Source organism: Pseudomonas sp. MF4836 (genome assembly GCF_002018875.1).
GTDB lineage: Bacteria > Pseudomonadota > Gammaproteobacteria > Pseudomonadales > Pseudomonadaceae > Aquipseudomonas.
In genome coordinates this window covers 226,833-682,175 of record NZ_MVOL01000003.1, presented here as the reverse complement: position 1 = coordinate 682,175, position 455,343 = coordinate 226,833, and the positions used below count along the sequence as shown (strand labels likewise).

At 59.4% G+C, this 455,343-nt stretch carries 430 protein-coding genes, 2 tRNA genes and 3 pseudogenes (1 of these 435 cut by a window edge); 191 read left to right on the top strand and 244 right to left on the bottom strand.

What is annotated here, in order from left to right; genetic code table 11:
- The first annotated feature begins 67 nt into the window (after nt 1-67).
- Nucleotides 68-2,914, top strand: coding sequence for an RNA polymerase-associated protein RapA (gene rapA / locus MF4836_RS09885; protein WP_078470173.1), 2,847 nt, complete (start codon nt 68-70; stop codon nt 2,912-2,914).
- 309 nt (nt 2,915-3,223) lie between these two features.
- On the opposite strand, the gene MF4836_RS09880 is transcribed toward rapA, so the two are convergent.
- Both MF4836_RS09880 and MF4836_RS09875 read right to left on the bottom strand, forming a co-directional pair.
- Nucleotides 3,224-3,664 carry a hypothetical protein gene (locus tag MF4836_RS09880; RefSeq protein WP_078470172.1) on the bottom strand — a complete coding sequence of 147 codons (441 nt, stop codon included), beginning with the start codon at nt 3,662-3,664 and terminating at the stop codon, nt 3,224-3,226.
- A gap of 226 nt (nt 3,665-3,890) precedes the next feature.
- Nucleotides 3,891-5,240 (bottom strand): spinster family MFS transporter, encoded by a 1,350-nt coding sequence (locus tag MF4836_RS09875; protein ID WP_078470171.1) that lies wholly within the window; start codon nt 5,238-5,240, stop codon nt 3,891-3,893.
- Between the two features lie 292 nt (nt 5,241-5,532).
- On the opposite strand from MF4836_RS09875, the gene MF4836_RS09870 reads away from it, so the two are divergent.
- Together MF4836_RS09870 and MF4836_RS09865 are read left to right on the top strand one after the other, a co-directional pair.
- Nucleotides 5,533-5,901, top strand: coding sequence for a YkgJ family cysteine cluster protein (locus tag MF4836_RS09870; RefSeq protein WP_078470170.1), 369 nt, complete (start codon nt 5,533-5,535; stop codon nt 5,899-5,901).
- Between the two features lie 143 nt (nt 5,902-6,044).
- Entirely contained in the window at nt 6,045-8,330 is a 2,286-nt protein-coding gene (locus MF4836_RS09865) for a putative bifunctional diguanylate cyclase/phosphodiesterase (protein ID WP_078470169.1), read from the top strand.
- Here the strand turns inward: MF4836_RS09865 and MF4836_RS09860 are convergent.
- Nucleotides 8,218-9,117, bottom strand: a complete 900-nt coding sequence (locus tag MF4836_RS09860; protein ID WP_078470168.1) for an NAD(P)-dependent oxidoreductase — start codon at nt 9,115-9,117, stop codon at nt 8,218-8,220. The genes MF4836_RS09865 and MF4836_RS09860 overlap by 113 nt on opposite strands.
- A gap of 195 nt (nt 9,118-9,312) precedes the next feature.
- On the opposite strand from MF4836_RS09860, the gene MF4836_RS09855 reads away from it, so the two are divergent.
- Nucleotides 9,313-11,496, top strand: coding sequence for a hypothetical protein (locus MF4836_RS09855; RefSeq protein ID WP_078470167.1), 2,184 nt, complete (start codon nt 9,313-9,315; stop codon nt 11,494-11,496).
- A gap of 319 nt (nt 11,497-11,815) precedes the next feature.
- Here MF4836_RS09855 and MF4836_RS09850 read toward each other — a convergent pair whose 3' ends face one another.
- Nucleotides 11,816-12,121 (bottom strand): DUF2288 domain-containing protein, encoded by a 306-nt coding sequence (locus tag MF4836_RS09850; protein ID WP_043230208.1) that lies wholly within the window; start codon nt 12,119-12,121, stop codon nt 11,816-11,818.
- Nucleotides 12,122-12,470: 349 nt separating this feature from the next.
- Between MF4836_RS09850 and MF4836_RS09845 the strand changes: the two genes are divergently transcribed.
- The 5 genes from MF4836_RS09845 to MF4836_RS09825 all read left to right on the top strand — a co-directional run bounded on the left by MF4836_RS09845 (nt 12,471) and on the right by MF4836_RS09825 (nt 17,473).
- Entirely contained in the window at nt 12,471-13,598 is a 1,128-nt protein-coding gene (locus tag MF4836_RS09845; protein ID WP_020299083.1) for a branched-chain amino acid ABC transporter substrate-binding protein, read from the top strand.
- A gap of 232 nt (nt 13,599-13,830) precedes the next feature.
- Nucleotides 13,831-14,754, top strand: a complete 924-nt coding sequence (gene livH / locus MF4836_RS09840) for a high-affinity branched-chain amino acid ABC transporter permease LivH (RefSeq protein ID WP_078470166.1) — start codon at nt 13,831-13,833, stop codon at nt 14,752-14,754.
- Nucleotides 14,751-16,007 carry a high-affinity branched-chain amino acid ABC transporter permease LivM gene (locus MF4836_RS09835; protein WP_078470165.1) on the top strand — a complete coding sequence of 419 codons (1,257 nt, stop codon included), beginning with the start codon at nt 14,751-14,753 and terminating at the stop codon, nt 16,005-16,007. Before livH ends, MF4836_RS09835 begins: the two co-directional genes overlap by 4 nt.
- A complete protein-coding gene (livG, locus tag MF4836_RS09830) occupies nt 16,004-16,771 on the top strand; it encodes a high-affinity branched-chain amino acid ABC transporter ATP-binding protein LivG (protein ID WP_020299086.1) in 768 nt (255 codons plus the stop codon). Before MF4836_RS09835 ends, livG begins: the two co-directional genes overlap by 4 nt.
- A complete protein-coding gene (locus tag MF4836_RS09825) occupies nt 16,772-17,473 on the top strand; it encodes an ABC transporter ATP-binding protein (RefSeq protein WP_078470164.1) in 702 nt (233 codons plus the stop codon).
- 99 nt (nt 17,474-17,572) lie between these two features.
- Here the strand turns inward: MF4836_RS09825 and MF4836_RS09820 are convergent, their stop codons facing one another.
- Entirely contained in the window at nt 17,573-18,481 is a 909-nt protein-coding gene (locus MF4836_RS09820; RefSeq protein WP_078470163.1) for a LysR family transcriptional regulator, read from the bottom strand.
- 105 nt (nt 18,482-18,586) lie between these two features.
- Here MF4836_RS09820 and MF4836_RS09815 point away from each other — a divergent pair, with 105 nt between their 5' ends.
- The 3 genes from MF4836_RS09815 to MF4836_RS09805 all read left to right on the top strand — a co-directional run bounded on the left by MF4836_RS09815 (nt 18,587) and on the right by MF4836_RS09805 (nt 21,663).
- Nucleotides 18,587-19,186, top strand: a complete 600-nt coding sequence (locus MF4836_RS09815; protein ID WP_078470162.1) for a short chain dehydrogenase — start codon at nt 18,587-18,589, stop codon at nt 19,184-19,186.
- A gap of 72 nt (nt 19,187-19,258) precedes the next feature.
- Nucleotides 19,259-19,939, top strand: a complete 681-nt coding sequence (locus tag MF4836_RS09810) for a COG3650 family protein (RefSeq protein WP_078470161.1) — start codon at nt 19,259-19,261, stop codon at nt 19,937-19,939.
- A gap of 110 nt (nt 19,940-20,049) precedes the next feature.
- Nucleotides 20,050-21,663, top strand: coding sequence for an NAD(P)/FAD-dependent oxidoreductase (locus MF4836_RS09805; RefSeq protein WP_078470160.1), 1,614 nt, complete (start codon nt 20,050-20,052; stop codon nt 21,661-21,663).
- Between the two features lie 59 nt (nt 21,664-21,722).
- On the opposite strand, the gene MF4836_RS09800 is transcribed toward MF4836_RS09805, so the two are convergent.
- Nucleotides 21,723-22,817, bottom strand: coding sequence for a PLP-dependent cysteine synthase family protein (locus MF4836_RS09800; protein WP_078470159.1), 1,095 nt, complete (start codon nt 22,815-22,817; stop codon nt 21,723-21,725).
- A gap of 319 nt (nt 22,818-23,136) precedes the next feature.
- Between MF4836_RS09800 and nhaA the strand changes: the two genes are divergently transcribed.
- A complete protein-coding gene (gene nhaA, locus MF4836_RS09795; RefSeq protein ID WP_078470158.1) occupies nt 23,137-24,324 on the top strand; it encodes a Na+/H+ antiporter NhaA in 1,188 nt (395 codons plus the stop codon).
- Nucleotides 24,325-24,399: 75 nt separating this feature from the next.
- Here the strand turns inward: nhaA and MF4836_RS09790 are convergent, their stop codons facing one another.
- Nucleotides 24,400-24,864, bottom strand: a complete 465-nt coding sequence (locus MF4836_RS09790; protein WP_078470157.1) for a glycine zipper 2TM domain-containing protein — start codon at nt 24,862-24,864, stop codon at nt 24,400-24,402.
- Nucleotides 24,865-25,035: 171 nt separating this feature from the next.
- Between MF4836_RS09790 and MF4836_RS09785 the strand changes: the two genes are divergently transcribed.
- Nucleotides 25,036-25,272 carry a hypothetical protein gene (locus MF4836_RS09785; RefSeq protein ID WP_078470156.1) on the top strand — a complete coding sequence of 79 codons (237 nt, stop codon included), beginning with the start codon at nt 25,036-25,038 and terminating at the stop codon, nt 25,270-25,272.
- Between the two features lie 9 nt (nt 25,273-25,281).
- On the opposite strand, the gene pdxH is transcribed toward MF4836_RS09785, so the two are convergent.
- The 5 genes from pdxH to dinG all read right to left on the bottom strand — a co-directional run bounded on the left by pdxH (nt 25,282) and on the right by dinG (nt 33,342).
- A complete protein-coding gene (gene pdxH, locus MF4836_RS09780; RefSeq protein ID WP_078470155.1) occupies nt 25,282-25,929 on the bottom strand; it encodes a pyridoxamine 5'-phosphate oxidase in 648 nt (215 codons plus the stop codon).
- 23 nt (nt 25,930-25,952) lie between these two features.
- Nucleotides 25,953-27,212 (bottom strand): OmpA family protein, encoded by a 1,260-nt coding sequence (locus MF4836_RS09775; protein ID WP_078470154.1) that lies wholly within the window; start codon nt 27,210-27,212, stop codon nt 25,953-25,955.
- 139 nt (nt 27,213-27,351) lie between these two features.
- Nucleotides 27,352-28,497 carry a serine hydrolase domain-containing protein gene (locus MF4836_RS09770; protein WP_078470153.1) on the bottom strand — a complete coding sequence of 382 codons (1,146 nt, stop codon included), beginning with the start codon at nt 28,495-28,497 and terminating at the stop codon, nt 27,352-27,354.
- 177 nt (nt 28,498-28,674) lie between these two features.
- Nucleotides 28,675-31,104: a beta-agarase gene (locus MF4836_RS09765; RefSeq protein WP_078470152.1), complete on the bottom strand. Its 2,430-nt coding sequence runs from the start codon at nt 31,102-31,104 to the stop codon at nt 28,675-28,677.
- A 93-nt stretch (nt 31,105-31,197) separates the two neighbouring features.
- Entirely contained in the window at nt 31,198-33,342 is a 2,145-nt protein-coding gene (gene dinG / locus MF4836_RS09760) for an ATP-dependent DNA helicase DinG (protein WP_078470151.1), read from the bottom strand.
- A gap of 98 nt (nt 33,343-33,440) precedes the next feature.
- Between dinG and MF4836_RS09755 the strand changes: the two genes are divergently transcribed.
- Nucleotides 33,441-33,905, top strand: coding sequence for a CopD family protein (locus MF4836_RS09755; RefSeq protein WP_078470150.1), 465 nt, complete (start codon nt 33,441-33,443; stop codon nt 33,903-33,905).
- 78 nt (nt 33,906-33,983) lie between these two features.
- Here MF4836_RS09755 and MF4836_RS09750 read toward each other — a convergent pair whose 3' ends face one another.
- From MF4836_RS09750 to MF4836_RS09740, 3 genes are all read right to left on the bottom strand, one after another.
- Nucleotides 33,984-34,742 carry a collagen-like triple helix repeat-containing protein gene (locus MF4836_RS09750; protein WP_078470149.1) on the bottom strand — a complete coding sequence of 253 codons (759 nt, stop codon included), beginning with the start codon at nt 34,740-34,742 and terminating at the stop codon, nt 33,984-33,986.
- Nucleotides 34,735-35,013 carry a DUF1145 domain-containing protein gene (locus tag MF4836_RS09745; RefSeq protein WP_078470148.1) on the bottom strand — a complete coding sequence of 93 codons (279 nt, stop codon included), beginning with the start codon at nt 35,011-35,013 and terminating at the stop codon, nt 34,735-34,737. The genes MF4836_RS09750 and MF4836_RS09745 overlap by 8 nt, the downstream gene beginning before the upstream one ends.
- Nucleotides 35,014-35,210: 197 nt before the next feature.
- Complete coding sequence (locus MF4836_RS09740) at nt 35,211-35,903, bottom strand: OmpA family protein (protein ID WP_078470147.1); 693 nt, start codon at nt 35,901-35,903, stop codon at nt 35,211-35,213.
- Nucleotides 35,904-36,096: 193 nt separating this feature from the next.
- Here MF4836_RS09740 and MF4836_RS09735 point away from each other — a divergent pair, with 193 nt between their 5' ends.
- The 4 genes from MF4836_RS09735 (at nt 36,097) to MF4836_RS09720 (ending at nt 37,851) form a co-directional block, all read left to right on the top strand.
- Nucleotides 36,097-36,594, top strand: a complete 498-nt coding sequence (locus tag MF4836_RS09735) for a DUF6231 family protein (RefSeq protein ID WP_078470146.1) — start codon at nt 36,097-36,099, stop codon at nt 36,592-36,594.
- A gap of 4 nt (nt 36,595-36,598) precedes the next feature.
- Entirely contained in the window at nt 36,599-37,075 is a 477-nt protein-coding gene (locus tag MF4836_RS09730; protein WP_078470145.1) for a YchJ family protein, read from the top strand.
- A gap of 72 nt (nt 37,076-37,147) precedes the next feature.
- The gene (locus MF4836_RS09725) at nt 37,148-37,633 is read left to right on the top strand and encodes an LEA type 2 family protein (protein ID WP_043229400.1); all 486 of its coding nucleotides are present in this window, start codon (nt 37,148-37,150) and stop codon (nt 37,631-37,633) included.
- A 5-nt stretch (nt 37,634-37,638) separates the two neighbouring features.
- Nucleotides 37,639-37,851 carry an SEC-C metal-binding domain-containing protein gene (locus tag MF4836_RS09720; RefSeq protein ID WP_078470144.1) on the top strand — a complete coding sequence of 71 codons (213 nt, stop codon included), beginning with the start codon at nt 37,639-37,641 and terminating at the stop codon, nt 37,849-37,851.
- Nucleotides 37,852-37,922: 71 nt separating this feature from the next.
- On the opposite strand, the gene MF4836_RS09715 is transcribed toward MF4836_RS09720, so the two are convergent.
- The gene (locus MF4836_RS09715) at nt 37,923-38,471 is read right to left on the bottom strand and encodes a cysteine hydrolase family protein (RefSeq protein ID WP_078470143.1); all 549 of its coding nucleotides are present in this window, start codon (nt 38,469-38,471) and stop codon (nt 37,923-37,925) included.
- A 145-nt stretch (nt 38,472-38,616) separates the two neighbouring features.
- Between MF4836_RS09715 and MF4836_RS09710 the strand changes: the two genes are divergently transcribed.
- The 11 genes from MF4836_RS09710 (at nt 38,617) to pdeM (ending at nt 52,346) form a co-directional block, all read left to right on the top strand.
- Entirely contained in the window at nt 38,617-39,255 is a 639-nt protein-coding gene (locus tag MF4836_RS09710) for a glutathione binding-like protein (protein WP_078470142.1), read from the top strand.
- A gap of 177 nt (nt 39,256-39,432) precedes the next feature.
- Entirely contained in the window at nt 39,433-41,862 is a 2,430-nt protein-coding gene (locus MF4836_RS09705; RefSeq protein WP_078470141.1) for a penicillin acylase family protein, read from the top strand.
- A 133-nt stretch (nt 41,863-41,995) separates the two neighbouring features.
- Nucleotides 41,996-43,027: a ligase-associated DNA damage response exonuclease gene (locus tag MF4836_RS09700; protein WP_078470140.1), complete on the top strand. Its 1,032-nt coding sequence runs from the start codon at nt 41,996-41,998 to the stop codon at nt 43,025-43,027.
- Nucleotides 43,024-44,703 (top strand): ATP-dependent DNA ligase, encoded by a 1,680-nt coding sequence (locus MF4836_RS09695; protein WP_078470139.1) that lies wholly within the window; start codon nt 43,024-43,026, stop codon nt 44,701-44,703. Before MF4836_RS09700 ends, MF4836_RS09695 begins: the two co-directional genes overlap by 4 nt.
- Before the next feature lie 214 nt (nt 44,704-44,917).
- Nucleotides 44,918-45,700 (top strand): transporter substrate-binding domain-containing protein, encoded by a 783-nt coding sequence (locus tag MF4836_RS09690; protein WP_020297207.1) that lies wholly within the window; start codon nt 44,918-44,920, stop codon nt 45,698-45,700.
- 55 nt (nt 45,701-45,755) lie between these two features.
- Nucleotides 45,756-46,484: an ABC transporter permease gene (locus MF4836_RS09685; protein WP_078470138.1), complete on the top strand. Its 729-nt coding sequence runs from the start codon at nt 45,756-45,758 to the stop codon at nt 46,482-46,484.
- Nucleotides 46,481-47,191, top strand: coding sequence for an ABC transporter permease (locus tag MF4836_RS09680; RefSeq protein WP_020297209.1), 711 nt, complete (start codon nt 46,481-46,483; stop codon nt 47,189-47,191). The genes MF4836_RS09685 and MF4836_RS09680 overlap by 4 nt, the downstream gene beginning before the upstream one ends.
- 9 nt (nt 47,192-47,200) lie before the next feature.
- On the top strand, nt 47,201-48,319 hold the full coding sequence (locus MF4836_RS09675; protein ID WP_078470137.1) for a succinylglutamate desuccinylase/aspartoacylase family protein: 1,119 nt from the start codon (nt 47,201-47,203) through the stop codon (nt 48,317-48,319).
- A gap of 13 nt (nt 48,320-48,332) precedes the next feature.
- Complete coding sequence (locus tag MF4836_RS09670; RefSeq protein ID WP_078470136.1) at nt 48,333-49,097, top strand: ABC transporter ATP-binding protein; 765 nt, start codon at nt 48,333-48,335, stop codon at nt 49,095-49,097.
- A gap of 100 nt (nt 49,098-49,197) precedes the next feature.
- Nucleotides 49,198-51,693 carry a ligase-associated DNA damage response DEXH box helicase gene (locus MF4836_RS09665; protein WP_078470135.1) on the top strand — a complete coding sequence of 832 codons (2,496 nt, stop codon included), beginning with the start codon at nt 49,198-49,200 and terminating at the stop codon, nt 51,691-51,693.
- Nucleotides 51,690-52,346 carry a ligase-associated DNA damage response endonuclease PdeM gene (pdeM, locus tag MF4836_RS09660; RefSeq protein WP_078470134.1) on the top strand — a complete coding sequence of 219 codons (657 nt, stop codon included), beginning with the start codon at nt 51,690-51,692 and terminating at the stop codon, nt 52,344-52,346. The genes MF4836_RS09665 and pdeM overlap by 4 nt, the downstream gene beginning before the upstream one ends.
- A 37-nt stretch (nt 52,347-52,383) precedes the next feature.
- Here the strand turns inward: pdeM and MF4836_RS09655 are convergent, their stop codons facing one another.
- Nucleotides 52,384-52,593, bottom strand: coding sequence for a hypothetical protein (locus MF4836_RS09655; protein WP_078470133.1), 210 nt, complete (start codon nt 52,591-52,593; stop codon nt 52,384-52,386).
- A gap of 105 nt (nt 52,594-52,698) precedes the next feature.
- Complete coding sequence (dcd, locus tag MF4836_RS09650; protein WP_017129950.1) at nt 52,699-53,265, bottom strand: dCTP deaminase; 567 nt, start codon at nt 53,263-53,265, stop codon at nt 52,699-52,701.
- A gap of 352 nt (nt 53,266-53,617) precedes the next feature.
- On the opposite strand from dcd, the gene MF4836_RS09645 reads away from it, so the two are divergent.
- On the top strand, nt 53,618-53,827 hold the full coding sequence (locus MF4836_RS09645) for a cold-shock protein (protein ID WP_002554837.1): 210 nt from the start codon (nt 53,618-53,620) through the stop codon (nt 53,825-53,827).
- A 123-nt stretch (nt 53,828-53,950) separates the two neighbouring features.
- Here the strand turns inward: MF4836_RS09645 and MF4836_RS09640 are convergent, their stop codons facing one another.
- Entirely contained in the window at nt 53,951-54,958 is a 1,008-nt protein-coding gene (locus tag MF4836_RS09640) for a DUF481 domain-containing protein (RefSeq protein ID WP_078470132.1), read from the bottom strand.
- A gap of 161 nt (nt 54,959-55,119) precedes the next feature.
- Here MF4836_RS09640 and MF4836_RS09635 point away from each other — a divergent pair, with 161 nt between their 5' ends.
- From MF4836_RS09635 to MF4836_RS09620, 4 genes are all read left to right on the top strand, one after another.
- Entirely contained in the window at nt 55,120-55,473 is a 354-nt protein-coding gene (locus MF4836_RS09635) for an MGMT family protein (RefSeq protein ID WP_078470131.1), read from the top strand.
- 42 nt (nt 55,474-55,515) lie between these two features.
- On the top strand, nt 55,516-57,081 hold the full coding sequence (locus MF4836_RS09630; RefSeq protein WP_078470130.1) for an AmpG family muropeptide MFS transporter: 1,566 nt from the start codon (nt 55,516-55,518) through the stop codon (nt 57,079-57,081).
- Nucleotides 57,082-57,210: 129 nt separating this feature from the next.
- Nucleotides 57,211-58,926: a proline--tRNA ligase gene (locus tag MF4836_RS09625; protein WP_078470129.1), complete on the top strand. Its 1,716-nt coding sequence runs from the start codon at nt 57,211-57,213 to the stop codon at nt 58,924-58,926.
- A gap of 19 nt (nt 58,927-58,945) precedes the next feature.
- Nucleotides 58,946-59,899: a hypothetical protein gene (locus MF4836_RS09620; protein ID WP_078470128.1), complete on the top strand. Its 954-nt coding sequence runs from the start codon at nt 58,946-58,948 to the stop codon at nt 59,897-59,899.
- A 47-nt stretch (nt 59,900-59,946) separates the two neighbouring features.
- Here the strand turns inward: MF4836_RS09620 and dinB are convergent, their stop codons facing one another.
- Nucleotides 59,947-61,008 carry a DNA polymerase IV gene (gene dinB, locus MF4836_RS09615; protein ID WP_078470127.1) on the bottom strand — a complete coding sequence of 354 codons (1,062 nt, stop codon included), beginning with the start codon at nt 61,006-61,008 and terminating at the stop codon, nt 59,947-59,949.
- A gap of 295 nt (nt 61,009-61,303) precedes the next feature.
- On the opposite strand from dinB, the gene MF4836_RS09610 reads away from it, so the two are divergent.
- The 5 genes from MF4836_RS09610 to MF4836_RS09590 all read left to right on the top strand — a co-directional run bounded on the left by MF4836_RS09610 (nt 61,304) and on the right by MF4836_RS09590 (nt 66,627).
- Nucleotides 61,304-61,380 (top strand) — tRNA-Met (locus MF4836_RS09610).
- A 206-nt stretch (nt 61,381-61,586) separates the two neighbouring features.
- A tRNA-Met gene (locus MF4836_RS09605) sits at nt 61,587-61,663 on the top strand.
- A gap of 281 nt (nt 61,664-61,944) precedes the next feature.
- Nucleotides 61,945-64,593, top strand: coding sequence for a bifunctional lysylphosphatidylglycerol flippase/synthetase MprF (gene mprF, locus MF4836_RS09600; RefSeq protein WP_078470126.1), 2,649 nt, complete (start codon nt 61,945-61,947; stop codon nt 64,591-64,593).
- On the top strand, nt 64,593-65,876 hold the full coding sequence (locus MF4836_RS09595; protein WP_078470125.1) for a virulence factor family protein: 1,284 nt from the start codon (nt 64,593-64,595) through the stop codon (nt 65,874-65,876). The genes mprF and MF4836_RS09595 overlap by 1 nt, the downstream gene beginning before the upstream one ends.
- Before the next feature lie 460 nt (nt 65,877-66,336).
- Nucleotides 66,337-66,627 (top strand): DUF3077 domain-containing protein, encoded by a 291-nt coding sequence (locus MF4836_RS09590; protein ID WP_078470124.1) that lies wholly within the window; start codon nt 66,337-66,339, stop codon nt 66,625-66,627.
- Between the two features lie 61 nt (nt 66,628-66,688).
- Here the strand turns inward: MF4836_RS09590 and MF4836_RS09585 are convergent, their stop codons facing one another.
- Nucleotides 66,689-68,530 carry a potassium transporter Kup gene (locus MF4836_RS09585; RefSeq protein ID WP_421548324.1) on the bottom strand — a complete coding sequence of 614 codons (1,842 nt, stop codon included), beginning with the start codon at nt 68,528-68,530 and terminating at the stop codon, nt 66,689-66,691.
- Nucleotides 68,531-68,898: 368 nt separating this feature from the next.
- On the opposite strand from MF4836_RS09585, the gene rimO reads away from it, so the two are divergent.
- The 6 genes from rimO to tsaA all read left to right on the top strand — a co-directional run bounded on the left by rimO (nt 68,899) and on the right by tsaA (nt 73,837).
- On the top strand, nt 68,899-70,236 hold the full coding sequence (gene rimO, locus MF4836_RS09580) for a 30S ribosomal protein S12 methylthiotransferase RimO (RefSeq protein ID WP_078470122.1): 1,338 nt from the start codon (nt 68,899-68,901) through the stop codon (nt 70,234-70,236).
- A gap of 121 nt (nt 70,237-70,357) precedes the next feature.
- Nucleotides 70,358-70,831, top strand: coding sequence for a GNAT family N-acetyltransferase (locus tag MF4836_RS09575; RefSeq protein ID WP_078470121.1), 474 nt, complete (start codon nt 70,358-70,360; stop codon nt 70,829-70,831).
- An 82-nt stretch (nt 70,832-70,913) separates the two neighbouring features.
- Entirely contained in the window at nt 70,914-71,624 is a 711-nt protein-coding gene (locus tag MF4836_RS09570; protein WP_020296541.1) for an rRNA pseudouridine synthase, read from the top strand.
- A 75-nt stretch (nt 71,625-71,699) separates the two neighbouring features.
- Nucleotides 71,700-72,167, top strand: a complete 468-nt coding sequence (locus tag MF4836_RS09565; RefSeq protein ID WP_020296542.1) for a DUF1456 family protein — start codon at nt 71,700-71,702, stop codon at nt 72,165-72,167.
- Between the two features lie 130 nt (nt 72,168-72,297).
- Nucleotides 72,298-73,068, top strand: coding sequence for an SDR family oxidoreductase (locus tag MF4836_RS09560; RefSeq protein WP_078470120.1), 771 nt, complete (start codon nt 72,298-72,300; stop codon nt 73,066-73,068).
- Nucleotides 73,069-73,141: 73 nt separating this feature from the next.
- The gene (gene tsaA, locus MF4836_RS09555; protein ID WP_078470230.1) at nt 73,142-73,837 is read left to right on the top strand and encodes a tRNA (N6-threonylcarbamoyladenosine(37)-N6)-methyltransferase TrmO; all 696 of its coding nucleotides are present in this window, start codon (nt 73,142-73,144) and stop codon (nt 73,835-73,837) included.
- Nucleotides 73,838-73,904: 67 nt separating this feature from the next.
- Here the strand turns inward: tsaA and fpr are convergent, their stop codons facing one another.
- Entirely contained in the window at nt 73,905-74,684 is a 780-nt protein-coding gene (gene fpr / locus MF4836_RS09550) for a ferredoxin-NADP reductase (protein ID WP_003443014.1), read from the bottom strand.
- 135 nt (nt 74,685-74,819) lie between these two features.
- Here fpr and MF4836_RS09545 point away from each other — a divergent pair, with 135 nt between their 5' ends.
- Nucleotides 74,820-75,746, top strand: a complete 927-nt coding sequence (locus MF4836_RS09545; RefSeq protein WP_078470119.1) for a LysR family transcriptional regulator — start codon at nt 74,820-74,822, stop codon at nt 75,744-75,746.
- Here MF4836_RS09545 and MF4836_RS09540 read toward each other — a convergent pair.
- Together MF4836_RS09540 and erdR are read right to left on the bottom strand one after the other, a co-directional pair.
- Nucleotides 75,743-76,105 (bottom strand): diacylglycerol kinase, encoded by a 363-nt coding sequence (locus tag MF4836_RS09540; RefSeq protein WP_078470118.1) that lies wholly within the window; start codon nt 76,103-76,105, stop codon nt 75,743-75,745. The two genes, MF4836_RS09545 and MF4836_RS09540, sit on opposite strands and share 4 nt — an antisense overlap.
- Before the next feature lie 77 nt (nt 76,106-76,182).
- Complete coding sequence (gene erdR / locus MF4836_RS09535) at nt 76,183-76,833, bottom strand: response regulator transcription factor ErdR (RefSeq protein WP_020296547.1); 651 nt, start codon at nt 76,831-76,833, stop codon at nt 76,183-76,185.
- Nucleotides 76,834-77,072: 239 nt separating this feature from the next.
- Between erdR and MF4836_RS09530 the strand changes: the two genes are divergently transcribed.
- On the top strand, nt 77,073-77,984 hold the full coding sequence (locus tag MF4836_RS09530; RefSeq protein WP_078470117.1) for a DMT family transporter: 912 nt from the start codon (nt 77,073-77,075) through the stop codon (nt 77,982-77,984).
- Here MF4836_RS09530 and MF4836_RS09525 read toward each other — a convergent pair.
- Nucleotides 77,956-78,678 carry a tRNA-uridine aminocarboxypropyltransferase gene (locus MF4836_RS09525; RefSeq protein ID WP_078470116.1) on the bottom strand — a complete coding sequence of 241 codons (723 nt, stop codon included), beginning with the start codon at nt 78,676-78,678 and terminating at the stop codon, nt 77,956-77,958. The genes MF4836_RS09530 and MF4836_RS09525 overlap by 29 nt on opposite strands.
- Before the next feature lie 188 nt (nt 78,679-78,866).
- Between MF4836_RS09525 and MF4836_RS09520 the strand changes: the two genes are divergently transcribed.
- Together MF4836_RS09520 and MF4836_RS09515 are read left to right on the top strand one after the other, a co-directional pair.
- On the top strand, nt 78,867-79,292 hold the full coding sequence (locus MF4836_RS09520; RefSeq protein ID WP_020296550.1) for a PA3611 family quorum-sensing-regulated virulence factor: 426 nt from the start codon (nt 78,867-78,869) through the stop codon (nt 79,290-79,292).
- 578 nt (nt 79,293-79,870) lie between these two features.
- Nucleotides 79,871-80,989, top strand: coding sequence for an LOG family protein (locus tag MF4836_RS09515; RefSeq protein WP_078470115.1), 1,119 nt, complete (start codon nt 79,871-79,873; stop codon nt 80,987-80,989).
- A gap of 43 nt (nt 80,990-81,032) precedes the next feature.
- Here MF4836_RS09515 and recX read toward each other — a convergent pair whose 3' ends face one another.
- The 39 genes from recX to MF4836_RS09320 all read right to left on the bottom strand — a co-directional run bounded on the left by recX (nt 81,033) and on the right by MF4836_RS09320 (nt 114,234).
- On the bottom strand, nt 81,033-81,497 hold the full coding sequence (recX, locus tag MF4836_RS09510) for a recombination regulator RecX (protein ID WP_078470114.1): 465 nt from the start codon (nt 81,495-81,497) through the stop codon (nt 81,033-81,035).
- An 8-nt stretch (nt 81,498-81,505) separates the two neighbouring features.
- On the bottom strand, nt 81,506-82,558 hold the full coding sequence (recA, locus tag MF4836_RS09505) for a recombinase RecA (protein WP_020296553.1): 1,053 nt from the start codon (nt 82,556-82,558) through the stop codon (nt 81,506-81,508).
- A gap of 83 nt (nt 82,559-82,641) precedes the next feature.
- On the bottom strand, nt 82,642-83,142 hold the full coding sequence (locus MF4836_RS09500; RefSeq protein WP_078470113.1) for a CinA family protein: 501 nt from the start codon (nt 83,140-83,142) through the stop codon (nt 82,642-82,644).
- 83 nt (nt 83,143-83,225) lie between these two features.
- Nucleotides 83,226-83,762 carry a lysis system i-spanin subunit Rz gene (locus MF4836_RS09495; protein WP_078470112.1) on the bottom strand — a complete coding sequence of 179 codons (537 nt, stop codon included), beginning with the start codon at nt 83,760-83,762 and terminating at the stop codon, nt 83,226-83,228.
- A complete protein-coding gene (locus MF4836_RS09490) occupies nt 83,744-84,307 on the bottom strand; it encodes a glycoside hydrolase family 19 protein (protein ID WP_078470111.1) in 564 nt (187 codons plus the stop codon). Before MF4836_RS09490 ends, MF4836_RS09495 begins: the two co-directional genes overlap by 19 nt.
- Nucleotides 84,308-84,354: 47 nt before the next feature.
- Nucleotides 84,355-84,714, bottom strand: a complete 360-nt coding sequence (locus MF4836_RS09485) for a tail fiber assembly protein (RefSeq protein WP_078470110.1) — start codon at nt 84,712-84,714, stop codon at nt 84,355-84,357.
- The gene (locus MF4836_RS09480; RefSeq protein ID WP_078470109.1) at nt 84,711-86,492 is read right to left on the bottom strand and encodes a phage tail protein; all 1,782 of its coding nucleotides are present in this window, start codon (nt 86,490-86,492) and stop codon (nt 84,711-84,713) included. The genes MF4836_RS09485 and MF4836_RS09480 overlap by 4 nt, the downstream gene beginning before the upstream one ends.
- A 501-nt stretch (nt 86,493-86,993) precedes the next feature.
- Entirely contained in the window at nt 86,994-87,416 is a 423-nt protein-coding gene (locus MF4836_RS09475) for a phage tail assembly chaperone (protein ID WP_238596138.1), read from the bottom strand.
- 10 nt (nt 87,417-87,426) lie between these two features.
- Nucleotides 87,427-88,599 carry a tail fiber protein gene (locus tag MF4836_RS09470; RefSeq protein WP_443217307.1) on the bottom strand — a complete coding sequence of 391 codons (1,173 nt, stop codon included), beginning with the start codon at nt 88,597-88,599 and terminating at the stop codon, nt 87,427-87,429.
- A gap of 50 nt (nt 88,600-88,649) precedes the next feature.
- Entirely contained in the window at nt 88,650-89,249 is a 600-nt protein-coding gene (locus MF4836_RS09465) for a YmfQ family protein (protein WP_020296562.1), read from the bottom strand.
- Complete coding sequence (locus tag MF4836_RS09460) at nt 89,237-90,277, bottom strand: baseplate J/gp47 family protein (protein WP_078470108.1); 1,041 nt, start codon at nt 90,275-90,277, stop codon at nt 89,237-89,239. The genes MF4836_RS09465 and MF4836_RS09460 overlap by 13 nt, the downstream gene beginning before the upstream one ends.
- Complete coding sequence (locus MF4836_RS09455; protein WP_020296564.1) at nt 90,267-90,665, bottom strand: phage GP46 family protein; 399 nt, start codon at nt 90,663-90,665, stop codon at nt 90,267-90,269. The genes MF4836_RS09460 and MF4836_RS09455 overlap by 11 nt, the downstream gene beginning before the upstream one ends.
- Nucleotides 90,666-90,667: 2 nt before the next feature.
- Entirely contained in the window at nt 90,668-91,174 is a 507-nt protein-coding gene (locus MF4836_RS09450; RefSeq protein ID WP_078470107.1) for a phage baseplate assembly protein V, read from the bottom strand.
- A gap of 125 nt (nt 91,175-91,299) precedes the next feature.
- Complete coding sequence (locus MF4836_RS09445; protein ID WP_078470106.1) at nt 91,300-92,340, bottom strand: phage baseplate assembly protein; 1,041 nt, start codon at nt 92,338-92,340, stop codon at nt 91,300-91,302.
- 3 nt (nt 92,341-92,343) lie between these two features.
- Nucleotides 92,344-93,588 carry a DNA circularization protein gene (locus MF4836_RS09440; protein ID WP_078470105.1) on the bottom strand — a complete coding sequence of 415 codons (1,245 nt, stop codon included), beginning with the start codon at nt 93,586-93,588 and terminating at the stop codon, nt 92,344-92,346.
- A complete protein-coding gene (locus MF4836_RS09435) occupies nt 93,581-95,293 on the bottom strand; it encodes a phage tail protein (protein ID WP_078470104.1) in 1,713 nt (570 codons plus the stop codon). The genes MF4836_RS09440 and MF4836_RS09435 overlap by 8 nt, the downstream gene beginning before the upstream one ends.
- A 130-nt stretch (nt 95,294-95,423) precedes the next feature.
- Complete coding sequence (locus tag MF4836_RS09430) at nt 95,424-95,720, bottom strand: phage tail assembly protein (RefSeq protein WP_078470103.1); 297 nt, start codon at nt 95,718-95,720, stop codon at nt 95,424-95,426.
- Nucleotides 95,717-96,064 (bottom strand): phage tail tube protein, encoded by a 348-nt coding sequence (locus MF4836_RS09425; RefSeq protein ID WP_020296570.1) that lies wholly within the window; start codon nt 96,062-96,064, stop codon nt 95,717-95,719. The genes MF4836_RS09430 and MF4836_RS09425 overlap by 4 nt, the downstream gene beginning before the upstream one ends.
- A gap of 66 nt (nt 96,065-96,130) precedes the next feature.
- A complete protein-coding gene (locus MF4836_RS09420; RefSeq protein WP_078470102.1) occupies nt 96,131-97,627 on the bottom strand; it encodes a phage tail sheath subtilisin-like domain-containing protein in 1,497 nt (498 codons plus the stop codon).
- Nucleotides 97,627-97,809 carry a DUF2635 domain-containing protein gene (locus tag MF4836_RS09415; protein WP_078470101.1) on the bottom strand — a complete coding sequence of 61 codons (183 nt, stop codon included), beginning with the start codon at nt 97,807-97,809 and terminating at the stop codon, nt 97,627-97,629. Before MF4836_RS09415 ends, MF4836_RS09420 begins: the two co-directional genes overlap by 1 nt.
- Nucleotides 97,806-98,390, bottom strand: coding sequence for a phage tail terminator protein (locus MF4836_RS09410; protein ID WP_078470100.1), 585 nt, complete (start codon nt 98,388-98,390; stop codon nt 97,806-97,808). Before MF4836_RS09410 ends, MF4836_RS09415 begins: the two co-directional genes overlap by 4 nt.
- Before the next feature lie 187 nt (nt 98,391-98,577).
- Nucleotides 98,578-99,216: a hypothetical protein gene (locus MF4836_RS09405; RefSeq protein ID WP_078470099.1), complete on the bottom strand. Its 639-nt coding sequence runs from the start codon at nt 99,214-99,216 to the stop codon at nt 98,578-98,580.
- A gap of 208 nt (nt 99,217-99,424) precedes the next feature.
- Nucleotides 99,425-100,468, bottom strand: a complete 1,044-nt coding sequence (locus tag MF4836_RS09400; RefSeq protein ID WP_078470098.1) for a phage late control D family protein — start codon at nt 100,466-100,468, stop codon at nt 99,425-99,427.
- 61 nt (nt 100,469-100,529) lie between these two features.
- The gene (locus tag MF4836_RS09395; RefSeq protein WP_020296575.1) at nt 100,530-100,736 is read right to left on the bottom strand and encodes a tail protein X; all 207 of its coding nucleotides are present in this window, start codon (nt 100,734-100,736) and stop codon (nt 100,530-100,532) included.
- Nucleotides 100,711-101,556: a phage tail protein gene (locus MF4836_RS09390; RefSeq protein ID WP_078470097.1), complete on the bottom strand. Its 846-nt coding sequence runs from the start codon at nt 101,554-101,556 to the stop codon at nt 100,711-100,713. The genes MF4836_RS09395 and MF4836_RS09390 overlap by 26 nt, the downstream gene beginning before the upstream one ends.
- A 9-nt stretch (nt 101,557-101,565) precedes the next feature.
- A complete protein-coding gene (locus MF4836_RS09385) occupies nt 101,566-104,139 on the bottom strand; it encodes a phage tail tape measure protein (RefSeq protein WP_078470096.1) in 2,574 nt (857 codons plus the stop codon).
- Nucleotides 104,140-104,280: 141 nt separating this feature from the next.
- On the bottom strand, nt 104,281-104,586 hold the full coding sequence (locus MF4836_RS09380) for a phage tail assembly protein (RefSeq protein WP_078470095.1): 306 nt from the start codon (nt 104,584-104,586) through the stop codon (nt 104,281-104,283).
- A gap of 13 nt (nt 104,587-104,599) precedes the next feature.
- Nucleotides 104,600-105,109, bottom strand: a complete 510-nt coding sequence (locus MF4836_RS09375) for a phage major tail tube protein (protein WP_078470094.1) — start codon at nt 105,107-105,109, stop codon at nt 104,600-104,602.
- A gap of 12 nt (nt 105,110-105,121) precedes the next feature.
- Nucleotides 105,122-106,288, bottom strand: coding sequence for a phage tail sheath subtilisin-like domain-containing protein (locus MF4836_RS09370; RefSeq protein WP_078470093.1), 1,167 nt, complete (start codon nt 106,286-106,288; stop codon nt 105,122-105,124).
- A gap of 101 nt (nt 106,289-106,389) precedes the next feature.
- On the bottom strand, nt 106,390-106,815 hold the full coding sequence (locus MF4836_RS34965) for a phage tail assembly chaperone (protein ID WP_078470092.1): 426 nt from the start codon (nt 106,813-106,815) through the stop codon (nt 106,390-106,392).
- Nucleotides 106,816-106,830: 15 nt separating this feature from the next.
- Nucleotides 106,831-109,320 carry a phage tail-collar fiber domain-containing protein gene (locus MF4836_RS35785; RefSeq protein ID WP_238596137.1) on the bottom strand — a complete coding sequence of 830 codons (2,490 nt, stop codon included), beginning with the start codon at nt 109,318-109,320 and terminating at the stop codon, nt 106,831-106,833.
- On the bottom strand, nt 109,317-109,922 hold the full coding sequence (locus tag MF4836_RS09355; protein WP_078470091.1) for a phage tail protein I: 606 nt from the start codon (nt 109,920-109,922) through the stop codon (nt 109,317-109,319). Before MF4836_RS09355 ends, MF4836_RS35785 begins: the two co-directional genes overlap by 4 nt.
- Before the next feature lies 1 nt (nt 109,923).
- Entirely contained in the window at nt 109,924-110,805 is an 882-nt protein-coding gene (locus MF4836_RS09350) for a baseplate assembly protein (protein ID WP_078470090.1), read from the bottom strand.
- Nucleotides 110,802-111,128, bottom strand: coding sequence for a GPW/gp25 family protein (locus MF4836_RS09345; protein WP_020296586.1), 327 nt, complete (start codon nt 111,126-111,128; stop codon nt 110,802-110,804). Before MF4836_RS09345 ends, MF4836_RS09350 begins: the two co-directional genes overlap by 4 nt.
- Nucleotides 111,129-111,132: 4 nt before the next feature.
- On the bottom strand, nt 111,133-111,336 hold the full coding sequence (locus tag MF4836_RS09340; RefSeq protein WP_078470089.1) for a hypothetical protein: 204 nt from the start codon (nt 111,334-111,336) through the stop codon (nt 111,133-111,135).
- A 92-nt stretch (nt 111,337-111,428) separates the two neighbouring features.
- Nucleotides 111,429-112,019 carry a phage baseplate assembly protein V gene (locus MF4836_RS09335; protein ID WP_078470088.1) on the bottom strand — a complete coding sequence of 197 codons (591 nt, stop codon included), beginning with the start codon at nt 112,017-112,019 and terminating at the stop codon, nt 111,429-111,431.
- Nucleotides 112,016-112,570 (bottom strand): hypothetical protein, encoded by a 555-nt coding sequence (locus tag MF4836_RS09330; protein WP_238596136.1) that lies wholly within the window; start codon nt 112,568-112,570, stop codon nt 112,016-112,018. Before MF4836_RS09330 ends, MF4836_RS09335 begins: the two co-directional genes overlap by 4 nt.
- A 54-nt stretch (nt 112,571-112,624) precedes the next feature.
- Nucleotides 112,625-112,975, bottom strand: coding sequence for a phage holin family protein (locus MF4836_RS09325; protein ID WP_020296590.1), 351 nt, complete (start codon nt 112,973-112,975; stop codon nt 112,625-112,627).
- 515 nt (nt 112,976-113,490) lie between these two features.
- Entirely contained in the window at nt 113,491-114,234 is a 744-nt protein-coding gene (locus tag MF4836_RS09320; protein ID WP_078470086.1) for an XRE family transcriptional regulator, read from the bottom strand.
- A gap of 188 nt (nt 114,235-114,422) precedes the next feature.
- On the opposite strand from MF4836_RS09320, the gene mutS reads away from it, so the two are divergent.
- Together mutS and fdxA are read left to right on the top strand one after the other, a co-directional pair.
- Nucleotides 114,423-117,002 (top strand): DNA mismatch repair protein MutS, encoded by a 2,580-nt coding sequence (gene mutS / locus MF4836_RS09315; protein ID WP_078470085.1) that lies wholly within the window; start codon nt 114,423-114,425, stop codon nt 117,000-117,002.
- Between the two features lie 143 nt (nt 117,003-117,145).
- Complete coding sequence (gene fdxA, locus MF4836_RS09310; protein WP_020296593.1) at nt 117,146-117,469, top strand: ferredoxin FdxA; 324 nt, start codon at nt 117,146-117,148, stop codon at nt 117,467-117,469.
- A 521-nt stretch (nt 117,470-117,990) separates the two neighbouring features.
- Here the strand turns inward: fdxA and rpoS are convergent.
- The 8 genes from rpoS to MF4836_RS09270 form a co-directional block, all read right to left on the bottom strand.
- On the bottom strand, nt 117,991-118,998 hold the full coding sequence (gene rpoS / locus MF4836_RS09305; RefSeq protein WP_020296594.1) for an RNA polymerase sigma factor RpoS: 1,008 nt from the start codon (nt 118,996-118,998) through the stop codon (nt 117,991-117,993).
- A gap of 105 nt (nt 118,999-119,103) precedes the next feature.
- Complete coding sequence (locus tag MF4836_RS09300; RefSeq protein WP_020296595.1) at nt 119,104-119,937, bottom strand: peptidoglycan DD-metalloendopeptidase family protein; 834 nt, start codon at nt 119,935-119,937, stop codon at nt 119,104-119,106.
- A 211-nt stretch (nt 119,938-120,148) separates the two neighbouring features.
- Nucleotides 120,149-120,784 (bottom strand): protein-L-isoaspartate(D-aspartate) O-methyltransferase, encoded by a 636-nt coding sequence (locus MF4836_RS09295; protein WP_177326767.1) that lies wholly within the window; start codon nt 120,782-120,784, stop codon nt 120,149-120,151.
- A gap of 41 nt (nt 120,785-120,825) precedes the next feature.
- Nucleotides 120,826-121,575 carry a 5'/3'-nucleotidase SurE gene (gene surE, locus MF4836_RS09290; protein ID WP_078470084.1) on the bottom strand — a complete coding sequence of 250 codons (750 nt, stop codon included), beginning with the start codon at nt 121,573-121,575 and terminating at the stop codon, nt 120,826-120,828.
- Nucleotides 121,563-122,621 carry a tRNA pseudouridine(13) synthase TruD gene (gene truD, locus MF4836_RS09285; protein ID WP_078470083.1) on the bottom strand — a complete coding sequence of 353 codons (1,059 nt, stop codon included), beginning with the start codon at nt 122,619-122,621 and terminating at the stop codon, nt 121,563-121,565. The genes surE and truD overlap by 13 nt, the downstream gene beginning before the upstream one ends.
- Nucleotides 122,618-123,091 (bottom strand): 2-C-methyl-D-erythritol 2,4-cyclodiphosphate synthase, encoded by a 474-nt coding sequence (gene ispF / locus MF4836_RS09280; RefSeq protein WP_020296599.1) that lies wholly within the window; start codon nt 123,089-123,091, stop codon nt 122,618-122,620. The genes truD and ispF overlap by 4 nt, the downstream gene beginning before the upstream one ends.
- Nucleotides 123,092-123,143: 52 nt before the next feature.
- On the bottom strand, nt 123,144-123,989 hold the full coding sequence (gene fghA / locus MF4836_RS09275; RefSeq protein ID WP_078470082.1) for an S-formylglutathione hydrolase: 846 nt from the start codon (nt 123,987-123,989) through the stop codon (nt 123,144-123,146).
- Between the two features lie 93 nt (nt 123,990-124,082).
- Complete coding sequence (locus MF4836_RS09270) at nt 124,083-125,195, bottom strand: S-(hydroxymethyl)glutathione dehydrogenase/class III alcohol dehydrogenase (RefSeq protein ID WP_020296601.1); 1,113 nt, start codon at nt 125,193-125,195, stop codon at nt 124,083-124,085.
- 108 nt (nt 125,196-125,303) lie between these two features.
- Here MF4836_RS09270 and MF4836_RS09265 point away from each other — a divergent pair, with 108 nt between their 5' ends.
- Entirely contained in the window at nt 125,304-126,203 is a 900-nt protein-coding gene (locus MF4836_RS09265) for a LysR substrate-binding domain-containing protein (protein WP_078470081.1), read from the top strand.
- Between the two features lie 171 nt (nt 126,204-126,374).
- Here MF4836_RS09265 and ispD read toward each other — a convergent pair whose 3' ends face one another.
- The 23 genes from ispD to rpsB all read right to left on the bottom strand — a co-directional run bounded on the left by ispD (nt 126,375) and on the right by rpsB (nt 152,512).
- Nucleotides 126,375-127,082, bottom strand: coding sequence for a 2-C-methyl-D-erythritol 4-phosphate cytidylyltransferase (ispD, locus tag MF4836_RS09260; protein ID WP_078470080.1), 708 nt, complete (start codon nt 127,080-127,082; stop codon nt 126,375-126,377).
- A complete protein-coding gene (ftsB, locus tag MF4836_RS09255) occupies nt 127,079-127,357 on the bottom strand; it encodes a cell division protein FtsB (protein ID WP_011059544.1) in 279 nt (92 codons plus the stop codon). The genes ispD and ftsB overlap by 4 nt, the downstream gene beginning before the upstream one ends.
- Nucleotides 127,358-127,529: 172 nt before the next feature.
- Nucleotides 127,530-128,819 (bottom strand): phosphopyruvate hydratase, encoded by a 1,290-nt coding sequence (gene eno, locus MF4836_RS09250; RefSeq protein ID WP_078470079.1) that lies wholly within the window; start codon nt 128,817-128,819, stop codon nt 127,530-127,532.
- A 156-nt stretch (nt 128,820-128,975) separates the two neighbouring features.
- Complete coding sequence (gene kdsA / locus MF4836_RS09245) at nt 128,976-129,821, bottom strand: 3-deoxy-8-phosphooctulonate synthase (protein ID WP_020296605.1); 846 nt, start codon at nt 129,819-129,821, stop codon at nt 128,976-128,978.
- A gap of 6 nt (nt 129,822-129,827) precedes the next feature.
- Nucleotides 129,828-131,459, bottom strand: a complete 1,632-nt coding sequence (locus tag MF4836_RS09240; RefSeq protein WP_020296606.1) for a CTP synthase — start codon at nt 131,457-131,459, stop codon at nt 129,828-129,830.
- Nucleotides 131,460-131,733: 274 nt separating this feature from the next.
- Complete coding sequence (gene tilS / locus MF4836_RS09235; protein WP_078470078.1) at nt 131,734-133,050, bottom strand: tRNA lysidine(34) synthetase TilS; 1,317 nt, start codon at nt 133,048-133,050, stop codon at nt 131,734-131,736.
- Nucleotides 133,051-133,170: 120 nt separating this feature from the next.
- The gene (locus tag MF4836_RS09230; RefSeq protein WP_078470077.1) at nt 133,171-134,118 is read right to left on the bottom strand and encodes an acetyl-CoA carboxylase carboxyltransferase subunit alpha; all 948 of its coding nucleotides are present in this window, start codon (nt 134,116-134,118) and stop codon (nt 133,171-133,173) included.
- A gap of 152 nt (nt 134,119-134,270) precedes the next feature.
- Complete coding sequence (gene dnaE, locus MF4836_RS09225) at nt 134,271-137,792, bottom strand: DNA polymerase III subunit alpha (RefSeq protein WP_078470076.1); 3,522 nt, start codon at nt 137,790-137,792, stop codon at nt 134,271-134,273.
- Between the two features lie 70 nt (nt 137,793-137,862).
- Nucleotides 137,863-138,495, bottom strand: a complete 633-nt coding sequence (gene rnhB / locus MF4836_RS09220) for a ribonuclease HII (protein ID WP_153050226.1) — start codon at nt 138,493-138,495, stop codon at nt 137,863-137,865.
- 11 nt (nt 138,496-138,506) lie between these two features.
- Entirely contained in the window at nt 138,507-139,637 is a 1,131-nt protein-coding gene (gene lpxB, locus MF4836_RS09215; RefSeq protein WP_078470074.1) for a lipid-A-disaccharide synthase, read from the bottom strand.
- Nucleotides 139,638-139,639: 2 nt separating this feature from the next.
- Nucleotides 139,640-140,416 (bottom strand): acyl-ACP--UDP-N-acetylglucosamine O-acyltransferase, encoded by a 777-nt coding sequence (gene lpxA, locus MF4836_RS09210; RefSeq protein WP_078470073.1) that lies wholly within the window; start codon nt 140,414-140,416, stop codon nt 139,640-139,642.
- On the bottom strand, nt 140,413-140,853 hold the full coding sequence (gene fabZ, locus MF4836_RS09205; RefSeq protein ID WP_007907157.1) for a 3-hydroxyacyl-ACP dehydratase FabZ: 441 nt from the start codon (nt 140,851-140,853) through the stop codon (nt 140,413-140,415). The genes lpxA and fabZ overlap by 4 nt, the downstream gene beginning before the upstream one ends.
- Before the next feature lie 109 nt (nt 140,854-140,962).
- Nucleotides 140,963-142,018 carry a UDP-3-O-(3-hydroxymyristoyl)glucosamine N-acyltransferase gene (gene lpxD, locus MF4836_RS09200; RefSeq protein ID WP_078470072.1) on the bottom strand — a complete coding sequence of 352 codons (1,056 nt, stop codon included), beginning with the start codon at nt 142,016-142,018 and terminating at the stop codon, nt 140,963-140,965.
- Between the two features lie 3 nt (nt 142,019-142,021).
- The gene (locus MF4836_RS09195; protein WP_020296614.1) at nt 142,022-142,525 is read right to left on the bottom strand and encodes an OmpH family outer membrane protein; all 504 of its coding nucleotides are present in this window, start codon (nt 142,523-142,525) and stop codon (nt 142,022-142,024) included.
- Nucleotides 142,526-142,570: 45 nt separating this feature from the next.
- Nucleotides 142,571-144,961, bottom strand: a complete 2,391-nt coding sequence (bamA, locus tag MF4836_RS09190; protein ID WP_020296615.1) for an outer membrane protein assembly factor BamA — start codon at nt 144,959-144,961, stop codon at nt 142,571-142,573.
- A gap of 74 nt (nt 144,962-145,035) precedes the next feature.
- Complete coding sequence (gene rseP, locus MF4836_RS09185; RefSeq protein WP_078470071.1) at nt 145,036-146,388, bottom strand: sigma E protease regulator RseP; 1,353 nt, start codon at nt 146,386-146,388, stop codon at nt 145,036-145,038.
- Between the two features lie 52 nt (nt 146,389-146,440).
- A complete protein-coding gene (gene ispC / locus MF4836_RS09180; RefSeq protein ID WP_078470070.1) occupies nt 146,441-147,631 on the bottom strand; it encodes a 1-deoxy-D-xylulose-5-phosphate reductoisomerase in 1,191 nt (396 codons plus the stop codon).
- Nucleotides 147,628-148,434 carry a phosphatidate cytidylyltransferase gene (locus tag MF4836_RS09175; protein ID WP_078470069.1) on the bottom strand — a complete coding sequence of 269 codons (807 nt, stop codon included), beginning with the start codon at nt 148,432-148,434 and terminating at the stop codon, nt 147,628-147,630. The genes ispC and MF4836_RS09175 overlap by 4 nt, the downstream gene beginning before the upstream one ends.
- On the bottom strand, nt 148,434-149,189 hold the full coding sequence (gene uppS, locus MF4836_RS09170) for a polyprenyl diphosphate synthase (protein WP_078470068.1): 756 nt from the start codon (nt 149,187-149,189) through the stop codon (nt 148,434-148,436). Before uppS ends, MF4836_RS09175 begins: the two co-directional genes overlap by 1 nt.
- 15 nt (nt 149,190-149,204) lie before the next feature.
- On the bottom strand, nt 149,205-149,762 hold the full coding sequence (frr, locus tag MF4836_RS09165; RefSeq protein WP_020296620.1) for a ribosome recycling factor: 558 nt from the start codon (nt 149,760-149,762) through the stop codon (nt 149,205-149,207).
- On the bottom strand, nt 149,759-150,502 hold the full coding sequence (gene pyrH / locus MF4836_RS09160; protein WP_003189161.1) for a UMP kinase: 744 nt from the start codon (nt 150,500-150,502) through the stop codon (nt 149,759-149,761). Before pyrH ends, frr begins: the two co-directional genes overlap by 4 nt.
- 209 nt (nt 150,503-150,711) lie before the next feature.
- Nucleotides 150,712-151,575 (bottom strand): translation elongation factor Ts, encoded by an 864-nt coding sequence (tsf, locus tag MF4836_RS09155; RefSeq protein WP_020296621.1) that lies wholly within the window; start codon nt 151,573-151,575, stop codon nt 150,712-150,714.
- Nucleotides 151,576-151,774: 199 nt separating this feature from the next.
- Nucleotides 151,775-152,512 carry a 30S ribosomal protein S2 gene (rpsB, locus tag MF4836_RS09150; RefSeq protein ID WP_020296622.1) on the bottom strand — a complete coding sequence of 246 codons (738 nt, stop codon included), beginning with the start codon at nt 152,510-152,512 and terminating at the stop codon, nt 151,775-151,777.
- A gap of 406 nt (nt 152,513-152,918) precedes the next feature.
- Here rpsB and map point away from each other — a divergent pair, with 406 nt between their 5' ends.
- Genes map through dapC form a run of 3 tightly spaced genes read left to right on the top strand, consistent with a single transcriptional unit; the run spans nt 152,919 to nt 157,698 of the window.
- A complete protein-coding gene (map, locus tag MF4836_RS09145) occupies nt 152,919-153,701 on the top strand; it encodes a type I methionyl aminopeptidase (protein WP_078470067.1) in 783 nt (260 codons plus the stop codon).
- Between the two features lie 49 nt (nt 153,702-153,750).
- Nucleotides 153,751-156,453 (top strand): [protein-PII] uridylyltransferase, encoded by a 2,703-nt coding sequence (locus MF4836_RS09140; protein WP_020296624.1) that lies wholly within the window; start codon nt 153,751-153,753, stop codon nt 156,451-156,453.
- 42 nt (nt 156,454-156,495) lie between these two features.
- The gene (dapC, locus tag MF4836_RS09135) at nt 156,496-157,698 is read left to right on the top strand and encodes a succinyldiaminopimelate transaminase (RefSeq protein ID WP_078470066.1); all 1,203 of its coding nucleotides are present in this window, start codon (nt 156,496-156,498) and stop codon (nt 157,696-157,698) included.
- Between the two features lie 59 nt (nt 157,699-157,757).
- Here dapC and MF4836_RS09130 read toward each other — a convergent pair whose 3' ends face one another.
- On the bottom strand, nt 157,758-159,404 hold the full coding sequence (locus MF4836_RS09130) for a Na+/H+ antiporter (RefSeq protein WP_078470065.1): 1,647 nt from the start codon (nt 159,402-159,404) through the stop codon (nt 157,758-157,760).
- Nucleotides 159,405-159,639: 235 nt separating this feature from the next.
- On the opposite strand from MF4836_RS09130, the gene MF4836_RS09125 reads away from it, so the two are divergent.
- From MF4836_RS09125 to MF4836_RS09110, 4 genes are all read left to right on the top strand, one after another.
- Nucleotides 159,640-160,002, top strand: a complete 363-nt coding sequence (locus tag MF4836_RS09125) for an ArsC family reductase (RefSeq protein ID WP_043229113.1) — start codon at nt 159,640-159,642, stop codon at nt 160,000-160,002.
- A 33-nt stretch (nt 160,003-160,035) separates the two neighbouring features.
- Nucleotides 160,036-161,070: a 2,3,4,5-tetrahydropyridine-2,6-dicarboxylate N-succinyltransferase gene (gene dapD, locus MF4836_RS09120; RefSeq protein WP_078470064.1), complete on the top strand. Its 1,035-nt coding sequence runs from the start codon at nt 160,036-160,038 to the stop codon at nt 161,068-161,070.
- Between the two features lie 165 nt (nt 161,071-161,235).
- Entirely contained in the window at nt 161,236-162,441 is a 1,206-nt protein-coding gene (locus tag MF4836_RS09115; protein WP_078470063.1) for an aminotransferase class V-fold PLP-dependent enzyme, read from the top strand.
- Nucleotides 162,438-162,842: a SufE family protein gene (locus MF4836_RS09110; protein WP_078470062.1), complete on the top strand. Its 405-nt coding sequence runs from the start codon at nt 162,438-162,440 to the stop codon at nt 162,840-162,842. Before MF4836_RS09115 ends, MF4836_RS09110 begins: the two co-directional genes overlap by 4 nt.
- 112 nt (nt 162,843-162,954) lie before the next feature.
- On the opposite strand, the gene tcdA is transcribed toward MF4836_RS09110, so the two are convergent.
- Nucleotides 162,955-163,764 (bottom strand): tRNA cyclic N6-threonylcarbamoyladenosine(37) synthase TcdA, encoded by an 810-nt coding sequence (gene tcdA, locus MF4836_RS09105; RefSeq protein WP_443217297.1) that lies wholly within the window; start codon nt 163,762-163,764, stop codon nt 162,955-162,957.
- Between the two features lie 217 nt (nt 163,765-163,981).
- Here tcdA and MF4836_RS09100 point away from each other — a divergent pair, with 217 nt between their 5' ends.
- The 4 genes from MF4836_RS09100 (at nt 163,982) to MF4836_RS09085 (ending at nt 169,180) form a co-directional block, all read left to right on the top strand.
- Nucleotides 163,982-166,573, top strand: a complete 2,592-nt coding sequence (locus MF4836_RS09100) for a glycosyltransferase (protein WP_078470060.1) — start codon at nt 163,982-163,984, stop codon at nt 166,571-166,573.
- Between the two features lie 185 nt (nt 166,574-166,758).
- Nucleotides 166,759-167,910, top strand: a complete 1,152-nt coding sequence (gene dapE, locus MF4836_RS09095) for a succinyl-diaminopimelate desuccinylase (RefSeq protein WP_020296633.1) — start codon at nt 166,759-166,761, stop codon at nt 167,908-167,910.
- The gene (locus MF4836_RS09090) at nt 167,910-168,719 is read left to right on the top strand and encodes a putative RNA methyltransferase (RefSeq protein WP_078470059.1); all 810 of its coding nucleotides are present in this window, start codon (nt 167,910-167,912) and stop codon (nt 168,717-168,719) included. The genes dapE and MF4836_RS09090 overlap by 1 nt, the downstream gene beginning before the upstream one ends.
- An 83-nt stretch (nt 168,720-168,802) precedes the next feature.
- Nucleotides 168,803-169,180, top strand: coding sequence for a hypothetical protein (locus MF4836_RS09085; protein WP_020296635.1), 378 nt, complete (start codon nt 168,803-168,805; stop codon nt 169,178-169,180).
- Nucleotides 169,181-169,249: 69 nt separating this feature from the next.
- Here MF4836_RS09085 and MF4836_RS09080 read toward each other — a convergent pair whose 3' ends face one another.
- The gene (locus MF4836_RS09080; RefSeq protein WP_020296636.1) at nt 169,250-169,459 is read right to left on the bottom strand and encodes a cold-shock protein; all 210 of its coding nucleotides are present in this window, start codon (nt 169,457-169,459) and stop codon (nt 169,250-169,252) included.
- 260 nt (nt 169,460-169,719) lie between these two features.
- Between MF4836_RS09080 and plsB the strand changes: the two genes are divergently transcribed.
- From plsB to MF4836_RS09065, 3 genes are read left to right on the top strand one after another with little or no spacing between them, the layout of a single operon-like run.
- Complete coding sequence (plsB, locus tag MF4836_RS09075) at nt 169,720-172,236, top strand: glycerol-3-phosphate 1-O-acyltransferase PlsB (protein ID WP_078470058.1); 2,517 nt, start codon at nt 169,720-169,722, stop codon at nt 172,234-172,236.
- 49 nt (nt 172,237-172,285) lie between these two features.
- On the top strand, nt 172,286-172,684 hold the full coding sequence (locus MF4836_RS09070) for a YbaY family lipoprotein (RefSeq protein WP_078470057.1): 399 nt from the start codon (nt 172,286-172,288) through the stop codon (nt 172,682-172,684).
- Nucleotides 172,685-172,708: 24 nt separating this feature from the next.
- On the top strand, nt 172,709-173,398 hold the full coding sequence (locus MF4836_RS09065) for a DUF4197 domain-containing protein (protein WP_078470056.1): 690 nt from the start codon (nt 172,709-172,711) through the stop codon (nt 173,396-173,398).
- 48 nt (nt 173,399-173,446) lie between these two features.
- Here MF4836_RS09065 and MF4836_RS09060 read toward each other — a convergent pair whose 3' ends face one another.
- Nucleotides 173,447-176,512 (bottom strand): efflux RND transporter permease subunit, encoded by a 3,066-nt coding sequence (locus tag MF4836_RS09060; protein WP_078470055.1) that lies wholly within the window; start codon nt 176,510-176,512, stop codon nt 173,447-173,449.
- Between the two features lie 6 nt (nt 176,513-176,518).
- On the bottom strand, nt 176,519-177,619 hold the full coding sequence (locus tag MF4836_RS09055) for an efflux RND transporter periplasmic adaptor subunit (RefSeq protein WP_078470054.1): 1,101 nt from the start codon (nt 177,617-177,619) through the stop codon (nt 176,519-176,521).
- Nucleotides 177,620-177,713: 94 nt separating this feature from the next.
- On the opposite strand from MF4836_RS09055, the gene MF4836_RS09050 reads away from it, so the two are divergent.
- Nucleotides 177,714-178,358 carry a TetR/AcrR family transcriptional regulator gene (locus MF4836_RS09050; RefSeq protein WP_078470053.1) on the top strand — a complete coding sequence of 215 codons (645 nt, stop codon included), beginning with the start codon at nt 177,714-177,716 and terminating at the stop codon, nt 178,356-178,358.
- Between the two features lie 63 nt (nt 178,359-178,421).
- On the opposite strand, the gene MF4836_RS09045 is transcribed toward MF4836_RS09050, so the two are convergent.
- Nucleotides 178,422-179,204: a class I SAM-dependent methyltransferase gene (locus MF4836_RS09045; protein WP_078470052.1), complete on the bottom strand. Its 783-nt coding sequence runs from the start codon at nt 179,202-179,204 to the stop codon at nt 178,422-178,424.
- A 94-nt stretch (nt 179,205-179,298) separates the two neighbouring features.
- Here MF4836_RS09045 and MF4836_RS09040 point away from each other — a divergent pair, with 94 nt between their 5' ends.
- Entirely contained in the window at nt 179,299-179,919 is a 621-nt protein-coding gene (locus MF4836_RS09040; protein ID WP_078470051.1) for an energy transducer TonB, read from the top strand.
- Nucleotides 179,920-179,931: 12 nt separating this feature from the next.
- On the opposite strand, the gene MF4836_RS09035 is transcribed toward MF4836_RS09040, so the two are convergent.
- The 7 genes from MF4836_RS09035 to ppc form a co-directional block, all read right to left on the bottom strand.
- The gene (locus tag MF4836_RS09035) at nt 179,932-180,624 is read right to left on the bottom strand and encodes an extensin-like domain-containing protein (protein ID WP_078470050.1); all 693 of its coding nucleotides are present in this window, start codon (nt 180,622-180,624) and stop codon (nt 179,932-179,934) included.
- A gap of 16 nt (nt 180,625-180,640) precedes the next feature.
- Nucleotides 180,641-181,468: an isocitrate lyase/PEP mutase family protein gene (locus MF4836_RS09030; protein WP_078470049.1), complete on the bottom strand. Its 828-nt coding sequence runs from the start codon at nt 181,466-181,468 to the stop codon at nt 180,641-180,643.
- 33 nt (nt 181,469-181,501) lie between these two features.
- Nucleotides 181,502-182,362 carry a DUF72 domain-containing protein gene (locus MF4836_RS09025; protein WP_178102925.1) on the bottom strand — a complete coding sequence of 287 codons (861 nt, stop codon included), beginning with the start codon at nt 182,360-182,362 and terminating at the stop codon, nt 181,502-181,504.
- A complete protein-coding gene (locus MF4836_RS09020; RefSeq protein ID WP_078470047.1) occupies nt 182,359-182,664 on the bottom strand; it encodes a hypothetical protein in 306 nt (101 codons plus the stop codon). Before MF4836_RS09020 ends, MF4836_RS09025 begins: the two co-directional genes overlap by 4 nt.
- 206 nt (nt 182,665-182,870) lie before the next feature.
- Nucleotides 182,871-183,545 (bottom strand): tRNA (adenosine(37)-N6)-threonylcarbamoyltransferase complex dimerization subunit type 1 TsaB, encoded by a 675-nt coding sequence (gene tsaB / locus MF4836_RS09015; RefSeq protein ID WP_078470046.1) that lies wholly within the window; start codon nt 183,543-183,545, stop codon nt 182,871-182,873.
- A gap of 96 nt (nt 183,546-183,641) precedes the next feature.
- Nucleotides 183,642-184,289, bottom strand: coding sequence for an adenylate kinase (gene adk / locus MF4836_RS09010; RefSeq protein ID WP_020296650.1), 648 nt, complete (start codon nt 184,287-184,289; stop codon nt 183,642-183,644).
- 288 nt (nt 184,290-184,577) lie between these two features.
- Nucleotides 184,578-187,208, bottom strand: coding sequence for a phosphoenolpyruvate carboxylase (gene ppc / locus MF4836_RS09005; RefSeq protein ID WP_078470045.1), 2,631 nt, complete (start codon nt 187,206-187,208; stop codon nt 184,578-184,580).
- Nucleotides 187,209-187,412: 204 nt separating this feature from the next.
- On the opposite strand from ppc, the gene MF4836_RS09000 reads away from it, so the two are divergent.
- The 17 genes from MF4836_RS09000 (at nt 187,413) to MF4836_RS08945 (ending at nt 199,308) form a co-directional block, all read left to right on the top strand.
- Nucleotides 187,413-187,712, top strand: coding sequence for a hypothetical protein (locus tag MF4836_RS09000; protein WP_078470044.1), 300 nt, complete (start codon nt 187,413-187,415; stop codon nt 187,710-187,712).
- Between the two features lie 40 nt (nt 187,713-187,752).
- On the top strand, nt 187,753-188,079 hold the full coding sequence (locus MF4836_RS08995; RefSeq protein ID WP_078470043.1) for a hypothetical protein: 327 nt from the start codon (nt 187,753-187,755) through the stop codon (nt 188,077-188,079).
- A 110-nt stretch (nt 188,080-188,189) separates the two neighbouring features.
- Complete coding sequence (locus MF4836_RS08990; RefSeq protein ID WP_078470042.1) at nt 188,190-188,432, top strand: hypothetical protein; 243 nt, start codon at nt 188,190-188,192, stop codon at nt 188,430-188,432.
- Between the two features lie 25 nt (nt 188,433-188,457).
- Nucleotides 188,458-189,462, top strand: a complete 1,005-nt coding sequence (locus MF4836_RS08985) for a hypothetical protein (RefSeq protein ID WP_078470041.1) — start codon at nt 188,458-188,460, stop codon at nt 189,460-189,462.
- A complete protein-coding gene (locus tag MF4836_RS08980; protein WP_078470040.1) occupies nt 189,459-190,097 on the top strand; it encodes a hypothetical protein in 639 nt (212 codons plus the stop codon). The genes MF4836_RS08985 and MF4836_RS08980 overlap by 4 nt, the downstream gene beginning before the upstream one ends.
- A gap of 311 nt (nt 190,098-190,408) precedes the next feature.
- The gene (locus tag MF4836_RS08975; protein ID WP_153050224.1) at nt 190,409-191,251 is read left to right on the top strand and encodes a hypothetical protein; all 843 of its coding nucleotides are present in this window, start codon (nt 190,409-190,411) and stop codon (nt 191,249-191,251) included.
- A 106-nt stretch (nt 191,252-191,357) separates the two neighbouring features.
- Nucleotides 191,358-192,239 (top strand): hypothetical protein, encoded by an 882-nt coding sequence (locus MF4836_RS08970; RefSeq protein ID WP_078470038.1) that lies wholly within the window; start codon nt 191,358-191,360, stop codon nt 192,237-192,239.
- A 113-nt stretch (nt 192,240-192,352) separates the two neighbouring features.
- Nucleotides 192,353-192,529: a hypothetical protein gene (locus MF4836_RS35365; RefSeq protein ID WP_161955738.1), complete on the top strand. Its 177-nt coding sequence runs from the start codon at nt 192,353-192,355 to the stop codon at nt 192,527-192,529.
- A gap of 143 nt (nt 192,530-192,672) precedes the next feature.
- On the top strand, nt 192,673-193,821 hold the full coding sequence (locus tag MF4836_RS08965; RefSeq protein WP_153050223.1) for a hypothetical protein: 1,149 nt from the start codon (nt 192,673-192,675) through the stop codon (nt 193,819-193,821).
- An 80-nt stretch (nt 193,822-193,901) separates the two neighbouring features.
- Nucleotides 193,902-194,504, top strand: coding sequence for a hypothetical protein (locus MF4836_RS34960; protein WP_153050222.1), 603 nt, complete (start codon nt 193,902-193,904; stop codon nt 194,502-194,504).
- A gap of 96 nt (nt 194,505-194,600) precedes the next feature.
- Nucleotides 194,601-194,912, top strand: a complete 312-nt coding sequence (locus MF4836_RS34955) for a hypothetical protein (RefSeq protein WP_153050221.1) — start codon at nt 194,601-194,603, stop codon at nt 194,910-194,912.
- A 112-nt stretch (nt 194,913-195,024) separates the two neighbouring features.
- Nucleotides 195,025-195,900: a hypothetical protein gene (locus MF4836_RS34950; protein WP_153050220.1), complete on the top strand. Its 876-nt coding sequence runs from the start codon at nt 195,025-195,027 to the stop codon at nt 195,898-195,900.
- 134 nt (nt 195,901-196,034) lie between these two features.
- Nucleotides 196,035-196,463 (top strand): LexA family protein, encoded by a 429-nt coding sequence (locus MF4836_RS08960; RefSeq protein ID WP_078470036.1) that lies wholly within the window; start codon nt 196,035-196,037, stop codon nt 196,461-196,463.
- A complete protein-coding gene (umuC, locus tag MF4836_RS08955) occupies nt 196,456-197,736 on the top strand; it encodes a translesion error-prone DNA polymerase V subunit UmuC (RefSeq protein WP_078470035.1) in 1,281 nt (426 codons plus the stop codon). Before MF4836_RS08960 ends, umuC begins: the two co-directional genes overlap by 8 nt.
- Before the next feature lie 77 nt (nt 197,737-197,813).
- The gene (locus MF4836_RS08950; protein WP_078470034.1) at nt 197,814-198,221 is read left to right on the top strand and encodes a hypothetical protein; all 408 of its coding nucleotides are present in this window, start codon (nt 197,814-197,816) and stop codon (nt 198,219-198,221) included.
- An 88-nt stretch (nt 198,222-198,309) separates the two neighbouring features.
- The gene (locus tag MF4836_RS34945) at nt 198,310-198,828 is read left to right on the top strand and encodes a GcrA family cell cycle regulator (RefSeq protein WP_153050219.1); all 519 of its coding nucleotides are present in this window, start codon (nt 198,310-198,312) and stop codon (nt 198,826-198,828) included.
- A 90-nt stretch (nt 198,829-198,918) separates the two neighbouring features.
- The gene (locus MF4836_RS08945; protein ID WP_078470033.1) at nt 198,919-199,308 is read left to right on the top strand and encodes a hypothetical protein; all 390 of its coding nucleotides are present in this window, start codon (nt 198,919-198,921) and stop codon (nt 199,306-199,308) included.
- A gap of 16 nt (nt 199,309-199,324) precedes the next feature.
- Here MF4836_RS08945 and MF4836_RS08940 read toward each other — a convergent pair whose 3' ends face one another.
- A complete protein-coding gene (locus tag MF4836_RS08940; protein WP_078470032.1) occupies nt 199,325-199,624 on the bottom strand; it encodes a hypothetical protein in 300 nt (99 codons plus the stop codon).
- A gap of 74 nt (nt 199,625-199,698) precedes the next feature.
- On the bottom strand, nt 199,699-201,015 hold the full coding sequence (locus MF4836_RS08935) for a hypothetical protein (protein ID WP_078470031.1): 1,317 nt from the start codon (nt 201,013-201,015) through the stop codon (nt 199,699-199,701).
- 554 nt (nt 201,016-201,569) lie between these two features.
- Between MF4836_RS08935 and MF4836_RS34940 the strand changes: the two genes are divergently transcribed.
- The 3 genes from MF4836_RS34940 to MF4836_RS08925 all read left to right on the top strand — a co-directional run bounded on the left by MF4836_RS34940 (nt 201,570) and on the right by MF4836_RS08925 (nt 203,800).
- Nucleotides 201,570-201,995 carry a hypothetical protein gene (locus MF4836_RS34940; RefSeq protein ID WP_153050218.1) on the top strand — a complete coding sequence of 142 codons (426 nt, stop codon included), beginning with the start codon at nt 201,570-201,572 and terminating at the stop codon, nt 201,993-201,995.
- A gap of 474 nt (nt 201,996-202,469) precedes the next feature.
- Complete coding sequence (locus MF4836_RS34935) at nt 202,470-202,706, top strand: hypothetical protein (protein WP_153050217.1); 237 nt, start codon at nt 202,470-202,472, stop codon at nt 202,704-202,706.
- Between the two features lie 194 nt (nt 202,707-202,900).
- Nucleotides 202,901-203,800, top strand: coding sequence for a hypothetical protein (locus tag MF4836_RS08925; RefSeq protein WP_078470029.1), 900 nt, complete (start codon nt 202,901-202,903; stop codon nt 203,798-203,800).
- A 32-nt stretch (nt 203,801-203,832) separates the two neighbouring features.
- On the opposite strand, the gene MF4836_RS08920 is transcribed toward MF4836_RS08925, so the two are convergent.
- The 8 genes from MF4836_RS08920 to MF4836_RS34920 all read right to left on the bottom strand — a co-directional run bounded on the left by MF4836_RS08920 (nt 203,833) and on the right by MF4836_RS34920 (nt 211,802).
- A complete protein-coding gene (locus MF4836_RS08920) occupies nt 203,833-204,225 on the bottom strand; it encodes a hypothetical protein (protein WP_153050216.1) in 393 nt (130 codons plus the stop codon).
- Entirely contained in the window at nt 204,222-204,416 is a 195-nt protein-coding gene (locus tag MF4836_RS35360; protein ID WP_161955737.1) for a hypothetical protein, read from the bottom strand. Before MF4836_RS35360 ends, MF4836_RS08920 begins: the two co-directional genes overlap by 4 nt.
- A gap of 144 nt (nt 204,417-204,560) precedes the next feature.
- A complete protein-coding gene (locus tag MF4836_RS34930; RefSeq protein ID WP_153050215.1) occupies nt 204,561-204,809 on the bottom strand; it encodes a hypothetical protein in 249 nt (82 codons plus the stop codon).
- A gap of 68 nt (nt 204,810-204,877) precedes the next feature.
- Nucleotides 204,878-207,202, bottom strand: a complete 2,325-nt coding sequence (locus MF4836_RS08915) for a hypothetical protein (RefSeq protein ID WP_153050214.1) — start codon at nt 207,200-207,202, stop codon at nt 204,878-204,880.
- A 54-nt stretch (nt 207,203-207,256) separates the two neighbouring features.
- The gene (locus MF4836_RS34925) at nt 207,257-207,877 is read right to left on the bottom strand and encodes a hypothetical protein (protein ID WP_153050213.1); all 621 of its coding nucleotides are present in this window, start codon (nt 207,875-207,877) and stop codon (nt 207,257-207,259) included.
- Between the two features lie 109 nt (nt 207,878-207,986).
- Nucleotides 207,987-211,016 (bottom strand): hypothetical protein, encoded by a 3,030-nt coding sequence (locus MF4836_RS08910; protein ID WP_078470027.1) that lies wholly within the window; start codon nt 211,014-211,016, stop codon nt 207,987-207,989.
- A 247-nt stretch (nt 211,017-211,263) separates the two neighbouring features.
- Nucleotides 211,264-211,593 (bottom strand): hypothetical protein, encoded by a 330-nt coding sequence (locus MF4836_RS08900; RefSeq protein ID WP_078470025.1) that lies wholly within the window; start codon nt 211,591-211,593, stop codon nt 211,264-211,266.
- Nucleotides 211,590-211,802, bottom strand: a complete 213-nt coding sequence (locus MF4836_RS34920) for a hypothetical protein (RefSeq protein WP_153050212.1) — start codon at nt 211,800-211,802, stop codon at nt 211,590-211,592. Before MF4836_RS34920 ends, MF4836_RS08900 begins: the two co-directional genes overlap by 4 nt.
- 455 nt (nt 211,803-212,257) lie before the next feature.
- On the opposite strand from MF4836_RS34920, the gene MF4836_RS08895 reads away from it, so the two are divergent.
- Genes MF4836_RS08895 through MF4836_RS08885 form a run of 3 tightly spaced genes read left to right on the top strand, consistent with a single transcriptional unit; the run spans nt 212,258 to nt 215,915 of the window.
- Entirely contained in the window at nt 212,258-212,665 is a 408-nt protein-coding gene (locus MF4836_RS08895; RefSeq protein WP_078470024.1) for a hypothetical protein, read from the top strand.
- An 11-nt stretch (nt 212,666-212,676) separates the two neighbouring features.
- Nucleotides 212,677-213,492 (top strand): hypothetical protein, encoded by an 816-nt coding sequence (locus MF4836_RS08890; protein ID WP_078470023.1) that lies wholly within the window; start codon nt 212,677-212,679, stop codon nt 213,490-213,492.
- Nucleotides 213,489-215,915: a hypothetical protein gene (locus tag MF4836_RS08885; protein ID WP_078470022.1), complete on the top strand. Its 2,427-nt coding sequence runs from the start codon at nt 213,489-213,491 to the stop codon at nt 215,913-215,915. The genes MF4836_RS08890 and MF4836_RS08885 overlap by 4 nt, the downstream gene beginning before the upstream one ends.
- Before the next feature lie 42 nt (nt 215,916-215,957).
- On the opposite strand, the gene MF4836_RS08880 is transcribed toward MF4836_RS08885, so the two are convergent.
- Entirely contained in the window at nt 215,958-216,182 is a 225-nt protein-coding gene (locus MF4836_RS08880) for a hypothetical protein (RefSeq protein WP_042560839.1), read from the bottom strand.
- 126 nt (nt 216,183-216,308) lie between these two features.
- Between MF4836_RS08880 and MF4836_RS08875 the strand changes: the two genes are divergently transcribed.
- Genes MF4836_RS08875 through MF4836_RS08865 form a run of 4 tightly spaced genes read left to right on the top strand, consistent with a single transcriptional unit; the run spans nt 216,309 to nt 218,419 of the window.
- Nucleotides 216,309-216,773 (top strand): hypothetical protein, encoded by a 465-nt coding sequence (locus MF4836_RS08875; protein WP_078470021.1) that lies wholly within the window; start codon nt 216,309-216,311, stop codon nt 216,771-216,773.
- Nucleotides 216,774-216,785: 12 nt separating this feature from the next.
- Nucleotides 216,786-217,601, top strand: a complete 816-nt coding sequence (locus MF4836_RS08870; protein WP_078470020.1) for a hypothetical protein — start codon at nt 216,786-216,788, stop codon at nt 217,599-217,601.
- A complete protein-coding gene (locus MF4836_RS35355) occupies nt 217,594-217,761 on the top strand; it encodes a hypothetical protein (protein ID WP_161955736.1) in 168 nt (55 codons plus the stop codon). Before MF4836_RS08870 ends, MF4836_RS35355 begins: the two co-directional genes overlap by 8 nt.
- A complete protein-coding gene (locus MF4836_RS08865) occupies nt 217,748-218,419 on the top strand; it encodes a hypothetical protein (protein ID WP_078470019.1) in 672 nt (223 codons plus the stop codon). Before MF4836_RS35355 ends, MF4836_RS08865 begins: the two co-directional genes overlap by 14 nt.
- 24 nt (nt 218,420-218,443) lie before the next feature.
- On the opposite strand, the gene MF4836_RS08860 is transcribed toward MF4836_RS08865, so the two are convergent.
- The gene (locus tag MF4836_RS08860; protein WP_078470018.1) at nt 218,444-219,190 is read right to left on the bottom strand and encodes a hypothetical protein; all 747 of its coding nucleotides are present in this window, start codon (nt 219,188-219,190) and stop codon (nt 218,444-218,446) included.
- Nucleotides 219,187-221,430, bottom strand: coding sequence for a hypothetical protein (locus MF4836_RS08855; protein WP_078470017.1), 2,244 nt, complete (start codon nt 221,428-221,430; stop codon nt 219,187-219,189). Before MF4836_RS08855 ends, MF4836_RS08860 begins: the two co-directional genes overlap by 4 nt.
- A gap of 154 nt (nt 221,431-221,584) precedes the next feature.
- Between MF4836_RS08855 and MF4836_RS34915 the strand changes: the two genes are divergently transcribed.
- Together MF4836_RS34915 and MF4836_RS08845 are read left to right on the top strand one after the other, a co-directional pair.
- On the top strand, nt 221,585-222,004 hold the full coding sequence (locus tag MF4836_RS34915; protein ID WP_153050211.1) for a hypothetical protein: 420 nt from the start codon (nt 221,585-221,587) through the stop codon (nt 222,002-222,004).
- Between the two features lie 841 nt (nt 222,005-222,845).
- On the top strand, nt 222,846-223,619 hold the full coding sequence (locus MF4836_RS08845; protein ID WP_078470015.1) for a hypothetical protein: 774 nt from the start codon (nt 222,846-222,848) through the stop codon (nt 223,617-223,619).
- An 86-nt stretch (nt 223,620-223,705) separates the two neighbouring features.
- Here MF4836_RS08845 and MF4836_RS08840 read toward each other — a convergent pair whose 3' ends face one another.
- Nucleotides 223,706-224,131, bottom strand: coding sequence for a hypothetical protein (locus tag MF4836_RS08840; protein ID WP_078470014.1), 426 nt, complete (start codon nt 224,129-224,131; stop codon nt 223,706-223,708).
- Between the two features lie 110 nt (nt 224,132-224,241).
- Between MF4836_RS08840 and MF4836_RS08835 the strand changes: the two genes are divergently transcribed.
- Entirely contained in the window at nt 224,242-226,896 is a 2,655-nt protein-coding gene (locus tag MF4836_RS08835; protein WP_153050210.1) for a hypothetical protein, read from the top strand.
- Nucleotides 226,897-226,929: 33 nt separating this feature from the next.
- Here MF4836_RS08835 and MF4836_RS08830 read toward each other — a convergent pair whose 3' ends face one another.
- The 5 genes from MF4836_RS08830 to MF4836_RS08810 form a co-directional block, all read right to left on the bottom strand.
- Nucleotides 226,930-227,319 carry a hypothetical protein gene (locus MF4836_RS08830; RefSeq protein ID WP_078470012.1) on the bottom strand — a complete coding sequence of 130 codons (390 nt, stop codon included), beginning with the start codon at nt 227,317-227,319 and terminating at the stop codon, nt 226,930-226,932.
- 97 nt (nt 227,320-227,416) lie between these two features.
- Nucleotides 227,417-228,217, bottom strand: a complete 801-nt coding sequence (locus MF4836_RS34910; RefSeq protein WP_153050209.1) for an N-6 DNA methylase — start codon at nt 228,215-228,217, stop codon at nt 227,417-227,419.
- 59 nt (nt 228,218-228,276) lie between these two features.
- Nucleotides 228,277-229,098: a hypothetical protein gene (locus MF4836_RS08820; RefSeq protein ID WP_078470010.1), complete on the bottom strand. Its 822-nt coding sequence runs from the start codon at nt 229,096-229,098 to the stop codon at nt 228,277-228,279.
- Nucleotides 229,095-229,559: a hypothetical protein gene (locus MF4836_RS08815; protein WP_078470009.1), complete on the bottom strand. Its 465-nt coding sequence runs from the start codon at nt 229,557-229,559 to the stop codon at nt 229,095-229,097. The genes MF4836_RS08820 and MF4836_RS08815 overlap by 4 nt, the downstream gene beginning before the upstream one ends.
- A gap of 63 nt (nt 229,560-229,622) precedes the next feature.
- Nucleotides 229,623-230,270: a hypothetical protein gene (locus MF4836_RS08810; RefSeq protein ID WP_078470008.1), complete on the bottom strand. Its 648-nt coding sequence runs from the start codon at nt 230,268-230,270 to the stop codon at nt 229,623-229,625.
- 365 nt (nt 230,271-230,635) lie between these two features.
- Between MF4836_RS08810 and MF4836_RS08805 the strand changes: the two genes are divergently transcribed.
- The 9 genes from MF4836_RS08805 to MF4836_RS08775 all read left to right on the top strand — a co-directional run bounded on the left by MF4836_RS08805 (nt 230,636) and on the right by MF4836_RS08775 (nt 240,742).
- On the top strand, nt 230,636-233,215 hold the full coding sequence (locus MF4836_RS08805) for a hypothetical protein (RefSeq protein ID WP_078470007.1): 2,580 nt from the start codon (nt 230,636-230,638) through the stop codon (nt 233,213-233,215).
- 200 nt (nt 233,216-233,415) lie between these two features.
- Complete coding sequence (locus tag MF4836_RS08800) at nt 233,416-233,823, top strand: hypothetical protein (RefSeq protein ID WP_078470006.1); 408 nt, start codon at nt 233,416-233,418, stop codon at nt 233,821-233,823.
- A gap of 115 nt (nt 233,824-233,938) precedes the next feature.
- A complete protein-coding gene (locus MF4836_RS08795) occupies nt 233,939-235,129 on the top strand; it encodes a hypothetical protein (protein ID WP_078470005.1) in 1,191 nt (396 codons plus the stop codon).
- Between the two features lie 111 nt (nt 235,130-235,240).
- Complete coding sequence (locus MF4836_RS08790; protein WP_078470004.1) at nt 235,241-236,992, top strand: ArdC-like ssDNA-binding domain-containing protein; 1,752 nt, start codon at nt 235,241-235,243, stop codon at nt 236,990-236,992.
- Nucleotides 236,989-237,165 (top strand): hypothetical protein, encoded by a 177-nt coding sequence (locus tag MF4836_RS35350; protein ID WP_161955735.1) that lies wholly within the window; start codon nt 236,989-236,991, stop codon nt 237,163-237,165. Before MF4836_RS08790 ends, MF4836_RS35350 begins: the two co-directional genes overlap by 4 nt.
- Before the next feature lie 2 nt (nt 237,166-237,167).
- Complete coding sequence (locus MF4836_RS08785; RefSeq protein WP_078470003.1) at nt 237,168-238,472, top strand: hypothetical protein; 1,305 nt, start codon at nt 237,168-237,170, stop codon at nt 238,470-238,472.
- A gap of 155 nt (nt 238,473-238,627) precedes the next feature.
- Nucleotides 238,628-239,032, top strand: coding sequence for a hypothetical protein (locus MF4836_RS08780; protein WP_078470002.1), 405 nt, complete (start codon nt 238,628-238,630; stop codon nt 239,030-239,032).
- A 125-nt stretch (nt 239,033-239,157) separates the two neighbouring features.
- Nucleotides 239,158-239,805 carry a hypothetical protein gene (locus MF4836_RS34905; RefSeq protein ID WP_153050208.1) on the top strand — a complete coding sequence of 216 codons (648 nt, stop codon included), beginning with the start codon at nt 239,158-239,160 and terminating at the stop codon, nt 239,803-239,805.
- A gap of 115 nt (nt 239,806-239,920) precedes the next feature.
- Nucleotides 239,921-240,742 carry a hypothetical protein gene (locus tag MF4836_RS08775; protein ID WP_078470001.1) on the top strand — a complete coding sequence of 274 codons (822 nt, stop codon included), beginning with the start codon at nt 239,921-239,923 and terminating at the stop codon, nt 240,740-240,742.
- 438 nt (nt 240,743-241,180) lie between these two features.
- Here the strand turns inward: MF4836_RS08775 and MF4836_RS08770 are convergent, their stop codons facing one another.
- The 3 genes from MF4836_RS08770 to MF4836_RS08760 all read right to left on the bottom strand — a co-directional run bounded on the left by MF4836_RS08770 (nt 241,181) and on the right by MF4836_RS08760 (nt 244,687).
- Complete coding sequence (locus MF4836_RS08770; protein ID WP_153050207.1) at nt 241,181-241,576, bottom strand: hypothetical protein; 396 nt, start codon at nt 241,574-241,576, stop codon at nt 241,181-241,183.
- Nucleotides 241,577-241,591: 15 nt separating this feature from the next.
- Complete coding sequence (locus tag MF4836_RS08765; protein WP_078469999.1) at nt 241,592-242,428, bottom strand: ParA family protein; 837 nt, start codon at nt 242,426-242,428, stop codon at nt 241,592-241,594.
- Nucleotides 242,429-242,821: 393 nt separating this feature from the next.
- A complete protein-coding gene (locus tag MF4836_RS08760) occupies nt 242,822-244,687 on the bottom strand; it encodes a recombinase family protein (protein WP_078469998.1) in 1,866 nt (621 codons plus the stop codon).
- A 50-nt stretch (nt 244,688-244,737) separates the two neighbouring features.
- Here MF4836_RS08760 and MF4836_RS08755 point away from each other — a divergent pair.
- From MF4836_RS08755 to MF4836_RS08745, 3 genes and pseudogenes are all read left to right on the top strand, one after another.
- Nucleotides 244,738-244,827: pseudogene (locus MF4836_RS08755) on the top strand (pilin assembly protein); the annotation flags it as partial.
- A 286-nt stretch (nt 244,828-245,113) separates the two neighbouring features.
- Nucleotides 245,114-245,527: a DUF4398 domain-containing protein gene (locus tag MF4836_RS08750; protein ID WP_020296653.1), complete on the top strand. Its 414-nt coding sequence runs from the start codon at nt 245,114-245,116 to the stop codon at nt 245,525-245,527.
- A 66-nt stretch (nt 245,528-245,593) separates the two neighbouring features.
- Complete coding sequence (locus MF4836_RS08745; protein ID WP_078469997.1) at nt 245,594-246,379, top strand: OmpA family protein; 786 nt, start codon at nt 245,594-245,596, stop codon at nt 246,377-246,379.
- A gap of 95 nt (nt 246,380-246,474) precedes the next feature.
- On the opposite strand, the gene MF4836_RS08740 is transcribed toward MF4836_RS08745, so the two are convergent.
- The 7 genes from MF4836_RS08740 to prfB all read right to left on the bottom strand — a co-directional run bounded on the left by MF4836_RS08740 (nt 246,475) and on the right by prfB (nt 253,251).
- Entirely contained in the window at nt 246,475-246,801 is a 327-nt protein-coding gene (locus MF4836_RS08740) for a hypothetical protein (RefSeq protein ID WP_020296655.1), read from the bottom strand.
- The gene (locus tag MF4836_RS08735; RefSeq protein WP_078470228.1) at nt 246,798-247,712 is read right to left on the bottom strand and encodes an alpha/beta hydrolase; all 915 of its coding nucleotides are present in this window, start codon (nt 247,710-247,712) and stop codon (nt 246,798-246,800) included. Before MF4836_RS08735 ends, MF4836_RS08740 begins: the two co-directional genes overlap by 4 nt.
- A gap of 134 nt (nt 247,713-247,846) precedes the next feature.
- Complete coding sequence (locus tag MF4836_RS08730) at nt 247,847-249,124, bottom strand: flavohemoglobin expression-modulating QEGLA motif protein (protein ID WP_078469996.1); 1,278 nt, start codon at nt 249,122-249,124, stop codon at nt 247,847-247,849.
- A gap of 38 nt (nt 249,125-249,162) precedes the next feature.
- Nucleotides 249,163-249,708 (bottom strand): hypothetical protein, encoded by a 546-nt coding sequence (locus MF4836_RS08725; RefSeq protein WP_078469995.1) that lies wholly within the window; start codon nt 249,706-249,708, stop codon nt 249,163-249,165.
- Between the two features lie 52 nt (nt 249,709-249,760).
- Nucleotides 249,761-250,477, bottom strand: coding sequence for a TetR/AcrR family transcriptional regulator (locus tag MF4836_RS08720; protein ID WP_020296659.1), 717 nt, complete (start codon nt 250,475-250,477; stop codon nt 249,761-249,763).
- A 104-nt stretch (nt 250,478-250,581) separates the two neighbouring features.
- Complete coding sequence (lysS, locus tag MF4836_RS08715) at nt 250,582-252,084, bottom strand: lysine--tRNA ligase (protein ID WP_020296660.1); 1,503 nt, start codon at nt 252,082-252,084, stop codon at nt 250,582-250,584.
- Nucleotides 252,085-252,155: 71 nt separating this feature from the next.
- Nucleotides 252,156-253,251, bottom strand: a protein-coding gene (prfB, locus tag MF4836_RS08710; protein ID WP_102047897.1) for a peptide chain release factor 2 whose coding sequence is annotated in 2 segments (ribosomal slippage) — nt 252,156-253,178 and nt 253,180-253,251 — 1,095 coding nt in all. Because the reading frame shifts where the segments join, the coding sequence is not laid out codon by codon here.
- Between the two features lie 257 nt (nt 253,252-253,508).
- On the opposite strand from prfB, the gene MF4836_RS08705 reads away from it, so the two are divergent.
- Nucleotides 253,509-254,036, top strand: a complete 528-nt coding sequence (locus MF4836_RS08705) for a hypothetical protein (protein WP_078469994.1) — start codon at nt 253,509-253,511, stop codon at nt 254,034-254,036.
- Nucleotides 254,037-254,042: 6 nt separating this feature from the next.
- On the opposite strand, the gene MF4836_RS08700 is transcribed toward MF4836_RS08705, so the two are convergent.
- The 8 genes from MF4836_RS08700 to MF4836_RS08665 form a co-directional block, all read right to left on the bottom strand.
- Nucleotides 254,043-255,044 (bottom strand): response regulator, encoded by a 1,002-nt coding sequence (locus MF4836_RS08700; protein ID WP_020296663.1) that lies wholly within the window; start codon nt 255,042-255,044, stop codon nt 254,043-254,045.
- Between the two features lie 48 nt (nt 255,045-255,092).
- A complete protein-coding gene (locus MF4836_RS08695; RefSeq protein WP_078469993.1) occupies nt 255,093-256,103 on the bottom strand; it encodes a chemotaxis response regulator protein-glutamate methylesterase in 1,011 nt (336 codons plus the stop codon).
- Nucleotides 256,100-258,424, bottom strand: a complete 2,325-nt coding sequence (locus MF4836_RS08690) for a hybrid sensor histidine kinase/response regulator (protein ID WP_078469992.1) — start codon at nt 258,422-258,424, stop codon at nt 256,100-256,102. Before MF4836_RS08690 ends, MF4836_RS08695 begins: the two co-directional genes overlap by 4 nt.
- Complete coding sequence (locus MF4836_RS08685; RefSeq protein ID WP_078469991.1) at nt 258,421-259,107, bottom strand: chemotaxis protein CheW; 687 nt, start codon at nt 259,105-259,107, stop codon at nt 258,421-258,423. The genes MF4836_RS08690 and MF4836_RS08685 overlap by 4 nt, the downstream gene beginning before the upstream one ends.
- The gene (locus MF4836_RS08680; protein ID WP_078469990.1) at nt 259,104-260,390 is read right to left on the bottom strand and encodes a CheR family methyltransferase; all 1,287 of its coding nucleotides are present in this window, start codon (nt 260,388-260,390) and stop codon (nt 259,104-259,106) included. Before MF4836_RS08680 ends, MF4836_RS08685 begins: the two co-directional genes overlap by 4 nt.
- Nucleotides 260,387-260,923 carry a chemotaxis protein CheW gene (locus MF4836_RS08675; protein WP_078469989.1) on the bottom strand — a complete coding sequence of 179 codons (537 nt, stop codon included), beginning with the start codon at nt 260,921-260,923 and terminating at the stop codon, nt 260,387-260,389. Before MF4836_RS08675 ends, MF4836_RS08680 begins: the two co-directional genes overlap by 4 nt.
- Entirely contained in the window at nt 260,923-262,545 is a 1,623-nt protein-coding gene (locus tag MF4836_RS08670; RefSeq protein ID WP_078469988.1) for a methyl-accepting chemotaxis protein, read from the bottom strand. Before MF4836_RS08670 ends, MF4836_RS08675 begins: the two co-directional genes overlap by 1 nt.
- Before the next feature lie 235 nt (nt 262,546-262,780).
- Complete coding sequence (locus MF4836_RS08665; RefSeq protein WP_078469987.1) at nt 262,781-263,503, bottom strand: tellurite resistance TerB family protein; 723 nt, start codon at nt 263,501-263,503, stop codon at nt 262,781-262,783.
- Between the two features lie 175 nt (nt 263,504-263,678).
- Here MF4836_RS08665 and MF4836_RS08660 point away from each other — a divergent pair, with 175 nt between their 5' ends.
- Both MF4836_RS08660 and MF4836_RS08655 read left to right on the top strand, forming a co-directional pair.
- On the top strand, nt 263,679-264,593 hold the full coding sequence (locus MF4836_RS08660) for a LysR family transcriptional regulator (protein ID WP_078469986.1): 915 nt from the start codon (nt 263,679-263,681) through the stop codon (nt 264,591-264,593).
- A 108-nt stretch (nt 264,594-264,701) separates the two neighbouring features.
- On the top strand, nt 264,702-266,189 hold the full coding sequence (locus tag MF4836_RS08655) for a gamma-aminobutyraldehyde dehydrogenase (protein WP_078469985.1): 1,488 nt from the start codon (nt 264,702-264,704) through the stop codon (nt 266,187-266,189).
- 81 nt (nt 266,190-266,270) lie between these two features.
- Here the strand turns inward: MF4836_RS08655 and MF4836_RS08650 are convergent, their stop codons facing one another.
- Nucleotides 266,271-266,699, bottom strand: coding sequence for a hypothetical protein (locus MF4836_RS08650; RefSeq protein WP_078469984.1), 429 nt, complete (start codon nt 266,697-266,699; stop codon nt 266,271-266,273).
- Between the two features lie 227 nt (nt 266,700-266,926).
- Here MF4836_RS08650 and MF4836_RS08645 point away from each other — a divergent pair, with 227 nt between their 5' ends.
- From MF4836_RS08645 to MF4836_RS08625, 5 genes are all read left to right on the top strand, one after another.
- Nucleotides 266,927-267,331, top strand: a complete 405-nt coding sequence (locus MF4836_RS08645; RefSeq protein ID WP_078469983.1) for a hypothetical protein — start codon at nt 266,927-266,929, stop codon at nt 267,329-267,331.
- Entirely contained in the window at nt 267,328-267,720 is a 393-nt protein-coding gene (locus MF4836_RS08640) for a hypothetical protein (RefSeq protein WP_078469982.1), read from the top strand. Before MF4836_RS08645 ends, MF4836_RS08640 begins: the two co-directional genes overlap by 4 nt.
- Entirely contained in the window at nt 267,713-268,162 is a 450-nt protein-coding gene (locus MF4836_RS08635) for a hypothetical protein (protein ID WP_078469981.1), read from the top strand. The genes MF4836_RS08640 and MF4836_RS08635 overlap by 8 nt, the downstream gene beginning before the upstream one ends.
- A 32-nt stretch (nt 268,163-268,194) precedes the next feature.
- Nucleotides 268,195-269,220: a hypothetical protein gene (locus MF4836_RS08630; protein WP_078469980.1), complete on the top strand. Its 1,026-nt coding sequence runs from the start codon at nt 268,195-268,197 to the stop codon at nt 269,218-269,220.
- 259 nt (nt 269,221-269,479) lie between these two features.
- Complete coding sequence (locus MF4836_RS08625) at nt 269,480-271,099, top strand: glucan biosynthesis protein D (protein WP_078469979.1); 1,620 nt, start codon at nt 269,480-269,482, stop codon at nt 271,097-271,099.
- A gap of 370 nt (nt 271,100-271,469) precedes the next feature.
- On the opposite strand, the gene MF4836_RS08620 is transcribed toward MF4836_RS08625, so the two are convergent.
- The 3 genes from MF4836_RS08620 to MF4836_RS08610 all read right to left on the bottom strand — a co-directional run bounded on the left by MF4836_RS08620 (nt 271,470) and on the right by MF4836_RS08610 (nt 275,162).
- On the bottom strand, nt 271,470-272,576 hold the full coding sequence (locus MF4836_RS08620; protein ID WP_078469978.1) for an NADH:flavin oxidoreductase/NADH oxidase: 1,107 nt from the start codon (nt 272,574-272,576) through the stop codon (nt 271,470-271,472).
- Between the two features lie 268 nt (nt 272,577-272,844).
- Nucleotides 272,845-274,554 carry a single-stranded-DNA-specific exonuclease RecJ gene (recJ, locus tag MF4836_RS08615; protein ID WP_078469977.1) on the bottom strand — a complete coding sequence of 570 codons (1,710 nt, stop codon included), beginning with the start codon at nt 274,552-274,554 and terminating at the stop codon, nt 272,845-272,847.
- 65 nt (nt 274,555-274,619) lie between these two features.
- Nucleotides 274,620-275,162, bottom strand: a complete 543-nt coding sequence (locus tag MF4836_RS08610; RefSeq protein ID WP_020298997.1) for a YaeQ family protein — start codon at nt 275,160-275,162, stop codon at nt 274,620-274,622.
- A 271-nt stretch (nt 275,163-275,433) separates the two neighbouring features.
- On the opposite strand from MF4836_RS08610, the gene MF4836_RS08605 reads away from it, so the two are divergent.
- The 3 genes from MF4836_RS08605 (at nt 275,434) to MF4836_RS08595 (ending at nt 280,751) form a co-directional block, all read left to right on the top strand.
- Nucleotides 275,434-277,164 carry a hypothetical protein gene (locus tag MF4836_RS08605; RefSeq protein ID WP_078469976.1) on the top strand — a complete coding sequence of 577 codons (1,731 nt, stop codon included), beginning with the start codon at nt 275,434-275,436 and terminating at the stop codon, nt 277,162-277,164.
- Between the two features lie 72 nt (nt 277,165-277,236).
- Nucleotides 277,237-278,961 (top strand): hypothetical protein, encoded by a 1,725-nt coding sequence (locus MF4836_RS08600; protein ID WP_153050206.1) that lies wholly within the window; start codon nt 277,237-277,239, stop codon nt 278,959-278,961.
- Between the two features lie 65 nt (nt 278,962-279,026).
- Nucleotides 279,027-280,751, top strand: a complete 1,725-nt coding sequence (locus MF4836_RS08595) for a hypothetical protein (RefSeq protein ID WP_078469974.1) — start codon at nt 279,027-279,029, stop codon at nt 280,749-280,751.
- 29 nt (nt 280,752-280,780) lie between these two features.
- Here MF4836_RS08595 and MF4836_RS08590 read toward each other — a convergent pair whose 3' ends face one another.
- The 6 genes and pseudogenes from MF4836_RS08590 to MF4836_RS08565 all read right to left on the bottom strand — a co-directional run bounded on the left by MF4836_RS08590 (nt 280,781) and on the right by MF4836_RS08565 (nt 291,035).
- A complete protein-coding gene (locus tag MF4836_RS08590; protein ID WP_078469973.1) occupies nt 280,781-281,470 on the bottom strand; it encodes a phospholipase D-like domain-containing protein in 690 nt (229 codons plus the stop codon).
- Nucleotides 281,471-281,534: 64 nt separating this feature from the next.
- Nucleotides 281,535-286,787 (bottom strand): DNA repair ATPase, encoded by a 5,253-nt coding sequence (locus tag MF4836_RS08585; RefSeq protein ID WP_078469972.1) that lies wholly within the window; start codon nt 286,785-286,787, stop codon nt 281,535-281,537.
- Nucleotides 286,788-286,982: 195 nt separating this feature from the next.
- Nucleotides 286,983-289,058 (bottom strand): flotillin family protein, encoded by a 2,076-nt coding sequence (locus tag MF4836_RS08580; protein WP_078469971.1) that lies wholly within the window; start codon nt 289,056-289,058, stop codon nt 286,983-286,985.
- Between the two features lie 35 nt (nt 289,059-289,093).
- Nucleotides 289,094-289,735 (bottom strand): hypothetical protein, encoded by a 642-nt coding sequence (locus tag MF4836_RS08575; protein WP_078469970.1) that lies wholly within the window; start codon nt 289,733-289,735, stop codon nt 289,094-289,096.
- 63 nt (nt 289,736-289,798) lie between these two features.
- On the bottom strand, nt 289,799-290,494 hold the full coding sequence (locus tag MF4836_RS08570) for a PspA/IM30 family protein (RefSeq protein ID WP_078469969.1): 696 nt from the start codon (nt 290,492-290,494) through the stop codon (nt 289,799-289,801).
- A 14-nt stretch (nt 290,495-290,508) separates the two neighbouring features.
- Nucleotides 290,509-291,035 (bottom strand): annotated as a pseudogene (locus tag MF4836_RS08565) (YjfI family protein).
- A gap of 330 nt (nt 291,036-291,365) precedes the next feature.
- Here MF4836_RS08565 and MF4836_RS08560 point away from each other — a divergent pair.
- Together MF4836_RS08560 and MF4836_RS08555 are read left to right on the top strand one after the other, a co-directional pair.
- Nucleotides 291,366-292,565: a CaiB/BaiF CoA transferase family protein gene (locus MF4836_RS08560; protein ID WP_020298987.1), complete on the top strand. Its 1,200-nt coding sequence runs from the start codon at nt 291,366-291,368 to the stop codon at nt 292,563-292,565.
- 54 nt (nt 292,566-292,619) lie between these two features.
- Nucleotides 292,620-293,513 carry a TIGR02285 family protein gene (locus MF4836_RS08555; RefSeq protein WP_078469968.1) on the top strand — a complete coding sequence of 298 codons (894 nt, stop codon included), beginning with the start codon at nt 292,620-292,622 and terminating at the stop codon, nt 293,511-293,513.
- Between the two features lie 165 nt (nt 293,514-293,678).
- Here MF4836_RS08555 and MF4836_RS08550 read toward each other — a convergent pair whose 3' ends face one another.
- From MF4836_RS08550 to xerD, 5 genes are all read right to left on the bottom strand, one after another.
- Nucleotides 293,679-293,966 carry a DUF3509 domain-containing protein gene (locus MF4836_RS08550; RefSeq protein ID WP_020298985.1) on the bottom strand — a complete coding sequence of 96 codons (288 nt, stop codon included), beginning with the start codon at nt 293,964-293,966 and terminating at the stop codon, nt 293,679-293,681.
- A gap of 246 nt (nt 293,967-294,212) precedes the next feature.
- The gene (gene thrC / locus MF4836_RS08545) at nt 294,213-295,622 is read right to left on the bottom strand and encodes a threonine synthase (protein ID WP_020298984.1); all 1,410 of its coding nucleotides are present in this window, start codon (nt 295,620-295,622) and stop codon (nt 294,213-294,215) included.
- Between the two features lie 105 nt (nt 295,623-295,727).
- Complete coding sequence (locus tag MF4836_RS08540) at nt 295,728-297,032, bottom strand: homoserine dehydrogenase (RefSeq protein ID WP_020298983.1); 1,305 nt, start codon at nt 297,030-297,032, stop codon at nt 295,728-295,730.
- Between the two features lie 131 nt (nt 297,033-297,163).
- Nucleotides 297,164-297,895 (bottom strand): thioredoxin fold domain-containing protein, encoded by a 732-nt coding sequence (locus tag MF4836_RS08535; RefSeq protein ID WP_078469967.1) that lies wholly within the window; start codon nt 297,893-297,895, stop codon nt 297,164-297,166.
- 157 nt (nt 297,896-298,052) lie between these two features.
- A complete protein-coding gene (gene xerD / locus MF4836_RS08530; protein ID WP_078469966.1) occupies nt 298,053-298,949 on the bottom strand; it encodes a site-specific tyrosine recombinase XerD in 897 nt (298 codons plus the stop codon).
- A gap of 107 nt (nt 298,950-299,056) precedes the next feature.
- Here xerD and MF4836_RS08525 point away from each other — a divergent pair, with 107 nt between their 5' ends.
- Complete coding sequence (locus MF4836_RS08525; RefSeq protein ID WP_078469965.1) at nt 299,057-300,859, top strand: cation:proton antiporter; 1,803 nt, start codon at nt 299,057-299,059, stop codon at nt 300,857-300,859.
- An 8-nt stretch (nt 300,860-300,867) separates the two neighbouring features.
- Here the strand turns inward: MF4836_RS08525 and MF4836_RS08520 are convergent, their stop codons facing one another.
- Nucleotides 300,868-301,281, bottom strand: coding sequence for an acyl-CoA thioesterase (locus MF4836_RS08520; protein WP_020298979.1), 414 nt, complete (start codon nt 301,279-301,281; stop codon nt 300,868-300,870).
- 326 nt (nt 301,282-301,607) lie between these two features.
- Between MF4836_RS08520 and MF4836_RS08515 the strand changes: the two genes are divergently transcribed.
- Nucleotides 301,608-303,734: a DUF4132 domain-containing protein gene (locus MF4836_RS08515; protein ID WP_078469964.1), complete on the top strand. Its 2,127-nt coding sequence runs from the start codon at nt 301,608-301,610 to the stop codon at nt 303,732-303,734.
- Between the two features lie 57 nt (nt 303,735-303,791).
- Here MF4836_RS08515 and rplS read toward each other — a convergent pair whose 3' ends face one another.
- The 5 genes from rplS to ffh form a co-directional block, all read right to left on the bottom strand.
- A complete protein-coding gene (rplS, locus tag MF4836_RS08510; protein WP_003175895.1) occupies nt 303,792-304,142 on the bottom strand; it encodes a 50S ribosomal protein L19 in 351 nt (116 codons plus the stop codon).
- 45 nt (nt 304,143-304,187) lie between these two features.
- On the bottom strand, nt 304,188-304,961 hold the full coding sequence (gene trmD, locus MF4836_RS08505) for a tRNA (guanosine(37)-N1)-methyltransferase TrmD (protein ID WP_177326797.1): 774 nt from the start codon (nt 304,959-304,961) through the stop codon (nt 304,188-304,190).
- Nucleotides 304,943-305,479 carry a ribosome maturation factor RimM gene (rimM, locus tag MF4836_RS08500; RefSeq protein ID WP_078469963.1) on the bottom strand — a complete coding sequence of 179 codons (537 nt, stop codon included), beginning with the start codon at nt 305,477-305,479 and terminating at the stop codon, nt 304,943-304,945. Before rimM ends, trmD begins: the two co-directional genes overlap by 19 nt.
- A 5-nt stretch (nt 305,480-305,484) precedes the next feature.
- A complete protein-coding gene (gene rpsP, locus MF4836_RS08495; protein ID WP_003209587.1) occupies nt 305,485-305,736 on the bottom strand; it encodes a 30S ribosomal protein S16 in 252 nt (83 codons plus the stop codon).
- Between the two features lie 248 nt (nt 305,737-305,984).
- Nucleotides 305,985-307,361, bottom strand: coding sequence for a signal recognition particle protein (gene ffh / locus MF4836_RS08490; protein WP_003209589.1), 1,377 nt, complete (start codon nt 307,359-307,361; stop codon nt 305,985-305,987).
- Nucleotides 307,362-307,571: 210 nt separating this feature from the next.
- Between ffh and MF4836_RS08485 the strand changes: the two genes are divergently transcribed.
- From MF4836_RS08485 to MF4836_RS08475, 3 genes are all read left to right on the top strand, one after another.
- On the top strand, nt 307,572-308,384 hold the full coding sequence (locus MF4836_RS08485) for a cytochrome C assembly family protein (protein ID WP_020298975.1): 813 nt from the start codon (nt 307,572-307,574) through the stop codon (nt 308,382-308,384).
- Nucleotides 308,385-308,396: 12 nt separating this feature from the next.
- A complete protein-coding gene (locus MF4836_RS08480; protein WP_078469962.1) occupies nt 308,397-309,638 on the top strand; it encodes a transporter associated domain-containing protein in 1,242 nt (413 codons plus the stop codon).
- A 317-nt stretch (nt 309,639-309,955) separates the two neighbouring features.
- Nucleotides 309,956-311,266, top strand: a complete 1,311-nt coding sequence (locus tag MF4836_RS08475) for an MFS transporter (RefSeq protein ID WP_020298973.1) — start codon at nt 309,956-309,958, stop codon at nt 311,264-311,266.
- Between the two features lie 76 nt (nt 311,267-311,342).
- Here the strand turns inward: MF4836_RS08475 and purT are convergent, their stop codons facing one another.
- The 5 genes from purT to MF4836_RS08450 all read right to left on the bottom strand — a co-directional run bounded on the left by purT (nt 311,343) and on the right by MF4836_RS08450 (nt 314,682).
- Nucleotides 311,343-312,524: a formate-dependent phosphoribosylglycinamide formyltransferase gene (purT, locus tag MF4836_RS08470; RefSeq protein ID WP_078469961.1), complete on the bottom strand. Its 1,182-nt coding sequence runs from the start codon at nt 312,522-312,524 to the stop codon at nt 311,343-311,345.
- A gap of 101 nt (nt 312,525-312,625) precedes the next feature.
- Nucleotides 312,626-313,093, bottom strand: a complete 468-nt coding sequence (locus tag MF4836_RS08465) for a VUT family protein (protein WP_078469960.1) — start codon at nt 313,091-313,093, stop codon at nt 312,626-312,628.
- A gap of 203 nt (nt 313,094-313,296) precedes the next feature.
- On the bottom strand, nt 313,297-313,506 hold the full coding sequence (locus MF4836_RS08460) for a DUF1289 domain-containing protein (RefSeq protein ID WP_078469959.1): 210 nt from the start codon (nt 313,504-313,506) through the stop codon (nt 313,297-313,299).
- Nucleotides 313,503-314,027, bottom strand: coding sequence for a gamma carbonic anhydrase family protein (locus tag MF4836_RS08455; RefSeq protein ID WP_078469958.1), 525 nt, complete (start codon nt 314,025-314,027; stop codon nt 313,503-313,505). Before MF4836_RS08455 ends, MF4836_RS08460 begins: the two co-directional genes overlap by 4 nt.
- Nucleotides 314,028-314,082: 55 nt before the next feature.
- Nucleotides 314,083-314,682 (bottom strand): CoA pyrophosphatase, encoded by a 600-nt coding sequence (locus MF4836_RS08450; RefSeq protein WP_020298968.1) that lies wholly within the window; start codon nt 314,680-314,682, stop codon nt 314,083-314,085.
- Between the two features lie 146 nt (nt 314,683-314,828).
- Between MF4836_RS08450 and MF4836_RS08445 the strand changes: the two genes are divergently transcribed.
- Both MF4836_RS08445 and MF4836_RS08440 read left to right on the top strand, forming a co-directional pair.
- A complete protein-coding gene (locus tag MF4836_RS08445; protein ID WP_078469957.1) occupies nt 314,829-315,380 on the top strand; it encodes an NUDIX hydrolase in 552 nt (183 codons plus the stop codon).
- Between the two features lie 191 nt (nt 315,381-315,571).
- Nucleotides 315,572-316,075, top strand: a complete 504-nt coding sequence (locus MF4836_RS08440) for a L,D-transpeptidase family protein (protein ID WP_078469956.1) — start codon at nt 315,572-315,574, stop codon at nt 316,073-316,075.
- 71 nt (nt 316,076-316,146) lie between these two features.
- Here the strand turns inward: MF4836_RS08440 and MF4836_RS08435 are convergent, their stop codons facing one another.
- Together MF4836_RS08435 and purL are read right to left on the bottom strand one after the other, a co-directional pair.
- The gene (locus tag MF4836_RS08435; protein ID WP_078469955.1) at nt 316,147-316,458 is read right to left on the bottom strand and encodes a Nif3-like dinuclear metal center hexameric protein; all 312 of its coding nucleotides are present in this window, start codon (nt 316,456-316,458) and stop codon (nt 316,147-316,149) included.
- Between the two features lie 5 nt (nt 316,459-316,463).
- Entirely contained in the window at nt 316,464-320,360 is a 3,897-nt protein-coding gene (purL, locus tag MF4836_RS08430) for a phosphoribosylformylglycinamidine synthase (protein ID WP_078469954.1), read from the bottom strand.
- 286 nt (nt 320,361-320,646) lie between these two features.
- Here purL and mltF point away from each other — a divergent pair, with 286 nt between their 5' ends.
- Nucleotides 320,647-322,107: a membrane-bound lytic murein transglycosylase MltF gene (mltF, locus tag MF4836_RS08425; protein WP_078469953.1), complete on the top strand. Its 1,461-nt coding sequence runs from the start codon at nt 320,647-320,649 to the stop codon at nt 322,105-322,107.
- 154 nt (nt 322,108-322,261) lie between these two features.
- On the opposite strand, the gene pdxJ is transcribed toward mltF, so the two are convergent.
- The 8 genes from pdxJ to lptF form a co-directional block, all read right to left on the bottom strand.
- Nucleotides 322,262-323,005: a pyridoxine 5'-phosphate synthase gene (pdxJ, locus tag MF4836_RS08420; protein ID WP_020298962.1), complete on the bottom strand. Its 744-nt coding sequence runs from the start codon at nt 323,003-323,005 to the stop codon at nt 322,262-322,264.
- A gap of 49 nt (nt 323,006-323,054) precedes the next feature.
- Nucleotides 323,055-323,744, bottom strand: a complete 690-nt coding sequence (gene recO, locus MF4836_RS08415) for a DNA repair protein RecO (RefSeq protein WP_078469952.1) — start codon at nt 323,742-323,744, stop codon at nt 323,055-323,057.
- A 66-nt stretch (nt 323,745-323,810) separates the two neighbouring features.
- Nucleotides 323,811-324,713, bottom strand: a complete 903-nt coding sequence (era, locus tag MF4836_RS08410) for a GTPase Era (protein ID WP_020298960.1) — start codon at nt 324,711-324,713, stop codon at nt 323,811-323,813.
- Entirely contained in the window at nt 324,706-325,395 is a 690-nt protein-coding gene (rnc, locus tag MF4836_RS08405) for a ribonuclease III (RefSeq protein WP_020298959.1), read from the bottom strand. Before rnc ends, era begins: the two co-directional genes overlap by 8 nt.
- A 203-nt stretch (nt 325,396-325,598) precedes the next feature.
- Entirely contained in the window at nt 325,599-326,453 is an 855-nt protein-coding gene (lepB, locus tag MF4836_RS08400) for a signal peptidase I (protein ID WP_020298958.1), read from the bottom strand.
- 5 nt (nt 326,454-326,458) lie between these two features.
- Nucleotides 326,459-328,258, bottom strand: coding sequence for a translation elongation factor 4 (gene lepA / locus MF4836_RS08395; RefSeq protein ID WP_020298957.1), 1,800 nt, complete (start codon nt 328,256-328,258; stop codon nt 326,459-326,461).
- A gap of 171 nt (nt 328,259-328,429) precedes the next feature.
- Nucleotides 328,430-329,491, bottom strand: a complete 1,062-nt coding sequence (gene lptG / locus MF4836_RS08390; RefSeq protein ID WP_078469951.1) for an LPS export ABC transporter permease LptG — start codon at nt 329,489-329,491, stop codon at nt 328,430-328,432.
- The gene (lptF, locus tag MF4836_RS08385; RefSeq protein ID WP_078469950.1) at nt 329,484-330,602 is read right to left on the bottom strand and encodes an LPS export ABC transporter permease LptF; all 1,119 of its coding nucleotides are present in this window, start codon (nt 330,600-330,602) and stop codon (nt 329,484-329,486) included. Before lptF ends, lptG begins: the two co-directional genes overlap by 8 nt.
- Nucleotides 330,603-330,911: 309 nt before the next feature.
- On the opposite strand from lptF, the gene MF4836_RS08380 reads away from it, so the two are divergent.
- The 5 genes from MF4836_RS08380 to rlmF all read left to right on the top strand — a co-directional run bounded on the left by MF4836_RS08380 (nt 330,912) and on the right by rlmF (nt 337,571).
- The gene (locus MF4836_RS08380; RefSeq protein WP_078469949.1) at nt 330,912-332,402 is read left to right on the top strand and encodes a leucyl aminopeptidase; all 1,491 of its coding nucleotides are present in this window, start codon (nt 330,912-330,914) and stop codon (nt 332,400-332,402) included.
- A gap of 60 nt (nt 332,403-332,462) precedes the next feature.
- The gene (locus MF4836_RS08375) at nt 332,463-332,891 is read left to right on the top strand and encodes a DNA polymerase III subunit chi (RefSeq protein WP_078469948.1); all 429 of its coding nucleotides are present in this window, start codon (nt 332,463-332,465) and stop codon (nt 332,889-332,891) included.
- A gap of 7 nt (nt 332,892-332,898) precedes the next feature.
- On the top strand, nt 332,899-333,315 hold the full coding sequence (locus MF4836_RS08370; RefSeq protein ID WP_078469947.1) for a DNA polymerase III subunit chi: 417 nt from the start codon (nt 332,899-332,901) through the stop codon (nt 333,313-333,315).
- A 256-nt stretch (nt 333,316-333,571) separates the two neighbouring features.
- Nucleotides 333,572-336,418: a valine--tRNA ligase gene (locus tag MF4836_RS08365; RefSeq protein ID WP_078469946.1), complete on the top strand. Its 2,847-nt coding sequence runs from the start codon at nt 333,572-333,574 to the stop codon at nt 336,416-336,418.
- A gap of 130 nt (nt 336,419-336,548) precedes the next feature.
- Nucleotides 336,549-337,571, top strand: a complete 1,023-nt coding sequence (rlmF, locus tag MF4836_RS08360) for a 23S rRNA (adenine(1618)-N(6))-methyltransferase RlmF (RefSeq protein WP_078469945.1) — start codon at nt 336,549-336,551, stop codon at nt 337,569-337,571.
- A 63-nt stretch (nt 337,572-337,634) separates the two neighbouring features.
- Here rlmF and MF4836_RS08355 read toward each other — a convergent pair whose 3' ends face one another.
- Nucleotides 337,635-337,916, bottom strand: coding sequence for an HU family DNA-binding protein (locus tag MF4836_RS08355; protein WP_003440137.1), 282 nt, complete (start codon nt 337,914-337,916; stop codon nt 337,635-337,637).
- Between the two features lie 395 nt (nt 337,917-338,311).
- Between MF4836_RS08355 and yejK the strand changes: the two genes are divergently transcribed.
- Entirely contained in the window at nt 338,312-339,316 is a 1,005-nt protein-coding gene (yejK, locus tag MF4836_RS08350; RefSeq protein WP_078469944.1) for a nucleoid-associated protein YejK, read from the top strand.
- Nucleotides 339,316-339,666: a glutaredoxin family protein gene (locus MF4836_RS08345; RefSeq protein ID WP_078469943.1), complete on the top strand. Its 351-nt coding sequence runs from the start codon at nt 339,316-339,318 to the stop codon at nt 339,664-339,666. The genes yejK and MF4836_RS08345 overlap by 1 nt, the downstream gene beginning before the upstream one ends.
- A gap of 22 nt (nt 339,667-339,688) precedes the next feature.
- Here the strand turns inward: MF4836_RS08345 and MF4836_RS08340 are convergent, their stop codons facing one another.
- From MF4836_RS08340 to MF4836_RS08320, 5 genes are all read right to left on the bottom strand, one after another.
- A complete protein-coding gene (locus tag MF4836_RS08340) occupies nt 339,689-340,624 on the bottom strand; it encodes a glutathione S-transferase family protein (RefSeq protein ID WP_078469942.1) in 936 nt (311 codons plus the stop codon).
- Nucleotides 340,625-340,711: 87 nt separating this feature from the next.
- Complete coding sequence (locus MF4836_RS08335) at nt 340,712-341,032, bottom strand: GIY-YIG nuclease family protein (RefSeq protein ID WP_078469941.1); 321 nt, start codon at nt 341,030-341,032, stop codon at nt 340,712-340,714.
- A 53-nt stretch (nt 341,033-341,085) separates the two neighbouring features.
- Complete coding sequence (locus tag MF4836_RS08330; RefSeq protein ID WP_078469940.1) at nt 341,086-341,556, bottom strand: nuclear transport factor 2 family protein; 471 nt, start codon at nt 341,554-341,556, stop codon at nt 341,086-341,088.
- A 99-nt stretch (nt 341,557-341,655) separates the two neighbouring features.
- Nucleotides 341,656-342,972 (bottom strand): CynX/NimT family MFS transporter, encoded by a 1,317-nt coding sequence (locus MF4836_RS08325; protein ID WP_078469939.1) that lies wholly within the window; start codon nt 342,970-342,972, stop codon nt 341,656-341,658.
- Nucleotides 342,962-343,621 carry a FadR/GntR family transcriptional regulator gene (locus tag MF4836_RS08320; protein ID WP_078469938.1) on the bottom strand — a complete coding sequence of 220 codons (660 nt, stop codon included), beginning with the start codon at nt 343,619-343,621 and terminating at the stop codon, nt 342,962-342,964. The genes MF4836_RS08325 and MF4836_RS08320 overlap by 11 nt, the downstream gene beginning before the upstream one ends.
- A 166-nt stretch (nt 343,622-343,787) precedes the next feature.
- Here MF4836_RS08320 and MF4836_RS08315 point away from each other — a divergent pair, with 166 nt between their 5' ends.
- Both MF4836_RS08315 and MF4836_RS08310 read left to right on the top strand, forming a co-directional pair.
- The gene (locus MF4836_RS08315) at nt 343,788-344,099 is read left to right on the top strand and encodes a type II toxin-antitoxin system MqsR family toxin (RefSeq protein ID WP_078469937.1); all 312 of its coding nucleotides are present in this window, start codon (nt 343,788-343,790) and stop codon (nt 344,097-344,099) included.
- Nucleotides 344,096-344,578, top strand: coding sequence for a type II toxin-antitoxin system MqsA family antitoxin (locus MF4836_RS08310; protein ID WP_078469936.1), 483 nt, complete (start codon nt 344,096-344,098; stop codon nt 344,576-344,578). Before MF4836_RS08315 ends, MF4836_RS08310 begins: the two co-directional genes overlap by 4 nt.
- A gap of 59 nt (nt 344,579-344,637) precedes the next feature.
- Here MF4836_RS08310 and MF4836_RS08305 read toward each other — a convergent pair whose 3' ends face one another.
- The 4 genes from MF4836_RS08305 to MF4836_RS08290 all read right to left on the bottom strand — a co-directional run bounded on the left by MF4836_RS08305 (nt 344,638) and on the right by MF4836_RS08290 (nt 348,796).
- Nucleotides 344,638-345,402: an amino acid ABC transporter ATP-binding protein gene (locus MF4836_RS08305; protein WP_003171943.1), complete on the bottom strand. Its 765-nt coding sequence runs from the start codon at nt 345,400-345,402 to the stop codon at nt 344,638-344,640.
- Between the two features lie 10 nt (nt 345,403-345,412).
- Nucleotides 345,413-346,510, bottom strand: a complete 1,098-nt coding sequence (locus MF4836_RS08300) for an amino acid ABC transporter permease (protein WP_078469935.1) — start codon at nt 346,508-346,510, stop codon at nt 345,413-345,415.
- A 10-nt stretch (nt 346,511-346,520) separates the two neighbouring features.
- Nucleotides 346,521-347,702 (bottom strand): amino acid ABC transporter permease, encoded by a 1,182-nt coding sequence (locus tag MF4836_RS08295; protein ID WP_078469934.1) that lies wholly within the window; start codon nt 347,700-347,702, stop codon nt 346,521-346,523.
- 65 nt (nt 347,703-347,767) lie between these two features.
- Nucleotides 347,768-348,796: an amino acid ABC transporter substrate-binding protein gene (locus MF4836_RS08290; protein ID WP_020298417.1), complete on the bottom strand. Its 1,029-nt coding sequence runs from the start codon at nt 348,794-348,796 to the stop codon at nt 347,768-347,770.
- Between the two features lie 468 nt (nt 348,797-349,264).
- Here MF4836_RS08290 and MF4836_RS08285 point away from each other — a divergent pair, with 468 nt between their 5' ends.
- From MF4836_RS08285 to MF4836_RS08265, 5 genes are all read left to right on the top strand, one after another.
- On the top strand, nt 349,265-349,921 hold the full coding sequence (locus MF4836_RS08285) for an alpha/beta hydrolase (protein ID WP_078469933.1): 657 nt from the start codon (nt 349,265-349,267) through the stop codon (nt 349,919-349,921).
- 96 nt (nt 349,922-350,017) lie between these two features.
- The gene (rhlB, locus tag MF4836_RS08280; protein ID WP_078469932.1) at nt 350,018-351,511 is read left to right on the top strand and encodes an ATP-dependent RNA helicase RhlB; all 1,494 of its coding nucleotides are present in this window, start codon (nt 350,018-350,020) and stop codon (nt 351,509-351,511) included.
- Nucleotides 351,512-351,655: 144 nt separating this feature from the next.
- Nucleotides 351,656-352,633 (top strand): ornithine cyclodeaminase family protein, encoded by a 978-nt coding sequence (locus tag MF4836_RS08275; protein WP_078469931.1) that lies wholly within the window; start codon nt 351,656-351,658, stop codon nt 352,631-352,633.
- A 41-nt stretch (nt 352,634-352,674) separates the two neighbouring features.
- On the top strand, nt 352,675-353,802 hold the full coding sequence (locus MF4836_RS08270) for an NAD(P)/FAD-dependent oxidoreductase (RefSeq protein ID WP_078469930.1): 1,128 nt from the start codon (nt 352,675-352,677) through the stop codon (nt 353,800-353,802).
- An 89-nt stretch (nt 353,803-353,891) separates the two neighbouring features.
- Entirely contained in the window at nt 353,892-354,518 is a 627-nt protein-coding gene (locus MF4836_RS08265; RefSeq protein ID WP_078469929.1) for a helix-turn-helix transcriptional regulator, read from the top strand.
- A 48-nt stretch (nt 354,519-354,566) separates the two neighbouring features.
- On the opposite strand, the gene MF4836_RS08260 is transcribed toward MF4836_RS08265, so the two are convergent.
- From MF4836_RS08260 to moaC, 4 genes are all read right to left on the bottom strand, one after another.
- Entirely contained in the window at nt 354,567-355,343 is a 777-nt protein-coding gene (locus MF4836_RS08260; protein ID WP_020298410.1) for an ABC transporter substrate-binding protein, read from the bottom strand.
- Nucleotides 355,344-355,578: 235 nt separating this feature from the next.
- On the bottom strand, nt 355,579-356,031 hold the full coding sequence (moaE, locus tag MF4836_RS08255) for a molybdopterin synthase catalytic subunit MoaE (RefSeq protein WP_078469928.1): 453 nt from the start codon (nt 356,029-356,031) through the stop codon (nt 355,579-355,581).
- 1 nt (nt 356,032) lies between these two features.
- On the bottom strand, nt 356,033-356,275 hold the full coding sequence (moaD, locus tag MF4836_RS08250) for a molybdopterin converting factor subunit 1 (RefSeq protein ID WP_078469927.1): 243 nt from the start codon (nt 356,273-356,275) through the stop codon (nt 356,033-356,035).
- Complete coding sequence (gene moaC / locus MF4836_RS08245; protein WP_078469926.1) at nt 356,272-356,745, bottom strand: cyclic pyranopterin monophosphate synthase MoaC; 474 nt, start codon at nt 356,743-356,745, stop codon at nt 356,272-356,274. The genes moaD and moaC overlap by 4 nt, the downstream gene beginning before the upstream one ends.
- A gap of 194 nt (nt 356,746-356,939) precedes the next feature.
- On the opposite strand from moaC, the gene MF4836_RS08240 reads away from it, so the two are divergent.
- The gene (locus tag MF4836_RS08240; RefSeq protein WP_078469925.1) at nt 356,940-357,386 is read left to right on the top strand and encodes a DMT family transporter; all 447 of its coding nucleotides are present in this window, start codon (nt 356,940-356,942) and stop codon (nt 357,384-357,386) included.
- Here MF4836_RS08240 and MF4836_RS08235 read toward each other — a convergent pair.
- The 3 genes from MF4836_RS08235 to MF4836_RS08225 all read right to left on the bottom strand — a co-directional run bounded on the left by MF4836_RS08235 (nt 357,383) and on the right by MF4836_RS08225 (nt 361,314).
- Nucleotides 357,383-358,303: a LysR substrate-binding domain-containing protein gene (locus MF4836_RS08235; RefSeq protein ID WP_078469924.1), complete on the bottom strand. Its 921-nt coding sequence runs from the start codon at nt 358,301-358,303 to the stop codon at nt 357,383-357,385. The genes MF4836_RS08240 and MF4836_RS08235 overlap by 4 nt on opposite strands.
- Nucleotides 358,304-358,445: 142 nt before the next feature.
- Nucleotides 358,446-359,840, bottom strand: coding sequence for a PhoH family protein (locus tag MF4836_RS08230; RefSeq protein ID WP_078469923.1), 1,395 nt, complete (start codon nt 359,838-359,840; stop codon nt 358,446-358,448).
- A 349-nt stretch (nt 359,841-360,189) separates the two neighbouring features.
- Nucleotides 360,190-361,314, bottom strand: a complete 1,125-nt coding sequence (locus MF4836_RS08225; protein ID WP_078469922.1) for a polysaccharide deacetylase family protein — start codon at nt 361,312-361,314, stop codon at nt 360,190-360,192.
- 187 nt (nt 361,315-361,501) lie between these two features.
- On the opposite strand from MF4836_RS08225, the gene yaaA reads away from it, so the two are divergent.
- The 13 genes from yaaA to MF4836_RS08155 all read left to right on the top strand — a co-directional run bounded on the left by yaaA (nt 361,502) and on the right by MF4836_RS08155 (nt 379,499).
- Nucleotides 361,502-362,281, top strand: coding sequence for a peroxide stress protein YaaA (gene yaaA / locus MF4836_RS08220; protein ID WP_078469921.1), 780 nt, complete (start codon nt 361,502-361,504; stop codon nt 362,279-362,281).
- Between the two features lie 811 nt (nt 362,282-363,092).
- Nucleotides 363,093-364,337, top strand: a complete 1,245-nt coding sequence (locus tag MF4836_RS08215) for a nucleotide sugar dehydrogenase (RefSeq protein WP_078469920.1) — start codon at nt 363,093-363,095, stop codon at nt 364,335-364,337.
- A gap of 94 nt (nt 364,338-364,431) precedes the next feature.
- Nucleotides 364,432-365,913 (top strand): mannuronan synthase, encoded by a 1,482-nt coding sequence (gene alg8 / locus MF4836_RS08210; protein ID WP_102047900.1) that lies wholly within the window; start codon nt 364,432-364,434, stop codon nt 365,911-365,913.
- Nucleotides 365,914-365,948: 35 nt separating this feature from the next.
- Nucleotides 365,949-367,118 carry an alginate biosynthesis protein Alg44 gene (locus MF4836_RS08200; protein ID WP_078469918.1) on the top strand — a complete coding sequence of 390 codons (1,170 nt, stop codon included), beginning with the start codon at nt 365,949-365,951 and terminating at the stop codon, nt 367,116-367,118.
- A gap of 2 nt (nt 367,119-367,120) precedes the next feature.
- Complete coding sequence (algK, locus tag MF4836_RS08195; RefSeq protein ID WP_443217289.1) at nt 367,121-368,632, top strand: alginate biosynthesis TPR repeat lipoprotein AlgK; 1,512 nt, start codon at nt 367,121-367,123, stop codon at nt 368,630-368,632.
- A 35-nt stretch (nt 368,633-368,667) separates the two neighbouring features.
- Complete coding sequence (locus MF4836_RS08190) at nt 368,668-370,146, top strand: alginate export family protein (RefSeq protein WP_078470225.1); 1,479 nt, start codon at nt 368,668-368,670, stop codon at nt 370,144-370,146.
- Between the two features lie 41 nt (nt 370,147-370,187).
- Complete coding sequence (algG, locus tag MF4836_RS08185) at nt 370,188-371,762, top strand: mannuronan 5-epimerase AlgG (protein WP_421548327.1); 1,575 nt, start codon at nt 370,188-370,190, stop codon at nt 371,760-371,762.
- Between the two features lie 11 nt (nt 371,763-371,773).
- Nucleotides 371,774-373,234 (top strand): alginate O-acetyltransferase, encoded by a 1,461-nt coding sequence (locus tag MF4836_RS08180; RefSeq protein ID WP_078469916.1) that lies wholly within the window; start codon nt 371,774-371,776, stop codon nt 373,232-373,234.
- 7 nt (nt 373,235-373,241) lie between these two features.
- The gene (locus MF4836_RS08175; RefSeq protein WP_078469915.1) at nt 373,242-374,357 is read left to right on the top strand and encodes a mannuronate-specific alginate lyase; all 1,116 of its coding nucleotides are present in this window, start codon (nt 373,242-373,244) and stop codon (nt 374,355-374,357) included.
- Between the two features lie 153 nt (nt 374,358-374,510).
- The gene (locus tag MF4836_RS08170) at nt 374,511-376,076 is read left to right on the top strand and encodes an MBOAT family O-acyltransferase (protein WP_078469914.1); all 1,566 of its coding nucleotides are present in this window, start codon (nt 374,511-374,513) and stop codon (nt 376,074-376,076) included.
- An 11-nt stretch (nt 376,077-376,087) separates the two neighbouring features.
- A complete protein-coding gene (locus MF4836_RS08165) occupies nt 376,088-377,263 on the top strand; it encodes an alginate O-acetyltransferase (RefSeq protein ID WP_078469913.1) in 1,176 nt (391 codons plus the stop codon).
- A gap of 14 nt (nt 377,264-377,277) precedes the next feature.
- Complete coding sequence (locus MF4836_RS08160; protein WP_020298391.1) at nt 377,278-377,931, top strand: alginate O-acetyltransferase AlgF; 654 nt, start codon at nt 377,278-377,280, stop codon at nt 377,929-377,931.
- Nucleotides 377,932-378,047: 116 nt separating this feature from the next.
- Nucleotides 378,048-379,499 carry a mannose-1-phosphate guanylyltransferase/mannose-6-phosphate isomerase gene (locus tag MF4836_RS08155; protein ID WP_078469912.1) on the top strand — a complete coding sequence of 484 codons (1,452 nt, stop codon included), beginning with the start codon at nt 378,048-378,050 and terminating at the stop codon, nt 379,497-379,499.
- A gap of 227 nt (nt 379,500-379,726) precedes the next feature.
- Here MF4836_RS08155 and MF4836_RS08150 read toward each other — a convergent pair whose 3' ends face one another.
- The 3 genes from MF4836_RS08150 to MF4836_RS08140 form a co-directional block, all read right to left on the bottom strand.
- A complete protein-coding gene (locus MF4836_RS08150) occupies nt 379,727-379,999 on the bottom strand; it encodes a DUF3077 domain-containing protein (protein WP_078469911.1) in 273 nt (90 codons plus the stop codon).
- Between the two features lie 785 nt (nt 380,000-380,784).
- Nucleotides 380,785-382,050, bottom strand: coding sequence for a type II toxin-antitoxin system HipA family toxin (locus MF4836_RS08145; RefSeq protein WP_078469910.1), 1,266 nt, complete (start codon nt 382,048-382,050; stop codon nt 380,785-380,787).
- Nucleotides 382,047-382,343, bottom strand: a complete 297-nt coding sequence (locus MF4836_RS08140) for a helix-turn-helix domain-containing protein (protein ID WP_072451362.1) — start codon at nt 382,341-382,343, stop codon at nt 382,047-382,049. The genes MF4836_RS08145 and MF4836_RS08140 overlap by 4 nt, the downstream gene beginning before the upstream one ends.
- 852 nt (nt 382,344-383,195) lie before the next feature.
- Between MF4836_RS08140 and MF4836_RS08135 the strand changes: the two genes are divergently transcribed.
- Nucleotides 383,196-383,834: a hypothetical protein gene (locus MF4836_RS08135; protein ID WP_078469909.1), complete on the top strand. Its 639-nt coding sequence runs from the start codon at nt 383,196-383,198 to the stop codon at nt 383,832-383,834.
- A 30-nt stretch (nt 383,835-383,864) separates the two neighbouring features.
- On the opposite strand, the gene MF4836_RS35480 is transcribed toward MF4836_RS08135, so the two are convergent.
- Nucleotides 383,865-384,197, bottom strand: a complete 333-nt coding sequence (locus MF4836_RS35480; RefSeq protein ID WP_078469908.1) for an RES family NAD+ phosphorylase — start codon at nt 384,195-384,197, stop codon at nt 383,865-383,867.
- A gap of 858 nt (nt 384,198-385,055) precedes the next feature.
- Between MF4836_RS35480 and MF4836_RS08125 the strand changes: the two genes are divergently transcribed.
- The 3 genes from MF4836_RS08125 to MF4836_RS08115 all read left to right on the top strand — a co-directional run bounded on the left by MF4836_RS08125 (nt 385,056) and on the right by MF4836_RS08115 (nt 387,592).
- Nucleotides 385,056-385,520: a multidrug transporter gene (locus tag MF4836_RS08125; RefSeq protein WP_078469907.1), complete on the top strand. Its 465-nt coding sequence runs from the start codon at nt 385,056-385,058 to the stop codon at nt 385,518-385,520.
- A 36-nt stretch (nt 385,521-385,556) separates the two neighbouring features.
- A complete protein-coding gene (locus tag MF4836_RS08120) occupies nt 385,557-386,381 on the top strand; it encodes an SDR family oxidoreductase (protein WP_078469906.1) in 825 nt (274 codons plus the stop codon).
- 179 nt (nt 386,382-386,560) lie between these two features.
- Nucleotides 386,561-387,592: a sel1 repeat family protein gene (locus tag MF4836_RS08115; protein ID WP_078469905.1), complete on the top strand. Its 1,032-nt coding sequence runs from the start codon at nt 386,561-386,563 to the stop codon at nt 387,590-387,592.
- 23 nt (nt 387,593-387,615) lie between these two features.
- Here MF4836_RS08115 and MF4836_RS08110 read toward each other — a convergent pair whose 3' ends face one another.
- The 6 genes from MF4836_RS08110 to MF4836_RS08085 all read right to left on the bottom strand — a co-directional run bounded on the left by MF4836_RS08110 (nt 387,616) and on the right by MF4836_RS08085 (nt 393,396).
- On the bottom strand, nt 387,616-388,035 hold the full coding sequence (locus MF4836_RS08110) for a DUF3592 domain-containing protein (protein ID WP_153050203.1): 420 nt from the start codon (nt 388,033-388,035) through the stop codon (nt 387,616-387,618).
- Nucleotides 388,036-388,068: 33 nt separating this feature from the next.
- The gene (locus MF4836_RS08105) at nt 388,069-388,503 is read right to left on the bottom strand and encodes a DUF3592 domain-containing protein (protein ID WP_161955734.1); all 435 of its coding nucleotides are present in this window, start codon (nt 388,501-388,503) and stop codon (nt 388,069-388,071) included.
- Between the two features lie 91 nt (nt 388,504-388,594).
- A complete protein-coding gene (locus MF4836_RS08100; protein WP_078469902.1) occupies nt 388,595-389,458 on the bottom strand; it encodes an efflux RND transporter periplasmic adaptor subunit in 864 nt (287 codons plus the stop codon).
- A 10-nt stretch (nt 389,459-389,468) separates the two neighbouring features.
- Nucleotides 389,469-389,669 (bottom strand): DUF1656 domain-containing protein, encoded by a 201-nt coding sequence (locus tag MF4836_RS08095; RefSeq protein WP_078469901.1) that lies wholly within the window; start codon nt 389,667-389,669, stop codon nt 389,469-389,471.
- Nucleotides 389,659-391,860: an FUSC family protein gene (locus tag MF4836_RS08090; RefSeq protein ID WP_078469900.1), complete on the bottom strand. Its 2,202-nt coding sequence runs from the start codon at nt 391,858-391,860 to the stop codon at nt 389,659-389,661. The genes MF4836_RS08095 and MF4836_RS08090 overlap by 11 nt, the downstream gene beginning before the upstream one ends.
- A 24-nt stretch (nt 391,861-391,884) precedes the next feature.
- Nucleotides 391,885-393,396, bottom strand: a complete 1,512-nt coding sequence (locus MF4836_RS08085) for an efflux transporter outer membrane subunit (protein WP_078469899.1) — start codon at nt 393,394-393,396, stop codon at nt 391,885-391,887.
- Between the two features lie 263 nt (nt 393,397-393,659).
- Between MF4836_RS08085 and MF4836_RS08080 the strand changes: the two genes are divergently transcribed.
- Nucleotides 393,660-394,628 carry a LysR family transcriptional regulator gene (locus MF4836_RS08080; protein WP_020298381.1) on the top strand — a complete coding sequence of 323 codons (969 nt, stop codon included), beginning with the start codon at nt 393,660-393,662 and terminating at the stop codon, nt 394,626-394,628.
- Nucleotides 394,629-394,794: 166 nt separating this feature from the next.
- Nucleotides 394,795-395,769 (top strand): 2-hydroxyacid dehydrogenase, encoded by a 975-nt coding sequence (locus MF4836_RS08075; RefSeq protein WP_078470224.1) that lies wholly within the window; start codon nt 394,795-394,797, stop codon nt 395,767-395,769.
- A 105-nt stretch (nt 395,770-395,874) separates the two neighbouring features.
- Here MF4836_RS08075 and MF4836_RS08070 read toward each other — a convergent pair whose 3' ends face one another.
- Nucleotides 395,875-396,786 (bottom strand): DMT family transporter, encoded by a 912-nt coding sequence (locus MF4836_RS08070; protein ID WP_078469898.1) that lies wholly within the window; start codon nt 396,784-396,786, stop codon nt 395,875-395,877.
- A gap of 220 nt (nt 396,787-397,006) precedes the next feature.
- Here MF4836_RS08070 and MF4836_RS08065 point away from each other — a divergent pair, with 220 nt between their 5' ends.
- On the top strand, nt 397,007-397,882 hold the full coding sequence (locus MF4836_RS08065; RefSeq protein WP_078469897.1) for an AraC family transcriptional regulator: 876 nt from the start codon (nt 397,007-397,009) through the stop codon (nt 397,880-397,882).
- Nucleotides 397,883-397,909: 27 nt separating this feature from the next.
- On the opposite strand, the gene MF4836_RS08060 is transcribed toward MF4836_RS08065, so the two are convergent.
- The 7 genes from MF4836_RS08060 to MF4836_RS08030 all read right to left on the bottom strand — a co-directional run bounded on the left by MF4836_RS08060 (nt 397,910) and on the right by MF4836_RS08030 (nt 405,345).
- Nucleotides 397,910-398,962, bottom strand: a complete 1,053-nt coding sequence (locus tag MF4836_RS08060; RefSeq protein WP_078469896.1) for a YncE family protein — start codon at nt 398,960-398,962, stop codon at nt 397,910-397,912.
- The gene (locus tag MF4836_RS08055) at nt 398,962-401,397 is read right to left on the bottom strand and encodes a TonB-dependent siderophore receptor (RefSeq protein ID WP_078469895.1); all 2,436 of its coding nucleotides are present in this window, start codon (nt 401,395-401,397) and stop codon (nt 398,962-398,964) included. The genes MF4836_RS08060 and MF4836_RS08055 overlap by 1 nt, the downstream gene beginning before the upstream one ends.
- Nucleotides 401,398-401,564: 167 nt before the next feature.
- A complete protein-coding gene (locus tag MF4836_RS08050; protein ID WP_078469894.1) occupies nt 401,565-402,554 on the bottom strand; it encodes a FecR family protein in 990 nt (329 codons plus the stop codon).
- Nucleotides 402,551-403,129, bottom strand: a complete 579-nt coding sequence (locus MF4836_RS08045) for an RNA polymerase sigma factor (RefSeq protein WP_078469893.1) — start codon at nt 403,127-403,129, stop codon at nt 402,551-402,553. Before MF4836_RS08045 ends, MF4836_RS08050 begins: the two co-directional genes overlap by 4 nt.
- Nucleotides 403,130-403,141: 12 nt before the next feature.
- Nucleotides 403,142-403,468 (bottom strand): DUF3325 domain-containing protein, encoded by a 327-nt coding sequence (locus MF4836_RS08040; RefSeq protein ID WP_078469892.1) that lies wholly within the window; start codon nt 403,466-403,468, stop codon nt 403,142-403,144.
- A complete protein-coding gene (locus MF4836_RS08035) occupies nt 403,469-405,043 on the bottom strand; it encodes a PepSY-associated TM helix domain-containing protein (RefSeq protein WP_078469891.1) in 1,575 nt (524 codons plus the stop codon).
- Nucleotides 405,040-405,345, bottom strand: a complete 306-nt coding sequence (locus MF4836_RS08030; RefSeq protein WP_078469890.1) for a DUF3649 domain-containing protein — start codon at nt 405,343-405,345, stop codon at nt 405,040-405,042. The genes MF4836_RS08035 and MF4836_RS08030 overlap by 4 nt, the downstream gene beginning before the upstream one ends.
- A gap of 217 nt (nt 405,346-405,562) precedes the next feature.
- On the opposite strand from MF4836_RS08030, the gene MF4836_RS08025 reads away from it, so the two are divergent.
- The 3 genes from MF4836_RS08025 (at nt 405,563) to fecA (ending at nt 409,522) form a co-directional block, all read left to right on the top strand.
- Complete coding sequence (locus MF4836_RS08025) at nt 405,563-406,051, top strand: sigma-70 family RNA polymerase sigma factor (RefSeq protein ID WP_078469889.1); 489 nt, start codon at nt 405,563-405,565, stop codon at nt 406,049-406,051.
- A 22-nt stretch (nt 406,052-406,073) separates the two neighbouring features.
- Entirely contained in the window at nt 406,074-407,039 is a 966-nt protein-coding gene (locus MF4836_RS08020) for a FecR domain-containing protein (protein ID WP_078469888.1), read from the top strand.
- A gap of 125 nt (nt 407,040-407,164) precedes the next feature.
- Entirely contained in the window at nt 407,165-409,522 is a 2,358-nt protein-coding gene (fecA, locus tag MF4836_RS08015; protein WP_078469887.1) for a TonB-dependent Fe(3+) dicitrate receptor FecA, read from the top strand.
- 84 nt (nt 409,523-409,606) lie between these two features.
- Here fecA and MF4836_RS08010 read toward each other — a convergent pair whose 3' ends face one another.
- Nucleotides 409,607-410,014 carry an HPF/RaiA family ribosome-associated protein gene (locus tag MF4836_RS08010; protein WP_078469886.1) on the bottom strand — a complete coding sequence of 136 codons (408 nt, stop codon included), beginning with the start codon at nt 410,012-410,014 and terminating at the stop codon, nt 409,607-409,609.
- Between the two features lie 212 nt (nt 410,015-410,226).
- Nucleotides 410,227-411,174, bottom strand: a complete 948-nt coding sequence (locus MF4836_RS08005) for a LysR substrate-binding domain-containing protein (protein ID WP_078469885.1) — start codon at nt 411,172-411,174, stop codon at nt 410,227-410,229.
- A gap of 135 nt (nt 411,175-411,309) precedes the next feature.
- Here MF4836_RS08005 and MF4836_RS08000 point away from each other — a divergent pair, with 135 nt between their 5' ends.
- From MF4836_RS08000 to MF4836_RS07990, 3 genes are all read left to right on the top strand, one after another.
- Nucleotides 411,310-412,686: an L-serine ammonia-lyase gene (locus MF4836_RS08000; protein ID WP_078469884.1), complete on the top strand. Its 1,377-nt coding sequence runs from the start codon at nt 411,310-411,312 to the stop codon at nt 412,684-412,686.
- 63 nt (nt 412,687-412,749) lie between these two features.
- Entirely contained in the window at nt 412,750-414,063 is a 1,314-nt protein-coding gene (locus MF4836_RS07995; protein ID WP_078469883.1) for a serine/threonine transporter, read from the top strand.
- Between the two features lie 219 nt (nt 414,064-414,282).
- Complete coding sequence (locus MF4836_RS07990; RefSeq protein WP_020298360.1) at nt 414,283-414,600, top strand: DUF3509 domain-containing protein; 318 nt, start codon at nt 414,283-414,285, stop codon at nt 414,598-414,600.
- On the opposite strand, the gene MF4836_RS07985 is transcribed toward MF4836_RS07990, so the two are convergent.
- The gene (locus MF4836_RS07985; protein ID WP_020298359.1) at nt 414,597-415,097 is read right to left on the bottom strand and encodes a phosphate-starvation-inducible protein PsiE; all 501 of its coding nucleotides are present in this window, start codon (nt 415,095-415,097) and stop codon (nt 414,597-414,599) included. The genes MF4836_RS07990 and MF4836_RS07985 overlap by 4 nt on opposite strands.
- A 295-nt stretch (nt 415,098-415,392) precedes the next feature.
- Here MF4836_RS07985 and MF4836_RS07980 point away from each other — a divergent pair.
- A pseudogene (locus tag MF4836_RS07980) lies at nt 415,393-415,647 on the top strand (YebG family protein); the annotation flags it as partial.
- Nucleotides 415,648-415,823: 176 nt separating this feature from the next.
- Here the strand turns inward: MF4836_RS07980 and MF4836_RS07975 are convergent.
- The 3 genes from MF4836_RS07975 to MF4836_RS07965 form a co-directional block, all read right to left on the bottom strand.
- Nucleotides 415,824-416,249, bottom strand: a complete 426-nt coding sequence (locus MF4836_RS07975) for a hypothetical protein (protein WP_078469881.1) — start codon at nt 416,247-416,249, stop codon at nt 415,824-415,826.
- Nucleotides 416,246-416,500, bottom strand: a complete 255-nt coding sequence (locus tag MF4836_RS07970; protein ID WP_078470223.1) for a hypothetical protein — start codon at nt 416,498-416,500, stop codon at nt 416,246-416,248. Before MF4836_RS07970 ends, MF4836_RS07975 begins: the two co-directional genes overlap by 4 nt.
- Before the next feature lie 104 nt (nt 416,501-416,604).
- A complete protein-coding gene (locus tag MF4836_RS07965; RefSeq protein WP_078469880.1) occupies nt 416,605-417,630 on the bottom strand; it encodes a Leu/Phe/Val dehydrogenase in 1,026 nt (341 codons plus the stop codon).
- 184 nt (nt 417,631-417,814) lie between these two features.
- Here MF4836_RS07965 and MF4836_RS07960 point away from each other — a divergent pair, with 184 nt between their 5' ends.
- Nucleotides 417,815-418,618 (top strand): SirB1 family protein, encoded by an 804-nt coding sequence (locus MF4836_RS07960; protein WP_078469879.1) that lies wholly within the window; start codon nt 417,815-417,817, stop codon nt 418,616-418,618.
- A 101-nt stretch (nt 418,619-418,719) separates the two neighbouring features.
- On the top strand, nt 418,720-419,541 hold the full coding sequence (locus MF4836_RS07955; protein WP_078469878.1) for a class I SAM-dependent methyltransferase: 822 nt from the start codon (nt 418,720-418,722) through the stop codon (nt 419,539-419,541).
- A 12-nt stretch (nt 419,542-419,553) separates the two neighbouring features.
- On the opposite strand, the gene MF4836_RS07950 is transcribed toward MF4836_RS07955, so the two are convergent.
- The 4 genes from MF4836_RS07950 to hmgA form a co-directional block, all read right to left on the bottom strand.
- Entirely contained in the window at nt 419,554-420,912 is a 1,359-nt protein-coding gene (locus tag MF4836_RS07950; RefSeq protein WP_078469877.1) for an MFS transporter, read from the bottom strand.
- A gap of 142 nt (nt 420,913-421,054) precedes the next feature.
- Nucleotides 421,055-421,693, bottom strand: coding sequence for a maleylacetoacetate isomerase (gene maiA, locus MF4836_RS07945; protein WP_078469876.1), 639 nt, complete (start codon nt 421,691-421,693; stop codon nt 421,055-421,057).
- A 12-nt stretch (nt 421,694-421,705) separates the two neighbouring features.
- Nucleotides 421,706-423,010, bottom strand: coding sequence for a fumarylacetoacetase (gene fahA, locus MF4836_RS07940; protein WP_078469875.1), 1,305 nt, complete (start codon nt 423,008-423,010; stop codon nt 421,706-421,708).
- A 3-nt stretch (nt 423,011-423,013) separates the two neighbouring features.
- Complete coding sequence (hmgA, locus tag MF4836_RS07935; RefSeq protein WP_078469874.1) at nt 423,014-424,318, bottom strand: homogentisate 1,2-dioxygenase; 1,305 nt, start codon at nt 424,316-424,318, stop codon at nt 423,014-423,016.
- 165 nt (nt 424,319-424,483) lie between these two features.
- Here hmgA and MF4836_RS07930 point away from each other — a divergent pair, with 165 nt between their 5' ends.
- On the top strand, nt 424,484-425,275 hold the full coding sequence (locus MF4836_RS07930) for an IclR family transcriptional regulator (protein ID WP_078469873.1): 792 nt from the start codon (nt 424,484-424,486) through the stop codon (nt 425,273-425,275).
- 42 nt (nt 425,276-425,317) lie between these two features.
- Here the strand turns inward: MF4836_RS07930 and MF4836_RS07925 are convergent, their stop codons facing one another.
- The 9 genes from MF4836_RS07925 to MF4836_RS07885 all read right to left on the bottom strand — a co-directional run bounded on the left by MF4836_RS07925 (nt 425,318) and on the right by MF4836_RS07885 (nt 436,137).
- On the bottom strand, nt 425,318-427,867 hold the full coding sequence (locus MF4836_RS07925; RefSeq protein WP_078469872.1) for a LuxR C-terminal-related transcriptional regulator: 2,550 nt from the start codon (nt 427,865-427,867) through the stop codon (nt 425,318-425,320).
- A 150-nt stretch (nt 427,868-428,017) separates the two neighbouring features.
- Entirely contained in the window at nt 428,018-429,385 is a 1,368-nt protein-coding gene (locus tag MF4836_RS07920; RefSeq protein WP_078469871.1) for a DUF1329 domain-containing protein, read from the bottom strand.
- A 23-nt stretch (nt 429,386-429,408) separates the two neighbouring features.
- On the bottom strand, nt 429,409-431,208 hold the full coding sequence (locus MF4836_RS07915; protein ID WP_078469870.1) for a DUF1302 domain-containing protein: 1,800 nt from the start codon (nt 431,206-431,208) through the stop codon (nt 429,409-429,411).
- Nucleotides 431,209-431,705: 497 nt separating this feature from the next.
- Nucleotides 431,706-432,059, bottom strand: a complete 354-nt coding sequence (locus MF4836_RS07910; RefSeq protein WP_020297188.1) for a hypothetical protein — start codon at nt 432,057-432,059, stop codon at nt 431,706-431,708.
- A gap of 117 nt (nt 432,060-432,176) precedes the next feature.
- Nucleotides 432,177-433,088 (bottom strand): SDR family oxidoreductase, encoded by a 912-nt coding sequence (locus MF4836_RS07905; protein WP_020297187.1) that lies wholly within the window; start codon nt 433,086-433,088, stop codon nt 432,177-432,179.
- 153 nt (nt 433,089-433,241) lie between these two features.
- Nucleotides 433,242-434,144: an alpha/beta fold hydrolase gene (locus tag MF4836_RS07900; protein WP_078469869.1), complete on the bottom strand. Its 903-nt coding sequence runs from the start codon at nt 434,142-434,144 to the stop codon at nt 433,242-433,244.
- Nucleotides 434,144-434,926: a class II aldolase/adducin family protein gene (locus MF4836_RS07895; protein WP_078469868.1), complete on the bottom strand. Its 783-nt coding sequence runs from the start codon at nt 434,924-434,926 to the stop codon at nt 434,144-434,146. Before MF4836_RS07895 ends, MF4836_RS07900 begins: the two co-directional genes overlap by 1 nt.
- A 148-nt stretch (nt 434,927-435,074) precedes the next feature.
- Nucleotides 435,075-435,761: an LrgB family protein gene (locus MF4836_RS07890; RefSeq protein ID WP_078469867.1), complete on the bottom strand. Its 687-nt coding sequence runs from the start codon at nt 435,759-435,761 to the stop codon at nt 435,075-435,077.
- Nucleotides 435,751-436,137 carry a CidA/LrgA family protein gene (locus tag MF4836_RS07885; RefSeq protein WP_078469866.1) on the bottom strand — a complete coding sequence of 129 codons (387 nt, stop codon included), beginning with the start codon at nt 436,135-436,137 and terminating at the stop codon, nt 435,751-435,753. The genes MF4836_RS07890 and MF4836_RS07885 overlap by 11 nt, the downstream gene beginning before the upstream one ends.
- Before the next feature lie 97 nt (nt 436,138-436,234).
- Between MF4836_RS07885 and MF4836_RS07880 the strand changes: the two genes are divergently transcribed.
- Nucleotides 436,235-437,131, top strand: a complete 897-nt coding sequence (locus MF4836_RS07880; RefSeq protein ID WP_078469865.1) for a LysR family transcriptional regulator — start codon at nt 436,235-436,237, stop codon at nt 437,129-437,131.
- On the opposite strand, the gene MF4836_RS07875 is transcribed toward MF4836_RS07880, so the two are convergent.
- Nucleotides 437,112-437,567 (bottom strand): flavodoxin, encoded by a 456-nt coding sequence (locus tag MF4836_RS07875; protein WP_078469864.1) that lies wholly within the window; start codon nt 437,565-437,567, stop codon nt 437,112-437,114. The two genes, MF4836_RS07880 and MF4836_RS07875, sit on opposite strands and share 20 nt — an antisense overlap.
- A gap of 142 nt (nt 437,568-437,709) precedes the next feature.
- Here MF4836_RS07875 and MF4836_RS07870 point away from each other — a divergent pair, with 142 nt between their 5' ends.
- Together MF4836_RS07870 and MF4836_RS07865 are read left to right on the top strand one after the other, a co-directional pair.
- The gene (locus MF4836_RS07870) at nt 437,710-438,183 is read left to right on the top strand and encodes a PAS domain-containing protein (RefSeq protein ID WP_078469863.1); all 474 of its coding nucleotides are present in this window, start codon (nt 437,710-437,712) and stop codon (nt 438,181-438,183) included.
- Nucleotides 438,184-438,240: 57 nt separating this feature from the next.
- Nucleotides 438,241-438,846, top strand: a complete 606-nt coding sequence (locus tag MF4836_RS07865) for a hypothetical protein (protein WP_078469862.1) — start codon at nt 438,241-438,243, stop codon at nt 438,844-438,846.
- A gap of 16 nt (nt 438,847-438,862) precedes the next feature.
- Here the strand turns inward: MF4836_RS07865 and MF4836_RS07860 are convergent, their stop codons facing one another.
- Nucleotides 438,863-439,822 carry a MerR family transcriptional regulator gene (locus MF4836_RS07860; RefSeq protein ID WP_078470222.1) on the bottom strand — a complete coding sequence of 320 codons (960 nt, stop codon included), beginning with the start codon at nt 439,820-439,822 and terminating at the stop codon, nt 438,863-438,865.
- A gap of 218 nt (nt 439,823-440,040) precedes the next feature.
- Here MF4836_RS07860 and MF4836_RS07855 point away from each other — a divergent pair, with 218 nt between their 5' ends.
- The 6 genes from MF4836_RS07855 (at nt 440,041) to MF4836_RS07830 (ending at nt 443,077) form a co-directional block, all read left to right on the top strand.
- On the top strand, nt 440,041-440,610 hold the full coding sequence (locus MF4836_RS07855; protein ID WP_078469861.1) for an antibiotic biosynthesis monooxygenase: 570 nt from the start codon (nt 440,041-440,043) through the stop codon (nt 440,608-440,610).
- An 82-nt stretch (nt 440,611-440,692) separates the two neighbouring features.
- Nucleotides 440,693-441,403 (top strand): dihydromonapterin reductase, encoded by a 711-nt coding sequence (gene folM, locus MF4836_RS07850; RefSeq protein WP_078469860.1) that lies wholly within the window; start codon nt 440,693-440,695, stop codon nt 441,401-441,403.
- 21 nt (nt 441,404-441,424) lie between these two features.
- On the top strand, nt 441,425-441,985 hold the full coding sequence (gene folE, locus MF4836_RS07845; RefSeq protein ID WP_078469859.1) for a GTP cyclohydrolase I FolE: 561 nt from the start codon (nt 441,425-441,427) through the stop codon (nt 441,983-441,985).
- 2 nt (nt 441,986-441,987) lie between these two features.
- Nucleotides 441,988-442,359, top strand: a complete 372-nt coding sequence (gene folX / locus MF4836_RS07840; RefSeq protein WP_020297174.1) for a dihydroneopterin triphosphate 2'-epimerase — start codon at nt 441,988-441,990, stop codon at nt 442,357-442,359.
- Nucleotides 442,360-442,446: 87 nt separating this feature from the next.
- Nucleotides 442,447-442,743 (top strand): DUF1244 domain-containing protein, encoded by a 297-nt coding sequence (locus tag MF4836_RS07835; RefSeq protein WP_020297173.1) that lies wholly within the window; start codon nt 442,447-442,449, stop codon nt 442,741-442,743.
- Nucleotides 442,736-443,077 (top strand): HopJ type III effector protein, encoded by a 342-nt coding sequence (locus MF4836_RS07830; RefSeq protein ID WP_078469858.1) that lies wholly within the window; start codon nt 442,736-442,738, stop codon nt 443,075-443,077. The genes MF4836_RS07835 and MF4836_RS07830 overlap by 8 nt, the downstream gene beginning before the upstream one ends.
- A 69-nt stretch (nt 443,078-443,146) precedes the next feature.
- Here MF4836_RS07830 and trxB read toward each other — a convergent pair whose 3' ends face one another.
- Complete coding sequence (gene trxB / locus MF4836_RS07825) at nt 443,147-444,109, bottom strand: thioredoxin-disulfide reductase (protein ID WP_078469857.1); 963 nt, start codon at nt 444,107-444,109, stop codon at nt 443,147-443,149.
- A 312-nt stretch (nt 444,110-444,421) separates the two neighbouring features.
- Between trxB and cysZ the strand changes: the two genes are divergently transcribed.
- Both cysZ and MF4836_RS07810 read left to right on the top strand, forming a co-directional pair.
- A complete protein-coding gene (gene cysZ, locus MF4836_RS07815) occupies nt 444,422-445,177 on the top strand; it encodes a sulfate transporter CysZ (protein WP_078469856.1) in 756 nt (251 codons plus the stop codon).
- Nucleotides 445,178-445,217: 40 nt separating this feature from the next.
- Nucleotides 445,218-446,417 carry a glycosyltransferase family 4 protein gene (locus MF4836_RS07810; RefSeq protein WP_078469855.1) on the top strand — a complete coding sequence of 400 codons (1,200 nt, stop codon included), beginning with the start codon at nt 445,218-445,220 and terminating at the stop codon, nt 446,415-446,417.
- Nucleotides 446,418-446,462: 45 nt separating this feature from the next.
- Here the strand turns inward: MF4836_RS07810 and MF4836_RS07805 are convergent, their stop codons facing one another.
- From MF4836_RS07805 to MF4836_RS07795, 3 genes are all read right to left on the bottom strand, one after another.
- Nucleotides 446,463-447,566: an NADH:flavin oxidoreductase gene (locus MF4836_RS07805; protein ID WP_078469854.1), complete on the bottom strand. Its 1,104-nt coding sequence runs from the start codon at nt 447,564-447,566 to the stop codon at nt 446,463-446,465.
- 218 nt (nt 447,567-447,784) lie between these two features.
- On the bottom strand, nt 447,785-448,267 hold the full coding sequence (locus MF4836_RS07800; RefSeq protein WP_078469853.1) for a glutathione peroxidase: 483 nt from the start codon (nt 448,265-448,267) through the stop codon (nt 447,785-447,787).
- Nucleotides 448,268-448,402: 135 nt separating this feature from the next.
- Complete coding sequence (locus tag MF4836_RS07795) at nt 448,403-448,888, bottom strand: FKBP-type peptidyl-prolyl cis-trans isomerase (protein WP_020297166.1); 486 nt, start codon at nt 448,886-448,888, stop codon at nt 448,403-448,405.
- Between the two features lie 14 nt (nt 448,889-448,902).
- On the opposite strand from MF4836_RS07795, the gene MF4836_RS07790 reads away from it, so the two are divergent.
- The 3 genes from MF4836_RS07790 (at nt 448,903) to MF4836_RS07780 (ending at nt 452,263) form a co-directional block, all read left to right on the top strand.
- Entirely contained in the window at nt 448,903-449,196 is a 294-nt protein-coding gene (locus MF4836_RS07790) for a DUF3565 domain-containing protein (protein ID WP_238596135.1), read from the top strand.
- 61 nt (nt 449,197-449,257) lie between these two features.
- Nucleotides 449,258-451,357: a phosphate acetyltransferase gene (gene pta / locus MF4836_RS07785; protein WP_078469851.1), complete on the top strand. Its 2,100-nt coding sequence runs from the start codon at nt 449,258-449,260 to the stop codon at nt 451,355-451,357.
- The gene (locus tag MF4836_RS07780) at nt 451,358-452,263 is read left to right on the top strand and encodes an acyltransferase (RefSeq protein WP_078469850.1); all 906 of its coding nucleotides are present in this window, start codon (nt 451,358-451,360) and stop codon (nt 452,261-452,263) included.
- Between the two features lie 90 nt (nt 452,264-452,353).
- Here MF4836_RS07780 and cysN read toward each other — a convergent pair whose 3' ends face one another.
- From cysN to MF4836_RS07765, 3 genes are all read right to left on the bottom strand, one after another.
- Nucleotides 452,354-454,252 carry a sulfate adenylyltransferase subunit CysN gene (cysN, locus tag MF4836_RS07775; protein ID WP_020297162.1) on the bottom strand — a complete coding sequence of 633 codons (1,899 nt, stop codon included), beginning with the start codon at nt 454,250-454,252 and terminating at the stop codon, nt 452,354-452,356.
- A 9-nt stretch (nt 454,253-454,261) separates the two neighbouring features.
- Nucleotides 454,262-455,179 (bottom strand): sulfate adenylyltransferase subunit CysD, encoded by a 918-nt coding sequence (cysD, locus tag MF4836_RS07770; protein WP_020297160.1) that lies wholly within the window; start codon nt 455,177-455,179, stop codon nt 454,262-454,264.
- A 159-nt stretch (nt 455,180-455,338) separates the two neighbouring features.
- Nucleotides 455,339-455,343 carry the 3' end of a Nif3-like dinuclear metal center hexameric protein gene (locus tag MF4836_RS07765; protein ID WP_078469849.1) on the bottom strand. It continues 754 nt past the right edge of the window, so 5 of the gene's 759 nt are visible here — the last part of the coding sequence; its start codon lies beyond the right edge, outside the window; the stop codon is at nt 455,339-455,341.

Sequence of the window (455,343 nt, the reverse complement as noted above, 5' to 3'; positions counted from 1 at the left end):
AGTTCTTTGGTCTCGGGGCCTCGTTCCGTTAAGATAGTCGGCTTTTTCAAGGCGGGAGTCAGGCAGCATGGCGCAGCAGTATCAACCGGGGCAACGCTGGATTAGTGACAGCGAAGCTGAGCTAGGTTTAGGCACCGTTCTGGCACAGGACGGTCGCTTGCTCACCGTGCTCTATCCGGCCACTGGCGACACTCGCCAGTATGCGCTACGGAATGCGCCCCTCACTCGCGTGAGGTTTTCGCCGGGTGACAGCATCACCCACTTCGAAGGCTGGAAAATGACCGTGCAAGAGGTCGACGACGTCGACGGCCTGCTGGTCTACCACGGCCTCAATGGGCAGAACGAGCAGGTCACCCTGCCGGAAACCCAGCTCTCGAACTTCATTCAGTTCCGCTTGGCCAGCGACCGGTTGTTCGCCGGCCAGATCGACCCCCTGGCCTGGTTCTCCCTGCGTTATCACACCCTGGAGCACACCAGCCGCCAGTTGCAGTCTTCGCTGTGGGGCCTGGGCGGCGTACGCGCCCAGCCAATCGCCCACCAGTTGCACATTGCCCGTGAAGTCGCCGACCGCATCGCCCCGCGCGTATTGCTGGCCGACGAAGTGGGCCTGGGCAAAACCATCGAAGCCGGCCTGGTGATCCATCGCCAACTGCTGTCGGGCCGCGCCAACCGGGTGTTGATCCTGGTGCCGGAAAACCTGCAGCACCAATGGCTGGTGGAAATGCGCCGCCGCTTCAACCTGCAGGTCGCGCTGTTCGACGAAGAACGCTTTATCGAAAGCGATGCCAGCAACCCCTTCGAAGACACCCAGCTCGCACTGGTGGCCCTGGAATGGCTGGTGGACGACGAAAAGGCCCAGGACGCGCTGTTCGCCGCCGGCTGGGACCTGATGGTGGTCGACGAAGCCCACCACCTGGTGTGGCACGAAGACCAGGCCAGCCCTGAGTATTCGCTGGTCGAGCAACTGGCCGAAACCATTCCCGGCGTCCTGCTGTTGACCGCGACCCCGGAACAACTGGGCCAGGACAGCCACTTCGCCCGGCTGCGCCTGCTTGACCCCAACCGTTTCCACGACCTCAAGGCATTCCGCGCCGAGAGCGAGAACTATCGCCCGGTGGCCGAAGCCGTGCAGGAGCTGCTGGATCAGGGTCGCCTGTCGCCAAAAGCGCACAAGACCATCCAGGGTTTCCTGGGTAATGAAGGCGAAGCCCTGCTGACTGCGGTCAACGATGGCGACACCGAAGCCAGCGCGCGCCTGGTGCGTGAGCTGCTCGACCGCCACGGCACCGGTCGCGTGCTGTTCCGCAACACCCGCGCCGCCGTGCAAGGTTTCCCCGAGCGCAAACTGCACCCTTACCCGCTGCCGTGCCCGGACGAATACCTCGAACTGCCCCTGGGCGAGCACGCCGAGCTGTACCCGGAAGTCAGCTTCCAGGCCCAGCCGGACACCGACGAAGAACAACGCTGGTGGCGCTTCGACCCACGGGTCGAGTGGCTGATCGACCAGCTGAAGATGCTCAAGCGCACTAAGGTCCTGGTGATCTGTGCCCACGCCGAAACCGCCATGGACCTGGAAGACGCCCTGCGCGTGCGCTCCGGCACCCCGGCCACGGTATTCCACGAAGGCATGAACATCCTTGAGCGCGACCGCGCCGCCGCGTACTTCGCCGATGAAGAATTCGGTGCCCAGGTGCTGATCTGCTCGGAAATCGGCAGTGAAGGTCGCAACTTCCAGTTCGCCCACCACCTGGTGCTGTTCGACCTGCCTTCGCACCCGGACTTGCTGGAGCAACGCATCGGCCGTCTGGACCGGATCGGCCAGAAGCACGTCATCGAAGTCCACGTGCCGTACCTGGAAACCAGCCCGCAAGAGCGCCTGTTCCAGTGGTACCACGAAGCGCTGAACGCCTTCCTCAACACCTGCCCGACCGGCAACGCCTTGCAGCATCAGTTCGGCCCACGCCTGCTGCCGCTGCTGGAAAACGCCGATGACGGCGAGTGGCAAGCCCTGATCGACGAAGCCCGTGCCGAGCGCGAGCGTCTGGAACAGGAGCTGCACACCGGCCGCGACCGCCTGCTGGAGCTCAACTCCGGCGGTGCCGGCGAAGGTGATGCGCTGGTGGAGGCGATCCTCGAACAGGACGATCAATTCGCCCTGCCGATCTACATGGAGACGCTGTTCGACGCCTTTGGCATCGACAGCGAAGACCATTCGGAAAACGCCCTGATCCTCAAGCCTAGCGAGAAAATGCTCGACGCCAGCTTCCCCCTGGGCGACGACGAAGGCGTGACCATCACCTACGACCGCAACCAGGCGCTGTCTCGCGAAGACATGCAGTTCATCACCTGGGAACACCCAATGGTGCAGGGCGGCATGGACCTGGTGCTGTCCGGCTCCATGGGCAATACCGCAGTAGCGCTGATCAAGAACAAGGCGCTCAAACCTGGCACCGTGCTGCTTGAGCTGTTGTATGTCAGCGAAGTGGTCGCCCCGCGCTCCCTGCAACTGGGCCGCTACCTGCCACCGGCCGCCCTGCGCTGCCTGCTGGACGCCAATGGCAACGACCTGTCGGCACGCGTCGCCTTCGAGACCCTCAACGAGCAGCTGGAAAGCGTGCCGCGGGCCAGCGCCAACAAGTTCATCCAGGCCCAGCGCGATCAGCTGACGCCCCGGATCAACGCCGGCGAAGAGAAAATCGCCCCGCGCCATGCCGAGCGTGTGGCCGAAGCCCAGCGTCGCCTGGCAGCTGACACCGACGAAGAACTGGCGCGCCTGACCGCCCTGCAAGCGGTCAACCCGACCGTGCGCGACAGCGAACTGGTGGCCCTGCGCCAACAACGCGAGCAAGGCCTGGCCATGCTCGACAAGGCGGCGCTGCGACTGGAAGCGATTCGGGTGCTGGTAGCCGGTTGATCACCGCCCTGCCCTGCTGAAACAAAAGGCCCGCGCAATGCGGGCCTTTTTTTGCCTTTGCGGGCGGCGTCCAAGGATAAAAAAGCCCGCTGGGGAGGCGGGCTAACGGGGTTCATTAACGGTAGGGAGCTGAACCTGTGTCGCCAAGGACGCTGGCGGGCAAACCAGTTTCAGCCTAGGCGCAACAGCATTCAGCCCTGGAAACACCCCGCGAGGAGGATTATCTTCGCGGCACTGACAACAGCTCAAAACCAGGGCCACACGACCATCACCAGATAGAAGTCTTTGTGTGCGGCCTTGGTTGATCGCTTAACGAATGCTGCGGATGCTGCCTTTGTTACCTTTAACCGTCACCGAGACCTTCTTGAATACGAAGTAGTCTTCTTCAGTGACTTCATAACGAGGCGCAACAATCAGGTCGGCACCGGAAGCTTTGACTGCTTTGAAAGCCGCTGCCGATTTGACGGCTGCAACGGGATCAAGCCCCAGACCACCTAGACCACCCGAAGATTGGCCGCCGTAGGAAACACCATCGGCAAATTGGCTATCACCGCCGAACTTGAACACACCAAAAAGCACATTGACCGAAGACTGGCCGGATATCGCCTCCCCGACCGCAACATCGGCCTTGAGGTCGGCTTTGACTTGGCTGTCAATCGGCGCCGAAGGTTGACTCATGTTGTAGCTCACGCAACCAGTGGCGCTAGCGATGATAGTGGAGAGAGCAATGACCTTGAAAACCGTTTTCACGAAAACTTTCCTTATTGCCTAAGTCAGACGAACGCATCCGAAGCTGGACACCTTTCCCGATGAAGCCGGGGTCCAGACACTAGCAATACAAAAAAGCCACCAACATGAGAAATTTCCCAAATAACCGCCAGAAACAACTGACGCATAGTGCGGCCTGAGCGCCTCTACAGCCCTGCCCTTCCCGCGAAACGCCCACCGATGACTGGGCGATTCCGACCATTGAGACTCACGAGACCACGGCTGCCACGATCGGCCTTTCACTCGCCACCAACCCCTCCTTCATCTGCTTCGCATCCTTCACAAAACTGCGCGAGGCCTGGAACAGAAACAGCATGGTCAAAAACAGTGCAACCGGAATCAGGTACATGGCGTCATGCAAGCCGACGGCCTTGAAGGCCTCGGTCATTTGCTCGGCACCGGCGGCGTACATCGCCGAGTGGGCAAAATGGTCGGACAGCCCGCCCACCACCACCGGCCCCAGGCCACCACCCAGCAGGTACAGACCGGCAAAAAACAGGGCCATCGCCGTGGCCCGCAGCCGTGGCTCGACCACGTCCTGGATCGCGGTGTAGACGCAGGTGTAGAAGTTGTAGGCAAACAGCCAGCCGACACTGAACAGCGCGACAAACACGCCGATCTCGATCCGCCCGGCATGCAGCGCCCAGGCGGTGCACAAGGTGGAGATGATCAGACTGCAGGCGGCAAACAGCAGGCGCCCATTGGCTACGCGCTGGTGAATCTTGTCGGCGATCCAGCCGCCCAGGGTCAGGCCGATCAGGCCGGTCACCCCGACGATCACCCCGGTGGCCACGGCGGCCTCCTGCAGTGGCATCAGGAAATAACGCTGGAGCATCGGCACCAGGAACGAGTTGCAGGCATAGGTGGCGAAGTTGAAGCACAGCCCGGCCAGCACCAGCCAGAGAAAGGTCGGGATCGCCAGTACCCGACGGATCGGCCGGTCCACCGGCTCCTGGGAAATCTTTACCGTCTCGGCGGCGCCTCGTGCCGGCTCCTTGATGAAGAACATGAATACCGCCAGCAACAGGCCCGGCACGGCGGCGATAAAGAACGGCGCGCGCCAGCTGTCGAAGGCCTTGACCATCGCGCCGATGGTGAAGAACGCCAGCAGCAGCCCCAGGGGCAGGCCCAGCATGAAGATGCCCATGGCCCGGGCCCGACGGTGCGCGGGAAACAGGTCACCGATCAGCGAGTTGGCCGCAGGGGCATAACTGGCCTCGCCAATGCCCACCCCCATGCGCACGATCAGAAAGCTCCAGAAACTGCCCACCAGCCCGTTGACCGCCGTCAGCCCGCTCCACACCGCCAGGCCCCAGCCCATCAGCTTGCTGCGCGAGCCGGTATCGGCCAAGCGCCCCAGGGGCAGGCCGGCAATGGCGTAGACGATGGTAAAGGCGGTGCCGATGATCCCCAGCTGGAAGTCACTGAGGTGCCATTCCATGCGGATCGGCTCGATGATGATGGCCGGGATGGTGCGATCGAAAAAGTTGAACAGGTTCGCCAGAAACAACAGGAATAGAATGCGCCAGGCATTCGCCGCTTGGGTCGAGTTGTGCATGGTTCGGTCTCTTTATTGTTATTCGGCCAGACGCAAGCGAGCCTGGAAACTGCAATCTAGTCAGCCCTGCCGCACCTGTCTGTGATCATTCGCCATCCTGATATCAGGCCATGGCATCTTGCCCCGGGCTGAAGGCCGCGCCCCTTGGACCAAGCCCGAAAATCCGCAATCAAATTGCCACCTTTATAGGCAGAAAATATAGTCCTCGCCCCCCCTTCCCAAGGCCAATGCGAAGCCTAGAATGGCGGCCTTGCCTCCCCCCTCTCTTCCCCCTTTTCTATTGATGACGCCCATGTCCGAAGCCAGTCCGTGTCTGAGTTGCGGTGCCTGCTGTTCACACTTTCGCGTGTCTTTTTTCTGGGGAGAATGCGCCTCGGCCGGGGGCTCGGTGCCCGACGACCTGGTGGCGTCCATCAGCCCCAGCCGTGTGGCCATGCTCGGCACTGACTGCAAACCCACGCGCTGCGTGGGGTTGGTCGGTGAAGTGGGCAGCCAGGTCAGTTGCTCGATTTACCATGAGCGCTCCAGCACCTGCCGCGAGTTCGAGGCCTCCTGGACCGACGGCCTGGCCAACCCCGATTGCGATGCCGCGCGTGCCGCGTTCGGCCTGCCCCCCCTTGAGCCGCGTTTCGACGAGCTGTATTTCGAACAGAGCGCTTAGCGCCAAACGCTATCGGGCCCATAACCAAATCATTAGAACCAGTTTGCCATCACCGCTTGCAGGCTACGGGCGAGCTCTATACTCAAGGCATTCGTCGGCGCCGGGATCCGCCAGGGCGAGCAAATTCCGTGATGGGGCATGCTATGGGATGGCTTGGGGCGCATTTTTTTACCGAGCTTCCGGAAGGTGGGCAGGTATTGCTCGATTGCAGCCATAACCCCTTTCTGGTGCTGCTGGCTTATCTGGTCGCCTGTGCGGCCAGCTTCGCCACGCTGGACATGGCCGAGCGCGTGGGCCACGTGGATAACCCCGCAGCCCAGCGGCTGTGGCGCTGGATAGGTGCCGCCTGCCTGGCGGGGGGGATCTGGGCCATGCATTTTATCGGCATGCTGGCCTTCCAGCCGCCGATTGAGGTCAGCTACGACCTGCCGATTACCGTGCTCTCGCTGCTGACAGCCCTGGTCGCCTCCTGGCTGGCGATGAATACCCTGAGCCAACCCGAACTGCGGCTGGGGCGCTACATCAGTGCCTCGATCTGGATCGGCCTGGGCATCTGCGCCATGCATTACGTGGGCATGGCCGCCATGCGCTCCAGCGCCGTGGCCATCTATGACCCGATCCGCTTCGCCCTGGCGGTGATCGTCGCCATCACCTGCAGCTTCGCCGCCTTGCTGCTGTCCAGTTTGTTGCGCGAAGGCAGCGGCATGTTCCATCAATTGCTCAAGTACGCCAGCAGCCTGGTGCTCGGCGCCGGGATCGTCAGCATGCATTTTCTCGGCATGTGGTCCATGACCCTGGCCCTGCCCCTCGGCGCGCCGCAACTCGCCCCTCAGGACAACAACCATATGCAGCTGGGGCTGACCATTGCGGTGATCATCCTGCTGCTGATCGGCAGCTGCATCAGCGCTGCACTGGCCGACAAGAAACTGCAACACAAGGAGCGCGACCTGCGGCGGGTCAACGCCCTGCTCAGCCAGCTCGATCAGGCCCGTGTTTCCCTGCAGCAGGTGGCGCACTACGACGCCCTGACCAGCCTGATCAACCGTCGTGGCTTCAATCAGCTGTTCGCTGAAAAACTCATCGAAAAAACCGCATGCGGCGGCATGCTGGCGGTGATGTTTCTGGATATCGACCACTTCAAGCGCATCAACGACAGCCTCGGCCATGACGCCGGCGACGAGTTGCTCAAGGTGCTGGCCGGGCATATCAAGGGTTCCACCCGCAGCCACGAGGATGTGGTCGCACGTTTTGGTGGCGATGAATTCTGCATCCTGATCAGCCTGCATAACCGCGACGAAGCGCGGCATATGGCCCAGCGCATCATGCAAAAGATGAAGCTGCCCATCGAGCTCGCCGGCCGGCGCATGGTCATGACCACCAGCATCGGTATCAGCGTGTTCCCCGACGACGGCCGCACCTGCGAAGAGCTGCTGAAAAACGCCGACCTGGCGCTGTATCAGTCCAAGGGCGCGGGTCGCAACAGCCTGCATTTTTTCAGCTCCAACCTGAAGACCCGCGCCACCTTGGAGCTGCAACTGGAAGAAGAACTGCGCCACGCCCTGCGCAGCGAAGCCGGGCTGACCGTGTATTACCAGCCGATCTACGACCTGAAGAACGCCCGGGTCAGCAAACTCGAAGCGCTGATCCGCTGGCAGCACCCGGTACATGGGTTGCTGGCGCCGGACCGCTTTATCAGCATTGCCGAGGCCAACGGCCTGATCGCCGAACTCGACAATTGGGTGTTGCGCCGGGCCTGCGAGGACCTGGCCATGCTCAGGCGCCAGGGTTTCAACGAGCTCAAGGTGGCGGTCAATTGCTCGGCGCTGAACCTGATGCGCGACGAGCTGACCGACGAGATCAAGATGGCCCTGCACCACGCCGGCCTTCCGGCCCAGTGCCTGGAGCTGGAGGTCACGGAGAACGCCCTGATGGGCAACATTGCCAATACCCTGACGCTGCTCCAGCAGATCCGGGCCCTGGGCGTATCGCTGTCGATCGACGACTTCGGTACCGGCTATTCATCCCTGGCCTATCTCAAGCGCCTGCCCCTCAACACCTTGAAGATCGACCGCTCGTTCATCCAGGACATTCCCCATTCGACCCAGGACATGGAGATCGTCCAGGCCATTATCATCATGGCCCACACCCTGCATTTGCAGGTGGTCACCGAAGGCGTCGAAACCGTGCAGCAGTCCGCGTTCCTCAGCCATTACGGCTGCGACTTCATCCAGGGGTATCTGCTCAGCCGACCGGTGTCCCTGGAGCTGCTGCCGGCATTGCTCAGCGAACTCCAAGAGCACCAGCCGGCCTGGGCCGCTACGCGTCTTCACTCCCCGACTGGCGATAGAGATGGATCAGGGTCGCCGGGTCTTTTTCCAGATAGCCCTGGGCCCCATGCAGGCGCATCAACTGTGCTGCCAAGCCGCTGATGGGCGTGGCCGAGCCCTGCTCGCGGGAAAACTTCACCGCCCCGTCCAGGTCCTTGAGCAAGGTCCGCACATGCCACTTCACCGGTTCGAAACGGCTTTCCGCCATTTGCGGGGCGAGGATCTGCAGCGGCCGCGAGTCGGCAAAACCTCCGGCCAGGGCCTCGGCAATCAGGCTGGCATCGACCCCGGAACGCTCGGCCAGGGCCACCACTTCGGCAATCACCAGGGCATTGCAGGCAACGATCATCTGATTGCAGGCCTTGGTCACTTGGCCGGCGCCTACCGGCCCCATGTGGGTCACCCGCTGCCCGAGGTTAAGCAGCAGCGGGCGAATCCGCTCGATATCCGCCACCGCACCGCCTGCCATGATCGCCAGGCTGCCGCTTTCGGCACCCGCCGTGCCGCCGGAAACCGGCGCATCGACCCAGCCCATGCCGGTCGCCTCGGCCAACTGGGCGGCCATTTCACGGGTGGCAGTGGGCTCTAGGCTGGAGAAGTCCACCAGCAACTGTCCGGCCCGGGCACCCTGGGCGATGCCCTGGTCACCGAAGACCACCTCGCGCACCACCTCGGTATTGGCCAGGCATAACAGCACCAGGTCACTGGCCTCGCACAACTGGGCCGGTGTGGCGACTTGTCGCGCCCCGGCGGCTACCAGTGGCGCGCACTTCTGCGGATTGCGGTTCCACACGGTCAGCGGATACCCCGCAGCCAAGAGGCGCCGGCACATGGGCAGCCCCATCAGGCCGATACCGGCAAATCCGAGTGAGGGTAACGCTGCCATCATCTTGCCTCCTTTTGATTAAAGATCGCCGGATATTGGCCGATTTATCTGGACGAAGGAAAGGATTCCCCCCTGCGTCCATAGGCACGTCCCCTGACGCGGGGGCCAATATCGCACTGTAAAAGTCGCGAAACCCACTCCGTGATGGCTCGATGACATTTTGTCGACGAGCCGACCAGTTCAGGCACATGGCGCACAATGACTTCTAAAAACAACTCTGCCGACGCAGTATCCGAGCTGACGCTGGCCTCTCCGATTCCAAGCCCCTCGATTTCGAAGCCATTGTCCAGCTCCCGCCCGCTGGCCACCCAGCAGTACCTGTATTTCACGGAGACCAACACCGACCGCATCCTCGACAACCTCGACGGCCTGCGCGACAGCGTGTTCCCGCGCCCACCGCACCTGGAAGGCGACAACGAGATCCGCCGCGACCAGGAATTCCCGTCGGTGTGCCTGATCGGCCTCGGCCGCTGCGGCTCGAACATTGCCCTGGATGTCGCGGAACTGGTGTACAACGCGCGCAAGTTCTACCTCAACGAATTCAATAACGAAGACAAATCCTACGAAGCCAAGGGCTACAGCCCGGGCCAATGGATTCGCAACAACCTGCGCCTGGGCCAGAACAAGGCCAGCAAGCCGGTGTTCCTGGTGGAACCGCTGGTGATGCTCGGCGACCTGGACAAGGACATCGCCGGGCGCATCCGCTTCTCGCGCAAGGGCGAAAAAAGCGGCTTTATCCGCGACTACAGCAAGATGAAGATCATGGACCTCTCGGAAGTCCATGCCGGCGGTGCCGGTAACGCGCCGATCCTGGGTCAGTACCTGGCCAAGATCATCCTCAACAAGGACACCCAGCGCTTCTCCAGCCCCGACTGGAAAATGATCCACTCGTACCTGATCGATTCCTGCGGGATCAAGGCCAACCAGTCGCGCCTGTATTTCTCGATCTTCAGCGCCGGCGGCGGTACCGGTTCGGGCATGGCGTCGGAGTTCGGCCTGGCCCAGCAGTACTCGTACATGAACAAGACGTTCGACACCAAGCCGGTGGATGAGCACGACAGCAAAAGCGGCCATTCCTTCGTCTTCGAGCCGATCTTCACCAGCGGCATCTGCGTGCTGCCGAATATCTCCGACCACCGCAGCGAAATGTCCGAGGCGCTGCATATCAACGCCGGCCGCCTGCTGTGCAAATACCTGTCGGAAGAGTGGGACTTCTCCTACAACTTCGACAACGAAGACAGCAGCGAAGCCAGCGTCATGGGCCGGATCCGTCCCTGGAACGCGATGATGCTGATCTCCAACGACATCATGCGTTACGCCGAAGAAAGCGATGACGGCAACATCCAGAACATCGACGTCAACGCCATGGAGAAGCACGCCAACCAGTACATCTCCCAGCAGATCTTCAACATCCTCACGGCGCAGGCGGTGACCACCGACTACGACCAGAACTACTTCCGCCGCGCCGGCATCGACATTGGCGAAACCATCCGCCTGGATGCCAACGACCTGTTCATGAGCCTGGCCGGCCCGGTGGCGATTGCCTACGCCGAATCCGTGGTGCCCGAGCAGCCAGCGCCGTCGGGGGACAAGTTCAAGGTGTTCGAGAAAGAGCCGCAGCGCCTGAACATCGACGACCTGTTCTTCCGCTCGATCGATTTGCCGCACTTCAACAAGGTGACCCAGGCCATCGAGGGCATCAGCCTGCTGCCGATCGAGTCCAAGCGCTATCGCGCAGCCCTGGAGCAATACAAGGCTTCGGGCTACGACGCAGCGGCACTGCACGACCTGCACTTCTTCAAGAACTGCTCGTCGGTGGTCTCCATCGTCTCGCTGCCCAAAGACTACAAGCTGTCGTATATGGATCTGAATCGACTCAAGACCCATCTCAACAGCCTGTTCCCCAACACCACCCTCAAGCGCTATGCACTGGTGATCGGAGCTTCGGCCAACCTGTCGCTGACCACCCTGATTGCCAAGAGCCCGTGCCTGTCGGACGACTTCCTGACACTGATCGTGGCCTTTATCAAGCGTTGCTTCGCGCGTAACCCGTACCGTTTCGACGAGACCCTGGACAACTCGATCCTCGACTTCATCGTCAGCGAGCACTTCGATGAAAGCCTGATCGACGACCTGCTGAACGAGTTCGAGAACCCGGCGAAGATCCTCGATACCAACTGGTACGCGATCAAACCGATGTACGAGAAGAAATACCGCGAGCTGATCAACGACAAAGACAAGTTCGTCTCGATCAATGACATCCGCCTGTCCCGCGATTGCGTGAAAAAAGCCATCAAGTACCTGCGCGAGATCTACCGTCACCGCATCGGCAAGACCAAGGTCATCTCCCTCAACAACCACACCGGCAAGACCGACCACTGATAGCCGCCGTGGTACGCCGGCTCCCGCCATTGCCTGGGGGAGTCGGTGTCAGCGGCCATTGCGTCGCTCCCCCTCTCCACGCCAGACCAAGGCCTGGCGTTGATGGCACTTTTAGTGGCCGCACGCCCTGCCAACTCACAATCCGAAACAATTGAGCAGCCCGTCGGCTGGGCTTGAAACTGTTCCCCTTCCGTGAACGTCATCCGGGCTGAAAAAGCGGTGGGGCCTTTCTTCACGGCAAGATGCCATCACCCGGATCGCGGTTACTCCGCTACACACTTTCTGTCGGGAAAAATGCGCACCATGAAGGTGCGCAGCATCAGGCAGACGCCCTTTCCTGGACCATAATCCACGGCGATACCACCACCGCCCACAGCTGCGGATCTCGTTCCACCAGATCCAGCGCCCGCGTCGCAGACACTTTGGCAACCTTCTCTTCGGCCAGCCAGGCAGCCACTTTCTCGGCCTGGTTCTCGGCCATGGCCTGCGCCGCTTCGATCAGATCCAGCCCGGGGTCGACCCACAATAGGGCACCCTTGGCGAAGAACGGTTCCAGCTCCTTCCAGGTAATAGATGCGGTTTCACCAAGCAGCTTGGCATAGAGGGTGCTAGGTTCTTGAGTCATGGGACTGTCCAGAAAAGAAATCGGCGCAATCATAACGTCGGTGATCTGGCAGAAAAACCCAGATGCCAACGCGTCAACGATAGAGAACTCCAGAAACGCCAAGGATTGCCCTCGAACAAGGCCGCACTACAGCGAAAATCCCGCCGCAATTCTGTCTTTTTCTTTCAATAAAGCGACACCCTATGGTTTTGCCCCCAGCAGCCAGCTTTTCAAGCGAACAACCGGCGCTCTACACTGTACCGGTACAGTTGCCAGGGGCATTTCCGGGGATAACAAAGATCTATCTGACCCGGTTCTGCGTCTCTGGCCGCCAGAACTATAAAAATTACAACAGTAAGAGTGGAGCACTATGAATAAGGCTACTAAGCAGATTTCCAAACTGTTTGCCGCTATGGTCCTGGCCGGGGTTGCCAGCCATTCGTTCGCAGCTGACACCATCAAGATCGGCATTGCCGGCCCTAAAACCGGCCCTGTAGCCCAGTACGGCGACATGCAGTTCAGTGGCGCCAAAATGGCCATCGAGCAAATCAACGCCAAGGGCGGCGTCAACGGCAAGAAACTCGAAGCCGTTGAATACGACGATGCCTGCGATCCGAAACAAGCCGTGGCCGTGGCCAACAAAGTCGTCAACGACGGCGTCAAGTTCGTGGTCGGTCACCTCTGCTCCAGCTCCACTCAACCCGCTTCCGACATCTACGAAGACGAAGGCGTGATCATGATCACCCCGGCTGCCACCAGCCCGGACATCACCGCCCGTGGTTACAAAATGGTGTTCCGCACCATCGGCCTCGACAGCGCCCAGGGCCCTGCCGCCGGTAACTACATCGCCGACCACGTGAAGCCGAAAATCGTCGCCGTGCTGCACGACAAACAGCAATACGGTGAAGGCATCGCCACCGCCGTGAAGCAGACCCTGGAGAAAAAAGGCACCAAGGTTGCCGTGTTCGAAGGCATCAACGCCGGCGACAAAGACTTCTCCTCGATGATCGCCAAGCTCAAGCAAGCCAACGTCGACTTCGTCTACTACGGCGGCTACCACCCAGAGCTGGGCCTGATCCTGCGTCAAGCCCAGGAAAAAGGCCTGAAAGCCAAGTTCATGGGTCCGGAAGGCGTGGGTAACGACTCCATTTCCCAGATCGCCAAGGACGCTTCCGAAGGCCTGCTGGTGACCCTGCCGAAATCCTTCGACCAGGATCCGGCCAACGTCGCCCTGGCAGATGCCTTCAAGGCCAAGAAAGAAGACCCAAGCGGCCCGTTCGTGTTCCCTGCCTACTCCGCTGTTGAAGTCATCGCCGGTGGTATCACTGCCGCCAAGAGCGAAGATGCCGCCAAGGTGGCTGAAGCCATCCACGCCGGCACGTTCAAAACCCCAACTGGCGACCTGAGCTTCGACGCCAAGGGTGACTTGAAAGACTTCAAATTCGTGGTCTACGAGTGGCACTTCGGCAAACCTAAAACCGAAGTCTCGCCTCAATAAGGCCCTGTCCTACTGAGCGTCCAATAAAGCCCACGGCGTGCCGTGGGCTTTGTTTTACGAATGTAATGGGCCGTGCTTCCGTGATCCGGGGCCTCCCCACCTGAAAATCTCAAAACCGTCATCAGCGGTTCGCTGGCAAAACTTGCACCCGAAGTGGATGCAGATCTACGGGGTCCAAGCGGGAAAATGACTCCACCAGTGAAATGCGTATCAGGTTTTTAGGAGCGTTGTAATGCCTGACATCTATCACTTTTTCCAACAGCTGGTTAACGGTCTGACCGTTGGCAGCACGTATGCCCTGATCGCCATCGGCTATACGATGGTTTACGGCATCATTGGAATGATCAACTTCGCCCACGGCGAGGTATACATGATCGGCTCCTACGTGGCGTTCATCGCCATCGCCGGGCTGGCCATGATGGGACTCGACAGTGTCCCGTTGCTGATGACCGCAGCCTTTATCGCGAGCATCGTCGTCACCAGTGCCTACGGCTACAGTATCGAACGGATCGCCTACCGCCCCTTGCGTGGCAGTAACCGCCTGATCCCGCTGATCTCGGCCATCGGCATGTCGATCTTCCTGCAGAACACCGTTCTGCTGGCGCAGGACTCCAAGGACAAATCCATCCCCAACCTGATCCCGGGCAACATCTCCATCGGGCCAGGCGGCGCACATGAAGTGCTGATCTCCTACATGCAGATCGTGGTGTTCGTGGTGACCCTGGTGGCCATGCTCGGCCTCACGCTGTTCATCTCCCGTTCTCGCCTGGGCCGCGCCTGCCGTGCCTGTGCCGAAGACATCAAGATGGCCAACCTGCTGGGTATCAATACCAACAACATCATCGCCCTGACCTTTGTCATCGGTGCGGCACTGGCGGCTGTGGCTGCGGTGTTGCTGAGCATGCAATACGGCGTGATCAACCCGAACGCCGGCTTCCTGGTCGGTCTCAAGGCCTTCACCGCAGCGGTTCTGGGCGGTATCGGCAGCATCCCGGGAGCCATGCTCGGCGGGCTGGTGCTGGGGGTGGCTGAAGCCTTTGGCGCCGATATATTCGGTGACCAGTACAAGGACGTCGTGGCTTTCGGCTTGTTGGTTCTGGTGCTGTTGTTCCGGCCGACCGGCATTCTGGGCCGTCCGGAGGTTGAGAAAGTATGACTAGGAATCTTAAATCGGCGCTGTTCAGCGCCCTGTTGGTCTGGGCCGTTGCCTACCCGGTACTCGGCCTGAAACTGACCATCGTCGGCATCAACCTGGAGGTCCACAACACCAGCAACACCACCCTGGCAATCATTGCGATCTGCTCGGTGCTGATGTTCCTGCGGGTGCTGTTCAACCACCAGATCAGCGCGGCCTGGAAATCCTCGCCAAGCATGCCGTTGATCCCAGCCAAGGCCAGCAACTTCCTGACCCTGCCAACGACCCAGCGCTGGATCATTCTCGCGCTGATCGTCGGGGCCCTGGTGTGGCCGTTCTTCGGCTCGCGGGGCGCGGTGGATATCGCCACCCTGATCCTGATCTACGTGATGCTGGGCCTGGGCCTGAACATCGTGGTCGGGCTCGCCGGCCTGCTGGACCTGGGTTATGTCGGTTTCTACGCCGTGGGCGCCTACAGCTACGCGCTGCTGTCGCACTACTTCGGTCTGAGCTTCTGGATCTGCCTGCCCATCGCCGGGATGATGGCCGCCACCTTCGGCTTCCTGCTGGGTTTCCCGGTACTGAGGCTGCGTGGCGACTACCTGGCGATCGTGACCCTGGGCTTTGGTGAAATCATCCGTCTGTTGCTGCGCAACATGACCGACCTCACCGGCGGCCCGAATGGCATCAGTAACATCGAGAAACCCACCTTCTTCGGCCTGACGTTCGAACGTAAAGCTGCTGAAGGCATGCAGACCTTCCACGAGTATTTCGGCCTGCAATACAACTCGATCAACAAGGTGATCTTCCTCTACCTGGTTGCGCTGTTGCTGGCATTGGCGGCCTTGTTCGTCATCAACCGCCTGCTGCGCATGCCGATCGGGCGTGCCTGGGAAGCGCTGCGTGAAGATGAAATCGCCTGCCGTGCCCTGGGTCTGAACCCGACCGTGATCAAACTATCGGCCTTTACCCTGGGCGCCAGCTTCGCCGGTTTCGCCGGCAGCTTCTTTGCTGCGCGTCAGGGCCTGGTCACGCCCGAGTCCTTCACCTTCATCGAGTCGGCGATCATTCTCGCCATCGTGGTCCTGGGTGGCATGGGCTCGCAGCTGGGGGTGATCCTCGCTGCCGTGGTGATGATCCTGCTGCCGGAAATGATGCGCGAGTTCAGTGAATACCGCATGTTGATGTTCGGCGCCTTGATGGTGCTGATGATGATCTGGCGTCCACAAGGTCTGCTGCCGATGCAACGCCCACACATGGAGTTGCGAAAATGAGCCGCGAGATCCTTAAAGTCGAAAACTTGAGCATGCGCTTCGGCGGCCTGCTCGCGGTCAACGGCGTGGCCCTGACCGTCAAGGAAAAACAGGTCGTGGCCCTGATCGGCCCCAACGGCGCCGGCAAGACCACGGTCTTCAACTGCCTGACCGGTTTCTACAAGCCCAGCGGTGGCAGCATCCAGCTTGACGGCCAGGCCATCGAAGGCCTGCCCGGCCATGAGATCGCCCGTAAAGGCGTGGTGCGCACCTTTCAGAACGTGCGTCTGTTCAAGGACATGACCGCGGTCGAGAACCTGTTGATCGCCCAGCATCGGCACCTGAACACCAACTTCCTGGCGGGGTTGTTCAAGACCCCGGCGTTTCGCAAGAGCGAGCGCGATGCCATGGAGTTCGCCGAGTACTGGCTGGACAAGGTCAACCTCACGGAGTTTGCCAACCGTACCGCCGGGACCCTGGCCTACGGTCAGCAACGGCGCCTGGAAATCGCTCGCTGCATGATGACCCGGCCGCGGATCCTGATGCTCGACGAACCTGCCGCCGGCCTCAACCCCAAGGAAACCGAGGACCTCAAGGCGCTGATCAGCATGTTGCGTGAAGAGCACAACGTCACCGTGCTGCTGATCGAACACGACATGAAACTGGTCATGAGCATTTCCGACCACATCGTCGTTATCAACCAGGGCACTCCCCTGGCCGACGGCACGCCGGAGCAGATCCGCGACAATCCTGAAGTGATCAAAGCCTACCTGGGGGAAGCGTAAATGCTGCAATTCGAAAACGTTTCCACCTTTTACGGCAAGATCCAGGCCCTGCACAGCGTCAACGTGGAGATCCGCCAGGGCGAAATCGTGACCCTGATCGGGGCCAACGGCGCGGGTAAATCCACCCTGCTGATGACCCTCTGCGGTTCGCCCCAGGCCCACAGCGGCAGCATCCGTTACATGGGTGAAGAACTGGTGGGACAGACGTCGGCGCAGATCATGCGCAAGAGCATTGCCGTGGTGCCGGAAGGTCGTCGGGTGTTCGCGCGCCTGACCGTGGAAGAAAACCTCGCCATGGGTGGTTTCTTCACCGAAAAGGGCGACTACCAGGAGCAGATGGACAAGGTGCTGCACCTGTTCCCCCGGCTCAAGGAACGCTTCACCCAGCGCGGCGGCACCATGTCCGGCGGTGAACAGCAAATGCTCGCCATCGGCCGTGCGCTGATGAGCAAGCCCAAGCTGCTGCTGCTCGACGAGCCGTCGCTGGGCCTGGCACCGATCATCATCCAGCAGATTTTCGACATCATCGAACAGCTGCGACGTGATGGGGTGACGGTGTTCCTGGTGGAGCAAAACGCCAACCAGGCGCTGAAAATCGCCGACCGCGCCTACGTGCTGGAAAACGGCCGGGTGGTGATGCAAGGCTCCGGTGAAGACCTGCTGACCGACCCCAAAGTGCGCGAAGCGTACCTGGGCGGCTAGCCGCATGCGTCAACCAAAAACGGCCCTTCGGGGCCGTTTTTTTTATGGCTCCGCTGCCCACTCCCAGCGTCCGAACACGGCCCGGGCCTGCGGCAGCGGCTACAGGCGGTCGAGGGCTTCGCCGCTGCGCTTGAACCAGCCGATCAGGTAATCGGCCAGGACCTGGGTGCGCTTGGGCAGGCCGCCCTGGTAGGGGTGCACCAGGTACATCGGCATGCTCCGGGTCTGGTAATCGCGCAGCAGCAAGCGCAGGCGGCCGTCGGCCAGTTCGGCCTGCAACAGGTAGGACGGTAGTCGCGCAATGCCGGCGCCCGCCAGTGCGGCCTTCTTCAACAGGTTGTAGTGATTGCTGGCAAACGGCCCGGAAACACGCACCCGCAACAACTCGTGCTGTTGGTGATAAAGCCACTCCTCGCGGCCGCTGTAGTGGCTGTTGAGCAGGCAGCGATGCTCGGCCAGGTCCCGGGGCGCCAGGGGCTCGCCGTGCTCCTCGAGGTAGGCCGGGCTGGTGCAGGTCAGCTCACGCCAGGCCAGCAGCGGCCTGGCCACCAGGCGCTGGTCATTGGCCACCTCGGAGCGGATCGCCAGGTCGAAACCGTCCCGTGACAGGTCGCGGTAGAGGTTATTGAGCTCCAGCTCGATCTGCACCTGGGGGTAGCGCCGGGAAAACTCCAGCAGCAGGCCATCGAAAAACGTCTCCCCCAACGACACTGGCACCGTGATCCGCACCGGCCCGGCCATGTCGTCCTTGAGCCGCGCCAGGGCTTGGCGCGCGCGTTCCACCTGCACCACCAGCGCCTGGGCCTGAGGCAGCAAGGCAGCGCCGGCGGCGGTCAGGCTCAGCTTGCGGGTGGTGCGCTGCAACAGCACCACGGCGAATTTGGCCTCCAGCTGACTGATGCGCTTGGACAGTTGCCCCTTGCTGCAGCCCAACTGCTGGGCGGCCAGGGTAAAGCTGCCGGCTTCGATCAATACGGCAAACGCCGCCAAGTCATCCATCTCGCTCATGGATTGTTTCCATTTGAAAACCAAAGGTTGCCTATTAGCGCGTTAATCAACAGAAAAAACCACCTTAGACTGCAACTTCGTTCACCCACCCTCAGGAACCTCAACATGAAAATTCTCTTGATTGGCGCCCACGGCACCATTGGCTCGGCCGTTGACCATGAGCTCTCGCAACGTCATGAAGTGATCCGCATCGGTCGCACCCGTGGCGAGTTGCAGGTGGATATCAGCGACAGCGCCTCGATCCGCCGCCTGTTCGAACAAACCGGCAAATTCGACGCCCTGATCAGCGCCACCGGCAGAGTGACCTTCGCCCCCCTGGGGGACATGAGCGCCGACGACTTCTCCCTGGGCCTGGAGAACAAACTGATGGGCCAGGTCAACCTGCTGCTGATCGGCCGTGAGTTCGCCAATGACGGTGCATCCTTCACCCTGACCTCGGGCATCCTCAACCGCGACCCGATCCGTACCGGCGCCTCGGCGGCCCTGGTCAACGGCGCCATCGATGGTTTCGTACGCTCTGCCGCTCTCGAATTGCCCCGCGGCCTGCGAATCAACGCCATCAGCCCCACCGTGGTCCAGGAAGCGATGGGCAGCTATGCCCCGTACTTCCGAGGCTTCAAGCCAGTGAATGCCGCCGAAGTCGCCCTGGCTTACGCCAAGAGTGTCGAAGGTCTGCAAACCGGCCAGGTCTACCATGTCGGCTAGGCATTGCCGGAGCGGGGTTGTGATGCGCGGCCAGCCTGCGTAACGTGGCGGCACTTGTCTGGAGACCCGATAATGCGCGCCGCCCGTTCACTGCTTTGTATCGCCCTGCTCCCTCTGTTTGCCGGCTGCCAGATGCTGCCGATGCTCAATGGCCAACCCCAGGCCCCGTCCATGGCGGGCCTGACCCGGATGCAAGGCGAACTCACCGCCGCCGACGGGCAACTGCTGTTCAAACCGTGCAATGAACAGCGCCGCTATGTGGTCAAGGACAGCGGCGGCACCAGCGTGCTGCAGGAAGCCGCGACCCTGGCCGACCAACAGGGCAAGCTGTTCGCCGATCTGCGCGGCAGCTTCTCCTCGAACAAGGCCAGCGGCGATGGCCAGGTGGAGCTGCGCCAGCTATACCGCGTCGAACGCTCGGGCAACGCCTGCAACGACCCCAACTTCCAGCGCCTGATCCTGCGTGCCAGTGGCAAGACCCCGGCCTGGAACCTGGACGTCAGCGCCAAGGGCATGATGCTCGAACGCGCCGGCCAGCCGGCCCTGGCCCTGCCCTACCTGGAAGAGCAATTGGGTGACGGCCGCTTCAACCTCACCAGCGAAGCCAATAACCAGCACGTCGAGCTCTGGGTTGCGCCCCAGCGTTGCGTTGACAGCCAGACCGGCAGCGTCCAGCACCTGACGGCCGAGCTGCGGATCAACGGTGAAGTGCAGCGCGGTTGCGCCTATTTCGGCGGTTCGCGCAACGACTGATTCGACGGGCGACCGTTTTAACCTCACGGGATCCGGGCTTTGCGGCTTATAATCGCCGGTTTGTAAAACCGCCCTGACGCATTTGTGCGTCCCGCGAATCGGATCCCGTCATGTTACGAATCACTGAACTCAAGTTGCCGATCGACCATCCTGAAGAAGACCTGCGGCCTGCCATCGCGCAGCGCCTGGGCGTCGCCAGCGATGACCTGCTCGACTTCACCCTGTTCAAGCGCAGCTACGATGCGCGCAAGAAGTCCTCCGAACTCTGCTTCATCTACACCATCGACGCCCAGGTGCGCGACGAGGCCAAGGTGCTGGGCAAGTTCGCCGATGACCGTAACGTCAACCTGGCGCCGGATGTCAGCTACAAGGTGGTGGGCCAGGCCCCGGCCGATTTGAGCCAGCGCCCGATCGTGGTCGGGTTCGGCCCGTGCGGCATCTTCGCCGGCCTGCTGCTGGCGCAGATGGGTTTCAAGCCGATCATCCTCGAACGTGGCAAGGAAGTGCGCGAGCGCACCAAGGACACCTGGGGCCTGTGGCGCAAAAGCGTGCTCAACCCCGAGTCCAACGTGCAGTTCGGTGAAGGCGGCGCCGGGACCTTCTCCGACGGCAAGCTCTACAGCCAGATCAAGGATCCGAAACACCAGGGCCGCAAGGTGCTGCACGAGTTCGTCAAGGCCGGCGCGCCGGAAGAGATCCTCTACGTCAGCAAGCCGCACATCGGCACCTTCCGCCTGACCGGCGTGGTGGAGAACATTCGCCAGCAGATCATCGCCCTGGGTGGTGAAGTGCGCTTCGGGCAACGGGTGACCGACGTACTGATCGAAGACGGGCAATTGACCGGTGTCGAGCTCAACAGCGGCGAACAGCTGCACTCCGAGCACGTGATCCTAGCCCTGGGCCACAGTGCCCGCGACACCTTCCGCATGCTCCACGGCCGTGGCGTGTTCATGGAGGCCAAGCCGTTCTCGGTAGGCTTCCGGATCGAACACCCGCAGTCGCTGATCGACAGCGCACGCCTGGGCAAATACGCCGGGCACCCGAAACTCGGCGCCGCCGATTACAAGCTGGTGCACCACGCCAAGAACGGCCGCACGGTCTACAGCTTCTGCATGTGCCCCGGCGGCACCGTGGTTGCCGCAACCTCCGAGCCGAACCGGGTTGTGACCAACGGCATGAGCCAGTACTCGCGCAACGAGCGTAACGCCAACTCCGGGATCGTGGTCGGCATCACCCCGGAAGTGGACTACCCGGGTGGCCCGCTGGCCGGCATCGAATTGCAGGAGCGCCTGGAATCCCTGGCCTTCGAACTCGGCGGCAACAACTACGAAGCACCGGCGCAGCTGGTGGGCGACTTCATCGCCGGCAAACCTTCAACCGCCCTGGGCAGCGTCGAGCCGTCCTACAAGCCGGGTGTGGCCCTGGGCGACCTGGCCCTGGCCCTGCCGGACTTTGCCATCGAAGCCATTCGTGAAGCGCTGCCGGCCTTCGACCGCCAGATCAAGGGTTACTCGCTGCACGACGCGGTGTTGACCGGGATCGAGACCCGCACCTCATCGCCGCTGCGTATCACCCGCAACGAAGCCATGCAAAGCCTGAACGTCAAAGGCCTGTACCCGGCCGGGGAAGGCGCCGGTTACGCAGGCGGCATCCTCTCGGCGGGCGTCGACGGGATTCGCATCGCCGAAGCCGTAGCACGCAACATGCTTGGGCTCGAAGCTTAAGTCACAAGCCTGCATTGCCCTCGCCACGGTCCTGACCCAGGACCGTGGCGCCGGGTCGATCAGATGCCGGCGCGCAATACGCTGGCCGGTAGCGCAACGCCCTGCTCCACGCTGGCGGCTACCGCGTCGATCAAACCACTCAACTCATACCCCTGGGCGGCCAGCCACGGCTGATCGTAATAGGTGGTTGCATAGCGCTCGCCGCCGTCGCACAGAATCGCCACGATCGAACCCGACTCCCCCGCCTCCTTCATCTGCTGCGCGGCGATCAGGGCGCCAATCAGGTTGGTGCCGCTGGAGCCCCCTACCCGCCGCCCCAGGCGCTGGGCCAGGTAATGCATGGCCGCGAGCGACAGCGCATCCGGCACCTTGACCATCGCATCGATCACCTTGGGCAGGAACGAAGCCTCGACCCGTGGCCGACCGATGCCTTCGATCCGCGAACCGCACTCCAGGCGCAGGCTGGCATCGCCGCTCTGGTAGTAATCGAAAAACACCGAACGCTCGGCATCGGCGCACAGGACCCGGGTGCAATGCTGGCGATAACGCACATAACGCCCCAGGGTCGCGGTAGTGCCGCCGGTGCCGGGGCTGGAGATCAGCCAGCTTGGCTCCGGGTAACGTTCGCAGCGCAGTTGCTGGAAGATCGACTCGGCAATGTTGTTGTTGGCGCGCCAGTCGGTGGCCCGCTCGGCGTAGGTGAACTGGTCCATGAAGTGCCCGCCACTTTCCCGGGCCAGACGCTCGGACTCGGCGTAGATCTGCGTCGGGTCCTGCACCAGATGGCTCTTGCCGCCGTAAAAGGCGATCTGCGCGATCTTCTCCTGGGAGGTGCTGGCCGGCATCACCGCAATGAACGGCAAGCCCAGCAGGCGTGCGAAATAAGCTTCGGAAATCGCCGTCGAGCCGCTGGAGGCCTCGATCACCGGCGCGCCAGGCTTGAGCCAGCCATTACACAGCGCATAAAGGAACAGCGAGCGCGCCAGGCGATGCTTGAGGCTGCCGGTGGGGTGGCTGGACTCATCCTTGAAATACAGTTCGATCCCGGACAGGCCAGGCAACGGCAAGGGGATGAGGTGGGTATCGGCGCTGCGCTGGAAGTCGGCTTCGATAATGCGGATGGCCTCGCGGGCCCATTGTCGGTTGTCGCTCATGGTCGGTTCTCGCTGGATCGAACGCCACGGCGGCGCAAGAGGAGGATAGTGGCCCGGAGTGGGAGCCCGGCCCCCTTGAAACAGGCTGCACGACGGCGGCGATGGACTATGTTCAAGGGGCTATTGGGCGCCATGGTAGGAAAAATCCCGCGCGCCTCACAGGTACAGCTATGAAGCAATTGGATACACAACTGACAGGCCGTATTTTCAGCAGCGCGCTTTCCCTCTGCTTATAACAAAAAAGAATATAACTTTTGTTTTAACAACTAACGGTACGGGTTAGGGTGTGCCACCTTTAGCGTTTTTATGGAGAGCGACCTTGCCTCTGCGTAGTACTTTCACTCGTTTCTTTCAGTTGGAAGCTGCCAGCGGTCTGTTATTGATTGCCGCCGCAGTTCTGGCCCTGATCATCAATAATTCACCGCTGTCCTGGCTGTACAACGGCTTGCTGGACACCCCCGTGGTGGCCCAGATCGGCGCCCTGAAAATCGCCAAACCCCTGCTGCTGTGGATCAACGATGGCCTGATGGCGCTGTTTTTTCTGCTGATCGGGCTTGAGGTCAAGCGCGAAGTCCTCGAAGGCCATCTGTCCAAGCCGTCGCAGATCGTGCTCCCGGGCGCCGCGGCAATCGGCGGCATGCTGGTGCCGGCGCTGATCTACTGGTTCCTCAACAAGGACAACCCGCCGGCGCTGAACGGCTGGGCGATCCCGACTGCCACCGACATTGCCTTCGCCCTCGGCGTTCTGGCCCTGCTCGGCAAGCGGGTGCCGGTATCGCTGAAGCTGTTCCTGATGACCCTGGCGATCATCGACGACCTGGGCGCGATCATTATCATCGCGGTGTTCTACTCCGGGGCGCTGTCGACTCTGTCGCTGATGCTGGCGGCAGCCTGTGTGGCGGCGCTGGTGGCCATGAACCGGCTGGGGGTGGTCAAGCTCGGGCCCTATATGATCATTGGCTTGATCCTCTGGGTCTGCGTCCTCAAGAGCGGCGTGCATGCCACCCTGGCCGGCGTGACCCTGGCCCTGTGCATCCCACTGCGCACTCGCAATGCCGAACCGTCGCCGTTGCGCAACCTGGAACACGCCCTGCACCCTTGGGTGGCCTACGGCATCCTGCCGCTGTTCGCCTTCGCCAATGCCGGGCTGTCCCTGACCGGGGTCACCGCCGAGAGCTTCACCCACTTCGTGCCCATGGGCATCGCCGTCGGCCTGCTACTGGGCAAGACCGTCGGGGTATTCGGCCTGACCTGGCTGGCGGTCAAGAGCGGCCTGGCCGCGCTGCCCAGTGGCGCCAACTGGGGGCAAGTGTTTGGCGTGGCGATCCTGTGCGGGATCGGCTTCACCATGAGCCTGTTCGTCGGCTCCCTGGCCTTTGTTCCGGGCAGCAGTGAATACGCCGGCATGGACCGCATGGGCATCCTCACCGGCTCGCTCTTCGCCGCCCTGATCGGCTACGCGGTGACTGCCGCCGCCAGCCGCAAGAGCAACGCCCTGCCCTCCTGAGCCAGGGTTGGCCCAGGCTGAAAACAAAAAACCCCGGTCAGGCAACTGACCGGGGTTTTGTTTTACAGGATGCGATCAACGAGTAACGCGGCTGGTGCCATCGACCGTCATGATGCGCACGCGATCACCGACGCGGAACACTTCGTTTTCCTGCACCTGCTGCACATAGGCACGCATGCTGCCGTCGTCTTCACGTACGGTGATTTCCACGCCCTGGGTGCGGGTCAGGCCTTCCTCGGTGGCCGAACCCAGCAGGCCACCGGCGACTGCGCCGATCACCGCAGTGACGATGCTGCCGCGACCGCCACCGATGGCGCTGCCGCCGACACCACCGATCACGGCGCCAGCAGCGCCGCCGATTGGGGTCTTGGTGCCTTCGATTTTCACCGGACGCAGGGATTCAATGGTGCCCATGCGAACGGTCTGCACACGACGCGCTTCATCACGGGAGTAAGAGTCACCGGTCAGGTTCGAGGCACAGCCACCGAGCAACATCGCCATCGTGGTGAAGGAAGCAACTAGCAGAACAGACTTACGCATAGGATCAACTCCAAAGGACAGATCGTCATTAAACTCCGCAGCTTGATACCTGTCACGGCATCGCCCGGATAAAATTGCTTTCATTCAGTCTCAGTACAGACTACGCAGACTGCCAAAACGCTCAAAAAAGCTCAGGCAAAATTTACGCGCATCCCAGGTACAGGACTTCTCATGGATTACTTCATCATCATTGCCACCACCGCCGCCGGCTTGTACTTCCACTGGTGGTTGTATGTGCGGATCAAACGCTGGATGGACCGCGACCTGGCGCTTTCCCTGGCCGGTCCGGATGAGCAGAAAAAAGCCTTCATGCTGCAACAACTGGCTAATGCCCATCAGCAGAAAGTAAAACGCCGGGACCTGCCGCAGTGGCTGGCAGCCGCCGCGACCGGTTATCCCGGCGCCTGACCTGAAACCTTAAGGTGCCAGGCGTTCACGCACCCAGTCAGCGCCCTGTACACGATAGTTCAGGCGATCGTGCAGACGGCTTGGGCGACCTTGCCAGAACTCGATACGCTCGGGCAGCAGGCGGTAACCGCCCCAATGCTCCGGACAATCGGGCTGACTGTCACTGAAGCGCGCCTCGGTCGCCTTGAGCAATTGCTCCAGCTCCCCGCGCCCATCGATCACCCGACTCTGGGGCGATGCCCAGGCCCCCAGGCGGCTGCCCAGTGGACGTACCTGGTAATAATCGTCGGACTCCTGCGGGCTGACCTTGACCACCCGGCCCTCGATGCGCACCTGACGCTCGAGGGTCGGCCAGAAGAAGGTCATGGCCGCAAAGGGATGAGCCGCAAGCTGCTCACCCTTGGCGCTCTGGTAGTTGGTGAAAAAGGTAAAACCCTGCTCATCCAAACCCTTGAGCAACAGGATGCGGCAATGCGGGCGGCCATCGGAGTCGACGGTCGCCAGCGTCATGGCATTGGCCTCCACCGGTGGCTGTTCGGTTTTCACCGCGTCTGCGAACCACTGGTGAAACAAGGCGAAGGGCTCGGCCGGAGCCTGGGCTTCGGTCAGTCCATCACGCGTGTAGTCGCGGCGCATATCAGCCAGGGCCTGGGTCATGGCAGCTTCCTTTCGCTAAAGAATCAGTTCTGTGCGGTGGTCGCCGGCGCTTTTGCCGGAGCGGCTGCCTTGGTCGGGGCCACCTTCTTCGCTGGTTCTTTCTTGGTCGCTGGCTTCTTCGCAGGAGTGGCGGCCTTTTTCGCAGGAGCAGCTTTTTTGGCAGGTGCGGCTTTTTTCGAGGCAATGGCCGGCACAGCTGGCTTCACGTCCTGCACAGCTACCATTTCAGTTTCCGAAGGGGTTGGCTGGTTGTACTTGCTCAGCAGGCCGAGCATGGTGCTGCGCTGGGTCAGCATGATTTCCACGCGGCGGTTCAAGGCACGGCCCTGCGGGCTGTCATTGGCCGCACGTGGCATGACCGAACCCATGCCGCGCAGCATCAGACGGTCTTGTTTCAGGCCGCTGAGGCTGAAGATCGCTGCTACCGATTGCGCACGGTCACGGCTGATTTTCTGGTTCAGGGCAGTCGCACCAACAGTATCGGCGTGACCCAGCACCAGGACCGCAGTCTTGGAGTCGCCTTCAACCGCCTTGGCGACGCGGGTGAATGGACCCAGGGTCACCGGCAGCAGCATGGCTGGACGGTCCGGGTTGAACGAACCGTCGACCAGAGCGGTGACCACCAGTACGTTTTCGCGGCGTTCCAGTTGCAGCTTGCTGTCCTTGATCGCTTCACGCAGGCGAGGCTCGTAGTCATCCAGCCAGGCTTGGGTGATTTTCGGATCAGGCATCGGGATATCAGTGACATCGACCTTGCTCAGCGGCTTTGGCTCGCTCGGGCCAAATGGCCACCACCAGTTCTTGCCGGTGTCAGCCTTGGCAACGCTTGGAGCCGGTGCCGGTGCCGGTTCAGCTTTCTTGGCTTCGGCTACCGGCTTGTCGCCAGCGTCGTCCTTGGAGGAAAACGGCCACCACCAGTTGCCGCTTTCGCTCTTGGCTGCTGGAGCAGCTGCGGCGGCGGCCGGTGCGGGCTCGACAGCGACAATCGCGGCGGGCTTGGCAGCCGGGGCTGGCGCGGCGGCGGCTTTGACGGCCGGGGCTGCAGGCTTGGCGGCGGCGGTGGCCTTGCCGGCTGGGGCTGCTGCTGCAGGCTTTGCCGCCGGAGCTGGAGCCGGGGCTGCAGCCACGGGGGCTTTTTGTGCAGGCTCTGCGGCGCTGTTGTTGGTCGCCTTATCGGAACCGAACGACCACCAATGGCCACCTTCTGCGTCATTTTGCGGCGTTTGAGCACAACCGGTAACTGTGAGGCAAATGGCCAGGGCTAAAGACTTGTTCGACGACATGGGATATCCACAAAATGAGATAAATAATTACGGTCTGAGCGACCCGTAAACAGACGCTTGGAAATTATAAAAGCCACAAGGTTCCACCTTGCAGCTATTCCAGCATGTTTAAGCAAAAAAGTTCTTAACAGCAACCTTTTTACAGACAATCCGACAAAACCCTCGCCAGCTTCTGCGCCCGCGGATCCATCAATACGTAAGGCCCCAGGGTATTTGTCACAAAACCGAAGGCCACATCATGCTCCGGGTCAGCAAAACCGGTGGAACCGCCCGCCCCCGGATGACCAAAGGCCCGGGCACCCAGGCCAAAAGTCGCGTTCGGCACATCCGGTTGGTCCAGCATGCAGCCCAGGCCGAAACGGGTCTGGGTCAGCAGAGTCTTGTCCATGCCAATGCTGTGCTCACGGGTCAACTCGTCGAGCATGTCCGCTTCCAGCAGGCTGCCATCGAGCAGGCCACTGTAGAAACCGGCCAGGCTGCGGGCATTGCCATGCCCATTGGCCGCCGGCTGCTGCATGCGTCGCCACTCAGGTTTGTTGGTGCTGGTCATGATAGACGGCGGATTGGTAAACGCCCGGGTGGTCATGGCAGTGGGCTCGCGCATGGTCACTTGCAGCAGGCGCTGGGCGGCGGCATCACCGACATTGCCCTTGCCCCGGGCAATATGCGCCACCCGGTAGAACTCCGAATCCGCCAGGCCGACGTGAAAATCCAGGCCCAATGGCTTGGCCACGCGAGCCACGATCGACTCCCCCGGCCCCCGGCCATCGGCTCGACGCAGCAATTCGCCGACCAGCCAGCCGTAAGTGATAGCGGCATACCCATGGCCTTCACCCGGCGTCCACCAGGGTTGCTCCGCGGCCAGGGCATCGACCATGGTCTGCCATTCGTACAGCGCCTCTGGCGCGAGCATCTCGCGCAGCGCCGGCAGGCCGGCCTGATGGCACAGCAACTGTCGCAGGGTGATGGCTTGTTTGCCGGTGGCGGCGAATTCCGGCCAGTACTGCGCCACCGGCGCGTCCAGCTTGAGCTTGCCTTCGGCCACCAGTTGCAGCGCGGTCACTGCGGTAAAGGTCTTGGTGCAGGAGAACAGGTTGGCAATGGTGTCGCTGTGCCAGGCCTCGGCGCCGTCTTTGTCGGCAGTACCAGCCCAGAGGTCGATCACGGTTTCACCGCCGACCTGAATGCACAGCGCCGCGCCGCGCTCCTGGGAATCTTCAAAGAGGGCCGCGAAGGCTTCACGCACGGCCTCGAATTTAAGCTCGTAATGACCTTGAATCTGCACCCGTGACTCCCCCCGAACCCATGCTCTACAAAGTGGCACGCATTGTTTCAGCCCCAGGCGGTTTTGGGAACAGATGCCAGCCGGTGATGAAATTCGCGCGAACCTGAGACACCCGAGGGTTTTGCCCGATGCCCCAGCGGATACGAAAGGGGCAGCCTGCACGCTGCCCCCTCGTGATCAATGACCGTTGCCGGAATGCCCGCCTGCGCGGCCGGCGCCGCCGTCCTTGCTGTCATGAGCCTTTTTGCCACCGTCGCCACCATGGCTTTCGGCAGCCGCAGCCTTGTCGGCTTCAGCCTTGGCCTTTTCGACCTCGGCGCCCAGCTGATCGACGGTCAGCAGGTTGCTCTTGCGCACGCTGTCGACGAACCCCTGGAACGGCAGATCGGTGATGCCCACCAGGCCGAAGTGGCCATTCTCGCCATCCAGCAGGCGACCGGTCACCGGCTGGTCAAGGTACTGGAACCAGTGCACACCGACAATCGACGGCTCGCTGATCGCCTGCTTGAGGAAATTGGCATAGGCCGGCGCGCGATCTTCTTCACGGGCCAATTCGGTCACGCCACCCCAGAACGGGCCACGGTCACGGGAGCCGAAGTTGAATTCGGTGATCAGTACCGGCTTGTCCAGGCTGCGCAGTTGGGCGAAGTCATAACCGTCCTGGGGCTTGAGGGTATACATGTTGAAGCTCAATACGTCGCAGTACTGGGCACAGGAGGTCACGGCCTCCGGGGTGCTGATGGCGAAACGACCGCCCAGCAGCAAGTGGTTCGGCGCATGCCACTTCAGCGAATCGGAGATGGTCTTGAAGTAGGTATCGGCAAACACCTTCTGGAAGTATTTGAAGTCGGCTTCGATTTCCGGGTGCTCGGGGTTCGGCAGTGGCGGCTCGAAACCCGGGTCTTCCATCAGCTCCCAGGCAGGCAGATCAATGCCCCAGGCCTTCGACAGGCCGGCCTGGTTACGGTATTTGTCGCGCAACTGCTTGAGAAACGCCCGTTTGGCCGGCACGTCGGTGGTCATGCGCAAGGTGCCGTAGGCCAGGGCGTAGCGGGCTTTGGGGCCATCACCGGGACCGGCCCAGGCCAGTTCGTTGTCGGCAAAGTAGCCGATCAACCAAGGGTCATCCCGATGGTCGCGGGCAGCGATGGCCACCGCACGCTCGGTGGCCATGGCAAAACGCGGGTCGAACGGGTCGGGCATGCCGCCCCACCAGTCGCTGCCGGTGCTGATGCTGGCGTAGTCGCCGACGATCGACAGCGGCAAGGTGTAAGGCACCCGCGCTTTGTCTTCAAGCGCCGAGGCGCTCCAGTTGCCGACGGTGTTGAAGCCCCAGGCCTGCAAGCGGTCCTGGGTGTGACTGACCCAGCGCTTGGTGTCCAGGGCCTCAGGGGCGCACGGCGCGGTCGTCGCAGTGGCAGGCGCGGCTGTCTGTTGCGCCTGCCGGGCATCGGCCTTGGCCGCGTCGGCTATACCGGGCTGGGTTTCGCTGCCGGCTGCGCAAGGCACGCCGTAGGTGCGCTGCAAGTTGGCCGCGTAAAAGTCGTACCAGCGGCCACTGTTATAAGCACGGCCTTGGTCGGCGCCGTTGCCGCCACGGTTATCGCCCTCGCCGTAAAAACCGGCCAGAGGCTCACCGGGCTTGGGCAGGGCCGGGAACATCCATTCGCGGCCGGCTATATAGGTCTGGCTGTTCTCGGCAGTGACTGCATTGACCCCCAGGGAATAAAACGGATGGCCTTCGGGGGTGACCAGGTACCAGCGCCCGTCACGCTTCTCGGTGCGGAAAAACCCGCTGGCCTTGAACGGTGCGCCCTTGTCCCAGCCGCCGAACTTGTCCAGGGCACTGCGTTCGCGCTCGGCCAGCCAGGTCTTGAGCTGCTGCTGTTCCTTGCTCGCCGCGGTCTTCAACTGATCGTCGCTGCTGATTTTTTCCGGCCAGCGGGCGCGGATCGACTGGCCGTAGCCATCCACCAGCGAACCGTAGACCGCCTTGACCACGCCCTCGCCGTCCTGCACGCCGAAGCGCTCAAGCAGAATGCTCTGGGCGGCCTTGGGTTGTTCCATCGACAGGGTGACCGACACCACCTGACTGCGATCCAGCTCGCCTTGGCTGCTGGCCAGCAGAATGCGCTGCCCGTCCACGGTCGTCGGCATCGGCGGCCCGGCCTTCATGCCCTGGCTCAACGGCGAGCTGGCCACCAGCGGTACCAACAGGGTTTGCGCCGGCCCGGCCGGCAGATCGATGCGGCTGACCAGGGTCTTGCCGTCATTGCTCTGGATTTTCACGTAGAGGGTCAGGGCCCAGTTCATCGCGCTCTGGATGCGCAGGCTCATCATTCCCGATTGCGACCAGTCCCAGGCACCACTTTGCGGGCTCAAGCGCAGGCTCGGCTGCGCCGCCGGGTTGAAGGTGACCCGCCGCAGCACTTCACCTTCGGCCGTTTGCTCTGCATTGGATTGCGGCAGGCCGGCATCCTGTGTCGTCACCTGGACCACAGCCGCGGGCCGGACAAAGTTGAACAGCATCTGCTGTCCGGCAGGCGCGGCAAGCAGCGGCGCGGCGAACATCAGAGCCAATACGGCGGGCAACGAACGGCGAATCATATGAACCAGGTTCTCCCTAATGACCGATAAACGGCCTGTGTTGAATCGGTGACATGAAATAGACAGCGCGGGAAGCCAATCTGCAGACCGCGCTCAAGAAATTTCCCGCCGGAACGGCGGCAAGGCATTGAGGATAGCCTTGCCGTAGCGCTGGGTGACCAGGCGCCGGTCCAACAGGGTGATGGTGCCGCGGTCCTGCTCGGTACGCAGCAGGCGACCGCAGGCCTGGACCAGCTTGAGCGAGGCATCGGGCACGGAGATTTCCATGAACGGATTGCCGCCCCGGGCCTCGATCCACTCCGCCAGCGCAGCCTCGACCGGATCATCCGGCACCGAGAACGGGATCTTGGCGATCACCACGTGCTCGCAGTAGGCCCCGGGCAAGTCCACGCCTTCGGCGAAACTGGCCAGGCCGAACAGGACGCTGGAGTCACCACCATCGACCCGCGCCTTGTGCTTGTTCAGGGTTTCCTGCTTCGACAGGTTGCCCTGAATGAACACTTGCTTGCGCCAGTCGCGGTCCAGGCCGTCGAACACGTCCTGCATCTGCTTGCGCGAGGAGAACAGCACCAGGGTGCCGCGCGAGCCTTCCACCAGTTCCGGCAGGTCGCGGATGATGGCCGCGGTATGGGCCGGCGCGTCCCGCGGGTCGGCCTTGAGGTCCGGGACCCGCAGCACACCGGCATCGGCGTGATGGAAGGGGCTGGGGACCACGGCGGTCACAGCTTTTTTCGGCAGGCCGGCGCGCATGCGGAACCGATCGAACGTGCCGAGGGCCGTCAGGGTGGCCGAAGTCACCAAGGCGCCATAGGCCACGTTCCACAGGTTACGTCGGAGCATTTCCGCAGCCAGGATCGGGCTGGCGTTGACTTCGATATCGAACAACGAGCCACTTTCAGCCAGGGTCAGCCAACGGGCCATGGGCGGGTTGTCTTCCGGGTCTTCGGTGGTGAAGGCGGTCCACAGCTCCCAGTTGCCCTGGGCCCGGGACAGCAGGCTGCCGAACAGTGGGTACCATTCTTCGGCCTGGTTGCTGGCGATGCCGATATTGACCTCGCCATCCATGCCTTCCTTGAGCAGGTCGGTGAGGCGGGTGAACAGGTCGGTCAGGCGTGAAAAGCCCTTCTTCAGCTCAATGCCCATCTCGCGCATGTGCTCGGGAATGACCCCGCCGACAAACCGATGGCGCGGCCGCTCGCGGCCCTCCATGTCTTCACCGGTCTTGAAGTCCGCCAGTTGTTCACACGCGGTGAACATGAACTGCTGCTGGGTCTTGATCTCCCGCGCCAGCTCCGGCACCTGCTCGATCAGCTTGCCGAGGTCGCCCGGCAGCGGATGCTGGGCCAGCAGCTTGGTCAGGTTCTTGGCAGTCTGCTCCAGCCAATCGGCGGTGGAACGCAGGCGGGTGTAGTGGGCGAAGTGGCCGATGGCCTTGTCCGGCAGGTGGTGGCCTTCGTCGAACACATACAGCGTGTCACGCGGGTCAGGCAGCACGGCACCGCCGCCCAGGGCCAGGTCGGCCAGGACCATGTCGTGGTTGGTGACAATCACGTCGACCTTGCCCATGCCTTCGCGGGCCTTGTAGAAGGCGCACTGGCCGAAGTTCGGGCAATGGCGATTGGTGCACTGGCTGTGGTCGGTGGTCAGGCGTGCCCAGTCTGAATCTTCGAGGGCGGTGGGCCAGCTGTCGCGGTCGCCGTCCCATTTATTGCCGGCGAGTTTCTCGATCATGCTGGTGAACAGCTTCTGGCTGGCTTCATCGACTTCGATCTTGAAGCCTTCTTCCTCGAACAGCTGGGCAGTGGCGGTTTGCGCGTGGCCTTCCTGCAGCAGCATGTCGAGCTTGGACAGGCACATATAGCGCCCGCGGCCCTTGGCCAGGGAGAAGGTGAAATTCAGCCCGCTGTTGCGCATCAGGTCGGGCAGGTCTTTGTAGACGATCTGCTCCTGCAGGGCGACGGTCGCGGTGGCGATCACCAGGCGCTTGCCGGCGGCCTTGGCGGTGGGGATGGCGGCCAGGCTGTAGGCCACGGTTTTCCCGGTACCGGTGCCGGCTTCCACGGCCACTACGGCCGGGTCGCCACTGCGCCGACCTTCTTCATCGGTATCGATGTCGCCAAGGACCTTGGCCACTTCGGCGATCATCAGGCGCTGGCCGTAACGCGGCTTGAGGCTCTTGGCTTCGAGAAAACGCGAGTAAGCGCCCTGGATCGTGGTTTTGAGTTCGTTGCTGATCATGGTCTTTGGGCGCGAAAAACGCTGGATAAATTTTCAGTGGTTCGGATCGGCCGCTATCATAACCCGCTAATTCATCCCGCGCAGAACGGAGTACCCGAATGACAGCCTTTGCCCTTGCTTACACCCTGCATGTCCTGGCCGCCCTGGTCTGGGTCGGCGGCATGTTTTTCGCCTGGATGGTGTTGCGTCCGGCGGCTGGGGCGGCACTTGAAGGCCCGACGCGCCTGAAGCTCTGGGTAGAAGTGTTTCAGCGTTTTTTTGTCTGGGTCTGGGTCGCGGTGGCGGTTTTGCCGATCAGCGGCGTCGGCCTGATCCAACTGCGCTTCAACGGCTTCGAGACCGCACCGCGTTATGTGCAGGTGATGATCGGCCTGTACCTGGTGATGACCGCACTGTTTATCCGCATCCAGTCGTTGCAGTTGCCGGAGCTGCGTAACGCGGTGGTGGCCGAGGACTGGCCGGCAGGCGCTGCGGCCCTGGGCAAGATCCGCCGACTGGTAGGCTGCAACCTGATTATCGGCCTGGTGCTGGTGGCCTTGGCTGCGGCACGGCCGATGTTCTAGGGCCGGTACGAAAACGGGCCGGCACGTGTAAGGAAACGTACCGGCCCGCCTTAACGTCCTGGCAGGCGCCCGTCTGTCTTACAACCGCTGGAGCGTCACCGAACCTGCTGGCCCTGCGGGCCCCGGCTGGCCTTCAGCCCCCGGGCGGCCACTCTTGCCACCGTCGGCACGATAGACGTAGCAGCCCTTGGACTTGCCCCCTGCGCCCGGCTTGCCCGCAGGCCCCGCCAGACCGCCGGCGCCGCCATCGACCACGACCTTGATCTGCTCGGCCGGATAGTCACGCGGCAGTTCCATCCGAACCTGTGCCCCCGGCGCGCCCGGGCGGCCATCGCCGCCGTTGTCGCCATCGGCACCGCGCCCGGCCTGACCCCAGGTGCAGCCCGGTTCCTGGCCATTGGCCCCATCCAGGCCGACAAAACCCGGAGCCCCGGCACCGCCACGGGCATCCACCGACAACTCCGGGCCATTCAGCGATTCGATGCGCAAGGCAAGATTGCGTCCGGCCTTGGCCGGTTTTTGATAAGTGCCCGGGGCACCGCGCGAGGTGATCTGGCTGCCCGGTTCCAGTTCGGCACGCCGCACCGTCAGTTGCAGTGCCTGTTCGGCGGGGACAATGGCGATCCGAGCTTCACGGCCCAGGTGCAGTTCACCGACCTGAAGCTCGGTGACATTAGACGGGATCAACAAGGTGCCGTAGTCGGACACCTCCAGGCGCTCCAGTTGCAGGGTGCTGGTGGTGTTGGGCAAGCGCATCAGGGAGTTGGTTTCCACCGTCACCACTTGGGCCACGGCCAGGGGGCTGCACAGCAGCGCCAGCAGGCAGAATTTACGCATGATCAGCCTCTAGGTGGGGCGAATGGGGGATGCCTTGCAGGTGAAAAATCCCCACCAACAGGATCTGCAGGCGATCCCGCCAAGGGTTGCTGCGACCTTTGAGGCTGCCATTGAACAGCACCAGCTCCAGCAAATGGGTGAGCAACAGCAGGCTGCCCGCCAGATTGACCAATAAATGCAGCGGATTGATCAACGGCTTGGCCAGGTTGATCAGCACCACCAGCCAGAACACCAGGGTCAAGATTTTCCCCAGCCCCCAAAAGACCTTCATACGCTCCCCCTATGTGAATTTTTCTTTGCGCGCACAGTAACGACTAATCCCGGGAATTAGCCAGCGCCTGGGAAAAATTCTTCGACATAGAGGTTCAAGGACCAGCGGCAAAGCGCTGCGGGGGGCAACAAACAGGGGAAGCCCCTGGATAGCCGCAATCACGGCCACCCCGGGGCAAGGCTGCTTATATAGAAGGATCAGCGGTTGATCTTGATTTCCGTCCGCCGGTTCAGGGCGCGCCCCTCAGCGGTTTTGTTGTCGGCCACTGGCTGGCTTTCACCGGCACCGGACACCGAGACGAAGCTGCTGCGTGGCACGCCGGCGTTGATCAGGTAATCGGTCACCGAATGCGCACGTTTATCCGAAAGCCGCTGGTTATAGGCATCACTGCCGACACTGTCGGTGTGCCCGGTCACGCGCAGTTGCGCCGACGCGGCTTCCTGTTTCAAGCGTGTGGCGATGGTGTCGAGCTTGGTTTTATCGGCGCCGGTCAGCCTGGCCGAGTCGAACTCGAAGTGCACATCGCGGATGACGATGGTTTCTTCCTTGACCACTACGACCTCTTCGACCACCGCCACCGGAACCGGTGGGCAGCCATTGGCATCGACCGGCACGCCTTTAGGCGTGTGCGGGCACTTGTCGCGGCTGTCCGGCACACCGTCGCCGTCTTCGTCGCCATCGCCGTGGACCCAGCAATAGGCACCGGCCAGGCCGCCTACCACCAAGGCTCCACCGCCGGCCCAGGACGCGCTTTCGGTCGCACCGAGCGCCGCACCGGTGACGCCCCCGACGGCGGCACAGGTCGGCCAGTCGGTTTTCTGCAAACCTGCGCAACCAGTCAACACACTGGTTAGCAGAACCAAGGGTAGTGCTGTGCGAACTATGCTCATCAAGGTGTTCTCCGTAGGGGATCGGCCCGGAGCCGATTCAGGGAGTAAAGACCGCGCTTTTAATCTGCGCCAGCAATAGGCCATGGCGGTTTGGGTCCTGTATTTGTTGGGGGCTTCGGCTATTTCGAGACAAGCGCTCTAGGCCCGGGCGTTCGGGCGCGCTAGTCTCTGCAGTTCTGATTGAGGATCTTCGATGACTGCTGGTATTTCTTCGCGCACGCCCCAGCAAGCCCTGGCGGCGCTGCTGGACCGCTATGCCCCACAACACCTGCTGCTGATCGGCGCCAGCGACTTCCCGGCCCTCGCCGCCTTCAAGCTGGCGCACCCCGACTGCCAGGTTGCCCAATCCGCGCCCGGCCCCTTGCCGGCGGAACTGGCGGCACGCCGTTTCGACCTGGCGGTGGTGGTCGATTGCCTGGAACACCTGCCCAAGCGCGATGGGCTGAACCTGCTCGGCGGGATCCGCAACCTCAACGCCAGCCGCATCGCGGTGCTGGCCGACCTGGCGGCCTGCGGCTGGCAGGAGACGGATTTCTTCTCCCTGGCGTTGCAGGCCAGCGAACGCTTCCAGCGTGAAGAGCAGGTGCTGACCCTGTTTACCTACGATCTGCTTGAATACAAGCAAGTGCCGGACTGGCTCAACTCACGGTTCTGGGCCAACCCGGAAAACTTCGGAAAGTATTGGTGGTAACGCAATGAGTATGTCGATTTGTCCTTGTGGTAGCGGCACCCTGCTGGATGCCTGCTGCGGCCATTACCACGCCGGCCATCCGGCCCCCTGCGCCGAAGCGCTGATGCGTTCGCGCTACAGCGCCTATGTTCTGGGCCTGGTGGACTACATTGTGGCCACCACCCTGCCGGTGCAGCAGGCCGGCCTGGACCGCCAGGCCATCAGCGACTGGAGTGCTCAAAGCACCTGGCTCGGGCTGGAGGTGGAAAGCTCCGAAGTCTTCGGCGGCCAGCCCGAACACGCCTTCGTCACCTTCACCGCGCGCTGGCATGACAGCAACGGCGAGCACAGCCAGCGCGAGCGCTCTTCGTTCGTGCAGAACAACGGCCACTGGTACTTCATCGACCCGACAGTCGGGTTCAAGGCCGGCCGCAACGACGCCTGCCCCTGCGCCAGCGGGCAGAAATACAATAAATGCTGCGCCAGCTATCTCACCCCTTGAGCCCCTGGCCGTGACCCAACCCTTACCCCGCGCCCACGGTTGCTAGACTGGGAGTTCAAACGGAGTAATGGCATGGTTTCTGAGCTGCGCGTATTAAGGACAATCAGCCTGCTTTGGGTGCTAGGCCTCTCGGGGTGCGCGTCCTGGTTCGTCGATGACACCGTCGATCCCCAAGTGCACCTGGTCAAGGTCGAAGTGATTCGCGCCAATATGCTGGAGCAGCGCTTTCGCCTGCTGTTTCGCGTCGACAACCCCAACGACTCCGACCTCACGGTGCGCCACCTGTCGTACCGGATCCACCTCGACCGCCTGCTGCTGGCCGAAGGCGAGCACGAACACTGGTTTACCGTGGGCCCCAAAAGCAGCGGTTATTTCAAGGTGGCGGTGCGCACCAACCTCTGGCCCCAGGTGCGCGACGTGGTGAAATTGCTGCGCAACCCGCGGCAACCCATCCCCTATCGCCTGGAAGGCGAGTTGGAAACCGGATTATTCATCGGCTATGACGTGCACCTGAAGCGCAATGGCGAGATAATTCCCGGCGATTTTATTCCGGAGTGACACCGATGACCCAGCAACCCCATGTCCATGGCCCTGCCTGCAACCACGATCACGATCATGATCACCACGCCCATGATCACGACCATGGCCATGTACACGGTCCGCATTGCAACCATGCGCCCCAGGAACCTGTGCGCAATACCCTGAAAGATGTCGGTCGCAACGACCCATGCCCGTGCGGCAGCAGCAAGAAGTTCAAGAAGTGCCACGGCGCTTGATGCACTGATCCTCATGCACGGCCATGACAACCCGGTGCGACCTGCACCGTGTTGTCACGGCTATCCGGCTTTTATAGAAGCTCGGCGCTATTGATCACGGTGGCATATTCGCCGTGCAGGTTGCCCAGGGACATCCCGTGCACCTCATGCGCCGAACGCAGCCGACCAAAGAAGTCGACCTTGTCGAAGGTGTAGCAGGCGTCCTCGACCACCCAGGTCGCAAACCCCAGATTGCCCGCGGTACGCGCCGTCGCCTCCACCGAGTTGTGGGTGGCCACGCCGACGATGACCAATTGCCCGATCCCTGCCTTGCGCAATAGCCCTTCCAGTCCGGTGCCAGAGAATGCATCCGGCACCTGCTTCTGAATCAACTCCTCGCCGGCCCCCGGCACAAACTGCGGCTGGAACTCCACCCCCGATTGCTCGGGCCAGAACACCGAATCCGGCGAACGGGACAGATGCTGCACGTGGATCACCGGGCGCGCGGCCTGGCGCCACCTGGCCAGAAGCTCGGCCATGCGCTCCTCGGCCTCGGGATTGTTGCGCGGGCCGAGCCTGGGCTGAAGGATTCCCTGTTGCTGGTCGATCAGAATCAGCGCTGCGTTGGCATCGAGTTCCATGCTGATTTTCTCCGGGTTGGGCCATTGAATTCTGCGCACTTCAGCATCACCTCCCATGACAGGCAAGCCGACGCGCGCAAACAGGACGACCTAATGCCATTGTTTGCTGTCCCTATTTGAAGACCCGTCCCAGCTGGAGAGCTCCATGATCGACCTGTATTACTGGACCACCCCCAACGGCCACAAGATTTCACTGTTCCTCGAAGAAGCCGGCCTGCCCTATGAGGTTCACCCGGTGAATATCGGCCAGGGCGAACAGTTCAAGCCGGACTTTCTCAAGATCGCCCCCAACAACCGGATCCCGGCGATTGTCGATCACCAGCCCGAGGATGGCGGCGCGCCGCTGTCGCTGTTCGAGTCCGGGGCGATTCTTCTGTACCTCGCAGAAAAGACCGGACAGTTCCTGCCCAAGGACCTGCGCGGACGCCAGGAGGCCCTGCAGTGGCTGTTCTGGCAAATGGGCGGGCTGGGGCCGATGGCGGGCCAGAACCATCACTTCAGCCACGCTGCCCCGGAGAAAGTCCCCTACGCGATCAAGCGCTACATCGACGAAACCGCGCGCTTGTATGGGGTGCTGGACCGGCGCCTGGCCGACCGCGACTTCGTTGCCGGCAGCGAGTACAGCATTGCCGACATGGCGATCTATCCCTGGATCGTTTCCTACAAGAAGCAGAGCCAGCATCTGCAAGACTTCCCCCATGTGCAGCGCTGGTTCAACCGCATCCAGGCGCGACCTGCCACCGAACGCGCCTATGCCATCGTGCAGCGGGTCAACCCGAGCTGATACCCCGGCGCATTGACCCATCGCCGGCTGGCCGCGTCCCCCTGAACCCGGACGCGGCCTGCCTTCGATCGCTATTTGCCCGGCAAAGCACAAATACCCGCTGCCCCGGCTTGCGCGGCACTCGCCTGCTCACTAACGTAGCGCCTTTATTGACGCTACCCCCGCAGGAGCTTTGCCATGGCCTCGCCAGCCCTCACACATTTTCTTCCCCGGTTCGGCGTTGCCGCGGCAGTGGCCGGCGTTCTCAGCCTGGCCGGTTGCCAGTCATGGAACACCCAGGACACCGTGCCCCCCTCCTCCGGCGTGCAGCCGCTCAAGGGCCTGGCGCAGAACGTTTCGGTGCGGCGCAATGCCATGGGCATGCCGCTGATCGAGAGCAACAGCTTCCACGATGCGCTGTTCACCCTGGGGTACGTGCACGCCAGCGACCGCATCAATCAGATGGTGACCCTGCGCCTGCTGGCTCAGGGCCGCCTGGCAGAAATGTCCGGTGCCGAGGTGCTGGACGTCGACCGCCTGATGCGCAGCGTCAACCTGAAAAAGAGCGCCGACGAGCTGTACAAGGCCTCCTCGCCGCGCATCAAACGCTTCTTCGAGGTCTATGCCCGCGGCGTCAACGCCTACCTGTTCCGCTACCGCGACAAGCTGCCGCCGGACCTGGCGGCCACCGGCTACAAGCCTGAGTACTGGAAACCCGAAGACTCGGCGCTGATCTTTTGCCTGCTGAATTTCGGCCAGTCGGCCAACCTGCAGGAAGAAATCAACGCCCTGGTACTGGCGCAGAAAGTCGGCGCCGACAAGCTGGCCTGGCTGACCCCAAGCTACCCGGACGAGCCGCTGCCCTTTGCCGAGGCAGAAAAACTCAAGGGCATCGCCCTCAATGTGCCGGGCCTGGCGCAAGTCAGCGGGGCCGCCGAGCGCCTGAGTGCGCTCAACCCGCTGGGCATCACCAGCGCCAGCAACCTGGCCATCGCCCCGCAGCGCAGCCGCAGTGGCCGCAGCCTGCTGGCCGCCGACAGCCACATGCAGGCCTGGAACTACGTGCAGATCCGCGCGCCGAAGTACCAGGCTGCCGGCGCTTCGATTGCCGGCCTGCCGGCGATTATCCAGGGCTTCAACGGCAAGGTGGCCTGGAGCCTGAGCGCAGTCAACGGCGACAACCAGGACCTGTTCCTGGAAAAACTCAAGTTCCAGGGCAACGCCCTGTACTACCTGGCGGGCGGCAAATGGCAGCCGGCCGGCGTGCGTAACGAGACCTTTTTCGTCAAAGGCCAACGGCCGATTCGCGAAGCCGTGTACGAAACCCGCCACGGGCCTCTGCTCAACAGCGGCCAGGGCACAACCCTCGGCAGCGGCTACGGTTTGGCCCTGCAAATGCCGGACCTCAAGGACGACAAGAGCCTGGACGCGTTCTTCGACCTGTCCCGGGCGCAAAACGTCGAAAAGGCCTCGGATGCCAGCCGCGAGATCCGTGCCATCGCGCTGAACATGGTGTTCGCCGATGCCAGCAATATCGGCTGGCAAGTGACCGGGCGCTTCCCCAACCGCCGTGAAGGCCAGGGCCTGCTGCCTTCGCCAGGCTGGGACGGGCGCTACGACTGGGACGGTTACGCCGATCCAATGCTCCACCCCTACGACCAGGACCCGGCCCAGGGCTGGCTCGGCACCGCCAACCAGCGAATGATCACCCAGGGCTACGGCATGCAGCTGTCCAACTCCTGGCACGCCCCGGAGCGCGGTGAGCGCATGGCGCAACTGGCCTCGAGTGGCAAGCAGGACAGCCGCAGCCTGATCGCCCTGCAATACGACCAGGGCACCACCTTTGCCGCCAAGCTGAAGAAAATGTTCGAAGCGCCGGGTATGTCCCAGCCGCTTAAAAAAGCCATCGACGCCCTGCCTGAAGCCGACCGCAGCAAAGCGCGCGAGGCCTACAGCCGCTTGCTGGCGTTTGATGGCAAGCTCAGCGCCGGCTCGGCGGATGCAGCGATCTATGAGCTATTCCTCCAGGAAAGCGCCAAACAGATCTTCCTCGACAAACTCGGCCCATCCACCAGCGCCACCTGGAAAGCCTTTGTCGCCAACGGCACATTGTCCTACTCGGCCCAGGCCGCGCACCTGCTCGGCGAAGAAGACAGCCCGTTCTGGGATGACTCGCGCACTGCGCAAAAGGAAGACAAACCGGCGATCCTCGCCCGCAGCCTGGCCGCCGCCATCAGCGCCGGCGAAACCCAGCTCGGCGCCGACCGCAAGGCCTGGCAGTGGGGCAAGTTGCACAGCTACAGCTGGACCAACAGCAGTGGCCAAACCATTCGTGGCCCGCTGCAAATGGGCGGCGACCACAGCACCCTGAACGGCGGCGCCTACCGCTGGGGCCAGGACTTCGCGGTCACCGACACGCCCGCACTGCGCTTTATCGTCGACTTCGGCCAGAGCGAGCCGCTGATGGGCGTCAATAGCAGTGGCCAGTCCGGCAACCCGGCCAGTCCGAACTACGCCAACGCCATCGACCCATGGCTCAAGGGCCAGTACCTGAGCCTGCCGCTGCAACCGCAGAACTTCGAGCGCAGCTACGGCAAAACCCGCCTGACCCTGGTCCCCGGCAAATAAGCCCCCCGCCCGCCCGGCACTCAGCGCCGGGCGGGCGTCCGGCCTTGAGCCTCGCCTTCACCCCACACCCGATCGAACTTCTCCCGCGCCGCCCGCCTCCTACTTAGCAAGCCCACTGCTCCTGGCACTTTCCATGGACCTTGTGATTGCGCGCCCTGAAGGTTTGTACTGCACGGCCGGGGATTTCTATATCGACCCCTGGCGCCCGGTCGAGCGCGCCGTGATTACCCACGCCCATGGCGACCATGCCCGCGGCGGCAATCAGCATTACCTGGCGGCAACCCCGGGTGAAGGCATCCTGCGCTCGCGCCTGGGCCCGGCCATCAACCTGCAAACCCTCGAGTACGGCGAACGCCTGCTGCACCACGGCGTGACCTTGAGTTTTCACCCCGCCGGGCATGTGCTGGGCTCGGCCCAGGTACGCCTGGAATACCAAGGTGAAGTCTGGGTCGCCTCCGGTGACTACAAGGTCGAGCCCGATGGCACCTGCGCGCCGTTCGAGCCGGTGCGGTGCCATACCTTTATTACCGAGTCGACCTTTGGCCTGCCAATTTATCGCTGGCAGCCACAGGCCGAGATCTTTGCCGAGATCAATCAGTGGTGGCAGGGCAACATCGACGCGGGCAAAGCCAGCGTGTTGTTCTGTTATTCGTTCGGCAAAGCCCAGCGCATTCTCCACGGCATCGATGCCAGCCTCGGGCCGATCCTGGTCCACGGCGCGGTGGAACCACTGAACCAGGTGTATCGCGCAGGTGGCATCCACCTGCCACCGACCCTGTACGCCGGTGATGTCGACAAGAACGACCCGTTGATGCGCCAGGCACTGGTACTAGCGCCGCCCTCGGCCGGCGGCAGCAGCTGGATGCGCCGCTTTGGCGATTACAGCGATGCCTTTGCCAGCGGCTGGATGCGCTTGCGTGGCACCCGCCGGCGGCGCGGCGTCGATCGCGGTTTCGTGCTGTCTGACCATGCCGACTGGCCCGGGCTGCTCTGGGCCATCCAACAGACCGGCGCCCAACGGGTGCTGGTGACCCACGGCTCGGTCGCGGTGCTGGTGCGTTACCTGTGCGAACAGGGCCTGGACGCCCAGGGCTTCAGCACCGAATACGGCGATGACGAAGACGACAACGCCACCCCGGAACCCGCCACCGAGGGCGCGCCATGAAAGCCTTTGCCAGCCTCTATGCCGACCTGGACGCCACCACCTCGAGCAACGCCAAACTGGCCGCCATGCAGGCCTACTTCGCCCAGGCGGCGCCAGAAGATGCGGCCTGGGCGGTGTACTTTCTGTCCGGCGGCCGGCCCCGGCAACTGGTACCCACCCGCACCCTGCGCGAGCTGGCCGTGGCCCTGTCCGGGCTTGAGCCCTGGCTGTTCGAAGAGAGCTACCAGGCCGTCGGCGACCTCGCGGAAACCATCTCCCTGGTGCTGCCCGAATCTCCCCAGGGCTCGAACGAAGGCCTGGCCCTGTGGATCGAGGACAAACTCCTGCCCCTGCGTGGCGCACCGGCAGAGACCCTGGCCGCCCAACTGCCCCGACTCTGGGCGCAACTGGACCGGCAAAGCCTGATGCTGTGCATCAAGTTGATCACCGGCAGCTTCCGCGTCGGCGTCTCCAAACTGCTGGTGACCCGAGCCCTGGCGGCCATGGCCGGGCTCGACAGCAAACGGGTGGCGCAGCGCCTGGTGGGCTACACCGATTTGTCGCACCGCCCCGACGCCGCCAGCTACCTCAAGCTGATCGCCCCCGAGTCGGCCGATGAGCACGCACAACGCGGTGGCCAGCCTTACCCGTTTTTCCTGGCCCACGCCCTAGCCCAGCCGGTGGAAAACTTCGAAGCCCTGCTGGGCCCGGTCAGCAACTGGCAAGTGGAATGGAAGTGGGACGGCATCCGCGCGCAACTGGTCAAGCGCGAGGGCCGGCTGTGGATCTGGTCCCGGGGCGAAGAGCTGGTTACCGAACGTTTTCCCGAACTGCTGGTTCTGGGCCAGCACCTGCCGGATGGCACAGTCATCGACGGCGAGATCCTGGTCTGGAAAGCACCCGCGCCGGATGACGCCGCGCCCGGCGCGGTGCCGGCCCCGTCAGTGCAGCCCTTTGCCCTGCTGCAACAGCGCATTGGTCGACGCAATGTGAGCAAGAAGGTCCTCGCCGACGCTCCGGTGGTGCTGCTGGCCTACGACCTGCTGGAGTGGCAGGGCCAGGACTGGCGCAACCAGCCCCAGGCGCAGCGCCGCAGCCAACTCGAGCAGGTGATCAAGGAGTGCGCCAGCCCGCTGCTGTTGTCCTCCGAGGTTTTGCAGGGCCGGGACTGGTTCGACCTGGCGCGCCAGCGCGAAGCATCCCGCAGCCTGGGGGTCGAAGGCATGATGCTCAAGGCCCGCGACGCGCTCTATGGGGTGGGCCGGACCAAGGACATGGGCGTGTGGTGGAAGTGGAAGGTCGAGCCGTTCAGCGTCGATGCGGTGCTGATTTATGCCCAGCGCGGCCATGGCCGGCGCGCCAGTCTCTACAGTGATTACACCTTTGCCGTGTGGGATGGCCCGCCCGGCGCCAGCGAGCGCAACCTGGTGCCGTTCGCCAAGGCCTATTCGGGGCTGACCGATGAAGATATGCGCAAAGTCGACAGCATCGTGCGCAAGACCACAGTCGAGAAGTTCGGCCCGGTGAGCAGTGTTACCCCAAGCCTGGTGTTCGAGCTGGGATTCGAGGGCATCGCCCTGTCCAAGCGGCATAAAAGCGGAATTGCCGTGCGCTTCCCGCGCATGCTGCGCTGGCGCCAGGACAAGCGCGTCGAAGACGCCGACAGCCTCGCCACCCTCCAGGATCTATTGGGCTGAACCCCTGTCAGCCCGCCTTGCACCTTATTGATGCGGCGCCTGGCGCGCGCCCTGTTTCGGCGCATGGGTCGCACCGGCCAAACACTCGTGCCACCTTTTAAAACACTTGTTCGGGACTCTGGTTCGGAAATTGCTACTTTCATTGAGTCTGCTGCATTCCAGTAACAGTACCCATGCGCCACAAGCGCTCATATTGGTTTTTAGGGATTGAATAATGAAAAAAGCATTGCTGACCCTTTCTGCACTGGCTCTCTGCATGGCCGCCGGTTCCGCGCTGGCCAAGGAATACAAGGAACTGCGTTTTGGCGTCGACCCCTCCTATGCACCTTTTGAATCCAAAGCCGCCGACGGCAGCCTGGTGGGCTTCGATATCGATCTGGGGAATGCCATCTGCGCCGAGCTCAAGGTCAAGTGCAAATGGGTAGAAAGTGACTTCGACGGCATGATCCCTGGCCTCAAAGCCAACAAATTCGACGGTGTGATCTCTTCCATGACCGTCACTCCGGCCCGTGAAAAGGTCATCGATTTCTCCAATGAACTGTTCTCCGGCCCGACCTCCTTCGTGTTCAAAAAAGGCGCAGGCCTGAGCGAAGACCTCGCGTCCCTCAAGGGCAAGACCGTCGGCTACGAGCAGGGCACCATCCAGGAAGCCTACGCCAAGGCCGTGCTGGACAAGGCTGGGGTCAAGACCCAGGCCTACCAGAACCAGGACCAGGTCTACGCCGACCTGATCTCCGGGCGTCTCGATGCGTCGATCCAGGACATGCTGCAAGCCGAACTGGGCTTTCTCAAGTCGCCACAAGGTGCGGATTACGAAGTCAGCAAGCCGGTGGACAGCCCATTGCTGCCAGCCAAGACCGCCGTCGGCATCTCGAAAGGTAACAAAGACCTCAAGGCCCTCCTCGATAAAGGTATCAAAGCGTTACACGATGATGGCACCTACGCCACCATCCAGAAAAAGCACTTCGGCGACCTGAATCTCTACAGCGGTAAGTAATGCTCTGGCGCCCATCTTCGATGGGCGCTTTTTTATCGCCACAGGTCCCTGATTTATGTTCGAAGAACTCTTGCAAACCCTAGGGCTTTCCGCCTTCAGCCTGAAGGGTTTCGGCCCCCTGCTGCTGGAAGGCACCTGGATGACGATCAAGCTGTCCGTGTTGTCGCTGTTGGTCGCCGTACTGCTCGGCCTGATCGGCGCCAGCGCCAAACTTTCCAGCCTGGCCCTGCTGCGGGTCCCGGCCCAGCTCTACACCACGCTGATTCGCGGGGTGCCGGACCTGGTGCTGATGCTGCTGATTTTCTACAGCCTGCAAACCTGGCTGACCTCCTTCACCGACTTGATGGAATGGGAATACATCGAAATCAACCCATTCAGCGCCGGGGTCATCACCCTGGGCTTTATCTATGGCGCCTACTTCACCGAAACCTTTCGCGGCGCGATCCTCGCCGTGCCACGGGGCCAGGTCGAAGCCGCCACCGCCTATGGCCTCAAGCGCGGCCAGCGCTTTCGCTTCGTGGTGTTTCCGCAAATGATGCGTTTCGCCCTGCCGGGCATCGGCAATAACTGGATGGTGATGCTCAAGGCCACCGCCCTGGTCTCGATCATCGGCCTGGCCGACCTGGTCAAGGCTGCCCAGGATGCGGGCAAGAGCACCTACCAGCTGTTCTACTTCCTGGTCATCGCGGCGCTGATCTACCTGTTGATCACCAGCGCCTCGAACGTCGTCCTGCGCTGGCTCGAACGCCGCTACGCCGCCGGTTCCCGGGAGGCCGTACGATGATCGAGCTCCTGCAGGAATACTGGCGGCCGTTCCTCTACAGCGACGGCTACAACATCACCGGGCTGGCCATGACCATGTGGCTGCTCAGCGCCTCGATCTGCATCGGCTTTCTAGTGTCGATCCCGCTGTCCATCGCCCGGGTCTCGCCCAAGCGTTACATCCGCTGGCCGGTGCAGTTCTACACCTACCTGTTTCGCGGCACCCCGCTCTATATCCAGCTGCTGATCTGCTACACCGGGATCTACAGCATTGCCGCGATCCGCGCGCAGCCGGTGCTGGACGCGTTCTTTCGCGATGCCATGAACTGCACCATCCTCGCCTTCGCCCTCAACACCTGCGCCTACACCACGGAGATCTTCGCCGGGGCGATCCGCAGCATGGCCCATGGCGAAGTCGAGGCGGCCAAGGCCTATGGCCTCAGCGGCTGGAAGCTGTATGCCTACGTGATCATGCCCTCGGCCCTGCGCCGCTCGCTGCCCTACTACAGCAATGAAGTGATCCTGATGCTGCACTCCACCACCGTGGCCTTCACCGCGACCATCCCGGATGTGTTGAAAGTCGCGCGCGATGCCAACTCGGCCACCTTCCTGACCTTCCAGTCGTTCGGGATTGCCGCGGTGATCTACCTCTGCGTGACCTTCGCCCTGGTCGGCCTGTTCCGCCTGGCCGAACGTCGCTGGCTGGCCTTCCTCGGGCCGACCCACTAGGACTTGCACATGCGCCACCAGATCCACGACTTGCTCGCCCCGCTGCCCGGCACTGCGCGGCAGATCCACAGCTTCCACTTCGGGCCGCAGCACGCCGCCGGCAAAATCTATATCCAGGCGTCCCTGCACGCCGATGAAATGCCCGGCATGCTGGTGGCCTGGCACCTGAAACTGCGCCTGGCGGAGCTCGAAGCCGCCGGCCAACTGCTCAGTGAAATCGTCCTGGTGCCGGTGGCCAACCCGGTGGGCCTGGAGCAGGTGCTGATGGACGTGCCCCTGGGGCGCTATGAGCTGGAAAGCGGGCAGAACTTCAACCGCTGGTTCGTCGACCTTGGCGAACAGGTGGGCAACGCCCTCGAAGGCCAGTTGGGTGACGACCCGCAACTCAACCTGGAACTGATCCGCGCCAGCTTGCGCCAGGCCCTGGACCTGCACAGCGCGACCACCCAACTGCAATCCCAGCGCCTGACCCTGCAACGCCTGGCCTGCGACGCCGATATGGTGCTCGACCTGCACTGCGACTTCGAAGCCGTGGCCCACCTCTACACCACCCCCGAAGCCTGGGAGCAGGTCGAGCCCCTGGCGCGCTACATCGGCGCCGAGGCCAGCCTGCTGGCCACCGACTCTGGCGGACAGTCGTTCGACGAATGCTTCACCCTGCTCTGGTGGCAGTTGCAGCAGCGCTTCGGCGAACGTTTCGCGATCCCCCAGGGCAGCTTTTCCGTGACCCTGGAACTGCGCGGCCAGGGCGACGTCAACCACGGCCTGGCCAGCCTCGACTGCCAGGCCCTGCTGGATTACCTGATCCACCACGGCGCCATTGCCGGCGAGGCGCCGCCCTTGCCCGAGCTGCCCTACCCGGCCACGCCCCTGGCGGGCGTTGAGCCGGTGACGACCCCGGTCGGCGGCCTGCTGGTGTTCACCGCCTTGCCGGGGGAGTACCTGGAAGCCGGGCAACTGGTGGCGCAAGTCATCGACCCGATCCACGACCGGGTGACCCCGATTCATTGTCGCCACGCCGGGCTGCTGTATGCCCGTTCGCTGCGGCGCATGGCCACCGCCGGCATGGTCATCGCCCATGTCGCCGGCCGCGAAGCCTATCGCAGCGGCTACCTACTTTCGCCTTGAGGATGTTCGCTCCATGTACAAACTAACCATCGAAGGCCTGCACAAGTGCTACGGCGACAACGAAGTGCTCAAAGGCGTTTCGCTCAAGGCCAGGACCGGCGACGTGATCAGCCTGATCGGTGCCAGCGGCTCGGGCAAAAGTACCTTCCTGCGCTGCATCAACTTTCTGGAGACCCCCGACGACGGCGCCATGAGCCTGGACGGCCAGCCGATCCGCATGGTCAGCGACCGCCACGGCATGCGCGTGGCCGACGATGACGAGCTGCAACGGATCCGCACCCGACTGGCCATGGTGTTCCAGCACTTCAACCTGTGGAGCCACATGACCGTGCTGGAAAACATCACCATGGCCCCGCGCCGGGTGCTGGGGGTGAGTAAAAAGGACGCCGAAGACCGCGCCCGGCGCTACCTGGACAAGGTCGGGCTGCCGGCGCGGGTGGCCGATCAGTACCCGGCGTTTCTCTCGGGCGGCCAACAACAGCGGGTGGCCATCGCCCGCGCCCTGGCCATGGAACCGGAGGTGATGCTGTTCGACGAACCGACCTCGGCCCTGGACCCGGAGCTGGTGGGCGAAGTGCTGAAAGTGATCCAGGGCCTGGCCGAAGAAGGCCGGACCATGATCATGGTCACCCACGAAATGAGCTTTGCGCGCAAGGTTTCGAGCCAGGTGCTGTTTCTGCACAAGGGCCTGGTGGAAGAAGAAGGCACCCCGGAAGACGTGCTGGGCAATCCGAAAAGCGAGCGCTTGCAGCAGTTTCTCAGCGGCAACCTCAAGTAACCGGGGGCGCCGCCTTGAGCGGCGCCGCGGCCAACGCGATTAAACTAGTCGCCCGCTCCCGCGGTCTCTGAATCAGGAAGTTCAGAGCGCACGCCCCTGCATGGCCAAGACCTGCGACTACGCACACCAGTGGTTCAACACCCAAGGCTGGAAGCCCTTCACCTTTCAAAAGGCGGTGTGGGCGGCGGTCAAGCGTGGCCAGTCGGGGGTGCTGCACGCCAACACCGGCGCCGGTAAAACCTACGCCCTGTGGTTCGCCGCGCTCAATCGCTACGCCAGCTCGACCGCACCCGGTACCAGCGATGCTCCACGCCGGCGCAAGCCCGTGGCGCCCCCGCTGACCGTGCTCTGGATCACCCCGATGCGCGCCCTGGCCGCCGACAGCGCCCGTGCGCTGCAGGCGCCGCTGCCCTCTCTGGGCATTGCCTGGAGCGTCGGCCTGCGCACCGGAGATACCAGCGCTGGCGAACGCGCACGCCAGGGCCGGCGCCTTCCCACGGCGCTGATCACCACTCCGGAAAGCCTGACCCTGCTGCTGGCCCGCGCCGATGCCGAAACCGCGCTGGCGACCTTGCGCATGGTGGTGGTGGATGAATGGCACGAATTGCTTGGCAACAAGCGTGGCGTGCAGCTGCAACTGGCCCTGGCCCGCCTGCGCCAATGGCACCCGGAACTGATCGTCTGGGGCGTTTCCGCCACCCTGGGCAACCAGGCTTATGCCGAACAGGTACTGATCCCCCAGGGGCCGGCCCTCAGCGTGCAAGGCGACAACCGCAAGCCATTGCAGGTCGACACCCTATTGCCGGCGGTCATCGAGCGCTTCCCCTGGGCCGGACACATGGGCCTGCGCCTGCTGCCCCAAGTGGTGGCAGAAATTGACGGCAGCCCCAGTTGCCTGGTGTTCACCAACACCCGCGCCCAGGCCGAGGTCTGGTATCAGGCGCTGCTCGAAGCACGGCCGGATTGGGCCGGCCTGATCGCCCTGCACCACAGCTCCCTGGCCCGGGAAACTCGTGACTGGGTGGAGCGCGCGCTCAAGGATGGGCAACTCAAGGCGGTGGTCTGCACCTCGAGCCTGGACCTGGGGGTGGATTTCCTGCCGGTGGAGCGGGTGCTGCAGATCGGTTCGGCCAAAGGCGTGGCGCGCCTGATACAGCGCGCCGGCCGCTCGGGCCATGCGCCGGGGCGCGCCTCGCGGGTGACCCTGGTGCCGACCCACAGTCTGGAACTGATCGAAGCTGCCGCCGCACAGGACGCCGTGGCCCAGCGCCGCCTCGAACCGCGCACCTCGCCGCACAAGCCCCTGGACGTATTGGTGCAGCACTTGGTGAGCATGGCTTTGGGCGGCGGTTTCGAGCCGGCGCAACTGCTGCAGGAAGTACGCAGCACCTGGGCCTACCGCGACCTCAGCGACGCCGAATGGGCCTGGGCCCTGGCCTTTGTGCGCCACGGCGGGCTGTCCCTGACCGCCTATCCCGACTACCGCCGGGTGGAGCCGGACGAACAGGGCATCTGGCGCGTGCCGGATGCGCGCCTGGCCCGCCGCCATCGCATGAGCATCGGCACCATCGTCAGCGACGCCAGCCTGCAATTGAAGTTCTGGAGCAAGGGCGGTGGCGGCAAGACCCTGGGTAATGTCGAGGAAGGTTTTATCGCCCGCCTGCGTCCGGGAGATGGTTTTTTGTTCGCCGGCCGCCTGCTGGAACTGGTGCGGGTGGAAAACATGACTGCCTATGTACGTCGCAGCACCGCGAAAAAGGCCGCCGTACCGCGCTGGAACGGCGGACGCATGCCACTTTCCGGGGAGCTGGCAGCTGCGATGATCCGGCGTTTTGGCGAAGCTGCCCAAGGCCAGTATCGCGGCCCGGAAATGCAGCGGGTGCAGCCCCTGCTGGAGCTCCAGCAACGCTGGTCGAGCCTGCCGACGCCGCAGACACTGCTGGCGGAAACCCTGAAATCCCGCGAAGGCTGGCATCTGTTTCTTTACCCCTTCGCCGGCCGCCAAGTGCACCTGGGCCTGGCCAGCCTGCTGGCGTGGCGTATCAGCCAGCGCCAGGCCATCACCTTTTCCATTGCGGTCAACGACTACGGCCTGGAACTGCTCAGCGCCACGCCCATCGACTGGCACCACTCATTCAACGGCGAGCTGTTAAGCCGTGAGCAACTGCTGCCCGATGTCCTGGCCAGCCTCAATGCCGGGGAGCTCGCCCAACGGCGCTTTCGCGAAGTGGCGCGTATCGCCGGCCTGGTGTTCGCCGGTTACCCCGGCGCGCCGAAAAGCACGCGCCAGGTGCAGGCGTCCAGCAGCCTGTTCTTTGAAGTGTTCAAACAATACGACGCCGGCAACCTGCTGCTGGCCCAGGCTGCCGAGGAAGTGCTGCGCGAAGAACTGGATGTGCAGCGCCTGGAGCAGACCCTGGCCCATATCAGCCAGTTGCGGCTCGACCTGCATGCCATCAAACGCGCAACGCCCCTGGCATTTCCGTTGCTGGTGGAGCGTTTCAGGGAAAGCATGAGTTCGGAAAAACTCGCCGACCGTATCGCGCGGATGGTCAGCGACCTGGAAACCTCGGCTGACCGCGCAGGCCGATCATGAGCGCGCACTGCCCGGTCACCCTGGCGGGTGAAACCCTGTGGTTGCTGGCGGAAAAAGCCATCTACTGGCCCGCTCGGCGTTGCCTGCTGATTGCCGATGCGCATTTCGGCAAGGCCGCCGCCTATCGCAGCCTGGGCCAGCCGGTACCCCGGGGCACCACCGCGAGCAACCTGCTGGTGCTTGAAGGGTTACTGGCCAAACTGGACTGTGAGCGGCTGATCTTTCTCGGCGACTTCCTGCATGGCCCGGGCTCCCAGGTCGAGGCCACCCTGGCGCCCTTGCGTGCCTGGCGTCAGCGGCATCAGGCACTGCAAGTAACCTTGATCCGCGGCAACCACGACCAGCGGTCCGGCGATCCGCCGGCCGACCTGGATATCGAGGTGGTCGATGAACCGCTCAGCCTCGGGCCCTTCGCGCTGTGCCACGACCCCGTCCCACGCGCCGGCCAGCACGTACTGGCCGGCCACGTGCACCCGGTGTATCGCTTGCAGGGCAAGGGCCGGCAAAGCCTGCGCCTGCCGTGCTTTCAACTGGGACATGAAGTCAGCCTGCTGCCGGCGTTCGGCGCCTTTACCGGCGGCTATCGAATAGCGCCGATGCCGGACAGCCGGATCTATGTAGTGGGTGAGCAACGGGTCTGGCCAGTCAGTTGAGCGTCCAGCGCAGCGCCTGACTGGCCATCGACCGGCCTCAGGCCACGGGGACGGGAGGCGGTTCGTCCGGCAGGGTCGGTTCGCCGGGCTCGGTAGGCTGGTTGGGTTGCGGGGTATCGGGATCAGGCTGGCCAGGGATGCCGCCTGCCATGCTGGCCGGATGGGCCAGGAGGGACCAGGCCAGTACACCGACCTGATTGGGTTCAAGCCTCGCCAATTCGGCGCTTATTCGCGGATCGATCTTCATAGGACACTCCTGAGCTAAGCGCGGCCCGCCTTGCGCGAACCGGGGCAGTACACTCATAGAGTGCCTGCCGGCTCAGGAATTCCCACAGTTCGTCAGATCAATGACTCAGGTACGCGGCAGAGTCACGCCACGCTGGCCCTGGTACTTGCCGCCACGGTCCTTATAGGACACTTCGCATTCTTCATCTGATTCCAGGAACAACATCTGTGCCACGCCTTCATTGGCGTAAATCTTCGCCGGCAGCGTGGTGGTGTTGGAGAACTCCAGGGTCACGTGACCTTCCCACTCGGGCTCCAGCGGGGTCACGTTGACGATGATCCCGCAGCGCGCGTAGGTGCTCTTGCCGAGGCAGATGGTCAGCACATTGCGCGGAATACGGAAGTATTCGACGGTGCGCGCCAGGGCGAAGGAGTTCGGCGGGATGATGCAGACGTCGCTTTTGATATCGACGAAGCTCTTTTCGTCGAAGTTCTTCGGGTCCACGGTGGCCGAATTGATGTTGGTGAATACCTTGAATTCATCAGCGCAACGCACGTCGTAGCCGTAGCTCGAGACACCGAAGGAAATCACCCGGTCGGCGCCTTCGCCACGCATCTGGCGCTCGACGAAGGGTTCGATCATCCCGTGTTCTTGCGCCATGCGGCGAATCCACTTGTCCGATTTGATGCTCATGGCGGGTGTCCTGAAATAGCGAGGTGGAAAAATTCTGTCCGGCATCTTACCGGGGCAGGTCGCCGGGTTCAAAGACTGGGGCGTTTTTCTCGCTAATCCCCGCAATCCCTGGGGCTTCCCGGGGTTGCCAGACACCGTCAGTCACGAAAACAGAGAAACCTTCGCAAAGACCATTGGCACGTTCCGGAAAAAGGGTTAAGGTGGCGCCACTGTGCTGCTTGTGTCACTGAGAATCTCTACACGATGTTGAATTTCGATCCAACCATCTCCAAGAATTTTTCCTGCTCTTTGCACTCAGTCTCGGCCAGGGCTTTTCCTGAGTCGCAGTTAACTTTGTCCAAGGAGATACACCATGTCTAATCGCCAAACCGGTACCGTTAAGTGGTTCAACGATGAAAAAGGCTTCGGCTTCATCACTCCACAATCCGGTGACGACCTGTTCGTACACTTCAAAGCAATCCAATCCGACGGCTTCAAAAGCCTGAAAGAAGGCCAACAGGTTTCTTTCATCGCTACCCGCGGTCAGAAAGGCATGCAAGCTGAAGAAGTTCAAGTTATCTAACTTGTACTGATCCAGTAAAAAGCCCCGCCCTCAAAAGCGGGGCTTTTTTGTGCCCGTCTGTTTTGTTTGCAGCGCTGCATCTCAAGACGGACCGAGCCCTCAGGCCCGCCTTGAATCAGCCAACTACCAGGTGACGCCAAAACCTGCGGTGTAGCGAGTCTTGCTCAGGTCGCTGTCTTCGGTGCCACTGATCACGTCTTTCTCGGCCTTGAGATTGAGGGAAGCCCAGTCGGTAACCTTGTACCGCAAGCCCATCTCGGCATCCAACGCGTAATCCGCCACGCCCGACAACGGCCTGCCCACCTCGCCCGTGGTGAAGAATTCGACTCGCTTGCCGATCAGGAAGCGGTTGTAGTCCCACTTCATGGCCAGGGAATAGAAGTTGTCCTTGCCGCCATCGGAATATTCGTAATCGGTACGGTTGAGCAGCGAGCCCAGGGAGAACGCACCCAACTCGTCATCCCAGAACTGGTAGCCCGGACCGGTACCCACCACCCGCTGACGAGACAGGTCTTCAACCTTGTCGCGCTTGTAGGTCAGCCGCCCCTGCCAGAACCACTGATCAGTGATAAAGCGATCCAGCGCGTACTCGGCTCGCCAGTTGTCCGTGGTCACCACGTCATCCTGGAACTCGCGGTTGTACTCGCCTTCGGCGGTGTGCCGCCATTTGCCGTGACGGGCCGAGGTCTTGAAGTCGACGTCGTAGTCGTCGGTATCCTTCTCCGCGCGCTGATAATCCAGGGCCACGTCGACGTGCCCTTTCCAGATCAGATCCTCGACCACCGGCTTGGGCTTCATGATCTGCTGGATACTGGCCAGCTCGACCGTGCGCGGCGCCTCACCATTGGCCAAAACCACCTTGCCATCATCGGCAGGCTTCAGCGATTTGGCCTTCTCGCCGGTGTAGGCGTCTTGCTTGACCAGCAGCTCCTGATCGCTTTCCAGGGTCTTGACCTGTTTCCAGTCGATCGGGATCGCCCCGGCGTAGTCGGTCTGGATCAACAGCTTTCCGCCGTCGAACACCTTGATCTTGCCGCTTAACCGGTCACCGTTCTTTAACCAGACGGTGTCGGCCAGCAAGGGCGTGGAGGCGCTGAAGACAGCGAGGCACAGCAGGGTTCTTGGCAACATAAGCAAATACAGGGCTCGAGTTTGCGAAAAAAAGCGGCATTATCCCGTTGGATCAGGCCTTAGCTAGGACTGACCCAGGCATTTATAGTGAGTTCAATTCTCACTCCCTATTAAATGACTGTCCCGACCAACGACCGACAGGCAGATCAGGAACCACAAACGTGACCGAACTGAGCGACGCCGCTGAAAGCCCCGCGCAAATCCGACGCACGGCACTCTACCTGACCCTGGCCCAGGTGCCATCCGGCAAGGTTGTGAGCTACGGCCAATTGGCGGACATGGCCGGCTTGGGGCGAGCGGCGCGCTGGGTCGGACGCACCCTCAGCCAATTGCCGGCCGACACCCGCCTGCCCTGGCACCGGGTCCTGGCCGCCGGCGGACGTATCAGTTTGCCTGCGGGCAGCCCCTCGGGAGATGAACAGCGTGCGCGCCTGCGCGATGAAGGTGTCGTTATCCTGAACAATCGGGTGGATATTCGGTGCCATGGCTGGCGCCCGGTAGAGCACAGCGGTTAGAGTGCGCGCTTTGTTTCCGCAATCTGAGGCAGACTCCAGCCCATGCCCCGTAAAACCTGGCGCGCCGCGCTCGCCGCCTATGCCAGCCCCTCGACGCTCGTGCTGTTGCTGCTTGGTTTCGCCGCCGGCTTGCCATACATGCTGGTGTTTTCGACCCTTTCCGTCTGGCTGCGTGAGGCCGGTGTGGCCCGCGAGACCATCGGCTATGCCAGCCTGATTGGCCTGGCCTATGCCTTCAAGTGGGTGTGGTCACCCCTGCTCGACCAATGGCGCCTGCCACTGCTGGGCAAACTGGGCCGCCGCCGCTCCTGGCTGGTGCTGTCCCAGACCCTGGTGATTCTCGGCCTGATCGGCATGGGCTTCTGCGACCCGCAAAAACATTTGTCCTGGTTGATCGCCATTGCCGTGGTCGTGGCCTTCGCCTCGGCCACCCAGGACATCGCTGTCGACGCCTATCGCCTGGAAATCGCCGATGACAGCCGCCAGGCCGCCCTGGCTGCCAGCTATATGTCCGGCTATCGAATTGCCGCGCTGCTGGCGACCGCCGGCGCGCTGTTCTTCGCCGAAGGTTTCGGCTCCACCGGCTTCAACTACAAGCACTCGGCCTGGACCGGCACCTACGTCCTGTTTGGCTTGCTGATGGTGCCGGCCTTGCTGACCACCCTCTTCATGCGCGAGCCGCCGGTGCCGCTGCGCACTCAGTTGTCAGCCGGGCGCTACAGCTTTGTTCACCAACTGATGTCAGTCTTCGTGCTGATCGTGCTGCTGGTCTCGGTACCGGCCATGTTCACCCAGCTGTACAACACCGACTTCGCCAGCGTGCTCTTCGGCGGTGCCAGCCCGCTTGACCTGCTGCTGGACGACCGCGCCTTCCTGCGGGCGATTCTCTACATCACCCTGACCACCCTGTGCCTGTCCACCATGGGCCGCCGTGGCCTGGCGCCGGTACTGACACCGGTCAACGACTTTATCCTGCGCTACCGCTGGCAGGCCTTCCTGCTGCTGGGCCTGATCGCCACCTACCGCATGTCCGACACCGTGATGGGCGTAATGGCCAACGTGTTCTACATCGACCAGGGCTTCACCAAGGACCAGATCGCCAGCGTGAGCAAGATTTTCGGGCTGATCATGACCCTGGTCGGCGCCGGCATGGGCGGGCTGCTGATCGTGCGCTTCGGCATTTTGCCGATTCTGTTCATCGGCGGCGTCGCCTCGGCCGGCACCAACCTGCTGTTCCTGATGCTGGCCGACATGGGCGCCAACCTGCAGATGCTGGTGGTGACCATTTCCCTGGACAACTTCAGCTCAGGCATGGCCACCTCGGCGTTCGTCGCCTACCTGTCGAGCCTGACCAACCTCAAGTTCTCCGCCACCCAGTACGCCCTGCTCAGCTCGATTATGTTGCTGTTGCCGCGCCTGATCGGCGGCTACTCCGGGGTCATGGTGGAAAAGTTCGGTTACCACGACTTTTTCCTGATCACCGCCCTGCTCGGCGTGCCGACCTTGATCCTGATCGCCCTGCACTGGTTCCAGGAAAGTCGCCGCTCCGGGCCGACTGCCACGCCGGAACCCGTCACGACGCCTGCCGCCGCCAGCGAAAATTCATAGCAAACCCCGGGGGTTGCGGGCTTTGGCCAGCCTCCCCCGCCCGGCCCGGCCACACGCCTGTACGCCAGCGGATCTCGCCCGTACAATGCTCCGTCATTTCTCGTCATCAGCAACCGACAACGGCCAACCATGCGCACCAGTCAATTTTTGCTCGCCACACAGAAAGAAACGCCTTCCGACGCGGTCGTCATCAGCCACCAGCTGATGCTGCGCGCCGGCATGATCCGCAAACTCGCCTCGGGCCTGTACACCTGGCTGCCGATGGGCTTGCGAGTGATGCGCAAGGTCGAAGCCGTCGTTCGTGAAGAAATGAACGCCGCCGGCTCGCTTGAAGTGTTGATGCCGAGCACTCAGCCGGCTGAGCTGTGGCAGGAATCCGGGCGCTGGGAAGAGTACGGCCCCGAGTTGCTGCGCTTCAAGGATCGTCACGGCCGCGACTTCTGCGCCGGCCCGACCCACGAAGAAGTGATCACCGATCTGATGCGCAACGAGTTGAGCAGCTATAAGCAGCTGCCGATCAACCTGTACCAGATCCAGACCAAATTCCGCGATGAAATCCGCCCACGCTTCGGCTTGATGCGCGGCCGCGAATTCATCATGAAGGACGCGTACTCCTTCCACGCCGACCAGGCATCGCTGCAAGTCACCTATGACCGCATGCACCAGGCCTACTGCAACGTCTTCACCCGCCTGGGCCTGAAATTCCGCCCGGTTGAAGCCGACAACGGCTCCATCGGTGGCGCCGGCTCCCACGAGTTCCACGTATTGGCCGAATCCGGCGAAGACGACATCGTCTTCAGCAACGGTTCCGACTACGCGGCGAACATCGAGAAAGCCGAAGCCGTGCCACGGGAAACGTCCCGCCCTGCACCAAGCGAAGAGCTGCGCCTGGTAGACACCCCGGAGACCAAGACCATCGCGGCCCTGGTGGATAAATTCAATCTGCCGATTGAAAAGACCATCAAGACCCTGATCGTGCACGCCGAAGAAGAAGGCAAGCTGATCGCCCTGGTGATCCGTGGCGACCACGAACTCAACGAAATCAAAGCCGCCCAGCAGCCAGGCGTGGCCAGCCCGCTGGTCATGGCCTCGGACGCCGAACTGCGTGACGCCATCGGCGCCGGCGCCGGTTCCCTGGGCCCGCTGAACCTGCCACTGCCGATCATCATCGACCGTTCGGTCGAGCTGATGAGCGACTTCGGCATCGGCGCCAACATCGACGACAAACACTACTTCGGCGTCAACTGGGAACGCGACCTGCCGGTTCCGACCGTTGCCGACCTGCGCAACGTGGTGGCCGGCGATCCGAGCCCGGATGGCAAGGGCACCCTGGAAATCAAGCGCGGCATCGAAGTCGGGCACATCTTCCAGCTGGGCAACAAGTACAGCAAGGCGATGAAGTGCGAAGTGCTGGGCGATAACGGCAAGCCGGTGACCCTTGAAATGGGCTGCTACGGCATTGGCGTCTCCCGCGTGGTAGCCGCTGCCATCGAGCAGAACAACGACGCCAACGGCATCATCTGGAGCGACGGCCTGGCCCCGTTCCAGATCGCCCTGGTGCCACTGCGCTACGAAACCGAACAGGTGCGCGAAGCCACTGACAAGCTGTACGCGGAACTGACCGCTGCTGGCTTTGAAGTGCTGCTGGACGACCGCGACAAGAAAACCAGCCCGGGCATCAAGTTCGCGGACATGGAGCTGATCGGCATTCCTCAGCGGATCGTGGTCAGTGACCGCGGCCTCGCCGAAGGCAACCTGGAATACAAGAGCCGCACCGAAGCCGAGGCACAAGCGTTGCCGGTGGCTGACGTACTGTCCTTCCTCCAAGCCCGTATCCGTCGCTGAAACCAGATCAAGAGAAGTCATGTTCAAGCGAAACACCTTAAGCCTCGGTGGTGCCGCCCTGTGCGGCACCCTGTTGCTCAGCGGCTGTGCCAATCAGATGTCACAACGCAGCGAGCACGAGGAGCGGGTCGAGCGTAAATTGCTCGATCACAGCCTGCAGATCGATGTCGGTGAGCCTAAGGTGCTTGAGCTGCCGCAACGCCGGGTTCGTATCCACGAGCAAAAGACCTTCGAAGTCACCGAATTCGAGGTCACCCGCCGCTATGATCGCTACACGCCCTACCAGCCCTGGCGCGAACTCTACGAGATCCCGGCAGGCCTGGTGGCGGTCGTCGCCGGCGTCGGCGCCAATGTGGTCAACGTCTTCGCCCTGGGCAACCTGCCGGACAGCGTCACCAAGGACTGGATCAGCTACGGCGTAGCCGGGCTCAACCCGTTCATGAACGTGCAATCCCACGGTCGCGCGCAGCAGAACCTGGCGGGCATCGATGAAGTCCAGCGCGACAAGCGCGTGGAGTATTCGAGCCTGCCTTGGAGCGAGCGCCCGGTGCAGGTCACGGCCGGCAAGCTGACCCACGAGCTGAGCACTGACCGCAACGGCGTGTTGCGCCTGAACCTGCTGGACAGCCCGTTCTCCGAACAGGACCTGAACCACGTCGGCAAGCTGCTGATCCGTGTCGAAGATGCCCAGGATGACGTGCACACCGACTCCTCCCTGGCCATCAGCGGCAACCTGCGCAACAAATTGCTCGAAGCGCACACGCTGATCTACGACGACCTGGAAGACGACGAAGTGAGCCAGTGGGTACACCGGGTCAAGCGTCTGTCGGAACTGGGCCTGGAAGAAGAAGCCAGCGAGCTGGAACAGAGCCTGATCGAACTGACCCGCAACGACCCGGAACTGCAAAGCGAATTTCTCAAGTCGCTGACCAAGAACGCCGGCCGTCTGGTCGCCGACCCTGGCGCCAACTGACCCCCTGCGCAACCGATCGCCGGCTTACCGGTGATCGGCTTGCCACCTCAGCGATTGAACAACTCCAACTGTTCATGCCCGCCGCGCAAATCCTGCAATCGCACGCCAATCCCCAGCAAGCGTACCGGCTTGCCGCCGCGCTTGAACGCCTGGGTCAGCAACTGCTGATAACTTTCCAGATCCCTGCCGGCCCCCGCCTGCTCCAGCGTGGTTTGGGTGAAGTCGTGGAATTTCACTTTGACGAACGGCTTGCCCGGTCGATAGCTGCTGTCGATACGTTCGATGCGCCCGGCCAGGGTCGCCATCAGCTCGGGCAGCTTGTCCAGGCAGGCTTCCAGATCCGGTAGATCGACGTCGTAGGTATTTTCCACGCTGATCGATTGCCGGCGGCTGTCGTTCTGCACCGGGCGCTCATCGATGCCCCGCGCCAAGCCCCACAGCCGCTCGCCAAAACTGCCGAACTCGCGCACCAGCGCCAGCTTGGCCCAGTCGCGCAACTCCTCACAGTTGACGATACCGAGCCGGCCCAGCTTGTCGGCCGTGACCTTGCCCACGCCATGCAACTTGTTGACCGGCAGCGCCGAGACAAAATCCTCCACCAGGTCCGGGGTGATCACAAACAAGCCGTTGGGCTTCTTCCAGTCACTGGCGATCTTGGCCAGGAACTTGTTCGGCGCGACCCCGGCCGACACCGTGATATGCAACTGATTGGACACCCGGCGCCGAATATCCTGGGCGATGCGCGTGGCACTGCCGGCGAAGCTCTGGCTGTCGGATACATCGAGGTAGGCCTCATCCAGCGACAGCGGCTCGATCAGGTCGGTGTAGTCGCGAAAGATCGCCTGGATTTCCTTCGACGCCTCGCGGTAGGCGTCCATCCGCGGTTTGACGATGGTCAGGTCCGGGCACAGGGTCAGGGCGTGCCGCGAAGACATTGCCGAACGCACGCCATAGGCCCGCGCTTCGTAATTGCAGGTGGCAATCACCCCGCGCCGCTCCGCCGAACCGCCCACCGCCAGCGGCTTGCTGGCAAGCGTCGGATCATCGCGCATTTCGATGGCGGCGTAGAAGCAATCACAGTCGATATGGATGATTTTGCGCTGCGTCATATAAAGGCAGAGTTCACGGACAGAGGTAACAATAAACCGGGCCGGCAGTATCTCACTGACACCTGTATATAGCACCAGTGCTTTGATTCCTCTGATATGAATGTAGGAAAAATCCGCGATGAATTTATTTCTTCAATCGTTCGCCCCCCTTCAATAGAGCTGAAAGCCCCGTGCGACAGGCCTCGCAGCCGCTTCCAAGGCCCCACCAGAGGCGCTAAGCGATTGAAGGAGAAGAGGTTTTCTTGAATTAGCATTTGACAGCCCAGCATTCCTCTGTAGAATGCCGACACACAGACGCGGGATGGAGCAGTCTGGTAGCTCGTCGGGCTCATAACCCGAAGGTCGTCGGTTCAAATCCGGCTCCCGCAACCAAACATCAAAAAAGGCTACTCGAAAGAGTGGCCTTTTTTGTGTCCGCAGGTTTTACCCCTTCCCGGCTCAGCCAGTCCGAAGCAAAAGCAAAACCCCTTGCAGGACCATGACTTACCCGCACTGATAACCGTTCAACGCTTATTTGACCCGTTTCTGCATTAACGGTTGACACTCAAGCGTTCGTCTGTAGAATGCCGCCACACAGACGCGGGATGGAGCAGTCTGGTAGCTCGTCGGGCTCATAACCCGAAGGTCGTCGGTTCAAATCCGGCTCCCGCAACCAAACATCAAAAAAGGCTGCTCGAAAGAGTGGCCTTTTTTGTATCTGTCGAAAAAGTTCTTTCGCAACAATGATCTGGCAATGTATGGCGATGCGTCAGCCGGCGCCCCCGACTCTTCTTATGCAGACTATGCTCAGTCGCAAACGACACCCTTTTGACACGCAAGGGTGCACAGTCGTCGACCATGGCAAGACGCGTTAATATTTGAAATTATTTTTTCTACAGGGATTGGTAACTTGGCTGGATACCTCCATCCTGTCGCGCACAATCCAAGAGGTGATTGATGCGCGCCAACTCGTCTGATTCACAAGACACCGATACCGTTACAGCGACCCAACCGATCACAGTCACTCGTTTGCGCTGGCTGGACCTATTGAGCAAATACCGCCAGCCCATCGGCCTGGCCGTGACCCTGCTGCTGTTCGCCATCGCCCTGATCGCCTGTCGCCACCTGCTGAGCGAGCTCGACCTCTACGCCCTGCATGACTCGATTCTGGAAGTGCCGAAACCGGCGCTGCTGGGCGCCTTGGGCGCAACCATTGTCGGTTTCATCATCCTCCTGGGATATGAATGGTCCGCCAGCCGTTATGCCGGCGTCGACTTGCCGGCGCGGACCCTGGCCCTGGGCGGCTTCACCGCCTTTGCCATTGGCAATGCCATCGGGCTGTCACTGCTGTCCGGCGGTTCGGTGCGCTACCGACTCTATGCCCGGCATGGCGTGGGCGCCTCCGATGTGGCCCATATGACCCTGTTCGCCAGCCTGTCCCTGGGCTGCGCGCTGCCGCCGCTGGCTGCATTGGCCACCCTGAGCAACCTGCCGGCGGCCTCCGCGGCCCTGCGCCTGCCGGAAAGCCTGCTGGGCGGGATTGCGCTGGCGGTCCTGTTGCTGGCTGCCGTGCTGACCATCGGCATTTACCGTCGGCGCCTGCCGGAACAACCGCTGCGCGACAACCTGCTGGTCAAGGCCGGGCGTCGCACCCTGCGCCTGCCGGGCCGACGCCTGACCCTGCTGCAATTGCTGATCACCGCATTCGACGTCGCCGCTGCCGCCACCGTGCTGTATCTGCTGTTGCCCGAGGCACCGCCCTTCGGCGCGTTCCTGCTGGTGTACCTGCTGGCCCTGGCCGCCGGTGTGCTCAGCCATGTGCCCGGCGGTGTCGGGGTGTTCGAGGCGATTCTGCTGGCCGCCTTCGCCGATCAATTGGGTGCCGCGCCTCTGGCCGCCGCCCTGCTGCTGTACCGGCTGATCTATGTGGTGCTGCCGATGCTGGTGGCGTGCATTCTGCTGCTGATCAATGAGGCGCAACGGCTATTTCAGTCTCGCCAATCGCTACGGGTCGCCTCTGGCCTGGCCGCGCCGATCCTGGCGGTGCTGGTATTCCTGTCCGGGGTGGTGCTGCTGTTTTCCGGGGCCACGCCGGAGATCGACACCCGCCTGCAACACATCGGTTTTCTGATCCCCCATCGCCTGGTGGATGCCTCGCACTTTGGCGCCAGCCTGATCGGCGTGCTCTGCCTGCTATTGGCCCAGGGCCTGCGCCGGCGCCTGTCGGCGGCCTGGATGCTGACTACCATCTTGCTGCTGGTGGGCGCCCTGCTCTCGCTGCTCAAGGGCTTCGACTGGGAAGAAGCCTGCCTGATGACCCTGACCGCCAGCCTGCTGGCGGTGTTCCGGCGCTCGTTCTATCGCCCGAGCCGTCTCACCGAGCTGCCGTTCTCGCCGCTGTACCTGGTGGCCAGCGTCTGCGTCCTGGGGGCCTCGATCTGGCTGCTGCTGTTCGCCTATCAGGACGTGCCCTACAGCCATCAGCTGTGGTGGCAGTTCACCCTGGACGCCGATGCCCCACGTGGCCTGCGCTCCCTGCTGGGTGCCGCGGTGTTGCTGGTGGTGGTCTCGCTGACCTGGCTGCTGCGCACCGCGCGCCCGGTGATCCACCTGCCCACCCCCGAAGAGCTGGAAAAAGCCGCCAAGATCCTTATGGCCTCCTCCCAGCCCGATGGCGGCCTGGCCCTGACCGGTGACAAGGCGCTGCTGTTCCACCCCAACGACGACGCGTTCCTGATGTACGCCCGTCGCGGGCGCAGCCTGGTGGCACTGTACGACCCGATCGGGCCGACCCAGCAACGGGCCGAGATGATCTGGCAGTTCCGTGACCTGTGCGACATCCACCATGCGCGCCCGGTGTTCTACCAGGTGCGTGCGGAGAACCTGCCGTACTACATGGACATCGGCCTGACCGCGATCAAGCTCGGTGAAGAAGCCCGGGTCGATCTCAAGCGCTTTGATCTCGAAGCCAAGGGCAAAGAGATGAAGGACCTGCGCTACACCTGGAACCGAGGCACCCGCGACGGCCTGTCGCTGGAGATCCACGAACCCGGTCTTGCGCCGATGGACGAGCTGAAAGTCATCTCCGACGCCTGGCTGACCGGCAAGAACGTGCGCGAGAAAGGCTTCTCCCTCGGCCGTTTCAGCGATGAGTACCTCAAGCACTTTCGCATCGCCATCATCCGCTTCGAAGGGCGCCCGGTGGCCTTTGCCAACCTGCTCGAGACCTACGGCCATGACCTGGCCAGCCTCGACCTGATGCGCGCCCACCCCGACGCGCCCAAGCTGACCATGGAATTCATGATGGTCGGCTTGATCCAGCATTATAAAAACCATGGCTACGCCCGTTTCAGCCTGGGGATGGTGCCGTTGTCAGGCCTGCAACCGCGTCGCGGCGCACCGCTGACCCAACGCCTGGGTTCGATGGTGTTCCGCCGCGGCGAGCAACTGTATAACTTCCAGGGCTTGCGCCGCTTCAAAGACAAATTCCAGCCTGACTGGGAACCCCGTTACATGGCCGTGCCCGCCGGACTCGATCCGCTGGTTGCCCTGGCCGATACCGCCGCCCTGATCGCGGGCGGCTTGACTGGATTGGTGAAACGCTAATGATTCAACGCTCTTGGCGGTATGTACTGGCCACCCTGGTGGTGCTGGCCCTGATGGCGGGCGGTGGTTACTGGTTCTGGAATCGTCCAGCCCCCGAGCCGACCCTGGAACACCTGAGCCAGGCCGATGGCTCGACCATGACCCGCGTCATCCCCGGCACCACGCCCAAGGCCCAGGTGGCCGTGGCGGTCCTGGCCGACGCGACCCTCAGCGACAACCAGCTGCTGGCCCTGAGCCGGGGCGGTGCCGCGCAGATCGTGCAAGTGATCGTGCCCAAGGACGACTGCAAGGCCCAGGAACAAGCCCTGCAAAACGCCCTCGGCCAACTCAACGGCCCAGCGACCCTGGTCAGCGGCATCGGCCCGGGCGCAGCCCTGGCCTGGCGCTGGGTAGCGACCCAGAACAATGACAAGGCCCAGGCCGTGTCGGTGGGCTTCACCATCAACGAGCCAGGCTGCAGCGACCCACTGCCGAAAACCCTGGCCCACGGCCATTGGCTGGTGGCCTGGAACGACAACCCGGACGACGAAAGTGCCGGTTTCGTACGCGACACGCCGAACGCCACCACCAGCATCAGCGACTACGACATTCACCTGCCCCAGGTGCTGAACAACGAACTGCGCAAACTGCTGGTGGGCTCGGAAAACGGCGGCCTGAATATTCCGGTGGTGGAAGTCCCGGCCGGCCAGGCCAAGGACACCGTGACCCTGTTCCTCTCCGGTGACGGCGGCTGGCGCGATCTGGACCGCGATGTGGCCGGGGAAATGGCCAAGATCGGCTTCCCGGTCGTGGGCATCGACACCCTGCGCTACTACTGGCAGCACAAGACTCCGGAACAAAGCGCCACCGACCTCACCGAGCTGATGCAGCACTACCGGCAGAAATGGGGCACCAAGCGCTTTGTGCTGACCGGTTACTCGTTCGGTGCCGACGTCTTGCCGGCCATCTACAACCGCCTGCCGGAAGCCGAGCAGCAGCGAGTGGACGCCATTATCCTGCTGGCCTTCGCCCGCACCGGCAGCTTCGAGATCGAAGTCGACGGGTGGCTCGGCAATGCCGGCAAGGAAGCCGCCACCGGCCCGGAAATGGCCAAGCTGCCCGCCGCCAAAGTGGTGTGCATCTACGGTGCCGAAGAAGTCGACGAAAGCGGCTGCACCGACAAGACCGCGGTGGGCGAAGCGATGAAGCTGCCCGGCGGCCACCACTTCGACGAGAACTACCCGGCCCTGGCCAAGCGCCTGGTGGATGCCATCGAGAAGCGCCAGAGCAAAGCCGAGGAGTGATTCCGACGCTGCGCAAACAGCCTCCGCCGCCTTAGGGTTGCGGGGGCTTTTTTACGCGTGCTGCAGCCGGGAACCGAGGGTCGGCGGCAACATGCCGTACCGTTTGGCTGCGCAATACCGGATGACTCCCGATGACCTCGTAGGCAAACTCCGAGAATTGCGCAGGAGGTGCGTTTTGGGCACTTTGCTGCCTTGTTGGCCTGCGCTTCGACGGGCCAGGCTCCGGGTGTCGCTGACTATTCAGTGACCGGGCTTGGAAACCCGAAGAATCTGGGCAACTAGCACCCCCGTTGTGATTGCAGACGAATTAACGCCTGCAGTCCATCAGTTATGGCGGCTGTGCGCGGGAGACCTTCGAGGTCTGCCGGTTTCCTGGTTCCCGGTTTTCCAACCTGCGCACAGCTGCCACCCATTCGCTTGGAAACGAACGTGGTAGCTCCTCAAATTCAGGAGTTGGACCATGAACAAAGCAAACCCGCCTCAGCTATCAAACCTGAAAACTGTCGGCTTAACCCATTTCATCTACTGCTCAGACCATCCCCTATTCCAGGTCAGCCCCGGCGTCCCCATCGGCGAAGCCCTGGCCCAAGCCTCCGACCTGCTGTCCCTGGCCAAGGCCTTCGCCGAGGACGCCGTCTACAGCAGAGACAGCGACCGCCACGCCTGGGCCGCCCATTACCTGACCGCCTTGGGCAAGGCGGTGATTGACGATGTGCTGCAAGGGCTGAGCCTCGAAGTCGCCCGCCATTGATCCCCCAGAAACCAAAAAGCCCCCGCTGCCGGCAGGCAACGGGGGCTTTTTTGCGGGGCGCTTACATCTCGACCTGGGTCCCCAGCTCGATCACCCGGTTCACCGGCAGGTTGAAGAACCGCAGGTTGCCGTTGGCGTTTTTCAGCATGAAGGCGAACAGCGCCTCGCGCCAACGGGCCATGCCCACCAGCTTGGAGGCAATCACCGTCTCGCGGCTGAGGAAGTAGGTGGTACGCATCGGGCTGAAGTCCAGGTCGTCCAGATGGCACAGCTTCAGGGCTTCCGGCACATCCGGCTCGTCGGTAAAGCCAAAGTGCAGGATCACCCGGAAGAAGCCCTCGCCGTAGGAGTCGACCTCAAACCGCCGCTGCGCCGGCACCCGGGGAATATCCTCATACACCACCGTCAGCAGCACCACTTGCTCGTGCAGCACCTGGTTATGCAGCAGGTTGTGCAACAAGGCGTGGGGCACCGCGTCCGGACGCGCAGTGAGAAACACCGCCGTGCCCTGGACCCGGTGCGGCGGCTGCACGCGGATACTGCTGATAAAGATCGGCAGCGGCAGGCCACCTTCGTCGAGGCGATCCACCAGCAATTGCTTGCCGCGCTTCCAGGTGGTCATCAGCACGAACAGCACGATCCCGGCGATCACCGGGAAGGCACCGCCCTGGACGATTTTCGGCACGTTGGCGGCGAAATACAGGCCGTCCACCAGCAGGAAACCAATGGACACCGGCACCGCCAGGATCGGTGGCCATTTCCACAGCAGCAGCATCACCGCCGACACCAGCACCGTGGTCATGAGCATGGTCCCGGTCACCGCGACGCCGTAGGCCGAGGCCAGGGCTCCGGAGGACTCGAAGCCCAGCACCAGCAGGATCACGCCGACCATCAGCGACCAGTTCACCGCGCCAATGTAGATCTGACCTTGTTCGGCACTGGAAGTGTGTTGAATGTGCATGCGCGGGATGTAGCCGAGCTGGATCGCCTGGCGAGTCAGGGAGAAGGCGCCGGAAATCACCGCCTGCGAGGCAATCACCGTGGCCAGGGTCGACAGGCCGACCAGGGGAATCAGCGCCCAGCTCGGTGCCAGCAGGTAGAACGGGTTGCGCGCGGCTTCCGGATCGCCCAGCAGCAAGGCGCCCTGGCCGAAGTAGTTCAGCACCAGCGCCGGTAGCACCAGGATGAACCAGGCACGGGCAATCGGCTTGCGGCCGAAGTGGCCCATGTCGGCATACAGTGCTTCAGCACCGGTCAGGGCCAGGACCACCGCGCCGAGGATGGCGACGCCGATGCCCGGGTGCACGATAAAGAAGCGCACGCCCCACACCGGGTTCATCGCGTTCAGGACTTCCGGGTGCTGCAGGATGCCGTACACCCCCAGGGCGCCGAGCACCACAAACCAGGTGACCATGATCGGCCCGAACAGGATGCCGATGCGCGCAGTGCCATGGCTCTGAATCAAAAACAGCGCCACCAGCACCACCAGCGACAGCGGCACCACCCAGTGGTCGATGCCGTCGAACGCCAGCCCCAGGCCCTCGACCGCCGAGAGCACGGAGATAGCCGGGGTAATCATGCTGTCGCCGTAGAACAGCGCCGCACCGATCAGCCCGCACACCACCAACAGGCTGCGCAGCTTCGGGTGCCCCGCCGCCGCGCGCCGCGCCAGGGCGGTCAGGGCCATGATCCCGCCTTCACCCTGGTTGTCGGCCCGCAGCACGAACATCATGTATTTGAATGACACGACCCAGATCAGCGACCAGAAGATCAGCGCCAGGATCCCCAACACCCCATCATGGTTGACCTGGACCCCATAGCCGCCGGAAAACACCTCTTTAAGGGTATAGAGCGGGCTGGTACCGATATCGCCATACACCACCCCGACTGCGGCTACCAGCATCCCCAGAGGCTTGGCCGCAGAATGCTCGCCGCCCACCGCCTGACTACTTGCCTGACCCATCTACCACCACTCCTACTACCCAGACCGGGGCTTGATATGAAAAGCCTGGCAACAAGAACACGCCAAGCCTTAAAACCTGCGCAGCATGCGCTGTTTTACCTGTTGTTACAGACGAACGGTTGACTGCGTCATTTCACTAGCAAGCAACGGCGCGAAGCATAGCGCAGCACTCGTCGTATTTCCCTGCATAAAGCTGGTCAAGTGCTTTCAGCATCGCTAGAATTGCGCACTTTTTGATCAGAGGCGCAGCCAGCGCCCAACCGTCGCACTTGCCCCCCAAGTGATTCGACACCATACCGAGGTTAGACATGTCCACCCCCTCCACGCCGGCCAACCCGAAAGTCGGCTTCGTTTCCTTGGGCTGCCCGAAAGCCCTGGTCGACTCCGAGCGCATCCTTACCCAACTGCGCATGGAAGGCTATGACGTGGTGTCCACCTACCAGGACGCTGACGTCGTGGTCGTCAACACCTGCGGCTTTATCGACTCGGCCAAGGCTGAATCCCTGGAAGTGATCGGCGAAGCCATCAAGGAAAACGGCAAGGTCATCGTCACCGGCTGCATGGGTGTGGAAGAAGGCACTATCCGCAACGTGCACCCCAGCGTACTGGCCGTCACCGGCCCGCAACAGTACGAGCAGGTGGTCAACGCCGTGCACGACGTGGTGCCACCGCGCCAGGACCACAACCCGCTGATCGACCTGGTGCCGCCCCAAGGCATCAAGCTGACCCCGCGCCACTACGCGTACCTGAAGATTTCCGAAGGCTGCAACCATAGCTGCAGTTTCTGCATCATCCCGTCGATGCGCGGCAAGCTGGTCAGCCGCCCGGTGGGTGATGTGCTCGACGAGGCCCAGCGCCTGGTCAAGTCCGGCGTGAAAGAGCTGCTGGTGATCTCCCAGGACACCAGCGCCTATGGCGTCGACGTCAAATACCGCACCGGGTTCTGGAACGGCGCACCGGTGAAAACCCGCATGACCGAGCTCTGCGAAGCCCTGAGCAGCCTCGGCGTCTGGGTCCGCCTGCACTACGTGTACCCGTACCCGCATGTGGACGAGCTGATCCCGCTGATGGCTGCCGGCAAGATCCTGCCGTACCTGGACATCCCGTTCCAGCACGCCAGCCCGAAAGTCCTCAAGGCCATGAAACGCCCGGCCTTCGAAGACAAGACCCTGGCGCGGATCAAGAACTGGCGCCAGATCTGTCCCGAGCTGATCATCCGCTCGACCTTTATCGTCGGCTTCCCGGGTGAAACCGAAGAAGACTTCCAGTACCTGCTGAACTGGCTGACCGACGCCCAGCTCGATCGCGTCGGCTGCTTCCAGTACTCGCCGGTGGAAGGCGCGCCGGCCAATGACCTGGACCTGGACGTGGTGCCCGATGACGTCAAGCAGGACCGTTGGGAGCGCTTTATGGCGCACCAGCAGGAAATCAGTTCGGCGCGTCTGCAACAGCGCATCGGCAAGGAAATCGAAGTGCTGATCGATGAAGTCGACGAGAATGGCGCGGTCGGCCGCTGCTTCTTCGACGCTCCGGAAATCGACGGCAACGTGTTTATCGATGGCGCAGGCGATCTCAAGCCGGGCGACAAAGTCTGGTGCCGGGTTACCGATGCAGACGAATACGACCTGTGGGCCGAAACCCTGTAACGGGTAAAAAAAATCGAAAAGCCCTGCTCTCTTCCCGAGATGCGGGGCTTTTTTAGGTCTATCGTTTGCTCAACAGACGGCCTCCATCAAGGCGGCCAGGCACAACACAGGACCCGGCGGCATGCGCCAGCACGCGATCATCCACACCCCGAAAAACAGCGACTACGCGGAACTGACCCGGGTCTGGGAGGCGTCGGTACGCGCCACCCACGACTTCCTGCCGGACAGCTACATCGAACTGCTGAAAAATCTGGTGCTGACCCGCTACCTGGATGCGGTGATGTTGATCTGCACCCGTGACCATCGCCTGCAGATCACCGGGTTTGCCGGGGTGGCCGCGGGCAAGATCGAGATGCTGTTTATCGACCCGGCCCATCGCGGCCAAGGCCTGGGCCGGCAGTTGCTCAAGTACGCCGTCGAGCACCTGAATGCCTGCCAGCTGGACGTCAACGAACAGAATCCCCAGGCCCTGGGGTTCTATTTCAAGCAAGGCTTCGAAGTCATCGGCCGCACGGAACACGACGGCATGGGCCAGCCTTATCCGCTGCTGCACATGCGCTTGAAACAGCCGCACCTGCAAGCCGGACGCGGCTAAAAGCCACAACCGGCAAATGGACCCGGGATTAACCGGCGCCAGGCAGGTACAATGCCCACCCCCTTTTACTGCGGCCCCTGTCATGACTGACCCGATTCGTCTCTCCAAACGCCTCATCGAACTCGTCGGCTGTTCCCGCCGGGAGGCTGAGCTGTTCATCGAGGGCGGCTGGGTCACGGTGGATGGCGAGGTGATCGACGAGCCGCAGTTCAAGGTTGAGAACCAGAAGGTCGAGCTCGACCCGGAGGCCAAGGCCACCGCGCCGGAGCCGGTGACGATTCTGCTGAACGTGCCGGTGGGCATGGATGCAGACAGCGCCATGGCCAGCATCAGCGCCGACACCCTGAGCGAGGAGCATCGCTACGGCAAGCGCCCGCTCAAGGGGCACTTCCTGCGCCTGACCGCCAGCAGCGACTTGCAGGCCAACGCCAGCGGCCTGCTGGTGTTCACCCAGGACTGGAAGATTTTGCGCAAGCTCACCGCCGACGCCAGCAAGATCGAGCAGGAATACGTGGTCGAGGTTGAAGGCGACATGGTGGCTCATGGCTTGAACCGCCTGAATCACGGTCTGACCTACAAGGGCAAGGAGCTGCCGCCGGTCAAGGCCAGTTGGCAAAACGAAAACCGCCTGCGCTTTGCCATGAAAAACCCGCAACCGGGCGTGATCGCCCTGTTCTGCCAGGCCGTCGGCCTGAAGGTCGTCGCCATCCGTCGGATCCGCATCGGCGGCGTGTCCATCGGCAAAGTGCCCCTGGGGCAATGGCGCTACCTGTCCGGCAAAGAGAAGTTCTAAGACCTCTGCCGCCGCCTTACATTTCGGCGCCGCAGCTTATGCGGCGCCCACTGCTGAATATCAGGATTGCACACCATGATTCATAACGACGTACTGCGCAGCGTGCGCTACATGCTCGACATCAGCGACAAGAAAGTCATCGAGATCATCAAACTCGGCGGCATGGACGTGGCCCTGGCCGACCTGGTGACCTACCTCGACAAGAAAGAGGAAGACGAAGAAGGCTTCGTCCGTTGCCCGGATGAAGTCATGGCGCACTTCCTCGACGGCCTGGTGATTTTCAAGCGTGGCAAGGACGAAAGCCGTCCGCCGCAGCCGATCGAAGTCCCGGTGACCAACAACATCATCCTGAAAAAACTGCGGGTGGCCTTCGAACTCAAGGAAGACGACATGCACGCCATCCTCAAGGCCGCCGAGTTCCCGGTGTCCAAGCCTGAGTTGAGCGCGCTGTTCCGCAAGTTCGGCCACACCAACTACCGTCCGTGCGGCGACCAGTTGCTGCGCAATTTCCTCAAGGGCCTGACCCTGCGCGTCCGTCCCTGAGCACCTCGGAGGCGGCTGACTACGGTCACCGCCTCCGCGCATGACGCCGTATTCCCTGTAAAAATAGTGGCTCCGCTGCACCCGCCTGACGACTAGGGTAACCCCTTACTCCAAGCCCTCAGGACTCGCCATGCATCCCTACTTCTCCCTGCAAGGCCGCACCGCCCTGGTGACCGGCGGCACCCGTGGTATCGGCAAAATGATCGCCAAGGCCTTTGTCGAGGCCGGCGCCAGCGTTTACGTGTGCGCGCGCGATGCCGAGGCCTGCCGGCAGACCGCCGAAGAACTCGGCGCCCTGGGGCAATGCCGCGGGCTGGCTGCCAACCTGGCCACCGAAGAAAGCGTGCAGCACTTGGTCGCGCAGCTGGAACAGGAGGTCGCTCAACTGGACATCCTGGTGAACAACGCCGGCACCACCTGGGGCGCACCGCTGGAAAGCTACCCGGTCAAGGGCTGGGAGAAGGTCATGCAGCTCAACGTGACCTCGGTCTTCACCTGCATCCAGCAATGTCTGCCGCTGCTGCGCAAAGCCGGCTCGGCGCAGAACCCGGCGCGGATCATCAATATCGGCTCGGTGGCGGGCATTGCTTCCTTTGGCGAACAGGCGTACGCCTACGGCCCGAGCAAGGCTGCCCTGCACCAGTTGTCGCGGATTCTGGCCCGCGAGCTGGTCAGCCAGCACATCAACGTCAATGTGATCGCTCCGGGGCGCTTTCCGAGCAAGATGACCCAGCACATCGGCAACGATGAGCAGGCACTGGCGGAAGACACCGCGCTGATCCCCATGGGGCGCTGGGGACGCGAAGAGGAAATGGCCGCGCTGGCCATCAGCCTGGCGAGTACCGCCGGGGCCTATATGACCGGCAACATCATCCCGCTGGATGGCGGCTTCAGCCTCTGAAGGAGCGGCGTTCGCGGGCGCTGGCCGCCGGGTGCGCTATCATGCGCGCCTCACCCGGCCTCGACCCCTGACCATGACCTACAGCGTTTCCCCCATCGGCTTCGTGCGTTCCTGCTTCAAGGAAAAATTCGCCATCCCGCGCCAGCCACAACTGGCCCCGGCCGCGCGCGGCGTGCTGGAGTTGGTGGCGCCATTCGATCAAGGCGACGCGGTCCAGGGCCTGGAGCAGGTGAGCCACGTGTGGCTGCTGTTTGTGTTCCACCAGGCGCTGGAGGACAAGCCACGGCTCAAGGTGCGGCCGCCGCGCCTGGGCGGCAATAAATCCATGGGGGTGTTCGCCACCCGCGCCACCCACCGCCCCAACGGCATCGGCCAATCGGTGGTCAAGTTGGACAGAGTTGAAGCCGGCCGTCTGTGGATCTCCGGCATCGACCTGCTGGACGGCACGCCGATCCTCGACATCAAGCCCTACGTGCCGTACGCCGACATCATCGACAGCGCCCACAACAGCATCGCCAGCACCGCACCGCAACTGATCCCGGTGCACTGGGCCGACGAAGCGCTGCAACAGGCTCATACGCACGCTCAGCGCCTGCAAGAGCCCTTGGTCGAGCTGATCGAGCAGTGCCTGGCCCAGGATCCGCGTCCGGCTTATCAGGCACCCACGCCGGAACGCCAGTACGGCGCGCAATTCTGGGACCTGGACGTGCGCTGGCATTATCCGGAGCCGGGCCTGATTCGGGTGCTGGAAGTGGTCCCCGCCGCCTGAACCGCAGAAACAAAAAAGCCCGCGCTGCCTTCTCAGGCAACGCGGGCTTTTTAGTGGAACGAGGCGCTTACTTCTCGACGAAGGCGCGCTCGATCAGGTAATCCCCCGGCTCGCGCATACGCGGCGAAACCTTGAGGCCGAAGCTGTTGAGCACTTCGCTGGTCTCGTCGAGCATGCTCGGGCTGCCGCACAGCATGGCGCGGTCGTCCTGCGGGTTGATCGGCGGCAGGCCGATGTCGCTGAACAGTTTGCCGCTGCGCATCAGGTCGGTCAGGCGGCCTTCGTTTTCGAACGGCTCGCGGGTCACGGTTGGGTAGTAGATCAACTTGTCACGCAGCGCCTCGCCGAAGAACTCGTTCTGCGGCAGGTGCTCGGTGATGAATTCGCGGTAGGCGACTTCGTTGACGTAGCGCACGCCGTGGCACAGGATCACTTTTTCGAAACGCTCGTAGGTTTCCGGATCCTGGATCACGCTCATGAAGGGCGCCAGGCCAGTACCGGTGCTGAGCAGGTACAGGTGTTTACCAGGCTTCAAATCGTCCAGCACCAGGGTGCCGGTCGGTTTTTTGCTGATGATGATCTCGTCGCCTTCCTTCAAGTGCTGCAGTTGGGAAGTCAGCGGACCATCAGGAACCTTGATGCTGAAGAACTCGAGATGCTCTTCCCAGTTAGGGCTGGCAATCGAGTAAGCGCGCATAAGCGGGCGGCCGTTGGGTTGTTGCAGGCCGATCATCACGAACTGACCGTTCTCGAAGCGCAGGCCCGGATCGCGGGTGCACTTGAAGCTGAACAGCGTGTCGTTCCAGTGGTGAACACTGAGGACACGTTCGTGGTTCATGTTGCTCATGTACGGGGAACTCCTGGAAAGTTGTCTGCGCAAGCTCAGTGCACAATGAGCTGAGCACAATTGCATAGCATTCTAATGGCGGCGACAATATCTGTTAAATGGATTATTAAGATAAGGGTTATCGGTTATATCGATATGCGATTTACTCTCCGTCAACTTCAAGTATTCGTCGCCGTTGCCCAGCAAGAGAGCGTGTCTCGCGCTGCCGGGTTGCTGGCCCTTTCCCAATCCGCCGCGAGTACCTCGATCAGTGAGCTCGAACGGCAATCGAGTTGCCAATTGTTCGACCGCGCCGGCAAGCGCCTGAGCCTCAACGCCCTGGGCAAACAGCTGTTGCCGCAAGCGGTGGCGCTGCTGGACCAGGCCAAGGAAATCGAGGACCTGCTCAACGGCAAATCCGGCTTCGGCTCGCTGTCGGTGGGCGCCACCCTGACCATCGGCAACTACCTGGCCACCTTGCTGATCGGCAGCTTCATGCAGGTCCATCCGGAAAGCCAGGTGAAGCTGCATGTACAGAACACTGCGCATATCGTGCAACAGGTCGCCCACTACGAAATTGATCTGGGTCTAATTGAAGGTGACTGCAGTCATCCTGATATCGAAGTCCAGACCTGGGTCGAAGATGAGCTGGTGGTGTTCTGCGCCCCGCAGCACCCCCTGGCCAAACGCGGGCACGCCACCATGGAGGAGTTGACCCAAGAGGCCTGGATCCTGCGGGAACAGGGTTCAGGTACGCGCCTGACCTTCGACCAAGCAATGCGCCATCACCGTAGCGCACTGAATATCCGCCTGGAACTGGAGCACACCGAGGCCATCAAGCGCGCGGTGGAGTCTGGTTTGGGGATTGGCTGCATCTCTCGGCTAGCCCTGCGCGATGCCTTCCGCCGTGGCAGCCTGGTGCCGGTGGAAACCCCGGACCTGGACCTGGCCCGGCAGTTCTACTTCATCTGGCATAAGCAGAAGTACCAGACCTCGGCCATGCGCGAGTTCCTGGAGCTGTGCCGCGCATTCACAGCTGGCGTGCAACGCAGCGACGAGATCGTGCTGCCGAGCATTCCCTAGATCAGGATCACCGCCCATACGGCGGCAATCATGCTCAGTGCCACGAACTGCGCGGCGCTGCCCATGTCCTTGGCGTTTTTTGACAGGGGGTGGCGATCCAGGGAAATCCGGTCGATCGCCGCTTCCACCGCCGAATTGAGCAGTTCGACAATCAGCGCCAGCAGACAGACCGCAATCAGCAACGCGCGCTCGACCCGGCTGACGGACAGCAAGAAGCTCACCGGAATCAAAATGACGTTGAGCAGCACCAGTTGACGGAATGCGGCTTCGCCAGTGAAGGCGGCACGCAAACCATCGAAGGAGTAGCCGGAGGCGTTGAGGATGCGTTTAAGACCGGTTTGACCCTTGAAAGGCGACATAAGGTAGGCAACTGAGCAAAAAAAGAAGTGGGAAAACTAGTTCAACAAGAGTCAAAAAAGCGTGAACAAACCGACCATCAGTGGCTGGAAATTGACTCAAGTTGTTGCAGGAGCAAGGCGGCCTGGGTCCGGGTACGCACCCCGAGCTTACGGAAAATGGCCGTGACGTGGGCCTTGATCGTCGCCTCCGATACGCTCAGCTCGTAGGCAATCTGCTTGTTCAGCAACCCTTCGCAGACCATGGTCAACACCCGAAACTGCTGCGGCGTGAGACTGGCCAGGCCCTCGCTGGCGGCCTTGGCTTCGGCAGAAACGCTGACCTGTTCAAACGCCTGCGGCGGCCACCAGACGTCACCGTCGAGCACGCTGCGCACTGCTTTCTGGATGACTTCCAGTGGGCTGGATTTGGGAATGAAACCGCTGGCACCGAACTCACGGGAACGCACCATGACCGAGGCTTCTTCCTGGGCCGAAACCATCACCACCGGGATTTGCGGGTACTGACCGCGCAACAGCACCAGCCCGGAAAAACCGTAGGCACCGGGCATGTTCAGGTCCAGCAGCACCAGGTCCCAGTCGGCCTTCTCGCTCAAGCGCGATTCCAGCTCGGCGATACTCGCCACCTCCACCAGCCGCACATCAGGGCCAAGGCCCAGGGTCAGCGCCTGATGCAGTGCACCACGAAACAGTGGATGGTCATCAGCTATCAGGATTTCGTATGTGGCCATTTTTCAAATGATCCTGTTTTTTATGGCTGAACCGATGCATTCGGTCCTCACCAAAACAACACAGATGCGCGCCAGAATGCGCCATCTGAAAACAGCACGATCAACGCCAAGAGCCCGGGAAAGCGGCGTTTCAAACTTCGGTCGCGCCCTAATCGGCGCCAAGCATGCCCAGCGAAGCCGGGGTGGTCAAGTTCCAAGCTTTGCGGCATCGTAGCCGGCTAACTAATAAGAGAGCCATCATGCGAAGCCGAGCCTTGCGTGCCGATGTCCTGATGCTGGTCACCGCCATTATCTGGGGCTCGGCCTTTGTCGCCCAAACCACGGGCATGGACCACATCGGTCCTTTCCTTTATTCCGGCCTGCGTTTTGCCCTCGGCTCGCTGTGCCTGCTGCCCTTGGTGCTGCGCCGCCAGCGCGGTGAGCCCAAGGCTGAGCCACTGCTGACCCGAGGTCTTTTGCTCGGAGGCAGCCTGATGGGCCTGGCCCTGGCTCTGGGCATCAACCTGCAACAAGTCGGACTGATGTTCACCAGCGTCACCAATGCCGGCTTCATCACCGGGCTCTACGTCATTGTAGTGCCACTTCTGGGGCTGCTGATCGGGCAAAAGACCGGGTTGGGTACCTGGCTCGGCGCAGTGCTGGCGGTGGTGGGGATGTTTCTGCTGAGCGTCAACGAGGGCTTCACGGTGGCCTCCGGGGACTGGCTGCAGTTGATTGGCGCCTTTGTCTGGGGTGGGCACGTGGTGCTGGTCGGCATATTCGCCAGCCGTCACGACCCGATTCGCCTGGCCTTTCTGCAATTCACCACCTGTTCGGTGGTCAGCCTGATCCTAGCCCTGTGCCTTGAGCCCATTGAATGGACCGCGATCATCGCTGCCGGCCCGGCCATCGTGTATGGCGGGGTGATTGCCGTGGGGATCGGCTACACCCTGCAGGTGATCGCGCAAAAGGACGCGATCGCCTCCCATGCGGCGATTATTCTGTCGCTGGAAGCGGTGTTCGCCGCCATTGCCGGCGCCTGGCTGCTGGATGAGTCCCTGCAGATGCGCGGCTATATAGGCTGTGCGCTGATGCTCAGCGGCATGCTGGTGGCGCAACTCTGGCCCAGAAAGCCGCAACTGCTTAGGGCGCAGACGGCAGAAAGGGCTTGAGCCGGTTATGGACCTCATCATCGGGGTCGATGACCAATTGATACTTGGCCGCCAGATAATGAGTGCTGAACACGTCCAGATAGGCGTCTAGCACCTCACTGGCAAGCGGGTCCTGGGCCAGTTCCAGGCATAACGCGGCCACCTCCGCAGTGCAAAAGTGGTCGTCGCGCTTGGAGCGTCGCAGTTTATAGCGCGACAGTTGCTCGGGCTCCAGGCTGAGCACCGGCAAGTGTTCCAGGTACGGGCTCTTGCGAAACATCTTGCGCGCTTCGCTCCAGGTCGCGTCCAGCAGAATAAACAGTGGGCGCTTGCCTTCTTCCAGGCGAACTTCGCTCACCACCCGCTCCGGCGCCACGAACTCCCCCGGAAAAACGATGTACGGCTGCCATTGCGGATCGGCAATCAGCGCCAGCAACTCGGGATCGACTTCGGTCCGCGACCATGGGAACGCGCTGGTCTCATCGATCACGTCAGCGATCAGCCAGCCGGTATTGCTGGGTTTGAGCGGCTCCACATCATGCATCACCAGGCACATGGCCGATCTGGCCGAGACCTTGGGCCGCCAGGCACACATGCAATGGGAGGGAATAACCCGGCAGCCGGGGCAGCGTTCGGCCCGCGAACCTCGTGCAACGAAGGGTTTGACGGCACGGGCCAGGCGCTGGGCGCGCAAACGGGAAACAGCGTGGCTCATCGCAAGCAGCCCCGGCAAAGCAGAAGAATCGACACGAAAAGCACTCGGCAGGGTAAAAGTCGCGCAAGTTTATCAGAGCTATCTGCGCAAACCTGTACCGCCTTCCCAGCACTCCCCTATAATTCGCGCCACTGAACGCACAGCCCAGCGGCTGGTCGAAGCATCAGTCACTGCACCAGGAGAGTTTCATGTTGCGCTTTATCGTCCCCACCGTTGCCCTGCTGCTGGCCCTGCCCTTCAGTGCCCAGGCTGCGTCGTTGCAAGACTTCGAACTGAACAAAACGCTGCAGAAAGTGGCTGAAGAAAGCAATGTCGGTACCCCCCGGGAAGTTAACGAGAACATCCTGGACCAAGGCTACACGGTTGAAGGTAAAGAGCTGATCAACCACCTCAGCGTGCAAGCCGACCACGCGGCAAAAATGCGTGAGAACCCCAAAGCGGTGTATCTGCAATTGGGCGCCAGCGTTTGCCGTAACCCGAACTACCGCAAGTTGATGGCCAGGGGCGCGATCATGCGTTACGAATTCACCGAGAACCGCACCAATCGCCCAGTGGCCTCGGCGCGCTTCCAGGAATCCGACTGCCCCGCAGCCACCCCCGCCAAGAAAAAGTAATTACCCACTGACTGGCGCAGCTGCCGATCATCGATCCGCAGCTCGACCGGCAAGCCTGCAGCTGACGTACACGGCGCTTCCATCCAGCAAGCGCCGCCGATGCCCTTGATGCTCGATGGCATCGGCCCTCAAGCTGACGACGACCGAGTTCTCCTATCCCTCTCTGCCATACCCCTCTGACGCTGACACCTGCATGTCTTGTTTGCGCGATAGGGTGCTTATCTGCTCATAGCGGGTTGGCGGCTCACATTGATCTGTCGCTGCATCACCTGGCAAACGCCAATATCCTGTTGCCAGGCAAGACTTTGTGGGCACATGATCGAGTCATTCAGAGCGTACTGCCGTTAACTGTCCCGGGCAGTTGGAGGAGCCCGATCACGTCTTGCCGTGCAACTGTTGTCTCAAACAAGGAAAAGCAGAATCGGTATTCATGACTGCTCGTCAGGCCACTCAGTGACGGCCACGACCAGTCAGAAGGCTCAGGCAAAAATCTGGGCGAATAGCGACACATGCCGTGTCGTGGCGCTGGTGAATACCTCGCCCGTGCCGAAGGTTCTGTGCAGAAGGAGAAGTTTTTAATGCCTTATGAACCGAGTGACCTACTCAGCCGTCATTTTCAAAACAAGGGTATCGACCTCACTAGCAAGGTCGAAGAGCAACTCAACCTGATTGCCCCCAACAGCCCGAATATCCCTCTTTATCGCGACATGATCCTGACCGTGCTACGCATGGCCCAGGATGACCTGAACCGCTGGAACGCCAAAATCACCTTGCAGGCCCTGCGCGAACTCGAGCATGCATTCCGCGTGCTGGAACAGTTCAAGGGGCGACGCAAAGTCACGGTATTCGGATCGGCACGCACGCCGATCGAACACCCGCTCTATGGCATGGCCCGGGAACTGGGGGCCGCCCTCGCCCGCTCCGACCTGATGGTAATCACCGGCGCCGGCGGCGGCATCATGGCGGCAGCCCATGAAGGTGCGGGCCTTGATCACAGCCTGGGGTTCAATATCACCCTGCCCTTCGAGCAGCACGCCAACTCAACGGTCGGCGGCACCCACAACCTGTTGTCGTTCCACTTCTTCTTCACGCGCAAGTTGTTCTTCGTCAAGGAAGCCGATGCACTGGTGCTATGCCCTGGCGGTTTTGGCACCCTGGATGAAGCCCTGGAAGTCCTGACCTTGATCCAGACCGGCAAAAGCCCGCTGGTGCCAGTGGTACTGCTGGATGTTCCCGGAGGCAGTTTCTGGCAAGGCGCGCTGGACTTTCTCCAGCAGCAACTGGAAGCCAATCATTACATCCTGCCCACCGACATGAAGCTGATGCGCCTGGTGCACAGCACCGAGGAGGCAGTGGCAGAAATCAACCAGTTCTACGCCAACTTCCACTCCAGCCGCTGGCTGAAGCATCAGTTTGTAATCCGCATGAACCACAAACTCAGCGATGAGGCACTGGAGCAGATGCAGGCCACCTTTGCCGATTTGTGCCTGAGTGATCACTTTCATCAGCATGCCTACAGCGGCGAAGAGCACGACGAACCCCAGTTCAGCCACCTGGCGCGCTTGGCATTCACCTTCAATGCTCGCAACAACGGTCGCCTGCGAGAACTGATCGACTTTATCAACCTGCCGGAAAACTGGGCCAATACTCAGGCCAAGACGCAACATCGAGTCAGGGAGCCGATCAAGGTCACTTGATCAGCACGTGGTGGCCCGAACCTTTCAGGGCAGGGCCACACTGTCAGTCATCTGATCGACCGCTGAACAAGCGGTTGATCAACTCCATCGAATACCCCCGATAACTCAAAAAGCGCCCCTGCTTGGCGCGCTCACGGGCATCGATCGGTAAATGGCCGGAAAACTTGCGGCGCCAGACATCCTGCAACTGTTCTTGCCAGTCGATACCCGACTCACGCAAGGCCAGTTCGATATCGCCGCGCTGCAAGCCACGCTGACTCAGCTCTTCGCGGATACGCAAAGGGCCGTAACCAGAACGAGCACGGTAGGAGACAAAACTTTCGAGGTAACGAGCTTCGGAGAGCAGGCCATCCTCGGTCAGACGGTCAAGTGCTTCTTCGATCATTTCGGGAGAGGCGCCGCGCTGACGCAGTTTACGCGTCAGCTCGACTCGACCATGCTCGCGTCGCGCGAGCAGGTCCATTGCAGTTCGCCGCACCGCGACGAGGGTATCGAGTACGGCGGTCATTGGCTCAATCAGCTATCAGCATCAGCCAGGTCAGCAACGCTTTCTTTGGCTGGCGAAGCTTTGACATCTGGAGCCGGGGTCAGCAGCTTGTCGCGAATCTGCTTCTCGAGGGCTGCCGCGATATCCGGATTGTCCTGCAGGAACTTGGCCGAGTTGGCCTTGCCCTGGCCGATCTTGTTGCCGTTGTAGGCATACCAGGCGCCGGACTTCTCAACGAAGCCATGCAGCACGCCAAGATCGATCATCTCGCCGTTGAGGTAGATGCCCTTGCCGTAGAGAATCTGGAACTCGGCCTGACGGAACGGCGAAGCCACCTTGTTCTTCACGACTTTGACGCGGGTTTCGCTACCAACGACTTCATCACCCTCTTTAACCGCGCCGGTGCGACGGATATCCAGACGAACCGAGGCATAGAACTTCAGCGCGTTACCACCGGTGGTGGTTTCCGGGCTGCCGAACATCACGCCGATTTTCATACGGATCTGGTTGATGAAGATAACCAGGCAGTTGGCGTTCTTGATGTTACCGGTGATTTTACGCAGCGCCTGGGACATCAGACGGGCTTGCAGGCCCACGTGCATGTCACCCATTTCGCCTTCGATTTCAGCCTTTGGTACCAGAGCGGCTACGGAGTCGACGATGATCACGTCAACAGCGTTGGAGCGCACCAGCATGTCGGTGATTTCCAGAGCCTGCTCGCCGGTATCCGGCTGGGATACCAGCAGGTCGTCGACGTTGACACCCAGCTTGCCGGCGTACTCAGGGTCCAGGGCGTGCTCGGCGTCGACGAATGCGCAGGTGGCGCCGGCTTTTTGAGCCTGGGCGATCACCGACAGCGTCAGCGTAGTTTTACCGGAAGATTCCGGACCGTAGATTTCAACGATACGGCCTTTTGGCAGACCGCCAATGCCGAGCGCGATGTCCAGACCCAGAGAGCCAGTGGAAATAGCCGGGATCGCCTGACGGTCCTGATCGCCCATACGCATTACGGCACCCTTGCCGAATTGACGTTCGATCTGACCCAGGGCCGCAGCCAAGGCTTTCTTCTTGTTGTCGTCCATTAAAGTCCTCACGTAATCAATAAGGCCTGACGGCCAACACCTGTATAAGTAGCCAGTATTATTCCACAGCGCTTGAGGATCGCCTACCCCTGATTTGAGATTTCTACCGCGGCATGTTGCAGCAGCCCCTCTAGCGCGGCCTTCACCGTTTGTCGGCGGACCTCATCCCGGTTACCGGCGAAGTGCCGCAGCTCACTGACCAGCGTCTCTCCCGCGCCCCAGGCGAGCCAGACGGTGCCCACCGGCTTCTGTGGCGAGCCCCCGTCCGGCCCGGCCACCCCACTCACCGCCACGGCAAAATGGGCCAGGCTTTTATCCTGGGCGCCGCGCACCATGGCCTCGACCACCTCGCGACTGACCGCGCCCACCGAAGCGAAAAGCTCGGCAGGCACTTCCAACTGCTGGGTTTTCTGCCGATTGGAATAGGTGACATACCCGGCCTCGAACCAGGCCGAGCTGCCGGGAATGCGAGTGATGGCTTCGGCAATTCCGCCGCCGGTGCAGGACTCGGCCGTCGTGACATGGGCATTGAGCACCTGCAGACGCCTGCCAAGTTCAGCGGCGAGTTGGGTGATTTCTTTCACGGAGGCTTCTCCTGATGGGGCGGGCAAGTGAGTTACCGTACACCAGCAGGTTGCGCTTGCAAGACACAGTCTGGATCAAAATGTCAGTGGAGGATTGCCCTGACATACGCCTGGCATGCCTGCAGGGCAATCAGTCCGCGGTCTCCGGCGTCGGTGATGGCGATAATTCGTTGAGCATGCGCCGGGTCAAGTCGGGCTCGTGAGCCTGCATGAACCAGGCCGCCGCTGGTGGCGGAGGCAGGCACTGCGCAGCCGGCGCGTGGATCGTCGGCGTCGAGTAGGACTGACAAGCGCAAATCAGCAGTGGCAAGGCGATCGCGCAAGCGACCTTGATCACGTTGTGCATCGGTTAATGCTCGGTAATGAACTTGCTCGATGGCCTGCAGCTGTTGCTCCAGCACCAGGCGTTTATCCTGCTCGGCGCGCTGTTGCGTTCCAGCCGACAGGGCCAGTTGATCCAGGGTCTCACTGTGCAATCGAGCCTGTTCTGCCAATTGCCCGGCGTAACGCCAGCCCTGAATACGCCAGGCCAACGCCGCCGAGCCGCCGGCCACCACGGCCAACAGCACGACAACACTTAGCACCCGATAAGTCGCGAGGTTCAGACCGAGGGCTGGCATAACACCGCCCTCGCTCGAACCCAGAGCTGCAAGCGATCCTGCAGCCCATTCAAGCCGCCATTGATGCGGCGGGTAATGCTGTTGAACTCGTCGCGATCGGCCAGGGCATTGAGCCCGCCCTGTTCCCAGAACCAGGCCGCTGACTCGGCGGCCCATTGCGGCTGCTCCAGCAGTTGTGGCAACTCCAGCAGGCGCTCATCACCGAACAGCGCCAGGCTGCAACGACGATAGTTGCTGCGCCCGGTGACCTGGATCAGTCCGCGCCCACGAAAACGCTGGCCATCGCCATCGGCTTCGGGGGTATTACCCAGCCGCGCCGCGAGAGTACCGGTGTCGTATTTGCTCAGGTATTGATCGCTGCCCAGTTCACGCACGTATTGCAGTTGCCCGGATTCATGACCGATCTGCGCAAGAAAGGCCGCCTGGCGCTTCGGCGTATCGATCTGCCGACGGGCCATGGCAGTGTTAAGTGGAGAAACAAAAACGCCCGCTTGGCGGCGGGCGTTGGGGAGGATTTGTTGCAGTTGTTGTTCGGTGATTGGCATGAGTGAGGTTCGAGTCTCGTAAAAAACGCCCCGTCAGTACGGGTCGCTTAGAGGTTTGGAGTTTCGTCGGGTGGGACCGGCCAATCAATCACCTGGGGAAAGCCATCCTGTTTATCGATCCGGTTGAGGGCGATACGGTATTGTTTCCAGAGTTTTAGAAGAGCCACTTCATCCGGCACGTCCTCACCCTCTTCGACCGCATCCTGTAACGGCCCCATCTTATTTGCGGCAACGGCCAGTAGCCGGTCGCGAGCTTCCCTTGCTAGCCTATCAAGCTCGTCAGCGGAAAGAGGGAGTGCGACGGGGTCAGGTGGTGTCTGCGGTGTATACCACTCGTCAGCACTAATATCCTCGACACCAGAAACAGCGCGCCAACCTTGACCATCATTTCGTACTGCATAGCTCATAGACTTTCCTCCCAGCCATGCACCTTAACGACGCAATCTGCCGTGTTCGATATAAAGTAAATACTGGCGCTTTCAAGCAAAAATCTGCTAGGAATGAGCGCATTAAAATAGGTCTGAGCCGCTTGACTCATAAAAGCAAAGCAATTGTTTTGATCTAAAGCCGGAGAAGGCCCAACTCCAATTGCCAAGGATGGAACAGCTGAGCGAATCGACACACCAATGCTGAAAGCTGTGGGTGGCACAAAAGCGCCCACGGCAGCAGGAGTAGCAATAAACGACGTGCTACCTGACGCAATAACGGGATAAGTCAGTAGATTACTCGAAGCAGCAAGCTTGTACTGAACAGACTTTCCTGCTTGAACGAACGACAATGGAAACTTGTTAACCGTCGCATCGGTAAAGAAGGAGCCCACACGCATCACAACATAACCCGCCGGCAGAACAGGCTCATATACAAAACGCAGAACCGTGTTCGCAGCTGTAGCGTTCGCAATCGTACTGACAGTAATCTGGCTTGCAGAATCCACCGATTTTATAAACACACCTGGCGGAAAGCTTGCACCACCAAGGCGCATCCCTGCGCGCATGGAAGCAGTGCTGGCAATGCCCGTAACCACTGAAGAACCAGCAGTAGTAGTACCCTGAATAACCGGCATCAGCGCAGCAATACCTGCCACTTGAGCGCCATTGGTCACAACCCATGAGCTATACCAACTTGAAGCCGCCAGTGAGCCAACATCAAGACCATTCAACCCCTGTGTTTGAAGGTTGATGTTCACATCTACGCCATTCAAGGCCTGCGCGGTGGCGCCACTTCCGACAATAAGGCCTGTAGCCTTGACGGAGATAATCGCATTGGTGCCAGTAGCGGAAACTACCAATCCTTTATGGACGCCAAAACCGGACAATGCTCGAAGCTTCTGCATCTCCAACACTAGCGCCGCTACATCGACCTGGCCCTGATTGATAGGGGCGTTCCAGGCCTTGATGCACCACATGACCGCTAGGTTGCGTGGACGGGTTTCTGAAGCGGTTCGCGGCGAACCATCGACGCCGTTATTAATTGCTTCTCGTACTCCGTTTGTTGTTGGATTTCCCGTTCCAAAACGAGCGAGGTAGTCACCTGTGGTTCCGCCAGTCGAATATGGTCTAGCTGTATCGGCTGCGCTAGCGTGGTAGTGCCCCTGAAATGCATCCGCCTGCCAACTGCCAATAGCCCGGCCAAGATCTACTCCACGCCCATGATCCCAACCACGCAAAAACTCCCCGCGCGACTCCGGCAACCGGAAGTTGCCCGCCCCTTCGCCACCGGTATTGAACGTAGTCCCCAAATACGCCGCCAGATCCGGCAACGCCGCAATGCTCTGCACACTGCCATCCACCTCCAGGAACCCCGCCGGCACCGTCCCTTTGGGAAACGGCACCATGGCTCCCACCGGCAACGCCGACATGTTCTTCAGCAGTGCTTCGATCTCGGCTTTGGTGTAGGTCACCGACTTGGTGTAAGCATCGGTAATCCCGTACTCCGCCAATGTCGTCCTGATCTTTTCCGGTGGAATGGAGTCTTTGACGATCGCCTTGATCGCCGCCAATAGCTGGTCATGCTCGGCCTCGACCGGCTCATCGCCGCCGGCACGAATCACGTTCAGCAACTCATCGGTCACCGCGTTGCCCCACTCGGAGGAAATCAGTGATCCGACCTGGCCCGTGATCGGGTTCTCGTCGACAAACTTGCCATTCACCAGCCCAACGCTGGGTACACTTTTTGGGTAATCCACTCGTCTATCCCCTAGTCATAATTGATGTACACCTGCATAAGTGCGGATGTAATGCGATGAATCAGGCATTTCAGGGCGCTGCCTTGGTTAGTGCCAACGGGTTTTCCCAATAGCGAGCGCCAATACGTCGGCCCATTTACAGGCGGCCGCCGGTGTTGAGGGTCCACATGAAGTGCTCATGCCAGATTCCAAAGTGCGCGTTGCTGAAACATGAACGTCCAATGCGCGTAGGAATCAGTTCAGCAATGCTTGCCTTGAAATAGCTTTGGCTGCGGGCGTTTTCCACAAAGTTGAATACAGTTGAAGTCGTTACGATCAAACAGGGTGTTGAGTGAGCCTGGCTCCAAATCCCGACGACAGAAACGGCAGCCCATTGAGCCTATAAATACTCGTTACCGAAAAACGTTAGGCTGCAAGGATGCTGTGCCCGGCGATCTGGATCAGCCAACGGCCCGTGGCAGTGTTGAGCGGAGAAATAAAACGCCCCGTTATCCGAGGCGCTTACTCGTTCAAATCAGATAACCACAAAGGTGCAATCGGACGGTGCGAGCAATCTGGAAAGTTGAGAGATTGCGGCCAATCCCGTAGCGCCTGCATGTACAACAACAACTGTTTGAACTGTTCGGCCGAAAGCGTAGTAGCGACTTCGATTTCCAATTGATCCCGGTGCCGATCACGCAGCCACACCAAAGTCGACAACACTTGATCGCGCCATACGCGTTCATTTTCAGTCAACTGCTCGACAGTGGGGCCTGGTGCAGCAATTGCGACAGGGAAACCATCGGCATCTGGCGCCAAGACCTTGCCCATCGACTCCTGTGCAAGTAACGCGTTGCGCATGGCTTCAGTGATTGGATGCCCGTCGTTATCGGACAGCGAGAAACCAAAACGGCCTAAAGACTCAATCCATTTTGCATAAACCATAACTTACCCCTTAGTTTCCGATTACATGCCACTTGAGCACCGCGCCCAGCGAAGACGAAGCGGCTGCGAGCGAGAACCCTGCTACTGACGTCGCAGTTACGGTCTCGTAGTGCCCGGCATATGCAGCATTGCTATTAAAGTTATTCAACTGCACTGAGAGGTGGTGAATGTTTGTCGGAAACTGCATTGGAAATGTCACGCTAGCTGCCGTCGTTGTACCCCACTGAAGAACCCACCCTCCTAGCCAAGTGGGGAAGGCAACAAACCCCGTTGCTGCAAGGCTGATTGAGAAGCCCAATCGCAGTTTTTTTGGTGTCGCGATTGTGCTGTCGTCATTACCAGCGTTCATTTGGAGCTGAGTCGCAACCTTCGCTGTCCCCTGACTGACCTCTGTGGCTTGGGCCGCCAGTCGAGCAAGTACCGCGATATCAATATTTCCCTGATTGATCGGCGCGTTCCAAGCCTTGATGCACCACATCACTGCCACGTTGCGTGGACGGGTTTCAATGCCGCCAGCGACACCCGTCACCGTTACCTGGCCTTGATTGCCTGCTGACCATGCGTTACCGCCGGTACCGGGGGTCGAATTCAGCATAATTGCCGGCGAGTTCACATGTGTATGGTTCCTGAACTCGTCAGCCTGAGAACTGCCAATCGAGCGGCCGGCGTCAACACCGCGACCATGATCCCACCCCCGCAAAAACTCCCCACGCGACTCCGGCAAACGGAAATTACCCGCCCCTTCGCCCCCCGTATTGAACGTCGTGCCCAGATACGCCGCCAGATCCGGCAACGCCGCAGTGCTTTGCACACTGCCATCCACTTCAAGAAACCCCGGCGGCACGCTGCCCTTGGGGAACGGCACCATGGCGCCGACCGGCAATGCCGACATGTTCTTGAGCAAGGCCTCGATCTCGGCCTTGGTGTAGGTCACCGACTTGGTGTAGGCGTCGGTGATCCCGTATTGCGCCAGCGTGGTTCTGATTTTTTCTGGTGGGATGGAGTCTTTGACGATGGTTTTGATCGCGGCCAGCAGTTGGTCGTGATCCGCCTCGGAGGGTTGCTCACCCCCTGCGCGAATCACGTTCAGCAACTCGTCGGTCACGGCATTGCCCCACTCGGAGGAAATCAGCGAACCGACCTGGCCGGTGACCGGGTTTTCATCAACAAACTTGCCATTCACCAGCCCTACGCTGGGTACACTTTTTGGAAAATCCACTCGTTTTCTAATCTCTAGTCATAGTTGATGTACACCCGCGTATGCGCCGGTGCACTGCGATGAATCAGGCATTCCAGGGCGCTGCCCGGGTTGGTGCCAAAACGTTCTCCCCAGTAGCTGGCGCCGAAGCGCCGGCCCAGCAGCAGGCGGCCGCCGGTGTTGAGGGTCCACATGAAATGCGCCTGCCAGGTGCCGAAGTGCGCGTCGCCAAAACGCGAGCGACCCATGCGCGGGGTGCGCAGTTCAGTGACGCTGGCGTTGGGGTAGCCCTGGCTGCGGGCGATTTCGACGAAGTAGCTCGCGCGCTGGCTGCCGACGGCCAGCAAGCGGCGGCGCACCGCCAGGCGGCGGTCGTCGAACAGCGGGGTCAGGCCCAGGCAGGGGTCGGGCAGGTTCATGACCTTTTCCCAATCCGGCACCAGTTCGCTGACGCTCGCCGGGTCCATTTCGTTTTGCAGGTCGACGGCGCGGGCGTCGATGCGCGCCAGTTCCTGGGCCACGCCTTGCAGCACCTGCTGCAATTCCGGCAGGCGCTCCGGGTCCCAGGCCGGGCCGCTGGGCAGCAGGCTGCGCAGTTGGCCCTGGTATTGCGCGGCGCTTCTTATTCCAGCCATACACAACCTCCGAACACCAACAGTTGGTTGTTGGCCGCGGGCACATCCTGGGTGGGCGCCAGAAACCGGTGATCGCGCTCGCCGGTGGCACTGCTGATGGCCTCGCTGATGTGGGTCAGCAGCAGGCTTTCGCCAAGCCCGGCTTCGCGGCTGTGCAGGTCGCGCAATTCAGCCTCGACGGCGGCGCGCACGGCGCTGGTGTCGGGGGTCAGGCGTAGCCTGTAGGTCACGGGTTGCATCACCGGCGCCAGCACATAGAGCTCGGCGGTCACCGGGCGCAGCGGTTCGATGTAGGCCTGAACCTGCGCCAGTTGCTCGGCATTGGGGATGGGTTGCAGGTCGTCGTCGCGCATCACAAACAGGCCGACGGTGCCCGGGCCCAGGTAGTTGCGGCGGCACCAGGCACGGGTGATCCCGGCGCATTCCAGGGCCCAGGTCTCGTAGTCGTCAGCAGCGCCGCCATGGGGAATGATGCGGTACGACCGAATCACCCGAGCCCGCAGCGACTCAAGGCTTTCCTCGGCCACGCCGCCACTGACGCCCGGCGCCAGCACCGTGAAGCTGTTGCCGATGCCCTGGATCGGCTGCACCGGAATCAGGCTCAGGCCCTCTTCGGCATTACCAAGGGTGCCGGCGTCCACGGCCTGGATGCTGGTGCTGTTCAGGCCGGCGCTGGTGGTGCGCGCCGCGGTCACTTTGTAACTGCGGCCGTCACTGCTTTGCAGCAGGGTATCGACATCCAGCACGGCACCGGCCACCGCACTGAAGCTGACACTGCCACTGCCGGCCTGGGCCGCTTTGCGCGGCTGGTTCAGGCGCAGCGCGGCGATGCGTTCCAGGGTCGACTCATCGGCCTTGTCCGGCAGGATCTGCTCGGCGATCCAATCCAGGTAGCCATACAGGCCAAAGGCGGCGCCGCTGAGGGTGCGGGCCAGCACTTGCGCATCGGACTGGCGCAGCGCATCGCTGGCCAGGTCGCTTTGGGTGCGCTTGATCAGCACCGGCAGCGAAGGCGTTTCAAACGGCATAGGTCACCTGCCAACTGTGAGTGGGGTTGATGTCCAGGCGCTCGCCATCGGCCAGGGTCAGCACCGTGCGCAGGTTCAGGCGCTGGGCGTCGAGGCGTTCGCTGATGATGTCGATGGCGCTGCAATGGCCGTCGTCGATCAGCCATTGCAGGGCTTCGCGGGCATAGAATTCAGCGTCGAGCTGGGTCTGCCGGGTCAGCTTGACCCGCCGTAGCAACCACAGGCGCGAGCCGATACGGTCGTCGGCGACACTGGGAAAGCTGTCGCCCCACCAGCCGAAACGCTCGTCGTCATCGAGGGCGTCGTCATCGGCGGCGCGGCGCCAGGTAAACAGGCTGATCAGCACCGACCGGGTCAGCGCGGCTTTCAGGTTCAGAGAGGTCAACATACTCAGCCCCCCACCGGCATGCCGGTCTGCCCCGGGCCCGGCTGCACACCAGAATGCACGTGCTGGATCTGGCTGATGCCGCCTGCGATCTGGTCGCCCTGGGAGACGATCTGGCCGCTCTGGGTCAGGGTCGGCGTATCGATGTTCACCGCACTGCTGGCGCGGATGTTCAGGGTCGCGGTGTCGATGTCGATGATCCGCCCGCGCTTGAAGTGGATCTTGTCGCCCTCGTCGGTGTAGATCGCCACCTCGCCCTCGGCCAGGGCCTTGAGCCGGTAGCGACGATCGGCGACCACCAGCACCACGGCATGGGAACGGTCGCCGCCGAGAAAGGTGGCGATGCCTTCAGCCCCGGCCAGGGGGTTGCTGGTAAAGCCGTAGGGTTCGAAATGCTCCATGTCATCGCTCACCTCACCGGCGGTCAGGCGCATTTGCAGCGATTGCAGTTTATTGGCCGAGTTGGCGAGCACGACGGTGCCGCGCGCCAACAGGCGTGTCAGTAGGCTCATGGTGGAATCCTTTGCAGCAGGTCGCCGCGGGTGAGAAGCCGATGGGCTGGCCATGGATGCTGAGCAGAACCGATGGAGCACCAATGCCGGCAAGCGGCGTCTATAGCGCTCAATCGGGCCCGGGGTCAGCGTTTGGTCGGCACCGGGTTGGCGTCGAAGGTAGGGGGCGGCGCCACTTGCAGGGTGGTGATGGAGCCGCGCTCGGACAGCGAGTAAGTGACCTTGGAGATCAGCATCTCCTGATCGAAGCCCAGCACCTTGTCGATCACCCGTACCAGGCAGTTGTGACGCCAGAGGTCGCCATTGGCCTGACGCCAACCTTGCACGCTGTAGGTGGTGGTCAGCGCCTTGCCCTGGCGGGTGGCGCTTTCCCAGTCGGCCCGTTGCTGGGCCAGCTCCGGGGTCAGTTGCGCCGCCTCGCTGATCACCGTGACCCGCTTGCGGGTGGTCTGCGCATCGCTCGCCACACCGGACACTTCACTGACCGCGCTGCCGCTTTTCTGGTCGCTGCCCTTGTGCTGGCCGATCACCCTGTACTCGGAAAACACCGCGGAGAAATCCATCGCTGCATTCGCCGACAGGATGTTCTTGCCCAGCTCCAGCACATCACTCGCGCGCCCGCCGCTACCCGGTGCCGCCAACAGCAACGCGCCCTCGACATCGTCGGTGGAAAACACCCGGTACAGGGTCAGCAAGCGGTCGATGGAAGCGAACACCGTTTCCCCCGGGACGATGCTGTGGGTGTGCAACTTGCTGGTGGTGGGGATTTCGCTGCGCACGGTCACCCCATAAGGCTGGGCCAGGGCGCGAACGATGTTCAGCAGGTCCTGCTCGCGCCATTGGCTGGGGCGATTGATGGCGGCGCAATCCACCAGGTCCTGGGTCAGCGAACTGCCCTGGATACTCAGGCTGATTTGCTTGCCGTCGTAACTGATGGGCGCCTTGTACACGTGCCCGGTGAGCACCAGGTCGCAGCCGATACGCACCTGGCAGCGCGCTCCGGGCTTGATCCGCACCTGCTGGTCCTGCCCCGGCCACTGCCAGGTGATGTTCATGCTGAAGGTGCGAAACTGACGCTCCAGATCGGCAACGATTTCCACGTTTTTCCAGCCGCTGTAATCCAGGCCGTCAACGGTCAGGGTCACGGTATTCTGCAGTTCGGTCATGGCTTACTCCCGGGCGACTTTAAGGTCTTTGGCCGGCAGGAACCCGGGGTGCGCCGCGCCATTGCGCTGGATCACTTCGCCGACCCGCGTCGCATCGGCAAAACGCTGATAGGCCAGGACCAGAGCCGGTTGGCTCTGCGTGGGCGACAAGGTAATCAGGCGCACCCCGGACGACGCCACCGCGGTCAGGTGACCGAACAACTGCTGGCGCAGTGCGTTGAGCACTTCGTAGTGCCGGGCATCGGCCTTCAGCGCCGCGCCCCAGATCACCTCATTCAGGGCATCGCGCAGGGTCAGCACATCGTCGGCCACCGGCACCTCAAGACGCTGCACCGGTTGTACCGCCTGCTGCCCGACGGCCGGCGTGGAGTTGAGCTTGACCACCGGCGTCGCCACCGGCATCTGCGCCACCTTGTAGCCCAGCTTCACCAGCAGTGCGTCCTGCACCAGGTTGGCCATGGCCTGGGCTGCTGCCGTGGTGTCCTTGCCAGTGGTGAGTTTGGGCGTATCGATCTGCTTCGCCGCCTCGACCTGCTGCGACGCATTGGCCAGAATTCCGCGATAGCCTTCCCGGGCGAAATCCTTGAGCTCGCGAATATCTCCCAGCAGGCCTTCGAACTCGGCGCTGACTTCACGCGGCAGTTCCTTGATCGAACGTACCAGCAGGCTGAGGTCGCGGTAGGTGTCGAGCACTTGCTTGAACTCATGCTCGATCACCTGATAGACGTCCTTGAGGCTGTCGCGCAGCTCCTTGACCCCGATCCTCACCGCCTTGATCAGGCTGACCGCCTCTTCAAAACGGCTCACCGCCGAACCCAGCAGGCTGTCGGAGGCCACCAGCAACTGTTGCTGGGTGTTGACCGCTGCCGAGGGAAAGCGCAGCGGCTGATCCGGGTAAAACTTCAGGCTGAAGGTCACCAATCCGCCGTCCTGGCGGGTCTGGGTCATCTCGCACTCGCCGACCTTGACCTGCATCCTCCCCAGCCACGGGTGCACCAGCTCACCGGCGCCCTCCTCCAGGGCCTTGAGCAGTTTGTCGCGCTGCGCCAGGCAATCGGCGCCGACGATAAATGCCGTCAGGTCATGGATCTTCGCCTGCTGCCCCAAGCCCTCGAAAAACGGCTGGTCGCGTTGTGGGTATTCGTGCAGCTGGCCCTTTTGGCCGACCGGGGTTTTCGCCTGATCCACCCAAAACGCCACGCCACGAAACGACGCCGGCAATAAACGATCACGCCAGGAATCAGACATTGGAACCTCCCAGGGAAAGCGAGCGATAGCCGACGGTGGAGGCCACGGTCAGGCCTGGCTGGTTGGTTTGGGCTTGGTCGACGCGTAGGCCGGCAGGGGCGTTGGCGAAGCTCACCATCAAGCCGCCTTCGAGTTGAGTACGGTTATTGGCGGCGGTTTGCTGGATCAGCGCACTGGAGTTTTGCGTCAGCGCGCCGCCCTGCATTGAAGCCAGCCCGTTGCCCGCGGCATTGATGGTCCTTTGTGCCTCGGTGAGGCCTTCAACCTTGCCGGTGACATTGGCGATCACCCCGGCGAACCCGCCCTCAAACAGCTCTTTGATCGGTGCGATCACGTCCTGGAGTCGTTGCCACAACCCCACGAACCACTCGGTGATCGGCTCCCAGTTATTGATCACCATCCCCAGCGGCGACCAGTCGAACAGCGTGCCGAAGAACGCCTTGACGGCCTCGGCCGGCGGTTGCAACGCAGCCCAGATCGAACTGAAGTAATCGCCGATGGCGCCCCAGTTGTTGATGACCATCCCCAGAGGAGAAAAATCGAACAACAGGTCGAAGAAGTCCTTGATGACTTGAGCCGCCGATTGCAGGCCCGCCCAGATCGAACTGAAGAAACCGCCAATAGCCCCCCAGTTGTTGATGATCATCCCCAGCGGAGAAAAATCGAACAGCAGACCGAAGAAGGTCTTGATCACTTGGGCAGCCGGTTGCAACGCTGCCCAGATCGAGGCAAAGAACCCGGTGATCGCCCCCCAGTTGTTAATGATCATGCCCAACGGCGACCAATCGAACAGCCCCTTGAGAAACGCCATGACCGGCACTGTCAACGCCTTGAGCAGATCCCAGATCGCCGAAAACAAGCCGGTCAGCCCGCTCCAGTTATCCATGACCAACCCCAACGGCGACCAGGAAAACACCGCCTTCAGGAAATCGACAACCGAGCCCGCCAGCGCTTTGATCCCGTCCCACAGACTGGAAAAAAACGCCGTGATCGAGCCCCAGTTGTTAATCACCATGCCCAGCGGAGTCCAGCTGAACATTGTGCTCAGCACATCCATCGCCGTCGCCGCGGCGCTTTTGACGGCCTCCCAGAGGCTGACAAAAAAGCCTGAAATCGGAGTCCAGTTGGCCACGATCAGGCCGGCGGCCAAGGCGATGCCCATGGCGATCAACATCACCGGGGAGGCACTGAGCACTGTGCTCATCAGGCCAAACACCTGAGTCGCCCCGGTGACCGCCGTCTGCATCGCCGAGAAAGCAATGGCGCCAGCAGCCAACCCTTCAACCAGCGCCGGGTTGTCGTTGAGCAGGCTGCCCACGCTGTTAAGCATGGGCTCCAGGCCCACCACCAGTGCACCTACGGCCGGCAACAATGCCGCATCGATGGCGGCTGAAACCTTGCCCATCGACTGGCTGAACACATTCATGTTTTGCGCAGCGCCCGGCATATCGGTACCGCTGGCCGAATCGCCAACCTCGGCCAACTTGCCCTTGAATGCATCGCAGGCCTTGATCCCTTCCACGAACGGCGTCATCAGGCTGCCGCCCTTGAACAGACCGCTGATATCCAGCTTGCCCAGCCCCGTCTGCTCAAGGTTCTTCTTGAACGTGTCGACCTTGCCCTGAAGAGAAGCGAGTTTGGGGGACAGCTCATCGATGCCGCTGAGCAGCACCGATTTCTTTTCTACGGTTTGTGTGTCTGCCATCACTGCACCTGCTGCATCGCATTGATCCGTTGCGCGTGCTCCAGGGATTCCCGGAGCACATCCAGTGGCCTGGCCAGCATCTGTTCGGGGTCTACCTTCCAGAACCAGGCCAGGTCATAGGCGACAGCGATCAGGTCGGCGATGGCTGCGATGCCGCACTCATGAAAAAACTCGCCACCGCCCAGCTCAAGGCATTGAGGTCGGCCAGGTCCAGTTGGTTGACCGAGGACGGCGGAATGCCGGCGCAGACCGCGATGTATTTGGCCGCGACGTCCATGTCCAGGCTGACTTCCTCGCCCTTGTCGATCTTGTACGGCAGCGCCTTGATCGTGCGCACTTCCTGCACCGTCGGCCGGCGCAGGGTGAGTTCCAGCAACGGCTCGCCGTGAGCTTCGATCGGCACTTGCAGCTTCACCAGGCTGCTCATTGCCAGGTCCCCTTCTGCCCTTCAAAGCTCAGCTCGATGGTGGCGTCATCGCCCTTGGCCACCGGTTCGTCCACCAGGTAGGCACCGGCCAGCACGTAGACCTTGCCGTTGGCGAACTCGCAGGTGACGGTCATGTCGGAACCGGCAATCAGCTGCTTGAGCGGGAAGTCCGGGGTGTGCAGCGCGGTGACTTTGAACGACGGGGTGAGGTCGGTTTCCTTGTAGAAACCCGGGACCACGGTTTCCCGCTTGACGGCCATCAGCGGTGCTTCGCAGCCGCCGTTGATGGTCAGTTGCGCGCCGTCCACTTTGACGTAGCAGGTGCCTGCAATCAGTTGACCCATGATATTTCTCCGAAAAAATAAGCCCGCTCGAGGCGGGCTGAAAAAACGCTATGCAACAGGCCCGATTCAGGCCGCCGCGTCGTACTGCAGGCGGAACTGGTTGAGCAGCGCGAACACCCGCAGGCCATTGATGTAGTCCGGCGGGAACAGCACGTTGACCCGGCTCGGGTCCTGCACGTCGCGCTCGACGATCAGGTGCTCGGCGAACAGCTCGGCGTTCTCCACGTGGCCTTCCATTTCCAGCTTGGCGTACTGGGCAATCAATTCGCCGCGGATGGTGCTCGGGGTCACGATCGGTTGCCCGGCGCCAAAGCGGGTGCCATCGGAAGCCAGCTTGTGTCGCCCATATTTGCTGGTGATCACGCTTTGCAGGCGACGCACGATAAACGCCGACTGGTGCATGGTTTCGCTGTCCAGGTAGGAGTTGTCGGCCTGGCCGTAGGCGTTTTTCTGGTAGGTGGTGATCGAACGCTGGATCCGCACGTAACCGCCTTCGTAATAGGCGGTGGCGATGCCGTAGTTGAGCAGCGACTGACGCTCGGTCAGGGTGAAACGCTCGCTGGCCGGTGCCGGATCGACACCCGGCAGGCTGCCACTTTGAGTCGGACGGCTGGCGTCGGCAGAGATAAACACCGAGGTCCGCGCAGCCAGGGCGGCGGCTTGCACCCACACCGGTTGCGGCACACCGGCTTCCAGGGCCTGGATGGTCATGTGCTGGTCATTACGCGCCTGGCCCGCTGCTACCAGCGTGCCGACGGTGCCGCGCTTGGCGCTGTAGACATGGCCGAACAGTTGCTTGGCCCAGGACCAGCGACCGGTGCTGTCATCCATGACCGCTTGCCAGGCGTTGAGGGTCGAGGTGTCGGTCCAGGGCATGCAGATAAATTCGAAAGGCTCGTCGCCCAACGCCGCCAATGCCGCGACCTGATCCGGCACACCGGTGCCGCCGGCCATCTTGCCAAGGGTCAGCGACAGGCCGGCCGGGGTTTCCTCGCCATTGCTCTTGCCCAGGCGATTGAGTTGCAGGCTGATGTCATTGCCCGTGTCGCCGGTCCACTTCGCGCTCAGGGTGACGGTGCCATCAACGGCAGCCGCCGTGACCGGCAGATCGACCGCGGCGTTGATCTTCAGCGCCAGCGCCGCGGCGGCCTGAGTGGCCGTGGCGCCGGTGACGATCGAGGCCTGCACCCGCACACCGCCGACATACAGATTGAGCAAGCCGCTCTGGGTCGCCGCGCCGGTGAGCTTCAGCTCGGCCTTGGCCATGCTGCCCTCGGTGCTGTGCAGCGGCAGGCACCAGATCTCGCCGACCGGGTCGGTCTTGCGCCAGGTTTCGTACATGGCGGCGAGCATCGAACCAGTGCCGCCGATGCTTTTCGCCAGGGCCACACTGGATACCAGCACCAGGCTGCCGACTTCGGTGCTGGTGGCGTTGTCGTTGACCTGGGCCACGATCAGGCGGCGCATGGACGACGAAGCACTATTGGCTGCCGAATTGTCCATCTCGGCGTAGAACAGCGGTACACGAATGTCCGCAGGGATATTGCTGAAACCGATCGCCATTATTTGGCTCCTTGTGATTTCGCCGCTTTCACGGCTTTGCTGGTGATATCGCCATCGGCCAGACGTCGACGCCACCAGGCGTTGTCCGGTACTTCACGGCCGGTGACAGGCAACAGATCGCCCGCTTCCGGGTCCGGCACCGCGCGGCCAGCGGCCGGCAGCACAGTGATGCGTTTAGTCATGGGGTTACGTCTCCTGAAAAAGTCAGCTCCAGACGCCCGTCGGGCCCCGGACGTTGCAGATTGGGGTCGGCCGGATCGATGGCATCGACCCGCACCGTGACCCCGGTAAAAGACGGCAAGCCGTCGAGTTCACGTTCATGCCAGGTTTCCGCCGGCTGGCTGGGCAGGTTGCGACCCAGCTGGAACTCAGCGAAAAAGTGCAGGCGGTAGAGCAAGCGGGTGGCACTGAGCGACACCAGCTCGCCGCCGTCGTATTCGATGGGGTTGTAGTCGAGGCCGGGTTTGAAACCGACCAGGGCCCGCCAGACTTCGGCGCGCAGGTCGTGCATCAGATCCAGCGCTTTTGTAGCGTCGGTGGCGTCAAGCACCAGCAGCACTTCGAAGCGATCGCGGATGGTTTGACGGCTAGCGTTCTGCGCCGCACTGCGACTCGCCACATCGGCCAGGGGCGCGATATACGCCGCAGGGAGCTGCAGCGAGGGATCGGTCTCCAGGAAAGGCAGGTCGATGCCGACAGCGATGCGGTTGGTGAGGTTGGGGCAGTGAGTGCGGAGCTGGGTGGAGATGGGGGTGATTTTCATGGGGTCACCGGGCAATAAAAAGCCCGCTGGGGGGCGGGCTTAAAGAAGAGTCCGAATCATCGGAGGCCCGCATCCTTGCAGGCTGGGGTCGAGGTTATCGCCCCTTAGTTGCCACTCCGCTGGGCTTTATTTTGTTCTCACTCACTTGGTATGAACTGTATTCGGGTGAACCGAAACGTTGTGTCGATTAATTGGTGATCAACATATCGATAGTGCTGGTATCGCATGAAAAATTAGCGTTCTTATCAAGGACAAAATAGAGGGCGGACGATTTGGTGACGGGCACTTTAGTTGCCGAAAAGACAGTGCCTTTACCTCTGGCCAAACTGCCGGATTGAATAACGGTGCCATCCACATTCAGTGACCAGGCGACACCATCACCACAGGTGTCATGGACATGGTTGACACGCCCCAAAACATTAACTTCTCCAACGATTGGGCTGCTCCAGCGGATGATGGTCTGGCTATTCTCGCCAGGGTGAAAAGCAACGCTCCCCGGCGTGAGAGAAAAGGTGCCGTTTCCTGTAAACGTATAAGGCTTGAAATGGACTGACACATGAGCCCTTGAAGCCGGATCCTGCCAGCATGTAACAGGGTTTCCATTACAGTCATCCGCCTTGAAGAAAGGTAGCAACGTATAATTTTCAGGATTATTCGTCCCCGACGCGTTCTGCATAAATGCCCAGGGCGAGTTTGGCGCAGGATTACTCTTGATAAAGACAACATCCCGCGCCAAGTTCCAAGACATCGCATCCGCCCAGGTATTCAGGGATGTACCCATCAACGAAAACAGACTCAAGAGCAATACAGCTTTAATCTTTTTCATACTATCTCCGATAGTGTTTTTGCGAGCTTACGTGCTCATTTTCAAAGCGGCTTGCGCAGAAAAACTGCCGCAACTCCTTACAACGAGCGATCAATCAATCGCTCCTAACGCTTCATCACTGACTATTAGTGCTCATGGATCCCAATAGCGATCCAACCGCAGATAAAACTCAGTCCAGCCCAAGCACGCCAAAGTTGGGCGCAATGACTTAAAGCTGCACCACCTTAAGTGGCCGGGCTGCTGGCTTTTTCTTGCCCGCAGCCTTGGCCTTGCCTTGCTTGCCGCCATTGCACTCAACCGTGGTACTCCAGCCAGATTGGGTGAACAACTGCTCGACCGAATCCACCAGGTAGTTGCCATCGAGTCCGACCTTGAAGCCCTGGGCACTGATGATTCGCTCGGCAAACAGATCGGTACGCCCGGGCATATCCAGGCGCAAACTGGCAGTGCTGCGGTTGAAGGCCGCCAAACGCGCTTTGGCAGCCTGCTCGGCGGCCTGTTGGTTCGGATACAGATGTCGATCGGTATTCACCGTCGGCACGCCTGGCGCTGCATGCTCATTACCCAGGTCGATGACTTTGAGCGCTCCACTCTTTTTGTCCTGGTGCCGGGTCTGCACCGCCTTGTGGGTACTGCCATCACTCAGCCGGAACTGATAGCGGCTGACATCACCACGGGTAAGGGTGACAACGCCCAGAGCCTTGCCGCTGGCGCTTTGCCCGGCTTGCCGGGGCAGTACCAGGAGCTTGCCTTCGGCCACCTTGGCGGTGCAGTCGTATTGCCTGGCCAGGCGGGTGATGAAGTTGAAATCGGACTCACTGAGCTGATCGATGCGCGGCACCTTGATGGCGAGCGGGCAGATCGGTATCCATCCGTTGCGCGCCGCCAGGTCACGCACAATCAGTTGCAGCGAGACGTTCTCCCAACTGCCACTGCGGGTGGTTTTGCCGCTGCCGCGCATGTCACTGGCCTTGCCGCGAATCTCGAGGGTGTCGGGCGGTCCGTTCACCACCACCTCATCCACGGTGTAGCGCCCCAGGCGGGTCAGTTCCTGGCCGGCGTAACCGAGGAACACTTCAATGCTCGCCCCTCGCCGGGGCAGCGCCACGGCGCCGGCGCGGTCATCGATGCGCAGCTCGAATTCGTCCGACTCCATGCCGGGCTTGTCCGTGGTGCGCAGGCTCAGCAAGCGGTCGTTGATCTGCGCGGTGATGTCCCGGCCATCGGCAACAACGCGGAACCTTGGCGTCATGATCCGTGCTCCAGAAAGTGCAAACCCTGTACTCGACGGGGCTTGTTGAAGGGGTTGAGGATCAGTCCCATAGCTGGACCATGGCCTCGGCCCGAACCGGCAGTTGCGGCAGCCGGATCAAGACCCCGGCGCGAAACGGCTGGGGTTCGTCGGCCAGCCCCTGGTTGGCATCCAGCACGGCCTCGACACTGCCGTTGAGGTGGCCGTAGTACTGCTGACACAGGGTATCGAGCAGGTCCCCGTCAGACGTTCTGCAGGTCGTCGCCATAGCTTACGAACTCCAATGAAAAACCTTGTTTGCGGGGGATACCACCGGCCAGCAGGTGGCTCTGGTCTTCCTCGATGCTGGTCAGGCACCAGGTGCCCAGCACTTCGCCGTAGCCCGTGGTCAGGCTCAGCGGCTGCAAGCGTCGGCCGATACTGCGCAAGGTTTGCAACTGCCCCAGCCCCCCCTTGAACCCCGGAAAGATCGCGCCCTTGAGGGAAATGCGCTCTTCACCCTGGCCCACCGCCTGCTGGGCGACACTGCGGCTCAGGCGCTCCTGGCCGGCCCAGCGGAACCCGGTCTGTCGGCGCAGCTCCTCAAAGGCCGCGGTGTCGACATTGAAGTAGTAAGGCTGCCCACCGGCCCCCAGCGGTTGCAGGATCAACAGGTGGGGGAAGGGCTTCACCGCTTCGGCCGCCGGGGTGGCCTGTTCGGCAAACGCGGCCGTCGGGAAAATATTGCCCAGGGCGGGGCTGATCTGCCCGCCGATGCGGTTGATCGCCACGCCGGCCTTGGCCACCTGCTCCTGCAAGGCGCCAAGACGCTGCTGCACCTGCCCCGCCACCGTCACCGCCTGGCTGTACTTGGCCGCCACTTCACCGACGACCGACTGCGCGGCGCTGATACCACGCATCGTGCGCTGCAACTTGGCGCCCAGGGCCGGCCCGACAAAGGGCAGGTTCTCCAACTCCAGGGCGGCGCCGGTGATATCGCTGATGGCACCGTTCATGGGCCCCAGCATCTCATCTGCACTGCGCCGCCCCGCCTCCGCTGCCGCCACCAGGGAGCCAAGCCCCGACTGCAGCTGTTCCATGTAAGCCATGGGATCTCCTTAAACGTATGCCGCGTCGAACAGCTGGCGAGCGGCAGCCTGGCGGCTGAACTCGTCGAACTGCCAGCGCAGGTGCGGTTCCAGCTCCCGAGCCAGTTGCGCAGGGTCGCGCACATCACCCTGGACCGAGATCGACAGGTAGGGCGCGAAGCTGAACTGCTGCTCGATGACCGGGGGGACCTGGGGTTTGAATGAATCCGGCGCAGTGATCGTGGCCAGCGCCGCGCTAGACGACGATGGACTGGCCATCGAGTGCGCCGCCTGCCCCATCAGCGGGGGTGTCTGGCCTTTCTGGAAGGATTTGGCGATGTCGCCCATGACCGGCGGGATGTTCTGCCCGGCGTTGCGCATCATCAGCGGGCCGGCTGCGGGCATCTGCTTGAGCGACTCGTCGGAGCCGAACATCGCCTTGCCTGCATAGGAGCCCAGGGCGTCGCCGCCCCTGTAACCCAGAGCACCGCCAATGACGACACCTGCAGCGCCGCCAAAGGCGGTGCCTAGTCCTGGTATGACAGAGCCAATGGCAGCCCCGGCAGCAGCCCCCATTTTGGCCCCGACCAAAGCGCCTGCTAACCCACCCGCCGCGCCGCCATAACCTTCAGCCTTCTCGTCGCGGGTCTTGGCGTTCTGGTAGGTATCTGCCACCTGAATACCGGCATCTAGCACCGAAAAGAATGAGCCACCCAGCTTGGGTGGTTTTATCTTCCTGAACATTGACCCTACCCAGTTCAGCGCCGTGCGCCCCATGCCCAGCGCACCATTGGCGACGCTGCCTATACGAGCTGGACTGAATGCACTTTTCAGTGTCTGGAAAATCCTACTGAACCTGCCGGGCTTGGCCTTCGCGCCACCTGGGCGCTTTCGACCCTTGTTGCCCTTCTTGTCCCGGCCGCCGTCGAGGTCGTAATCGCCCGCCCCCATTCCCAGTGCGTTGGTAACAAATACCCGCTGTACAAACTTGGGATCAATCTTCAGCCCGCCTCGGAAAACATTCAGCAGGCCCTTGCCCATGCTGTAGACGGCCATCAGCTTTTTCACCGCGACATAGGCGGCGCCCAGGGCGGTCACTCCCAACACCAAGGATGGAGCCGTCTCCGCCAATTGAGTCAGCTTACCGACTACCAGGGTCAGGCCCTTGGCCGCCAGATCAGTGGCCGGGCGCAGGGCCTCTCCCACGGCACGCATGCCATCGTCGACCGCCTGCGCGGTTTCAGCCCAAAGCTGCTTGGAGGCTTGCCGACGCTCGGCCAGGTTCCTATCAAGAACGCCCGAAGCACTCAACGAATCCTTCTTCACTTGCTCGTACTGCTGCCGGCCCTGGGTCTGAGCCAGCAAAGCCGCCTTGATCTGCATATCGGTGAACAGGTCGCCGGTGCGCAGAGACTCTTCCAGTGCCTCGAGCATGGCCTTGGCCTTCGCCGGGTCCGTTTCCTTGCTGATCTGCGCCTGGGCCTCGGCCATCTTCGCCGCCTTGGCCGGGTCGATGGCCCTGACGTAGCGCATGGCCAAAGCAAAGCTCGCCTCCAGGCTCGACATGCCCTTCTGGATACCAGTGTTCAGCGAAGCCTGGTAATCAATACCGGCGTCTTCGTAGGCTTTGACCGCCTCACTGGAGCCGATTTTCCCTATCCAGTTCTGCAACTGGCCGGCGGCCTCATCGGGACTTGCGGCGGTGTTCATCTGCACCTGCAGCATCGAGCCCAGTTGACTCACCGCATCCATACCGGTGAGCCCCTCCCCCTTCGCGCTCTTGAGCAGGGTCGGCAACAAGCGCGCCATGTCGGCGGCTTCGAAATTGCCCGCCTGCCCCTGCTGGGCGATGGCCTCCAGGGCCTGCTCCATGACCTTGGGATCGCTGATCCCGGCTTGCAGCTCCAGAGCTCGCATCAGCTTCGCAGTATCTTCGACACCTGCGCCCTGGCCCACCGCAAACTTGGCCGCCAGCGCGGCATAGCCCTGGGCCTTGTCCAGCGACATGCCGCTGGCAGCCATCTGCCCCACCAGAGCGGCCACCTCGTTGCGGGCCATCCCCGTGTCCCGTGACGTCTGAATGACGGTGCGGCTCAGTTGCGCTTCCTGAGGCTGATTGGCCACACCGGCCTTGATCGCGATATCACGGATCAGCGCCTGATAATCGGCACTGACCTTGACCGGGATGGCCAGCTTGCCGATCCCGTCCTTGGCCAAGCCATAAGCCGCCTTGAAGTCGGCCTTGCCCTGGCCGATCTGCTGCAGCCCTCGGGCCTGCAAAGCCGAGCCCCGAGCCACATTACCCAGCGCCTGGTACTCCTGGCGCAGTTTGTGGACCTGAACACCCTGCTGGCGCAGGCCATCACGGCTCTCTTCCAACCGGCGCAACAGTCCGGCGGCGGAAGCGGCGCCGGTGTCATGGGCCTTTTTCCATTCATCCTGCAGACGCAGGGTCTGGCCGATGGCCTTTTCCAGCACCCCGGCCTTGTTGCCCTGTGCCTCCAGCTTCTTGATCCGGTCTTCCACCGTCTTGAAGGCGGCGTCCCACGTCGAACTGAGGGCCGTACCAATCACCACCAGCCCTGATTCCAGTTTGCTCGCCATCTGCCTCTCCTGCTCCTTGGGTGACGGGCTCAATCCGTGAGCCACCAGACCATGTCGGAAAACCTCATGGTCATGATTTCCTCGGCGGCGAAATGCAGCTCGCTGGCGAGCCGCTTCGCTGCCATTTTCATCACCTTCGGATCAAAGCTCGTCGTCTTGCACCAGGCGAAAATAGCCGGCCTGCAGGCGCTGGTAATCCTTGAGCGCCATGCCCTCCAGGTCCTTGGCGCTGATTTGCGCGAGGCTGGCAAACAGCATCAGCTCGCGCTGTTCATCATCGCCGGCAGCCCCGGCATTGGCCGCACGCACATCGCGCACGGTTGGAGCGCGCAAGGTGACCTTGTCGCAGACCACCCCGTTCATCTCCACCGGTTTGCTAAGGCTGATGACGACGTTTTCCGCGCTCAGGGTCATCCACACCGGGGTCTTGTTGCTTGCTTGAGACATGCTGGTGGTTTCCTTACAGGCCCAGGGCCGAACGTTGCGCGGCCAGTTGGTCGACGCCATTGATCACGCGCTTCATGCCCAAGGCATCGATTTCGTAGATCAGGCGACCGTCGACTTCGAGCTTGTAGTAGGTCAGCGCCACGTTGTGCTTGATCTCGGCCTTGTCGCCGGACTTCCAGTCGCCCATGTCGACCTCTTTGAGCAGGCCGCGCAGGGTCACGATCACCGGGGTGACCTTGCCCTTGAGGCCCTTGAAAGCTCCACGGAACACGCCATTGAACGAGGTGCCGTCAGCCAGGCCGAAGAACTTCAGCGACTCGCGGCGCACGCCGGTGGTGGTAAACCCGGCCTCTTGTTTTTCCATGCCCATGTCCAGCTCGACCGGCACGTCCATGCCGCCGGCGCGGTGCTCCTCGGTCTTGAGCGTGAGCTTGGGCAGGGTCAGGCTGGGCACGTCGCCTTGGAAGCTGACGCCATCGGCGAACAGGTTCATGTTCGCCAGGGTTTCGGGAATCATTGCCATTGCTGCGGCTCCTTAAGCGGCTTGGTCGAGGACTTCGGTCAACCACTGGTTGGTGACCTCGACCCGGAAATTGGGGTTTTCGGCCGGCGGCACATCGGTAAAACGGATGTTCCAGTACACCTTGCCCTGCTCCAGCTGGCTGGCGGTGTTGAGCTCGGTGTCGGCATACACCTCGAAATTGATGATCGCGCCCTGGTTCTTCAGGTCGCGCATGAACGCCTGTAGGCCTTCGGTGACGTCCTTGACATAGGTCGCCGTGATCGAGCGGTCGACCGCCCACTTGTGGCCGAAGAGGATGGCGTCCATGACGATGTCCATGGTTCGCACCCGGGTGACAAACGCCCACTTCGGATCGCTCGACAGCGTGCGGTTACCCCATAGACGGAAGCCGTCGTCGCGGATGACGGTGGTGATGTTGGCGTTGTTCAGCAGGTTGGCGCGGCAGGTTTCATCGCCGTCCAGGAACTCGATGGAGCGCGAGGTGCCGGTGATGCCAACAAACTCCTTGTTCGATGGCGAAGCCCAGAAGCCGTATTCGTTGTCGGTCCAGGCAAACAGGCCGGCGACCCAGGCCGAGGCCGGCGCGTCGACCGTGGCGCTGGCGCCGTTGTCCCAGTACTGAACACCCGGATCGACCATGTAGGCGCGCTTGGCGCCAAAATTCTTGGCGTACTCCATGGCCGCTTCGTCGGTGCTGTTCGGGCCGTCGATGATCGCCAGGCCACGCAGCTTGTCGGCCAGGGCGACCAGCGCGGTGCCGACCGCCAGGGTCGAACTGTGTTTGGGGGTCACCAGCAAACGCGGCTGGGCATTGAAACGGCTCTTGCCGTCCAGCAGCGCCTGCAAACCGGTGCGCTTACCGTCGGCCAGCACCCCACCGATGATCGCCGAGGTCTGCTCGGCCGCATCCGCCACCTTGGCCACGCCGCAGGCAACGATCACCGCCTTGGCGCGCTGATAGATGGCCTGGCAGGCCTTGGTGATGGCCGCATCCGGGCCCCAGGCCGCGATGGCCTCGCGCTCGTTGGTGATCAGCAGCAGGTCGTTAGCCTTGGCCGTGAAGGCCGGGGCTTCGGTGAAGGTGTCCACCAGGCCGATGATCGAGGACGTCGGCAGCGAAATAGTGCGCGCACCGGTGTCGACGTTGGTGACGGTAACGCCGTGGAAAAAACCACTCATGGATAAACTCCAGACATGAAAAAGCCCCGGGTAAAGGGGGCTGTAAGGGATGTTGGGTTAAGGGGAAGCGGGAAAGAAAACGCCCCGGCGGTGCGGGGCGTTTATTCGACTTGTTCGGCGATCCAGGACGGCGCTATAGGGCGCAACTCAATGTCCGGGAAGTCTGGCGACTGCGGCCAGTCGCGCAGGGCCTGCATGTACAGCAGTAGCTCTTTGAACTGCTCAGCCGGAAGCGTGGTTTCGACCTCGATCTCCAGTTGGTCGCGGTGGCGGTCGCGCATACCCGTTGCCGTAATCAGTTCGCTGTCGCGCCATTCGCGCTCCTGGGCTTGCAGATCCGGAAGCTGTACAGGCGCGTCGATCAGATACGGCAAACCCCTATCGTCGTGAGCACGGGCCTTTCCAGACGCTGGATTACCTATGACCGACAAGTACAGGTCTTCGGATATCTCAACTGCATCCGCCGGCATTGAGCCGTGCAGGCCAGCTATGTATGTAGAGCCAGTAGACTTGCTGTAATAGCGCATACCCAAAACCTCCCCTCAGTACCCAATCGAAAACCAATAAACATCAAAATTTGTTGGTGAGTTAGTAGAAGAGCCACCGCCACGCCTATTGAATGTTGACTGTGTTCTAGACGTATCCCCAACAGTTTGCGATGTATCCCAGCCAGTCGGAGAAGCTACGATCGGCACTGCGTGATCGAAAAATTTGGAAGTTGTGAATGCGATAGGGAACAACACAGTAACTGGGCCGGCTGTTGCGTTTGTACCCCTGCCCCACTGAACAATCAGACCACCCAGCCACGAAGGAAAGGCGATGTAGCCATTGCTCGCCAGACCGATGGAAAAACCCCAACGAAGTTTCTTCGGTGTGACGATCAACGCGTCATCTGTGCCCGCAAGCATCTGCGCCTGGGGCGCAATTTTCGCCGTTCCTTGATTGGCCTCGGTGGCCTGGGCGGCCAGCGGAACAAGGGCTGCAACATCAATGTTTCCCTGATTGACGGGTGCGTTCCAAGCCTTGATGCACCACATCACTGCCAAGTTGCGGCCCCGAGTCTCGTTCGAAGTACGAACAACAAGCGAGGCGTCAAACTTGAATTGCTCTATGCCAGGAGCCGTATTGTCCGCAGAGCCGCCAATAATTCCCGTACCGTCTTTGGCCGCAAACGCACCTGTGGGCTTCAAAGTTTCTGAATACCCTGCGGCCTTAGCTGTAAATCCCCCGACGATATTCTGTATTGCATCAAACTGGTTACTACCAACAACGCGACCACCATCAACCCCGCGTCCATGGTCCCATCCGCGAAAGAACTCACCCCGCGAATCAGGCAAACGGAAGTTCCCGGCACCTTCGCCACCCGTGTTGAACGTGGTGCCGAGGTACGCCGCCAGGTCGGGATAAGTTGCGGTGCTCTGTACGCTGCCGTCGAGTTCTAGATACCCCGGCGGCACATCCGCTTTGGGGATTGCAACGATGGCACCGACAGGCGTTGCTGACTTCAGGGCTGCTAGCTCTTTGACAAGCGCAGCAACATCGATATTTCCCTGATTAACCGGCGCGTTCCAGGCCTTGATACACCACATAACCGCCAAGTTGCGCGGGCGGGTTTCCGATCCAACACGAGGCACGCCGTTCACGCCGTCACTGACGAAAGCGCCCGTTAAGTTACGTGGTCTTGTGCCCGGAGCGACTGAGCCCAACGGCGGGCCGTACGCTGGATCACCAGCGCCGCCATCATCGTTACCCCAGGATGTGCCAGCCTTAGTTCGCAGCGTCTCCAGGCGGAAGCCTTGCAGACTATCGAGCTGCATAGAGCCAATTGCGCGCCCGGCATCCACCCCACGCCCATGGTCCCAGCCCCGAAAGAACTCACCCCGAGAGTCTGGCAGTCGGAAGCTGCCCGCGCCTTCATCGCCCTTGTTGAAGGTGGTCCCGAGGTACGCCGCCAGGTCAGGGAAGACAGCAACGCTCTTCACGCTGCCATCAACTTCAAGGAAGCCCGGCGGAATCGCGCCCTTGGGAAACGCCACCATCGAGCCCACCGGCAACGACGACGCCTGCGCCACGATGGATTCGATCTCAGCCTTGGTATAGGTGTCGGTGATGCCATGACCGGCAAGCGTGCCCGGGTTGGTACCCGCGATAACCCGGCCGTTCTTGTCGACAGTGACATTGGCATATGAACCCGCGCTGACGCCGGTCCGGCCAACGGCCATTTCAAAGTCCAGCGCCGTGTTGCCCAGAATGATCGGCCCATCCGTAACCAACTGCCAGACACTGTCACCATTGACCGTGCCCTTCTCGATGCTGACAAACAGACCTGGGGTCACTTCCAGGCTGCTGTCGGCATCCTGCGCCCGCTTCCAGACACCGGTCGCCGACACCACATACAAGCCATTGTCCTTGGCCTGGGTCTGGTTCTTCACCAGCACCCGGGCATCGGCCGGCAGCAGCACATCGTCGATGGTCAGGATCCCGCTCAACGCGATGTTGGCCGTAGTGGCCACCAACGCTGAGTGTTTGAAGTCCATCTTGGCCAGGGCTTCGATCACCGCGTTGTCGACGTACTCACGGGTCGCCAGGACCACGGCCGGATCGATCTTGAGCACGACTTGCGCGGTGTTGGCCACGATGAAGTTCATGCGGATGACCTGGGTCTTGCCAGTGCCCTGGGCCAGCAGAGGCTTGAAGCTTGGCGCGCAGTTGGCCACCGCCACCAGGTCGCCGTCGGCATCGAACAGGCCGATTTCACGGATCCAGCGTCCACCGACATCGGGCGGGATTACCTGCTCGGTGATAATGACATTGGGATTCGCCGGATCAGTACGTACCTGATTCACCGGTGCGCGGCGCCATTCGTTGATCAGCTTGGTCTGGGTCTTGCTGGGGATGGGGTCGCTGCCGTTGGCATCCCCTACTGCCATCTCCTTGAAGGTCCAGGGCGTGCCCAGGGCGGTGGCGTTGGCCTGTTTCGCCTCGCCCACTGCTGTGAGGATGGCGAAGAACTGACTGTTGGAATCGATCATGAGTACACATCCAGGGTGTCTGTTTCATCAATGCACATGACCTGGCCGTATCGACCGGTCACATCAATATCACGGGGTGCCGGGGGGTAAACGTCGAGCACTTCGCCCTGGTCCACATAGGCGCCGTAGCCGATCACCCCGGAGGTTTCCAGGCTGATGGCCAGCCCGGTCATGTGCCGGCTCACGGGCCTGGCGTCGTCGATCAGCCGGGTCAGCTCCTGGTACATCTCCTCGGTGATACCGGTATCCAGCACCCCGACTTTCAGGGCAAAGGTGGCGGGCTCACCCCGGGGGACCATCTGCCACCATTCGACCACTTCGATCAGGTAACCCAGGGGCTCCACGACCCGGCGCAGCGCACCGATGGTGCCCTTGCGGGCATGGATGAAGAGCGAAGCGCGAATGGCGTTGCGCTTGACCGTTTCGCTCCAGCGCGGGTCCCAGCGGTCCACCGACCAGGCCCAGGCCAGTTGGGGCAGCAGGTGCACCGGACAGGTCGAGGGGTTGTACAGGGTGCGCAACATGGTGGCGGTGTCGCCGGTGTTGGTCGCCTCGAGGGCGCGCTCCAAAAGGGTGCTATTGCTTGGCAGCAGGCTGGTCATATCAGCTCCCCAAGGTGACGCTGTAGCCAGTGCAATACGCAGCCTGGGCCTTGCTCGGAGCGATGTCCTGCCAACCGCGCAGGTCGACCCGGGCCACGCCGGCCACATGCAGCTGGGCATCGATGGCAGAACGCGCCACCTCGATACCCAGTCGCCGGCGTGGGTTGACCCAGGCGGCCAGCCTGCGCTCGGCCTCGGCCAGGGCCGCATCACTTTCAGGCCCGGGGCCTTTCATGTGCAGCACCGCGTCGATGCGATACGGCAGGACCTGGGCACTGTTCACCGTGACCCGATCTCCCAGGGGGCGCACGTCCTCATCATTGAGGGCCGCGGCAACCGTCGCCAGCAGCTCAGGCGCCGCGGCGCCGTCGCCCTCAAGGCCCAGCACCGTAACCGTGACACAGGCCGGTGACGGGCTTTCGGCCTCGGCATCGGCCACCAGGGCCGAGGCATTACGGGCATGCAGGATGTAGCTGTTACGCGGCCCAGCGGTGGTCAGCCCTTCGTAGGCCAGTTGGGCACGTTCGCGCAGTGCGTCATCGGCTTCCTTGATCTCCTCCACCGGCGGCACCGCTTGCGGGTCGCCGGCCTGGATCACCAGGCGTTGCAGATTGACGTTGGCAGCCAGCTGATCCAGATCCGTGCCCTTGGCATGGGCCAGCAGCAGCGCCTTGGCCGCATCGTTGACCCGGGCTCGCAACAGCATGTCGCCGTAAGCGGACAGCTCCAGATGTTTGGTGACGGGGTCGCTTTCCAGGTTGGCCGTCCAGTTGTCGCCCATGTAGCGGCGAAAGGTCGCCAGCTTGTCCTGATACAGCGCTTCAAAATCCAGGGCTTCCAGCACCTGGGGCGCCGGCAGCGCCGACAAATCCAGCATGCTCATGCCGTCACCTCCAAAACCGCGTTGTTGCCCAGGTACTGGCCCGTCAGTTGGAAACTGACCTGGCCCTCCACCACCGCTACCACTCGCACCCGCTCCAGCTTCAGCCGTGGCTCCCAACGCAACAGCGCCCGTGCCACCTCGGCCTGCACCGCGCTTTTCCAGCCGCCGGTTACCGGCAGGTCGACGTAACGGCGCAGGTTGCTGCCGTATTCAGGTCGCATCCGCCGGCTGCCCAAAGGGGTGGTCAGGATGTCCTCGATGGACTGCCGCAAATGCTCGATGCCGGACAGCGGCTGGCCAGTACGGCGATCCATTCCGATCATCGTGTTACTCCTGCGGCTGAAAGTCCGGATGCTGCTGCAGATAGTCCCTGGCAAGGCTGTCGCCCGCCGGCGCCGATACCGTTCCCTGGACCACCGCCAGCTCGCGGCCATCCGCCAGGATCAGAATGCGGGAGGTGTAGAGAGTGTCGCGAAATACCGCAGCGCCAGTACCGGCCGAGCGGTCGAGCTTTTTTTTCGGAATTGCCATGCTTTTCTCCGGGTACAAAAAATCCGCACTCGGCGGATTGATCAGGTTTATCTACGTCATGGGTAGGCTGGCCGAGGTTGATCGGCAAAGCGTCACTGAGGCGTTGCGGTTGATCCAGGGCCGGGCATCACGCCCAAGTGGACATGGGTCGAACCGACATTCACGCCGTTGTGCTTCAGGCTGACGCCGTTGATTTGCACATCGCCATTGAGGGTGATTGCCCCGGTCAATGTGATGCTGTCAGCCGTGCCCGTAATGGCGCTGTCCGTGACCAACGCCGAACTGGCGCCGACCTGGATTGCCACCGTGCCGCTGGGCAGGCTGATGCTGTAGCGCTTGGCCTGCCAGTCGTAGACCAGCGAGCCGCCATCATCGAAACGCCAGACTTCGACATGATCACGGTTGTCTGGTTGAGCGCCGGCATCACCGTACAGGCCCGGTACAAACGTGCCCTGCGCCGGCTCGCCGCTGGGGCTGATCAGGACGCCCTGCTCCCCCAGGCTCGGCGCCCGCCAGTGACGGGCCTTGCCGGCGGCCTGGCTATGCCAGCGCACCCAGGCACTGGTCCAGCCGGCCCCATCGCAAACCCGCACCAGGCCGGCAGCCAGGTCCACACCGACCACGCTGCACGGGAGAATCAAGCCGGCAATCATGCGGTCGTGGGTTGCAGATACGTAACTCACACCATTTGCTCCGGCGACTGGTAGCGACCCTCATCAAGGGCGCCTGTATCGGGACCAACACCCAGCACCAGCGTGCCCGGTGGCTGATTCGGCCATGGCCATTGCTCCTGGCCCAGGTAGATAAGCTGCTGCCAGCGCACGATCCACTCGGCTCTATAAGCCGGCTCCGAGACTATATCCGCAGGTTTTGCCGAGACCGCTGTTGCGCCTTCGACAAAATCCAGGTCCCACTGCTGGCAACGCAGAAGCTCGATCAACTGAGCCGCCAGAATGGCCGCCTGCAAAGGCGCCTGCACAAGATTGGCATCCACTCGCACCCGCGCCTCGAGAGTGGCCTGCATACAACTGCGGCCGTCGCCCGGGTCGGTGCCCTGGTCCAGGCCGGTAATTGCAAGGTAGAGCGCCGGCTCAGTGGCGTCCTCAAGCACCTTGGGCAAGGCCTCGACCGTATGCAGCTGCGGCATCGCCAACTTGATCGTGGCCATGATGGCGCCTTGTAGCTGGGTCAGTTCGTTCATTGTCGTGTTCCAGAAGAAGATCGACGCTGCCACGCCTGTGGGTCCATGGCCGGCAGACCTTGTTGAAGGCCAATGCTGATCAGGGAATCAAGGCTGATCAGAGTGAGAGTCCCGCGGTGGCACCTCGCACACCCCAATCCGCTTGGCCGCCCAACGTTCATAAAGGCCGATGGCCACATCGGCGCCGGCCATGGCGGTCAGGCAACCGAGTGCGCAGGCGGTCCAGATCGACACGCCGACGCCGTACAGCAGCATGATCGCCGAGACGCCGCAGACCACGCAGGCGCCGGAGCGCAAGGCCAGTCGTCGCACCAGCAGCCAGCCGCGGGCACCCTCCTTGTCAGCGCGCCACATCTCGCCGGACACGCCACCCACCAGGGCGAGGACGATGACCAGCCAGATCGGCATGTCCAGCAACGCTTGTTGCTCGTTTGTCATGTCTTGCCTCCAGTGCGGGAAAAGCCAATTCATTGGCCGGAAAAATAATGCGGGTGCTGCTGTGAGCCTGTATCGCCAAGGTGCATACAGTTAGGCAGGCATTCCAAAAAGCCCGGTTGCCCAGGCTTTTCAGTAATGCGGTCCTTCTGATCTTTCGGCGCTACTGGCGCGGTACGGATCCATTTAAATTGTTCCTCCGACCGCGACCCTGTCCGCCGGATAACTGCTTCTGGTGCTTTACGCTGCACACCCGGGTCAGTTGCCAACCCTCTGAACCGTTGAGGCCGGTTCATCGCTGCCTTTGCTTTGCCACTAAAGAGCGGTGTTGCTCGCCGTTGTTGAGCGGCTTGAGACAAAGAATATGCATGTATGCATATACAGTCAATGCATAAATGCATTTATTTATGCGCAAGAAATGCACGCATGCATGAAGCCCTTGCCGCACAAGGCTCACGGCTTTTCTGCAGGCGAAAAAAAACCCGCTCGGTGGCGGGTTTTATCTGACGGCGGTTCGGTTAGCGGGCGTACATGCCCCACCAGAAGACGTGGCCGAGGATGGTGATCTGCTCTTCCTGGATTTCCTGGAAGCTGTAGTCCTCATCCGGATGCTCGTCGCGATTGAAGCTGCGCAGGCGAATGCCGGTAGGCAGGCGATACAGCTGCTTCACCCGCAACTGGCCATTATGGTTAATGGCGTAGAGGTCGCCATCGACGATGTCGCCGATACCGCACTTGCCGGCATTGACGCCCACGGTGGCGCCGTCGCGCAGCACCGGCAGCATGCTGTTGCCGCGCACTGTGACGCACTTGGCCTGGTCAAACTGCACACCGTTATGGCGCAGGCTGCGCTTGCCAAAACGCAGGCTGGCGCGCTCGCTTTCCTCGATGACGAATCTTCCTGATCCTGCAGCCAATTCAACCTCTCGAAGAAAGGGGACCGAGACCTCGTCGTCATCGACAGGTGTATCGTCGTCCCACAGACTTATGTCCTTGAGTTCGGAATGTATCTCGTCGCCAATCGCCGCGCGGCCTGGGGCAATCTCAGCGCGCCCGCGCAGTTGATCGGTACTGACCTGAAAGTACTCGGCGATGCGCGAGATGTGCTTGTCCGACGGATCAACGATCTTGCCGCTGAGGATCCGCGAGAGTGTGGATTGAGGCACGCCGGTTCGACGGTGAAGCTCCGTAGGGGAGATTCCGTTGCGATCGAGCAGTTCTCTTAAGACGGTAGAAACATTGCGTTTTTGCATAACGCGCATATTGCTCGTTCCTTTCGCCGATGACAAATGCTGATTTGCATATTTTATGCATTCTTTTCAGAAACAACCTACGGCCTCACGCCTGCGAAGGGCCGACCGCCCATGGTAACCTTGTGCCCATCGCGGAAACGCCGGGCCGACGCCCCGCCCTTGCCCCACCACTTTCAACGAATTTGCCTACCTACCCGATGAATAAAGCACTCTCAGACTTGTCCTCTCACACACCGATGATGCAGCAGTACTGGCGCCTCAAGAACCAGCACCCTGATCAGTTGATGTTCTATCGCATGGGCGACTTCTACGAAATCTTCTACGAAGACGCCAAGAAGGCCGCCAAGCTGCTCGACATCACCCTGACAGCACGCGGGCAGTCGGCGGGCCAGGCGATTCCGATGTGTGGCATTCCTTACCATGCGGCGGAAGGTTACCTGGCGAAGCTGGTCAAGCTCGGCGAGTCGGTGGTGATCTGCGAACAAGTGGGCGACCCGGCCACCAGCAAAGGTCCAGTGGACCGCCAGGTGGTGCGCATCATCACCCCGGGCACGGTCAGTGACGAGGCGTTGCTCGATGAACGCCGCGACAACCTGATCGCCGCGGTGCTGGGTGACGAGCGTCTGTTTGGCCTGGCGGTCCTGGACATTACCAGCGGCAACTTCACCGTGCTGGAGATCAAAGGCTGGGAAAACCTGTTGGCGGAGCTGGAGCGGGTCAACCCGGTCGAGCTGATGATCCCGGATGACTGGCCACAGGGTTTGCCGGCAGAGAAGCGTCGTGGTGTGCGGCGTCGCGCGCCTTGGGACTTCGAGCGTGACTCGGCCCACAAGAGCCTGTGCCAGCAGTTTTCGACCCAGGACCTCAAGGGCTTTGGCTGCGAGAACCTGACCCTGGCCATCGGCGCCGCCGGTTGCCTGCTCAGTTACGCCAAGGAAACCCAGCGCACCGCCCTGCCCCATTTGCGCAGCCTGCGGCACGAACGCCTGGACGACACCGTGGTGCTGGACGGCGCAAGCCGGCGCAACCTGGAGCTGGACACCAACCTGGCCGGCGGCCGCGACAACACCCTGCAATCGGTGGTCGACCGTTGCCAGACCGCCATGGGCAGCCGCCTGCTGACTCGCTGGCTGAACCGTCCGCTGCGTGACCTCAAGGTCCTACAGGCGCGGCAGACCTCGATTACCTGCCTGCTGGATGGCTATCGCTTCGAGAAGCTGCAACCGCAGCTGAAAGAGATCGGCGATATCGAGCGGATCCTCGCCCGTATCGGCCTGCGCAATGCCCGTCCGCGCGACCTGGCACGCCTGCGTGACGCGTTGGCGGCGCTGCCCGAATTGCAAGTGGCAATGACCGAACTGGAAGGCCCGCACCTCACTCAACTGGCACAGACCACCAGCACCTACCCGGAGCTCGCGGCGCTGCTGGAAAAAGCCATCATCGACAATCCACCGGCGGTCATCCGCGACGGCGGCGTGCTGAAGACCGGCTACGACGTCGAGCTCGATGAACTGCAATCCTTGAGCGAGAACGCCGGGCAGTTCCTGATCGATCTTGAGGCCCGGGAAAAAGCCCGCACCGGCCTCGCCAACCTGAAGGTCGGCTACAACCGCATTCATGGCTACTTTATCGAGCTGCCAAGCAAACAGGCCGAACAGGCTCCGGCGGACTACATCCGACGCCAGACCCTCAAGGGCGCCGAGCGCTTTATCACCCCAGAGCTCAAGGAATTCGAAGACAAGGCCTTGTCCGCCAAGAGCCGGGCACTGGCCCGCGAGAAAATGCTCTACGAGGCCCTGCTGGAGACCATGATCAGCCACCTGCCGCCCTTGCAGGACACCGCCGCGGCCCTGGCCGAGCTGGACGTGCTGAGCAACCTGGCAGAGCGTGCGCTGAACCTTGACCTGAATTGCCCGCGTTTTGTCAGCGAGCCCTGCATGCGCATCAGCCAGGGGCGCCACCCGGTGGTCGAGCAGGTGCTGAGCACGCCGTTCGTGGCCAATGACCTGAGCCTGGATGACAACACCCGCATGCTGGTGATCACCGGTCCGAACATGGGCGGTAAATCCACTTACATGCGTCAGACCGCCTTGATTGTGCTGCTGGCCCATATCGGCAGCTTCGTACCCGCCGCCAGTTGCGAGCTGTCACTGGTGGACCGGATCTTCACCCGGATCGGTTCCAGCGACGATCTGGCGGGCGGCCGCTCGACCTTCATGGTGGAAATGAGCGAAACCGCGAACATCCTGCACAACGCCACCGAACGCAGCCTGGTGCTGATGGACGAAGTGGGCCGCGGCACCAGTACCTTTGACGGTCTTTCCCTGGCCTGGGCTGCGGCAGAACGTCTCGCCCACCTGCGCGCCTACACACTGTTCGCCACCCACTACTTCGAGCTGACGGTGCTGCCGGAAAACCAGCCGCTGGTAGCCAACGTGCACCTCAATGCCACTGAGCACAACGAACGTATCGTCTTCCTGCACCACGTGCTGCCAGGGCCGGCCAGCCAGAGCTACGGCCTGGCCGTGGCCCAGCTGGCTGGGGTGCCGAGCGAGGTGATCCTGCGTGCCCGCGAGCACCTGAGCCGTCTGGAAACCACCAGCCTGCCCCATGAAGTCGCACGCCCGGCTTCGGAAAAAACGTCGGTTCCACAGCAAAGCGACATGTTCGCCAGCCTGCCTCATCCGGTGCTTGAAGACCTGGCCAAGCTCGATCTGGACGACATGACGCCACGTAGGGCATTGGAAATGCTCTATACATTGAAGACACGCATCTAACGCAGACGCCTTCAAGCTGTTAGAATCTCGCGCGGTTTGGGATGCTGCGGACTTTTAAGCCTGGTCCGCAGACTATCGCTCCCAAACCTGGCGACCCCGTCATGAAGGGGCTCCGCTGCCGCCGCCTGAGGAGAGAATTAGAAATGACCTTCGTCGTCACCGACAACTGCATCAAGTGCAAGTACACCGACTGCGTAGAAGTCTGTCCGGTGGACTGCTTTTACGAAGGCCCGAACTTCCTGGTGATTCACCCGGATGAGTGCATTGATTGCGCGCTGTGCGAGCCTGAATGCCCAGCTGTAGCCATTTTCTCCGAAGACGAAGTCCCGGACGAGATGCAGGAATTCATTCAGCTGAACGTTGAACTGGCCGAGATCTGGCCCAACATCACTGAGAAGAAAGAATCGTTGCCGGATGCCGAAGAGTGGGATGGCGTCAAAGGCAAGATCAAAGACCTCGAACGCTGATTACCGCCGCGTTCCCGAAAAGGCCCCTTGCGGGCCTTTTTGCTTTTCAGGGAAAGAGCTTTTCTACTGTCACTTTTTTACAGGCGAAAAAAAGGGGCGGTATGACCCGCCCACATTTTTCCCTATTCCCTGTAGTCCTTTTCATCGTCCTGATGAATCGCTTCCTGCGATGTCCCTGACCATCGTCCTTGATGGCAGTGTCTATCCGTCGACACAGGGCTGATATTAAAGTCTTTCAGCCAGGTAGCAACTGCTGCCGACCCTGTAAGAAGTGCCTTTACTCAACCGCCACATAAAAATAAATACATATAAATCAATTACTTAGAAAAATACCCACACATAAAAGGGCAACTTCCAAGCCGTTAGAGCCCAAACACTTACGAAAGAGTAGGCTTTGGCTTACACGCGATTTCTAACTACTCCCATTTGGCAGTGCATCTCCTTTGCTAAAAACATTCCATAGCCCATAAAAAAGCCCCGAACAGGTCGGGGCTTTTTATCGACTACGGCGGCCAGCGCTATTATTGGAACAATGACTCGCTGGAAAGGCCGTTCTTCTCAAGGATTTCCCGCAGGCGTTTCAGACCTTCTACCTGAATCTGTCTGACTCGTTCCCGAGTAAGACCGATTTCGAGCCCTACGTCTTCAAGGGTGCTGCTTTCATGACCGCGCAAGCCGAAGCGCCGGATGACGACTTCACGCTGCTTGTCGGTCAACTCTGACAGCCATTGATCGATGCTCTGGGACAGGTCGTCATCCTGCAGCAGCTCGCAAGGGTCAGTTGGACGGTCGTCGGTGAGGGTGTCCAGCAAGGTTTTATCCGAATCCGGACCCAGCGAGACATCAACCGAAGAAACCCGCTCGTTCAAGCCCAGCATGCGCTTGACCTCTCCCACTGGTTTTTCCAGCAGGTTGGCGATCTCTTCGGGGGAAGGTTCATGGTCGAGCTTTTGAGTTAGCTCACGTGCGGCCCGCAGGTAGACGTTGAGTTCTTTGACCACATGAATCGGCAACCGAATGGTGCGGGTCTGATTCATGATCGCGCGTTCGATGGTCTGACGAATCCACCAGGTCGCGTAGGTCGAGAAGCGAAAACCACGCTCCGGATCGAATTTTTCCACCGCCCGGATCAGCCCCAGATTGCCCTCTTCGATCAGGTCCAGCAAGGAAAGACCGCGGTTGACATAACGTCGGGCGATTTTCACCACAAGTCGCAAGTTGCTTTCAATCATGCGCTTGCGGCCGGCCGGGTCACCGCTCTGCGACAGTCGCGCAAAGTGGACTTCTTCTTCCGGGGAGAGCAACGGGGAAAAGCCGATCTCATTGAGGTACAGCTGCGTCGCGTCGAGCGCTCGCGTGTAATCAATGTACTTGTGTTGCTTAAGCGTTGCGGAGTGTTTGGATTTGGCGCGAACGGAAGGCGGTGCAGCCCCTTCATTATTCGACATCGAATCCATAGCGATGCCGGTCTCCATAAGGAGCACCTCATCGTCGATGTCAAACTCCGGCACTTCTTTACTGAGAGCCATTGTTATAGTCCTTTGGTGAGTTCGACCTCAAGCTCAAGCGGCGCCTTTATCCTTGGCAACGCTGGAGCCTGTTCCCTCTACGTGACGGAACAGGCTGGTAACCGATCAACGACGTGGCAAGAATTGCAGCGGATCTACAGGTTTCCCTTGTCGGCGAATCTCAAAGTGCAGTTTCACCCGGTCTGTACCAGTTGACCCCATTTCGGCAATTGTCTGTCCGACTTTGACCTGCTGCCCCTCCCGAACCAACAACCTGCGGTTATGACCGTAGGCACTGACGTAGGTATCGCTGTGTTTGATGATGACTAATTCGCCGTAGCCCCTTAAGCCACTCCCGGCGTAAACCACCGTCCCATCAGACGCAGCTAAAACAGGCTGTCCCAAATCCCCGGCGATATCAATGCCTTTATTCAAACTACCGTTTGAAGAGAATTTACCAATCAAAATACCGTTCGAAGGCCAGCCCCAGCCAGTCGGGGCGGGGCCTGCAGGCGGTAATGGCGCCGGCGCCGGCTTGCTCGCAATCGTTGGCGAGGCGCCAACAGGGCGCCGTGTGACCGTAGTTTTACTCGAAGAAGAGGCGGTTGATTGTGAACTAGTGACAACTGTCGTTGGCGCCGAGCCTGTACGGCCGTCAAAACGGATCGTCTGCCCAGGGTGAATAGTGTAGGGCTCGGGAATGTTGTTGCGCGCCGCCAGTGCCTTGTAGTCCCAGCCGTAACGAAAGGCGATCGAGAACAAGGTATCGCCACGCCTGACGGCATATTGCCCAGTGGTCACGGTCGGGCGCTGTGGGGCCGCATTGTTGCGGTCAACCACGCCGACGCTGCTGGATTTGGTACTGGAACAGCCGACCAACAAGGAACTCAAGACAAAGCCGATCATCAGTCGCTGAAAGCTTGTGGTACCCATACGCTGCGCAATGACCGTGAGACTCACCCGCCGCTCCCTTTGTGGTGGTGGAATATGAAAGCTGCCCGATTCGGGCATCAAGTGTCGCCAGTATAACTGGCCGCTCGCGCTTTACCGTGGGCTTGACCAAATCATTGGACGCACCACCAGGCTTGCGGGGGCACATGGCGGGTTTCTTGATTCGTCCGGCTGTAAGACACAGCCGATCAAACAGAATTCACCCCGCGTAAACAAATGCTCAGGCCAGCGGGCCATTGAGCAACGGCACAAACCGCACGGCACCCAGCACATGCCGTGAAAAGCCCTGCTCTTCACGGACAATCAGCATCAGTTGCTGGACTTCGCCGGCGCCGACCGGGATCACCAGACGCCCGCCAGGAGCCAGTTGATCCAGTAACGCCTGGGGCACGTCGGTGGCGACAGCGGTCACGATGATGCCGTTGTAGGGCGCCAGCGCCGGCCAACCTTCCCAACCATCGCCCCAACGGAATACCACATTGCGCAGGTTCAACTCGACCAGGCGCTCCTTGGCCCGATCCTGCAGCACCTTGATGCGCTCGACGGAAAACACGCGCTCGACCAATTGCGAAAGTACTGCCGTCTGATACCCCGACCCCGTACCAATCTCCATCACCTTGTCCAGGGGCCCGGCAGCCAGCAGCAGCTCGCTCATGCGCGCCACCATGTAGGGCTGGGAAATGGTCTGGTTGTGGCCGATCGGCAGTGCGGTGTCTTCGTAGGCGCGGTGCGCCAATGCTTCATCGACGAACAGATGGCGTGGCGTACGCCGGATGACTTCCAGTACCTGGGCGTTGGACAGGCCTTCGTCGTACAGGCGCTGAATCAGCCGCTCGCGGGTGCGTTGGGAAGTCATTCCGATACCGCGACGCAGCAAATCGTCTTGCTCACGAGCCATCAGCGCAGCCCCTCCAGCCAGCCATCGAGGCTGTTGAATGCATCGCTGAAGGTGCGATCGAGCTGCAACGGAGTGATGGACACGTAACCCTGCATGACGGCATGGAAGTCCGTGCCCGGGCCGCCGTCTTCGGCGTCGCCGGCGGCGGCAATCCAGTAGCCGGCCTTGCCGCGCGGATCAACCACCTTCATCGGCGCCGCCGCACGTGCACGATGGCCCAGGCGAGTCAGCTGAATGCCGCGAATATGATCGAGTGGCAAGTTGGGAATATTCACGTTCAGCACTGTACGCGGCGGCAGATCCAGCGAGCCATGGGCCTCCACCAGCTTGCGCGCGAAATAGGCGGCAGTGGGCAGGTTCTCGACCTGGCGCGATGCCAGCGAAAAGGCAAAGGCCGGAAGCGCAAGGAAACGCCCCTCGAGTGCAGCCGCGACAGTGCCGGAATACAGCACGTCATCTCCCAGGTTCGCCCCCAGGTTGATCCCGGAAACCACCATGTCCGGCTCGCGCTCAAGCAGGCCATTGAGGCCGAGGTGCACGCAATCGGTCGGCGTACCGTTGATACCGATAAAGCCATTGCTCAAGGTATGCGGATGCAGCGGACGGTCGAGCGTCAGCGAGCTGCTGGCGCCGCTTTTGTCTTGATCCGGGGCGATAACCACGCATTCGGCATAATCCGCCAGCGCAGCATGAAGCGCGGCGAGACCGGGTGCTGTTACCCCATCGTCGTTAGAAATCAGAATACGCATGGGCTGTCCGTCTGCCCTACCGGCACCAGATCGACCAGTTCGCGCACCAATACGGTGGCGAAGCATCCAGCCGGCAGGACGAATTCCAATTGCAGAATGTCAGGCTCGGGATAATGCCACGTCAACCCGCCAATGGGCAGCCGCAGGATGCGACGTTCGTGGCTCATTCCGGCTTTTATCAACCAATCGCACAGGTCAGCCTCGCGTGTAGCGACTTGCTGCTCCAGGGCATGGGTCAGACCGGCGGCGGGCGATTCGCCCTCCCCCCACTGCGGCCCGGTCGGGTGCAGGTCAAGAATCGCCAGCCTTGGATCACTGCATTCCGCCTCACCGGCCGGGAAAAAACTGCGGCTGTCGGTGAACGCCAGCAAATCGCCGACCTGGGCACGCTGCCAGCTGCCATCAGCCACTCGCGCCGCCAGCACCTGGTTGAACACATAGCTGCGGGCCGTCGAAAGCAGACGCGAGCGCACATTACGTTGCTCCGGCAAGGCCTTGCGTGCCGCCCAACTGCGGGCGTCCACCAGGTTGCCGCCGTCATGGCCGAAGCGCTGGGCACCGAAGTAATTGGGAATGCCCTGTTGCGCGATCAGTTTCAGGCGCTCGTCGATAGCGGCCTGGTCGGCCTTGAGCTGGGTCAGACGCAGGGTAAAGCCATTGGCGGCATGGGCACCGCGTTGCAGCTTGCGTTTGTGGCGGGCGGCCTTGAGGATCTTCAGGGTGTCGTTTTCCGCCGCGGCAAGATCGGGGTCGGCCTTGCCGGGCAACTGCACGCTAAACCACTGCCGGGTCAGCGCCTGGCGATCCTTGAGGCCGGCATAGCTGACGGTGCGCAAAGGCACACCCGCCGCCTTGGCAATCCGCCGGGCCGCCTCTTCGGTGTTCAGGCCACGCTTTTCCACCCACAACCACAGATGCTCGCCTTCACCCGTCAGCGGAATATCCAGCACTTCGTCGACCTGGAAATCCTCGGCGCTGGCTTTCAGCACCGCGCTGCCCAACGCCTGGCCATAGGCCCGCGGGCCCAGCAATTCCTGTTCCGTCATGCGCGCAGCAACAAGGCGACGCTGTGCACCGCGATGCCTTCTTCGCGACCGACAAAGCCGAGTTTTTCGGTGGTGGTAGCTTTCACGTTCACTTGATCCAGTTCAACTTGCAGATCCGCGGCAATCAGCGCGCGCATCGCTTCGATATGGGGTGCCATCTTCGGCGCCTGGGCCACGATGGTGTTGTCGACATTGCCGACTTTCCAGCCTTTGCCGTGGATCAGTGCGACCACGTGACGCAGCAGCACACGGCTGTCGGCGCCCTTGAATTGCGGATCGGTGTCCGGAAAATGCTTGCCGATATCGCCCAGCGCCGCAGCACCGAGCAAGGCATCGCTCAAGGCGTGGAGTACCACGTCACCGTCGGAATGGGCGAGCAGCCCGAAGCTGTGTGCAATTCGCACGCCGCCCAGAGTAATGAAGTCGCCTTCAGCAAAACGGTGCACATCATAGCCGTGGCCAATACGCATAAAAAAACGCCCCGATTTAGTCAGGGCGTGATTCTACCTGCTTTGTCGGACATTAGGCGCTAAGAGCACGCGCGTGATGCTGCAGGTGGTCGTCGATGAAACTGGCGATGAAGAAATAGCTGTGGTCGTAGCCCGGTTGCAAACGCAGGGTCAGCGGATGACCCGCGGCCTTTGCCGCCTGCTGCAAGGCTTCCGGCTTGAGCTGGGTCGCCAGGAAATCATCCCGATCGCCTTGATCCACCAGCAGCGGCAGCTTCTCGCTAGCTTCGGCGATCAGCACGCTGGCATCCCACTCACGCCAGCGCGAACGCTCTTCGCCCAGGTAACGGGAGAAGGCCTTCTGGCCCCATGGGCAATCCATCGGGTTGCTGATCGGCGCAAGGGCCGACACCGACAGGTAGCGCCCGGGATTGCGCAAGGCGCAGACCAAGGCCCCGTGCCCGCCCATGGAGTGCCCACTGATACCGCGCTTGTCCGAGGCCGGAAAATGCGCCTCGACCAATGCCGGCAGCTCCTGCACCACGTAGTCGTGCATCCGGTAGTGCTGGGCCCAGGGCTCCTGGGTTGCATTGAGGTAGAACCCGGCACCCAGCCCAAAATCCCAGGCACCGTCGGGATCCGCCGGCACGCCGGGGCCCCGGGGGCTGGTGTCCGGGGCAACGATGATCAGCCCCAGTTCTGCAGCCATGCGCATCGCGCCGGCCTTGTGCATAAAGTTTTCATCCGTGCAGGTCAGCCCGGACAACCAGTACAGCACCGGCAGCTTGCTCCCCGCCTCCGCCTGCGGCGGCAGGTACACGGCAAACACCATGTCGCAGCCCAAGACCTGGGAGTGGTGCTTGTAGCGCTTATGCCAGCCGCCAAAGCTCTTTTGACACGAAATATTTTCCAAGCTCATAGGACCTCCAGAGGCAATTGCAGGCCATCAGCTTCAAGTGGCAAGACCGCTGGAACCACTTGCCGCTGACAGCTTGCAACTCCCCGCTGCTCCTCAGAAATGAATGACGGTACGAATGCTTTTACCTTCATGCATCAGGTCGAAAGCCTTGTTGATGTCTTCAAGGCCCATGGTGTGGGTGATGAAGGTGTCCAAGGGGATCTCGCCGCTCTGGGCCATTTCTACGTAGCTTGGCAGCTCGGAACGACCGCGCACGCCACCAAAGGCCGAACCGCGCCAGACGCGCCCGGTGACCAGCTGGAATGGACGGGTGGAAATTTCCTGGCCGGCACCGGCAACGCCGATGATCACCGACTCGCCCCACCCCTTGTGGCAGCATTCCAGCGCCGCACGCATCAACTGCACGTTGCCGATGCATTCGAAGGAGAAATCCACGCCGCCATCGGTCATGTCGACAATGACCTCCTGGATAGGACGATCGAAGTCTTTCGGGTTGACGCAGTCGGTAGCGCCCAGTTGCTTGGCGATTTCAAACTTGGCCGGGTTGATGTCAATGGCAATGATCCGCGCCGCCTTGGCCTTGACCGCACCGATCACGGCCGACAGGCCGATACCGCCCAGGCCGAAGATGGCCACGGTATCGCCGGGCTTTACCTTGGCGGTGTTGATCACCGCGCCGATACCGGTGGTGACACCGCAGCCCAGCAGGCAGACTTTTTCCAGTGGTGCTTCTTTCGGGATCTTGGCGACAGAGATTTCCGGCAGCACGGTGTATTCGGAGAAGGTCGAGGTGCCCATGTAATGGAAGATCGGCTGACCCTTGTAGGAAAAGCGCGTGGTGCCGTCCGGCATCAGGCCTTTGCCCTGGGTGGCGCGAATTGCCTGACAGAGGTTGGTCTTGCCCGACAGGCAGAATTTGCACTTGCCGCATTCCGGGGTGTACAGCGGGATGACGTGGTCGCCGACTGCAACCGAGGTCACGCCTTCACCGATGGCTTCAACCACGGCCCCGCCTTCGTGCCCCAGAATCGACGGGAAGATACCTTCCGGATCGGCGCCGGACAGGGTGTAGGCATCGGTATGGCACACACCGGAAGCGACCACCCGCAGCAAGACTTCACCGGCCTTGGGCATGGCCACATCGACTTCGACGATTTCGAGAGGCTTCTTGGCCTCGAAGGCAACGGCAGCGCGCGACTTGATCATCCTGGGGGTCTCCAATGAATAAAAACGAGACGCGCAGTGTAAAACACCGCTGAACGATTAATAATCCAAGCAAAAGCAAAACATTATTGCTGTACAGGGATAATCGACATGAGTGAAAACCGCTGGGAGGGCATCGACGAGTTTGTCGCAGTGGCCGAATACAGCCAGTTCACTGCAGCAGCCGAGCGCCTGGGGGTGTCCTCCTCCCATATCAGCCGGCAAATTGCCCGCCTCGAGGAGCGCCTGCAAACTCGCCTGCTCTACCGCAGTACCCGCCGCGTCACCTTGACCGAGGCGGGTCAGACGTTTCTTCAACATTGCCAGCGCCTGCAGGACGGCCGCGAGGAAGCGTTGCGCGCCGTGGGTGATTTGACCAGCGAGCCCAAAGGCATGCTGCGCATGACCTGCGCCGTGGCTTATGGCGAGCGCTTTATCGTGCCGCTGGTGACCCGCTACATGGGCCTATATCCGCAACTGCGGGTGGACATCGAGCTCAGCAATCGCCCACTTGACCTGGTGCATGAGGGGCTGGACCTGGCGATTCGCCTGGGGCGGCTCCAGGATTCACGCCTTGTGGCCACGCGCCTGGCGCCGCGGCGCATGTACCTGTGCGCCTCGCCATCGTATCTGGAGCGCTACGGGCGCCCCCATAGCCTGTCGGAGTTGAGCCGACACAATTGCCTGATCGGCAGCTCGGATATCTGGCAACTGGAACAGAACGGGCGGGAGTTTTCCCAGCGGGTGCAGGGTAATTGGCGCTGCAACAGTGGGCAGGCAGTACTGGACGCGGCGCTGCAAGGGGTTGGGTTGTGTCAGTTGCCGGACTACTACGTGCTCGAACACCTGCGCAGCGGTACGTTGATCTCCCTGCTGGAGGCCCACCAACCGCCAAATACCGCCGTCTGGGCGCTGTATCCGCAACAGCGGCATTTGTCGCCCAAGGTGCGCAAGCTGGTGGATTACCTCAAGCAAGGCCTGGTCCAACGCCCCGAGTACCAAGATTTGTAGCGGCTGACGCGGGGCCTCTTGGGCGTTGGGCTGAATCTGGGAGAGAGCCGGTGTTGATCAGGGCCAGCGCAGCCTCGCGGGCTCGGCAGCGGCTACGGGGGCGACGTATGTAGCCGCTGCCGCAGGCTGCGCTGGCCCTTACGTGTACCTAGGTGGTTCGCTGCTACGCAATCAGCGGCGGTTGGCCCAGCGCTGGCGCAGCCATTCGAGGTCTTCGGGGCGGGTGACTTTGATGTTGTCCGAACGCCCTTCGATCAGGCGTGGCGCCTGGCCCGACCATTCCACTGCCGAGGCTTCGTCGGTGATCAGCACATCCGCCACCAGGCTGTCAGCCAATGCCCGATGCAAAGCGCCCAGGCGAAACATCTGTGGCGTGTAGGCCTGCCAGATCAGGCTGCGATCGACGGTTTCCACCACACGGCCGTGCTTGTCGACGCGCTTCAAGGTGTCCCGAGCCGGCACGGCAAGCAAGCCGCCCACGGGGTCGTCCGCCAATTCACCGAGCAGCTTGTCCAGGTCATCGCGGGTCAGGTTGGGCCGAGCCGCGTCATGCACCAGCACCCAGTCCTCATCCGCCGCGCCCTGGGCATGCAGGTGCAACAAGGCATTGAGGACCGAACCGGAGCGCTCCTGCCCACCGTCCACGCGCTGAATCCGCGAGTCATGGGCACAGGCCAGGGTCGGCCAGAAGGGATCGTCGACAGCGAGACTGACCACCAGCCCCTTGAGGCAGGGATGGTCGAGGAAACAGCCGAGGCTGTGTTCAAGAATAGTGCGTCCGCCCAGCTGCAAATACTGCTTGGGGCGGTCCGCGGCCATACGGGCACCAACGCCCGCGGCAGGAATCACGGCCCAGAAGGCCGGCAAACGCTCGATCATTGGGCCAACTGGTAGAGGGTCTCGCCCTCCTTGACCATGCCCAACTCATGGCGAGCCCGTTCTTCAACGGTCTCCATGCCCTTTTTCAACTCCATGACTTCCGCATCGAGTACGCGATTACGCTCCAGCAAACGCTCGTTTTCGGCGTGCTGATCGGCAATCTGCTGAGTCAGGTCAGCTACCTGCGCCAAACTGCCATTCCCCACCCACAGGCGGTACTGCAGGCCAGCCAGCAGCAAGAGCAAGACGAGGAACAACCAATTGGGACTGCGCATCGAATATCGGGTATCCAGTGAAAAAAGACAGCCATGCCTACAACTTCGAACCTACTGATAGCACGAAGCCTGGAAGAACCAGGCTTGTGCTCATAAGGCATCAGATTAGAGGCAAAAAAGCCGCTATAGCGATTTTTCCGACACAATCCGGTGTCTTTTTACCATCTACCGCTTAGCCGCGAAACTCGCTGCGACCGTTGTACTTGGCTTTGCCATTCAATTGCTCTTCGATGCGCAGCAATTGGTTGTACTTGGAAACGCGATCGGAACGGCACAGCGAACCGGTCTTGATCTGGCCAGCCGCAGTGCCCACGGCCAGGTCGGCAATGGTCGAATCTTCGGTTTCACCGGAGCGGTGCGAGATGACGGCGGTGTAACCGGCGGCCTTGGCCATCTGGATGGCTTCCAGGGTTTCGGTCAGGGTGCCGATCTGGTTGAACTTGATCAGGATCGAGTTGGCGATCTTCTTGTCGATGCCTTCTTTCAAGATCTTGGTGTTGGTCACGAACAGGTCGTCGCCTACCAGTTGGATTTTCTCGCCGATCTTGTCGGTGAGGACTTTCCAGCCGGCCCAGTCGGACTCGTCCAGGCCGTCTTCGATGGAGATGATCGGGTAACGCTCGGTCAGACCTTTGAGGTAGTCGGCAAAACCTTCGGAAGTGAATACGTGGCCTTCACCGGACAGGTTGTACTTGCCGTCTTCATAGAATTCGCTGGCCGCGCAGTCCAGAGCCAGGGTCACGTCAGTGCCCAGGGTGTAACCGGCGTTGGCCACGGCTTCGGAGATCACTTTCAAAGCATCTTCGTTGGATGCCAGGTTCGGCGCGAAACCACCTTCGTCACCTACTGCAGTGCTCAGGCCACGGGCCTTCAGCACAGCCTTGAGGTGATGGAAAATCTCGGTGCCCATGCGCAGGCCTTCCGAGAAAGACTTGGCGCCAACCGGCTGCACCATGAATTCCTGGATATCGACGTTGTTATCGGCATGCTCGCCGCCGTTGATGATGTTCATCATTGGAACCGGCATCGAGTACACGCCTGGGGTGCCATTGAGGTTGGCGATGTGGGCGTACAGCGGCAGGTCCTGGTCCTGTGCAGCAGCCTTGGCCGCAGCCAGGGATACAGCGAGGATCGCGTTGGCGCCCAGGGTGGCTTTGTTTTCAGTGCCGTCGAGCTTGATCATCGCGTGATCCAGCGCTTTCTGGTCGCTTGGGTCTTTGCCCAGCAGCAGGTCGCGGATCGGACCGTTGATGTTGGCTACAGCCTTGAGCACGCCTTTGCCCAGGTAACGGCTCTTGTCGCCATCACGCAGCTCGAGCGCTTCACGCGAGCCGGTGGAAGCACCGGACGGCGCGCAGGCGCTACCGATGATGCCGTTATCGAGAAGCACGTCCGCTTCGACGGTGGGATTGCCACGGGAGTCGAGAACTTCACGACCTTTGATGTCGACGATTTTTGCCATTGTTGTAAACACTCCAAAGTTGACGAAAACGACGCAGCTGTAGGAAATCTCTTTACCGTCGGCAAGTGATGGGCAGCGGGCAGGCTTGCAGACGATAAGGCTCAGGCCCGAGGGCCTGAGAAATAATCGTGCGGTACTTTACCGGAGAAATCGGTTTTAGGCGGTTTCTACCGTCGGAAAACTCTTCACCAGTTCGTCCAGCGCCTTGAGCTGAGCCAGGAACGGCTCGAGCTTGTCCAGGCGCAGGGCGCAAGGACCGTCACACTTGGCGTTGTCCGGGTCCGGGTGGGCTTCCAGGAACAGGCCAGCCAGGGACTGGCTGATACCGGCCTTGGCCAGGTCGGTGACCTGGGCCCGACGACCACCCGCCGAATCGGCACGGCCGCCCGGCATCTGCAGGGCATGGGTCACGTCGAAGAACACCGGGTATTCGAACTGCTTCATGATGCCGAAGCCGAGCATGTCGACGACCAGGTTGTTGTAGCCGAAGCTGGAACCGCGCTCGCAGAGGATCAACTGATCGTTACCCGCTTCTTCGCACTTGCTCAGGATGTGTTTCATTTCCTGGGGCGCAAGGAACTGGGCTTTCTTGATGTTGATCACCGCACCGGTCTTGGCCATCGCGACCACCAGGTCGGTCTGGCGCGACAGGAAGGCCGGCAACTGGATGATGTCGCAGACTTCAGCGACGATCGCCGCCTGGTCAGGCTCGTGGACGTCGGTGATGATCGGCACGCCGAAGGCTTGCTTGATGTCCTGGAAGATCCGCATGCCCTCTTCCAGGCCGGGGCCACGGTAAGAGGTCACGGAGGAACGGTTGGCCTTGTCGAAGCTGGCCTTGAACACGTAAGGGATCCCAAGCTTCTGGGTCACCTTGACGTACTCTTCGCAGACCTGCATCGCCATGTCGCGGCTTTCCAGCACGTTCATGCCACCGAAAAGCACCATGGGCTTGTCGTTGGCAATCTCGATATCGCCTACACGGATGATCTTCTGGGCCATCAGGGTTTATGCCTTCTTCTGGTGTTGAGCCAAGGCCGCCTTGACGAAACCGCTGAACAACGGGTGACCGTCGCGCGGTGTCGAGGTGAACTCAGGGTGGAATTGGCAAGCGACGAACCATGGATGATCCGGTGCTTCAACCACTTCAACCAGCGCGCCATCACCGGAACGACCGGAGATTTTCAGGCCGGCTTCCATGATTTGCGGCAGCAGGTTGTTGTTCACTTCGTAGCGATGACGGTGACGCTCGACGATCACGTCCTTGGCGTAGCAATCGTGAACCAGGGAACCCGGCTCCAGCAGGCAATCCTGGGCACCCAGGCGCATGGTGCCGCCCAGATCGGAAGCCTCGGTGCGGGTTTCGACAGCGCCGGTGGCATCTTCCCACTCGGTGATCAGGCCCACGACCGGGTGACCGCTGGCGCGATCGAACTCGGTGGAGTTGGCGTCTTTCCAGCCCAGCACGTTACGTGCGAACTCGATAACGGCCACTTGCATGCCCAGGCAGATGCCGAGGTACGGCACCTTGTTTTCACGAGCGTATTGCACGGCGGTGATCTTGCCTTCCACGCCACGCAGACCGAAGCCGCCAGGTACGAGGATGGCATCGACACCTTCGAGCAGCGCGGTGCCCTGGTTTTCGATGTCTTCGGAATCGATGTAGCGCAGGTTGACCTTGGTCCGGTTGCTGATGCCGGCGTGACTCATGGCTTCGATCAGCGACTTGTAGGCGTCCAGCAGCTCCATGTACTTGCCGACCATGGCGATGGTGACTTCGTGCTCCGGATTCAGCTTGGCGTCAACCACGGCTTCCCACTCGGACAAGTCAGCGCTGCCGCATTGCAGGCCGAAACGCTCGACGACGAAATCATCCAGGCCCTGGGAGTGCAGGATGCCCGGAATCTTGTAGATGGTGTCCGCATCTTCCAGTGCAATCACCGCACGTTCTTCAACGTTGGTGAACTGGGCGATCTTGCGACGCGACGAGATGTCGATCGGGTGATCGGAGCGGCATACCAGCACGTCCGGCTGCAGGCCGATGGAACGCAGTTCCTTGACCGAATGCTGGGTCGGCTTGGTTTTGGTTTCGCCGGCGGTGGCGATGTATGGCACCAGGGTCAGGTGCATCAGCATCGCGCGCTTGGCGCCGACTTCGAAACGCAACTGGCGGATGGCTTCGAGGAACGGTTGGGACTCGATGTCACCCACGGTGCCACCGATTTCAACCATGGCCACGTCGGCATCGCCGGCGCCCTTGATGATCCGGCGCTTGATCTCGTCGGTGATGTGCGGAATCACCTGGATGGTCGCGCCCAGGTAATCACCACGGCGCTCTTTGCGCAGCACGTGCTCGTAGACACGGCCGGTGGTGAAGTTGTTGTTCTGGGTCATGGTCGTGCGGATGAACCGCTCGTAGTGGCCCAGGTCCAGGTCAGTCTCGGCGCCGTCGTGGGTGACGAACACTTCACCGTGCTGGAACGGGCTCATGGTGCCCGGGTCGACGTTGATGTACGGGTCCAGCTTCAGCATGGTGACCTTAAGTCCCCGCGCCTCCAGGATGGCCGCCAATGAAGCCGAGGCAATGCCTTTCCCCAATGAAGAAACAACACCGCCCGTGACGAATATGTAGCGCGTCATGAAAAACCCTAGAAGTCTGCGTTAAAGCGGTCCGAGCCGCCGGGGAAAGCGAAGGAAGGCCGAAGCCCCCGATCACCTGCATTAATCACAGTGCATCTTTCGAAAAAACCGCCGCGTTGTGACAGACCGGATGCAAAAACACCGGTACGTTGCTCGCTACACATTTTTTGGAATCGCCCAGCAAAGACTGCTTGGTAATCGGCAACTTCTGCAATTCAGGCGAATCCACAGAAGTTGTATCAAGAAGGGAGCGTAGTCTACCGGAAAGGGCCTTTCAGCTCAAACCTTGATCGCTCGTCGGCGGCTGCCAATGCAATTGCCAACAACCATGGGCGTTTGCGACAAGACCTGGCAGGTTTGCCACCGCCAACAACTGCTCGCCCTGATACAGCAGCGGCAATCTGCCACGGGCAAAGGCCGGCAGGCCACTTTCATTGAGCAAGCGCTTCAGGTCGCGATGGCCTCGACCCGGTAATTGCATGACTTCGCCACCTTGACGATAAGCCACCTGCAACGGTCCCCTGAGCCCCTGGCCGGTGATATGCAACTGCCCGTTATCCGGTAGCACCAGCGGTCGGGAAATGTCTGCCCAGGATGGCGCATCAGGCATCGGGCGCAACCAGGCGCCCGCCAACCACCACAACCGCCCGCAGGCTCGATGCAGTTCGCCGTCTGCCAGGCGCCAGATCGGACGCCCATCTTGCGCCGCATCGCGTAGCGTCTCCCAACCCACCCAGTGCTCGCTATCCGGCAAACGGCTGCGAAGGCTCAGCCAGTGGCTCAGGGCGTTGCGCTGGCGAGCGGGAGAAAGCGCTTGCAGGGGAGCCAACTCCAGTGACGGCAGGCGCAACCAACTGAAGTCGCTGGCAGTGTCGGCCGCAGCAAGATCCATCTGTGCCAGCTCATCGAGCAGCCCTTGAGCCTCACTCAAATGCGCCGCGCTGCGCGCCATGCTGGCCAGTGCCCGAGGCCAGCGAGCAGTGAGCTGGGGAAGCACCGCGTGGCGCAGGTAATTGCGTGAAAACTGCTGATCGAGATTGGAGGGATCCTCGATCCAGCTCAATCCACGCTCATCGGCATAACGCAGCAGTTCGGCCCGCGATACATCCAGCAACGGCCGCAGCAAATGCCCCAGGCCCAAAGGGCGGGATTCAGGCATCGCTGCCAGCCCTCTTGCCCCCGCGCCGCGCAACAGCCGAAACAACAAGGTTTCCGCCTGATCGTCACGATGCTGCCCAGTCAGCAGCAACTCGTTGCCAGCTGTTGCGCGCTCAAAGGCGCCGTAACGCGCATCACGGGCCGCACGCTCGAGGCTGGCGCCCTCTTGCACCTGCACGCGCATGACCTGCAAGGGCACCCCCAGCGCGTCGCACACCGACTGACAATGGGCCGGCCAGGCATCGGCCGCAGCCTGTAGACCGTGGTGGATATGCAGGGCAGTCAACGGTGGAAGTGGGTGTTGTTGCGCCAGATCGGCAAGCAGGTGCAGGAGGACGGTGGAGTCCAGACCGCCGGAATAGGCAATACGCCAGGCGCAGGCGTCACGCCAAGGAGCCAGGCGATGCAGCAATTGGGCAGATAGGTGATTCATCAACGGACAGGACCTGTGGGAGCCGGGCTTGCCTGCTGCAGACGCTGGAGCGGTGAAGGGATCCACCGCCGCGTCCGGACCGCAGGCAAGCTCGCTCCTACAAGAAGGAGCGACGGCGTATCAGAGACCGTAGCTCATCAGGCGGTCATAACGACGCTTGAGCAAGGTTTCGGTGTCCATGCCCTTGAGCATCGCCAACTGCGAAGTCAGCTCGGCACGGATCGAGGCAGCAGCGGCTGCTGGGTCACGGTGTGCGCCCCCCAGAGGCTCGCCGATCACCTTGTCCACAATGCCCAGGCCTTTGAGACGCTCGGCAGTGATACCCATGGCTTCGGCGGCATCCGGGGCTTTCTCGGCGGTTTTCCAGAGGATGGACGCGCAACCTTCTGGGGAAATAACCGCGTAAGTCGAGTACTGCAGCATGTTCAACTGGTCGCAAACGCCGATCGCCAATGCACCGCCAGAACCACCTTCGCCGATGACCGTGGCGATGATCGGGGTCTTCAGGCGGGCCATGACACGCAGGTTCCAGGCAATGGCTTCGCTCTGGTTGCGCTCTTCGGCGTCGATACCCGGGTAGGCGCCCGGCGTGTCGATAAAGGTCAGGATCGGCATCTTGAAGCGTTCGGCCATTTCCATCAGGCGGCAGGCCTTGCGGTAGCCTTCCGGACGCGGCATGCCGAAGTTGCGACGAACCTTTTCGCGGACTTCGCGGCCTTTCTGGTGACCAATGATCATCACTGGCTGGTCATCCAGACGGGCAACCCCGCCGACAATGGCAGCATCGTCCGAGAAGTGACGGTCGCCATGCAGCTCGTCGAACTCGGTGAAGATGTGGTCGATGTAGTCCAGGGTGTACGGACGACGCGGGTGACGCGCCAGACGAGCGATCTGCCAGCTGGTCAGCTTGCCGAAGATGTCCTCGGTGAGCGTGCTGCTTTTATCCTGCAGGCGGGAGATCTCATCGCCGATATTCAGCGAATTGTCATTACCGACCAAGCGCAACTCTTCGATCTTGGCTTGCAGGTCGGCGATCGGCTGTTCGAAATCTAGAAAATTCGGGTTCATAGGCGTCCGTCTTGGGTCGACATCCAAGAGAGCTTGGGTCGGCCGGTTGTCTATTCGCGCATTACCTTAAGGGACAGGCGCGTTCAGGTCGAGATTAAAATCCGGGTCGAGGTCAGGGCAAACCCGATAACGCAAGGAATGCCCGCTGACCGTCAACGGTATTGGAGGAAGACGTTGTCTCGCCCGAACTGGTCACGCAGGGCTTGAATCAATGCATCCGCCGGGTCGATTCGCCAGCCTTCGCCGAACTGCAGCAAGGCCTTGGAATCATCCCGGGCATATTCCATGGTCACCGGGCAGGCACCGCGATAACGCTTGAGCAACTCGCCCAACCAGCGTAGCTGATCACCCTTGAGGGCCTCGGTATGAACCTTGAGCCGCAGGCTTTCCGCCAGGTTGGTCCGCGCATCCTCCATGCTCATCACGCGCTTGACCCGCAGGCGCAGGCCGCCGGAGAAGTCATCGTTGCTGACCTCGCCCTCGACCACCACCATCGCGTCGGTCTGCAGCAGGGACTGCGCCGAATGGAAGGCCTCGGCAAACAGTGAAGCCTCAATCCGCCCCGAACGGTCGTCCAGGGTAATGAAGCCCATCTTGTCGCCCTTTTTGTTCTTCATGACCCGCAGGGCAATAATCATCCCCGCCACGGTCTGGGTATCCCGCGCAGGCTTCAGATCGATGATGCGCTGGCGGGCAAAACGTCGGATTTCACCTTCATACTCGTCGATCGGGTGACCGGTCAGGTACAGCCCCAGGGTATCTTTCTCGCCTTTGAGGCGCTCCTTGAGGGTCAGTTCCTTGGCCTTGCGGTGATTGGCGTAGACATCGGCGTCTTCTTCCACAAACAGGCCGCCAAACAGGTCGGCATGGCCGCTGTCGTGGGTCCGGGCCGTCTGTTCGGCCGCCTTGATCGCTTCTTCCATGGCGGTCAGCAACACCGCCCGGTTCTGGTCGATGTTGGCCTGATAGGCCTTGGGCTCATCGTGGAAATACGGGCCCAAGCGGTCCAGGGCGCCACTGCGGATCAAACCGTCAAGGGTGCGCTTGTTGATACGCTTGAGGTCCACCCGGGCGCAGAAATCAAACAGGTCCTTGAACGGCCCGGCCTGGCGCGCCTCGGTAATGGCCTCTACCGGCCCTTCGCCAACCCCCTTGATCGCCCCCAGGCCATAAATGATCCGACCTTCGTCGTTCACCGTGAACTTGAACTCCGAGGTGTTCACGTCTGGCGCATCGAGGCGCAGCTTCATGATCCGCACTTCCTCGATCAAGGTCACGACCTTGTCGGTGTTGTGCATATCCGCCGAGAGCACCGCAGCCATGAACGGCGCCGGGTAGTGAGCCTTGAGCCAGGCGGTCTGGTACGACACCAGGCCGTAAGCTGCGGAGTGGGATTTGTTGAAGCCGTAACCGGCGAATTTCTCCACCAGGTCGAAAATGTTACCCGCCAGGTCCGGGTCGATATTATTGGTGGCGCAACCCTCAATGAAACCGCCACGTTGCTTGGCCATTTCCTCGGGCTTTTTCTTACCCATCGCCCGGCGCAGCATGTCCGCACCACCGAGGGTGTAACCGGCCATGACCTGGGCGATCTGCATCACCTGTTCCTGATACAGGATGATGCCGTAAGTCGGTGCCAGTACCGGCTTGAGGCCTTCGTACTGGTAATCCGAGTGCGGGTAGGCCAGTTCGGCGCGACCGTGCTTACGGTTGATGAAGTCATCCACCATGCCCGATTGCAAAGGGCCCGGACGGAACAGGGCCACCAGTGCGATCAAGTCTTCCAGACAGTCGGGCTTGAGCTTTTTGATCAGCTCCTTCATGCCTCGCGACTCAAGCTGGAACACCGCCGTGGTTTCAGCCTTTTGCAGCAGGCTGTAGGTCGGCTTGTCGTCGAGCGGGATAAAGGCGATATCCAGCGGCTCTTCGTCGACCTTGGCCCGCTCGCGGTTGATGGTCTTGAGGGCCCAATCGATGATGGTCAGGGTCCGCAGACCGAGGAAGTCGAACTTCACCAGGCCCGCGGCCTCGACGTCATCCTTGTCGAACTGGGTAACCAGGCCATCGCCTTCTTCGTCGCAATAGATCGGCGAAAAGTCGGTCAGCTTGGTTGGCGCGATAACCACGCCACCGGCGTGCTTGCCGACGTTGCGCACCACGCCTTCAAGCTTGCGCGCCATCTCCCAGATTTCCGCCGCTTCCTCATCGACCTTGATGAAGTCGCGCAGGATCTCTTCCTGTTCGTAGGCTTTTTCCAGGGTCATGCCGACTTCGAACGGGATCATCTTCGACAGGCGATCCGCCAGGCCGTAGGACTTGCCCTGGACCCGCGCCACGTCCCGCACCACAGCCTTGGCGGCCATGGAACCGAAGGTGATGATCTGGCTGACCGCGTTGCGGCCGTACTTCTCAGCCACGTAGTCGATCACCCGGTCGCGACCGTCCATGCAGAAGTCGACGTCGAAGTCGGGCATGGAGACCCGTTCCGGGTTGAGGAAACGTTCGAACAGCAGGTCATATTCCAGCGGATCGAGGTCGGTGATCTTCTGCACGTAGGCCACCAGGGACCCGGCACCCGATCCACGGCCCGGACCTACCGGGACACCGTTGCTCTTGGCCCACTGGATAAAGTCCATAACGATCAGGAAGTAACCGGGGAAGCCCATCTGGATGATGATATCCAGCTCGAAATTCAAGCGATCGACGTACACCTGGCGCCGGGCTTCGTAGTCTTCGGTCGTGTCTTTGGGCAGCAGCACCGACAACCGCTCTTCCAGGCCGTCGAACGAGACCTTGCGGAAATACTCATCGATGGTCATGCCATCGGGAATCGGGAAGTTGGGCAGGAAGTGAGTGCCCAGCTTGACCTCGATATTGCAGCGCTTGGCAATTTCGACCGAGTTCTCCAGCGCCTCGGGCAAGTCACTGAACAGTTCGGCCATCTCATCGGCGCTTTTCAGGTACTGCTGGTCGCTGTAGTTCTTCGAACGCCGCGGATCGTCGAGGGCGCGGCCCTCACCGATGCAAACACGGGTTTCGTGAGCTTCGAAGTCTTCCTGCTTGATGAAACGCACATCGTTGGTCGCCACCAACGGTGCACCGAGCTTGTCGGCCAGGGCCACGGCTGCGTGCAACTGCTCTTCGTCATTCGGACGATTGGTGCGCTGGACTTCCAGATAGAAGCGATCCGGGAACACCGCCATCCAATCGCGAGCGAGGGTCTCGGCTTCCGCCAGGTCACCACTGATCAAGGCGATGCCGATCTCACCTTCCTTGGCGGCCGACAGCATGATCAAGCCGTCCGCGGCCTCGGCCACCCATTCCCGCTCGATAATCACCTGGCCATTACGCTGGCCATCGATAAAACCGCGGGAGATCAGCTCGGTCAGGTTGCGATAGCCGACGGCGTTCATTGCCAGCAGGCTGATCCGGCTCAGTGGGTTGTCCGGATCCTTGTTCGACAGCCACAGGTCGGCGCCGCAGATCGGCTTGATACCCGCGCCCATGGAGGCTTTGTAGAATTTGACCAGGGAACACATGTTGTTTTGGTCGGTGACCGCCACGGCGGGCATGCCCATGCCGGCCAGCGTCTTGACCAGCGGCTTGATCCGCACCAGACCGTCGACCAGTGAGTATTCAGTGTGCAGGCGCAGGTGAACGAATGAAGCCGGCATAGTGATCCTGTAAGTAAGCACAAAAACAACAAGGCCCGGATTGTACCGGGCCTCGGCTAAAACATCAGCCTCAGGACTGTGTCTCGCTCAAGCTCTCACGTGCTTCATAGGCTTGGCGGACCGGCGCGAACGAACGCCGGTGAATCGGCGTCGGCCCCAGGCGGGCCAGCGCTTCGAGGTGCACAGGCGTCGGATAACCCTTGTGGCCGCCGATGCCGTAACCCGGATAGATCAGCTCGAACGCCGCCATTTCACGGTCGCGACTGACCTTGGCCAGAATCGACGCTGCGGCGATTGCCGGCACCTTGCTATCACCCTTGACCACCGCCTCCGCGGGCATGGCCAACCTCGGGCAACGATTACCGTCGATCATCGCCAGCTTCGGAGTAATGCTCAGCCCTTCCACCGCGCGCTGCATGGCGAGCATGGTCGCGTGCAGGATATTCAGTTCGTCGATTTCCTCGACTTCAGCGCGGGCAATGCACCAGCTCAGGGCTTTCTCGCAGATCTCGTCGTAGAGTTTTTCTCGCCGGGCTTCGGTGAGTTTCTTCGAATCGTTGAGACCAAGGATCGGCCGGTTCGGATCCAGAATGACCGCCGCCGTGACCACCGCACCGCACAACGGACCGCGTCCGACTTCATCGACGCCGCACACCAGCTCTTCTGTGGCGGCTACCAGGGTAAAGTCCAGGCCCATCTGCATCTTCAGGTTACTCATTGCGCTTTGCCGATCAGGTTCAGGACTGCATCAGCCGCCTGGTTCGAGGCGTCCCGACGCAACGTCCGATGGATTTCGTCGAAGCCGCGAGTCTGCTCCTCGCCCCCCTCGATGAGCGGCGACAACGTCCGCGCCAGGGCTTCGGGCGTCGCCTCATCCTGCAGCAACTCGGGCACCAGCAAACGCTGGGCCAGCAAGTTGGGCAGGGAGATGTAGGGGCTTTTAACCATGCGCTTGAGAATCCAGAACGTCAGCGGCGCCAGGCGATAGGCGACCACCATCGGCCGCTTGTACAGCAGCGCTTCCAAGGTCGCGGTGCCGGAGGCAATCAGTACCGCATCGCAAGCCGCCAAGGCCCGGTGGGACTGGCCGTCAAGCAAGGTCAACGGCAAGTCACGACCGGCCAGCAGTTGCTCCAGCTGGCTACGGCGCTCGGGGCTGGCACAGGGCATGACAAAGCGCACGCCGGGGCGCATGGCTCGCAGACGTTGCGCAGTATCGAGAAACAGCGCACCCAGGCGCCCGACTTCACCGCCACGACTGCCTGGCATCAATGCCACCAGCGGGCCATCGGGCAAACCCAGTTCAGCACGAGCCGCAGCACGATCAGCTTCCAGCGGAATCGCATCGGCCAGGGAGTGACCGACAAACCGCACCGGGACACCCTTCTCTTCGTAGAATTTTGCCTCGAACGGGAACAGCGTCAGCATCAGATCGCAACCTTCGCGGATCTTCAGCACCCGCTTCTGCCGCCAGGCCCAGACGGACGGGCTGACATAGTGCACCGTCTTGATCCCCGCCTGTCGCAGCTTGAGTTCGATATTCAGGGTGAAATCAGGTGCGTCGATACCGATAAACACGTCAGGTTTTTCGGCGATGAGGGTCTGGATCAGCTTCTTGCGCCGTGCCAATAGCTCACGCAGCCGCCCCAGCACTTCCACCAACCCCATGACCGCCAGGCGCTCCATGGGGAAGTACGAAACTAGGCCCTCGGCCTGCATCAGCGGGCCGCCGACACCGATAAATTCAACCGCTGGATGCCGGGCCTTGAGTGCGCGCATCAAACCGGCGCCGAGAATATCGCCGGAGGCCTCGCCAGCCACCAGCGCAATACGCAGATTGCTCATGATTAACGAGTGATGCCACGGGTCGAAGACTGGATCGAGTCACGGAAGATCGCGACTTCGGGGAATTGCACAGAAGGCTCGGCCAACTCGGCCAGGGCCTGGTCAACGGTCAGCCCCTGGCGGTACACCACTTTATAGGCGCGGCGCAGGGCGTGGATCGCGTCTTCGCTGAAACCACGGCGGCGCATGCCTTCAAAGTTCATGCTGCGGGCTTCCGCGGGGTTGCCGAATACCGTGACGAACGCGGGTACATCCTTGCCGATGGCAGTGCCCATGCCGGAAAAGCTATGGGCGCCAATATGGCAATACTGGTGAACCAGGGTGAAACCGGAGAGGATTGCCCAGTCATCCACGTGCACATGCCCGGCCAACGCGGTGTTGTTGACCAGGATGCAGTGGTTGCCGATCACACTGTCATGGCCGATGTGGGCATAGGCCATGACCAGATTGTGGTCGCCCAAGGTGGTTTCGGAGCGATCCTGGACCGTACCGCGGTGAATGGTCACGCCTTCACGGATGACGTTGTGGTCTCCGATCACCAGGCGGGTTTCTTCACCCTTGTACTTGAGATCGGGCGTGTCCTCACCTATCGAGGAAAACTGGTAGATGCGGTTATGTTTGCCGATCCGGGTTGGCCCCTTGAGAATCACATGGGGGCCAATCACTGTACCCTCGCCGATTTCCACACCAGCGCCGACGATCGACCAGGGGCCGACCTCGACGTCGTCGGCCAGAACGGCCGTCGGATCGATGATTGCGCGAGGGTCAATCAAACTCATAGCTTGCGTTCCGCACAGATGATTTCAGCGGAGCAGACTGGCTTGCCATCGACCGAAGCCTGGCACTCGAACTTCCAGATCTGACGCTTGCAGCTGAGGAACTTGGCTTCAAGGATCAGTTGATCACCCGGCAGCACCGGCTGGCGGAAGCGCAGCTTGTCGGAACCAACGAAGTAGTAAAGGGTGCCATCGGCCGGCTTCACGTCCAGCATCTTGAAACCAAGGATGCCGGCAGCTTGAGCCATCGCCTCGATGATCAGCACGCCCGGCATGATTGGATGCGCGGGAAAGTGACCATTGAAGAAAGGCTCGTTGATGCTGACATTCTTGTAGGCACGAATGCGCTTGCCCTCAACATCCAAGTCCACCACCCGGTCCACCAGCAGGAACGGGTAACGGTGAGGCAGGTATTCGCGAATTTCGTTGATGTCCATCATTTCGTGGGGAAGCCTGTAGTAAAGATTGGGAGCGCGCGACTAATGCGTGCTCCTCTAGCAAATCAAGGAGGCAGTCTAGCGGCTGTGCACACTTGATATGGAAATGGTTTCAGCCATCTGATGAAGCATTACCGTCAGGGGTCACGTCCCCAACGCGCTTTTCCAGATGCCGCAGGCGTCGCGCGATGTCATCGAGCTGACGGATACGGGCCGCGCTTTTGCGCCACTCGGCAGCAGGTTGCATGGCAGTACCGGAGGAGTAGGAGCCAGCCTCGGTAATCGAGTGGGTCACCATGGTCATCCCGGTCAGGAAAACGTTGTCACAAATCTCGATATGGCCGACCAACCCGACACCACCTGCAAGCATGCAGTGCTTGCCAATCTTGGTGCTGCCGGAAATCCCCACACAGGCGGCCATGGCGGTGTGATCACCGACTTGCACGTTGTGGGCGATCTGAATCTGGTTGTCCAGTTTCACACCATTGCCAATGACGGTATCGGCCAGGGCGCCACGGTCGATGGCGGTATTGACGCCAATCTCCACATCGTCGCCAATGGTGACCCCGCCAATCTGGGCAATCTTCTGCCAGACGCCCTTCTCATTGGCGAATCCAAACCCTTCGCCACCCAGTACCGCACCGGACTGAATGACCACTCGCTTGCCGATCCGCACGTCGTGATACAGCGTGACCCTTGGCGCAAGCCAGCCGCCTTCGCCAACCACGCTGCGAGCCCCCACAAAGCAATGCGCACCAACCGTCACCCCGGCGCCAATCGACGCGCCGCTTTCGACCACCGCAAACGGCCCGATACTGGCCGACGGATCGACCACGGCGTCATCGGCAATCACCGCTGAGGGATGAACGCCAGCCACAGCCTTGGGCTTGGGGTCGAACAGATGGGAAATTCGCGCATAGGCCAGATAAGGATCAGGCACCACCAACGCATCACCGGCATAACTCTCGGCATCAGCCGCTTTAAGCAGCACAGCACCCGCCTGGCTATCAGCCAGGTACTTGCGGTACTGAGGATTTGCCAAAAAGCTCAACTGAGCTGGGCCAGCCTCCTGCAAGGTGGCTAGCCCAGTGATTTCTTTCTCCTGGTCGCCACGCAAGGTGGCGCCGAGGAACTCGGCCAATCGGCCGAGCTTAATAATCGCGGTCATGGGTTACTTCAGCTGATTCATGCGCTCGATAACCTGGCGAGTGATGTCGTACTGAGGTTTGACATCAATGACTGCGCCACGCTCGAAGACCAGGTCGAAACCACCCTTCTTGATCACTTCTTCCACTGCGCTGTCGAGCTTGGGCTTCAGTTGCTTGAGCATTTCGCGGTCGGCAACAGCCTTGGCTTCGTTCAGCTCCTTGGACTGGAACTGGAAGTCACGGGCCTTTTGCTTGAATTCAAGCTCCAGGCGCTCACGCTCGCCCTGCTGCATCTTGTCGCCACCGGCAACCAGACGATCCTGAATGCCCTTGGCACTGCTTTCCAGAGTCTTGAGCTTGGTCAACTGAGGACCGAACTTCTTCTCGGCATCCACTGCGTATTTCTTCGCAGCGTCCGACTCCAGCAGAGCCATCTGATAGTTCAGTACCGCGATCTTCATGTCTGCAAAGACCGGGGTCGCGACCAGAACGGTGGCCAGGAGAACCAATTGAGTCAACTTACGCACGATGCACTCCTACAAAATCCATTGTCATTATCTTGGATCAGACTCTTAGAAAGTCTGACCGAGGGAGAATTGGAACACCTGGGTTTCAGCGTCATCCGGTTTCTTGATCGGCATCGCCAGGGCGAAGCTCAATGGTCCCAGGGCGGTGACCCATGTCACACCGACACCCACCGAACTGGCCAGATTGCTGAGACTGATGTCGTTACATTCCGTTTTAACGTTCGAAGCGGCGATGGTGTTGGAAGTCGAATCGCACTTGGAACTGAACACGTTACCCACATCCCAGAATACCGAGGTACGCAGGGAGCGCTGATCTTTGACGAACGGCAGCGGGAACAGGATCTCGGCACCACCCTGGATCAGAACGTTACCGCCGAATGGCAGTGGATCCTGATCCGGGTCGGCCGCTGTACCGGCGTTACCTGTCACACCTACACCACGACTCGGCGTACTGCGTGGACCCAGGGTGCTGTCCTTGAAGCCGCGAACCGAGTTGAAGCCACCAGCATAGTAGTTCTCGTAGAACGGCAAGCCCTTGGTGTCGCCAAAACCATCGCCATAACCCAGTTCGGTGTGCAGGCGCATGGTGTAGTTTTCGCTCAGAGGCTGGAACAACTGGCCACGGTAGTCGAGTTTGAAGAACGACAGGTCACTGCCAGGCGTAGTGGTTTCCAGAACCAGGCTCTGAGAGTGGCCACGGGTTGCCAGAACACCTTTGTTCAAGGTCGACTCGGACCAGCCGGCCGAAGCCTTGAAGTTCAGGTAGCTGTCGCCCTGCTTGTTCACGAAGTCGAAGATTTCGTCGACGGTGTACAGGCCAGTCTTGATCTTGTCTTGTTGCGCGGTCAGGCCGAAGGTCAGACGCGAGGTCTCGCTGATCGGGTAACCCACGCTGACACCCGCCCCCAGGCTGTCAACGGCATAGCTGGCAACATCGACATCAAGGTCTTTGTAGTCAGTGGTGCGATAGAAAGCGTTGTAACCCAGGCTCACGCCGTCAGCGGTCCAGTAGGGGTCGACATAACCGAAGTTATAGCGGCTCTGGTATTCACTGCGGGTCAAACCGATGCTGACCTTGTTACCCGTACCCAGGAAGTTGTTCTGAGTGATGGAACCACCCAGGATCAGGCCCGCACTCTGGGCGAAACCGACGCTGGCGGTGATCGAACCGGACGCTTGCTCTTCAACTGCATAGTTGACGTCGACCTGGTCATCGACACCCGGAACTGCCGGGGTTTCGACGTTGACTTCCTTGAAGAAGCCCAGGCGCTCAAGACGGGTCTTGGATTGATCGATGAGGTAGGTCGAAGCCCAGCCACCTTCCATCTGACGCATTTCACGACGCAGCACTTCGTCTTCGGACTTGGTGTTGCCACGGAAGTTGATGCGGTTGACGTAGGCACGCTTGCCTGGATCCACGACAAAGGTGATGTCGACCGTGTGGTCTTCATCGTGCGGCTGAGGCACGCCGTTGACGTTGGCGAAGGTGTAGCCCTCGTTACCCAGACGGCGGGTGATCAGTTCGGAAGTAGTGGTCATCAGCTTGCGCGAGAACACCTGGCCTTTTTCCACCAGCAACAGGGACTTGACCTGGTCTTCAGGCACTTTCAAGTCGCCACTGAGCTTGACGTCGCGAACGCTGTACTTTTCGCCTTCGTTCACGTTGACCGTGATGTAGACGTGCTTTTTGTCCGGGGTGATGGACACCTGGGTCGAAGCGATATCCATATTGATATAGCCGCGATCCAGATAGTAGGAGCGCAGACGTTCCAGGTCACCGGAGAGTTTTTCACGGGCGTACTTGTCGTCGTTCTTGAAGAACGACAACCAGTTGGTGGTCTTGAGTTCGAACAGGCCGATCAGGTCTTCGTCAGGGAATACAGTGTTGCCCACGACGTTGATGTGCTGGATCGCAGCAACCGTGCCTTCGTTGATGTTGACCTTGAGGCCGACGCGGTTACGCGGCTGCGGCACCACTTCGGTGTCGACGGTGGCCGAGTAGCGACCCTGAGCGACGTACTGGCGCTGCAGCTCGTTACGCACGCCTTCGAGGGTCGCACGCTGAAAGATTTCACCTTCGGCCAGACCGGACTGCTTCAGGCCTTTCATCAGGTCTTCAGTCGAAATCGCCTTGTTGCCTTCGATCTCGATACTGGCAACAGACGGACGTTCGACTACCGTAATGACCAGGACGTTGCCATCGCGGCCCAGCTGGATGTCTTGAAAGAAACCGGTTTTGAACAGCGCACGAGTGGATTCCACCAGGCGACGATCATCCGCCTGCTCGCCGACGTTCAACGGCAAGGCACCAAAGACGCTACCCGCGGAGACCCGCTGGAGGCCGTTGACGCGGATATCGGAGATAGTGAAGGACTCGGCGTGAACTTCGGCGATCATCAATACGGTGAGAACCGCAGTTAGCAGCAGACGTTTCATGAAGTCCTTTCTTATTCCAACTGGCAATAAACAAACTGCCGCAAAATGCGGCAGATTCGCAATTCAGCGAAGCGTTACAGTCGACCCAAATCGTTGACCAGGGCAAGTAACATCACCCCGACCACCAAGCTGATACCGATCTGTATCCCCCAACCCTGCACCCGATCCGACAAGGGGCGACCACGCACCCACTCGATCAGATAGAACAACAAATGCCCCCCATCCAGTACAGGAATGGGCAGCAAATTCAGAACCCCCAGGCTAATACTCAGATAAGCAAGGAAATTCAGGAAATCAGCGACACCCGACTGGGCAGAAGCGCCCGCCACTTTAGCAATGGTTATCGGTCCACTCAAGTTTTTTACCGAGAGCTCGCCGAACAACATTTTCTTCAGTGAATCGAGGGTCAATACACTCATGGTCCAGGTGCGTCGGGCACCTTCGCCAATAGCCGCCAACGGACCGTAGCTGACCTCGCGAATCATCTCCGGCGGCCAATCGACCGCTTTCACTCCAGCGCCCAGATAACCGGTAGCCGCCTTGGCTTCGCCACGGCTTGCCAAAGTCACAGGGACGTCGATTTGAGCACCATCACGCTCGACTTGCAGCACAATTTTGGTATCAGGACGTACACGCACCCAATCGACGACCTGCTGCCAATCACCCAGCGCCTGACCATCCAGCGCCAGCAAGCGATCGCCGGTCTTCAACCCGGCCGCCAGGGCCGGCCCTTTCGGGTCGAGCTCAGCCAAAACCGGAGGCAACGCAGGTCGCCAAGGTCGAATCCCCAGGGAGTGGATCGGGTCCGGCTCATCTGCACCCTTGAGCCACTTGTCCAGCACCAGCTGGCGCGGCGAGTCGACCGTCGCACCCTGCTCTCGCACCGAGAACAGCAACGAGCCACTCTCGCCCAGACGTCGCACCAACTGCAGGTTGACCGCGGCCCAACCCGATGTCGGCTCGCCGTCGATGGCGACGATTTCCTCGCCGACATTCAAGCCGGCCTTGGCAGCAATACTGCCCGCCTCCACCGCGCCGATGACCGGTCGTACCTGCTGGCTGCCGAGCATCGCCAACACCCAGAAGAACACCAGGGCCAGCAGGAAGTTGGCAATCGGGCCCGCCGCAACAATGGTGATACGCTGGCGCACGGACTTGCGATTGAAAGACTGATCGAGCTGGTCGGCAGGCACCTCGCCTTCGCGCTCATCAAGCATCTTCACGTAGCCGCCCAGCGGGATCGCAGCGATGACAAACTCAGTGCCACGGCGGTCATGCCAGCGCAGCAGCGGCATACCAAAGCCCACGGAGAAACGCAGAACCTTGACGCCACAGCGGCGCGCCACCCAGAAGTGGCCGAATTCATGGAAGGTAACCAGCACGCCCAACGCAACCAGGGTGCCGACAATCATATAGAGCGCGCTCATCTACTTTCTCCGCAATCCTATCCGGTGCCGACCGCTTGGCCAGTCACAACGCCTATCGCCCGTTGCGACTCAACCATTGCTCAGCCAAGGCACGGGCTTTGGCGTCCGCCGCGAACACAGCGTCCAGTTCGTCGACCGCAACCACCGGCTCGAGGCTTAAAACTTCTGCGATGATACTCGCGATCTCAGGGTAACGGATGCGCCGTTCGAGAAACGCAGAAACTGCCACTTCATTGGCCGCATTCAGCATGGCCGGAGCGCTATTGCCTGCCTCCGCCGCCTGACGCGCCAAGCGCAAGCAGGGGAATCGCTGTTCATCCGGGGCCTGGAAATCCAGGCGCGCAATGGCAAACAGATCCAGGGGCGCAACACCGGAGTCGATGCGCTCAGGCCAGGCCAGGGCATTGGCGATAGGCGTGCGCATATCGGGATTGCCCAACTGCGCCAGCACCGAACCGTCCACATAGTCGACCAGGGAGTGAATCACGCTCTGAGGATGGATCACCACTTCGACCTGGGAAGGCTTGGCGTCGAACAGCCAGCACGCCTCGATCAGCTCCAGGCCTTTATTCATCATGCTCGCGGAGTCGACCGATATCTTGCGCCCCATCGACCAGTTGGGATGAGCGCAGGCCTGCTCCGGAGAAACATCCTGCAACTCATTCAACGGCGTCTGCCTGAATGGGCCACCGGACGCGGTCAGCAGGATCCGTCGTACACCGACATTGCTCAAGCCGCGGGAAAAGTCCGCTGGCATGCACTGAAAAATCGCATTGTGCTCACTGTCGATCGGCAGCAGTACCGAGCCACTTTTACGCACAGCCTGCATGAATAAGGCGCCGGACATCACCAGCGCCTCTTTATTGGCCAGGAGAATCTTCTTCCCTGCCTCGACCGCCGCCAGGGTCGGGCGCAAACCCGCCGCGCCAACAATGGCCGCCATGACCGCATCGACCTCGGGGTCGGCAGCCACCTGACACAAACCTTCTTCACCCACCAGGACCCGGGTCTGCAGCCCGGCAGCACGCAGGTCATCCTGCAGGCTGCCGGCTGCTGCGGCCTCAGGCACCACGGCAAAGCGCGGCGCATGACGCACGCACAGCGCCAACAACTCCGCCATGCGACTGAAGCCGCTCAAGGCAAACACCTGGTAACGCTGCGGATGCCGGGCAATCACATCCAGGGTACTGAGGCCGATAGAACCTGTGGCGCCGAGAACCGTAATCTGCTGAGGACGACTCACAATCCAGCCATCCACAACAGCACCGCAAACACCGGAATAGCAGCCGTCAGGCTGTCGATGCGATCCAACACACCGCCGTGACCGGGCAACAGGTTACTGCTGTCCTTGATCCCGGACTGGCGCTTGAACATGCTCTCGGTCAGGTCGCCGACCACCGAGATAAACACCACCAGCGCTGCACCCAGCAGGCCCAGCAGTATCTGAGCGACAGACCAATCGCGAACCAGGCCCACCACCGCGGTGATCACCAGGCTCAGTGCCAGGCCGCCATACACGCCTTCCCAGCTCTTGCCCGGACTGACCTGCGGCGCCAGCTTGCGCTTGCCGAACGCCTTGCCGGAAAAGTAGGCGCCGATATCAGCCCCCCAGACCAGAACCATCACCGCCATGATCAACCAGTTGCCCAACGGCAGCTGCTTGATGAACACCAGGCCTTGCCAGGCCGGCAACAGGATCAACAGGCCGATCACCAGCTTGGCGGCAGCGCCCGCCCAATGTTCGCTGGTGCGCGGATAGGTCAGCACCAGGAAGGTCGCTGCCGCCCACCAGAGCACCGCAGCACCCAGCACCCAGGGCGCGATGCCGGGCACCAGGTACATGAGAAACAGCAACACCGCGACCACCGCGGCATATACCACGCGTGCCGCCTGGCCATCGAACCCGGCCAGACGCGCCCATTCCCACGCCCCAAGCGTCACTACCAGCCCGATAAACAGGGCGAAACCGGCTCCCTGGAGCAGGAAGAACCCGCACAAGGCGATCGGCAGCAGGATCAGCGCAGTAATGATTCGTTGTTTAAGCATTAAACCGGGGCTCCAGCCTCGACCTGCTCGCTCGTTTTACCGAAGCGTCGCTGGCGAGAAGCGTAATCGGCCAGCGCAGTACGCATGGCATCGTGTTTGAAGTCCGGCCAGAACAGGTCGGAGAAGTACAGCTCGGCGTAAGCCAACTGCCACAGCAGGAAGTTACTGATGCGGTGTTCACCGCCGGTACGGATGCACAGGTCGGGCAACGGCAGGTCGCCGGTCGCCAGGCAGGTCTGCAACAACTCCGGAGTGATGTCCTCCGGCCGCAGATGACCGGCCTGCACTTCGCGCGCAAGGCGCTGGGCGGCCTGGGCAATGTCCCACTGACCGCCGTAATTGGCGGCGATCTGCAGGATGAAGCGATTGCTGCCCGCCGTGATGGCCTCAGCCTCGCGCATCGCCGCCTGCAGTTCCGGGTGGAAGCGCGAACGGTCACCGATGATCCGCAGGCTGATGTTGTTCTCATTGAGACGCTTGGCCTCGCGACGCAGCGCCTTGAAGAACAGATCCATCAAGGCACTGACCTCGTCCGCCGGACGCTGCCAGTTCTCGCTGGAAAAGGCGAACAGGGTGAGCACTTCGACCTTGGCCTCGGCGCACACCTCTATCACTGCACGAACAGCGTCGACACCCGCTTTATGCCCGGCGACACCGGGCATAAAGCGTTTTTTAGCCCAGCGATTATTACCGTCCATGATGATCGCGACATGTCGCGGCACCGAAAACGATACGGACTGCTTGGTCTTTTCCATGAAAACGTCTGACCCTTATACGGCCATCAAATCCGCTTCTTTCTGCTTGGTGGCGGTTTCGATATCAGCCACCGCCTTGTCGGTCAGCTTCTGCACGTCATCAGCGGCACGACGCTCTTCGTCTTCGCTGATTTCCTTTTCCTTGACCAGGTCTTTCAACTGGCTCAGCGCATCGCGACGGATATTGCGCACGGCAATCCGCGCGTCTTCCGCTGCGTCACGCGCCTGCTTGGCGAAAACCTTACGGGTTTCTTCGGTCAGGGCAGGCATGGAGATCAACAGCAATTCGCCCAGGTTGGTCGGATTGAGGTTCAGGCCGGCGCTCTGGATTGCCTTGTCGACAGCCGCCAGCATGTTGCGCTCGAACGCCACGACTTGCAGGGTGCGGGAGTCTTTTACAGTGACGTTGGCCACTTGGCTCAGCGGGGTGTCCGAACCGTAGTAAGGCACCATCACGCTGCCCAGGATGCTCGGGTGCGCCTTGCCGGTACGGATCTGACCAAATGCATGGGCCAGGGATTCCAGGGATTTTTTCATGCGCTCTTGAGCGTCTTTCTTGATCTCGTTGATCATTGTTGGCCTTCCTCGATCAGGGTTCCTTCGGCGCCACCATGCACAATATTGAGCAGGGCGCCGGGCTTGTTCATGTTAAATACACGCAACGGCATTTTGTGGTCGCGGCACAGGCAGATGGCTGTCAGGTCCATGACACCCAGCTTGCGATCCAGCACTTCATCGTAAGTCAGATGATCGAACTTCTCGGCATGCGGGTCTTTGAACGGATCTGCAGTGTAAACACCATCGACCTTGGTTGCCTTGAGCACTACGTCGGCATCGATCTCGATCGCGCGCAGGCACGCAGCGGAGTCGGTGGTAAAGAACGGGTTGCCGGTACCGGCAGCGAAAATCACCACTTCCTTGGAGTTCAGGTGGCGCATGGCTTTGCGGCGATCATAGTGATCGGTCACACCCACCATGGAAATAGCCGACATGACGATGGCCGAGATATTCGCACGTTCCAGCGCATCACGCATGGCCAGGGCGTTCATCACAGTGGCCAGCATGCCCATGTGGTCGCCCGTGACACGATCCATGCCCGCTGCACTCAGCGCTGCGCCACGGAACAGGTTGCCGCCGCCAATCACCAGACCGACCTGAACGCCGATGCCGACCAGCTGGCCAACCTCCAGCGCCATGCGATCCAGGACTTTGGGGTCGATCCCGAACTCTTCCGAGCCCATCAGGGCCTCGCCGCTAAGCTTGAGTAGAATGCGTTTATAGCGAGCTTGATAACCACTGCCCTGCTGAGCCATTGCGAATCTCTCCTGCGGCGTATTTTAAAAAATTCTCTGCAAGCTGTTTGCAGCCTGCGCTTACTCTAGCTTGACGCTGTCACAGCGCCATCAGAACACGGCTTTGTAAGCCAGTTCCGGAGGCAGCCAACTAAAATTGGCCTCCCCATTTGAAAAGAGGCTGCGCGCGTGAGCGGGCAGCCTCTTCAGGGCGACAGTTGAAAACTGTCTTATTGCTTGCTGGCAGCCAGCTGGGCAGCAACTTCTTCAGCGAAGTTGTCGACCGGCTTCTCGATGCCTTCGCCTACCTGGAAGCGAGTGAAGGAAACGATTTCAGCGCCGCCTTGCTTGGCCAGAGTGCCGATGGTCACTTCTGGATTCTTGACGAAAGGCTGCTCAACCAGGCTGGCTTCAGCCAGGAACTTGCTGATACGGCCAGCAATCATCTTCTCGACGATTTCAGCAGGCTTGCCCTTCATCTTGTCTTCGTTGAGGCTCAGGAACACGGCTTTTTCGCGTTCGATGGCTTCAGCGGAAACTTGCGAAGGCAGCAGGAACTCAGGGTTGCTGGCCGCTACGTGCATGGCGATGTCTTTAGCCAGTTCAACGTTGCCGCCTTTGAGGGCAACCACAACGCCGATCTTGTTGCCGTGCAGGTACGAACCCAGCACGTCAGCTTCAACGCGAGCCAGACGACGGATGTTGACGTTCTCGCCTACTTTGCCAACCAGCGCTTCACGAGCCGGCTCTTGAGCAGCGATCAACGGAGCAACGTCGGTCAGCTTGTCAGCGAACGCTTTTTCAACGCTGGCAGCAACGAAGTTTTTGAAGTCTTCTTGCAGAGCCAGGAAGTCGGTTTGCGAGTTGACTTCGATGATCACGGCAGCTTTGCCGTCTTCTTTGATGGCGATCGCGCCTTCAGCAGCTACGTTGCCTGCTTTTTTGGCTGCTTTGATCGCGCCCGAAGCACGCATGTCATCAATGGCTTTCTCGATGTCGCCGCCAGCCTTGGTCAAGGCCTTTTTGCAGTCCATCATGCCTTCGCCAGTACGCTCACGCAGTTCTTTAACCAACGCTGCAGTAATCTCTGCCATTTTCAAATTCCTCTTGGATAGGTTTTCAACCATTCCACCCGACCGAACGGGCGATCAAATCTTGAGCTCTGCCTCGAATACACTTGATAGCCGCATCGCGTTACAAAACAGCAAATACGCACACAACAAATGATTTCCGAGTTGGCAAAAAGGGGGCCAAGCCCCCTTTTTGCTTACTGAGTCAACGCCAAGGCGTCAATTACTCAGCTGCAGCTACCGGAGCTTCTTCGACGAACTGCTCGGTGCCGCCAGCAACGTGGTTGCGACCCTTGATAACAGCGTCAGCCATCGCACCCATGTACAGCTGGATAGCGCGGATTGCGTCATCGTTGCCTGGGATGATGTAGTCAACGCCTTCCGGGCTGCTGTTGGTATCGACTACGCCGATTACCGGGATACCCAGCTTGTTGGCTTCGGTGATCGCGATGCGCTCGTGATCAACGTCGATAACGAACAGTGCGTCTGGCAGACCGCCCATGTCCTTGATACCACCCAGGCTACGATCCAGCTTTTCCAGATCGCGAGTGCGCATCAGCGCCTCTTTCTTGGTCAGCTTGGCGAAGGTGCCGTCTTCGGCTTGCACTTCAAGGTCACGCAGACGCTTGATGGAAGCACGGATGGTTTTGAAGTTGGTCAGCATGCCGCCCAACCAGCGGTGATCGACGTACGGCGAACCGCAACGTGCTGCTTCTTCAGCAACGATCTTGCCAGCGGAACGCTTGGTGCCGACGAACAGAATCTTGTTTTTGCCCTGGGCCAGGCGCTCTACGAAAGTCAGAGCTTCGTTGAACATTGGCAGGGTTTTTTCAAGGTTGATGATGTGAATCTTGTTACGCGCGCCGAAAATGTACTTACCCATTTTCGGGTTCCAGTAACGGGTTTGGTGACCGAAGTGCACACCGGCCTTCAGCATATCGCGCATGTTGACTTGGGACATGATAGTTCCTTAATAAGTCGGGTTTGGCCTCCACGTATCCCAATGACCAACCAGCAGCATGAAAGCTTCCGGCACCCAGGTCATCGTGTCGACACGTGTGTGGATTTAAGCTTTTCAGGGTATCCCCGGAAAGCGGCGCATTTTATACCACAGGAAGGGTAAAAACGGAACCAGGATTGTGCATTGCGCTATGGGGCTTTTTTACCAGGCCCTTGGAATCGGGCCAGAATGCTCCATTCTATAGAGAGAAGCGGCGTCAGAGGGTCAGATTTGCCTTGGCCGTCTGTTAGAATCGCACCTTTGCGGCTTTTGAAAACGTCGCGAGCCCACCCAGGCTTTGCCTTCAATACCGCCGTTTTCAAGCCATTCCGTGTTTATAGCGCCACCGAGCGTCGAGAGAGCCTGTATGACCGTCACCCTCAAAACCCCCGAGGACATCGCCAAAATGCGTGTCGCTGGCAAACTGGCCGCCGACGTGCTGGAAATGATTGCCGAGCATGTCAAACCCGGTATCACCACCGAAGAGCTGGACCGCATCTGCCACGACTACATCGTCAACGTGCAGCAGGCAATTCCTGCGCCGCTGAACTACAAGGGTTTTCCCAAGTCGATCTGCACCTCGATCAATCACGTGGTCTGCCACGGCATCCCGAACGAGAAGCCGCTCAAAGACGGCGACACCCTGAACATCGACGTCACCGTGATCAAGGATGGCTACCACGGCGACACCAGTCGCATGTTCCACGTCGGCAAAGTGCCGGTCTGGGCCGAACGCCTGTCGCAGATCACCCAGGAATGCATGTACAAGGCCATCGAGCTGGTCAAGCCGGGCTGCCGCCTGGGCGATATCGGCGAAGTGATCCAGAAGCACGCAGAAAAGAACGGCTTCTCGGTGGTTCGCGAATTCTGCGGCCACGGCATTGGCAAGGTATTCCACGAAGAGCCGCAGATCCTGCACTACGGCCGCGCGGGCACCGGCATGGAACTCAAGGCCGGCATGACCTTCACCATCGAGCCGATGATCAACCAGGGCAAAGCCGACACCAAGGTCCTGGGCGACGGCTGGACCGCCATCACCAAGGACCGCAAGCTGTCCGCGCAGTGGGAACACACCCTGCTGGTGACCGAGACCGGCTACGAGATCTTCACCTTGCGCAGCGACGACACCATTCCCCGCGTTTCGGCCTGATTCCCTACGCCGGGTTGTTGCCCTTATAGAAAGAAAGGAAAGCCAATCGATGCCGCAGGTGGATCCCGAGTTGTTCGACCGCGGCCAGTTCCAGGCTGAACTGGCCCTGAAGGCAAGCCCCATCGCGGCCTTCAAGAAAGCCATCCGTCAGGCACGGGAAGTGCTCGACACACGCTTTCGCAACGGACGGGATATCCGCCGGCTCATCGAGGACCGCGCCTGGTTCGTCGATAACATCCTGCAAAAGGCCTGGGACCAGTTCAGTTGGAGCGAAGACGCCGACATCGCCCTGGTGGCGGTCGGCGGCTACGGCCGGGGCGAGTTGCACCCCTACTCCGACATCGACCTGCTGATTCTGCTCGACAGCGCCGATCATGAGATTTTCCGCGACTCCATCGAGCGTTTCCTGACCCTGCTCTGGGACATCGGCCTGGAAGTCGGGCAAAGCGTGCGCTCGGTGGACGAATGCGCCCAGGAGGCGCGGGCCGACCTCACGGTGATCACCAACCTGATGGAAAGCCGCACCATCGCCGGCCCCGAGCACCTGCGCCAGCGCATGCTGGAAGTCACCAGCACCGAACACATGTGGCCGAGCAAGGATTTCTTCCTGGCCAAGCGTGCCGAGCAAAAGGCCCGGCACCACAAGTACAACGACACCGAATACAACCTGGAGCCCAACGTCAAAGGCTCCCCCGGCGGCCTGCGCGATATCCAGACCATTCTCTGGGTCGCCCGCCGCCAGTACGGCACGCTGAACCTGCGGGCCCTGGCGGGTGAAGGGTTCCTGGTGGAGAGCGAAAACGCGCTGCTGGCGTCGTCCCAGGAATTCCTGTGGAAGGTGCGCTACGCCCTGCACATGCTGGCTGGACGCTCGGAAGACCGCTTGCTGTTCGATCACCAGCGCTCGATTGCCAAGCTGCTGGGGTTCGAAGGCGATGACGCCAAGCAAGCCATCGAAAGCTTCATGCAGCAGTACTACCGGGTGGTGATGAGCATCGCCCAGCTCAGCGACCTGATCATCCAGCACTTCGAGGAGGTGATCCTCGCCCCCGAAGACGAAGCACCGCCGCAGCCGATCAACTCGCGCTTCCAACTGCACGACGGGTACATCGAGGCGATCAACGACAACGTGTTCCGCCGCACGCCGTTCGCCATGCTGGAAATCTTCGTCCTGATGGCCCAGCACCCGGAAATCAAGGGCGTGCGGGCTGACACCATTCGCCTTCTGCGCGAACATCGGCACCTGATCGACGACGAGTTCCGCAACGACATCCGCAACACCAGCCTGTTTATCGAACTATTCAAATGCGAATTCGGCATCCATCGCAACCTGCGGCGGATGAACCGCTACGGCATTCTCGGGCGCTACCTGCCGGAGTTCGGCTTTATCGTCGGGCAGATGCAGCACGACCTGTTCCACATCTATACCGTCGATGCCCACACCCTGAATCTGATCAAGCACCTGCGCAAACTGCAGTACACCCAGGTCTCGGAAAAATTCCCGCTGGCCAGCAAGCTCATGGGCAAGCTGCCCAAGCCCGAGCTGATCTACCTCGCCGGCCTGTACCACGACATCGGCAAGGGCCGGCATGGCGATCACTCGGAAATCGGCGCAGTGGATGCCGAAGCCTTTTGCCAACGTCACCAGTTGCCGGTGTGGGACAGCCGCCTGATCGTGTGGCTGGTGCAGAACCACCTGGTGATGTCGACCACCGCCCAGCGCAAGGATTTGTCCGACCCGCAAGTGATCCACGACTTTGCCCAGACCGTGGTCGACCAGACGCACCTCGACTACCTGTACGTCTTGACCGTCGCCGACATCAACGCCACCAACCCGACCCTGTGGAACTCGTGGCGTGCCAGCCTGTTGCGCCAGCTGTACACCGAGACCAAGCGCGCCCTGCGCCGCGGCCTGGAAAATCCGGTGGATCGCGAAGAGCAGATCCGCCAGACCCAGAGCGCCGCCCTGGACATCCTGGTGCGCAGCGGCACCGATCCGGACGACGTCGAGCAACTGTGGTCGCAACTGGGGGATGACTACTTCCTGCGCCACACCGCTGGCGACGTGGCCTGGCACAGCGATGCCATCCTGCAGCAACCCGCCGACGGCGGCCCGCTGGTGCTGATCAAGGAAACCACCCAGCGCGAATTCGAGGGTGGCACCCAGATTTTCATCTACGCCCCCGACCAGCACGACTTCTTCGCCGTGACCGTGGCCGCGATGGATCAGCTCAACCTGAACATTCACGACGCCCGAATCATCACCTCCAGCAGCCAGTTCACCCTCGACACCTACATCGTGCTCGACAACGACGGCGGCTCTATCGGCGATAACCCGCAACGCATCAAACAGATCCGCGACGGCCTGACCGACGCCCTGCGCAACCCGGATGACTACCCGACCATCATCCAGCGCCGGGTTCCGCGCCAGCTCAAGCACTTTGCCTTTGCGCCCCAGGTCACCATTCACAACGACGCCCAGCGTCCGGTGACCGTGCTCGAACTGAGCGCCCCCGACCGCCCCGGCCTGCTGGCACGGATCGGCAAGATTTTCCTCGAGTTCGATCTGTCGCTGCAAAACGCCAAGATCGCCACCCTGGGCGAGCGCGTGGAAGACGTTTTCTTCATTACCGACGCGCACAACCAGCAATTGTCCGACCCGCAACTGTGCAGCCGCCTGCAGGACGCCATCGTCGAGCAGTTGAGTGTCAGCCAGGAACCGAATATTGAATTGTCGCGCCTGAGCATCTAACCGCGCGCCACGACCCGCCGCATTGAGTGAGATACCGCACCGATGAACAACGCTCTAAACCAGTTGCAGCCCTACCCGTTCGAGAAACTGCGCGCCCTGCTCGGCAGCGTGACACCCAATGCCGACAAGCGGCCGATCGCGCTGTCCATCGGCGAGCCGAAGCACCGCTCGCCAAGCTTTGTCGCCGAAGCCCTGGCCAACAACCTGGACCAGATGGCGGTCTACCCGACCACCCTCGGCATCCCCGCCCTGCGTGAAGCCATCGCCGGCTGGTGCGAGCGACGCTTTGGCGTGCCCGGCGGCTGGCTGGATCCAGCGCGCAACGTGCTGCCGGTCAACGGCACCCGCGAAGCGCTGTTCGCCTTCACCCAGACCGTGGTCAACCGTGGCGACGATGCGCTGGTGGTCAGCCCGAACCCGTTCTATCAGATCTATGAAGGCGCAGCCTTTCTCGCCGGCGCCAAGCCCCATTACCTGCCGTGCCTCGACGAAAATGGCTTCAACCCGGATTTCGACGCGGTTTCGGCCGACATCTGGCAGCGCTGCCAGATCCTGTTCCTGTGCTCGCCGGGCAACCCGACCGGAGCCCTGATCCCGCTGGACACCCTGAAGAAACTGATCGCCCTGGCCGATGAGCACGACTTCGTGATCGCCGCCGACGAGTGCTACAGCGAGCTCTACTTCGACGAACAGACCCCGCCGCCAGGCCTGCTAAGCGCCTGCGTCGAACTGGGTCGCAAGGACTTCAAGCGGTGTGTGGTGTTCCACAGCCTGTCCAAGCGCTCCAACCTGCCGGGCCTGCGCTCCGGTTTCGTCGCCGGCGATGCCGAGATCCTCAAGGGCTTTTTGCTGTATCGCACCTACCACGGTTGCGCCATGCCGGTTCAAACCCAGCTGGCCAGCGTCGCAGCCTGGAACGATGAGGTGCATGTGCGGGCCAACCGCGCGCTGTATCGCGAGAAGTTCGATGCCGTGCTGGAAATCCTCGCGCCGGTGCTCGACGTGCAGCGCCCCGACGGCAGCTTCTACCTGTGGCCGAGCGTGGGCGGTGACGACGCAGCCTTCTGCCGCGACCTGTTCGCCGAAGAACACGTGACCGTGGTTCCGGGTTCGTACCTGTCGCGGGAAGTGGACGGCACCAACCCGGGCGCCGGTCGCGTGCGCATGGCCCTGGTGGCACCATTGGCCGAATGCGTGGAAGCCGCCGAGCGGATTCGCGACTTCGTGCTGCGTCGCCGCGGCTGACACCTCGCCCGACTGGCACCTGCACTTATCCCCCGCAGGCGCCAGTTGGCATCAGCCGATCACTTGACTGGACCCAGATTCGCTTCGCTCAAATCCAGTTCGCCCAGCACTTCGCGCAATACATCGTCGCCAATCTGGTGATGCCGGCTGAGCCGGTACAGTTCCAGGCGTTGCGCGCGCAGGGCTTTCAGACGCAGGCGCCGCTCCAGTTGGTCCATCTGGAAGGCCAGTGCCTGAGCCTCGGCGGAATCGTTGAAGACCTCCAGTTGATGGCGGTATTCCGACATCAGGCGCGCCTTGAGTTCGGTGGCCAGGGCGGCCTGGGCCGCGTCCGGCTCATCACTGGTTTCCACCAACTCCTCGGCCTCCAGGGCATGAATCGCCGCCTCGGCCGTCTTGCGCCAGGCATCACGCACCTCGCCACGCCGCTTGTCATCCGGACTCTGCTGGATACCGCGCAACAGCAATGGCAGGGCGATGCAGGCCGCCACCAATGACAACAGGATCACGCCGGCGGCAATGAAGATCAGCAGATCGCGCTCGGGGAACGCCTCCCCGGCCCCCAGCATCAGGGGCACCGACATCACGCCCGCCAGGGTCACCGCACCGCGCACCCCACCCACCGTCAACAGCCAGCAGGAACGGGCGGTCGGCACCAGGGTCAATTCACCCTTGCCGCGCCAACGGCGCAGCCAGCCCGACAGGCGCCAGATGCTTTGCACCCAGACAAAACGCAGCACCAGCAACACCAGGAAGATCGCCAGCACGTCCAGGCAACGGTAGAACAAGGTCGGCCAGAGCGAGGTTTCGTGGCTGGCCACGGCCTTGATGATGTCCGGCAACTGCAAGCCCAGCAGCAGGAAGATCAAGCCGTTGAAGGCGAACTCGAGCAATGACCAGACGCTGCGGTTGAGCAGCCGGGTACTGGTCTGACGCGGCAGCAGGTCGAGCCAGCTCTGCATCATCCCCGCCGCCACCGCCGACAGGATCCCCGATGCGCCCAGGCGCTCGGCCAATACATAAGCGGCGAATGGCAGCAGCAACATGAACACCACGTGGGTGGCCGGATCATCCCAGCCCCGGGCGATCATCCACGCGCGCAGGCGCCCGACCAGCCAGCTCAGGGCCACACCTATGGCCAGGCCGCCGAGCGCCACCAGGACAAAGGTCAGGCTGGCATTGGTCAGGGAAAACACCCCGGTGACCGCCGCCGCCAAGGCGAACTTGAACGTCACCAGGCCCGAGGCATCGTTCATCAGCGCCTCGCCCTGCAGCATGTGCATCAAGGGCCGAGGCAAGCGGTTCTGGGCGATCGCCGAGACCGCCACGGCGTCGGTTGGCGAGAGCACCGCCGCCAGTGCGAAAGCGACCGGTAACGGAATGGTCGGCAGCAGCCAGTGAATAAAGTAGCCAGCGCCGACCACGGTAAACAGCACCAGGCCCACCGCCAGGGTCAGGATAGGCCCGCGCAACTGCCAGAACTCGCGCTTGGGCATGCGCCAGCCATCGGAGAACAGCAGCGGCGGCAGGAACAGAAAGAGGAACAGCTCCGGGTCCAGCGCCACATGCAGTCCAAGGGTCGGCCAGGCCAACAAGGCACCGGCGGCAATCTGTACCAGGGGCAGCGGCACCGGAATCATCCGCCCGACCAGTCGTGAAACACTCACCAACATCAGCAGAATGAGTACGGTGTAGGCGGTTTGCATAAAGCGAAAATTCTCCATCTAAACCAGGCAAAAGCGCATGCAGCTACGGCAACAGTCACCCGTAGAAGTGCCATATTAGCCGCTTAGACTGATCCCGACCGCTGCACAAAGGTCGCAATCACCCCATTCGCGCAATACATTGCGACAAACCCGGCGGCTGGGCGACGCCGAAGTCGCGCGGCCATGGCATAATCCGTGACCTTTAATTTTCGGCACCTGCAAAGGGGGCAATTCCTTGACCGTTTCAAGCAAAACGTTGCACCTTTTCGGCATCAAAGCCTGCGACACCATGAAAAAGGCGCGCACCTGGCTCGATGAACACGCTGTCAGCTATGACTTTCACGATTACAAAACCGCCGGCATCGACCGCGAACACTTGACCCAGTGGTGCAATGAGCACGGCTGGCAGGTGGTGTTGAACCGTGCAGGCACGACCTTTCGCAAACTCGAAGACGAACGCAAAGCCGATCTCGACCAGGCGAAAGCTATCGAACTGATGCTCGCACAACCCTCGATGATCAAGCGCCCGGTGCTCGATCTCGGTGACCGAACCCTGATTGGCTTCAAGCCAGATATTTATTCGGCGGCCCTCAAGTAGGCCTGCCCATTCATTTTTTGTAGAGGTAACAACATGTCCAATTCCCTGTTCAGCCTGGGCTTCGGCGTCGGCACTCAGAACCGCCAAGGTGCCTGGCTGGAAGTGTTCTACGCGCAGCCACTGCTCAACCCATCTGCCGAAATCATCGCGGCCATCGCCCCGGTACTGGGTTACACCGAAGGCAACCAGGCCATCACCTTCACCGTGGCCCAGGCCTCGCAACTGGCCGACGCACTGAAAAATGTCGATGCCGCCCAGGCTGCCCTGCTGACCCGCCTGGCCGAAAGCCACAAGCCGCTGGTCGCCACCCTGCTGGCCGAAGACGCCGCGCTGACCTCCACTCCCGAGGCCTACCTCAAGCTGCACCTGCTGTCCCATCGCCTGGTCAAGCCCCACGGCCTGAGCCTGGCGGGCGTGTTCCCGCAGCTGCCGAACGTGGCCTGGACCAGCCAGGGCGCGATCGATATCAGCGAGCTGGCCGAGCGTCAGCTGGAAGCCCGCCTGCGTGGCGACCTGCTGGAAGTGTTCTCGGTGGACAAGTTCCCGAAAATGACCGACTACGTGGTGCCGGCAGGCGTGCGTATCGCTGACAGCGCGCGTATCCGCCTGGGCGCCTACGTGGGCGAAGGCACCACCGTGATGCACGAAGGTTTCGTCAACTTCAACGCCGGCACCGAAGGCCCGGGCATGATCGAAGGCCGTGTTTCGGCTGGCGTATTCGTCGGCAAGGGCTCGGACCTGGGCGGCGGTTGCTCGACCATGGGCACCCTGTCGGGCGGCGGCAACATCGTGATCAAGGTCGGCGAAGGCTGCCTGATCGGCGCCAACGCCGGTATCGGTATCCCGTTGGGCGACCGCAATACCGTGGAATCGGGCCTGTACATCACCGCCGGGACCAAGGTTGCGCTGCTCGATGAAAACAACGCACTGGTCAAGGTGCTCAAGGCTCGCGAGCTGGCTGGCCAGCCGGACCTGTTGTTCCGTCGCAATTCGCAGACCGGCGCCGTGGAATGCAAAACCCACAAGTCGGCCATCGAACTGAACGAAGCGCTGCACGCTCACAACTAGGATCTGTACCAAAACTCGCCGAGCAAAGATCAGGCGCGCCTGTTTTTAACGCCGCATGATCGAAGCGCAGGCAGTTGTCGTACAGAGACTAAGCAGCAACTCGCACCAGCAGCGTCCGGGCGCGTATCATCAGCGCCCGGCCTGCTTATACGAGTCCCGACCACCATGCTTGTGCCCTCCCCCTGGCGCGCCGACTTTCCGGCCATCGCCGCCCTGCAACGGCAAGACCAGACCTACCTGGACAACGCCGCCACCACGCAAAAGCCCCAAGCCCTGATTGACGCCCTGATCCATTACTACGCCAATGGCGCAGCCAATGTGCATCGCGCGCAGCACCTGCCCGGCGCCCATGCGACGCAGGCGTTCGAGGACAGCCGCAGCAAAGTGGCGCAATGGCTCAATGCCGGTGACAGCGGGCAGATCGTCTTCACCCACGGCGCGACCTCTGCGTTGAACCTCCTGGCCTACGGCCTGGAACACCAATTCAACCCGGGCGACGAGCTGGTCATCAGCGCCCTGGAGCACCACGCGAACCTGCTGCCGTGGCAGCAACTGGCGCAACGCCGCGGCCTGGAGCTGGTGGTCTTGCCCCTGGACGCTGCCGGCCTGATCGATCTCGAAGCCGCCGCGCAGTTGATCGGCCCGCGCACCCGTTTGCTGGCCGTCAGCCAACTGTCGAACGTGCTCGGCGCCTGGCAGCCGCTGCCGCAATTGCTGGCCATGGCCAAGGCGCGGCAGGCGCTGACCGTGATCGATGGCGCCCAGGGCGTGGTCCATGGTCGGCATGACGTGCAGGCGCTGGGCTGCGACTTTTATGTCTTTTCCAGCCATAAGCTCTATGGGCCGGACGGCCTTGGGGTGCTGTACGGGCGCAACGAAGCGCTGCAAGGCCTGCGTCACTGGCAGTTCGGTGGCGAAATGGTGCAGGACGCCGAGTACCAGCACGCGACCTTCCGCCCTGCGCCCCTGGGTTATGAAGCCGGGACACCGCCCATCGCCAGCGTGATCGGCCTGGGCGCGACCCTGGACTACCTGGCCGGCCTCGACCAGGACGCGGTCGCCGCCCATGAAGCCGCGCTGCACGACTACCTGTTGCACGGCCTGCAGGCGCGCAAAGGCATACGCCTGCTGGGCGCACCGCAATTGGCGCTTGCCAGTTTTGTGGTCGACGGCGTGCATAACGCCGACCTGGCGCACTTGCTCACCGAACAGGGCATCGCCGTACGCGCCGGGCATCACTGCGCCATGCCCCTGCTCAAAAGCTTCGGCCTCGCGGGGGCGATCCGGGTGTCGCTGGCGCTGTATAACGATTCCGCCGATCTGGAGCGCTTCTTCGAAGCCCTGGACCAGGCGCTGGAGATGTTGCGATGAGCCTGCCGGCCGAGGCGCTGCTGGCGTTGCAGACCTTTCAGCAGGCCACCGGCTGGGAGCAGCGCGCGCGCCTGCTGATGCAATGGGGTGATCGCCTGCCGGCCCTGGACGACGTCGACAAGGTCGAGGCCAACCGGGTGCATGGCTGTGAAAGCCAGGTCTGGTTGCTGGGCGCGGTGCATGCAGGGCATTGGCAGTTTGCCGCCAGCAGCGACGCACGCCTGATTCGCGGGTTGGTCGCGTTGTTGCTGGCGCGGGTCAATGGCTTGTCGACCCAGGAGCTGCAAGAGGTGGACCTGCCCGACTGGTTTAACCAACTGGGCCTGTCGCGCCAGCTCTCCCCCTCCCGCAGCAACGGCCTCAACGCCGTGCTGCAACGCATGCGCGAACTGGCCCTGTAGCCGCTGCCGCAGGCTGCGCTGGCCGGTATGGCCTGTGGGCTGGGGCTGTGCCTGTGGGCGGTCAACTTGTTGCGGTATTGAAGGCCAGCGCAGCCTGGCGGCGGCTACGGGGTTACGCGGGTTTGACGCGCTCTGCGGGGCGGCGCACGCCGGCAACGAGCTTATCCACAGCCTTGGTGGCGGCGACCATGCCGAAAGTGGCGGTGACCATCATCACCGCACCGAAACCACCGGCGCAGTCGAGCTTGACCCCATCGCCGACAAAGCTCTTCTGCAGGCAGATGCTGCCATCGGGCTTCGGGTAGCGCAGCTGCTCGGTGGAGAACACGCAGGGCACGCTGTAGTGGCGGGTCACGGTGCGTGAAAAACCGTAGTCCCGACGCAAGGTGGAGCGCACTTTGGAGGCCAGCGGGTCATTGAAGGTGCGGTTCAAGTCGCAGACCTGGATCAGCGTCGGGTCGATCTGCCCGCCCGCGCCACCGGTGGTGATGATCTGGATCTTGCGGCGTTTGCACCAGGCAATCAGCGCCGCCTTGGCGTTCACGCTGTCGATGCAGTCGATCACGCAGTCAATGTTGGGGGTGATGTACTCGGCCATGGTCTCGCGGGTGACGAAATCCGCCACCGGGTGCACGTTGCAGTACGGGTTGATCCCGCGCAAACGCTCGGCCATGACCTCGACCTTGGGTTTGCCCACGGTGCTGTCCAGGGCATGCAACTGGCGGTTGCTGTTGCTGACGCAGACGTCGTCCAGGTCAAACAGCGAAATTTCGCCCACCCCGCAACGGGCAACGGCCTCGGCCGCCCAGGAGCCGACCCCGCCCACCCCGACGATCGCCACATGGGCCGCGCGCAAGCGTGCCAGGCCCTCGATGCCATATAAACGGGCGACGCCAGCAAACCGTGGATCTTCTGTGCTCATGACCATTACCTGAAAAACCGGCGCGCATTATAGGGCTTCGCAGCGACAAGTTTTAAGTTGCCAGCTACAAGTTAAGAACTTAAGAGCAAATACAGTGCCCAAGGTCTGGCTTTTCTTTGTGCGCTGTACGCTCAATTGAGGGCCGGTGTAGGATGCCCACCGTTTGGCGCCTGCCAACCCTTCCCTCGTTCCACACCTTTTGGAACCCGAAATAGCTATGTCATCGCGTAAATTTGGACTCAATCTGGTGGTGGTGCTGGCAATTGCTGCGCTCTTCACCGGTTTCTGGGCGCTGATCAATCGCCCGGTCACGGCCCCCAACTGGCCTGAACAGATCTCCGGTTTTTCCTACTCGCCTTTCCAGCAAGGCCAGTTCCCACAGAAAGACCAGTTCCCGTCCGACGACGAAATGCGTCGCGACCTGGAAATCATGAGCAAGCTGACCGACAACATCCGTACCTACTCGGTCGACGGCACCCTGCAGGACATCCCCAAGCTGGCTGAAGAGTTCGGCCTGCGCGTGACCCTCGGGATCTGGATCAGCCCGGACCAGGAGCGCAACGAACGGGAAATCACCCGCGCCATCGAACTGGCCAACAGCTCGCGCAGCGTAGTGCGGGTGGTGGTGGGTAACGAGGCGATCTTCCGCAAGGAAATCACCGCCGAAGAACTGAGCGTGATCCTGGATCGGGTCCGCGCGGCTGTGAAGGTCCCGGTGACCACCTCCGAGCAATGGCACGTCTGGGAAGAGAACCCGAGCCTGGCCAAGCACGTCGACCTGATTGCCGCTCACGTCCTGCCCTACTGGGAATTCGTGCCGGTGGATCAGGCCGGCCAGTTCGTGCTCGACCGTGCCCGCGACCTGAAAAAAATGTTCCCGAAAAAGCCGCTGCTGCTGTCCGAAGTCGGCTGGCCGAGCAACGGCCGCATGCGTGGCGGTGCTGATGCCAGCCCGGCGGATCAGGCGATCTACCTGCGCACCCTGGTCAACAAGCTCAACCGCCAGGGTTACAACTATTTCGTGATCGAAGCCTTCGACCAGCCGTGGAAGGCCAGCGACGAAGGTTCGGTGGGCGCCTACTGGGGCGTGTTCAACGCTGCGCGCCAGCAGAAATTCAACTTTGAAGGCCCGGTGGTGGCCATTCCGCAATGGCGCGTGCTTGCCATCGGCTCGGTGGTGCTGGCGCTGCTGTCGCTGACCCTGCTGATGATCGACGGCTCGGCACTGCGCCAGCGCGGTCGGACCTTCCTGACCTTTATCGCCTTCCTCTGCGGTTCGGTGCTGGTGTGGATCGGCTACGACTACAGCCAGCAGTACAGCACCTGGTTCAGCCTGACGGTGGGCTTCCTGCTCGCCCTCGGTGCCCTCGGGGTGTTTATCGTGCTGCTGACCGAGGCCCATGAACTGGCCGAAGCGGTCTGGACCCACAAGCGGCGACGTGAATTCCTGCCAGTGGTGGGCGATTCCGACTACCGGCCGAAGGTCTCGATCCACGTGCCCTGCTACAACGAGCCGCCGGAGATGGTCAAACAGACCCTCGACGCCCTGGCCGCCCTCGACTATCCGGACTACGAAGTCCTGATCATCGACAACAACACCAAAGACCCCGCGGTCTGGGAGCCGGTGCAAGCCTACTGCGAGACCCTGGGCCCGCGCTTCAAGTTCTTCCACGTCGCGCCCCTGGCCGGTTTCAAGGGCGGTGCGCTGAACTACCTGATCCCGCACACCGCCAAGGACGCCGAAGTGATTGCGGTGATCGACTCCGACTACTGCGTCGATCCGAACTGGCTCAAGCACATGGTGCCGCACTTCGCCGACCCGAAAATCGCCGTGGTGCAGTCGCCACAGGATTATCGCGACCAGAACGAAAGCACCTTCAAGAAGCTCTGCTACGCCGAGTACAAGGGCTTCTTCCATATCGGCATGGTCACCCGCAACGACCGTGACGCGATCATCCAGCACGGCACCATGACCATGACCCGGCGCTCGGTGCTCGAAGAGCTGGGCTGGGCCGACTGGTGCATCTGCGAAGACGCCGAACTGGGCCTGCGGGTGTTCGAAAAAGGCCTGTCGGCCGCGTATTACCACACCAGCTACGGCAAGGGCCTGATGCCCGATACCTTTATCGACTTCAAGAAACAGCGTTTCCGCTGGGCCTATGGGGCGATTCAGATCATCAAGCGGCACACCGCGAGCCTGTTGCGCGGCAAGGACACCGAGCTGACCCGTGGCCAGCGCTACCACTTCCTCGCGGGCTGGTTGCCGTGGGTGGCGGACGGCATGAACATCTTCTTCACCGTCGGCGCCCTGCTGTGGTCGGCGGCGATGATCATCGTGCCGCAACGGGTCGATCCGCCGCTGCTGATCTTCGCGATCCCGCCTTTGGCGTTGTTCGTGTTCAAGGTCGGCAAGATCATTTTCCTCTACCGTCGCGCGGTAGGGGTCAACCTCAAGGATGCGTTCTGCGCGGCCCTGGCGGGCCTGGCGTTGTCCCACACCATCGCCAAGGCGGTGCTGTACGGCTTCTTCACCAGCAGCATTCCGTTCTTCCGCACTCCGAAGAATGCCGATAACCACGGCTTCTGGGTGGCGATCTCGGAAGCTCGGGAAGAGGTGTTCATCATGCTCCTGCTGTGGGGCGCGGCGCTGGGGATCTTCCTGGTGCAGGGCCTGCCGAGCAACGACATGCGCTTCTGGGTGACCATGCTGCTGGTGCAGTCGCTGCCGTATCTGGCCTCGCTGATCATGGCGTTCCTGTCTTCGCTGCCTAAACCGGCAGTGGAAACAGAGGCGGCACCGGCGGTCTAAATCCGCAGCAACGACTAAACGGCGGCCTCTGGCCGCCGTTTTGCTTTAAGATATCCGCCATTTTGCGCGCCCCCCATTACCTGTAGGAGCTGGCTTGCCAGCGATCAAAACCACGCGGTGTCCCTGATAAACCGCCACCGCCGGCAAACCGGCCCCTACATAACGCCTTGCACCGGAGTTTTCCCATGACGGCCCCCGCCGAGCTTTCGCCGACCCTGCAACTCGCCTGTGACCTGATCCGTCGTCCGTCGGTGACCCCGATCGATGCCGACTGCCAGAAGCTGATGATGCAGCGCCTGGGTGATGCCGGTTTTGCGCTCGAGCCGATGCGCATCGAGGATGTGGATAACTTCTGGGCCACCCATGGCAAGCATCCCGGCCCGGTCCTGTGCTTTGCCGGTCACACCGACGTGGTGCCCACCGGCCCGGTCCAGGCCTGGCAGAACGACCCGTTCCAGGCGCTGATCGACGAACACGGCATGCTCTGCGGGCGTGGCGCGGCCGACATGAAAGGCAGCCTGGCGGCGATGCTGGTAGCCGCCGAGCGTTTCGTCGGCGACTACCCGGACCACAAGGGCTCTGTGGCGTTCTTGATCACCAGCGACGAAGAAGGCCCGGCCCATCACGGCACCAAGGCTGTGGTCGAACGCCTGGCCGCGCGCAAGGAGCGCCTGGACTGGTGCATCGTCGGCGAGCCGTCGAGCACCAGCCTGGTCGGTGATGTGGTCAAGAACGGCCGGCGCGGCTCCCTCGGCGCCACGCTCACCGTGCGCGGCGTGCAGGGCCACGTGGCCTACCCGCACCTGGCCAAGAACCCGATCCACCTTGCCGCCCCGGCCCTGGCCGAACTGGCCGCCGAGCACTGGGACAACGGCAACAGCTTCTTCCCGCCGACCAGCTTCCAGATCTCCAACCTCAATTCCGGCACCGGCGCGACCAACGTGATCCCCGGTGACCTGGTGGCGGTGTTCAACTTCCGTTTCTCCACCGAGTCGACGGTCGAAGCCCTGCAGCAACGGGTCGCCGCCATCCTCGACAAACATGGCCTGGACTGGCACGTCGAATGGGCGCTGTCGGGCCTACCGTTCCTCACCGAGCCGGGCGCCCTGCTCGACGCCGTATCGGCGAGCATCAAGCAGATCACCGGCCGCGAAACCAAGGCGTCCACCAGTGGCGGTACTTCCGACGGTCGCTTTATCGCGACCATGGGCACCCAAGTGGTCGAGTTGGGCCCGGTGAATGCCACCATCCACCAGGTCAACGAGCGGATCCTGGCCAGCGACCTCGACGTGCTGACCGAAATCTACTACCAGACCCTGATCAAGTTGCTCGCCTGATGCTCGCCTGTCCCATTTGCAGCGCACCGCTGGGCAGCGTCGAGAATGGCGTGGCATGCCCGGTCGGCCACCGTTTCGACCGCGCGCGCCAGGGTTACCTCAACCTGCTGCCGGTGCAGCACAAGAACAGCCGTGACCCGGGTGACAACCAGGCCATGGTCGAAGCGCGCCGCGATTTCCTCAACGCCGGACATTACGCCCCCGTGGCCCGGCGCCTGGCGGAACTGGCCGCCGAGCGCGCCCCCCAGCGCTGGGTCGATATCGGTTGTGGCGAGGGTTACTACACTGCGCAAATCGCCGAGGCCCTGCCCGAGGCCGATGGTTATGCCCTGGATATCTCCCGCGAGGCGGTCAAGCGCGCCTGTCGACGCAACCCGCACCTGACCTGGTTGATCGCCAGCATGGCGCGCATTCCCCTGGCTGACGCCAGCTGCCAGTTTCTGGCCAGCGTGTTCAGCCCCCTGGACTGGGAAGAAGCCAAGCGCCTGCTCAGCCCCGGTGGCGGCCTGATGAAAGTCGGCCCCACCAGCGGCCACCTGATGGAGCTGCGCGAACGCCTATACGACGAAGTGCGCGAGTACACCGATGACAAGCACCTGGCCCTGGTTCCCGAGGGCATGAGCCTGCAACACAGCGAAACCCTGGAGTTCACCTTGAACCTGGACCAGCCCCAGGACCGTGCCAACCTGCTGGCCATGACCCCTCATGGCTGGCGCGCCAGCGCCGAACGCCGGGCCCAGGTCATCGAGCAGGCCGAGCCGCTCAAGGTCAGCGTGTCGATGCGCTACGATTATTTCGTGCTGCAATAACCCTTTAACCCAAGGCCTTGAGCATCTGCCCGAGGCCGAATAAATCCGCGAATGGATTTTTCAGACCCGCAGTGAGGACATCCATGCGCCAACCCGATATCGAGATTTACCTGAAAGACGCCGACGTCGACTACAAGGCGATTGCCGCCTGGCTCGGCACCGCCCTGGGCCCTTGCACCGACTGGGTTCAGAAAGGCCAGACCTACAAGTGCAAGGCCGGCAATGTCCCGGTCACCTGGCTGCCCAAGGCCGTGGGCAAGTGGAACAGCCTGTACCTGGAGAGCGACCAGACGCCGTGGGAAGACGACATCGCCTGCGCCCGCGCCGCCTTTGCCGCGCTGAACGTCGAAGTGCGTTGCGCGCCCGGCAGTTGGGTCGAGGAAGAAGGTGAGGAGTCGGCTGATCGCTGGATGCGCATCAGCGCCGATGGCGAAGAAGAAATTACCTGGCGTACTGCCTGATTGCGAAGGCCCCATGCGCGGCATGGGGCCTTTCGAAGCGCTGGAGGATGAGCCTGGCCAGCGACCGGATTACAGGCCGACCACGTCTTCGGCCTGCAAGCCTTTCTGCCCTTCCACCACCGCGTATTCCACTTGCTGGCCTTCGAGCAGCGAGCGATGGCCTTCGCCACGGATCGCGCGGTAGTGCACAAACACGTCCGCACCGCCCTCACGCTGGATAAAGCCATAGCCCTTGGCGTCGTTGAACCACTTCACATTGCCGGTCTCGCGAGTAGACATGAATCGGTACTCCATCTTTTTATTATGGGATTGGCTCTGGAAAACAGAACCTTGAACGCGTGTCTTGAGAACTTTCGTCAGCATTGGGTAATCCATATGCCGGGTTGACGAGCCCGGCGGACAGCCGGCCGAGTATATGACAGGCAGAAAAACTCTCAACTCAATATTAACGGGTGGCTTTTTTGCCGAACTTCGGCGAATACGGCACACTGTCGAACCCGAGCAACTGCTCGGTTTTCACTCACTTACGCAGAAGCCGTATGACCCGCTCTCCGATCCGTCGTCTTGTGTTTGGCACCTTGCGCCGACTGTTGTACCTCTGGGTTCGCTCGGAGACGATCAACCAGTCGTCCTTCACCCTTAACCTCGACCGCAGCCGGCCGGTGTTCTACGTCCTGCAAAACCCATCGCTGACCGACCTGGCAGTGGTCGACGCCGAATGCACCAAGGCCGGCCTGCCGCGCCCGGTGCTGCCGGTCTCGGTGGGCAACCTGATGGAACCCGCGGCCTTTTTCTACCTGACCCCGGAGCCCGACTGGCTCGGCCGCCAGGACAAACGCGGCGCGCCACCGACCCTGACCCGACTGGTCAGCGCCCTGACCCAGAACGCCGCCGAAGACGCCCAGATCATTCCGGTCAGCGTGTTCTGGGGCCAGTCGCCAGACAGCGAATCCAGCCCCTGGAAGTTGCTGTTCGCCGACAGCTGGGCCGTCACCGGGCGCCTGCGCCGGCTGTTGAGCATCATGATCCTGGGGCGCAAGACCCGGGTGCAGTTCTCGGCACCGATCCACCTGCGCGAGCTGATCGAACACAACAAGGGCCACGAACGCACCGTGCGTATGGCCCAGCGCATCCTGCGGGTGCACTTTCGCAACCTCAAGGCCGCCGTTATCGGCCCGGACATCTCCCACCGGCGCAACCTGGTCAAGGGCCTGCTCAACCAGCCACTGGTCAAGCAGGCAATCCTCGACGAGGCCGAGCGCGAGAAGATCACCCCGGAAAAAGCCAAGGCCCAGGCCCTGCGCTATGGCAACGAGATCGCCTCGGACTACACCTACACCGCGATCCGTTTCCTGGAAGTGGTGCTGAGCTGGTTCTGGAACAAGATCTACGACGGGATCAAGGTCAACAACATCGAAGGCGTGCAAAAGGTCGCCCAGGGGCATGAGGTGATCTATGTGCCCTGCCACCGCAGCCATATCGACTACCTGCTGCTGTCCTACCTGCTGTTCCGCAACGGCCTGACCCCGCCGCACATCGCCGCCGGGATCAACCTCAACATGCCGGTGATCGGCAGCCTGCTGCGGCGCGGCGGCGCGTTTTTCATGCGTCGCACCTTCAAGGGCAACCCGCTGTACACCTCGGTGTTCAACGAATACCTGCACACCCTGTTCACCAAGGGCTTCCCGGTGGAGTACTTCGTCGAGGGCGGGCGCTCGCGCACCGGGCGCATGCTGCAACCCAAGACCGGGATGCTGGCGATCACCCTGCGCAGCTTCCTGCGCAACTCGCGCATGCCGATCGTCTTCGTACCGGTGTACATCGGCTACGAGCGCGTGCTGGAAGGCCGCACCTACCTGGGTGAGCTGCGCGGCGCGAGCAAGAAGAAAGAGTCGATCTTCGACATCTTCAAAGTCATCGGCGCACTCAAGCAGCGCTTCGGCCAGGTCGCGGTGAACTTCGGCGAGCCGATCAAGCTGGCCGAATTCCTCGATCAGGAGCAACCGGACTGGCGCGCCCAGGAGCTGGGCCCGCAGTTCCGCCCGGCCTGGCTCAATGACACCACCAACCGCCTGGGCGAGCGTGTGGCCCAGCACCTGAACGAAGCGGCGGCGATCAACCCAGTCAACCTGGTGGCCCTGGCCCTGCTTTCCACCAGTCGCCTGGCCCTGGACGATCGCGCCATGGCTCGGGTCCTCGACCTGTACCTGGCGCTGCTGCGACGCGTGCCCTACTCGGCCCACACCACCCTGCCCGAGGGCGATGGTCAGGCACTGATCAAGCACGTCAAAGACATGGACCTGCTGTCCGAGCAGAGCGATGCCCTGGGCAAGATCCTGTATCTGGATGAGCAGAACGCCGTCCTGATGACCTATTACCGCAACAACGTGCTGCATATCTTTGCCTTGCCGGCGCTGCTGGCGAGTTTCTTCCAGAGCTCGTCGCGCATGAGCCGCGAGCAGATCCTGCGTTACACCCGCGCGCTCTACCCCTACCTGCAGGCAGAGCTGTTCATTCGCTGGTCGCTGGAGGAGTTGGACGCGGTGGTCGATCAGTGGCTGGAAGCGTTCGTCGAACAAGGCCTGCTGCGCTTTGAAGGCGAGGTTTACCTGCGCCCGGCCCCCAGCTCACGGCATTTTGTGCTGCTGACCCTGCTCTCCAAAAGCATCGCCCAGACCCTGCAACGCTTCTACATGGCCATCTCGCTGCTGCTCAACAGCGGCCAGAACAGCATCAGCGCCGAGGAGCTGGAAGACCTGTGCACGGTCATGGCCCAGCGCCTGTCGATCCTGCATGGCTTGAATGCCCCGGAGTTCTTCGACAAGAGCCTGTTCCGCCACTTTATCCAGACCCTGCTCGACGTCGGCGTGCTGCGCCGCGACGAAGCCGGCAAGCTGAGTTATCACCCGGCCCTCGGCGAGTTGGCCGAAGGTGCGGCCAAGCGCGTATTGCCGGCGGACATCCGCCTGTCGATCCGCCAGGTCGCGTTGCACCGCAGTGAGGACGCCAGCGAAGACGCCGCCGAGCAGCTCGCAGCCCCCGTACAAACCGACTAGATTCTTACTGGCGCCAGGTTGTCGCTGGCGCCTTAGACGGAGATCCACCATGAAAAAAATCTGCCTGCTGGCCGTCAGCACTTTGCTTGGCGCCTGTCAGACCCTGCACCCCGCGGCCAAGGCCGACCTTTCAGGAGAAGTGTTCTACCTGCAACGCATCGCCCTGCCACCGGCGGCGACCCTGAGTGTCAGCCTGCAGGACGTGTCCCTGGCCGATGCGCCGGCGGTGGTCCTGGCCGAGCAGAAAGGCCCGGTCAAGGGCCAGGTTCCGCTACCCTTCCACCTCAGCTACGACCCGGCCCAGGTCAAGCCCGGCCACCGCTACTCGGTGAGTGCGCGGATCGAGGTCGATGGCCAGCTCATCTTTATCAGCACCGAACATCACGCAGTCAACCTCGACGGCCAGGATCCTCAGCCGTTGAAAATCCGCGTCGACGCCGTCCGTTAATCCCCCTTGAACAAGGAAGCCGCCATGCTCCGCTCCTCCCTTCGCTTCACCGGCCTGTGTGCAGGCCTGCTGCTGTCCGCCAGCGCCCTGGCCCTGTCGCTCAGCGACCTGTCCCAGAGTGACGCCAGCGGCGGCCTCAAGGACGCCCTGACCCAAGGCGCGCAAATCGCCGTCAAGCAACTGGGTACCCCGGGTGGTTTCAGCAACAACCCCGAGGTGCGCATCGAGCTGCCGGGCAACCTGGGCAAAGTCGCGAAAAAGATGAAGCAGTTCGGCATGGGCGATCAGGTCGACCAGTTGGAAACCAGCATGAACAAAGCCGCCGAGGCCGCTGTGCCGCAAGCCCAGGCGCTGCTAGTGGATGCCGTGAAGAAAATGACCGTGGCCGATGCCAAGGGCATCCTCAGCGGTGGCAATGATTCCGCGACCCAATACCTGAACAAGTCGAGCCGCGAGCAGATTCGCGCCAAGTTCCTGCCCATCGTCAAGCAAGCCACCGATCAGGTGGGTCTGGCCAAGCAGTACAACTCGTTCGCCGGCCAGGCCGCGACCCTTGGCGTGGTGGATGCCAAGAGCGCCAATATCGAAAGCTACGTCACCGAAAAAGCCCTCGACGGCCTGTTCGAAATGATTGGCAAGCAGGAAGAAACCATTCGCCAGAACCCGGCAGCCGCTGCCACCAGCCTGGCCAAGAAAGTCTTCGGCACCCTGTAAAACCCCGCACCCCACCAGCGCCCGGGAGCAACTCCCGGGCGCTGGCTGCTAAGTCTTCTTGATCCTGAACCACGCCGCATACAACGCCGGCAGGAACAGCAGGGTCAACGCCGTCGCCACAATCAAGCCCCCCATGATCGCCACCGCCATCGGTCCGAAGAACACGCTGCGTGACAGCGGGATCATCGCCAGCACCGCCGCCAGCGCGGTCAGCACGATTGGGCGGAAACGCCGTACCGTGGCTTCGATAATCGCATCCCAAGGTTTGAGGCCGGCGCTGATGTCCTGCTCGATCTGATCCACCAGGATCACCGAGTTGCGCATGATCATCCCGGACAGGGCGATGGTGCCGAGCATTGCCACAAAGCCGAAAGGCTGGCGGAACACAATCAGGAACAGGGTCACGCCGATCAGCCCCAGGGGCGCGGTGAGGAACACCATGACCGTGCGCGAGAAGCTGCGCAGTTGCAGCATCAGCAAGGTCAGCACCACCACGATAAACAGCGGCACGCCGGCCTTCACCGAGTTCTGGCCACGGGTCGAGTCTTCGACGGTGCCGCCCACGTCCAGCAGGTAGCCGTCAGGCAGCTCGGCACGGATCGGCTCCAGGGTCGGCAGAATCTGCTTCACCAGGGTCACCGGTTGTTCCTGGCCATAGATATCGGCACGGACCGTGACGTTCGGCAGGCGGTTGTAGCGCCAGATAATGCCCTCTTCGAAGCCATACTCCAGGGTAGCGATCTGCGACAACGACACGCTTTTGCCGTTGTCGGTGGGCACCGAGAGGCTCGGCAGCAACGACAGTTCGGTGCGCTCATGCACGGTGCCGCGCAGCAGGATCTCGATCAACTCGTTGTCCTCGCGGTACTGGCTGACGCTGGAGCCGGACAGCGAGCTTTGCAGGAACTTCGACAAGTTCGCGGTGCTCACCCCCAGGGCCCGCGCCCGGTCCTGGTCGACGTTGAGGTACACCACCTTGCTCGGTTCTTCCCAGTCCAGGTGCACGTTGACCACATGCGGGTTCTCGCGGACCTTGGCCGCCACCTTGCGCGCCAGGGCGCGCACCTCGGCGATGTTCTCCCCCGACAGCCGGAACTGCACCGGGTAACCCACGGGCGGGCCGTTTTCCAGGCGCGTGACCCGCGAGCGCAAGGCCGGGAACTGTTCATTGAGGGTTGCGATCAGCCAGCTGCGCAGGGCTTCACGTTCCTCGATGGTCTTGGCCAGCACCACGAACTGGGCAAAGCTTGCCGCCGGCAGTTGCTGATCCAGGGGCAGATAGAAACGCGGTGACCCGGTGCCGATATAGGCCACGTAGTTATCGATCCCCGCGTGGTCCTTGAGCATCGCTTCCAGGCGCTTGACCTGCTCGGCGGTGTTGCTCAGGGAGGCGCCTTCGGCCAGCTTCAGGTCGACCATCAATTCCAGGCGGCCCGAAGCCGGGAAGAACTGCTGCGGTACGAAGCGGAACAGCACCACCGAGGCCACGAACAGCACCACGGTCAGGGTGATCACGGTCTTGCGCCGCCGCACGCACCAGCCCACCAGACCCCGTACCCGCTGATAGAACGGCGTGCCGTACGGGTCCGGCTGACCGTCCCCGGTGCCGTGCTTGGCGGCATGAATCTTCGCCAAGTCCGGCAGCAGTTTTTCACCCAGGTACGGCACGAACACCACCGCGGCAATCCACGAGGCGATCAGGGCAATGGTCACCACCTGGAAAATCGAACGGGTGTACTCGCCGGTGCCGGACTGCGCGGTGGCAATCGGCAGGAAGCCGGCAGCGGTAATCAGGGTCCCGGTGAGCATCGGGAACGCGGTACTGGTCCAGGCGAAGCTGGCGGCCTTGATCCGGTCGTAGCCCTGCTCCATCTTGATCGCCATCATTTCCACGGCAATGATCGCGTCGTCCACCAACAGGCCCAGGGCCAGGACCAGCGCCCCCAGGGAAATCTTGTGCAGGCCGATGCCCAGGTAATACATGGTGGCAAACGTCATCGCCAACACCAGGGGAATCGCCAGTGCCACCACCATGCCGGTGCGCACGCCAAGGGAGAAGAAGCTCACCAGCAACACGATCGCCAGGGCCTCGACCAGCACCTGGACAAACTCGCCGACCCCGGTTTTCACCGCCGCCGGCTGGTCAGACACCTTGCGCAGCTCCATGCCGGCCGGCAGATGCTTCTGGATCCGCGCAAACTCGACCTCCAGTGCCTTGCCCAGGACCAGGATGTCGCCACCGTCCTTCATCGCCACGGCCAGGCCTATGGCGTCTTCGCCCATAAAGCGCATGCGGGGCGATGGCGGGTCGCTGAAACCACGGTGCACATCCGCCACATCGGCGATGCGGAAGGTGCGATTGTCGACGCGAATCGGGAAGTTCCGGATCTGCTCGACGCTCTGGAAATTACCGGAAACACGCAGTTGCAGGCGCTCGCTGGAGGTCTCGAAGAAGCCAGCGGTAGATACCGCGTTCTGCTCCTGCAACGCCTGCTGCACCGCAGCCAGGGGCAGGCCGAGGGTGGCCAGCTTGACGTTCGACAGCTCGATCCAGATTTTCTCGTCCTGCAAACCCAGCAGGTCGACCTTGCCCACGTCCTTGACCCGTTGCAGTTGGATCTGCACGCGGTCGGCGTAATCCTTGAGCACCGCGTAGTCAAAACCGTCGCCGGTCAGGGCATAGATGTTGCCGAAGGTGGTGCCGAACTCATCGTTGAAAAAAGGCCCCTGCACACCCGGTGGCAGGTTCTGGCGGATATCGCTGACCTTCTTGCGCACCTGATACCAGAGGTCGGGGATCTCTGCCGAGTGCATCGAGTCCCGGGCAACGAAACGCACCTGGGATTCGCCAGGGCGCGAGAAAGAGATGATCCGGTCGTACTCGCCGGTTTCCATCAGCTTCTTTTCAATACGTTCGGTGACCTGGCGCGAGACTTCCTCGGCGGTGGCCCCCGGCCAACTGGTCTGGATGACCATGGCCTTGAAGGTAAAGGGTGGGTCTTCGCTCTGCCCCAACTTGGTGTAGGACAAGGCGCCGACCGTGGCCAGCAACAGCATCAGGAACAGGACGATCTGGCGATTGCGCAACGCCCATGCAGAAAGGTTGAAACCCATCGGGAATTACTCCTTGGCCGCCAGATTGACCACGCGGTTGGAGCGATCCACCGGGCGAACTTGCTGGCCCTCATGGAGCACATGGACCCCGGCAGCCACCACCCAGTCGCTGGCATTCAGGCCTTCGAGCACCGGCACGCTGTTTTCACCGAACGCACCGACCCGGACCGGGGTCTTCTGCAAGGTGTTGTTGGCATCCACGCGCCAGACATAGGTTGCGCCGTTTTCCGCCGTCAGCGCCGACAGCGGTACGGACAGCGGCACTACATCGGCGCTCTGGATAAACACCCGGGCGCTCTGCCCCAGCTCGGCAGGAACCTTGCCGGTGCTGAAGGCGATACGCGCGGCGAAAGTCCGCGACTTGGGGTCGGCCGCCGGCGACAACTCACGGATCCGCCCGGCAAAACGCTGGCCCGGCTGGGTCCAGAGTTCGACCGAGACCGGCTGCTCGATCTTGAAACGCCCGAAGCTCTGCTCGGGAAAGCTGATCAGTACCTCACGCTCGCCATCGGTGGCCAGGGTGAACACGGTTTGCCCGGCCGCCACCACTTGCCCGACTTCCACCGCACGCTTGGCCACCACGCCATCCTGGGGCGCACGCAATACTGCGTAGCCAGCCTGGTTATTGGCGACGTCGAACTCGGCCTTGATCTGCTGGAGGCGTGCTTCGCCGGAACGGTAGAGGTTTTCGGCGTTGTCGTACTGCGAACGACTGACCATCTGCCGCTCGAGCAAGGTCTTGTAGCGATCACGCTCGGCCCGCACCAGGCTCAGGTTGGCCTGGGCCGCCGCGACCTGCGCGCGACTGGCCTCCAGTTGCAGGCGCACGTCCTGGGGATCGAGCTCCGCCAGGGGCTGGTTGGCCTTGACCCGCTCACCCTCGTCGACCAGTCGTCGGCTGACTTTACCCGGGATGCGGAACGCTAGATCCGGCTCGTAGCGTGCCCGCACCTCACCGGGATAGCTGTCCATGCCGCGCGCCGATGGCTCTGGCTGAACCACCATGGCCGGGCGTACGGTGGTCTGCACCGGTTCTTCATGCCCGCAGGCAGACAATAAAAAAGCCAGACTGACTGGCAGGGCGATGGGCAGGGCATAGCGGAACATGGTGGCGGACCTTTCGCTAATGGCGCTTGGAATAATTATACTGGCCGGTATGTTATTAATAGCAAACTCACCAGTCCAGTATTAAAAGCGAAGAATGTCAGACAATAATTCCGTATCCACCGGCCCCGGCCGCCCCAAGGACCTGGCAAAACGCCAGGCCATTCTCGAAGCAGCTAAAAAACTGTTTTTGAGCAACGGATATGCAAACACCAGCATGGATGCGGTAGCCGCCGAAGCCGGCGTGTCAAAACTCACGGTTTACAGCCACTTCACCGACAAGGAAACCCTGTTCTCGGCCGCCGTGGTGGCCAAGTGCGAGACCCAATTGCCGAACTTGATGTTCGAGCTGCCGGACGGCGTGCCGATCAAGCAGGTGCTGCTCAATATCGCGCGCGGTTTCAACGTGCTGATCAACAGTGAAGACTCGGTGAACCTGCATAGGCTGATCATGGCCCTGGGCAGCCAGGACCCGAAGCTGTCGCTGATCTTCTTCGAAGCCGGGCCCGAACGCGTGCTCAAAGGCATGGAACGCCTGCTGAGCAAGGTCCATCAGCTCGGCACCCTGCACATTGAAAAACCGCACAATGCCGCCGAACACTTCTTTTGCCTGGTCAAGGGCGGCGCCAACTTCCGTTTGTTGTTCGGCTGCGGCGACGTCCTGATCGGCGACGCAGCAGAAGCTCACCTGCTGGAAGTGGTGGAATTGTTTATGCGGGCTTATCGGCCTGAACCGGCCTGAGAAATAACGCCCTGGCAGGTCGGCCCCTGCAGGCATGACCTGCAAGGACCGACGCGGCGGCCATCAAGCCTTGAGCGCTTTTTTCGGATAGATGTCGTAGCGGCTGGACTTGCCGTCCAGCGCGTGGCTGGGCTTGGGCCCCTCGATGCAGGGCGCCTTGCGCGGCCGCTTGACCACCACCCGGTGGCTGGCCAAGGCCAGGGCCGCCTCAAGCAGCGCTGGGGCATCGGGGTCGTCGCCAACCAAGGGCCGGAACAGGCGCATTTCTTTTTTCACCAGCGCGGTTTTCTCGCGGTGGGGGAACATCGGGTCGAGGTAGATCACCTGGGGCGGCTCGCCCTGCCAATTGCGCATCAACTCGATGGAGTTGCCCTTGAGCAACTGCATGCGCGCGACGATCGGCGCCACTTCAAAATCCGCGGCAGCCCGCAACAGGCCATCTTCCAGCAGGGCACCGATCAGCGGCTGGCGCTCGATCAGGCTCATCTGGCAGCCCAGGCTGGCCAGCACGAATGCATCCTTGCCCAGCCCGGCGGTGGCATCCAGCACCCTGGGGCGCACGCCCTGGGCGACGCCGACCGCCTTGGCGATCATCTGCCCACTGCCGCCGCCATACAGCCTGCGATGGGCCGCACCACCCTCGACAAAGTCGACCCGCACCGGCCCCGGAGCGTCCGGCCCCAGTTGCTGCAACTGCAACCCCTGCTCGCCGAACTGCAGGGCAAACTCGGCATCTGCGTCCTGCAACGGCAAGCCCAGGCGCTCGGCCCACTGCCGTGCCGGGTCGGCGAACGCCTCGGCCAAGGCCTCGACTCTGATGCGGCAGGCCGCTGGTTGCTCACTCATCGTTAAAACACGCTCAAAAAATTAATGATCGGCAAAAACTGCCGATAAAAGAACTATCAGGCATTTTGCCAGAGCTGAGCGTCGACCGAGAGAAATGTCAGACATTCAATCCATCCCAGTAGGCTTTATCTCGCCCTATGGCGATTACGGCTTGCGCAATTCCCAGGCACTGAGCGGCGTCAGCCATCTGTGGCAGGATTTCTTTGCCCGGGCATTGGCCGAGCAACAGGGTGATGGAGCGAAGGCTGTTGGCGACCAGCCGCTGGCAGAACTTGACCCTGCAGTCGAACCCAGCGCCGGCAGTGACCTGTTGATGCAGATCGTCAGCCAGCGCCAGTGCGACGTGAAAGACACCGAAGTCCGTCCGCCAGAACCTTTGTTCCTGCCCATCGCCGAGTTCGAGACCGACCTGCTGGACAAACCGTTCCCGCCCTTCCCGCCGGAAGAAATCACCGCCCAGCAGCGCCAGCAGGATTTCGAGAGCGGTTGGGTCCGCCCGATCGTGCTCAACGCCGGCCAGCCACTGCCTGAGCCGGGCCCGGTGCCCGAGCCACGGCCGCTGCACCTGCCCATCGCCGAGTTTGAAATGGAGCTGCTGGACAAACCGGCCGAGCCGTTCCCGCCTCAGGAAATCATCGAGCAGAACCGCCAGTTCGATTTCGATATCGGCTGGGCGCGCCCGCTGGTCCTGCAGAACCTGCGCATCGCCGCCTGACCCCTACCCGCTTCAGCGACAGATCCACCACGGCCCCACATCCAGATGGAAGTGATTGCGATGGGCGGCGTTGTAGTCCGGGCCCAACACCACATTGAAACTGTCGCAGGCCCCATCCCGGGCCAGGCGTAGAAAACGCGCGTCCGCCCCTTGCTTGGGCCAGTCCTTGAGTACGCTGATGCTGCGCCCGTCGGCCAGGCGAAAGCCGGCGATGTCCAGGGCATTGGCACTGGCATGCTGGCTGCGGGCACCCTGCTCGCGCCCGTACATGTTGCGGCAGGCAAAGCTGCCCAGATGATCGACCCGCACCACCGCCTGCCCATACACCGCTTGAGCGGCCGGCTGCAGCCCGTGACGCTCGAACAGGGCAAAGGCCACGGCCAACGGGCAGCTGGCGAGAAAGCTGCTGCTCAACGCCACCTCACCGCCCTGCACCCGCAAGGTATTGCTCAGCGGGCACGTCACATCCGGGCGGCTGTCCTGCTGGCGGGTCACCCGCAGGCCGGACCGGCTCAGCACCTGATCGCACAATTGCGGGTTGTCCCGCAGGCGGCTCAGCTTGTAGCGGGTCAGCAGGTTCGGTTCGGCGCGCACATCCAGCGGCGCCCAGGGATTCCAGGCCGGCGGCAACCAGTCGCGCCAGGCACTGAGGACAAACAGGGCAATGATGAGCAGTAACGGCAAAAGCACTTTCAGGGACCGCACGACAACTCCTGGCTGATCAGTTCTTGAACAATTGATTGATCTGCCCGAACGGCATCGCCTGGTTGGCCAGGTCAAAGCACCCCTGGCCCTGAATCTCCTGCGCCGCCGCATAAAACGCCCCGTAGGCGGCGCGGGCCAGCGTCGAGCCGAGACTGATTCGCTTGACCCCCAGGGCCCCAAGCTCGGCCACGGTCAGGCTGAGGCCGCCGGACATCAGCACGTTCACCGGTTTTGGCGCCACCGCGCGCACCACCGCCAGGACCTCTTCAGGGGTCCGCAGCCCCGGGGCATACAGCACATCGGCGCCGGCTTCGGCGAATGCCTGCAGGCGGCGAATGGTGTCCGCCAAGTCATTGCGGCCATGCAGCAGGTTTTCGGCGCGCGCCGTCAGGGTGAAAGGCAGGCCGAGACTGCGCACTGCCGTGACCGAGGCCTGGATGCGCTCCACAGCCAGCTGGAAGTCATAGATAGGGTCCTCGGCGCGGCCCGTGGCGTCTTCAATCGAGGCGCCGACCGCGCCACTGGCGGCCGCTTGCAACAGCGCCTGGGCGCAACCGGCCGGGCTGTCGGCGAAGCCGTTCTCCAGGTCCACCGCCAACGGCAGGTCGCTGGCGCCGACAATCGCCCGCACATTGCCCAGGGTGTCCTCCAGGGACAACGCGCCTTCGGCATCCGGACGCCCCAGGGAAAAGGCAAAACCGGCGCTGGTAGTGGCCAATGCCTCAAAACCCAAGCTCGCCAGCATCCTGGCTGAACCGGCATCCCAGGGGTTGGGGATTACAAAAGCACCATCGCGCTGGTGCAGGGCTTTGAAGGCATGGGCACGGCGGGTTTGAGCATCCATGGGCTCACTCCTGAAGAAGGTCGGGAACCCGCGTCAGAGCAAGCCGAGCTGCTCCGCGGCGGGTTCTCTGTATAACTCAGGCAAGGCGGGCAAGCCAGGCAAACGTGCCATCAATTGCTGATGAAAACGCCGCGCCAGCTCGGCGGCCAGACGGTTGTCGGCGGTGTGCAGGAAGATATAGGGGGTGCGCCCTTCCTCGATCCAGCCGGCGATTTTCTCGACCCAGGGCACCAGGAACGGATCATTGGCCTCAAGCTCCGGATGGCCGATAAAGCGCACCTGGGGAAACTGAGTGAAGGCCGCGGGCCGTGGTGGCACCTTGGGCTTTTTCGACTGGGCGTGGAGCACCGATGGCGCGGTGGAAGTGCAGCTGAACAACGCTCGTGGATCCAGGCAGATCCGCTCCACGCCGCGCTCCAGCAGCAAGCGGTTGAGCATGCGCTCGGCATCGCCCTTGGCGAAGAACTCCGGGTGCCGGACCTCCACCGCCAACGGCCGCTCAAGGCCATCGATAAAGCCCGCGAGCTCCGCCAGGCGCTGCGGGGCGAAGCTTGCCGGCAGTTGCAACCACAAGGGCGAGACCCTCGCACCCATGGGGCTGAGCAACTGCACAAAGGTTTCGGCGGCGGTCAGTTGCTCGCGCAGGTCGCCGCCGTGGCTGATGTCGCCGGGGAACTTGGCGGTGAAGCGAAACGTCTCGGGCATGATCTGCGCCCAGCGCTCCACAGTACTGGCCGAGGGCCTGGCATAGAACGTGGTATTGCCTTCCACCGCGTTGAACACCTGGCTGTACAGCCCGAGGAAGTCCGTCGGGCGCGCGTTATCCGGGTACAGGTACTCACGCCAGGCGTTTTCGCTCCAGGAAGGGCAACCCAGGTAATACGGCAGCATCAGATATGCAGATCGAGCCCCAGCACTTCCATGTCCCAATCAACAAAACCGGCGGTGGTCAGGTAACTGGCCAGGGCATTGGCCACGCTTTTGCTCATGGCGCGCTGGAAAATCATGTCTTGCTGGCGGGCGGGGAGATTGCTGGTGCGTCCGGCGGATGCCTGGGAACGCGGTTGGGCGGGGCTGGCGTCGGCTTGAACGTCAACGGCATCGGCATCTTCCAGGGACTCGTCAACCAGCACATTACCTTTGCGAGGCTTGCGCTTGATGGGATACGAGTGAGAGGAAACGCCGTCGATGCGCATAAATACATGCCCGGTATCAATGATGGCAATTTAGCGGCACAACACCGACTTAGCAAATGCCCAAGTGATAACTAGAACACAGAAAACGTAAAAGGTTTAAAAACCGGGGAAATCTGGCATGAAAACCAGACGATTGACCAGATCCTGAAGAGAAAACCGCAGAAAATCCGGCGTGGGCGGCACGCCGGTCAACCTGGCAGCAAGCCTCAGCGGGCCTTGGGCGTGGCCACTTTATCGCGCAGATACACCGGTTGCGCGTCATCCGCGGCAATCGCCTCGCCCCGAGCCCAGGCAAACCGCGCCAGGCTCAGCAGGTCTTCGGCGTGGGGCAGCATGGCCGCATCCTGCCCCGCCGTTTTGACGCCAATGCGTTCGGCATAACCCCAGCCGGTGCCGGCACCGAACCAATCGCCGCTGGCATCGACAGGCAGCGCTGCCGCTTCGGGTGGCAACACCGCTTCAGCACCGACCAGACGCATCTCGCCGGCGGTTTCCTGATAGCAGCCCCAGTAGACTTCATCCATCCGCGCATCGATGGCCGCGGCCACTTGGGTGGCGCCGTGTTCACGCAGGGCGCGCTGGGCCAGCACCGCCAGGTTCGACACCGGCAATACGGGGCGTTCCAGGGCAAATGCCAGGCCCTGGACCACGCCGATCGCAATCCGCACCCCGGTGAAGGCCCCCGGGCCCCGGCCAAAGGCAATCGCGTCGACCGCCTGCAAGGTGGTGCCGGCATCGGCCAGCAGTTGCTGAATCATCGGCAACAGTTTTTGCGCATGCAGGCGCGGGATCACCTCGTAATGGCTCGTGACCTTGCCGTCATGCAGCAAGGCAACGGAGCAAGCTTCAGTCGCGGTGTCCAGGGCCAGCAAGGTGCTCATTGATGTTTCCGTTACAAAGTGGGAGTAAAAAAGTCACGCATTATAAACAGCAACGGCCCGCAAGCGGGCCGTTGAAGATGCAGCAAAACCGACTTATCAGCTCAGTGCTTCAAGCACCTTGCCGGTGATCGCTTCTACCGAGCCAACGCCAGCGATGTGGCTGTACTTTGGCTTGCCCTGGCTGGCGGCCAGGTTCTGGTAGAACTCGACCAGCGGTTTGGTCTGGGAGTGGTAGACCGACAGGCGATGACGCACGGTTTCTTCGGTGTCGTCTTTGCGCTGCACCAGCTCTTCACCGGTGATGTCGTCCTTGCCAGCGATTTTCGGCGGGTTGTAGACGGTGTGGTAAACCCGGCCAGAGGCCTCGTGTACACGGCGACCGGCGATACGCTGGACGATTTCTTCGTCATCGACGGCGATTTCGACCACGTTGTCCAGCTCGACGCCGGCCTTGACCAGTGCTTCAGCCTGGGGAATGGTGCGCGGGAAACCGTCGAACAGGAAACCGTTGGCGCAGTCAGCCTGGCTGATGCGTTCCTTGACCAGGTTGATGATCAGGTCGTCGGATACCAGGCCACCGCTGTCCATGACGCTCTTGGCGATCAGGCCCAGCTCGGTGCCGGCCTTGACCGCTGCACGCAGCATGTCGCCGGTGGAAATTTGCGGAATGCCGAATTTTTCGGTGATGAACTTAGCCTGAGTACCTTTACCGGCCCCGGGAGCTCCCAGCAGAATTACGCGCATCGATGTGCTCCTCAATTTTTTATTTAGAAACGCTCGGATTCGCCTCGTGGGGCCAATCTCGGAAATAGGATCGCGGCCGCCCAAACGGCCAAAGGCTGATCAAGATACACAGCCGACACAGAGCACACAAGCAGCCGAAAGTCGGAGGAACCCGCTCCCTTTGTGCCCTGGCGACGGGGTGCGACAAGTCGCAACCCCATAACAAACTGTCGCCTGGCGACGCTGACCAGGGCCCGACGCACGGTTACCGGCCGACGGCGCCAAGCCCCTGAAATACCGGCAAATACCTCAACCGGTATTGCGCAACCCGGCGGCGATCCCCGCTACAGACACCAGCAGCGCTTGTTCTACCGGGCTGCCCTGGACCACATCCGGTTGCCGCGAGCGTGCCAGCAGTTCGGCCTGCAATAGATGCAGCGGGTCCAGGTAGGTGTTGCGCAGGCGGATGAACTCCAGGGTATCCGGGCTATGTGCCAGCAACTGCGACTGGCCGGTCAGGCCCAGGACCACGGTGCACGCCTGCGACAATAGGTCGCGTAAATGGGCGCCCAAAGGCAGCAGATCCACCTCGACCAGGCGCTCGTCATACGAGCGGGCGATGTCGGCGTCGGCCTTGGCCAGGACCATTTCCAGCATATCGATACGGGTGCGGAAAAACGGCCACTGCTCACGCATCTGCCCCAGCAACTCACCCTCGCCGCGTTCCAATGCCTTGCTCAGGGCCGCTTCCCAGCCGAGCCAGGCCGGCAGCATGAGGCGGGTCTGGGTCCAGCCGAAAATCCACGGGATGGCGCGCAGGCTTTCAATGCCGCCGGCGCGACGCTTGGCCGGCCGGCTTCCCAGGGGCAAGCGGCCCAGCTCCTGCTCCGGTGTGGATTGGCGGAAGTACTCGACGAACTGCGGGTTCTCGCGCACCACCGCGCGGTAGGCCTTGACCCCATCGCTGGCCAGTTCGTCCATCAGGTGGCGCCAGGCCGGCTGCGGCGGCGGTGGCGGCAGCAACGTCGCCTCCAGCACGGCGGCCAGGTACAGGTTGAGGTTCTGCTCGGCGATGTCCGGCAGGCCGAATTTGAAACGAATCATTTCCCCTTGCTCGGTGGTGCGGAAACGCCCGGCCACCGACCCCGGCGGCTGGGACAGAATCGCCGCGTGTGCCGGGCCACCGCCCCGCCCGACGGTGCCACCACGGCCGTGGAACAACAGCAGCTCGACCTGCTGCTCGCGGCAGATTTCGACCAATTGTTCCTGAGCCCGGTACTGCGCCCAGGCGGCCGCGGTGGTGCCGGCATCCTTGGCCGAATCGGAGTAGCCGATCATCACTTCCTGCGGGCCGTGCAAGCGCGAACGATAGCCCGGCAACAGCAGCAGCTTCTCGATCACTGGACCGGCGTTATCGAGGTCGGCCAGGGTCTCGAACAGCGGTACTACGCGCATCGGCCGCAGCACGCCGGATTCCTTGAGCAGCAGTTGCACCGCAAGGACATCCGAGGCGGCGCCGGCCATGGAAATCACGTAGGAACCCAGGGACGCAGCCGGCGCAGCGGCCACTTCGCGACAGGTGGCCAGCACTTCAGCGGTGTCCGCCGAGGGTTTGAAATGGCCCGGCAGCAAGGGACGACGGTTGCTCAGTTCGCGCATCAGGAACTCGATGCGCTGCTCTTCGCTCCAGTCCTCGTAACGGCCCAACCCCAGGTAGTCGGTGATTTCGCTCATGGCGCCGCTGTGGCGGCTGGAGTCCTGGCGCACATCCAGGCGGACCAGGAACAGGCCAAAGGTCACCGCCCGGCGCAGGCAATCGAGCAACGGCCCATCGGCGATCACGCCCATGCCGCATTCGTGCAGCGAGTGGTAGCAAAGCAGCAACGGATCAAGCAGGTCGCGATTGTTCTGCAGCACATCCGGGGTGGCCGGCACCGGTCCCTTGAGCGCCGCCTGCGCCCAGTTGCGGGTTGCCCGCAGCCGCTCGCGCAATTGTTTGAGCACCGCGCGATAGGGTTCAGAGCTGTCCCCGGCCTTGGCCTGCAGGGCGGCACTGGCCTGTTGCATGGACAGTTCGGCCGCCAGGTGATCGATATCGCGCAAGTACAGGTCCGCCGCCATCCAGCGTGCCAGCAGCAGCACCTCGCGGGTCACTGCGGCCGTGACATTGGGGTTGCCGTCGCGATCGCCGCCCATCCACGAAGCGAAGCGGATCGGTGCCGACTCCAGCGGCAGGTGCAGGCCGGTCGCCGCATGCAGGGCTTTGTCGGCCTTGCGCAGATAGCTCGGGATGGCCTGCCACAGGGAATGCTCGATGACCGCAAAGCCCCACTTGGCCTCGTCCACCGGCGTCGGCCGGGTGCGGCGGATTTCTTCGGTGTGCCAGGCTTCGGCGATCAGCCGTTGCAGGCGTTCGTGGATCTGCGCGCGCTCGGCACTGGTCAGGTCGCGATGGTCCTGGGCTGCCAATTGCGCGGCAATCGCATCGTACTTTTGAATCAGGGTGCGACGGGCCACTTCGGTGGGGTGCGCGGTCAGCACCAGTTCGATTTCCAGGCGCCCCAACTGCTTGGCCAGGGACTCGGCACCGTGGCCCTCGGCACGCAGCCGCGCCAGCAGCTCGGGCAGAACTCGTGCCTCGAACGGCGCCGGTTGCGACTCATCGCGACGGTGAATCAATTGGTATTGCTCGGCGATGTTCGCCAGGTTGAGAAACTGGTTGAAGGCCCGGGCCACCGGCAGCAGCTCGTCTTCGCTCAACTGGTCCAGGCTGGCACTCAGTTCGGCGCTGGCCGAACCACGCCGGTCGGCCTTGGCACCCTTGCGAATCTGCTCGATCTTGTCGAGAAACTCCTCCCCGTACTGCTCGCGGATGGTGTTGCCCAACAGCTCACCCAAGAGGTGAACATCTTCGCGCAGGCGCGCATCAATATCGCTCATGTACCTGTTCTCCGGCTGATTCGGGGCGGCTCGCAAGCCTCAAGAGTGCCGTCAGCACAAGGTGCTTAGCAAGCGCGCGACCAACTGACTTTAAACCTTGCGCGTTGCGGCTAGTCTCAAGAGTACGCCGCACAACGGCGCAGCGCCGGCCCGGGCCGGTCATTCACCCACCCCTGCCACGAGCAGGTGTCGATTGAGGTCGCCATGAAAATCCGTGAGCTCGCGCAACACTGGGAAGAAAACGCCAAGGGTCGCCTGACCAAGACCGGCTATGTGATCCATCTGGATGTCGAAGCCGCTGCACGCCTGGCCGCCATTGCCGAGATGTACCCCAAACGCCAGACCGAGGAACTGCTGGGCGAACTGATCGGCGCCGCCCTCGAAGAACTGGAAGCCAGCTTCCCCTACGTCCAGGGCCAGCACGTCGTTGCCACCGATGAGGAGGGCGATCCACTGTACGAAGATAGCGAGCACGCAATAGGAAAAATGCAAAAACGGGCGTAACCCGCGTAGGTTCTGGCTTTCAGCCTAATTTGAGGTAGACATGAACAGGTTTAGAGATTTGCTTGAAGACTGGGATAGGAACGCAGCAGAAGCACAGGATTTAGTAACCGTGCCAGTGGCCTTGCACCGTTCGGATCTGGTGAAAATCAAGGCATTTGCCGAGGTCTACAAGCTTCCTGAATCCACGGTCATAGCTGACCTTCTCGGAGCCTCTATAAAGGAAGCAGAAGCAGCTATGCCCTACATCCAAAGTGGAGAAGTCATCAGGATCGAGGAAGGCGAACCAGTCTATGCAGACGCTGGCCGAACCCCTGAATTCGTCAGTGCTGAACAAAAAATAGCCAAGCAATTGACGACTGGAGACTGACAAAGACGTGTCAATTTGCCATGATCCGGCCCACATGGCGTAGGTCATTCCGACCGATACAGACTTAGCAACATGCCCCATGATTGGGGCTTTTTTGTGGGATATGGAAAATGAAAGGACTGTCGATTCTGTTCAACCTAGCTTCGCTAGCGTGCCTTACCTATCTGATGATTGCGAAAGGCATGCCGAGAAATGATGAATGGGGAATCATCATCGCGTTTGCCGGGGCCAACATCACATCATTGATAGTCATCCTGACTGCAAAAGACAGTTCTTTCCTAGGGCTTTGGCTTCAAAGAAAGAAACTGGAAGAACAGCAGAAAATCAACAAGCTCAATTCTCAGAAAGACTGAATTCAATAATCAAGGGATTAGAAAAGTGACAGATACGACATTTTACAACGAAGCCGTCAAATTCGCCGCAGAAATGGAAGAATTCATCGCCATCAATGAAGATGACGATTCGGTTGATGAAAAGTTTATGGAATTTTCAAAAGACCTATCAGCAAGAATGATTGCAGCCTCCAAGAAGTCTGACTTCGACTTAGGCGATGTTATTGATACCATTCGCTACATGGAACAGATTGAAGACTTTCACGGCAACGTATTTGCTGGAGATATTGATACTGACCTTCCCCAAGCTACGCAAGAAATCTTGACGCCGGTAAGAGTCTTCTCCCACATGGAGAAAATTAGCGGAAAACGTGCATCACGGAATTTCCTTGTCTTGAATGGCGTGAGAATTAATCTTGAACAAGCTCAGATGTTCTATGATGCGTTGGCGGGTCTGAATGCTGATATTGCATTTAGCTACCTCAATCATGGAAAGGTGCAAGTAGAGAATAACTACTTTGAAGAGCTAGAAATAAACCCGTTACAAATGCCAGAGGCTGAAGAATTTGAAGAGCCAGTGATACAACTTACTGAGAAGCGGGAACCACGTTTCGGGCCTATCAATGTCATGTTACGGATGACGAACGAGTTTATAGGCCAAATCAAAGATTATATTGAAGAGAACTCTCAGCAGCCGAATTTTCATGATGAGATTTACGATAGGTTTGGAACCGACATAGAAGCGAAATTTAGCTTCATTAGCAACAACTATGCTCGGATTGAACCTAAAACTAGGGTAATCGGAATTCTTAAAGAGTTTTGGTCACTTGGAAACCTAGACAATATGAATACGGAGCCTTTGAGCTTTGTAGACATTCTATGTCCACAGGTCGTTATTCAGCTTGTCCAAGACATACCAAACGAAGACTACATAGCGTTTGAAAATGAAACCGGCACTGAATTTTATAAGCTCCATGAACATGAAGCTGATGATGCGGTTCATCGTGAATACCCATTTGACGTACTGACAGGAAGGTCATTGAAAAAATGAAAGACAGGGAGTTTAAAGGTCAGGTGGACGACCTTCTCAAGCGTGCATACTGGAATTCCCGCTATTCAAGCGAGATTCGCAGGCTTCACAACATTGCTACTGAGAAGCAGAAGCCCGGTCTGAAAAGGATTATTGCAGAAGCCATTGCAGCCAAAGCAGTGAACCCGGCTCATGCAGGGTCATACAAGCGATTCTTCAACCGGGGGAGCTTCAAGCCATACGCCCTCTTCTTTCATGCCTTGTTCGTGCCGCACATGGAGAAGGTTCTAGCCGAGGTGTTGAAGCTGGTGCTGTTCAGTGAATCATCCACAAGCACTGGTAGCCGCAAGGCCGTAGAGCTGGCGATGAAGTCATACCCAAAGGCCATTGGCTGGAATGAACCAGACGCCTTAGAAGCACTGAGAAAAGCGGTACTGGTGATAGAAGCGTATGACCATGACCAAACGTCACCAGAGGCTCAGGAAGAACTTAAATCGGCCTTTGAGCTATTGGTGAATGCAGAAGTGAAAACATCGGCTGAAATCATCAGTGTGAGGTGTTACAGCCAGCTTTCCCGCCTGCAGGTCAAGCTTCAAGGCACTGACCTTCACGACCTTGCAACAATGGCATTCAACCGAGCGTGCTACCTGATTTGACCTTGCGTCTGTCAGAGACAACAAAGCCCCGTAATCCGGGGCTTTTTTGTGCCTGAAGCAAAAAACCCCACATAACTATTAAGATGGGGCTTCCTGCAACTAACATCGGTAAATCATGGAGAACATAAACTTTAATAACTTAATTAGAGATGAGGATTGATGGAGAAAGACAGATAATCAATAAATCAAAATACATGCAACCCTCACAATCATATTATCAAGCCAATTAACTTTGTCAAATAAATAATCCATCTTTATTGTAATTGGCTATTTATACATTATAATACTTATAGATGAACAATTTGATAATCATGGACAAATTAAGCCAAAAAGAAGAGATATTCTTAAATCTATACACAAAACACAAACACAATGAAACATCTGAAAGTATCAAGAAGACTCACGGTCATCTAATCAATGACAAAATGAATTTTCAGTCAGTCGTAGAACTGGGTTCAAACTTCATGTTCATGTTCGGAAAGACGAACGGTCAGGAAATGTATGACTTCATACAAAAGAACAAAGTAACGTTCTCAGACAACGTATTCAAATCTATTTACAGCACACTCTTCAAAAAAGACATTGAAGTCAACGTAGACTTCAAGAAGATAAAAGAAAACGTCTTTGACAATTTCGATTTAGTGTCAGGTCAAGCGGCCACGTTCTTGAAAGAAGTGGGTTGCACAGACAAGCAAGTCAAATACTTCAACCAGAACATAACCAAATTTAAGGATATGGCTGAAACATTGGTGCATGATTATTTCTACTACACCAAACAACCCATACAACCAGAATTGCTAGAAGGCAAGCATTTGAAAACCATCTTCACAGAAATGGGAAATGGATACGACAACATCAAATTAGTGTTTACCGATACAGAAAAGCTCAATGATTGGCGTTATGACCACAACTTACTAATCAATCCATGCAAAGCAATATTGACACACGGTAATACCTCAGTAGACCTAGTAAACAATTTAGGTGGTGGTTATGAAATCTCAACGCTCATCAAAGACAAGGCTTTCTTTGAGAAAATTAAGAACGAACACATGAGCTATGAACCAGCCACACGCCTTTATCAGTCAATGCTTGAAACCATCAAAGCTGATGAAGAACCCACAAAGAAGAACAAATCAACCATAACGAAACCATAACCAGCCAAGTGCTGGTTAATCTCACTTATAGCCTTAGTATTATAGTGTGTTGATAATCACCTACAAAATGCTAATCTATTCTCATAAACATCTTAAAAGGAGAATTATGGCTATAACTGAAAACAACTATGAATTTGTCAAAGACATAGAAAGCTTAGGCTATACGATACAAGCTACCAGCTCCAGTGGTGGCTGGAACAGACTACATTTGATTGAGGATGGTGAAAGGGTCAACTTCCATCAGTTCCGTGGCGAAAGCTTCAATCAACGTATCAGCGAGGTTAGACAGCACCTAGCCGGTACATCCACCGATGGGATTAAATCGGATAGTTACCTTTACTATGCGACTCAGGGTCTATTGCTCAAAGCTGTTGCTCATACGCTAGCCACTGACAGACCACAAGCAGCGATGGCACACACCATCATGGCTAAATTCAATGCCGCTACCAACCACATCTTAGACAAAGAATTGAAGGTCTACGGCAAGAGCGTTCACGAATACTCACCCAACCTGACTGGCGTTAGATACCCTTCTGCTGTTCATGAGAAAAACCTACTGGTTGAACAGATAGAAGCGATGGGTTATGACCTGCAGGTAAAACCTAGCAGTGGGAAGAATTTAAGGCTCTATGTCCTAGACGCCGACAAGAACCCAATAGGCTATTCAGGAACGACTTCAACAGAAGATGGACAGACCAGAACGATTGATGACCTTATGGCGAGGATTGAAGGCCGTGCAAGGTTCACAGATGCCAAGATTGATAAGACCTTCATGGACGCTATCAAGGGTGCCCGTGCAATAGCGTTGGTGGATGTTTACCAGAAGAACACAATGAGCAAGCCGGAAATGCTCAAAATCGCTAAGGGATTTGATGAGAAGAGCTTGCAGCTTCTACAAGAGAAATTGAGCCTGAAAGGTATAGATGCTGGCAAATTCCAAAATGACTTGCGAGAAGTCAAACAAAACAAGCATAAACCCAAGATGTGATAATCAACCAGCCGCAAGCTGGTTTTTTTTCGCCTCAACAAAAATAATTGCTGGTAACTATTTACATTTAAGAAATGCTTGATATGTTGTTATTAACTAACAACGGAATTAACATGAAGGACATTACACTAAAAGAAACCGCTTTCACAAAATCATTGAACAAATTGAAAGATGGCGTAATCATAGCAACAGCAATCGTTTTTGTAGCAATATTAGCGATGGGTGCATTAGAAGCTTCTGTAAATGACAGAACAGACATGAGAGATACAAAGATTGAGTTCAACCGCTAAAACAAGGAATAAACAACAAGCCAGCCAAGAGCTGGTTTTTTTGTGCCTGTCAATTTACACCATCTACATTTACATTTAATAACCAAGTGATAGAATGAATATTAACAACAACATTTAAAAACATGAATACACTATTAGAGATAATGAAAATTATCATCAATCAATCAAAGTTTAAGGAAGCACACAAAGCCGTAGCCAGAAATAAAGTGTTGATTAAGAAAGTATCAGGCAAGGCTGGCATTGATACTGAAAAAAAAATTGAGATAGCCACATTCGTCTTGATACTGACTAATGAGATACAGCTACATATAAACAGCTTGATAGACAAGCAATCAACCAATTTCACGCCAGAAATTAAAACTGAATACTCCAAGTTGCATCATTCTTCTTTCTTTGTGAAATTCCTCAACAACTACGATGGTGCTGCATCAGCATTTGACCCACTTCTTGAAAAGCTCAAAAGCTATACTGGTGAAGAGCTAACGGCATTGATACTTCCAGTCCTAGAAGACGTTCATGCTCAATGGAAGAAAGTAGCGGATGAAGCCGATGAGTATTTGAACCTCACCTTGAACTACGTTGATAAGGATGAGGTAGACGCCTTAAAGCGTATGGTTGAATCTGGTATTTTCTATGACATGATGAATGACACAGTAGGATTTCGCAGGTTGATTTTCAAACCAGAAAATTTCAATTCTAAGAATTTAACACAAAACAGAGACTTCTATGAAATTTTGATAAACAGGTATGAGCATTGTTTTGATTTCTTGCTTGACGCTAACACCAGTAATTCAAATAGTCGATTAAAGATAATCGCCAAGGATGATAAATACTATGTGATTGGTGAAGACGATAACAACAAATTCATATTTGAACAGCTCACAAAAGAATATCCAATCAGCGGCTACCTTTTCGATTTCAGCGATTTACAAGGCGATTCAGACAAAGCTGATAATCTGAGAATGATGATAGAAATGAGCTTAGATGTAACGTCATTGAAGCATATGACAGCCAGCATGACACCGAGTGAGGCAATGATATTCTCAGTAGAGCTTTTGAAAGATTACCTCAATACGGATTTCTATGACTTAACCATTAGAGCAAGTGCTGAATTCAACAGATGGTTCTTATTAGAGTTAGGCAATGGACGAAAGTTTGAATGTAGCTCAATGGTTGAGTTCAGCGATTCAGCAAAAGAACACATCACAAAGACCGTCAACTCACTTTATGAAATAGAGTTAGAAACAGATAAGCTTTATGACCTAGCGAAGAAACTGAAGGAAAGAGATTAAACGCAAATAATTTACGCTCAATCATTTACATTTAAGAATTAAATGCTACCTTGATAGTAACTAACTAAAAAGGTGCATACATGCTCGGAACAATAAACTTAAATCTTTGCCCATTCGATGGAAAAATAATAATCGAAGGAACAGCACAGCAATACATCACGATTAATTCAAGAAGAAAGCAAATCATCTACAAAGCGAACAGCAAGCAGAAACATCGGATATTTTTCTACACATCAAAATTCTTGAACGAGAAGATTCAAGCCAATGCTACAAAGCCATTAGAACTTGATAATCTTAAAGTCAAGTTACAAACTTGGATGGATGAAGTTTGTGCAATTTCTTTCCTTGTTGAAAAAACTAACCAAGCAGGATTAGAAAAAAAGCTTATCAATGCTGGTAAACGTGCAGTTCTTGAAGGATTGGGCTTGAACCAGTCCAATTACGTCAGTCATGAAGAAGACCCCAGCTCTACCCTACCAGAAGAGCTTGTAACAGCTTCTGAGCCTGAGCCAGTGGCTGAACCAGCAGAGCCAACCACAAAGACGTTCACATTGCCTATAAGCAGCCATAAAGCCGTGACGTTGACCATTCCTATTGACCTCACTGAATCCGAACAGGATTTGATAGCGAAAAGCTCACTGGAATATTTAAGAGCGTTACTACTCTCTCATTATAGAAACTAAATCAAGCCAGCTAATAGCTGGTTTTTTTTGCCCACACTATTTACATTTAATAAATGAGTAGTAACATGAATACATAAACATACAAAAAGAGGAACAATGCTTAAATTAATCAAAGAAGAAATAGAACTAATCACCTTTGGAAAAGGTAATTCTGTAAGCCTTATTACTTTAGCTAGTATATATGGATTGATGTGCTATCTAACATTTATGCTTTACAAGTCTTTTGCTGACCTTTTAACACCAGCATCAAACCATGCATATTCTTTCAACCGAGACTCAATGTGTGCAAGCCCACTAACACCAGAGGCTCAGCTTTTATGGCTTCTAGGTTTACTAGTAGGCGTTGGAATTATAGCGATGATAGAACATTACGATAATAAAGAAAATAAACCCAATACCAGCAAATAAGCTGGTTTTTTTACGCCTGAACACTTTAATACTAAAAATATTCACACCTATCTATTTACATTTTATAATTATGTAGTAACTTAATATATAACTAAACAACAAAAAGGATAACATGAAAATCAATAAACTTGCATTAGCATTAGCAATAACATTCGTTTCAATAGGTGCAGCCTGTTCGGCCTACATGTTCAAAAAAGAAGTCACACTAGCAGTCGTTTCAGATAAAGCTAAACACTCCCTAGACCTTACAACGAATGGCCTTCACAACATCAGCGTTGGTGAAGCGTTCACCATCGACAAATCAGAAGCCGCACAAATCAACTTCCTACGTTGCTCATTCTCACGCCCTGAATTCAGATTTAGCTGGTACTGTCACCAGATGAAATCAGACGGCAAAATGACTAAGAATTCATACATTGCTTTGAAAGATGACCAAGAGAAGTATGCAAATTCTCATCGTTTAGAGTCATTCTTCTATTCATTAAGAACTGATAAAGAATTTAAATCTTTGATGGAAAAACTAACCATTAATGATATTGAAGAAAAGAAAGAAAGAGAAGCTAAGAAAAAAGCTTTAGTTGATAAGGTACTAAAACGTGTTGACATATCAGCCGCTGAAAGCACATCGAGTTTACGTTTTGATATGGAACAAGCCGCTACCTATGTTGCTTACGAATACGCACCTTGTAACGGTGATAACATTAAAGAAAAGATAAATTGTGAGCTTCATAGAAAGTTGATAATTAAAAGCCTTATATCAGGCGTTAATGATACGGAAATTTTTCAATCAACAATTGAAAAGCTAACTCCAGAGTATCCATCAGCATGGGAATCCCTCAATGGAGTGGGCAAATTCTTTTTCGTTGCCATTAGTATGATTTTTGGATTTGCATTATTTTACGACATGATAAACGATGAAGAAGAGGAAGAAGAGGAAGAAGATACTGATGAGGATAATAATGTAGAAGGTGAATCAAATGAAAAATAAGATTATCGACAATTTCAAACTCTAACCGCTAAGGCGGTTTTTTCACGTCTACCCTCCCCCGCCGACCGTCACCGCAGCTTGAACCAGTCACCAGAACTGATACTGTATGCCCATACAGTCAATGGTCAGTCATCATGCTCAGTCCACCTATACCCTTCTCAGCAGCTCTAAACCCAGCCAAAGCACCAGTTCATGGCCGTGCGGCTTGTGGCTTCCCTTCACCAGCAGAGGAATACGCAGAGCCACCGTTGAGCCTCGATGACCTTTGTGGAGTGGGGAAACCATCCTTGTTCATCCTCATAGCATGGGGTGACAGCATGAGCGGCCTAGGCGTTTACGATGGTGACTATCTGGTGGTTGATCGAGCCATAGAACCCCGCGTGGGAAGCGTTGTAGTAGCCAGAATCGGCCCTGAATTCACTGTGAAGACCTACGGCATAGCCAACGGTAAACCCGTGCTGATACCGGCTAACCCAGCCTTTGAAACCATCGTCATCGGAGAATTTGAAGAATCCGAGGTGTGGGGTGTGGTTTTGTGGAATCTTCATAAACTCCATGACTAATTCAATCAGTAAAGTATTTGGTCTGGTAGATTGTCACGCTTGTTATGTAAGCTGTGAACGTATATTCAATCCAAGATTAATTGGTAAAGCTACCGTTGTCTTGTCTAACAATGATGGTGCGGTTGTTGCAAGGGATGACCTTAGTAAGAAATTAGGTGTGAAGATGGGTCAACCCTTCTTTGAAATCAAGCACCTTGTTGAAAGTAAACAATTGAATGTCTGTTCTTCTAATTATGCCTTGTATCAGGACATATCAAATCGGGTCACAAAAGTAATCAGTCAATACGTTCCTGCTTACGAAGTTTATTCAATTGACGAATCATTCATTGACCTATCTGGTGTAAATGAAGACTTAGAAAAGCTTTGTCTGGAAATTAAAAGCCAAATCTACAAACAGGTAGGAATGCCCGTAGGCGTGGGTGTGGGTAAGACAAAGACCCTAGCAAAGCTCAACAACTGGGCGTCTAAGAAGTGGAAAGCCAAGACTGGTAGCGTAGTGGTCATCCTCGATGATGAGCGTCAGAACAAGCTTCTGAGCTTTGCTGATGTGGGTGAAGTGTGGGGTTGCGGGTCAAGAACCCAAAAGCGTCTGGAATTGATGGGTGTGACGAAGGCCATTGACCTTGCACGGTATGACAAGAAAGCCTTACGCCAGATGTTCAACGTCAACATTGAACGCACCGCCAGAGAGCTTGAAGGTACGGTGTGTTTTGGTCTGGAAGAATCCCCGGAACCCAAGCAGAACATAGCTTCAACCAGAATGTTTGGTAAGCGGGTTTACGAGCTGTTAGAGCTTCGACAGGCCGTAGCATCATACGCAGCCAAAGCAGCGGTAAAACTCCGCAAGGAAGGAATGCTAACGAGCTGCCTGCAGGTCTTTATCCAGACTAGTCGCTTCGATGACAAGCCATACAGCAATGCCACAATCATTGGCTTGGAGTCACCAACGGACGACACCCGCGAGCTGATAGCAGCCGCACAAGCTGGACTGACAAGGATATTCAGATCCGGCCTTCCCTATGCCAAGGCTGGAATCATGCTCAGCCAGTTCACACCCAAAGCTGGCTACATCCCAGACCTTTTCGCCAAACCAGAGCGTAGGAACAATGACAGGCTGATGGCCTTGATGGATTCAGTCAACAAGGTTCAAGGTGCTGGCACGCTCAGGTTTGCAATCGAACCAGAAACGTCGAGCTGGGGAATGAAGCGTGAATTTCTAAGCCCAGCTTATACAACAAAGTGGAATGAATTGTTGAAAGTAAAGATAGGTTAAAGAGAATTGCACCTTGCATCATTTACATTTAATAAACTAGAGGTACAATTAAATAAACAACATCACAAAAGGAAAACATGAACAAAAATCTTAAACAAACGATATGGCTAATCACTTTTGGAGTAGCCACCTTCGCACTCACTAGCTACGCTCCGATTATTTTACAAAAGTTTTTGATGACTTCTTTGTTCCTATTCCTATATTTTGGCTCATCAATGTATTTAATCTATGGGATTTTATATCAACCAGCAAAAGCGTTTTATTACACCTTTCTAGGCAGTGGGTACGAAATCACAAAAATCAAAATGCCAGAACTTTTTGACTTTAAGTTGCTACTAAAATCAGTCGGAAAATACCTAGCAAGGTTTATAGCTCTTTTTATACTTTACACAGCAGTTATGGTAATAAGTTCAAAGACAAACACATTTTTGATTGAAAAAGAACAAACAACCAGCCAAGTGCTGGTTTTTTTATGCCCGAAATAAAACAACATTAAATAATTGGCTTCTACCTCTTCACATTTAACAATTAAATGTTAACCTGAATACATACAACAATTATTCAGGAGAACAAATGTGTAACGAAGATTTAAAAAACATTGGGCGAAAATCAAAGGAAATGATTTTGACAAGAACGCCTGAAGAAGACGCCAAAATCAAAAAACTCTATAACAGTGGCGTTAGCATAGCCAGCATTGCAAGAGAGTTCGGCGTTAGTAGACAAGTCATGATTGCCAGAATTAAGAAGCTAGGGATATGGTTCAAAAACAAAACCCCAGTCAATTCAAAAAAAATCATCAACCTTTGTGTAGTTCAGAATTGCACATTGAGCGAGATTGAACAAAGAACAGGTTGGTCTAAAGTATCCATTCACCACGTTTTGAAAGAAGCAAATTTGAAATGTAAAAGGGACAAAGGGCCAGCGGCTAGAACGGAGATACCAAAAGAAATTCTACATGAATTATTCATTGTGAGGGACATGACTGCAAGAGAGCTTTCAAAGATATTTAATACTGGTATATCAAATATGAGAGACAGGTTAAAAGAAGCTGGAATAAAGAAACAACGCTCCAAGAAAAAAGAAACTCAATAAATCATCCAGCCCAGTGCTGGTTTTTTTTGCCTGTCGTTTACAAATTAGGAAAGCTTGATAGTATTAAAGTAATGAACCACAAACTACACGATGAAAACAACCAACCAAATTGACGTTGAAAAGTTAGCGAATGAATTCAATGACCACTCAGTAAACGTTTTCCCAAAATACCTAACCACCCAGTTGATTGACGCTAAGAAGAACTACAAGGCAAGAATCCCGCACGTCATCGCTATGAAGCGAAAAGCTCACTGGTCAACAGAAGATGTAAGACAGGCATTCAACTACAATGAGCATAATTTCAAACTCATTCAGTACAACGCACACTTCATCAGCATTTTTCAAAGCTTCATCGAAATGACCAAAGATTCAGACCTTGATGTAATCACTAAAAGCCAACGCATCAGGTTCAGTAAGGATTGCATCCTGAAGCTGTATCGCATAATAGCCATTTACAAGGCCACAATCATGACGGGCTAGGCGTTAGGTCTACCAGTCAAAATTTCATCTCAAAAGTGGCTGTATTGAGCTTGGGAACCATGATGAACCTAATGTGTGTCACATCCTCCCATTCAGCGACTGACGCAGCCAACCCAGCAACGTGTACGCACATGAGCGGGCTTCCCTCCCCGTCTAAGCGGAAATTAGCCTTCAAGCAACGTTCAGTGAACTCTACGCCGGTCAGCGTAGGGCGAGTGGTGCCGAAGTGGCGAAGCTCTTCTAGTGCTGAAAGCAATGCGTCTTCAAACGAACCTTTCTCAATGTCAGCTAAAATCGTAGTGTCTAAATAAATCATCCTTAATTCTCATATTATCTACTAATACTAATATCCTAAATCCTCAACAAGTCAAAGAAGGCATGATTTAGCCTTCAATTTCCTTTGTTCGACTCATTAACCCAACTGTTGAAATCACACGTTGTATTCCATGCATCAGCGTCCACAACGTCAACAGCTTGTTCTGGTGAAGAGCTTTGAGTGTCTTTCACAAGGGCTTTAGGCTCAGTGAAAATTGAGTCGAAATCCATTCTGTATTCTTCATCACTCATGTCTTGCGTCATTTCAGGCACATTCACTGGCTCAACATCCACAACACCGGACTTCTTTCTTTCATAGGCTTTGACAGCTAATGAAACCTCAGTCTCAGCCAAAAAGTCTATGTTGGCTAGAAGGCTGTCTTTCTTAACAGAACCTTGCTCAGCACTATTCTCAATTTTAGGAAGAATTGAAGCACAGGCAACGTCTGGTAAAGCTGGGGCTTTTCTTTCAACTGGTGCATTATCTCTTGCGAATTTTTTCAAATTGAATGACTTATTGATAATCAACGTCTTTTCAACGATGGTCTTTCCCCTTCTCACATCAATCACGTCATCAACATAACCAATCTCTTTGTAATACTGTATTGCTTCATTCAATGACTTTGAGGAACATTCACAAAGCTTCAACATGGTTTTAACGCTGAATCTAGCCTCACCATAGGCATTGAACATTTCTACTTTATCGAAAAGAATTCTTGGCGTACCACTCTTCAAAGCCATCTTGTCTTTCCAATCAATTTTCTTACTCCATGTGTCTTTAACAACGGAGTCAGTGAAAATATCACCAAACTTGATATGGATAAAATCACCCTTGATTTCTCTTTTGTAGATAAATCTGTCATTGATTTCACCACCATCTTTCATCACTATCTTAGCTGATGAATAGAACATTCTATCTAGAACCTCAATGAATGCAGCCTTGTAGAAACCAGTGTGTTTAGTATCAAGGTTGCAATCACGCATCACTAATTGAAAGTCAACCACAAGGTCAGAGCCTTGTTGCTCATAAGTCTTTTGAAGTTTTGAAACTAGGTCATGACAGAAAACAAAATGTAACTCAGTGTTTAGTTGATACCCGTAGAAAACAAATTCTTTGTAAGGAGTGCCGCCAAGCTCTTCTTCACCAATATGGATGGTTACAGCATTAGGTGATACTTCAACACTTCTCAAACCCAAGCTGTTAGCTTTTTCAAGGTTTGCAATGTCGTTAGATTCACCAACCGCATATTTTTGCAAATTCCTAGCAGGGTTAAACATGGAGAGAAGAAGAAGGCTCTTAGCCCAAACCCCTTGATTACCCGATACTTTCGCTTCTTTGTAAACATCCATGAATGTTTTGTATATTTCTGTTAGCTCGTTATTGTTGTTCATCCTATGTAATCCTTAGTTATATAAATATCATTACATAGAAAGCTTAAATGTCAAACGTATAGAGCTACTTTTTTAAAAATAAAATTAGGCAAAAATTCACGATGTTGATTTTAAGCCATTTTTTCACGTCAGAGCACAGTTGAAGTAGAATGAAGCACAGTTGAAGTAGATTGAAGCACAGTTGAAGTAGAATGAAGCACAGTTGAAGTAGAATGAACGATTTTGACCACCCCTGTAAGCCACGTATTTAAAGGGTTAGAGAAATCGGCTCAACAGTACATATAGTACTCTTAGTACAAATAGTACCTCTTATATCTTAAGGTCAAAATCAAAAGCATCTGGTGAATAAAATCAAAAAACTAAAAACTTTCCTTTCAAACCCTTAAAGTCTATATGTCGGAATTGAAACGAGGTACAACTTAAATTTTACTGTATCTTCAAGCACAGTTGAAGTAGATTGAACATTACTATAATAAATATATGCAAAAAATTCACTCTATACGTTTGACATATAAGAACCAAATGTTACGATTAAAGTAACAACGAGAAAATATATGACAGACATTAGAAAAAGAAAAAGAGTACCATTTTCGGTACGCGACACAGTTATAAGAAAAAACAACATCTACAACAGAATAACAAAACTTGTAGTTGAAAACTACGAACCTGAAAAGATTCACAACCTCAAGCCTGATTTAGTTAAACAATCTTCATTCATCATCAACGGTTTATGGTTCATAACAAACCACTTGAAACACCTTGTCCATTTAGAAGGAACGAAAGGTTGTATTGAAGGTGGAAATTACGTGAGCTACACGCCCGTTAAACTACTTAAATTGATTGACAGTATCATGCTTGAAGTCTTTGGAGAGATAATTGATTTAGACACAATCACTCCTGAACACATCATGAAAGCAGAAAGGTACTTTGAAGCTTGTGATGAGAAACTGAGAAACATTGAAATGAGAGCAACCCTTTGAATAGGGTTTTCTTGTATCTCCGAATTGAAACGAGGTTTGAACTGGATTTTATTGAATTTACGGGATTAAACTAAAAACCTAGCCTTCAATCAAGATTCTTACCAAGCCTACTGACCATGAAACAAAGACACAAAGCCCCACCCGCTGCATACATCCATTGCTTCTTAAACACCACGTCTAAACAGTCATTGAACGCCATGTAGGGGTTTCCACTGGCGTAGTACCCGCCAGAAAAAAACATCACAGTGGCAAAAAATAGAGAGACAGCGACAAAGAACAGCACAAATTTAGTAATCATAGATATCCGAATAATTGTTAATCAAATTATACATGTCAGTTGAAATTAATCAAATCATCATAGAACACCAACAAACGTTAAACTCAATAAATAATTGAAATATTATAATACTTTGCTATTTACAATTGACCAATAAAGGTTACAATATTACTATATAAACAACAAAAGAGTTAATCATGAAAATCAAAGATACTACCAATAAACAAATAGCTGTATTTCTTTTGCTACTATTAACACTTGCAACATCAGCTTCATTAGCAACAGCTCTCTTCATGAAATTTGATGTTCGTGTTTTGTACCAAGCCATAGGATATTTTTCAATATTCATTTATCACATTTGTTTGATGGTAGCTTTAATATCAATTGAAACTGAGGATGATAAACCACAACAGCAAGAATTTGACTTCGCTTAACCTATGAAACAACAACAAGAACCCGAGAGGGTTTTTTATTTGCCTGAAATTTGACCTTGAATTTACGACAATAACCGCATGTCAATGTAGATAATCCGTTCTTAAAAGTCACAGGGATTGACGTTAAGAAATATACATGCTTGTTTTTGAAAAGCTGAATGGTAAAATGAAAGAGACAAACAATTTATTATTATATGAGAATACCCACTAACACCGGAAAGATTGAATTTGCTACAACAACGGACAAGCTAAAAAGCTTTGATGAATTCACTGAACTGTTGAAGGTTGTAGAAGCCGCTTCAATCATGGAGAAGAAAGCCAAGCACGGAGACATACCGCTCATCATCAAAATTCTTGGCTTCATGCAAAAGGTCTACAAATGGAAATCCCCGGCTGAAAAAGCACAAGCAATAGCTTACTCAAAAGGTTTGGTGTATCCGATATCCACTCACCTACCCGTCTACACGGCGATCTGCAACTACAACCGTCAAGACCTCGCCCTAGCCTTCTCACACCTGTTTCACGATTACCTAGGGCACCAGATTCTAGAAATCACTGACCTGACTGAACAAGGTGCTGTCTTCATTGCTTTTGACCTTTTAGAGCAGTTCGACCCTACGGCAATACCAAACGACCTAGAAGCCAAAGCACGCGGCCAAAAGGGTGAATTTGTGAGGTTTTTGGGTAAGCCGATGGCCTTCTACAACGCCGTTGAGACGAAACGACCATTCCAGTATCAACAGCTACTGGGCAAGAACTACTACGAGAGCAAACGCTACAAACGCCTGCAGGAGCTTCTAGGAACACCAGCCGTGGCCGATGAGACGATATCCATTCCTACACCAGCCCTCCCCGCTTTTAACCCACCAGAAGAGCTTTTAAAGCCGGTTGAACAGGAACCAGCTCAGGAAGAAAGGATTGTGTTGGAGGTTGAAGAAGTGGAAATCAGTGAAGACAGCTTCTTAGATGATTCATCGTTCATTGATGTAGATGAGCAAGGTGTAGAGGTTATGGATATAGGTGACTATGAAGACGCACCAGAAGCTTCTGATGGAATGGATTGGATGGAAGATGTGGATGTGAAGACCAAGTGATGAACGTTAAACAGAAACAACAAGGGAGCTTATCAGGCTCCTTTGCTTTTCTTGTATTCCGCAATGTAATCAAATTCATCTGAAACAGAGCTTAAAAATTTGAAGCGAAACTTATTTGTCTCAGGTGTGTAATACAGCTCTAAAATGTCCAAATCCGCTGGGGTTCTGTTGTGCTTCAAGCTAATCCGTTGAACCATTCCAGCTAAGCTTTCAACTGACATTTGCTCAGGGAATCTTTTTTCTTCATGCCCATGACTCTCAATGTATGCCGTGCGTAAACGCATAAGGTCAGGATTAAACAGGTAATGTTTCTGCTTAATCATGCGAGTGAATATCTCATAACCCTTCATTGAAAGCTCAATCTCAAACTCTACACTTCTTTCATTCGTTTTAAGTGTCAAAGGTATAGAGCTGTTTTCGTTCATATCACACCAACCGCTTTGCAAATTGCTAATGCTATTGCAGTGGTGATTGCACCATAAGCCAGCCCATAATTTTTGATTGGGTAGAAATGGTTGACTCTCACAAGAACATCAACCGTTGGCTTTATGGTTAAAACGACAAAAGCTAATAGAGAAGCTGTCAACGACCAATCTAATGATAGATGGAGAATCATGAAAGCTATGCTTGAAAGAATATACCAGTAAAGAGTAATTTTTGCGTTAATTTTTAAGTTAGTCATATTGAATAAAGATGTTGTTACTTTTATCGTATCATATATAAATACCCTAATCAAATAAAAGGCATTAAAAAACCAGCTTCATGCTGGCTTCTTTTTCAACTGTCTTAACCTTCTCTTCAAATGAACCGCAATGATTATCCCATGAAATGCAAAACCCAAACTGACTGGAATGAATAAACCAACCATCCAGATTCCGAATTGAGCAAATGATGAACCACTCAACCCAAAGCTTCCAACAGCAACGCTAATTATAAAACTCATAACACACAATCTAAACAAATCGTTGACGCTTAATCTTTTCAAATGTTCAATTTTATCAATATTCATAAACCCACATAACTTATTCTTTCTTTCATTCTATCATGCCTTACCATCAAAACAATAAGGCACAATATTTATCTTCCTAACTTACCAATAAAACCTTTCGCCTTAGACATTAACTGACCAATCGCATCATCATAAGAATCAGCTCTATAACAGAATTTGTTGATTGCCGCTTCTGTTGCTTTAAAAGAAGCCTTCATGCCGATAAAGAAGGAAACCATGTAGCTGATTGAATAGATAAAAACAAAGAACAAGGCTTTCAACGTCAATGTTGCTGTACCTGCGTCACTATTCTCAATGGCAAAACCACCAAACAATTTACTGAGTAAAATACTAGCTATGAACATCAAAATCATCATAGTAGTAAGACCGATGATAGAGCCGATTGATACAAGTGGCATTCTCAACATAACGTCAATAACACCATACTTCTTCATCATGTCGGTAAACGATTCACCATCGTCTCTGAACATTTTTTTGTAGGTACTCATGAGCAAGGCATAGCCAAAGGTAAATGGCACAAGGAACGGCATCAACATGCCCACAGCAAAGAGCCTGAAGTAATCAATGAACATCACTCTAATCAAGAATAGCGTGGCGATACCTAGGGCACCGATGATACCCAATGCCGCCATACCGAAACCGTGCCAGAACCTAGCATTGCTGATGTAGTAAGGTCTATTAGGGTCTTGCTGGTCAGCAGCTTCAAACTTAGTCTTCCAATAGGTTTCAGCAACAATAGCTATGGTATAAACAGAAGCAACGTATGGAATAATCTCACGGCCAAGCTCAAAGACTGGTGTAACGAAGTTAGCTGTTGCTGATTTACAGAATCCGCTTTGTTTACAGTCTTTGTATTGCATACCAGCGTCAGTTAAAGCACCACCCGCTACACCATCCAACAAGGCTATCATTTCACTGTTGATATTAGATTGTGGCTTCAAGCTTCCATAATATTCGTTCAAACCGAAGGTATTCTTTGAACCTTGACCATCGAAAATTGAAAGGTTGTCTTCTAGGTTGAAGAATTGTTGAAGCTTACTTTTCTTGATAGCCACTTCATTCACCACTTCAAGGTCAATAGCTTTCATGGCGGTTGACTCATAGGCTTTCTTGTAGATTGAACCCAATTGGAAGTTAGAGAACATGTCATCATACTTAACCGACTCAATCACCGACTTATCAACACTATTACCATTCTTCAACATTTCAGTGAATGATGAAAAAGCCAACTCATCAACCTGTTGCTGAATTTGCCCCTGAACAACGTCTACGTCTGCAATTTCTGAATTTTGTAAGGTCTTAACAAAACCATCAGCACTGATATTGAATGAACCATCAGCCTTCATATCCACACAGCTAGAAATGTAATCCTTGATTAAATCCTTATCAACGTTATAAACGCTTGCACAATTATTGTTGATAATTCCGTATGCGATATTTCTTAATGCGGGTTGCATACTCATCATTTTCAACATCAGGATAGAGCTTTCGTTTGTTGTCTTCTTATCAGCGATATGGCCTATTTTGTAGGTTTTATAACCAAGCTCTTCACTAGCACAATACTGGGTCTTTTCAATATCACCAGCCTGATAGAACTTAACCGAATTTTTACCAGTCGGTTTTTTTTGCTCTTTGAGTAAGCAAGCAACGAATTCTTTATCTTTAAGCTTGATACCCTGATACGTCACTTCAAGATTGCCGGTTTCTACCAACATACCTTTACGTGCAACAATATCTTCTATGTGCCATTCAATCATGCTGTAAACAGCCGCTTCACTGAATGTATCAGCTTCTTTGTGCAATCTGGTTTCAACACCAGACAAGTCATTCACAAAAAATGAAAAGATATTAGTTGAGAAGAAAATTGCGAAGGCCATTACAAACATGATGACGAACAGAACCTTTATGAAAAACGCGAAATGTCCTGTAATTACCGCTATGCCAAGTATGAGAGATACAGCGGCAAAGGGTAAAACGTTCGCACCAAGAACAACACCTTCACGGCTACCCCTGATGAGGGCCATCAAAATCACACCACACAGAATGATTCCGAAGGTTACTGATGAAATTCTGTTTACCACATAGTCAATGGCTTTAAATAACGCTGTTGCAGCGTCATCTTTATATTCCAAATCCACCGTAGTTGAAGTGAAATCCATTGTCATCAAATTAGTAACTAGGTTAACAGCGAAACCTATCTCAGCCTTACCAACAAAGATTTTTATGAACTTGAACATTTGAGAGCTTTTGTCATGCTCTTGAATACATTCTGTAATTTCCATTTTACTCAATGCACCATTACCCGGCTGACAAGCTGATGATGCATCAGCAAAAGCCAGATTTGAAGCAAGCAAAGTGAAGGTGAAGAACAGGATAGTGATTAGTTGTTTCATACGATATTATAATGTGTATATTTAGATTATATCATCTGAATGCCCTATGTCTAATTAAATAGTCAATAAAAAGCCAGAAGCAAGTATGTTGTACAGAACAACACCTAATAAAATAAACACACCTATCATAGATAATCGTTTAATTATTCCTCTTTTGGTTTTCTTCATTATTTTTTTAATTTGACCGTAGGCTAATCTACCAGCCGTGCCCGGTTGCATTTTCATCAATTTTTCATGTCCAACTTCACCCACAGCGGTATACGCAACGGAGAACAAGAAAAATCGGTAAGTCCTAATGCATTCATTCAATTCAGGGTCATTCAGCTCACTCAATGCTTTTATCACATCAGAGAAGCGTTTATCAGTGTTTAGCTTTTGGCGATAGAATGTCTTTCTACTTCTTTCTCTTTTGATGGTTGCCCATAAATTATTATCAGTGATGAATTCAACCAGCTTGTAGAGATTTTTTGTTTGACCACCAGCCACGGAAACAACATCACCAACCCAACCACCGAAGTAGAATAAAGCTAGTTCGTCATTTTTATGAACTGTACTAAGGTTAAAATCTTTACCCGAATGCTCAAAATCAACAAAACAAGTGAAGTAGGCACACAACGATAGAATTTCAGGTCTAAGCTGTTCTTCTGTATAAATTACTTTGGTAAGGTTACTCATATTGAATACTGATGTTATATAATTACATATTACCACGCCTTAATACTTTAACAACCTTTCAAATACGAACAACCAGTAAATAATAAAGCCAGCATTTGCTGGCCTTATCTTATCTACCTTCTGTATTGGTAGGTGGTTTTGCGTCAGTCGGAGGTGTAGCAGGTGCGGTTGGTTTACCCGACAACTGCTTAACCGTCCCAACGGCTTTTTCTTTCATCGCTTCCATTGAACCGACAGCAGCTCTTTCACCAAGATAGGTGACAGCCAAAGTTTCAAGCGTTCTGTTAGCAGCAGCTTCATCAAGAATGTTGCTGTCACTACCAACAATCACGTTCTTCATGCTCATTGTCAATCTAGGAATGGTCAAGAACAAGGTGTGTAGGAAAGCGTAGGTAAACAATACAACCACGATACCAGCCAACATACCGAACACCCCACCCTCACCCGCTACGGACGTGTAGATAGCTCTAGACACGCTTGTAAAGGATAAATAATAGATGAAGGTAAGCATGATGTAATGACCGATAAGGTAGAACAAAATGCCCAACCAGCTACCAAAGATTTGCTTCAATCCAGTCAAAGCGTATCTTGGGTCACGTTTATATATTGCTTGAAGGATAGCCAAGTAAATCACAAGCACCATTTCAACAACCAACAACAAGCTTAACGCAGCAACCATTATCATTTGTATGGCAGGTAGAATTTGTAAGGCTAGTGCCCATAACCCAATCATGATAAAGATGTTAGCAAGCAAATCTAACGGCACCAACAATACATCAAGAGCGGCCATCGCCATTTGGAACAAGAAGGCGAATTTGCTAAGAACAGCAGAAGCCTTACCTAATTGCTTGCCAATCCATGAATCACCACTGATACCAAATTTATTGATGATACTACCAATGTCAAACTGTTTAACAGCAGCAACAGCCGTGGTGCCCATTTTGATGTAAACACCCAACATGAGCGGGTCACTTCTGTAAATTGAAGATACTGTTGCTGTACCTCTGTTATCACATGCAAGGGCCATTGCATTACATTCCACAATACCTCTTGAAATCGTTTTGTCTTGTGATAAACCTAAGTCACCTTTGAAATTTGAAAACAAGGCAGAGTTACTTTGCATGATGTTGATGAGCGTATCACTGAATGACTCACCTTCTTCATTGAAGTTTTGAGCCTGTTGATACGTTGTGCTACTACCCGCTTTCGCTGGGTTAATGAGTGAATCGAAAATCAAAGGTTTGTAATCAGTGGTGATTTGTTTATAACCTTCATTGTTAGCAAGGTCTTTTGTTTCTCTTTCATCACCAAACAATTTGTTGAAGTCCACACCAACGCTGTAATCACCACCAGCCGCATAATCAACAACCAAACCATTTCTAACAGAGTCACCCATTCTTGCACTGTTATTCAAAGCTTTACCGATGGCAGTAGCTGAAACACCAGCATGAATAAATCCAAGGTCTATGTTTGAATACAATGCGTTTTTGTATGGATTGTTTGCTTGCATGAATTTCAACTGACCCAACAAGGCACCTTCTATGATGTTGCTGGTCAAGTTACTAACAGCAATACCGCTAGCGGTTGTTCTGTCTTTGTAGAGCAACACATTAGCTTCATCAGTCTTAGCGTCAACACCCATATACATAGCAACGCCACCTTTGAAGGTCACGCACTGGGTAGGTAGGGTAGCGGCAATTCTTCCAGCATCAAGCCAAGGCGTACCAGCAGCAAGAATGTTAAAACCGTTGATGTGAATGTCATCAATTTGCTTGTCATAGAAATTTGAGCAGTTGTATTTTAAAGGATGGTTGCTCGCTTCCTGCATGTATTTCCATTTACCTTTCCAAGTCAATGCAGGGTTCAAACCTTGTGCAGAGTTTAAGAAAGTAGCACTGTATATCTTGTAGACCTTAGCGTTCGTATCGCTACCCAAGCCCTCAGACAAATACTTTTGTTTGATACGTCCCAAACCACTGTCTAGACCATCAGCAACCTTCAAAACAATGTCAGTGTCATAGAAGCTTTGTGCTTCAACAAATTTTCCATCAGCTACCAAAGACAATGCCGCTGATTCGTATTGATTGAGTTTTGAATAGAAGTCATCAGCAGAGAAAATTTTCTGACCATCCGCTTGAGCAATCAAACGAACTTCATTTGTAAGGTCAGTATCAGCTTCTTGTTCAATAGATGAGTCAAGGTTAGTAGCACGGATAGGGAAAAGGATGCTGGCTCTACCATACTTGGCAGCATCATAGTTATCAAACTTTTCATTCCAGACCATGTTGATTTGTTCAACGATACCGTTACGAATAACAGGAACCATGTTGAGCTTCACATTGTTCTCAATGTCGTTCACAACATCTTTCTTTGTCAAACCAGATGAGAAGAATCCGCTACGACCTAATTGGTTGTTATGAGAAGCGATGATAGCTGTCTTAGTGACCGTCTCAGCTATACCATTCCAGATGCCAATCTGTTCAGATGTATTGTATTGAGTGAGCTTAGGTTGAACGTCAGCAACCACTGTTGTTATGTCAGGTGCGTGTTCAGCAATCGCTACGGTAAACGTCAAGCTAGCCCAGTTCAATATAGCGATGATAAGAAGCACGGCAACGGTGATTACCGTCAAGAAGATTTCAGGTTGAATGAGTAACCCTACACCTAAAACCAACAAGGTCAGTTTGAAGTTTTTTAAATGTTGTTCTTTGATAGCAGCCTTGATTGCAGCACTTTCTTTATCGTTGTATTTTGAGTTCTTACTTGCCGTCCACCAAAGGTTGAACAACCAAAGAATTGCGAAACCGTACCCTATGGCTCCACCAATCCTCAAATAAAGACTCTCAACCAAAACACCCAGCAACCCACCACTGTTTTGAGCTAGGTCAGGATTGTAGAGAAGGTGATTAGCCAGCATCTTTGGAAGTGGAAGCTGAAGGCACGGGCCACAGATGGCACCGTTGAACCCGTTAATGTAGAAGTCCCTTTGAGGGATACTGAATTTAACCAAGTCAGTTGTATCAACCGGCTCAGACGACACACGGGCTTCAGCAGCCACTTCCATTGGTGTACGTTCAGCGTAGACACTACCAGAGAAGGCAAGTGTCATGACCAGCATTAATTTAAATATCCATTTCATTTTGACCTCTTGTTAGATTGTATTCTTGTAAAATTGTATTTATTAATTTGCACACTCACCCAACCAAATAATTTAACCAAATAAATTACGTTAATTAAAAACCCAATTAGCGTAAATATGTACATGTGCATAAATGATAAATCATGGCCGACATAGATAGCCAAAACAGAAGGCCAGAAAACAATGAGCAACCCTATTGAAAAGTAAATTAAATTTAGCAACGCATCGAATGCATTTTTAAACATTCTCATGATGACCTCTCGTTATTAGCTGTCTCATATTCTATAAGCTCACAATCATCACTAATTCCGTAGCAGATTTCTTCCTTACCCCCGCAGGCAAGATAGAGCTGAATCGAAGCCAATGTAATGAAATAGTGAAATACAAAAGCGAGCAACATAATGAATGGAGCTGCCATTAAGGAACCATATAATGTCGTAAAAAGCGAGTACCCCAAGATAGCTAAAACAAATGTAGAAGCCGTAGGAATTATAAGACCCATCAAGTACCACATTGGTTCTTTTAAAAATGTTTTTACTGCAATACCTATAACCTGACCTGTTGATAAAATTTTCATTTACTCACCTCCTTTGTTGTTTGTTGTTCGTTAGTGCCAAGAAGAATATCAAGCACCAAGCCACCAACAGAACACATCATTTCTTGACGACCTGATGAGTTAGCATGAGAGACATTTGAAAGAAGGATGGTGATAAGAAAAAATGAGGAAACCGCTATCTCATTGAGTAGAGAGCTTTTCTTATTCTTATTAGTTGATTGACTATTCATATACAATAACGATGTTGATATTTTAATATTACCATGCAGTTAATTTATTGCAAATGAACCACGTATTATAATGCTAAAATTTTATTGACCAAAGAACATCAAAACCCAGCTAAGGCATTTGACCTGCAGAAAACTTCACACGGTAGACATGCAACGGTAGACACATCATTTCTCAACGGTAGACACATGACGGTAGACACCATACGGTAGACACTATCTACAAGCTAAAGAAATCATTAAAGCAAGATGTATGTATTTGTCTACCGTCAAATAGTTTTCTGACGCCTTTCAGTTGTCTTGTATTTCAAGCTAAATTTGTATAGCAACATCCCTAAATATTGCCCTACCTAACTATCAAATAATAGCCACTTAATTGACTACCCTAATTAGTATGATAATATTTAAAGTATAGATAGAACTATTCTTTCTTATCATTTAACTAATAGGAGCTATAAATGACTACACCAATTATTTTGGCTGATGGAATCATCAACAAACTTTCAACAACTGGCGATTATGAATTGACCAGAAGCAGAACAAAATATGAGAAGCAAAAGCAAGACAATGAAAGGCTTCTTGCAAAACTTGAACATGAAGAACGTGAGCTTAAATCTAACGCTTTTGATTTGCTTGATAATCCAGATGCTCTTGAAACCGCTAAGGAGAAAATCAAGTCTAAGTCTCATGAGATAGAACAAGCTCGTTTGGATAGGGACACGTTCAAGATTGTGCTTAATCGCATCGACAAGCTGTTAGAAGAAATCGTTACCAAGAAGAACCATGAACAGATTTTGAAATACTTGAAGTCACTAGGCTACACCACCTTGGAGCAGGTCAAATCAGCTCTATCAAAGAACCACTAACAGAGGACTAGATGAACGCACCAAAGGAGAAAAGAAACAAGAAGATTGAACTGAAGCTAAACCCTTCCTACGTCAACCTACTTAATGAAATTGCCTTCACGTATGGTATCAATAACGTCAACTCACTTGTTGACATGATACTCAATGGTAAGGCTTTGACCCGTAGTCAATCTGGCCGTGAATCTAAAAAGCTGATGAACAACATTGGTTCACAATCAACACAGTCAATTCAGATAGTCAAAGAAGTCTTGAAGAACGCTAACGTTAAGAAATTACCGTTGGCGATTGCAGAGGTTCAGAAGGTTGAAACTGGGTTTAAGAAACTCAAGAATGTAGCCTCTGTTAACATTCTTACCACCTTTCAAGACCAAGTTGAAAATCTTGCAAAGTCGATAGGTTCTATGATCACTGGCAACGTTCGACATGAAGCTGATACGTCCAAAGAAGCTGAACGTTTCAAAAGGCGTCTCAGTGAAATTGACGTGAATGAAAGGCTACCACGCAAGAGAAATTTCTACTCACGTCACACCAGCACCGTCTATGCCAGCAACTTCAAAAACAATGGCGTCTTCCAAGCTGGTCAACGTCCTGATGCCTACAACCGTCGAGCATTAAAGCACGCCATTCAAAGCAAGGTTGAGTTCCTAATAGAGCATGTCAACACAGAGCAATACAAACGTGCTGATGCGTTGCTGACCCAGTGGAACGACCTCAACCACGCTATCAACACCAGCTTGCTTGAAGGCAGCTCAACGGGCATTGAAGAACTATTTAAGGGGATTGTTTCTCTCAACAAAAAAGCTAACGAAATTAAAGGTACAACATGACAACAGCAGCAGCGATGGAAGCTGACCACGACAATAAACAGAAGATTCAGAAAGCCAAAGGTGGGAAGAAATTTGTCTCCAAGGCTCGTGAATTTATCCACACCAGAGAAGGCTTGAAATCAGTCATCAAGTATCTCATATCTGAATCAATCCACCTGAAAGAACAAGGTATCATTCAGCGAATCCCAACCGAGCTAACAGCGTTGGTAGCCCTACCCTTTCCATTCGTTTACCACGGCCAATCTTGCTACAAACAGAAGCTTGATGAATACAGCTATGCCGTAGCAGATGCATTGATTGAAGAATGGGAAAAGCACGCTACCCCAGCCGAATTAAAGCAGTTGAAAAAGAACCAGAGCTTGAAAGGTGCAACAGAAGCTGAACGTGCGGAAATCATGAAAGCCTATTATGTCTATGACCACTTCTTGACCATTTCCCCACAAGAAGCAGCAAGATTGTCAGAGAAGCAGCAAGTCAGATTACTTCTTGATATGCGTGTCGAATTCACCAAGCTATTCACCAGAGAAAAAGAAGATAACTATCCAACCTTTCCAGTACCGCACATAAAAATAGAGGATGGCGTGTACAAGTCACACCTTCATATCCCAATGCTTAGCAAGTCGTATGATGGCAAGAACCTTGACCTAAATAACACCAAGCTCAGAATGTTTTGGGCGTTGATACATTTGGAGAATTCACCAGCGTTCAGCCAGTACCTAGACAAAACCAACACCCTTGCAGCTCAGGAACGTTTCATACCCCCTAGTGAAAAGGAATACAAAGCTTTCCAGTCGATGATGCGTAAGGTTTTCAAAAGCCCTTCACCAGAAGCACAGAAGAAAGCTATGGCTGAACATAACGTTTCAATCATCGCTAACCCTAACCCTGAATCCAGCAAAGACGCCTTGCTGGTCAAGTGGGGTGATAAGACCTACAACCTGAAATATTGTGCCGGTACTGGTAAGTTCGGAAAGAAAGAGCTTGTGCGTGCTATCAACCTTTTTAATGATGAAAAACAGGCTCCAGATGAGAAGATGAAAGCCGAACACATAAGACATTACAAAACGAAAAATCTGATGGCCGAGGTTGTAGAGATATTGAAGAACCCTGACCACCAGTCATTCACCGACCTTAACGCCGCCCTCGAGGCTCACAACGTCTTCTTGCTACCCAACCTTACCAAGACTGGCACGCTCCAGGGATTCAGCGTCTACCTAGTAGATACTGACACTGAGGTTTCCATGTCCAAGCTGGGTATATCGTTCAAGAAAGACCTACCCATTGACCTCAACGACCCGGCCACCATTGACGCTATCCGTGCCGTGCGTGAAGCGAACCGTCACCGCAAAACCAAAGCCACACGCAAAGACCCCGGCCTGTTACCAGAGCCTGACATTGAGCTTTCTGGTACCCAGTGGAAGAAGGGTTTCAGCTACAAGAAGAAATTCATGTATGACTATGCCGGTATCCCTGAATACATGTCAGACAACGGGGGGCAGTTCGGCATCACCCTCAAGAACTACCTGACCTTTGACCGTGGCGTCTTCTATGACAAGCGATTCCAGCGACAAGCCATAGTGGTAAGGGAATACACCAGCGACAGCCTCAAAACCAGCTTGACCAGCGAAAGCCCAGCAGCGGCTAGGGCACTGGCTCAGATGTATTTAGAGAATGGGTACTCAACGGTAGTCATCACCAGTCAGGGAACCACACGCAAAGCCCAAAACATCTGGCGTGAGGCTTCCATGCTTGGCTTGAAGGTCGAAGGGTACACCCCTACACCAGATGATGAGCAGTGGTTGAAGATCGAGCTGCAGAAGAAAGCGTTGGCCGTGCGTGAAGCCAACCAACGAGCGATTACGGCCTACAAAGCCACCGGGCAGGTGTTCGACATTAAGACCGTCTCAAACCAGTGGAAAAGCGTAGACAGAAGCCCTATCGCGTTCGCTTTCGTTGACTTGCTCAAAGCTGGCCTTGACCCGCTCATGGTCAATCACCCACCCAAGAAATCGAAGCACAAGGCTCTACCCGCAGATCCAGACACGAAGGCACCGGCAGAACTCACCACGATGTATCACCAGATACTGGAGTTGGTGAAGCTGGAATGCCCTAACCGCTTGGAACAGGCTCAGAAAGCTCTTGAGAGGTTCAAGCCAGTGGATGTAGTCAAGGTTGAAGAAGCCCCGGCAAAACCAGTGGTAACGGTCACACCAGTAGCACCAGTGCTACCAGTCACACCACCAGCTCAACCGGCAGTAGCTTCAACACCTACCCCACCTGCTACCCCGGCACCTGCTAAACCAGAGACGGAAGCTGACATTGTGAAACGTAACCTTGATGAAATCAGGGCCAGAGAACGTGCTGAACAAGAAAGAAAAGCCCAAGCTGATGAGCTTAAAGCCACAAAACCTAAAACAAAGTAAAACAAAAACCCCATCAAGGGGTTTAGTTTATTTCTCTATCCATCACTCAAATGGATTATCTAACAATTCTATCAACACTGACTTTCTGTATTCTTCCATCAAGCGGTTGCTTGTCTCTCTATCAAAATCAGCTTCATCATAATTGCTGAATGGATTGTCTAATTCATAGTCATAATCAAACCCATCATCAAACCTTTCTAACGCCACCAACGACGCTATAAATTCTTTTTCTTCATTTGTGAGTATGCTTTCGTTGTTTGTGTTCATAATATTCAAAATTGTTAGTTACTATCATTCTACCAAAATCAAACTGGATTTCAATATTTGTATAACGAAATTATTGAACAAGGTTATTTATATGATATTATGGAATTATAACAATAGGAAAATTAAATGAAGTTCACTAAGAAATACACATCTGATGTAGTAGATAAGCTGGTAGACATTGCAATTGATTCAACCTTTGAATTACCAGAAACCCACTTAAACAATCTTTTCAGCGTGGTCAACCTTGGCATGTATGACGCTTTACGCCATAGGGCAAAAGCTATCAGCCCTCGAAAGAAAGAAAAGGTTGAAGTGTGTAATGAACTGTTCAAAGAACTTTACGAGCTTATCAAAGTAGACATTGAAGAATTCAGAAAATTGACCATTGAAGCCAAGACAGCAAGCTTCACTCAAAATAGAATTTTAGAGATTGACCCCTCTTCATACAACAAGAATGAAATGCTGATGACCTTTGACAAGAATAGCGTTGACATGGATTACATCTACCTGACTCAACCAGTCAGAAAAAAATTTAACGATAAACACAAACAGATTATTCACAAGATTGAAAATCTATTGATTAACAACTAACATGAGGAAACCATGAGCAATGATAAATATACGCACGAACAGCTACAAGCTGGTTATGAGAAAATGAAAGGTGCTTTGGCCGAGTCCGCTACTCGCGTCGAAGAGAAAAGTAAGGTACTAACCAAGAAGGTAGGCTTACTGAAATTTCATGAAAACCTTAAAGACTTCAATAAGTACATTTGCAGTCCCTACAACCATCATAACCATACGCCAAACATCATTCCCGTTTTGAGAGCCTACATCGTCAAAAGAAGTGATGTTGATACAGCGTACAGCGAAGACTACTTAGCAGAACTCACCAAGCACATAGAAACTCACAACAAGCTGTTGAAAGTGCGTGTAGCGTTGAAACACAAAACGGTTCACATCTTTGAAGCCCAGCTTGTCATGAAGAAATATGAAACGTTTTTTGTCGATGATGAAGGTAAGAAAAGAGCTAACCTAGACCTCATAGAAGCGGCTCTAAATACGCAGATAGAAGAAAACAACGGCGGTAAGCCAGCGATTAAGTCTATCACCGCTTTCAAGTATTCAAGAAGTAAAGATAAACCTGAAACCACTACCCTATTCAAAGCCAGTTACAAAGATTTGCTGTTCAATAATTATGGCCTTCAAATCGAATGGACAAATGGCGAAAAAGAAAAGATAGACATGTATAAAGATGCCACTTACTACAAGAACCTTGAAAGTGGTCTAGATGGAAAACTAGGAACTTATGCCATTTACAAAGCTGAAAAACCTGATGCCACTTCTAAAACCACAAAGGAAGAAATCAAAAGTGAAATCATAAACAACATAATCAATGAACCGGAGAAACCAAATGAATAATCAGTCAACCAACCATTTCTTAAACAAGTGGGATGAATTCTTGAAAAAAGAGAATTGCCATATTAAACCAGATGAGAAGGCTGAAATCCTTAAAGACATGGCAGACATTTTTGATGAGAACTTAAAAGATAAACCACGTCAGGTAGATGATGTGGAGTAAATTTCTCTCACTGTTTAAATCCGCTAATGCTATTGCAGTGGAACCACCAGATTCACAAGATGATTCTGACTTTATCGCTACGCCCAATAATCAGCTTAAATTGAAAAGCCTCAACCTATCACATGACAAGGTTGAACGTATTTTTCTTGACCATGCTTTCAAACATGGTTTGCGTGATGCCTATCAGATTATGAGGATACGTGAGCAGGAAATGAAGAACAGAAATGAATTCCATCCAGAAGAGCTTGAACAGTTAAAAGATGAATATCAAATCATCCAGCTAATCATAGAATATGAGCGGAAAGACTTCTTATACAAATGCAAGGCTAACCACATGGAGCTATTACGAAAAATCGCAAAGAAGATAATTGAAGCGAACCCAAGCATTGATAATACCAGCAACCTTGATTTAGTGGTTTTCTGGAATGACAACTGTTCAAAGCTGTTGCAGCCCATAGAGGTTAGGTTAAGTGCAATCAAAACAAAAGTCTTCAAGGAGCTTCACGCCGCTGGAATTCTCTCAGAAGAAGAACCATCGAAATCAACCGACAGTGGTACGGCTACTGAACCCCCTCCAGTTTTGAGCAAAGAAGATGATATTGTGATGGATGGCAGCGAAAAAACAGAAGAAAAGAAATCAACCCTGAACTTTAATTAAACAAACCAGCCGTAGCTGGTTTTTTTAAAAATCATTATCAAACATAAACGAATCCTTATAAACCTTCCTTACAATCTCAGAATTCGAGTGAAAAACAACCTCATTCCTCACTTCCAAATCACTCAACACACCTTTCAAGCTGGATGAATTCTTGAACTGATACTTTTTCTTGATACCTAAGCCATACGCTTTCAAGAACTCAGAGAACAACACGTTCACTTCTTTGAAGAAGGCCGCTTGCTTTTCATTGTCAGGAGCGTCAGACAACACCATTTCATAGCACAACTCATTCAAATACTCAGCAACAGTCGTATCACTGTTGAAGGTCTTCCCATTGTTGAATTTAAACACTTCAAAGCTCAACAACTGAGATTTACTAGCCTTTAAAATATCAAGCTTTTCTTCATACATCATGGCTAGCTTTTGCTGATTGTTGTCAATACGCACAACCTTAATATCATTAGCCTCAACCTTACATACCCTAGCCGTGAATTCTTCACGCACCAAATCCAATGTCTCCCTTGAAAGCGAATCAACAATATCTCTCACTACAATTTCTTGTAGCGTGTAATTTTTCAACTCTAACAAGAATGGGTTAGGCTCACCCATAAAAGTCTTACAGAAATTATCAGCGTCACCGAAATAGGCTGTTTGCTTCTCTTTGTACTTTTGGTTCAGGTATTGCTTAGCCAATGCTGACAATTTATCAGCATAGGTTTTTGGCTTTCTTACTCCATACAAATGTTCATTCTTCAAATTTAATCCCATCATTTCACCTCAGTTTTGTAGTTTATTTTGCGGGTTTCGTTTGCAATGGCAGACTTGACCACTTTCTTAGCATTCTCAATTTTCTCTTTCTCACCGGCCAAATCTCTAACGGCATCATTGAAATCAATACCTGAATCATCCACCTTCGCTTTATGCTCTGGCTCTTCACCAGATGCTTTTGATCTTGCTTTTTGCAAGTCAGCATACTCAGGTGACTCCAAGACTTCTGGCATGTCGAAAGCCTCAGCCAAGAAACGCTCAGTGTCTTCAATGGAATATGGAGCTGGTTCAGCAACAGTCGGTTCATCAAAGGAATTTGTGAACACACCTTCAAGAATGTCTTTGTCAAAATCATAGTCATCATTGTAGTTGTCAGGGATTTGCTCAGACACATAGTCAGGCACATCACCCACAACAGGCTCAGCAGCCGCTGCAGGAAGCTCAGCGTTGACCACAGTATCAACGGCCACATCTACGGCTAAATCAGCAACAGCAACATCTGGTGAAGCTAGGGCGAGCTTGGCAGCTTCCTTCATTTCTTTGAGGACTTCATAAGCCGCTGGGAAGCTGTATTCTTCCTTGGATTCCTTGATTTGTTCCTCAGTCATACCTTCATGTCTAGCAGTCTCAGCCTTCTTGAATTCGGAGTAAGACACCACCTTTTCATCACTCAACCACGTTCCAGCGATTTGCTTAATGTCGATACCTTCAAGACCAGCCAACACCTTGATAACCTCCTTCAAGGTCGCTGGTGTCATTGACTCAACCATGCCTTTCTGGCCTATAAGGTTGTATTTGTCTTTGGAAGGGTCAGCATTCTCACCGTCCTTACCAGAAATCGTTTTGACCAAGCAGCACTTGTTACGGAATTGCTTTACAGGAGCCGCAACCGGGGCTTTTGCAGGCACATCAGCAGACACTGGAACGTCAGGTATGGTCTGTTCATTGACAGGGCTAGAATCGACCGGAGCGGCCTTAGTAGGCACACCATCAGGGGCTGGCGTAGCGGGTGCATCAGGTGCGTCTTTGACACCTTCAACATCCTGATTTTTGGCGTTGTAGTCTTGCGTAGCCTTCTCAGCTTCGGCCACTTGCTCAGGTGTAGCTTGATCGAACTCAGCAAGGTTCTTCATTTCCTTGATTTTGTCGTTGACCATGTATTGCCAGTCTTTGTGGAACACAATCTGTTCTGGCTCAAAACCGGCTTTAATCAACTGATTTAGCTTCTGTTCATAAATCATGCCTAGGTTGTCTTTGTAGCGTTCTCTTGCACTGGCACTGACGTTAAAGTGAACCTTGCCATGACCAAACTTCTTGTAAGCAGCCTCAGCAGCCAATTGACCAGCATTTTCATTGAAGATACCCGCTTCATGAATTTTGATAGAACCGCCACCCGTTCTCCAGCTCAACAACTCACGGTTGTATTTATCATGAATGGTCACGTCATGAATGAACGGCAAAGGAAGATTCTTGTAAGCTGGGGTTTTGTGATGATTGAAATGTAAATCCAATTCTTTCATACGTCTTTCTAGCCAATCATCTTCATCAGCCGCCCTACCGTTCTGGTCATGTAGAGCTTGCTTGATACCATCATGAAGCTTTGTCTTCTTAGAAACGTCTTCAACGTTTTTAGGATTGTAATCTTCATTGAGGTTCTTACGAGCCTCATTAGCTTCATTCAAGTCATTATCATTTTTAGCTAGTTCAGGGTTTGAGAATGAAAAGTCATCTTCAACCTCAGCAGCTACTTTGACAGCGAGCGGCTTCATGGCTTGACGAAGGTTTGTGTAATTCTTGAAATCAGTGGAGCCATCTTTGATAGCTTCAAGTGAGTCTTCAACAAGCTGTTGTTTCTCACCCAAATCATCACGCACTCTAAACTTATTGAAGTCAACACCAATGCTTGGCATGAGATTCTTCAATGCGTCGAGCGTATCGGTGTGTCTGAATGCATCAGCCAACAACGCAACGTAGGTATTGGAGAAATCCTTTTCACCGGCATCAGTCAATTTTGGCGTGATGACAGCAACAGCACTGTAATTATGAGAAACGGTTAAAGCGGGATAATGTGAGTAATCAAAGCTTAAGTCTGGATTATCTTTCAAAATTTGCTTTGTGAATTTTGAATATTCTTTCTTGTATTTTTCATGGGTCGCAGTATCAAGACTGACCTTCTCACCAACAAACTTATTGTCATCAGCGGCATAGCTTGAAGCGATAACTTGATTATTTATTTTAGACATAGATTCCTTATCTTGTTTATATAATATTATTATACCATTTGAATACCTTTAATCAAATATATACAGCATATTTATTAAAGTATTTTAATGCTTATTCTTGCAAAGGGATATTTACATGCAATAATGATATGTAACTAATAACATAAGGTCATTTATGAATGAACAAATAAAAGAGCTTGAGACAATCCACAACCAAACAGAATTTGAAACCACAAAATCAGTAGATGGTCATATAGATATTGGCGATAATTTAGATTTAGGTGATGAGCTTCATGATTTTGATTTTGGGGATGGGGAACTACACCAAACAAAAACAATAGGCGAAACTGTCATTAGAAAGCCGAACATCTTCAGTGAAAAAGAAGCTGAAATTCGTGCTGCAGCTCAGGCCGCTTTTGAAAAATACGGGCCAGTCACAGTGATAATTGTGAATGACAAATCACATTCAGTATTAGTAGAGAAAAAACAGCCAGCGTCAGCTTCCAAACGTGAATTCAAACCTTGGGTTAAACCATTTTTTGGATTATCTGCAGTAGTAGTAACCGCAGCTTTAATCATCAGTTGGATGTATTAAACTATTGGTCTATGAAATGCTGCATTGCCACTCACCAACATCAGCCGTAACAATCAGCCGTAACAATCAGCCGACGAATCACAAACCTAGGCCATCATGTATTGGAGCTTTTTATTAAAGGTCATGGTCAAGTGGCTCATATCATCTATCACAATGATGATGGTTTAAACCAGTTTCATTGCTACGATACTGCAGACAGACAAACAGTGAATTTATTCGGCCAAGACTTCTGTATAGATGATGACTTCATCACTGGTCTAGACTTAGATTTGTTCAGGATGGTCACAATTGACTACGACCATGTAAAGACTTTTACAGATTTTACCTTTGACTACGAAAAGTCATTCAGCATTGCACTGAATGAGCCAAAAGACGCCGGACTTTATGATTACCTGCTAGACATGGAAGGAAGGTATCACAGGTTAAAACAGAGCTAAGCAAACACCAGACAAAAAAAAGCCCCATATAGGGGCTAAAATCATCATTCACACCATTTGGATGTGTGACTAAGAAGACCGGCACTATACCCCACTCCCCCACCGCTTACCAAGCGATACCAGAGCCATTACCACCAGAAGCACAGCCAGAGCTGGTTAGACAGTGGTAAGGCGTGTGTGATGGTTCAGCGTTCACCCTGTTCAATTCTTAACCAATCCTCCGTCTCATCCCCCTACCCTACGATTAGAAAGTATTCATTCATCAAATTATCTTAGTTTTTTGGCAAAATACTTAAAAATAATGGTTGCTGGAGATACCTGAACCTTCTACTATTTGTCTCAACAAGGCACAAAAATAAGCCTTGAAGCCACATCATCATTTCAGTCATTTGGAGATTCACAGCATGAACGCTACCGCCACCAATGCACCAGCCGCCACCACTGAAGTAGATTTCAAAAAGAAATACGAAGAAACCAACGAACCAAGCAATGCTGGCCTTCACAACCCAGTAGCTAAGAATCTGTCTGAAAAAGTCCTGACTTCTTTCTATGACGTGCTGACTCCAAAAGCTGAATTGAATCTTCAAGCTCAGATCAAACAAGCAGCCGCCGTTGGTGACTTCGATGCACTGGAAGCACTGATGGCCCAGCGTAAAGAAATCAAAGCGAACCAAGCGAAAGATGGCAACATCATCAAAGAAATTCGCAAGCATGACTTCCCGCTGGTTCTGAAAGCATTCCGTGCTGAATTCGATGCCATCATCTACGAGATCGCCTACAACGTGCTGACTGGCTCTCATAAGGCCATCGTAGAAGCATCCAAGTCTACCCGTGCCCCGCGTGGCTCCAAGGCTACTGGCGATGATGCTGGTGGTGAAAAAGCTACTCGTAAAAAGTCGCTGTTCAAAGTGACCAAGCCTGATGGCACCGTTGTTGACTTCCCTGTCATCATGGGGCCGAAGGGCAACACCGACTTTAAAGCCGTAGAAGATGCCTACAAAGCTCTTGGCTTTGAAGTGAAGAAAGACGGTGATGAATACGTTGTAGAGCCGGGCACCATCGAGCTGAAAGCCGGTGGTAACGTTATGGTCAACCGTGTGAACCTGATGGAAGCCATCGAGAAACAAACCTCGGCCCAGTTCGACGGCTGGACGGTTGAGAAAATCAAAATTGACTGATTGACCAGTCGATAACAAGAAAGCCCCTTAACCGGGGCTTTTTTGTGTCTGTCTTCCTGACAAAACCTTTGCGGATACAGTGAATATCAGCAGGCTTCCATTGTGACTTGCTCTTGCTTCTCAACCAGATTGGCTTGTTGTATGGCTTCATACACCGCAAACAGAAAACGTTCACAGTAGAAACGAACCTTAGCAAACCTACCCTTCTTAACACGCTTCCTGCCAATCCTAACCACAAACTTAGGGTTCCTTTTAATTGCCTTTGCATTCACGACTTTACAGAGGTGATGGAATTGTATGTATGACACATCAGTAATGTTATATTTCTTGATAAAGTCATTTATCAACAGCAACGGAAAGAACTCAGCATAAGCTTTGTATTCTTGCATCACCCTCACATCAAACTTTTCATATTCTCCACGCTGAACAGAGTGAATAAAGTTTTTATTCCTTAATGTCTTGTTCTTTGTGGTAACTCCCCTCTTCTTTTTAACGCTCATTTCTTTAACCATAAAATTGTTATTCCATTTAATATTCAAGTATTACATATAAATATCCTTTTGCAAGATTGTATCATCATTTAATTGTGCTAACATGATAGTATAAGAACATACTTATTATCATGATTAAAGTTAAAATATCAGCACTTCTGTTAAGCATATTGCTCATAGCAGGATGTTCAGACGAAGGTGACAGAATACCGGGTAAATGTGGCGTCAGTGAAAGCAATGAGAACAAAGTAGCGGGATTCAACTTTGAGCTTTGTGCAGAAAACAAGTCAGCCATCATGACCACCTCTAATATGAAAGGGGCTGGCAAACAAGCAATTCCGAAAGGTGATGAAGCCTATGAAGCTGTTCAAGCTAAGATAGATGCTGACCCAGCTAGTAAGCTCTTACAAGAAGAAGCAAACCTCACAACAGCAGCAGGAAGATTTGCCTATAACTCAATAATCTACTTGATGGGCATATGCATACTCATATGGAACTACGTCAGGATACTAATTTCAAAAGCCGCTCAGGAGCATGACCTACATGAAGAAGGTGTAAGCCGTTACGGGCTAATGGCCTTGTTCATGCCAATGCTTGGCGTCTTCATGCTTTGCCCATGGTTTTGGGGTGATTTAGGTGAAGATGAAAATTCAACAGTAGCTGAACGAGTCTTCACCACCGTGACAATGTGGTCAGATGTTGTTGAAGCTGGCGGTATATCTTCACTCATTGCATGGCAGCAGCAAGGCGATATAGGAGCCGTTGAATCAGAAGCCGCTAGGAAGTATGACCCATCCTACGCAAACGCCCGTAGCATAGCGTTCGCAATGGTTAACGCCGCCCTTCTCGACAACAGAACCGCTAAATTCCATTACAAATACAAAAACTTTGAATTACCCGTTGAGAAAAGAAACGTTGAGTTCCAAGAACCATTGCAGTTCTACTTTACTGACAACTCTATATCTATCAAACGTCTTCCAGATGGAAGCTTGATTGAAAGTGACGCTATAGCCGTACCCGGCCAGATTGAAATAACCACTGTGTTACCACTCAACAACAGTGTGAAGAACGCAGCCAGAGAGCTTAAATCACAGTATCTCACCTCTACCCCAGCCAACTTTGAGCCGACCTTAAAGGAATTTAAAGCGGCCATCATGGCTAAGATTGGTGTAACGGAATCAAACCCTGACATAAACAATGCTGTAACAAGTCAGGCTAATGAGCTGGTTCAACAATCTTTGATGCAAGAAATCAAATCCAACAGCATCATCAAGAAAATTGCAAGACTTAATGAAGAAACACAATGCACCATTAACAGAATGGGGCTTGATGAAGAATACCTAAAAGACATTAAGAACTACCTAAAATTCTTAACGGGCGTAGAAGCGAAAGCTAGATTTGAAGGAGCCATTGAATGTATCGGCGGTAAGAATGGTGCGTTCATGGTTTATGGAGAAAGAACCCTTGATGTGGTAACAGCAGAAAGGAACGCAGCCTTCAAAGAACTTGTTGACGACATTTATTCAATCATAACAGCCCATGCAACAGCATTAGCAAACGTAACAATTGACAAAAGCAATGGTAATTATTGCGTACTTGCTCGTAAAGGCCAAACCACTGACTTTGCACTCTACTACCCACTATGCATTAGACAGTCCGAAGCTAACAGACAAATCATCAACATGGCCGCGAGCAGCTACACCATGTCAGGTAATGGTGAAGGTTCTTATGTAGATACAAACTACGCTTTAAAGGGCAACCACATGCTTGATACGTTGGTAATTGATAATTTCGACACCATCATGAGTGACATGTTTAACAGCGTTGAAGTAAAGGTTGACTTCTACAAAACAGATAAAAACGCTTATCTTGAAAACTTGATTAGAGGTAATTTAGGTGACTCCGACAATCTATTGAAGAACATACTAGAAATCACGCTCAAACCTACCGCCACTTTGAAGCGTGACTTAGGAATGACCGATGAATGCGACGACTTTTTCTATTGTGTGAAGCCCGCTAACGTCATACCAGCGTTGAATAATATTGCTGACAAGCTAATTGATTCAGGGGTTTATGTTGCGTTCTTCTCAATTACAGCTTCACAAATTTCATCTAAATTCACCAAAGGCGAAGACAAATCAGCCAACCTTGAAAATCAATCCAAGAAAAATAAAAGCGGTATGCAAAAGGCATTGACCGTTGTTACAGCGATATTCTCAATGTTCGCTACCCTAGGCTGGATTGAATTGTATGCTGGTGGCTTCATCAAGTATGTTCTAGCTGTTCCTCAGTTGTTTTTCGTTGTGGCTTCATTGATGATAATACTGATGATGATATTCAACCTAATATTGGCACCATTCAGATTCTTATGGTTGTTATGGCCGAACGACAATGACAATTTTGTCTCTAACGGCAAAAAGTTAATCAATGAATTTTTATTCAACGTCACAGCGAAACTAATACTTGTTATGATACAAGCATTCTTTTATCCAATCCTAGGATTTGCATTGTTAGGTGTTTCATTCCTCATGATGCAACTGGCAGACCAAGGCGTAAAAGAAGCAATCTTCTCAACAATGATGTTAGGCCCAATGCTCTACCTCACAGTTGTTGGAATCTTGAAGGCCACCATTGTCTTGTTAGATAAATACATCGAGAGATTAGAAGGCAACGCTTTCATGGCTGGCGTATTGCAGGAAACACTTGATTTGTGCTTCATTGTAATCACCTTCTGCATTCCTCTTCTATTCGTGAGATTAGGCAAGACAAAAGGCATGAATGAGTAACCAGCACCAAATCATCTAATAGAACACTGACTGTCACATGACAGTCATTTCTATTTCAGCCGTTTGAGAATCAGCGAACTTTTTTAATTCAATTGAGAATTTCATCATGTCTTCTCTTTTCAGGGCTTTCTTCATTCGTTGCTTTTGAAGGTCGGCACCTTCTGCATGACGGTACATATCCAGAAATTCCGTAGATACTGGGATTTCAAGCAAGTCACCAGAACGGCCCAGCTTGACCAATAGAAAATATCGCTTGATATGAAGGTCAGCAAAACCGAACATTTTAAACCCGGTATCTTTGACCATAGCCTTAGCGGTTGAGGCACAGACAGAAAGGAATTCATCACCTTTGAGAATTTCTTGATAATCCGGTGATGTAGTTTCAACAAGCTTGTGTTTGATTTGAGCGTAAAAATTAGACATAGGTATCTCCTTTGATTTTTTGTCTTATGTGAATCCTTCTATTGCTAGAGTTGATCGAATTGAAACAGAGTACAAGACCTATACAGGTCTTTTTTCATCAGCTCATTACAGGCTTTGTAGAGCCTTCTGACGTGATTTCACGTAAAAGTAGCTCATAGGCAAGCTCATCTGCCTCAAGGTTATCGAGACTTTCAAATGATCTTATGCCGAAATACAGCGTACCATTTTTGAAATATTCCTTAATGGCATCTGCTTTGAACATTTGCATTCCATTAAGCTTCAGGTCAAAAACTAAGAGAGAAGCCAGTATCTGTAAAACAGTTGATTTACAAGCTAGCTCATCTATGTCGTTCAAAACCAACTCAACAAATTTTAGCTTTTCAGAATCAACCCTATTGACGTTGGTTAGAAAAGACAAGATCAATGTTCCAGCACCACAGCAAATATCACCCACAACCTTTTTAGAATTCCAAGACTTTATTTCCGAATCATCTGGTAGTGCTAGTTTCGTCAAAACATCGGAAATGGATTGTGGAGTATAGAATTGACCTAGCCCTTTTCCTCTATTCTTTCCTTTTCGACCAGTGAGTATAATTTCCTCACTAAGATTAGAAATTACATCAGTGAAGGGCATGTTTTCACTAACCAATTCCCGGTAAATTCCTATAGCTTCAATAAGAGCTTCACCATTAGCCCCTTCTGGAAGTTCGCATTGAAATCCATCATCTATGTAAACATTAGAAGGATATGGCTTACCCTTAGTAACCCATGCTAAAAGAGTTCCCGCACAAGCGTAATCAATAAATAGCTTGAATGCTAATTCTTGGGCTTCACGCTCATGCAACGGCATTGATTGAGTAATTTCAAAGATTTTATTTTTAAGTGCTTTTGTGTTCATGATGTATCCTCTTTATATAATTAGGTGTTTCCTATTCAGTTTTGTCAGTGCTTGTTTAATCAGGACGCTGCGGCTTCTCTGGTGCGTTTCAAACTGGTTTTGCACAGAGCTGACACCTTTTCAAACGCTTTCAAATTACCCGGCTTGATCGAGCTGACAGGCACCCTATCAGGGCTTCTCAACCCCACCATCAGTTGACCGGGCTTTCCCCACTGAGACAGGATGTTGCTGTTGAACACCCTGACCTGATTGATGGGAATCTCATGAGCAATTATCGAAGCCACAACCTGTATGAAGGCTGATTTGCAGGCAAACTCATCAATGTCAGTAAACTCTACATTCATGGTCTTGAAGGCGTCAGGATTCTCTCTATACCGCCCCTTCATCACGCCCAGCTTCAAGCTACCGGCACCACAGCAATCATCAGAGAACTCATGCTTAGCGGCTGAATCATCGGTCAAGATAAGCTCACCGATAAGATAAGAAATGTCGGAGGCAGTGAAGAACTGGCCTAGGCCATCCCCTTTCAAACCAGTCAGCAAGAATTCTTCATGCAGCATTGTGAAAATATCTTCAAATGGCTCACTAGCTTTAACCAAGTAAAAATAGCTTAACAATGCGTCACCAAGGACAAAATCACACCCAGACTGTTCATATCCATGCACAATGTCTTTCTTGCGAATGAAGATTGCACCATCTGCAACATCTTCATTAACATTCAACGTCACCCACTTTTCACAGACCATTTCAAAGGCATATTCAATGAATAGTTTGTAAGCGGCTGAAATGCTGTTTCTATCGCTACCTTTGAGACAACCACCAACCTTTTGCAAATCGCTTTTGAATTTCACCAGAAGCTTTTGATTTACATTTTCTTTCATATCCCATCCTTAATTTGTTTAGTAAAAATACGTAGAGTATTCGCCGCAACAATCCTTTCAACACACATTCCCAAAACAGTATCAAGACCATCTCTAATTTCATCCTTTGTTTTAGACAGCTCAAAAGACTCATAAACCTTGACAAACATTTTCAAGACAGTTTCTGCAAATTTCGTAATTTTCATATCCTCATTTCTAGCCCAACAGATTAAAGCAACAAATGTTTCAGCTACCATTTCACTAACTCTGTATGTGCGACCACCAACTTTCATTACAAGATAGTAGTTGCTATAACGAGTTGCAGAATTATCAATTCTCAACATTCTGAATTTATCTAGATTAATCTGAATCAATTGACCAGCCCAATAAAGATGCTGTATTTCTGGGTTTTTATCGGCAAAGGCTTTCATAGTCTCAAACTCTTCCTCTGCCTCAATCATATCTATAGTTATTTCTTTCATCACATATCCCCTTATTATATTTCAATCTAACTTTTGGACAAACCATTAAACAAAACACACATATTATGATTCAAAGTACAGCTCAATCACGCCCAATACATCATCTGTGTCAAAGTCTTTTTCACCTTCAACTAGCTCATAAAATTCAGGGCCAAGTACACATTCCATAAGGTCTGAGAAATCCCCAGCCATCAATTTAAGTTTTGAATTCAAGAATATTTCAACAGTGCCTTCATCCAGAATCATTGTGACAGATTGGCACATTGAGCATATCAGTAGTTCGATAAGTGCAAATGCATCATCATCACACATGCTGGCTGATTTTTCTTTTACAGCCCAGTACAGAGAGCGGTAATTCATCATTTCACCAATAGCAGCCATAATAGAAAGCTGTTCAGGAGAATGATTTTTATCAACCAGTGACTTCATAGGCTCACTCATAAAGTCACCTACTAGTTCGTTGAATGTTTGCTCACCTACATCTTCACTCACATTATGAATGATTTCGACCTTACCCAGTTCTTCATTGAAACTAAGTTTCATATGTGGGTTCATCCAGCTGATAACCCTTTCCATAAACCAAAATTTATCAGCGTTGGGCCTATCAGACTCCACTACGGTGCAAGCGTAGTAATACAATTCTCTATAGTTATTTACTTCAAGAGCAATATTAGCATCGACAGGAACATTATTAATTTCGCACTTAGACATTTAATCACCTCTTCATTTCTTCATAAGCTAAACCCTGATTGGTTAAGACGAAACAAATATATAGTTTGAAATTAAACTTGTCTACAGAAATAAATTGACAGGAGCCATTGTAACGTGCTAATCAAAAAACACATTTATTGTCTAAGCCTTAAGTTACGTGGCTTGTAGAAGGTCAAAAATCATAACTAACATTTATTAAAACTATCTAAATCCGACGAACGGTATAGATATACAATAAATCTGATTTTTGTTTTGGCATCTTACTTATGCTTCCCGAGTTTTAAATCATACTCTTTAATTAGGTTAATTATTTGCCATAGTCCATTTATATATTATAATGATATTATATAATCTCACTTTAATTCATGAAATACATAATTATTGCCGTTCTTGCCCTCTTCCTGTCAGGTTGCTATGACAAAACCATTCAGTCAGAAGTCAATGAAAATGCCGTCACTACCTCACAAGACAAGATAGATACCAACCTCAAGAACAATATCATTGAAGCAGCCGTTGGGTGCAGTGCCGCAAAAGTCATCATCAACCACACAAACAAGAAATTTCTATTTTTTGGAGACAGCCTTGCACCTGACTACAACTGTTCAGGTAAAGAAGGTACTGAGGGAAGAGACAACACAAACCCTATCCCATCCATCGTTGGTGAAGCGAATGAAAACATAAGAACAGTCGTAGGTTGGTTTGTAACGACTGGTATGGCTTACCTCATGTACTTAATTTTCTTCCAAAAAAATCTAGCATTAGCAGCTTCAAGCAAGGTAAGAACACAAAATTTCGTAATCAAGAAATTGCACGCAATGTTTGAATATTTTGTTGCAGTTGGTTTAGGAAGCTTGCTTTTTTGGACGGTGTTTTCAATCAGTGAAAACTGGGCAACGACCTACCAACGTATTGAATCGACCAACGCATTAACAAAAGAAATATCTGTTAAATTCCCTGACTTTTCATTCAAGAACGGTAGATTAGGCAACATTCTTGATTATCAGATTTGCGTCAAATCAAATTCATTCAGCGAAAAAGACCAAGACCCTTCAATCAAAATCCTTAAAACCGCTGGTGGTAGGTCAATCTCAGCTTCCTATGGTCGCTGTAAGCTCGTAGGGGCTTACCTAATAGACAACAAAGGTGTGACCATAGCTAAAGAATATGGCCTATTCGACTACACCGCTATGCAAGATAAAGCACTGGCTGATGCCTTAGCTAAATTCGTCAAGAATGCTGACCTCATAGCAGCGAATTACAGCAAAAGTCTTTTACCGTTCGGTATAAGCTCCAAATTCAATGAAGGCACAGCTTCATGCGGGGTTGAGTCACTTGCTGGGGTTGATACACGTTTCTTCTCATCCATTGAGCTTGAAAAATACAAGGCTTACGCTCTCAACTGTATCAGCAGAGAGTTTGTGTATGACTTGACCAAAGCCAAAGACATGACAATGGATTCAATAGATACCCAACAAGCTCAGCTTCAACATAGAAACGCCTTCATTTGTTCGTCTGGATATGAACAGAAAGGAATGATGCTCAGTGAAGATACAGAGAAATTCTACAAGCAGTGCATTCAAGACAACTGTAACAGTCTTACATCACCCTACGCCTGCAGCACGGCTCTCAATAGCTACTTTGTGATGAAGGATGATGAGTTTAGACAATTTCTTACGCTTCCAGTCTCCGACAAAAGAAGAAGAATTGTTGATAACAACTCAGCTCAAAAAATCGTCAACACATTCAATGCTGACTTTACCGTTCTTGAACAAAGAGAATTCTACCAATCTGGCGGTACTGTCTTAGCGACATTCCCTATTTCAGTGGTTCAAGGTGAACTACAAATCAAGGAGATTGAAAGAACCTTCACTATTGGTCATCAGAATGTAGCCAATGGTATGAATGGCTTTGGATTTGAAAGTGTTTTAGGCCGATTCACTGGCCGTGATGGTTTTGCTGGGTCTAAGAAATTTGTGGTGTGTATGCAACATCCTAACGTCATGCATGATGGTTTTGATTGTGGAAACATCTACAACGAAATGTATGCATACGGCTTGAAGATGAGCATTGTAGGAACTCAACTGAAAGTAGCCACAGCTATCAACAAGGCATCGGGCAAAGTCAGCGTGAAAGGCAAAGGAGCAACAGAACTTTCTGACCAAGTTGAATACACGATGATGAAAAAGGTAGTAGGAATGTTTGCCAAAGCCGCACAATCAAGAAAATTGATTGCTTGGGCTGTCCCAGTCTTAACAGACGCTGGTGGTGGAGTAATAGCCTTAGCAGCTAATGACGATGGTTTTGCTGACTCATTCTATGAGAAGACTGGTAACTATACTGAATTTTATACAATGATGTTATTCGCACAGCTAAACGATGGAGCAGCTACAATTGTTTCAAACGCAGCCAATGCTATGACAGCAGCCGGTCAATTCTTCATGTATCTCTTACCGTTGTCTGACTATTTCATTTTCTTTGCAATCATCACTGGGATGATTACCAACATCATGTTTGACAGTGTAACCATCATGCTACGCTGGTTTGTGAATTTAGATGCTGAACCAGAAAGAAGAGACTTAGACAGAACAGCTATTATCATCATTTGTGAGAAATTATTGTTGGCTTGCTTGAACGCTACTTTTGCATTCACGATGATTCCGCACATTTTCTCACAGACAATGATTCACGTTGTAGGTGATTTAAACAAATTCTCAGGTGCTTTGTTTGGCTGGGAAGATGGAATGAAAGCCACAGTTATATGTTTGGTCATCTCAGTATTGGTTTTTGTAGTATTTTACAAGATAACTTCTTCCTTGATGAGTAGAGTATCAGCACACTTTGAACACTTCACGCATGGCAAGGTTTCAAGACAAGATATGAGAGTTCAAGGTATTCAAGAAGCTAAAGTTGTAGCAAAAGCATATAGAGGGCGAGTAGCGGCATAACATCGGGTTGGACAGTGTGTAATTTGTGTTTGATTATTAGATTGGTGTTTATTCTGGCGTTATTGTGTTGACTGAAAGTTGTTTAGTTAATATGTTTTCTCAATGGTAAAGTTGGTTGTAATTTGAAAATACTACAGTAATCCGCTTGAGTTTCGGCACTCATATGTTATACTTAAAGTAAGAACTTAAAGGAGGTTCGTATGAATATTAAAGTTATCGGTATGGGCGTTATTGCTTGGGTTGTAATGTTTGGCGTCTTTGCATTGTCGTTAAAAGGTTTGGTTGATTGGAAATTGTTAGAGGCTAGAAACGTTGGTGTTGCAGTTATTGCGGCATCTATCTTCATGTTGTTCTTGCCTAAATTGCTCAGCATCATCACGGATGAAGACGAGTTCAGTTCTTCTATGATGATTGTTTCAATGTTGGTTGGTTGTGCTGTTATCGTTGCCTTGTCTCACTCTTTCATGTATTCCCTTTTGTTCATCGGGTTTGTGAAAGGTCTTGAAGCTTGCGGCCTCTTCAAAGCAATGTTCCGTGGTATTGGTAACATGCTGGGTGCTGGTTACGTTGCGGTTGCTGGCAAGAAGACTAAGAAACGTTACATCTAATTCACTTCCTTTAAGTTCTAAATAGCCTCCTTCATTGGGGGCTTTTTTATGCCTGTATGATTTGCGTTAAATTTCTTAAGTATTATAATGTTAAGTAATAACATCGAAGAATATTATGTCAGCCAAGGAATTTATACAGAATAGAGCACAAGCACAAGAAAGACGCGAGAAGAACATTCATTTCAGAGTCACCGATGATAAGTTAATCATCATCAGCCCAAACCATTTTGAACCCAAGCACCTACCCTTCTTTTCAGCCATCCTTGAAAACGAGCAAGCTAACGCTCAGCTAATCAAACCCTTCAAAGAAGGTCATCTTGCCTACGCTCACAGCTATGGCCCGCTGATGATGGACAAACATCACCATTTTGAGAATGTGAATGACCCTCTCTCATTCATCAAGCTCAATGACCTTCAAGACAGGTTCAGCTTCTTCCAGACCAGTGACACCATCGTCATAGTGGATAGAGACAGGGAGCTATGGCACACGAACGCTACCGGGCTTTTTGAGACGTTCCAGACTGGTGATGTGATAACCCTCAAGGATGGTCAGCCAGCCACCTTGCTTGGCCTAGAACTAGAAGCCACCTACGACAACCTGCAGGTGTTGGGAATGCTGTCTGAGAACGTCGATACCTACCACCATGACCAGAACCGAGCAGATCCGGCACCAGTGATTGAGCCTATCCCTGAACCTGTTCCAGTGGCTCTACCAGAAGCCCTACCCGCCCGTAAATTCAGCGTTCAGAAGGTAATCGTCAATCTATGCGAACTTTACCGCAACAACGAAACCAGCGTGATCGAGCAGGCCGACTTTAAGCGTCGATTCGACCGTCAGACAGACCCTTTGGTCAAGATGGATGGATTCAACGCCAAGCACCTCTACACCGACCCAGCGTCTGTTAAATCCTTTCTGTTGAACATTCCACACGCTGCCAAGGTAGCGATGGCCGCTAACAGGAATTCACTCTACTCACTCCTATCCAACTACCACCACAAGGCACAGAACGCCGTGGAGAAGTTTGAGTATGCCTATGGCCCGGTCAACGAGTTTTGCCCAGCGGCTACTGAGCAGGTCATAGCCTATCTAGCCTTCCTTGATGACAAGAAACTATTGGGTAAAGACCAGTTGATGAAACAAGGGCTTGAACGTCTGGAAAAGGCCAGCATCATGACCAACATGAACACCGACTACACCAGTGAGAAATTCACCATGCAAGACTTAAAAGCTCATCTGGTGAAAAGCTTTGAACAGATAGAAGATAAGAAACACGAAAGATTCAAGATACGCTACAAAACACAATAAGCCCTTAACGGGCTTTTTTGCCTGACTACTATTCATTCTAAATACCCTACCATTCTTGTAAATTGATTTGATTGTATTATAATATTAAGTAATAACAACAGAAGGACTATCATGTATGAAGGTATAGACCAAGCTAAATTAGGAGAAGAGATAGAAAACTTTGTCAACTTCTTTGATGAGAACAAACCGCTATTCAGCAAAAACGTTTTAACTGAGCCATTAGTACCCCATGACGTTCACCTTCTTGTGCAGTCATACATAAAATCAAAATATGGTTTTTACAACGAAAACTTACCAGAAGAAATAACAGCCCTTGGAGCTTATGAGCGTCTAATCAAATCTCTTCCGGCTGATGAAAAGAAGATAGGAACATCATTAGGTCAAGAATTCGAGTATTTCGACTCAGCGAGTTTGAAGGGTTGCACGCCAGAATATGCCTTGCAGAAATTCAAGTTATCCCTATCCGGTCATGAGCATTTATTCAGTAATCTCATAAAATACAGTGAAGAACAGAACGAACAACGTAAATCACTTGGAAGTATTCTTTATGATGATACTGGTTTGCAATTCTCCAATATCTATTCTGAATCTCTTGAACAAAGCATTATAAACCGAGCATCATCTTTAAGCTTAGCTGCTCAAGAAGCTGAATTTCCTGCCATGAGACAAGAACACAGTGACATTGTGTTTGAGCCGGGTGAATGGACTGAAGGTAAATTCAAGAAAACTGACGTTCACTTTACGGGTGAAACAGAGAAGCTATTCATCAAGATTGGTGAACGTCTCATTGAACGTCTAGAAACAAATGACCGTTCAGGCATACCACCTTGGCAAGACCCGGTGTTTCAGCTCTCAGGCATGAACCCTAAGACCGGCTACAAATATGGCAATGAAAATCAGGTGCTTCTCATGGATGACACCGAATCCAGAGGGTTTAAGGCACCGCTCTATATGAGCTTCAATGACGCTATCAACACAGGGTTTGCCATGCCGAAAGGCACCAAGGGAACCCCTATCATTCAGCGTTTCGGTATGAAGGGTAAAGCCATTGAAACCACCAATGAATCAGGTGAATCTCAACCAGTTCTAGACACCAATGGCGAACCACAACACTTCTGGCGTAGAGCGGCTAAGACCGTCACCGTCTTCAACATCGACCAGCTTGAATGGAAGCATGAAGACAAGCCTGACCCACGTATTAAGTGGTTGGAAGAGTTCAAGAAGCCTCAGTTGAAAGCCATCAACAATGACGACCTAGTGACGTTCAGAGACTCTTACCTCAAATCCATAGACATTCCGATTACCAGAGGCGGTACCACGAACTACTACCTTCCTAAAAGGAACGCTATCAATCTGGCTCACAGCGATAACTTCAAAAGCCCGTTGCAGGAAATTTCAACCACCTTCCATGAAGACGCTCACGCTCAGGGACACCCTTCAAAGCTCAATCGTCAGTCATTGAACGACTACAACATTTCAAATGCTCATAGGGGCTTTGAAGAGCTTCTAGTGAACGTAGCCGCTCAACAGCTCGTTAGACACTATGGCCTCGACCAGAACGAGCAGCAGCAAGCCTATAACGCCAACGAGGACGCCTATAACCTTGGCTGGGCAATACCAGCGTTCAAGAAAGACCCGTTGTTGATAGTCGAAGCTATGCGTCAGTCTCAACAATGCTTTGAGTCAATGAAGACCCGCATTGACGCTCAATTGAAGCTAGACAACGTTCATCACATCTTCTGTAAACCAGAGCCTGAAAAGGTCGAGCCAGCACCATTAGCTAACAAGAACGCATACAAGAAACCAGCTAATGATGATAGCAAATACAAATCAACCACTAACCAATTGAGGAACTTAATATGATTAAAGAATACTACACCATTGAAGACGCTATTGCGTTGTCTGGACTATCAGCAAAAGACTATTTCAGCTACATGGAAGGCGATTTAAAACCAGAAGAAGAAATCTTGCCTGAGCTATTCATTAATAGCCCTGAAGAAGAGGAAGAATTAATTAAACAATTATCAAGAGGATAACTATGAAATATGGATTAAATTTAGAGCTTACTTATGAATACAAGAGATTTTCATTCGATTCACGCTCCAGTACCTTTGAACACAATGAGACAGGATTAACAAGAAAAGTCGTTTTAGACTATTTCGGCAACAAGCTAAAATCTTATGTAGTTAAAATTAACGACACCAAGTTCATGAAAGGTGCTAGCGATGACTTCAATGAGCTATTTGGAATTTTCTATAAAGAAAAAATTGGGCCTAATGAGCCTGACAGAAAAGATTTTATCAAAAAATATCAACTAATAATAGATGACATAACAATCAAGATTTTGTCTAACCCGCTCAATATGAATGAAGATTTTGATTTTGATGAACTTGGTGAACCCTTAGTTGAGAAAATAAATATTGCGACTACTACTTACAACTGCCCCGCTTGTCAATCTGGACTGATACGTTCTGATTGTATAAAAGACAAGGTTTATTACTGGAAATGTACGGATGGAGTGAAATGCAAAGCTATTTTCTCAGACATTAAAGGAAAGCCACATGAGCGTTTAAAAAACGATTTTACTAATGAAGCAAATACAGAAGAGCCAGATAACTTAGATGATTTATTCTCAGGTGATTTTGATTTTGGGAGTAGCGACGAATCGAACAATGAAGACATACCTATACTGAAAGACTTTGTGAATGTTGATACAACATCTACTCTAAGCAAAATTGATGATTTCGATGATTTCGATTTCACCGAATTAGACGTTATCCTTCCATTAAATGAAACAACCAAGGGAGCCAACAATAAGGATGAGTTCGACTTTTCTGAATTCGATGAAAAAGAACCAAACAATTCAGAAAGTAACGTTTCCAGCCCAATATTAAGCAAGGATGAATTTGACACTAGCTTTGACATAGATTTTGAAGAAGATACTGTTAATGAAAACAAGTCTATAACAGGTAGGTTTAAACCATACTTCCATTTTTCAAACGAAGAATATAGGCTATATATTTCTTTCTCTACTGAAACCTTTTCAGCTTCTGGCCCAAACTCAGATGTTGTTTATGCGTTACAAAACCTTGCAACGTTGATATTTATCAATCAAGAATTTCTAACGTCACAATCCCATCCAGAATGGCTTTATTCAGCCCTTGAAGATGATTTGAAAGTTATATTCAATAATCTAACTACACTTTTTAAATATTCCACCCCGAAGCTGAAAGACAATGCTGATGATTACATTGAATCTAGCACATATCTGGCGATTTTGAATTACAGAAACCGCTTAGGGTATTTCAAGTATCACAAGCCATTCGTTTTTGAGCATGAGTAATTACATTTAAGAAACACAACACGCCAGCATTTTGCTGGTTTTGTTTTGCCTTCAATTAACAAATATCAATTTATTTGCATTATTTCGTATATCAACTATTTACATTTAAGAATCTAGTATTATAGTAATAAGTAACTAACAACAAAAGGTGCAATATGTACTTGATATTAAACAACATAGACACTGGAGCTTTATACGCCAAGAGAATTACAGAACAAGTCAACAGAGCTGAATTCCAAGTCTCTTACGCTCATGACAAATTTGCAGCAGTAGAAAAACTCATCAGCATCTTCATTGAGAACAATTTTAACCATAATCTTGATGGCATTGAAGAAATCTTGAACGATGCCTTAACTGATAACAAATCATCTACGATTCAAGCCGTCAGAAAATCATTTTCTAAGTATGGAGAAATGGTCAAGATTATGCTTGAAGAAACTCAGTTCAGCTCATTGTCTAAATTCCTCATAAGCCACACTGATAAATGTCTAGCTATTGAAATGACCAAGCGACGTGAAAAGTCTCTCATAGATATGTTAAGAGAATCTCCAACTTACTAAAATCAATCAAAAACAACAAAGCCTTCCTAGAAGGTTTTTTGTTCTTTTTTGCATTATATTTATCAAACCGATTTGATTGATGGTTATTTATATGTAATATTATAATAAACAACTTCTAATTTATTATGAACAACACAATTAAAGGATTATTTGCACTTACTTTGTTAGCATCAACCAACGCTCAAGCAGCTTATGTTATCTATGTTCCAATTGAAGCTAAACTAGGCGGCCATCTTGCAGATGGTTCAATAATATTCAAGTTAAACGCTGGTGGAAATGGTGGTGGTGAAACCCCTGTTGAACCAGAAGTTCCTGTAGAACCAGAGAAGCCAGTTGAGGACGTCAAAACTCTTCTTTACACAGTTTCTATGGGTGCCGGTAACAATTCTACTAACACATTCAGTTTCAGTAACCCAAACCTTACTGGTTCACCTCTGTCATGCGGTGACATGACAACAAATTGCATCACGATTAACTCAACGACTGGAACAGTTACTTATAGATATATGGGGCACACACCACATTTTGAAAATACCTTTTATCACCCTGACGCGATTGTCCTTGAAAGTGGATATTTCAACACATCAAGTGATTGTAATCTTACAAGCAAATCCATAGGCACATGGAGTGGTGATGGTAGTAAGGTATCTTTAATTTACTCCTGCGGAGCTGGTAGCATACATCCACCAATTCAACCACCTTACACAGCAGATGTGAATCCTTTGACAGATGTTAAAATGTCAATTGCATTCTATAAGATTGAAAAGAAGTAAATTCATTAATTCAAAAATACCTTCTTGATGAAGGTTTTTTTGTGCCTGTCAATCAGGTAATTGCAATATACAATACAAATGGTAAAATTAAGATATTAACTAAAACAAGGAAACCATGAATACAAACCATCAGCCCAAATCACACATCGTTCTATTAGAAGAAATGCTTGAACAAGATATTAGAATGCTTGTTGAAGCTACTGATAAATACCTCATAGCGAACCCTCACGGCACCGCCTTCATACCTAAACCCCTTCTGAGCGTCTTTGAGAGCCACAGCAGCCTTGCCGGTAAAGACAGATACAGGAAGTCCACCAGCAAATACGCTTACGTCTCACCGTGGCAGAAAGCCCCACAGAGCAAGTATGAATACCTCACCAGCTACAAGGAGAATCCGTTGATTTTTCACCTCTTCCTAGCGGTTGCTTACCATGGGTATCAATACACAAACCACAACCTCATCACCGTGCTTCCAAAGGTTGTGAACAGCTCTTTGTTCAACCTAGCTTCATGGGGCATCAGAACCATGAACACGACGAATAACAACGTTAGAGCCTTATCAGCTATTAACACCGTTTTCACCCTTGCTACGGCTGGCACAGAGATAGATTACTTGAAGCATGTCTTGAACAAATTCAGCGTTGATTTGAACGACCCTGTAATCAACAAGGTAACGACCATCAAGACAGATTCTGGATTGAACGTGACGTTCATAATCTCTGATGTTCATTGTGTGGCGGTGATTGATGGAAAAGGCTATGTTGCGAAGGTAGAAGATGAGCTTGAGCTTTGCGTGGGTGACTTTGAATTCTTGCTCACACCAGAAGGCATGACAGTGCTAGAAATGAAATACGTACACAACTCTATTACTTCATTTGATTTCAAGCAGGAAGTGAAGCAAACGTTAGCTAGCAAGCCAACCTTCAAGACAAAATGACAGATAGGGGGCCATACTGGTATGAGATAGGTTTGAAGCTCATACCAATGCACACGCTTCACTGAGAACACACAGCCCCATGATGGGGTCTTGTTTTGCCTTCAAGACGCAAGGTCAAAAGCTTCTGGTGAAGGTCAACATCAAAAGCCCCGTAATCATTGAACGCTACTAGCACCTACTAGCCGGTAGTATCACCTAATAGCAGCTACTACGACCTACTAAACCATACTAGCCCCTAGTGGCTGATGGTATCCCCTACTACCCGCTACTACGCCATACCATCCACATCTAGCTGTTAGTAGGACTTACTACCCGGCCCTAGCTGGTGGCGTCACCTACACGCAAATACTACCCGCTACTACCTCCTAATATTTGCTAGTAGCAGCTACTACGGGCACTAAAAAACCCCAATCAAGGGGCTTTTAGGGTGATTCAGTATCATGGCTTTGGTATGCCGAGGTTCTTCAATAGCTGTTCCATTTCAGGGTTTTGGCTGGCGAGGTAGAAGAGTTCTTCACCCACCATCATGAAATAGGCGTTCATGTTGGCCGTCTTTGGCTTCCTGTCATCGAGTAGAAACAACAACTCACCACGCTTTGAAGCAAGGCTTGCTTTTTCAGACATGGTAATATTTCCATTACCCGTGTATTTAGTCGTTGCTTCTTTTTTCAACTCAGTCAATTCAGCAATTTTGTTTTCGATGGTTGACGTGTTTTGAACAACCACTTCTTTGTTCGCTTCTTTCACTTCATTTACAGCAATTCTTGAAGTGTTGCTTTCAAGCTCGCCACCAAGGAGAGCATCAATGTCGTCTAGGTTAAATTCTTTAGTCATAATCATATCCTCCTATCAAGCCGCTTTCGCGTTGTTAATTTCGTAAGTCACAAAATCAGCCAAATCAAGGAATTGTTGAGTAGCAATTTTGTCTTTTTTAGCTTCTACGACGCCCAAGCCGCTGTATTTCACTTCTAACCAGCTACTACGCTTGTAGAGCTTCACAGGTGCAATCGGCATGGTGTCAGCAACGTTTGCAAGAAGGCGTGGAGCTATGCCCTTAGCGTTTTGTTTCTCGTTCATGTCAATCACCACTGAGAAAACCTTAGCAGTGATGGCACCACAGCTCTTGATGGTTTCTTTCACGTCAAGACGAACGTTGAAATCATCAATGGAATTGTTGAATGGAATGAGAACCATGTCTGACTTCTTGATTAAGTCTTTGGTTGTGCCGATGAATTCCAAGTGACCAGACGTATCACAGATAATGTAGTCGTATTCATTCTTGTAGGCTTCAATGGCTTTCCAGTCAATGTTAGCTGGACTCATTGAGACAACCTTCAGGCTTCTCATCTTGTTGTATTCAGCGGCTTGTTTAGCAATACGTTGAGCAAACCCAGCGTTGTAAACCTTACCAGTTTCTTCTTTTTGCTTTTTGAGCATTGCCAATTTCTCAGCAAGGGCCGCTTGTTGTCTTACGAAATTCTTATCACGCAATACCCACCAGAGGTATACGGTCTTTTGTGGGTCAAAGTCGATAATCAAAACCTTCTTGCCTTGTGAAGTCAAAGCCACACCAAGATTTTGAGTAGTCGTACTTTTAAGAGAACCCCCTTTACCACCAATTACGGCAATGATTTTGCCAAGAACCTTTGCAACTGCTACTGCTAATTTTGCCATTTCTAAATTCATTTTCTATCTTCCTTTGTAGTTTATGTATTGATTAGTTCGTTACGCTAATACAATCAACATAGCGTACTTAAAAACTAAAGCAATACCCCTACTAGCAAATAGTAGCAAATAGTAGCAAATAGTAGCTGATGGTATGACGTAGTAGCAGATACTAGCAGCTAGTAGCACCTAACAGAATCAGGGGTTTGGTCGGAATTTTGACCAGCGTAGTAGCTCGTAGTAGCTCGTAGTAGCTCGTAGTTTCAGGATGATGACTTAGCAGGTATGCATGGCAATGGTTATGTCATGAACAATCGGTATTCACAAACCCGGCCATTCTCATGAGTCAATTAAGAACGCACCGGGCATTATCTTGAACCCTTACTGCTATCAGTGATTCTCTACATCATCAGGCTAATCAAGTGATTCAGCTACCATCCCTTCTGGCATCGGTGGATTTGTTCTATTCGCCTCAATGTCAGACTGAATTTCTTCATCAGTGAAATCAGGAACATCAAACCAGTCTGGTGAAGCTGCAGCTTCTAGGTAGTAACCTTCTTCACGCTTGATACCTTGTAGGGTATCCAAGAACATTTCGCCATCACTGTCATATGAGTATGATTCAGTTTTTCCAACCAATATGTGGTGACTGAAATTCTTGTTTTTGAACAAAACCTTTATGTAGTCCTGCTCACTACCATGAACCTTACCGAAATCAATCACGATTTTATCAACCACCTTAGACAGATAGTTGCTCAGCTCTAAACGTCCATTTTTGGACTCATAAAGGCTTCTGGCGTGTTGCATGGCATCACTGATGGTTGCCGCATCAGTATTGCCGTGCGTCACCTTCGCTTGCAGTGCTTTAACTTTGGCTTGGAGAGCTTTAACCTTTTTGTTGCGGGTAAGCATTGCCGCTTCTTGTTCGGGCGGAATTTCACCATCAAACATATCGAATAGCTTTTCAGTAAATTTCTGAATTTTGGCTTTTTCAACGGTTATGGTTTCTTGAAGCTCAGCAATCTCTTTGAAAACCTGTTCATTCTGGTTTCCGCCGTTCTTGATGAGCAAATCAAAATCGTAATGCTCAGCATATTTGAAAAACACTTCATCAAAGCGTTGATATTGGATGCTAAGAGTCTTTGGATACTTACAAAGGCCAATCTCAGAATTACGGCAAACAAGGTATGAATATTTAACCTTCTGAGAAAATCTTACGTTACCGCCACACAGTGAACACTTTGTCAAACCATGATAAATATTATAATACTGCTTATCTCGACGGGTTACGGTTTTGGTATTTTGACGACTGGCAATTTTAGCTTTAACCGTTTCTACATATTCTTTATCAAAAATGGCTGGATAGAAATCATCCATCATTTTTACTGATTTTCGGTCTGGTGTAGCTTTGCCGTTGTCATAGATGTATTCACACAGGTGAAGGCTTCCATAAATACTTGGCGTTTCTACTAATCGCTTGATACCTCGAGCAGTCCACCCGGTATCAGTCGCATTTTTACCAAAAACCACTTTCAGTGGGCTTTCTTGATTGATATGAGCCGCAGCAGAACGCAAGCCAAGGTTCTGATTCATCAGCAAATCAAAGATACGTTTGATTTCAGCTACACGCTCAGGAATGAGTGAATAAGTGCCAGTCTCTTCATCAAGAGCAATCCACCAAGGCAAGTTCTTACTCAGAAATTTCTTATCACCACTGATAATCCGTTCACGGCGACCTTCCCACTTGGCTTTTTGCCTATCAGATTTGGTTTCGCTTTCGTTGTTGGCACGTTCAAGCAAAACGGTAATCATGATGGTCTGTTCAAGGTCTTTACCCTTGATAGACAGGTCATAGAGCTTCAAATCATCAGTGGTGATGATCTTGATTCCCTTCCTGAGAATCGTCAGAACGGTAGTCAAACCATCCGTCATCCTTTCCCGGCTCAGCCGGTCGAATGACTCAATGACAAAATAGGAACCGTGGGGAATCTTCCCTTCATCCAGACTGGCTAGGAAGAGCGATAAGGCACCTTTGAGACGGTGTTTGCCACGAAAGGCCGATTTGCCAAGGTCTTCAAAAACGTCAACCACATGCAGGTTGTAGCGTTCCACAGCCTTACGCTGGTTTTCCATCTGGCGACGTACCGAGTCACCCACATCACCATTTTTCTTGGTCATCTGTTGATCAGATGAGTAGCGGATATAGGAGTAAGCAAGACGTTTCGGCTCAGTGCTAGGCACTGGGTTATCTGATAAAACGTCTATTGCTGGGTTGGTCATACGTCACCGCTTCCATGATTCGATTTTTTCCTATCATACACCCTACGTAGGAGGACGTCGGCCCTACACCGCGCTTCCTGGCCTTGTCCCGGCGTCATCTGCAGGATTTGTCGGCGCAACCCGACGAACAAAAGCACTGATCCAACTGCCCCTTTCCTGACCTTGCACAGCGTTATTCCTGACCCGTCCCCGGGTCGGGAATACCCCTGCGCGCCGCAAAAGTTCCCGGCCTAGAGCGCTGTCCGTTCGGTCAGAAATTTTTTTAGGCAATTCGCCATCTGCGCTGAACTATTCAAAAAAGCCTCGGGTCACAGCCAGTAGCCATCACTGGAACAGCCGTTTCAAATTTTGTGAAGAGCGTCACTGCCACTCAGGGTCGCGGCGCTAGAACCGGGATGGATTTAGATGTTTTCCAGGAGTTACCCAATGGAGTTGAAGACCATGAAGATCAGCACTGCCACATCCTCGTCTAACCCTTTGCGCGGGCTCAAACTGGCCGCCCTGGCCCTCGGTAGCAGCCTGGTTCTGGCCGGTTGTGCCGGCAACCCGCCAACCGAGCAGTACGCTGTGACCCAATCTGCGGTCAACAGCGCCGTCAGCGCCGGCGGTACCGAGTTTGCTGCCGTGGAAATGAAGTCGGCCCAGGACAAGCTCAAGCAAGCCGAGATTGCCATGCACGACAAAAAGTATGACGAAGCCAAGCGTCTGGCCGAACAGGCCGAGTGGGACGCCCGCGTCGCCGAGCGCAAGGCCCAGGCCGCCAAAGCCGAACAGGCTGTGAAGGACTCTCAGAAAGGTGTTCAGGAACTGCGTCAGGAAAGCCAGCGCACCGTGCAATAAGCACCGTGCCCACGCCTACCGAACCTCGTTACCTGAAGTTTCAACCGATAGAAAGGACGAACCATTATGCGTAAACAATTGATGATCCCAGCCCTTCTGGCCCTGAGCGTTGGCCTGGCGGCCTGTTCCTCACAGCCAAACGTGAACCTGGAACAAGCCCGGACCAATTACTCGGCGCTGCAAGCCAACCCTCAGGCCAGCAAAGTAGCGGCCCTGGAAACCAAGGACGCCAGCGACTGGCTGGACAAGGCCGACAAGGCCTATATGAACAAGGAAGACCAGGCCAAGGTCGACCAACTGGCTTACCTGACCAACCAGCGCGTTGAAGTGGCCAAGCAGACCATCGCCCTGCGCACCGCTGAAGCCAATCTGAAAGATGCCGCTGCGCAACGTGCCCAGGCTCGCCTGGACGCTCGTGACGCACAGATCAAGCAACTGCAGAACAGCCTCAACGCCAAGCAGACCGAACGCGGCACCCTGGTGACCTTCGGTGACGTGCTGTTCGCCACCAACAAGGCCGACCTGAAATCCAGCGGTCTGGTGAACATCAACAAGCTGGCGCAGTTCCTTCAGGAAAACCCTGATCGCAAAGTGATTGTCGAAGGCTACACCGACAGCACCGGTTCGGCGGCTTACAACCAGTCGCTGTCCGAGCGTCGCGCCACTTCCGTGCAGGTTGCGCTGATCAAGATGGGTGTCGATCCATCGCGCATCGTGGTTCAGGGCTATGGCAAGGAATACCCGGTAGCGGATAACACCAGCGTTTCCGGCCGTGCCATGAACCGTCGTGTGGAAGTCACTATTTCCAACGACAACCAGCCGGTTGCCCCACGTTCTTCGATGAGCAACTAAGCCGGGGTCGCCCCCAGCCTGGTAACTGCCAGTAAAAAGCCCCGCCTATGCAGATAGGCGGGGCTTTTTTCGACCGCGATCTCTCGCCCGTGTACTTACTGTTGCAGCTGCGGGGTTTCCTGGCCCATGCAGCGCACGGCTTTTTTCTTGCTGTTGATCAGCACGCCGCTCAGGCCCTTCTGCTCGGTATCGAACAGCACCAGCACGCCGTCGATGCACTGGGCGACTTGCGCCGCCGGCTCCAGGGAGACCTTGTAGTCCTCGCCCGGCACGGTCTTGAGCATGGTGAAGTCGCTGAGCAGCAGCGCATCCTCGGGCTTGGCGAAGTGCAGGTAACCGTAGTACCAGAGGCAACCCACGGTGCCGAGGATGGTGCAGATACCGGTGATGATCAGGGGGATGGCGTTACGTTCTTCGCTCATTGCGGACTCTCTGGAGGTTCAACTTCTGAATTCGGGGGTGTCGGGTAGTTCGGGATCTCGCCAAGGCGGCGCAGGCCGTTGAAGTGCAGCGGATCCTTGAGGTAGCGCAGCATCACCTGGCGCCAGGTCGGATCGGCAAAGGTCTGCACGTGGCCGCCTCGGGTCAGTTGCAGCACCCGCGGCACGGGCGCAGCTTGATACAGACGGATGCCATTGGAAAGGGGCACGATCGGGTCATCGATGCTGTGATACAGCAGTTTCGGCACCCCGGTCAGGCGCGGTATGGCGTGGATGGCGCTATCGGCGTCCGGCACCAGCCACGACAGCGGCACCTGCAACGGCCAGGTCAGCCATGAGGTGCTCAGGGCGTACTGCCCGACATCGCGGTAACTGGCCGGCACACCGTCGAGCACGATGGCCTTGAGCTGGCGCTGGCGCTCCGGGTGCTCCACCAGGTAATGAATCGCCAGCGCGCCGCCCAGGCTCTGGCCGAGCACGATCAGCGGCTTGCCCTGGACCTCCGGAGCCTGGTCCAGCCATTTGAAGGCGGCATCGACGTCCTGATAGACCGCCGGCAGGCTGGGCGAGCCCTGGGACAGGCCATAACCGCGATAGTCCACCAGCAACACCTGGTAACCCTGTTCCGGCAACCACCAACTGCCACCCAGGTGCCAGGCCAGGTTGCCGCCATTGCCGTGCAGATGCAGCACCGTGCCCTTGAGCGGCACCCCGGCCTTGGCCGGCAGCCACCAGGCATGCAGCTTCAGGCCATCGGCGGTGGTCAGGGTGACGTCGCGGTACTCGAGCTTGGCGCGCTCGGGGGTAAAGGGCAGGCCCTGCTCGGGGTAGAACAGCAGTGAGCTGCAAGCGCTGAGAGAGAGCAGCAGCGCCAGGGCGGCAACGATTCGGATCATCGCGCGCCCCCGGTGGCGACTTTTGAGGTCAGGGGTGAGCTCACGCTGGGCGTCGGCAGCGCTGTCGAGCGCGGCCTTCGGCAGCGGCTACAAGTGGTGGGTGAAGCGTCCATGTGCAGCCCCCATGAGCGTCAAAGGATATTGGAGTAGTCGGCCTCGATCCGGTCCAGGCTCAGGTGATTGAGGAAGTTGGAGAAGCACATCCAGGCCGACAGCGCGTTCATGTCGCGGAACTGGTCCGGCAGGTACTTGGGCGGCACCACCAGGCCTTCGTCCACCAGCTGGCGCAGGGTACGCATGTCTTCCAGGGTGGTCTTGCCGCAGAACAACAGCGGCACTTGCTCCAGCTTGCCTTTACGCACGGCCAACTGAATGTAGTTGTAAACCATGATAAAGCCCTTGAGATAGGACAAGTCTTTGGTAAATGGCAGCCCGGTCGGCACCGAACCACGGAACACCCGGCTGGCGTTGCCGTAGCTTTCGGCCATTTCAAAGCCCTGCTCGCGGAAGAACTCGAACACCTGCAAAAAGTCGGCGCCCTCCTCCACCATGTGGATCGCCCGGGTACGGTTGGTCAGTTTGCGCAGGCGGCTGGGGTAGGACGCGAAGGTGATGATCTCCATCAGGATCGCCAGGCCTTCCTGGGTCACGGTCGACGAAGGCGGCCCCTTGGACAGGAAGGTGCAGATCGGCTGGTTCTGCCCATTGAGGGTGGTGCCCACATGCACCAGGCCTTCGTGGACTTCCAGGGCGCGCACGTCACGGTCGTTGAACATGGCGTCGGCGCGGATCTTGATGTAGTCGGCGCCAGCCGCGGCATCGGCGACGATCCCGTCCGACTCGAATACGCGGATGGTTTCCTCGGCCTCGCCGAACACCTTGTTCAGCCGGCTTTGCAGCAGGCTTACGGCGTCCTTGGCGGTCAGGGTCTTGGGCTCGTCCTTGAGGTCGCCACGGCCGTCGATGTTGTTCAGGTAGTCGGAAAGCATCAGCCCGAGGTCGGCCAGGGTCGGGTCGCCGGCGTGAAACGCATCGGATGCGGCGCCGTACAGCTCCTGGGAGATCAGGCCGAAGTCCTCGGTGCCGCGGGCTTCGAGCATGCGCACCACCATGCGGTATTCCTTGCACATGCGCCGCATGATCTGCCCGACCGGGTTGAACTGGCCGAGTTGGCGGGTGATGTCGCGCTCGATGTTCTGGAACTCCAGCTTGACCGCGCTGGAGTCGAAGGACAGGGGTCGGTTCTGGTAGTAATCACGGTCGACCGCAGGCATTTCCTTGCCCTGGGCCTTGAGGAAGCCCTTGCGGATGTTGTCGTCCCACTTCACCGCATCCAGTACCCGGATTGGCGTTTGTGCCAGCACTATGCGATCGGACAAGGTGCGTATCGTCTGCTGGTAATCGTCCACCCGAAGTTCCTCTTGATAACGTTTGTGCCGCGTCCTGGTTACTTGCCCGCGCGGGTGAAGCGCGCCGCCTCGACAAATACGTCAGAGTTGGCCGGGTCGTCCAGGTACGCGAAAACCTCAGGCAACGGGCTGCTGATCAGCACGCCATCGCCTTCGTTGGTAGTAAAGGCTTCGCCGCTCAGGGCTCTTTGACCCAGGGCCTGGTTGATCTGTTCCAGATCGAGGTTGTACAGCACCAGTTCGTGCTGCTCGTTGAGTTCAAAACCGGCGATGGTGAAGCGTCCGCCCAGACGCTGGGGAACCGCCGCCGACAGGTACCAGCGGTTGCCATGGCGCGACACGGTGAAATCATAGCTCTCGCGCTGCCGGGATTGCCCCGGGTGAGACGTCACGGCCTGGTAGCGATTGCTGGCAATGCGCTTGAGTTCAAGGCTCAGGGGCTCGCCCCAGGCATTCTTGCTGGTCCATTTGCCCAGCAACGCCGCAGGCGCGGCCTGATCGGCGGGCAGCGGGTCCTTGAAGGTCACCAGGCAGCCGCTGAGCAGGAGAAACGACAAGGCGATCAGGGCACGCCAGGCTTTCATTCAACACTCCTAATGGACACAACAGTGGGCCGGCGGCAGTGACCGGTGAACCTCAGACCGAGGCCAGCACCAGGTGCATGTAGCGGGTGAGGATACCGAGCATGTCTTCGTCAGCCAGAGGCTCTGCGCCGTTGAGCAGGCCCTGATATTCCATCCGTCCGATAATCGCCGTCAACACTTTGGCATCTTGTTGTGGCTCCCGGGAACCCAATACCTGAAAAAACTGGCAAGTGCCCTGCAGGAGAATTTGCTGGTGCGAGCGCACCAACAGCGCCAGGCGCGGGTTGAGCAAGGCTTCCTGGCGGAACGCCTGTTCAGCCATCAGGTGCTCGCGGCGGTTTTGCAACTGGCGCTGGACGTAGTCAGCCGTGAGCCGGGCAATGTCATCGGCCAGATGGGAGCGCGACTCGGGACTGCCGTCGCCGTAGGCCACCATCTCGCGCAGCAGGCCTTCATTGTTGGTCCAGAACTTGGCCATGTACGCGGCACTGCGCTCGACGTATTGGGCAAAGGTATCGGTGAGCAGGTCATCGATATCTTTGAAATAGTAGGTGGTGGCCGACAGCGGCACACCGGCTTCGGCGGCCACCGCGCGATGGCGCACGGCGCGCACGCCGTCACGTACGACAATGCGCATGGCGGCGTCGAGAATGTCCTGTCGCCGTTGTTCGCTGCCCTGCCGGCTGGCTTTGCGCCCCTGGTACTGAACGCTTTCAGCTACCGCAGTGGCGATACCCGCTGCGCCTTCTTGAGCAATTGCACGGTTCACGACAGGTCTTCCTCTTAAAAATCACACAGAATTAAAAGCGGTACGTCAGTTCCACACAGACAATAAAAAGCCGCCTGATAAAGGCGGCTGATTATTCAAGGCACTTACGCCTGCGGCCGCATGTGCGGGAACAGGATCACGTCACGGATCGACGGCGAGTTGGTCAGCAGCATCACCAGGCGGTCGATACCAATGCCTTCACCGGCGGTCGGCGGCATGCCGTATTCCAGGGCACGTACGAAGTCGGCATCGTAATGCATGGCTTCGTCGTCGCCGGCGTCCTTGTCGGCCACCTGGGCCATGAAGCGCTCGGCCTGGTCTTCCGCGTCATTGAGTTCGGAGTAGGCGTTGGCGATTTCGCGGCCACCGATGAACAGTTCGAAACGGTCGGTGACGTTCGGGTTTTCATCGTTGCGACGGGCCAGCGGCGACACTTCGAACGGGTACTGGGTAATGAAGTGCGGCTGCTCCAGCTTGTGCTCCACCAGCTCTTCGAAAATCATCACCTGCAGCTTGCCCAGGCCTTCAAAGCCCAGGACCTTGGCCCCGGCTTTCTTGGCGATGGCACGGGCCTTGTCGATGTCGTTCAAGTCATCGGCCGTCAGGTCCGGGTTGTACTTGAGGATCGAGTCGAATACCGACAGGCGCACGAACGGCTCGCCGAAGTGGAACACCTTGTCGCCGTACGGCACGTCGGTTGTCCCGAGAACAAGTTGCGCCAGTTCGCGGAACAGCTCTTCGGTCAGGTCCATGTTGTCTTCGTAGTCGGCGTAGGCCTGGTAGAACTCCAACATGGTGAATTCAGGGTTGTGACGAGTCGAAACGCCTTCGTTACGGAAGTTGCGGTTGATCTCGAACACTTTCTCGAAGCCGCCAACCACCAGGCGCTTGAGGTACAGCTCCGGGGCGATCCGCAGGAACATTTCCATGTCCAGCGCATTGTGGTGGGTTTCGAACGGCTTGGCCGCCGCGCCGCCAGGAATGGTTTGCAGCATCGGCGTTTCGACTTCCAGGAAGTCACGCTGCATCAGGAAGCTGCGGATGTGGGCGATCACTTGCGAACGCACGCGGAACGTCTGGCGTACTTCTTCGTTGACGATCAGGTCGACGTAGCGCTGACGATAACGCTGCTCGGTGTCGGTCAGGCCGTGGTGCTTGTCCGGCAGCGGGCGCAGGGATTTGGTCAGCAGACGCACGCTGGTCATTTCAACGTACAGGTCACCCTTGCCGGAACGGGCCAGGGTGCCTTCGGCAGCGATGATGTCGCCCAGGTCCCAGGTTTTCACCTCGGCCAGGGTTTCTTCCGGCAGGGTCTTGCGGTTGACGTAGACCTGGATGCGCCCGGTCATGTCCTGGATCACCATGAACGAGCCACGGTTGAGCATGATGCGACCAGCAACCTTGACCGGGATCGCAGCCTCTGCCAACTCTTCCTTGGTCTTGTCGACGTACTGCTTCTGCAGGTCCTGGCAGTAGCTGTCACGGCGGAAGTCGTTGGGGAAGGCGTTGCCCTTGGCGCGCTCGGCAGCAAGCTTTTCCTTGCGCAAGGCGATCAGGGTGTTTTCTTCCTGTTGCAGGGCTTGCGGGTCGAGTTGTTGGTCGCTCATGTCTTTTGAAATTCCATCACAGGTTCGTTGCCCCCACGGGTGGCAGGGGACTTAAGGTCTAGGCTGACGGTTTACAGCCCCGATTTCAGGCTGGCTTCCAGGTATTCGTCGATATCGCCGTCGAGCACCTTGTCGCAGTCGCTGCGTTCGATGTTAGTGCGCAGATCCTTGATCCGCGACGCATCGAGCACATACGAACGGATCTGGTGACCCCAGCCGATATCCGACTTGGTGTCTTCCAGCGCCTGGGAAGCGGCGTTGCGTTTCTGCATTTCCTGCTCGTACAACTTGGCCCGCAGCATTTTCATGGCGGTGTCCTTGTTCGCGTGCTGGGATCGTTCGTTCTGGCAACTGACCACGGTGTTGGTCGGTACGTGGGTAATACGTACGGCCGAGTCGGTGGTGTTTACGTGCTGACCACCGGCACCGGAGGAACGGTAGGTGTCGATCCGCAGGTCGGCCGGGTTGATCTCGATTTCCACCTTGTCGTCGATCTCTGGCGAGACGAACACCGCGGAGAACGAGGTGTGGCGACGGTTGCCGGAGTCGAATGGGCTCTTGCGCACCAGACGGTGCACGCCGATCTCGGTCCGCAACCAGCCAAAGGCGTATTCACCCTTGATGTGTACGGTCGCGCCTTTGATACCGGCCACTTCACCGGCCGACAGCTCCATGATGGTCGCGTCGAAACCGCGTTTGTCGGCCCAGCGCAGGTACATGCGCAGCAGAATGTTGGCCCAGTCCTGGGCCTCAGTGCCGCCGGAACCGGCCTGGATGTCCAGGTACGCGTTGTTCGGGTCCATTTCGTGGCTGAACATGCGGCGGAATTCAAGCTTGGCGAGGTTTTCCTCGAGACGGGCCAGCTCGGCGACGACATCGCCCACTGCGCTTTCGTCATCTTCTTCGACGGCCATGTCCAGCAGGTCGCGGCAATCGCCCAGACCGGTGTTCAGTTCGTCGAGGGTTTCGACGATCTGTGCCAGCGCAGCGCGCTCGCGGCCCAGTTCCTGGGCGTATTCAGGTTTGTTCCAGACACTCGGATCTTCAAGCTCGCGATTGACCTCGGTCAGACGCTCATGCTTTTGATCGTAGTCAAAGATACCCCCGAATAGTTTCGGAGCGCTCGGACAGGTCCTTGATGGTGTTAAGGATCGGGTTGATTTCCATGGCGGGCAGCACTCGTTGGCGAACTTTTGAAAGCCGGCGAGTATAACGGAATCGCCGATTCACGGCAGCCCGCTTAGCGGGTTTAGCGGCGAATCGGCCATCTAATTTTGCCGATAAGGCCTGCAAAAACCTGCTGTACGGGCAATTTGATCCCGCGTATCGCCCCGCCCCCTCGTAGCCGCGGACAACCACGGTACCCCGGGACCGGCCCGCGCTATACAATCCCCGGGCGAAATGACAAGGAAGCAGCAGGCACCATGGGCAGACGACTCAGCCACGCCGAGATCGAACACATCAAGCGCCGGGAGCGCCGAAACCTCAGGGGTGGCCAGGCGTTCATCTCGGCGCTGCTCAGTGCACTGGTCTGTATGCCGTTGATGGGGGTCTGGCTGATTGTCTCGCCGGAGCTGGCCTGCGTGCTGGGGTTGGTTTGGCTGATCTTTCTGTGGTGGTGGGTCTGCTACCGCCTGCGAGCGATGGTCGATGAGGTCGGCGCGCAAACCCAATGGCTGCAAGCCAGCTTCAGCGCACACCCGGTGTATGCCCACCGGAACTTCCACTTCGACTATCGCTTTGGCGACTACACGATTGCCGGCAGCAACCTGTTGAACAACTGGTTTATCGACAACACCCTCAACACCCACACCCTGTACCGCATTGAGGCGGTCACACTCACCTGCCCACAGACCTCGGCCGTCAGCTATTACCTGTTCCGGGAGACCCTGGTCGAAGCGACACCCGCGCAGGTTGTCGCCAACGAGGCCGTCCCACGGGCGGCACGCTGAAAACGCCTACTCGATCCCGACCTGATTGCGCCCATTGTGCTTGGCCAGGTACAGGCCCTTGTCCGCCGCCGAAATCAACTGCCGGCAGTGGCTGTTGGGCTGCGGGGTCATGGTCGACAGGCCGATGCTGATGGTCAGGCTCGAACCTTCGGTCGGCGCCAGATGGGGGATTTTCAGCATGGCAACGGTCTGGCGCAGCTTTTCAGCCACCAGGCGCGCCCCGCCCGGCGAGGTGTTGGGCAGCACCAGGGCGAACTCCTCACCGCCATAGCGCGCCGGCAGGTCCGAAGGCCGGCTGCTGGCCTCGCGGATGGCCGTGGCCACTTTGCGCAGGGCCTCGTCGCCCTCCAGGTGGCCGAAGTTGTCGTTGTAAGACTTGAAGTAGTCGACATCGATCATCAGCAGCGACAGCTGGGTCTGATCGCGCATGGCCCGGCGCCACTCCAGCTCCATGTATTCGTCGAAGTGGCGGCGGTTGGACAGCCCGGTCAAGCCATCGGAATTCATCAGCCGCTGCAGCACCAGGTTGGTGTCCAGCAGTTGCTGCTGGCTGACGCGCAGGGCCCGGTAGGCCGCGTCACGCTGCAACAGGGTCATGTAGGACCGCGAGTGGTAGCGAATACGCGCCACCAGCTCGATGTTGTCCGGCAGTTTGACCAGGTAATCATTGGCCCCGGCAGCGAAGGCCGCACTCTTGATCAGCGGGTCTTCCTTGGTCGAAAGCACAATGATCGGAATGTTCTGGGTCGCCGGGTGATTGCGGTACTCACGCACCAGGGTCAGGCCGTCGAGGCCGGGCATCACCAGGTCCTGCAGAATCACCGTCGGCTTGATACGGATCGCCTGGGCGATGGCCTGGTGCGGATCGGCACAGAAGTGGAAATCAATGTTTTCTTCATTGGCCAACCCACGCCGGACAGCTTCACCGATCATTGCCTGGTCATCGACCAACAACACCATGGCGGCATTTTCATCGGTCTTGAATTCGTCGAGCTGTAAATCATTCATGGGTTGTCACCTGAATTGCTACCTGGCCAGGACAGCTGCGTGTGTCAGTCATTTGGCAAATATCTCCAGCAAACGTGGAGCGATCTTGTCCAGTGGGCGAATCTCTACGGCGGCGTCGATGGCAGCGGCCGCCTTGGGCATGCCATACACCGCGCTGCTGTTCTGGTCCTGCGCGATGGTCATATAGCCTTGATCACGCATGAGTTTGAGGCCCTGGGCACCGTCGCGCCCCATGCCGGTCAGCAGCACGCCAACCGCATCGCCATTCCAGTAGGTGGCGACGCTCTCGAAAAACACATCGATCGAGGGTCGATAGATTTCATTCACCGGCTCGGCGGTGTACGACAGGGTGCCGTTCTTCAACAGACGGATATGGTGATTGGTGCCCGCCAGCAGCACCGTGCCGCTTTGCGGCGGCTCGCCTTCCCGGGCCAGGCGAACCTTGAGCCCGGAAGCGCTGCTGAGCCATTCGGCCATGCCCGCGGCAAACACCTGGTCAACGTGCTGGACCAGCACAATGGCGGCGCGAAAGTCCTGGGGCAAGCCCTTGAGCAGGACCTCCAGGGCCGCCGGACCGCCTGCGGAGGAGCCGATGGCCACCAGGCTCTGGCGCGGCGCGCTGCTGCGCAAGGGCGCCGGCGCCGAACGCACGCGGCTGCCGCGCTGGCCGATCAGCCAGCCGATATTGAGGATCTTGCGCAATAGTGGCGCGGCCGCCTCCTGGGCATTGCCGGCGCCCAGGGCCGGGGTGTCGACCACGTCCAGGGCGCCATAGCCCATGGCCTCGAACACCCGGTGCACGTTCTGCTGGCGGTCGACGGTGACAATCACAATGGCGCAGGGAGATTCGGCCATGATCCGCCGGGTCGCCTCCACGCCATCCATGACCGGCATGATCAGGTCCATGAGAATCAGGTCCGGGGTCAGCTCGGCGCAGTATTTGACCGCCTCCGCGCCGTTGGTGGCAACCCACACCAACTCATGGCTCGGATCGAAAGCCAGGGCTCTGCGCAAGGCCTCCACGGCCATGGGCATGTCGTTGACAATAGCGATTTTCATGCCCGCGCTCCTCCAATCAACTCCACCACCGCGTCGAGCAGGGCGTCGTCGTGGAAACTGGCTTTGGCTAGATAATAGTCGGCTCCGGCGTCCAGTCCACGACGGCGGTCCTCTTCCCGATCCTTGTAGGAAACCACCATCACCGGTAGCGACTGCAAACGGTTGTCGCGACGTAAAAGTGTGACCAATTCAATACCGTCCATGCGGGGCATATCGATGTCGGTGATCAGCAGGTCGAAGTCTTCGGAACGCAAGGCGTTCCAGCCATCCATGCCATCGACCGCGACCGCCACGTCATAACCGCGATTGAGCAGCAGCTTGCGCTGCAATTCACGCACCGTCAGCGAATCGTCGACCACCAGAATGCGCTTGCGCGCGGCCTCGGCCTGGGGCCGGTCATGCCGGGCAATCCGTTCCAGACGCCCGGTATTGAGCAGTTTGTCCACCGAACGCAGCATGTCTTCGACATCGACGATCAGCACCACCGAACCATCGTCGAGCAGCGCACCGGCGGAAATATCCTGGATCTTGCCCAACCGATCATCCAGCGGCAGCACCACCAGGGTCCGCTCGCCGATAAAACGCTCCACCGCCACGCCATACACCGCGTCGCGCTCGCGAATCACCACCACTTTCAGGGTCTGCTGGCTGCCTTGCGCCGCGGGGCGCTGCAACAACTGGCTGGCAGCCACCAGGCCGACGTGGCGGCCTTCATGCCAGAAATGCTGGCGCCCCTCGACCTGCACAATGTCCTCGGGCGCGAGGTCGCACATGCGTTCGATATGGGCCAGCGGGAACGCATAGGCCTCGCCGCCGACCTCCACCACCAGGCTGCGCACCACCGACAGGGTCAACGGCACTTCAAGGTGGAAGCGACTGCCTTCGCCGGCGGTCTGCTCCAGCACCACCGCGCCGCGCAGCTGGCGAACCATGTGCTGCACCGCATCCAGCCCCACGCCCCGTCCCGAGACCTCGGTAACTTTGTCACGCAGGCTGAAGCCGGGCAGGAACAGAAAGGTCAGCAGCTCTTCTTCGCTGAGCTGGGCGGCGGTTTCCGCCGGGGACAATTGGCGCTCGATGATGTTCTGCCGCAGCCGGTCCAGGTCCACGCCGTGACCGTCGTCAGTCAGCTCCAATACCAGCAGGCCGGCCTGGTGCGAGGCCCGCAGGCGGATCAGGCCTTCGGCCGGCTTGCCGGCCAGCAGACGCTGGTCCGGCGGCTCGATGCCATGATCGACGGCATTGCGCAGCAAGTGGGTCAGGGGTGCTTCGAGTTTTTCCAGCACATCGCGGTCGACGTGGGTCTTTTCACCTTCAATCTCCAGGCGCACCTGCTTGCCGAGGCTGCGGCCCAGGTCGCGGACCATCCGCACCTGGCCTGCCAGCACATCGGCGAACGGGCGCATGCGACAGGCCAGCGCGGTGTCGTAGAGCACCTGGGCGCGCTGGCTGGCCTGCCAGCCGAACTCGTCGAGCTCGGCGGTCTTTTCCGCGAGCAACTGTTGCGATTCGGCCAACAGCCGGCGGGCATCCTCCAGCGCTTCCTGGGCCTCCAGGCTCAGGGCGTGCTCCTTGAGGTGCACATTGAGACTTTCGAGGGCGCGCAGGCTGTTGTTCTGCATGCGCTTGAGGCGCTGCAGATTGGCCAGATAAGGTTTCAGGCGCTGGGTTTCCACCAGCGACTTGCTCGACAGGTCGAGCAGGCTATTGAGGCGTTCGGCGGTGACCCGCAATACCCGCTCGCCACCTTCGGTCAGGCGCGAGCCCTTGCGCACCGGGGCCGCCACGGACTCCGCAGGAGCCTCGGGCAGCAGCGTCTCGGGGTTGGGCTCGGCAGCGGGCTCGCTGCTCGGCGCCTGCAACTGCAACTGCAACTCGGCCATCGGCGGGGGCGCCACGGGCGGCGGGACCGGGCTCGCGCCAGGCGTTGCCGGCGCCAGCAGGCGCGCCATCAGCTCGACATAGGCCTCGATATCCTGGGGCCCGACATTGGCACTGCCCGGGGTGGCGATGCGCATCAGGAAGTCAGTGCCCTGGAGCAAGGCATCAATATGTTCAGGCAGCAGGTACAGGCGCCCTTCCTGGGCACTGACCAGGCAATCTTCCATGACGTGGGCGACGCTGACGCCGGCATCGACGCCGACAATCCGCGCCGCGCCCTTGAGGGAGTGCGCCGCGCGCATGCAGGCTTCCAACTGGTCGGCCTGGGTCGGGTTGCGCTCCAGGGCCAGCAGCCCGGCGCTGAGCACCTGGGTCTGGGCCTCGGCCTCCAGGCTGAACAACTCCAGCAGCGATGCGTCGCGCATTTGATCGGGGGTCATGAAAGGCTCCGGGTCACGGCCGCGAGCAATTGCTCTTCATCCAGCAGGCGCAAACTGCGCCCCTTCCACTGCAACACGCCACGGGTGTAGCGGGCGCTGGCCTGCGAACCCGAAACCGAAGCGGCATTGAGGGTGCGCTCATCGATGGCGTGGATGCCGTCCACCTCATCCACCGGCACCACCACTGGCCCGCCATGGGCCGCGATGATCAGCATGCGCGGCATGATCCGTGCGCCCGACGCCACGCCGACAGTGGCGTCCAGCCCCAGCAGTTCGACCAGGGACAGGCAGGCCACCAGCGCGCCGCGTACATTGGCCACGCCCAGCAGGGCGCGCGAGCGCTGGTGAGGCAACGAGTGAATGGTCTGCAACGGCGCCACCTCGACCAGGCAACGGGTCGGCAGGCCCAGCCATTCCTCGCCCAGGCGGAACATCAACAGCGAACGGGTGACGATGTCGCTGTCGACCTCCAGCGCCATGGATTGCACGCGGTCCTGTTGCTGCAACGAATAGCGATCGAGCAAGCGGGTGGCCGCCGCCGAGTACACCGAACAGTTGCGGCAATGGATATGCTCGACCAGCAGCGGACAGGATTTGTCGCCATGGATGCCGATGCGATTCCAGCAGTCATCGATCTGCTGGGCATCTTCATGGGTCACGTTCAACGAATAGGAGCTGCTCATCGTTCAGGCTCACGGTCAACGGTGCGTACGCTGCGGGCGGCACGCTCCTGCAATCGACGGGCACCCGCGGTATCGCCCTGGGACGCCAGCAAGGCGGCCAGGTGCGCCAGCGCCTCGGGATGCTGCGGCTGCAGGTACAGGGCCTTGCGATAAAAACCCTGGGCTTGCAGGGTACTGCCGGCCACATCACTGAGCAGGCCCAGCCAGTAAAACACTTGGGCGACCGGCTCATGGCTGCGCAGATACAGCTCGCAGGCGGCACGGGCTTCGGCGCTCTTGCCTTCATTGGCCAGCGCGGCAATCTTCGCCAACAAGGCGTTGGCGTCGCTGGGCGGCGCTGCCGGAGCCGGCCGCGCAGGCGCCGGCATGGAACTGAAAGGCCGAGCACGTGGTGCCGGCGGCGGCACACTGCGCAGTGGCTGGCGCGGCGCCAGGGGCAACACCGGTGGCGCCAGGACCGGGGCAGGAACCGGCAACGGTGCCGGCTCGACATGGCGACTGAAGGCAAAGGACTGCGCGATACCGATCGAGCGCATGCCCAGGCGGCCCAACAGGCTGCCTTCGGCCGGGCCGATAAACAGCACGCCGTCGACATGGGTCAGCCGCTTCAGCACCTCGAACACCTGCTGCTGGGTCGGCTGGTCGAAATAGATCAGCAGATTGCGGCAGAACACAAAGTCATAGGGCGGCTCATTGGCCAGCAGGTGGGGGTCGAGCAAATTGCCGACTTGCAGGCGCACCTGCTCGCGGACCCGCTCATCCAGCCGATAACGCTCGTCCTCGACACTGAAGTGGCGCTCGCGAAACCCGCTCTGCTGGCCGCGAAAGGAATTCTTGCCATACACCGCCGCCTTGGCCCGCTCCACCGACAGCGGGCTGACGTCCAGGCCATCGACCTTGAACTGGTGCGGTGCGATGCCGGCATCCAACAGGGCCATGGCAATGGAATAGGGTTCTTCACCGGTGGAGCACGGCAGGCTGAGCAGGCGCAGGGCGCGCATGCCGCGAATCTCGGCCAGGCGCGCCTGGGCCAGTTTGGCCAGGGTTGCGAAAGACTCCGGATAGCGAAAGAACCAGGTCTCCGGGACGATCACCGCCTCGATCAGTGCCTGCTGCTCGTCCTTGCTGCCGCGCAGGGTGTTCCAGTACTCCTCGGCATCCCGGGCCTGTTGCGCGGTCATGCGCTGGCGCACCGCGCGCTCGATGATGGCCTCGCCCACCGACGCCACGTCGAGGCCGATGCGCTCCTTGAGAAAATCGAAAAAACGCTGGTCGCGGCTCACGGCAGTTCCTCGAGCAGCGCCGGATCCAGCGGCGGAGACGGAAACAGCAGCGCACGCACCTGGGTATCGAGCAGGTCGTCGACCCGCACCCATTGCAGCAGGCCGTGCTCGTCTTCACGCACCGGGCCCAGGTACGGGCTCTGCCGGTTATCCAGGCCGTAGGGCTGGAACTGCGCCGGGTCGCAGCGCAAGGTGTCGCTGGCCTGCTCCAGGATCAAGCCCAGCAACTGGCCGGCCTGCCCGGGGCTCGCGCGATAGTGCACCAGCACCAGGCGGGTGCTGGTCCGTGCCTGTGCCGGCTGGCCAAATGTCAGGGCGCTGAGGTCGATGACCGGCACCACCACGCCCCGATAGGCAAAGATCCCGGCAACCCAGGCCGGGGCCTGGGCGATGGGCTTGAGCAACAGGCGCGGCAGGACTTCGACCACCTCGGTGGCCTGCAGGGCATAACGTTGGTTGCCGATGCGAAACACCAGAAACAACACCTTCTTCGGCGGCGCCTGTGAGCCGCGCCTGGCCGCGAGATCGCTCATCAGACTTTGAAACGCGAGACGCCGCTACGCAGCCCCACGGCCACCTGGCTCAACTCGTCGATGGCGAAGCTGGCCTGGCGCAGGGATTCAACGGTCTGGCTGCTGGCATCGCCCAGTTGCACCAGCGCGTGGTTGATCTGCTCGGCGCCGGTGGCCTGGGCCTGCATGCCTTCGTTGACCATCAGCACCCGTGGCGCCAGCGCCTGGACCTGATGAATGATCTGCGACAGTTGCTCACCCACCTGCTGCACCTCGGACATGCCGCGGCGCACCTCCTCGGAGAACTTGTCCATGCCCATCACCCCGGCCGACACCGCCGACTGGATCTCGCGCACCATCTGTTCGATGTCATAGGTGGCTACGGCGGTCTGGTCCGCCAGGCGCCGGACTTCGGTCGCCACCACGGCAAACCCGCGTCCGTACTCACCGGCTTTTTCGGCCTCGATCGCAGCGTTGAGCGACAACAGGTTGGTCTGGTCGGCGACCTTGACGATGGTCACCACCACCTGGTTGATGTTGCCAGCCTTCTCATTGAGGATCGCCAGCTTGGCGTTGACCAGGTCGGCCGCGCCCATCACCGAGTGCATGGTGTCTTCCATCCGCGCCAGGCCTTGCTGGCCGGAGCCCGCCAATACCGACGCCTGGTCGGCGGCGGTCGACACTTCAGTCATGGTGCGGACCAGGTCCTTGGATGTGGCGGCGATTTCCCGGGAAGTGGCACCGATCTCCGTGGTCGTGGCCGCGGTCTCGGTGGCGGTGGCCTGTTGCTGCTTGGAAGTGGCGGCAATCTCGGTCACCGAGGTCGTGACCTGCACCGAAGAGCGCTGGGCCTGGGACACCAGGGCCGTGAGCTCGGTCATCATGTCGTTGAAGCCGGTTTCCACTGCGCCGAATTCGTCCTTGCGGTCGAGGTTGAGGCGCCCACTGAGGTCACCGGTGCGCATTACGTCGAGAATCTTCACGATGCGGTTCATCGGCGCCATGATCGCGCGCATCAACAGCAGCCCGCACAACCCGGCGGCCAGCACCGCGATCAACAGCGACAGGCCCATGCTCACTTTGGCCGCGGCCACGGCATCATCGATCGCCGTGGTGGCGGCATCGGCCACCGACTTGTTCTCGCTGATCACATCGTTGAGACGCATGCGCCCGGCGATCCAGGCTGGGGTCAGTTGTTCGTTGAAAGTGCGATTGGCCTCGGCATCCTTGTTTTGCTGGTGCAGGTCGAGAACCACCGCCTGGATCCGGTTGAATTCCTGATGCTGGGTTTCGAAGGCGTCGAACTCGACCTGATCTTCACGGCCGTTGATGGTGGCCCTGTAGCTGGCCATGTGTTGCTGCAGGCGTTGTTCGAAGGATTTGAAGTCCGCGGCGTTTTCGGGGCTGATCCCCTGCCCTTGCTTGAACCCGAGGATCTGCTGGGTCAGCAGGTAGCTGTCCACCCAGGCGCTGCGAATCATCGAACTGTAATAAACCCCGGGGATGGCGTCGGTGCGCATGCGCTCTTCACCGGCCTCGATTTTCAACAGACGGGAGTACGAGACCACGACCATCAACAGCATGATGGCGATAATCACCGCAAAGCTCGCCAAAATGCGTTGGCGCAACGTCCAGTTCTTCACAGTCAGTCCTCGGGGCCGTTCAAATGGGGGGCAGTATAGCCGAGGGCGGGCCATCATTTATCTGCGGTTTGCGCACCAGGTCTCACTCGGCGCTAAAGCCTGCGTGGGCTCTGGGTGGCTACTTTCCGCCATATGACCGAGCGCGAGCCAGTGCTGTTTCGGCAAATACAGCCAGCATATCCGCCATCCACCCCGCCCCCGGCGCGCCCACGCCGCAACGTCCGCGCCCCTGGCCTCAGGTCGCGGCCAGACGCACCTGGTTTTCCAGTTCGCGCTTGAGCCCCGGTTCGAGTTTGAGCTGACGCGCCAGTTCGTCCAGGTAGGACTTCTCCATGAAGTTCTCTTCATCCACCAGCATCACGCTGGCGATGTACATTTCCGCGGCCATTTCCGGGGTGCTGGCGGCGCGGGCGACATCCGCCGGATCCAGCGGTTTGTTGAGCTCGGCGTGCAGCCAGTGCTGCAACTCCTGATCGTTATCCAGGCGGGTGAACTCGCCCTCGATCAGGGCCCGTTCGCGCTCATCGACATGCCCGTCGGCCTTGGCCGCGGCCACCAGCGCCTTGAGGATCGCCTGGCTATGCTGTTCGACCTGCTGCGCCGGCAGGCGGTCAATGGTCTGGGGTTTGCGCTGGGGAGCGGTTCCCTGCTGCGCCTGCCAGTTGCCATAGGCCTTGTAGGCGATCACCCCGAGGGCGGCCAGGCCACCATAGACCACCGCCTTGCCGCCGAACTTGCGGGCTTTTTTATTGCCCAGCAGCAGGCCCATGGCGCCGGCGGCCAATGCACCGCCGCCGGCACCAGACAACAGGCCGCCCAGACCGCCGGCACTGCCACCGAGCAAACCGCCCAGCGCGCCCTTGCCGGCCGGGGCCTTGCCCGATGCGCCTGAGGCCTTGTTCTGCAGCAGGTCTTGGCCGGACTTGAGCAATTGATCGAGCAATCCACGGGTATTCATTGCGACCTCCGGAAACTTCGGTTCAGTGGCTAAATAAGGCCACCAGCCTAGTGGGAAGTGCCCGTGCGCTGTGCTCGAGAGTGCTTCGGGATGTTGCCTGAACGCAGCGGCCCATCGATTAAAAAGATATACACTGCGAAAAATCTATAAAACCGTCCAACCGGTATCCCCCACCATGATGACCCTGCGCCAGATCCGTCACTTTATCGCCGTGGCCGAAACCGGCTCGATCTCCGCCGCCGCCCAGGCAGTGTTCATCTCGCAATCGACCCTGACCCTGGCGATCCAGCAGTTGGAGCAGGAGATCGGCGTCAACCTGTTCAATCGCCACGCCAAAGGCATGACCCTGACCCACCAGGGCCACCAGTTCCTGCGCCAGGCGCACCTGATCCTGGCCACCGTCGACAACGCCAAGCGCAGCCTGCAACAGAGCACCGACCAGGTGGCCGGGCAATTGATCGTCGGCGTGACCAGTCTGGTGGCCGGCTACTACCTGGCGGACCTGCTGACCCGTTTCCAGCGTGCCTACCCCAATGTGGAAATCCGCGTGATGGAGGACGAACGCCCGTACATCGAGCACCTGCTGGTCAGCGGTGAGATCGATGTCGGGGTGCTGATCATCTCCAACCTGGAAGACCGTCACGCGCTGCAGACCGAGGTCCTGACCCACTCGCCGCACCGGCTCTGGCTGCCGGCCCAGCATCCGCTACTGGAGCGCGACAGCATCAGCCTGGCAGACGTTGCCGGCGAGCCGCTGATCCAGCTCAACGTCGATGAAATGGACCACAACGCCCAGCGCATGTGGACCGGCGCCGGCCTGCAACCGCGAATCACCCTGCGCACGGCCTCCACCGAAGCGGTGCGTAGCCTGGTGGCTGCCGGGCTGGGGGTGTCGATCCAGCCGGACATGACCTACCGCCCGTGGTCGCTGGAGGGCGACATCATCGAGGCACGCTCCCTCGCCGACCTCGGCCAGACCCTCGACGTCGGCCTGGCCTGGCGCCGTGGCACCGCCCGTCCGGCACTGGTGGACCCGTTCCTGACCGTGGCCCGCGAGCAGCCCCACGGCGGGCGCAAGCCATCGATTTAATCGAATGTTCAATTCTGTATTTAGTATTTGTCGTCCTTCTGCCCGGCCACTAGTCTCTTCCCACTCCGGAAGCGGCGGTGGTCGGACACCGGGCACCCGGGAGCTACCATGGCTACGCAAGAAAAGAGAACCCGCAAAATGGCTGGCGTGCACACTCCGTTACTGACCGCGTTATTGATCGATGGTGAACTGGTGGCCGGCCAGGGCTTTGTCGAGCCGATCATCAATCCGGCCACCGGGGAAGTGCTGACGCACATTGCCGAAGCCAGTACCGAACAGGTCGAGAGCGCGATTCTGGCCGCGCACCGCGCCTTCTCCGGCTGGTCGCGGACCACGCCCCAGCAGCGCTCGAACATCCTCCTGGCCATCGCCGACGCTATCGAAAAACACGCCGATCACCTGGCCCGCCTCGAATCCCTGAACTGCGGCAAGCCATTGCACCTGGCGCGCCAGGACGACCTGAGCGCCACCGTCGATGTGTTTCGCTTCTTCGCCGGTGCGGTGCGCTGCCAGACCGGCCAGTTGTCCGGCGAATACCTGCCGGGCTTTACCAGCATGGTGCGCCGCGATCCGATCGGCGTGGTGGCGTCGATTGCCCCGTGGAACTACCCGATCATGATGGCCGCCTGGAAAATCGCCCCGGCCCTGGCCGCCGGCAATACCCTGGTGTTCAAGCCCTCGGAGCACACGCCGCTGTCGATCCTGGCCCTGGCGCCGACCCTGGCCCAACGGCTGCCGCGCGGGGTGATCAACATCATCTGTGGCGGCGGTGAAGGCGTCGGCAGCCACCTGGTCAGCCACCCGAAAGTGCGCATGGTGTCGCTGACCGGGGATATCGTCACCGGGCAGAAAATCCTCCAGGCCGCGTCCAAGACCCTCAAGCGCACCCACCTGGAACTGGGCGGCAAGGCGCCGGTGATTGTCTGCAACGATGCCGACTTGCAGGCGGTGGTCGCCGGCGTGCGCAGCTATGGCTACTACAACGCCGGGCAGGACTGCACCGCCGCCTGCCGTATCTACGCCCAGGCCGGAATCCATGACCGCCTGGTGGCCGAACTCGGCGCCGCCGTCAGCAGCCTGCGCTTTGCCGGCAAGCGTGACACTGACAACGAAATCGGGCCGCTGATCAGCACCCGCCAGCGCGACCGCGTGGCCAGCTTTGTCGAGCGCGCCCTGGGCCAGCCCCATATCGAGCGGGTCACCGGAGCCGCCGTGCACACAGGCCCTGGCTTCTATTACCAACCGACCCTGCTCGCCGGCTGCAAGCAAAGTGACGAAATCGTCCAGCGCGAAGTGTTCGGCCCGGTGGTCACCGTGACCCGCTTCGACGAACTGAGCCAGGCGGTGGACTGGGCCAACGATTCGGAATACGGCCTGGCGTCCTCGGTCTGGAGCCAGAGTCTGGACAAGGCGATGCAGGTTGCGGCGCGCCTGCAATACGGCTGCACCTGGATCAACAGCCACTTCATGCTGGTCAGCGAAATGCCCCACGGCGGCCTGAAACGCTCCGGCTACGGCAAGGACCTGTCCAGTGATTCGCTGCAGGACTACAGCGTGGTACGGCACATCATGGCCCGCCATGGCACCGACCTTTAGGAGCAGTTGCTGGCGGCGAGCTACAAGCTGCAAATGAGCGCGGGTTCTACTCGCAACTTGCCGCTTGCAACGTGCCGCGGCTCAAAAGCAGGTGCCTTCGGCGTCGCTGCACACCCCATACGGCGTATTGCTGATAAACCAGTTGAGCCAATGGGGCTCCCAGTCCCGCCACTGGATAAAGTAGGTCTTGGTCTCGGTGTTGAATGTCACGCCGAAAATACTCAGTTCCCGGGCACTCTCCGACATGCGCATGTCCAGCGAATCGTCGTAGATCAAGGGCGAGCGGTAAACCCGCTGCGGGTTCTGGAGGTCAACCACCTGCAGATACCCCAGGTGCCTGAAGGGTATGAACAGGTTACCGGCATGGACATGCTGCAAGAGGTAGCGTCCCGAAGATCCTCTGCTGGTGTAAGGCTCGCGATTGAGCACCTCACTCAACTGTTGGATGAACACCCCGGCGCCGCAGGCAAGCAGTATCAGCAGTCCGAAAACGGTCTTCCTGAGCTTCATCGGGCAGCGCCCTGGAGGCTGCAATTCATTGACCTGATCTCCCTGAAAAGGCGCCATTGAACGAGTTCTGGATAAGCGAATCAAGTTGCGGCACTATCCGCCGCCATAAAGTGCCCGCCGCCCTCCACCGGGGCGCTGGAAACGTACCCAGGTAGCAAGGACGCCCCCATGTCATACCCACCATTGTCCGTCCGAAGCGGGTCGACTCCGCTGCGGAGCGCCCGGCGGTGACTTCCGCCCGTGACGAGCTGATTCGCCTGATCACCGCCCTTCTGGCCCACAGCCTCGCGGTGGCCACTTGCGTGTTGATCGATTACTACGGCATCCCGTTCTACGAGCAGATGTTCGGCAGCATCAGCAAGTTTTTTGGCTTTGGCCCGATGATGCGCACCCTGTTCTGCCTGTTCGTCGGGGTCAATCTGCTGATCGCTATCATTCCGGTGCTCAGGATCAAGCTGTTGCTGATCCTGCCGCTGTTGCTGCTGACCGCTTACATAATGTTCCCCCACAACCCGATTCGTGGCCTGGTCTACTGCTCGGAGCTCGGCCTGCTGCCCTTGGCGGCGATCTATCTGTCCCGAGGGCTGCATCAGTTGCTCAGCCCAAGGGCGAAACGAGCCTGCGCCCCATGAGCCGCGACACGTTCATCCGCATAGGCTGCGCGCTATTGGCGCACGGCCTGGCGGTCGCGCTGTTTTACCTGGCGCATCTGCTGGGCGTGCCGCTCTACCTGCAGCTGTTCGGCTCGATCTCGCGTGGTGTCGCGGTGGGGCTTGGGGTCTATTACCTGTTCATCCTGTTTATCGGGGTCAACGTACTGGCCGCGCTGGTGCCCAACCTCAAGCTCAAGCTGGGCCTGATCCTGCTGCCGGTGCTGGCCAGCGCCTGGATGTTTTTCCCCAGCAACCCCATACGCGGCATGGTGTATTGCGCCTTGTCCAGCGGCTTGCCGTTACTGGCGATCTGGCTGGCGCAGCGCCTGCATCGATTGCTACGCTCCAAGGACCTGCCCCATGAGTGATGGCCTGCGCCTGCCGGCGCCCCTTCGGTACCTGAGCCTGCTAGTGGTGCTGGGCGCCAGCGGCAATTGCCTGGCCATGAGCCTGGACCAGCAGTTCGCCGGCCTGGCCAGTTGCAGCGTCGAGCAGGTGTTTCTCGACCCCAGCAACCAGCAGCTCAGCGGCCAGTACTTTGTCGAGCGCCAACTGCAACCCTGCGACCTCGACGAAGGTGCGCGCTTTTGCGTCAAGGACCAGTTCCACGGGCTGGCGGTGCATGCCATCGGCATTCCGTATCGCGGGCCGTTTTCAGTGCACGCGCTGTACCTTGACGCCGATGTGCAGACGGCGCGCCAGCAACTGGGCCAAGGCTTCGACGGCGACGGTGTACAGGCCCCGTTGTTGATTGCCGACCCGAAGAATCCCGGCGGCTCGGTGCTGTACTGCGACCCGGACAGCCAATAATCCCTTTTGCCCCACCCGCGACGGAGCTCTCGATGCCCTCTCCCTTCAACACCCTGGGCCTGGCCCTGCTCGGGCTGCTGATCAGCCTCGCGCCCCCAGCCCTGATGGCGGCGGAATCCGGCTGTCCGAGCGGCGATCTGCCGAGCTTCGTCCAGGCGTTCGCCAGCAGCCCCGAGTTGCAACAGACCTACACCCGCTCGCCGCTGATCGAACAGCGCCCGGCCTATGGCGATCAGGGCTATGGGGTCACGACCCTGCACAAAGTGCCCGCCGCCAACCCCGCGAGCCTGGCCCTGCTCGACCCTCAGGTCCAGGCCAAGGCCGGTTTGCAGACCTTCTGGATCGACAAGCGCAGCCTGGTGGTGCACGACAGCCTGGGCGATGTGCTGCAGGTCTTTGTGTTCCAGCAACTGCCGTGCTGGACCCTGGTCCGGGTCGAACAGTGGTCGCTGCAAGGCCTGCTCGATGAGCGGGTGCCGGCCAATGAAACGCCCTTGCAGCGCGAGCTGCGCAAAGCCGACCTGTTCGAAGGTTATGGCGCGGTGGAGCTGTATCCGCTGACCACGTACTTTTTCGAGCTGGCGCAGCGCATCGACCTGCACGCCGCCGACAACGGCTCGGCCGCCGGCGCCACCCGGGCCGTGATCCTGGGTTATTCGGGGATGTCACCGGAAGTGGAGCCGGCGCGGATCGAATCCCTGCTGAGCACCTATGCCGAATCGGACGTCGAGGCCAAGCTGCTGCTGGCGGACTTTTACTGCTTCCGTGGCAATCAGGTGTCGGAACGAAAATGCCAGGCGCCGCGCCAGGCCGAAGACACCGTGACCCAGGCCGCCCGACAGTTCGACACCGGCATGGCCTATGCCACGCTCGGCTATGGCTACAGCGAAGGCCTTTGGGGCACCGCCGACCTGCCGCGTGCCCTGTCCTGCTTCAAGGAAGCCGCCGACCGCCATGAGCCGAGCGTGCTGCAGAACCTGGTCCACTACGCCAAGGAAGGCCAGGTGCCACAGCCTGGGGTCAGCTGCCTGCAAGCCCCGGCACCGACCGCCGGTTGAGTGTATCGGGCAATGGACTGGCGCCGCTGATCCATGCTTTCGGTCAGCAAAACCGGGGGGGAATAAGGGCTTTTTGCTGGCGCGATGGCTTTTTTACCAATGGATACAGCTAATCATTTTTTCAGATATGGCGAACCGTTTATCCTCTGCGGCATCTGTTTAAAGTCCGTTGCGTTTGGCCGAAGGCATGACCGAACCTCACATAGCGATCCAGCGCGCAGCCAGGAAGGCCTCGGGATCCCCAGAACAAGGTTCACCTATGCACCGCAGGAATCTACTCAAAGCCTCCATGGCTCTGGCTGCCTACACCGGCCTTTCGGCCAGCGGCCTGCTGGCGGCCCGTGCCTGGGCCGGCGCTGCCGATGGCGAGGCGCAGACTTTTGATTTCGAGGGCCTCAAGGCCCAGGCCAAGCAGTTGGCCAGCAGTCGCTACCAGGACACCAAACAGGTGTTGCCGCCCACCCTGGCGACCATGACCCCGCAGAACTTCAATGCCATCCAGTACGACGGCGCACACTCGCTGTGGAACGACCTGAATGGCCAGCTGGACGTGCAGTTCTTCCACGTCGGCATGGGCTTCAAGCAGCCGGTGCGCATGCACAGCGTCGATCCGAAGACCCGCCAGGCGCGGGAAGTGCACTTTCGTCCGACGCTGTTCAACTACCAGAACACCAGCGTCGACACCACGCAGCTCAAGGGCGACCTGGGTTTTGCCGGGTTCAAGCTGTTCAAGGCTCCGGAGCTGGACAAGCACGACGTGGTGTCCTTCCTCGGCGCCAGCTACTTCCGCGCGGTGGACGCCACCGGCCAGTACGGCTTGTCAGCCCGTGGCCTGGCAATTGATACCTACGCCAAAAAACGCGAAGAATTCCCCGACTTCACCCAGTTCTGGTTCGAAACCCCGGACAAGGACAGCACCCGCTTCGTGGTCTACGCCCTGCTCGACTCGCCAAGCGCCACCGGTGCCTATCGCTTCGACATCGACTGCCAGGCCGAGCGCGTGGTGATGGACATCGACGCCCATATCAACGCGCGCACCGCCATCGAGCAACTGGGCATCGCCCCGATGACCAGCATGTTCAGCTGCGGCACCCATGAGCGGCGCATGTGCGACACCATCCACCCGCAGATCCACGACTCCGACCGCCTGGCCATGTGGCGCGGCAATGGCGAATGGATCTGCCGCCCGCTGAACAACCCGGCGAACCTGCAATTCAATGCGTTCGCCGACAAGGATCCGAAAGGTTTCGGCCTGGTACAGACCGACCACGAGTTCGCCAGCTATCAGGACACCGTGGACTGGTACAGCCGGCGCCCAAGCCTGTGGGTGGAACCCACCACGGCCTGGGGCGAAGGCTCGATCGACCTGCTGGAGATCCCGACCACCGGCGAGACCCTGGACAACATCGTGGCCTTCTGGACCCCGAAAAAACCGGTGGCCGCCGGCGAATCGCTGAACTATGGCTACAAGCTGTACTGGAGCGCCCTGCCACCGGTGGGCACGCCGCTGGCGCGGGTGCATGCCACGCGCTCGGGCATGGGCGGCTTCGTCGAGGGCTGGGCCCCGGGCGAGCACTACCCCGAGGTCTGGGCCCGGCGCTTTGCCGTGGACTTCACCGGTGGCGGCCTCGATCGCCTGCCGGCCGGCACCGGCATCGAACCGGTGGTCACCGCCTCCAACGGCCAGGTCAAGGACTTCAATGTGCTGGTGCTGGACGAAATCAAGGGCTACCGCATCACCTTCGACTGGTTCCCCACCAACGACAGCGTCGACCCGGTAGAACTGCGGCTGTTCATCCGCACCCACGACCGCACCCTGAGCGAAACCTGGCTGTACCAGTACTTCCCGCCCGCCCCGGAAAAACGCAAATACCCCTGACCCGTAACCTCGCCAGCCCGGCAGCGGCACACGCTCTGTAGCCGCTGCCGCAGGCTGCGCTGGCCCCAACGGGTACCGTGCCGTGTCAGCTGTACTCGATGCTTTAACCGACCCTTCAATTACGGCGCGCCATAAAAAACCGGTCTACAGGGCCAATGCCGATCAGTTAAGCGCTAGAGCGAACGAAACATAACCTGTGGCGAGGGTGCTTGCTCCCGTGGGGCCGGCCGGGGCTCCGGGGCGTAGCAGCCCCATTTTTGGGGCCGCTGCGCGGCCCAGCGGGAGCAAGCTCCCTCGCCACAATAGAAGGTGCTTGCCCTTAACTGACTGGCATTAGCCGACAGGGCCGGTTTTTTATGCCGCGGGTTTGTCAGTCGCGCAGATCCGATTCATGAATCGGCTGGTCCCTGTGGGTCGCCCGCTGGTACTGCGCCGGCCAGGTGGCCTTGCGTCCGCCCAGGTCATCGTCGGCGTGCAGCGGCCAGTACGGATCGCGCAGCAATTCGCGAGCGAGGAAGATGATATCGGCCTGGCACGTGCGCAGGATGTGCTCGGCCTGAGCCGGCTCGGTGATCATGCCGACGGTGCCGGTGGCAATCCCGGCATCCTTGCGCACCCGTTCGGCGAAGCGCGTCTGATAGCCGGGGCCGACAGGAATCTCGGCATTGGCCGCCGTGCCTCCGGACGAGACATCGATCAGGTCCACCCCCAACGCTTTCAGGCGCCGTGCCAGCTCCACGGTTTCATCCGGGTTCCAGCCGTCTTCCACCCAGTCGGTGGCCGACACCCGCACAAACAGCGGCAGCTCTTGCGGCCAGACCGCGCGCACGGCTTCGCTGACTTGCAGCACCAGGCGAATCCGGTTGTCAAACGAGCCCCCGTACTGATCGCGCCGCTGATTGCTCAACGGCGAGAGGAACTGGTGCAGCAGGTATCCATGGGCCGCATGCACTTCGACCACCTTGAAACCGGCAACCAGTGCGCGTTTGGCGGCGTCGACAAAGGCCTGGATCACCTCGGCGATCTGCCCCTCGTCCAATTGGGTGGGTGGCGTGTGCTGCGGGTCGAAGGCAATTGGCGAAGGCCCGACCGGGGTCCAGCCGCCGTCTTCGACCTTGACGCTGCCATGCTTGCCCAGCCATGGCCGATGGGTGCTGGCCTTGCGCCCGGCGTGGGCCAGTTGAATCCCGGCTACCGCGCCCTGGGCGGCGATAAAGCGGGTGATGCGTTGCACCGGTTCGATCTGTTCGTCATGCCACAGGCCCAGGTCCTGGGCGGTGATGCGCCCGTCGGCGGTGACCGCCGTGGCCTCGGTGAAAATCAGCCCGGCACCGCCCACGGCACGGCTGCCCAGGTGGACCAGATGCCAGTCGTTGGCCAGGCCATCGACGGCGGAGTATTGGCACATGGGTGAAACCGCGATGCGGTTGAGCAGGGTCAGTTGACGCAGGGTATAGGGTTCAAGCAGCAGACTCATGGGGCACCTCTCGATCAATGGTCAGGCTCCAGGGTTCTGTTTGAAAAGTCGACGAGTGACAACAAGGTGAAACGCCCGCCCCCGCGGGGTGAAAAAGGACAAGAGGTCACAAGGCCAATCAGACAGTGCTTAGAGACTAGTCGACAACATTGGCCGGAGCAGGGTTCCTGGTAAAAAGCCCGTGAGGGGTGGGCGCTGGAGTATCGGGAGGAATGGCGGCGGCTACAGGAGCCGGCCGAGGGGTGTCAGGCGGTGCTGGCCATCAGGATCAGCGAGGTTCGATATGGGCGATCATCAGTTGCACGGTTTCCTGGCCCCGGAATTCGTTGACGTCGAGTTTGTAGGCCAGCTCCACCCAGCGGATGGTCGGGTTGGGCCAGACTTCGCGGTCGATGCCGAAGGCAATGCCGTCGAGTTTGAGCGAACCGCACTCGCTGCGCAGCACCACCTTCAAATGGCGCTCGCCGACGACGCGCTGTTCCACCAACTGGAACACACCATGGAACAGCGGCTCCGGAAAATGCTGCCCCCAGGGCCCGGCATGACGCAGAGCCCGGGCCAGTTCCAGGTGGAATTCTTCGATGGCCAGGGTGCCGTCCGACAGCAGGCGTCCGGTCAGGTCTTCCTCCTGCAACTGGCGTCGGACTTCTTCATCGAACGCCTCGGCAAATGCCGGGAAATTCCCCTCAGGCAACGACAAACCGGCCGCCATGGCATGCCCGCCGAACTTGCTGATCAACTGCGGATGCCTGGCGGCCACCGCGTCCAGCGCATCGCGAATATGGAACCCCGGCACCGAGCGCGCCGAGCCCTTGAGCATGCCCTCGCCGGCATCGGCGAAGGCGATGGTCGGCCGGTGATAACGCTCTTTGAGGCGCGACGCGAGAATCCCGATCACCCCCTGGTGCCAGTCGGCATCAAACAGGCACAGGCCGAACGGCATGGACTCCAGCGGCAGGTCCTTGAGCTGGGCCAGGGCCTCGCGCTGCATGCCCTGCTCGATGGATTTGCGGTCCTGGTTCAGCTCGTCGAGCTGCCCGGCCATTTCCCGCGCTGCCGCCGCATCAGCGGTGAGCAGGCATTCAATGCCCAGGCTCATGTCGTCCAGGCGCCCCGCCGCGTTCAAGCGTGGGCCGATGATAAAACCGAGGTCCGTGGAGGTGATACGGGCGTGATCGCGCTTGGCCACCTCAAGAATCGCCTTGAGCCCCGGCCGCGCACGCCCGGCGCGAATCCGCTCCAGGCCCTGGTGCACCAGGATCCGGTTATTGGCATCCAGCGGCACCACGTCGGCCACGCTGCCCAGGGCCACCAGGTCCAGCAGCTCGCCGATGTTCGGCTGCGGCTGCTGCTCGTACTTGCCCAGGCTGCGCAGGCGAGCGCGTAGCGCCATCAGCCCATACAAGATCACCCCAACCCCGGCCAGGGCCTTGCTCGGGAACTCGCAACCCGGCTGATTGGGGTTGACGATGGCATCGGCCGCCGGCAGCTCATGGCCCGGCAAGTGGTGGTCGGTCACCAGCACCTGCAAACCCGCTGCTTTGGCTGCGGCCACGCCCTCGACGCTGGAAATACCGTTGTCCACCGTGATCAGCAACTGCGGCTCGCGCTGCAGCGCCACCGCGACGATTTCCGGGGTCAGGCCATAGCCGTATTCGAAGCGGTTAGGCACCAGGTAGTCGACATGGGCCGCCCCCAGCAGTCGCAGGCCCAGCACGCCCACGGTGCTGGCGGTGGCACCGTCGGCATCGAAATCGCCGACGATCAGAATGCGCTGGCGCTGCTCCAGGGCCACCACCAGCAAATCCACGGCGGCATCGATACCCTTGAGTTGCTGATAGGGAATCAGCCGCGCCAGGCTCTTATCCAGCTCGGCCTCGGACTGCACGCCGCGGGCGGCGTACAGGCGGGTCAGCAAGGGCGGCAGATCACCGAGAAACGGCAGGGTGGCGGGCAACTCACGGGGTTCGATACGCATGGGGCGATTGGGGCTTCTCTTCTAATGCAGGGTGACGTCAGAGGACGGGAACGAACGGTTGGCAATCAGCCGCGATCGCCCATCAGCCATTCGAGCTGGACTTCGTGCTGGCCACGGTCATCGGTGACGAAGATCGTGCCTTCGCTGATCATCACGTCCCACTTGATCACCCGGGGCATGTCCTTGGCCAGGGTCTCCAGCACGTCCTGGGGCACGCCGGCGATGTTGACGTTTTTCAGGTTCTTCAGGGTGTCGACCACCCGGGTCTGCCACACACGCAGGCTGCCGTAGGCCAGCAGGCTGGTGCGCTCGGTGCGACGCGAGCACCAGGTCAGGCGGTCGGCATCCGGCTGGCCGACTTCGATCCAGTGCAGGACGCGATCATCCAGGCTCTTTTCCCACAGGGCCGGCTCATCCACATCCGACAGGCCGCGACCGAACGACAAGTGCTCGTTGTACCAGAAGGCGTAGGCCAGCAGCCGCACGGTCATGCGCTCTTCGGTTTCCGAAGGATGACGGGCGATGGTCTGCTTGACGCTCTCGTACACCCCACGGTCGAGGTCGGTGAGGTTCAGTTCAAACTTGTAGGTGGTGGACGGCTGGGCCATGTGCGCGCTTCTTGATGTGCGAAAAGGCGGCAAGTCTAACCCGAAACCTTTCCCCCTGCCCGGCCGATGACCCGCCGTCGGGCACCTGGCGCCACCCCACGCCAGCCCGGCGGCCGCTATTCAAGCAGGCAGGCGAAGGCACGACCCTGGCACCGATTGCCACGATCCGCGCGAGCAGGGGTTGTTCCCAGGCGCCGAGGGCTTTATAACGCTCGCGCGATTCAGGATGTGCGTTGTGCCGACCTGAAGCTATCAACGGAAAAGGAAGCTCATGGAAGTGTTTGTAGGAATCGGTGCCGTGGTTGCCGTGGTCGCGGCAGGCTATTGGTTTTACCGGCACAAGAAAGCCAAGGCCCTGCGCCTTAGCCCCCACGACGTCGCCCAGATCAATCGGGTCAATCTGGTGCTCAGGAGCGAACCGCTGCTGGCGCTGGAAATCGCCCAACGCCTGGAAGGGTATGCGCGGCAGCTGGCGTTGCAATATGTGGCCCCGCAGTTGGTCAGGAACGGGCACCGCGCCGCCGGCTTCCAGGCCCTGGCCGAACTGGTCAAGCCCAACCACGCCGACCCGCTGAAAACCATCCTCGAGATCCTTCTCGAACAAGGCGATCCCAAAGCCGCCCGGGAGCTGCTGGATATCAAGGGCTCGCAACTGCCGATCGACGGGCATATCGTCGGCATCGACCTGGCCCTGGCCACCGGCAACAAGGCCTCGGCGGTGCAACAACTCAAAGCCATCACTGAACTCCAGGAAGTCGCCGGGGCCTTTGTCCTGTCGCGCGCCGACAGCCTGAAAATGGCGGCCCGCCAGCGCGCCATGCATATGAAGCAAGCCGCTTCTGTGAGCATCGCCTGGGCCTGGTCGACCCTGGGCGCCGATGGCACCCTGGACCGCCAGGAACTGCGCGCCATGCTCCAGGAGTTTTTTGCCCAGGACGGCGCCGCGCGGGTCATCGAACTCGCCGAGCAACTGCCCGAGGCCTACAAGGATTGCGCCGCCAGCGTGCTGTTTGAAGGTGGCGCACTGGAACCGGCCTTTATCCTGCTGGGCGAGGCCGGCGCGGAGCTGCCCTATGAAACTTACCCGCAACTGCTGGCGCTGGCCCTCGCTGCCGAGCGCCTGGATGACGCCCTGCGCCTGATTGACGCGGATCCTGAGTACAACACCGACGATCTGCTGCTCACACTGCTGCAATGGCATGTGCAGCGCGGTGAAACCGCAGCCGCCGACGCCCTGATCCAGGCCCGCCTGAAAACACCCGAGCAGTACCTGACGCTGGGTCTGGAGCTGGCGACGTTCAGCCACGCCTACCAGCCGCAATGGAGCCTTGCCTTGCGCCAGCGCACCGAGCAACAGCTGGAGCATATGCAGGGCGCGGAAAACGAGACGTGGTATCAGTTACTGGTGCTGGAAGGCCGGTTGCAGGCCCAGGCTCACCTGCCCGAAGCACGCCGCGATCAGGCGCTGATAGGCAACCTTCAGCAACAGATCGCCGAGCTCAACACCGCGCTGGAAATGCCGGCCATCCAGGAGCGTTATGAAGCACAAGCCGTGCTCCTGCATGCCCTGGGCCAGGACGATGCTGCCGGCCAGCGGCTGCAGGCGCTGGCGCAGTACATCAAGGACCATCCGGATGAAGATGACGAGGAGGAGGACGAAGGCCCGGGCAGCTATGGCTTCAGCCAGAAACTGGACCTGGAGTGCGTGGCCGAGGCCTATCTGCGGATCGACCAGCCGCTGCCCGCCATTGCCCTGCGCGATGAACTCGAACGTCACGACTATCCGTGCCGTGACGTGTCGCTGCAGATCGCGCTCAATCACATCCGCCACCAGCGCCTGACGCAAGCCATCGAAGCGATCGATGTGAGCACCCTGACAGGCGGTGAAAACCTGCTGGCGCAGCTGCACCAGGCCATTGAACAGTTGCAGGCACAAGCCCCGACCCGCTATCGCGAGTTGCGGGAAAAGCTCCTCGACACCTTGATCAACGGCGACCTCTAGCCAGCGCCATGACCCAGGTGCCCGCGCGCCGCTGACGGACGCGGGCACCACCCGCCATGCACAGGAAAGCTCATGGATACACTCACAGCAACCGGATTGGCCGTGGCCATTGCCGGCGTCGCGGCCTATAGCTTTTACCGCTACCGCAACGCCCTGACCCTGCGCGTGACGGCGTCGCAGTGGGCGGTGATCAATCGCGCCCTGCTCCTGGCGCGCAGCAACCCCCTGGTGGGCCTTGAGATAGCCCGGCAGCTGGATGGCCATGCCCGGCAAATCGCCCTGCAAGGCCTGGCCCCGCTGCTGGTCGGTGCCGGCTACCGCCAGGAAGGCCTGCAGGCCTTGGGCGAGCTGGAAAAAAACAACCTGCCACAGCCCCTCAAGGAAGTGGTCGAGCTGCTGCTGGACCAGGGTGATCACCTGGCCGCACAGGCCCTGCTGGATCAGACCGGGGTATTGATGCCAGTCGACGGGCATATCGCGCTAATGAAACTGCGGTTCGCCAAAGGCGACAAAGACGGCGCCCTGCAAATACTCAAGATGATCGGCAGTGTCCAGACCCAGTCAGGCGCGGACTTGGTCTCGGCCCACGACAGCCTGCGTATCGCCCCGCTGCAACGCCAGTTCGGGCAGGCCGAGTGCGCCGCCATGAGCATCGCCTGGGCCTGGATCAATGCACGCGAGGCAGACGGCAGCCTGGCGCCGAAAAAGCTGCGTGCCCTCTTGCATGAGTTCTACCTGCAGGACGGCGCTACGCGGGTGATTGAGCTGGCCCAGCAACTGCACGCAAGCGAGAAAGCCATCGCCGCCAGCGTGCTGTTCGAATTCGGTGATCTGGAACCCGCCATGACCCTGCTGGGCGAAGCCGGCAAACACCTGCCTCACGACGCCTACGAGCAGTTGCAGCGCCAGGCCCTGGCCGCCGACGAGCTGGACAAGGCCGAGCGCTTGATCGAACTCGCCCCGGCCTACGAACATCATGAATTGCTGTTGGGACTGATGAACTGGCACGCGAAACGCGGCGCCACCGCCCTCGCCGAGGAACTGCTGGAAACCCGCATCCACCCTCCCGAACACCGCCTGGAGGTGCTGCTCAGGCTGGTGAACATGAGCCATGCCAGCCAACCGCAATGGAGTGCCGCACTCCTGGATCGGGCCTCGGAGTTTCTGCCAGTGACCCAGCACGGGGAAGCCGACAACTGGCATCGCCTGCTGATCCTGGAAGGCCAGTTGCAGGCCCAGGCCCGCCTGCTCGAGGCTCGTCGCGACCAAAACCTGATCAGCCACAATCTGGCGCAACTGCAGGTACTCAACCCGGACCTGAACCTGGAGGAAAAGCTCGATCGCTACTGCGCCCAGGCCCCACTCCTGCACCTGTTTGGCCAGACCGGATACGCCGTCCAGCTCCTCGATCACCTGGTGCAGCAACTTCGCGGCAATCAGGAGGCGGATGACATCGAGCAGTTGTTCGATCTGGAGCGAGTGGCGCGGGTCTATCTGAGCATCGACCAGGTCGAGCCGGCCATCGCGCTGCACGAGGATTTGCGCACACTTGAGGCGCTCTACCGTCACGAACTGATCCAGGGCATCGTGCTCAACCACGTCCAGCACCAGCGCTTTGCCGAGGCCATCGCCGCCATCGATTTCAGCATCCTGATCGACCCAAACCGCGTGCTGACGGCCTTGTACCAGGCCTTGCAGCACTTGCAGTTGCAGCAACCGGAGCAGGCCCACGTCTTGCACCAGCAACTGCTCGACACCCTGATCAATAGCTCGCTGACCACAGGCACCCCGGACTGATACCCGCCTAGCCGCAGCCCGGTGGTCCACGCCGGCCCTGACCCGTACCAGAGGAAAATCGAATCATGGAAGTGTTTATCATCCTGCTGCTCATCACCGGCGTGATCTCGCTGCTGGTGGTGTATGCCCACAAAAGCAGCAGCACCAGCCTGGGCCTGGGCATCACCGAGGGCGAGGCGGCGCAGATCAATCGCGCCGCCCACCTCAGCACCGTCGAACCCCAGGTGGCCTTGCAACTGGCCCAACGCCTGACGGGCAAAGCCCGGCAGTTGGGGCTGTTCCAGATACCCAGCGCGCTGTACAAGCAGGGAAATCAGGAACAGGCCCTGGAAGTACTGGCCGAACTCGATGAAACCTACCAGCCCATGGCGCTGAACCAACTGCTCGAAACCCTGCTCGACAAGGAGGGCCCCCAGGCGGTGCTGAGCCTGCTGGAGCGCCTGCAGCAACCCCTGCCGTCAGCGCCCCTGCTGCGCATCCCGCTGCTGGTGGCCATGGGTGAACACGAGCAGGCCCGCGCGCTGCTGGTGACCTTCGGCGTCGAGCAGTTGAGCCCGGACTCCCCCAGCGAGCACCGGCAGTTGGCTGCCCTGCAACGCAGCCTGGGCCTGGCGGATAAAGCCGCCATCAGCATCGGCCTGGCCTGGCAACTGCTGCTGAAACAGCCGGCCGACGAACTGGACGCCTATGAAGTGGAAGAGACCCTGCTCGAGTACCGTGCCCAGGGGCAGGATGCGCAGTTCCCGGCCATGGCCGCGCAGCTGCCCGAGGCAGTGCAGATCATCGTCGTGGTCCTGCTGATGCAGTCCGGGGAGTTCGACGCCGCGTTCGAGGTGCTGGCGCTGAATCCCGAGCCCGACGATTACTTGCGCTACCCGCCGCTGCTCAAGCTGACCCTGGACGCCAACCGCCCCGAACTGGCGCGACAGCTGATCGCCCAGGTGCCGGAAACCTACGCCAGCGAGCTGCTGTTGAGCCTGTTGAACTGGCATGTCGCGCGCAATGAGATGGCCGAGGCCGAGGCGGCCTTGCAGGCCTGTGCCGTTTCGACCGGGCAGCGCATCTGGTGCCTGATCTGCCTGTGGGGCACCTACGTCGAGGAACACGCGCAATGGTGCGCCCGCCTGCTGGAGCAAGCCTTGGCGGCACTGGAGACCTTGCGTGGCGATGAGCAATGGCCGTGGTTGCGCCTGCTGATCCTGGAAACCCAACTGCGGGTCCAGGCCGAGCTGCCGCGCCTGCGCCGCGACAGCTGGCTGATCCGCAACAACCTGGAAGAGATGGCCCGCCTCAACGCCCAGCTCGAATACGCCGACCGCCCGATGAAACAGGCCTTGCAGGCCAAGCTGCTGCACGACCTGGAGCAGACCCGGCAAGCCGGCGAACTGCTGGACCAGGCCGTGCAAGCCCTCGACGACGACCGTCAGAATGGGACGCTGGAACCTGGGGAAAAAAACCTGTATCTGGAACAGCTGGCGCTGAGCTACGTTTACATCGACGACCAGGCAAAGGCCGTCGCGTTGCAGACTCGCCTGGAACAACAGGCGGCCTTCACCCACCAGTTGAGCCAGGCCATGGTGCTGAACCATATCCGCCAGCAACGCTTCGAGGAGGCGATTGCCGGCCTGGAGCTGCGCAATCTGTTTATCGACGAAAACCCGGTGCAGCAGTTGCACCAGGCCCTGGAAACCCTGAGCCACAGCGCTCCGGAAAAAGCCCACGGGCTGCGCCAGAAGCTGATCAACAGCCTGGCCGCCGAGAGCGCCTGGGGTTACCCGAACGCCGCCTGAGGCCTTGTGGGCGCCAGCCGCTGCACGCCTTAACGCGGTGCGTAGCGGCTCCAGAGCTCGTTGAACTCCTTGAGATAACTGGCCACCAGTTGCGGATGGTCGATCACCAGCAGGTTTTCCTCGTTGCCGGTGGTGGCGCTGCGGGTCCAGTTGAAGCTGCCATTGATCAAGGTTCGGCCATCGAACACGGCGAACTTGTGGTGCATGTGGAACGGTGTGTCGTCGATCCGCACCGGCACGCCGGCCTCGCGCAACGCGGCGATATCGCTGCCGACATCGAACTGCTTTTCACTGTCGCTGATCACCCGCACGGCCACGCCGCGCTGGTGGCAGGCGCGGATTTCGTCGCTCAATTGATCGTCGGAAATGGTGAACACGCAGATATCCACCGAGATTCGAGCCTGGCGACACAGATCGCGGATCTTGCGCCGGCAGTCTTCGCCAGGGCTGAAGTGGGCGCTCGCCATGTCCCGCACCGGGGCGTTGTTGGCGTCCAGGGTCTTGATCACCTGCTCCAGCCATTTCAATGCCGGCAGCACATTGGCGCTGTCGGCCAGGGCCAGCTCGCGCACCAGGTCAAAGGCACGGTTACGCATGTAGCGCACCTGGTCCTGACCCAGTTCACTGCCCAGCTGGCGCAGTTCGTCGCGCTCTTCGTTGCTCAGCCGCAGGTCCAGCACGCTGTCGCGCAGTTGACGGTCCAGCCCTTCAAAGTCCATGCAAACTCCCTGTTGTTCAGATCCACGCAAGTGGCGCCCGCAGCCTTGACCCGGGCGCCCCGGTTCAAGGCTGCTTGTCGTCCAGGGTCGGCACCTGGCCGTTGCCAAGCATCTGCCCCAGCTCATTGAGACGGTTGGAGATGTCAGTGATGCGGTGGTGGGTGTAGAGGTCGACGTCGATCTTCTTGTGCATGACCTTGATCAGCGGCAAGAAACTGCTCTCCAGGTTCACCGCCAGGCTTTCCAAGACCTCGCGCAGGCCCTTTTGCTCCGGCGCCAGCACTTCGACCTCGATGTTGGTCGGCTGCCGCCCCAACTGCTCCAGCCCGGCCAGCAGCTCGCGCCATGGCAAGCCGCCTTCGGCATTTTCAGCCGCAGGCTGGCGCGCCAGGCCACGCACACCTTCCACCAGGTCGTTGAGCTGGGCCACCACGCGGCTGCCAACGTCGCTGTCGCTGCCGCCCATGGAGCGGTTGCGCTGGAAGTCGCGCTTGATCTGCGTCCAGCGTTGCACCTGCTCCGGTGTCTGGTTACCGCGCAGCTCGGCGAGCTTGAGCAGGTTTTCCTCGGCACCGGTGGTCAGCAGCTGGGACTCGCCCTGGTAGTGGTCGGCGAGCAATTGCAAAAGCTCGGCGTCGTTCATCACCGCGGAAATCTTCTCCGCCATTTTGTTCATGTTGCGGTAGCTGCCCTGCAACTTGAACGGCGGTTCGGTGCGGTACTGGTCGGCCTGGGCCGCACTGGCGATGTACTGCTGGTTGACCTTGAGCACCACGTCGCGCACTTGCATCAGGCGCTGCAAGGTGGTGGTGATTTCGTTGATCTCGGCACCGCTGTAGCTGTGGCTCAACTCGTTGCTGGAGAACGGCTTGCCCTCGGCCTTGGCCACGAAGCGATAGACGTCGGCCATGTCGCGGGTGGCCAGCGGCGCCAGCACCGGGTTGGAGGTCAGGCCGTTTTCGATGTAGCTCAGGGCGAAGGATTCCTGCATGCCGCCCAGGGTGTCGCCCAGGTTATAGATATCGGCCCGGTTGGCGAGCATGTCGGGGATCTTGAACACATCGCCGGACTCGGTGTACGGGTTGCCCGACATCACTACGCAGAACTTCTTGCCGCGCATGTCGTAGGTCTTGGTCCGTTCCTTCCATACGCCTTCGATGCGCCGGGTGCCGTCGCACAGCGAGATGAATTTCTGCAGGAACTCGGGATGGGTGTGCTGGATGTCGTCGACATACAGCATCACGTTGTTGCCCATCTCCAGGGCCAGGTTGAGTTTCTCCAGTTCCTGGCGCGAGGTGGCGTCCGGGGCCTGGGCCGGGTCCAGGGAGCGCACGTCGTGCCCCAGGGCCGGACCGTTGATCTTCATGAAGATCAGGCCCAGGCGATGGGCGACGTATTCCATCAGGGTGGTCTTGCCGTAGCCCGGTGGCGAAATCAGCATCAACAGGCCCATGAGGTCGGTGCGCTTGTTCTCGCCGACCGTGCCCATCTGCTTGGCCAGGTTGTCGCCGATCACCCCCAGGTACACATCGTTGATCAGCTTGTTGCGCACGAAGGAACTCAACGGACGCGGCTTGAATTCGCTCAGGCGCAAAGCCTCGCGCTCGCGGCCGATGATGCCCTGGCGCAATGCCTGGTAGCGCTGCAGGCCCGGCAGGAAGTGCTCGCGATGGCTGCGCAGGCGGGCGAAGAACTCGTCCACCGCCAGGGTCAGGCTGCGCTCCTTGATCCGCGGGTGTTCACCCATCAGGTTGTCGACGCTGAACCGCAGATCGACTTCGGTAATGCGCTTGGCGAAGTCCTGGGGCAGCAGCGACAGGGCCACGGCCTCGGGCACGTAGTCCGCCAAGGCGGCCAATTCGGCCTCCGAGCACAAGCCATCGAGCCAGTTGCCGGCCAGCGCCCATTGCGCCGCTGGGCGATCCTCAAGCCGCGCCAGCGCCTGCTGGTAGTCGTCCCACATGCGCGCGCCCTGCAAGCGCACCTTGAGTGCTTCCTGCAGTTGCTTGGCGTACTTGCTGAAGGTGAATTCGATGCGTTCGGCAGCCAGTTCCTGGACCAGGTACTCGGCGGCCTCGGCCACCTGCGAGCCATTGAGCGCCAGAGGTTGTTCAAGCAAAAACTGCTGCATCGCCATGGCGATTTCCGCCTGCAATTGCAACAGCCCTTCGCGACGCCCGAACAGTTGCTGGATATGCCGGCTGGTGCGCGCCCGTTCCGGCCACTGCGCCGGGGCTTCAAGGCTGCGTTGCAGGTTCCAGAACACACTGGCGAAGGCCCGTGGCAGCGGGCCGTAGCGCAGCAGCCCGGCGCTTTCGCGCAGCGGCAGTAGCTGGATCAGAATCGCCGCCGCGTCGTGATCGTGGATGCCTTTTTCGTAGCCTTCCTTGTAGCGTGGCGCGGCGAAATCACGAATCACCCGCGCCAGTTCTTCCGGCTGCGCCAACAGCGGCTTGAGCAGTTCCAGACTCAGGCCTTCCTGCCCGGCATCGGCCGCATCCAGCACCTGGCCGGCGAGGTATTCGGCGCGGTAGAGCTGGGCCGATTCGGACTCCAGCGCCACCTGCCAGAAGTCGCGCAGCGCTTCGAGTTCGGCATCGTGCAACGGCTCGAGGAAATCGGTGCCGGTCAGGTGCAGGTGCAACTCGTCACCCCGGGGCATCAGGGTCAGGTCGAGTTCCTGGGTGTTGACGCTGAAGCGATGGCGCGGGCCGAGCTTGATGACATTGCCGCCCTCTTCGAACAGCTCGGTCTTGTCGCGCAAGGCCCGAACCGCCTGGTCGCGAGCGCCCTTGAGCCGGGCCTCGACGTCATCGGCCTTGACGCTGTCCTTGAGCTGGCGCAGGCGTTCGGCCAACTCGCGCAACTTGAGGATCAGCGGGTCGGCGGCAAAGAATGCATTGAGCTCTTCAGCCTGGGTGAACTTGGCGGTACGCCGGGTCAGGCTGTCGAGAATCCGCCGCGCGGCGTCGAGCAGGCCCTGGGCCTTGCGCTGGCGCTCGTCGAGCAGGGATTGCTTGTGGGCTTCGAAGGTTTCCAGCAACTCCTCACGCTTGGTGAGGATGTCGCCCATGAATTGTTCGTGATCGCCGAAGCGGCTTTCCAGCTCCTCCAGTTGCACCAGCAGGCGCGACAATTGTTCGTCGCAACGCTCCGGGTCCTGGGCCTGTGCCAGGGCATTGGTGATGCCCTGGCTGAACAGTTTGAACTGGGCGCCGAACTGGGCCACGGTCTCGGTCGAGCCCAGGGCCTTGCGCCGCTGTTCGGCGCGGGCCTTGGCCTGGTTCAGGCGGGCGTAGATCTCGGAGATGGACTCGATGATCCGCGTGCGCTGGGTCGCGTCGTCGATCTGCAGCGAAGCCATCAGTCCGGACAGCATGTCCAGGTCGGCAGCCATGGCTTGCAAGGCCTTCAGCGGCTCGGCCAACTGGGCCACGGTCTGGGCTTTCTGCGCCTCGCCGTCGAGGGCCTCCAGGCGCGTGACAAACGGCTGCAGCGCCTGCTCGCTGGCGAGGAAGGTCGCGGTGCCAGCGGCGGTGCGTTCCTGGGCCTGGAGCAGCTCGGCTTCCATGGCGTCGATGCGCGCCACGTCGATGTAGCGGTATTCGCGAATGGTCAGCAGCAGGCCGCGCTGGGCGGTGATGGCGTTGAGCGCATCGACGAAGTTCTGCACCTGGTCCCAGCTGTCCACCAGCAGGCCGGCGAGCAGGGCTTTCTGCTTGTCCTCGGCGCTGAGCATGGCCTGGTCGGACTGGCGGCGAATGCCCTCGACCTTCTCGTACTCATCGAGCACCAGCTCCGAGGTGGCGGCCACTTCGCGCAGCAGCGGCGCCAGGCCGCCGACTTCCTCGCTGCCCAGCCAGTGGTAGACGTCGAACAGGCGACGGGTGTTCTGGCACAGCAGCGAATAGCGCTGCACCGACACCGCCGGAGTGCCGATCTCACGGCACAGGTCGTAGAGGTCGGACACGCTGCGCACCAGCTCGGCATTGCCGATACGCCCCAGGAAACCGCTGCGCGCCGGCTGACGAGCCGCGTATTCCTCGGTGAAAAACGGCGTCTGCCAGACCTGCATCGGGTGGATACGGGTCGGCTCATCACCTTCGGCGGCAAAGATCACCATGCGCCCGTCTTCCAGGCGCGCGTAGCCGTGGCCGAACAAGGGGTTCTGCAACTGGCGGTTGATCATGTTGTAGGTGAGCAGGACCGAACGCCCCTGCTCGGGGTGATAGAAGATGTACTGCACGTCTTCGCCGTTGGGCGAGCGTACCGAGCGCTTGAAGCGCATGCCTTCCATCGATTGCTCGAAGGTCTTGTACTCGCCGCTCTGCAGGTAGTAGCCACCGGGAAAGATGATGCCGTGGTCTTCCGGCAGCTGCACGCAGGCCAGGCCAATGGCATCGATGCGCTCGACCTGACGGGTCAGGCTGTTGAACACCAGGTAGCGCCACTGCTCTTCGCGGTACGGCAGGATCTTGAGCAGGATCAGGCTGCCCAGGCGGGCGAATTCGATCTGACCGTCGTCCAGGGACTGAGTCTTGTCCAGCACCTCTTCGCGGTAGATGCCCAGGCCATCCTCGGTGTTGTTCTCGACCTTGACGGTGAGGTCGCCGCCCATGGTTTCGACGAACACGGTGTCGAGGATGTTCATGTGCGGGAAACGGCCTTCGACGGCCATTTCCCGGGTTGCTTTGCGCCACTCGAAATCGAACGGGGCCGGCAGCGCTATGTCGCGCTCGCCGCGGTTGTCGATGTAGCGCACGTCGCGCCCATCCAGGGAGATGGACCAACGGAACACCCGCACGTCGGTGATGCGTTCTCCGATCTGGAAACTCGCCAGCAGCTTGCCGTCGCGAATCGCCAGTTGCAGCAGGCGGGTGTTCTTGTAATAGGTGTAGAGCTCGTTGAAGTCGTTGAGAAAGCCCTGGGCGGCAAGGAAAGTGCCTTCCAGCGGCACGGGTTCGGCCTCGTAGCCTTCGCCCTCTTCCACCAGCCGATAGAGGGAGAACACGTCGGCGACGCTGGTCTCCTTCTTCAGGCCGATAAAAACGTTGTAGCCAAACAGCAGGCAGTCGCCGACCTGGACGATGTCCCGAGCGATGCAGTTGTTTTCGGTGCGGATGCGCACGCGCCCGACCACTTCCATGCGGCTGTTGCCGAACTCTTCCAGGCGGCGCTGGTTGAGGCCTTCGGCGGTTTGCCGCAGGCGTTGGCCCTGGTCCAGCAGGCGCTTTTGCAGCACCTCATAGGCGCCGCCTTCGGCGACGGCCTTGTCCAATACATCCTGTGCGGGAGTTGCGGCTTGTGCGTCCGACATCGTGGCCTTCCTGGATCTACGGCGGTGTACAAAAAAAGAAACTGAGCGCTGCTAGCTGATGCGATGGGCTGTAGCTGGCGTGGCTGCTGAAGGTTGAGGGCGCTGGCGCCTGACAAACCGTTGATCTTCCGGGGTTATCCGGAGGGTTGTCAGGGCCAGCGCAGCCTCGCGGGCTCGGCAGCGACTACAGGTGCATCAGGCTTCGGCTGCCGGAGTTTCGAGCTTGCGCTCGGCAGCAGCGGCGGCCAGCTCGGCGGCTACGGCGGGAATGCCTTTGCCATTGAGCAAGCGGGACAGGACGTCCTGGACCACCGGGCTCTTGCCGACCACGCCTTCGATGGCCTTGCCCACCGACAGCGACTTGGCGAAGGAGTTGAAGAAGTCGCCTTCGCCGCCGACGATTTCGATCTTCGCCTTGCTGAGGGCAGCGGACAGCACTTGTGCCTGGTCCTTGGCGATGTCCTTGTTGGCGGCGATGGCAGCCATCGCTTCCTCGAAGTTCTTCTCCAATTGCATGCGGAACTCTTCGTGCTGACGGGCGCTGTCGCTGAGGGAATCCAGGGCACCGAACTTCTTGCCCAGGCCTTCGGCTTCGGCGTTCAGGCGCTCCAGCAATACTTCGGCCTCGGCCGAACCCATGTCCTTGGTGGCCTGGGCCTTGGCCGCGCCCAACTGGGCTTCGCCACGGGCCTGGGCACCGAGCTTCTCTTCCATGACCTTGGCTTCGGCCAGGCCATCTTTCTCTTTGGCTTGCGCCTGAGCTTCCATGACGCGGGCGTCGGCCAGGCCTTTTTCCTGCTCGCCACGGGCTTCAGCGATCATCTGCTCGGCGCGAACCCGTGCCTGGGCCATGCCTTCCTTCTCTTGCGCGGCGACGGTGACTTCCAGAACCCGCGCATCGGCCAGACCAGGTGCAGCGCGTTCGGCTTCCAGGCCTTCGGCCAGGCGTTTCTTGGCTTCGGACTGCTTGGATGCGGCTTCCAGATCGGCCTGGGCCAGGTTGTTGATTTCCACTGCACGGTGCTTGGAGCGGGTTTCGTCGGCTTCGGCCTGTTTCACCTGGCGGACCATTTCCTGCTCGGCTTCGGCTTGCGCCTGGAGTACGACGACCTGCTTGGCGCGCTCGGCCTGGGAGATCTCGCGCACTTCCTTGATCCGCTCTTCTTCCTGGGCCACGGTCTTCTCGACCGCCACGCGCTCACGAATCACCACGGCGATGTTCTTGCGCTGCTCTTCCAGGGCTTTTTCGCTGTCGATGCGTTGCAGCTCGACTTCACGCTCGCGCGAGACGATTTCCAGGTCTTTGGCGCGGGTGACTTTCTCCACCTCGATCACCACCGCACGCTGGCGGTTCTGCTGCGCCACTTCGACTTCGCGCTGATGGTTCTCGGTGCGTACGTCGATTTCCTGCTGGGTCTGGATGCGAGCCTGCTCGGACTTCAGGCGCTCCTCTTGCTGGACCTTGGAGGTCTCGGCTTCTTCGCGGGCGCGGATGGTTTCGATCTCGCGCTTCTGCCGCGCTTCGGCATCGGCCTGCTGGCGTTCGAGGGACAGCGACGCTTCGCGGGTCTCGACGTTTTTCTTCTGGATCGCCAGTTCCTGGTTGCGCTCCAGTTCGTTGGTGATCACGTTCTGCATGGCTGTCAGTTCGGTGATCTTGCGAATACCCTCGGCGTCGAGAATGTTGCTCGGGTCCAGGGAATGCTTGGCGGTCTGTTCCAGGTAGTCGATGGCCACGTCTTCCAGCACATAGCCGTTGAGGTCGTTGCCGATCACTTCGATGATGCGATCGCGGAAATCCTGGCGGTTCTCGAACAGCTGCACGAAGTCGAACTGCTTGCCGACGGTTTTCAGGGCTTCGGAGAACTTGGCGTTGAACAGCTCGTTGACTGCCGAGCGATCGGAGGCACGATCGACACCGATGGCCTTGGCCACCTTGAGCACGTCTTCCTGGGTTTCATTGACCCGCAGGTAGAAAGCCACGGTGATGTCGGCGCGCATGTTGTCACGGCAAATCAGCCCGTCCTTGGCGCGACGGTCGACTTCCAGGGTCAGCAGGGAGATCTTCATGAACTCCTTGAGGTGGATGACCGGGTACACCAGGGCGCCGGTGAAATGCACCTTGGGTGTCGAGGACATGTCGTTGACGATCAGCGCGGTGCCCTGCGGGACCTTGATGTAGAACGCCTTGAACAGCGCCAGCAGGCCGAAGACCACCAGAACGACAAGGCCGACCCCGAACAGGATGGGCAGCAGTGACGGTAAGTTCATTGAAATCAATCTCCTTTGATCTGAGGGAGTCGGGGTCAGATGCCCCGGAACTCGGCCTCGGTAATGACCCGATAGGCGTGTTGCGCCTCCAGATACTCCAGTAACACGACGCGATCGCCGCGTTTGAAAGCCAGTGCCTCATCGGCACGCACGCGCAGGATCAGGCCCGCGCCACCGTCTTGCAGAATGGCTTCGCCGTGCTCCAGGGTGACCCGGCCACTGCGTATCACCGCCGTTTGCCCGATCACTGATCGGCTGTTGGGCGCTTCCATCTTGTGAAACAAGGGCCGCAACGGGCTGCATACCAGCGCACTGATGGGCGCGGCGATAAACAGCGCGATCACGGCCAGCACCAGGCCCAGGGGATAGCGCAACAGCCCCAGGTCCAGGTGGCTGAGAACGAACAGCTCGGCGAAATAGGTAATGAACCAGCTGAAAAAAAACAGCAGGGTCAGGACCAGGGTCAGCGGAATGCCGTTGAGTTTGAACTTGATCAGCAGGCCGGCCAGGCCCTCGGCGTTGCCAGTGCCTTCGAGCAGCGAGTCGGCCTCGACGTCCAGCAGGTCGATGTCGATCATGCCCAGGGCGACGATCGCCCAGTAGATGACCGCCAGGCACAGCATGAAGCTGAACAGCACGGTGGGAAATGACAATACGGTCTGCAGGAAGATTTCCATCGCGTTCCTATCCCTGAAAAAAGCGGGCAAGGCCAGTTGGCCCCGCCCATCGACAACGGTGAATCAGGTCTTGCCCTGGTCCTTCAGACGCGCCAGCACGCTATTGGCGCTATGGCGGTCTTCAATGATCCCGGCGGCCCGCAGCTTGGCATGCAGCGCGTCCTCGGGGCTGGCGGCGCTGGCCAACTCCTCGGCCGCCTCCATCTGCGCCGCGCGTTCAGCCTGCTGGCGCTTGATGCGCTCCAGGGACTCGACCGCGGTTTGCAGTTTGTTCTGGGTGCCGCCATAACGCTGGGCCACGGCCAACTGGGCCTTTTGCACGCTTTCGGTGGCCTTGACCGTATCCACCTGTTGTTTCAAATGCTTGATATTGCCCTCGGTCTGATTCACCGCCTTGCGCAACTGACTGACGCTGGCGGCAAAGCCCTCGGCCTGTTCCCGCTCGGCACGCAACTCGGCTTCGAGCTGGGCGATCTTCTCTGCCACTTCCAGGGCCAGGGCTTCGTTGCCGACTTCCAGGGCCTTGAGGGCATGGGTTTCGTATTCACTGACACGGGCCGCGGTTTTCTGCACCTGCTCGGACGCCAGCTTCTGGCGCGCCATGATCTGCGCCAGAGACTCTCTTGATGAGCGCAACGCCTGCTCGGCATCGCGGATTTCCTGATCGAGAATACGCAGCGCCTGGCTGTCCACCAGGGCCTCGCCGGCTTCCGTCGCGCCGCCACGCAGAGCGGTGAGCAATTTGCTCCAAACGTTCATGTGCATTCCTCCAATCAGGCCTGAGCCTTGAGATAGCCTTCGTAAGCCTCGGTCGCGCGAATCACGTTGCTGGCCAGGGTCTCGATCTCGTACAGCACGTTGGACAGCAGCGAGGTCGCGCTCAAGGCGCCGAACATGCTGTAGCAGCGTTCGCCATCGGCCTGGGTGTCCAGACCGATGCTCGACAGCGGAAACAGTTGGCGACTGAGCAGCACTTCCTCGTTGAAAGCCGCCACATCACTCACCGCGCTCTGCGGCCAGAGCAGCGCCTCGACCAGGATCTGCCCTCCGTGCAAGGCCACGAACAGCGGCAAGTCGCCGTATTCATGCATCGTCACGTGGAGGCTGGCGTCGGCGCCGTCGAGCAACTCGACACTGGCATCGCCAGCGCTGAACAACTCGGTGCCGGCCAGGGCCTGACACAGTGCTTGGGCATTCCAGGTTTGCGGCATGCTCATGTCTCCTTCCTTTTCCACCGGGCCCCGGTCATGCAGGCGTTGGCGAAATATTCGTGGGTATTAGCTGAGGACTCGGTTTGCATGGAAGAGAGATTAATTCATCACGCGTGAGAATTTCAATAGCATCACGCGTGATACTAAAAAGACATTTTTTCGGCACGCAAAACAAAACCTCAGGGCACGCCTGAAGCCGGAAAAAGGGAGGGAGGTAAACAAGACACGAGGACCTTTCCCTGGTTTTCCGAAGCGCGCAATCCTTGGCAGACGGCAATTAAACCCGCTGGAGCCCTGAATGAGAAGCACCAATTGCCCGGCCACGCCACGCCGCCCAGGAAAAAGGCCAGCGCCCGGCAGTGCCCTAAACGCCATCAATGGTCTAGGCTAGACGGATTTTCCTGCCTCGCGGACGCCCCATGGATACCCTCAGCAAGCCTCTCGCCGGATTGAAAGTGATCGAACTCGGCACCCTGATTGCCGGCCCCTTTGCCTCGCGCATCTGCGCCGAGTTCGGGGCCGAGGTGATCAAAGTCGAGTCGCCGGATGGCGGCGATCCACTGCGCAAGTGGCGCAAGCTGTATGAGGGCACTTCGCTATGGTGGTTTGTCCAGGCACGCAATAAAAAGTCCCTGACCCTCAACCTCAAGCACCCCGACGGCCTGGCCATCCTCAAGCAGTTATTGAGCGATGCCGACATCCTGATCGAGAACTTCCGCCCCGGCGTCCTGGAAAAACTCGGGCTGGGCTGGGACGTCCTCCACGCCCTCAACCCGAAGCTGGTGATGGTGCGCCTCTCCGGCTTCGGCCAGACCGGCCCTATGAAGGACCAGCCGGGTTTTGGCGCGGTCGGTGAATCCATGGGCGGCCTGCGCTACATCACCGGCTTCGAGGATCGCCCGCCGGTACGCACCGGGATTTCCATCGGCGATTCGATTGCCGCCCTGTGGGGCGTGATCGGCGCATTGATGGCGCTCCGCCATCGAGAGGTCAACGGCGGCCAGGGCCAGGTGGTCGACGTAGCGTTGTATGAAGCCATTTTCGCGATGATGGAAAGCATGGTTCCGGAGTTCGATGTATTCGGCTTTATCCGCGAGCGCACCGGCAATATCATGCCCGGCATCACCCCCTCGTCCATTCACACCAGTGCCGACGGCAAACACGTGCAGATCGGGGCCAACGGCGATGCGATTTTCAAGCGCTTCATGCTGCTGATCGGTCGCGAAGACCTGGCCAACGACCCGGTCCTGGCCAGCAATGACGGGCGTGACAGCCGGCGTGACGAACTGTACGGAGTGATCGATCGCTGGGTCAGTTCGCTGCCGCTGGACCAGGTGGTCGAACAGCTGAACCGCGCCGAAGTGCCCGCCAGCCGGATCTTCAGCGCCGAGGACATGTTCAGCGACCCGCAGTTTCTGGCCCGGGAAATGTTCCTCCAGGCCAAGCTGCCGGACGGGAAAGATTTCAAGATGCCCGGCATCGTGCCGAAACTCTCTGAGACGCCGGGTACTTGCGAATGGGTCGGCGCGCAATTGGGCGAGCACACCACGCAGGTGCTGGACGCATTGGGTTATGACCGCGAGCAGATCAGCCGTCTGCGCGCAGCCGGGGCGATCTAGCCCCTGACGAGGATGCAGCAGGATGAATGTTTGCCACAGAGAATCGACCCCCTGATGGACCCACGCAGCAGCCGGCGAACCACTTCCGTGAAGCGCATCCTGCCGCTGCTGCTGGTATTGAGCGGGTTTCCACAGATCGGCCAAGCCAAGGAAACCCTACTCTGGCTGTTACGCGACCTGCCGCCGACCACGATTTTCGATGGCCCGCAAAAAGACCAGGGCGTGGTCGATCAAATACTGCCCGCCCTGTTCGCCAGCATGCCGGAATACGAACACACCATCGTCCACGTCAACCGCGCCCGCGGCATACAGATGCTCCGCGACTCGCCCTTCGCCTGCGACCCATCATTGATGCTGACCCCGCAGCGCGCGCAGTGGGTGGCGTTTTCCAAAATCAGTTTTCGCGCCTTCAGTAATGGCGTGGCAGCCCTGCGCCAGGATCATGCCAGCCTGCGGCCATTTATCCAGGACGGTCGGCTGGACCTGGCAGCGTTGCTGGCCAGCGGACCGCGTAGCGTCGGCATCGTCGCCGAGCGCAGTTATGGCGATCAGATCGACAGCCTGCTGGGCAAAGCCCCCAGCGATGCCCTGACCGCCCACTATGGCAACAGCGCCATTGGCAACCTGCTGCAGATGCAGCGCCTGGGCAGGCTCAAGACCCTGATCGGCTACCAGCCGGAAATCCGCTTCCAGGCGCAACAGCAAGGCATCGACCCGAGCAGTCTGGAGTTCTATCCGATTATTGGCGTACAAAAATACCAGGCGGTGCATGTCGGCTGCTCGAACACAGCCCAGGGGCGACACGCCATCGAGCGCATCAACCAGACCCTGCTGCAACTGCGCCAGAACCGCCTGATCGAGCTGTATGCCGCCTGGCTGGAGCCGCCGATACGCGAGGAATACCGCAAGGATGCCCTGGCGCTTTTTCGGGAAAAACCCGAGCAGTAATAAACGCCGGACAAAAGAAACCCCGAGAAGTGGGGAGACGACTCGGGGTTAAACGTGGCCTACAAAGACCAGTACAACAAGCTACAAGCACCGGAGCACAATGCTTGATCCTGCTGATACAAGGTCTGACGACCCTGGGGCAGGAAGGTTCCGCAAAAAGTTAAATCAGGGCCTTCTGTCGAAGGCCTTTTCTTGCGCCGCATTGCGCAAGGCTGCAATCACGCAGGGTTCCAGACGCCCTTCGGCAATCAACAAATCTCGGTGCAGGCCATCAACGACATCGGTCAACAGGCGCTTGTCAGTCAACTGCGCCTGATTGATCTCACGTTCGAGCACGATGGCGCCCTGCACATTTTTCAAGGTCACCAGGCATTCGCCATGGGCACCCGACGGGGTCAGAGTTACCTGATACGGGCTCAAAGCTTCACCCAGCAATAGGCTGATACTTTCCATCTCGATCACCACTCAATAGTCCGAAAACACAGTGCTTTAGGGCGTGTCCACAATAAGTGACCACCGGCCCGAGAAGAAAGTTCGTCAGCAGGCCCCAGGTCATGCCGACCCGAGTCTTGCGAGCATGCACGGCAAAGATGACAAGGATAAAACACAGACCGGTTCCCATCGGCACAATCCGCCTGGGCGACAACCACAAAAAAGCCCGTCATCAGACGGGCTTCAAGAGCTGCGCAGCCTGCTCGATCAGAGCGGCTTGCCGCGGTTACCGTGCTGGCTGACAAACCCCTGGACCGCTTTCAGGTCGTTGGCCAGGACCGTGCAGCGCTCCTCGCGCTCGAACAGATCGGACAGGTGCGCCGGCAGCTCAAGGGCCTTGCCAACACCGGCCTTCTCCACCGCTTCCGGGAACTTGACCGGGTGTGCGGTACCGAGGATCACCATCGGCGTATCCAGGCTGCGACGACACTCGCGGGCCGCTTTCACGCCGATGGCGGTGTGCGGGTCCAGCAGCTCGCCGCACTGGGCGAAGACTTCAGCGATGGTCTCGCAGGTCTGTGCGTCATCCACGGCCAGAGAATCGAACAGCTTGCGGGCTTCGGTCCAGCGCTCTTCTTCAACGCTGAAACCACCACCCTGCTTGAAGCTGTCCATCAGGCCGGCGATGGCCGCGCCGTTGCGACCGTGCAGGTCGAACAGCAGACGCTCGAAGTTCGACGAGACCATGATGTCCATGGACGGCGACAGGGTCGCGTGCAGGGTTTCCTTGACGTACTGATTGCCGCTCATGAAGCGGTGCAGAATGTCGTTGCGGTTGGTGGCGACGATCAACTGGTTGATCGGCAAGCCCATGTTGCGCGCCAGGTAACCGGCAAAGATGTCGCCGAAGTTGCCGGTCGGCACCGAGAACGCCACCGAACGTGCCGGGCCGCCCAACTGCAGAGCTGCGTGGAAGTAATAGACGATCTGAGCCATGATCCGCGCCCAGTTGATCGAGTTCACCGCCACCAGCCGCGTGCCCTTGAGGAAGCCCTGGTCAGCGAAGCTGTTCTTGACCATTTCCTGGCAGTCGTCGAAGTTGCCTTCGATGGCGATGTTGTGGATGTTCTCGCCAAAGATGGTCGTCATCTGCCGACGCTGCACTTCCGACACACGCTTGTGCGGGTGCAGGATAAAGATGTCGACGTTTTCGCAATGCTTGCAGCCTTCAATCGCCGCCGAGCCGGTATCACCGGAGGTCGCGCCGATGATCACCACGCGCTCGCCACGCTTGGCCAGCACGTAATCGAGCAGGCGACCCAACAGTTGCAGGGCGAAGTCCTTGAACGCCAGGGTCGGGCCATGGAACAGCTCCAGGACCCATTCATTGCCATTCAGCTGACGCAATGGGGCGATGGCGCTGTGGGAAAACACACCGTAGGTCTCTTCCAGGATCTTCTTGAAATCCGCATCCGGAATGCTGCCTGCAACGAACGGGCGCATGACCCGGAACGCCAGCTCGTGATACGGCAGGCCGGCCCAGGAGGCGATTTCTTCCTGGGTGAAGCGTGGCAGGCACTCCGGCACATAGAGACCACCATCACTGGCCAAACCTGCCAGCAGCACATCTTCGAAATTCAGGGCCGGTGCCTGGCCACGAGTACTGATATAGCGCATAGGAGCAAACCTTCGGTTTGAGCTACAAGCTGCAAGCTGCAAGCGACAAGTGAAAAGCGGCTCTGCTCTCACTTGCAGCTTGAAGCCTGAGGCTTGCAGCTGCTGTTAATTCAGATGTTCGACACGGATGCGGACCACCGGACCCACGACACCCTGCAGGGCTTCCAGGGCGTTGATCGCATCGTTGATGCGCTGTTCCACCACGCGGTGGGTCAGCAGGATCATCGGCACCAGGCCGTCATGCTCTTCGACTTCTTTCTGCATGATCGATTCGATGTTGATGCCGCGCTCCGACAGAATGCTCGCCACCTGGGCCAGCACGCCAGGATGATCCTTGGCCTGGATCCGCAGGTAGTAGGCGCTTTCGCAGGCCTCGATCGGCAGGATCGGGTGGGCCGACAACGAGTCCGGCTGGAAGGCCAGGTGCGGCACGCGGTTTTCCGGGTCGCTGGTCATGGCACGAACCACGTCCACCAGGTCGGCGATCACCGACGAAGCGGTCGGCTCCATGCCGGCGCCAGCGCCGTAGAACAGGGTCGAACCGGCGGCGTCGCCATTGACCATCACGGCGTTCATCACGCCGTTGACATTGGCGATCAGGCGATCAGCCGGGATCAGTGTCGGGTGCACGCGCAACTCGATGCCGGCAGCGGTGCTGCGCGCCACGCCCAGGTGCTTGATGCGGTAGCCCAGGGCCTCGGCGTAGTTCACGTCGGCGGTGGTCAGCTTGGTGATGCCTTCGGTGTAGGCCTTGTCGAATTGCAGCGGGATACCAAAGGCGATGGACGCCAGGATGGTCAGCTTGTGCGCCGCATCGATGCCTTCGACGTCAAAGGTCGGATCGGCTTCGGCATAGCCCAGGGCCTGGGCTTCGGCCAGCACGTCTTCGAAGGTACGGCCCTTCTCGCGCATTTCGGTGAGGATGAAGTTACCGGTGCCGTTGATGATCCCGGCCACCCAGTTGATGCGGTTGGCTGACAGGCCTTCACGAATCGCCTTGATCACCGGGATACCGCCGGCCACTGCAGCTTCAAAGGCGACGATCACGCCCTTTTCACGGGCCTTGGCGAAGATTTCATTGCCGTGGACGGCAATCAGCGCCTTGTTCGCGGTAACCACGTGCTTGCCGTTTTCGATGGCCTTGAGCACCAGCTCGCGGGCCACGGTGTAGCCACCCATCAACTCGATGACGATATCGATTTCAGGGTTGGTGGCCACGGCGAAGACATCGTTGGTAATCGCAATACCGGTCGTCTGGAACTGAGGCTTTGGCGTACGCATGGCAATTTGTGCCACTTCGATTCCACGCCCGGCACGGCGGGCAATCTCCTCGGCGTTACGCTGAAGTACGTTGAGGGTGCCGCCACCGACGGTACCCAGCCCACAGATGCCTACTTTGACCGGATTCACTTTGAACTCCCCATAAAACGGCCGACTCAAGGTCGGCCGTGGAAATCAGCCGCAGACCGCGCGGCTCTCTATTAATGACGCAGCGACCGAAAGCGCCACGCCATGATCGTCAAAGGCTCGACGACGCAGGATTATTTCGCACCCAGCGCCAGTTTGGCGACTTGTGGCGCAGGCTGGTAGCCCGGAATCACCTGGCCATCAGCCAAAACGATGGCCGGCGTACCGTTCACACCAATCGACTGGCCCAGGGCAAACTGCTTGGAAACCGGGTTGGCGCACTTGGCCGCCTTGACTTCCTTGCCGTCAGTCATCTTGTCCATGGCGGCTTTTTTATCCGCCGAACACCAGACCGCCTGCAACTGCTCGTCGCCCGGCGAGCCAAGACCCTGACGCGGGAACGCAACATAACGCACTTCGATACCCAGCTTGTTCAGCTCGGGCACTTCGGCGTGCAGCTTGTGGCAGTAAGGGCAGGTGGTGTCGGTAAAGACGGTGATGTGGGTCTTGGTTTCGCCGATGGCCGGGTAAACCACGGTTTCCGCAACAGGAATGCCGTTGATCAATTTGGAAATGCCCAGGCGCTCGGTTTTTTCGGTCAGATTGACCGGCTTGCCGTCCTTGAGCTGAAACAGGTAACCCTGCATCACGAACTGGCCGTCGGCGCTGGCGTACAGCACGCGGCTGCCCTTGAGCTTGACTTCGTACAGACCGGGCAGCGGGCTGAGGGTGATGCTTTCCACCGGCACTTCAAGCTGCAGGCTTTCAAGGCTCTTGCGAATGGCTTTTTCAGCGCCGTCATCGGCAACGGCAAAGGTACTGACCAACGCAATGGCTGCGGCGGCGATAATCTGGGTCACGCGCATGGGAACTCCTGGAGGCGGACAAATGGGACGGGTAGAACGCCCGTACTGGAACACCGGGTCATAACCGCCCACTTTGCAAACCGGCAAAGCCTATCACATATGCCCGCAGGGGCCGACTACAGCTGACGCAAGAGCGTTGGCAGCGGTCGGTTATCGATCAGCCGCGCGGATGATGCCGGGCATGCAGATCCTGCAGGCGGGCGCGGGCCACATGGGTGTAGATCTGGGTGGTCGAGAGGTCGCTGTGCCCCAGCAACATCTGCACCACGCGCAGGTCGGCGCCATGGTTGAGCAGGTGGGTGGCAAAGGCATGGCGCAAGGTGTGGGGCGACAGCGACTTACCGATCCCGGCGACCTTGGCCTGGTGCTTGATGCGATGCCAGAAGGTCTGGCGGGTCATCTGCTCACCGCGCTGACTGGGGAACAGCACATCGCTGGGCCGTCCGCCGAGCAACTCGCCCCGGGCATCGCGCATATAGCGCTCGACCCAGACAATCGACTCCTCGCCCATGGGCACCAGGCGCTCCTTGCTGCCCTTGCCCATCACCCGCAACACGCCCTGGCGCAGGTTGACCTGTTCCAGGGTCAGGCTGATCAATTCAGTGACCCGCAAGCCGCAGGCATACAGCACTTCGAGCATGGCGCGGTCGCGCTGGCCGATGGCATCGCTCAAGTCCGGCGCGGCCAGCAGGGCTTCGACATCCGCTTCCGACAGCGACTTGGGCAGCGGCCGGCCGAGTTGCGGCATGTCGACTTGCAGGGTCGGGTCGACGGCGATCAGTTTTTCCCGCAGCAAGTAACGGTAGAAGCCCCGCACCCCGGATAGAAAACGCGCGGTGGAACGCGGCTTGTACGCCTGCTCGACGCGCCAGGCCAGGTGATCGAGGATCAGCTCGCGCCCGGCATTGGGCAGCTCCAGCCCTTGCTCCTGCAACCAGCCGTTGAACAGCGCCAGGTCACTGCGATAGGCATCGCGGGTGTTGTCCGACAGGCCTTTTTCCAGCCACAGCGCATCGAGAAAACGGTCGATCAGGGGATGGTCGATGGCGGCCATAAATACTCGAAAGGCGCAGGCCAAAGGCCGCGCTTAAATAAATAGTGAACTGTGCTGAGGGTCGCTAGTCTTTCATAGCCGGCTATTTCAAGGAACAGGGAGCTTCAATGAACGAACAACAGATACTGCTGGCCATCGGCGGCATCGGCGTCGCTGCCCTGGGCTGCCAATGGCTGGCCTGGCGCCTGAAGCTGCCGGCCATCCTGTTCCTGCTGCTGAGCGGGATCCTCGCCGGCCCGCTGCTCGGCTGGCTCGACCCGCAAGAGCTGTTCGGCCCGCTGCTGATGCCCATGGTGTCGCTGGCGGTGGCGCTGATCCTGTTTGAAGGCAGCCTGACCCTGCGCCTTTCCGAGTGGCACGAAATCGGCCGAGTCGTGCGGCGCCTGGTGACCATCGGCGCCCTTTCGACCTGGGCCGTGATCAGTCTGGCAACCCATTGGCTGCTGGGCTTCGACTGGATGCTGGCCCTGCTGTTCGGAACCCTGACCCTGGTCACCGGACCCACAGTGATCGTGCCGATGTTACGGGTGGTGCGCCCCCGGGCCTCGATCGCCAACATCCTGCGCTGGGAAGGAATTGTCATCGACCCCATCGGCGCCCTGCTGGCGGTGGTGGTCTACAGCTTCATCATTGCCAGCGCATCCGGCGACGGCCTGAGCCACAGCCTGATGACCTTTGGCGGCGTGATCCTGTGCGGCAGCCTGTTCGGTATCGGCGGCGGCTGGGCCCTGGGCAGTGTCATGCGTCATCAATGGCTGCCGGAATATCTGCACAACCTCGCCACCCTGGCCACGGTGCTGGGGATTTTCATTGCCGCCAACCAAGTGATGCACGAGTCGGGCCTGCTGGCGGTGACGGTGATGGGCATGTGGCTGGCCAATATGAAGGGCGTCGATGTGCGGCAGATCCTGCACTTCAAGGAAAACCTCAGCGTGCTGCTGATTTCCGGCCTGTTCATTCTGCTGGCGGCGCGCCTGGACCTGCAGGCACTGATCGCCCTCGGGCCACTGGTGCTGATTCTGCTGCTGGTGATCCAGTTCATCGCCCGCCCGCTGAACGTCATGCTGTCCACCGCCGGCTCAAGCCTCAACTGGCGCGAGCGCGCCCTGCTCTGCTGGATTGCCCCCAGGGGCATCGTCGCCGCAGCCGTATCGGCAATCTTCGCCATCCGCCTCGACCAGGCCGGCCACGAAGGCGCCTTGCTGCTGGTGCCGCTGACCTTTGCCGTGATCATTGGCACCGTGGTCCTGCAAAGCGCCACCGCACGCCCACTGGCGCGCCTGCTGAAAGTCGCGGAGCCGGCGCCCAGCGGCTTTCTGATCGTCGGCGCCAACACGCCCGCGCGAACCATCGGCAAAGCCCTGCAGCAACTGGGCAGCCGGGTACTGCTCACCGACTCCAACTGGGAGAACATCCGCGCCGCCCGCATGGACGGCCTGCCGACCTACTTCGGCAACCCGGCCTCACAACATGCCGACGCTCACCTGGACCTGGTCGGCCTCGGCCACCTGCTGGCGCTGTCTCCCGCCGGCGAGCTGAATGCCGTGGCCGCCATGCGCTTTCGCCACGACTTCGGCCACCAGCGCCTGTTCACCCTGACCAGCGGCCTGGAAAACCGTCGCACCGACAAACACCGCGCCAGCCTTGAGCACCGCGGGCACCTGCTGGGCAGTGAAACCCTGACCTACAACAGGCTGGCCAGCCTGCTGAACCAGGGCGCCGAGCTTTACAGCACCCACCTGACCACCGGGTTCACCTGGGACGACTACCAGACCCTGCACGGCGAACGCGCGACCCTGCTCTTCGCCCGCGATAGCAGCGGCTGGGTGCACGTGGTCACGCCAGAGAGCGCATTGCAACCGACTGCCGGCTGGACCTTGCTGGCGCTGATCGAGAAGGACAGCGCCTGAGTCGTTACTCAGGCGGCAAAACCCGGCAGCACCGGGACCGGGCGTTTGTCTTCGTCAATCGCAACAAAGCTGAACAGGCCGTGAATGGCCTTTTCACGCCCATCGCAACTCATGCTTTCGACAAACACCTCAACCTCGACCTTGAGGCTGGTATTCCCCACTTTCACCACCCGTCCCACCAGCTCGACGATCGAGCCGGCGGCAATCGGGTGGTTGAAGTCGATGCGATCGGTGGACACGGTCACCAGCGGCAGGCGGCAGAAACGGGTCGCGGCGATAAACGACACTTCGTCCATCCAGGCCAGGGCCGTGCCTCCGAACAGGGTGTTGTGGTGGTTGGTGGTGGAGGGGAAGACCGCCTTGGTCACACGGGTGACCGACAGCTCGGTACGGCGCTGGATTTCTTGCTCACGAAGGGTCATGGGTCTACTGCCTGAATGGGTCGATCCGCGCATGGGCACGCTGCGGGCATAAAGGGCCGATGAGCGCTGCACGGCAGCGACCAGGGGCTCGATGGGAACAACGGGGTGGCCGCCCGCCTGTGGATAACAACAGGCCGGGGCCGCCGGGAGGATGTGACGCACCCTCTGGCCCATGCAGGCTGCATGGCTCGGGCGATCACACTTTATTGGGGCGGCGAGTATATCGCCGCCCGCCTGGGGCCGATAGAACCCGCGATACGCCAGAGGCGACGCTCAGCCACAAAAAAATGCGATTATCCGCGCACCGAAAAAGGAGACCCTGCGCCATGGATGCCCTGCCCACGCCCTTGCTCGTCGAGCACCTGCTGCAACGCCTGAGCACCGACAGACCGGATCATCCAGCCTTTGTTGGCGCACCGATCGATATCAGCCCCCTGACACCCGCTCAACTGGGCAGCCTCTGGCCGGCTATCCGCCGGGCCCTGCGCGACTATGCAAACCCGGCTGCGCAACAGATGGCGACCTCGATCCTGCAACAGGTCACGCAGCTGGAACTGAGCCCGACTCTCGATCAAGGCACCCTGCTGGAGGCCCTGCGAACTTGCCTGAACTGGCAGGAGGCAGTGGAGCAACTGGCTTATGCCACCGACCAGCCGAGCGCCGCATTGGCCAGCGAGCTGCGCAGGATCCTCGATGAACCCTCTGCGCACTGGGCGGCGAATTACCATCAGGCCTACGTCCTGACGCAGTGGGTCGATGAAGAAGCCCAGGCCGCGCTGCGACGTTGCGTGCAAGAGCGTTACGCCAATGCGCCCTATGCCCGACAGGAATTCGAGCTGCTTGAGCACCTGGAGCCACAATCACGGCTGGCCCTTGCCGGCAGCGACTACTGGACCGGTCATCACCACCTGAGCGCCGACCCCGCCTGGGTGCTGATGGGGGACGCCGTGTACGTCGAGTTCTCGCAGCACATCCTCAACCTCGCCGCCCGGCGCCTGGAAGATATCCACAGCGGTCACACGCCCTATGTGGCCGATGGCGCCTTCACCATCGATGACACGCCGGTGATCGCCCGAGCTGCCCGGGTCGCGTTAATGCGCGATGCCCCGTGGCTGCCGCCGCTGATGGACAGCTTGCTGCCCAAGGCCTGCGTCGCCCCGACCCAGGCCAAGACCGCGCCGTCGCAATCCCTGGCCATCGCCCTGGGTCACTGCATCGAGCAGGTCCCCACTCCGGAAAGTGTGCAGGCTCTGCGCAGCGCCTTGAGCCTGGTGCGGCATGCCAGCGTCCAGAAAAAACTCACGCGCAACCTCAAGCCTGCCGAACGCGGCCTGGCACAACGCCCCGAAATCGCCCTGCGCCTGGCACCGACCACCGCGCCCGGCAAGGCCCAGCACGCACTCCTGGCCAGTTGCCTGGAGTCCGGGCTGTGGCAGCCCTTTGAGCTGTCTTTTAGCGACTGGCGAGCGCAACTGGCGGACTCCGCCGTGGGCGCGCCCTTTGCCCGCTCACTGATATGGGTTGCCCATCAGGACCAGGGGCCAGGTCGCAGCTTTGTGCTGAACGCCAACGCCCATGCGGTTGATGCCCATGGTCAGCCGCTGACACTGGAGGTCGGGGGCCGGATTTCGCTGTGGCATCCATTGTCCGCCGGCGCAGCGGAACGCCAGGCCTGGCAACGCCTGATCATCGAACGCCGGATCAAGCAGCCACTGCGCCAGGTGTTTCGCGAGTTCTACCTGCCGCCGGCAGAGGAACTGGAGAGCCACGCCAGCCAGGTATTCGCCGGACACAGCCTGTCCATCCGCCCGCTGATCGGCCTGGCGCGTCGCGAAGGCTGGAAGATCGACCGCGACGGCGGCCTGAACCGGAACCTGGGGGATATCCGGGTCACCTTCGAAGTGGGAGCCGAACTCTACCCGGGCCTGCAGGGCCACTGCCTGTCCGGCGCCGTACATTTCGCCCGGCGTAGCGAGAAACACTGGCGGCCCGTGCTGCTGAAAAATGTGCCGCCACAGGTATTTTCAGAAGCCTGCCGGGCCATCGATCTACTGGTCAGCATCAGCAGTTTCGCCATCGAGGAGCTGACGCAGAACACCGCTGGCGAGCCCATCAGCCCAATGCCCCCAGGCAAGAGGGAGCAACGCCTGGAGCTTCTGTCTGGACATAAGCTCAACCAGATGACGCTGATGCGCCGACAGGTACTGAGCACGGCCTTCGCCCCGCTGATCGAGGAAGGCAAGGTGGCGATGGATGGGCGTCATGTGCGGGTCGGGGATTACGCGGTGCACCTGGTCACCGGGCGCGTGTCGCGCGACGGAGCGCCGGCGGATGTGGCGTTGGCGGCGCAAAGTGGCAAGTTGGCTGCCCTGCCCTGGCTGCCGTATGACGAGGTGCTGCTGGAGAGGATCGCCAATACCGTCTGCGCCCTGCTGAATCCCTCAGGGCGCTAAATGCCAGGCAATAAAAAAGCAGCCCGTAGGCTGCTTTTTCTGCATCGGAAGCTGGACTTAAGCCAGTTTTTCCTTGATGCGAGCTGCTTTACCCGACAGGTCACGCAGGTAGTACAGCTTGGCTTTACGTACGTCACCGCGACGCTTAACAGCCATGCTGTCGATTTGCGGGCTGTAGGTCTGGAAAGTACGCTCTACGCCAACACCGTTGGAGATTTTACGAACAGTGAAAGCACTGTTCACACCACGGTTACGCTTGGCGATTACGACGCCTTCGAACGCTTGCAGACGCGAACGGTCGCCTTCCTTCACTTTCACCTGAACGACAATAGTGTCGCCCGGGGCAAAGGTAGGGATCTCTTTGGTCATCTGCTCTGCTTCGAGTGCAAGAATGATTTTGTTAGTCATGCTGTGCTCCTAAGGTAAATCGTCTGACTTACCATCGATACGTTGTTAACTATCGTCCCGCTCGCGGATGTATTCCTCGAGCAGCTTCTTCTCTTCTCCAGAAAGCGAGCGGCTTTCCAGAAGATCGGCGCGTCGTTCAAAGGTCCGACCAAGGGACTGCTGTAAACGCCAACGCCGGATGTGTGCGTGGTTGCCACTTAGCAACACGTCGGGAACACGCTGATCCGCATACACCTCCGGTCGGGTGTAATGCGGGCAATCAAGCAGACCGTCCGTAAAGGAATCTTCCTCAGCGGAGTCCGCATGCCCTAAAGCTCCAGGCAGCAGTCGTGTAACCGCATCTATCAGGACCATCGCCGGCAGCTCGCCACCGGAGAGTACATAGTCGCCAATCGACCACTCTTCATCGACATGAGCTTCAATAAAACGCTCGTCAATGCCTTCATAGCGGCCGGCAATCAGGATCAGTGCATCCTCATTCGCCAACTCGCGTACCGCCGACTGAGTCAGTTGACGGCCTTGGGGGGACAGGTAAATAACCTTCGCCGCCTCCCCGGCTGCTGCCTTGGCCTGAACCAGAGCATCTTCCAGGGGCTTGATCTTCATCACCATGCCCGGGCCACCGCCAAATGGGCGATCGTCCACAGTGTGATGTCGATCCGTCGTGTAGTCTCGCGGATTCCAACAGGTGAGCTGCAACAGCCCCTGTTTCACCGCACGACTGGTGATGCCGTACTCGCTGATGGCGGAAAACATCTCGGGAAACAAACTGATCACTTCAACGCGCAAATTAGCCACGCTTAGAAGTCCGCGTCCCATTCCACCTTCATCTCGCCCGCTGCCAGGTCGACGGCCAACACGCATTGCCCGGTATAGGGCAACAAGCGTTCACGGTCATCCAGGCTGCCAGCGCAAGGCTTGACCACCATTACATCATTGGCGCCGGTTTCCAGAAGATGATCGATTTTCCCGAGCAATTGCCCAAGTTGATCAATAACCTTCAGACCTTCCAGTTGGTACCAGTAGTACTCGCCGTCGGTCAATTCAGGGAACAGGTTGCGCGGCACGCAGATCACATAACCAGCCAGAAGACGAGCTTCTTCACGATCATCAAGACCCTTGAGCTTTGCGACCAGGAACTTATCGCTCCCGCGTCCACTGACCAGCTCGACCTGTTTCACACTACCCTCGCGCTTGAGCGTCCAGGTTTTGTACTGCAACAGGTTTTCGGTTGGATCAGTAAAGGAATAAACCTTCACTTCGCCGCGAACGCCATGAACAGAATAAATCTTGCCGATAACGATCAAATCATCAGCAATGGCAGGCGTCGCGTTCATATTGCTCAGGCCGCAGCCTTAGATGCATCCTTCAACAACTGAGCAACGCGCTCAGAAGGTTGTGCACCAACGCTCAGCCAGTAGGCTACGCGCTCTTGGTTCACGGACAGGCGGACTTCTTGACCACGAGCGATCGGGTTGAAGAAACCAACTTGTTCTTTGTGCGAACCGTCGCGTGGGTTACGGCTGTCGGTCACGGTCAAGTGGTAAAACGGGCGCTTTTTGGAGCCGCCAAGGGCAAGACGGATTGTTAGCATGTGAACATCGTTCCTGTAGTCGGTGCTGCAAATCTAAATGCACAGCGGGCATAGGTGCCCGAAAGGCCGCATATTCTAAGGAATATCCGGACTTTTGCAAATGTCTTTTTCCGGCGCCTATCGGCTCGCCATCCAGATTTGCTATGGAGCCATTGCGAACAACGGCTGGTCAGCGCCCCCAAGTGCGGGTTTGCTGGAGATTCCACGTCCCCGTGGAAAGCGCCGGCATGACTGCCGACGCGGATTCTTTACATCTTCGGCATGCCGCCGCCGGGCAACATTCCGCCCATGCCGCGCATCATTTTGGCCATTCCGCCCTTGGCGGAGAACTTCTTCATCATCTTCTGCATCTGCTTGTGCTGCTTGATCAAGCGACCGATGTCCTGCACCTGGGTGCCGGAGCCCATGGCGATCCGACGCTTGCGCGAACCGCTGATCAGCTCAGGGTCGCGGCGCTCGGCCGGGGTCATGGAATTGATGATGGCTTCCATCTGCTTGAATTGCTTCTCTGCCGCACCCTGGGCATTGCCCATTTGCGCCAGGTTGACGCCACCGATATTCGGCAGCTTGTCCATGAGGCCGCCGAGGCCGCCCATGTTCTTCATCTGTTGCAGCTGATCACGGAAGTCTTCGAGGTCGAAGCCCTTGCCCTTCTTCAGCTTCTTGGCCAGTTTGTCGGCCTTGTCCTTGTCGAGGGTCGCTTCAGCCTGCTCGATCAGGCTGAGCACGTCGCCCATGCCGAGGATCCGCGAAGCGATACGCTCGGGGTGGAACGGCTCGAGCGCTTCGCTCTTCTCGCCCATACCGATGAACTTGATCGGCTTGCCGGTAATGGCCCGCACCGAGAGCGCGGCACCACCCCGGGCATCGCCGTCGACCTTGGTCAGGATCACACCGGTCAGCGGCAGTGCATCGCCAAACGCCTTGGCCGTGTTGGCGGCGTCCTGGCCGGTCATGGCGTCGACCACGAACAGGGTTTCTACCGGGTTGATCGCGGCGTGCAGGGCCTTGATCTCACCCATCATCTCTTCATCGATGTGCAGGCGACCGGCGGTATCGACGATTACCACGTCGATGAATTTGAGTTTTGCTTCTTTAATAGCTGCTTGCGCGATATCGACCGGCTTCTGGCTCAGGTCGGACGGGAAGAAGGTGACACCGACTTCGCCTGCGAGCATTTCCAGCTGTTTGATGGCTGCCGGACGATAAACGTCGGCGGACACCACCATCACCGATTTCTTTTTGCGCTCTTTAAGGAAGCGCGCGAGTTTACCGGCGGTGGTGGTTTTACCCGCGCCCTGCAAACCGGCCATCAACACCACGGCAGGCGGTACGGCGCTGAGGTTAAGGTCCTCGTTGGCCGCGCCCATCAGGCTTTCGAGTTCGGCCTGGACGATCTTCACGAAGGCCTGGCCCGGTGTCAGGCTGCGCGACACTTCGGTGCCGACCGCACGCTCCTTCACCGAGTTGACGAAGTCCTTGACCACCGGCAGGGCGACGTCGGCTTCGAGCAACGCCATGCGCACTTCACGCAGGGTGTCTTTGATGTTGTCCTCGGTCAGCTTGGCCTTGCCGGTGACATGGCGCAGCGTCTGCGAGAGACGGTCGGTTAAGTTTTCAAACATTGCGCGATCCTTTCAGGCCCTGTGTAGACCGGGATAATGGCGGCCCAGACCGGAATCAACATGTGCTCGGCGAGCCTGCGGCGTGGGCAGGTCGCGGATTATAGCGAAGACTGCGCGCGGCGGACACCTCGCTGTCTGGTTGCGCGGTCTTTCGTGCCATAAGGGTTCTATGCCAAACTCAACGCCTTTCGGGCTTGTCTCACAGGATTTATGCTCCCCTTGTCACCCAGCTTGCTAACCACTCTCGCCGCCGCCTGTTTATATGCCGCTGCGACCTTCTATCAAGGCACTCGTCTGGCCAAGGGCGCCAAGGCGAACAAGCGCCTGCTGGTCACGCTGGGCATCCTCGCCCTGCTGGCCCACAGTGCCAGCCTTTTCACCCACCTGATGACGCCGGTCGGCCTCGGCCTGGACTTCTTCAGCGCCGCCAGCCTGATTGCCGCCGCAGTGATCGCGCTGACCCTGTTGGCCTGCTCGCGGATCCCGGTGGAAAACCTGCTGTTGCTGCTGTTCCCATTGGGTGCAGCCACGGTGCTGCTAGCGCAGTTCGCGCCCACCGGCACGGTGCAGATCATCGACGAAGCGCCGGGGATTCTCGCCCACATCCTGTTGTCGATCCTGGCCTACGGCATGTTCACCATCGCCGTGTTCCAGGCCTTGCTGCTGCTGGTGCAGGACCATCAACTCAAGAACAAGCACCCCTCCGGGCTGATCAAGAACTTCCCGCCGCTGCAAACCATGGAAAGCCTGCTGTTCGGATTCCTCTGGGCCGGCTGGACCCTGCTGTCGCTGTCGCTGATTTCCGGCTGGCTGTTCGTCGAAAACCTGTTCGCCCAACACCTGGTGCACAAGACCCTGCTGGCCTGCCTGGCGTGGATCGTGTTCAGCGTGCTGCTGTGGGGGCGCAACCGCCTCGGCTGGCGCGGCCACAAGGCCATTCGCTGGACCCTGGCCGGTTTCTGCCTGCTGATGCTGGCCTATTTCGGCAGCAAGCTGGTCCGCGAATACATCCTGCATATCTGACGAGCAGCCATCATGGACAACTTGCCCATAGGGCCGATGCTCGCTGTATTGGCCCTGCTGGTTTTATGGTCGGCACTGTTCACCGCCATCGAAATCGCCCAGCAGCACCTGCTGACCCTGCGCAACGCCTCTCGCTCCGGCGACAGGCCCCTGGCCCGCCTGAGCTTCCCTCGCGAAAGCCTGATCCTGTGCAACACCCTGTGCCGGGTGTTGACGGTGATCCTCAGCACCCTGCTCGCGCTGTTCTACTGGGAACAGAACGGCCCGTGGATGGCCTGCCTGATCGCCACCTGCCTGCTCCTGGTGCTCGCCGACTACCTGCCGCGAGCCCTCGCCGTGCGCTACCCGGAAGGGGTTCTGGCCCTGGGCAATACCCTGCTGGGCGTACCACTGAAGATCATCTATCCGGGGGCCTGGTTGCTGAATGCCATCAGTCTGTTGCTGCTGCGCCCCTTTACCCCGAAGGTCGGCGTGGTCAAGCACAGCGAGGATGAGCTGGCGCCCGAGTCGGAACATCCGTCGGGCCACGAGCCCGCCAACTGCCGCCCGCACCTGCTGTCGGGCATCCATGCCCTGGACAACATCACGGTCAACGACATCCTGGTGCCGCGCAGTGAAGTCGACGGGATCAACCTCGACGACCCCATCGAAGACATCATCGAGCAGCTGCGCGTCTCCAAGCGCACTCGGCTGCCGGTGTTCCACAGTGATATCAACCAGGTCGAGGCGGTGCTCAACACCCGGCAGATCCGCCACCTGCTGCCGGATGCCAGCCTGACCAAGGACGCTCTGCTCAGCGCCTGCCACGAACCCTATTTCGTTCCGGAAAGCACACCGCTGCAACTGCAACTGCTGAACTTTCACAAACAGCAGCGCCGCCTGGGCATGGTGGTCGACGAATACGGCGAAGTCCTGGGCATCGTCACCCTGGAAGACATTCTCGAAGAAATCGTCGGCGAGTTCGAAAGCGAACACAGCCTCGACAACCCGCACATCCACCCGCAAGCCGATGGTCGCTACGTGATCGAAGGGGCCGCGTCGATTCGCGAGTTGAACAAGAGCCTGGGCTGGCACCTGCCCAGCGATGGCCCGAAAACCCTCAACGGCCTGGTCACCGAAGCCCTGGAAACCATCCCCGACAGCGCCGTCTGCCTGAAGATCGGCCGCTATCGCCTGGAAATCCTCGAGACCGAAGACAACCGCATCAGCCGCGTGTTGATCTGGCACACCAGCTCGACACCCGTCACGAGATAAATCTCAAGCTAAGGCGAAATCAGCGCAAAACAGCCGCCTCATAGCGATAAAACCCGCAAGCTAGCGGCTGTTTTCTGAAAAAAAACGCTGTTTTCCCCCCTTGTTGAATCGATAGCCCCCTTCCTATAATCCCCTGGCTTACCCAAGCCCCGCCCGACCGCGTGCTACCCGCACTCAGCGCGTCCAGGCACCGCTTTACTGTGTCTGAACGGTGTTTGCTCCCATCCCGAGCCACCCCGCGCACGCCCCTGACCCAGGGGGTGTACGACTAATAATAATCCGCGTCCAAACGCGCAATGACCGTCAGGGATATTTCAATGAGCACCACCTATAACGAGGCCGCGACCGCCGCCCCGACCAACTCGACCGCTCGCGTTGCCACGGCGAGCATCGTTGGCACTGCCATCGAGTTCTACGATTTCTACATCTACGCCACGGCCGCCGCGCTGGTGATCGGCCCGGTATTTTTCCCGCAAACCTCCGGCACGGCGCAGATGCTTGCCTCGTTCCTGACCTTCGGCATTGCCTTTATCGCCCGCCCCATGGGTTCGGCGCTGTTCGGCCATTTTGGCGATCGCATCGGCCGCAAATCGACCCTGGTGGCCTCCCTGCTGCTGATGGGGGTCTGCACCACGCTGATCGGCTTGCTGCCCGGCTATGACAGCATCGGGGCCTGGGCGCCGATCCTGTTGTGCGTACTGCGCTTCGGCCAGGGCCTGGGCCTTGGCGGCGAATGGGGCGGCGCGGCGTTGCTGGCCACCGAGAACGCGCCAAAGGGCAAGCGCGCCTGGTTCGGCATGTTTCCGCAACTGGGCCCCTCCATCGGCTTCCTGGCAGCCAACGGCTTGTTCCTGATCCTGGCCATGAACCTCAGCGACGAGCAGTTCCGCAGTTGGGGCTGGCGCATCCCGTTCATTCTCAGCGCCGCGCTGGTGATGGTTGGCCTGTATGCCCGCTTGAAGCTGCATGAAACCCCGGTGTTTGCCAACGCGGTGGCCCACGAAGCGCCCGTCAAAGTGCCGCTGGTAGAACTGTTCAGCCAGCATTGGCTGCCGGTCCTGCTGGGCGCGGCGTCAATGGTGGTGTGTTACGCGCTGTTCTACATCACCACGGCGTTTTCCCTGAGCTACGGCGTGTCGACCCTGGGCTACAGCCGTGAAACCTTCCTCGGACTCTTGTGCTTCGCCGTGCTGTTCATGGGCCTGGCGACACCGATTGCCGCCCTGGCCAGCGACCGTTACGGGCGCAAGCCGGTGCTGATCGTCGGCGCGGTGCTGGCCATCCTGTCGGGCTTCACCATGGAGCCGCTGCTGACCCACGGCTCGACCTGGGCAGTGGCGCTGTTCCTGGCCCTGGAACTGTTCCTGATGGGCGTGACCTTCGCCCCGATGGGCGCGATGCTGCCGGAGCTGTTCCCGACCCGCGTGCGTTATACCGGCGCTTCGGCGGCGTATAACCTGGGCGGAATTGTCGGCGCATCGGCGGCGCCCTTCTTTGCCACTAAGCTGGTGGCGATGGGCGGCCTGAGTTATGTCGGCGGGTATGTGTCGGCGGCAGCGCTGCTCAGCTTGATCGCTGTGCTGTGCCTGAAAGAGACGCGGGATAACGACCTGAATCGGGTCGCTTGATAGAACGGATCGCCGGCAATCCGGCCCCTACACGGTTAAACGCACACCTGTAGGGGCCAGCTTGCCGGCGCGGCCTTTAGAGCTCGACCACCACCGCTTGCGAAGCGCGGGTCGCCTTGGCCCGTGCGGCCTCGATCGACTCGTCACGCGCCAGGGCCACGCCCATGCGGCGCTGACCATTGACTTCCGGCTTGCCGAACAGACGCAGGGCGGTGTCCGGCTCGCTCAGGGCGGCGCCCAGGTTGGCGAATGCGGTCTGGGTCGACTGGCCTTCCACCAGAATCACTGCCGAAGCCGATGGCCCGAACTGGCGAATCAGTGGAATCGGCAAGCCCAGGATCGCCCGCGCATGCAGGGCAAACTGCGACAAGTCCTGGGAAATCAGGGTCACCAGGCCGGTGTCATGCGGGCGCGGCGACACTTCGCTGAACCACACCTGATCGCCCTTGATAAACAGCTCGACGCCAAACAGGCCACGGCCACCCAGCGCCTCGGTCACGGCCTTGGCCACGCGCTCGGATTCCGCCAGGGCTTTGGGGCTCATGGCCTGGGGCTGCCAGGACTCCTGATAGTCACCTTTCTCCTGACGGTGCCCGACGGGCGCGCAGAAGGTGGTGCCGCCGATGTGACGCACGGTCAGCAGGGTGATTTCGTAATCGAAATCGATAAAGCCTTCGATGATCACCCGGCCCTTGCCGGCACGTCCGCCTTCCTGGGCGTAATCCCAGGCCTTCTGCACGTCGTCGGCGCTGCGCAGCAGGCTCTGACCCTTGCCCGAGGAGCTCATGACCGGCTTGACCACGCAGGGGAAGCCCAGGTCTTGAACCGCCTTGGAATAGTCCTCGAAGGTGTCGGCGAAGTGGTAGGGCGAGGTCGGCAGGTCCAGCTCTTCAGCGGCCAGGCGGCGGATGCCTTCACGGTTCATGGTCAGTTGCGTGGCACGCGCAGTCGGGATCACGGTGAAGCCTTCGGCTTCCAGTTCGACCAGGGTCGCCGTGGCGATGGCTTCGATCTCCGGCACGATAAAGTGCGGTTTCTCCGCCTCGATCACTGCCCGCAGGGCCGCGCCGTCTAGCATGTTGATGACGTGGCTGCGGTGAGCCACTTGCATCGCCGGCGCATTGGCATAGCGATCCACGGCAATCACTTCAACGCCCAGGCGCTGCAGCTCGATCACCACTTCCTTGCCCAACTCGCCACAGCCACAAAGCAAAACGCGGGTCGCGGTTGGCGACAATGGAGTTCCGATACGGGTCATCTGCAGGTCCTCAAAAGGAGCGGATCATCGAGGGCCGCGCACCAGACGGGCGACCCATGGGGAGAAAGCGCGGCATTTTACATGAACCGCGAGGTTTGGCCTCAGCTGGCGCACGTCGCCTTGCGCAAGCGCCAGGCCATGGCCAGCCAGACCACCGTCACGCCGGCGAACTTGGAACCCAATGCGGTGAGCACGACTCCAGGCGTCAGCGCGTCGATCAGGCCGAAGAAGATAAAGGTGTCCAGCGGGATGCTCAGCGCCGAACTGATCCATAGCCGGTCGTGCAACGGGCGCTTGGTAATGCTGAACACCAGCCAGTCGATGCACTCGGAGACCGCGAATGCCGTGGCGCTGGCCAGGGCGATCGTCGGATCGGAGGTCACGTAAGACAGCACCAGCGCCGCCAGCATGGCGAGCAGTGCACCGTGGCCGAAGCGGGTCTGCACCATATCGCGCAGCACAAACACCAACCCACCCCAGGCCGACCAGATGATGTCCAGGTGCGGGGCACTGGAAAAGGCGTAGTTGATCAGCACGACGCTGCTGATGTAAGCGATCAGGAAGAGCATGGCGCGAAAGGTACCTGTAGATAAGGCGCACAGGGTACTTGAGCGGCCAGGCGCACGCAAAATCTGCCGCCCTCCAATCATCCCACCGGTGCCGCTGCCGCAGGGTCGGGCCGCGTTCGGACGCTGGCCCTAAAAGAGATCGTGAATCCGGATGGAATGGACGGTGCCTGATGGCCAGCGCAGCCTGCGGCAGCGGCTACAGGTCAGTTGGAGGTGCCCACCATCCACACCAGGCCGCTGGCTTTGGCTCGCTCGTGGCACAGGCCGAGCACTGTGCGCCGCTCGTCGTTGTCCATGCGGCTCCAGCGGGTGATTTCATCCACGGTTCGCTGGCAGCCGGTGCAGATGTCGTCGTCATCCAGGGCGCAGATGCTGACGCAGGGCGAGGCAACCGGGCGCTCGGTGCTGGTCATTGTTCTTGCTCGACCAGGTCACGGGCGTAGCGCTGGGCGTTGTGCACATAGTGCGCGGCACTGGCTTCGAGCATTTTCTTTTGCGGCTCGGTCAGTTCGCGCACCACTTTGCCAGGCGAACCCATCACCAGCGAGCCATCGGGAATTTCCTTGCCTTCGCCAATCAGCGAATTGGCGCCAATGATGCAGTTTTTGCCGATTTTCGCCCCGTTGAGGATCACTGCATTGATACCGATCAGGCTGTAATCGCCAACGGTGCAGCCATGCAGCATGGCGTTATGGCCGATGGTGACGCCGGTGCCGATGGTCAGCGGGTAGCCCATATCGGTGTGCATCACCGTGCCATCCTGCACATTGCTGTTCTTGCCGATCAGGATCAGTTCGTTGTCGCCACGCAACACCGCGTTGAACCAGACATTGGCGCCCTCCTCCAGCTTGACCTTGCCCACCAGCGTGGCGTTCGGGGCGACCCAGCTTTGCGGGTGGGCTTCAACTCGGGCATCGCCCAGGCGGTATTTCATCTTCTTATCCTCAGGGCTCAGGCGGCCGCGGGTTCATGCCATACGAGCGATGGCTTCAAATATTGATAGAGCTCTTGGGGGGGTGATGCAGGCTGATTTTGGCGTCATACAGCAGATTGATCAGTTCGACGATCATGATCGCCGTCAAACCCCAGATCTTGTATTCGCCAAAGCGATAACTGGGCACATACCAACTGCGGCCCTGATAGTCGATGCGGTGGGTATGCTCGCGCGGGTCCTGGCGGAAGAACTCCAGCGGCACACTGAACACCGCGGCAATCTCGGCGTCGTTGGCCAGGTACTCGACATAATCGGGAATCACCCCGACATAGGGTGTGACCTTGATCCCGTGCAACGAAATCAGCGGGCTCAAGGGACCAATGACTTCCACCAGGCCCGGGGGCAGGCCGATCTCCTCTTGCGCCTCGCGCAGTGCAGTGAAGATCAGGTCGGGGTCTTCCGGGTCACGCCTTCCACCGGGAAACGCCACTTCACCGCCATGGGTCGACAGCCCGCTGGCACGCAGGGTCAGCACCAGTTCCGGCTCTTCACTGCGGGTAATAGGCACCAGCACCGCCGCCTCCGGAAAACGGCGATCAGTCTCCAGCGTTCGTGGCGTATGGTTGGTTACCCGATGAAGTAGCTCGTCCAGCATGAGTCATCTCGATCTGTTGGCTACCGTGCATCATGCACCAATCCCGGCATCGGCCCAACCCCCGGCCCCTGGCATGTCGCTTAACGACAACTTGCCGACAAACTGGCCGCACGCCAAGATAGGCCCAGCCTTTTCGGAAGCCCAGCATGAAATTTTGCAGCCAGTGCGGTAAACCGGTAACCCAGCGTATTCCCGAGGGCGACTCACGCCTGCGGTTTGTCTGCGACCACTGCCAGACCATCCACTACCAGAACCCGAATATCGTCGCCGGCTGCGTGCCGACCTGGGGCACCCAGGTGCTGCTGTGTCGCCGCGCCATCGAGCCACGCCGTGGCTACTGGACCCTGCCCGCAGGCTTTATGGAAAACGGCGAGACCATCGAACAGGCCGCCATCCGCGAAACCGCCGAAGAAGCCTGCGCCCGGGTCCGCAACCTGAGCATCTACACCTTGATCGACGTCCCTCATATCAGCCAGGTGCACGTGTTTTTTCGCGCCGAGCTGGCGGACCTGGACTTTGCCGCCGGTGAAGAGAGCCTGGAGGTGCGCTTATTCGAAGAGTCGGAGATCCCTTGGTCCGAGCTGGCTTTCCGCACGGTCGGGCGTACCTTAGAATGCTTTTTCGCTGATCGGCACACCGAGGACTTCCCCGTGCGCTCCGAGTCGATTCCTCCGCTCGCTCAGCCGGCCATCACGTAGAACCTGCTCCCGATCTGGCGAGCGACGCTCAGGCTGGACAAAAAATGGCTGAGATCGCTCAATTTAAGCAGCTAAATGAGCATTTCGAAGGCATTTTTAGCGCCACATGAACCAAGCGCAGCAGATCGCGAACTGGTTCTTAAACAATAAAACGTACGCAGCACCGGTGTACGCCTAGGGATATCGTTTCAATGCGCTGGTTGCTTGCCCTTCTCTGCTTGTCACTCACTGTTGCGTCCCACGCCTCTACGGTAGAAACCCTGGACGGCAAGATCATCGAAAAAGTACTGGTCCTCAAGTCGGCCCACCAACTGCAACTGATCAACGACGGCAAGCCGCTCAAGACCTATCGCATTTCCCTGGGCAAGCAGCCCAAGGGACCAAAACTGATGGAAGGCGATAAACGCACGCCGGAAGGCTTCTACTGGCTCGACTGGCGCAAGACCAGCGATCGCTTCAACCTGGCCATGCACATCTCCTACCCGAATATCAGCGACTCCGCCCGCTCACGCCGCGAAGGCGTTCCACCGGGCAGCATGATCATGATCCACGGCACGCCGGACAGCGAAGACTACCCCGAGCAGTTTTTCCACACCCTGGACTGGACCGACGGCTGCATCGCCATGCGCAACGTCGATATGCGAGAAGTCTGGGGCCTGGTCAAGGACGGCACCATGATTGAAATCCGCCCCTGAGCGCTTGCTCCGCCCCATGAAAAAGCCCGCTGACCGTTACCGGTTCAGCGGGCTTTTTCGCAATGGCGGGCCTAGAAGTCTTCCAGGCGCCAAACCTCATAAGCCGGCGTTTCGTAGGGATGGCTCTGTTTCAGGGCCATCACCACCGAACGGATCAGCTCATCGGCCACCACCAGCTCGACCTTCCACTCCTCGACCTGCTCGACCAGGCCGTTTTGCCCGAGAAACGGCTGGCTGCCGTCCAGCGGGCGAAACTGACCCTGGCCCAGCACCTGCCAGGCGCAGTGGTCGTAGGCACCGATTCTACCGCCACCGGCGGCGAATACAGCGCTCTTGACCACATCCACATGGCTGGGAGGAACAAAGAAGCTGAGCTTGTACATGCCCCCTAGTTCACCCAGACCCGAGCGTTACGGAACATGCGCATCCACGCCGCATCTTCGTTCCACTCTTCCGGGCGCCAGGAGTTCTGCACCGCGCGGAACACCCGCTCCGGGTGCGGCATCATGATGGTGACGCGACCGTCACGGCTGGTGAGACCGGTGATCCCGCGCGGCGAGCCGTTCGGGTTGGCCGGGTAGTTCTCGGTGACCTTGCCATGGTTGTCGACGAAACGCAGGGCCACGCAACCGGACAGATCGGCTTCGAGCAGAGCGTCTTCGTTGGCGAACTCGGCATGGCCTTCACCGTGGGCGATGGCGATCGGCATGCGCGAACCGGCCATGCCCTGCAGGAAGATCGAGTTCGACTTCTGCACTTCGACCATGGCCACACGGGCTTCGAACTGCTCGGAACGGTTACGCACAAAGTGCGGCCAGAACTCGCTGCCCGGAATCAGCTCGTGCAGGTTGGACATCATCTGGCAACCGTTGCACACACCCAGCGTGAAGCTGTCGGTACGTTCGAAGAAGCCCTGGAAGGCGTCCCGCGCACGGCTGTTGAACAGCGCCGACTTGGCCCAGCCCTCACCGGCACCCAGTACGTCGCCGTAGGAGAAGCCACCGCAAGCGACCATGCCCTTGAAGTCGTTCAGGTCGACACGCCCGGCAAGGATGTCGCTCATGTGCACGTCGATCGCGTTGAAGCCCGCACGGTCGAAGGCCGCAGCCATTTCCACCTGGCCGTTGACGCCTTGTTCACGCAGGACCGCCACTTGAGGACGGACGCCCTTCTTGATGTAAGGCGCGGCAACGTCCTGGTTGACGTCGAAGGCCAGCTTGACGCTCAGGCCCGGGTTGTCTTCTTCCAGCAGCACGTCGAACTCTTGCTCGGCGCAGTCGGCGTTATCCCGCAGGCGCTGGATCTGGTAGCTGGTTTCAGCCCACTGACGTTGCAGCAGACGACGCTGGCCGGAGAACACGGTGTCGCCATTGAAGGTGATGCTGACTTCGCCGTTGTTCAGTGGCTGGCCGATGACCGACACACAGTCGCCCAGGCCGGCAGCGCTGAACTGTGCCAGTACGTCTGGAGTGGCGTCCTGGCGTACCTGGATCACGGCGCCCAGCTCTTCGTTGAACAGGATCGCGGCGATGTCGGCCGAGGTTTCAGCCACGCCGTCGAGGTTCAGGCTCAGGCCGCAGTGACCGGCAAAGGCCATTTCCACGGTGCTGGTCAGCAAACCACCATCGGAACGGTCGTGGTAGGCCAGCAGGTGACCGTCGGCGTTGAGGCCCTGGATCACTGCGAAGAAGGCCTTCAGGTCTTCGGCGTCATCGACGTCCGGTGCCTGCTTGCCGAGCTTGCCGTGAACCTGGGCCAGGATCGAGGCGCCCATGCGGTTCTGGCCACGGCCGAGGTCGATCAGGATCAGGTCGGTGATGCCCTTGTCCATGCGCAGCACGGGGGTCAGGGTCTTGCGGATATCCGCCACTGGCGCGAAGCCGGTAACGATCAGCGACAGCGGCGAGGTCACGCTCTTGTCAACGCCCTCGTCGCTCCAGCGAGTGGCCATGGACATCGAGTCCTTGCCCACCGGAATGGTGATCCCCAGCTCCGGGCACAGCTCCATGCCGACCGCTTTCACGGTGTCGTACAGGCGCGCATCTTCACCCGGGTGGCCGGCAGCGGACATCCAGTTGGCCGACAGTTTGATGTCGGAAATTTTCTCGATGCGCGAAGCCGCGATGTTGGTCAGGGTTTCGCCAATCGCCATGCGCCCGGACGCCGGTGCGTCGAGCAGGGCCAGCGGCGTGCGCTCACCCATGGCCATGGCTTCGCCGGTGTAGACGTCGAAGCTGGTAGCGGTGACGGCCACGTCAGCCACGGGGACCTGCCACGGCCCGACCATCTGGTCGCGGGCAACCAGGCCGGTGATGGTGCGGTCGCCAATGGTGATCAGGAAGCTTTTGCTGGCCACGGCCGGGTGGTGCAGGACGCGCTCCACGCAGTCGTCGATGGACAGGCTGCTCGGGTCGAAATCATCGCCCAGCTCGGTCTCGCGGACCGCCGAACGGTGCATGCGCGGGGCTTTGCCCAGCAGCACTTCCAGAGGCATGTCCACCGGGCTGTTGCCGAAGTGGCTGTCGGTGACAGTCAACTGCGGCTCGGCGGTGGCTTCGCCCACTACGGCGAACGGGCAGCGTTCGCGCTCGCAGATCGCCTGGAAGCGCTCGAAATCTTCAGCGCCGACCGCCAGGACGTAACGCTCCTGGGATTCGTTGGACCAGATTTCGTGCGGGGCCATGCCCGGCTCGTCATTGGGAATATTGCGCAGCTCGAAACGGCCGCCACGGTCGCCATCGTTGACCAGTTCCGGGAAGGCGTTGGACAAACCGCCCGCACCGACGTCATGGATGAAGCTGATCGGGTTCTTGTCACCCAACTGCCAGCAACGGTCGATGACTTCCTGGCAACGGCGTTCCATTTCCGGGTTTTCGCGCTGTACCGAGGCAAAGTCCAGGTCAGCCGAGCTGGTGCCGGTGGCCATCGAGGAAGCAGCGCCGCCGCCCAGGCCGATCAGCATGGCCGGGCCACCGAGCACGATCAGCTTGGAGCCGACGGTGATCTCGCCTTTCTGTACGTGTTCGGCACGGATGTTACCCATGCCGCCGGCCAGCATGATCGGCTTGTGATAGCCACGAACCTCATCGCCACGCGGGGTGGTGATGGATTGTTCGAAGGTACGGAAGTAGCCGGTCAGGGCTGGACGGCCGAATTCGTTGTTGAACGCGGCGCCGCCCAGCGGGCCTTCGATCATGATGTCCAGCGCGGTGACGATGCGCTCGGGCTTGCCATACGGCACTTCCCACGGCTGCTCGAAACCCGGGATCTGCAGGTTGGATACGGTGAAACCGGTCAGGCCAGCCTTGGGCTTGGCGCCGCGACCGGTGGCACCCTCGTCACGGATCTCGCCACCAGAGCCGGTGGACGCGCCCGGGAACGGGGCGATCGCCGTCGGGTGGTTATGCGTCTCGACCTTCATCAGGATATGCACTGGCTCCTGGACCGCGCCGTACTGGCGGGTCTCGGGGTCCGGGAAGAAACGGCCGGCGACGTTGCCGACGATCACCGAGGCGTTGTCCTTATAAGCCGACAGAACACCTTCGCTGTGCATCACGTAGGTGTTCTTGATCATGCCGAACAGGCTCTTGTCCTGGCTCTGGCCGTCGATGTCCCAGCTGGCATTGAAGATCTTGTGCCGGCAATGCTCGGAGTTGGCCTGGGCGAACATCATCAGTTCGATGTCGTGCGGGTTGCGCTTGAGACCCTGGAAGGCACTCATCAGGTAATCGATTTCGTCTTCGGCCAGGGCCAGGCCCAATTCGCGGTTGGCGCTTTCCAGCGCTTCGCGGCCACCACCGAGGATATCGATGGCGGTCAACGGCTTGGGCGTGGCATGGCTGAACAGGCCGGCAGCCTGTTCCAGGTTGCCCAGGACGATCTGGGTCATGCGGTCGTGCAGGACGTCGGCGATCTGTTGCGCCTGGACATCGCTGAACTCACCGGCCACGTAAAACGCAATACCGCGCTCCAGGCGCTGGATTTTTGCCAGGCCACAGTTGCGGGCGATATCACTGGCCTTGCTCGACCATGGCGAGATGGTGCCAAACCGCGGCAGCACCAGGAACAGGCGACCGGTCGGTTCTTGGACCGGTACGCTTGGACCGTACTTCAGAAGGCGCGCAAGCACCTGCTGTTCGTCGCCGGTCAGGTCGCCGGTGACTTCGGCGAAGTGAGCGAATTCAGCATACAAGCCACTGACAGCCGGGACAGATCGGCTCAGTTGCTCAAGGAGTTTGCTGTGGCGAAAGGCAGAAAGGGCAGGAGCGCCGCGCAGGATCAACATCTTCGGGACAGCCTCGGGAAGGGGTGTGCTTTGAGGCCGTGCATTCTAGCCTAAAGCGCCCGCCACGGCACCCGAAACGGCACGCGAGACTGCGGCCAGACGTCGGCCCAGGGACCGCCGGCTATAACAAAGAGGCATCAGGCCCATTCAGAAGGGTTATTTTAAGCGTCACATTGAGCAGCGAGCCGCCATTCACAAGGGCTCCAGCGCCGGCGGCGAATCTCTAGCAGACCAGCCCTTATCTGTCGAGATATGGCGGCCGTGGTCCTTTGCGTATACTGCGCAAATGTTTTCCCCTATGGCTTTACGTCCGCGCTGTGCCAGATGGCTCATCGCAACCGGACTCTTCCTGATGCTCGGTGCCTGTGTTGAAAAACCCAGCACCCTGGAGCGTATAAAGGAGGATGGTGTGCTGCGGGTGGTCACCCGTAACAGCCCGGCCACCTACTTTCAGGATCGCAATGGCGAAACCGGCTTCGAATACGAGCTGGTGAAACGCTTCGCCGACGATCTGGGCGTTGAGCTGAAGATCGAAACCGCCGACAACCTCGATGACCTTTTTGGCCAGCTGGGTAAACCTAACGGCCCGGTGCTGGCTGCTGCCGGTCTGGTCAGCAGCGAGAAACGCCAGCAACAAGTCAGGTTTTCCCATCCTTACCTTGAAGTCACCCCGCAGATCATCTATCGCAACGGCCAGTCCCGGCCGACCAACGCCGCCGACCTGGTGGGCAAGCACATCATGGTGCTCAAGGGCAGCACCCACGCCGAGCAACTGGCCGATCTGAAGCTGAAGTACCCCGGCATCGAATACGAAGAATCGGACGCGGTGGAAGTGGTCGACCTGCTGCGCATGGTCGACGAAGGGCAGATCGACCTGACCCTGGTCGACTCCAACGAAGTGGCGATGAACCAGGTGTACTTTCCCAACGTGCGCGTGGCCTTCGACCTCGGCGACGCCAGCAACCAGAGCTGGGCCGTGGCCGCCGGCGAAGACAACAGCCTGCTCAACGAGATCAACGCCTACCTCGACAAGGTGCAGAAGAACGGCACCCTGCAGCGCCTGAAAGATCGCTACTACGGGCACGTGGATGTTCTGGGCTACGTGGGCGCCTACACCTTTGCCCAGCACCTGCAGCAGCGTTTGCCCAAATACGAGAAGCACTTCAAGGCCTCGGCCAAGCAGGAGAAGGTCGACTGGCGCCTGCTGGCAGCGGTCGGCTACCAGGAATCCATGTGGCAGCCCGCGGTGACGTCCAAGACCGGCGTGCGCGGCCTGATGATGCTGACGCAAAACACCGCCCAGGCCATGGGCGTGTCCAACCGCCTGGACCCCAAGCAGAGCATCAGCGGCGGGGCCAAGTACCTGGCCTATATCAAGGAACAACTGGACGACAAGATCGAGGAGCCGGATCGCACCTGGTTCGCCCTCGCCGCCTATAACGTCGGCACCGGCCACCTGGACGACGCGCGCAAGCTGGCGGAGAAAGAGGGGCTCAACCCCAACAAGTGGCTGGACGTGAAGAAAATGCTGCCACGGCTGTCGCAGAAACAGTGGTACAGCAAGACCCGTTACGGCTACGCCCGGGGCGGTGAGCCGGTGCACTTTGTGGCCAACATCCGGCGCTACTACGACATCCTGACCTGGGTCACGCAACCGCAGCTGGAAGGCGACCAGGTGGCTGAAGGCAATCTGCACGTGCCCGGCGTCGACAAGACCAAGCCCCCGGCGGAAAACCCACCGCTCTAAAGCCCCGCTCTCAATACATCCCGTAGCCGCTGCCGAGCCCGCGAGGCTGCGCTGGCCATCCGCAACGCATCAATCTACCTGACACCCCACGGCGCCCGGCACGGCCAGCGTCCGAACGCGGCCCGAGCCTGTCGGCAGCAGCTACAGAGTTCGGTCAGGCTTTGGCGGCGGCCAGGATCAGGGCTTTCATTTCCGCCACGGCGCCTTTGAAGCCGACGAACAAGGCATGGGCCACCAGGGCGTGACCGATGTTCAGTTCGTTGATGCCCTTGATTGCCGCCACCGCCTCGACGTTGTGGTAATGCAGGCCGTGCCCGGCATTGACGATCAGCCCTTGAGCCAAGCCGATTGCCACGCCCTCAGCCACACGCTGCAGCTCTTGCGCGACCTCGGTTGGGGTCTGCGCATCGGCGTAGCGCCCGGTGTGCAGCTCGATGGCCGGGGCGCCGACACGGCGGGAAGCTTCGATCTGCCGCTCATCCGCGTCGATGAACAACGACACTTCGGCGCCGGTTTTCGACAGGCGCTCGACCGCGGCCTTGATCCGCGCTTCCTGGCCTGCGACATCCAGACCGCCCTCGGTGGTCAGTTCCTGGCGGGTTTCCGGGACCAGGCAGATGTGTGCCGGACGGATGCGTTCGGCGAACGCCATCATTTCCTCGGTAACGCCCATCTCGAAATTCATGCGGGTCTGCAGCACGTCCTTGAGCAGCACGACGTCGCGCTCCTGGATGTGCCGCCGGTCTTCGCGCAGGTGCACAGTGATGCCGTCAGCGCCCGCCTCTTCTGCATCCAGCGCGGCCTTGACCGGATCGGGATAACGGGTGCCCCGCGCCTGACGCAAGGTGGCGACGTGGTCGATGTTCACGCCAAGAAGAATGCGATTGCTGGTGGTCACGGAAGCGCTCCTGAATAAATGAAGATTCGGCGCACAGCATACGGGGTGATCAGGGCTTGCGAAACAACTCGCGACTGACCAATGGCCGACCGCCCAGGTGCACCGCCAGGGCCTGGCGCATCAAGCGCTTGGCGGCCGACAGCGCACCGGGGGCACTCCAGTCGGCCTCGGCCATGGCCAGCAGCTCGGTGCCGTTGAACAACCCCGGCTGCAACAGGTAAACCTGCTCCAGCCCGGCATCCACTTGCAGGCGGTACAGGCCCTTGGCGTCTATCGGCTGGCCATGGATATCGCTGTCCAGGGCAAAGCCGTAGCCCAGGTCATCCAGCAGCCGCCACTCGAACGCCCGCAACAAGGGCTCCAGGGGACGCCCCTCGGCCAGGGCCAGCAAGGTCGCGGCATAGTGATCGAAGACCGCCGGATGAGGGTCCTCGGCAGGCAACAGACGAATCAGCAGTTCATTGAGGTAGAGCCCGCTGAACAGAGCCTCGCCATTGAGCCAGGTGGAGACGCCGGCACTTTCCATGCGCCCGACGTTCTTCAGCTCGCCGCGCCCGCGAAACTCGACTTCCAGTGGCACGAATGGCCGGGCCAGGGTTCCGGCCTTGCCGCGCGCACTGCGCAGTACCGCACGCAGGCGGCCTTGGGGCGTGAGGAAGTCGACCAGGGCACTGGTTTCGCGGTAGGCGCGACTGTGCAGGACATAAGCGGGCTGGCCGACGGGGGGGTGGGTAGACATCAGTGTCCGGTTCTCAGGTGAGAGAGGGTGAGGGAGCGCACTCCCCCACTCCAAGAGCCGGCGCTATTACAGGTCGCCGTAGCCCAGGGAACGCAGGGCGCGCTCGTCGTCGGACCAGCCGCCTTTGACCTTGACCCACAGGTTGAGCATGATTTTGGAGTCGAACAGCACTTCCATATCCTTGCGCGCCTCGGTGCCGATGCGCTTGATGCGCTCGCCCTTGTCACCAATGATGATTTTCTTCTGGCCATCGCGTTCGACGAGAATCAGCGCATGAATATGCAGGGTTTTGCCCTGCTGCTTGAATTCTTCGATTTCCACGGTGATCTGGTACGGCAGCTCGGCCCCCATCTGGCGCATGATCTTCTCGCGCACCAGCTCGGCAGCGAGAAAGCGGCTGCTGCGGTCAGTGATCTGGTCTTCAGGGAAGAAGTGATCGTTTTCCGGCAGGTGCTCGGCGATCACTCGCTCCAGCGCTTCGAGGTTGTGCCCGTGCTGGGCCGAGATCGGCATGATCTGCGCGTTCGGCAACTGCTCCTGCAACCAGGACAGGTGCGGCATCAGCTCGGCCTTGTCTTCGATGCGATCGGTCTTGTTCAGCGCGACGATCAGCGGGCCGGTCACGTACTGCACGCGCTCAAGAACCATCTGGTCTTCGTCGGTCCACTTGGTGCGATCAACCACGAAGATCACCACGTCGACGTCTTTCAACGCCGCCGAAGCGGTCTTGTTCATGTAGCGGTTGAGGGCCTTTTCGCCACCTTTGTGCATGCCTGGGGTGTCGACGTAGATCGCCTGGACAGCGCCCTCGGTCTTGATCCCGAGCATGTTGTGACGGGTGGTCTGCGGCTTGCGCGAGGTGATGGCCAGCTTCTGTCCGAGGATGTGGTTGAGCAGCGTCGATTTGCCCACGTTCGGGCGGCCGACGATGGCGACATAGCCACAGCGTGTTGCAGTTGAATCAGTCATGGCCATTCTCCACGCCCAGGGCAATCAGTGCTGCAGCGGCCGCTACCTGTTCGGCAATACGACGGCTCACACCCTGACCTCGGCTTTTTTCATTCAGTAAGGTGATTTCACATTCGACGAAGAACGTCCGGCAATGGGGCTCACCCTGGATATCCACCACTTCGTAACGCGGCAGGTCGCAGGCACGCGATTGCAGGAATTCCTGCAGGCGGGTCTTGGGATCTTTGTTGGTGTCGACCAGCGTCAGGCTGTCGAACTCGGAGGTCAGCCAGGCCAGCACGCGGTCGCGCGCTGCGTCCATGCCGGCATCCAGGTAGATCGCACCGATCAAGGCTTCCAGGGCATCGGCAAGGATCGACTCACGACGAAAACCGCCGCTCTTCAACTCACCGGACCCCAGGCGCAGGTACTCGCCCAGGTCGAAACCACGGGCCAGTACGGCCAGTGTTTCACCTTTTACCAGGCGTGCGCGCAAACGCGACAACTGGCCTTCGCGAGCCTGGGGGAAACGCTCGAACAGCGCCTCGCCAGCCACAAAGTTGAGAATGGCATCACCGAGGAATTCCAGGCGCTCATTGTTGCGCCCGGCAAAGCTGCGGTGAGTGAGGGCCAGGATCATCAGTTCCTGGTCCTTGAAGGTGTAACCGAGCTGACGCTCGAGACGGCTCAAAGAAACGCTCACGGTTTACCCACGCTGAGTTCGTGGTCGAATTTCACCACCATAGGGAGGCATACAGTGCCTGTGGCAATTAACGCAGTGTTCAAATGCACATCCTGAATATCGTTGACTGCATGCTTCTGGCGCCTGGGCGATCCCGGTCGTTCGCCGTTATCCCCTCTCCAGAAAAGCATTCGGCGCTGTGTTCAACAGCGCCGTGGGTGTGATTACTTGATCAGGCCAACCCGCGAGAAATTCGGCAGGTGGCTGAGTTTCGGTTCGGGCCAGCTCATCCAGACTGCAAAGGCCTTGCCGACGATATTCTTGTCGGGAACCATGCCCAGCAAGTCTTTGGGAATGCTCGGATCATCCCAGTAACGGCTGTCGTTGGAGTTGTCGCGGTTGTCGCCCATCATGAAGTAATGACCGGCGGGGACTACCCACTGACCATCGGTCGGGGCGTGATAGCGACTCATCTCTTTGCGAATCAGGTGCTCGACTTCGCCGAGTTTTTCCTTGTACAGCTCCGCACTGCCCAGGCTACCGGGCTGCGAGCCCACCAACAGTTCAGCGACCGGCTGACCATTGATGAACAGCTTCTTGTCGCTGGTGTAGCGCACTTCATCACCCGGCAGGCCGACTACACGCTTGATGTAGTTGACGTTGGGGTCGCTCGGGTAACGAAACACCATCACATCGCCGCGTTTCGGATCACCGACTTCGATGACTTTCTTGTCGATCACCGGCAGGCGGATCCCGTAAGAAAACTTGTTCACCAGGATGAAGTCGCCTACATCCAGGGTTGGCATCATCGAGCCCGAAGGGATCTGGAACGGTTCCACCAGAAACGAACGCAGCACCAATACGATGAACAGCACCGGAAAGAACGACTTGCCGTATTCAACCAGCAAAGGCTCTTTGTTCAGTTTCTCGACCACCACCCCATCCGGCTCGCTGACGCTGCCCTGATAGTTGGCGATGGCCGCACGCCGACGTGGCGCCAGAAAGATCAGATCGAGCAACGCCAGGAAACCGCAAACGGCGACAGCGATGACCAGCAACAGCGGGAAATTTAGTGACATAGGACCTAACTATCCAACCTGAGCACTGCAAGGAAGGCTTCTTGTGGAATTTCCACGTTACCGACTTGCTTCATGCGTTTTTTACCGGCCTTCTGCTTTTCCAACAGCTTGCGCTTACGGCTAACGTCACCACCGTAGCATTTGGCCAATACGTTCTTTCTGAGTGCCTTGACGGAGGTCCGCGCAATGATCTGCCCGCCGATGGCGGCCTGGATCGCGACGTCGAACATCTGGCGCGGAATCAGTTCTTTCATCTTCTCGGTCAACTGGCGACCTTTGTAGTGCGCGTTATCCTTGTGCACGATCAGCGCCAGAGCGTCGACCTTGTCACCGTTGATCAGCACATCCAGTTTCACCAGATTAGCCGACTGATAACGATCGAAATGGTAATCCAGCGAAGCATAACCACGGCTGGTGGATTTGAGACGATCGAAGAAGTCCAGGACCACTTCGTTCATCGGCAAATCGTAGGTCACCTGGACCTGGGAGCCGAGGAACAGCATGTCGTGCTGCACGCCACGCTTTTCGATACACAGGGTAATGACGTTGCCCAGGTGCTCTTGCGGCACAAGAATATTGGCGCGAACGATTGGCTCGCGCATGTCTTCAATGGACGACAAGTCTGGGAGCTTGGACGGGTTGTCGACGTAAATCGTTTCACCGGTTTTCAGCAACAGCTCGAAAATAACGGTCGGCGCGGTGGTGATCAGGTCTAGGTCGTACTCGCGTTCGAGGCGCTCCTGGATGATTTCCATGTGCAGCATGCCGAGGAACCCGCAACGGAAGCCGAAGCCCAGGGCGTCGGAGCTTTCCGGGGTGTACTGCAGCGACGAGTCGTTCAGGGTGAGCTTCTGCAGGGCCTCACGGAAGTCTTCGAAGTCGTCGGAGCTGACCGGGAACAAACCGGCGTAGACCTGCGGCTGAATCCGCTTGAAGCCTGGCAGTACATCAACATCGGGCGTCGAACTCAGGGTCAGGGTATCGCCCACTGGCGCACCGTGAATGTCCTTGATACCGGCGATGATGAAGCCCACTTCACCGGCCTTGAGGTCGGTGGTGGCGGTGTGTTTCGGGTTGAATACACCGACGCTATCCACCAAGTGGATCTTGCCGGTGGATTTGACCAGGATCTTGTCGCCCTTCTTCACTCGGCCATGGCGCACGCGCACCAGGGACACAACGCCCAGGTAGTTGTCGAACCAGGAGTCGATAATCAACGCTTGCAGCGGATCTTCGTAGTTGCCGGTTGGCGCAGGAATAGTCTTGACCAGACGCTCGAGCACTTCATCGACGCCCAGGCCGGTCTTGGCACTGCACTCGACCGCGTCGGTGGCATCGATGCCGATGATTTTCTCGATTTCTTCCTTGACCCGATCCGGATCGGCCTGGGGCAGGTCGATCTTGTTCAGGACGGGCATGACTTCCAGGCCCTGCTCGATCGCCGTGTAGCAGTTGGCAACCGACTGCGCCTCAACGCCTTGGCCGGCATCCACCACCAGCAATGCACCTTCACAGGCCGCCAGCGACCGGCTGACTTCATAGGTGAAGTCGACGTGGCCCGGGGTATCAATGAAGTTCAGTTGGTACTTGATGCCATCGCGGGCGGTGTAATACAGGGTGACACTGTGGGCCTTGATGGTGATACCGCGCTCACGCTCAAGGTCCATGGAGTCCAGGACCTGGGCTTCCATTTCGCGTTCGGCCAGGCCGCCGCACATCTGGATGAAGCGATCAGCCAGAGTCGACTTGCCATGGTCAATGTGGGCGATGATGGAGAAATTGCGGATATGACTCAAATCACTCACAGGTCAACACTCAAAAAGGCTGCAGGCATAGCCCGCCGAAAAATAGCCGGGAATTGTACCTGAAACACCGCGCTAGCGTCACGTTCGCCTGTCAGCCACCGGCAAATGCGCAAACGCCCCGATCTTGCGACCGGGGCGTTTGTCATCCTGCAGCGCCTGGCGGCGGCGTCATCAGCCGGCGCGACGCAACAACCAGAAGCCGGCCAGGGTGCAAATAGCGGCGGGCACCAGCACCGCGAACAGCGGCGAGAAGCCGAACACCAGGCTCGACGGCCCCAGCAAGTCCTGGGCGATGCGGAAGGTAAAGCCCACCAGCACCCCGGTGAACACCCGCTGCCCCAGGGTTACCGAGCGCAAAGGCCCGAAAATGAAGGAAATCGCCATCAGCACCAGGGCGGCGGTGACCAGCGGTTGCAGCACCTTGACCCAGAAGGCCAGCCAGTACCGGCCGTTGTTCAGGCCCTGGTCCGCCAGATAGTGGATATAACCCCACAGACCGGTGATCGACAGTGATTCCGGAGCCATGACCACAGTGCTCAGCAATTGCGGGCTCAACGCTACGTCCCAACGCTCATCCGGGGTGCTGATGACCTCGGTGTGGCCTTCACGGAAGTAGGTGGTGGTGACATCCGTCAGCTGCCAGTAATCCTTGTCGAACTTGGCATGCTTGGCGAAGCTCGAGGACAGCAGGTGGCGTTCCTTGTCGAAGTGGTAACGGGTCACGCCGTACAGCAAACCATTGGGCTGGACCGCGTTGATGTGGATGAATTCATCACCCTGGCGGTGCCACAGGCCGTGCTTGGAGCTTTGCGCATCGCCCGAACCCTGGGCCAGGGCGCGGTTAGCCTGGGCCTGGCTTTCGGTGGCGGGCGCCACGTACTCACCCACCAGCACGCCGACCAGCATCAGCACCAGCATCGGCTTCATCACCGCCCAGACGATACGCCCGACCGAAACACCGGCCGCACGCATGATGGTCAGTTCGCTGTTGCTGGCCAGGCTGCCCAGGCCGATCAGGCAGCCGATCAGCGCCGCCATCGGCAGCATCTCGTACACCCGACGCGGCGCGGTCAGTAACACGAAGCCCAGCACGTCCATCACGGTATAGCTGTCGCTGACACTGCCCATCTCATCGATAAAGGCGAACAACGAAGCCAGGCCGAGAATAATCCCCAGCACCGCCAGGATGGCCATGAATACACTGCTACCAATGTAGCGATCGAGCTTAACCACGGGCCATCTCCTGCACGCTGCGGCGACTCGCCAGTTTCAAGCGCAAAGGCTCCCAATACAGCAGGGCCAGGCCGACCAGCAGGAACAACACATGCACCCCCCATAGGCCCAGCACTGGCGACAGCTTGCCCTTCTCCAGGGAACCACGGGCGGCAATCAGGATAGTCAGGTAAGCCATATAAAGAAGAATCGCCGGAATCAGCTTGAGGAAACGCCCCTGCCGCGGGTTGACCCGCGCCAACGGCACGGCCATCAGGGTCACGATAAACACCAGCAACGGCAGCGACAGGCGCCATTGCAACTCGGCCACGGCCCGCAGGTCGGTCTTGCCGAACAGGTCGCGGGTCGGCATGGCGTCGCGGTCGGTGACTTCGTCACTGACGTCCGGCTTGGCCAGCAATACGCCGTAGGTGTCGTACTTGATCACCCGGTAATTGGCCTCGCCCGGGTTGCCGTCATAGCGATAGCCGTTTTCCAGAATCAGGTAGCGGTTGCCGTCCGGACGGATGTCCTGGTGGCCTTTTTCGGCGACCAGCACCGAAATCCCCTGGTCCTTCTTGTCCTTGTTCAGGCGTTTTTCCGAAATGAACACGCCGCCCAGATTGGCCCGGTCCTCGGACAACTGCTCGGTATAGGTCACACGAGTACCGTCGTTGAGCGCCTGGAAGCGACCCGGCACCAAGGTGTCGAACTCGGTCATGGCGTCCTGCTTGTTGAGCAGCAGCTGGAACTGGTTCGCTCCCTGCGGCGCCAGGCCCAGGCTCAACCAGCCGACCAGCACGGCGATCAGCGTGGCCGGAATCATGGTCATGCCCAGCAGTCGCTGCTGGCTCATGCCCGTGGCCGAGAGCACGGTCATTTCACTTTCGAGGTACAACCGGCCATAGGCCAGGAGAATGCCGAGGAACAGGCCCAGCGGCAGAATCAGTTGCAGGAACCCGGGCAGACGAAAGCCCATGATCAGGAACAGCGAACCCGGATCCAGCGCTCCCGAGGCAGCTTGGGCCAGGTATTTGACGAAGCGCCCGCTCATGATGATGACCAGCAGCACCGCGCTCACGGCGCTCAGGGTCAGCAGGACTTCGCGAGATAGATAACGAAAGACGATCAAACCAGACACTCCAGGGCTGTCAGGCTAAGGCGGCCAAACAAGCAAACGTATCGAGCCGGCCCGCCAAGGCAGGCCGCCGAAAAAAGATGGCGCATTATCCTGTGAATGCGTGCGCCTGTCACTGCACATGCTCATGCAGGCCTCTAAAGCGGCGAAGTTCGCACGCTGGAGGGTTGTCAGGCTCGGGCGGCGAGGTTCAAACTGGCGGCTTTGTCGTCGCTGGCTGACGATACTTTCTTCTATATATAGATACGCCCCGCGCAGGGCATCGACCTTGCGCTCTTTGACCATTACCTCAGGGATCCGGACATGGAACTGGTTGTAAAAAGCGTTAGCCCAGAAACCTTGAAGACCGCCACTCTGGTGGTCGCCATCGGCGAAGGCCGCAAGCTCGGCACGGTCGCCAGCCAACTCGACGAACTCAGCGGCGGCGCCATCAGCGCCGTCCTCAAGCGCGGCGACCTGACCGGCAAGGTCGGCCAAAGCCTGCTGCTGCACAACGTGGCCAACCTCAAGGCCGAACGCCTGCTGCTGGTCGGCATCGGCAAGGACGCTGAACTCGGCGACCGCCCGTTCCGTAAAATCGCCAGCGGCGTACTCAATACCCTCAAGGGCCTGGGCGGCAGTGATGCCGTGCTGGCACTGGACGAAGTGGTGGTCAAGGGCCGCGACAGCTACGGCAAGTCCCGGCTGCTGGCCGAAACCCTGGTCGATGGTGGCTATGTCTTCGACCAGTTCAAGAGCCAGAAGGCCGAACCCCGCGCCCTGAAGAAAATCACCCTGCTGACCATCAAGGCCGCCCAGGCTGAAGTCCAGCGCGCAGTCACCCACGCCACGGCCATCGCCAATGGCATGGCTTTCACCCGCGACCTGGGCAACCTGCCGCCGAACATCTGCCACCCGACCTTCCTCGGCGAACAGGCCAAGGCCCTGGGTAAAGAGTTCAAGGGCTTGAAAGTCGAAGTGTTCGACGAGAAAAAGATCAAGGAACTGGGCATGGGCTCGTTCTATGCCGTGGGTCAGGGCAGCGACCAGCCTCCACGCCTGATCGTCATGCAATACAACGGCGGCAAGAAATCCGAGAAGCCGTTTGCCCTGGTCGGCAAAGGCATCACCTTCGACACCGGCGGCATCAGCCTCAAGCCGGGCGCGGGCATGGATGAAATGAAGTACGACATGGGCGGCGCAGCCAGCGTCTTCGGCACCCTGCGCGCGGTCCTCGAGCTCAAGCTGCCGATCAATCTGGTGTGCATCCTGGCCTGCGCCGAGAACATGCCAAGCGGCGGCGCGGCGCGTCCGGGCGACATCGTCACCACCCTGAGCGGCCAGACCGTGGAGATCCTCAACACCGACGCCGAAGGCCGCCTGGTGCTGTGCGACGCCCTGACCTACGCCGAACGCTTCAAGCCGCAATCGGTGATCGATATCGCCACCCTGACCGGTGCCTGCATCGTAGCTCTGGGTTCCCACACCTCCGGCCTGCTGGGCAACAACGACGAGCTGATTGGCCAACTGTTGAGCGCCGGCCAACAAGCTGACGATCGCGCCTGGCAACTGCCGCTGTTCGACGAGTACCAGGAGCAACTGGACAGCCCGTTCGCCGACATCGCCAACATTGGTGGGCCGAAAGCCGGCACCATCACGGCGGCCTGCTTCCTGTCGCGCTTCACCAAGAACCTGAACTGGGCGCACCTGGACATCGCCGGCACCGCCTGGACCAGCGGCGGCAAGGACAAGGGCGCCACTGGCCGTCCGGTTCCCCTGCTGACCCAGTACCTGCTGGATCGCGCCAAAGCCTGAAACCCATGACCTCGGTCGGCGCCGCTTGCGGGCGGCGCCAGCCCAGGCTCAGGAATCGCAATGACCAAAGTCGACTTTTATATCCTTCCCAGCGCGGATCCTTCAGCGCGCCTGGATTTTGCCTGCAAGCTCACGGAAAAAGCCTGGCGCATGGGCCACCGCATCTACCTGCATTGCAGCGATGCCGCCCAGCGCGAAGACCTGGATGCCCGCCTGTGGCGCTTCAAAGGTGAGACCTTCGTGCCCCACGGCCCCGCCGAAAACGAGCCAGAGGGCTTGATTGTCCTTGGCCTGGGCGATGACTGCGGCGCCCACCAGGATCTGCTGGTGAACCTGGACCTGAAAGTCCCGGGCTTTGCCAAGGCGTTTGCCCGGATCGCCGAAGTCGTGGTCGAAGACCCGACGATTCGTCAGGCCGCCCGCGAGAGTTTCCGTTTCTATCGCGAACAGGGCTATCCTCTGCAAGATCACCGTTTACAGCGACTCTGAGCACCCGATGGACACTCCAAAACCGCAGCAAAAGTCCGCGCACCTGCTGGACGACCTCGAGTCGATCCGCCAACTGCTCGGCGATGACAACCTGCAACCGCCGCTGCTCACTGAGACCGTGAACGGCGACGTGCAAATCCCCCTGCTGTTCGACATGGTCGGCGGCAAGCAGCCCGAGGCCGCCGTTGAGCCCGCCCCCGCCGCACCCGTCGAGGCGCCAGCCCCTACACCAGCGCCCACCCCGGCAGTGGCAGCACCTGCCGCCAACTCCGGCCCGGACGCCCTGCTGCACCTGGACCGCGAGCTGCGCGCCGCGGCGCAGTTGATCATGCAAGACGTGATCGACGACTTCGCCCCCCATATCGAAACCGAAATCAAACGCCGCCTCGAAGCACGTATGGAACGGCTGCTGAATAACCTGTAGCGCCGGCCGAGCTTGCGAGGCTGCGCGGGTCATCCGCAACGCCCTTGTTCCATCAGGTAGTTCTCTAGCGTCAGTCCCGGCCAGCGCAGCCTGCGGCAGCGGCTACGGGCCGATTTCGCAGGCGCCGCTGACCACAGGCAACGCCACTGCTTTCCCGGTCACGCCTGCGCATGCGGCTGGCCGGTAGCTTGCTGGCGGGCGCCTCCGCTATACTTGCCGGCTTTCCTGAATAAATGCCAATAGGGTCCCGCCGCGCATGGATAAGACCTACCAGCCGCACGCCATTGAAACTTCCTGGTACCAGACTTGGGAGTCCGAGAACTACTTCGCCCCGCAAGGCGCGGGCGACTCCTACACCATCATGATTCCGCCGCCGAACGTCACTGGCAGCCTGCACATGGGCCATGGCTTCAACAACGCGATCATGGACGCCTTGATCCGCTTCCGCCGCATGCAGGGTCGCAACACCCTGTGGCAACCGGGTACCGACCACGCCGGTATCGCCACGCAAATGCTGGTAGAGCGTCAGATCGAAGCCCAGGGCCAGAATCGTCATGACCTGGGCCGGGAGAAATTCCTGGAAAAAGTCTGGGAGTGGAAGGATCAGTCCGGTGGCAACATCAGCCGCCAGATCCGCCGCCTGGGTTCCTCCGTGGACTGGAGCCGCGAGCGCTTCACCATGGACGACGGCCTCTCGGAAGCAGTCAAAGAAGCTTTCGTACGCCTGCACGAAGACGGCCTGATCTACCGCGGCAAGCGCCTGGTCAACTGGGACACCAAGCTGCACACGGCGATTTCCGACCTCGAAGTGGAAAACCACGACGAGAAAGGCTTCCTGTGGAACCTCAAGTACCCGCTGGCCGACGGCGCCAAGACCGCTGAAGGCCAGGACTACCTGATCGTCGCCACCACCCGTCCGGAAACCATGCTCGGCGACTCCGCCGTGGCCGTGAACCCGGAAGACGAGCGCTACAAGGCCCTGATCGGCAAGTTCGTCGAACTGCCGCTGGTAGGCCGTCGCATCCCGATCATCGCTGACGACTACTGCGACCCTGAATTCGGCACCGGCTGCGTGAAGATCACCCCGGCCCACGACTTCAACGACTACGAAGTCGGCAAGCGCCACAACCTGCCGCTGCTCAACATCTTCGACAAGAACGCTGCCGTGTTGTCGGCCTGCCAGGTGTTCAACCTGGATGGCACGCTCAACGAAAGCATCGACGGCAAGATCCCGGCCGAGTACGCCGGCCTCGACCGCTTCGTAGCGCGCAAGCAGATCGTTGCCGCATTCGACGCCGCCGGCCTGCTGGTCAGCGTCGATGATCACGCCCTGAAGGTGCCCAAGGGCGACCGCTCCGGGACCATCATCGAGCCGTGGCTGACCGACCAGTGGTATGTCTCCACCAAGCCCCTGGCAGAACCTGCCATCGCGGCGGTGGAAGACGGCCGCATCGCCTTCGTGCCGAAACAATACGAAAACATGTACTTCTCCTGGATGCGCGACATCCAGGATTGGTGCATCAGCCGCCAGCTGTGGTGGGGCCACCGGATTCCGGCCTGGTACGACGAGTCGGGCAAGGTCTACGTAGGCCGCGATGAAGCCGAAGTACGGGCCAAGCACAACCTCGGCCCGGACGTTGCCCTGCAGCAGGACAACGACGTGCTCGACACCTGGTTCAGTTCGGGCCTGTGGACCTTCTCCACCCTGGGCTGGCCGGAGCAGACCGACTTCCTCAAGACCTTCCACCCGACTGACGTGCTGGTGACCGGTTTCGACATCATTTTCTTCTGGGTTGCCCGGATGATCATGCTCACCATGCACCTGGTGAAAAACGAGGACGGCACACCGCAGGTTCCATTCAAGACCGTGTACGTCCACGGCCTGGTCCGCGATGGCCAGGGCCAGAAGATGTCCAAGTCCAAGGGCAACGTCCTGGACCCGCTGGACATCATCGACGGCATCGAGCTCGAAGCCCTGGTGCAGAAACGCACCACCGGCCTGATGCAGCCAAAACTGCAGAAGTCCATCGAGAAGCAGACCCGCGCCGAATTCGCCGACGGTATCGCCAGCTATGGCACCGACGCCCTGCGCTTCACGTTCTGCTCCCTGGCGTCCACCGGTCGCGACATCAAGTTCGACATGGGCCGCGTCGAGGGTTATCGCAACTTCTGCAACAAGATCTGGAACGCCGCGCGCTACGTGCTGGACAAAGGTGAAGACTGCGGCCAGAACGGCGAGGCCTACGAGCTCTCCCTGGCGGATCGCTGGATCATCTCGCAGTTGCAACGCACCGAAACCGAAGTCACTCGCCAGCTCGACCAGTTCCGTTTCGACCTGGCTGCCCAGGCGCTGTACGAGTTCATCTGGAACCAGTACTGCGACTGGTACCTGGAACTGTCCAAGCCTGTGCTGTGGGACGAGAACGCGCCGGTCGAACGCCAGCGCGGCACCCGTCGCACCCTGGTCCGAGTGCTGGAAGTGGCCTTGCGCCTGGCTCACCCGTTCATGCCGTTCATCACCGAAGAAATCTGGCAGCGCCTCGCGCCGCTGGCCGGCAGCACGGGCAAGACCATCATGCTGCAGCCTTGGCCGGTGGCCAATGAAGCACGCATCGACGAGGCCGCCGAAAGCGATATCGAGTGGCTCAAGAACCTGATGCTCGGCACCCGCAACATCCGCGCCGAAATGAACATCGGTCCAGGCAAGCCGCTGGCAGTGTTCGTGAAAAATGCCAGCGCCGAAGATCAGCGTCGTCTCACCGAGAACGATGCACTGCTCAAGAAGCTGGCGAAGCTGGAGTCGATCACCGTATTGGCCGCAGGCGCAGAAGCACCGCTGTCCGCCACCGCCCTGGTCGGCGAGATGGAAGTGCTGGTGCCCATGGCGGGCCTGATCGACAAGGGCGCCGAACTGGCACGCCTGGACAAGGAAATCCAGCGCCTGCAAGGCGAAGTGCAGCGGGTCGGCGGCAAGCTGTCCAATGCCTCGTTCGTCGACAAGGCCCCGGCCGAAGTCATCGACAAGGAACGCGCCAAACTGGCCGAAGCCGAACAGGCTCTGGGCAAGCTGGCTGAGCAGCACGCACGGATTTCCAGCCTGTAAGGTGGGGCCCGAGTGAAAAAAGAGACCTTCGGGTCTCTTTTTTTATGGGCGGCCACTTTTGACCGGGCTTGCCCAGGAATATGGGACAATAGCCGCCACTTTTGAAACAAGCCCAGAATCGACGCAGCCCATGACCGCCCCCAGCACACCCAAAGCACCGCGCAAAAAGCCAAAACCTGCCACCCCGGCCAAGGCCGTCGCGCCCCGGAAAGAGGCCACCCTGCACCCGCGTAACCGCCACCAGGGCCGCTATGACTTCCCGGCCCTGATCAAGACCACGCCGGAGCTGGCGCAGTTCGTGATCATCAACCCGTACGGCAAGGAAAGCATCGACTTCGCCAGCCCCGACGCGGTACGGGTGTTCAACCGCGCGCTGCTCAAGGCCTTCTACGGCATCAAGCACTGGGATATCCCGGCCGATTACCTGTGCCCGCCGGTGCCAGGGCGTGCCGACTACGTGCACTTCCTCGCCGACTTGCTGGCCAGCGTCAACGAAGGCGTGATCCCCCGTGGCGCGCCGGTCAAGGTGCTGGACATCGGCATGGGCGCCAACTGCGTCTACCCGCTGATCGGCTACAGCGACTACCGCTGGCACTTCCTCGGCTCGGAAATCGACCCGACAGCCGTGGCGGCCGCCAAGGCGATCGTGCAGTCCAACGGGCTGAGCAAGGCCATTCAACTGCGCCAGCAAAGCAATCCCAAGCACATTCTGCTGGGCCTCCTGGAGCCGGGCGAGCGCTTTGACCTGACCATGTGCAACCCGCCCTTCCATGCCTCCATGGATGAAGCGACCAAAGGCAGCGAACGTAAATGGCGGGCCCTGGGCCGCGCCGACCCGAAACGCAAATTGCCAGTGCTGAACTTCGGCGGCCAATCGGCTGAACTGTGGTGCGAAGGTGGCGAAGCGCGGTTTGTGACCCAGTTGATCGCAGAGAGCGCACACTTCCAGCACAAAGTGCTGTGGTTCAGCACCCTGGTGTCGAAAGCGTCCAACCTGCCGGCGATTCAGACTGCGCTGAAGAAGGCCGGGGTGCTGGAGAGCCAGGTGGTGGAGATGTCCCAGGGGCAGAAGCAGAGTCGATTTGTCGCCTGGACCTTCCAGACGCCGAGCGAACAACAGATCTGGCGCCAGCGCTGGGTGCGCAAGGACTAAAAGCTGCAGGCAACAAAAAACCGTGCCCGGATCGCTCCGGAGCACGGTTTTTTTTGCTGCGTCTTACTTGTTAACAGCGTCGGTCAGGCCTTTAGCCACGACCAGCTTGATAACTTTCTTGGCAGCGATTTCGATGGCAGCGCCAGTCGATGGGTTACGGCCAGTACGGGCAGGACGCTCGGTCACTTTCAGCTTGCCGATACCTGGCAGAGTGATTTCGCCGCCATTTTCCAATTGATCAGCAACGATTTGGGCCAGTTGGTCCAGTGCGTTACGCGCGGTGGTTTTCGGCGCGTCGATAGCTTCAGCGATATCAGCGATCAGTTGGTCTTTAGTAATAGCCATTGTGGTGTTCCTTCCCTATCAAATTCATTTGGATTGCAGAGTGCAGTGTCAGCCATCGAGCCAGATCTTTTGGATCTGGCACCCCGGTTACAACCACGACAGATCGGGGTTATAGATACCGAAATCAGGGTTTGGTTCGACCTGACAAATGCTGAATGCACGCTTAACGCTGATACATCGCGTAAGACGGGGCAAAACTAGCACAGAGACGGGGAAATATCCGCCTCTACCTAGCCATTTGGTCAGCTTTATTGCTCTAAATCCGTAAAAAATTGCATAAGCCCCGGGGTCGGGCCATTCCTGTCCCGGCAAACACCGCCAAAACCAGCAGGTGCGGTACACTGGGCACTTTTTCGGGGAGCCCGCCCTCCCCCAGCCAACCAGCCGAGAAGCCCATGCCGATCCGTCATTGCATCGTCCACCTGATCGACAAAAAACCCGACGGCACCCCTGCAGTTCTTCACGCCCGCGACTCCGAACTGGCCGAGTCCGCGGCGATCGAAAACATGCTTGCCGACCTCAACGAAAGCTATAACGCCAAACAGGGCAAGGCCTGGGGTCTGTTCCATGCCGAATCCGGGGCGCACCCCTTCAGCGGCTGGCTGAAGGAATACCTCGATGGCGGCAAGGACTTCACCGCATTCAGCCGGGTTGCGGTCGAGCATCTGCAGAAACTAATGGAAGAGTCCAACCTGTCGGTCGGCGGCCATGTGTTGTTCGCTCATTATCAGCAAGGCATGACCGACTACCTGGCGATCGCCCTGCTGCACCACAGCGAAGGCGTGGCGGTCACCGACCAGCTGGACGTGACCCCCTCGCGCCACCTGGACCTGGGCCAACTACACCTGGCCGCGCGGATCAACATTTCCGAATGGCAGAACAACAAGCAGTCCAAGCAGTACATCTCGTTCATCAAGGGCAAGAACGGCAAAAAGGTCTCGGAATACTTCCGTGACTTTATCGGCTGCCAGGAAGGCGTCGACGGCCCCGGCGAAACCCGGACCCTGCTCAAGGCCTTCAGTGATTTCGTCGAAAGCGAAGACCTGCCCGAAGAAGATGCCCGGGAAAAGACCAAGACCCTGGTCGACTACGCCAGCAGCCAGGCCAAGCTCGGCGAACCCATGGGCCTGGAAGAGCTCTCGGAGCTGATCGACGAAGACCGCCCCAAGGCTTTCTACGACCATATCCGCAACAAAGACTACGGCCTGTCGCCGGAAATCCCTGCCGATAAACGCACCCTCAATCAGTTCCGCCGCTTCACCGGGCGCGCCGAGGGCCTGTCCATCAGTTTTGAAGCCCACCTGCTGGGCTCGAAGATCGAATACGACGAAGAGGCCGGGACCCTGATCATCAAAGGCCTGCCGACCCAACTGACCGATCAGCTCAAACGGCGTAACTGATGGTGGGCGGCGTACTGAAAAAGGTACTGCTGATCCTGCTGGTGGTAGTCCTGTATCAGAACTGGGGCAAGATCGAACGCCTGTTCAACCCGTCGGGGATGGCATCGGAGCAGGTCCGGGCCAACGCCCGGGTCGTGCTCTATGCCACTGACTGGTGCGGCTACTGCAAGGCCACCCGGCGCTTCCTCGATCAGAAGGGCATTGCCTACCGCGAGTTCGATATCGAAAAAGACGCCCAGGCGCGCAGTGCCTATGAGGCCCTGGGCGGGCGCGGCATTCCGATCCTGGATGTCAACGGTAGCTTGATCCGCACCTATGACCCCGAGGCCATCATGGCGGCGCTGAAGTAACAGCGCCGCCATTTACCCTCGCTTACTGGGCTTCGATGCGAAAGCCCAGGCGCGGAAAGTGCACATGCACCACACCGCCACGGGGGTCTTCGCGACGCAGGATCAGTTCCTCGCTACCCGCGAACACCAACTCCCCCAGCACCGGGTCGACGCCGTAGTCGGTCGCCGCAATCAGCACCTGCTGCCCGGGCTTGAAGCCATTGGGGTCGATGAACGGCTCGGCCGGCAGCGCCGCCGGCGTGGCCGTGCGGGCTACCTCCAGCGCTTCCTCGGCGCTCATGTCACTGGCGGCGCCATGGCCGAAGCCCATTACCCGCGCGTGCCAGGCGCTTACCGCAGGGTAGACATCGACCAGCGGTGCAGTGACCGGCGTCGCCTTGAGGAACCACAGCGGATGCGCCAGGGCGAAGTCGGCAATCGAGGGCTCGCCGAACAGAAAGTCGCCCTGCTCGCGCTGCAGTTGCTGCTCGAGGCGAGCCATGAGGGTCGGCCACTGATGCTTGGCCTGCTCAGCAGAGACGCGGGTGGCACTGCCGCCACTGAACAGCCCGGCGCGGTCTGCGAGAAAGGCCTTGATCGCTTCCGGCGACAACTTGCCAAAACGCACGGCGACCGATTCCGGCTGGAACACCAGGCTCACCGCATGCTGGAACACCACCGAATCGGCCCACGCGGCGAACGCGGCAACCACCAGTTCCTGGCCTTCGGGGTACAACGTCGGCGCGGCCTTTTCCTGCTCCAGGCGACGGGCGATCAGGGCGGTGTCGCAATAGATATCGGCCCCCACCTGCAACACCGGCGTCTTGCGATAACCACCGGTCAGCGCCGTCAGATCAGGTTTTGGCATCACCGGGGAAATCTTCACCGAGCGCCAGGACAGGCCCTTGAAGCCCAGCAGCAGGCGCACTTTTTCCGCAAAAGGAGAAGTCGGGTAATGATGGAGAATCAACTCTGACATGCTGCAGTCCGCCGGATAAGTAGGAAAAACCAGCTTAGCGCGCAAATCCCCGGCGGCCTACAGATGCGCCTGATGGGAACTTATCAGTCAGGGTGATAAGCCCGGGCCGGCCGAGGCCACCAGGCATTCCTTGGCGCTTTTTCGAAGCTTTTTGATCAGCCGCTCCTGGCGCAGCGCATCACTCTTGTCGCGGCAGACTTCGGTGTACACCAGGGCCACCGCCGGGCTGGAAAGGAAGAAGCGCGCGCCCTTGCCGCTCTGATGCTTGGCAAAACGCTTGTGCGGGTCGTCGCTGATGCCGCAGTACAACGAACCGTTGGCCGCCCTGACCAAGTACACAAACCAGGGTTTGCTGGCCACGGCGGCAGGTTCGGGTTCGGCGCAGGGGATTGGGCTGGGGGTGCTCACGTGACGATCAGGGCTTGTGGATAACAAGCCGCGATCTTAGCAGAGGACGCGCCTCAACGACCGGCCTGGAACGCCTTCAAGCCTTTCAGGGCCTGGCCGCGCACTGCGTTTTTGACCAGCGGCGTCCAGCCCAGCAGCAGGCCCTTGGTGCCCAACGCCTGCCGCGCCCAACGCCACAGGTCGAAGTGATCGTGGTGCTCGCAGATCTTGCCGTCACGAAACACGAAGCGCGCCTGGATATCGTTGACCACGATGTTGCCGGTCTGGCTGAACAGGTAAGTCGCGACCCAGTGCGCGCCGCCGGTGCGCTCATCGGCGCGGACGTTGTCGAACGTCAGGGAAAAGTCCTTGGCCCGGGTCGTGAGCAGGCGCCACATGTCGCCGGCATCGCGCCCGCGCAACTCGCCGAAGGCCGGGTCGCTGAACAGCACATCGTCGGTATAGCAGGCAGCCATGGCCTCGGCATCCAGGCGCTGGAACGCTTGATAGAAGGTGGTAATCAAGGCGCTGTGGGCATCACTCATGGGCTGGCTCCGAACGATCAAAATATGATGCGCACAATAATCTGCCCAGGCGCAGAACACTATCGGCATTCGTGGCGGGAATACCGAGAGTGGTGCGGGTCAGATTTTTTCGCTTTCGACCTGCACAAACAGCGAGCGGCCGGCACCCAGGCCGGCAGCGATGGCCCCCAGGCCGATCACCCCGAAGATCCAGCCCAGGGCCGTCCAGCCGCCGGTCCAGTCGTGCACCAGGCCGACTGCGAATGGCCCCATCGAGGCCAGGGTGTAACCGATGCCCTGGGCCATGCCCGACAGGTTGGCCGCCACATGAGCGTCGCGAGAACGCAGCACAATCAGGGTCAGGGCCAGGCTGAACGTCCCGCCCTGCCCCAGCCCGAGCAGGATCGCCCAGCCCCACAGCCCGTCGATCGGCGCATACAGGCAACCGAACAGGCCGCCCAGGGTCAGCAGCATGACAATCACGATCGCCAGGCGCTGGTCCTTGCCACGGGTCGCCAGCCAGGGCGCCGCCAGGGAGCTGGCCAGTTGCACGATCACCGAACCGGACAACACCAGCCCAGCCTGGGTCGGGGTCAGGCCACGACCAATCAGAATCGACGGCAACCAGCCAAAAACGATGTAGGCCAGGGATGATTGCAGGCCCATGTAGAGGGTCACCTGCCAAGCCAGCGGGTCCCGCAACAGACCGCGCACGCGGTAGGCCGCATGATGTGCGCCCTGCTTCTTGCCGACCTGGGGCAGCCAGAACACTGCCGCCACCAGCGCCGGCAGCACCCAGAACCCCAGGCCCATGGCCCAGCTGTCACTGAAATGATGGCTGAGCGGCACCGTGGCCCCGGCCGCCATGGCCGCGCCCAGGCACAGCGCCATGGTGTAGACCCCGGTCATGGTGCCAGCGTGCTTGGCAAAATCGCGCTTGACGATGCCCGGCAACAGGACGCCGATCACGCCGATGCTGGCGCCGGCCAGCAGGCTGCCGGCAAACAGGCCGAACTCGCCCAGGCTGCTGCGCAGGATAATCCCGCCCGCCAGGGTCAGCAGAATCCCCAACACCACTCGCTCGGCGCCGAAACGCCGTGCCAGCAGCGGTGCCAGGGGCGCGAACAGGCCCAGGCAGAGCACCGGCAAGGTGGTCAGTAACCCGGCCTGGGCCGCTGACAGGCCGAGGCTTTTAGAAACGTCGCTGAGCAGCGGCGCCATGCTCGACAGCGCCGGACGCAGGTTCAACGCCACCAGGATCAAGCCCAGCAACAACAGCCAAGGGCGGCGCAGCACCGGGTGGCTGTGCTGGACCTGCTCGTCATCGGCCTCGGCGTCGATCAGCAGTTCTTCAAGTTCCGGCGTACGCCGGCTGGGGGATGGCGTGGCGTTGTCGGCCTGGTGACTGGACATGGGCTTCTCGGTATCAAGGTTCATTGATCAACTGCCGGGAAAGGGCTTTGGCCCGCTCCGGGTCACGCTGTTCCACCGCATCGAGCAGTTGCACATGCAGGTCGAAAACCTGCTGACGCCGTGGAGAAATATTCAGGGTCTTGCGCAACTGGGCACCGACCACGCTGGAGAAGTAGCGGTACAGCTCGCTCAGGGTCGGGTTGTGCGCGGCATCCACCAGCAACCCGTGGAACACCAGGTCGCAGGCGATGTAACTGTCCAGGTCGCCGTGATAATGCGCACCGCTGACCGCGAGCGCTTCGCGCAGGGCCCTGAGGTCCTCATCGGTGCGGCGCAGCGCGGCCAGGCCAATGGCCTCGACCTCGAGAATCTGCCGCGTCTCCCGAGCCTGCTCCTGGGTGCAGCCGGACAGCGCCTTGAGGGTGTCCAGAGGGTCGGCCAGGGCACGCAGGTAACTGCCATCGCCCTGGCGGATCTCGATCAGCCCGGAAAACGCCAGCACGCGCATGGCTTCACGCACGGTATTGCGGCTGATGCCCAGTTCGGCAGCCAGTTCCGGCTCGGTAGGCAAGCGCTGACCAACGCTCCAGGCGCCATGATTGATGCGCAGGCGCAGTTGCTCCAAAGCCTGGTCAACCAGGGAGCGTTTCACCAACGGGGAAATATCTGACATAAACCTCAGCCTTTCATCCAATCATCGGACGAATTTTCTGACATGTTAGTCAGCTTCATCTGAGAAGGCAAAAGGTTAGGGTTACGGAGCAGGCAATCTGGGAAAAATCCGATTGCTTAAAAAACCCTTTGAGGGTAATTTCCAATCACGCAATGCAAGGTGTCTTATGGAAAAGCACACAGCGCATTACCACCTGTCAGTGGTCAAGGCCGAGGTTTTGCGGCTCGGCGCCAGAGCCTTCACCCGATCCGCCCTGGAGGGCGGTCGAAGGCTCGGCCTGAGCCTTGGGCACATGCAGCGCATCGTCTGCACCCTGAAGCCCGCCATGCTCGACAAATCCATGACCAGCTACGCCGACCATCAACTCTGGCAGGACGTCTACCACGCAACACACCAGGGCCTGGAGATCTACATCAAAGTGACGTACCGCCCAGGCGGTAGCGCCCCGGTGATCTCTTTCAAGGAGAGAAACACATGAACCGACAGCAATGCATGAGTTGCGGCGCCCCCGATGAGATGAAGCCATTCAGCCATCGCAGCGAAATCATCGACTACAAGCACCTGACCCGCCCGGTGCATGACCTGGCAGGCTGGGAATGCCAGGTCTGTGCCGAAGTCGAATTCGACGCTGACAGTTCAGATCGCTACGCCGCCGCCGGCGATCAACTGATCGAGGACTGCCGGCAATTGATCGCCGCCGAGATGAAACGCATGCGCCGCAAACTGCACCTCTCGCAAAAGGAGGCCGTGCAGCTGCTTTCCGGCGGTGGACACAATGCCTTCTCCCGCTATGAACGGGGTGAAGTCGCGCCGCCCCAGCCACTGCTGATGCTGATGCGCCTGCTCGATCGCCACCCTCACCTGCTGGCCGATGCCCGCGAACTGAGCGAGGCCGGCGACCTGCAGCAACTGCTGCTCGCACGCCATCCGCCGCACGAAACCACCCTCGCCAGTTGAACCCCAGGCAAAAATAAACCCGGCGCCAGGCCGGGTTTATCGTCAGACACCGGGCTCGATCAATGCAGGATCTGGCTCAGGAACAGCTTGGTGCGATCGTTTTGCGGATTGTCGAAGAAGTCGTTCGGCGCGGCCTGTTCGACGATTTCGCCCTTGTCCATGAAGATCACCCGGTTGGCCACGGTCCGGGCAAAGCCCATTTCGTGGGTCACGCAGAGCATGGTCATGCCGTCTTCGGCGAGGCCGATCATGGTGTCCAGCACCTCTTTCACCATCTCGGGGTCGAGGGCTGAAGTCGGTTCATCGAACAGCATGATTTTCGGTTTCATGCACAAGGCGCGGGCAATCGCCACACGCTGCTGCTGACCGCCGGAGAGTTGCCCCGGGAATTTGTGCGCCTGCTCTGGAATGCGTACGCGCTCCAGGTAGTGCATGGCAATTTCCTCGGCCTTGCGCTTGGGCATCTTGCGCACCCACATTGGCGCCAGGGTGCAGTTCTGCAGGATAGTCAGGTGCGGGAACAGGTTGAAGTGCTGGAACACCATGCCCACTTCACGGCGGATCGCTTCGATCTGCTTGAGGTCATTGGTCAGCTCCACGCCATCGACCACGATGCGGCCCTGCTGGTGTTCTTCCAGGCGGTTGAGGCAGCGGATGGTGGTGGACTTGCCCGAGCCCGAAGGCCCGCACAGGACGATACGCTCGCCCTGTTTGACGTTGAGGTTGATGTCTTTCAACACGTGGAACTGGCCGTACCACTTGTTCACGCCCTGCATCTGGATAATGCCTTCAGGGCTCACAGGCTGTTTGATCGCTTCACTCATGAAAAAACTCCTAACGCTTGTGGCCAGTGTCCAGCTTACGTTCCAAATGCATGGAGTAGCGGGACATACCAAAACAGAAAATCCAGAACACCAGGGCCGCGAACACATAGCCTTCAGTGGCCATGCCCAACCATTTCGGGTCGGCGGCGGCTTGTTTGACGCTGTTGAGCAGGTCGAACAGGCCGATGATGATCACCAGGCTGGTGTCCTTGAACAGGGCAATGAAGGTGTTGACGATGCCGGGGATTACCAGCTTCAGGGCTTGCGGCAGAATCACCAGGCCCATACTGCGCCAGTACCCGAGGCCCATGGCCGCCGCCGCTTCGTATTGACCTTTGGGAATCGCTTGCAGACCGCCCCGTACCACTTCCGCCACGTAGGCCGACTGGAACAGGATCACGCCGATCAAGGCCCGCAGCAGTTTGTCGAAGTTCATGCCTTCAGGCAGGAAAAGCGGCAGCATCACCGACGACATGAACAGCACGGTAATCAGCGGTACGCCACGCCAGAACTCGATGAAGGTCACGCAGACCACACGAATCGCCGGCATGTTCGAGCGCCGCCCCAGCGCCAGCACGATGCCCAACGGCAAGGCCCCGGCAATACCGACGGTGGCGATGACCAGGGTCAGCATCAGGCCACCCCATTGGCTGGTTGCCACGTTGGTCATGCCGAAGATGCCGCCATGCAGCAGGAAGTAGGCAACGATCGGGTACAGCACCAGAAAGCTCAGGCCGTAGATCGCCTTGCGCGGGAAGCGCGAGACGAACAGCGGCGCCACGCCCACCACTGCCAGCCACACAGTCAGGTCCACACGCCAGCGCAGGTCCTGCGGATAGTAGCCGTACATGAACTGGCCGAAGCGCTGCTGAATGAAGACCCAGCAGGCGCCCTCCTTGGTGCAGTCGGCACGCGTGGTGCCGACCCAGTTGGCATCGAGAATCGCCCAATGCAGGATCGGCGGCACCACCAGGTAAATCAGGTAGAACGCAAACAGGGTCAGCAGGGTATTGAGCCAGCTGGAGAACATGTTGGCGCGCATCCACGCCACCACCCCGATGCTGCTGCTCGGAGGGGGCATGTCAGGTTTGAATGTATGAGTTGTCATGCGCGTTTCCTCACCGCTCGATCAGCGCAATGCGCTTGTTGTACCAGTTCATCAGCAGGGAAATGCTGATACTGATCGCCAGGTACACGCTCATGGTGATGGCAATGACTTCAATCGCCTGCCCGGTCTGGTTGAGCACCGTGCCGGCAAACAACGAGACCATTTCCGGATAACCGATACCGGCTGCCAGCGAGGAGTTCTTCGCCAGGTTCAGGTATTGGCTGGTCAGCGGCGGAATGATCACCCGCAGCGCTTGCGGAATGATCACCTTGCGCAGCGTTGGGCCGTTGCGCAGCCCCAGGGAGCGCGCCGCCTCGGTCTGGCCATGGCTGACCGACTTGATCCCGGAACGCACGATCTCGGCGATAAACGCCGCGGTGTAGACGGTCAGGGCCAAGGTCAGGGCCAGCAGTTCCGGGATCAGCACCCAGCCACCGACGAAGTTGAAGCCTTGCAGCTTTGGCAATTCCCAGTGCAGCGGCGCGCCGAAGATCAGCGCGCACAACCCAGGGATCACCAGGATCAACGCCAGGCCGGTCCAGAACTTGTGGAACGGCACGCCAGTGGCCTCGAAGCGCTTATTGGCCCAGCGGCACATCAGCACAATGGCGACGATGGCCAGTACCACGCTCACCACGAATGGCCAGAACCCGTCCGCCGCCTGAGCGGCCGGCATGTTCAGGCCACGGCTGCTGACAAAGAAGGTGTCACCGAAGTTGTGGCTGTTGCGCGGCCCCGGCATGGTCAGGAACACCGCGAAGTACCAGAACAGAATCTGCAGCAACGGCGGGATGTTGCGGAATACTTCCACATACACCGTGGCCAGCTTGCTGATGATCCAGTTCTGCGACAGACGCGCCACGCCGACGATAAAGCCGAGAATGGTCGCCAGGATCACCCCGATAAAGGTCACCAGCAGGGTATTGAGCAAGCCGATGACGAACACCCGGGCATAGCTGTCCGATTCGGTGTAGTCGATCAAATGCTGCGCGATGCCGAAGCCGGCGCTGCGCTCGAGAAAGTCGAAACCCGAGGTAATGCCCCGGTGCTGGAGGTTGGTTTGGGTGTTGTTGAACAGAAACCAGCCCAGCGAGACCACCGCCACAATGGTGATGATCTGGAATAACCACGCACGCACTCGTGGATCGCTGAGACTGAGCCTCTGCTTTGGTGCGCCGATTGAATTTTGCATGAAGTGCCCCAGAAATAATGGAACAGAACATCACCCGGTGGTTGGCCCACCGGGTGATAGAACCATCAGCGCACTGGTGGTGCGTATTGGATGCCGCCGTTGTTCCACAGCGCGTTCAGGCCGCGGTCGATGGCCAGTGGTGTGCTCTTGCCGAGGTTTTTCTCGAACACTTCACCGTAGTTACCTACTTGCTTGACGATCTGTACTACCCAGTCCTTCGGCAGTTTCAGGTCTTTGCCGTATTCACCGTCCGCACCCAGCAGACGTGCAACATCGGGGTTCTTGGTGGACTTGGCTTCGGCTTCGACGTTTTTCGAAGTCACGCCGGCCTCTTCGGCATTGAGCATGGCGAACAGGGTCCATTTGACGATGCTGAACCATTCTTCGTCGCCTTTACGCACGACCGGGCCCAGGGGCTCCTTGGAAATGGTTTCCGGCAGAACGACGTAGTCGGTCGGGGTCGCCAGCTTGCTGCGTTGTGCGTACAGCTGGGATTTGTCGGAAGTCAGCACGTCGCAACGACCGGATTCCAGCGACTTGGCGCTTTCATCGGAAGTGTCGAAGGTGATCGGGGTGTATTTCAGGCCGTTGCCACGGAAGTAGTCGGAAACGTTCAGCTCGGTAGTGGTACCGGCTTGGATGCAGATGGTTGCACCGTCCAGTTCCTTGGCGCTTTTGACGCCCAGCTTATTGTTCACCAGGAAGCCGATGCCGTCGTAGTAAGTCACGCCGGCAAACACCAGGCCCATGCCCGAATCGCGGGAGCTGGTCCAGGTGGTGTTGCGCGACAGCACGTCGATTTCGCCCGATTGCAGCGCGGTGAAGCGCTCCTTGGCGTTCAACTGGCTGAATTTGACCTTGGTCGCGTCGCCAAACACGGCGGCCGCAACAGCCCGGCATACGTCAGCGTCGATGCCCAGGATCTTGCCGGTGGCGTCCGGTACCGAGAAGCCCGGCAGACCGTCGCTCACACCGCATTGCACAAAGCCTTTTTTCTGCACTGCATCAAGGGTCGCACCCGCCTGCGCGAAGCCGCTCATACCCAGTACCGCGGCTGCCGTGACGACGGCCAGGGTGGATTTCAACATCTTCATTCAAACCTCCAGTTTTGCTCTTGTTGTGTCGGAGCTTGAGTCCTGCCGCACCCTTATGAGGCGCTGTTGACCCTGTGCTGGCTTTTTTTAGGGTCAAGCGGCGTAAGACCTTCGCTATGAGTCTAGTAGGATAAATCCCCGTAACGGAGCCCCCACATCTCACCAATCGGCCGAACGGGCTGTAGCCCTTTCATGTTCGCGAAGCCCGTAGCGGCCAGTGGCGAACGTCCATCACCGGATTTTTGCTATGCCCCAGCCAGCGGCAGCCTGATAGTGTTACCGCCGGGGGTAAGTGCAATCACTTCGATATCCCTGTTAGCAAAGCCCGTACCATATTCAGCGCTTAAGCGTTTCAGCCAATGGTCAATAGCAAAACGTTCAACCTTGCAACATCTTCTTCACAGATCAACTTGCTGCGCACCTTGACCACGCACCTATTCAGCGCGCACGCACAACAATGGAGCAACCATGACCGAACCCTTGATTCTTCAGCCCAGCAAGCCCGTCGACGCCTGTGTTATCTGGCTCCATGGCTTGGGGGCAGATCGCTATGACTTCCTCCCGGTGGCCGAAGTCCTGCAGGAAACCCTGCTGACCACCCGCTTCGTGCTGCCCCAGGCACCGACCCGCGCCGTGACCATCAACGGCGGTTATGCCATGCCCAGCTGGTACGACATCCTGGCCATGAACCCGGCCCGCGCGATCGACCGCGACCAGCTCGATCAGTCGGCAAAACAGCTTATCGATCTCATCGAACAGCAACGGGCCGGCGGAATAGACGCCTCGCGGATTTTCCTCGCCGGTTTCTCCCAGGGTGGTGCGGTGGTGCTGCACACGGCCTTCCTGGAGTGGCAGGGCCCCCTGGGCGGCGTACTTGCCCTCTCGACTTATGCCCCGACCTTCAGCGACGAACTGCAACTTTCGGCCAGCCAACAGCGGATTCCGGTGCTGTCGCTGCATGGGCAATACGATGAAGTGGTGCAGAACGCCATGGGGCGGACCGCTTATGAGTATTTGAAACAGCATGGTGTCACCGTGACATGGCAGGAATACCCAATGGGCCATGAGGTGTTACCTGAAGAAATTCGCGACATCGGCGTCTGGTTGAGCGAGCGTTTACGCTAAAAACGAAACTTCCTGTAGTCCGAGACCCAACACACTACGCCGCGCCCGATTCTTGCATTACACTGCCCGGCGTACATTCCTTAACCAATTGATGAGATGACCGTGCTCAAAGCACTCAAGAAAATCTTCGGTAAAAGCGAGGCTGAGCAGCTCGCGCCAAGCTCCAGCGTCCCCTCCCCCAGCCCCAGCAGCCATCATGAAGGCCGTCAATCGGGCCGGACCGCGCCAGCTACCGCAAGCCAAAAAGAGCCGGTGACCACACCCGCCGCCCCTGCTGTTGCAGCCCCATCGACTCCCGCCCGCAGCGAAAAGCCCAAGGCCGAACAACCTCGTCGTGAGCGCGCGCCAAAGCCGGCCGTCAGCACCTGGAAACTCGAAGATTTCGTCGTCGAGCCCCAGGAAGGCAAGACCCGCTTCCACGACTTCAAGCTCGCCCCCGAACTGATGCATGCCATTCATGACCTGGGTTTTCCTTACTGCACGCCGATCCAGGCGCAGGTCATGGGCTTCACCATCAATGGCCAGGACGCCATCGGCCGGGCCCAGACCGGCACCGGCAAGACCGCCGCGTTCCTGATCTCGATCATCACCCAGCTGTTGCAGACCCCGCCGCCGAAAGAGCGCTACATGGGCGAGCCACGGGCACTGATCATCGCGCCGACCCGCGAACTGGTGGTCCAGATCGCCAAGGACGCCGCCAGCCTGACCAAGTACACCGGCCTGAACGTGATGACTTTCGTCGGCGGCATGGACTTCGACAAGCAGCTCAAGCACCTCGAAGCCCGCCACTGCGACATCCTGGTCGCCACCCCGGGCCGCCTGCTGGACTTCAACCAGCGCGGCGACGTGCACCTGGACATGGTCGAAGTGATGGTGCTGGACGAAGCCGACCGCATGCTCGACATGGGCTTTATCCCCCAGGTACGGCAGATCATTCGCCAGACTCCGCCGAAAAATGAACGTCAGACCCTGCTGTTCTCCGCGACCTTCACCGAAGACGTGATGAACCTGGCCAAGCAATGGACCACCGACCCGGCCATCGTCGAGATCGAATCCGAGAACGTGGCCAGCGAAAACGTCGAACAGCACATTTATGCCGTGGCCGGCGCCGACAAATACAAACTGCTCTACAACCTGGTCACCGACAACGGTTGGGAGCGGGTCATGGTCTTCGCCAACCGCAAGGACGAAGTCCGGCGCATCGAGGAACGCCTGGTACGTGATGGCGTGAATGCCGCCCAACTGTCGGGCGATGTACCGCAGCACAAGCGCATCAAGACCCTGGAAGGTTTCCGCGAAGGCAAGATCCGCGTGCTGGTGGCCACCGATGTGGCAGGTCGCGGGATCCACATCGACGGCATCAGCCACGTGATCAACTTCACCCTGCCGGAAGTACCGGACGACTACGTGCACCGCATCGGGCGTACCGGCCGGGCCGGGGCCAACGGCGTGTCCATCAGCTTCGCCGGTGAAGACGACTCCTATCAGCTGCCATCGATCGAAGCCCTGCTGGGGCGCAAGATCAGCTGCGAAACACCGCCCACCGAGCTGCTGCGCCCCGTGGAGCGCAAACGCCCGCAAGCGACCTGAGGCACGGGCAGCGCCCGAAGCCTCTGCCCTGAAGAAAACGCAGCCCCACCAGGCTGCGTTTTTTTTCGCCTGGCGATTGCCGAACACAACTAAAAGTCCATAATAGACAAATTAGTTTATATCCACTGCCGTGGGAGCCCCCGCATGTCCAGCACGCCTTATGTGATTGCCCAACCCCAAGCCCGCGAACTGCTGGCCCAGGTCGATGTGCCGCAGATCCTGCGCAAACTGTTTATCGACCTGGCCGCCGGGCGTGCGGTGCAACCGGCGCAGCAACTGGTGGAATTCCCCCAGGGGGCCGGCGACTTCATCAACTACCTGGGGGTGCTGGCCGATGATCGGGTGTATGGGGTCAAGACCTCGCCCTATATCGTTCGCGCCGAAGGCCCGCTGGTCACCGCCTGGACCCTGCTGATGTCCATGGACAGCGGCCAGCCGCTGTTGCTGTGCGATGCCGGCGAACTGACCACCGCCCGCACCGCCGCCACCACGGCCGTGGCGGTGGACGCCCTGGCGCCGGTCGACGCCCGCCAGCTGTGCATCATCGGCAGCGGCCCCGTGGCCCTGGCCCACCTGCATTACGCCAAAGGCCTGCGGCCATGGCAGACCATCCGCCTGTACTCGCCGAGTCTCGCCAGCACCAGCTCAGAACAACAGGCTCGGCTCCAGGCTCTGGACCCTCGGCTACAAATTGCCAGCAGCCGTGAACAGGCCCTGGCCGACGCGGATGTGATCATGCTCTGCACCTCGTCCGCCGGGCCGGTCATTGACCCAGCGCAACTGAGCCGTCCGGCGTTGATCACCTCAATCAGCACCAATGCGCCACGGGCCCACGAGGTGCCGCCGCAAAGCCTGGGCCAGATGCAGGTGTATTGCGACTACCGCCAGACCACACCGGACGCCGCGGGCGAAATGCTGATCGCCAGCCAGCAGCACGGCTGGCACAAGGAGGCGATTGTCGGCGACCTGGGCGAATTACTCAGCGGCCAGGCCCCGCGCCCGAACGCCACCGGTTCGGTGTTTTTCCGCTCCATCGGCCTGGGCCTGGAGGACATCGCCCTGGCCAATGCGCTGTACCGCTTGCAGCTCAAGGCTGACGCAGCGCCAGCGCCCGCCCGATAAGCGCGGCACCCGGCCCTACCCAGACTTTTCCGGAGACACCCATGCCTCAGGCAGACTTCATCATCATTGGCGGCGGCATCGCCGGGGCATCCACCGGCTACTGGCTGTCAGGCCATGGCCGGGTCGTGGTGCTCGAGCGCGAGTCGCACCCGGCCTACCACTCCACCGGGCGCTCGGCGGCCCTGTATACCGCGGCCTATGGCACCGCCCAGGTACGGGCCCTGACCCTGGCCAGCCGTGCGTTCTTCGACGCGCCGCCCGCCGGCTTCTGCGAACACCCGCTGCTGACGCCGCGCGGGGAGATGACCGTGGACTTCAACGGCGACCCGCAAGAGTTGAACAATCAGTACCTGAGCGCCAAGGCCTCGGTGCCGGAGATGCAACTGCTCAGCGCCGACCAGGCCTGCGCCCGCCTGCCGATCCTGCGTCGGGAAAAAGTCCACGGCGCGCTGTATGACCCCAGCGCCAGCGATATCGACACCGACGCCCTGCACCAGGGCTATCTGCGCGGTATTCGGCGCAACCAGGGCGAGCTGCATATCGACTGCGAAGTGCTGTCCCTGGCGCGTGACGACCAGGGACTGTGGCACGTGACGACCGCCAACCAGACCTTCAGCGCGCCCATCATCATCAACGCCGCCGGCGCCTGGGCCGACCAGATCGGCGCCATGGCCGGCGCCCGGCGCCTGGGGCTGCAACCCAAGCGCCGCGCAGCCTTTATCTTCGCCGCACCCGAAGGCCTGGATATCCACCATTGGCCGATGCTGGTGAGCCTGGATGAGTCGTTCTACATGAAGCCCGATGCCGGGATGTTCCTCGGCTCGCCGGCCAACGCCGACCCGGTCGAACCCCATGACGTGCAGCCCGAAGAACTCGATATCGCCATGGGCATCTACCAGATCGAAGAAGCCACCACCTTGAGCATCCGCCGCCCGACCCGCACCTGGGCCGGCTTGCGCAGTTTCGTCAGTGACGGTGACCTGCTCTCGGGGTTCGACCCAAAGGTTCCGGGGCTGTTCTGGGTCGCCGGCCAGGGCGGTTACGGCATCCAGACCTCACCGGCCATGGGCCAGGCCAGCGCCGCACTGGTACGTGGCCTGCCCCTGCCCGAACCACTGACCCGCTTTGGCCTGGAGGCCGCCATGCTCTCCCCTGCACGCCTGGGCTGAAGCCCGGCTCAGGTGACGCGCCCCTGGGATTGCGGCAAACTCCCAGCGCCCTGGATGCCAGGGCGCTGACACCGCCTGGAGTACGACCCATGACCACACCTGTGCAGGACCCTGCCCTGGACAACTTCCGGGCGATCGCCGATGCCATCGCCACGCTGTTTTTCCCCCATGCCGAGGTAGTGATCCACGACCTGCGCACGCAAAAGATCGACTACATCGCCAACAACATTTCCAAGCGTGAAGTGGGCGACGACGCCGCGCTGGAGGACATGCTCAGCGAGGAGGTCAGCGAACGTAATATTGGGCCGTACGAAAAACTCAATTGGGATGGTCAGAAGATTCGCAGCCTGAGCAGTGTGCTGCGCGACAGCCAGGGCCATCCGTTGGCCGTGCTGTGCATCAACCTGAATATTTCCCTGTTTGAAAACGCCAAGGCGGCGCTGGACCTGTTTCTCTCGCCGAACAAACTGATCCCGCAGCCCGACTCGCTGTTTCGCGATGACTGGCAGGAACGGATCAACACCTTCCTCCACAACTGGCTGCGCGAACGCCAGCTGGGGCTGAACCTGCTGACCCGCGAGCACAAGCGGGAGCTGGTGCTGGCGTTGCACGCCGAGGGCGCCTTCAAGGGCAAAAGCGCCTCCAACTACGTGGCCAACGTGCTGAGCATGGGCCGCGCCACGGTGTACAAGCACCTGAAGGAATTGAAGGGCTGAACCTGTGTCACCCGGGCTCCGCTCAAGAAGCCCGGGTGACGTCGCCGATCAATCGCCGTAGATGTCCGACTTGAAGTACTTGGCCTGGATCTTCTGGTATTCGCCGTTGGCGCGGATACCGTCGATGGCCTTGTTCAGCTCGCCAACCAGCTCAGTGTTGCCCTTGCGCACCGCGATCCCGGCGCCTTCGCCGACGTATTTCGGGTCCTTGAGCTCGGGGCCGACAAAGGCATAACCCGCGCCGCGCGGCATCGCCAGGAAATCGCTCAAGGGGATGGTGTCGGCAAACACCGCGTCCAGGCGACCGGACGCCAGGTCCATGTAGATCTCTTCATTGTTGCTGTAGCGCATGACCTTGATGCCCTTGGGCTCGAACACCTCGGTGGCGTAGCGGTCGGTGGTGGTGGCCCGCTGCACGCCAACGGTCTTGCCCTTGAGGCTGGCGTACTGGTCATCCACCACTGCGCCCTGCTTCATCACCAGGCGCGAGGACGTGAAGTAGTACTTGTGGGTGAAATCCACCGACTTCTTGCGCTCTTCAGTGATGGTCATGGACGACAGCGCGAAGTCGATTTTCTTCACTTTCAGCGAGGGAATCAGGCCGTCGAACTCACCCTCGATCCACTCGCACTTGACCTGCATCTGCGCGCACAGCGCATTGCCGATGTCGTAGTCGAAGCCTTCGATCTTGCCTTCGGAGGTCTTGAAAGCGAACGGTGGGTAGGCGGCTTCGATGCCGATGCGCAGGGTTTTGTCGGCGGCGAACAGACTGCTGCACGCCAGCAAGCTCAGCACCAGGCCACTGATAAGGGGGAGTTTCTTCATGATCGTTCTCTCGCGGGGTTGTTGTAGGTTTGGCAAGACAGAAGAAAAGAGCAACGCAGGGGGAACCGCTTTTTTGTACTTATAATTCCATACTGGACTTTTATGTATTTATCGTCAATGGAGCGCGCGCAGTTGCGTCGCGCCATCAAGCGCAGGGAACGTTCAGCAAGCGAGGAATGACGCAGGCGCCGGCAAGCCGGCGCCACGGGGGAAGGGATTAACGCTTATCTGAGGATCAGGGCTTCCAGCGATCCGCCGCCGCGTGATCGCTGTCGCGCCCTTGCACCCAGCGCGGCCCGTCGCGGGTGTTTTCTTTCTTCCAGAACGGCGCGCGGGTTTTCAGGTAGTCCATGACAAACGCGCAGGCCTCGAACGCCGCCTGGCGATGGGCACTGGCGACGCCGACGAACACGATCGGCTCGCCAGGCAACAACTCGCCGATGCGGTGCAGCACCTCCAGCTTGAGTAGCGGCCAACGCTGCTCGGCTTCAGCGACAATTTTGGCCAGAGCCTTTTCGGTCATGCCCGGGTAATGCTCGAGAAACATCCCCGCCACTTCCAGGCCGTCATTGAAGTCGCGCACATAGCCGATAAAGCTGACCACCGCGCCGACGCCGACGTTGGCGGCATGCAGCGCATTGACCTCAGCGCCCGGGTCAAAGGCGGCGGACTGCACGCGAATCGCCATCTCAGCCCCCGGTCACGGTTGGAAAGAATGCCACTTCGTCGCCATCGCTGAGGGGCTCGTCAAGCTGGCACAGCTCCTCGTTGCGCGCACACATCAGGTTTTGCTCGGCCAGGACCTCGGCGCCATGACGCTCCACCAGCAAGCGCCGCACCTCCTCCACCGTGGCGAACTCACCCTCCAGCAGCAAGCCATCCATCCCCAGCGCTTCGCGGTAACGGGCGAAAAACTTCACGTTCAGCTTCATGGCGTTGGCGCCTGATAATGGCCGCTCTTGCCGCCGATTTTTTCCAGCAGGCGCACGCTTTCGATGGTCATGCCTCGGTCTACGGCCTTGCACATGTCGTAGATCGTCAAGGCGGCGATGCTGGCGGCGGTCAGGGCTTCCATCTCGACCCCGGTCTGCCCGGCAAGCTTGCAGCGGGCGACGATGTGCACGGTGTCGTCGCCTTCGGCGGTGAGCTCGACCTTGACGCTGGTGAGCATCAACGGATGACACAGCGGGATCAGATCACTGGTTTTCTTCGCCGCCTGGATCCCGGCGATTCGGGCCACGGCAAACACATCCCCCTTGGGGTGGCCGCCGCTGACGATCATGTCCAGGGTTTGCGGGAGCATGCGCACCCGCGCTTCGGCCACGGCTTCACGGGAGGTCACGGCTTTTTCGGTGACGTCGACCATATTGGCGCGACCTTGGGAATCGAGATGAGTCAGCACAGCCTTACTCCTGATCAGGAGCGGCGATTGTAAACCCCTGGGTCAATTTTTCGCACGCGCCTTAGCGCCCTTTCCCAAGCAAGCGTCTGGCCCGCCCAAGGGCCATCAGCCTGGGGAATGCACGGCATCAGAACAACGAATTGGCCGGGGTCGGCGAATCACCGTACAAGGTCGAAAACACAGGAGTTCATTGCATGACATTGCTCGTTCCAATCCTTCTCAGCCTGCTTGCCGGGTTCGCCGTCCCCCTCCAGGCCGGGACCAACGCCCGACTGGGGGCGCTGCTGGGCCACCCCCTGTGGGCCACCGGGGTTTCGCTGCTGGTCAGTCTGCTGGCGCTGATGGTCGTGTTGCTGGTGATCAAAGTTCCCAAGCCCAACCTCAGCGCCTTGTCAGGCGCCCCCTGGTGGATCTGGATGGGCGGGATCGCCGGCGTGCTCTACATCACCATCGCCCTACTGATGGCCCCACGCCTGGGGGCACTGAACTTCATCATGGCGGTGATCATCGGCCAGTTGGTGATCTCGCTGATCATCGACTATTTCGGCCTGGTGGGCTTGCCGCGCAAGGACATCAGCCTGCAAAAGCTGGTCGGGGTACTGGTGGTAGTCGGCGGTTTTGTCGTCACCACCCGCGGTTAAACCCTGGGGGCGGCCGCCACCTCGCTGACCTGCCGACGCAACCAGGCATGGGCCGGATCATCGCTGAAGCGCTGATGCCAGATGTGCACAAAAGGGAATGGCGCAATCGCCAGGGGGGGCGGCAGGCACAGCAGCAGCGGGTCATTTGCGGCTTGATCCAGGGTGCGGGTGGCGACCGTCAGGATCAGGTCAGTGCCCAGGATCATCTGCGGCGCGATCCGCCAGTGGGGCACGCTGACCACCACGCGTCGCTGCAACCCACGGGCGCGCAACTGGCTGTCGACTTCACCGTTGAGGCTGGCATCTATCGACACCTGCAAATGGGGCCGGGCCAGGTACTCGGGCAGATCCAGCACGCCGCTGGCGGGCAACGTTTGCCGGTCCACCAGGCAGGAAAATGTTTCCTCGAACAGCACCTGCATGGCGATATCCGGCCCCAGGCTGGGAAATACCCCCAGGGCCAAGTCGATCTTGCCCCGGCTCACTTGTTCGAACATCTCGTGGCGGCTGCCCTGGGTCACGTTGAGGCTGATATTCGGCGCCTCGCGACGCAGGCGCACCAGCAAACCCGGGAGGATGAGCGCCGCCCCGTAGTCGGACATCGCCAGCTCAAAGGTGCGCTCGGAGCTGGCCGGATCGAAGTCCAGGGTCTTGCCAAGCAGGGTCTCGACCTGGCGCAGGATCTCCTTGAGCGGCGCCCGCAGGTTCTGCGCCAGCACGCTGAGCACCACCTCATTGCCGTCGCGGATCAGCAGCGGATCGTCCAGCAGGGTGCGCAGCTTGCCCAGGGAGTGGCTGATGGCCGGCTGGCTCAGGTGCAGGCGCTCGCCGGTGCGGGTCACGTGTTTCTCCGTGAGCAGGGCGTCGAGCACCACCAGCAGGTTCAAGTCGATGTTACGCAGTAACTGGGTGCTCATCCTGGCCTCATCTGGGCGGGCGCACGCCATGGCCGGGGCCAGGGCACGGGTCTGAATCGGCGCCCAGAATACCCGGTTGCCCGGCGCGCGATGCAAACAAAACGGGCGACCCAAGGGCCGCCCGCATTCACAACTGCATGGGTTACAGGTGGGTTTCGGCGTATTCCGCGAGAATCGAGCGTGGCACCCCTTGCAGGGTGATGTGCACGCCGTTCGGGAAGTCCTTGAAGCGTTCGGTGAGGTAGGTCAGCCCGGAGCTGGTCGCGGACAGGTAAGGGGTGTCGATCTGCGCCAGGTTGCCCAGGCACACCACTTTGGAACCGGCGCCGGCACGGGTGATGATGGTTTTCATCTGGTGCGGGGTCAGGTTCTGGCACTCATCGATCAGGATCAGGCTTTGCTGGAAGCTGCGACCCCGGATGTAGTTCAGGGATTTGAACTGCAACGGCACCTTGCTCAGGATGTAGTCGACGCTGCCATGGGTGTTTTCGTCATCCATGTGCAGGGCTTCGAGGTTGTCGGTGATGGCGCCGAGCCAAGGCTCCATTTTTTCCGCTTCGGTGCCGGGCAGGAAGCCGATCTCCTGGTCCAGACCCTGCACGCTGCGGGTAGCGATGATCCGCCGATAACGCTTGCTGACCATGGTCTGCTCAATGGCGGCAGCCAGGGCCAGGATGGTTTTACCGGAACCGGCGGCCCCCGACAGGTTGACCAGGTGGATGTCCGGGTCGAGCAAGGCATACAGCGCCAGGCCCTGGTAGATGTCACGCGGTTTCAGGCCCCAGGCTTCCTGGTGCAGCAGGGGCTCCTGATGCAGGTCGAGGATCAGCAAGGTGTCAGCGCGGATTTCCTTGATCCAGCCGACAAACCCTTGTTCGTCGATGATGAATTCGTTGATGTGCACCGCCGGCAGGTTGTCGATGAGCTGCACCTGGTGCCAGGTACGGCCATGGTCCTGACGGGTTTCCACTTTGCTCACGCGGTCCCAGAACGAGCCGGTCATGTTGTGGAAACCGTTGGGCAGCAGGGACACGTCGTCGACCAGTTGGTCGGTGCTGTAGTCCTCGGCCGCAATTCCGCAGGCGCGCGCCTTGAGGCGCATGTTGATGTCTTTGGTCACCAGCACCACGCGCAGGTCCTTTTCGCGCGCGTGCAGGTCGATCAACTGGTTGATGATGATGTTGTCGTTGAGGTTTTCCGGCAGCAGGCTGTTGGGCTCCGAGCGCTTGGTCATCAGGATCGACAACAGGCCTTTGGGGCCGCTCTTGCCACGCTGGATAGGCACGCCCAGTTCGACATCTTCCGGTGTCGCTTCGCCCAGGGTCTTGTCGATCAGGCGAATCGCCTGCCGACATTCCGCGGCAACGCTGTGATGGCCGCTCTTGAGCTTGTCGAGTTCCTCCAGAACGATCATCGGTATGGCGACGTGGTGCTCTTCGAAGTTCAACAGCGCGTTTGGATCGTGAATCAATACATTGGTATCGAGTACATAAAGGATTGGCTGGTTGGAAGAAGGGCTGCGTCCGTGATCATCCATACTCGGTCACCTTATGTGGGAGCCAGTCGACGCAATACCATGACGGTGCTGCGCCTCGAAAGGACCACCGAGTTCGTCCGTGGGGGCTCGGGCGACATGAACACAAAAGGAGTCTTGGAAGACGCCACCTGTGTTGCAGGTTTCGGCGGTCTGACTTTGGTAATACTCCAAAACCTGTGACAGGAAAAAGCACTTTGACGTTTTTTTGAAGTTTATTTTTCAGGGTGACGAATAGCCCTTGGCGCGCTGCCCGTCCACCGTTAAAGTCGGAAGTCCGCCTGCAACCATTTCTCGTCAAAAAACGCCCCTATCCAGCCAAAAACCCAGCATTTGCGGGCTTTTCCGGCTTTCAGCGAAAGGCATCCTGGCAGTCTTCCCAGCCAATCCCGCTTTGCGCGGTTTGTGTCAGCAACCAGGGCATAGCGGCCTTGACCGTGTCCTGTTTGGCGTTGAAAGCGATCACTCCGCGCCGCCATAACAACATCAGGGTCAGGACCCGCTGGCCGCTCTCTTCAGCCTTGAGCTTGCCCGGACCGTCCTGGGCGTCGATATCCCACAACGCCACCTGCAACCCCTGGGCATTGAAGAAGGCCTGGGCGTCGGCGCGGCGCTGACCATAGGGTGGGCGGAACAGGGGCACATAGTTTTCCGGCAGCTTGTTGCGCACCAGCTCGGCGCTGCGCTGGACCGAGTACTGCCAGTCCTGCCAGTGGCTGTGGGAGCGGTACTCCCAGCCCTGCACGCCGACACACTGCCGCGAGTACAACGACTGCAGGCTGGCCACCGAGGCCTGGTTCAGGCGGTTCTGAATATCGCTGCCAAGGACGAAGAAGGTGCCGTTGAGGTTCGACTTGCGCAGGTAGTCGGTCAACCACGGGGTGTTGTCGGGGGCCAGGTTGGCGGCGCTGTCGAACGTCAGCAGAAACAGGCGGTCGTTGAGTTCGTCGCCATTGCGCTCGTAGTCGCCAAAGCGGGCGACCTCGCTGCTGGTCTGCGGGAACAGCGCAGCCTTGCGCAACAGCTCGTCCAGGTATTGCTCATGAAACGCCCGGCTCGGCTCGGCCCAGCGGATATAGAAGGAATCGTCCCCCAGGTGAAACTTGCCGGCCTGCTCGCGCAGGCTGTCCATGTCTTCCACCAGGAAGCAAAAAGACGCGTCCTGGTCGCAGCTCTGCTGGGCATAGTTGTAATTGCTCAGCAGGCGCTGCCAGAGGCGCTGACGCAACGCATCGATCGCCTCCCTATTAATGATGCGCAGACCCAGGCGCTGCTTGAGCGAGGCCTCGTCCCAGGCTTCGCTGACCAGCAGGGTGCGGGCAAAGGTCAGGATCTCGGCGCGCGAGGCGACGTCGAACAGGGTCGGGCTGTTGAGCTTCTCCGGCCAGGTGCTGCGATCCAGGGTCGCCACGTCATTGGCCGCCGCCAGGGCGCCAAAGCTCATGAGCCAGGCCGAAAAAACAAATGCGATACGCAAAACAAACGCCTCCAGAACAAAACCCGCGCCGCACTATAGCCGATCCTCCCCTGTGGCGAGGGCACTTGCTCCCGCGCCAACCGCCACAACGCCCAGCACCCCCACCTTGCGTCACCTATCGCCTTCATAGGTGGAGTCCGGGCGCCCAAGCCCCTAGAATCCCCCGACGCTTACAGGAGACGACTTCATGCTGATGGTGATTTCACCCGCCAAGACCCTCGATTTCGAGACCCCACCGGTTACCCAGCGCTTTACCCAGCCGCAATACCTGGACCATTCCCAGGAGCTGATCGAGCAATTGCGCGAACTGAGCCCGGCCCAGATCAGCGAACTGATGCATGTCTCCGACAAGATCGGCGGCCTCAATGCCGCGCGTTTCGGCAGCTGGAACCCGGCCTTCACCCCAGCCAACGCCAAACAGGCGCTGCTGGCCTTCAAGGGTGACGTGTATACCGGCCTGGATGCCCAGACCCTCAGCGAAGCGCAGTTCGACTACGCCCAGCAGCATCTGCGCATGCTTTCCGGCCTATACGGTCTGCTGCGCCCCCTGGACCTGATGCAGCCTTACCGGCTGGAGATGGGCACCAAACTGGCCAATGCCCGTGGCAAGGACCTGTACGCCTTCTGGGGCACACGCATCAGCGAATGGCTGAATGAAGCCCTGGCCGAGCAAGGGGATGACCTGCTGCTCAACCTGGCGTCCAACGAGTACTTTTCGGCGGTGAAACGCAGTGCACTGAATGCACGCATCATCAACACCGAGTTCAAGGACCTGAAGAACGGCCAGTACAAAATCATCAGCTTCTATGCCAAGAAAGCCCGCGGCATGATGAGCCGTTTTGTGATCGAAGAGCGCATCAACGACCCGGCCGCCCTCAAGCAATTCGATGTGCAGGGTTATCGCTACAGCGCCGAACAGTCAAAACCGGAAAATCTGGTGTTCCTGCGCGACCACGCCCCGGAATAAAGCACGTCTCGACGCGCTGTTGTCCTACAATCAGCGCGCCAACTTTACATCCTTCCCATACTCCCCCGATCTTTTCGCGTCATTTAGTTGACGCGAATAGCCTTTGTTCTGAATTTATAACTTTTCTTTCACTCGACAGATGTGACTTTTTTCAGTAGTGGCACTTGTTTTTTTTAACGGTAGTGGCACAAAAGTATCCCCGCCTTGCAACTCCCCATAACTAAAGGTTCAAACCGCACGTGCCATCAATATGAGAGCAGTGCCATCTTTGTCCGTATTTCAAGAAATTTCAGAAAACAGGATGAGTGGGTCGGAACTATGTCCTTAACCACCGCTCATACCACCGGTAACGATTCTCATCGTCGCTGTAAGAGATGACTTACACGCAGGCAACTAACACCAGGCAAGTTAGCTTCAAAGTTTGACCGTACAGTCTAAAACTTGAACTAACCCTTTAAGGACAGGAGATAACGCATCATTACTATCCCCTACAAGGCCAAGGCATAGCCCCTATTCAGCGCTTCCGAAAGCGCCGCCAACGCACGCCCGTCATGGCTTCCAGCCATTGCCACAGGGTCTGCAGCGAAGCTCGGAAAGGCCCTCCCACGGACGGCCGGCTACATTCAAGGGCAAGCCCTTACAACAAGGCCAAGTTGCGCACAACTTGAGTGCATTTATTTAGTCACTCGGAAATTAGTCTGCCCGCCACGGCATTACAGCGCCTGTTCGCTGCACTTCCGAGTGCGTAACTACAGCTGGCAAACATTAACTCCAGCCATTTAATGGCATGAATAACACAGAGGTAAATGCGATGCGCATCAGCATATTTGGTTTGGGTTACGTCGGTGCAGTGTGTGCCGGTTGCCTGTCTGCACGGGGCCATGACGTGATTGGCGTCGATGTTGCCAAAGACAAGATCGACATGATCAACGCCGGTAAATCGCCGATCGTTGAACCGGGCCTGGGCGAACTTCTGGCCAAGGGCATCGAGACCGGTCGCCTGCGTGGCACCACCAACTTCGCCGAAGCGATTCGCGATACCGACCTGTCGATGATCTGCGTCGGCACGCCGAGCAAGAAGAACGGCGACCTGGAGCTGAACTACATCGAAGCCGTGTGCCGCGAGATCGGTTTTGTCCTGCGTGACAAGACCACCCGCCACACCATCGTGGTTCGCAGCACCGTATTGCCGGGCACCGTCGCCAATGTGGTGATCCCGATCCTCGAAGACTGCTCGGGCAAGAAAGCCGGCGTCGACTTCGGCGTTGCGGTCAACCCCGAGTTCCTGCGTGAAAGCACCGCGATCAAGGATTACGACCTGCCACCGATGACTGTCATCGGCGAGTTCGACACCGCTTCCGGTGACGTCCTGCAATCGCTGTACGAAGAGCTCGACGCGCCGATCATCCGCAAGGACATCGCGGTGGCCGAGATGATCAAGTACACCTGCAATGTCTGGCACGCGACCAAGGTCACCTTCGCCAACGAGATTGGCAACATCGCCAAGGCGGTCGGCGTCGACGGCCGTGAAGTGATGGACGTGGTCTGCCAGGACAAGACCCTCAACCTGTCCCAGTACGGCTCTCTGGACGTGGAAGCGCCGCTGCTCAACTCGCTGATGCGCAGCAACGAATCCCAGGTGCAGAACGCCTTCGACATCGTCGAAAGCCACGACAAGCGCAAAGTCGCGCTGCTGGGCCTGAGCTTCAAGTCCGGCACCGACGATCTGCGAGAAAGCCCGCTGGTGGAGCTGGCGGAAATGCTGATCGGCAAGGGCTACGACCTGAGCATCTACGACAGCAACGTCGAGTACGCCCGGGTCCACGGGGCGAACAAGGACTACATCGAATCGAAGATCCCCCACGTCTCGTCCCTGCTCAACTCGGACTTCGACTCGGTGATCGACAACTCCGACGTGATCATCCTCGGTAACCGCGACGAGAAGTTCCGCGCCCTGGCCGAAACCGCCCCCCACGGCAAACAGGTGATCGACCTGGTCGGCTTCATGTCCAAGGCCACCAGCGTCAGTGGCCGTACCGAAGGCATTTGCTGGTAAAGCAGCGGCAAGCTTCAAGCTACAAGCCGTAAGCAAGGGCTCCGCGCTTGGAGCTTGCGGCTTGGAGCTTGCAACTGATTTTAGGATGCTGATTATGCAATGGCTCAAGCACAGCCTGTTACAAGCCGCCGGTTGGCTGTTCTACCTCAGTTTGTTGATGGGTCTCGCCCTGGCGTTGCCCGCCTCGACCTTTGACGCCGAGTCGAAGGATTTCATCTTCCTGATTGGCGCCGTAGGCATCTGGCGCTATTCGATGGGGGCCACGCACTTTCTGCGCGGCATGCTGTTCCTGTACGTGGTCTACCCGCACTTGCGGCGCAAAGTGCGCAAGCTGGGCAAGGCCGCCGATCCATCCCATGTGTTTTTGATGGTCACCAGCTTTCGCATCGATGCCCTGACCACCGCCCAGGTCTACAGCTCGGTGATCCGTGAAGCCATCGAATGCGGCTTCCCCACCACCGTGGTCTGCTCCCTCGTGGAAATGTCCGACGAGCTGCTGGTGAAAAGCCTGTGGGCCAAGATGAACCCGCCGGAGCGCGTCAAGCTCGACTTCGTACGCATCGCCGGCACCGGCAAGCGTGACGGCCTGGCGTTCGGCTTCCGCGCCATCTCCCGCCACCTGCCGGACGACCGCGCCGTGGTGGCCGTGATCGATGGCGACACCGTGCTGGCCGAAGGCGTGGTACGCAAGACCGTGCCCTGGTTCCAGCTGTTCGGCAATGTCGGCGGCCTGACCACCAACGAGTTCTGCGAAGTACGTGGCGGCTACATCATGAGCGAGTGGCACAAGCTGCGCTTCGCCCAGCGTCACATCAACATGTGCTCCATGGCCCTGTCCAAGCGCGTGCTGACCATGACCGGGCGCATGTCGGTATTCCGCGCCACGGTGGTCACCGACCCGGACTTCATCGCCGACGTCGAAAGCGACTCGCTGCAACACTGGCGCCTGGGCCGCTTCAAGTTCCTCACCGGCGACGACAAGTCCAGCTGGTTCAGCCTGATGCGCCTGGGCTACGACACCTTCTACGTGCCGGATGCCGCGATCAACACCGTCGAGCACCCGCCGGAAAAGAGCTTTATCAAGGCCAGCCGCAAACTGATGTTCCGCTGGTACGGCAATAACCTGCGGCAGAACTCCCGGGCCCTGGGCCTGGGGATGAAACGCCTGGGGCTGTTCACCAGCGTGGTGCTGTTCGACCAGCGCGTGTCGATGTGGACCTCCCTGCTCGGCCTGACCGTGGCGATCATCGCCAGCTTCAAATACGGCTTTGCCTTCATCCTCGCGTACCTGCTGTGGATCGGCATCACCCGCCTGATTCTGACCCTGCTGCTGTCCTGCTCCAGGCACCGGATCGGCCCCGCTTACCCGTTGATTCTCTATTACAACCAGATCGTCGGTGCGCTGGTGAAGATCTACGTGTTCTTCCGCCTCGACCAACAGTCCTGGACCCGCCAGGACACCAAACTGACCCGTGATCTCGCCAGCTTTCAACGTTGGTTCAACACCTGGTCGTCTCGGACCATGACCTTCTCTGCCGGCAGCGTGTTCGTCGCCGTGTTGCTGCTGATGGTCTGACCTGCCTTGCCTGAATTAACTAGGAAATAGCCCTTATGAACACCGCCGTGAACGTCAACGTAGTGCATGAATCCGAAGCCCAACGCCAACATGCCCGGGTCAAGATCCCGGCCAAGCTGCGCTTTTTCGGGACCGACCGTACGCCCCTGGAAGTACGGGTCCACGACCTGTCCGCGGGCGGCCTGAGCTTCAACGCCGGGCAGCAGGTGCTCACCGTCGGCGAGGTGCATAAAGGCCGTCTGCAATTCGTCATCGACAACCTCGGCCTGGCCATGGACGTCGAGTTGCAGATCCGCTCCCACGACCGCCAGACCGGCCGCGTCGGCTGCCAGTTCCAGAACCTGGAGCAGCAAGACATTTCGACCCTGCGTCACCTGATCACCTCCCACCTGTCCGGCGATATCGTGACCATGGGCGACGTGCTCGCCACCCTGCAACGCGACAACTTCACCAAGGCGCGCAAGGTCAAGGACGGCGGCCACGGCATGACCGCCTTCGGCCGCCTGCGTGCCGTGACCTTCAGCGCCGGGATCTTCATCGTCGGCCTGGCCGCCTTCGGCTTCATCCTCAAGTCGGTGTACGGCATGTACTTCGTCAGCCACGCCCAGGCCGGCCTGGTCAACGTTCCGGGGATGAACGTGACCATGCCTCGCGACGGTACCGTGCAAAGCCTGGTGCAGGCCGACGGCGTCGCTGCCAAAGGCGCACCGCTGGCCACCTTCAGCACCAGCATGCTCGACGTGCTCAAGGGCCACCTGGACGAAGATCAGCTGCAACCGGCCAAGGTCGAAGAGCTATTCGGCAAGCAGATGACCGGCACCCTGACGTCGCCCTGCGACTGCACCGTGGCCCAGCAGATGGTCGCCGACGGCCAGTACGCCAGCAAAGGCGACGTGATCTTCCAATTGGTGCCGCGCAACAGCCAGGCCAATGTCGAGGCACGCTTCTCCTATCGCCAGTTCGCCGACGTCCGCCCGGGCACCCCGGTGAGCTTCCAGATCGCCGGCGAAGACAGCACCCGCACCGGCAAGATCGTCAGCAGCACCAGCCTCAACAGCGCCGACCTGTCGTCCGATATCCGGGTCCAGATCAAACCCGATGCCCCGCTGAGCAGCACCTTCGCCGGGCGTCCGGTGGAAGTCAGCAGCGATCGCGGTCCTTCCATGAACTGGCTGATCGATAAAGCCATGGCTGCGGGTCTGTAACCATGACAGTGCCTACCCATACCTCAGTCGCCGCGGCCCCAGGCTGCGACCGGCCACACAGCGGACTCCAGACACAACGCGCGGCCTGCCCTGGCCAGCGCCTTGCTTTCGATCGTCGCAGCCTGCGGCGGCTGCAGGTATCGGTGCTGCCCCTGGTTGCCGCCCTGGCCCTGGCCGGTTGCGCCGGCCTGCCCGACCAGCGCCTGGCCAACGAAGCCCTGAAGCGTGGCGACACCGCCCTGGCCGAACAGAACTACCGCCAGCTGGCGGACCTGGGCTACAGCGAGGCCCAGGTTGGCCTGGCCGATATCCAGGTCGAAAGCCGCGACCCGGCGCAGATCAAGCAGGCCGAAGCCACTTACCGCGCCGCCGCCGACACCTCGCCACGGGCCCAGGCCCGCCTTGGCCGGCTGCTGGTGGCCAAGCCGGGTTCGACCGAAGCCGAGCAGCACGAGGCCGAAGGCCTGCTGAAAAAAGCCTTTGCCAATGGCGAAGGCAATACCCTGATTCCCCTGGCGATGCTGTACCTGCAATACCCCCACAGCTTCCCCAACATCAACGCCCAGCAACAGATCAGCCAATGGCAGGCCGCCGGCTACCCTGAAGCCGGCCTGGCCCAGGTGCTGCTGTATCGCACCCAGGGCACCTATGACCAGCACCTGGATGAAGTCGAGCGCATCTGCAAGGCCGCGCTCAACAGCACCGATATCTGCTACGTCGAGTTGGCCACCGTGTACCAGAAACGCGGCCAGCCCGAGCAACAGGCCGAGCTGCTCAAGCAACTGCAAGCCGGCTACAGCCGCGGCACCGTCAGCGCCCAGCGCGTCGACAGCGTGGCCCGGGTACTGGGCGATGCGACGCTGGGCAAGCCCGACGAAAAAACCGCGCAGGCCCTGCTGGAACAGGTCGCCCCGGGCTACCCGGCGTCCTGGGTCAGCCTGGCGCAATTGCTCTACGACTTCCCGGAACTGGGCGACGTCGACAAGATGATGCAATACCTGGACAACGGCCGTGCCGCCGACCAGCCACGCGCCGAGCTGCTACTGGGCAAGCTGTACTACGAAGGCAAGTGGGTCCCGGCCGACGCCAAGGTCGCCGAGGAACACTTCCAGAAAGCCGTGGGCAAGGAAGTGGCCGCCGATTACTACCTGGGCCAGATCTACCGTCGTGGCTACCTGGGCCAGGTCTATCCGCAAAAGGCCCTGGACCACCTGCTGACGGCCGCCCGCAACGGCCAGAACAGCGCCGACTTCGCCATTGCCCAGCTGTTTTCCCAGGGCAAGGGCACCCAGCCCGACCCGGTCAACGCCTACGTTTTCAGCCAACTGGCCAAAGCCCAGGACACCCCGCAAGCCAATGAGCTTGCGCAACAGCTCGACACCCAACTGCCGCCTGCCCAGCGCGCCCAAGCCCAGCGCCTGCTGCAACAGGAACAAGCCCTGCGCGGCACCCTGAGCCAGAACACGCTGCAATTGCACGCCCTGCAAGAAGAAGACGGCGAGGAAACCCTATGACCCGCAATTCCCCATTCCACACCGCGGCGACAGGCATGCGCTTTCGTCTCTCGCAACTGGGCATCGCCCTGGGTTGCGTGCTGGTCTGGTCGACGCCGTCCCTGGCGGCCATGACCGACACCAAGAATTTCGGCCTGGAAGTGAAAATCACCGGCCAGTCCGAAGACGACCGCGACCTCGGCACCGCCAGCGGCGGCGACGTCAACGGCCTGGGCCTGGACCTGCGGCCCTGGGTCTACGGCGAACGTGGCGCGTGGAGCGCCTACGCCATGGGCCAGGCCGTGACGTCCACCGACATCATCGAGACCGACACCTTGCAGCAGGCCGACAGCGACGGCACCCAGGCCACCGACAACGGTGATCGCAAGACCAAGAAGAACTACCTGGCGATGCGCGAGTTCTGGGTCGGCTACAGCGGCTTCACGCCCTACCCCGGCGAGCAGTTGAAACTCGGCCGCCAGCGCCTGCGCAACGACGACGGGCAATGGCGCGACACCAATATCGAAGCCTTGAACTGGACCTTCGACACCACCTTGCTGCGGGCCAACGTCGGCGCCGCCGAACGCTTCAGCGAGTACCGCACCGACCTCAAGGAGCTGGCGCCCAAGGACAAGGATCGCCTGCACGTCTACGGCGATGCCGCCTATCAGTGGACCCCGGGCAACTGGGTGGGCATTCGCGGCCATCACACCCATGACGACGGCAAGCTCGACTACCCGACCCCGGGTGAAGCAGCCGACTCCCTGGACAAGAAAGAAAACGGTGACATCAGCTGGCTCGGCCTCACCGCCGACAGCGACGCCTATAACTGGCGCAACACCAACACCGTCAACTACTGGGCCAGCCTGACCGGCATGCGCGGCGACCGCGACACGGTCAACGCCCTGACGACCGACGGCAGCCGCCCGGCCGAGGCCAAGCGCAGCGACGATATCAGCGGCTGGGCCACCGACCTGGGTGTGCGCCTGCGCCTGGACCCTCATTGGCAAGTCGGCGCGGCCTATGCCCGCGCCAGCGGCGACTACGAGCAGAACGGCCTGGAAAGCAACCGCTCCAACTACACCGGGACCCGCTCGCGGGTGCACCGTTTCGGCGAAGCCTTCCGCGGCGAAATGAACAACATGCAGACCGCCACCCTGTTCGGCTCGTGGATGCTCAACGACGAATACGACGCCAGCCTGATCTACCACAAGTTCTGGCGCGTGGACGGCAACAAGCCGGTGGGCAGCAACGGTATCAGCGCGTTCGACAACACCTACGACGGCTCGGGCGCGCTGATCTCCAGCACCTCGCTGCCCGAAGACGGCAAGAAAGACCTGGGCCAGGAGATGGACCTGGTGGTCACCAAGTACTTCAAGCAAGGCTTGTTGCCCGCCGCGCTGAGCCAATCCATCGACGAACCTTCGGCGCTGGTGCGCTTTCGCGGCGGCGTGTTCAAGCCCGGCGATGCCTACGGCAAAGACGTCGACTCGTACATGCACCGCGCGTTTATCGACGTGATCTGGCGCTTCTGATGCGAACCGCGAAGGGAGTGCCCACGATGAATTGCTACCCCATGAACAGCCATGCCGCGAAAGGCTGCCTCAGCCTGCTGGCCGGCGCGATGCTGCTGGCCAGCTCGGCCGCCTTCGCGACGGCCGAGCCGGCCAAGGCGCCAGTCGTGGCCAAGGAACTGCAACAGGCCAAGACCTACACCGTCAGCAGCGCGCCGACCGAGCCGCTGGAACTGGCCAAACCGACCCTGCCCGACCTCTCCGGCTACACCGCCGAGGCCGCCGCGGCCAAGATCGTGCGCAGCAAGCCGGGCAAGATCAGCGTGCGCCGCATGATGCAGGAAGACGCCCTGAAGGACTTTATCGGCGGCGATAACAAAATGGCCGAGTGGGTGGTGCGCCAGCACGGGATCCCCCAGGCGATTTTCGTCGACGACGGCTACATCAACCTCAAGGACCTGGTGAAAAAACTGCCCAAGCAGTACATCAGCGAAACCGCGCCCGGGGTCTACCTGGCCAGGATCCCGATCGTGGTCGGACGCCACGGCATCCTCGACATCGACCAGCAGACCAAGGAGCTGCGCCTGTCCCAGGAAGGCGGTTCGTTCCTGGTCAACGATGGCCAGCTGTTTGTGCGTGACACCAAGGTCACCGGCTGGCGCGAGAAGGACAACGGCCCGGCGACTTTCCGCTCGCCCAAGGAATTCCGGCCGTTCCTGCTGGCCTGGGGCGGCACCGAGACCTACATCGTCAACAGCCAGATGGCCAGCTTCGGCTACGCCAACAGCAAGTCCTACGGCGTGAGTATTTCCCAATACACGCCGAACATGGCCAAGGTCCTCAAGCGCCCTGAACCCACCGGCTGGATCGTCGGCTCGGAGTTTTCGGACATGTGGTACGGCTTCTACTGCTACGAAACCCGCGACTTCGTGGTCAAGGGCAACACCTACAAAGACAACATCGTCTACGGCATCGACCCCCATGACCGTTCCCACGGCCTGATCATCGCGGACAACACCGTGCACGGGACCAAGAAGAAGCACGGGATCATCATTTCCCGCGAGGTCAACGACAGCTTCATCTTCAACAACCGCAGCTTCGACAACAAACTCTCGGGCCTGGTGATCGACCGCAACAGCATCAACAACGTGATCGCCTACAACGAGATCTACCGCAACCACACCGACGGCATCACCCTCTACGAGAGTGCCGACAACCTGTTGTGGGGCAACAAGGTGCTGAGCAACAAACGCCACGGCATCCGCATTCGTAACAGCGTGAATATCCGCCTCTACGAAAACATCTCCATGGCCAACGGCCTGACCGGGGTCTATGGCCACATCAAGGACCTCTCCGACACCGACCGCGATATCAAGCTCGATCCGTTCGATGCCCAGGTTTCGCTGATCGTGGTCGGCGGCGAACTGGCGGCCAACGGCAGCGGCCCGATGTCCATCGACTCGCCGCTGAGCGTGGAGCTGTACCGCGTATCGATGCTCGCACCGACCAAAAGCAGCGGCATCAGCTTCTCGGGGATTCTCGGCGAGCGCCAGGACGAGATTCTCGACCTGCTGGTGCGCCAACAAAAAGCGGTGCTGATCGACCCCGTCGAACGCCAGACCGAATTGCGCGATTGAGGATGACTTTTATGCACCCACACCTGATCAAGATCCTGAGCCTGTCGGCGTTGACCGCCGGCATCCTCGCTGCCAGCGCCGGCGCCCGCGCCGATGACGCGGCTGCCGAGGCCAAGGCGCCAACATTCAGCGCCGAGCCGTGCTGCAACCTGTGCCCGGCCGCCCACGACGCGAAGAATTACGTCACCCGCTACCAGCAGAACTTCACCACCCTGGTACAAGCCCAGGGCGACTGGCTGTTCCGCACCCAGGAAGACCTGCGCACCGAATTCAACACCACCCCGGAAGGCTTCCGGCGCATGAAGCAACTGCACGATGCCTTCCAGAGCAAGGGCGTGGAGTTGGTGGTGGTCTACCAGCCGACCCGGGGCCTGGTGAACCGCAACAAACTCAACCCCGAGCAGAAGGCCCGCTTCGACTATGACAAGGCGCTGAAAAGCTACCAGGGCATGCTCGGCCGTTTTGCCCAGATGGGTTATGTGGTGCCGGACCTGTCGCCGCTGACCAACGAACAGCTGCCCGACACCCTGCCGGCCCATGACTTCTACTTCCGTGGCGACCAGCACTGGACCCCCTACGGCGCCCAGCGCACGGCGAAGATCGTGGCGGAAAAAGTCAAACAGATGCCGGCCTTCGCCGACATTCCCAAGCGTGAATTCGAGACCCACAAATCAGGGCGCATGGGCAAGACCGGCACCCTGCACAACATGGCCGGGCAACTGTGCGGCACCAGCTACGCGGTGCAGTACATGGACCAGTTCACCACCGAGCCCAAGGGCGAGGCCGGCGATGGCGACCTGTTCGGCGATTCCGGCAACCCGGAAATCACCCTGGTGGGCACCAGCCACAGCGGCAAGAACTACAACTTCTCGGGCTTCCTGCAGCAGGAACTGGGCGCCGATATCCTCAATGTCGCCTTCCCCGGCGGTGGCCTGGAGGGCTCGATGCTGCAGTACCTGGGCAGCGAAGAATTCCAGAACAAGCCGCCGAAGATCCTGATCTGGGAATTCTCGCCGCTGTATCGCCTGGACCAGGAAACCATCTACCGGCAGATGATGGCGCTGCTCGACAACGGCTGCGAAGGCAAAGACGCCCAGCTCAGCGGCAGCACCACCCTCAAGCCCGGCAAGAACGAGCTGATGGTCAACAGCAAGAACATGGACCTGCGCAACAGCAGTCATCAGGTCGATATCCGCTTCGCCGACACCTCGGTGAAAACCTTGCAAGCCACCCTCTGGTACATGAACGGGCGCCACGAGGACATCAAGATCGAAAAACCGGAAACATCCGACACCGATGGGCGTTTCGCCTTTGAACTGCGCACTGACGAAGACTGGGCCTCGCAGAATCTGCTGGCGGTCGAAGTCCAGGGCCCCGAAGCGGGCACCGCAGGACAGAAAGTCGAAGCGAAAATTTGCAAACGCAACGTATTCCCGAGCGCCGGGCAACGCACCGCGCAAATCGGGCAATGAGGTTTCTATGCAAACTGCAACGCTGAAAAAACTCCTGACACCGACCCTGCTCAGCCTGGCGATGTTCGCCGGCAGCACCCAGGCCGCCGCCCCGCTGCGTCCGCCCCAGGGCTACTTTGCGCCGGTGGACAAGTTCAAGACTGGCGACAACAGCGAAGGCTGCGATGCCATGCCCGCGCCCTATACCGGCGCCCTGCAGTTTCGCAGCAAGTACGAAGGCTCGGACAAGGCCCGTTCGACCCTGAATGTGCAGTCGGAAAAAGCCTTCCGCGACACCACCGCCGACATCACCAAGCTCGAGCGCGGCACCAGCAAACGGGTGATGCAGTTCATGCGTGACGGTCGTCCGGAACAGCTGGAATGCACCCTCAACTGGCTGACCTCCTGGGCCAAGGCCGACGCGCTGATGTCCAAGGACTTCAACCACACCGGCAAGTCCATGCGCAAATGGGCCCTGGGCAGCATGGCCTCGGCCTATATCCGCCTGAAGTTCTCCGACTCCCATCCCCTGGCCGCCCACCAGCAGGAAGCGCAATTGATCGAAGCCTGGTTCAGCAAGATGGCCGACCAGGTGGTCAGCGACTGGGACAACCTGCCGCTGGAAAAAACCAACAATCACTCGTACTGGGCCGCCTGGTCGGTGATGGCGACCTCCGTCGCCACCAACCGCCGCGACCTGTTCGACTGGGCCGTCAAGGAATACAAGGTCGGCGCCAACCAGGTCGACGCCGACGGTTTCCTGCCCAACGAACTCAAGCGCCAGCAACGCGCCCTGGCCTACCACAACTACGCCCTGCCGCCGTTGGCGATGATCGCCAGCTTCGCCCAGGTCAACGGGGTGGACCTGCGCCAGGAAAACAACGGCGCCCTCAAGCGCCTGGGTGACCAGGTGCTGGCCGGGGTCAAGGACCCGGATATTTTCGAGAAGAAGAACGGCAAGGAACAGGACATGACCGACCTCAAGGTCGACTCCAAATTCGCCTGGCTCGAACCCTTCTGCAGCCTCTACACCTGTGGCCCGGAGGTGCTGGAACGCAAGCACAAGATGCAGCCGTTCAAGACCTTCCGCCTCGGCGGCGACCTGACCAAGGTCTATGACCCGTCCCATGAAAAGGGCTCTTGAAACGGATGCCGGTCGAGCGCGGGTGCGGCCAGGGAGCTGACTCCCTGGCCACATGAAGTCTTTGCAACAGGGTAACAACCCAACCGTTTTCCAACGGGGGGGGGTTGGGGGGGCTGCGGCCTCTGTCTATTGGTTAAACACGGAGAGATCGGGATGGTTTTCTCATCCAATGTGTTCCTGTTTCTGTTCTTGCCGATCTTTCTCGGCTTGTACTACTTGAGCGGGCAACGCTATCGCAACTTGCTGCTGCTGATCGCCAGCTATGTGTTCTATGCCTGGTGGCGCGTGGACTTCCTGGCGCTGTTCGCCGGCGTCACCCTGTGGAACTACTGGATCGGCCTCAAGGTGGGCGCCGCCGGTGTGCGCACCAAACCCGCCCAGCGCTGGCTGCTGCTCGGGGTCGGGGTCGACCTGTGCATCCTCGGCTACTTCAAATACGCCAACTTCGGCGTGGACAGCATCAACGCGATGATGACCTCCTATGGTCTGGAGCCGTTCATCCTGACCCACATCCTGTTGCCGATCGGGATCTCGTTCTACATCTTCGAGTCCATCAGCTACATCATCGACGTCTACCGCGGCGACACCCCGGCCACTCGCAACCTGATCGACTTCGCGGCGTTCGTGGCGATCTTCCCGCACCTGATCGCCGGCCCCGTGCTGCGCTTTCGCGACCTGGCCGACCAGTTCAACAACCGCACCCACACCCTGGATAAATTCTCTGAAGGCTGCACGCGCTTCATGCAGGGCTTTATCAAGAAGGTGTTTATCGCCGACACCCTGGCGGTGGTGGCCGACCATTGCTTTGCCCTGCAGAACCCGACCACGGGTGATGCCTGGCTCGGCGCCCTGGCCTACACCGCACAGCTGTATTTCGACTTCTCCGGCTACAGCGACATGGCCATCGGCCTGGGATTGATGATGGGTTTCCGCTTCATGGAAAACTTCAAGCAGCCCTACATCAGCCAGTCGATCACCGAGTTCTGGCGGCGCTGGCACATCAGCCTCTCCACCTGGCTGCGGGACTACCTGTACATCACCCTGGGCGGTAACCGCAAAGGCACCCTGACCACCTACCGCAACCTGTTCCTGACCATGCTCCTGGGTGGCCTGTGGCATGGAGCGAACATCACCTACATCGTCTGGGGCGCCTGGCACGGCATGTGGCTGGCGATTGAAAAAGCCATCGGCCTCAACACCTCGCCGCGCAGCTTCAACCCGATCCGCTGGGCCTTGACCTTCCTCCTGGTGGTCATGGGCTGGGTGATCTTCCGCGCGGAAAACCTGCACGTGGCCGGACGCATGTACGGCGCCATGTTCAGCTTTGGCGACTGGTCGCTGTCGGAACTCAACCGCGCCAGCCTCACCGGTCTGCAAGTGGCAACCCTGATCGTGGCCTACATGACCCTGGCGTTCTTCGGCCTGCGGGACTTCTACCGCAACCGTCCGCCAGCCAAGACCCAGCCTGAAGTCAGCGCCGCCAGCGATGGCCCGGCCGCCGCCCAGCCCGGCCTGATCAAGGCTGTGCCTGGCGACAACCCCGGCAGCATTCACCAGCCGGGTTACATCGTGGGCACCGACGCCCAGGTGCAACCGGCCTATTGGACTGCCGACTGGCCGCGCTACCTGATGCGCACCCTGGTGCTGCTGCTGTTTATCGCCTCGATTCTCAAACTCTCGGCGCAAAGCTTCTCGCCGTTCCTTTACTTCCAGTTCTGAGGGATCTGCCCATGACCCGCTCATTACGCATTTTCTATATCGCCCTGTTCCTGGTGACCCTGATGGTCCTGGGCCTGTGGTCGGTGCGCAGCTTCTTCGGCTTCAGCACCAACAGCGATGCCACCGTACTCAACGGACGCTGGACCAAGGCCGTGGAAACCCACTACGACAAAGAGTTCCCGATCAAGCGCCTGGGCACCAACCTCTGGGCCGCGCTGGACTTCAAGCTGTTCAACGAAGGTCGTCCGGGCGTGGTCCTGGGCCGCGACCAGTGGCTGTACAGCGATGAAGAATTCAACCCCATCGTCAACGAAGAACTGAACCTGCAAGGCAACTACGCCCTGGTCGAAGGCGTGCGCCAAACCCTGAAGGCCAAAGGCGTGAAACTGGTGATGGCGATCGTGCCGGCCAAGGTCCGCCTGTACCCGGAACACCTGGGTGACGTGCAGCCGGCGAGCATCCACGCCAACCTCTACCAGGACTTCCACGCCCGGGTCGCGGCCGACAAGATCCTCGCCCCCGACCTGCTGGGCCCGCTGCAACAGGCCAAGCAACAGGGTGAGCAAGTGTTCCTGCGCACCGACACCCACTGGACCCCGAGCGGCGCCGAAATCGCCGCCCGGCAACTGGCCAAGGCGATTGCCGAAAAAGCCCCGCTGAGCGGCCAGCCGCAGCGCTTCGTCACCGAAGCCGAGCAGACCGTGGAGCACAAGGGTGACCTGCGCCTGTTCCTGCCCCTGGACCCCTTGTTCGAAAACCTGATGCCGGCCCAAGAGCCGCTGCAAAAACGCGTGACCCGCGCCGCCGACGACCAGCCGGCCGCCGACGATGCGCTGTTCGCCGAGAACCAGGTCCCGGTGGCGCTGATCGGCACCAGCTACAGCGCCAACCCCAACTGGAACTTCGTTGGCGCACTGAAGCAGGCGCTGCACAGCGACGTGGTCAATTACGCCGAAGACGGCCACGGCCCGATCCTGCCGATGCTCAGCTACCTGAAAAGTGACGCCTTCAAAAACGATCCGCCGCAAGTGCTGATCTGGGAATTCCCCGAACGCTATCTGCCTGTGAACAACGAAATCGGCGACGCCGACCCGCAGTGGGTCGCCGAGCTGAAAAAAGCCGGCGCCAGCCAACAAAACGTAGCTGCACTCAACAAATCCGAGACGCCCGACCGGGCGCAAAACTGAAAGAGAGGTACACCATGACTTTCACTACTACTCCGCGTCGTCTCGCCAAGGCCCTCACTCTGGCCGCCGGCATGAGCGTGCTGTCGATGTCCGCCTTCGCCGGCGACGCCGCGCTCTACGGCCCGACCGCGCCTAAAGGCTCGTCCTTCGTGCGTATCTACAACGCCAGCAACAGCGAAGTCAGCGCCACCGTCGGCAGCACCAACCTCAACGACGTCGCCCCGCTGGCCAGCAGCGACTTCAGCTTCATGCCCGGCGGCGACTACAGCGCCAAAGTCGGCAGCCAGACCGTGCCGGTCAAACTCGCCGCCGACCACTATTACACCCTGGTCAACAACGCCAGCGGCCAGCCGCAACTGATCGAAGAACCGCCGTTCAAGAACAAGCAGAAGTCCCTGGTACGGGTGCAGAACCTCAGTGACAAATCCCTGACCCTGAAAACCGCCGACGGCAAGACCGATGTGGTCAAGGCCGTGGCTGCCAAGGGCCGCGGCGAGCGCGAGATCAACCCGGTCAAGGTCAGCTTCGCCCTGTACGACGGCGAGAAAAAAGTCAGCGACCTCAAGCCCGTGGCCCTTGAGCGCGGTGAAGCCGCCGTGCTCTACGTCACCGGTAATGGCAGCAGCCTGTCGCCAGTGTGGGTGAAACGCCCCGTGTCGACGCGCTAAGCAGAATCTGTCGCCGCTGCCCAGACACGAGGCAGCGGCGACAACGAGACAAAAACAAGAGTGAAACGACAGAACGCAGTAGCTCTAACCCATACGATATTTGAAGGAGTAACAACATGATTCCGGTGATCTTGTCAGGTGGTAGCGGCTCACGTCTTTGGCCGCTTTCGCGCAAGCAATTCCCCAAGCAATTTCTCGCCCTGACCGGCGAACAGACCCTGTTCCAGCAGACCCTGGAGCGCCTGGTGTTCGACGGCATGGACACCCCGATCGTGGTCTGCAACAAGGACCATCGCTTTATCGTCAATGAGCAACTCAGTGCCCGCAAACTGGAATCGCAGCGCATCCTGATGGAGCCCTTCGGTCGCAACACCGCACCGGCCGTGGCATTGACCGCAATGATGCTGGTCAACGAAGGCCGTGACGAACTGATGCTGGTGCTGCCCGCCGACCACGTGCTGGACGACCAGAAAGCCCTGCAGCGCGCTCTGGCCCTGGCCACCGTGGCCGCCGAGCGTGGCGAGATGGTGCTGTTCGGCGTACCGGCCACCAAACCGGAAACCGGTTATGGCTACATCAAGTCCAGCAGCGATATCCACCTGCCCGAAGGCGTGAGCCGGGTCGCCCAGTTCGTCGAAAAACCCGACCACAAGCGCGCCACCGAATTCGTCAAGGACGGTGGCTATTTCTGGAACAGCGGCATGTTCCTGTTCCGCGCCAGCCGCTTCCTCGAAGAGCTGAAAAAACACGATCCGGACATCTACGACACCTGCCTGCTGACCCTGGAACGCAGCGTGCAGGACGCCGACACCGTGGACATCGACGAAGCCACCTTCGCCTGCTGCCCGGACAACTCCATCGACTACGCCGTGATGGAAAAAACCCAACGCGCCTGCGTGGTGCCGCTGAGCGCCGGCTGGAGCGACGTGGGTTGCTGGTCGTCGCTGTGGGACGTGCATGAAAAAGACGCCAACGGCAACGTCAGCAAAGGCGATGTGGTGATCCAGGACAGCCACAACTGCATGATCCATGGCAACGGCAAACTGGTGTCGGTGATCGGCCTGGAAAACATCGTCGTCGTCGAAACCAAGGACGCCATGATGATCGCCCACAAGGACAAGGTCCAAGGCGTGAAACAGATGGTCAACACCCTCAACGAACAGGGCCGCAGCGAAACCCAGAACCACTGCGAGGTCTACCGTCCGTGGGGCTCCTACGACTCGGTGGACATGGGCGGACGCTTCCAGGTCAAGCACATCTCGGTCAAGCCGGGTGCCTGCCTGTCCCTGCAAATGCACCACCACCGCGCCGAACACTGGATCGTGGTCAGCGGCACCGCCGAAGTCACCTGCGACGAAAACGTGTTCCTGCTCTGCGAAAACCAGTCGACCTACATCCCCATCGCCTCGGTCCACCGCCTGCGCAACCCAGGCAAAATCCCCCTGGAAATCATCGAAGTGCAATCGGGCAGCTACCTGGGCGAAGACGACATCGAACGTTTTGAAGACATCTACGGCCGCTCCACACCGGTGGAACGCGGCGTGTCGGTCAAGACAATCGCGCAGTAAGCGCAGCGGAAAGCTTCAAGCGGCTAGCTGCAAGTAAAAGCGGATCGCCGTTGTCAGCAATACCTTCAACCCTCTGGTCCATTGCCTGCGTCCCCTATCCGCAGGCAATGGGCCAGGGGGATTTTTAAAGCAGCTGCAAGTGGCTAGCTTCAAGCGGCAAGAAAAAGCGCCACGTCCCTCCCACGAAGACGCAGCGCCCTTTCAACTCCCTAATCAAGAAACATCGATCAGGCCTGCAACACCTCTTCCTTCATCCCCAATCCCACGTCATCAATCACCGCCTTGCCCATCTCCGCCAGGAAATGCGCGGCCCAGGCGTAACGCTCGCCCTGGTCTTCCATGGCCGCATCCAGCGCGAGTTTCTTGGCGTAGTACAGCAGGGTCGAAGCGTGCTCCAGAGCATGGTGCAGAGGGACATCGGGATTGACGCGGAACAGCGTTTGATCGGCATCGCCGCAGGTTCCGAAGGTGACGAAGCCCGAGGTTTTGATAACGCACATGGTTGAGACTCCCGTATCAAAGTGAGAGCTGCCACGTTCGCGACCAAACGAATGGGTGGCAGCCGTGCGCGGATTGGTCGACCGGAGATACAGGAACCCGGCAGGGCCGAAGCCCTTCCACGCACAGCCGCCATTGCACGGAAATGCGGGCGCAAAAAAAGCGCCTGCAATCGTCAAAGGGCGCTGTTGCGCCTGTATCAAGTCGGGCGACCAAACCCGATCACTGCTTTCGCAGCGACGTCCAAAGGCTAGTCCCGGGTTTGATACGGAGCAACAACTAAGGCGTCGCAGTTTATGTCCAAGCCACTTGTGTTGGGAACATCCCAGCCCCGACTCCGCTGCGCGATGTCGTACGCAGCCTGCGGCAGCGATTACAGGCCTGGGGCCTCTCGCCGACTCCAGACTCCTGCCTCCAGCGCCCCAGAAGCGCCGCCCGGTAGGGCGCGCCAACAGGTGTTTGATCTTGATCCACCCGCCCCTTCGGCAGGCCGAGTGGAGGTGTTCATCAGGGGAATGGCGCGTAGCGCCCCTCGACGCAGTCGAGGACATCGCTAGTAGCGATGCCCCCTGAGGGACGCCGGAATGAGGGAACCCGAGCGCAGCGAGGGCCGTACGCTCGGGGCGAGACTTTTTGGTTCCTTTTGTGGCGTTTGACAAAAGGGACTCGCCGTAAGGGCGAAACCCTAAGTAGCCGTTACCGCAGCAATGGATATGCACTCCGAACCAAAAACCCAGGCCGGCTAGCAGGCCGCCCCGAACAAAATAGCAACACACAACACCGAGCGCTAAAGCCGCGCATGAACATCCGCAAGCGTCTCAACGATCTCCTTCCCATCAGCCGCCAAAATACCCAGCTCAGCAAACACCGCTTCCCAATTGCCCAACGCCTCCAGCGTCTGATCAATGTAGTCATCCGGCTTGAGAAACTTATAGTCCGCACACAAGCGCCTGATCGCCGCCCTCGACGGACGCCCCTGGCCATCGAACGCGGTGGTGTGCTCGCCCATGCCGGTGGAGAAGGTCAGGTCGTACGCGGGCGCCAGCACCCACTGCCCGTCCTGATTGCCTTGCCCCTCTTCGTACAGAAAAGCGAAGTTCTTCGCGTGATCGTCGTAGTTGTGGGCCAGGCCGTTAAACACCATGAGCCGGGCCATTTTCTCCACTTCCCTGGCGCTCCTGGTCAGGGCGAACGTCAGCCGCAGCAAGTCCTTGTAGTCCAGGCACGGAACTCTGAAGTCCGCATGCAAAATCCCGGCGGCGGTCATCATGTGGACTTTCTGATTGTGCTTGCGATCAAAGCGCCGGGTGGCAAAGAAACGCTCGTTCCAGCCCTGCTCCGAGGGCACGGTGATGAGCTCGCTGTGTGCCATATCGACTCCAGCGTCGCGGGCCATGCGGGCGTAGGCGCATTCAATCGCGCCCATGGACCAGGGTTCCTCAAGGGACCTGAATTTCACGATCCAGTGCGCGTAGCCCTCCGGCAAGGGTTCAAACGCCGAAACCACCTGGGACAGATCCGCCGAAAACGCAACGGCAGCCTTGGGCCGTGCGCCCCCCGGCGAGCCACCGGCAATCCGCAGCGCCTTCAACACCTCAACCGTCTCCCCCACCTGAACCTGGACCGATGCCTCATACAACGCTGAAAGGCTGATGGGCTCCCGGGCCACTTTTTCCGACATGGGGTAGTACTCGAGGGCACCCATCCCCCGGTTGCCGATGTAGGCAAGACGGTCGAGCTGAGTCAGGCCGTGGGTAACCCGCGATCCATACTCCGCGGTAAAAAAACGCCCCATCAACAGCAAGCCCCAACCGTCGGGAAGAGAATCGGCGAAGGCCCCATGAAGGCCCAGAAACAGATGGGTATCGGGTTGCTGCGGCCTCTCGTCGAAGGCCAGTTGGGGCGACAGGTTGAACCCCTGGGTCAGCCACTCCTTGGCATAGGTGAAGTAGGTGCCTTGGCGGTTCCAGCTAAGCAGCCCCACCTGACGGCCATGCATGAAGACGCCCAACTCTTCGATCGGCTTGTACTTCTTGATGCCTCGTTCAGTCATCGGGTGCCCCTCTGGCGTTTTGAGTTTTGCAGCTCAAACAGCGTGTTTGGCGAAGGCGGCTTGAACAACTTGAGCAGCGGATCAAGCTCATCCAAAGCCGCCGCGATCAGCACCATCGACTCAAGGGAAATGGCTCCCTGCAGCTCAAAGCGCTTGATCGTCGACGCCGGCACCCCGGATTTTTCAGCCAAGGTTTTACGCGACAGATTTTTTGACAATCTGAGGGCCTGGGCGTTTTTTCCGATCTCGGCCGTGATCTCGGACGGGGTGTACATAAAGCGAGTCAGTGACATAACTGATAGACCTGCCCAAGCGAGTGGACACTTAACTTAATATGGACAACCTGATATCCATTATAGGCGATTTATCGAAATAGAAGACCCTATATGGTCCACAAAATAATACCGAGAGTGCTAGAGCAAACCATACAAGGGCCAACAGCCTTCAAGCGGCAGGGAACATCCCAGCCTCGACTCCGCCTGCGCAATGCCGTACGCAGCCCGCAGCGATTACAGGTCTAGGACCTCTCGCCGACTCCAGAATCCTGCCTCCAGTGCCCCAGATGCGCCGCCCGGTAGGGCGCGCCAACAGGCGTTTGATCTTGATCCACCCGCCCCCTTCGGCAGGCCGAGTGGAGGTGTTCATCAGGGGAATGGCGCGTAGCGCCCCTCGACGCAGTCGAGGACATCGCTAGTAGCGATGCCCCCTGAGGGACGCCGGAACGAGGGAACCCGAGTGCAGCGAGGGCCGTACGCTCGGGGCGAGACCTTTTGGTTCCTTTTGGCTGGGCCGGCATTCCGGGCGTTTGACAAAAGGGACTCGCCGTAAGGGCGAAACCCTAAGTAGCCGTTACCGCAGCAACGGATATGTACTCCAACCATCCTCTCCACGTAACCGCTACCACAGACTGCGCGGGCCCCTAAAACCGCCGCAATCCTACCTGGCCTATCCCGTCCAGCGCAGCCTGGCGGCCGCGGCTACAGACAGCGGATCGTGCAACCCCACGCGAATGCCATCCTGTTGCGTGCACTGCTGGCGAATTCGAAATCACCGTAGGTTGACGAGTTGTCACATTGACGTATTGACGAAAAAAATAGATAGCTAACCTAAGGTCACTGAAAAACCACTCGCACGGGAGGGGAAAAATGAAGACTGCCATTGGCAAACCCACTCAACAACCAATCCATTCCCAAGAGGCTGCCAAGGCTGCACTGATGGAGGGTTTTGAAAACTTCCTGGACAACCTGTCTCAGCCGCTTCTTATGGAAATAGCCAACCATGGGGCAGAAGGAACCTATTTCGACGCACTTCAGGCACTCCTGAAAAAAGTCGACACCCAACAGCTGAGCCCCCAGGTACGCAATCAGATTGCCTATACAAAAGGCAAAGCGCTTTCATTTGAAAACATTAAGAAAACCTACGAACTGCTTGACTCTAAAACCGTCTGTGAAATCCTCGGCATCTCTCGGCAAGCGCTTAACAAGAGAGTCCAGGCCGGACAGGTCATTGCTTATACCGAAGGTACTCGCAAGCACTACCCTGCGTTCCAGTTCAAGAACAACGCCGTGATTGCAGACATTGGCAAGTTGACCAAGGCCATAGCCATCGACTCCAAAGAGGGTGCGAAAACCAATGTGCTTTTGGGTTATTTAGCCCAGGACATGGACTTCTCCAACCCAGGGGAGCCACAAAACCTGCAGCCCAGGTACACACTTCTCTCCAACATGGATGCTTTTGAAATAATTGTTCGCGACTTCCAAAACAGATTGACCATGGGCAAGTGAAATCGGCGCCATTAAAGGGCCAACTCCTTCTCACTCGATTGGAACCCGCATGCGATTCAACAACTCACCGACCGTTTCCCCGTTAGAAAGCACCACACTTCCCAACGGCTGCTTACTCACTGCGACCAGTTGAGTAGGCCGGCCTTCAAACAACACCAGATTGCACCCCTCCAGGCTTGCCGTGATGGGATACACCTGCGAGGGATAGAGGATGCCGTCGACAGCAGGTTGCCAGCGCATGACAACGCCACTCAGGGTTTGCGTGTAGGCATAACCTTCATCGCCCTGTCCGCGCGACTTGACGATTGCGCCAAGGGTTTTGCCAGCGTTGCGAGCCAATGCCGCCGCATCGACCACCACCAACTGGCGAGTGGTTTGAAGATGGTGCAGTGACCTTCCTCTACTTCGGACTGCAAAACAGGGCTTCCTGCCCCGGACCCTCCATGTTGCAACGTTTCCGCAAGTGCCACCCTATCGCTGAAGGAAACATAGCAGGTGCCGATTTTCTTCTGAGGATCGCCGTAGCGGGTGTCCGAATTGCGATTGTAATAAAGTGGGTCAGAATACTGTTGTTCTTGCACGCGATACACCGACTTTCGCCCAGCGATGACTCTGGTTGGCAGATCGTGCATTGAAAGGGCGGCATGAACTTCCTGCTTAGCTACTTCGAACGTAGTCTTTTTCTTGGTCATCGATTATTGGGCCTCTAACAAGGTTGTTTTTTGCATTGGGTTTTTCCATTAGCACGTTCAAAGATTGCTCACATCAATTGAAACGCCATGTAACCCTTATGCAGCTCATGACATCCGCCTGGTTAAAAAACAGCTATCCAAGACTGATCTTGGTGCTGATTCAATCTCAAAACCCAGGACCTTTCCAGACATTTTTATATTAAAAAACAATAAAAAAACTATGCCCATCAAACAATTACATCAATTAATACAGGCATCCAACTCCATGAAACTTGGGGAACACCTTAGTTAACAAAAAACCGCCCAGATTATTTGATACAAATAAAAACCAGTGCTTCGCACTGCTCCTATTTGATAAAAACCATCTTCACTCTGAAAACGTCTGGATAAGCTCTATTGCTGACCCGCTAATTGAAATACCGTTAAACGTTTGTCCATTTGCAAAAGCCCCTGATCAAAGCCATCCCTCATCGCCAACCCCACCTACGCTTAGGTAGGATGTCCCCCTCTCTTCCCCGAGGCGCATGTCATGTTCATCGGCGTTCTGCTGGTCATCACCTGGTTGATCCTGCTCCTGCGCTACCCCGCCAAAGCCCTGCCCGTGTCCCTGGCGGCAGCTTTTGGCCTGGGCCTGGTGGCCTGCTGGGTGGTCTGGCTCGACAACCGCGAAGCCCAGCAACTGGCGCGCCTGGAACTACGCATCGCCTACGCTCCCCAAGCCTGCCCGGCCGACCGCCCCTTGCAGTTGAAGATGAACAACGGCAACGACGTACCCCTGATCGAATTACGCTGGCGCATCGCCGCCTACGCCCCGGGGGATACGGTCAATCTTGCCGACAACCAGTACAGCGCCCCGCGCTATCGCGGCCCCGGCGAGTTGCAAGCCGGCGCCAACTGGGAAGACTGCTTGCCGCTGCCGCCCCTGCGCCCCGGCTACCGCCCGCAGACCCTGGAGTTTCGCGCCGAGCGTTTGCAGGGTAGTTTCTCCGACTGATTGCCCCCTCCCTTCTTCCAGCACAAGGACCGCGCCATGCCCGTCGCGTTGATCACCGGTTGTTCCAGCGGTATTGGCCGCGCCCTGGCCGACGTTTTCAAAAACGCCGGTTTCACTGTCCTGGCCACCGCACGCAAGGGTGAGGATGTGGCTGCCCTGCACGCCGCCGGTTTTACCGCACTGCAACTGGATGTGAATGACGGCCCGGCCCTCAGCGCCCTGGGCGAGCAGATCAACCAGCAGTACGGCGGCCTCGACGTGCTGATCAACAATGCCGGCTACGGCGCCATGGGCCCGCTGCTCGACGGTGGCGTCGAAGCCATGCAGCGCCAGTTCGAAACCAATGTGTTCTCGGTGATCGGGGTGACCCGGGCGCTGTTTCCGGTGCTGCGCCGCAGCCGGGGGCTGGTGGTGAATATCGGCAGCGTTTCCGGAGTGCTGGTGACGCCCTTTGCCGGTGCCTACTGCGCCTCCAAAGCGGCGGTGCATGCCCTGAGCGACGCGCTGCGCATGGAGCTGGCGCCGTTCGGCATCCGCGTGATGGAAGTCCAGCCCGGGGCCATTGCCTCAAGCTTCGCCCGCAATGCCGGGCATGAAGCCGAGCAACTGATCAACGAGCAATCGCCCTGGTGGCCGCTGCGGGAAGGGATCCGCAACCGGGCCAAGGCCTCCCAGGACAACCCGACCCCCGCCAGCGAGTTCGCCGCCCACCTGCTCAAGGCCGTGCAGCAGGACTCGCCGCCGCGCCTGGTGCGGATCGGCAATGGCAGCCGTGCGCTGCCGCTGCTGGCCGCGCTATTGCCCAAGGGGCTGCTGGACAAGGTGCTGATGAAGCGTTTCGGACTGAGCGCCAGGCTCTGATCGTTCAACGCCGGCCATCACGCGCATGACAGCGTTGTGCGCAGCGCCGATGCCCGTAGAATGCGCGCACTCAAATCGCAGGGAAGCGGCACCTCAAGCACGGAACGGCTGCACCCCGTCCCTGCTCATGCCCTCCTGGCGCCCTCGCTTTTACTCGATTGAACCTCAGGGACTCTCCATTGAAATGTCGTAGCCTGCTGCCCTTGGCCATCTTCAGTCTGCTGGTGGGCTGCAATGCCGCGTCACCGGACGAGAAACTCAATAACTCCCTGCCGGACTTGAGCCTCGAAGAGATCCTGCCCAAGGTCGAGGCCAACCCGTACTGCACGCCGGATATGGACAGCGAGTTGCTGCTCGGCCTCGGCAGCCGACTGAGCGATGAGGACGACCTGCTCTATGGCGCAGGCCGTACCTTGCAGGCCAGCAAGGAAATAAAAATGGCTCGCAGTTGCCTGATCATGGCCGCCCCTCGCTACACCACGAGCCTGTGCGTCCTGGCCGGCATTGTCGGCGCCAGGCAAAACGACTATGACAAAAGTGAAGCCTTCAACTACATCGCTTACGCCGCCAAGCACAATGAGTCCTGCGCGGAAGCAGGCCTGGCCGACCTCTACAGCGTGGGCAAGCTGGGCATTGCACCGAACAAGGAATTGGCCATGGGCTGGCTCGAGCGTGCCGCACGGCACGGCGACCAGGACTCGCAACAGGACATGGTGCGTTGGAGCCGCGACCAGGGCAATTTCCCGGTGGCCTATGCCTGGGCCAGGGTCCTGGATGATGCAGAAACAGTCGAGGCAGTGAAGCGCAAAATGAGCCCGCAGCAAATTGCCGAAGGCGAGCAGCACTACACCCAACTGCTCAGCCAACTCACCCCCGAAAAGGATATCAAGGAGGCGCTGCGCAAGATCGTCATCGCCATCAGCTCAGCGGATCTGTACTACAGCCACCCGCAGGTGTTCGAGGGCATGTCCCCAGTGCAACGGCGCGCGTTCGTGGCCCAGTTGGTGGACATGCAAGATCTCTACCCGCAGTTCCACACCCGTGGCCAGGTGATGGCCTACGCATTGATTGCCCGCAGTGTGCAAACTACCGGCCCGGCCGTGGACCTGTGGCAGGACCCGGCGCTGCATGCCTTGCTGATCAATGATGAGCTGAGCGTGGAAGAGATCGTCGCCAAGGCCAAAACCATCCTGGCCAAGCGCAAGCAGTAACGGCGCAAGTGACCGGCCCGCCCTCAAATGACCAGCATCGCGCCCAATGCCGTCAGGGCCAGGGCCCCCAGCAGCGCGCTGATAAACAGCCCGTTCCAGGTATCGGGGATGACCTCGGCAGGGTTGCCGGGGTTGTAGAACACCCCCACCGTGTCGCCGACCTTGGATTTGGAAAACTGACTTTTGAAATCATGGGTCAGCAGCGTGCCGTCAGCGGTGACATAGGACACGGTTCTGGAGGAGATATAGCTGGTGCCGCCCTGCACCCCGACCATCCGCGAACTGGAAAAGCTCAGCACCTGGGCCGGCGCATAAACGCCGTTGAGCCTGAGGGCAAAAAAATCGCGGGACGTATGATAAATACCCAGCCCACTGCCCAGCACCATCAGTAAAAAGAAAAACTTCGCGATATATCGCACCTGCACACTCCTGACCTGCTTCAACAGCTGACGCCCTAGGCTCTTTCAACGCCCGGTTCAGGGCTCGACGGGCGGCCCCTGCGGCGGCGCTTTCATGGGCGTAAACGACGAAAACGCCAGCAGCCCGGCCAGGGCCCCGAGCGTCATCATCAGCCCGAAAAACAACGTCAGCCAACTGGCCGAAACCACGTCCTGGGGGTTCTCAGGTTTATACAGGAGGTCGACCTGGTCGCCCTCTTTCGCCCCGGACAACTCATCGTGAAAGCTGTGCTTGATCAGCGTGCCCTCGGCCGTGGCGAACTGGACATCGGTGTATCGGGTGTAGCTGGACTTGCCGCCGTTGTGCACCGGGTACACCGTGACCCGAAGCACCGTGCCGACACTGGGCAGGCCATTGAGGCGGTAATCGACAAACTGCTGGAAGAAATGCACGGCACCGGCGCCGAAAGCCAGTGCCGCCAGTAAAAAAATACTCCCTGGAAAAATCCTCACCCACGTCATCCCTGCTCAACAAAGAGCGGCGAATATAGAGAGCGGCTACAGGCAGCAGCAACCGTTTTGTGCAGCGGCTGCCATTCCGCCCCTATTGCTCCCCCTCCTGCCTGACTACCACGGTGCAGGTGATGCCCGCCGCCAGCAGCACGCCGTCCGGCACTTCATCGATGTGGATACGCACCGGCACCCGCTGGGCCAGGCGCACCCAGTTGAAGGTCGGGTTGACGTCGGCGATCAGCTCGCGGCTTTGCGGGTTGTCGCGGTCGTAGATGCCCCGGGAGATGCTTTCCACATGACCCTTGAGCACTTCGCCGCTCATCAGTTGCATGTCGGCTTTATCGCCCACCCGCACGTGGGGCAACTTGGTTTCTTCGAAGAAGCCGTAGACCCAGAACGAGTTCATGTCGACCACGGCCATTTTCGGTTCGCCGATGCGCGCGTAGTCACCGCGATGCACGTTGAGGTTGGTGACATAACCGTCCACCGCCGCCCGTACCTGGGTGCGCGCGAGGTTGAGTTCGGCGGCGTCCAGTTGCGCCTGGGCATGCTGGTAATCGGCCAGGGCCGAGTCGGCGATGTTGCTGGCGTCGTCGCGGTTTTCCTTGGAGATCACCAGGTTGTCCAGGTCGGCGCGGCGGTGGGCGTTGACCTTGCGCATCTCCCAGGTGGCCTTTTTCGAAGCCACCAGCGATTGCGCCTGCTTGACCGCGATGCGGTAGTGCTCGGGGTCGATCTGCATCAGCAGGTCGCCTTTTTTCACCAACTGGTTGTCGCGCACCGGCACCTCGACCACTTCGCCGGTGACGTCGGCGGCGACGTTGATGATGTCCGCCCGCACCCGACCATCGCGGGTCCAGGGGGTGTTCATGTAGTGCTCCCACAGGGTGCGGCCGATCCACAGGGCAAGGGCCAGCACCAGCAGGGTCGCGAGCAGGCTGAAGAACTTTTTCATCGGGTCACTCTCAACGGTAAACAGTGAGCGCCATGGCGCCGAACAGACAGGTGAACAGGCTCAGGCGCAGCAGCGCCGGGTGCCAGAAAAAGCGGTACAGGTCGTAGCCGGCGATAAACCGGTCCAGGGCCCAGGCCAGGGCCGCGGCGACAAAAAACATCAGGGTCATGGTCGGCATGTAAACGCCGTGGAAGGCGATTTCACGAGGCATGTTCGGGTCCTTGGACAGCAACGGGGCGCGGCGTGGCATAGGCCGCCAGCGGCGACTGGGGGTCGAGCAATGAGCTGCGGATAAAGTGCAGGTAGCTTTTCACCCGGCGCAGGGCCGAGGTGTCGAAGTGCGGGGCAAAGGGCTCGTCGGTGGCCTGGACCCGGCTGATGGCGTGGTCGACCGCGATCAGGCCGCGCTCCAGGTTGCTCTGGCTCGGTTGCAGGAACAGTCGCACCAGCGAGCGACCCATGACCCGGATCGCCTGGCGCCACGGCTGGGATTGGGCATAGGCCGGGTGCACCGGCAGGATCGCCTGCTCTTTGCGCAACTCGATGATCGCGTGGCCGACTTCCAGCACCACGAACATCCAGCGCAGTAGCTCGCGCTGCACCTGGGGCTGCCCCACCGCCAGGCCATAGGCCTGGTGCAGCAGGTCGCGGGTTCGGCTCTCGAAGCTGGAGGCCAGACCCTTGAGCTTGCCGCTGATGGCGTACACCACCTGGCCGCGCAGGTCTTGTTCGAGTCGGCGCCACAGCCAGCGGCTGTTGGGCGGCAGGATGATCGCCCCGGCCGCCGCGCACACCAGCATGCCCATGACCATGGCGATGTAGTCGTTGATAAAGCTGTAGGGGTTGTAGACCGTGAGGTTGTCCGGCACCGAGCCGGTGCTGAAGAAAATCAGCAGCCCCAGGCCGACCCCGGCGTATTGCGGACGCGAGGTGAGGAACGAGCCCAGCACGATCACCGGCGCCAGCATCACGCACAACAGCGGGAAGCCGTCGATCCAGGGGAACACGAAGAACATTTCGACAAAGCCGATGATCGCCCCGATAAAGGTCCCGCACGCCATCTGGAACGCCATGCGTTTGGGGTTCGGCGTGGCCGCCGACAGGCCGATGGTGGCGGCGGCGATCAGGGTCATGGTGGCGCCGCTGGGCCAGGCCGTGGCCACCCAGTAACTACCCAGTACCACCAGCACGAAGGCCGCGCGGATCCCCGAGGCGGCGGAGGCCAGCCAGTTGGTCTGCGGGGTGAAGGGTTCGTCCCAGCGCTCGCGTTCATGGCTGTGGTCGGCCAGCGAGGCGTGGGTCTGGGCGTAGCCGTGCAGGTCGTCGACAAAGCGGTACAGCAGTTCGTAGGCGGTGTGGAAATCCAGCTGCTCGGCGTCACTGGGCTGCAGTTCCTGGAACTGCGCCCGCAGGCTGCGCACCCGGGCCGGCAGCTCGGCCTTGTAGGCCGCCAGGGCCGTGGCCAGGCGCGCCGCGTCGGGGCTGGTCAGGGCCCGGCCGGAGAAGCCGTCCAGCAGTTCGGCCAGGTCCTGCAACCCGGGTTTGATCGCGCCCACCACAGAGTCGGCACCGCTGCCACGCAGGCGCTCGAGCAATTGGTGCAAGGCGTTGAAGCGGGTGGTGATGCTCATGAACTCGCTGTTCAGGCGACTCAGGCGGCCGTTGCGCCGGCGCATGTGCGGGTCTTCGAACACCGTGACGCTGCGCAGGCCCTCCAGGCCCACCGCCTCGGCGATAAAGCGCACGTTGCCGCTCTCGAACGCCTCGCGCTGGCTGCGTCCCCGCAGGCCATCGGTGACAAACAGGGCAAACACCCCGAAGCGCTGGTACAGGGCATTGCGCATCGCGGCGCTGGCGGTCTGCGGCAGGATCGCGGCACTGACCAGGGTCGAGCAGAGAATCCCCAGGGAGATCTCCAGCACCCGCCACACGGCCGCCATAAAGGCCCCGTCCGGATGGGCCAGGGCCGGCAGGCCGACCATGGCGGCGGTGTAGCCGGCCAGCACGAAACCGTAGGCGCGAAAATTGCGATAACGCGCCGCGCCGGCCGAACAGATGCCGACCCAGATCGCCAGACAGCCGAGGAACAGCTCGGTGTTCTGGGCGAACAGGGCAATCAGCGCGACCATCACCGCCGACCCGGTCAGGGTCCCCAGGAAGCGGTAGAAACTCTTGGCGAACACCTGGCCGCTCTGGGGCTGCATCACGATAAACACGGTGATCATCGCGGTGCGCGGCTGCGGCAGCTCCAGACGCATGGCCAGCCACAAGGTGAGGAACGCGGCGGTCAGCACCTTGAAGATGTAGACCCAGGTCACGCCGTCGCTGCGTGCCCAGTCAAAGAAACCCCGGCGCCATTCAAGGGAGTGCAGCCAGCGCAAAGGTGCAGGCAAGGGAGTCATCGGGTCCTTCTCAGTCGTCAGCGATCAATGGTCAAAGACGGCCAGGGCCGCCGGGGTCTTGCTCGGTTGGATCTTGACGTCCGCTGGCACATCGCGCCCCGCCTCCAGGCCGCCGCCCAGGGCCGTCACCAGCTCGGCATGGGCCGTGAGCCGCGCCGCCTGCACCTGCTGCTGGATCTGTTGCTGCTGGAACAACAGGCTCTGGGCGTTCAGCACATTGAGGTAGTCGGTGAGGCCGCGCTGGTAGGCGATCATCGCGATGTCATAGGTTTTCTGCGCCGACGCCACCGACTCGGCGGCAAAGCCTTGCTGCTTGTCCATGGACTCGCGGCGGATCAACTGGTCGGAGATGCTTTTCAGCGCATTGACCAGGGTCTGGTTGTAGTGCGCGACGGCGATGTCGTAGCCGGCCGAGGCTTCACCCAGTTCGGCACGCAGGCGCCCGCCGTCGAAAATCGGCAGGCTGATGGCCGGGCCGACGTTGTAGGTGAGTTTCTTGCCGGTGAGGAACTCCAGCGCACCGCCGCCGGTGGCCATGTAGCCGAGGCTGCCCACCAGGTCGACGTTGGGGTAGAAGCCGGCGTGGGCCACATCGATGCCTCGGGCCTGGGCCGCCACTTGCCAGCGGCTGGCGACCACATCCGGGCGCTGGCCGAGCAACTGCGCGGGCAAGGCCGATGGCAGGCGCAGTGCGGCGCCCAGGGCCAGGGTTGGCCGTTGCAGTTGCGCGCCGGCCCCCGGGCCTTTGCCGGCCAGGGCCGCCAGTTGGTTGCGGGTCAGGGCGATTTCTTCATCCAGGGCGTCGATCTGGCGATGGGTTTCCGGCAGCGGGGTTTGGGCCTGGCTGACTTCGAAGTGAGTACCGATGCCCGCGTCCAGGCGCTTTTGCGCCAGCTCGAGAATCTGCTGTTGCTGCTTCAGGGTCGCCTGCACGATGTCGCGCCGGGCATAGTGCAGCGACAGCTGGATGTAGGCCCGTACCACATTGTTCGACAGCTCCAGCTGGGCCAGGCGCGCCTCGGCGGCGCTCATGTGGGCCAGGTCCACGGCGCGTTCGCTGGCGTTGCTTTCGCGCCCCCAGAGGTCCAGGGCATAGCTCAGGCCCAGGGCCGCGTTGTTGTCCCAGGTGGTGCTGTTGGCCAGGTCACCGGGACCGTAGAACTGATCAGTGGGCCAATTGTGGCGCTTGAGGCTGGCATCGCCCTTGATCTGCAGCGATTCGGCAGATTCCGCGACACCGGCCAGGGCCCGTGCCTGGCGCACCCGGGCGGCGGCCATGGCCATGCTCGGGCTGCCTTGCAGGGCGAGGTCGACCCATTGGTCCAGCTGCGGGTCGCCATAGGCCTGCCACCACTGGGCACTGGGCCAGTGGGCGTCCTGGGCGGCGCTCTGAATCGCCTCGTCGGTGGCCAGGGTATTGGCGGGAAGTAGCGTGCCTTGGGGCGCTATGCCTCCGGTTCCGATGCAGCCGCTGATTGCTAACGATAAAGCCCAAACACTGAGAGTCTTCAACTCTCTGCTGATGCGAGGCGGCACTGCTGCGAATTCCTGAGATCGGGGGAGGGGCAACTCTCTGGCAGGGGCCGTCTGGTGGGCGACACGATGCGTCTGGGACAACGCATTGCACGACAGGCTCCTGCAGATCGCGGCAATTCTAGGGGGCGGCCTCGATTGCGATAAGGTGGGTTTCCTGTGAATCTTTGTTACCGTAAACGAGATAATCCATTGGTCGTATCCCCAAGCCCCTGTAAACACTGAAACTTCGTGTCACAATTTGCCATCTCCCTTGAGAGCACCCCATGGACACTTTGCAAAACATGCGCGCCTTCAGCTGTGTCGCCGAGGCCGGCAGTTTCACCGCCGCCGCCGTGCAACTGGACACCACCACAGCCAATGTCTCGCGCGCGGTCTCCAACCTTGAGGCCCACCTGCAAACCCGCTTGCTTAACCGTACGACTCGACGCATCGCCCTGACCGAGGCCGGCAAACGCTACCTGCTGCGCTGCGAGCAGATCCTGGCCTACGTCGAAGAAGCCGAGGCCGAAGCCAGCGACGCCCATGCCCGCCCCGCCGGGCAATTGAAAGTGCACACCATGACCGGTATCGGCCAGCACTTCGTGATCGACGCCATCGCCCGCTATCGCAAGACCCACCCCGACGTGACCTTCGACCTGACCATGGCCAACCGCGTGCCGGACCTGCTGGACGAGGGCTACGACGTGTCCATCGTGCTCGCCAGCGAGCTGCCGGATTCGGGGTTTGTCTCCCAGCGCCTGGGGATCACCTACAGCATCGTCTGTGCCTCGCCGGCCTATGTAAAAGCCAACGGCTGCCCGAACAAGCCCATCGACCTGCTGAACCACGCCTGCCTGCGCCTGGTGAGCCCGGTCATCCCCCTGGAAAAGTGGACCTTCGACGGCCCGGAAGGCCAGGAGATGGTGACCATCAATGGCTCGCCGTTCCTGGTGAACTCCGCCGACGCGATGAAAACCGCGATCACCAGCGGCATGGGCGTCGGCGTGCTGCCGGTGTACGCCGCCATCGAAGGGCTGCGCAACGGCACCCTGGTGCGGGTCATGCCGCAGTACCGCTCCCAGGAGCTGAACCTGTACGCCATCTACCCTTCGCGCCAGTACCTGGACGCCAAGATCAAGACCTGGGTCGAGTACCTGCGCGGCTCCCTGCCGGAGATCCTCGCCGCGCACCAGGCCGAACTCGCCGCCTACGAACTCAGCGGCAGCCTGGCCGGTGCACGCCTGACCAACTGAGCCTGCTCAACCGCTGTAACCGCTGCCGCCAGGCTGCGCTGGCCATCAGCATCAGGGCAAACACCCCTGATGCCCCCAGGCGCTCCCAATGGCCAGCGGCTACAAAAAAGCTGTCGAGAATGTTAGCTTGCTTGGCATTCTCTCCCGCCTGTCGAGCCTTCCCGCGATGAAAAAGACCGTACTTGCCTTCAGCCGCATCACTCCCGAGATGATCGAACGCCTGCGCCAGGAGTTCGACGTGATCGTGCCCGACCCCAAGCAGGGTGATATCAGCGCGCAGTTCAACGAAGCCCTGCCCCAGGCCCACGGCCTGATCGGCGTCGGCCGCAAACTGGGCCGCGCCCAGCTGGAAAACGCCGCCAAGCTGCAAGTGGTGTCCAGCGTCTCGGTGGGTTACGACAACTACGATCTGGGCTACTTCAACGAACGCGGGATCATGCTCACCAACACCCCGGACGTGCTCACTGAAAGCACCGCCGACCTGGCGTTCGCCCTGCTGATGAGCAGCGCACGCCGGGTGGCCGAGCTGGACGCCTGGACCAAGGCCGGCCAGTGGCAGGCCAGCGTTGGCGCTTCGCTGTTTGGCAGCGACGTGCACGGCAAGACCCTGGGCATCGTCGGCATGGGCAACATCGGTGCCGCCGTGGCGCGTCGCGGCCGCCTGGGCTTCAACATGCCGGTCCTGTACAGCGGCAACAACCGCAAGCCCCAGCTGGAACAGGAACTCGGGGCGCAGTTCCGCAGCCTGGATCAACTGCTGGCCGAAGCCGATTTCGTGTGCCTGGTGGTGCCCCTCAGCGACAAGACCAAACACCTGATCAGCCAGCGTGAACTGGCGCTGATGAAGCCGAGCGCGATCCTGGTGAATATCTCCCGCGGCCCGGTAGTGGATGAGCCGGCGCTGATCGAGGCCCTGCAGAAAGGTCAGATTCGCGGTGCCGGGCTCGACGTCTACGAGAAGGAGCCGCTGGCCGAATCGCCGTTGTTCCAACTGAAAAACGCCGTAACCCTGCCCCACGTTGGCTCGGCGACCCACGAAACCCGTGAGGCCATGGCCAATCGCGCGGTGGATAACCTGCGCAGCGCCTTGCTCGGTGAGCGTCCGCAGGATCTGGTCAATCCGCAGACCTGGAAGGGCTGAGGGGCACGTCCAGGGGCGCCATGCCCCTGGAACCCGGCGGTTCTGCAGGCCCTGCCCCCATGATCAGCGACCTGGCCTGCGTCCGCCAAATGGCTCCAGTTGCACTCAGGCAGCAGGGCGCAGATTCCCAGGGGTGACGGCCAAGGCCGGTTTCGGTTTGCGAAACACCAACACGTTGCCCAGCATCACCAGGACCAGCCCGGCCAGTGCCGGAGCGGTCCACTGATAGCCTTCGGCGTAGGCCGACACATTCAGCGCCACCACCGGAAACAGCACGGTGCAGTAGGCCGCGCGTTCCGGGCCCATGCGCCCGACCAGGGTCAGGTAGGCGGTAAAACCGATCACCGAGCCCGGGATCACCAGGTACAGCAGCGAGCCGATATAGCGCGTGTTCCATTCCATGGCGAACGGCACGCCCTGGACCAGGCAATACACCCCCAGCATCACCGCGCCGTAGGCCATGCCCCAGGCGTTGGTGGTCAGCGGCTTGAGCCCGGCCTTCTGCTGCAGGCTGGACAGCAGGTTGCCCGCCGAGAAACACAGGGTGCCGAGCAAGGCCAACCCAAGGCCCAGCAGGGTTTGCGGGCTGGCGCTGTGGCCCACCAGCTCCGGCCAGAACAACAGCCCCAGGCCCAACAGGCCGAGGCCGCCACCCAGCAGCACGTTACGCGCCACCCGTTGGCCGAAGAACATCCGGGCATTCAGCGCGTTCCACAGGGTTGCCGTGGAAAACACCACCGCCACCAGACCGCTGGGGATCCACTGGCTGGCGTGCAAGAAGCACATGAAGTTGATGCAGAACAGGCACAAGCCCTGGGCCAGGCAGATCAGGTGCCCGCGCCGGTTCATCACCTGCAGTTTGCGGCTGAGCAGCAGCAATACGAACAGGATCAGCGCCGCCAGGCCGAAGCGGTAGACGATCGAGACCGGAATCGCCACCACGCCCAGTTGCAGTTTCAAGGCGATCCAGGTGGTGCCCCAGATCAGGACGGTGAGCAAATACAAGGCAAGGTTCATGGCGCTACTCCTGAGTTCGGCTTGCAGTGTCAGGCCCCATGCACCGCGCACGCTTGCATAAACTTGCGCTTTTGTCGGATCGGCAGCTGGCAGCGCCCTGTCTACGGAGTAGGATGCAAAGCCTTGAAGGCCGCGCCATCGCCCTCCCCCCGGGCCGTGCGCAGCCAACGGCAGCGGCTACAGGATCGTGGCGCACTCATTTTTCAACGACGTACAGACCATGCCCGCACTGGAAACCCTGCAAGTCTTCCAAGCCCTCAACCGCTCGCCCAATGCTCGCCTCGAGCACAGCGCCGAGCTCGGTGACGGCCTGGCTGCAGCCTTGTGGAGCAACCACCACGACGCCCAGGACTACGAGGCCCCCAGCCACCACACCCTGTCGTGCTACATCGCCGGCGGCACCGGGACCTTTCGCCGCGAGCAACCGGGCACCACGGGCGGGCCGGACAAACTGTGCATCCTCCCCGCCGAACATCAATCAGCCTGGGTGATCAACGGTGAAATCCGCCTGGCGCACCTGTATTTCAGCCCCGAACAATTCGCCCTGGGCTGCGTCACCATGCTCGACCGCGAACCCCGCGAGCTGCAACTGCGCGAAAGCACCTTCCTCGATGACCCGCTTCAGGCCCGGCGCTTTCGCCGCCTGATCCAGCTCAACTGGGACGAACCCGCCGAACGCCTGCTGACCAGCAGCGTGGCCCACGAAATGCTCAGCCACGCGCTGCTCAACCAGGTCGGCCTGCGCCAGGGCCTGCGCTTGAAGGGCGGACTGGCCGCGCACCAGCGCCGGCATCTGGTGGAGTACATCGACAGCCAGTTGGGCGAACCCATCAGCCTCGGGCAGTTGGCCGGGTTGTGCGCGTTGTCGGAATACCATTTTGCGCGGATGTTCCGCGCAAGCTTCGGCCTGCCGCCGCACCAGTATGTGCTGGCCCGGCGCCTGGCCCAGGCCCGGCATTTGCTGCGCAGTACCTCCCTGGCCCTGGGCGAAATTGCCCTGGCCTGCGGCTTCTCCAGCGCCAGCCATTTCACCAACCGCTTTCGCCAGACCCTGGGCGGCACGCCCGGAGAGTATCGCCAGGCCCTCGCCCGCTGAGCCAACTGAGCCCGCCGCAGACCGGCCTCAGGGCGCCAGGGTCAGCACGCTGAAGGTATTGGCATGAAACAGCGGATCCGCCTTCGCCGGTGAGGTTTGATCCAGCGGTTGGGTAAAGTCCATCGCCGCGAGGTACACCCGTTTGCTGCCCGGATCGAACGCCATGTTGTAGGCCATCGGCGTGGTGCTGACGCTGCTGCGCAGGCGGTAGTAATCGGCGTCCAGCTGGTCCACCAGGGTCAGGCTGGCGTCCACTCCGCTGGGGATCAGCAACAGTCGCTGCTGCGGGTCATACGCCAGCGCGTTGACGTCACGCCCAATTGGCAGGCTGGCCTTGAGCGCACCGCTGTCGCGGTCCACCACCAGCAACTGCGGCTGCTCACCGCGGCAGGCGATAAACAACCGGCCGCGCTCGGCGTCCTGGGCCAGGGCACTGGGCCGGCTGCATTGCGGGTAGCGCCAGGTGTCCAGCACCGCGAAGCTGCTGGTCGACAAGCGCGCCACCTGGCCTTCATCACGCATCGGCATGAAGAAGCTGCCATCGCCCTTGAGCAGCAACGGGTCGATCTTCTTCACCGCGAATTCATGGGCGGCGACGATGCGCTCCTGCCGGGGGTCGAACACGTACAGGGTCGAGCGGTCGGCGCGCCGGCCGCTGACGATGATCACCTGCCCGGTGCCGGGGTCGTACACCGCGCTGTTGAGGTTGCTGCGGGCCACCGCGATACGCTTCAGCGGCTTGAGGGTGGATAACTGCGCCACCCCCAGGCTGCCATCGGTGTTGAGCAGCAACAGGCGATCCAGCTCCGGCACCAGCACCACGCCATTGGCGCCTGCAGACTGCTCAAGGGTCTTCACTGGCCGTTGCTGGTCCACATCGAACACGCTCAGGCCGTTTTCCCGCCGCGCCAGGTACAGGTACGGCCGGCTTGGGTCCAGGGCGATAAAACCCCAGCTGGAGCCGGACCCGGGCAGCGTGACCCGATGCTCCCGGTGATAACCCCGATCGTCGCTAGCGGGCGCCGCCCAGGTGCCCGCGTTGAGGACCAGGGCCAGGCTCAACAGGTTCCAGGCCTTCATCAGAACTCCAGGGTGCTGGACAGCGACACTTGGCGCGAATCGCCCATGGACACAAAGAAGCGGCTCGCCGACGAGGTGTAGTAGGTCTTGTCGAACAGGTTCTTCACGTTGAGCTGGAACTTGACCTTCTGCCCTTCGACCTTGGTGTCGTAGGTGGCGAAGGCGTCGGCCACGGTGTAGGCCGGCAGGTCGAAGCTGTTGGGCGCATCGCCGGCCCGTTCGCCGACATAGCGCGCACCGGCGCCGGCCCGCAGGCGGTCGCCGCCGATCAGGCTGCCGAAGTCATACACCGCCGACAGCGAACCGGTGTTTTTGGCCACGTTTTGCAAACGCTTGCCTTCGTATTGGGTGTCCTTGGTCACTTCGGCGTCGGTGTAGGCATAGCTGCCGATCAGGCTCCATTGCTCGGTGAGCTGGCCGGTCAGGTCCATTTCCAGGCCGCGGGACTTCACTTCGCCAGCAACGCTGGTCACGGTGTCGGTGGCGGTCGCGGTGGTCACCAGCACGTTGCGCTTGGTGATATCAAACAGCGCCGCGCTGGCGGTGATGCGCCCCGGCAGGTCGAGCTTGGCCCCCAGTTCCCAGGACTTGCCTTCCTCCGGCTCGATGCTGCCATCGAGCACCACATTGCCGCCGCCCAGAGGCGCGATGCTGGAGTTGGGCTTGAAGGATTCGGTGTAGCTGCCATAGAACGACAGCGCGTCGGTGTAGCGGTACACCAGGCCGGCGCGCGGCACCCACTTCTGACCGTTGGTGTCGGTGTTGGCGTGGAACGGACGGCCCCGACCCGCGTACTGGTCGTACTCCTGGAAGCGCGCACCGCCCACCAGAATCCACTGGTCGGTGAGGTGGATCGAGTCCTGGAAGAACAGCGAATCGGTGCGCAGCAGATCGGTCTGGTCGCTGTCGGCGGCGCGCACGGCAGTACCCGCCACTTGCTGGCCATACACCGGGTTGAGGTAGTTGAAGGTCGACGCGGTGCCGCGAATCAGGTCGGCGCGGTAAATCTTGCGGTACTCATCGTCCAGGCCGAACACCAGGTCGTGCTGCATCCCGGCCAGCTCGGTCTTGCCTTGCAGGGTGGCGGTGGCATAACGGTCGGTGGTCAGGGCGCCCTGGGTGCCGTCCATGGTGCGGGTCAGGGTGCCGTTGCTATTGACGGCCGTCAGGCGCACCTGGCTGGCGTCGTAGGTTTCGCGGTTCCAGCTGTAGCCGAAATGCGCCTTCCAGTTGTCGTTGAGGTCATGGTCGACCTCAAATCGATACAGGTCCGAGCGCCCTTCCAGGTTGTTGAACGGTTCGTCGAGGCGGCGGGTCGCCGGAATGTCCAGCGGGTGGTTGGTCCTGGGGTCGATCGCGGTGCCACGGTCGAACGGGGTCAGGAACTCGCGGTGCTCGTAGGCCAGCAGCACTTTGGTGTCTTCGCCGTACCAGGCCAGGGACGGCGCCACCAGCGTCTCGCGGTGGGTGCCGAAGTTGCGCCAGTAGTCTTCATCCTCGTGGTCGACAATCATCCGATAGGCCAGCCCGGAGTCCCCCAGGGCGCCGGTGCTGTCGAGGCTGCCGCCGCTGCCGTTCTTGCCCGAGCCATAGCTGGAGCCGCGTACGGTCACGGCGTTGTACTGCTCGAGCTGAGGCTTTTTGCTGACAATATTGACCACGCCGCCCGGGTCCTGAATGCCGTAGAGCAGGGACGCCGGGCCCTTGAGCACCTCGACCCGCTCGGCGGTGGCGTTCAGGGCGCGACCCTGCATCACCGGCATGCTGTCGCGCATGATCGAGCCGTTACGGTTGTCGCCAAACCCGCGGATCATCACCGCGTCCAGGGTGCCGCCCAGGGTGTTGCTCTGGGTGATGCCGCTGATATTGGTCAGGGCATCGTCCAGGTTGCGCGGCGCCTGGTCGCGCATGGCCTGGGCCGGCACCACGTTGATGATCTGCGGGATCTCCTGGTTCAGGGCCTGGGAGCGGGCGATCGAGGTGGTAGCCGGTGGCTGGTAGCTGGTGCTGTCGGCCGCGACCACGGAGGTGATGGTGGTCGCCCCCAGGTTCAGCGCGCCGGCGGTAGGCTGCGGTTCCAGGGCCAGGGTGTGGGCGTCGGTGCGACGGAAGCTCAGCCCGGAGTTGCCCAGCAGGCGGTGCATGGCCTGCTCGGCGCTCAATGAACCGCTGACGGCCGGGGCCTGGATGCCATAGGGGGCCTCATCGGTGTACACCACGCTGATCCCGGTGACCCGGCTGAAATCGCTCAGGGCCTGGGGCAGCGGCTTGGCGGCGATGGCGAAATTGAACACTGCACTGTGTTGCGCGCTGCCGGCATCGGCCGCCAGGGCCACGCTCAACGGCAGCATGGCCAAGCCCGAAACCGCCAGCGCCGACGCGCCGAACCACCCTTTAACCGAACCGCTTGCCGCCATGTGTGCCCTGGACTTCATGCTCGAGACCTGTGTGTAGAACCGCTACGGATGCGAATGACTCGCACTTTCAAGCACTACACGAATGCCGCCCGGGTTTACCTCAGCAAAAAAATGAAAATATTTTCGAACCGGTGCGTTTGGGCTACTGACCGCCCTTCATCTACCTGACACCCAACGACCCGGCATCAGCGCAGGATAATCACGCGGCCCAGCAGTTGATGCTGTTGAAAGCCAAGCACGCCTTGCAGGGAGTCGAGCACCGCCTGCGGGTCCTGGCTGGGGAAGTTGCCGCTGACTCGGCGGGCGCCCAGTTCATCGTTGAGCAGCAGGATCCGTCCCGGGTAATAGCGCCCCAGGTCCTTGACCACCTCGGCCAGGGGTTGCTTGTAGAAGTTCAGCCAACCCTGGCGCCAGGCCAGGTGCGCCTCACTGTCGACACCATGCAGCGCCTGGCTGACACCATCGGCATACGCCAACTGCTGGCCCGCGCCCAGCACCTCCTGGTTCGCGCCCGGTTGCGGGGTCACGCCCACGCGTCCGGAGAGCACGGTCACCTGGGCCCCGGCCGGTTGCAGCCGCACTTCGAACTGGGTGCCCAGCACCTGCACCCGGCCGCTGTCGGCCTCGACCACAAACGGCTGACCGGTGTGGGTCACGCTGAAAAAACCGGCCCCCCGGCGCAGTTGCACATGGCGCTCGCCCTGGGTGAAGTCCACGGCAATCGCGCTGTCGGCATCCAGGGTCACCTGGGACTGATCGGCCAGGGTCACGGTGCGCACCTGCCCCGGGGCCGAGACATAGTCGGCACCAAAATCGTCGAACCAGCGCTGTGGCTGCCAGCCGCCCCCCATGCTGATCGTCAGCAGCAAACAGGCGGCCATCGCCAACCCGGCAGCCCAACGGCGCCGCGAACGGCCCTGGGCCCGATCCATCTCCCGCAAGTAACCCTGCAGGGCAAATTCATCTTCCCGAGCCAGGGTCCGCGCCGGCACTTCGCTGAGTTCCCACAGCACCTGGGCCTGGGCATAGGCTTCGATATGCGCCGGATCAGCCTGCAGCCATTGGCTGAATGTGGCCTGATCGCCACTGCTGGGCTGGTCATGCAACAGGCTGAGCCAGGCCAGGGCAGCCTGCTCCTGGGCCGGCGTCGGGGTGACGCGAGCAATACTGTTCACGGTGCTTTCCCTGGCGTTCGCGTGGTCGAGGGTTCCCGCAGGCTGGCCTTGCAGGCTTCGAGGGCGCGCATCATATGTTTTTCCACGGCGCTTTGGGACAAACCCATGGCCTTGGCGATTTGTGCGTACTTGCGGCCATGGATGCGGTTGAGCAAAAAGATCTGCCGAGTACGCTCAGGCAGGCTGCGCAGCGCCGCCTCGACATGGCGCAGATCATTGCCCGCCTCCAGCGCCGCTTGCGGCTCGGCGCTGTAGTGATCCTGCTGCTCCGGCAGCCAGCTTTCATTGACCCGGACCCGCGCGCCCTCGCTGCGCAAATGGTCGATAGCAATGTTGCCGGCGCACCGCAGCAGGTAGGTGCTGAGCTCTTCGACCTGCACCAGCGGCCGGCGCCAGAAGCGCAGGAACAAATCCTGCACCAGGTCGGCCGCCGTCGCCCGGCAGCCTACGCGACGGCTGACCAAGGCCTCCATCTGCGGGCGCTGGGACAAAAACACCTGCAGAAAATGCGCACGACTGCCCGAGGCTTCCGGGCGGTCGGGGTCAGGGTGTTCCGGAGGGGGACTGATGATCATCGGCCGGTCCGCTTAAAGCTGCGCAACAGCGGCGAGCGGGCTGGCCAGCAAGCCCAGGGCGGCCAGCCACAAGGCCAGGCGCGGGCGATAGGGCAACAGCAGCACCAGCAGCAAGGCACTGAGCATCAACACTGCGCACCATTGCACCAACCCCAGGCCCCAACCGGCAGCGGCCACCGCCGCCCACAACGACAGCCCCAGCAGCGACCAGCCGCCCAGCCTCAAACCCTGGCGGCGCCCTGCCGAGGCCTTGCGCCCCAGCAGGTCGCTGTGATGACGATCCATCGACAGGCACAAGGCGGCAAACCCGGCGTAGCACAGCAGCACGGCGAGCAGCATTCAGTTCACCTCGTTCTTGAGCGTCAGCGGCCGTGGCCGTTCGGCTCGCGGCTGTGGGCTGGGCTTGGAGTGGGACGAGCGCTGCATTTTCCAGGCGGCCCAGGCCAGGAATACACCGCTGCCCAGGCAGGTCAGGTCGAACCCGGCGAGCATCCAGTCACTGCCAGCCAGGCCGGCGGGCGCGGTCAACAGGTCGAGCAGCGGCACCGCGGCAAACAGCAGCGCGGCCAGGCCCAATTGCTCGACCCAGGCCCGCCGCCCACGGCGCACGGCGGCATGCACCAGGCTCAAGCCCCAGACCATGAAGAAGCTATTGACCTCCCAGTCCGCCCGTTCGGCAAAACCTGCCGGCAACAGGCGATTGGCCCAGAAAAACGCCGCGACCGCCAACACCAGGCCCGACATGCTGGCGATATTCAGCACCTCCACCAGCCGCAGCTCAAACGGCATGACTCCACTCTTGGCGTGCTTCAGCTGGCGCTTGCCGAGCCAGATCACCAGCCCGGTGCCGATCATCGCCGTACCGGCCAGACCGCAGATAAAGTACAGCCAGCGCAACACCGGCCCGGCAAACACCCCCATGTGCAGCCCATAGAAACTGCCGGCGATGGCCGTCGGCAAAGACTGTTCGGGAGATACCCTGAGCAGTTCGCCGGTCACGCCGTTGAACGAGATCACGCTGCCAAAGTCGTGCACCACCCGATCGGCACTGTGGCGGAACACGTTCACCGACGCGTTTTCGTCCCCGGGATTGTTCACCGCGATCCGCCCAATGTGCCCGCCCGACCACTGCTGCCGCGCCTGCTCCACCATCGGCCCCATAGGCATCAGCACACCCGGTTTGCCCGAGGCCGGCGCATTGTTGGTGCCTGGAAACGCCTCATTGAAAAACGCCCGGGTGTCACCGTCATAAGCCGTGAGAATGCTGGCCGGCATGACCATGGTCATAAAGATCACCAGACTGCTGTAGGTGATCATCAGGTGAAACGGCAACACCAGGACACCCACCGCGTTATGCCCGTCGAGCCATGAGCGCTGGCCCTTGCGCGGGCGGAAGGTGAAGAAGTCCTTGAAGATTTTCTTGTGGGTGATGATCCCGCTGATCAAGGCGACGAACATCACCATCGCCGCGCTGGTCGCCAGCCAGCGACCCCAGGGGTGGGGCATTTGCAGCTGGAAGTGGAAGCGGTAGAAAAACTCGCCGCCCCGGGTATCCCGGGCCTGGATTTCGCTGCCGGTGGCCGGATCGAGGAGTTTTTCCGTGAAGGCGCCGCGCTCGCCGGGCTTGACCGGGCCCTGCCGCATCACCGACAGCGCCGGTTCACGGGCATCCGGCAGGTTGATGAACCAGCGCCCGGCGCCACTGGCATGTTGCTGCAGGTAGCCTTGGGCCAGGGCCAGGCTGCTGTCGGTGCTGACTGCCCGGGCCGGGACTTCCGGTTGCATCCAGTGGCTGATTTCCGCCTTGAAATACGACAGGGTCCCGGTGAAGAAAATCGCAAACAGCAGCCAGCCAAACACCAACCCGCTCCAGGTGTGCAGCCAGGCCATGGACTGACGAAAACCCTCTTTCATGGGCGCGCCATCCAGTAGGCCAGGCCGGCGATCAGCGCCAGCACCAGGCAGGCGCCCGCGACCCCGGCCCAGGCCCGCCAGGCGCTGCGACAGGCGAAACACCAGAGCACCGCCAGCAGGTAGAACACAAACGAGGCCGTCATCCCGCTGACCGTCGCATCGATCCGGGGCATGGGTAACAGCAAGGTCAGGCAGACACTGCCCAACGCCGCCAGCAGGTAACCGCCGAGCACCGCCGCCAGCACCCGCGAGGCCACGGCCAGGCGATAGGAAACGGGAGTCGCGCCAACTTTGCTTTTCATGTTCCGCCCTGGAAACGTTAAAAAACCTGCACCGCACAGCACCGGGGGCAAGCTTAAAGAGCGGCAATATTAATGATAAATATTCTCATACGCAAAAAGTGCCGATAAACCGATGCCTCGCCGTCGGTCCGCACTGATTGCCGAATGCCATATCCCGCCCCTACAATGCGAACAATTCTTGTTCTCTTAAGCATCCGTATGCTGTCGGAGCGTTCGCTTGGCCCACGCCTCAACCCTCGAAGTGCTCTATCACGCGCATCACAACTGGCTCAACGGCTGGTTGCGACGCCGCCTTGGCTGCCCCCACAACGCCGCCGACCTGGCACAAGACACCTTCATGCGGGTGCTGACGGCCCGTGAAACGCCGCAGATCAACGAACCCCGGGCGTTCCTCACCACCATCGCCAAGCGCGTGCTGTGCAACCACTACCGGCGCCAGGACCTGGAACGCGCCTACTACGAAGCCCTGGCGCAGATGCCGGAGCTGGTGGCGCCCTCCGAGGAAGACCGGGCAATCATCCTGCAAACCCTGGTTGAACTCGACGAGTTGCTCGACGGCTTGCCACGTCCGGTCAAGCGCGCCTTTCTGCTGGCCCAGGTCGACGGCCTGAGCTACGGCGAAATTGCCCAGGCGCTGGGCATTTCCATCGCCACAGTCAAACGTCACTTGAACAAGGCCGCCCTGCGCTGCTATTTCGCCCTGTGAATCACTCAATGCCCTCCCCCTTATGAACAACCCTTTAAATGGTGCGCCGGGCTTCTCGACCCAGGTCGCCGAGCAGGCCGTGCACTGGCTGATCGAAATCCAGAGCGGTGCCCTCAGTCCGCGCCAGCAGCAGGCCTGGCAGCAATGGCACGATGCCCACAGCGAACATCAGCGGGCCTGGGAGCATATTCAGCGGGTCAACCAGCGGCTGCGTGGCATGGGTTCGCCCCTGGCCCATGCCGCGCTCAATGCGCCAAAGTCCTCCAGCCGGCGCCAGGCTCTGAAGCTGCTACTGATTCTTGGAGCCGGTTCTGCCGCGGCCTGGGGCCTGCGCGAGCACAACCCGCTGCCGCCGCTGCTGGCCGACTACCGCAGCCCGCTGGGCCAGCGGCGCAAGCTGACCCTGGACGATGGCAGCCTGCTGCAACTCAATACCAACAGCGCGGTGGACCTGCACTTCGACGGTCAGCAGCGGCTGATCCGCCTGCTCGAAGGCGAAATCATGCTCAGCAGCGCCGACGACAACCGCCCGCTACGGGTGCAGACCGCCGAAGGCCTGGTGCAGGCCGAGGGCGCGCGCCTGAACCTGCGCCAGTTCAAACAGCGCAGCCAGTTGGCGGTGTTCAGCGGTCGGGTCAGCCTGAGCCCGACCGCCTTCAACGGCGCCCCCCTGCTGGTGCCGCCGGCGCGGCAGTTGAGCTTCAGCGCCCAGGCCTGGGACACCCCGACGGCGCTGGACGCCAACAGCGGGGCCTGGAGCGAAGGGATGCTGGTGGCGGCCCATATGCGCCTGGCGGATTTTCTCGATGAACTGGGCCGTTATCGACGTGGCCAGCTCAACTGCGATCCCAGGGTCGCCGACCTGCTGCTCTCGGGCAGTTATCCACTGGACGACAGCGAACGGATTCTCGAGCTGCTGGAAATCAGCCTGCCGGTCAAAGTACGCCGCTTCACCCGCTATTGGGTCACGGTCCAGGCCCGCGCTTGAGGCCGCGGCGACACGTCGATGGTTAACGACGGATATTTTTTTGCTGGCGGGTGAGCCGTTTTGTACAGCTCGAGTGACAGACAAGGAAAGCCACCTTGATTCCCCCCTTCTCTGGACAGTCAGCCATGCCCCAGCACACCCCTCGCCTTACCCCACTAGCCCGCACGCTGCGCAACTGGATGCTGGGCGCCAGCCTGAGTTTCGGCGCCCTGCCCATGGCCCATGCGGACGCCGCCCAGGCCAAGGCTTATCACATTGCCCCCGCGTCCCTGGAAAGTGCGCTCAACCAGTTCGGCCGTGAAGCAGGGGTGCTGATTTCCTTTGGCTCGCAGGTCACCAACGGCGTGCAGAGCCCCGGCCTGGACGGCCACTACAGCACCGAACAAGGCTTGAAGCTGCTGCTCGAAGGCACCGGCCTGCAAGCCCGGGCCGAAGGCAACAACGCCTACAGCCTGCAACCGCTGAGCAACGACAACACCCCGGCGCCCCTGGAGCTGGGGGCGTCGAGCGTGGTCGGGGACTGGCTGGGCGATGCGGCGCAGAGCAACGTGTTCGAGCATCCCGGCGCTCGGGACGTGATCCGCCGTGAAGAATTCGAACGCCAGGGCGCGACCCAGGCCCGGGATGTGCTCAACCGCATTCCCGGGGTCAACGCACCGGAAAACAACGGCACCGGCAGCCACGACATGGCGCTGAATTTCGGTATCCGCGGGCTCAATCCGCGCCTGGCATCGCGCTCAACGGTGTTGATGGACGGGATCCCGGTACCGTTCGCACCCTATGGCCAGCCGCAGCTGTCGTTCGCTCCCATCAGCATGGGCAACATGGACGCCGTGGACGTGGTGCGCGGCGGCGGCGCGGTGCGCTACGGGCCGCAGAACGTCGGCGGGATCGTCAACTTCGTGACCCGGGCGATTCCCGATGAGCCGACGCTCAAGGGCGGTGTGCAGACCGAGACCAGTCCGTCGTCCAGCCATGACGGCTTCAAGACCACCGGCAACCTGCTGGCCGGCGGCACCGCCGACAATGGCCTGGGCGGCGCGCTGCTGTACTCCGGCACCCGCGGCGGCGACTGGCGCGAACACAGCGACACGCAGATCGACGACCTGATTCTCAAGGGCAAGTATCAACTCGACGATGCCAACAGCTTCAACGCCATGGCTCAGTACTACGAGGGCCAGGCCGATATGCCAGGCGGCTTGAGCACTGCGGCGTACAAGGCTGATCCGTATCAGTCGACCCGGCCGTTCGACAAATTCTGGGGCCGGCGCACGATGTTCAATGTCGGCTACCGCTACCAGGAAGATCGCCGGGAATTCACCGTCAACAGCTTCTTCACCAAGACCCTGCGCAGCGGTTATCTGGATCAGCGCACCGTTATTTCACTGTCGCCACGCGAGTACTGGGTGCGCGGGCTGGAAAGCCGTTTCGCCCAAGGTTTCGACCTCGGCCCCACCAGCCACGAACTGGGCCTGGGCTACCGCTACATCAACGAAGCGGGCCACGAACAGCGCTTCATCACACCGATTGCCGCCCAGCAGTTGCCCACCACGGCTGATGCCAGGGACCGCAACACCCGGGGCAGCACCGAAGCCCATGCGATTTTCCTCGACGATCGCATCGATATCGGCAAATGGACCATCACCCCTGGCATTCGCTACGAGATGATCGAGTCGGAGCAGACCGACAAGCGCCTCAATGCCCAGTACAAGGGCGACTACAACACCGCGTTGCCGGCATTGAACGTGCTCTATCACCTCAACGACAGCTGGAACCTGTACGCCAACACCGAAGGTTCATTCGGCAGCGTGCAATACAGCCAGATGCGCAACCGCGTCGACAAAGGCGCGATCAAGCCGGAAAAAGCCCGAACCTGGGAATTGGGCACCCGCTATGAGAACGGCGGCCTGCGCGCCGAAGTCGGGGCGTTCCTGATCAATTTCGACAACCAATATGAAAGCAACCAGACCAACGACACCGTGATCGCCCGCGGAGAAACCCGCCATCAGGGGATCGAGAGCAGCATCAACTATGCCCTCGACGGCCTGAGCCCGGCCCTGACCGGCTTCGACCTGTACGCGACCTATGCCTATGTCGACGCCACCATCCGCGAGGACGGGTCGAACAAGGGCAATCGCGTACCGTTTTCATCCCGGCATAAAGGCACCCTGGGCCTGGGCTACACCCAAGGTGCATGGAAGCTCAACCTCGACAGCAGCTACCAGAGCAGCCAGTTCGCCGACAACGCCAATACCTCGGCGGAAAACGCCATGGGCAACGTCGGCAATATCCCGGGCTACATGCTGTTCAGCAGTCGCGCAGCCTACGATTTCGGCCCGCGGCTGTCTGACCTGAACGTGGCGGTGGGGGTGAAAAACATCCTCAACCACCAGTACTTCACCCGCTCCTTCGACGACAACAACATGGGCAAATACGTCGGCGAACCACGCACCCTGTACGTGCAGACTTCGGTCGCCTTCTGATCGCCGACAACCTTTGCCATTCGTGCCCACAAAACAAAACGGGCCTGCAAATGCAGGCCCGTTGGTGGGGGACTTTCTCAGGCGTCAGCTATTGAGTGCAGCCTGTTCGTTTTCCAGAAATTCTTCTTCAAGCAGTGCGTCGGCCTCGCCGCTATCGGCTGTAGGCGCGGCGGCAGCGCGTTTGCTGCGCAACTTGCCGAACATGTGCTCCAGGGCGCTTTCGAGCTTGATGGCAGCTCCGTCGATCGCCTGCTCCAGTGTGTCGGCCTTGTGCGTTACAGAAATCGGTTGATGGCCTTTTGGCCGCGCCTCCAGTTGGCAGCGCAAATCGTGGGGACCGGGCTTGTCGCCGTTCTCGTCCCGCAGGTGAACCACAACCCGGGTCAAATCTTCTTCGTAGCGTTCCAGGGTGCTCTCAACAGTATTTTTTACCCACTCCTCCAGACGGATGCTGCTTTGAATATGGTTATCGCTATGGACTTGGATTTGCATAGTTCTTCCCTTATTTCAGCTAGCTCGCGAGAGACCCGGTAACACCTTGCGGTGTCGTTTTCGTGGCCTCTTGTTTACTAGAGTTGGGCAGAGCGGCGAACAATTCAACCCCCAAAAAAAGATAAATATTCATTCGCAAATAAACCCGGACAAGCAGCAAAAGCGCTGTTAATGTCGGGAGTTGGGTCGCCCTCGTACTCTGTCATCTTTGCTCATAATTGCCCCTCGCCCAGCGGGTGCATGCCGCGAAAAATCTCCGCTTCCTCCACCAGCCAGTCATGCACCGCACGCACGCCTGGGTGGCTCAGCGCACCCGGTGCATACATCAATACATAACGTTTGTGGTTGGGCACGGCGAGGCCGAACGGCACGATCAAGGTGCCACGCTCCAGCTCATCGTTGAGCAAGGTTCGCCGGGCAATGGCCACGCCCATCCCGGCAATGGCCGCCTCGATCGTCAGGTGATTGCGGTTGAAGGTGTGCCCGCGCCGCACGTCCGCGCCTTCGAAACCGATGGCATTCAGATAGAACTCCCACTCCGCATACTCATAGCTGCCACGCCAGGCGGTGATGTCGTGCAGCAACGGAAAGTGCATCAGGTCCGCCGGCCCATGCAGCGGCGGACGCCCACGCAGCAGGCTCGGGGCACAGACCGGAAAGATCTGCTCGTCCAGCAGGGCTGTGGATAACAACCCCGGGTAACTGCCGTCGTTGAGGTCGATGGCCAGGTCAAAGTCGCCCTCGTGCAGGGCCACGCTGCTGTCTTCCGCCACCAGCCGCAACTGGATATCCGGAAAACGCTGCTGCAAGCGCGGCAGGCGCGGTGTCAGCCATTTGCCGAGAAAAGACGGGATCGAACGCAAGCGCAGGATTCCGCTGATCATCCCCGCATCCAACCGCCGCAGTTCGGCGTCGATGCTGCCGTAGGCCTCGTTTACCGTGACCGCCAGGCGCTGGCCTTCGGCGCTCAACTCCACACCACGGGCACGGCGATGAAACAGGCGAAAACCCAGGCGCTCCTCCAACTGCCGGATCTGCTGGCTGACCGCCCCGGGGGTGATATGCAACTCCTCCGCGCAGCGGGTGAACGACAAGTGCCGCGCGGCACAGGAAAACACATGCAGCCAGACGTAAGTCTGGGCATGAAACTGACGGCTCATCGTTTAGTCCTGCTAAAGGCTGTCTTAGGAAGTTTCGTTGGTCAGTGCTGACCGAGGCAGGCAGTATCGCCGACATTGCGCTCGGCCTACAAAAAATGGCAGCGATTCCTCCTCCATTGCTTGTAAGGCTTTAGCATGGCTATCAGTGTTTTCGATCTCTTCAAAGTCGGCATCGGCCCTTCCAGCTCCCACACTGTGGGCCCGATGCGCGCCGCCGCGACCTTCGCCCAATCGCTGTTCGACCAGGGCCTGCACGCCCAGGTGCAACGGGTCGAAATCCGCCTGTACGGCTCGCTTTCCGCCACCGGCGTCGGACATGCCACTGACCGTGCCAGCGTCATGGGGCTGATGGGCGAATGGCCCGACAGCATCGACCCAAACAGCATCGGCCCACGCATCCAGCACCTGCGCGAATCAGGCGAACTCAGCCTGGGTGGCCGCTCCACCATCGCCTTCGACTGGCACCGCGACTTGCTGCTGCTCGACGAAAGCCTGCCCTACCACCCGAACGCCATGGCCCTGACCGCCTTTGATGCCAACGGCCCGCTGTGGGAGCAGACCTACTACTCGGTCGGCGGCGGATTTATCGTCGAAGCCGCCGAAGTCGCCGCCGGCACCGCCGCGGGCCACAGCGTCGAACTGCCTTACGACTTCAACAGCGCCGCCCAGTTGCTGGCGCTGTGCAAGCAGCACGGCCTGAGCGTTGGCGAGCTGATGATGGCCAACGAACGGGCCTGGCGCAGCGAGGCCGAGATCCGCAACGGCCTGCTGCATATCTGGTCGGTGATGCGCGAGTGTGTCGAGCAGGGCCTGCGCCACGAAGGCACCCTGCCCGGCGGCCTAGACGTGCCACGGCGCGCAGCCAAATTGCACCGCAGCCTGCTGGAAATCGGCAAGCCAAATGTCATCAGCTCAACCTTGTCGGCAATGGAGTGGGTCAACCTGTTCGCCCTCGCGGTGAACGAGGAAAACGCCGCCGGCGGGCGCATGGTCACCGCCCCGACCAACGGCGCTGCAGGGATCATTCCGGCGGTGCTGCATTACTACATGAAGTTCAACGCCGACGCCTGCGAGGACGACGTCATCAACTTTTTCCTCGGCGCGGCGGCGGTGGGCATCCTCTGCAAGAAAAACGCCTCGATCTCCGGCGCCGAAGTCGGCTGCCAGGGTGAGGTTGGCTCCGCCTGCGCCATGGCCGCCGCCGGCCTGGCACAAATCCTCGGCGCGACCCCGGAGCAGCTGGAAAACGCCGCCGAAATCGGCCTGGAGCACAACCTCGGCCTGACCTGCGACCCGGTGGGCGGCCTGGTGCAGGTGCCCTGCATCGAGCGCAACGCAATCGCCGCGGTCAAGGCGATCAACGCCACGCAAATGGCCCTGCGCGGGGATGGCAAACACTTTATTTCCCTGGACCGGGTGATCCGCACCATGCGCGATACCGGCGCCGATATGCATGACAAATACAAAGAAACTTCACGGGGCGGCCTGGCCGTGAGTTGGGTCGAATGCTGAGGAGCATGGCCTGACTGTCCGCCCCACGTGAGCCCGAGCAAAAATAATAACGAGGCGATACCGATGACCGATGCACGAACACCTGCTGCCGAAAATCCCGCTGCACCACCCGTTTCCACGGCGACCACCCGCGACACCACCACCCGCAAGGGCTGGAGCAAGCACGACACCACCTGGATGCTCGGCCTGTACGGCACCGCCATCGGTGCCGGCACCCTGTTTTTGCCGATCAACGCCGGCGTCGGCGGCTTCTGGCCGCTGATCGTGCTGGCATTGCTGGCGTTTCCGATGACCTTCTTTGCCCACCGCGGGCTGACCCGTTTCGTGCTCTCGGGGCGCTCCGGTGACATCACTGAAGTGGTGGAGGAACACTTCGGGGTAGGCGCGGGCAAGCTGATCACCCTGCTGTATTTCTTCGCCATCTTCCCGATTCTGTTGATGTACAGCGTGGCGCTGACCAACACCCTCACCAACTTCCTGGAACACCAGCTGCACATTGCCCCGCCGCCCCGGGCGGTTCTGTCCCTGGCACTGATCCTCGGTCTGATGGCCATCGTGCGATGCGGCCAGGGCGTGATCGTCAAAGCCATGAGCGTGCTGGTCTATCCCTTTGTCGCCGCCTTGCTGCTGCTGGCGCTGAGTCTGATCCCGAACTGGAACGGCGCCTTCCTCGCCTCGGCCAGCGAAAGCATGCCGCTGTCGCTGTTCTTCAAGACCCTGTGGTTGGCGATCCCGGTGATGGTGTTTTCCTTCAACCACTCGCCGATCATTTCCGCGTTCGCGGTCGATCAGAAGCGTCAGTACGGTGCCCAGGCCGAACCCAGAAGCAGCGCGATCCTGGCCATGTCCCACGCGATGATGGTGCTGACGGTGATGTTCTTCTGCTTCAGCTGCGTATTGGCCCTGTCACCGGCTGACCTGGTGGCGGCCAAGGCGCAGAACATCTCGATCCTGTCGTACCTGGCCAATCACTTCCAAACCCCGGTCATCGCCTACGCCGCGCCCCTGATCGCCCTGGTGGCAATCACCAAGTCCTTCCTCGGCCACTACCTGGGTGCCAGCGAAGGCTTCCAGGGCCTGATCGTGAAAAGCCTGCGCAGCCGTGGCCGGGTGATTTCCGCGAGCTGGCTGGAGCGCCTGACTGCGCTGTTCATGATCGTCACCTGCTGGGCTGTGGCCACCCTCAACCCGAGCATCCTGCGCCTGATCGAAACCATGGGCGGCCCGGTGATCGCCTGCCTGTTGTTCCTGATGCCGATGTACGCCATCCGACGCGTGCCTTCACTGCGCCAGTATTCAGGCCGGCTGTCGAATGTGTTCGTGGTGCTGATCGGCCTGATCGCACTGTCAGCGATCATTTATTCGGTCGTGCCCTGAAACGGGCGTCGATAAAAAAAGCGGACCTCATGGTCCGCTTTTTTATACCTGCGTTTACTGGGTTTCGTGGTTAGCGGCATGCCCCTTGCTTTGTCAGCCCTTGAGGAATACGGACGTTATCAAACCTCAGCGAACGGCCTGCCAGTGGTCTGGTATCGCGAACTAATCTCGATCACTGCCGGTCAATGACTGCACGATCCAATCAAGCGGTGACGCATCATGGATAACCCATTTCAACTGATTACCGACACCTTCACCCCGGAGTACCAGGTCAACCTGAGCATCCAGGGCCTGGACGGCAGCATCATGCTGACCCTGTCCAAGGCCGGGCGGGTGGTGGCCAAGCGCATGATCAGCGCCCATCAGCGCAATGATCCGCAACGCCTCAAGCGCCTGGTGCAAAGTATCCAGTTCGGCATCGCCATCGAGCAGGGCCACAGCGCCATGGCGATCCTTGAAGCCATGACCAACAGCGACAGCCTGAAGCTGCCGCCACCGGCCGGCAGCGGCCCTTCACCCTTGGGCATGGTGGTTTAAAGTTCGCCCTTCTCCACTTCCGGATGCTCGCTGGAGCCCGCGCCGAGCTTGCGCTGCGGATTCTCGATCTTCACCGAAGGGAACTGCGAGGAGGCGTAGCGCACCACCAGGATCGCGAAGGCCAGCAGCAGGATCCCGCCGCACAGGTAAATGATCCCCACGTCCGGCGGATTGTGGTGCGAGACGTTGGAGATCAGCAACCGGGTCAGGGCCGTGATCGCCACGTAGATCAGGAAGCGCACCGGCATGTGGTTGGTCTTGAAGTAGATCCCAACCATAGCGCCCAGCTCGAGATAGATGAACAGCAGCAGAATGTCGTCGATCTTGATGTGACCCGCCTCGATCATCTGCAGAAACTCCATCACCGCGGCCCAGGCGGTCACGGCACCGATGGCGAACAGCGCCAGGTAATGGAACGACTCGACAAACAGATTGCCCAGGGACTCGGCCAGTTGATGAACGTTCTGCCGCAGGTTCTCGGCCCAATTGATTTTCACGATGGTTTTTCCTTAGGTCGCTTCGACCGGATGATGCGGGTTGGACGTGACGGTTGTTCTGCATGCAGAAAAAAGGCCAGAGGCCCGTCAGTAAGATGATGGCGGCGTGATATGAGGCACGTTCAACCTTTTATCGAGCCCGAACCGACCACGGAATTGTCCCGCGACAAAACAAAAATCCCGGCTACATTAAAAAGCCACTATCCAAGGGACAGAGATTCGCCTATCCTCTGACCTGTATATAAATACAGTAGTCGCAAAAGACCAATTATCGTGAAGGCATGTGAGGTGGTAAATGGCCGTCGAAGTGGTATACCGCAGCAGCCGAGATCTGGAGCGCTTGTTCATGGATAAAGCCGAAGCTGATCGTCATGACAAAATGCTCGAACTGGCTGAATTGCTCGCCGAAGTGCTGCAAAAAGCCGTGCCGTCGCTGAGCGAGCAGCAAGTGGAAGAAGCCGGGATCTACATGGCGAAAAACCGCGATGTGTTCGCCAAGGCATTCAAGAGCCAGCCGGACGCCCTGTCCGAGTTGCTCAGCGCTCCCGCTCCCGTAGTGGAGACTGTCGAAGCGGAGCAGCCCGCTGAAGTCGAGGCGCCGACCAAACCGGCGAAAGCGGCCAAGGCTGCGAAATAAGCGTCACCCGAATTGAATAAGCCCTGTGCCCCTGGCACAGGGCTTTTTTCATGCATGGGGCAGAGCCACGGCCTTTTTGCAGCGGTCCATCAGGCTGAGATCATCTCTTTCATATCAGGTACATCGATCCCATTGCGACGCAGCATGGACCTGATGTTTCGCACAAAGCTGGCAGGCACGTCCGTTGAGTCTCCATACAGATCGACAACTCCGACTTCGACCGCGCTATCGACAATGCTGGAGAACGCCTCGATATCTTGAGACGACATCAAGGCGACAAGCTCCTGCGGCAAATCATCGCCCCGACCATTCAATGCCAGTAACGCCCCCGCTTTCTCCCACGCCAGTAGATGATCGTGTTCCGGATAGGCCTTGAGGTGTTTCAGCAAGTCATCGATGGACGGGTGAGCCAGGCCCTTGCCCGTGCAGTAGGCCGCCAGGCACCCGGCAGCATAGAGCTGCAAGTCCCTGACAGAGCAACCGGTCAACGCCCGATCCGTATCTGCTTCTGTCATTGCGCGACGTCCCACACCCTGCACCCTGCCGAGCAGTACCCGGATGCTATATCCATGGCTTCCAGGATGCGATCTTCAACGTCTTCAGGCGCTGCAAGCCTGATGAATTGCAGATGGCTGTACACCGCCTGCGCTGTAAAGCCCTTGTCCCGATACTGCACCAGAACAGCACGTATTGCCTCAATGTCCGCGCCGCCGCGCAATCGAGACGCCAACTGCTGATCCAGCCCAGTGTCCAGCGCTTCAAGCATCGTCGAATACATTCCGTGTCAGTTGAGCAGTCGGGGGTTGGGCTCACGCCTGCAACCATTGCGGGCGCTGATGTTACAGCGAGCACGCGCAACGGTTAAGACGCCTATGCCTGGCGATACAACGCCCGCTCCGCCAACTCATCCGCCACCCGTGCCGGGGAGCGCTTTTCGGCCTGAGCGTGGGCGAAGACTTCGGTCAACCGCGAGCTGATTTTCGAGAGATGGGCGGTGATGGTCGACAACTCTTCACCGCGGTGCTTGAGCGAGACATAGATCAGCCCACCGGCATTGATCACGTAGTCCGGTGCGTAGAGGATGCCGCGGCGCTCCAGTTGATCGGCAACCTGCAGGTTGGTCAGCTGGTTGTTGGCCGATCCCGCCACCGCCGAACAGCGCAATTGCGCCACGCTGTGGCTGGTGAGCACGGCGCCCAGGCCGCACGGCGCGAGGATGTCGCATGGGGTGCTGAGCAGCGCATCGTTGGCAATCGGGTGGGCGCCCAGTTGCTCCATGGCCAGTTGCACCTTGCCCGGGTCGATGTCACTGACCAGCAACTCGGCCCCGGCGGCATGCAACTGCTCGGCGAGGGCGAAGCCGACATTGCCCAGGCCCTGGATCGCCACGCGCAGGCCTTCCAGGTTGTCGCTGCCCAGGCGCGCCATGGCCGTGCTGCGAATCCCGGCGAACACGCCAAGAGCGGCATAGGGCGAGGGGTCGCCGGCGGCACTGGTGCTGGTGACGTGCTGGGTCTGTTGCGCGATGCAATCCATGTCGGCCACCGAGGTCCCGCTGTCGATGGCGGTGATGTAGCGCCCGTCGAGCTGCTCGATACAGCGACCGAAGGCTTCGAACAGTGCGGCGCGACTTTCCACATGCGGCGGACGAATGATCACCGCCTTGCCGCCGCCCTGGGGCAGCCCGGCCAGTGCGGCCTTATAGCTCATGCCCTGGGCCAGGCGCGCAGCATCTGCCACGGCACTTTCATCGTCGGGGTAGGCAAGGTAACGACAGCCGCCCAGGGCGGGGCCCAGGCGGCTGCAATGAATGGCAATCACCGCCTTCAATCCGGTGACCGGATCAACGCTCAGGTGCAGCGATTCAAGGCGAGTGCTTTGCATGAGAGCGAACATCGTGGGGCTCCCCGAATCACTTCTTGTAGTCGCCAGTATAGGCTTGCGCCTGGAATTTGCTGGAGCGCTCGGGAATAAGCCCAAGGGCTATGCGGGCTTTAGGAAATAACCTGCTACGGCGTGTGTGCAGTACTGGACGAACGAGCGTCAGCGGGCTAAAACGGGGCATCCGTCGGAGATCGAGATGAACCCGCGCCAAGCTTTTTTCGCCTGCCTGCACCGCTCCCCGCCCGCACTGTTCGAAGCGGCGCTGTGGATTGCCGCCGAGCACGACACCACTGTCGCCCCCGAAGAACTGCTGCACGACTTCAAGGATTTGCAGCAGCGGATCAGCTCGGGCTTGCCCATGTTGCCGGTCAGCGAGCTGGGCCAGCCGTTGTTGCGGCGCATGAACGACCTGGGCTTCCAGCAGGACGAAGCCACACCGCTGCGCGCCCAGGCGGCCTTGCTGGACAAGGTCTTGCAACGTCGGCGCGGGCAGCCACTGGCCCTCGGGCTGATTGCCCTGGAGCTGGCGCGGCGCCTGGAAATCCCCCTGGTGGGGGTCAACTTCCCCGGGCATTTCCTGTTGCGCGTGCCCGGCGCCGACCACCTGCTGGACCCGTGTGGCGGCCGACGCCTGTACCCCGCCGACTGCCGTGAACTGCTGCAACGCCAATACGGCAACAACATCAAGCTCGTCGCCGAACACATGCTCACCGCGCAGCCGGTGCAGATTCTCCAGCGCCTGTCGCGCAACCTGCGCCAGTTGCACCTGGCCAACGATGATAACCTCGGCGCCCTGATCGATGCCGAGCGGGTGCTGGAACTGGGCAACGCCAGCGCCGCCGACTACCTGGCCCGCGCCAGCCTCTACCAGCGCCTGGACTGCCCGAACGCCGAACGCTTCGACCTGGAGCACGCCCTACTGCTCAGCGAGGACCCGATCCAGCGCCTGCGCCTGACCGAACGCCTGGGCCACTTGCCGCCCAATACCATCGTGCATTGAGCCTGCCACTGCTCCCGCCTGGCATCGCCCGCCGCAACCCGCCCGAACCTGCCAGCATTTGAGCGATCACGCTCCTGGCCCTGACTCATGGATGCCCCTTGATGCACGCACTGTCCGATACCGAGCTGTTCCTGCAGGATTTTCACCAGCGCCGCCCCGGCACCACCAGCGTCGCCTTCGCTCCCCTGAACATTGCCGGACGCGGCTCTTCCTACGCGGTACTGGCCTCGACCGTGAAATGCACAGGGCTGGCGCAGACGGTGCTGGATATCGCCTGTGGCGATGGTTACCTGCTGCAACTGCTGGCCGAACAGGACCCGGAGCTGGCGCTGATCGGCGTCGATATGAGCCACAGCGAACTCGCAGCCTCGCGCCAGCGCCTGGGGACGCGCGGACAACTGCTGCACGAACGCGCCCAGGCCCTGTCACTGCCTGCGGCCAGCGTCGACGTGGCGCTGTCGCACCTGGCCTTGATGTTGATGGATGACCTGCAACAGGTACTCGACGAGACTCACCGGGTGCTGCGCCCGGGCGGACAATTCGCGGCGATTGTCGGCCGGGGGTTTCTCCTGGGGGAAATCGGCGAGCTCTACCTGCAGGCCTTTCGCAGCGTGGCCCGGGAGCACGCCCTGCCCGCCTTGCCCATGGGCGACCCGCGCACCCGTTCGGAAGCGGGCTGGCGCGAGCTGCTCGGCGCCCGCTTCAGTGGCATCGAGTTCGACGAGCTGGACGTGGAGTGGGCCCCGCACTTCGACGAACTCTGGACCGCGCTCAACGACACCTATGACCTGGATCGGCTATCAACCGCCGGCCAGGCGTTGTTGAAGCAACGCCTGGAAACCTCGGTCACTGCGCTGCAACGCGCAGACGGCACAATCGCCACCGGCTGGGGCCTGCGCCTGATCCGCGCGACAGCGGCCTGACCTGCCCTGCAATCAACGGGTCGCGGCCTGGGGCTGGTCCGCTGGCCTCGGCGAAACGTCCAGCGGCGAACGCACCTGGATAATCAGCAGCGCCGCGATCACTGCCGGAATCGCGCAGAAGAAGAAAATCTGCTGCACCGGCACATGCATCGCCAGCAGCATGCTGCCGAACAGCGGCCCGAGAATCGAGCCGAAGCGACCAACGCCCAGGGCCCAGCCGGTGCCCGTGGCCCGCACATGGGCCGGGTAGAAGTTACTGGCGAAGGCGTTGAGGGTCAGTTGCCCGCCGATGATGCAAAACCCGGCGGCGAACACAAAAGCCACCAGATAACGCGGGCTGTCGTGGTTGAGGCCCAGCAGAATGGTGCAGACCGCAGCCGCAGCCAGGACGCCCGAGAGCAGGCGCACCTTGCGCTTCAGACGGTCGGCGAACCAGGCCATGCAGATGGCGCCGAGGGTGCCGGCGAACAGGAACATCGATGTCACCAGGTTCGCCTGATTGAGGCCCAGCCCGCTTTCCAGCAACAGCGAAGGCAACCAGCTGATCATGAAATACAGCAGGATCAGGCTGACGAAAAACGTCGACCAGATCAGCAGGGTCGGCCGCGCATAGCCGTGGCGGAACAGTTCGATCACCGTCAGTTGGCTGCCCTGCTCCTGCGCGTTCTGCTCGGCCGATGCGGCCGGTGGCGTCCACTCGGGCAGCATTCGCGCACTGACTTTACGCAGGCGCGCATAGGGCGGCGCGTCACGCAGCAGGCGTGGCAGGGACTCGGGCAGGCACCAGGCGAGAAACGGAAACAGCAGCAAGGGCGTGACGCCGCCGGCCAGGAACACCGCCTCCCAGCCGAAGCGATCAATAAACCCGGCCGCGACAAAACCACCCGCCGCACCACCAAAGGAAAACCCGCAGGCGGCCAAGGTCACCATCAGGGTGCGCAGGCGCGGCGGCGAATAATCGGACATCAGCGCCATGGCACTGGGCATCGCCCCTCCCATGCCGATGCCGCAGATAAAGCGCGCAGCCATCAGGGTGTTCAGGGAGTTGGCGAAGATCATCAACACCGTGAGGCTGGCGTAGATCAGTACGCAACAGAGCAGAATCCGCCGCACACCAAAACGGTCCGCCAAGGGCGTCACGGCCAGCGAGCCCAGGGTCAGGCCCAACAGGTTGGCGCTGAACACCGGGCCGAAGGCGGCTTTTTCCAGGCCCCAGTCCCGGGCCAGGGCCGGCACCACGTACCCCAGAACCTGAGCGTCATAGCCGTCGGTGACCAACAGCAACGCCAATAGCAGCAAGAGTAACCACTGATAACGCGACACCGGACGGGCGTCGAGCGCCGCCCGAAAGCTGGCAATCTGATTGTGCATCGCAAGGTACCTGTTCTGTTTTTATCGTTATGTACAGCAGGGTTGCAGGTGGGATGGAGCAGGCTCCGTTGCGGAGCCCTCGAAACCTTGAGTGACCCAGAGGTCTGCCGCCCCCAGGTCTGGCTGGGGGCGTGCAGGCGTCTCAGGCCGGGGTGTCGGGCTGGTTGGCGGGGTGCGCCGCGCGGAATGCCGGGTGCTCTGCGGCCAGCGCCGCAACCCGGAGAATCCGTGGGTAGGCCGCCAGCGACACCTTGAAGCGCTCGGCGGCATACAACTGTGGAATCAGGAACACATCGGCCAGCCCCGGCTGCTCGCCAAAGCAATAGCCGTGATCGCCGATCAGTTGCTCCACGGCCGCCAGGCCCTGGCTGATCCAGTGCTCGATCCACACCTGCAACTGCGCTTCCTCGTGGCCCCATTCACGCAACAGGTTCTGGGTGCTGGAGTTGTGCAGCGGGTGGATGTCGCAGGCGATCATCGCCGCCACCGCACGCTCATGGGCACGGGTTGCCAGCTCCCGGGACAGCAGCGGCACCTGTGGATAACGTTCGTCGAGGTATTCGACGATCGCCAGTGACTGGACCAGCACCTCACCGTCATCGGTGCGCAGCGCCGGCACCCGCCCCTGGGGGTTGATCGCCAGGTACTGCGGCTGACGGTTGGCGCCGCCCTTGGGCACCAGCAAATTGACCGGGATGGCCTGGAAGTCCAGGCCCTTGAGCCCCAGGGCAATGCGCACCCGATACGACGCCGTCGAACGGTAATAGGTATAGAGCTCCATGGCGCACACCTCTTAGCGGGCCGGCAGGACGGTGCCCCGGCATTCGCCGAAGCCGATGGAGGCGAAACCTTCACGCCGGCAACGCCCGCGCAGGATGATTTCGTCGCCGTCTTCGAGAAACTTGCGCACCTCGCCGCTGGGCAACTCGATGGGCTTTTTGCCGCCCTCGGTGATTTCCAGCAGGCTGCCGAACTGGCCGTTTTCCGGGCCGGACAACGTGCCCGAACCGAACAGGTCGCCGGCCTGCAACTGGCAGCCGTTGACGCTGTGGTGCGCGACCATCTGCGCCACGGTCCAGTACATGTACCCGGTGTTGCTCAAGGTCAGGCGGTGGGCCGGCAGGCCCTGCTCGCGCATGGCGGCGGTGGTCAGCAGCACCTCGAGTTCGATATCGAAGCCACCCGCAGCCTGGTCCCGGGCATCGAGCAAGTACGGCAGCGGCTGTGGATCACCCTCGGGGCGCGCGGGTTGAGCGCGACGGAATGGCTCCAGGGCTTCGGCCGTCACCACCCAGGGCGAGATGCTGGTGATAAAGCTTTTCGACAGGAACGGGCCCAGGGGCTGGTATTCCCAGGCCTGGATATCCCGCGCCGACCAGTCGTTGAGCAGGCAGAAGCCGGCGATATGCTCGGCGGCATCGGCGATGGCAATGCAGTCCCCCATCGGGTTGCCCTGGCCAATCCAGATTCCCAGCTCCAGCTCGTAGTCGAGCCGCGCGCACGGGCCGAAATTCGGCTCGGTCTGGCCGGCAGGCAGGGTCTGGCCCTTGGGCCGGCGAACCTCGGCGCCCGAGGGGCGGATGGTCGACGCGCGCCCGTGGTAGCCGATGGGCACGTATTTGTAGTTGGGCAGCAGCGGGTTGTCGGGGCGGAACAGCTTGCCGACGTTTTGCGCGTGTTCGATACCGACATAAAAGTCGGTGTAGTCGTTGATCTTCGCCGGCAGGTGCATCTGGCAGTCGGCCGCCAGGGGCAACAGCTTGACGCCCTGGGCCTGGATCTTGCCATGCAGGGTGCTGCCTTCGCCCAGCAGTTCCAGCAGGCGTTCGCGCAGGGCCACCCGTGGGCCACGCCCCAGTTCGAAGAAGGCATTCAACTGCCCGCCACGTGCGGCCTCGACGGCGCTGCGGGCGGCGCCTTCAAGCAGGCCCGCCTCCAGCGCGGCTTCCAGATCGAATATGTGCTCGCCGATTGCCACGCCAAAGCGCGGTGCCGAACCGTTGCGGCTGAAAACGCCCAGGGGCAGGTTCTGCAAAGGGAAATCGGCATGCCCGTTGGCGGAGGCAACCCAACTGCGGGTGATGGTTGGCTGGCTCATGGGTTATCTCCGATTGGGGTTGAAGGTGGCGGGCAGCGAGGCCCAGCAAGCGTCGTAATTGTTCTGCAACTGCGGGCACTCCAGGGCGAACTGGCTCGGGCGCAGCACTTGGCTGGTCTCGAACATGAAGGCCATGGTGTTGTCGATCTTGGCCGGTTGCAGTTCGACATTGATCGCCTTGGTGCAGGTTTCGCCGTCCGGGCCGTGGGCGCTCATGCAGCTGTGCAGGGACGCGCCGCCGGGCAGGAAACCTTCGGCCTTGGCATCGTAGGCGCCCTGGATCAGGCCCATGAATTCGTTCATCAGGTTGCGGTGGAACCACGGCGGACGGAAGGTGTTTTCGGCCACCATCCAGCGCGGCGGGAAGATCACGAAATCGAGGTTGGCCAGGCCGTGCACGCTGGTGGGCGAGGTCAGCACGGTGAAGATCGATGGGTCCGGGTGGTCGAAACTCACGGTGCCGATGGTGTTGAAACGGCGCAGGTCATATTTGTACGGCACGTTGTTGCCGTGCCAGGCCACCACGTTCAGCGGCGAGTGGTCGAGTTCGCAGCCCCAGAGTTCGCCGAGGAACTTCTGCACCAGAGGGGTGGGCTGCTTGAGGTCTTCGTAATGGGCGACCGGGGTCAGGAAATCCCGCGGGTTGGCCAGGCCATTGCTGCCGATGGGGCCCAGGTCCGGCAGGCGCAGCGGCGCGCCGTGGTTCTCGGCGACATAGCCACGCGCCTCGGGGTCCAGCAGTTCGACACGAAACTTCAGGCCGCGGGGCAACACGGCGATTTCCAGCGGCCCAAGCTCCAACACGCCGAGCTCCGTGGCGATGCGCAGGCGACCCTGCTCGGGCACCAGCAGCAGCTCGCCATCGGCATTGAAGAACACCCGCTCCATGGAGCGGTTGGCGCGGTAGTGATAGACGCTGATGCCGGCGGGTTTCTGTGCCGGTGCGTTGGCCGCCATGCTCACCAGACCGTCGATGAAATCGGTCGGCTCGGCAGGCATATCCAGCGGGTTCCAGCGCAGCCGATTGGGCGTCACCTCACCCAGCGGACCGCCCGCCAGCTGACGCGCCAACTTGGCAAAGGCCGGGTGATTGGCCGAGGGCTGGATGCGGTACATCCAGGTCCGTCGCGCTTCGCTGCGGACCATGGTGAAAGCGGTGCCGGAAAAGAGTTCGGTGTACAAGCCGTAAGGGGCTTTTTGCGGGGAGTTCTGGCCGACGGGCAACGCGCCTGGCAATGCTTCGCTGGCGAATTCGTTGCCGAAGCCCGACTGATAGGCCAGGCCGGACGGCGTGGAATCGAGGTTCATGGAGCCTCCTGTGAATGGAGTGGGCGGCGATACCCTGCTCCATTGCTGGAAGTCTCGGCACGCGGCGTTATTTTTATCGTAATCCAATTACGCATAACGTAATTTGATTGGTATTGACCGTCAAGCTATAAAGACGCCCATTCGTCTCGAGATCACACCGCCTCCATGGAAAAGCCGCGCAGCACCAGCGACAGCAACGGTAAACAGAAAGTCCGCTCGGCCGAGGTCGGCACCGACATTCTCAAGGCCCTGGCGCAGTTGGCACCGTCCACTTCGCTGTCGCGCCTGGCCGAACACGTGCAGATGCCGGCGAGCAAGGTCCACCGCTACCTGCAAGCCTTGATTGCCAGCGGTTTTGCCGAACAGAACAGCACCACCAACCACTACGGACTGGGCCGCGAAGCCCTGCGCGTGGGGCTGGCGGCGTTGAGCAGCATGGATGTACTGAAGGTCGCCGCCCTGCCCCTGGCGGAACTGCGCGACGAACTGAATGAAACCTGCTTCCTCGCGGTCTGGGGCAATCAGGGCGCGACCGTGGTTCATATCGAACCGGCGGTGCGTGCGGTGACGGTGGTGACGCAGCTGGGCTCGGTGCTGCCCTTGCTCAGTTCATCCACCGGCCTGGTGTTTGGCGCCTATTTGCCCAACCGGGAAAGCGTCGACCTGCGCCAGCAGGAACTGCAGGCCGGCAGTCCCCATGCCCTGGCGGACGAGCAGGTGTACGCCGAGATCTGCGAGCAGATCCGCCATCGCGGCCTGCACCATGTGCATGGGCTGTTGATGCCGGGGGTCGACGCCCTGTCGGCGCCGGTGTTCGACGCCATGGGCAAGATCGCCGCCGTGCTGACGGTGGTCGGGCCGACCTCGCTGTTCCACGCCGACGAAGACGGCCCCGCCGCCCGCCGCCTGCTGGCCGCAAGCCAGGCCGTCAGTTGGCGCATGGGTTATCAACCCTGAACGTAGCCGCTGACTATCGGCAGCGGCTACCGGTGAGGTCATTCAATTCATCAGGCCCAGTGCCTTGGCCTTGGCCACGGCCTGGGTGCGTCGCTCTACCCCGAGTTTGCTGTGGATCCGGCGCGCATGAGTTTTCACGGTGTGCAGGGAGATGAATAGCTGTTCGGCAATCTGCTGGTTGGAGCTGCCGAGGGCGATCAGTTGCAGCACTTCAAGCTCACGCAGGCTCAGAGGATTGTCGCTGGCCAGGGGCTGGTCGGCGTCAGGCAGCGGCACTTCGCGGACCAGCAACATATCCGGCTGACGCAGGCGCAATTCGTGCAGCGCCTGGGGCAGTTGGCAACGGGCGGCCAGGGCCATGCCGGCCTGCAGCGCCTGCCCGGACAACTCAACGTCCCCCAGCAGGTAGGCGGTTTCGGCGAGGGCCAGTTGCAGTTCGGCCTGCAAACCCAGCATGCCCTGTTGTCGGGCCTGCTCCAGCAAACGCTGCAGCGTGGCCAGCGGCGCCTCGGCTTGCCCCAGGTGAACCTGGGCCAGCACCAGCAGGTATTCGATCCGCGGGATCAGTTCGATCGTGGCGGGTGGTGCCTGTACCGCGCCTGCGCCCTGATAGTGGCGCAGCACCCGGCTCAAGGCTTCATGAGCAAGCTCCGGACGCCCTTGCTGCAACCAGAAATGGCTGCTGATCTGCAACAGCACCCCGCGGTACACCGTGTCCGGGATCTGCCGCTGCTGCATCAGCCGCTCGGCGTCGCGCAACAGGACAAAGGCCTGGGCGTAGTCACCGCGATTCCCCGCCAGCAGCGCTTGCCCGAGAAACCCATACAACGCCCGCTTGTCCTGGCTGCGCAGGCATTGCTCAAGCCCCGCCTGAAAGTACTCCGCCGCCTGCGGCTCATTGCCCTGGCGCAAGGCCAGGCGCCCGCGACGCAAGGCAATCCGCCCCAAAAGCGGCGTCGCCCGCCGGGTTTGCCGACGCAGCAACTCATCCAGCCGCGCCAGCAGGCTCTCGGCCCTGTGGGGGGCGCCGCGCTGTTCCAGCAGTTGCGCGTGATCCAACTCCAGCAGGCCTTCGAACAGCAGCGAATTCTGCGCCCGCGCCAGGCACAGCGCTTCACGGTTGATAGCCTGGGCCACATCCAGTTCGCCCCTGAGCAGGGCCTGCTGGGTCAGGCCCGACAGGCACAACAGGCGCGCCGGCCAGGCACTGGGCGCCAGCTCATCCAGGGCCTGGAGAAAGTGTTCGCGCGCAGGCTCCATGCAACCTTGCAGATGCAACAGGCAGCCGCGCTGCGTTTGCCAGCGGGCGATCAATTGCCGTTGCAGGCTGGCACTGGGTTGCGGGGTGAAACGGGCCATCTGCGCGACGCAAGCTTCGGCCTGATCGAAGCGCCCGGCAAACAGCAAAGCGGCCGTCAGCAGCCCGACCAATTGCGGGCTGCCGAGCATCAACTCTTCACCCTGCTGCTCGTACAGGCGCAGCAGCAACACCACGTTCTGCTGTTCGAACAGGTGCTCGAAGCTGAAGTGCTGCAACAGGCTGACGGCGACCTCGTACTCCTGGGCCAGCAGCGCCTGCTCGAACGCCGTCTGCCAGTCCTCCTGCGCGATAAACCACTGGCAGGCGCGCCGGTGCCAGGTTCGGCCGGCCGGACAATCCTCATCCTGCATCAGCCGCGCCAGGGGCGGGAACACTTGCAACCAGTCGGCCGAGGCGTCCCAGGGCTCGATAAAGCAACCCAACTCCTGCAGATCACGCAAATACTGCGCGCCCTCGCCGGCGCCGAACAAATGCTCACACAGCGCCGCGTTGAAGCGCGGCAGATGAGCCAGCACCTGCCAGGCTTCGGCCAGCTCGGCCGACAACAGGCTGAACAGCTCGTGCTCCAGGTATTCACGCAGGGTGTTGGGCCGCCCCTGCTTGCAGGGCTGCGCTGCCAACTCGCTGCCTTCGAGCAGGGCAATGCGCACCCCGGCGCACCAACCGGCGCTGCGTTGCAGGATCCGGCTGGCGGTTTGCGCGCACATCGGTTGCGGCAGTTGTTGCAGCAACTGCTCGATATCCGCCTGGCTGAAGGCCAGTTGCGCGCCATCGCACTCGTACAGCTCATCGTCGAGCAGCAGCCGTGGCCAGTTGCACTGGGGCCGGCGCCGGGCCCCCAACCACCAGGTCAGGGCCGGGCTGCTGACCGCCAGCAACCGATCGAGCAACCCGTCGAGGCCGGCGCAGCCAACACGGCAATAGTCATCGATAAACAGCCAGGTCGGGGTTTGCAGACGCGCCAGATACGCCAGCAACGACAGTTCGTCGCGGGCCTGCAGGCCCAGGGCCTCGGCCAACAGGCCGGCAAAATCGGCGGCGCCCTGCTCGGCTCCCGCCATCGGTAACCAGCACACGTGCACCTGGGGCGGCGCCTGCAACAGGCACTCGGCAAGCAGTGCGGTCTTGCCACTGCCGGCCGGGGCACAGAGCAATCTGACCCGCGCCTGAGAGGCCAGCAACGGGCTGCTCAGACGACTGCGACACAGGTGATGGGAGGACAAGCGGGGCATGAGACCAGGACGGTCCAGACGGTGAGTCATGGCGGTCATCGCAACGTGCCTTTTTTATAGTTTTAGCCAGCGTGGCATCACCCTAGCCCTCAACTCCCCACTTGTTGAGAAGTATTCAGCAGGCTGATCAGGGCCCATAAAAAAGGCGACCCAACGGTCGCCTTCTGCCCATCCGGTAACGCCTGGGCGTCAACGCACCCCCGACGCCCGCAGCGCTGCCGGGGTGTAGTCGGCGGCCTTGGCGGCGAAGCCGAATTCGAAGCTGCGCTTCTCTTCGTTCTTCATGCCCAGGGCGATGTAGCGCCCGGCGATGATGTCGTACAGGGTCTCGACCGTGTAGGCCGGCACCTGGTGATCGTAATAGAACTGCGCATGCCCCTCGGCCACCCGCCACAGTTGGCCGCGACCGTCGTAATGGTCGACCAGCGCCACCTGCCAGCTGTCCTCGTCGAGGTACATATGGCGCTTGGCGTAGATATGCCGTTCGTTGGGCTTGACCGTGCCGACCACCTCCCATACCCGGTGCAGCTCATAGCGGGTCAGGTCCTGGTTGATATGCCCGGCCTTGATGATGTCGTCGTACTTGAGGCTTGGCGAATCCAGCTTGTAGCTGTTGTAGGGGATGTACATCTCCTTCTTGCCCACCAGCTTCCAGTCGTAGCGATCCGGCGCGCCGGAGAACATGTCGAAGTTGTCCGAGGTGCGCAGCCCGTCGGAGGCCGTACCCGGCCCGTCATAGGCCACTTGCGGGGCACGCCGCACTCGACGCTGGCCAGCGTTGTAGATCCAGGCCGAGCGCGGTTCCTTGACCTGGTCCAGGGTCTCGTGCACCAGCAGCACGTTACCGGCCAGGCGCGCCGGGGCCGTCACCGACTGCTTGAAGAAGGTCAGCACGTTGGCGCCTTTTTCCGGGTCCAGGTCGGGAATCTGCTGCGGCACTGCCACTTCTTCCTCGAAGCGGATCGGCGTGTAGCTGCCGTTGGTCTGCGGGGTGGCCTGGGTGATGATGCGTTTGAGGTTGCCGCCGTGGTAACGGGTGATGTGGTTCCACAGCACCTCGACGCCGTTCTTCGGAATCGGAAAGGCGTAGTAACGGTTGCCGGTGAAATTGGCCAGGCCGTTGCCCTCATTGATCGTGGTCACATTCAGCGCGCTGCGCTTGGCTGACTCGTAGATATCCGGCGGCAGGCCCACGGTGCGATGGCTCGGGTAGACCGGGATCTTGTAGGTTTCCGGGTAGCGCTTGAACATCGCCACCTGACCGTCCGACAGCTTGTCCTTGTACTTGTCGACCGTGGCCGCAGTGATCACGAACAGCGGTTTTTCATTGGCGAACGGGTCGGCGAGAAAGCCCTTGCTGTCCACCGCCCCGGCGTTTTTCGGGATGCCGCCGGTCCAGGCCGGAATCGAGCCGTCGGCATTGCCGGCCTTTTCCGCTCCCAGCGGGGTCAGGCTGGTGCCGAGTTTGTCGGCTTCCTGCGGCGTGACGGCCGCCATCACGTTGGCTGCCAGCAGGCTCAAGGCCAGGGCCCCGCATTGCAAAATCATCTTGCGCATAAAGTTGTCCTTCTCATGCTTGATCAGAAGTTCACGCCGAAGCTCAACGCGAGGAAGTCGCGGTCGGTGAGGGTGTTGTAGTCACCGCCGAAAAAATCGGTGTAGCTGAGGCTGGCGGTATAGGTGTTGCGATAATCGGCATCGACCCCGAGGCTGACGGCCTTGGCGCCTTCGTTGAACAGGCCGTTGGGGCCGTAGCCCTTGACGTCGTGGGACCACGACAGGTTGGGCTTGAGGTTGATCCCGGCGATCACGTTGCTGTAATCGAGAATCGCCCGCGCGCGATAACCCCAGGACGTGGCAGTCACGAAACCGTCGGTGTCGCCGTTGAACCCGTACTGGCCGTAGACCGAATCGCGCCCGTAGCGCAGCTTGGTTTTCGACTCCAGGCCGCCGACCCGCACAATGGCGGCCTCACCCACCAGGGTCAGGCGATCGGCGCCTATCACGTTGTCGAAAAACTGGGTCATGCTGCTTTGCAGCTGGGTGATTTCCTTACGCCGGTAACCGGTGTTGTCGGCACCGAAGGTGGTCTGGATCGGCGATGCCGCACCACCGGCAATCGGGTTGAGCAGGGCCAGGGTCACGTCATTGGTATTGATTTGCACCGGTGCGTTGGGCCGGTAGCTGATTTCCCCGCTCCAGGCGGTGCCGGTGGGCAAGGTGGTGGAGAAACTCGCGCCGTACAGGCGAATGTCTTCCGGGTACTCCAGGTAATACTGGCCGCGCCCGAGCATCACGCTTTGCACCAGGCCCGCGCCCGCGCCGGGGACCGTGGGCGCGGCGGCGGCGCCGGCGGCACCAATGGCGGCCAGGGTCGTCGGGCTGACATTGGCCGTGGTGGTGCTGACCACCGGGCCCCGCGAGTGATAGTTCATGAAGTACAGGCCGTACTCGGTGTCATCGCCGAGCCAGCGCAGGGCCGCGCCCCATTGCCCGGAGTCACGGGCATCACGGTCGCCGCCACGGGGCAGGATCACCCCCTCACGGGTGACCTGGAAGCCCTGGCCAAACGCAGCCGCCACCGGTTGCAAACCTGCCACCCCCGGGCTGCCGACGGTGTAGCCGGTGGTGCAGCCGTCCGCCACCACATCGTTGCCGAAGAAGGTGCCGCAGTTGTCGACCACGGTCTGGTCCCACTCCAGCTGGTAAAACCCTTCGACCGTCAGCTGGTTGGTCAGGCCCTGGGACGCAAACAGCATATTGACCGGGACCAGCCCTTCCTTGATCTCGGCCCCCGGTCGGCGGAATGCCGAAACATCCACCGGGTTGATGCTGTTGATGGAGTTGCCGATAAAGGTGCTCTCACCCCAGCTGACCACCTGCTTGCCGGCACGCACGGTGCCCGGCAGGTCGGCAATGGAATAGTTGTGGTAGACAAAGGCATCGAGGATCTGCGCCCCGGACGACTTGGCGCCCTCCTTGCGGTTGTGGTCGCTGATGGGCTTGAACTCGCGGTCTTCGTCCTTGAGTTCGAAGTCGTACCAGTATTTGCCGCGCACGAACACGCCGCTGTCGCCGTACTTGAGCTCCAGGTCATGCAGGCCCTTGAAGATTTTCGAGAAGGTCTCGCCCCTCTTGAAGTTCAGGCGTCCGTCATCACCGGTGGACGACTGGGCAGTGCCGCCATTGACGGTCCCCACGTAATCCTTGTCGGCATTGCGCATGCCCCAGCTGGCGCCGACGGACAGCGATGAATCGAAGTGCCCTTCGATCTCGCCGATATTGAACGCGACCGCTTGCGCCTGACCGCAGCAGCCCATGGCCACCGCGACGGCCAGGGCCTGCGGCGTGAAGATGGCGCGCATTGTTGTTTTTGTCATGCGTCTTCCCCGGTGAGTGACAGAAGGCCTCACCCTACTGCCGCCACAGGGGAGCGATAAGCGCACCAAGGAGGTATTCGTGTTGTCGCTCGAAAGGATGACAGCACCCACCGCACGGGGCTTTGCGCGGCGTATCCACGGGCTGGATGGCGGCCCATCAGGAACATGGATTGCGCCATCACGGGGCGCGGCCGGCCCGTCCGCACCACTGTTGCTCAGGCTGTAACAGTCCTTGTCCTGATTCGCTATTTTTCCCCGCCGAGACACCCCTTACTATGGCCTCGCTCTCAAGGCAAAGCGCCTTCTGAAGCCCCTCGACGTGTGAGTTCGGCACGTTTGAATCGACAGTTTTCAACGGGTTTGAAGCTCAGTTTCAGACCGTTACCCCGGGTTCACTGACGTTGATTTGTAGCTCCTTGATCTAACGTCTGACTTCGGCCGCTGCTCTTGCAGCGGCCTTTTTTATGCGCGCAATAAAAGGGCGAACACGGGTCGGGTCAAGCGGCGTCGTCGCCGTCGTAATGAAACTTGTGCAGCAGACGATGCGCCACCGGGGTCAGCATCAGGCCGATGGCGGCGGCGAAGACGATGTTGGCGTAGAGCCCGTAACTGGCGAGAAACAGCTTGCCGCCGGGGGTCAGCGGCATGTTGGCGGGGCCAATTCCGCCGAGCATCATGGCGGCGTTGATCAGGGCGTCATGGATCGACATGCCCTCTTCGAAATACAAATGGCCGCCGATGCCCAGGCCAATCGAGAACCCGATCAAGGCCATCACCATCAGGGCGTGAAGCAGCAACCGACGCAAAAACAACAGGCGGGATAACACAGGCTGATCTTTTGACTCGTACATAAACACCACTCCTTGTGCATTCAATGCTCGACGAGCATAGAGACGAATGCCTCAGGAGTACAACCGCCGGCCGGGCACCGCCCCATGGGCGAGGCCGGGCGCGGGCGGCGCAGTGCATCAGATCGCGTACTTTTGCAGATTCTGCATCATCTCCTTCAGCGCCTCGATGTTGTCCTGGGGGTGGGCTGCGCCTTCAAAATCGCAGATCTGCTGCCAGTGGGCCGCCACATCCTCAGGCGAAAAACCGACCCGCGGATCGAAGCCGGCCCCCAGGCTGCGCTCCCAGCGCACCTTGCCGATCCAGCCGCCGCCGACCTCGAACAACCCCGAGGTCTCCTGGCAGTTTTCGCTGGCCAGGTACACCACCAGCGGGCTGACCAGCTCCGGCTTGAGCTGCTCGAAGACTTGCGGCGGAATCAGGCCCTCGGTCATGCGTGTACCGCCAGTGGGCGCGATGGCATTGACCAGGATGTTGTTCTTGCGGCCTTCAATGGCCAGGGTCCGGGTCAGGCCGTAGAGCCCCAGCTTGGCCATGCCGTAGTTGGACTGGCCGAAGTTGCCATAGATGCCCGAGGTGGACGCGGTGAAAATCACCCGCCCGTAAGCCTGCTCGCGCAAATGGGGCCAGGCGGCGCGGGTCACCTTGTAGGCGCCCTCGACGTGCACGCGGTACACCAGATCCCAGTCGGCGTCCTCCATTTTGTGGAAGGTCTTGTCGCGCAGGATGCCGGCGTTGTTCACCACCACATCGACCCGGCCGAACACATCCAGAGCGTTCTGCACGATCTTGTCGCCATCGGTCACCGAGTCATGGTTGGCTTCGGCAATCCCGCCGGCTTCGCGAATCTGCGCCACGACGCGGTCCGCCGCCGAAGCATTGGCCCCCTCGCCCTGGGCCGAACCGCCGAGGTCGTTGACCAGCACTTTCGCCCCGTGCCTGGCGAACAGCAGCGCATGGGCCTGGCCCAGGCCGCCGCCGGCCCCGGTGACGATCACGACTTTATCTTCGAAGCGCACAGACTCACTCATACCGAACTCCAGCAGGACCCATGGACAATGGGCACGAGTGTCCGGCAGCCAGGCGGTGCCCACAACAAACCCGGCCAGGGCTGAATGGTGGGCAATAAGGCTGGGGGATGATTGGCCGAAATACCCCAGGCGCCAGGCCCGGGGCACCAGGGTTCAGGAACAGGCAAACTGGCGCGGCGGCAGCACCAGGTTCTCGCGAAAGGCCAGGTAGTGCTTGAGCACCTGCACCGGGGCCTCGGTCTGCGGGTAATGGCCGATCTCGGGCAGCAGCACGGTGTCCGGGTCGGGAATCAGTCGACGATAGAGCTCCAGCATGTGCGCCCCGGAGACCGGATCGAAGCCGCCGTCAATCAGCCGCAGGGGCACTTCACCGCGCTGCATCGCCCTGACCCAGCGGTCGCGCTGCACCCGCCGCTCGGGGATGTAGCCGATCAGCTTGTGCAGGATTCGGGGCCCCTGATTGCTTTGCACCAGACTCCAGAAATCATCCAGGGCGCTTTCGCTGGGCCACGTGTGCGGCCCGAAAATCTGGGTCAAGCTCTTGACCAGCGCATCGCGACTGAACGCCCGGCCGATCATCCAACCCACGGGGCTGAGCAGCAGCTTTTGCATCAGCACCGGGCGATGGGTTTCGGGAAACAGGCCGCCGTTGAGGAACACGCAACTGGCGATATTGGCCCGGGTTTCGTAGTGCCGGGCCAGCAGCTCCTGGGCCACGCTGTCGCCGTAGTCGTGGGCCAGCAGGTGCACCGGCGCCGTGATCTTCAGGTGTTGCAACAGCGCCAGCTGCAGGTCGGCCTGTTCCAGCAGGCTGTATTCATGGTCCAGCGGCTTGTCCGAGTCGCCAAAACCCAGCATGTCGCAGGCAATCACCCGGTAGCGTTGGGCCAGGGGTTGCCACAGGTAATGCCAATCCCAGCTGGCCGTAGGAAACCCGTGGATCAAAAGCAGCGGCTCTCCCTGGCCTGCCGTCCAGTAACGAATGGTCTGACCGCGAAACACGAAGCTATGCCCGCGTTTGCGCCAGACGCACAGAGGGATCTCGGCCAGTGGCATTAGAGTTTGTAACCCGGGTCTTGTTTATCGAGTTTGCGCAGCAGCGCCGGCCAGGCCAGCAGGCCGCCCATGCCCTGAGCGCTTTTGGTGACCCCGGCGAGCATCGCCTTGGCCCCCGCGAGAATCTGCGGCTCGATGGCAATCAGCTCCGCGCCGCCGTTCTGCGCCAGCACCTGGATATCGCAGGCGCGCTGGAAGGTGAACATCATCAGGAAGGTGTCGGCGATGGTGCCGCCACAGGTCAGCAGGCCGTGGTTATGCAGCATCAGAAAGTTGTTTTCGCCCAGGTCCGCCTGCAACCGCGCCTTCTCCTCAGGGTTCAGCGCCACCCCTTCATAGGCGTGATAGGCCAGGCTCGACAACACGAACAGCGACTGCTGGCTGATGGGCAGTACGCCCTGCTTCTGCGCCGAGACCGCGACGCCCGCCGCGGTGTGGGTGTGCAGCACACACACCACGTCGTGACGCACTTCATGCACCGCGCTGTGGATGGTGTAACCGGCCGGGTTGATCTCGTAGGGGCTGTCCATCAGCTTGTTGCCGGCCTGATCGACCTTCACCAGGCTGGAGGCGGTGATCTCGTGAAACATCAAGCCGAAGGGGTTGATCAGGAAATCTTCGGTGCCGGGCACCTTGGCTGAAATGTGGGTGAAGATCAGGTCATCCCAGCCATGCATCGCCACCAGCCGATAGCAGGCAGCCAGGTCGACGCGGGTCTGCCATTCGGCGGCGCTGACCTGGTCTTTCACACTCTGGGACGTTTGAACGGTGGCTAGACTCACGGCAAGCTCCTCGATGGGGTGTTCTTATTATTGTGTGAACGTGGAAGCAGTCTAGTCAGGCACCCGGCTTCAGGTAGTTGCATTGGCAGCCAGCTTACTGGCCGAGCGAGTCAGTGTTCGTTTTGGTACCAATCGGTACAAATCGGCGTCAAAGCAACGACGCCAATAAGGGTGCGGCGAACAGGTTGAGCAAGCCGGTCAGGACCATCACCAGCCCCGCCACAGAGCCTTCCTCGCCCCCTACCTCATGGGCCCGGCTGACACCGGCGCCATGGGCACCGACGCCAAACAATGCGCCACGGGCCAGGGCGCTGCGCAGGGGTAACCAGCGCAGCAGCACCCCCCCGAGCATCGCCCCGAACACCCCGGTGAACATCACGAACACCGCCGTCAGTTCCGGCACCCCACCCAGGTCCCGGGCCAGGGGCATGGCAAAGGGCGTGGTGATCGAACGCGGCACCAGCGACAGGGTCACCGAACTGTCCAGGGCCAGGGCATGGGCCAGGCCGTAAGAGCTGGCAATCGAGGCCGCGCTGCCCGCCAGCATGCCCAGCAGCAGCGCCGACCAGTGGCGTATCAACAGCTGCCGCTGCTGCCAGATCGGCACGGCGAACGCCACCGTCACCGGTCCCAGCACCAGCATCAGCCAATGGGTGTTGGCGGAATACTCGGCATAGGCGGTGTGCAACGGCACGGCGATCGCCAGCAACAACACCGGCACCAGGATTAGCGGCGACAGCAGGTAGCGACCGGTGCGCTTGTACAGCCAGCGACTGAACAGGTAGGCGCCCAGGGTCAGCGCCAGCCAGAACATCGGCATCAGCTCAAGCTTCATGGCGCATCCTCCAACGGCACACCCACTCGACGGTAAAGGCCGTGACCAGCATCACCATCAAGGTGCTGACCGCGATCACCAGCAGGATCCGCCAGCCGTCATCGCGCAGCAGGCCGCCATAGTCGAGCAGGCTCATCAGTGCCGGAATGAAAAACAGCAGCATCTCGGCCATCAGCAGGCCGGCGCCCAGTTGCAGCGCCGCCGGCTTGACCCAGCCCAGGGCAAAGCACAGCAGCAACAAGGCCAGGCCGATGACGCCACCGGGTATCGGCCACGCCAGCCACAGGGCCAACTGGCAGCCCAGCAGATAAATACCCAGCAATACCGCCAATTCGCCGAGCAGGCGCCCCAGGTGTTTCAACAGTGCAGCGTTCATGGAATTCGGTCCTCGCAGGCCTGTATTTTATGCAAGCACCTGCCATCACCGAAGCGAATTGTTAGACTGGAAGCCATTCCAATATGGAATCAAGACCATGGACTTCAAACAACTGCGCAGCTTCGTCGAAGTGATTCATCAGGGTGGTTTCACCCAGGCCGCCAAGACCTTGCACATCAGCCAATCGGCGGTCAGCAAGCAGATCGCCCAGCTGGAACAGAGCCTGGGCACGCCGCTGCTGGATCGTCTCGGTTCCCATATCCACCTGACGGCGGCCGGCAGCGTGGTGCTGCAACGGGCCGAAGGCATGCTGCGCCTGCGCAACGAGTTACTCAGCGAACTGGATGACTTGAGCCAGCTGGCACGGGGCGAATTGCGCCTGGGCTTGCCGCTGCTGGGCAGCGATGCGCTGTTCGCCAGCCTGTTTGCCGAATACCGGCGGCGCTACCCGAACATCAACGTGCAGTTGCTCGAAGGCGGCAGCCTGAACATCGAGCAGGCCGTGCTCAATGGAGAACTGGAGATCGGCGGCAGCCTCACGCCCAAGGACCCGCTGTTTGCCTATCAGCCGTTCTGCGACGAACCGCTGGACGCGCTGCTGCCGGCCGATCACCCACTGGCGATGAATGCCCAGGTACGCCTGGAAGAGTTGGCCGATACGCCGTTTCTGCTCTATCAGCGCAGCTTCGTGCTTAACGACCGCCTGCTGCAGGCCTGCCAGCAAGTGGGCTTTACCCCGCGCGAAGGGGGGCGCAGCGGCCAGGCCGACTTTCTCGCTGCACTGGTGGTGGCCGGCCAGGGCGTGGTGCTGCTGCCCAGCGTCGTGGCCCGTGGCCTGGTGCGCCCGGGCCTGGTGCGCCTGACGTTGCAGGCGCCCGACTATCTACGCTGGGACATCGCCTTTATCTGGCGTCAGGGAGCGTACCTATCCAAGGCCGCCCAGGCCTGGCTGGCGCTGCTGCGCGAGCGCTCGGTCAACCGCGCAGTACGTTGACCAGCTCGGCCAGCCAGGGCTCGGCGTCGGTTTCCGGGGTCACGCTTTCGCTGGCGTCCAGGCGCAGCATCTCCAGCACTTCGCGCACCCCAAGCTCGGCGAACAGCTCACGCAGTTGTTCCCCGCCGCCGCAATAGGTATCGCCGTAGCAGGCATCGCCCAGGCCGATCACCGCGCCGGGCAGACCACGCCAGGCGGCCGGCAATTGATCACGGATCGCCGAATACAAAGGTTGCAGGTTGTCCGGCAACTCGCCCATGCCGGTGGTCGAAGTCACGGCAAGAAATGCCTCGGGCGCGAAGGCCTGGACGTCCGCCAGGGTCGCACGCGGGTTGTGCCAGGCCTCGAAACCTGCGGCGTTGAGCAGCTTGGCGGCGTGCCGGGCGACTTCTTCAGCGGTGCCGTACACCGAGCCGGAAAGGATGGCGACTTTCATCAATCTGATCCTGTAACTGAGTAAAAGCCTGGGATATTACCAGCTGAACGGTACAATCCGATCCTTTAGCACTCATGGCCAGTGGACAGCTTGCCGGCATGTCTTAGAATGCCGGCACTGCCGATAAATGCGGACACCTGTAATGATCAACGCCCACCTGCTGCAACTGGTGATCAACGCCTCCAATGACGGGATTGTGGTCGCCGAACAGGAAGGCGAAGACAACATCGTTATTTACGTCAACCCGGCGTTCGAGAAGCTGACCGGCTACAGCGCCGATGAAGTGCTGTATCAGGACTGCCGCTTCCTGCAGTCCGGCGACCGTGACCAGCCCGGGCTGGAGGCGATCCGCCAAGCCCTGGGCCAGGGCCGGCCATGTCGCCAGGTGCTGCGCAACTACCGCAAGGACGGCAGCCATTTCTGGAATGAGCTGTCGATTACCCCGGTGTTCAATGAACACGATCAACTGACCTATTTCATTGGCGTGCAGAAAGATGTGACGGTGCAGGTCAAGGCGCAACAACGCCTGGCCCAGGTCGAAGGCCAGTTGGCTGAAGTCCAGGCTGAGCTGGCGGCGTTGAAAGCGACGAATGGCACCAACGGGCTGAAGATTTAATGTTCTTATTCATCGAATCCGCAGTGATTTCGTAACCTTTCCCTTCCGAGCAGCATCATGCAGCGTGACGCCCTCCTGACCCAGGATGAACTGGACTTCATTCAGACCATGCAGCACAACCCGCAACTCAACACGCGGGATGCGACATCCAGCCTGCTGGTCAATGGCGGAGCACAGATCCGCGACCTGCTCACGCACCTGGCAGCCAATGAACAGGTGACGATCCAGGCCCATTTCGACAACCAGCAAATGACCTTCCCCCTGCAATTGGTGGAGGATGAATTTCATGCGCTGCATTTGCGTCTGGGCGTGCCCAGCATCTTTGAAGACGGGCCCATGGTCCGGCCCTGGCGCCTGAACCTGGAGCAGCCGGTGGCGCTGCAGAATGTGCGCGGCCAGCCCGGCGCGCTCTGGGTGCGTGAGGTTTCGTTCAAGGGTGTGTTGCTGGAAGTGCGCGGTCGCAGCAAGCCGCCTCGGCAGTTTGCCTTGTGGTTCAGCCCCTCAGGCTATGAACGCATCGCCCTGCGCGGCACCTTCGAACGCCAGACCGCCAAGGGCTGCTATGCCTATCGCCTGAACCAGTCCGACAAGGATCAGACCGAGCGCCTGCGCCAATACATCCTGCAACAGCACCGCCTGACCCACCCCGACCTGCATATTTGAACCCGTCGCGGGCGCCTCAGGTGTCCAGCTTGCCGCCGAGAAACTGCCGCAAGCGCTGCGGCATCAAGCGTCCGTCATTGCCCAGGCAGCCCACCGCCAACGCCTGCAGGCTTTCCTGGGCCAGCTCTGCGGTATCACCGGCCAGCAGCACCGGGCAATTGAGGGTCATGGCCAGGCGGACCAGGCGGCGTGGCAACTCGGTGGTCGGCGCCCGGCTGGAGAACAGCACCAGCGCCGCCGGTTGGATTTTTTCACAGACCAGGGTCAACTCGTCGAAGGGCACGCCCAGGCCCAACACGCTGACGCCAATCTCGTCGTTGCCCAGTATCAGCGCCGCCACCAGCAACTCCAGCTCGTGGCAGTGCTCGCCGAGGGCCGTCAACAGCACCCGACGCGTCTGGCTGCCGCGTTGCAGCAGCAGGCGCTGGGTCATGCGCGAACGCAGAAACCCATCCAGAAACAGCCACTCGCTGGTGTGGCCGAAGGGCTCCTGATGCTGTAACAGCTGCTTCCAGAACGGCATCAGGATGTCCTGGAACACCACCGGCAGCGCATAACTGGAAAAAATCTGCCCATAAAGCCGCTCCAACTGGGCCTCGTCAAAAGCGCTCACCGCTACTTTCAGCTGGCTGCACCACTGCTTGTACTCGCCGGCCAGGCTGGTGTCCGCCAACACGCTGGGCAGGGACTGGGCAGCCTGGGTCTTGGCCAGGATCTTGCCGACCTTGCTCACCGCGACCCCGCGTTCGATCCAACTGAGGATTTCACGCACTGTCTCGACATCGGCCGTGGAATACAGGCGGTGCCCACTTTCGGTGCGCGTCGGCTGGATCAGGCCATAGCGCCGCTCCCATGCCCGCAAGGTGACCGGGTTGATACCGGTACGCCGCGAGACTTCACGAATCGGAAACAGGTCCTCCTGCGCGACTGCGCTGGCGGGCTGGTGAGCACGGGCAAGTTCAGTAGTAACGGGCATCTGGGCAGAAACACCGATCAACAAAGTGGCGGCCATTCTACTCCCCCTGAGTGCTTGCGCCTCAATAAACAGAAAATCGACCGCTGACGCTGGCGTATTTGACGCAATCAGGAATAATCCTTGCTTGTTTTTGTGAAGAGCCAGGCGCGCCCACCACCCCGGGCCGTATCTGGTGTTTGCCTTACCCAGGCAACGCATTGGTTTTACGGAGATACATAATGTCTACCTCACCCGTCACCCTCATGGTTGCGCGTCGCGTCGCCAATGGTCGCTATCAGGACCTGATCGCCTGGCTGCGCGAAGGCGAACAACTGGCCACCGACTTCCCCGGCTACCTGGGCTCCGGCGTGCTCGCCCCGCCGCCCGACGATGACGAATTCCAGATCATCTTCCGTTTCGCCGACGAACAGACCCTGCATGCCTGGGAGCATTCCGCTTCGCGTACGGCCTGGCTGGGACGTGGCGGCGACCTGTTCGCGCACCCGTCGGAACATCGGGTCAGCGGCATCGATGGCTGGTTCGGCGCCATCGGCCAGCGTCCGCCACGCTGGAAACAGGCAGTGGCCATCTGGCTGGCGTTCTTTCCGGTGTCCCTGCTGTTCAATTTCGTCCTCGGCCCGCTGCTTGCCGACCTGGGGCTGTTGAGCCGGGTGTTCGTCAGCACCCTGGCCCTGACGCCACTGATGGTTTATCTGTTTATTCCGTTGTCGACCCACCTGCTGTCCGGCTGGCTCAACAGCAGCGCGCCGCGTCCGCTGCCTGCCGCAGCCTCGACCCAGAACCCTTGAGCCCCGGCGGCCGCCGAGCGGTCGCCTGCATTGCCCGGCCGTCGCTGGTATAGTTTTGCTCCACCCGCGACGCGAGCCGTTCATGAATGCTTCCCCTGCCCCGATCCTGATCACTGGCGCCAGCCAGCGAGTCGGCTTGCATTGCGCACGGCGGCTGCTGGAAGACGGCCACCCGGTGATCGTCACCTACCGCACCGAACGCCCGGGGGTCGACGTCCTGCGCAACCAGGGCGCGACCGTGCTGTTTGCCGACCTGTCCGACGAAGCCGGCATCCTCGCCTTCATCAACCAGCTGAAAACCCACACCGACCGCCTGCGCGCCATCGTGCACAACGCTTCCGAGTGGCTGGCAGAAAGCGCCAGCGACGAGGCCGAGGCCTTCACCCGGATGTTCGGCGTGCACATGCTGGCGCCCTACTTGATCAACCTGCATTGCGCCGAGCTGCTGCAGCACTCGACGGTTGCAGACATCGTGCACATCAGCGATGACGTGACGCGCAAGGGCAGCAGCAAGCACATCGCTTACTGCGCCAGCAAAGCCGGGTTGGAAAGCCTGACCTTGTCGTTCGCGGCCAAGTACGCGCCGCAGATCAAGGTCAACGGCATCGCCCCGGCCCTGTTATTGTTCAACCCCGACGACGACGCGGCGTACCGCGCCAAAGCCCTGGCCAAGTCCGCGCTGGGCATCGAGCCCGGCAGTGAAGTGATCTACCAGAGCCTGCGCTACCTGCTGGACAACCCTTACGTCACCGGCACGACCCTGACCGTCAACGGCGGACGGCATGTCAAATAAGCCTTCCTTCGAGGATGTTGTATGACTTTATCCCTGCCCCAGCACTACCGCGAAATACTCAAGGGCATCGGCGAAAACCCGGACCGCGAGGGCTTGCTGGACACCCCCAAGCGCGCGGCCAAGGCCATGCAGTATCTGTGTCATGGCTATGCGCAGTCGGTGGACGAGATCGTCAACGGCGCCCTGTTCGCCTCTGACAGCGATGAAATGGTGATCGTCGCCGATATCGAGCTGTATTCCCTGTGTGAGCATCACCTACTGCCCTTCATCGGCAAGGCCCATGTCGCTTACATTCCGACCGGCAAGGTGCTGGGGCTGTCAAAGATCGCCCGGATCGTCGACATGTTTGCCCGACGCCTGCAGATCCAGGAAAATCTCACCCGGGAAATCGCCGACGCCGTGCAACAGGTGACCCAGGCTGCCGGCGTCGCGGTGGTGATCGAAGCCAAGCACATGTGCATGATGATGCGCGGCGTCGAGAAACAGAATTCGACCATGCACACCTCGGTGATGCTCGGCGCGTTTCGCGAATCGAGCACCACGCGCCAGGAATTCCTGCAATTGATTGGACGGAGCAAGTAGCAATGCCACAACTTCAGCCAGGAATGGCACGCATCCGGGTCAAGGACCTGTGCCTGCGGACCTTTATCGGCATCAATGAGGAAGAGATCCTCAACAAGCAGGATGTGTTGATCAACCTGACCATCCTCTATGCCGCTCAGGACGCCGTGCGCGATAACGATATCGACCACGCCCTGAACTACCGCACCATCACCAAGGCGATCATCGCCCACGTGGAGGGCAACCGTTTCGCCCTGCTTGAGCGCCTGACCCAGGAATTGCTGGACCTGGTCATGGCCAACGAATCGGTGCTCTATGCCGAGGTCGAAGTCGACAAGCCCCACGCCCTGCGCTTTGCCGAATCGGTGTCCATAACCTTGGCGGCAAGCCGCTAGCCGCAAGCGGCACGTTCAAAACGGACCGGCTTCAACGTGCAGCTTGCCGCTTGAAGCTTTCCCCCACTTCTTCTGCCAGTGAATCCCATGACTTCCCAAGAACGCCTGGAACTTGAAGCCGCCGCCTTTCGCCGCCTGGTTGCCCACCTGGACAGCCGCAAGGACGTGCAGAACATCGACCTGATGAACCTCGCCGGCTTCTGCCGCAATTGCCTGTCCAAGTGGTACAAGGCCGAGGCTGATGAACGTCAGATCGAGCTCAGCCTCGATGACGCCCGTGAAGTGGTGTATGGCATGCCCTACGCCGAGTACAAAGCCAAATACCAGAAAGAAGCCAGCGCCGAGCAGCAAGCGGCGTTTGCCAAAGGAAAACAGCATGACTGACCTGAACACCCTGCGCACCAGCCTCAACAGCGGCGAACACGCCTTCGCCGACACCCTGGGCTTTATCGCTGCGCATTACGACTATCAGCCCCAGGCCTTCGACAATGGAGGCCTGGAAAGCAGCGCCGGGCAGAATGAAGGTTCGTGCAAGACCCTGGGCCTGGCGTTGCTTGAAGGTTTGAGCGATGAAGAGGCCCTGCTGGCCTTCGGTGAGCATTACCGTGCAGTGCTGGCCACCCCTGAAGGCAGCGATCACGGCAATATCCGCGCGCTGATCGCCCACGGCCTGGCCGGGGTCAAATTCGCCAGCGCGCCGCTGGCGCGCAAAGCCTGACCCGTAACGGCGACCGTTGAATCGTCCATAAAAAAACCGGCTTGCGCCGGTTTTTTTATGGCAACGGCCTTAGAACGAAGCGTTCTGCAGGCCGTCCAGGTAACGCTCGGTATCCAGGGCCGCCATGCAGCCGGCGCCGGCCGAGGTGATCGCCTGACGGTACACGTGGTCAGCCACGTCGCCGGCCGCGAAGATGCCTTCAACGCTGGTGGCAGTGGCGTTGCCGTCACGGCCGCCCTGCACCACCAGGTAGCCATCCTTGAGTGTCAGCTGACCTTCGAACAACGAGGTGTTCGGGGTGTGGCCGATGGCGATGAACACGCCGTCGACTTTCAGCTCGTCGAAGCTGCCGTCGTTGTTCTTCAGGCGTGCACCGGTCACGCCCATATTGTCGCCCAGCACCTCGTCGAGGTTGGCGTTGAGCTTGAGGATGATCTTGCCCTCGGCCACCCGGGCGTTGAGCTTGTCGATCAGGATCTTCTCGGCGCGGAAGGTTTCACGACGGTGGATCAGGGTCACGGTGCTGGCGATGTTGGCCAGGTACAGGGCCTCTTCAACCGCGGTGTTGCCACCGCCGACCACAGCCACCGGCTTGTTGCGGTAGAAGAAACCGTCGCAGGTGGCGCAAGCGGAAACGCCCTTGCCCATGAACGCTTCTTCCGACGGCAGGCCCAGGTAACGGGCGCTGGCGCCAGTGGCGATGATCAGCGCGTCGCAGGTGTAGGTGGCGCTGTCGCCGGTCAGGCTGTAAGGCTTGGAAGCGAAGTCGACGGCATTGATGTGGTCGAAAACGATTTCAGTCTCGAAACGCTCGGCGTGCTCTTTCATCCGCTCCATCAGCGCCGGGCCGGTCAGGCCGTGGACGTCGCCCGGCCAGTTGTCGACTTCGGTGGTGGTGGTCAGTTGGCCGCCGGCCTGCATGCCGGTGATCAGCAGCGGCTTCAGGTTGGCACGGGCAGCGTAGACCGCGGCGCTGTAACCGGCAGGGCCGGAACCCAGAATAATCACACGCGAATGACGTACATCAGACATGACTCACTCCTATCAACCGGGCCGGATAACCGGGCGCGGAACGCCGGATGACCGGCTGGAATAAAAAAGGACCGCGAAAGCACTTGGGGAAGGCTTGGGCTCGCAAGTCCGAAAAATAATGGGTGAAGCGTATAGAGGGGGCGAAGATTAAGGAAATACGGATTAACAATCCAGCTCATAGGCGGTCTCTATCCGGTGCCTGCGTATTTGACGGCGCCTTTGTTACAGCTGATGTCGACCTGATCACCCCGCTTTCGCCCGCCTGGCAAAGCCGGTAAGGTCGGCGCGTTTCCACACTGCTCGGAGCTCCTTATGCCCGCCCCTGTTCTGTCCGGCCCGCAATACCTGCGCGAAGGCCTGAAGCTGGTCCTAAGCCCCGGCCTGCGTTTGTTCGTCCTGCTGCCCCTGATGATCAATCTGGTGCTGCTCGTCGGATTGATCTACCTGGCCGGCCATTACTTCAGCATCTGGGTCGATGGCCTGATGCCGTCGCTGCCGGACTGGCTGAGTTTTCTCAGTTATGTCATCTGGCCATTGTTTGTGGTGCTGGTGGCGCTGATGGTGTTTTTCAGCTTCACCATGCTCGCCAACATCATTGCCGCACCGTTCAACGGCTTTCTGGCCGAGAAGGTCGAAGTGGTGGTGCGCGGCACCGATGACTTCCCGCCCTTCAGTTGGGGGGAACTGATCGCCATGGTGCCGCGCACCTTGTCCCGGGAAATGCGCAAACTGGGTTATTTCCTGCCGCGGGCCCTGGGCCTGTTCATCCTTTCGTTCATCCCCGTGGTCAACCTGATCGCCGCCCCGCTGTGGCTGATCTTCGGCATCTGGATGATGGCCATCCAGTACATCGACTACCCGGCGGACAACCACAAGCTGGGCTGGAACGAAATGCTCGCCTGGCTGCGGCAGAAGCGCTGGCAGAGCATGAGCTTCGGCGGCATCGTCTACCTGGCGCTGCTGATCCCGTTCGTCAATATCCTGATGATGCCGGCGGCAGTGGCCGGGGCCACGTTGTTCTGGGTCCGCGAGCGCGGCGCCGAGAACCTGCTGACCCAGAAAGGCTGAGCAGGTCACAAATCCATCATCGCAACGTCACAATGAAGACATGGCCTCAGCCGACACTGAGGTCATGACGACAGCTCTGCATATCACCCTGATCACCGAAACCTTCCCTCCGGAAATCAATGGCGTGGCCAATACCCTGGGCCGCCTGTGTGATGGTTTGCGCGCGCGCGGGCATCAGGTCGATCTGATCCGCCCACGCCAGGGCTGCGACCAGAGCCGCCTCAGCGACGATGGCCTGCTGCTCTGCCGCGGCTGGCCGTTGCCGGGTTACCCGGGGCTGCAATGGGGCCAGTCGTCGATGCACAAGCTGTTGCGGCGCTGGAAACGCCAGCGCCCGGACGTGCTGTACATCGCCACCGAAGGTCCCTTGGGTTTATCGGCCCTGCGCGCCGCACGGCGCCTGGGGATCAGTGTGGTCAGCGGCTTTCACACCAACTTTCAGCAATACTCCAGCCAATACGGCCTGAGCTTGCTGACACGGCTGTTGACCCATTACCTGCGCTGGTTTCACAACCGCTCCAAGTTGACCCTGGTGCCCAGCGCCAGCCAGCGCCTGGAACTGGAACGTCGCCATTTCGAACGCCTGGAGTTGCTGTCCCGAGGCGTCGACAGCCAACTGTTCCACCCGAGCAAGCGCCTCAACGGCCTGCGTGAAAGCTGGGGCCTGGGCAATGACGAGCTCGCGGTGATTCATGTCGGGCGCCTGGCCCCGGAGAAAAACCTCGGCCTGCTCAGGCGCTGCTTCGACAGTTTGAAGACGACTTATCCACAACGGCGGATGAAATTGATCGTGGTCGGCGATGGCCCACAACGGGCGGCCCTGGAAAAGGAGTTGCCCGAAGCCATTTTCTGCGGCGCCCAGCGCGGTGAAGCCCTGGCCAGCCACTATGCTTCCGGCGACCTGTTTCTATTCCCCAGCCTCACTGAAACCTTCGGCAACGTGGTGCTGGAGGCCCTGGCCTCGGGGCTGGGCGTGGTGGCCTACGACCAGGCGGCAGCGGCGGCCCATATCCGTCACGGCTATAACGGGGTGCTGGCGATGCCGGGCGATGAAGGGGCGTTTTGCGATGCGGCCAATTGGCTGCTGGAGGAGGCCGAGAGTCTGCGCCGGGTGCGGCTCAACGCCCGACAACACGCCAGCCGCCAGGGATGGCCGGCAATTATCGAGCAGTTTGAAAGCCAGCTGCGTGGGGCCTGCCTTGAGGAACCGGTGGTGGTGAAGGGGTCGACCCTGACGTGAAGCCTCACCGGCCGGCCTTGCGCAGGCCGGTGATCAGCGCGTCGCCTAGACCAGGGTGGTCAGGGCCTCGCGGCTGAACGGTAGGATGTCCTGTTCACGTCCTTCGCGGACTTTTTGCGCCCAATCCGGGTCGACCAGCAAAGCGCGGCCCACGGCGACCAGGTCGAATTCGTCGTTGTTCAGGCGCTCCAGCAGCTTCTCCAGGCTGGCCGGCTGCGCAATCTTGTCGGTGTTGACCATGAACTGCAGGAACTCGCCATCCAGGCCCACGCTGCCCACGGTGATGGTCGGCTTGCCGGTGAGCTTGCGGGTCCAGCCGGCCAGGTTCAGTGGCGAGCCGTCGAACTCCGGCTCCCAGAAGCGCCGCGTCGAGCAGTGAAAGATATCCACACCCGCGTCCGCCAACGGTTGCAGGAACTCACCCAGGGCCTCCGGGGTTTGTACCAGGCGAGCGCTGTAGTCCTGCTGCTTCCATTGCGAAAAACGCACAATGATCGGGAAGCCCGGCCCCACTGCGGCCCGCACGGCTTGAATCAACTCAATGGCAAACCGCGAGCGCTTGGCCAGGCTGCCACCGTATTCGTCGGTACGCTGGTTGCTGCCCTCCCAGAAAAACTGGTCCACCAGGTAACCGTGGGCGCCGTGGATCTCTACGCCGTCCATGCCGATGCTCTGGGCATCCTTGGCGGCCTGGGCGAAGGCTGCGATCACCTCCTGGATATCCTGGTGAGTCATGCCGTGGACCACGACCTGGCCGTCCTTGAGTTTTTCCATCGGGCCATAACCCGGCACGCTGGCATCCGGCTCGGTGCCGATGCGCCGTACGCTGCCCACATGCCACAGCTGCGGGACGATTTTTCCGCCTTCGGCGTGCACCGCGTCCACGACTTTCTTCCAGCCGGCCAGCGCCGCTTCACCGTAGAAGTGCGGCACGTTGGGGTAACCGTTGGAGGCCTTGTGGTCGACCGTGGTGCCTTCGGTGATGATCAGGCCCACACCGGCCGCCGCACGGCGCCGGTAGTACTCGATGACTTTCGAGTTCGGCACGCCGCCCGGGGAGAACGAACGGGTCATGGGCGCCATCACCACGCGGGTCGGCAGCTCCAGGGAGCCGAGCTGAAACGGTTTGAACAGGGCTTGAGCGGACATGCGGCACTCCATGGATAAGCGGATTCAATTCGGCGGGCAGCCGTTGGCCAGAGCCAGGCAGCGGCGAGCTTATGATGGGGATAATATTCTTCGATCGAAGCGCCGCACAGCACTATTGATCAGGGTGATTAAGGTGCAAAAGTGCGAGAGGGGATCGACACACGACGTGTCGTTGCAAGGCAGGAAACCAGCCGGGCAGCGAGGCCCGGCAGTGTCTATCAACTCAAGGCTTTTTCAATCGCCTGAATCACGGTGGGGTCATCCGGTGCGGTGCGCGGCGAGAAACGCGCCAGGACGCGGCCGTCCTTGCCCAGCAGGAACTTCTCGAAATTCCAGGTGATATCTCCCGGAAACTCAGCCCCCTCACCCGCCAGCAGACGGTACAGCTGATGACGTTCCGGACCGTTCACCTCCAGCTTGCTGCTCAGTGGAAAGGTCACGCCATAGTTGAGGCTGCAGAACTCCTGGATTTCCTGCTCGGTGCCTGGTTCCTGGCCGGCAAACTGATTGCACGGCAGGCCCAGCACGCTGAAACCCTGGTCTTTGTATTGCTGGTAGAGGTTCTCCAGCGCCGCATACTGTGGTGTCAGACCACACTTGGAGGCGACGTTGACCACCAGCACGACGTGCCCCTTGAAGGGCGCGAGCGGTAGCTCCTGACCATCCAGGGCTTTCAATTTAAGGTCGTGAAAAGCACTCATGACGAACTCCAGATTCCCGTGTTCTTGCAGAAAAACAGCACCCGACAGTCACACTCACTCGCCGGCAACAACCGTCGCGGACTAAAAAGGCGCCCTCGGGCGCCTCTCCAGTCAACTTGAGCTTAGCGCAGAAAATCAGTGGTGATGACCACCTTCGCCATGGACGTGACCATGGGCGATTTCTTCCTGGCTGGCGTCACGGATGTCCACGATTTTGACCTGGAAGTTCAAACGCTGGCCGGCCAACGGGTGGTTGCCGTCAACGGTCACATCGTCGCCGTCCAGATCACGGATGGTCACGATCTGCATCTGGCCGTCCGGAGCGGAAGCGTGGAACTGCATGCCCACTTCCAGCTCGTCTACGCCTTCGAACATGCTGCGGCTCAGGGTGCTGACCAGTTCGGCAGCGTATTCGCCGTAGGCATCTTCAGGTTCTACGGCAACGGTCAGTTCATCACCGACTTTCTTGCCTTCCAGGGCTTTTTCCAGGCCTGGAATGATGTTGCCTGCACCTTGCAGGTAGACCAGCGGCGCGCCGCCGGCTGAGCTGTCGATGACCTCACCAGCGTCGTTGGTCAGGGTATAGTCGATGGAGACAGCCTTGTTGGCGGCGATCAGCATGGGGGCGAGACCTTTTGCATAAGAATGAAGAACGGACAAGTCTAAACAAGGATTTGCCCGAAAGCGAACAGAACCCGGACGGACGGGCTCGAACGAAGCCGCCGACGGTCACTGGTTTTCATCAGGACGAAGATCAGCACTGGGTCGCCGAGCTTTCCTGCGGCCACACCCAGCATCTGCGCCACCAGCCACCCTGGCAATCACGGGCCTGGGTCACCGACGCCGCGCAACGGCAGAAAAAAATAGGCCAACCCTTTGCCTGCGGCTGGTGTGCTCAGGGCCTGGATAACGATAACCTTAGCGTCTGACTATCAGGTAGGCGGCCAGACATAGACCGCCACCTTTGCCATGCACCCTTCGAGAACCCGCATGCAAACTTTTTTTATCGCACCCACCGATTTTGGTGTGGGTCTGACCTCCATCAGCCTCGGGCTGGTGCGTACGCTGGAACGGGCCGGGCTCAAAGTCGGCTTTTTCAAACCCATTGCCCAGCCCCATCCGGGCGACACCGGCCCCGAGCGCTCCACTGAACTGATAGCCCGCACCCACGGCCTCAAGCCCCCGCAACCCCTGGGCCTGGCCCATGTCGAGCGCATGCTGGGTGACGGCCAGCTGGATGAGCTGCTCGAAGAAATCATCACCCTCTACCAGGAAGCGGCCGTCGGCAAAGACGTGCTGATCGTCGAAGGCATGGTGCCGACCCGCAGCGCCAGCTATGCGGCTCGGGTCAACCTGCACCTGGCGAAAAGCCTGGATGCCGAGGTGATCCTGGTCTCCGCCCCGGAAAACGAAGTGCTCACCGAGCTCTCCGGGCGTGTCGAGTTGCAGGCCCAACTGTTTGGCGGCCCGCGCGACCCGAAAGTGCTGGGGGTGATCCTCAACAAGGTGCGTACCGACGAAAGCATGGAGGCCTTCGCAGCCCGCCTGAAGGAACACTCGCCGCTCTTGCGCAGCGGTGATTTCCGCCTGCTGGGCTGCATTCCGTTCCAACCGGAGCTGAACGCCCCGCGCACCCGTGACGTGGCCGACCTGATGGGCGCCCAGGTACTCAACGCCGGCGACTATGAAACCCGGCGCATGACCAAAATCATCATTTGCGCGCGCACCATGCGCAACACCGTGGAACTGCTCAAGCCCGGCGTGCTGGTGGTGACTCCCGGCGATCGCGACGACATCATCCTCGCGGTGAGCCTGGCCGCCATCAACGGCGTACCCCTGGCCGGCCTGCTGCTGACCAGCGATACCCTGCCCGACCCACGGATCATGGAGCTGTGCCGCGGCGCCCTCAACGCTGGCCTGCCGGTGCTGTCGGTGAGTTCCGGCTCCTACGACACCGCCAATCAGCTCAACGGGCTGAACAAGGAAATCCCCATCGACGACCGCGAGCGTGCGGAAATCATCACCGACTTCGTCGCCAGCCACCTCGACGCCCGCTGGCTGCACCAACGCTGCGGCACCCCACGGGAAATGCGCCTGTCCCCGGCGGTGTTCCGCTATCAGTTGATCCAGCGTGCCCAGGAAGCCAACAAGCGCATCGTCCTGCCTGAAGGCAGCGAACCCCTGACCGTGCAGGCGGCGGCCATCTGCCAGGCCCGAGGCATTGCGCGTTGCGTGTTGCTGGCCAAGCCGGAAGATGTCCAAGCCGTGGCCCGTGCCCACGGCATCGAACTGCCTGAAGGCCTGGAGATTCTCGACCCGGACCTGATTCGCGAACGCTACGTCGAGCCGATGGTGGCCCTGCGCAAGAGCAAAAGCCTCAACGCACCGATGGCCGAACAGCAACTGGAAGACCCTGTGGTCATCGGCACCATGATGCTGGCCCTGGATGAAGTCGATGGCCTGGTGTCCGGGGTCATTCACTCCACTGCCAACACCATTCGCCCGGCGCTGCAACTGATCAAGACCGCCCCGGGCTGCACCCTGGTGTCCTCGGTGTTCTTCATGCTGTTCCCCGAGCAGGTGCTGGTCTACGGCGACTGCGTGATGAATCCGCACCCAAGCGCCAGCGAACTGGCCGAGATCGCCCTGCAAAGCGCCGACTCGGCTGCGGCCTTCGGGATCACCCCACGGGTGGCGATGATCAGCTACTCCAGCGGCGACTCGGCCAGCGGTGAGGAAGTGGAAAAAGTCCGCGAAGCCACCCTGCTCGCCCACGAAGCCCAAAGCACCCTGCTGATCGACGGACCGCTGCAATACGATGCCGCGGCCAACGAAGCGGTTGCCCATCAACTGGCGCCCAACAGCCAGGTGGCGGGCAAGGCGACGGTGTTTGTGTTCCCCGACCTGAACACCGGCAACACCACCCACAAGGCGGTGCAACGCAGTGCCGACTGCGTCAGCCTGGGGCCGATGCTGCAAGGCCTGCGCAAACCGGTAAACGACCTGCCCCGTGGGGCGCAGGTGGACGACATCGTCTACACCATCGCCCTGACCGCGATTCAAGCCGCCAACCGACCTGTGGATATCTAAATGCTGGAATTCCTGCCTGCCGCCGTGCGCGGGGTGATCGCGTCGTTGTTACTGGCGTTGAACACCATCCTGCTGTGCTCGTTCCTGTTCTGCGTGGCGATCTTCAAGCTGCTGCCGTTCGCCCTCACCCAGCGCTTCACCGATTGGCTGATGAGCCATACCCACGAAGCCTGGATCAGCAACAACAATGCCTGGATGAAACTCATCTGCCGCACCCGCTGGCACCTCAGCGGGCTTGAGGGCCTGGACTACCAGCACTCCTATCTGGTCACCAGCAACCACCAGAGCTGGGTCGACATCATGGTCCTGCAATACGTACTCAACCGGCGCATCCGTCCGCTGAAGTTCTTTCTCAAGCAGGAACTGATCTGGGTCCCGGTCATTGGCCTGGCCTGGTGGGCCCTGGGTTTCCCGTTCATGAAGCGCTACACCAAGGCCTACCTGGAAAAGCACCCGGAGAAAAAAGGCCAGGATCTGGAAACCACGCGCAAGACCTGTGCGAAGTTTCGCAACAACCCGGTGGGAATGTTCAATTTCGCCGAGGGCACGCGCTTTACCGAGGGCAAACACGCACAGCAGCAATCGCCCTTCCGCTACTTGCTCAAGCCCAAGGCCGGCGGCATCGCCTTTGTGCTGGATGCCATGGGCGAACAACTGAAGTCGATCGTCAACGTCACCATCCACTACCCCGGCGGTCGTCCGGGTTACTGGGACCTGCTGTGCGGCAGGGTGAAAGAGGTGGTCGTGCATTTCGAAGAGCTGCCGATCCCGCCCCAGTTCATTGGCAAGAACTACGAACAGGACGCCGAGTACCGCCAGCAATTCCAGAGCTGGATCAACCAGCTGTGGCTGGACAAGGATGCGCTGCTGGAAAAAATGCACCGCCAATACCCGGCCAGTCACTAATCACCTGCCCACAAAAAAGCCCGCAGTCGAGTGATCGGCTGCGGGCTTTTTCTTGCCGCTTCAAGCGTGAAGCTCGTAGCGGCTACTGCTTCAAATCGCGCCGCGCTGGCGCAACAGATCCAGCACCTGCTTGACGCTTTCTTCCAGCGACAGTGCCTGGGTGTCGATCACCAGGTCGGCATTCAACGGCACATCGTACGGGAAGGACTCACCCGGGATGTTGTCGCCACCGGCAGCGTACAGACCTTGTGGATCACGCTCGGCACACACCGCTGGCGAAGCCTGTACGTAGATGGTCAGCAAACGCTCCTTGCCGATCAGCGCCTTGGCCTGCTCACGCCCTTCGGCGTCCGGAGCGACAAAGGCGGCCAGGGTCAGCAGGCCGGCTTCGTTGAACTGACGGGCAACGTGCGCCGCACGACGCCAGTTCTCGGTACGCCCGGCACGGTCCTGCGGCAAGCCCTTGTTCAGGTCATGACGCAGGTTCTGGCCATCCAGGACAAACACCGCACGGCCCATGTCGAACAGCTTGCGTTCAACCGCATAGGCCAGGGTGCTCTTGCCGGCGCCCGACAGGCCGCTGAACAGCACGGTGGCCGGCTGCTGGCCAAAGCGCTGGGCACGTTCTTCGGTCGCTACATGGGCCAACTTGCCATGGTGCGTGGCGCTGCCATGAGCCAGCGGCTGGGCGACAATCATGCCGGCGCCCACAGTGCCGTTGGTCAAGCGGTCGATGATGATAAAGGCACCAGTGGTGCGGTTGCTTTCGTAGCCGTCGAGAGCGATCGGCGCGTCGAGGCTGATCTTGACCTTGCCGATCTCGTTCAGCTGCAAGGCACTGGCCGGGCCTTCTTCCAGGGTGTTGACGTCGACCTTGTTGACGATGCTGGCAATCGAGCCCGGCACGTAACTGGTGGCGCGCTTGATGTCGTACTTCTTGCCCGGCAGCATCGGCTCTTCAGCCATCCACACCAGCATGGCTTCAAAGCTGTCGGTCACCGGCGGCACGTTGTCGGCGTGTACCAGCAGGTCGCCACGGGAGATATCGATTTCGTCTTCCATGGTCAGCGTCACCGCCTGACCCGGACCTGCATGCTCCAGCTCACCTTCGAAGGTGACGATGGACTTGACCCGGCTGCTCTTGCCCGACGGCAGCACGACGATCTCGTCGCCCTTGTGCACAATGCCGCTGGCCAGGGTGCCGGCAAAACCACGGAAGTTCAGGTTCGGACGATTCACGTACTGCACCGGGAAGCGCAGATCGGTGAAGTTGCGATCGCCGGCCACTTCCACGGTTTCGAGGATTTCCATCAGCGACTGGCCGGTGTACCACGGCGAACGCTCGGACTTGTTCACCACGTTGTCGCCCTTGAGAGCCGACATCGGCACAAAATGCATGCTGGTGGGCTGCATCTTCAGGCCTTCGGCGAACTTCAGGTAGTCGGCCTTGATCGACTCGAACACACCTTGGTCAAAGCCCTTGAGGTCCATCTTGTTGATGGCCACAACGATGTGCTTGATGCCCAGCAACGAGGCGATGAAGCTGTGGCGACGGGTCTGGGTCTGCACGCCGTAGCGAGCATCCACCAGGATGATCGCCAGGTCGCAGGTGGACGCGCCGGTCGCCATGTTGCGGGTGTACTGCTCATGGCCGGGGGTGTCGGCGATGATGAATTTGCGCTTGGCGGTGGAGAAATAACGGTAAGCGACATCAATGGTGATGCCCTGCTCACGCTCGGCCTGCAGGCCGTCGACCAGCAACGCCAGGTCGATGTCGTCACCGGTGGTGCCGACTTTCTTCGAGTCGCGGGTAATGGCTTCCAGGTGATCTTCGTAGATCATCTTGGAGTCGTGCAGCAAGCGCCCGATCAGCGTGCTCTTGCCGTCGTCGACGTTACCGCAGGTCAGAAAGCGCAGCAGCTCTTTACGTTCGTGCTGGCCCAGGTAAGCGAGGATGTCCTCGCTGATCAAATCAGATTGATGCGACATGACAGCCCCTTAGAAATAACCTTGACGTTTTTTGTCTTCCATCGAGCCTGCGCCATCGTGGTCGATGACCCGGCCCTGGCGCTCGGAAGTTCGCGTCAGGAGCATTTCCTGGATGATGTCCGTCAGGCTTTCGGCCTCGGACTCCACCGCGCCCGTCAACGGGTAGCAGCCAAGGGTACGGAAACGCACTTTCTTTTTGACGATACGGGCTTTGTCTTCATCGGACAGGTGTTCGAGGATCCGCTCGTCGTCAATCATGATCAGGGTGCCGTTCTTCTCGATCACTTCGCGTTCGGCGGCGAAGTACAGCGGCACGATCGGGATGCCTTCGAGGTAGATGTACTGCCAGATATCCAGCTCGGTCCAGTTCGACAACGGGAACACGCGGATCGATTCGCCCTTGTTGACCTTGCCGTTGTAGACATTCCACAACTCGGGGCGCTGGTTCTTCGGGTCCCAGCGGTGCTTGCTGTCGCGGAACGAGTACACGCGCTCTTTGGCACGGGATTTCTCTTCATCGCGACGGGCACCACCGAAGGCGGCATCGAAGCCGTACTTGTCGAGGGCCTGTTTCAGGCCTTCGGTCTTCATGATATCGGTGTGCTTGGCACTGCCGTGGGTGAAAGGGTTGATGCCCTGCGCCACACCGTCCGGGTTGACGTGGGTGATCAGGTCCAGGCCCAGTTCCTCGACCATCTTGTCGCGGAACCTGTACATCTCCTGGAATTTCCACTGGGTGTCGACGTGCATCACCGGGAACGGCAGTTTGCCGGGGAAGAACGCCTTGCGGGCCAGATGCAACATCACGGCGGAGTCTTTACCGATGGAGTACAGCATCACCGGGTTATCGAACTCGGCGGCCACCTCGCGGATGATGTGGATGCTTTCCGCCTCCAGCTGTTTCAGATGCGTCAGTTTGTCGACCATGGCTACTCACGAAAGCTTTCTTATGGACGGCCATCGGGCCGTGTTCGAGCGGGGCATGCTAGCACAGCGTCATCTTCTAATCAGGCCGCCAGATAGAACGAAACGATATATGAATATATCGCCTCGTTAGGGCTCGACCGAGCCTTTCACCGCCGAGGATCAGA

What these genes read in the sequence shown, in the direction of transcription:
- MF4836_RS08750 (WP_020296653.1), top strand. Translation starts at nt 245,114, where the DNA reads ATGGAGTTGAAGACCATGAAGATCAGCACTGCCACATCCTCGTCTAAC.
- MF4836_RS09515 (WP_078470115.1), top strand. Translation starts at nt 79,871, where the DNA reads ATGCCTTATGAACCGAGTGACCTACTCAGCCGTCATTTTCAAAACAAG.
- MF4836_RS08860 (WP_078470018.1), bottom strand. Translation starts at nt 219,190, where the DNA reads ATGATGGGATTAAATTTGAAGAATGAACATTTGTATGGAGTAAGAAAG.
- pdeM (WP_078470134.1), top strand. Translation starts at nt 51,690, where the DNA reads ATGAGCGCGCACTGCCCGGTCACCCTGGCGGGTGAAACCCTGTGGTTG.
- MF4836_RS09020 (WP_078470047.1), bottom strand. Translation starts at nt 182,664, where the DNA reads ATGCGCATCGACGGCGTTTCCTCTCACTCGTATCCCATCAAGCGCAAG.
- MF4836_RS08620 (WP_078469978.1), bottom strand. Translation starts at nt 272,576, where the DNA reads ATGAGTCTGCTGCTTGAACCCTATACCCTGCGTCAACTGACCCTGCTC.
- MF4836_RS07875 (WP_078469864.1), bottom strand. Translation starts at nt 437,567, where the DNA reads ATGAAAGTCGCCATCCTTTCCGGCTCGGTGTACGGCACCGCTGAAGAA.
- mprF (WP_078470126.1), top strand. Translation starts at nt 61,945, where the DNA reads ATGCGCGCCAACTCGTCTGATTCACAAGACACCGATACCGTTACAGCG.
- MF4836_RS09825 (WP_078470164.1), top strand. Translation starts at nt 16,772, where the DNA reads ATGCTGCAATTCGAAAACGTTTCCACCTTTTACGGCAAGATCCAGGCC.
- MF4836_RS08070 (WP_078469898.1), bottom strand. Translation starts at nt 396,786, where the DNA reads ATGAACCTTGCCTTGTATTTGCTCACCGTCCTGATCTGGGGCACCACC.
- ispF (WP_020296599.1), bottom strand. Translation starts at nt 123,091, where the DNA reads ATGCGTATTGGCCACGGCTATGATGTGCACCGTTTTGCTGAAGGCGAC.
- mutS (WP_078470085.1), top strand. Translation starts at nt 114,423, where the DNA reads ATGAATAAAGCACTCTCAGACTTGTCCTCTCACACACCGATGATGCAG.
- MF4836_RS08560 (WP_020298987.1), top strand. Translation starts at nt 291,366, where the DNA reads ATGGATACCCTCAGCAAGCCTCTCGCCGGATTGAAAGTGATCGAACTC.
- purT (WP_078469961.1), bottom strand. Translation starts at nt 312,524, where the DNA reads ATGACCCGTATCGGAACTCCATTGTCGCCAACCGCGACCCGCGTTTTG.
- MF4836_RS08690 (WP_078469992.1), bottom strand. Translation starts at nt 258,424, where the DNA reads ATGACCCCCGATCAAATGCGCGACGCATCGCTGCTGGAGTTGTTCAGC.
- MF4836_RS09730 (WP_078470145.1), top strand. Translation starts at nt 36,599, where the DNA reads ATGAGTATGTCGATTTGTCCTTGTGGTAGCGGCACCCTGCTGGATGCC.
- MF4836_RS09810 (WP_078470161.1), top strand. Translation starts at nt 19,259, where the DNA reads ATGCGCGCCGCCCGTTCACTGCTTTGTATCGCCCTGCTCCCTCTGTTT.
- MF4836_RS09745 (WP_078470148.1), bottom strand. Translation starts at nt 35,013, where the DNA reads ATGAAGGTCTTTTGGGGGCTGGGGAAAATCTTGACCCTGGTGTTCTGG.
- MF4836_RS08440 (WP_078469956.1), top strand. Translation starts at nt 315,572, where the DNA reads ATGCGCTGGTTGCTTGCCCTTCTCTGCTTGTCACTCACTGTTGCGTCC.
- lysS (WP_020296660.1), bottom strand. Translation starts at nt 252,084, where the DNA reads ATGAGCGACCAACAACTCGACCCGCAAGCCCTGCAACAGGAAGAAAAC.
- bamA (WP_020296615.1), bottom strand. Translation starts at nt 144,961, where the DNA reads ATGAAACGTCTGCTGCTAACTGCGGTTCTCACCGTATTGATGATCGCC.
- MF4836_RS09790 (WP_078470157.1), bottom strand. Translation starts at nt 24,864, where the DNA reads ATGCGTAAGTCTGTTCTGCTAGTTGCTTCCTTCACCACGATGGCGATG.
- rpsP (WP_003209587.1), bottom strand. Translation starts at nt 305,736, where the DNA reads ATGCTAACAATCCGTCTTGCCCTTGGCGGCTCCAAAAAGCGCCCGTTT.
- dapC (WP_078470066.1), top strand. Translation starts at nt 156,496, where the DNA reads ATGAACAACGCTCTAAACCAGTTGCAGCCCTACCCGTTCGAGAAACTG.
- MF4836_RS08435 (WP_078469955.1), bottom strand. Translation starts at nt 316,458, where the DNA reads ATGTACAAGCTCAGCTTCTTTGTTCCTCCCAGCCATGTGGATGTGGTC.
- MF4836_RS08570 (WP_078469969.1), bottom strand. Translation starts at nt 290,494, where the DNA reads ATGAACGTTTGGAGCAAATTGCTCACCGCTCTGCGTGGCGGCGCGACG.
- MF4836_RS08630 (WP_078469980.1), top strand. Translation starts at nt 268,195, where the DNA reads ATGCCCTCTCCCTTCAACACCCTGGGCCTGGCCCTGCTCGGGCTGCTG.
- MF4836_RS08275 (WP_078469931.1), top strand. Translation starts at nt 351,656, where the DNA reads ATGTCCAGCACGCCTTATGTGATTGCCCAACCCCAAGCCCGCGAACTG.
- ffh (WP_003209589.1), bottom strand. Translation starts at nt 307,361, where the DNA reads ATGTTTGAAAACTTAACCGACCGTCTCTCGCAGACGCTGCGCCATGTC.
- MF4836_RS08365 (WP_078469946.1), top strand. Translation starts at nt 333,572, where the DNA reads ATGGATAAGACCTACCAGCCGCACGCCATTGAAACTTCCTGGTACCAG.
- MF4836_RS07990 (WP_020298360.1), top strand. Translation starts at nt 414,283, where the DNA reads ATGGATAACCCATTTCAACTGATTACCGACACCTTCACCCCGGAGTAC.
- MF4836_RS09490 (WP_078470111.1), bottom strand. Translation starts at nt 84,307, where the DNA reads ATGCCAATCACCGAACAACAACTGCAACAAATCCTCCCCAACGCCCGC.
- MF4836_RS08695 (WP_078469993.1), bottom strand. Translation starts at nt 256,103, where the DNA reads ATGAAAATCGCTATTGTCAACGACATGCCCATGGCCGTGGAGGCCTTG.
- MF4836_RS08895 (WP_078470024.1), top strand. Translation starts at nt 212,258, where the DNA reads ATGACTACACCAATTATTTTGGCTGATGGAATCATCAACAAACTTTCA.
- MF4836_RS34965 (WP_078470092.1), bottom strand. Translation starts at nt 106,815, where the DNA reads ATGCGCTATTACAGCAAGTCTACTGGCTCTACATACATAGCTGGCCTG.
- rapA (WP_078470173.1), top strand. Translation starts at nt 68, where the DNA reads ATGGCGCAGCAGTATCAACCGGGGCAACGCTGGATTAGTGACAGCGAA.
- MF4836_RS07965 (WP_078469880.1), bottom strand. Translation starts at nt 417,630, where the DNA reads ATGTTCGCTCTCATGCAAAGCACTCGCCTTGAATCGCTGCACCTGAGC.
- MF4836_RS08095 (WP_078469901.1), bottom strand. Translation starts at nt 389,669, where the DNA reads ATGCCTCGTGAAATCGCCTTCCACGGCGTTTACATGCCGACCATGACC.
- MF4836_RS08380 (WP_078469949.1), top strand. Translation starts at nt 330,912, where the DNA reads ATGGAACTGGTTGTAAAAAGCGTTAGCCCAGAAACCTTGAAGACCGCC.
- MF4836_RS08215 (WP_078469920.1), top strand. Translation starts at nt 363,093, where the DNA reads ATGCGCATCAGCATATTTGGTTTGGGTTACGTCGGTGCAGTGTGTGCC.
- MF4836_RS09785 (WP_078470156.1), top strand. Translation starts at nt 25,036, where the DNA reads ATGGATTACTTCATCATCATTGCCACCACCGCCGCCGGCTTGTACTTC.
- MF4836_RS07880 (WP_078469865.1), top strand. Translation starts at nt 436,235, where the DNA reads ATGGACTTCAAACAACTGCGCAGCTTCGTCGAAGTGATTCATCAGGGT.
- MF4836_RS09765 (WP_078470152.1), bottom strand. Translation starts at nt 31,104, where the DNA reads ATGATTCGCCGTTCGTTGCCCGCCGTATTGGCTCTGATGTTCGCCGCG.
- MF4836_RS08900 (WP_078470025.1), bottom strand. Translation starts at nt 211,593, where the DNA reads ATGAAAATTTTATCAACAGGTCAGGTTATAGGTATTGCAGTAAAAACA.
- MF4836_RS08980 (WP_078470040.1), top strand. Translation starts at nt 189,459, where the DNA reads ATGAAAGACAGGGAGTTTAAAGGTCAGGTGGACGACCTTCTCAAGCGT.
- MF4836_RS08995 (WP_078470043.1), top strand. Translation starts at nt 187,753, where the DNA reads ATGAACAGGTTTAGAGATTTGCTTGAAGACTGGGATAGGAACGCAGCA.
- MF4836_RS08145 (WP_078469910.1), bottom strand. Translation starts at nt 382,050, where the DNA reads ATGACTGAACGAGGCATCAAGAAGTACAAGCCGATCGAAGAGTTGGGC.
- trxB (WP_078469857.1), bottom strand. Translation starts at nt 444,109, where the DNA reads ATGTCTGATGTACGTCATTCGCGTGTGATTATTCTGGGTTCCGGCCCT.
- MF4836_RS08475 (WP_020298973.1), top strand. Translation starts at nt 309,956, where the DNA reads ATGAGCACCACCTATAACGAGGCCGCGACCGCCGCCCCGACCAACTCG.
- MF4836_RS09345 (WP_020296586.1), bottom strand. Translation starts at nt 111,128, where the DNA reads ATGATCGGAATGGATCGCCGTACTGGCCAGCCGCTGTCCGGCATCGAG.
- MF4836_RS08675 (WP_078469989.1), bottom strand. Translation starts at nt 260,923, where the DNA reads ATGAGCGATCTCGCGGCCAGGCGCGGCTCACAGGCGCCGCCGAAGAAG.
- MF4836_RS08450 (WP_020298968.1), bottom strand. Translation starts at nt 314,682, where the DNA reads ATGCTGGACGAGCTACTTCATCGGGTAACCAACCATACGCCACGAACG.
- MF4836_RS08870 (WP_078470020.1), top strand. Translation starts at nt 216,786, where the DNA reads ATGAGCAATGATAAATATACGCACGAACAGCTACAAGCTGGTTATGAG.
- MF4836_RS08240 (WP_078469925.1), top strand. Translation starts at nt 356,940, where the DNA reads ATGACATTGCTCGTTCCAATCCTTCTCAGCCTGCTTGCCGGGTTCGCC.
- MF4836_RS08535 (WP_078469967.1), bottom strand. Translation starts at nt 297,895, where the DNA reads ATGCGCGTGACCCAGATTATCGCCGCCGCAGCCATTGCGTTGGTCAGT.
- erdR (WP_020296547.1), bottom strand. Translation starts at nt 76,833, where the DNA reads ATGGCCACATACGAAATCCTGATAGCTGATGACCATCCACTGTTTCGT.
- MF4836_RS08610 (WP_020298997.1), bottom strand. Translation starts at nt 275,162, where the DNA reads ATGGCCCAGCCGTCCACCACCTACAAGTTTGAACTGAACCTCACCGAC.
- MF4836_RS08960 (WP_078470036.1), top strand. Translation starts at nt 196,035, where the DNA reads ATGCTCAGTCCACCTATACCCTTCTCAGCAGCTCTAAACCCAGCCAAA.
- MF4836_RS08030 (WP_078469890.1), bottom strand. Translation starts at nt 405,345, where the DNA reads ATGAAAAGCAAAGTTGGCGCGACTCCCGTTTCCTATCGCCTGGCCGTG.
- MF4836_RS07860 (WP_078470222.1), bottom strand. Translation starts at nt 439,822, where the DNA reads ATGCCCGTTACTACTGAACTTGCCCGTGCTCACCAGCCCGCCAGCGCA.
- MF4836_RS09110 (WP_078470062.1), top strand. Translation starts at nt 162,438, where the DNA reads ATGAGCCTGCCGGCCGAGGCGCTGCTGGCGTTGCAGACCTTTCAGCAG.
- MF4836_RS09080 (WP_020296636.1), bottom strand. Translation starts at nt 169,459, where the DNA reads ATGTCTACTCGCGAGACCGGCAATGTGAAGTGGTTCAACGACGCCAAG.
- recO (WP_078469952.1), bottom strand. Translation starts at nt 323,744, where the DNA reads ATGTCTACCCACCCCCCCGTCGGCCAGCCCGCTTATGTCCTGCACAGT.
- era (WP_020298960.1), bottom strand. Translation starts at nt 324,713, where the DNA reads ATGACTGATTCAACTGCAACACGCTGTGGCTATGTCGCCATCGTCGGC.
- MF4836_RS09000 (WP_078470044.1), top strand. Translation starts at nt 187,413, where the DNA reads ATGAAAATCCGTGAGCTCGCGCAACACTGGGAAGAAAACGCCAAGGGT.
- rnhB (WP_153050226.1), bottom strand. Translation starts at nt 138,495, where the DNA reads ATGCAGATGGGCCTGGACTTTACCCTGGTAGCCGCCACAGAAGAGCTG.
- MF4836_RS08590 (WP_078469973.1), bottom strand. Translation starts at nt 281,470, where the DNA reads ATGGACTTTGAAGGGCTGGACCGTCAACTGCGCGACAGCGTGCTGGAC.
- cysZ (WP_078469856.1), top strand. Translation starts at nt 444,422, where the DNA reads ATGCCCGCCCCTGTTCTGTCCGGCCCGCAATACCTGCGCGAAGGCCTG.
- MF4836_RS08740 (WP_020296655.1), bottom strand. Translation starts at nt 246,801, where the DNA reads ATGAGCGAAGAACGTAACGCCATCCCCCTGATCATCACCGGTATCTGC.
- MF4836_RS09835 (WP_078470165.1), top strand. Translation starts at nt 14,751, where the DNA reads ATGACTAGGAATCTTAAATCGGCGCTGTTCAGCGCCCTGTTGGTCTGG.
- MF4836_RS08315 (WP_078469937.1), top strand. Translation starts at nt 343,788, where the DNA reads ATGGAAAAGCACACAGCGCATTACCACCTGTCAGTGGTCAAGGCCGAG.
- MF4836_RS07810 (WP_078469855.1), top strand. Translation starts at nt 445,218, where the DNA reads ATGGCCTCAGCCGACACTGAGGTCATGACGACAGCTCTGCATATCACC.
- MF4836_RS09495 (WP_078470112.1), bottom strand. Translation starts at nt 83,762, where the DNA reads ATGCCAGCCCTCGGTCTGAACCTCGCGACTTATCGGGTGCTAAGTGTT.
- plsB (WP_078470058.1), top strand. Translation starts at nt 169,720, where the DNA reads ATGACCCGCTCTCCGATCCGTCGTCTTGTGTTTGGCACCTTGCGCCGA.
- MF4836_RS34950 (WP_153050220.1), top strand. Translation starts at nt 195,025, where the DNA reads ATGAAAATCAATAAACTTGCATTAGCATTAGCAATAACATTCGTTTCA.
- MF4836_RS08640 (WP_078469982.1), top strand. Translation starts at nt 267,328, where the DNA reads ATGAGCCGCGACACGTTCATCCGCATAGGCTGCGCGCTATTGGCGCAC.
- MF4836_RS09430 (WP_078470103.1), bottom strand. Translation starts at nt 95,720, where the DNA reads ATGAGCAGCCTGGTGAAGCTGCAAGTGCCGATCGAAGCTCACGGCGAG.
- truD (WP_078470083.1), bottom strand. Translation starts at nt 122,621, where the DNA reads ATGACGGAACAGGAATTGCTGGGCCCGCGGGCCTATGGCCAGGCGTTG.
- MF4836_RS08875 (WP_078470021.1), top strand. Translation starts at nt 216,309, where the DNA reads ATGAAGTTCACTAAGAAATACACATCTGATGTAGTAGATAAGCTGGTA.
- MF4836_RS09230 (WP_078470077.1), bottom strand. Translation starts at nt 134,118, where the DNA reads ATGAACCCGAATTTTCTAGATTTCGAACAGCCGATCGCCGACCTGCAA.
- MF4836_RS08295 (WP_078469934.1), bottom strand. Translation starts at nt 347,702, where the DNA reads ATGCAAAATTCAATCGGCGCACCAAAGCAGAGGCTCAGTCTCAGCGAT.
- MF4836_RS07805 (WP_078469854.1), bottom strand. Translation starts at nt 447,566, where the DNA reads ATGTCCGCTCAAGCCCTGTTCAAACCGTTTCAGCTCGGCTCCCTGGAG.
- MF4836_RS34945 (WP_153050219.1), top strand. Translation starts at nt 198,310, where the DNA reads ATGTGTAACGAAGATTTAAAAAACATTGGGCGAAAATCAAAGGAAATG.
- MF4836_RS08550 (WP_020298985.1), bottom strand. Translation starts at nt 293,966, where the DNA reads ATGGAAAGTATCAGCCTATTGCTGGGTGAAGCTTTGAGCCCGTATCAG.
- fecA (WP_078469887.1), top strand. Translation starts at nt 407,165, where the DNA reads ATGCCCCAGCACACCCCTCGCCTTACCCCACTAGCCCGCACGCTGCGC.
- MF4836_RS09670 (WP_078470136.1), top strand. Translation starts at nt 48,333, where the DNA reads ATGTACAAACTAACCATCGAAGGCCTGCACAAGTGCTACGGCGACAAC.
- MF4836_RS08855 (WP_078470017.1), bottom strand. Translation starts at nt 221,430, where the DNA reads ATGTCTAAAATAAATAATCAAGTTATCGCTTCAAGCTATGCCGCTGAT.
- MF4836_RS08455 (WP_078469958.1), bottom strand. Translation starts at nt 314,027, where the DNA reads ATGAAATACCGCCTGGGCGATGCCCGAGTTGAAGCCCACCCGCAAAGC.
- MF4836_RS09485 (WP_078470110.1), bottom strand. Translation starts at nt 84,714, where the DNA reads ATGAGCTATGCAGTACGAAATGATGGTCAAGGTTGGCGCGCTGTTTCT.
- MF4836_RS08845 (WP_078470015.1), top strand. Translation starts at nt 222,846, where the DNA reads ATGAACGCTACCGCCACCAATGCACCAGCCGCCACCACTGAAGTAGAT.
- tilS (WP_078470078.1), bottom strand. Translation starts at nt 133,050, where the DNA reads ATGAATCACCTATCTGCCCAATTGCTGCATCGCCTGGCTCCTTGGCGT.
- MF4836_RS09395 (WP_020296575.1), bottom strand. Translation starts at nt 100,736, where the DNA reads ATGGCGACGACCTGCAGAACGTCTGACGGGGACCTGCTCGATACCCTG.
- MF4836_RS08180 (WP_078469916.1), top strand. Translation starts at nt 371,774, where the DNA reads ATGCACCCACACCTGATCAAGATCCTGAGCCTGTCGGCGTTGACCGCC.
- MF4836_RS07870 (WP_078469863.1), top strand. Translation starts at nt 437,710, where the DNA reads ATGATCAACGCCCACCTGCTGCAACTGGTGATCAACGCCTCCAATGAC.
- MF4836_RS09575 (WP_078470121.1), top strand. Translation starts at nt 70,358, where the DNA reads ATGCGCCAGCACGCGATCATCCACACCCCGAAAAACAGCGACTACGCG.
- MF4836_RS07795 (WP_020297166.1), bottom strand. Translation starts at nt 448,888, where the DNA reads ATGCTGATCGCCGCCAACAAGGCTGTCTCCATCGACTATACCCTGACC.
- MF4836_RS09690 (WP_020297207.1), top strand. Translation starts at nt 44,918, where the DNA reads ATGAAAAAAGCATTGCTGACCCTTTCTGCACTGGCTCTCTGCATGGCC.
- rimO (WP_078470122.1), top strand. Translation starts at nt 68,899, where the DNA reads ATGTCCACCCCCTCCACGCCGGCCAACCCGAAAGTCGGCTTCGTTTCC.
- fahA (WP_078469875.1), bottom strand. Translation starts at nt 423,010, where the DNA reads ATGAGCCAGCCAACCATCACCCGCAGTTGGGTTGCCTCCGCCAACGGG.
- MF4836_RS09175 (WP_078470069.1), bottom strand. Translation starts at nt 148,434, where the DNA reads ATGCTTAAACAACGAATCATTACTGCGCTGATCCTGCTGCCGATCGCC.
- MF4836_RS08235 (WP_078469924.1), bottom strand. Translation starts at nt 358,303, where the DNA reads ATGAGCACCCAGTTACTGCGTAACATCGACTTGAACCTGCTGGTGGTG.
- MF4836_RS09325 (WP_020296590.1), bottom strand. Translation starts at nt 112,975, where the DNA reads ATGACAAACGAGCAACAAGCGTTGCTGGACATGCCGATCTGGCTGGTC.
- MF4836_RS09715 (WP_078470143.1), bottom strand. Translation starts at nt 38,471, where the DNA reads ATGGAACTCGATGCCAACGCAGCGCTGATTCTGATCGACCAGCAACAG.
- MF4836_RS07925 (WP_078469872.1), bottom strand. Translation starts at nt 427,867, where the DNA reads ATGACCGCCATGACTCACCGTCTGGACCGTCCTGGTCTCATGCCCCGC.
- MF4836_RS08285 (WP_078469933.1), top strand. Translation starts at nt 349,265, where the DNA reads ATGACCGAACCCTTGATTCTTCAGCCCAGCAAGCCCGTCGACGCCTGT.
- MF4836_RS08865 (WP_078470019.1), top strand. Translation starts at nt 217,748, where the DNA reads ATGATGTGGAGTAAATTTCTCTCACTGTTTAAATCCGCTAATGCTATT.
- MF4836_RS08160 (WP_020298391.1), top strand. Translation starts at nt 377,278, where the DNA reads ATGACTTTCACTACTACTCCGCGTCGTCTCGCCAAGGCCCTCACTCTG.
- MF4836_RS08100 (WP_078469902.1), bottom strand. Translation starts at nt 389,458, where the DNA reads ATGAAAAAGTTCTTCAGCCTGCTCGCGACCCTGCTGGTGCTGGCCCTT.
- MF4836_RS08635 (WP_078469981.1), top strand. Translation starts at nt 267,713, where the DNA reads ATGAGTGATGGCCTGCGCCTGCCGGCGCCCCTTCGGTACCTGAGCCTG.
- MF4836_RS09055 (WP_078470054.1), bottom strand. Translation starts at nt 177,619, where the DNA reads ATGTTCCGCTATGCCCTGCCCATCGCCCTGCCAGTCAGTCTGGCTTTT.
- MF4836_RS09645 (WP_002554837.1), top strand. Translation starts at nt 53,618, where the DNA reads ATGTCTAATCGCCAAACCGGTACCGTTAAGTGGTTCAACGATGAAAAA.
- MF4836_RS34960 (WP_153050222.1), top strand. Translation starts at nt 193,902, where the DNA reads ATGCTCGGAACAATAAACTTAAATCTTTGCCCATTCGATGGAAAAATA.
- MF4836_RS09865 (WP_078470169.1), top strand. Translation starts at nt 6,045, where the DNA reads ATGGGATGGCTTGGGGCGCATTTTTTTACCGAGCTTCCGGAAGGTGGG.
- adk (WP_020296650.1), bottom strand. Translation starts at nt 184,289, where the DNA reads ATGCGCGTAATTCTGCTGGGAGCTCCCGGGGCCGGTAAAGGTACTCAG.
- MF4836_RS08270 (WP_078469930.1), top strand. Translation starts at nt 352,675, where the DNA reads ATGCCTCAGGCAGACTTCATCATCATTGGCGGCGGCATCGCCGGGGCA.
- MF4836_RS09455 (WP_020296564.1), bottom strand. Translation starts at nt 90,665, where the DNA reads ATGTTGACCTCTCTGAACCTGAAAGCCGCGCTGACCCGGTCGGTGCTG.
- MF4836_RS07835 (WP_020297173.1), top strand. Translation starts at nt 442,447, where the DNA reads ATGACTTCCCAAGAACGCCTGGAACTTGAAGCCGCCGCCTTTCGCCGC.
- MF4836_RS09755 (WP_078470150.1), top strand. Translation starts at nt 33,441, where the DNA reads ATGACAGCCTTTGCCCTTGCTTACACCCTGCATGTCCTGGCCGCCCTG.
- MF4836_RS08595 (WP_078469974.1), top strand. Translation starts at nt 279,027, where the DNA reads ATGGAAGTGTTTATCATCCTGCTGCTCATCACCGGCGTGATCTCGCTG.
- MF4836_RS08140 (WP_072451362.1), bottom strand. Translation starts at nt 382,343, where the DNA reads ATGTCACTGACTCGCTTTATGTACACCCCGTCCGAGATCACGGCCGAG.
- MF4836_RS09870 (WP_078470170.1), top strand. Translation starts at nt 5,533, where the DNA reads ATGTCCGAAGCCAGTCCGTGTCTGAGTTGCGGTGCCTGCTGTTCACAC.
- MF4836_RS08075 (WP_078470224.1), top strand. Translation starts at nt 394,795, where the DNA reads ATGAAAAAGACCGTACTTGCCTTCAGCCGCATCACTCCCGAGATGATC.
- MF4836_RS09805 (WP_078470160.1), top strand. Translation starts at nt 20,050, where the DNA reads ATGTTACGAATCACTGAACTCAAGTTGCCGATCGACCATCCTGAAGAA.
- MF4836_RS07995 (WP_078469883.1), top strand. Translation starts at nt 412,750, where the DNA reads ATGACCGATGCACGAACACCTGCTGCCGAAAATCCCGCTGCACCACCC.
- rhlB (WP_078469932.1), top strand. Translation starts at nt 350,018, where the DNA reads ATGACCGTGCTCAAAGCACTCAAGAAAATCTTCGGTAAAAGCGAGGCT.
- livH (WP_078470166.1), top strand. Translation starts at nt 13,831, where the DNA reads ATGCCTGACATCTATCACTTTTTCCAACAGCTGGTTAACGGTCTGACC.
- MF4836_RS09775 (WP_078470154.1), bottom strand. Translation starts at nt 27,212, where the DNA reads ATGTCGTCGAACAAGTCTTTAGCCCTGGCCATTTGCCTCACAGTTACC.
- MF4836_RS08655 (WP_078469985.1), top strand. Translation starts at nt 264,702, where the DNA reads ATGGCTACGCAAGAAAAGAGAACCCGCAAAATGGCTGGCGTGCACACT.
- MF4836_RS09630 (WP_078470130.1), top strand. Translation starts at nt 55,516, where the DNA reads ATGCCCCGTAAAACCTGGCGCGCCGCGCTCGCCGCCTATGCCAGCCCC.
- MF4836_RS34940 (WP_153050218.1), top strand. Translation starts at nt 201,570, where the DNA reads ATGACAGACATTAGAAAAAGAAAAAGAGTACCATTTTCGGTACGCGAC.
- MF4836_RS09800 (WP_078470159.1), bottom strand. Translation starts at nt 22,817, where the DNA reads ATGAGCGACAACCGACAATGGGCCCGCGAGGCCATCCGCATTATCGAA.
- MF4836_RS08465 (WP_078469960.1), bottom strand. Translation starts at nt 313,093, where the DNA reads ATGCTCTTCCTGATCGCTTACATCAGCAGCGTCGTGCTGATCAACTAC.
- rplS (WP_003175895.1), bottom strand. Translation starts at nt 304,142, where the DNA reads ATGACTAACAAAATCATTCTTGCACTCGAAGCAGAGCAGATGACCAAA.
- MF4836_RS08795 (WP_078470005.1), top strand. Translation starts at nt 233,939, where the DNA reads ATGTCAGCCAAGGAATTTATACAGAATAGAGCACAAGCACAAGAAAGA.
- MF4836_RS09625 (WP_078470129.1), top strand. Translation starts at nt 57,211, where the DNA reads ATGCGCACCAGTCAATTTTTGCTCGCCACACAGAAAGAAACGCCTTCC.
- MF4836_RS09585 (WP_421548324.1), bottom strand. Translation starts at nt 68,530, where the DNA reads ATGCTGGTAGCCGCAGTCGGGGTGGTGTATGGCGATATCGGTACCAGC.
- MF4836_RS08305 (WP_003171943.1), bottom strand. Translation starts at nt 345,402, where the DNA reads ATGAGTGAAGCGATCAAACAGCCTGTGAGCCCTGAAGGCATTATCCAG.
- xerD (WP_078469966.1), bottom strand. Translation starts at nt 298,949, where the DNA reads ATGGCCGCCATCGACCATCCCCTGATCGACCGTTTTCTCGATGCGCTG.
- MF4836_RS08585 (WP_078469972.1), bottom strand. Translation starts at nt 286,787, where the DNA reads ATGTCGGACGCACAAGCCGCAACTCCCGCACAGGATGTATTGGACAAG.
- MF4836_RS09590 (WP_078470124.1), top strand. Translation starts at nt 66,337, where the DNA reads ATGAACAAAGCAAACCCGCCTCAGCTATCAAACCTGAAAACTGTCGGC.
- MF4836_RS08775 (WP_078470001.1), top strand. Translation starts at nt 239,921, where the DNA reads ATGAATACAAACCATCAGCCCAAATCACACATCGTTCTATTAGAAGAA.
- MF4836_RS09425 (WP_020296570.1), bottom strand. Translation starts at nt 96,064, where the DNA reads ATGGGTCAACTGATTGCAGGCACCTGCTACGTCAAAGTGGACGGCGCG.
- MF4836_RS09460 (WP_078470108.1), bottom strand. Translation starts at nt 90,277, where the DNA reads ATGCCGTTTGAAACGCCTTCGCTGCCGGTGCTGATCAAGCGCACCCAA.
- MF4836_RS08830 (WP_078470012.1), bottom strand. Translation starts at nt 227,319, where the DNA reads ATGTCTAATTTTTACGCTCAAATCAAACACAAGCTTGTTGAAACTACA.
- MF4836_RS08890 (WP_078470023.1), top strand. Translation starts at nt 212,677, where the DNA reads ATGAACGCACCAAAGGAGAAAAGAAACAAGAAGATTGAACTGAAGCTA.
- fdxA (WP_020296593.1), top strand. Translation starts at nt 117,146, where the DNA reads ATGACCTTCGTCGTCACCGACAACTGCATCAAGTGCAAGTACACCGAC.
- MF4836_RS08685 (WP_078469991.1), bottom strand. Translation starts at nt 259,107, where the DNA reads ATGAGCAGCTCCTATTCGTTGAACGTGACCCATGAAGATGCCCAGCAG.
- MF4836_RS08175 (WP_078469915.1), top strand. Translation starts at nt 373,242, where the DNA reads ATGCAAACTGCAACGCTGAAAAAACTCCTGACACCGACCCTGCTCAGC.
- dcd (WP_017129950.1), bottom strand. Translation starts at nt 53,265, where the DNA reads ATGAGCATCAAATCGGACAAGTGGATTCGCCGCATGGCGCAAGAACAC.
- MF4836_RS08700 (WP_020296663.1), bottom strand. Translation starts at nt 255,044, where the DNA reads ATGAATGATTTACAGCTCGACGAATTCAAGACCGATGAAAATGCCGCC.
- MF4836_RS09540 (WP_078470118.1), bottom strand. Translation starts at nt 76,105, where the DNA reads ATGTCGCCTTTCAAGGGTCAAACCGGTCTTAAACGCATCCTCAACGCC.
- MF4836_RS35360 (WP_161955737.1), bottom strand. Translation starts at nt 204,416, where the DNA reads ATGATTCTCCATCTATCATTAGATTGGTCGTTGACAGCTTCTCTATTA.
- dinB (WP_078470127.1), bottom strand. Translation starts at nt 61,008, where the DNA reads ATGACGCAGCGCAAAATCATCCATATCGACTGTGATTGCTTCTACGCC.
- MF4836_RS09050 (WP_078470053.1), top strand. Translation starts at nt 177,714, where the DNA reads ATGTCAGACAATAATTCCGTATCCACCGGCCCCGGCCGCCCCAAGGAC.
- tsaA (WP_078470230.1), top strand. Translation starts at nt 73,142, where the DNA reads ATGACCTACAGCGTTTCCCCCATCGGCTTCGTGCGTTCCTGCTTCAAG.
- MF4836_RS07830 (WP_078469858.1), top strand. Translation starts at nt 442,736, where the DNA reads ATGACTGACCTGAACACCCTGCGCACCAGCCTCAACAGCGGCGAACAC.
- MF4836_RS09680 (WP_020297209.1), top strand. Translation starts at nt 46,481, where the DNA reads ATGATCGAGCTCCTGCAGGAATACTGGCGGCCGTTCCTCTACAGCGAC.
- thrC (WP_020298984.1), bottom strand. Translation starts at nt 295,622, where the DNA reads ATGCGCTATATCAGTACTCGTGGCCAGGCACCGGCCCTGAATTTCGAA.
- MF4836_RS08170 (WP_078469914.1), top strand. Translation starts at nt 374,511, where the DNA reads ATGGTTTTCTCATCCAATGTGTTCCTGTTTCTGTTCTTGCCGATCTTT.
- rimM (WP_078469963.1), bottom strand. Translation starts at nt 305,479, where the DNA reads ATGAACGCGACGCCTGCCATTGCTGATGATTTGATCGTTATCGGCAAG.
- MF4836_RS09400 (WP_078470098.1), bottom strand. Translation starts at nt 100,468, where the DNA reads ATGACGCCAAGGTTCCGCGTTGTTGCCGATGGCCGGGACATCACCGCG.
- MF4836_RS08785 (WP_078470003.1), top strand. Translation starts at nt 237,168, where the DNA reads ATGAAATATGGATTAAATTTAGAGCTTACTTATGAATACAAGAGATTT.
- MF4836_RS09620 (WP_078470128.1), top strand. Translation starts at nt 58,946, where the DNA reads ATGTTCAAGCGAAACACCTTAAGCCTCGGTGGTGCCGCCCTGTGCGGC.
- MF4836_RS07890 (WP_078469867.1), bottom strand. Translation starts at nt 435,761, where the DNA reads ATGAAGCTTGAGCTGATGCCGATGTTCTGGCTGGCGCTGACCCTGGGC.
- MF4836_RS09875 (WP_078470171.1), bottom strand. Translation starts at nt 5,240, where the DNA reads ATGCACAACTCGACCCAAGCGGCGAATGCCTGGCGCATTCTATTCCTG.
- umuC (WP_078470035.1), top strand. Translation starts at nt 196,456, where the DNA reads ATGACTAATTCAATCAGTAAAGTATTTGGTCTGGTAGATTGTCACGCT.
- MF4836_RS09525 (WP_078470116.1), bottom strand. Translation starts at nt 78,678, where the DNA reads ATGAGCCACGCTGTTTCCCGTTTGCGCGCCCAGCGCCTGGCCCGTGCC.
- moaE (WP_078469928.1), bottom strand. Translation starts at nt 356,031, where the DNA reads ATGGCGATTCGCGTGCAGTCCGCCGCCTTTGACCCGGGCGCTGAGGTC.
- MF4836_RS09685 (WP_078470138.1), top strand. Translation starts at nt 45,756, where the DNA reads ATGTTCGAAGAACTCTTGCAAACCCTAGGGCTTTCCGCCTTCAGCCTG.
- MF4836_RS07780 (WP_078469850.1), top strand. Translation starts at nt 451,358, where the DNA reads ATGCTGGAATTCCTGCCTGCCGCCGTGCGCGGGGTGATCGCGTCGTTG.
- MF4836_RS07975 (WP_078469881.1), bottom strand. Translation starts at nt 416,249, where the DNA reads ATGACAGAAGCAGATACGGATCGGGCGTTGACCGGTTGCTCTGTCAGG.
- lpxA (WP_078470073.1), bottom strand. Translation starts at nt 140,416, where the DNA reads ATGAGTTTGATTGACCCTCGCGCAATCATCGATCCGACGGCCGTTCTG.
- MF4836_RS08155 (WP_078469912.1), top strand. Translation starts at nt 378,048, where the DNA reads ATGATTCCGGTGATCTTGTCAGGTGGTAGCGGCTCACGTCTTTGGCCG.
- algG (WP_421548327.1), top strand. Translation starts at nt 370,188, where the DNA reads ATGAACAGCCATGCCGCGAAAGGCTGCCTCAGCCTGCTGGCCGGCGCG.
- frr (WP_020296620.1), bottom strand. Translation starts at nt 149,762, where the DNA reads ATGATCAACGAGATCAAGAAAGACGCTCAAGAGCGCATGAAAAAATCC.
- map (WP_078470067.1), top strand. Translation starts at nt 152,919, where the DNA reads ATGACCGTCACCCTCAAAACCCCCGAGGACATCGCCAAAATGCGTGTC.
- pyrH (WP_003189161.1), bottom strand. Translation starts at nt 150,502, where the DNA reads ATGGCTCAGCAGGGCAGTGGTTATCAAGCTCGCTATAAACGCATTCTA.
- MF4836_RS09415 (WP_078470101.1), bottom strand. Translation starts at nt 97,809, where the DNA reads ATGACTAAACGCATCACTGTGCTGCCGGCCGCTGGCCGCGCGGTGCCG.
- purL (WP_078469954.1), bottom strand. Translation starts at nt 320,360, where the DNA reads ATGTTGATCCTGCGCGGCGCTCCTGCCCTTTCTGCCTTTCGCCACAGC.
- MF4836_RS07950 (WP_078469877.1), bottom strand. Translation starts at nt 420,912, where the DNA reads ATGCACAATCAGATTGCCAGCTTTCGGGCGGCGCTCGACGCCCGTCCG.
- MF4836_RS09855 (WP_078470167.1), top strand. Translation starts at nt 9,313, where the DNA reads ATGACTTCTAAAAACAACTCTGCCGACGCAGTATCCGAGCTGACGCTG.
- MF4836_RS09265 (WP_078470081.1), top strand. Translation starts at nt 125,304, where the DNA reads ATGAGTGAAAACCGCTGGGAGGGCATCGACGAGTTTGTCGCAGTGGCC.
- MF4836_RS08705 (WP_078469994.1), top strand. Translation starts at nt 253,509, where the DNA reads ATGGGCAGACGACTCAGCCACGCCGAGATCGAACACATCAAGCGCCGG.
- recA (WP_020296553.1), bottom strand. Translation starts at nt 82,558, where the DNA reads ATGGACGACAACAAGAAGAAAGCCTTGGCTGCGGCCCTGGGTCAGATC.
- pta (WP_078469851.1), top strand. Translation starts at nt 449,258, where the DNA reads ATGCAAACTTTTTTTATCGCACCCACCGATTTTGGTGTGGGTCTGACC.
- MF4836_RS34920 (WP_153050212.1), bottom strand. Translation starts at nt 211,802, where the DNA reads ATGAATAGTCAATCAACTAATAAGAATAAGAAAAGCTCTCTACTCAAT.
- MF4836_RS09340 (WP_078470089.1), bottom strand. Translation starts at nt 111,336, where the DNA reads ATGGCAATTCCGAAAAAAAAGCTCGACCGCTCGGCCGGTACTGGCGCT.
- MF4836_RS34935 (WP_153050217.1), top strand. Translation starts at nt 202,470, where the DNA reads ATGAAAATCAAAGATACTACCAATAAACAAATAGCTGTATTTCTTTTG.
- lpxD (WP_078470072.1), bottom strand. Translation starts at nt 142,018, where the DNA reads ATGACCGCGATTATTAAGCTCGGCCGATTGGCCGAGTTCCTCGGCGCC.
- MF4836_RS08460 (WP_078469959.1), bottom strand. Translation starts at nt 313,506, where the DNA reads ATGACCAGCACCGAGCGCCCGGTTGCCTCGCCCTGCGTCAGCATCTGC.
- ftsB (WP_011059544.1), bottom strand. Translation starts at nt 127,357, where the DNA reads ATGCGCAGTCCCAATTGGTTGTTCCTCGTCTTGCTCTTGCTGCTGGCT.
- MF4836_RS09850 (WP_043230208.1), bottom strand. Translation starts at nt 12,121, where the DNA reads ATGACTCAAGAACCTAGCACCCTCTATGCCAAGCTGCTTGGTGAAACC.
- MF4836_RS09130 (WP_078470065.1), bottom strand. Translation starts at nt 159,404, where the DNA reads ATGCAAACCGCCTACACCGTACTCATTCTGCTGATGTTGGTGAGTGTT.
- MF4836_RS09845 (WP_020299083.1), top strand. Translation starts at nt 12,471, where the DNA reads ATGAATAAGGCTACTAAGCAGATTTCCAAACTGTTTGCCGCTATGGTC.
- MF4836_RS34925 (WP_153050213.1), bottom strand. Translation starts at nt 207,877, where the DNA reads ATGAGTAACCTTACCAAAGTAATTTATACAGAAGAACAGCTTAGACCT.
- yejK (WP_078469944.1), top strand. Translation starts at nt 338,312, where the DNA reads ATGCCGATCCGTCATTGCATCGTCCACCTGATCGACAAAAAACCCGAC.
- MF4836_RS08940 (WP_078470032.1), bottom strand. Translation starts at nt 199,624, where the DNA reads ATGATTTATTTAGACACTACGATTTTAGCTGACATTGAGAAAGGTTCG.
- MF4836_RS09740 (WP_078470147.1), bottom strand. Translation starts at nt 35,903, where the DNA reads ATGAGCATAGTTCGCACAGCACTACCCTTGGTTCTGCTAACCAGTGTG.
- MF4836_RS08260 (WP_020298410.1), bottom strand. Translation starts at nt 355,343, where the DNA reads ATGAAGAAACTCCCCCTTATCAGTGGCCTGGTGCTGAGCTTGCTGGCG.
- MF4836_RS09085 (WP_020296635.1), top strand. Translation starts at nt 168,803, where the DNA reads ATGCGCCAACCCGATATCGAGATTTACCTGAAAGACGCCGACGTCGAC.
- MF4836_RS08975 (WP_153050224.1), top strand. Translation starts at nt 190,409, where the DNA reads ATGGACAAATTAAGCCAAAAAGAAGAGATATTCTTAAATCTATACACA.
- livG (WP_020299086.1), top strand. Translation starts at nt 16,004, where the DNA reads ATGAGCCGCGAGATCCTTAAAGTCGAAAACTTGAGCATGCGCTTCGGC.
- MF4836_RS08035 (WP_078469891.1), bottom strand. Translation starts at nt 405,043, where the DNA reads ATGAAAGAGGGTTTTCGTCAGTCCATGGCCTGGCTGCACACCTGGAGC.
- MF4836_RS08885 (WP_078470022.1), top strand. Translation starts at nt 213,489, where the DNA reads ATGACAACAGCAGCAGCGATGGAAGCTGACCACGACAATAAACAGAAG.
- MF4836_RS35365 (WP_161955738.1), top strand. Translation starts at nt 192,353, where the DNA reads ATGAAGGACATTACACTAAAAGAAACCGCTTTCACAAAATCATTGAAC.
- MF4836_RS08320 (WP_078469938.1), bottom strand. Translation starts at nt 343,621, where the DNA reads ATGTCAGATATTTCCCCGTTGGTGAAACGCTCCCTGGTTGACCAGGCT.
- MF4836_RS08375 (WP_078469948.1), top strand. Translation starts at nt 332,463, where the DNA reads ATGACCAAAGTCGACTTTTATATCCTTCCCAGCGCGGATCCTTCAGCG.
- MF4836_RS09655 (WP_078470133.1), bottom strand. Translation starts at nt 52,593, where the DNA reads ATGAAGATCGATCCGCGAATAAGCGCCGAATTGGCGAGGCTTGAACCC.
- MF4836_RS09820 (WP_078470163.1), bottom strand. Translation starts at nt 18,481, where the DNA reads ATGAGCGAGATGGATGACTTGGCGGCGTTTGCCGTATTGATCGAAGCC.
- MF4836_RS09115 (WP_078470063.1), top strand. Translation starts at nt 161,236, where the DNA reads ATGCTTGTGCCCTCCCCCTGGCGCGCCGACTTTCCGGCCATCGCCGCC.
- MF4836_RS09295 (WP_177326767.1), bottom strand. Translation starts at nt 120,784, where the DNA reads ATGACTTCCCAACGCACCCGCGAGCGGCTGATTCAGCGCCTGTACGAC.
- MF4836_RS09370 (WP_078470093.1), bottom strand. Translation starts at nt 106,288, where the DNA reads ATGAGTGGTTTTTTCCACGGCGTTACCGTCACCAACGTCGACACCGGT.
- MF4836_RS35785 (WP_238596137.1), bottom strand. Translation starts at nt 109,320, where the DNA reads ATGATCGATTCCAACAGTCAGTTCTTCGCCATCCTCACAGCAGTGGGC.
- MF4836_RS09090 (WP_078470059.1), top strand. Translation starts at nt 167,910, where the DNA reads ATGCTCGCCTGTCCCATTTGCAGCGCACCGCTGGGCAGCGTCGAGAAT.
- MF4836_RS08725 (WP_078469995.1), bottom strand. Translation starts at nt 249,708, where the DNA reads ATGAAAGCCTGGCGTGCCCTGATCGCCTTGTCGTTTCTCCTGCTCAGC.
- MF4836_RS08265 (WP_078469929.1), top strand. Translation starts at nt 353,892, where the DNA reads ATGACCACACCTGTGCAGGACCCTGCCCTGGACAACTTCCGGGCGATC.
- MF4836_RS08000 (WP_078469884.1), top strand. Translation starts at nt 411,310, where the DNA reads ATGGCTATCAGTGTTTTCGATCTCTTCAAAGTCGGCATCGGCCCTTCC.
- MF4836_RS09665 (WP_078470135.1), top strand. Translation starts at nt 49,198, where the DNA reads ATGGCCAAGACCTGCGACTACGCACACCAGTGGTTCAACACCCAAGGC.
- MF4836_RS08920 (WP_153050216.1), bottom strand. Translation starts at nt 204,225, where the DNA reads ATGAACGAAAACAGCTCTATACCTTTGACACTTAAAACGAATGAAAGA.
- trmD (WP_177326797.1), bottom strand. Translation starts at nt 304,961, where the DNA reads ATGGGACGCGGACTTCTAAGCGTGGCTAATTTGCGCGTTGAAGTGATC.
- MF4836_RS08770 (WP_153050207.1), bottom strand. Translation starts at nt 241,576, where the DNA reads ATGACTAAAGAATTTAACCTAGACGACATTGATGCTCTCCTTGGTGGC.
- MF4836_RS08970 (WP_078470038.1), top strand. Translation starts at nt 191,358, where the DNA reads ATGGCTATAACTGAAAACAACTATGAATTTGTCAAAGACATAGAAAGC.
- MF4836_RS09640 (WP_078470132.1), bottom strand. Translation starts at nt 54,958, where the DNA reads ATGTTGCCAAGAACCCTGCTGTGCCTCGCTGTCTTCAGCGCCTCCACG.
- MF4836_RS08045 (WP_078469893.1), bottom strand. Translation starts at nt 403,129, where the DNA reads ATGATCATCAGTCCCCCTCCGGAACACCCTGACCCCGACCGCCCGGAA.
- MF4836_RS08080 (WP_020298381.1), top strand. Translation starts at nt 393,660, where the DNA reads ATGGACACTTTGCAAAACATGCGCGCCTTCAGCTGTGTCGCCGAGGCC.
- MF4836_RS08065 (WP_078469897.1), top strand. Translation starts at nt 397,007, where the DNA reads ATGCCCGCACTGGAAACCCTGCAAGTCTTCCAAGCCCTCAACCGCTCG.
- MF4836_RS08910 (WP_078470027.1), bottom strand. Translation starts at nt 211,016, where the DNA reads ATGAAATGGATATTTAAATTAATGCTGGTCATGACACTTGCCTTCTCT.
- MF4836_RS09240 (WP_020296606.1), bottom strand. Translation starts at nt 131,459, where the DNA reads ATGACGCGCTACATATTCGTCACGGGCGGTGTTGTTTCTTCATTGGGG.
- dapE (WP_020296633.1), top strand. Translation starts at nt 166,759, where the DNA reads ATGACGGCCCCCGCCGAGCTTTCGCCGACCCTGCAACTCGCCTGTGAC.
- MF4836_RS09560 (WP_078470120.1), top strand. Translation starts at nt 72,298, where the DNA reads ATGCATCCCTACTTCTCCCTGCAAGGCCGCACCGCCCTGGTGACCGGC.
- rlmF (WP_078469945.1), top strand. Translation starts at nt 336,549, where the DNA reads ATGACCGCCCCCAGCACACCCAAAGCACCGCGCAAAAAGCCAAAACCT.
- MF4836_RS08135 (WP_078469909.1), top strand. Translation starts at nt 383,196, where the DNA reads ATGAAGACTGCCATTGGCAAACCCACTCAACAACCAATCCATTCCCAA.
- MF4836_RS09450 (WP_078470107.1), bottom strand. Translation starts at nt 91,174, where the DNA reads ATGAGCCTACTGACACGCCTGTTGGCGCGCGGCACCGTCGTGCTCGCC.
- ppc (WP_078470045.1), bottom strand. Translation starts at nt 187,208, where the DNA reads ATGAGCGATATTGATGCGCGCCTGCGCGAAGATGTTCACCTCTTGGGT.
- MF4836_RS08005 (WP_078469885.1), bottom strand. Translation starts at nt 411,174, where the DNA reads ATGAGCCGTCAGTTTCATGCCCAGACTTACGTCTGGCTGCATGTGTTT.
- lepB (WP_020298958.1), bottom strand. Translation starts at nt 326,453, where the DNA reads ATGTCACTAAATTTCCCGCTGTTGCTGGTCATCGCTGTCGCCGTTTGC.
- MF4836_RS09675 (WP_078470137.1), top strand. Translation starts at nt 47,201, where the DNA reads ATGCGCCACCAGATCCACGACTTGCTCGCCCCGCTGCCCGGCACTGCG.
- MF4836_RS08760 (WP_078469998.1), bottom strand. Translation starts at nt 244,687, where the DNA reads ATGACCAACCCAGCAATAGACGTTTTATCAGATAACCCAGTGCCTAGC.
- MF4836_RS09465 (WP_020296562.1), bottom strand. Translation starts at nt 89,249, where the DNA reads ATGGCTGGAATAAGAAGCGCCGCGCAATACCAGGGCCAACTGCGCAGC.
- MF4836_RS09385 (WP_078470096.1), bottom strand. Translation starts at nt 104,139, where the DNA reads ATGGCGAGCAAACTGGAATCAGGGCTGGTGGTGATTGGTACGGCCCTC.
- folM (WP_078469860.1), top strand. Translation starts at nt 440,693, where the DNA reads ATGAATGCTTCCCCTGCCCCGATCCTGATCACTGGCGCCAGCCAGCGA.
- MF4836_RS09420 (WP_078470102.1), bottom strand. Translation starts at nt 97,627, where the DNA reads ATGGCGATCGGTTTCAGCAATATCCCTGCGGACATTCGTGTACCGCTG.
- MF4836_RS08165 (WP_078469913.1), top strand. Translation starts at nt 376,088, where the DNA reads ATGACCCGCTCATTACGCATTTTCTATATCGCCCTGTTCCTGGTGACC.
- MF4836_RS07900 (WP_078469869.1), bottom strand. Translation starts at nt 434,144, where the DNA reads ATGCCACTGGCCGAGATCCCTCTGTGCGTCTGGCGCAAACGCGGGCAT.
- MF4836_RS08200 (WP_078469918.1), top strand. Translation starts at nt 365,949, where the DNA reads ATGAACACCGCCGTGAACGTCAACGTAGTGCATGAATCCGAAGCCCAA.
- MF4836_RS08835 (WP_153050210.1), top strand. Translation starts at nt 224,242, where the DNA reads ATGATTAAAGTTAAAATATCAGCACTTCTGTTAAGCATATTGCTCATA.
- recX (WP_078470114.1), bottom strand. Translation starts at nt 81,497, where the DNA reads ATGACCGCCGTACTCGATACCCTCGTCGCGGTGCGGCGAACTGCAATG.
- MF4836_RS09520 (WP_020296550.1), top strand. Translation starts at nt 78,867, where the DNA reads ATGTTGCGCTTTATCGTCCCCACCGTTGCCCTGCTGCTGGCCCTGCCC.
- MF4836_RS08340 (WP_078469942.1), bottom strand. Translation starts at nt 340,624, where the DNA reads ATGTCAGAGTTGATTCTCCATCATTACCCGACTTCTCCTTTTGCGGAA.
- MF4836_RS08790 (WP_078470004.1), top strand. Translation starts at nt 235,241, where the DNA reads ATGTATGAAGGTATAGACCAAGCTAAATTAGGAGAAGAGATAGAAAAC.
- MF4836_RS08780 (WP_078470002.1), top strand. Translation starts at nt 238,628, where the DNA reads ATGTACTTGATATTAAACAACATAGACACTGGAGCTTTATACGCCAAG.
- MF4836_RS08355 (WP_003440137.1), bottom strand. Translation starts at nt 337,916, where the DNA reads ATGGCTATTACTAAAGACCAACTGATCGCTGATATCGCTGAAGCTATC.
- MF4836_RS07865 (WP_078469862.1), top strand. Translation starts at nt 438,241, where the DNA reads ATGCAGCGTGACGCCCTCCTGACCCAGGATGAACTGGACTTCATTCAG.
- MF4836_RS07910 (WP_020297188.1), bottom strand. Translation starts at nt 432,059, where the DNA reads ATGTACGAGTCAAAAGATCAGCCTGTGTTATCCCGCCTGTTGTTTTTG.
- MF4836_RS08190 (WP_078470225.1), top strand. Translation starts at nt 368,668, where the DNA reads ATGCGCTTTCGTCTCTCGCAACTGGGCATCGCCCTGGGTTGCGTGCTG.
- MF4836_RS08480 (WP_078469962.1), top strand. Translation starts at nt 308,397, where the DNA reads ATGGACAACTTGCCCATAGGGCCGATGCTCGCTGTATTGGCCCTGCTG.
- MF4836_RS09530 (WP_078470117.1), top strand. Translation starts at nt 77,073, where the DNA reads ATGCGAAGCCGAGCCTTGCGTGCCGATGTCCTGATGCTGGTCACCGCC.
- MF4836_RS07955 (WP_078469878.1), top strand. Translation starts at nt 418,720, where the DNA reads ATGCACGCACTGTCCGATACCGAGCTGTTCCTGCAGGATTTTCACCAG.
- MF4836_RS07930 (WP_078469873.1), top strand. Translation starts at nt 424,484, where the DNA reads ATGGAAAAGCCGCGCAGCACCAGCGACAGCAACGGTAAACAGAAAGTC.
- fpr (WP_003443014.1), bottom strand. Translation starts at nt 74,684, where the DNA reads ATGAGCAACATGAACCACGAACGTGTCCTCAGTGTTCACCACTGGAAC.
- MF4836_RS08055 (WP_078469895.1), bottom strand. Translation starts at nt 401,397, where the DNA reads ATGAAGTCCAGGGCACACATGGCGGCAAGCGGTTCGGTTAAAGGGTGG.
- moaD (WP_078469927.1), bottom strand. Translation starts at nt 356,275, where the DNA reads ATGAAGCTGAACGTGAAGTTTTTCGCCCGTTACCGCGAAGCGCTGGGG.
- MF4836_RS08330 (WP_078469940.1), bottom strand. Translation starts at nt 341,556, where the DNA reads ATGAGTGATGCCCACAGCGCCTTGATTACCACCTTCTATCAAGCGTTC.
- MF4836_RS08020 (WP_078469888.1), top strand. Translation starts at nt 406,074, where the DNA reads ATGAACAACCCTTTAAATGGTGCGCCGGGCTTCTCGACCCAGGTCGCC.
- MF4836_RS08520 (WP_020298979.1), bottom strand. Translation starts at nt 301,281, where the DNA reads ATGACCCTTCGTGAGCAAGAAATCCAGCGCCGTACCGAGCTGTCGGTC.
- lpxB (WP_078470074.1), bottom strand. Translation starts at nt 139,637, where the DNA reads ATGAGCAATCTGCGTATTGCGCTGGTGGCTGGCGAGGCCTCCGGCGAT.
- MF4836_RS09100 (WP_078470060.1), top strand. Translation starts at nt 163,982, where the DNA reads ATGTCATCGCGTAAATTTGGACTCAATCTGGTGGTGGTGCTGGCAATT.
- MF4836_RS07915 (WP_078469870.1), bottom strand. Translation starts at nt 431,208, where the DNA reads ATGACAAAAACAACAATGCGCGCCATCTTCACGCCGCAGGCCCTGGCC.
- MF4836_RS09070 (WP_078470057.1), top strand. Translation starts at nt 172,286, where the DNA reads ATGAAAAAAATCTGCCTGCTGGCCGTCAGCACTTTGCTTGGCGCCTGT.
- MF4836_RS08575 (WP_078469970.1), bottom strand. Translation starts at nt 289,735, where the DNA reads ATGGAAATCTTCCTGCAGACCGTATTGTCATTTCCCACCGTGCTGTTC.
- MF4836_RS07920 (WP_078469871.1), bottom strand. Translation starts at nt 429,385, where the DNA reads ATGCGCAAGATGATTTTGCAATGCGGGGCCCTGGCCTTGAGCCTGCTG.
- MF4836_RS08370 (WP_078469947.1), top strand. Translation starts at nt 332,899, where the DNA reads ATGGACACTCCAAAACCGCAGCAAAAGTCCGCGCACCTGCTGGACGAC.
- tsf (WP_020296621.1), bottom strand. Translation starts at nt 151,575, where the DNA reads ATGGCAGAGATTACTGCAGCGTTGGTTAAAGAACTGCGTGAGCGTACT.
- MF4836_RS09380 (WP_078470095.1), bottom strand. Translation starts at nt 104,586, where the DNA reads ATGTCTCAAGCAAGCAACAAGACCCCGGTGTGGATGACCCTGAGCGCG.
- MF4836_RS09140 (WP_020296624.1), top strand. Translation starts at nt 153,751, where the DNA reads ATGCCGCAGGTGGATCCCGAGTTGTTCGACCGCGGCCAGTTCCAGGCT.
- MF4836_RS08040 (WP_078469892.1), bottom strand. Translation starts at nt 403,468, where the DNA reads ATGCTGCTCGCCGTGCTGCTGTGCTACGCCGGGTTTGCCGCCTTGTGC.
- fabZ (WP_007907157.1), bottom strand. Translation starts at nt 140,853, where the DNA reads ATGATGGACATCAACGAAATTCGCGAATACCTGCCTCACCGTTACCCG.
- eno (WP_078470079.1), bottom strand. Translation starts at nt 128,819, where the DNA reads ATGGCAAAAATCGTCGACATCAAAGGTCGTGAAGTTCTCGACTCCCGT.
- MF4836_RS09720 (WP_078470144.1), top strand. Translation starts at nt 37,639, where the DNA reads ATGACCCAGCAACCCCATGTCCATGGCCCTGCCTGCAACCACGATCAC.
- cysN (WP_020297162.1), bottom strand. Translation starts at nt 454,252, where the DNA reads ATGTCGCATCAATCTGATTTGATCAGCGAGGACATCCTCGCTTACCTG.
- MF4836_RS08580 (WP_078469971.1), bottom strand. Translation starts at nt 289,058, where the DNA reads ATGAACTTACCGTCACTGCTGCCCATCCTGTTCGGGGTCGGCCTTGTC.
- MF4836_RS34910 (WP_153050209.1), bottom strand. Translation starts at nt 228,217, where the DNA reads ATGAACACAAAAGCACTTAAAAATAAAATCTTTGAAATTACTCAATCA.
- recJ (WP_078469977.1), bottom strand. Translation starts at nt 274,554, where the DNA reads ATGCGTATCGAACCCCGTGAGTTGCCCGCCACCCTGCCGTTTCTCGGT.
- algK (WP_443217289.1), top strand. Translation starts at nt 367,121, where the DNA reads ATGACAGTGCCTACCCATACCTCAGTCGCCGCGGCCCCAGGCTGCGAC.
- MF4836_RS09565 (WP_020296542.1), top strand. Translation starts at nt 71,700, where the DNA reads ATGATTCATAACGACGTACTGCGCAGCGTGCGCTACATGCTCGACATC.
- MF4836_RS07800 (WP_078469853.1), bottom strand. Translation starts at nt 448,267, where the DNA reads ATGAGTGCTTTTCACGACCTTAAATTGAAAGCCCTGGATGGTCAGGAG.
- ispD (WP_078470080.1), bottom strand. Translation starts at nt 127,082, where the DNA reads ATGATCGAGCGTTTGCCGGCCTTCTGGGCCGTGATTCCTGCCGCGGGC.
- MF4836_RS09030 (WP_078470049.1), bottom strand. Translation starts at nt 181,468, where the DNA reads ATGGATGCTCAAACCCGCCGTGCCCATGCCTTCAAAGCCCTGCACCAG.
- MF4836_RS34915 (WP_153050211.1), top strand. Translation starts at nt 221,585, where the DNA reads ATGAATGAACAAATAAAAGAGCTTGAGACAATCCACAACCAAACAGAA.
- MF4836_RS09040 (WP_078470051.1), top strand. Translation starts at nt 179,299, where the DNA reads ATGTCAGACATTCAATCCATCCCAGTAGGCTTTATCTCGCCCTATGGC.
- folX (WP_020297174.1), top strand. Translation starts at nt 441,988, where the DNA reads ATGCCACAACTTCAGCCAGGAATGGCACGCATCCGGGTCAAGGACCTG.
- mltF (WP_078469953.1), top strand. Translation starts at nt 320,647, where the DNA reads ATGTTTTCCCCTATGGCTTTACGTCCGCGCTGTGCCAGATGGCTCATC.
- dinG (WP_078470151.1), bottom strand. Translation starts at nt 33,342, where the DNA reads ATGATCAGCAACGAACTCAAAACCACGATCCAGGGCGCTTACTCGCGT.
- MF4836_RS08745 (WP_078469997.1), top strand. Translation starts at nt 245,594, where the DNA reads ATGCGTAAACAATTGATGATCCCAGCCCTTCTGGCCCTGAGCGTTGGC.
- MF4836_RS08230 (WP_078469923.1), bottom strand. Translation starts at nt 359,840, where the DNA reads ATGGATGATCACGGACGCAGCCCTTCTTCCAACCAGCCAATCCTTTAT.
- MF4836_RS35350 (WP_161955735.1), top strand. Translation starts at nt 236,989, where the DNA reads ATGATTAAAGAATACTACACCATTGAAGACGCTATTGCGTTGTCTGGA.
- uppS (WP_078470068.1), bottom strand. Translation starts at nt 149,189, where the DNA reads ATGGAAAAGACCAAGCAGTCCGTATCGTTTTCGGTGCCGCGACATGTC.
- maiA (WP_078469876.1), bottom strand. Translation starts at nt 421,693, where the DNA reads ATGGAGCTCTATACCTATTACCGTTCGACGGCGTCGTATCGGGTGCGC.
- MF4836_RS34955 (WP_153050221.1), top strand. Translation starts at nt 194,601, where the DNA reads ATGCTTAAATTAATCAAAGAAGAAATAGAACTAATCACCTTTGGAAAA.
- MF4836_RS08090 (WP_078469900.1), bottom strand. Translation starts at nt 391,860, where the DNA reads ATGACTCCCTTGCCTGCACCTTTGCGCTGGCTGCACTCCCTTGAATGG.
- MF4836_RS08310 (WP_078469936.1), top strand. Translation starts at nt 344,096, where the DNA reads ATGAACCGACAGCAATGCATGAGTTGCGGCGCCCCCGATGAGATGAAG.
- dapD (WP_078470064.1), top strand. Translation starts at nt 160,036, where the DNA reads ATGTCCAATTCCCTGTTCAGCCTGGGCTTCGGCGTCGGCACTCAGAAC.
- MF4836_RS08445 (WP_078469957.1), top strand. Translation starts at nt 314,829, where the DNA reads ATGAAATTTTGCAGCCAGTGCGGTAAACCGGTAACCCAGCGTATTCCC.
- dnaE (WP_078470076.1), bottom strand. Translation starts at nt 137,792, where the DNA reads ATGCCGGCTTCATTCGTTCACCTGCGCCTGCACACTGAATACTCACTG.
- MF4836_RS08935 (WP_078470031.1), bottom strand. Translation starts at nt 201,015, where the DNA reads ATGAACAACAATAACGAGCTAACAGAAATATACAAAACATTCATGGAT.
- MF4836_RS08945 (WP_078470033.1), top strand. Translation starts at nt 198,919, where the DNA reads ATGAAAACAACCAACCAAATTGACGTTGAAAAGTTAGCGAATGAATTC.
- MF4836_RS07855 (WP_078469861.1), top strand. Translation starts at nt 440,041, where the DNA reads ATGTCTACCTCACCCGTCACCCTCATGGTTGCGCGTCGCGTCGCCAAT.
- MF4836_RS08525 (WP_078469965.1), top strand. Translation starts at nt 299,057, where the DNA reads ATGAACGAACAACAGATACTGCTGGCCATCGGCGGCATCGGCGTCGCT.
- MF4836_RS08120 (WP_078469906.1), top strand. Translation starts at nt 385,557, where the DNA reads ATGCCCGTCGCGTTGATCACCGGTTGTTCCAGCGGTATTGGCCGCGCC.
- MF4836_RS08815 (WP_078470009.1), bottom strand. Translation starts at nt 229,559, where the DNA reads ATGAAAGAAATAACTATAGATATGATTGAGGCAGAGGAAGAGTTTGAG.
- tsaB (WP_078470046.1), bottom strand. Translation starts at nt 183,545, where the DNA reads ATGAGCACCTTGCTGGCCCTGGACACCGCGACTGAAGCTTGCTCCGTT.
- MF4836_RS09060 (WP_078470055.1), bottom strand. Translation starts at nt 176,512, where the DNA reads ATGGGTTTCAACCTTTCTGCATGGGCGTTGCGCAATCGCCAGATCGTC.
- MF4836_RS09710 (WP_078470142.1), top strand. Translation starts at nt 38,617, where the DNA reads ATGATCGACCTGTATTACTGGACCACCCCCAACGGCCACAAGATTTCA.
- MF4836_RS09595 (WP_078470125.1), top strand. Translation starts at nt 64,593, where the DNA reads ATGATTCAACGCTCTTGGCGGTATGTACTGGCCACCCTGGTGGTGCTG.
- surE (WP_078470084.1), bottom strand. Translation starts at nt 121,575, where the DNA reads ATGCGTATTCTGATTTCTAACGACGATGGGGTAACAGCACCCGGTCTC.
- rseP (WP_078470071.1), bottom strand. Translation starts at nt 146,388, where the DNA reads ATGAGCGCGCTCTATATGATTGTCGGCACCCTGGTTGCGTTGGGCGTG.
- kdsA (WP_020296605.1), bottom strand. Translation starts at nt 129,821, where the DNA reads ATGGCCCAGAAGATCATCCGTGTAGGCGATATCGAGATTGCCAACGAC.
- tcdA (WP_443217297.1), bottom strand. Translation starts at nt 163,764, where the DNA reads ATGAGCACAGAAGATCCACGGTTTGCTGGCGTCGCCCGTTTATATGGC.
- MF4836_RS09320 (WP_078470086.1), bottom strand. Translation starts at nt 114,234, where the DNA reads ATGCGCGTTATGCAAAAACGCAATGTTTCTACCGTCTTAAGAGAACTG.
- MF4836_RS08555 (WP_078469968.1), top strand. Translation starts at nt 292,620, where the DNA reads ATGGACCCACGCAGCAGCCGGCGAACCACTTCCGTGAAGCGCATCCTG.
- MF4836_RS07905 (WP_020297187.1), bottom strand. Translation starts at nt 433,088, where the DNA reads ATGAGTGAGTCTGTGCGCTTCGAAGATAAAGTCGTGATCGTCACCGGG.
- MF4836_RS09435 (WP_078470104.1), bottom strand. Translation starts at nt 95,293, where the DNA reads ATGGCAGACACACAAACCGTAGAAAAGAAATCGGTGCTGCTCAGCGGC.
- MF4836_RS09545 (WP_078470119.1), top strand. Translation starts at nt 74,820, where the DNA reads ATGCGATTTACTCTCCGTCAACTTCAAGTATTCGTCGCCGTTGCCCAG.
- MF4836_RS08345 (WP_078469943.1), top strand. Translation starts at nt 339,316, where the DNA reads ATGGTGGGCGGCGTACTGAAAAAGGTACTGCTGATCCTGCTGGTGGTA.
- MF4836_RS09700 (WP_078470140.1), top strand. Translation starts at nt 41,996, where the DNA reads ATGGACCTTGTGATTGCGCGCCCTGAAGGTTTGTACTGCACGGCCGGG.
- MF4836_RS09475 (WP_238596138.1), bottom strand. Translation starts at nt 87,416, where the DNA reads ATGGTTTATGCAAAATGGATTGAGTCTTTAGGCCGTTTTGGTTTCTCG.
- MF4836_RS09375 (WP_078470094.1), bottom strand. Translation starts at nt 105,109, where the DNA reads ATGGCAATGATTCCCGAAACCCTGGCGAACATGAACCTGTTCGCCGAT.
- MF4836_RS08965 (WP_153050223.1), top strand. Translation starts at nt 192,673, where the DNA reads ATGAAAATTATCATCAATCAATCAAAGTTTAAGGAAGCACACAAAGCC.
- MF4836_RS09750 (WP_078470149.1), bottom strand. Translation starts at nt 34,742, where the DNA reads ATGCGTAAATTCTGCCTGCTGGCGCTGCTGTGCAGCCCCCTGGCCGTG.
- MF4836_RS08060 (WP_078469896.1), bottom strand. Translation starts at nt 398,962, where the DNA reads ATGAAGGCCTGGAACCTGTTGAGCCTGGCCCTGGTCCTCAACGCGGGC.
- folE (WP_078469859.1), top strand. Translation starts at nt 441,425, where the DNA reads ATGACTTTATCCCTGCCCCAGCACTACCGCGAAATACTCAAGGGCATC.
- MF4836_RS09570 (WP_020296541.1), top strand. Translation starts at nt 70,914, where the DNA reads ATGACTGACCCGATTCGTCTCTCCAAACGCCTCATCGAACTCGTCGGC.
- MF4836_RS08820 (WP_078470010.1), bottom strand. Translation starts at nt 229,098, where the DNA reads ATGAAAGAAAATGTAAATCAAAAGCTTCTGGTGAAATTCAAAAGCGAT.
- MF4836_RS09705 (WP_078470141.1), top strand. Translation starts at nt 39,433, where the DNA reads ATGGCCTCGCCAGCCCTCACACATTTTCTTCCCCGGTTCGGCGTTGCC.
- MF4836_RS08990 (WP_078470042.1), top strand. Translation starts at nt 188,190, where the DNA reads ATGAAAGGACTGTCGATTCTGTTCAACCTAGCTTCGCTAGCGTGCCTT.
- MF4836_RS08765 (WP_078469999.1), bottom strand. Translation starts at nt 242,428, where the DNA reads ATGAATTTAGAAATGGCAAAATTAGCAGTAGCAGTTGCAAAGGTTCTT.
- MF4836_RS08660 (WP_078469986.1), top strand. Translation starts at nt 263,679, where the DNA reads ATGATGACCCTGCGCCAGATCCGTCACTTTATCGCCGTGGCCGAAACC.
- MF4836_RS09405 (WP_078470099.1), bottom strand. Translation starts at nt 99,216, where the DNA reads ATGAAAAAGATTAAAGCTGTATTGCTCTTGAGTCTGTTTTCGTTGATG.
- hmgA (WP_078469874.1), bottom strand. Translation starts at nt 424,318, where the DNA reads ATGAACCTCGATTCCACGCCGTCCGGCCTGGCCTATCAGTCGGGCTTC.
- MF4836_RS08665 (WP_078469987.1), bottom strand. Translation starts at nt 263,503, where the DNA reads ATGAATACCCGTGGATTGCTCGATCAATTGCTCAAGTCCGGCCAAGAC.
- MF4836_RS08880 (WP_042560839.1), bottom strand. Translation starts at nt 216,182, where the DNA reads ATGAACACAAACAACGAAAGCATACTCACAAATGAAGAAAAAGAATTT.
- MF4836_RS09350 (WP_078470090.1), bottom strand. Translation starts at nt 110,805, where the DNA reads ATGAGCATGCTGGATTTGTCGGCGCTGCCGGCGCCCCAGGTGCTGGAA.
- rpoS (WP_020296594.1), bottom strand. Translation starts at nt 118,998, where the DNA reads ATGGCTCTCAGTAAAGAAGTGCCGGAGTTTGACATCGACGATGAGGTG.
- rpsB (WP_020296622.1), bottom strand. Translation starts at nt 152,512, where the DNA reads ATGTCCCAAGTCAACATGCGCGATATGCTGAAGGCCGGTGTGCACTTC.
- MF4836_RS34930 (WP_153050215.1), bottom strand. Translation starts at nt 204,809, where the DNA reads ATGAATATTGATAAAATTGAACATTTGAAAAGATTAAGCGTCAACGAT.
- MF4836_RS09815 (WP_078470162.1), top strand. Translation starts at nt 18,587, where the DNA reads ATGAAAATTCTCTTGATTGGCGCCCACGGCACCATTGGCTCGGCCGTT.
- MF4836_RS09390 (WP_078470097.1), bottom strand. Translation starts at nt 101,556, where the DNA reads ATGGCTTACATGGAACAGCTGCAGTCGGGGCTTGGCTCCCTGGTGGCG.
- MF4836_RS08290 (WP_020298417.1), bottom strand. Translation starts at nt 348,796, where the DNA reads ATGAAGATGTTGAAATCCACCCTGGCCGTCGTCACGGCAGCCGCGGTA.
- MF4836_RS08625 (WP_078469979.1), top strand. Translation starts at nt 269,480, where the DNA reads ATGCACCGCAGGAATCTACTCAAAGCCTCCATGGCTCTGGCTGCCTAC.
- MF4836_RS08125 (WP_078469907.1), top strand. Translation starts at nt 385,056, where the DNA reads ATGTTCATCGGCGTTCTGCTGGTCATCACCTGGTTGATCCTGCTCCTG.
- MF4836_RS09735 (WP_078470146.1), top strand. Translation starts at nt 36,097, where the DNA reads ATGACTGCTGGTATTTCTTCGCGCACGCCCCAGCAAGCCCTGGCGGCG.
- MF4836_RS09440 (WP_078470105.1), bottom strand. Translation starts at nt 93,588, where the DNA reads ATGTCTGATTCCTGGCGTGATCGTTTATTGCCGGCGTCGTTTCGTGGC.
- MF4836_RS09410 (WP_078470100.1), bottom strand. Translation starts at nt 98,390, where the DNA reads ATGAAAATCACCCCCATCTCCACCCAGCTCCGCACTCACTGCCCCAAC.
- fghA (WP_078470082.1), bottom strand. Translation starts at nt 123,989, where the DNA reads ATGAGCTTGGAAAATATTTCGTGTCAAAAGAGCTTTGGCGGCTGGCAT.
- MF4836_RS08600 (WP_153050206.1), top strand. Translation starts at nt 277,237, where the DNA reads ATGGATACACTCACAGCAACCGGATTGGCCGTGGCCATTGCCGGCGTC.
- MF4836_RS08950 (WP_078470034.1), top strand. Translation starts at nt 197,814, where the DNA reads ATGAACAAAAATCTTAAACAAACGATATGGCTAATCACTTTTGGAGTA.
- MF4836_RS08515 (WP_078469964.1), top strand. Translation starts at nt 301,608, where the DNA reads ATGGATGCCCTGCCCACGCCCTTGCTCGTCGAGCACCTGCTGCAACGC.
- cysD (WP_020297160.1), bottom strand. Translation starts at nt 455,179, where the DNA reads ATGGTCGACAAACTGACGCATCTGAAACAGCTGGAGGCGGAAAGCATC.
- MF4836_RS08010 (WP_078469886.1), bottom strand. Translation starts at nt 410,014, where the DNA reads ATGCAAATCCAAGTCCATAGCGATAACCATATTCAAAGCAGCATCCGT.
- alg8 (WP_102047900.1), top strand. Translation starts at nt 364,432, where the DNA reads ATGCAATGGCTCAAGCACAGCCTGTTACAAGCCGCCGGTTGGCTGTTC.
- MF4836_RS08605 (WP_078469976.1), top strand. Translation starts at nt 275,434, where the DNA reads ATGGAAGTGTTTGTAGGAATCGGTGCCGTGGTTGCCGTGGTCGCGGCA.
- MF4836_RS09065 (WP_078470056.1), top strand. Translation starts at nt 172,709, where the DNA reads ATGCTCCGCTCCTCCCTTCGCTTCACCGGCCTGTGTGCAGGCCTGCTG.
- MF4836_RS08805 (WP_078470007.1), top strand. Translation starts at nt 230,636, where the DNA reads ATGAAATACATAATTATTGCCGTTCTTGCCCTCTTCCTGTCAGGTTGC.
- MF4836_RS08485 (WP_020298975.1), top strand. Translation starts at nt 307,572, where the DNA reads ATGCTCCCCTTGTCACCCAGCTTGCTAACCACTCTCGCCGCCGCCTGT.
- MF4836_RS08810 (WP_078470008.1), bottom strand. Translation starts at nt 230,270, where the DNA reads ATGTCTAAGTGCGAAATTAATAATGTTCCTGTCGATGCTAATATTGCT.
- MF4836_RS09045 (WP_078470052.1), bottom strand. Translation starts at nt 179,204, where the DNA reads ATGAGTGAGCAACCAGCGGCCTGCCGCATCAGAGTCGAGGCCTTGGCC.
- yaaA (WP_078469921.1), top strand. Translation starts at nt 361,502, where the DNA reads ATGCTGATGGTGATTTCACCCGCCAAGACCCTCGATTTCGAGACCCCA.
- MF4836_RS08925 (WP_078470029.1), top strand. Translation starts at nt 202,901, where the DNA reads ATGAGAATACCCACTAACACCGGAAAGATTGAATTTGCTACAACAACG.
- MF4836_RS08915 (WP_153050214.1), bottom strand. Translation starts at nt 207,202, where the DNA reads ATGAAACAACTAATCACTATCCTGTTCTTCACCTTCACTTTGCTTGCT.
- MF4836_RS09355 (WP_078470091.1), bottom strand. Translation starts at nt 109,922, where the DNA reads ATGACCAGCCTGCTGCCAAGCAATAGCACCCTTTTGGAGCGCGCCCTC.
- MF4836_RS34905 (WP_153050208.1), top strand. Translation starts at nt 239,158, where the DNA reads ATGAACAACACAATTAAAGGATTATTTGCACTTACTTTGTTAGCATCA.
- MF4836_RS07960 (WP_078469879.1), top strand. Translation starts at nt 417,815, where the DNA reads ATGAACCCGCGCCAAGCTTTTTTCGCCTGCCTGCACCGCTCCCCGCCC.
- MF4836_RS08150 (WP_078469911.1), bottom strand. Translation starts at nt 379,999, where the DNA reads ATGTGCGTTATCAAAACCTCGGGCTTCGTCACCTTCGGAACCTGCGGC.
- MF4836_RS08300 (WP_078469935.1), bottom strand. Translation starts at nt 346,510, where the DNA reads ATGACAACTCATACATTCAAACCTGACATGCCCCCTCCGAGCAGCAGC.
- MF4836_RS09695 (WP_078470139.1), top strand. Translation starts at nt 43,024, where the DNA reads ATGAAAGCCTTTGCCAGCCTCTATGCCGACCTGGACGCCACCACCTCG.
- MF4836_RS09725 (WP_043229400.1), top strand. Translation starts at nt 37,148, where the DNA reads ATGGTTTCTGAGCTGCGCGTATTAAGGACAATCAGCCTGCTTTGGGTG.
- MF4836_RS09270 (WP_020296601.1), bottom strand. Translation starts at nt 125,195, where the DNA reads ATGATCAAGTCGCGCGCTGCCGTTGCCTTCGAGGCCAAGAAGCCTCTC.
- MF4836_RS08650 (WP_078469984.1), bottom strand. Translation starts at nt 266,699, where the DNA reads ATGAAGCTCAGGAAGACCGTTTTCGGACTGCTGATACTGCTTGCCTGC.
- MF4836_RS07970 (WP_078470223.1), bottom strand. Translation starts at nt 416,500, where the DNA reads ATGCTTGAAGCGCTGGACACTGGGCTGGATCAGCAGTTGGCGTCTCGA.
- MF4836_RS08800 (WP_078470006.1), top strand. Translation starts at nt 233,416, where the DNA reads ATGAATATTAAAGTTATCGGTATGGGCGTTATTGCTTGGGTTGTAATG.
- MF4836_RS35355 (WP_161955736.1), top strand. Translation starts at nt 217,594, where the DNA reads ATGAATAATCAGTCAACCAACCATTTCTTAAACAAGTGGGATGAATTC.
- MF4836_RS09860 (WP_078470168.1), bottom strand. Translation starts at nt 9,117, where the DNA reads ATGATGGCAGCGTTACCCTCACTCGGATTTGCCGGTATCGGCCTGATG.
- pdxH (WP_078470155.1), bottom strand. Translation starts at nt 25,929, where the DNA reads ATGACCCAGGCCCTGGCTGATATGCGCCGCGACTACACGCGTGATGGA.
- MF4836_RS08325 (WP_078469939.1), bottom strand. Translation starts at nt 342,972, where the DNA reads ATGAACCTTGATACCGAGAAGCCCATGTCCAGTCACCAGGCCGACAAC.
- MF4836_RS07885 (WP_078469866.1), bottom strand. Translation starts at nt 436,137, where the DNA reads ATGAACGCTGCACTGTTGAAACACCTGGGGCGCCTGCTCGGCGAATTG.
- MF4836_RS08840 (WP_078470014.1), bottom strand. Translation starts at nt 224,131, where the DNA reads ATGGTTAAAGAAATGAGCGTTAAAAAGAAGAGGGGAGTTACCACAAAG.
- MF4836_RS09445 (WP_078470106.1), bottom strand. Translation starts at nt 92,340, where the DNA reads ATGACCGAACTGCAGAATACCGTGACCCTGACCGTTGACGGCCTGGAT.